The following is a 461,373-nucleotide window of genomic DNA, read 5'->3' as shown; positions in this document are numbered from 1 at the left end:
CAAAATGCTGACTCATAAAATCGTGACTGCCGGTACACAAATAACACTTCTGTGACACCACCGCGTTTGCACCAATCGTGATATCGCCAAGGGTATATAACACGGCGTCATCCCCTACCCAGGCGTAATCGCCAAGCGTTAATTTCCAGGGGTAAGTAATTTTTACCGATGGACGAATGACTACGTTTTTTCCGATTTTTGCGCCAAACAAACGCAATAAAAAGGCACGCCAGCGATACAGTATTTGCGGTGACCAGGCAAATAAGGTGGCCTGAACGGCCCACCATAACTGCACTTTAATACCGTTCCCGCCCCGAAAACCTTTCGGCACGGTGAACCCGTTAAGATCCTGCATTACATTTCCTTATATTCAGGCTTTGTTATATAAGGTTTTCGTTTTACCCGTGGTGCGCAGGCGGAATAAATAAGACAATTCCGCCCAGAATGCGGGCACGCGTAATATCTTACGCTGTACGTTTTTTGCATCCTGGCACAATTCCAGATTATTCGAGGTGGATACCCCGCCCATTGAAAATTCAGACACCAGCCCTTTAATTCGACGGAACGGGTAGCCTGATTTATACAGACTGGCGGCCAGGGCATAATCTGATGACACTTTATACTGCAGATCGTAAGGCTGTTTTTTCAGACCTTTTACCGGGAAGAAAATGGCCTGATGGCTGGCCGGTAAACTGTGATAGATATACCAGCCGGGTTTCGCGCTGCGGCAAATTTTATGCCCGTCGCCAAAATCGAGCAGCGCATCGCCAATATACATCGCGTCATCTTTCTGGCGCGCCAGCTGACGGGCAAACTGCGCCACATCGTCATGGAACACATCCCCCGAGTTAAGGAAGATGGCATAACGGCCTTGCGCCATGTTAATGCCTTTGTTCATCGCATCGTAGATGCCTTTATCTTTCTCGCTAATGAAGCGTAAGTTGAACTCACCGTTGAGTTTTTCCAGAAACTCCGCCGTGCCATCGTTCGAGCCGCCATCGACCACGATCCACTCAAAACTGAGGCTCGGATCGCGCGCCAGGTTGCGCAGCGAGCGCCAGGTTTTTACCACCCCTTCGTAATTACGAAAAGCGACAGTAATGACGCTAAGAAACATAAGACCACCTCGTCATGAATTCGTAATATTAAGCGCTTTACGCAAAATAAACGGACAAACAATTAAGAACGCATATTCCGGGCTAAATATTGACCCCGTAAAAAACAGCGACACGGGCGTAAACAGATAAAGCTGCACGCGAAAGTTCTGGTTATCCCCAAACGCGTGAATCATCATTTTGAAAACTTTAAACAGATACCAGAGCGTCAACAGTACGGCGAACCACGAAAAATAAATAATTAACAGATACAGGCCATTGTCTATGGTTTTACCGACATCCGCACCGTTAAAGATTCCGAATGATGCAACATATTCGTAAAGTGAGCCGAATCTTACTACACCGTCGATATGGGTTAAGGAATAACCCACCATCACCAGCGGCCCGATAATGCGATAATAGGACGATGAACCTTCCGTTCCCAAATCCCCCAGACGCTCTGAGATATACGGGAATGCAAATATCACGCCTACTAAAAATACCGTCAGGGAGATGATCGCCAGCGGCAGTTTTTTCTTAATCGCATCTTTGTTCAGGTACTGGAATGCCCACTCCAGGAGGTAAAACAGGATAAATGTCATGACCCCTGAGAACGAACCAGACAGAACGATTCCTGCAAGAATCATAGCATCGGTCTTAGGGGTTTTGATACCAAACTGTTTGATGCTGAGCCAAATTGAGATTAACGCCAGAGCGAAAAACGCCGGTTCAAAATAGAGGGCTGTCGTACGCTTACCGCCAAACTTAATGAAGTTCAGTACATAGCTGTTACTGTAAATGAGATATTTCGAAATCATCTCCATCAGGCTGCTACCACCGGTGAGAATAATTTGCGCCATTTCCAGTGCAGCAAGCATAACAATTAACGCAACGGCAATATAAAAGAGCCTGAGGATTTTCCGATAATTGTGCGGAGAAATAGTTTTAAAACGAATACTCCAGACCATGCCAATAATAATGACAATATAAACAAACAGCATGGTAGAGGTGACGTACTTGCTGGGATCCAGCGACTGGCCAAAGATGTAGTTAAACAGCGTCAGGCCAAAACCCATCCCTAAGGCAATCATCAGCTTCTTGAGGTTGATTTTATCGACGTACAACAGAAGCAGAGCGGGCAAGAAGGTCACAATGGTTATCGGGAAGCTTTCGCCGAGCTGGGCAATCTTGACGTTGACCAGCAGATAGATCAGCGGCAGCAGCAGATAACTACAGACTCTGATAGAACGAGACATACTCCTCCAGCATCTGTTGTCCACTGTAGGCCTTGCGGCTGCGGTTGCGGAACGATTCCAGGTCAGTGCCAAAAACGGCCTGCGCAATCTGCGGCTTCGGCAGTTGCACCAGCGGCAGCACCTCCTGTTCCGCGAACGTTTTCCCGCCCGATTTTTCCAGCACTTCACGCGCCGCGTCGCTGTGGGTGGCGATCACCGGCACGCCAATCGAGAGCGCTTCACAGAGGATCAGCGGGTAGTTATCCACGCGCGAGCTGAACACCAGCGCATCCATCCCGTTGAGGGCGCTCATCAGTTTGCGCTTGTCCGTTTCAAACCCGTGATTCACCACGTTAGCGCCGTCGAACGGCGAGAATTTGCCGAAGGTATGCAGTTCGATTTTGTCACCCAGCGCCATCATGTCGCGCACCAGCTGCTGGTTGGTTTTGCCGTCGTAACGCAGGTCATGCGCGACGATTGCGATTTTCGGTTTACCCGCGGTTTCCGCAACCGGTGTCAACTCGGCCAGAATCGCTTCCGTCGCCACGTCGATCCCGTTGTTGATAATCTGACACCGCCCTGCCCCATACAGACTGTTGAAGGCATCGGCCACATGCTGGCTTGGGGAGATAAACGTGCAGCCGAGCGACAGCATATCGCGGAACAGCTGACGTTTTCCGTCCACCAGCTGGTGAGCGCGATCCACTTTCACCGGCGGGTAATTGGTTAATGTCGGACACTTCTGGCAGGCGTTTTTCCAGCCTTCGCAGCCGTCGGTGAACGCACAGCGTCCGGTCACGCTCCAGTGGTCGTGCAACGTCCAGATGAAACGGGTATCCGGCTTGTGAGCCTGTACCTTCTGGCAAAACGTCACCACCTCTTGCAGATTCAGCCAGTAGCTGTGCAGCACGTGAAAATGGAGCACAACCGGGCCGGTGGTGCGCGTGACCGTGCGATAGAGGTTGTTCAGGTTGCCAAACAGATCGCGGTTAAACAGACGAAACAGCGCAATATTGGCGACAGAGGTCAGACGTGGCGTCTGCTTGTGCACCTGCGGATAGATATCGTGGCTGACGCTTTTCTTACCGCCTTTGCCGTAGCCGTAGATAAAACGAGACTGAAGTCCTTTTTGCAGCGCACGCTGGTGCAGATCCAGCGCCACACCGGCTGCTCCGCCTTCGGCGAGACGGACATTAAATTGCAGAATGTTCATTTGATCACCTTCACGCGGGCTTTTTCGCCCACTACCAGCGCGTTATCCGGGATGCTGTCCAGCACCACGCTGCCTGCACCAATCGTGACGTTGTTACCAATGGTAATGTCGCCAATGATCACCACGTTCGCCCCCAGCTCGACGTTGTTGCCGATGACCGGGCAGGCCAGGCTCTCCGGCCCCCGGTTGCCGATGGTGACCGCATGACGAATAGTGAAATCATCCCCGGCGACCACAAACTTATTGATGACCACCGCATAGCCATGGTGAATGGTAAAGCGGCGGCCGATGGTGGCCGCAGCCTGAATTTCATAGCCAAAAATGCATTCGGTGATAATCCGGTACAGCACCAGAACCGGTGCCGCCCAGAGGTTGTTCAGAACATTTTTCTTACGCCACACCGAGCAGAAATGCGCGATGCGGTACGCCAGAACCATGCAGCACGGGCGCAGGCTCCAGCTGTTAGCGCGGCAATCTTCCAGAAACATTATTTCCCCCGCAGTCCATCAGCCAGTCGCTTGCCGTTGCGCACGGAAAACAGCGTCAGCAAGGTACGCCAGGTCATCCGCTTATTGCGGATCTGATAGAGGGTAAAGAGCTGGTACTTCCGGCTGCCACGGTCAAACTTATCCTTGTGCTTGCGGTAAAAATGGAAGTAACCCGAGAATTTTTTTGGCGAGGAGGTGATTTGCATCTCCCCGTGGTTGATGTGCAGGATCTGCGTGGCCTCTTCCACTTTCCACGGCTCGCCATACTCCACCACCATCCGCAGGAAGATGTCGTAATCCTGCGCGGCCTTCAGTTCGGTATCGAACAGGCACTCTTTAAAGCGCCACGCCCAGGTGAACACCTGATTGCCAATGATGTTGCGCTTGTAGAACAGGCGGCGAGAGTATGGTGATTTCGGGTACAGCGGCAGGCTGGCAGGCTGCGAGTAAACCTCGCCCTGACAGACATAGTCGTTGGCATACAGGAAAGCGTGCGTGACCAGTTGTTCCTTGTGCGACAGGAAAATCGACAAGCGGTTTGGCGTCCACTCGTCATCGTCGTCGATGCCGGTCAGATACTGCCCTTTGGCCTGCATAATCGCCTGATTACGCACCGCACACGCCCCGGAGTTGATCGCGTTATGGGTGTAGCTGACGCGCGGGTCATTAAGGTCGGTGACAAACTTTTGCAGCTGCTCATACGAAGAGGAACAGTCATCAACAATGATCAGCTCCCAGTTATCGTAATCCTGGCGCAGCACAGATTTGATTGCACGGATCGCCAGCTGCTGACGATTCCATGTCGGCATATAAATAGAAACTAAAGGGCGTTGTGTGGTCATGGTCTTCCCCTGATCCCTCACCCCGCCCCTCTCCCAAAGGGAGAGGGAGAATAGCTGCACCGGGCAGTTCCCTCTCCCCTCGGGAGAGGGTTAGGGTGAGGGGGATTGTTATTTGCTGTCAGACTTATATTCGTACTCGTAATACCCGTAATCCTGATAACCGGTTGCGCGACGGAAGATGGAGTTCAGGATCACCCCTTTCACCTCAATACCGTTCTGCTCGAAGCGGCTCAGGCTGGTTTCCACTTCCTTCAGGGTGTTCACCGCATAGCGCGCCACCATCAGCGTGGTTCCCGCCAGGCGGCCGACCACGGCCGCATCGGTCACGGCCAGAATTGGTGGTGTATCGATCAGCACCAGGTCATAGTTTTTGCTCGCCCACTCCACCAGCTCGGCAAAGCGGTCGCTCATCAACAGTTCGGATGGGTTTGGCGGCACCTGACCACGTGGGATGAGGTCAAATTTCGGGATGCTGGTTGGTTTTGCGCTCTGGCTAATCTCACCCTTGCCGAGCAGGATTTCCGACAGACCGTTGACGTTATTGGTCCCCAGCAGTTCGTGGGTGTAGCCCTTACGCATATCGCAGTCGATCAGCAGCACCCGTTTATTGGTCTGACTGACCACCGCCGCCAGGTTGGCGCAGACAAAGGTCTTACCTATCGACGGGCTGACACCGGTTAACATCAGAACGTTGTTTTTGGCCTGCATCATGGCGAAGTGGAGACTGGTACGCAGACTGCGCACCGCTTCAATTGCCAGGTCAGTCGGGTTACCCACTGCCAGCAGCTGGCTCTGTTTGTAACGCTTGACGCCTTTGACGCTTTTGACGCGGTCATGCGATTTCTGCCATTCGGACAGCGGGATACTGGCGTAGACGTTGATACCGTTCTCTTCCAGCACCTGCGGGCTTTCGATACCGCGGTTGAACAGCGAACGCAGCAGCACACCAACAATGGAGAGCATCAGGCCAAGGATAATGCTGCCGAGGATAATCAGCGCTTTCTTCGGCTTCAGAACGCCAGGCTGGGTAATGGCCGGGTCAACAATACGCACGTCGCCGACGGTGCTGGCTTCGGTGATTTTCAGCTCCTGCTGTTTGTTCAGCAGCTGCATATAGACCTGCTGGCCGGATTCCACGTCGCGGGTCAGACGGACAATTTCCTGCTGCGTTTTTGGCATCGCGGTGACGCGGTCATTGAGCTTCGCCTTCTCCTCTTCGAGGGTACGGCGTTTTTCCAGCAGCGTGCGATAGGCCGGATGACGTTTGGTGTAGAGCTTAGAAATTTCCGCCTCTTTGAAGGTCAACTCGTTGAGCTGCGCATCGATGTTGACCATCGAGTCCAGCACCGATTTCGCTTCCAGTGGCAGATCGACGGAGTCTTTGTCCTGACGAAACGCGTTCAGTTTGTTCTCAGCATCATCCAGACGGGCGCGCACTTCCGGGAGCTGTTTCGCGAGGAAGGCCAGGCTCTTCGCCGCTTCAGCCGACTTACGCTCGACGTTCTGCTCAAGGTAGTTGCGGGTGATGCTGTTGAGGATATCGCGGATTTGATCCTTATCTTCACCGGTAAAGGTCATGCTCAGGACACCGGTGTCCTTGCCATTTTCGGTGACCGTCAGGTTGTTTTGCAGATTGTTGATCATCCCCAGGGTAGAGAATTTGGTGACGGTAAACTCGCCGCCTTCCTGCGCATGAATAGCGCTAACCATCATGCTGACGCCATCTTTCGTCAACATCTGCCCCACTTCACCGCGCGCACTGAAGCCGGCGTCACTGGTCAACTGGTACTGCTTCGGCCCCAGAACGGTCAGGGTAAAGGTTTGATCCGCACTGCCTTTCGGCAGCACAAAGTCAGTGACTTTTACCGTGTCGTTACTGCGCCCTGTCAGGCGATCCCAGCCGGCACCAAATATCGGGAAAGTATTTTTGGTGACGGAGATATCAAGCCCCAGATCGTGAACCGTTTTGCCCAGCACCAGACGCGACTGGATCAGCTGAATTTCAGCCTCGGAGGCAGGCGGTTTGTTCGCCAGGGCAGAACCAATATCCTGCACCAGCGAGTTGCCGGTGTTCTGCTCAATCTGTACCAGCGCATCGGCACTGTAGATAGGTGTCGCAAACAGCGTATAGACGATCGCCGCGGCGGCAAACACGGCGGTGATCCCAAGTACCCACCACTTCGCCTCTATTACGGTGCCGACCAGGCGACCAATATCGATTTCATCACTGCCCGAAATCGGGGCGGCAGAAGGTTTTGTTTTTTCTGTCATTGTTATCCCTGCTGAGCTTTCAGTGCCTGCGCCCACTGACGGGCAGACTGGTCAAGTAAGGTATACACCGCCTCAAAGGCCTCACGGCTTTTGCGATACGGATCGGGGATTTCGCGTTCATTATCCCAGTGACCAAACAGCATCACTTTGCCGCGCATCTCCGGTGCGATGTCGCATAGCGAGTGAATATGGCGTTTTTCCATCGTCAGGATCAGGTCATACTCCCGGCACATGCGGCCGGTGACCTGACGGGCGCAGTGCCCGTCGAGAGAAAGGTTATGATCGCGGGCCACGCTCGCGGCGCTTTCATCGGCACCTTTACCGACCAGCGCACCCAGCCCTGCAGAATCGACGGTGAGTTCGGGCTGGTAGTGTTTCAGCAACCGCTCAGCCGTTGGGGAACGGCAAATGTTCCCCACGCATACCACCAGAATTTTATTAAACATCGCGGATTACCAGGTATGAATGTCGCGCGCCGTATCCGTCATGTAGCGAACGCCACTGATGGTTGGCAGCAACTGGTTGATCAGACGGTTCCAGCGGGCAACCGGCGCGGTGGTGACATACACCACATCATATGGCTGGAGGCGGAACTCCGTTGCCATCACCAGAGAGGTCGCATCGGACATATCCAGCTGGTAGATATTGGCAATCTTGCCTTTCGCACTGCCCTCGCCTTTCAGCGGACGGATCACGAAGATACCGGTGGCGTTAGAGGTAGTGAGATCGATGCCCTCTGCATTCCCCAGTGCTTCGGTCAGTGTCATGCCGCTGAAGTCCATTTTGAGGGTGCTCTGTTTCTTCACTTCACCCATCACGAAGACTTTCAGATCGTCATTACGTGGCACGTACAGAATGTCGCCCGGATAGAGCAGACGGTTCTGGGTCAGGTCACCGTTTTGCATCAGCGCCTGCAGAGAAATGCGTTGTTCTTTACCGTTGTGGGTCAGAACGACGTTGCGCCAGTCGGCACCGTCGGTTAAACCGCCCGCGGCGTTAATGGCATCCAGCACGGTCAGCGGCACGTTGGTGATAGCCTGCTGGCCAGATTTGTTCACCTGACCGGAGATATAGGCTTTTTGCGAGCGGAATGCGGCGATATTAACGTCCACCTGCGGATCGGCAATGTACTGCGCTAAGCGGCCGGTAATATCACTACGGATTTCGGCAAGGGTTTTCCCCGCGACATGAACTTTGCCAATATAGGGATAGAACATGGTGCCATCAGACTGGACCCAGTTACCGGTGTCGCTTGAGCTGCGATACTGGCCCGCAGGAGTGGTCAGTTCCGGGTGATCCCAGACGGTGACGTTGATGACATCACCAGGCCCCACGCGATACTGGTAGGAGGCAATTTCCTGGTCCAGCGACATATTCGGCTGCGCAACATTGGGACGTGGACGTAATTGTTCGACCAGACGTGGTGTCAGTGGATAAACATTCACCATCTTGTCGAGATCAAAATCAGCATCCTGTTGTTTGATCACATCCTTACCCATTGTTGACATATTGCTGCCGGGAAAGACTGTACAACCACTCATCAAGGTCACAGACACCAATAATGGCATCAATTTCATTTTGGATTTCATCATTGATTATTTATCACTTTGGCAGAGTAATTATCCTGTGCAATTAAATAAGCCGGGTCGATTTGGCTTTCAGCATGCAGTTGTTCAAATAGAAATATAACTGGCATCAGTCCTAAAAAAAGCTTATTCATCCATTGGCTATTGACAGAATAATCGAGGCTGATTCACACGCTTTCAGGCACGCTACCGCCCTTGGCTTTCAGTTACCAATCCACTGACTAAACAATGCGTTATGGATAGACACCCTCTTGAATAAGGTCTTCTGGAAATATATCAGCCGCTTGCGACACACGGCGGATAATGAATAACCATCACTGAAGACCAGAACAATAATAGCAACAAGGAGTTTTAACATTTGATGCTGGGAGAATTGTTGCAGCTAACCTAATAGCAGGCAAGGAGACAACTGTCCTAATAACGGTTTTTAAGATTAATATTAAGAGCAAAGTTTTGACGTTTTAGGATTTTCTTTATATTGACAAAATTAAAATAAAAACCATTTATTGCGATATATCCTAAAATGGTTTCTTTGTAATTAAATCTACGTATTTAGCTTATTTACAGTTTCAGCAAAGCTCGTCCTTTTAAGCGGATCGTATTAAGAGAAATCTCAGCCCGGCATTGCAATTTTCCCCAGCTTTATCCATGATCGAAGTGTGACATTGCTCAAATAACAGAAGGTATTGCGATTACTATGGAATGGATTGCCGATCCATCAATCTGGGCCGGGCTGGTTACGCTGGTCGTCATCGAATTAGTGCTCGGTATTGATAATCTGGTCTTTATCGCCATCCTCGCCGAAAAACTCCCCCCGGCGCAGCGCGACCGTGCGCGCGTAACGGGCCTGCTGCTGGCGATGGTGATGCGACTGCTGCTGCTGGCCTCAATCTCCTGGCTGGTGACCCTGACAAAGCCCCTGTTCTCCGTTCACGGCCTGAGCTTTAGCGCGCGTGACCTGATCATGCTCTTCGGCGGGTTGTTCCTGCTGTTCAAAGCCACGGTAGAACTGAATGAGAGGCTCGAAGGTAAAGACAGTGAAAACCCCACCCAGCGGCGCGGGGCTAAATTCTGGCCGGTGGTCGCGCAAATTGTGGTGCTGGATGCAGTCTTCTCTCTGGACTCGGTGATCACCGCCGTCGGGATGGTCGACCATCTGGCGGTGATGATGGCTGCGGTGATCATTGCCATCACGCTGATGGTGATGGCGAGTAAAGCGCTGACCCGGTTTGTGAACAGCCACCCGACCATCGTGATCCTCTGCCTGAGTTTCCTGTTAATGATTGGCTTTAGCCTGGTGGCGGACGGCTTTGGATTCCACATTCCGAAAGGTTACCTCTACGCCGCCATTGGCTTCTCCGTCATGATTGAGGCGCTTAACCAGCTGGCGATTTTCAACCGCCGTCGCTTCCTCTCGGCAAATCAGACATTACGTCAACGCACCGCCGACACGGTGATGCGCCTGCTCAGCGGGAAGAAAGAAGATGCGGAGCTGGATGCAGAATCCTCCGCGATGCTGGCCGATCACAGTGACGGGCAGATCTTTAATCCGCAGGAGCGGCTGATGATTGAGCGGGTGCTCAATCTTAATCAGCGCACGGTCAGCAGCATCATGACGTCGCGCCATGACATTGAGCATATCGACCTCACCGCGCCGGAAGAGCAGATCCGCGCCCTGCTGGATAAAAACCAGCATACCCGCGTGGTGGTGACAGGAGGTGAAGAGGAAGAGGAGCTGCTGGGCGTAGTGCATGTCATCGACCTGCTGCAACAGCAGTTGCACGGTGAGGCACTCAATCTGCGCGCCCTGGTGCGCCAGCCGCTGGTGTTCCCGGAGGGGTTGCAACTGCTTTCTGCCCTTGAACAATTCCGTAACGCGCGCACGCACTTTGCCTTTGTGGTGGATGAATTTGGTTCGGTTGAAGGGCTGGTGACGCTCAGCGACGTGATGGAAACTATCGCCGGTAATTTGCCCAACGAAGTGGATGAAATCGATGCGCGCCATGATATTCAGAAAAACGCGGACGGTTCATGGACGGCCAACGGCCATATGCCGCTTGAAGACCTGGTTCAGTATGTTCCCCTGCCGCTGGATGAAAAACGTGAGTACCACACCATCGCGGGTCTGCTGATGGAGTATCTGCAGCGTATTCCTCAACCGGGAGAAGAAGTTCAGGTTGGCAACTATCTGCTGAAAACACTGCAGATTGAGAACCATCGCGTGCAGAAGGTGCAGCTGATTCCGCTGCGCGATGAAGAAGAGATGGATTTTGAGGTGTAGGTAAAAAAAACGGCAACCCGATTGCTCCCTCTCCCGTGGGAGAGGGATGGGGTGAGGGCATCAGGCCGCACTGGCAGCCGCCACCCGGCACAACAAACATCAAAGCTTATCCAGCAGCTTCTTCACATCCTTCCCGGTCTGGGAATCTTTATTCCGATCCGCCCAGTCGTTCAGGCGACGTTTGGCTTCATCCTGCAGATGTTTGCGCAGGAGTTGATCCACCTGAAGGCTGTAGTTCAGCGACTGCCATTTGCCATATACGCTCAGCGGCACCGGCGTCTCTTTCAGGAAGTCGATCAGCTTGCTTTCGCCCTGCCAGCCGGACAGAACCCGTACATTGAAGCGGGTATCCGCCGTCTCTTTCACCAGATCCAGCTTGCCTTCCCCGGTTAATGACAACATGGAAGAAGCCCCCTGCATGCCGTCAAGAGAGAGCTGTCCGTCGTCGAGGGTCAGGTCACTGCTAAAGCTGTCGAGACGCGTGGCGCTGTCGTAGTTTTCCTGTGCTTTCACATCGCTGCTGCGCTCTACCGCCTGCTGCACCAGCTGCTGGAAGTTGAGCCCCTCCATGCGGGCATCTTTCAGTTCAAGATGAGCCTGCCCCTGCCAGTCGCGGCGGAAAGCATCAGCATCGATCTTCGTGCCCGAGAAATCTCCCGCCAGCGTCAGTTGACCGGTCATGGAGATCGGGTAGTCAAAGGCTTTCAGAATAGTGCCAATCTCAACGTTGTCGAGACGGGGCTGAAACGCTGCGGTCGAGTTCTCATTACGCACGTCCAGCGTGCCCGGCAGGGAAAGGTGCCCGGCGCCCATTTTGCCGCTCAATTCCGAAATCACCAGCAAACCGTTCTGGTTGAACATCTGACTGCTCACGTCGGTGAAATCGATCCCGCGCCAGCGCAGGCTGTTGGCCTTCAGCAGAATGTCCGCCGTGAAGCCCCGCAAACCGTTATAGTCAGGCTGATCGAGATTAGACGAAATCACCGGACGCGCCTGTTTCCCCTGGCTTTGCCCGGTCTGCGCGGCATCACTGTCCGTGGCGCTCGCCGGCGGCGGTGGCAGCAGGTTTTCCAGGTTGAGCTTGTCAAACTGCAGATCGAGAACCCATTTCGGTTTCGCCGCAAGGATAACGCTCGCCTGCCCTTTCAGGCTGCTGTCATTGGCCTGCAGGTTGAGATTATTCATCTCCAGCTGTTTTTGCTCTTCACGCCAGACGGCCTGCATCGTGCCCTGGCCGGTGATCCCCTGGGCAGGGAGATCGGCCCCCGTCAGTTGCCAGTTCAGCTGCTGGATGTCTGCCGTGAGCTGATGCGGATAATCAGACGCGTTAACGCTGGCATTCAGCGACAGGGTCAAATCGCGCTGATCGCGGTTCACCCGGCCACTAAACTCCAGCGAAGCAAGATGGTGCTCATCCTGCTCCATATTGAGGTTGATATTGCGTACGGTGACCTGCTCATCATCCTCATGCTGGAAAACCAGCACGCTATCGGCCACTTTCAGTTTGCCGATATCGAATGACCAGCCCGTATCCGACGGTTCATCAGGTAAGGTATTTTCCCGCGGCGCAACCGGCGCATCTGCGTTACGCACGGCTTCGGTTTGCCGGGTAAGCTGAATCACCGCGCCTTTTAACATCACCTGGTTGACCTGCAACTGGTGCGAAAAGAGCGGAATCAGCGCCACATCAAGGCGCATATTATCGGCAGACACCAGCGGCTGGGCAGCCCCCGGTGCAGTTAACGACATGCGGCCAGAGAGAATGCTGAGCTGGGGCCAGACGTGCCAGCGCAGCGGCCCATCCAGCTTCAGTTGGTATCCACTGCGGGCCTCGACCTGCCGCACCATATAGGCGCGGAAATCATTCGGGTTAACCAGCAGAACCAACGCTGAAAGGCCAGCCACCAGCACCACCAGCAAAATCATCAGCGTTGTCAGAACTCTTCTCATGGCATCCTCAGTGGACTAACTGATCAGTCTTTATCAATACGGCTGGCAACCGCACCCTGCTGGTCGCGATATTTTGCGTCCTGACGGCGGTTATAAGGACGATCGGCCGGGCCGGTCAGCGGTTCGAAGCTCAGCGCACCAATCATCATGCCCGGACGCAGCGCCAGCGGCAGTTTACCGGCGTTGAAAAATTCCAGGACGATACGGCCGGACCAGCCTGGATCAATACGGTGCGCGGTCACGTGTACCATCAGCCCCAGACGCGCCAGAGAAGAGCGGCCATCAAGCCAGCCCACCAGGTCCGCAGGCAGCGTCACCGATTCAAAGGTCACTGCCAGCGCCAGTTCGCCCGGATGCAGATAAAAGGCCTCGCCTTCGTCAATAACGATCTCGTCACTCATTACGCGGTCAAGCGCGGCACTGACTTCATCCTTCGGCCCGCTAAGGTCGATGAACGGTGCGGTATGGCCGCTGAAGGTACGGAATTTATTCCCCAGCCGCACATCAACGGTAACACCATTGATACGCTCCACGGGTGGACGTGGGGTAATAGACAGGCGGCCTTCATCCAGCCAGGCTTCTATATCGCGATCACAAAGACGCATGGCACTCTCTCCTTTCGTGCATCGTGCCCTGAGGATAACGACTCAGGGCGAAGCAGGTTATCTCTGAACGGTACACAATTCGCGCGGCTTATTCAAAAAACTGGCTGATTTTCGCTTTTAAGATATCAATGGCAATGCGGTTTTTACCCCCGCGCGGCACAATAATATCGGCGTATTGTTTGGATGGTTCAATAAATTGCAGGAACATCGGGCGAACGGTTTTCTGGTACTGCGCCATGACGGAGTCCATTGAACGGCCACGTTCGTTCACGTCGCGCTTGATGCGGCGCATCAGGCAAATATCCAGCGGGGTATCAACAAAAATGGAGAAGTTCATTGACTCGCGCAGACGCGCATCGGTCAGAAGCAGGATGCCTTCGAGGATAATGACCTTCTTCGGCTCAATACGAATCGTTTCCTGCGTGCGGGTATGTTCTACGTAACTATAAACAGGCAGTTCAATCGCCTGGCCGCTCTTCAGCGCTTCTAAATGCTGGAACAGCAAGCTGTGATCCATGGCATTGGGATGGTCATAGTTCGTTTTTACGCGCTCTTCCATCGACAGATGGGATTGATCTTTGTAGTAGCTGTCTTCGGGAATGACGCCGATGTGCTCATCACCAACTTGTTCACGCAGTTCGCGGTAAAGCGTACTGGCAATAAGACTTTTACCTGAAGCCGATGCGCCGGCGATGCCTATAATGACGCACTGATGAGACTTATCAGTCATAAATTTAGCGACCTGATTAACCTGGATGTTAAGGAAGGACGACGCCGGAGCGTCAAACGCGGCAATTATAGGGATTTCACGGACGTGATACCAGTCGAAAGCGCAGGTTATGCGAGACAGGCTGAAAAGTGGCTTAACGTTCCCTGAGTGAAATTTTTACGCGTGTTTTTTCAGCGTTTAACATGATTTTTTTACACACTAACTATTTAATAATTCTATGATGTCAAATTATGAGCAGTCGCCATATGAATTGTAAATTGTTTGTACTAGCATAAACCAAATTAGCACATTCACTCGTCCGGACTTCACTCCTGGCGGCATGGCGTCTCTGGATAAAGCGGTAATGAATAAACAACACCAGCGGGTTTTGGTTACCACCCCACATCCTCTCATGCGACTTGTCTGTCTGGGCCTGGTCACCTTTATCTTTACCCTTTTTTCACTGGAGCTGACCCGCTTCGGCACGCTGTTAGCACCGCTCTGGTTTCCTACCGCCATAATGATGGTGGCGTTTTATCGCCACGCCGGAAAAATGTGGCCCGGCATTGCCCTTGCCTGCTCGTTCGGCAATATTCTGGCCTCGTGGATGCTTTTTTCCTGGTCGTCGATCAATCCGACCTATACCGCCATCAACGTGGTGGAAGCGGTTGTTGGTGCGCTATTACTGCGCAAACTGCTCCCCTGGTATAACCCATTGCAGAACCTGAACGACTGGATCCGCCTGGCGATTGGCAGCGCGCTGATCCCCCCGCTGGTCGGCGGCGTTCTGGTGCATTTTCTGGTACCTACTTCTGAGCCACTGCGTAATTTCCTCGTCTGGGTATTGTCTGAAGCCATCGGCGCGCTGGCACTGGTGCCATTAGGATTACTGTTTAAACCGCACTATCTCCTGCGCCATCGTGACCCGAAGCTGCTGCTGGAAACGCTGGTCACCATGGCCGTGACGCTGATGCTCAGTTGGGCGTCGATCACCTGGCTGCCGTGGCCCTTTACCTGCGTTATTGTTCTGCTGATGTGGAGCGCCGTGCGCTTGCCGCGTATGGAAGCCTTTATGGTGTTTCTGGTCACCGTAATGGTGGTTTCCCTGATGATTGCCCGCAACCCTACGGCACTTACCACCCAGCACACCAACGCCATGCTGAATGCGCCGTGGCTGCCGTTTTTGATGCTGCTTCTCCCGGCCAACGTCATGACCATGGTGATGTACGCCTTCCGGGCGGAGCGGAAACATATCACTGAAAGTGAAGAGCGCTTTCGTAACGCGATGGAGTATTCCGCCATCGGGATGGCGCTGGTCAGCATTGAAGGCCAGTGGCTGCAGGCCAACAAAGCGCTGTGTAACTTTCTCGGTTACAGCCAGACAGAGCTACAGTCGCTCACTTTCCAGCAGTTAACCTGGCCGGAAGATCTGCACACCGACCTCGAACAGCTTGAACAACTGATCAACGGGGATATCAACACCTATACCCTGGAGAAGCGTTACTACACCCGCAGCGGAGAAGTGGTCTGGGCGCTGCTTGCTGTCTCGGTGGTGCGCCATGCCGACGGCTCGCCGCTCTATTTCATTGCCCAGATTGAAGATATTAACGATCTGAAACAGACCGAATGGGTCAACAAACGGCTGATGGAACGCATCACCCTCGCCAATGAAGCGGGGGGGATCGGCATCTGGGAGTGGGATCTGGAGCCGGACATCATCAGCTGGGATAAGCGGATGTTTGAGCTGTATGAAATCCCGCCGCACATCAAGCCGACATGGCAGCTCTGGCACGAGAAGATGCTGCCTGAAGATCGCGCCCATGCGGAAAAAGTGCTCCGGGATTCCCTGATCGCGCGCTTGCCGTTTAAGCTGGAGTTCCGGATTCGCGTTAAAGAAGGTGTGCGTCATATTCGCTCTCTGGCGAACCGGGTACTCAATAAACAGGGCGAAGTCGAACGTTTGCTCGGCATCAATATGGACATGACCGAGGTTAAACAGCTCAACGAAGCCCTGTTCCAGGAAAAAGAGCGTTTGCACATTACTCTCGACTCCATCGGCGAAGCGGTGTTGTGTACCGATGTCGACATGAATGTCACCTTTATGAACCCGGTCGCCGAGAAGATGAGCGGCTGGCTGCAAACCGAGGCCATTGGCCAGCCGGTGCTGAAGGTCCTGCATATCACCTTCGGTGAAAAAGGGCCGCTGATGGAGAATATTCACAGCGGCGATATGTCCCGCGCCGATATCGAACAGGATGTGGTGCTTAACTGCCGTACCGGTGGCTTCTTTGATATCCATTACAGCATCACTCCGCTCAGTACGCTGGACGGGCAGAATATCGGCTCGGTGCTGGTTATTCAGGACGTCACCGAGTCGCGCAAAATGCTGCGTCAGCTCAGCTACAGTGCCTCTCACGATGCCCTCACCCACCTGGCGAACCGGGTCAGCTTCGAAAATCATCTCAAACGGCTGCTGCAGACCGTCCAGGAGACGCGCCAGCGTCATGCGCTGGTGTTTATCGATCTCGATCGCTTTAAAGCCGTTAACGATACAGCGGGCCATGCGGCGGGCGATGCCCTGCTGCGGGAGCTGTCGTCATTGATGCTGACCATGCTGCGTTCCAGCGACGTGCTTGCGCGTCTGGGCGGAGACGAATTCGGGTTGCTGCTGCCGGATTGCAATATTGAGAGCGCACGCTATATTGCGGGTCGGCTGATCCACACGATCAACGACTATCACTTTATGTGGGAAGGCCGTCTGCACCGGATCGGCGCCAGCGCGGGGATCACGCTGATTGATGAAAATAATCATCAGGCGTCGGAAGTGATGTCCCAGGCCGACATTGCCTGCTATGCCTCGAAAAACAACGGTCGCGGCGTGGTAACGGTGTACGAACCGCAGCAGGAGCGAACCCACAGCGCGCGCAGCATGATGTCGCTCGATGAACAGTGGCACATGATTAAAGACAATCATCTGATGATGATTGCCCGCAGCGTTGCCTCCCCACGTATTCCCGAGAGCTGCAACTTCTGGCTGATTTCGTTACGCCTGTGGACCAGCCAGGGTGAAGTTCAGGAAGAGCACGCCTTTCGTTCCGGTCTGGCGGAGCCTGAGCTTTTGCATGCGCTTGACCGCCGTATTTTTAGCGAGTTCTTCCGCGCGTATGCCGCTCCTGTTGCCAGAAAAGGCCTGGGGGTCGCGCTTCCCCTCTCTGCCGCCGGTTTAGCCAGCGCCACGCTGGTTGATGAATTGCTCGACCTTCTGGATAAAGGGCCATTACCGGGTCGTCTGCTGCATCTGGTTATCGCGATCGACGTGGTGGCCAACCCGGATCAGAACATTCAGACGGGGCTGCATAAGCTCCGCCACGCCGGCTGCCGCGTGGTGTTGAGCCAGGCGGGGCGCGACATGGCACTCTTCAGCCACCTGAGCGCCAACATGGCGGATTATCTGATGCTGGACGCGGAAGTGGTGACCAACGTTCATGGCAATCTGATGGATGAGATGATGGTGACCATCATTCAGGGTCATGCGAAGCGTCTGGGGATGCGTACCATCGCCGGCCCGTGTAACCAGCCCATCATGATGGATACGCTCTCCGGCATCGGCATTGATTTTATTTTTGGTGACACCATCGGCGAGCCGCAGCCGCTGGATCTACTGCTCAATACCAGCTATTTCGCCATCAACTGATGGCGTCCAGCCGTCGGTATACCAGATGTGCAGCAGCGCGTAAGAGCGCCACGGCTGCCAGCGCAGGGCATAGCGACGAATTTGCGCGGGTGTCATGCCGGCAAAGCGCTGCTTGATCAGATAATCATCCGGCAGGAACACGTCTTTCGCCTGCCAGCCGCGCAGGGCAAGGTAATTAGCCGTCCAGCGCCCTATCCCCGGCCGCTGCTGTAACCCCTTCATCCCGGCTTCGATATCCTCAGGCGGAGACAGTGGAAACGTGCCATCGACCACGGACCGGGCCAGGTGAATCAATGACTCCGCCCGTTTAACCGGCATGCCGAGGGCTTTCAGCGCCAGCGGATCCACCGCAGCCAGCACGTCAGGTGCAGGAAAGCACAGATAACCTGGCGCATCCTTTACCGGTTCACCGCACAGGGCCACCACCCGTGAGGCCAGCTTCGCCGCCATCGCTACGCTGACCAGTTGCCCCAGGATCGCCCGCACGCCCTGCTCGTAGGCATCCATGGCTCCCGGTAAACGCAGCCCCGGACGCGCGGCCCCCAGTTCGCCCAGCACATTCTGAATTTGCCGGGGATCGCAGGCGAGATCAAACAGACGCCCGATGCGCTCAAGGCAGATCTGCGCAACCGGGACTAATCCCGGGCTGAGCGTCACGTTGAGCGTGTGGGTGTTCAGATCCGGGGTGACGCGAAAGATCCCCTGGTGCTGCTGGCAGGTGTAACTGCGCTCGTAGTAGCTGTCGGTAACCGTCTCAATGCCCTCTACCGCACGCGCGCCAAGGAAGCCAAACATCCATTGCCAGTCGTAAGGGGGTTGCCAGGTCAGGGTATACATCGTCGCTCCTTTTTTGTTCCTCTCAGCATAAACCGAAAGACCTTGTTTCGCCTTGCTTTCATATTCCTGTTGTCGCCAGACGGGCATTCCGCTAAAGTCTCGCCCCTTCTCACTGGCATGGGGATTAAACGTGTTTATTGGATTCGACTACGGTACGGCAAACTGTTCGGTTGCGATTATGCAAAACGGACAACCACAGCTCCTGAAAATGGAAAACGAGAGCACGCTGCTGCCGTCAATGCTCTGCGCACCCACGCGTGAAGCGGTCAGCGAATGGCTGTTCCGCCATCATCAGGTTCCGGCCACGGCGGCGGAATCACAGGCTTTGCTGCGCCGGGCAGTCAGTTTTAACCGCGAGGAAGATATCGACGTCACCCCGTCGAGCGTCCAGTTCGGCCTCTCTTCACTCGGGCATTACATTGAAGATCCGGAAGAGGTTTACTTCGTTAAATCGCCAAAGTCGTTTCTCGGTGCCAGCGGCCTGAAGCCGCAGCAGGTGGCGATGTTTGAAGATCTGGTTTGCGCCATGATGCTGCACATTCGCAATCAGGCGCAAACCCAGGTACCGGAGGCGATCGATCAGGCGGTCATTGGCCGTCCGATCAACTTCCAGGGGCTGGGTGGCGACGAGGCCAACCAGCAGGCGCAGGGGATCCTTGAACGAGCCGCACACCGCGCGGGCTTTCGCGACGTAGTATTCCAGTATGAGCCGGTGGCGGCGGGGCTGGATTTTGAAGCCACGCTGACAGCAGAGAAGCGCGTGCTGGTAGTGGATATCGGTGGGGGGACGACCGACTGCTCGCTCTTGCTAATGGGGCCGCAGTGGCATAACCGTCGTGACCGCGAAAACAGCCTGCTGGGGCACAGCGGCTGCCGCGTGGGTGGTAACGATCTGGATATCGCCCTTGCATTCAAGAGCCTGATGCCACTACTGGGCATGGGTGGGCAAACGGAAAAAGGGATCGCCCTGCCGATCCTGCCCTGGTGGAATGCTATCGCCATCAACGACGTCCCCGCGCAGAGTGATTTTTACAGCACCGCGAATGGCCGCTTCCTGAACGATATGGTGCGCGATGCCCGGGAGGCTGACAAGGTCGCCCTGCTCTACAAAGTCTGGCGTCAGCGTCTGAGTTATCGCGTGGTGCGTACTGCCGAAGAGAGCAAAATCGCCCTCTCCGATCGCCCGGAGCACGCGGTTTCCTTGCCGTTTATCAGTGAAGATCTGGCAACCGCCATTTCTCAGGAAGGACTGGAAACCGCGCTCACCCAGCCGCTGCAGCGCATTCTGGAGCAGGTCCAGCTGGCGCTGGAGAACGGCAAAGAGAAGCCGGACGTGATTTACCTGACCGGCGGTAGCGCCCGTTCGCCGCTGATCAAGAAAGCGCTGGCAGAACAGCTGCCGGGCATTCCGATTGCCGGCGGCGATGACTTCGGCTCCGTCACGGCGGGGCTGGCGCGCTGGGCGCAGGTGATGTTTAGCTAGCGTTGGTGCGGTCTGGTGCCCTCACCCCGGCCCTCTCCCACGGGGAGAGGGTCAAAACCGCGGCGCTACTCTCAGACCATTCCTGACAGTCTTCCATATTTCCTCCATTTTTCCGCTGTGTTAGCTGACTAAACTAGTATCATTCCCCGAAGTGTTTCAGGATGAGAACGTATAACGATGAAAGGCAGTCATAAATCCCGCTGGGCAATCGCCGCAGGTATCAGTGTGGTGGTCTTTGCCGCCGCCTGGTACTGGCACAATCAATCTGCAACGTCTTCTGCTCCGGCAGGCGCCAGCAGTCAGCCGCAACGCCCTGCGGGCGGGGGGCGCCACGGTATGCGCGGCGGCGCGCTGGCACCGGTTCAGGCAGCTACCGCGGTGAATAAAGCCGTTCCGCGCTATCTCACCGGTCTCGGGACCATTACCGCCGCTAACACCGTCACGGTACGCAGCCGCGTCGACGGTCAGCTCATGGCGATCCACTTCCAGGAAGGTCAGCAGGTGAAAGCTGGCGATTTACTGGCCGAGATCGACCCAAGCCAGTTCAAAGTCGCCCTCGCCCAGGCTCAGGGACAGCTGGCGAAAGACAAAGCCACGCTCGCTAACGCCCGGCGCGATCTGGCGCGCTACCAGCAGCTGGTGAAAACCAACCTGGTCTCTCGTCAGGAGCTGGACACGCAGCAGTCGCTGGTCAGCGAAACGCAGGGCACCATCAAAGCTGACGAAGCCGCGGTGGCCAGTGCGCAGCTGCAGCTGGACTGGAGCCGCATCACCGCGCCGATTGACGGGCGCGTTGGCCTCAAGCAGGTCGATATCGGCAACCAGATCTCAAGCGGTGACACTACGGGCATCGTGGTGATCACCCAGACCCACCCGATTGATTTAGTCTTTACTCTGCCGGAAAGCGAAATTGCGACGGTGGTGCAGGCGCAGAAAGCCGGAAAGGGGCTGGTGGTGGAAGCCTGGGACCGTACCAACAAGCAGAAGTTGAGCGAAGGTTCTTTGCTTAGCCTGGATAACCAGATCGACACCACCACCGGCACCATCAAGCTGAAGGCGCGCTTTAACAACCAGGATGACGCCCTCTTCCCGAACCAGTTTGTGAATGCGCGCATGCTGGTGGCGACCGAAGAGAACGCGGTGGTGATCCCCACCGCTGCGCTGCAGATGGGTAACGAAGGCAACTTCGTCTGGGTGCTCAACAGCGACAATAAAGTCAGCAAGCACCTGGTGAAAACCGGGATTCAGGACAGCCAGACGGTGGTGATCAGCGCAGGCCTTTCCGCAGGCGACCGCGTGGTCACCGACGGCATTGACCGTCTGACCGAAGGGGCCAAAGTCGAAGTGGTTGAACCTGCGAAACAGGGAGCGAATTCCTGATGCAGGTGATGCCCCCAGGCTCTACAGGTGGGCCATCACGCCTGTTTATTCTGCGCCCTGTTGCCACCACGCTGCTGATGGTGGCGATCCTGCTCGCCGGGATTATTGGCTATCGCTTCCTGCCCGTCTCGGCGCTGCCGGAAGTGGATTATCCCACCATTCAGGTCGTTACCCTCTATCCTGGCGCCAGCCCGGATGTGGTGACCTCCGCCATCACCGCCCCGCTGGAGCGCCAGTTTGGTCAGATGTCGGGCCTGAAACAGATGTCCTCGCAAAGTTCCGGCGGTGCATCGGTGGTAACGCTGCAGTTCCAGCTCTCGCTGTCGCTGGACGTGGCCGAGCAGGAGGTGCAGGCTGCGATCAACGCCGCCACCAACCTGCTGCCGTCAGACCTGCCTAACCCGCCGGTTTACAGCAAAGTGAACCCGGCGGATCCGCCGATCATGACTCTTGCCGTGACCTCTTCCGCCATGCCGATGACCCAGGTGGAAGACATGGTCGAAACCCGCGTGGCGCAGAAAATTTCCCAGGTCTCCGGCGTCGGGCTGGTGACGCTGGCGGGCGGGCAACGCCCGGCGGTGCGCGTGAAGCTTAATGCGCAGGCTATCGCTGCGCTGGGGTTGACCAGCGAAACCATCCGCACCGCCATCAGCAATGCCAACGTCAATTCGGCAAAAGGCTCGCTGGATGGTCCAACCCGTGCCGTGACGCTCTCTGCCAACGACCAGATGCAGTCCGCCGATGAGTACCGTCAGCTGATTATCGCCTACCAGAACGGCGCGCCGGTGCGTCTGGGTGACGTCGCCACCGTTGAACAAGGCGCGGAAAACAGCTGGCTGGGTGCGTGGGCCAACAAACAGCAGGCGATTGTGATGAACGTGCAGCGCCAGCCGGGCGCCAACATCATTGAAACCGCCGACAGCATTCGCACCATGCTCCCGCAGCTTATCGACAGCCTGCCCAAATCGGTCACTGTGAAGGTGCTTTCCGACCGAACCACCAACATTCGCGCATCGGTCACCGACACCCAGTTTGAGCTGATGCTGGCGATTGCGCTGGTGGTGATGATCATTTATCTGTTCCTGCGCAACGTCCCGGCAACCATTATTCCCGCCGTTGCCGTGCCGCTCTCGCTGGTGGGGACATTTGCCGTGATGGTGTTCCTCGATTTTTCGATCAACAACCTGACGCTGATGGCGCTCACCATCGCCACCGGCTTCGTGGTGGATGATGCCATCGTCGTGATCGAGAACATCTCGCGTTATATCGAGAAAGGTGAAAAACCGCTGGCCGCTGCGCTGAAAGGAGCGGGCGAGATCGGATTTACCATTATCTCGCTGACCTTCTCGCTGATTGCGGTGCTGATCCCGCTGCTGTTTATGGGCGATATCGTCGGACGACTGTTCCGTGAATTCGCCGTCACGCTGGCGGTCGCCATTCTGATCTCTGCCGTGGTGTCGCTAACCCTGACGCCGATGATGTGCGCCCGCATGCTGAGCCATGAATCCCTGCGCAAGCAAAACCGCTTCTCCCGCGCCTCTGAGCGGATGTTCGAGCGGATTATTGCCGCCTACGGTCGCATGCTGGCGAAAGTCCTCAACCACCCGTGGGCGACGCTCGGCGTGGCGCTCGGCACGCTGGCGCTTAGCGTCATGCTGTGGATCGTTATCCCGAAAGGCTTCTTCCCGATCCAGGACAACGGCATTATTCAGGGCACGCTTCAGGCGCCCCAGTCGGTCTCCTTCGCCAGCATGGCGCAGCGTCAGCAGCAGGTGTCTGAGATCATCATGAAAGATCCGGCGGTAGAAAGCCTGACCGCGTACGTAGGGGTCGATGGCACCAACCCGTCACTCAACAGTGCGCGTCTGCAGATCAACCTTAAGCCGCTGGGTGACCGCGACGATCGGGTCAACGCCGTCATTGAGCGACTGCAAACTGCCGTGGCGCGCGTGCCGGGCATTGAACTTTACCTGCAGCCGATTCAGGATTTGACCATCGATACCCAGGTCAGCCGCACGCAATACCAGTTCACGCTCCAGGCCACCAGCCTTGACGCGCTGAGCACGTGGGTGCCGCAACTGGTTAACAAACTCAAGGCGCTGCCGCAGCTTTCTGACGTCAGCAGCGACTGGCAGGACAAAGGGCTGGCGGCGTATGTTAACGTCAATCGCGATACCGCCAGCCGTCTGGGTATCACCATGTCCGACGTGGATAACGCGCTCTATAACGCCTTCGGCCAGCGCCTTATCTCCACCATTTATACCCAGGCGAATCAGTATCGCGTGGTGCTGGAACACAACACCGACAACACGCCCGGCCTGGCCGCGCTGGACTCGGTGCGCCTGACCAGCAAAGACGGCGGCATTGTGCCGTTAAGCGCCATTGCCAGCGTGGAGGAGCGCTATACGCCGCTGTCGATTAACCATCTCGATCAGTTCCCGTCCACCACCATCTCGTTCAACGTACCGGACAACTATTCGCTGGGCGAAGCAGTCGAGGCCATTCTGGGCGCGGAGAAAGAACTTAACTTCCCGTCCGATATTCAGACCCAGTTCCAGGGCAGCACCCTGGCGTTCCAGGCTGCGTTGGGCAATACCATCTGGCTGATCGTGGCTGCCGTGGTGGCGATGTACATCGTCCTCGGGGTGCTGTACGAAAGCTTTATTCACCCGATCACCATCCTCTCTACCCTGCCGACCGCCGGGGTGGGTGCGCTACTGGCCCTGATGCTGGCGGGCAGCGAACTGGACGTCATCGCGATTATCGGCATCATCCTGCTTATCGGGATTGTGAAGAAAAACGCCATCATGATGATCGATTTCGCCCTTGCCGCCGAGCGTGAACAGGGCATGTCGCCGCGTGACGCCATTTTCCAGGCGTGCCTGCTGCGTTTTCGTCCAATCCTGATGACCACGCTCGCCGCCCTGTTAGGTGCGTTGCCGCTGATGCTCAGCACTGGTGTCGGTGCGGAGCTGCGTCGTCCGCTGGGTATCGGCATGGTCGGCGGTCTGCTGGTGAGCCAGGTACTGACGCTGTTCACCACGCCGGTCATTTATCTGCTGTTTGACCAGTTGGCTCTGTGGACCAAAAGCCGCTTCCCGAAACGTGAAGAGGAGGCGTAAGTGAAGTTTTTCGCCCTCTTCATTTACCGCCCGGTGGCGACGATTTTAATCTCGCTCGCCATTACGCTGTGCGGCGTGCTGGGCTTTCGCCTGCTGCCGGTGGCCCCCCTGCCGCAGGTGGATTTTCCGGTGATCATGGTCAGCGCATCGCTGCCGGGCGCGTCGCCGGAAACGATGGCCTCGTCGGTTGCCACGCCACTGGAACGCTCGCTCGGGCGGATTGCGGGAGTCAACGAGATGACCTCCAGCAGTTCGCTGGGCAGCACGCGCATCATTCTGGAATTTAGCTTTGACCGGGATATTAACGGTGCGGCGCGTGACGTGCAGGCGGCGATCAACGCCGCGCAAAGCCTGCTGCCGAGCGGGATGCCGAGCCGCCCGACCTACCGTAAAGCCAACCCGTCCGACGCGCCGATCATGATCCTGACGCTGACCTCAGACACCTACTCGCAGGGGCAGCTCTACGACTTTGCTTCAACCCAGCTGGCACAAACCATTGCCCAGATTGACGGCGTGGGGGATGTGAGCGTCGGCGGCAGCTCCCTGCCCGCCGTGCGCGTCGGCCTGAATCCGGAGGCGCTGTTTAACCAGGGCGTGTCGCTGGACGATGTGCGCTCCGCCATCAGCAGCGCCAACGTGCGCAGGCCGCAGGGGGCGATAGAGAACACCAGCCACCGCTGGCAGATCCAGACCAACGACGAACTCAAAACCGCAGCGGAATATCAGCCGCTCATCATCCACTATAATAACGGCGCGGCGGTGCGCTTAAGCGACGTGGCCAGCGTCACCGACTCGGTGCAGGACGTGCGCAACGCCGGGATGACCAACGCCAAACCGGCCATTTTGCTGATGATCCGCAAGCTGCCGGAAGCCAATATTATCGAAACGGTAAACAGCATTCGCGCGCGTCTGCCGGAGTTGCAGGAGACCATCCCGGCCGCCATTGATTTGCAGATTGCTCAGGATCGTTCGCCGACCATTCGAGCCTCGCTTGAAGAGGTGGAACAAACGCTGGTGATCTCCGTGGCACTGGTGATCCTGGTGGTATTCCTGTTCCTGCGCTCCGGACGGGCAACGCTGATCCCGGCGGTGGCCGTGCCGGTATCGCTGATCGGTACTTTTGCCGCCATGTACCTGTGCGGCTTTAGCCTCAACAACCTGTCGCTGATGGCGCTGACCATCGCCACCGGTTTTGTGGTGGATGACGCCATCGTGGTGCTGGAGAATATTTCCCGCCACCTGGAAGCGGGCGTGAAGCCGCTGCAGGCGGCGCTGCAAGGGACGCGCGAGGTCGGTTTTACCGTGCTCTCCATGAGCCTGTCGCTGGTGGCGGTATTCCTGCCGCTGCTGCTGATGGGCGGGCTGCCGGGCAGATTACTGCGCGAGTTTGCCGTCACGCTCTCCGTGGCGATAGGTATCTCGCTGGTTATCTCGCTCACGCTCACGCCGATGATGTGCGGCTGGATGCTCAAGCGCAGCAAACCACATTCGCAGCCGCGTCGCAAAGGGTTTGGCCGTTTCCTGATGGCAATGCAGGAAGGGTACGGTAAGTCCCTGAAGTGGGTGCTCAACCATACGCGGATTGTCGGTCTGGTGCTTATCAGCACCATTGTGCTCAACGTCTGGCTGTATATCTCCATCCCGAAAACCTTCTTCCCGGAACAGGACACCGGGGTACTGATGGGCGGCATCCAGGCTGACCAGAGTATTTCCTTCCAGGCGATGCGCGGCAAGCTGCAGGATTTTATGAAGATCATCCGCGAAGACAAGGCAGTGGATAACGTCACCGGCTTTACCGGCGGGTCACGCGTGAACAGCGGGATGATGTTTATCACCCTTAAGCCGCGCGGCGAGCGCAATGAAACGGCGCAGCAGGTGATAGACCGGCTGCGAATGAAGCTCGCCAAAGAGCCAGGCGCCAACCTGTTTTTGATGGCCGTTCAGGATATCCGCGTGGGCGGGCGTCAGGCGAACGCCAGCTACCAGTACACCCTGCTCTCTGACGATCTGGCCGCGCTGCGCGAGTGGGAGCCGAAGATCCGTAAAGCGCTGGCCGCCCTGCCGCAGCTCGCGGACGTGAACTCAGACCAACAGGACAACGGGGCAGAAATGGCGTTGACCTACGATCGTGAAACCATGTCACGGCTGGGCATTAACGTAGAAGCCGCCAACAGCCTGCTGAATAACGCCTTTGGTCAGCGCGAGATTTCCACCATCTATCAGCCAATGAATCAGTACAAGGTGGTGATGGAAGTGGACCCGCGCTATACCCAGGACATCAGCGCGCTGGATAAAATGTTTGTGATCAACAACGACGGTAAGGCGATCCCGCTCTCTTACTTCGCCAGCTGGCGGCCTGCCAATGCACCGCTCTCGGTTAACCATCAGGGGCTGTCGGCAGCGTCCACGATCTCCTTTAACCTGCCCACCGGCTCGTCGCTTTCCGAGGCCAGCGAGGCCATTAACCGTGCCATGACCCAGCTCGGCGTGCCCTCGACCGTGCGCGGCAGTTTTGCCGGGACCGCGCAGGTCTTCCAGGAGACGATGAACTCGCAGGTGATTTTGATTCTGGCGGCCATTGCCACGGTCTACATCGTGCTTGGCGTACTGTATGAGAGCTACGTCCATCCGCTGACCATTCTCTCGACGCTACCGTCAGCAGGCGTGGGGGCGCTGCTGGCGCTGGAGCTGTTTGGCGCGCCGTTTAGCCTCATCGCCTTAATCGGGATCATGCTGTTAATCGGTATTGTGAAGAAAAACGCCATCATGATGGTGGACTTTGCGCTGGAGGCTCAGCGTAACGGAAACCTGACGCCAGAAGAGGCAATCTTCCAGGCCTGCCTGCTGCGTTTTCGCCCGATTATGATGACCACGCTGGCGGCGCTGTTTGGCGCGCTGCCGCTGGTGATCTCCGGTGGCGATGGTTCAGAGCTGCGCCAGCCGCTGGGGATCACTATCGTCGGTGGGCTGGTGATGAGCCAGCTGCTGACGCTCTACACCACGCCGGTGGTCTATCTGTTCTTTGACCGCCTGCGGCTGCGTTTTTCACGTAAAAACAAAACCACGGTGACCGGGTAAATGACTGATCTTCCCAGTAACGTTCGCTGGCAATTATGGATAGTAGCCTTCGGCTTCTTTATGCAGTCGCTGGATACGACCATCGTCAACACCGCCCTCCCCTCAATGGCAAAAAGCCTGGGGGAGAGCCCGCTGCACATGCACATGGTGATTGTCTCCTACGTACTGACGGTTGCCGTGATGCTCCCTGCCAGCGGATGGCTGGCGGACAAAGTGGGAGTGCGGAATATCTTCTTCAGCGCCATCGTGCTGTTTACCGTGGGGTCGCTGTTTTGCGCAATGGCGAATACGCTGGATCAGCTGGTGATGGCGCGCGTTCTGCAGGGCGTCGGTGGGGCCATGATGGTGCCTGTCGGACGGCTGACGGTGATGAAGATAGTGCCACGCGAGCAGTATATGGCGGCAATGACCTTTGTGACCTTACCAGGCCAGGTGGGCCCTCTGCTGGGCCCGGCGCTGGGCGGGATCCTCGTGGAGTATGCCTCGTGGCACTGGATTTTTCTCATTAACCTGCCGGTGGGCATTATTGGCGCTATCGCCACCCTGGCGCTGATGCCCAACTACACCCTGCAGACGCGGCGCTTTGATGTCCTCGGTTTTCTGTTGCTCGCCACCGGTATGGCGACGTTGACCCTCGCCCTCGACGGGCAAAAAGGGCTGGGGATTTCGTCCCTGACGCTGGCCGTTATGGCCGTCATCGGGGTGAGCGCTATTCTGTGGTATCTGTGGCACGCCAGAGGAAATGAGCGCGCGCTGTTCAGCCTGACACTGTTTGAAAATTCCTCCTACCGTCTTGGGCTGCTCGGCAGCTTTGCGGGACGCGTCGGCAGTGGCATGCTGCCGTTTATGACGCCCGTCTTCCTGCAAATTGGTATGGGCTTTTCACCGTTTCACGCGGGGCTGATGATGATCCCGATGGTGCTGGGCAGCATGGGAATGAAGCGCATTGTGGTGCAGGTAGTCAACCGCTTTGGCTATCGCCACGTGCTGGTGGCCGCGACGCTGGGGCTGGCACTGGTCAGCCTGCTGTTTATGACTGTAGCGCTGATGGGCTGGTACTACGCCCTGCCGCTGGTGCTGTTCTGCCAGGGCATTATTAACTCCATGCGCTTCTCCTCAATGAATACCCTGACGCTGAAAGACCTGCCGGATGAACTGGCAAGCAGCGGCAACAGTCTGCTGTCGATGATCATGCAGCTCTCCATGAGCGTGGGGGTCACCCTTGCCGGTTTACTGCTCGGCATGTACGGTCAGCACCATCTCAGCATCGACACGCCGGTGGCGCATCAGGTCTTTTTATACACGTATCTCAGCATGGCGGTTATCATCGCCCTGCCCGCTTTCATCTTCGCCTGCGTGCCGGATGATACCAGCAAGAACGTCGTGATTAGGCGCGGCAAAAGGAGAGGCTCATGAAATTCTGGCGTCCGGGTATTACCGGCAAGCTTTTTGTGGCGATATTTGCCACCTGTATCGTTCTGCTGGTTACCATGCACTGGGCGGTGCGGATCAGCTTTGAGCGCGGCTTTATTGATTACATCAAACACGGCAACGAGCAGCGCCTGCAGGGGCTGAGCGATGCGCTAAGCGAACAGTATGCCCTGCACGGGAACTGGCGTTTTTTACGCAACAACGATCGTTTTATTTTCCAGATCCTGCGTTCGCTGGAGCACGATAGCGGCGAAGATCGTCCCGGCCCGGGCATGCCACCGCACGGCTGGCGCACTCAGTTCTGGGTGATTGACCAGGATATGCGCACGCTGGTTGGCCCGCGTTCACCCATCCCGCCGGACGGCACCCGGCGGGCGATCAAAGTCAATAACGCCACCGTTGGCTGGGTTATCGCCTCCCCGGTGGAGCGGCTGACGCGCAACACCGATATCAACTTTGACCGCCAGCAGCGCCGGACAAGCTGGCTGATTGTCGCCCTCTCCACCCTGCTGGCCGCGCTTGCCACCTTCCCGCTGGCGCGGGGTCTGCTCGCCCCGGTGAAACGGCTGGTGGAGGGCACGCATAAACTGGCCGCCGGGGATTTTTCCACCCGCGTGGACACCCGCAGCCAGGATGAACTGGGCAAGCTGGCACAGGATTTTAACCAGCTCGCCAGTACGCTGGAGAAAAACCAGCAGATGCGCCGCGATTTTATGGCCGATATTTCGCACGAGCTGCGCACCCCGCTGGCGGTGCTGCGCGGCGAACTGGAGGCCATTCAGGACGGCGTGCGCCAGTTTACGCCCGAATCGGTAGCCTCCCTGCAGGCGGAAGTGGGTACGCTGACCAAACTGGTGGACGATCTGCACCAGCTCTCCATGTCAGACGAAGGGGCGCTGGCCTACCAGAAAGCACCGGTGGATGTGATCAACATTCTGGAGGTGATCAGCGGGGCTTTCCGCGAACGTTTTGCCAGCCGCAACCTGACCATTGATCTCTCCCTGCCGGACAGTGCGGTGGTGTTTGGCGATAAAGATCGTCTGATGCAGCTCTTCAACAATCTGCTGGAAAACAGCCTGCGCTACACCGACAGCGGCGGCGGACTGCACATCTCCGGCAAACAGGAAAACGGCCGCTTCGCCCTCACCTTTGCCGACTCCGCTCCTGGCGTGCAGGATGCGCAGCTGGAAAAACTGTTTGAACGTTTTTATCGCACCGAAGGCTCACGCAACCGCGCCAGCGGCGGCTCCGGGCTGGGGCTGGCGATTTGCGTTAATATCGTCGAGGCGCATAATGGCACCCTCCGTGCCGCCCATTCGCCTTTTGGCGGGGTTAGCATTACAGTAGAGTTACCGCTGGAACGGGATTTATCGAGAGAAGCATGACCGAATTACCGATTGACGAAAACACGCCACGCATTCTGATTGTGGAAGACGAGCCTAAGCTTGGGCAGTTACTGATCGACTATTTACGAGCAGCCAGTTACGCCCCGTCGCTTATCAGCCATGGCGATCAGGTGTTGCCGTACGTGCGCCAGACGCCGCCGGATCTGATCCTGCTGGATTTGATGCTCCCCGGCACCGACGGCCTGACCCTGTGCCGGGAAATTCGTCGCTTCTCCGACGTGCCGATTGTCATGGTGACGGCAAAAATCGAAGAAATCGACCGCCTGCTGGGCCTCGAAATTGGCGCGGACGATTACATCTGCAAACCCTACAGCCCGCGTGAAGTCGTCGCCCGCGTGAAAACCATTCTTCGCCGCTGTAAACCGCAGCGCGAACTGCAGATGCTGGACGCCGAAAGCCCGCTGATTGTCGACGAGAGCCGCTTCCAGGCAAGCTGGCGCAGCAAGCTTCTGGATCTCACGCCTGCTGAGTTCCGCCTGCTGAAGACCCTTTCCCACGAACCGGGGAAAGTCTTCTCTCGCGAGCAGTTGTTGAACCACCTGTATGACGATTACCGCGTGGTGACTGACCGCACCATCGACAGCCACATCAAAAACCTGCGCCGCAAGCTGGAAGCGCTCGACGCCGAACAGTCATTTATTCGCGCGGTGTATGGTGTGGGGTATCGATGGGAAGCGGATGCGTGCAGGATTGCGTGACGCCCCACCTCTGAAACCCGCCACCAGGCGGGTTTTTCTTTTCTGGAATCAATTCAGGAATCAACCATACTCTTTTTACCGGTTCGTTTACTTATAACTGGTACGGATAAGTTAACTGTCGATCAAGGAGTGCCTATGTCTGGTTGGTTCGAATTAAACAAGAGCAGTGATGGTCAATTCAGGTTTGTGCTGAAAGCGGGAAACGGAGAGATTATTCTCACCAGTGAGCTTTACACCAGTAAAAGCGCCGCTGAGAACGGTATTGCTTCCGTACGCACGAACAGCCCGCAGGATGAGCGTTACGAAAAGAAAACCGCCTCTAACGGTAAGTTCCATTTCAATCTTAAGGCGGGCAACCATCAGGTGATTGGCAGCAGCCAGCTGTATGCGACCGAACAATCGCGTGATAAGGGCATCGCCTCAGTCAAAACCAACGGTTCTACCCAGACGGTAAAAGACAATACCTGACAACCCGAAGCACGCCGGGTGAGCGGTGACGCGACCCGGCGCTTTACCTCCCCGTCACGCAGCGCTACAATGCCCGCCCTTAAAGTGGGGGATCTCCCCTTACCGCTGCACCTGGTGCACGCGGATCTGACCTGTCATCAGAACGAGAACAAACATGTTTAAACCGGAACTCCTTTCCCCGGCGGGAACGCTGCAAAATATGCGTTACGCTTTCGCTTATGGTGCCGACGCCGTCTATGCGGGCCAGCCTCGCTACTCGCTGCGCGTGCGCAACAACGAATTCAACCATGAGAACCTGCAGCTCGGCATCAACGAAGCGCATGCCCTGGGCAAAAAATTCTACGTGGTGGTGAACATCGCGCCGCATAACGCCAAGCTGAAAACATTCATCCGTGACCTGAAGCCGGTGGTGGATATGGGGCCGGATGCGCTGATCATGTCGGACCCGGGTTTAATCATGCTGGTTCGGGAGAACTTCCCGGAGATGGATATTCACCTCTCCGTGCAGGCTAACGCCGTGAACTGGGCGACGGTGAAGTTCTGGAAACAGATGGGGCTGACCCGCGTCATTCTGTCGCGTGAACTGTCCCTCGACGAGATTGAAGAGATCCGCACCCAGGTGCCGGATATGGAAATCGAAATTTTTGTTCACGGTGCGCTGTGCATGGCCTACTCCGGGCGTTGCCTGCTCTCCGGTTACATCAACAAGCGCGACCCGAACCAGGGCACCTGCACCAACGCCTGCCGCTGGGAATATAACGTCCAGGAAGGCAAAGAGGACGACATCGGGAATATCGTCCACAAGCATGAGCCGATCCCGGTCACTCACGTAGAGCCTACGCTGGGCATCGGCGCGCCAACCGACAGCGTGTTTATGATTGAAGAGGCCAAACGTCCGGGCGAGTACATGACCGCCTTTGAAGACGAGCATGGCACGTACATCATGAACTCAAAAGATCTGCGCGCCGTCGCCCACGTTGAACGTCTGACCCAGATGGGCGTGCACTCCCTGAAAATTGAAGGCCGCACCAAATCCTATTACTACTGCGCGCGTACCGCACAGGTGTACCGCAAAGCGATTGACGACGCGGCAGCCGGTAAACCGTTCGACACCAGCCTGCTGGAAACCCTGGAAGGCCTGGCACACCGCGGCTACACAGAAGGTTTCCTGCGACGTCATACCCATGACGACTACCAGAACTACGAGCACGGCTACTCCGTGTCCGAACGTCAGCAGTTTGTCGGCGATTTTACCGGCGAGCGCAAAGGTGCGCTGGCCGCCGTGGCGGTGAAAAACAAGTTCACCAAAGGCGACAGCCTGGAGCTGATGACCCCGCAGGGCAACATGAACTTCACGCTGGAACACCTGGAGAACGGCAAAGGCGAAGCGATTGAGGTTGCGCCGGGCAATGGCCATACCGTCTGGCTGCCGGTACCGGAAGAGGTGGAGCTGGAATTCGCCCTGCTGATGCGCAATTTCAACGGTGAAAGCACCCGAAATCCGCATAGTAAATAGTCAACCAGGGAAATTTTTTCATGCCGGGAAAATTCTTAGAATCGGATCACATACCGCTTCGTTCAATACGGGTATTATCCCCAGCGCTGAAAAACATAACCCATAAATGCTAGCTGTACCAGGAACCACCTCCTTAGCCCGCGTAATCTCCCTTACGTGGGCTTATTTTTTCGCTTTAATAAAATGAAATAAAAGGATTTGTTTCTGGTCACGCTCACCCAATACCCACATCGATATAAGACCGCATGAGCACTGAGAGAGCCCCGAACCGCACCAGCGACGGAGCAGGCTGGCAAACATGGGAATTAAGACGAATGCAAACTCATGCAACCGATGCATGCGCGACTTAAAACGGGAAAATTGCGAAAAATGGCATAAAAAAACCGGCACTTTGAATGCCGGTCTTATGGCTTCATTCAGGCGTCAGTTCTGCCATGAAATGATGTCGTCCAGACCTGAGAGCAGGTCTGGCAAATAGCTTTCATCAATATCGAAGGAATCCTCAAGCGTAATACTGTCAGCATGGTTTTCAGGCTTCAGTACCATGCTGACGCCAACAGCTCCGGCAAAATGTGCCTGATGAAACTTAAGCACAACCTGCTCAAATGCCGAGGTTAAATTAATATCCTTAAATTTCGCCCCTGTTTTTAAGGCCTGATGGAAGCCATGGATATCATGCCTGAACTGCTCTAACTGACCGACAAAAAACTCTGCAGCAAACGCCGTTTTTAAGGCAGGGATTGAGAATTCAACCCATACCATAATACGGCTATAAGCTGGCTCCTCGGGCTCAGTCAGCCTTTCATAAGGCGTTAATTTAAGGTGTCTGTCACCGCTTGTGATATCTATCATGATCCCTCCTTACGGCATGTACTGAAAATGCATGATAGTCCAGTCAGTTTCTCTGACCAAAACCTCAAGACGATAAGACTTATAAATATAAGTGCCTTTATTTTGCCTGTCTTCCACAAGCTTATACATACGCGCTTCGTACCGGAAAAGCCCAGGCTTTTTAGTGGGTCTGGTGTTCTGGTACCATAACGAATGGCCTTTTCCTGAATCTGTAAAGGCACATAACGACCTGGGGTCAGCATAATGGACGTTTTTACTTCAATCTACCTTTCTTAACTCTGGTTTTATCGACTTAGAAGCTAACGCCTCGCGGGGCCCATTGTTCAACACCATCAGCGATGAAAGAGAGTTTTCAGCACCGGGGCGTTTGCTATCGTCGACGTGGCGGAGGAATCATTGCAGTTGCTCTTAGCATGAGTTGTTAAACACCATTTCAAACTCCTCAGCCTTTGTTGGAAGCGCTATCTCAGGTAATATCAGGAATCCGCAGAATGTTGCACAAACGGGTAAATATGTTTTCGGTTTAATTCAGTCTTTTTCATTTACAGGAAGTTATTAACCCAGCCATGATGAAATACATTAAGAATAGCCTTGCATTAAGTGCTGTGGTTAAAAGTAAAATGGCGACCGATGATCTCCATCAGCTTGAGTCATTAAAAGAAGAGTTAAAAGCGCAGTTTGGCGTTCCTGTGGGTGTACATATGACAGGAATTCCTTTGGCATTGAGTACCTTACTTGCTATTTTTTGCTACGCCATGCTGCAGGTTTCCCTCTGGTTGATGCTGTTTCGCTGGCTTGAATTGCCAGAGTTTAAAGTCATGATGGGAGTATTCAGTGCAGCAAGTGTGTATTGTCTGGCAGTGATGAGCACGATGTTTATGACGACACGGGGTTCTTTGTCTGGATATAAACTGCATATTTTTGTCATTACGCTGACAGGCTTGATGAGCATCGTTTATTTCCTCTCGACATGGATTTTGCTTTTATTCGGCCCCGTTGACAATTACACGCCGCAAATAACCTCTTTATTGGGTCTGGGATTTTTCTGTCTGAATATCAGGTGGATGAATACATCGATTTTTTACCGTTCCATTGCGCTAACGCTACATAACCGTGTCTGGCGTAAGCAGTTGAAAATTGAGGCAAAGCAAATGTCAGGCTCAAACGGTAACCGCAAGTGACAGGAGCATGCTATGTAAGCGCTACAGGCTTCGTTTGGCGGTATAACGGCCCCGCTTACGCGGTCTTATTTTTCCCTTTCATCCAGTTCTTACCCGCTTTTTTCCTCACTGCTATACACTCTTACTAACGCTAAAAAAGGGAGCAGCGAGGATGGCAACCTATCCAGACAGTTTATTGATTCTCAATGGTAAAAGTGCAGGCAACGATCTGCTGCGTCAGGCAATCACTGATTTGCGGGAAGACGGGGCGCGGATCCATGTACGGGTCACGTGGGAAAAAGGCGACGCGGCACGGTATATCCATGAAGGCCTGACGTTGGGCGTCGAAACCATTATCTCCGGCGGCGGCGACGGCACCATCAATGAGATCGCCTCTGCGCTTGTCGACCTGCCCACCGAAGACCGTCCGGTGATGGGCATTTTACCGCTCGGTACCGCCAATGATTTTGCCACCAGCGCCGGCATTCCGGAGGAGTTGAGTAAAGCCCTGCAACTGGCGATCCTCGGCAAAGCTACCGCCGTGGACATTGCGCAGGTGAATGACAAAACCTGCTTTATCAACATGGCGACGGGCGGGTTCGGCACGCGGATCACCAGCGAAACGCCGGAAAAACTCAAAGCGGCGCTGGGCGGTGTCTCTTATCTGATCCACGGTCTGATGCGCATGGACACCCTCAAGCCTGACCGCTGCGAAATTCGCGGCGAGGATTTCCAGTGGCAGGGCGACGCGCTGGTGATTGGCATTGGCAACGGTCGTCAGGCAGGCGGCGGGCAGCAGCTGTGCCCGGAGGCGCTAATTAATGACGGTCAGCTTCAGTTGCGCATTTTCACCGGCGACGGACTGCTGCCTGCACTATTCACCACGCTGACGCAACCGGAAGAGAGTCCAAATATCATCGCCGGGAAATCGGCATGGTTTGAGGTGAATGCCCCACACGGTATGACGTTTAACCTTGATGGTGAACCGCTGAGCGGGACGCAGTTCCGCATTGAGGTGTTGCCCGGTGCGCTGCAGTGCCGATTACCGCCGGATTGCGTGCTTCTGCGCTAATCCCCTCACCCCAGCCCTCTCCCAAAGGGAGAGGGGGCCGTCTGTGCAGGCATTATGCCCACCGGGAGAGGGAGTACTCAGGCGATCGTCACTTTGCTGTCCAGATAGACATCCTGAACCGCATTGATCAGCTTCACGCCGTCAGCCATTGATTTCTTAAACGCCTTACGGCCGAGGATCAGCCCCATACCGCCTGCGCGTTTGTTGATAACCGCCGTGCGTACCGCGTCAGACAGGTCAGTATCTCCACCCGCCGCACCGCCGGAGTTAATCAGCCCGGCGCGTCCCATGTAGCAGTTCGCCAGCTGGTAGCGCACCAGGTCGATCGGGTTATCGCTGGTCAGTTTGCTGTAGACACGGTCATCGGTATAACCGAAGTTCACCGCCTTATAGCCGCCGTTATTCTCGGCCATTTTCTGCTTCACGATGTCAGCACCAATGGTTGCGGCCAGGTGGTTCGCCTGACCGGTCAGGTCAGCTGAGACGTGGTAATCCACCCCGTCTTTTTTGAACGCGGAGTTACGCAGATACGCCCACAGCACGGTCACCATCCCGAGCTCATGGGCGCGTTCAAAGGCGGCGGAAATCTCTTCAATCTGACGACGGGATTGCTCAGAGCCGAAGTAGATCGTCGCCCCAACCGCTACTGCGCCCATATTGAACGCCTGCTCCACGCTGGCGTAGAGGGTCTGGTCATATTCGGTTGGGTAGCTGAGAGTCTCGTTGTGGTTCAGTTTGACGAGGAAAGGGATGCGGTGGGCATAACGCCGTGAAACAGACGCCAGCACGCCATAGGTAGAGGCCACACAGTTACAGCCCGCTTCAATCGCCAGCTCAACAATGTTCTTCGGATCAAAGTAGAGCGGATTGGCTGCAAAGGAGGCGCCTGCCGAGTGCTCAACGCCCTGGTCAACCGGCAGAATCGAGAGATACCCGGTACCGCCCAGCCGCCCGGTGTTATAGAGCGTCTGCATATTTCGCAGCACGGCCGGTGGACGGTTGTTATCCACCATCACGCGATCAACGTAGTCGTGGCCGGGCAGATAAAGCTGGTCGGCTGGAATGGTCATACAACGATGCTGTAAAAGGCTGTCGGCGTCTTTGCCAAGCAACTGCGCAATATCAGTCATAGCGATGCTCCCGTAATTCCGACGTCATGTCGGTGAGTGTTTATCCAGACCCACATTTTTATGGGCAGACTAAGCCTGGTACCGACTTAACAGATTTTCCAGCATTTGCATTTTTTTTCAGCACAATCTGCTGGCTCGATTCGTGTACAACAAAACTGTTACATTGATCAAACAATCACCACAAAGGTATTTTAAAGGTATTATTGAATGGTATGTTAAAGGCGTACTCTCACTGACATGCAGGATTAAACAATGAAAACGAAAGTCCAACTGTCATTCATGATGTTTGTTGAATGGTTTATCTGGGGAGCGTGGTTTGTGCCGCTGTGGCTATGGCTGAGCAAAAGCGGCTTTACCGCCGGGGAGATTGGCTGGTCCTACGCCTGTACGGCCATTGCGGCGATCCTGTCGCCTATTCTCGTCGGCTCGCTAACCGACCGCTTCTTTGCCGCCCAGAAAGTGCTGGCGGTGCTGATGTTTGCCGGTGCCATTCTGATGTACTTCGCCGCACAGCAAACCCAGTTCAGCACCTTCTTCCCGCTGTTGCTGGCCTACTCCCTCACCTATATGCCCACCATTGCGCTGACCAACAGTATTGCCTTCGCCAACGTCGATGACGTGGAAGCCGATTTCCCGCGTATTCGCGTGATGGGCACTATCGGTTGGATCGCCTCCGGTCTGGCATGTGGGTTCCTGCCGCAGATGCTGGGCTATAGCGATATCTCTGATACCAATATTCCGCTGCTGATGACCGCAGCCAGTTCCGCCCTGCTGGGCGTGTTTGCTCTGTTCCTGCCGAATACGCCGCCGAAAAGTACCGGCAAACTGGATTTCAAAGTGATGCTCGGTCTGGACGCGCTGATCCTGCTGCGCGACAAAAACTTCCTGGTGTTCTTCTTCTGCTCTTTCCTGTTCGCGATGCCGCTGGCCTTCTACTACATCTTCGCCAACGGTTATCTCACCGAGGTGGGGATGAAAAACGCCACCGGCTGGATGACGCTCGGCCAGTTCTCGGAAATTTTCTTTATGCTGGCGCTGCCGTTCTTCACTAAACGCTTTGGTATTAAGAAGGTCTTACTGCTGGGCCTGCTCACGGCCGCCATCCGCTACGGCTTCTTTGTTTACGGCGGAGCGGAACAGTACTTCACCTATGCGTTGCTGTTCCTCGGCATTCTGCTGCACGGGGTGAGCTACGACTTCTACTATGTAACCGCGTATATCTACGTGGATAAAAAAGCGCCGGTGCATATGCGCACCGCCGCACAAGGCCTGATTACGCTGTGCTGTCAGGGTTTTGGTAGCCTGCTGGGTTACCGCCTGGGCGGCGTGATGATGGAAAAAATGTTCGCTTACAAAGAGCCGGTGAATGGACTGACCTTCAACTGGGCCGGAATGTGGACATTCGGGGCGATCATGATTGCCGTGATTGCCGTGCTGTTTATGCTGTTTTTCCGCGAATCGGACAAAGAGATCACCGCAATTGAGGTGGTTGATGGCGATGCTGCGCTGACACAAGGGGAAGTTAAATGAAACAAGAACGTATTCTCGGTGCTCTTTACGGGCAGGCGTTAGGTGATGCGATGGGGATGCCCTCCGAGCTGTGGCCGAGAAAGCGCGTCAAAGCGCACTTCGGCTGGATCGACCGCTTCTTACCCGGCCCGGCAGAGAATAACGCGGCCTGCTATTTCAAGCGCGCGGAGTTCACCGATGATACCTCGATGGCGCTGTGCCTGGCCGATGCGATTATCGAATGCGACGGGGAGATTGACGCGGATGTCATCGGCAAACATATCCTGAACTGGGCGCTGGATTTCGATGCCTTTAATAAAAACGTGCTGGGGCCCACCTCAAAAATCGCGCTGAACGCCATCCGCGACGGCAAACCCGTCAGCGAACTGGACAACAACGGCGTGACCAACGGGGCGGCGATGCGGGCTTCCCCGCTGGGCTGCCTGCTACCGGCGACGCGGCTGGAACATTTTGTCGGGCAGGTCGCGCTGGCCTCCAGCCCGACGCATAAATCGGACCTCGCCATCGCCGGGGCCGTGGTGATTGCCTGGGCAGTTTCGCGCGCCATCGACGGTGAGCGCTGGCAGAACATCGTCGATGCCCTGCCCGGCATTGCCCGCTATGCACAGGAGGCGAAAACCACCACCTTTAGCGCCTCGCTGGCGGCACGTATCGAGCTGGCGCTTAAGACCGTGCGGGAAGCCCATGGCGTCGACTCCGCCAGCGAGCAGATTTATCAGCTCATTGGTGCGGGCACCAGCACCATCGAATCCGTTCCGGCGGCGATTGCGATGGTGGAGCTGGCCGGTACGGATCCGAACCGCTGCGCAATTTTGTGCGCCAACCTCGGCGGTGATACGGACACCATCGGAGCGATGGCAACGGCCATCTGCGGGGCACTGCACGGCGTGCAGGCGATTGACCCGGCGCTGAAGGATGAACTCGACACCGTAAACCGGCTCAATTTTGACCACTACTGCGAAAAACTGCTGCACTACCGGGAGCAAAGGGAGGGCGTATGAGTACGTTAGCCCAACGTCTTGAAACATTACAGGCCACACGCCCGGTTACGGTGCTGGGCGCGGCGGTGATCGACGTGATCGCCGACGCGTACGCCCTGCCCTGGCGCGGGTGCGACATCGAGCTGAAACAACAGGGGGTGAATATCGGCGGCTGTGCGCTGAATATTGCCATCGCCCTGAAGCGGCTCGGCATTGCGGCGCAAAACGCCCTGCCCGTCGGCCACGGCGTATGGGCGGAGATCATCCGTAACGCCATGGCGAGGCAGGATCTGCACAGCGCCGTGGAGGCCGAAGCAGGCGATAACGGCTGGTGTCTGGCGCTGGTAGAGCCTGACGGCGAACGCACCTTTATGTCGTTCAGCGGCGTGGAGAACCAGTGGCAGCCGCACTGGCTGGATGGGCTGAATGTCCCGCCGGGTAGCCTGGTATATCTGTCCGGCTATCAGCTGGCATCGCCATCGGGTGAACTGCTCACACGCTGGCTGGAATCGCTGGAAAATGTCACCGCGTTTATCGATTTTGGCCCCCGCATTGCCGATATTCCCGACGCGCTGATGGCGCGGATCATGGCCCTGAAACCCATCGTGTCACTCAATCGTCAGGAGGCGCAGATTGCCGCTGAGCGCGCTGGCATGGACGTTGATACCTTAGGCGTGCAGTGGCAGCACCGTTATGACGCCGCGCTGATTATTCGCCACGACAAAGATGGCGCAGCCTGGTATGAAGGCGACGCATCAGGTTATGTTCCCGCGTTTCCCGCCACCGTCGTCGATACCATTGGCGCAGGCGACAGCCATGCGGGCGGTACGCTTGCCGGTCTGGCGGCAGGATGGCGTCTGGCGGATGCCGTAACGCTGGGGAATGCCGTGGCGGCCTGGGTGGTCAGCCACCGCGGCGGGGATTGCGCGCCGACGCGCGAGGCATTACTCCTCGCACACAAAGACGTATAGGTCGCTGCGACAGTAGCTGATGCTGTACTCAATCGGCCGGTGCTGCTGGTCAAGCGCAACCTGCTTGATCACCAGTACCGGTATTTTGTCATCCATACTAATATGCGCCTGAAACTCGCTGTCCGGCATCCGGGCGCTGACCCGGGAGCGGGTGCGTTGCGGAAAGATATTCTGACTACGGAAGTAGTCGTAGAGCGAGATACCAATGGCATCCGGGTCGTGAATTAACTCAACCGGAACCCAGGACTCCTCAATCGACACCGCGTCATCGTCAACGTAACGAATGCGCTTAAGCAAGAATACCTCGCTGTCCGGGGGGACCGACAGCTGGCTGGCCACCTCTTCCGGACACTTCACCACCCGTTTATTCACCCATAGCGTGTTAGGTTTTTTACCGCGCAGCACCACCTGCTGGGAAAACCCGCGCGCTTCCTTGAGCGAATATTCAAAGATGTTGTTGATCTGTGTCCCGTAACCCCGGGCACGCGTTACCACGCCCTCTTCTTCCAGCGCCTGCATCGCTTTGCGCACGGTAATGCGCGACACCCCGGTTAACTGGCTCAGATCGCGCTCGCCGGGCAGAATATTGCCGTGCTCCAGCATCCCGCTGCGTACCGCGTTTTTTACCGTTTCGGCAAATTTCAGATACAGCGGCATGTTGTCGGGCGCGGCGATCCGTTCATTCAGTTGAGCGATTAACCGGGTATGCGCTTGTTCCATCTCTGTTTTCTCAGGCGTGGTGTTTCCTGCCAGTATACTGGCTTACCACCATGCATGAAAATGATGAACCGGCCCAATACCGTGACCCACTTCCAGAGTATCGGCTTTTGCCAGCGCGGCGGAGAGCCACGTTTTGGCCTCGCGTACCGTATCGCCCCAGCTGTTGTGCCGTGGACGCAGCGCCGCCAGCGCGGCAGAGAGCGTGCACCCCGTACCGTGGGTATTTTTGGTGTGCACACGCGGGGCCGTGAAACGCAGTTCACCGTCACGGGTAAAGAGCCAGTCCGGGCTTTCATCGTCATCAAGATGGCCGCCTTTCATCAGCACCGCGCCGCACCCCATCGCCAGCAGGGCATTCCCCTGCTCTTTCATTTCACGTTCATTCTGCGCGTGCGGCGCGTCTAACAGTGCGGCCGCTTCAGGCAGATTTGGCGTAATCAGCGCCACCTGCGGCAGCAGTTTCTTGCGCAATGTCTCAACAGCAGATACAGAGAGCAGCGGGTCGCCGCTTTTAGCCAGCATCACCGTATCAAGCACCACATTTTGCACCTGATAACGTTGCAGCCGCTCAGCCACCGCCTCGACGATATCCGTTTCCGCCAGCATCCCGATTTTGGTGGTATCGATGCGCACATCGCTGAACACCGAGTCCAGCTGTGCACCGACAAAATCAGGCTCGATACAGTAGACCGATTGCACGCCGCGCGTGTTTTGCGCCACCAGCGCGGTGATCACCGAGCAGCCATAGGCGCCCAGGGCGGAGAACGTTTTCAGGTCGGCCTGGATACCAGCACCGCCGCTTGGATCGGTACCGGCAATCGTCAGAGCATTAATTCGTTTCATGCCTCCCCCTCCAGGTTGTGCAGCGCATCAAGGAACGCGCTGGCAAAGCTGCCCGGCCCGTAAGACTGCGCAACGGCGATCGTTCCGGCGCGCTTCATCCATCCGCAGGCAGCGGCAACATTATCCAGCCGATCCCCCGGCAGGGAACAACTCGCCGCCACCACCGCCGAGAGCGCACACCCGGTGCCCACCAGGCGGGTCATTAACGGATCGCCGCCCGCAACCGTTCGGGTGCGCTGGCCGTCGGTGACGTAATCCACCTCCCCCGTCACCGCCACAATGGCATTGGTCTGGCGAGCCAGCGCCTGCGCGGCGGGTAGCGCGGCGGCGGCGGTGTCGGTGGTATCCACACCGCGTCCCCCTGCGCTCATCCCCGCAAGGGCGAGAATTTCCGAAGCATTGCCGCGAATGGCGGCTGGTTTCAGGGCAAGGATTTGATGACAAAAGCGGGTACGGAACGCCAGAGCGCCCACCGCAACCGGGTCAAGCGTCCAGGGCTTGCCTGCCGCCACCGCGCTCTCGATGGCCCGCCGCATCGACTGGGCGCGGGGCGTGGTGAGGGTACCGACGTTAATCAGCAGCGCATCGGCCATCCCGGCAAACTGCTCGGCCTCTTCGGCTTCAATTACCATTGCCGGAGAAGCGCCAAGCGCCAGCAGAACGTTGGCCGTAAAGGTTTGCACGACATCGTTGGTCATACAGTGCGTGAGCGGGGAACGGGTTCGGAAGTGATGTAAAACGTGTAAATCGAGCAGGTCAGGCTGCATAGGTTCGCTCCTGCCTTGCGTGAAGAAGCGATGACCAGGGGAGGCATCTGACTTCCCTACGCTGGCATTATCCAGATCAGGTAATACGGGTATTTCTCAGCCTTCACAAAGAAGGGCACCCCGAGTCAAAATACTTATAATACAATAAATTAAATGATACTCATTGCTACCATTTAGTGTAACCGCGGCGGCAGGCCAGGTGCAAGGGCTTTCGAGTTATCACGGTACCGGGCAGAGTGATATCACACAGCGATAGCGTAATGAATTTTCTGATACAGACTCACCTGCTTATTTTTTCCTTTTTATAACATTACACTCACGCATTTATTGCAATTTGGCCTGAACACTTTCTCGCTTTAATTTTCAACATAAATATTTTTTCAGGAAAAAACCCACAATATAAACACCCTCACTGTAACTTTCATTCAAAACATAAGTCAGATTCGAAAATAAAGAAGTAAAGGCAACGTATAAATAGGTATTAACTATTTTGAACATTTTGCACCATTTTTGCTTAAAACACATAAGGATTACTTAAGTGTTAATATTTCGGAACTCTTCTTTCACTCATTCACCAAAAATAACTAACTCATTGTATTTTATGAGTTTAAAACCAAAAGCACTATAGATCACCCGTTTAGCTATTCATGCTATTTATGATTTAGATCAATAATTATTATTGTACATTGATAGATAGTTGCCACGCGTTACGAAATAAGTTATCAAACCAAAATTTCGTAATTTATCCCAGATATAACAAGAGGTTGTATCTTCCCGCCAGGATAGCAATCTGATCTTTATTGATTTAATGATGAGAACTTTCTAATGAAATTTATCAAAACAGCTATAGCGTCTATTACTCTTTCGGCTATTTCTGGTTCTGTATTTGCTACCACTTACTTTTCATTGCAAGAAAAGTCAGACGCGATTCAGCAAGTAAGGACTGAAGCAAATGCTGCTGCTCGGCTGAATAGATTTATAATTCTGAAATATAACAATGATCGCGCCAACTTTAACCAGCAAGATTGGGATTTTTATCATAAGACCGAGGAAACATTAGAAAATGCAAATGCTCGAATTGCAGAGATTATGCGTGCTCCCGTTGTTGCGATGCCTTCCAGACCAAATCCACCAACACCGACAGTCACTCCGTTGATGCAACCTCACATGGTACCTAATAAGGTACCCACTCCTGTTGCTAATAACGTGTTGTCTAATGTTGTTATTCCTGCCGCGACGTTAACCGCAGCACAAAAAACGCCGACACCATTAACACCTGCCATCCCCCCCAGCGTGTTTGGTACAGCGTATATTGATGCTAAAAATAACCAGAGTGTTTTCACGCCTCCGCCAAGGACCGTCATTCCTGCCGCGACGTTAACCGCAGCGCAAAAAACGCCGACACCATTAACACCTGCCATCCCTCCCAGCGTGTTTGGTGCAGCGTATATTGATGCTAAAAATAACCAGAGTGTTTTCACGCCTCCACCACGGACCGTCATTCCTGCCGCAACGTTAACCGTAGCGCAAAAAACACCAACACCGGTTGCTCAACAGGTACCGTCCAAAATTGTGATTCCTGCGACGTCCTTGACCGCAGCACAAAAAACGCCGACACCGTTAACACCAGCCATCCCCCCCAGCGTGTTTGGTGCAGCGTATATTGATGCTAAAAATAACCAGAGTGTTTTCACGCCTCCACCACGGACCGTCATTCCTGCCGCAACGTTAACCGTAGCGCAAAAAACACCAACACCGGTTGCTCAGCCAGGTGTTGCGATGGCCAACCTGACTCCACAGAAATTGAACGGCTCGCAGCATCCTACAAATGAGCATCACATTTCTGATGCTCCAGTCAAACAGCCATACAATATACCCGTACAGACAGCTACCCATTTTGTTAGCCTTACACCGTCTGTCAAACCGCAGGGCGTTCCCACGCCGAAATATAACAATATCGCTTTGGTGGGTTCTCATCTTGATAGCAATGTAACTGACGCACAACGTCTTAGATCTATTTTAGAAAATGCGCCAAAAGCTGTTAACGGTGTGGATGGTAAAAAAGGCGCGAAAGGCGATACCGGCGCGACAGGTGCTCAAGGTGTAACGGGAATTAAAGGGCGTGACGGCATTAATGGTCATAATGGTAAAGACGGCGTGACAACCACAGTGACACGCATGCAGGTAGACACGGTAACACAAACAAAAGTCGCTAATAATAGCCAGGCTATTACCACAACCGCTCAGGATCTGCAGGCAACCAAACAAACATTACAGGCAATGAATAATAACACCAGTCAGCAATTTAAATCATTGCGCGATGAAGTGGATAATAATAAGAAGCAGGCCAATGCCGGTATTTCAGGCGCAATGGCGATGGCGGGGTTACCGCAAGTACAAACAGATCAACGCGTCATGTTCTCTGCCGGTGGTGCGACTTATAATGGTGAAAGTGCCCTCGCAGTAGGAGCATCGGTGAACTTCAATTCACATGTCATCGGGAAAGTGAGTTTCTCTGATGATACCGCCAATAATATGGGTGCTTCTGTTGGTATCGGAATGGGCTTTTAAATAAATACAAAAACCACCACAATAAAAAACACAATTACGTTTATAACCCGCTCGTCTCTGATGAGAATAGCGATGATAGTCAAAAACATGTCCAGATATATATTTATCTCAGCGGCCCTGTATCTGATGCTATTGGGTGTCGGAATTTGGATCGGCGTGATGTATGTGTCCTATTATCTGTGTAGTTTATAAGGTAATAAAATGAAAAAAGTATTAATCACCGTGGCTGGCGCACTCGTGCTGGCGGGGTGTGTATCGCCCGCCCAGCGTATCGCGAATTGCACAGCGAGTGGGGTCAGCTATGACACGTGCTATTTATCCGAACAACAAAGGCAACAAAGCATAAATGATGCGTCCCTGTCTGCGGCTTATGCAAATGCGGCCAGAGCGACAGAGACGAATAAACACACTCACCACAACTAAGGTTTAACAATGAAAACGCGATTAACTTTAATTGCTCTGTTGTTCACTGTCGCGGCGACGCCGGCTCATGCGATAAACGCACACTATCGTGCTCAATTAGCGCGTTCGGGATGTACTGAAATAAACGCCAACGATGGCACTTGCGATATCCACAAAAACAAAGCCCAAAACGCGGCACAGCCGTCATCCGCAGCGATCCACGATCCGATGCGTGAAGCGTCATTCTCATCGGATGCGCTTAATGCCACGATTTCAAACGGTTTTTTTAGCGCCACCGTTAATGGTAAGAAAGCAACCGTTAAGCGTGTGAACGCAAACTTCTATGAAATCCATGGCGGCGGGTTCGTTATCTCTTTAAGCCTTGATGAGAACGGTATTACCGGTGCATCCTGGAATAAAACGAAGGGTCGCGACCACGGCATTTTGCAGGTTACGCAGAAATAACGATCGCAAGGAGGCCATGTGCCTCCTTTTTCTTCGACGAAAGGCACGATTTGTCACACTCTTTTCTCTGTTTTTACAGTTCTGACAATGCCCTCGTAACTGGCTGTTTTTATTGCACATAGAACGTAATTTTCTTTCTTAAAACGGGGAGTTCCCCTCCCCTGTGCCCTCTGTCACAAAACAGTAAACAAATTAACCATTGAGCCCCGTGGCAAAAGGCTCTATATTGGCGGCGTTTTTTTCAGGCCCCCATCTGTTTTTTAACTTTTTATTCAATCGTGGCTCATAACGAAGCGGCGGTTGTAGGAGTGATATGATGACGGATAAAGTCCGTATTGACACCGTAGATGCCCACAAAAGCAACGAAACCTATCTGGCCCGTCAGGCCGAGTTTGAATCTAACGTCAGGAGTTATCCGCGCAAACTGCCTTTAGCTATTACTAAAGCAGAAGGCGTGTGGATCACCGATGCAGATAATAAAGAATACCTTGACTGTTTAGCAGGCGCAGGCACCCTCGCGCTTGGCCATAACCACCCTGATGTGCTGAAAAGCATCCAAAATGTCATTACCAGCGGCTTGCCGTTACATACTCTGGATCTGACTACGCCTCTGAAAGACGCGTTTTCCGAATACCTGCTCTCTCTGCTGCCTGGTCAGGGCAAAGAGTACTGCCTGCAGTTCACCGGTCCATCCGGTGCTGACGCCGTGGAAGCGGCGCTGAAGCTGGCGAAAAAAGTCACCGGCCGTAGCGGTATTATCAGCTTCTCGGGTGGTTACCACGGTATGACTCACGGCGCACTCTCCGTGACCGGTAACCTGTCTCCGAAAGAAGCGGTAGACGGTATGATGCCAGAAGTGCAGTTCATGCCTTATCCACACCAGTACCGTTGCCCACTGGGTATCGGCGGTGAGGCTGGCGTGAAAGCGCTGACCTACTATTTCGAAAACCTGATCAACGACGTAGAAAGCGGCGTGCGCAAACCTGCTGCGGTCATTCTGGAAGCCGTTCAGGGTGAAGGCGGCGTGAACCCGGCTCCGGTTGAGTGGCTGCAGCGCATCCGTAAAGTGACTCAGGAACACGGCATTCTGCTGATCCTCGACGAAGTTCAGGCTGGCTTTGCCCGTACCGGTAAATTCTTCGCCTTCGAACACGCTGGCATTGAGCCAGACATCATCGTGATGTCTAAAGCGGTTGGCGGCGGTCTGCCACTGGCTGTGCTGGGTATCAAAAAGCAGTTCGATGCCTGGGCACCAGGTCACCACACCGGCACCTTCCGCGGCAACCAGCTGGCGATGGCAACCGGTCTGACGACGCTGAAAATCCTGAAAGATCAGAACATCGCGGGCAAAGTGGCGGCACAGGGCGAATGGCTGAAAGGCCAGCTGAACGAGATGGCGAAACGCTATCCGGTTATCGGCCACGTTCGCGGTCTGGGCATGATGATCGGTATTGAGATCGTTAAGCCACACGAAGCGGCAGACCACATGGGTTGCTTCCCGGGTGATGGCGAGCTGTCTGCTCTGATTCAGAAGAAGTGCTTCGAAGCCGGTCTGATTCTGGAGCGTGGTGGTCGTAACGGTATCGTTCTGCGTCTGCTGCCTTCTCTGCTGATCAGCGATGATGAGCTGAAAGTCTTCCTGGATAAATTCGAGCAGGCACTGCTTGCTGCGGGCGTTCGCCCGGCGTAACCGGAGTTGTTGATTACGATGTCTGATTCAAACCCAATTTTGTTCTCCTCTGCGCAGAGCATTGAAGCTTACCAGCAGGCGATTGAACAAAGCACTCAGGCTGTGATGCAGTGGCTGAAGCAGCCTGAGATGTATCAGGGCAAAACGGTCGCGGAACTGCGCGACCGCATTAAGCTGGATTTCAACCCGAAAGGGCTGGGTAACGAAGCGGCGATTGAACGCGCCGTAGAGTTCTTCCTGAAAGACAGTTTGTCCGTTCATCACCCGCAGTGTGTGGCGCACCTGCACTGCCCGAGCCTGGTCGTTAGCCAGGCGGCGGAAGTGCTGATTAACGCCACTAACCAGAGCATGGACTCCTGGGATCAAAGCCCGTCCGCAACCATTATCGAGATCAAACTGATCGAATGGCTGCGTACCCGCGTGGGTTATCAGGCTGGCGACGCGGGTGTCTTCACCAGCGGTGGCACCCAAAGCAACCTGATGGGTCTGATGCTGGCACGTGATGCGTTCTTCGCGCGTCAGGGCCACTCCGTTCAGCAGGATGGTCTGACGGGCGATCTGCGTAAGATCCGCGTGCTGTGCTCGGAAAATGCGCACTTCTCCGTGCAGAAAAACATGGCGCTGATGGGTCTGGGTTACCAGTCCGTCGTGCAGGTAAAAACTGACGAATTCTCCCGCATGGATCTGACCGATCTGGCGGCGAAAATCGAGCAGTGCAATGTCAACGGCGAGCAGATCCTGGCGATCGTGGCGACAGCAGGTACCACCGACGCTGGTGCTATCGATCCGCTGCGCGCCATTGCTGAACTGGCGGCGAAGCAGAATATCTGGGTACACGTTGATGCGGCCTGGGGCGGCGCGCTGCTGATGTCTGAGCAGTATCGTCACTACCTGGACGGCATTGAACTGGTGGATTCCGTTACCCTGGACTTCCACAAGCAGTTCTTCCAGACCATCAGCTGCGGCGCATTCCTGCTGAAAGAAGCGCGCCACTATGAACTGATGCGCTATCAGGCGGCTTACCTGAACTCTGAGTTCGACGAAGAAGCCGGCGTGCCGAACCTGGTGTCCAAATCGCTGCAGACCACGCGCCGTTTCGACGCGCTGAAGCTGTGGATGAGCCTGGAAGCGCTGGGTCAGGAGCAATACGCGGCGATCATCGATCACGGCGTGACGCTGGCACAGCAGGTTGCGGCTTATGTGAAAGAGCAGCCTGCTCTGGAACTGGTTATGCAGCCACAGCTGGCAAGCGTGCTGTTCCGCTTCCGTGGCGAGGTGCAGGCAGATGATGCAGGTATCGCCCTGCTGAACCAGAAAATTGGTGATGCGCTGCTGGAGTCCGGCCGTGCAAACGTCGGCGTGACCGAACATAACGGCGTGACCTGTCTGAAACTGACACTGCTGAACCCAACCGTGACGCTGGAGGATATTAAAATCCTGCTGTCTCTGGTTGAGCGCACTGCGCAGGAAGTTCTGGCGAAGTAATGCAAAGCCCCTCTCCCATCGGGAGAGGGGCTATTTTTATAACCCTGCCCACCACATCCTGACTTTCAATCCCCAGTAGCTTGTCCAGCCCGTTGTTGTACTGACGACATTGCCTTTGGATACCAGCACCAGCGTCGGCGTAACGCTTACCTGCCATTGCCGCGACAGCGCACCGTTTTCATCATTGACCACCGGCATTTTCAGCTGTTTCTTTTCAACCCAGCGCGCAAGCTTTGCGTCATCCCCGGAACGCATGGCAACACTCACCACATTGCCACCCTCTTCTGCCAGTTTATTGACCGCAGGCGTGGTATAACGGCAGATGCTGCACCATGTCGCCCATACGTAGATCAACAGCGGCCGGTCCTGACTGAGCGCCGCAATGTCGTGCAGCGTGCCATTAATGTCCTGCATCGGAGTGGCACTAAACGTGGCGGGTAATGACGGCTTGCGGTACTGATCCACGCCCCACATCACGGCCAGCGCCAGCAGAGCGAGTATGATCCCTTCCCGCGCCCAGCGGCGCAGTTTGCTAAATTTGCGGTTTTCCATTGTGACCTCGTGATTTAACGAAGGTCATCTTAGCGAGCTACGCACCGTTTCGCTGTAAAGAAGTGTCGCCCTACCTGGTGCGTAAGGTATCCACCATCAGGGTAAAGCAGGATTCAATGAGCGCAGGCAGCGCCTGCGGGGCTCGCATCAGCGCCACCGTACGCGCCAGGGCCGGTTGCTGAAGGTGGACCACCTTAAGCTGCGGGTCCTGCAGGTGCGTGGTGTACAGTTGCGGCAATATCCCCACGGCAAGCTTCGAGCGCACCAGCCCGTATAGCGTCTCGATATAGTCCACCTGATAACGGGTCTGCAGAGACAGACGGTGGCTTTCGGCAAGCGCATTGACCAGCCGCTGAATATTTCCTTTTGAGAACACGGCAATATCCCGGCCCACCAGCTGTTTCCAGGGAACATGTGCCGACGCGGCAAGCGGATCGTCGCAATGCAACACTGCCACAAACGGATCTTCCTGCAGCGGGAACACGTCCAGCTGTTCGGGTACCGAACTGTCCAGCGCCCCGATGCCAAAATCAATCTGCCCTTTCAGCAGTTGCGCCACCAGCGCATCATTGGTCTGGTCGTGAAACTCCACTCTCAGGCGCGGAAAAGCCTGCGCCAGCGTCTGCGGCAGCAGCGGGAAAAGCAACGAACTGACTGAGGGTACCAGGCCGATACGCACCGTGCCGTCACCGCCGGCCTGCACAATCTGCTGCATATCATCAAACGCCAGCTGCGCCACGCTGAGCACCCGCTGGGCGTGTGGCAGAATGGCGTGACCCAGCTCGGTCAGCGTGACCGCCGACGCGGTACGATTGACCAGTTTGCCGCCGAGTACCGTTTCGATTTGCCGCAAGGCGCTACTGAGTGCCGGCTGGCTGATAGCCAGCTTACTGGCGGTATCCGTAAAATGACGCAGCTGCGCCAGAGTGACAAAATACTGTAGCTGTCGAAGGGAGAGCGCAGGCAAGCGCTGCCAGGGTTCCGTCATCATTATCCATTATACCCGTCACAGAATAACCCGGGGTTATCGGGCGATAAATTTTATCAACTGGGCAAACGTTTGCCGGGTGCATAGAGTAACGTCAATATTTCAATGCTGGAACTGTTAATTGCATGACTGCCGATACCCGACGCCGCGCCGTTATGGCTGCACGAGGCGACACGCCGTTTGATCTGTTGCTCACACATACCCGAATTGTTGATATGGCAACCGGTGAGATCCGCGACGCGGATGTGGGTATCGTCGGTTCGCTTATCGCCAGCGTCCATCCGCGCGGCAGCCGCAACGATGCGCATGAGACGCATGACCTGAACAATCAGTTCCTCTCTCCGGGGCTGATGGACACGCATGTTCACCTTGAAAGCTCGCACCTGCTGCCCGCACGCTACGCGGAGATTGTACTGGCGCAGGGCACCACCGCCGTTTTCTGGGATCCGCACGAGCTGGCGAACGTGCTGGGGATTGAGGGCGTCCGCTTTGCCATAGAGGCGAGCCGCAACCTGCCGCTGCAGGTGATGGTCGCGGCACCATCGAGCGTCCCTTCCACGCCGGGGCTGGAGATGTCAGGCGCAGACTTTGCGGGCGAAGAGATGAATACCCTGCTCGGCTGGCCGGAAGTGCGCGGCGTAGCGGAAGTGATGGACATGCACGGGGTGCTGAATGGCAGTCAGCGTATGCTGGAGATCCTGCAGGCCGGGCTGGAAAGTGGAAAGCTGATTGAAGGCCATGCGCGAGGACTCAGTGGCGCGGACTTACAGGCGTATCTGGCTGCGGGCATCACCTCTGACCATGAACTCACCTCCGCCGAGGACGCGCTGGAAAAATTGCGCGCCGGGCTGACGCTGGAGATCCGCGGCTCGCATCCTTATCTGCTGCCGGATATTGTCAGCGCGCTGAAAACGCTGCCGCATCTTTCGTCGCAAATCACGGTCTGCACCGACGATGTGCCGCCAGACATGCTGATGGAAAAAGGTGGCATCATCGCCCTGCTCAACCTGCTGATTGAACATGGTCTTCCGGCAACGGATGCGCTGCGGTTTGCCACCCTGAACGCCTCCCTTCGCCTGCAGCGTAACGATCTCGGGCTGATTGCCGCGGGCCGTCGTGCGGACCTGGTGGTGTTCGATTCACTGGATAAACTGACGGCTCGCCAGGTGTACGTCGCCGGAAAATGCATTGCCCGTGACGGAGCGATGATCGAGCCGCTTGTCGATACGCCTCTGACGCTGCCCCGTGATACCGTGCGCCTGACGGCGCGGGTCGCTGCCGATTTTTGTATGCACATCGACAACGCGAAGCACGGTGTGGCGCGGCTGCACCATATCAGCGGCGCACGCTTTACCCGCTGGGGTGAAATTGACGTTCAGGTGCGTAACGGACGCGTTGACATACCGGCTGGTTTTAGCCTGATCTGGGTTCAGCATCGCCACGCACGCCACGCGGCAAAACCGCAAATCGCCCTGCTTGAAGGCTGGGGAGAGCTGCGGGGAGCTATTGCCACCAGCTACTCCCACGATTCACACAATCTGGTGGTACTGGGGCGCGATCCAAATGACATGGCGCTGGCCGCCAACACGCTGATCAGCAGCGGCGGCGGGATGGCGCTGGTCCAGAACGGGGACGTGATCGCCCATGTGGCGATGCCCATTGCGGGGATGTTGTCAGAACTCGCCCCTGCGGAACTGGCGCGCCAGTTCCGTGAGCTGCGCGAACGCAGTAGCCAGATTGCCGACTGGGAACCGCCGTATCGTGTCTTTAAAGCGATTGAAGGAACGTGCCTTGCCTGCAACGCCGGGCCGCATTTGACCGATCTTGGACTGACCGATGGCAGCACGCGCCAGATTGTCGATCCGTTGATTTCTTACCGGGAAACCCCGGACACTACACAATAATACCGAAGGAGAGCCGGATAATGGCCGACAACACCGTTAATTCGCCAGCACCAGGGAGCTGGCTTGAACGTCGTTTTGCACTGCATACGCGCGGCAGTACCGTGCGCACAGAGTGTCTGGCCGGTCTCACCGGTTTTCTCGCCGCCGCCTATTTGCTGGTGGTCATCCCGGGGCTTCTCGCCGTGGGCGGGATGGACAAAGGCGCGGCGACCACCGGCACTATTCTGGTGTTTGTGGCCGGTACGCTGCTGATGGCGTTTTACGCCAACCTGCCGTTTATTGTCGGGCCCGGCATTGGTGGCTCGGTGCTGGTCGGGGTAACGCTGGCAGGCAGTGAAGGCATCGGCTGGCAAATTGGTCTGGGCATTGCCTGCTGGTCAGGAATTTTGTTCTTCCTGCTCACCCGTTTTGGCCTGCGTGAAGTGGTGACCCGCTCCGTACCGCAGTCCATCAAGCTGGGGCTGACGGCCTCTATCGGTCTTTTTGTCGCGGTACTGGGTTTTCGCAATGCAGGGCTGGTGCTGGCCAACGCGAAAACAAACGCGCTGATGCTGGGTGATTTTCTCTCACCCGGTGCGCTGGTGGCCCTCACTGGCCTGTTCCTCGCCATTGCCCTGCAGGCGCGTCGCATACCGGGCGCCATTTTGTGGGCCATTTTATTTGCCACCCTTGTGGGTATCCCGATGGGGGTGACCCGGCTTCCCGCCAGCTTTATCGATATGCCTCACTCACTGACACCGGTGCTGGGCCATATCGACATGGTGGGTGCGCTGAATATTGCCTTCCTGCCGTTCCTGTTTGTCTTTTTCGCGTCGGAATTTTTCTCCACCATGGGCACCACGCTGGCGGTGGGGGGCGAAGCCGGACTGCTGGATGAAGAGGGCAATATGGCCAATATCAATCGTCCGTTTATGGTGGACTCGATTGCCGCCGCCATTGGACCGTGGGTAGGTATTCCTGCCGCCACGGCGCTGATTGAATCCTCGGCGGCCGCAGAAGCGGGCGGTAAAACCGGCATGACGGCACTGGCAGCAGCGGTTATGTTCCTGCTGATGCTGCTGTTTACCCCCGTTGCGCTGATGATCCCAAAAGAAGCCACAGCCCCTGCCCTGATCCTGATCGGTCTTAATATGTTCAGCGGCCTGCGCAAGGTGGATCTGGCGAACTTCACTGACGGACTGCCGGTGCTGATGATGGTGATGATTACGCTCATCGCCAACAGCTTCGGGACAGGGATTGCGGGAGGGTTGCTGTTTTACATCGTGATCAAAGCGATTGCAGGAAAATGGCGAGACATCCCTGTTGGACTTTGGATCCTCGCCATCCCGCTGGTGTATTACTTCGCCACCCTGGTAAAACATTAATCCTTGCGCGGTTGCCGTGTCGGGCTTTGGCCATACTCGTAATGGCCATAGCCTGCGCGGTAATAGAGCGCTGCGGACTTCACCACGTCGTTCAGCACGGTGCCGTTGATATAGGCCCCCGTTTGCTGCAGACGCTTGATGCTGTTTTCCATCTCTTTCAGGCTGGTTTTCGCAAAGCGGGCCACCAGCAGTGAGGTGGCGGCCACCGGGGCAGCCACGGAGGCATCGGTAACGGCCAGTACCGGCGGAGTATCCAGGATCACAAGATCGTACTGCTCATTTGCCCAGGTCATTACCGCCCTGAAGCGTTCGCTCATCAGCAGTTCAGAGGGGCGTAACGGAACCGGACCGCAGGTCAGCACATCAATGTTGCCTTTTTCATAGCGTTGTATCGCCTCCTGACATTCACATTTTCCGTCAAGCACGCCGGACAGTCCGGTATGGTTAGTTAAACCGAATACGTTATGGACATAGCCCTCGCGCATATCCGCATCAATGAATAGCACACTCAGCCCGGCCTGCGCCTCAATCGCCGCCAGCGACGTGCTGACAAGCGTTTTTCCGCAGTCCTGCGTCGGGCCAGAAATCATGACGATCCGGTTAGCGGCATCCTGCAACGTGAAATGGAGACTGGTACGCAGTCCGCGCACGGCCTCGACAAAAATATCCGCTGGCCGATCAACCGGCAGAAAAGGCACGTCGGTGATCCGGTGTTTCCAGCGCGTACCAAACGCGCGTTTTCTGCGCAGGTTAGTTTTTTTCCACAGCCACGCAGAACGCGGCAAGGTGGCCATCACCTGGACGCCCAGCCCTTCCAGTTGATCGGCGGTGTTGATGCCGCGTCTGAGCGCCATGCGGACCAGCACCAGGCCTACTGATAATATCAACCCCAGCAGGATGCCAAACACGATGACCAGCGCCTTTCGCGGTTTAATGGGATCGGGCTGGGTTACCGCGCTGTCGATAATTCGCACGTTACCGATGGCGCTGGAACGGGAAATGTTCAGCTCTTGCTGACGGGTAAGCAGTTGCAGATAGATAGTACGGCCTGACTCCACGTCCCGGCTGAGACGCAAAATGTCCTGTTGCGTCGACGGCATAGCTGCGACACGCTGATTCAGACGGATCCTCTCCTGCTCCAGCGTCTGGCGTTTTTCACGCAGGGCGCGGTAGTTCGGGTGATCTTTCTTGAAAAGCTGAGAAATCTCTGCCTCACGAAACGTCAGCTCGTTGAGCTGGTTTTCAATATTCACAATCTGCTCGAGAACCGATTTCGCTTCCAGAGAGAGATCGACCGAGTCACGCTGTTTGCGGTACTGATTCAGCCGCTCTTCGGCCAGATCCAGCTCGCTTCTGATTTTGGGCAACTGCTGCTGCAAAAACGCAAGACTGCGGGCATCCTGCGCTTCCTGGCGGGCGATATTTTGCTGCAGATAATTGTTGGCAATCCGGTTGAGCACCAGGGCAATACGGTCAGGATCGGTGCCGGTCAACGTGAGCGTTAGCACCCCGCTCTGCTTTGCCGATTCAACGACGCTAAATTGGGTACTCAGCAGATTAATTGCCTCCAGGCGGGGACGGGTTTGTAGCGTGAATTGCGTACCCGTTGGGGCATTCAGTTTCGACACCAGCAGGGAAACGCCCTCCTTTTCAAAAGGTTTTCCCTCCATGCCCTCAGCATAAAAATTGTCGCCTTCCAGCCGGTATGCGCCTTTTTCCAGCACAGTGAGCACAAGCGTGCGTGGTTTGTCTTTGACAGGTGGCAGTTGCAGCCAGCCAAAGTCGATCGTCTCCGGTTTGCGGCCCTGCAACCGTGCCCAAAGCCCCCCCACAACCGGGAAAGTACGCTGCGTCACATGCTGCGCTAATCCTAATTCATCAACGGTAGCGCCCAGGATCATGCGCGATTTAAGCAGGAGAATTTCGGGTTGCACATCGGGAGACATCTCACTGCCAAACTGTTTTAAATTTTTGAGCAGGCTATTATCCTGCTTTCCCTCCACCTGAATTAAAGCATCTGCGCGATAAACGGGCGTGGCCAGAAAGGCATACAGCCCCGCCAGCAGAGTGAAAATGAACGTAATTGATAATATGACTGCACGGTGATCGATCATCTCGCCAAGGAGACGAATGAGATCAATTTCATGATTTTCCGGTGCGGCCGCACCGTAACTTTCTGATGTGTAAGACGACATTAACGCTTCATTCCTTGTTGACTCAAACGATGAGCCCATTCCTGGCTGGCTTTGCCCAGCAGCCCGAAAACATAGTCGAACGCTTCACGACTTTTACGATAGGGATCGGGGATGTCCTGCGGCTCCAGCCATTGCCCAAAGAGCAGCGATTTGCCGCGAATTTCCGGGGCCATGGCAGAGATAAAGCGAAGATGGGCAGGTTCCATCACCAGAATAAGTTCCGATTCCCGCATGAGTTGCGGAGTCAGTTTGCGCGCGCGATGTCCATCAAGTGAGATCCCATGTCGACTGGCCACATCCTGAGCGATGATATCCGCCGGGCTTCCCTCCAGCCCAAATATGCCTGCCGAGGTTATCCGTTTCCCCGGAAGCAACTGGCGCAACAGCCGCTCGCCAATCGGCGAGCGACAGATATTGCCGGTGCAGACCACTAAAATGGAATCGAACATTACTGCGGCCACGATCTGATGTAACGGACCGTTTCGGTCAGGTCATGAACACCGGTGATGGTGGGCACGAGCTGGGTAATGACGCGGTTCCAGCGCGACAGCGGCGCCGTGGTGACATACACAATGTCGTAGGGCTCAAGCTGGAATTCGGTGCCCAGCACCATCGCGGAGGCATCTTGCGCGTTAAGCTGATAAACGTTGGCGATTTTTCCCGCATTGTTGCCCTTGGCAATGGAGCGAATGACAAAAATGCCCGTCGCATCGGCCATGTCCTGATTCAGCCCGCCCGCATTGCTCAGCGCTTCGGCAAGGGTCATCCCGCTCCTGTCCATCTTCAGCGTGCTCTGCTTGATCACTTCCCCCATCACAAAGACTTTCAGGGCGTCATTGCGAGGTACAAAAAGAATATCGCCCGGGTAGAGCAGTTTATTTTGCGTCAGGTCGCCGTGCTGCATCAGCGCGTAGAGAGAGAGGCGCGAATCTTTGCCCTCGTGAGTGAGAACCACATTGCGCCAGTCCGCGTCGGCAGAAAGCCCACCCGCCGCGTTGACGGCATCCATAACCGTCAGGGGAATATTGGTGATCGCCTGCTGGCCAGATTTGGCGACTTCGCCAGTGACATAGGCTTTTTGCGAGCGGAAAGCGGCCACGCTGACATCCACCTGCGGGCTTTCGATCACGCTATCCAGCCGTTTGGCGATCTCCTCCCTGACTTCAGAGACCGTTTTTCCCGCCACGGGGAGTTTTCCGACATAGGGATAAAAGAGCGTCCCGTCGGCATTCACCCAGTTGCCGGTGTCGCTGGCACTACGATACTGCCCGGCCGGTGTTGTCAGTTCAGGGTGATCCCAGACGGTAACGGTCAAAATATCACCTGCGCCAATACGGTACTCCCAGTGTCTGACCTGCTCATCCAGATTAGGATTTGGCTGAGATTTCGCGGCGGCAGGACGCAATTTCTCAATCAGGGAAGGGGTAAGAGGATAAAGATCCACGCGCTTATCTATATTATTATTTTCATCACCCGTCGTGATGATGTTTTTCCCCGATGAGCGTAATGTTTGCCCAGGAGAAAATACGCAGCCAGTCAACAGACTTATCGCTAAGAATATTACAGAGAGTGTGGTTGTGTTTTTCATTAAAATTAATTTATCAATCATGAGCGCAAAAAACGCATAACAGGCCATTCCGGAAGAATCGCCTGGTTTTACAATATGCTGTTTTTCAAGCAATTAAGTAAAAATCCCACATCATTGAACGATGTGCAGAATTAACTGAAGGACCGGAACCACATAGAATTGAGAATTAAACCGCTCCACTTTTTTAAGTTTAAAACGTCTTTAAATAAAATGCATGCATTTCAGGTCACAAATGTAGAGCAAATTTATATTTTCAGAATTAATTAAAAAAAACATTTCTGCACTGAATTAGTCTTAGAAAATATCATTCATAAACAAAATAGTATTAAACGTTTGATCTACACAAAACCGTCCACTTTTGTTACATTTTTTTTCGAACAGACTCTGCTGGGATACTTAAAATAGGCTGTCTGCCACACCGTCATCACAACAGCAGACTGAGAGTATCAGTAACGGTATAACTGGAGAAAAAATGGCTAAGCGTACATGGCTGCTTCTGGGTGTAGTAATGTCTCTTGCGAGCGCGGCTTATGCGGCCCCGCAAACGGCGTCAGCATCTGGCGGCATCAAAGCTTATGAAGAACAAGAGTTCATCGCTGATTTCACGAAGTTCAAAATTGGTGACACGGCTCCGGCGCAATATCAAACCCCTGAATACACCATCAAACAGTATCAACTGCGTAACCTTCCGGCACCGGATGCGGGCACACACTGGACCTATATGGGTGAGAATTACGTCCTGATCGGTGATGCTGATGGCAAAATCTACAAAGCGTATAACGGAGATATCTTCTATCATCGCTAATACCGTTCAAATCCGACCGTGGCAGGAGAGCGATCGCCCTTTCCTGCGCACGCTTTACCTGCATGCCCGCCGCGAGGCGTGGCCGTGGCTAAACGGTGCCGAATGGCAGCTCGAAGACTTTGACGAGGCCACCCGCGACGAAGTGATTTGGGTCGCCGTGCAGAACGGTCATCGTGTGGGCTTTGCGTCAGTCTGGACGAATGATAATTTTCTGCACAATCTGTTCGTTGACCCGCAGTATCAGAGCCTGGGCGTAGGCCATTTGCTGCTGGAACAGGTGCAAAAAACGTTTACCAGTACCGGGGCGCTAAAGTGCCTGGTGAGAAACGAACGGGCTATCGCGTTTTATCAGCGTCATGGCTGGCACATTGAGGCAACGGGAGATTCTCCGGACGGAGAGTACTATCTGATGCATTATCGGCTTGGGTAAAGTCAGGTGGCGCTTCGCTTACCTGACCTACAAAACCGTATTTCGTAGGCCGGGTAAGGCGAAGCCGCCACCCGGCAATCCGGCGCTGGAAATTTACACCGCGCGGAAGGCGATTTCGCCAGGAATAACTTCACCCTGCCAGTAGAGCTGCGCCGCAACGCGTCCCGCCAGCTGACGATACATCTCAGCAAACTCGCTGTCCGGACGGTTGACCACCGTCGGTTTCCCGCTATCCAGATCTTCACGCAGCGTGATATGCAGCGGCATCTGTCCCAGCAGTTGGGTGTGATACTGCGCCGCCAGTTTTTCTGCGCCACCGGTGCCGAAGATAGGCTCGTGATGACCACAGTTGCTGCAAATGTGCATACTCATGTTCTCGACGATACCGAGTACGGGCACCTCGACTTTCTCGAACATCACGATGCCTTTTTTGGCGTCGATCAGCGCGATATCCTGCGGGGTGGTTACCACAACGGCCCCCGTCACGGGAATGTTCTGCGCCAGCGTCAGCTGGATATCACCGGTACCCGGCGGCATATCCAGCACCAGGTAATCCAGATCCGGCCACAGGGTTTCCTGCAGCATCTGCATCAGCGCTTTGCTGGCCATCGGGCCACGCCAGACCATCGCATTGTCATCAGTCACCAGATAACCGATGGAGTTGGTCGCCAGACCGTGCGCCATGATAGGTGCCATGTGGGTTCCATCCGGCGAGGTTGGACGCTGGTTTTCTGCACCCAGCATATTTGGAATTGACGGCCCGTAAATATCCGCATCCAGAATACCCACCTTCGCCCCTTCGGCCGCCAGCGCGAGCGCCAGGTTGACAGCAGTAGAGGATTTCCCCACCCCGCCCTTACCAGAGCTGACGGCGATGATGTTTTTCACACCATTCACGCCTGGCTGGTTCTTCACCCGCTTGAGGGTGGCGATGCTGTGGGTCAGTTTCCAGTCAATCGCTTTCGCACCGGTAATGCGCAACAGCTCAGAGCTGGTTTGCTCTTTCAGCGCATCAAAGGCGCTGGTCCAGACGAAGGGCATCTGCAGCTCAATGTGCAGTGTCTCGTCCAGCCATGCGACATGGTGCAACGCTTTCAGCGTAGTGAGATTGTGCTTCAGGGTTGGATGCTGAAAGTTAGCCAGCGTCCCGGCGACCATTGCTCGTAAGGCTTCCGGTGATTTGGCCTGGGATTGAGAACTCATCCCGACTCCTTTGTTCTTGTGAATAAGACCTTAGATGAACAAGTTTACCTGAAAGGCCGCGGTTTGTGCTTACTTAATAATGCCCCTTTTGGTAATATCAAAAACCCTTTTCACAGTTAAAAGAAGTAATGCCTACTATGACTCAAGTCGCGAAGAAAATTCTGGTAACGTGCGCACTGCCGTACGCCAACGGCTCAATCCACCTCGGCCACATGCTGGAGCATATCCAGGCTGATGTCTGGGTCCGTTACCAGCGAATGCGCGGCCACGAGGTTAACTTCATCTGCGCGGACGATGCCCACGGCACGCCGATCATGCTGAAAGCCCAGCAGCTGGGTGTTTCCCCTGAGCAGATGATTGCCGAAATGAGTCAGGAGCATCAGACCGATTTTGCTGGCTTTGACATCAGCTATGACAACTACCACTCCACGCACAGCGAAGAGAACCGCGAGCTGTCTGAGCTCATCTACACCCGTCTGAAAGAGAATGGTTTTATTAAAAACCGCACTATCTCTCAGCTGTACGATCCGGAAAAAGGCATGTTCCTGCCGGACCGTTTCGTCAAAGGCACCTGCCCGAAATGTAAATCACCGGATCAGTACGGCGATAACTGCGAAGTGTGCGGCGCAACCTACAGCCCGACTGAGCTGATCGACCCGAAATCCGTGGTCTCCGGCGCCACGCCTGTGATGCGTGATTCCGAGCACTTCTTCTTCGATCTGCCCTCCTTTAGCGAGATGCTGCAGGCGTGGACCCGCAGCGGCGCGCTGCAGGAGCAGGTGGCGAACAAAATGCAGGAGTGGTTCGAATCCGGCCTGCAGCAGTGGGACATCTCCCGTGATGCGCCCTACTTCGGTTTCGAAATCCCGAATGCACCGGGCAAATATTTCTACGTCTGGCTGGACGCGCCAATCGGCTACATGGGCTCCTTCAAGAACCTGTGTGACAAGCGTGGCGACACCGTCAGCTTCGACGAGTACTGGAAAAAAGATTCCACCGCCGAGCTGTATCACTTCATCGGTAAAGACATCGTCTATTTCCACAGCCTGTTCTGGCCAGCAATGCTGGAAGGCAGCAACTTCCGCAAGCCGACCAACCTGTTTGTTCACGGCTACGTGACGGTGAACGGCGCGAAGATGTCCAAATCTCGCGGTACGTTCATTAAAGCCAGCACCTGGCTGAACCACTTCGACGCGGACAGCCTGCGTTACTACTACACGGCGAAGCTCTCTTCCCGCATCGACGACATCGACCTGAACCTGGAAGATTTCGTGCAGCGCGTGAACGCGGACATTGTTAACAAGGTGGTTAACCTGGCCTCCCGTAACGCGGGCTTTATCGCCAAGCGTTTTGACGGCGTGATGGCGGCCGAACTGGCTGACCCTGCGCTGTACAAAACCTTCACCGATGCGGCGGCTACCATTGGCGACGCGTGGGAAACCCGCGAGTTCGGTAAAGCGGTGCGTGAAATCATGGCGCTGGCAGACCTGGCTAACCGTTATGTGGACGAGCAGGCGCCGTGGGTGGTCGCGAAGCAGGAAGGCCGCGATGCCGATCTGCAGGCGATCTGCTCCATGGGCATTAACCTGTTCCGCGTGCTGATGACGTATCTGAAACCAGTTCTGCCGCAACTGGCAGCCCGTGCAGAAGCGTTCCTCAATACCGAACTGAGCTGGGATGCCATTCAGCAGCCACTGCTCGGCCACAAGGTCAACACCTTTAAGGCACTCTACAACCGCATTGAGATGAAACAGGTTGAAGCCCTGGTGGAAGCCTCGAAAGAAGAGGTGAAAGCGGCCGCAGCACCGGTGACCGGCCCGCTGGCTGACGATCCGATTCAGGAGACCATCACCTTTGATGATTTTGCCAAAATCGACTTGCGTGTGGCGCTGATTGAGAACGCAGAATTCGTGGAAGGCTCTGACAAGCTGCTGCGCCTGACGCTGGATCTGGGCGGTGAGAAGCGTAACGTCTTCTCCGGCATCCGTTCTGCCTATCCTGATCCGCAGGTACTGATTGGCCGTCAGACCGTCATGGTCGCGAACCTGGCACCGCGTAAAATGCGCTTCGGCATCTCTGAGGGGATGGTGATGGCCGCAGGCCCTGGCGGGAAAGATATCTTCCTGTTAAGCCCTGACGAAGGCGCGAAGCCGGGTCAGCAGGTGAAATAACAAAAAAGCCGGAGATTATCTCCGGCTTTTTTGTTCTCCCTCTCCCACAGGGAGAGGGCCGGGATGAGGGCATCAGGCCGCCCCCATTCCGCAATCACGCCTTCGTGTTATGCACCCGGTGGGTCAACCCGCGCAGGAAATTACGCATAAACTGGTCGCCGCATTCGCGGTAATTTTTATGGCCCGGCGCACGCATCATGGCGGTCACTTCCGGCACGGATACGCGGTATTTTTGCTCGGTCATGATCGCCACAATATCGTCCGTTTTCAGCGAGAACGCGATACGCAACTTTTTCAGCACCGTGTTGTTGTCCACCCGACGCTCCAGCGCCAGTTCAGGTGCAGAATCATCTTTGCCACGCTTATCGTAGATCAGGCCGTTCAGGAAGCCAGACAGGATAATGTCCGGGCAGCGAACAAACCCCTCTTCGTCTTCTTTGGTCATCCAGGTGTCGAAACCGGCAGAGGTGGATTCCATGGCAGACAGCGCAAGAATGCGCACCATGTCGTTGTTGTTTGCTTTCAGGGTGTAGCGCAGGCTACGAAGAATATCATTACTAAGCATGAGTGCCTTTAACTGTCGATGATGCAATGGCGCGCAGTGTACCAGTTTTACAGGCCAATCGCCTCTTTCAAACTTTTCAGGTAACGGCGACTGACGGGCACCGTTTGACCGGCCCGCAGCACCAGCTCGGCCTGGCCGTTATCTTCCAGACGGATTTCTTTCAGATGCGCCATGTTAACCAGATACTGCCGATGGCAGCGGACAAGCGGCGTGCGGCTCTCCAGGGTGCGCAGCGTCAGCTCGGTAAAACCTTCATTGCCCTCGGCGCTGGTGACAAACACCCCGCTCAGGCGACTGCTGACGAAAGCCACATCATCCATCTGCAGCAGGTAAATCCGGCTATGCCCGGTACACGGGATAAACTTCAGCGGCTGCTGGTTTTCCGGCAGCAGCGTGACGTCCTGTACCGTACGCTCCTGGCGTAAACGCGTCAGGGTCTTTTCGAGCCGCTTCTCTTCAATCGGCTTCAGCAGGTAATCGAACGCGTGTTCTTCAAAGGCTTTCACGGCATATTCGTCAAACGCCGTCAGAAACACGATATACGGGCGATGCTCCGGATCAAGCATGCCGACCATCTCCAGCCCGCTGATACGGGGCATCTGGATGTCGAGGAACAGCACGTCCGGGCGCAGTTTATGCACCGCGCCAATGGCCTCAATGGCGTTGGCGCACTCTCCCACAATCTCAATGTCACTCTGCTCCTGCAACAGCACGCGCAGGTTTTCCCGTGCCAACGGTTCATCATCAACTATCAGCACTCTTAACATGCGGTCTCCTCCAGCGGCAATCGTAACGTAATACGGGTAAATCGGTCCGGCTCACAGGCCACGGTAATGCCACATCCATCACCAAAGTGAGCGCGCAGGCGTTTATCCACCAGGCTCATCCCCAGCCCGCCTGACGCGGACGCGACGTAAAGCCCGGCATTGTCTTCAATATTCAGCACCAGATGATGATTAAACCGGCTGGCAGAAATGGTGATCTCCCCATTCCCCAGAAGCTGCGATGTCCCGTGCTTAATGGCATTTTCCACAATCGGCTGCAGGGTAAAGGCCGGAAGATGCTGATACGCCAGTTCATCCGGCACGGATAGCGACACCTGCAGACGTGACTGGAAGCGCGCCTGCTCAATCTGCAAATAGGCGTTTACATGTTCAATCTCATCAGCCAGGGTGACAATTTCAGACGGCCGTTTCAGGTTCTTGCGGAAAAACGTCGACAGGAACTGCACCAGCTGCGCGGCCTGATCGCTGTCGCGGCGGATCACCGCTTTCAGGGTGTTGAGGGCATTAAACAGGAAATGCGGGTTCACCTGAGCGTGCAGGAGCTTAATTTCCGACTGCGTTAACAGGGCTTTTTGCCGTTCATATTGCCCCGCCAGGATTTGCGCGGAGAGCAGCTGCGCAATCCCCTCCCCCAGCGTCCGGTTGATTGAACTGAACAAGCGGTTCCTGGCTTCATAGAGCTTAATGGTCCCCATCACTCGCTGGTTTTCACCCCGCAGCGGGATGACCAGCGTAGAGCCAAGCTTACACTGCGGGTGCAGCGAACAGCGGTAGGGCACCTCGTTTCCGTCGGCATAGACTACCTCACCGGTCTCTATTGCACGAAGCGTATACGCGGACGAAATCGGTCTGCCGGGAAGGTGGTGATCGTCGCCGGTACCGGTAAAGGCCAGCAGCTTTTCACGATCGGTAATCGCAACGGCACCGATGTCCAGCTCCTGATAGAGCACCTGCGCCACCTTCATGCTGTTTTCTTCGTTAAAGCCCTGGCGCAGGATCCCTTCAGTTGAGGCGGCGACCTTCAGTGCTGTCGCAGAGAACGCCGAGGTGTATTTCTCAAACATGGCGCGTTTGTCGAGCAGAATGCGCATAAACAGCGCCGCGCCCACGGTGTTGGTGACCATCATCGGGGCAGCAATACTGTTCACCAGATGCAGTGCGTCCTCAAACGGTCGGGCGATAAGGAGGATGATCGCCATCTGCGCCATTTCGGCCACAAAGGTGATCGCGCCCGCAGTAAGCGGGCTGAAGACTTTATCCGGGCGGCCACGTTTAATCATGTAGCTGTGCACCAGGCCACCGAGCAACCCCTCCACGATGGTGGAGATCATGCAACTGAGCGCCGTCATGCCGCCCATGGAATAACGGTGCAGGCCACCGGTCAGCCCGACGAGTCCGCCGACCACGGGGCCACCGAGCAGCCCCCCCATCACCGCGCCAATCGCGCGGGTGTTGGCGATCGAGTCTTCAATATGGAGGCCAAAGTAGGTCCCCATAATGCAGAAAATGGAGAAGGTTACATAGCAGAGGAGTTTGTGCGGCAGACGGACGGTCACTTGCATCAGCGGGATGAACAGACGCGTTTTACTCATCAACCAGGCGATGACAAGAAACACGCACATCTGCTGAAGCAACAGCAGCACCAGATTAAACTCGTACATACTCAGGAACCGCACCTTCTGAAAACGCGTAACATACACTGAAGGCGCCGAAGTTTCTTTGAAGCAGTCCAAAAAAGCGGTAAATCGTGTCCGCCATCACATCTTTTGCCGAACATAACGCATGCTTCGCATTATTTGTACAAAAAAAGAGCAATTCTTCCTGGTTCGACAAACTGGGTCTACAGTTAAGCTGGGGACGCGTTAGCCAGGGGGCGATTATGGCGCTTTACACGATCGGTGAAGTGGCACTCCTTTGTGACATCAATCCCGTCACGCTACGGGCATGGCAGAGACGGTATGGTTTACTCAAACCGCAGCGAACGGACGGTGGTCACCGTCTTTTCAACGATGCCGATATCGACCGGATCCGCGAGATCAAAAGCTGGATCGACAACGGTGTACAGGTGGGCAAGGTTAAGTCGCTGCTCAGCCATGACGATCCCGACACACAACACCTCTGGCGCGAACAACAGGAAACCCTGCTGCGGCTCCTGCAGGCGGGTAACCTCCAGCGCCTGCGCGCGTGGATAAAAGAGCAAGGCCGCGATTATCCGGCGCAAACGCTAATCAGCCATCTTTTCATCCCGCTTCGTCGACGGCTGCAATGTCAGCACTCCACCCTGCAGGCGCTGCTGAGTATGCTCGACGGCGTTCTTATCAACTACATCGCCGTTTGTCTTGCCTCGGCGAGAAACAAAGGCGGAAAAGACGCGCTGGTTGTCGGCTGGAACGTGCACGACACCACGCGGCTGTGGCTGGAAGCCTGGATCGCCACCCAACAGGGCTGGCGTGTGGATGTTCTGGCGCATTCGCTTGCCCAGCTGCGGCCCGAATTTTTCGACGGCCAGACCCTGCTGGTCTGGTGCGGCGAAGTGCCCTCCGCCTCGCAGCAACAGTTGCTGACGGAATGGCGGGAACACGGTTATCCGGTTTACGCCCTCAGTCCCGACGAGCCGTAACGGCATTTAATGGTTCATTAACAGCTGCGCTTCACCGTATAATTGTTCCGTTAACAACAGGAGCAGATGATGAAGGCAACCAAACTGGCCGTAATTACCCTTTTTGTACTGATGGCCGTCAGCGGTATCGGCGGCGTGATGCTGGCCGGGTACTCATTTATTGTTCGTGGCGGTGTCGGCTGAGGAATTGAGCCAGCCGCTCAAACAGGCGATCGACGACGATGGCCGCCAGCGCGACCAGTACCGCCCCCTGGATTATATAGGCCGTATTAAACCCGCTTAAGCCGATGATGATCGGCGTTCCCAGCGTATTGGCCCCCACCGTAGACGCGATGGTCGCCGTGCCGATGTTAATAATCACCGACGTACGGATCCCCGCGATAATCACCGGTGCCGCAAGCGGCAGTTCAACCTTGCACAGTCGCTGACCGCTGCTCATGCCCATCCCTTCGGCCACGCTCAGTACCGATGCCGGTACCGACGCAATGCCCGCCAGCGTCCCCTGAAGAACAGGCAGCACGCCGTAAAGAATCAGCGCAATGATGGCCGGTTGCTGACCAAACCCGATCACCGGCACCGCAATCGCCAGGACCGCCACCGGCGGAAATGTCTGCCCGATAGCCGCAATTGTCTCCACCAGCGGGCGAAACTCTCTCCCCCAGGGCCGTGTTACCGCAATCCCGGCGCCCACGCCCAGCACCACGGCAATCGCGCTGGAGAGCGCCACCAGCCACAGGTGCGCAAGGGCAAGATTGACAAAACTCTCCTGCTGATAGACCGGTCGCGGCAGGCCGGGAAAGAGTGAGCTGAACAGCGCCGCGCTGTGCGGCATCAGAAACAGCAAGGCAACAAAAAGCCCTGTCAGCCAGAGGAGCGGATCACGCATGACCTTCACGCGTCACCTCCCCGGCCAGCAGATCGCGAAAATGCAGGGTGCCGCACGGTGCGCCTGCGGCATCCGTAACCGGCAAGACCTCGCACTGGCGCGCCACAAAGGCGGATAGCGCGTCCCGCAGGCTCATTTGTTCCTGTAACGGTTCACCGCTTATCGCCACATCCTGTCGACGCATATAATCGCTGACGGTTCGCAGGGAGAGCAGTCTGACGCCCAGTTCGCTGCGGCCAAAAAACTCGCGCACAAAATCGTTCTTCGGATGGGTCAACAGGTCAAGCGGCGTGCCCTGCTGGATCACTTCGCCGTGATCCATCAATACCAGATGGTCGGCCAGCCTCAGCGCCTCATCAATATCGTGCGTCACGAGGACGATCGTCCGGCCAAGGATCCGGTGAATGCGGGTCATCTCGGTCTGCAGCGCCCCGCGTGTGACCGGATCCAGCGCGCCAAAAGGCTCATCCATCAGCAGCACCTGCGGATTGGCCGCCAGCGCGCGCGCCACCCCCACACGCTGCTGTTGCCCGCCCGAAAGCTGATGCGGGTAGCGGTCACGCAGCCCGGGCTCTAACCCCAGCAGCGACATAAGCTCGTCCACTCGTGCGTCAGTCTTTGCCCGCGACCATTTTTCCAGCTGCAGCACGGTGGCAATGTTCTGCGCGACCGACCAGTGGGGAAACAGGCCGATGGACTGGATGGCGTAGCCCATGCGACGACGCAACTCCAGCACCGGCAGGCTGCGGATCTCTTCCCCGGCAAAACGTATTACACCGCTGTCGTGCTCCACCAGGCGGTTGATCATCTTCAGGGTGGTGGATTTCCCCGAACCCGAGGTGCCAATCAGTACCGAAAACGCCCCCTCGGCAAAATTCAGGTTCAGGTGGCTTGCCGCCGGACGACCGGCAAACATTTTACTGACATCGTGAAATTCAATCATTGGCTCTTCTCCCGAGCAACGCGAGCCATAAGGCAAACAGCGCATCGATGACGACCGCCAGTGCAATCGTGGGCACCACGCCCAGTAACACCAGATCCAGCGCGCTACTCAGCAGCCCCTGGAACACCAGCGCACCAAAGCCACCAGCGCCAATCAGCGCGGCGATCACCGCCATCCCGACGGTCTGGACCGCCACCACCCGCAGGCTACGCAGCAGCAGGGGCAAGGCCAGCGGGAGCTGGATCTGCCAGAAGCACTGGCGCCGGCTCATCCCCATTGCATGGGCGCTCTCCAGCACATCCGGCGCGACCTGGCTTAAGCCCGCCACCACGCCGCGGACCAGCGGCAGCAGCGCGTACAGCACCAGGGCAATCAGCGCGGGGGTTAATCCGGTTCCGGCGATACCGAGTGCGGCTAAGGCCGGAAATGACTTCACCAGTCCCGCAAGCGGCGCAATCAGCAGGCCAAACAGAGCCACGGAAGGAATGGTCTGGATCACGTTGAGCACGGCAAAAACCCCGCCCTGGCGGGAAGGATGACGATAACACCACATGCCCAGCGGTACCCCCAGCAGTAACGCCGGGAACAGCGTGCCGAAGAGGATCGTCAGGTGTTGCGCCAGTGCATCATCAAACACCTCCTGACGGTTGGCGTACTCTTTTAACAGCGAGAGATTATTCAGCTCACCGCTGAACAGCAGCAGCAACGGAACACACCAGATCTGGGCATTGAGCACCCAGCGCCAGGCAGACGACGGGATCAGGCGGCGGATCGCATCGCTGCAGGCCAGCAGACACAGCGCCAGCCACAGCCACAGTCCACTGCCCACGGTGGTTCGCGCCAGTGGACTTTCCGCCGAGGTCATGTGCGTGGCGGCAAGCCCGGCACTCCAGAACAAGGTGATGAAGAGGCCTTCACTGAGGAGTAGCGTCAGCCATTGTGCAACCCGCCCACGGCTGAGCGAGAGCACAACCAGTGCACCCAGCGCTACAACCAGCAGCAGCGGCGTAAACGGCCAGACCTGCCAGAGTGCGCGCCCTTCCCCCGACATCAGGCGGTTAGGCGCCACATTGACAAACGGTAGCGCGACCGCCGCCATGGCCACACAGGCCAACAGCAGCAGTACGCGGTTATGACATTTTATTGGCACAGCCCTGTCCTGTTACTTCACAAGCCCTTGTTGTTTCAGGAAGTCGGCGGCCACTTTTTTGGCATCCAGTCCCTCTACGGCAATGCTGGCGTTGAGCTGTTGCAGCGTTTTCTCATCCAGTTTTTCAAAGACCGGTTTGAGCCATTCAGCGATATCCGGGTAGGCTTTCAGCACCGCCTCACGCACCACGGGCGTTGGGGCATAAATAGGCTGAACGCCTTTCGGATCGGTTAAGGTTTGCAGGCCAAGCGCCGCGACCGGGCCGTCCGTACCGTAGGCCATCGCCGCATTGACGCCAGATGTCTGCTGCGCCGCCGCCTTGATGGTCACTGCGGTGTCACCGCCCGCGAGCGAGAGCAACTGTGCCTGGTCGAGCTTGAAGTCGTAGGCTTTTTCGAAAGCAGGCAGCGCGTCCGGACGCTCGATAAACTCCGCGGAGGCCGCAAGCTTAAAGTCGCCCTTCTCTTTCAGGTAGCGGCTGAGATCCGCCAGCGAGGTCAGTTTGCCTTTCTCCGCCACGTCTTTACGCACCGCGATGGTCCAGGTGTTGTTGGCCGGAGCCGGGGTCAGCCAGACCAGCTTGTTCTGTTCTGCATCGAGTTTTTTGACTTTTTCATACCCGGCTTTGGCGTTTTTCCATGCCGGATCGTTTTCATCTTTGAAGAAAAATGCCCCGTTGCCGGTGTATTCCGGGTAAATATCCAGCTCGCCGGAGGTGATGGCCCCGCGTACCACGGGCGTGGTACCCAGCTGAACTTTATTGACGGTTTTCACGCCGTGGCTTTCCAGTACCTGCAAAATGATATTCCCGAGCAGCGCACCCTCGGTATCGATCTTCGAGCCCACTTTTACCGGTTCTGCCGCCTGTAGCGGCAGGCTTAGCGCCGCGAGCAACGCCGCAGAAACCATCATCCCCGTTTTAATCGTCATTCCACTATCCTCATTTTTTTGTCGCCTTTTTCAGAGGCTTGAGAGAAAAGCGTAGCTTAAAACGGCGGATTTACCCGGCAAAATGCCTTTTTAGCATAAGGTAAGACGCATCCCCCGATGAACGGGGGATGCAAAGGAAGGAAAGGTTACAGCAGCTCGAACTCGCCTTTATTGACGCGAGCGGAATCCACACCAATAAACACATTGAACTTGCCCGGTTCCGCATCGTATTTCATCTGCTGGTTCCAGAACTTCAGGGCATCCACGTCGATCGGGAAGCTGATGGTTTTGGTTTCACCAGGTTTCAGGTTGACCTTCTCAAAGCCGCGCAGCTGTTTCACCGGACGGCTCATGGAGGCGGTCACATCCTGAACGTACATCTGAAGCACCGTCGCACCTTCACGTTTGCCGGTGTTCGTCACCTCAACGCTGGCAGTCACTTTACCGTCACGCTTCAGGCTCGGGGCTGACATTTTCACGTCAGAGACCTTAAAGGTGGTATAGCTCAGACCGTAACCAAACGGATACAGCGGACCGTTCGCTTCATCGAAGTAACGGGAGGTGTACTTGTTTGGCTTATCAGCGTTATATGGACGACCTGTATTCAGGTGGCTGTAGTACACCGGGATCTGCCCGACGGAGCGCGGGAAGGACATCGGCAGTTTGCCCGACGGGTTGTAATCACCAAACAACACATCGGCGATGGCGTTCCCCCCTTCCGTACCGGCGAACCAGGTTTCCAGAATGGCGTCAGCCTGCTGATCTTCTTTCACCAGCGCCAGCGGACGGCCGTTCATCAGTACCAGCACCAGCGGCTTGCCAGTGGCTTTCAGGGCGGCGATCAGATCGCGCTGGCTTTGCGGGATCGTGATATCGGTACGGCTGGAGGCTTCGTGTGCCATCCCCTGCGCTTCACCCACCACCGCAACCACCACATCAGACTGTTTCGCGGCGTTTACCGCTTCGTCAATCATCTCTTTTGGCGTGCGCGGATCGACCTTCACCGCCTCTTCATACTGATTGAGGAAAGTCACGATATCTTTATCATCAGTGACGTTCGCCCCTTTGGCATAGATCACCTTCGCGTTTTCACCGACCGCACTCTTAATACCGGTCAGCACCGTCACGGACTGATCGGCCACGCCCGCAGCGGACCAGCTTCCCATCACGTCGCGCTTGCTGTCTGCCAGCGGGCCAACCACCGCAATGGTGCCGGATTTTTTCAGCGGCAGCGTGTCGAGTCGGTTTTTCAGCAGCACCAGGCTTTCACGCGCCACTTCACGGGCCTCTTTACGGTGCAGACGGCTTTCGGCGTTGGTGTCTGCCGGGTCAGACTCTTTCGGGCCCAGGTGGCTGTAAGGATCGTTAAACAGCCCCATGTCATATTTCACGTTCAGCACGTGACGCGTGGCATCGTCCAGCTCCGCCATCGTCACCTTGCCGCTCTTCACCAGCCCCGGCAGGTACTTGCTGTAATACTCGTCGCTCATGCTCATGTTGATACCGGATTTGAGCGCCACGCGCACCGCATCTTCCGGGTCCGACGCCGTGCCGTGTTTGATGAGCTCTTTAATGGCGCCGTGGTCAGAGACGGTGATGCCCTTGAAGCCCCACTGGTCACGCAGCACGTCTTTCAGCAGCCAGGAATCCGACGTGGCTGGCGTGCCGTTGAGCGAGTTCAGGGCGACCATCACCGCGCCGCTACCGGCGTCCAGGCCTGCTTTGTACGGCGGCATATAGTCGTTAAACAGGCGCTGCGGGCTCATGTCGACGGTGTTGTACTCTTTACCACCTTCCACGGCACCATAGGCCGCGAAGTGCTTGACGCTGGTCATGACCGAATAGCGATCCGCAGGGCTTTTACCCTGCATCGCTTCCACCATGGTTTTCCCCATCGTGGCGGTCAAATAAGTATCTTCACCAAAGCCCTCTGACGCGCGGCCCCAGCGCGGATCGCGGGAGACATCAACCATCGGAGCCCAGGTCATGTTCAGGCCGTCGTCGGCGGCTTCATATGCCGAGACGCGCCCGACGGTTTTCACCGCGTCGAGGTTAAAGGAGGAGGCCAGACCGAGGCTGATAGGGAATACGGTACGCTGTCCGTGTACCACGTCATAGGCGAAAAACAGCGGAATTTTCAGGCGGCTAAGTTCCATCACCTGATCCTGCATTTTGCGGATATCCTGACGGGTTACGGTGTTAAAAATCGCCCCCACCTGGCTCTCTTTAATCATCTCGCGGATCGCCTCTTTCGGGTTATCCGGGCCGACGCTGATAAGACGCAGCTGGCCGATCTTCTCATCGACCGTCATTTTCTTGAGCAATTCCGTGACAAACGCGTCCCGTGCTTCAGGCGTAAGCGGGTGATTGCCAAACAGTTCATCTGCCAGCGCAGGTTGCAGTGCCAGGCTGACGGCGACACCTACAGAACATAGCCATTTCATGTCGTTTTACTCTCTCATCAATTTCCGCCGGAAGATCTCGGCCAGGGCGTGCGAAAAGCGCAGTGTGCCACAAACCCTCAGAACGTTGCAGGGTTATTCTCTGATTTTTCTCGCAAATACGCGCCCTCTAAACGGCTAATCGCGCTATGCTTTACAGCGAGAAATTTGCCCCACCACAAGGAGTGGAAGATGTCTTCTGTTCGAACTGCCGATAACACGACTTTTATTCACGAACTGTCGCGCCTGGTTGGTCACTCTCACCTGCTTACCGACCCGGCCAAAACTGCCCGCTACCGTAAGGGCTTTCGTTCCGGACAGGGCGATGCGCTGGCGGTGGTTTTTCCCGGCACGCTGCTGGAGCTGTGGCGCGTCCTGAGCGCCTGCGTCGCCGCCGACAAGATTATTTTAATGCAGGCGGCTAACACCGGCCTGACCGAAGGCTCGACGCCGAACGGCAACGATTACGACCGTGATATCGTCATCATCAGCACCCTGCGTCTCGACAAACTCCACCTGCTGGATAAAGGCGAGCAGGTGCTGGCCTTCCCCGGCACCACGCTCTACTCGCTGGAAAAAGCGCTTAAGCCTCTGGGGCGCGAACCGCATTCGGTGATTGGTTCATCCTGTATTGGCGCCTCCGTCATTGGTGGGATTTGTAATAATTCCGGCGGTTCGCTGGTGCAGCGCGGCCCGGCTTATACCGAAATGTCGCTGTATGCCCGTATTGATGAAAACGGCAAGCTGACGCTGGTGAACCATCTGGGAATCGATCTGGGCGTCACGCCGGAGCAGATCCTGAGTAAGCTCGACGACGATCGCGTGAAAGATGAAGATGTACAGCACGATGGCCGTCATGCCCACGATCACGATTACATCACCCGCGTACGTGATATCAACGCGGATACACCAGCGCGTTACAACGCCGACCCGGATCGCCTGTTCGAATCCTCCGGCTGCGCGGGCAAACTGGCCGTTTTCGCGGTCCGTCTCGACACCTTCCCGGCCGAGAAAAAACAGCAGGTGTTTTACATCGGCACCAATCAGCCTGACGTGCTGACCGAAATCCGTCGTCATATTCTGGGCGAATTCACGCATCTGCCGGTGGCGGGCGAGTATATGCACCGGGATATCTACGACATCGCCGAACGCTACGGCAAAGATACGTTCCTGATGATCGACAAGCTCGGCACCGACAAGATGCCGTTCTTCTTCACCATGAAGGGCCGCACCGATGCGATGCTGGAGAAAGTGCCGCTGTTTAAACCCCACTTCACCGACCGCTTTATGCAGAAGCTGGGTAACGTTTTCCCGGCCCACCTGCCGGAGCGAATGAAAACCTGGCGCGACAAGTATGAACACCACCTGCTGCTGAAAATGGCCGGGGACGGGATCGCCGAAGCGCAGACCTGGCTGAGCGAATTCTTTAAAACCGCCGAGGGGGATTTCTTCGCCTGTACGCCTGAGGAGGGAAGCAAAGCCTTCCTGCACCGTTTTGCCGCTGCGGGTGCCGCCATCCGTTATCAGGCCGTACACTCAGAAGAGGTAGAGGATATTCTGGCGCTGGATATTGCGCTGCGACGCAACGATACCGAGTGGTTTGAACATCTACCGCCGGAAATCGACAGCAAGCTGGTGCATAAGCTCTATTACGGCCACTTTATGTGCTACGTCTTCCATCAGGATTACATCGTTAAAAAAGGGGTCGACGCGCACGCGTTGAAAGAGGAGATGCTCGCCCTTCTTCGCGAACGTGGCGCACAATATCCTGCGGAACACAACGTCGGGCATCTTTACAAAGCCCCCGATACACTTAAGCAGTTTTATCGCGAGAATGACCCTACAAACAGTATGAATCCCGGCATTGGTAAAACAACGCGGAATAAATACTGGAAGGAGAGCGTTAACGCGGAGCAGTCCATAACGCAAGCGTCTGATTAATTCATACAGCCATATTTAAGAGATTGTTAAGCACAGCTCAATCGTACTAGAGTACCTGCACTCGCCGGAGAAACGTTTCTCCGGCAATCTTTGACGAGGAGCAGGCACATCATGTCGGCTGTTGATATCTTATCCGTAACCGAAGTGGAAGTGCGCGATGCCCTTCCCGACGATGTGCATGCCATTTCGGCTATTTACGCATGGCATGTACTTCACGGACGCGCGTCGTTTGAGGAAATTCCCCCCACCGTTGATGAAATGCGTAAGCGTTTGAAAAACGTCACCGATAACGGTTTGCCCTGGCTGGTGGCGCTGTATCGCGGCATTGTGGTGGGCTATTGCTATGCCACCCCCTACCGTCCACGACACGCATATCGCTACACGCTGGAAGAATCTATTTACGTGGATGCCAGCACCACCGGACGCGGTTTTGGCAGCGCATTAATGGGCGCGCTGATTGAACGCTGCGAACAAGGCCCCTGGCGGCAGATGATTGCCGTTGTGGGTGATGGCAATAATAATGCCGGCTCATTGCGACTGCATAAAAAGCACGGTTTTGAAGTCGTGGGTCAGTTGCGTAGCGTGGGTTACAAAAAAGGCGACTGGCGGGATACGGTGATTATGCAGCGCCCGCTCAACGACGGAGACTGGACGCTGCCGGAATAGGCCCAGTGCGGTCTGGTGCCGTCACCCCGGCCCTCTCCCACAGGGAGAGGGAGAAAACAGAAAAAAACGGTAACATAGTTACCGTTTTGCTTTTACCTAATCGTTCTGCGCTGTCGCCATCTGCTCGGCTTTCTGCTTTTTATACGTCAGCGCCGCAGCCGGAACCGGCTGCACTTTCCCTGTTTCAATCCAGGTGCGCAGTCGGCTGGCATCGGCGAAGTGAGTATATTTGCCGAAGGCATCCATCACCACCAGCGCCACCGGTTTACCGTTGAACACGGTACGCATCACCAGACAGTGACCCGCCGCGTTAGTAAAGCCGGTTTTGGTTAACTGAATATTCCAGTTCTCGCGGTACACCAGGTGGTTGGTGTTGCGAAACGGCAGCGTATAGGCCGGATTCGCAAAGGTGGCCATCTCTTCACGCGTGGTACTGAGTTGCCCAATCAGCGGGTACTGTTTACTGGCAATCAGCAGTTTCGTCAGATCGCGCGCCGTGGAGACGTTGTGAATCGACAGACCTGTCGGCTCAACATAATGGGTGTTATTCATACCCAGCGCTTTGGCTTTGGCATTCATCGCGCGAACAAAAGCGTCATAGCCACCCGGATAGTGGTGGGCCAGGCTCGCTGCCGCGCGGTTTTCAGACGACATCAGCGCCAGCAGCAGCATGTTTTTACGGCTGATTTCACTGTTCAGACGCACGCGGGAGTAAACCCCTTTCATCTCCGGCGTGTGGCTGATGTCCACTTTCAGTTTTTCATCCAGCGGCAGATGTGCATCCAGCACCACCATCGCGGTCATTAATTTGGTTATCGAGGCAATCGGGCGCACCAGATCCGGATGGCTGGCGTAGATCACCTTATTGGTGTTGAGATCAACAATCATCGCGCTGCCGGAAGCGATTTGCGGTTGGGCAGCAGCGGTGGTCACGGCGGGCGTTTTGGCGAGAGCTGGCACGCCAGCAGACGCCCCCAGCAACAGTGCCAGGCTAAGTAAAGAAACTCGGAATTTCAGCATGGTGAGACTTCTGATAATTATTCACGCACGTTATGACGTACACCGCCTGTGTCGACGGAGAAACACAGGCTGGCTCCGGCATCATAGCGGTCACCGTGCATTGTCGCCAGCGGATAATCGTGAACAGATGCTGCATTGCTGGCATTTACGCCAGCAATGCAGTGAACTCAGAAGAGACGGTATCCATAACCCCAAAGAATCACCGTCAGCGCCAGTAACGCCTCCAGCACCAGCACGCCGATGGCGAGCGTTGAACTGGAGAAGCTCAGGCCCTCTTCTTTATTGATATTCAGGAAGGTGGGTACGCCCAGATACAGCAGATAACCCGTGTAAAAGAGCGCAATAGTACCGATCAGCGCGCACAACCAGACCAGTGGATAGAGCGCAACAATACCGCTTAAGAACAGCGGGGTCGCGACATATCCGGCAAAAACCATACAGTGTGCCAGCGAAGGACGTTGCGGATAGTTACGCGCCATCCAGTGAATGACACGTCCCATGATGGCGACACCCGCCAGCATCAGACCATAAAAGAGAATGGCCAGATAAAGCCCGGTAAACCAGGAAAGCTGAACCACGGTACCATCACCAAAGTTCCAGCCGATTTGTGTTGTACCGATAAACGCGCATATCACCGGCACCGCTGCCATCAGCAGCACGTGGTGCGTGTAATGATGCGAGACCGTTTCGTTCTCACTTTTGATGACATGCATTTCACGATCGGGATGGGAAAAAAGTCCCCAGACATGGTTCATAGCGCCCCCTTGTTGTCGGCCCGTCATCGATATCTTAAGTATAATGCAGGCTTTAGATTATTTTATGTACAGTGGGAAATTTCCGTTGATTGCCCCGCGGTTGAGACAAGGGGTATATGATTAAGCGAGGCATGCTGAGGGAGATGATGTTTACGTAATGGATATCAACGGACTTATTGAACAATACGGATACGCAGCGCTGGTTGTCGGGAGCGTGGCGGAAGGTGAAACCATCACGCTGTTAGGCGGCGTCGCCGCGCATCAGGGATTACTCAAATTCCCGCTGGTCGTCGCCGCGGTTGCCCTGGGCGGGATGATTGGCGATCAGCTGCTCTACTTTCTGGGGATGCGCTTTGGGCCGACGCTGCTTAAGCGTTTCGCTAAACACAAAAAGAAGATTAACCGGGCGCAACGGCTCATTCAGCGTCATCCTTACCTGTTTGTTATTGGCACCCGTTTTATGTATGGCTTTCGGATCATCGGGCCGATATTGATTGGCGCCAGCCGCCTGCCGCCGAAAATTTTCCTGCCGCTGAACGTGATTGGTGCATTCGCCTGGGCGCTGATTTTTACCACGCTCGGTTACGTGGGTGGAGAAGTGATAGGTCCGTGGCTGCATAACCTTGACCAGCATCTGAAGCACTGGGCGTGGCTGATACTGGTGGTTGTGGCAGTGATTGGGGTCAGGCTGTGGATGCGGCACAGAGAGAAGAAGCAGGATGAGGAGTGAGTGCGGCCTGCTGCCCTCACCCTCTCCCACAGGGAGAGGGAACTTAAAACACCCTCTCCCACGGGGTGAGGGGGAAGCTAACCCGCCGGTTTAAACTGCGGATTCGCCAGCATAAACCCACCATCGACGATAAACGACTGGCCGGTGGTGTAGCTGGCGTCGCTGTCGCATAACCACGCCACCAGACTGGCGATCTCTTTGGTGTACCCCGGTCTGGCGAGCGGGATCGCTGGCATCGAGCCTTCCTTCACTTCACTCTCGTCCATATCATTCATCGGGGTGGCAATCGCCCCCGGCGCGACAGCATTCACCAGAATGTTGTGTTGCACCAGCTCAAGCGCCATGGATTTGGTTAATCCCCCCAGGGCGTGTTTTGCGGCGGTATAGGCGCTGGCCTCCGGCAGCGGCGTGTGTTCATGCACCGAGGTGATATTCACAATTCGCCCCCCTTCCCCTTGCTTCACCATGGTACGCGCGGCTATTTGCGAACAGAGAAACGCGCCGTCCACATCGACAGTAAAGATGTTCCGCCACTCATCAAACGGCATATCCAGGAAGGGCGCTTTGGTCATCGCGCCGGCGTTGTTAACCAGCACGTCCAGGCGACCAAAACGGGCGATTAACGTTTCAATCGCCTGCGCCCCCTGCGGCAGGGTGCTTAAATCAAGCTGGATAGCTTCAGCCCGCCGTCCCTGCGCCTCTACTTCGCGGCAGGTCTCCCGCGCCCCTTGTTCATCAGAATGCCAGGTGACACCAATATCAAACCCACGTTCAGCCAGCATCAGGGCCGTGGTTTTACCAATCCCGGAGTCCGATGCGGTAACAATCGCTACTTTGGTCATACTCACCTCCTGAAAAACTGCAAAGAGGTAAGTATAGATAATCTCCTTTTTTAGCCATGATGATAACCACCGCCGAGCGCGGACGTCAGTTGCAGCGTGGCGTCAATGTACTCGCCCTGCAGCAGCAGACCGGCGAGATGTTCTTTCAGCGCGGGGATTTTGGCTTCACTGACGCGGGATCCGGCAATAATCCCGGCGCTAAAACGCGCCTGCGCCAGCGCCACCACACGCGCGGCATCTTTTTCCACCTGCTGCTGATGCTGATTTTTCGCCGTCAGCATTTCCACTTCGCTGGCCGTACGTGCCACCTGGTTCACGGCATCCACCACCGCCTTGTTGTAATTCGCCACCGAGAGATTGTTCTGCGCCTGGGCGATATCCAGTTGTGCATTCAGCCTGCCGCTGTCAAAAATGGGCAAGGTCAGCCCGGCGGTCACGCCCATTTGCTGGGCTGAAGAACGGAACAGATCGCTCAGGTGCAGGGCATCCTGCTGTAAAAACGCCATCAGATTCACATCAGGATAAAACGCTGCTCTGGCGGCATCGACCTCGCTCATGGACGCTTCGATATACCAGTGGGCCTCCTGCAGATCCGGCCGTCGGGCCAGCAGTTCATACCCCAGCGTCGACGGTAACGAAGCCTCAACCGTCGGTAAGGCATGCCGTGTGAGCGCCAGCGCGGAGGTATTAGTCAACGCGTTCAGACGCGCCTCAACGGCTTTCATTTTGCCGTGAACCTCGGCGATTTGCTCTTCGGTTTTGCTGGCGTTGATATCGGTTTCGACACCTTCCACAGAGGAGGTGATGCCGTGCTGATACAGCTCGCGATCGGCACCAATGATATTGTCCTGTTCGGATTTTATCTGCATGAGGATATCCCCTGCGGCGGCCTGTGTTTGCCAGTCCCAGTAGAGCCGCGCCACGCTGCTGGCAAGCAGTTGACGGGTCTGCTCAAGCTCCGCTTTTTGCGCATTCACTTTGCCTATCCGGGCCTCCACCCGGGCGCGATTTTTGCCCCACAAATCAAGATCCCAGCCCGCAGTCAGGCCGAATGTACCGTTGGTATACCAGGGGCCGGTGGTTCCCGCCGCCGGATCGGTAAGAGCAAAAGGCCCCATCAGCCCTTCGGCGGACATTTTCTGACGTTCGGCGTCAGCCGAAAAATCCATTTGCGGGCCGTCGGCTGCCAGGGTGGCTTTAGCCTGGGCTTCAGCAAGGGTAATACGCTGACGGGCAATCTGCATATCCGGTGCATCGTCCAGTGCTTTGGCAATCAGTCTGTTTAGCTGGGGATCGTTATACGCCTTCCACCATTCATTTTTCGGCCAGTCCTGATGACGCAGAACCGTATTAACCGACGCCGTGATCGGCCGGGTAGTGAGGGGGGATACCGTGGCATGTTGCGGCGCACAGCCGGCCAGACAAAATGCAAAAGAAGCACTCAGAGATAAAATAAGAAAAGGTTTCATTACGCCATTCACGCAAAAAAATAAAGGCGCAAATTACGCTTGATGCTGTTTGTTTTTTTAGTAATGCGTGGCAATGTGCAAATTGTCATACACTTTTATATTCAGAAAATTATACATCACAGGAATGAATTAAATCAGTGAATTCATCTTAATGATAAATTGCCTGCTACACTTACTGTTGACATACAGACGCAGGAGACGCGAATGAAAATATTACTGTGGGTAATTTTAATTATATTTCTGATAGGACTGTTGGTCGTCACCGGTGTATTCAAGATGATTTTCTGATTCCTTTGCCCGGCATACCGCCGGGCAAATTCCCTTTATTCCGCTTTTAACGATGCGCCTTTTGTTGCAATTACCTCTTTATACCAATAGAAGCTTTTCTTACGACTGCGGGCCAGCGTGCCATTTCCGCTGTCATCGCGATCGACGTAAATAAAGCCATAGCGCTTGGAGAGTTCAGCTTTAGACGCACTCACCAGGTCGATTGGCCCCCAGCTGGTATATCCCATTACCTCAACCCCATCCTCAATGGCTTCGCGCACCTGTACCAGATGGTCGTTAAGGTAGCGGATGCGATAATCATCCTGCACCACACCGTCAGCGTCCGGTTTATCCTTTGCTCCCAGACCATTTTCCACAATAAACAACGGCTTCTGATAACGGTCCCAGAGCACATTCAACAGGGTGCGCAGACCGACAGGGTCAATTTGCCAGCCCCATTCGGAACTTGCCAGATGCGGGTTTGGCACCATGCTCAGGATGTTGCCACGCGCCTGCTGGTTGAGGGCTTCATCCGCGGTGACGCAGCCCGTCATGTAATAGCTGAAGGAGATAAAATCGACGGTGGATTTCAGCGCCTCGCGGTCGGCATCCGTGACCTCAAGCTGAATCCCGTTGTCGCGGAAGAAGCGCTGCATATACCCCGGGTAGGCGCCACGGCACTGTACGTCGCCAAAGAACTGCCAGGTGCGGTTTTCCTGCAGCGTTTCCAGTACATCTTCCGGCTTACAGGTCAGCGGATACATCAGTCCGCCCAGCAGCATGTTGCCAATTCTGGCGTCAGGCACGATCTCGTGACAGGCTTTTACCGCCAGCGCGCTGGCCACCAGCTGATGGTGGATCGCCTGATACACCTCCCCTTTGCTGCTGGTTTCCGGCAGACCGACGCCCGTCATCGGGGCGTGCAGAGACATATTGATCTCATTGAAGGTCAGCCACAGCTTCACCTTCTCTTTGTAGCGCGCAAAGACGGTACGGGCATAGCGCTCAAAGAATCCAATAGTCTGGCGGCTGCCCCACCCGCCGTACTGCTTCACCAGCCCCCACGGCATTTCGTAGTGTGAGAGCGTCACCAGCGGCGTAATGTTGTGCGCAGCCAGCTCGTCAAACAATCTGTCGTAAAACGCCAGTCCCGCTTCGTTAGGCTGAAGTTCGTCGCCGTTGGGAAAAATACGCGTCCAGGCAATGGAGACGCGCAGGCAGCTAAAGCCCATCTCCGCGAACAAGCTGATGTCTTCCGGATAGCGATGATAGAAGTCGATGGCGATATCCTTGATGCCGCTGTCACCCGCCACGCGCTCAACTACCGGGCCGAAGACCCCCTGCGGCTGAACGTCTGAGGTGGACAGCCCTTTTCCATCCTCCAGATACGCGCCTTCTACCTGATTCGCGGCAACCGCGCCGCCCCATAAAAAATCGTCCGGGAAAGTTTTCATCACGTTCTCCTGTTATTGTTTGCTGACGCTGAGTAACGGCGCACCCGCATTGACGGACGTCGCCGCCACGGTCACCACGTCACGATACTCATCGCTGTTACTGATAATAATCGGGGTCGCCAGGTCATATCCGGCATCAATAATCGCCTGACGATCAAACTCCAGCAGCAGGTCGCCAGGCTGAACCCTGTCGCCCACCTTCACATGGGCAGTAAACGGCCTGCCGTCGAGCTTCACGGTGTCGATACCCACATGGATCAACACTTCAATCCCGCTGTCGCTGAGCAAGCCGATGGCGTGTTTGGTCTGGAACAAAGAGGCCACCACACCGGCAAACGGGGCAACCACTTTGTTATCAGATGGAATAATGGCGGCACCGCTGCCCAGCAGGCCGCTGGCAAACGTGGTATCCGGCACCTGGTCAAGCGCCAGAACGGTACCGGTCATGGGGGATAAGACATCGTTTTCCCCGGCAGAAAGCGCAACCTCCGGCGTGGCACGCCCGGGCATTCCGGCCACCAGGGTCAGGCCGCAGCTCAGCACCAGCGCCACTACGGTACCGATGACACCGCCCCACAGCGTGGCGTTTACGCCCCCAGGCGGGATCATCTGTGCAATGGTAAAGATATTGGCGAAGCCAAAGGAGTAAACGTGGGTATCGCTGAAGCCGACAATCGCGCCGCCGATAGCCCCCGCCACGCAGCCAAAGATAAACGGACGGCGCAGAGGCAGGTTCACGCCATAAACCGCCGGTTCGGTGATACCAAAAATGCCTGCCGTCACCGATGAACCTGCCAGCATTTTCTGGCGGGCATCGCGGGTTCGCAGGAAGATCCCCAGCGCCGCCCCGACTTGCCCGAACACGGCGGGCAGCAGCATCGGCAGCATGGAGTCATGTCCCAGCACAGCCAGGTTGTTAATCATCAGCGGTACCAGCCCCCAGTGCAGACCAAAAATAACGCAGACCTGCCACAGCGCGCCCATCGCCGCCCCCGCCAGCCACGGCGCCAGAACGTAAATGCTTTGATAGCCGTTCGCCAGCATCTGGCTCAGCCAGGTCGCCAGCGGTCCAATGATGAGGAAAGTCAGCGGTACGGTCACGCCCAGACAGATCAGCGGCGCGAAGAAGTTTTTCATCGAGGAAGGCAGCAGCCTGGTGCTCTGTTTTTCCAGCCAGCAGCTGACCCACGAGGCGAGGATGATCGGGATCACCGACGCGCTGTAGTTGAACCAGGTGACAGGGATGCCGAGAAAGGCTTCCGCTACCGCACCAGGCTGCTGGCTGGCGTTAAACGCCGCAATCATCACCGGATGAGTGAGCGCCCCGCCAATCACCATGGTAATAAACGGATTGCCGCCGAATTTTTTCCCGGCGGTATAGCCCAGCACCAGCGGGAAGAAGAAGAACAGCGCGTCGCTTGCGGCAAACCAGATTTTATAGGTACCGCTCTCAGTGCTAAGCCAGCCGCACACCACCGCCAGCGCCAGCAGCCCTTTCAGAATACCGGACGCGGCAAGAATGCCGATAAACGGGGTAAAGATCCCGGAGACGATGTCGATCAGACGACCCAGCAGATTCCCCTTTTCCCCCTTGTCTTCCACAACAGGCGCGTCATCAGTCAGTCCTGCTTCGCTCCGCACCGCCTGCCAGACATCATGAACGTGGTTACCAATCACCACCTGAAACTGGCCGCCGCTTTCCACCACCATGATCACGCCCGGGTTTTTCTTGAGCCCTTCCGCATCTGCCCGTTGATTCTCTTTGAGCCTGAAGCGAAGCCGGGTGGCACAGTGGACAAGACTGATTATGTTCTCTTTTCCGCCAACGTGGCCGAGAATATCCTTCGCCAGAGCCTGGTATTCCATCTCGATTTCCTTACATCCGATGCCCGCAGGCATCTGTTGACTGAGTTCAAAAAATAAAAAAACCCGAGAACGGCCTCCTTACGAAGTCCGCGCTCAGGTTTTGCCTGCGTTATGCAGTAACAATCCCGTGTTGAGGCTTAACGCCCCTCTTTTCTCACTCGCTCGATATGAATAGCGAGGAACATAATTTCTTCGGTTGTCAGATCGCGCTGGTAGCTTTTATTCAGATGCTGCGCGATTTTCTCGGCGCATTTCCAGGCTTTCGCATAGTTGTCCTTTACCGCCGAATGCAGCGTGACATCATCATCTTCCACCACCGTGCGGGTAAGCATCCGCTGGGCAAAAAACTTCAGGTGGGTGACAAAACGCTGATAGCTGAGCGACTCTTCGTCATACTCAAGCTGCAGCTGATACTTCACCAGTTGCAGGATCTCCTGCATCACCCGCGTCACGTGCATCACGTCCGGCATTTCGCTGTTCAACTGCGCGGTCACCAGATGCAGTGCGATAAACCCCGCCTCATCCTCCTCCAGTTCGACGTTCAGGCGTCTGGCGATAATGGCCCGCGCCTCCTGCCCTAATTCGAACTCCTTCGGATATAACCGCTTGATATCCCACAGCAGCACGTTTTTGATGGCCAGCCCTTTTTTCTGGCGTTCAATCGCAAAGTAGCAGTGGTCCGTGAGTGTGATATACAAGCTGTCCTGCAGTTTTCCCAGCCGCTGTGCCGCCAGCCCAATAATCCGGTCACAGGTGGTCATCACTTCCAGCGGGATCTGGCTCAGCAACTCTCCAAGCCGACGCACCAACTCATCACTTTGCAGCGCAAACACCTTTTCAATCAACGCGGTATCCAGGTCATCACCGACGCGCTTCTGGAAAGCCAGCCCGCGCCCCATCACCACCTGTTCACCTCCGCGTTCATCCTGAACAACCACCACATTGTTATTAAGTATTTTGGCGATTTTCATCGGAACCCCAGAAACAAAAAAACCTGACCTCCGGCAGATGCCAGAAAATCAGGTTTTGCCTGCCTAAGCAGTAACAATCCAGTTCTGGCACTGTAACAGTTTCATTCGTAGCCTCAATGGGTCACGCGTCAGAAACGTGATGCGGATCGAACTTGCACCGGTGATATCAGAAGGTCACCACCGTTTTCAGCTCCGTGACCCAGGCATCCTGGGTGCGGCTGACCCCGCCGGGATGGTGCCAGTACTGAATGCCCGGCTGTAGCTCAAGCCATGGCACTGGACGAAAACGGTAGTAAAACTCGCCGTTCAGGGAATGGCCCGGCACCGGGTGCCAGGCCGGATCGTTATAGCCGGAAACGCCGCTCAGGCTGTTCAGGTAACGCTGGTTGCGCGCGTACTGGCTGCTCATATCAATCCAGGTTACGCCAAAGCCAATCCAGTCTTCCGGGCGTGCATCAAACAACCCGCGATAGCGCAGCGAGGCGGCGTAAACCTGATGCATGTAATTCGTACGCTGATCGGCAAGGCTCATGCTGAAAGAGGTGCTTAAGCCGCGATTCGGATCGTCCTGATGCTGCGTAAGCTGCTGGTTGAGGCCGGCGTACATAAACCAGGTCCGGTTGTGTTGCGCAAATCCCGCCGGGTCCGTCGCGCCTGCCCCTCCGGATTTACCGCGATAGAGATCGGTTTGCGGCGCGTTGGTAAACACCACCCCCAGGTTATACGCACCCGGCAGACCATTAATCAGCGGACGCGCTTCGATTTCAACCGGCAGCAAGACGCCTTTGCTGCCCTTTGTCGACCAGCTCCAGGCGTGGCTACGGCTGGAGGCCTGCGGATTTTGCTCCATCACGCCGCCTTTCAGGGTAAGTGTCGGCGTGAATTTATACTCAAGCGTCGTGCCCCAGGTGTGTACGTTCCAGTTGTTCCAGGTTAATGAGTTGGCTGACTTGCCGCCGCACTGCGACAGCAGCTGGAAGTCACAGGGGATGATTTGATCGAAGGTCTGCACCTTGTTCATCATCCCAATGCGCCACGTCAGACGTCGGTCGTCAAAGCTGCGGGCAAAGGTCAGCCAGCCCAGACGGGTAATCGACTGCCCGCCCCAGCTTTCCTGCGTCAGATCGTTAAAATTAATGCGCGGATCCTGAACGCGTCTGGTGGTGAGATCGTCATTGTGGTTGCGGTTGACGATATTCCCTTCAATACGCGCATCGGGAATGCCGGTCCAGCGCGCCAGATCCTGATTAAAGGTCAGCGCAAACTGATCGATATACGCCACGTGGGAGTCATGGTTATAGCCACCACCACCGTTCCAGCCGATTTCGTTTAAATAACCAAGATTGTACGTAAAGCCGTTATCGTTGAGGATCTTCCGCACGCCGAGCATCTCACCGAGAACAGGAGCCGGTGGCGCCTCAAAACCTAATACCGTTCCGTTCCAGTCTTGCGCCATGGACAGCGGGGATAACGTCAATAAGGCGAATGCGTAGAATTTATTTTTATTTACCATAATAGCAGCCCGTGATTGAGTATTTAGTGCGTAACCAGCCGCAGGAAAATTTTCTATTTCCTGTCGATATTTAATTTTTTAAAATCAGTGAAAAGCGCTAAGCCAAATGTCTCTCCTGCGTAAACGACAGGCAAAAAAAAACCTAAGCACTCCACAGCGATAACTGCTGTGAAACGCTTAGGTTTTGCCTGTTAACCAGTAACAATCCTGCGTTGAAAACAGTGGCACCTTAACACCGTCGCGCCACGTTGAAAACCTGTATTGTTTTTTGTTTTAAAAAAGTGTGAGCAATTTAACGCTTATTATTTTGACTGGATCACCCGCGCAATATCCGCAGAAGTCTGTAATGTCCGAATCTCCTGAAATAATCCCAGCGCTTCATCGTACTCTTTGCGTAAATAGCTGAGCCACTGTTTAATGCGCGCCACATGATATAAACCGGTGTCGCCCTGCTTTTCCAGACGGCTATATTTTTGCAGCAGCGTAACAACATCAGCCCACGGCATACGCGGCTCGTTATATTTAATCACCCGGCTAAGGTTAGGCACATTCAGCGCACCGCGGCCGATCATCACCGCCTCGCAGCCAGTGGCCTTCAGACAGGCCTGCGCGCTCTCGTAATCCCAGATTTCACCGTTGGCGATAACCGGAATAGTGAGCCTTTGGCGGATCTCACCTATCGCCTGCCAGTTAATGCGCTCGGCTTTGTAGCCGTCTTCTTTGGTGCGGCCATGCACCACCAGCTCGGTAGCGCCGGCCTGCTGCACCGCATCGGCAATTTCAAACTGCCGCGCGTCGCTGTCCCAGCCCAGGCGCACTTTGACCGTCACCGGCAGGTGCGAGGGCACGGCCTCACGCATCGCTTTCGCGCCACGGTAAATCAGCTCCGGATCTTTCAGCAGCGTCGCCCCACCGCCGCTGCCGTTCACCAGCTTAGACGGGCAGCCACAGTTGAGATCGACCCCATAAGAGCCGAGTTCGACGGCACGGGCGGCGTTCTCCGCCAGCCATTCAGGATACTGGCCCAGCAGTTGAATACGCACCAGCGTGCCGGAGGTGGTCCGGCTCTGGCGGTGCAGCTCCGGACAGAGTCTGTAGAACGATTTTACCGGCAACAACATATCGACCACGCGCAAAAACTCCGTCACGCAGAGATCGTAATCGTTCACCTCGGTCAGAAGTTCGCGCACCAGGGAGTCGAGCACGCCTTCCATTGGGGCCAGTAAAACACGCATAGCAGTACCTGTGAAAAAAGACGCGCTATAGTATCCGCTCTCTATATCGCTGGGAAGCGGTTCTGTTCAGGGAGAAAGTCAGCCGGCGTTGCCCCGACAATGGCGCGAAACGCCGCCGCAAATGCCGCTGGGCCAGAAAACCCAAGCATCCAGGCCACCTGCTTAACCGGGTAGCCGTTTGCAAGCAGGTCCAGCGAGGCACAAATCCGTGCACGCTGTCGCCAGGCGCGGAAGCTAAAGCCAGTGTCTTTAATAAACGCGCGTGAAAATGTGCGTTCGGACATCGCGGCCCGTTCCGCCAGCATTACCATTGAAACATCCCAGAGATTATTGGCAATGATGTCACAGGCAACACGGTGTAACCGCTCATCAACGGGCATCGGTAATTCGGCTGAAATCTGCTGCGTCTCACTGAGGATCTCGAGCAGCAAAACGGCCATGCTACGCTGACTTGCCGGCCGGTATTCCGCACTGAACAGCCCGGCAATCAGCTCCTTGAACAACGCTGTCGCCATAATTACGTGAACCTCTTCTTTTCGCTCAAAGGGTTCGCATTGCGAAATCAGTGCGGGGCTAAACCAGACTGCGCGAAGCTCCGTTGCGGATAACACACTGTAGGTGTGTTCCTGAAAAGGAGGGATCCACAGCGCGCGTTGCGGTGGTATTACCCAGCGTTTGCTGCCGGTTTCAACGAGCATAACCCCTTTGATGGCAAATAAAAGTTGTCCCTGTGAATGCTGGTGAGGCGGATCCACTTCCCCGCGGGTATAGCTTATTGCCCCTCTGGACCATCCGATGGCATCGTCGTGTATTGGCGTTTTATCGATAACGGTTGGCATTTCACATTCCTCCCTCTCTCTTATGATGCTGCTTGTACACGTAACCGGAGAGAGACGCAATGCACATCCATTTTATCATTCATGAACATTTCGAAGCGCCAGGCGCCTATGAAATCTGGGGGAAAAAGCGCGGCTGTACGCTGAGCTACTCCAGGGTTTATCAGGACGATCCTTTACCCCAGGATCCGGGAAGCATAGATTTGCTCATCATCATGGGGGGGCCGCAGTCACCCGCCACCACGCTTATGGAATGTCCCTGGTTTGATGCGCAGGCGGAAATTGCACTCATTCGCCGGGCGATAGAAGCGGGTAAAACGGTAATTGGCGTTTGTCTGGGATCACAGCTTATCGGTGAAGCACTGGGTGCCACGTTTTGCCACAGTCCGGAAAAAGAGATCGGCAAATTTCCCATCAAACTCACAGATGCCGGCAAGGTGAACCCGCTGTTTGAGGACTTTGGCCGCGAGCTGAACGTCGGCCACTGGCATAACGACATGCCAGGGTTGACGTCGCAGGCAAAGATTCTCGCTTACAGCGAGGGTTGTCCCCGGCAGATCGTGCAGTACAGCGAACGGGTTTATGGTTTTCAGTGCCATATGGAGCTGACGCCGGAGGTCGTTGAACTGCTGATTGAGCATTCGCAGCACGATCTCCGGCGTGCAGGGGCATTCCGTTTTGTCGAAACGGCTGAACAACTCCGCTCGCATGATTATCGTGAAATGAACCAGGCACTGTTTTCTTTTCTCGATAAACTTACCGCCCAACACAATGTTGGACTCTAAGGTTTTTCTCTGGCTCATCACTTCGCCACTGCACTCCCTTTCCTCTAGACTGTAGCCTGTCCCTTTAGGGTGATACCAGACGTTCCATTCCGGAATGTCTGGTATGCTCAAAATTCATGATGTGATCCGTGGCACACTTTCGGGTTTAATTGTATGATGAATGCGTTTCAGCAAGGATTTTAACCATGAGAAAATCATTAAACATTATCTGGCAATATCTGCGCGCATTCGTGCTGATTTACGCCTGCCTGTACGCCGGGATTTTCATCGCTTCCCTGCTTCCTATCACCATTCCAGGCAGCATCATCGGCATGCTGATCCTCTTTGTTCTGCTGGCCCTGCAAATTCTGCCGGCGAAATGGGTCAACCCTGGCTGCTTCGTCCTCATTCGCTATATGGCGCTGCTGTTCGTGCCGATTGGTGTCGGTGTAATGCAGTATTTTGATTTGCTCAAGGCGCAGTTCGGCCCGATCGTCGTCTCCTGCGCGGTCAGTACGCTGGTGGTTTTCCTGGTGGTGAGCTGGAGTTCGCATCTGGTGCATGGCGAACGCAAAGTGGTTGGACAGAAAGGAACAAAACAATGATGGCTAATATCTGGTGGTCGCTGCCATTAACCCTGGCGGTGTTCTTCGCGGCACGCAAACTTGCCGCCCGGTTCAAGATGCCGCTGCTTAACCCGTTGCTGGTGGCGATGGTGGTGATTATCCCGTTCCTGCTGCTTACCGGTATTCCTTATGAACGCTACTTTGCCGGCAGCAAAATTTTAAACGACCTGCTGCAACCCGCCGTGGTCGCGCTCGCCTTTCCTTTATATGAACAGCTACACCAGATCCGCGCCCGCTGGAAATCCATTATTACCATCTGTTTTGTGGGGAGCCTGGTGGCGATGATCACCGGTACTTCAGTCGCACTGCTGATGGGGGCCTCTGCGCAAATTGCCGCCTCTATTCTGCCGAAATCGGTGACCACGCCTATCGCCATGGCCGTGGGCGGCAGCCTCGGTGGTATTCCGGCCATCAGCGCCATGTGCGTGATCTTCGTCGGTATTCTTGGGGCCGTGTTCGGCCATACCCTGCTCAATGTCATGCGCATTCACACCAAAGCCGCACGCGGTCTGGCGATGGGTACCGCGTCGCACGCGCTGGGCACCGCCCGCTGTGCGGAGCTGGATTACCAGGAAGGGGCATTCAGCTCGCTGGCACTGGTGATCTGCGGAATCATGACCTCGCTGATGGCGCCGTTCATTTTCCCCATTATTCTGGCGGTGATGGGCTAAAATTTGCGATGCGTCGCGCAAATTTCATTTTGTTTTCATAAGTTGCATACATAATGAGAAGTGGATCACAAATAAAGCCCTGACGGCTCCGTACACTACCGATCCATTAACCTTTATGAGGCAAACGCCATGCATCCACGTTTTCAAGCGGCTTTCGCCCGGCTTGCAGAGAATTTGCAATCAGCTCTGGCCCCGATTCTGGCGGATGAGCATTTCCCCGCCCTGCTCACCGCTGAGCAGATCACCACGCTGAAACAGGCAACGGATCTAGACGAAGACGCGCTGGCTTTCGCACTGCTCCCCCTGGCTGCCGCCTGTGCGCGTGCCGATCTGTCCCACTTTAACGTGGGTGCCATCGCGCGTGGCGTCAGCGGCACCTGGTACTTCGGCGGAAACATGGAGTTCCTGGGCGCAACCATGCAGCAGACTGTTCATGCGGAACAGAGCGCCATCAGCCACGCCTGGCTGCGTGGCGAAAAAGCCCTGAGCGCCATTACCGTAAACTACACCCCGTGCGGCCACTGTCGTCAGTTTATGAATGAACTGAACAGCGGGCTGCAACTGCGCATCAATCTGCCGGGTCGCGCGCCGCACACGCTGGGCGATTACCTGCCTGACGCCTTCGGCCCGAAAGATCTTGAGATCAAAACCCTGCTAATGGACGAGCAGGACCACGGTTATGCGCTGTCCGGTGATGACCTGAACCAGGCAGCCATTCGCGCTGCCAACAAGAGCCACACGCCATACAGCAACTCCCCGAGCGGCGTGGCACTGCAGTGCCGCGATGGGCGTATCTTTAGCGGCAGCTATGCGGAAAACGCCGCGTTTAACCCAACGCTGCCACCGCTGCAGGGCGCACTGAACCTGCTGAGCCTCAACGGCTACGACTACCCGGATATCCAGCGCGCCATTCTGGCAGAAATTGCCGATGCGCCGCTGATTCAGTGGGATGCTACCGCCGCCACCCTGAAAGCGCTGGGCTGCTCGTCAATCGAGCGTGTATTACTGGCGTGATCCATCCGGCGGGCAGAAATGCCCGCCAGTTTGCTGAAAAAGCCCTCAGTTGATGCGCTGTTTCTTGCGCTAACCAGACGGGTACAGTAGCCTGAGTTAAATTTCACCTTCGGTACGAGCCATCTGCATGTTAAAGCGCGTTTTTTACAGCCTGTCTGTCCTGGTCGGCATACTGCTGTTGATCGTGCTGGGTCTCGACCGCTGGATGAGCTGGAAAACGGCCCCCTACATTTTTGACGATCTGCAGGATCTCCCCTACCGCCAGGTTGGCGTGGTGCTCGGCACCGCAAAGTATTACCGCACCGGTGTTATCAATCAGTATTACCGCTACCGTATTCAGGGCGCGCTCAATGCCTACAACAGCGGTAAGGTCAATTACCTGTTGTTAAGCGGCGATAACGCGCTGCAAAGCTACAACGAACCAGTCACCATGCGTAAAGACCTGATTGCCGCCGGCGTTGATCCGGCAGATATCGTGCTCGACTACGCCGGGTTCCGCACACTCGACTCCATCGTGCGCACGCGCAAAGTGTTCGATACCAACGACTTCATCATCATCACCCAGCGCTTCCATTGCGAACGTGCGCTGTTTATCGCGCTGCACATGGGCATTCAGGCGCAGTGTTACGCCGTGCCATCGCCAAAAGATATGCTGAGCGTACGCGTGCGCGAGTTTGGCGCCCGCTTTGGGGCGCTGGCTGACCTCTATATCTTCAAACGTGAACCGCGCTTTTTAGGTCCACTGGTGCCGATTCCGGCCATGCATGAAGTGCCTGAAGATGCACAGGGCTACCCGGCCGTCACCCCGGAACAGCTGCCTGAGATCCAGAAGAAAGAGAAAAAGTAGCCCGCTTTTATCGTTTCTTTACGCCAGGCGCCACGCTTTTTATCCGACCTTTACGCCTGCCCTTTTATGCTGAGTTCACTGCCGCTACGGCTTCATTGAAGAATGACTATGAACTCGATAATGAATGCGTTTTTCCTGAAAAGTATCCGTCCATATTTTAACTTCCCGGGTTTATCCCTCCCGACCGCGCTGAATTCTGGGCTGTGGCTTGATGAAAAGCTGGATGCCTTGCAGCATAACGTGTCGGTGGAAGTGGCGGATTATCTGGCGCGTTACCCGCAGACAAAACATATTGACGTTTACCTCAACGATATCAATGGCATCATGCGCGGCAAGCGACTCTCGGTGGAGAACATGCTGAGCCTTGAAAAGGGCTGTTATTTTCCCCTCTCTGTCTATTCGATGGACCAGAAAGGAAAGATAGCTGCCGCGCTTGATGATGAGCCAGACCGTTTTTGTGTTCCGGTAGCGGGCTCCCTGCGCCCCTCTTCACACGATCCGCAGCACAACGCACAGATCCTGCTAACGATGAAAGAGAGCGATGGAGCCCCCTGTTCACTTGAGCCACGCGTGATACTGCAGAACGTCCTGGCCCGCTTTCACCAGCATGGTCTCTACCCGGTGATTGCCCCGGAGATTGAGTTCTATCTCACCGGCAGAGGCCCACAGGATCCGCAGAATCAGGGCTGCTTTCATCTGGATACCTCAACGGCACACACCGCGCTATTTGACGAACTGGAACAACTGGCACACCTGCAGCGTATTCCCCTTACCGGGATCGTGGCCGAGGCCGAATCCGGTCAGTTCGAATTAAACCTCAAGCACAGCCATCACGTGGTTGAGATGTGCGATAACGTGCTGGCCCTGCGACGCTTAACCCGCTTTGTGGCAGAGAAGCACGGCCTGCAGGCCAACTTTATGGCGAAACCCTTTAGCCAGCAATCCGGCAGCGGTCTGCATTTCCATTTCAGCCTGAATAACATTCACGGCGAAAATATGTTTGCCTCGCCGGTGGATGAACTGAACAGCATGATGCGCTTATGCATTGCGGGCCAGCTGGCGCTGATGCCCGCCTCCGTCGCCATTCTGGCACCCGGCGTAAACGCGTTTCGCCGCCTGCGTAAAAACCTCACTGAGCCGTTATTCAATTCCTGGGGCTATAACACCCGCTCCGCCGCGCTACGCATCCCCTGCTCGGACGAGAGCAACCGCCGCATTGAGTATCGGCTGGCGGGGGCTGATGCCAACCCGTATCTGGTGGCGGCGACCATCCTGACCGGCATGTTGTACGGGCTGGAAAATTTCGACGAAAAGGATTTACCCGCACCGCAGCATGATGAACCGGTACTGCCGCTGTTCCAGCAACAGGCCATTGAAGAATTTGCCCGCTGCCAGTATCTCATCGACAGCCTGGGCGAGGCGTTTTCACACCAGTGGGTCGCGTGCAAACTCGCGGAGCTCGACTGGTTTGAAAGTATTGTCACCGGGCAGGAATCGGCGCTGGCGTGAGACATAAAAAAAGCCCGCTCGGTGAGCGGGCCAGATAATGCGAGAAGCGATTATTTCTTGCGGGCGTATTTCAGTGAATCCAGCGCAACCGCGAAGATGATAATGGCGCCTTTAATAATGTACTGCCAGTATGGGTTCACGCCGATATAGGTCAGACCGTAGTTGATGACCGTAAAGATGATCACACCGGTGACCACGCCGAGCACAGTGCCCACGCCGCCGCTGAAGGAGACCCCACCCACCACGCAGGCGGCAATCGCATCCAGTTCGTACATAAAGCCGAGGTTGTTGGTGGCAGAGCCGATACGGCCCGCTTCCAGCATCCCGCCGAAGGCGTAGAACACACCGGACAGCGCATAGATCATCAGCAGGTTCAGGGCCACGTTCACGCCGGACACTTTCGCTGCTTCCGGGTTACCCCCGATGGCGAAGATGTTCTTACCGAAGCGGGTTTTGTTCCACAGGATCCAGACGAAAGCCACCGCAATCAGCGCGTAGAAGGTGATGTACGACAGGCGGAAGCTGCCCAGCGCAATAAAGCCTTGCGTAAAGGTCGAGAAGCCGCTGTCGAAGCCCGAGATAGGGGACGCGCCGACGAAGTCGTAGTACAGGGAGTTGATGCCGTAAACGATGATCATCGTGCCCAGAGTGGTGATAAAGGGCGTCACGTTCAGGTAAGCGATGATAATACCGTTAATCAGACCAATCACCGCACCGATGGCACAGACAATCAGGATCACCACGAAAATGGGCATGGTCGCCATTTCCGGGAACACCTTGTTGGCGTTTTCCATCGACTGCAACAGGGTTGCCGCGATCACCGCCGCCAGACCGACCTGACGCCCCGCGGAAAGGTCAGTCCCCTGGGTGACGATAAGCCCCGCCACGCCCAGCGCGATGATAATACGCACGGAAGACTGAGTCAGAATGTTACTCAGGTTCAGCAGACTTAAGAACGTAGGGTCCTGGAAAATGATAATGGCCAGCAATACTAAAAGAACAACGTAAATACCGCCTTCTTTCAGATAAGTGAGAAAACTTTTTTTATTTAACGCACTCATGAGGAGCCCCTGATCTTAAAGGTGCAAAGACGCTAAACGCAAAATTTCGTTTTGCGTTGTCGTTTTCGTGTCAACAATACCGGCAACGAGACCATTGCTCATAACCAGAATACGGTCCGTGATCCCTAACAATTCCGGCATTTCGGAAGAGATGATAATGATCCCTTTATCCTTCTTCGCCAGCTCGGCAATCAGCTGATAAATTTCAAACTTCGCGCCGACGTCAATACCACGGGTCGGTTCATCCAGCATCAGAATTTCTGGCTGCGTTAATAACCAACGACCGATAATGACTTTCTGCTGGTTACCACCCGACAACGAACCAATTTGCGTACGATGACCTGGCGTTTTTACGCGCATGGAGTCAATAACCCACTGGGTATCGCTCTTCATGCGGGAATTATCCAGCAGTCCAACTTTGTTTTTATAGTTGCGAATATTAGAAATTAACGAGTTAAAGTTAATATCCAGATAGGCATAAATACCGGTTGAACGACGCTCTTCCGTTACCAGCGCAAAACCATTATTAATGGCTTCGTTGGCGTTGTGGTTGTTAATTTTCTTACCGTGCAGCGTGATGGTGCCTTCGGCTTTCTCGCGAATACCAAACAGGGTTTCGACGATATCGGTACGTTTTGCCCCAACCAGGCCTGCAATGCCCAGAATTTCGCCCTTGTGCAGGTCGAAGGAGACATCGCGAATGGAGGGCTGGCGCAACGAGGTCAGGTTACGGACCTCAAGGATCACCTCGCCTGGCTTGTTCTCTTTATCCGGGAAACGCTGGTTCAGGGAACGACCTACCATCATGGCGATGATCTTGTCCATGTCCAGCCCTTCCAGAGGCTGGGTGGCTATCCACTGGCCGTCGCGCAGGATGGTTATCTCATCACACAGCTGGAAGATCTCTTCCATTTTATGGGAGATATAAACAATGCCGCAGCCGCGCTCTTTCAGCTTACGAATAATGGTAAAAAGGTGGTTAACCTCTTTTTCCGTTAATGACGATGTCGGTTCATCCATGATGACAATTTTCGCATCATAGGAGAACGCTTTGGCAATTTCGATCATCTGCATTTGTGAGACGGATAATGTTCCCACGCGGGCGCGCGGATCGATATCAATATCCAGCTCATCGAAAATGGCTTTGGTGTCACGGTACATTTTGTCCTGATCGACAAAAACACCTTTGGTGGGATAACGACCCAACCACATATTATCCATTACCGAACGTTGCAGTACCAGGTTCAATTCCTGGTGAACCATTGAGATACCGTTTTCCAGTGCTTCTTTTGCTGAATGGAAATCGATCTCTTTCCCCTGAAAAAGAATACTGCCAGAATCTTTTTGATAGATCCCAAAAAGACATTTTAATAATGTTGATTTACCTGCCCCGTTTTCCCCCATTAACGCATGAATAGAGTGGGGACGAACTTTTAAATTAACATTATCGAGTGCCTTAACACCGGGAAACGACTTGTTGATGCCGTTCATTTCCAACAAGTATTCACCGGACGACTGAGTAGTTGTGCTGACCATAATTATACCTTGTTGGCCTCGCATATCGCGTTATAAAAGGGCGCAACATGTTGCGCCCTGTGGAGACATGACTAACTATCTTATTTACCGATAAACTCAGCCAGGTTGGACTGGTCTACGCCCACGTAAGGTACGCGAACGATTTTATTGTCGATTTTCCAGTTGGTGCCATCCGCTGCACCTTTACCGTCGGCCAGGTTTTTCGCCAGATCGAAGGTCGCTTTCGCCTGGTTATTGGCATCGTTCAGCACGGTACCGGCCATCGCACCCGATTTCACCAGTGCCAGGGCTTCTGGCAGCGCATCCACGCCGAACACAGGGATAGAGGATTTGTTGTGTGCTTTCAGGGCTTCTACCGCACCCATAGCCATCGCGTCGTTGTTAGCGATAACCACTTCAATTTTGTTCGCGTTAGGACCAGACAGCCACGCGTCCATTTTGTCTTTCGCCTGAGCGGTATCCCACATTGCGGTATCTAAGGCCAGCTGCTGGGTTTTCAGGCCCTTGTCGTTCAGCTCTTTGACAACGTAAGTGGTACGCGCTTCAGCATCCGGGTGGCCCGGTTCACCTTTCAGCAGCACAAACTGGATCTGGCCGTCTTTGTTCAGATCCCAGTTCGGGTTGGCCGCCCAGTGTTTCGCGATCAGATCGCCCTGGATAATACCGGACTCTTTGGAGTCAGTACCGACGTAATACGCTTTGTCATAGCTGTCCAGCGCTTTACGGGAAGGTTCTTTGTTGAAGAAGACGATTGGCACATTCTGGCCGCGCGCTTTCTCAATAACTGTGCCTGCAGCAGCCGGGTCAACCAGGTTGATTGCCAGTGCTTTCACGCCTTTTGCCAGCAGAACATCGATCTGGTCGTTCTGTTTGGACTGGTCGTTCTGGGAGTCATTCATCAGCAGCTGAACATCTGGCGCTGCTTTAGCATCTTTCTCGATCGCTTTACGCACAACAGACATGAAGTTGTCGTCGTATTTATAGATAGTCACACCAATACGGGTATCCGCAGCGTGCGCTGCAGCACCAAAAAGCATGCTTGCCATTACAGCAGACAGAGTCAACACCTTCTTATTCATGGTATCTCCGGTTTTTTTTATGCAGGGTAGTTCTTGTGAAAAACGATCGGCGGGCAGATGTTAATAAAACGTTACTGACAGCCGAAGTTCACTTATAAAATTTCTATCTTCCGTGTTCGGTAACGCTCCAGAAATGCGTTTTATTCGTTGTTTGCGGCACGTTGGCTATAGTGAAAGTGAATAATCACTGTTACATAGCGTTTCAGCCCCTAAAACGCTGACATCATAGTCAGCGCCTTGTTAAGATACTGTGAATTTACTCACAGATTGAAAACGGTTACATCAGCTCGCTTTATCAGTTAGTGATCGGAACCACAATTTGCCGGGCAGAGACCGAATGACGACGCACTAACGTCGGCATGAAACAGTGAGTTGCCCCCGGATCCAGCTGCCCTGCCGCGCCCTGTAACGCCAGCTCTGTCGCCAGTTTGGCCATTGAGGCAATGGGATAGCGTACCGTTGTCAGCTGCGGGTCGGTGTAACGGGCAATGGGAATATCATCAAAACCGATCAACGATAAATGCTGTGGCACCGCAATGCCGTTATCTTTTAACGCGGTCAGTGCCCCGGCGGCCATGCTGTCGTTGTACGCAAACACCGCAGAGAGCTGCAGGTTGCGGCCCAGCAGTTCGACCATCGCCGCCTCCCCTCCCTGCATGTCCGGTGTGCCGGTACCTACCCAGCTTTCAGAAGGCGCAATGCCGTGCTCTTTCAGGGCGTTTTGCCAGCCTTCGCGACGCAGTTCATCGTCCTCAATCGCGTGGCTGGACGCCAGATATCCGATCCGCTGATGCCCGTTATTAATCAGCATACGCGTGGCCATCATCGCGCCACTCACGTTATCCAGCCCTACGCAGCGGTGGGCATAGCCGGGCACAATACGGTTGATCAGTACCATGCCAGGGATCTGCTCCATAAATCCGGCAAGTTCTTCATCACTCAGGGCTTTTGAATGGACAATCAGCGCGTTACAACGCTGGCGGATCAGCACTTCGATGGCATAGCGCTCTTTTTCTGCTTCATGATAGCTGTTGCCGATCAGCACATACTTCTGGTGCTGCTGGGCGACAACATCCACCGCTTTAACCAGCGCCCCAAAAAACGCATCCGACACGTCCATCACCACCACGCCCACGGTGTCACTGACCTGGGTAGCCAGCGCCTGCGCGTTAGCATTGGGCCGGTAACCCAGTTGGGTCACGGCTTTCATCACGGTTTCACGGGTTTCAGGGCTGACCAGCGCACTATTGTTTAGCACGCGAGAGACGGTAGCCACAGAAACGCCCGCCTGACGGGCGACGTCACGAATGGTGATCATATTCACCATCCTTAAAAGGATTGCAGCAACTCACAGACACCCCCTGTGTTTAGCAAGGTGGCTATTTTGGCAGCGAGAGAAAAGGGACTACGTGAAGAAGCTCACACGGATGAAAACGGTTACATCCGTTTTGTTAATGATTGTGATCCAGATCGTTATCTGGATGTATTACTCAATGAAACGCCTGACGCTTTTGCGGTTAACTGACGCCACCCCCACTCCAGCGGCCCCTGGCGGAAATAGCGTAGCCAGATAACCGAAAACGTCAGGTTTACCATCCAGACCGGAATAACAAACGCCAGCAGCGTAAGGCGGTCGAATTTCATAAACAGGCCAAATCGGTAGAACAGCGTGGTGCAGATGAGAGTCTGCAGCAGATAATTGCTTAACGCCATGCGGCCGACGCAGGCAACAGCACTGACAATCCAGAGACGGGAGAGCTGCGGCCAGAAGCCATAGATGAGCGCGGCGTAGCCGATGGTCTGGAACGGGGCACTGAGCTCGCGCGGAACCTGCAGCAGGAAAGCGCACCAGCGGTAATCCCAGTGAAGATGCCACTGCGCGATCACCGCCGGGAGATTGATCGCCACCCCCAGTAGCACCAGCAAAGCCCCTGTGCGACGGTAGTGGCGCAGGCTAAATTCCCCTTTCAGCCAGCCGGTACGCATCAGGGATGCGCCCATCAGCATCATCCCCGCCAGTTGCCAGCCGTATTGCGCACCCAGCGCCAGCAGGTTATCGCCCAGCATATCCGCACGGTTGCTTATCGCTTCCGCACCGCCTTTTAGCTTCCAGAACTGCTCATACTGCAGGTTGGCGGCGTCCGGTATCCACGAGCGATTGGTCGCCTCGCCGGAAATCATACCCAGCAACAGCAGTACGCCAAGCCCCATGACATAGAGCATGACGCCGGTATTAAACAGGCTTTTTACGCTGTGCGCGTCGCGGATCAGCCGCCAGCAAATCAGCCCGACCAATCCATAGGCGAGAAGAATATCACCATCCCAGAAGAACAGGCCGTGAATAAAGCCAAGGAGAACCAGCAGCGTCAGACGTGATTGTATCCAGCGGGTGCCGCGTTTGAGCAGCAGGTGCAGGCCAGCACCAAACAGCAGCGCAAACAGGGTGAGGAATTTCACCTGTGCAAAGAGATCGAGGATCGCCCAGGTCCAGGCATCGCTGCGGCTGATGTCGCCATACCAGGCCGGGTTGAGATAGGCGGCCTTCGGCAAGCCGAAGGCGCTGATATTAAGCAGCAGGATACCGAGAATGGCGACGCCGCGAACAAAATCGAGCGTGACGTTTCGCTCCATGGTCCCTGCCCTGTCTGATTAGTTGTGGTGACGCACAGCGCGCAGGAACTCCTGGCGGGTGTTCTGGCTGGATTTAAACAGACCGCCCAGCGACGTCGTGGTGGTCGCACTGGTGGCATCACGCACACCGCGCGCTTTCACGCAGTAGTGAACCGCGTCAATGGAGACCGCGACATTATTGGTGCCCAGCAGCGTTTGCAGCGCGGTCAGGATCTGCTGCGTCAGACGCTCCTGCACCTGTGGGCGTTGGGCAAAGAATTGCACGATACGGTTGATTTTGGACAGACCAATCACCGTATCTTTTGGAATGTAAGCCACGGTCGCTTTACCGTCGATGGTCACAAAGTGGTGTTCACAGGTGCTGGTCAGCGTGATATCACGCACCGTGACCATCTCATCCACCTTCATTTTGTTTTCAATGACGGTGATTTTCGGGAAGTTGGCGTAATCCAGGCCGGAGAAAATTTCGTCGACATACATTTTTGCGATGCGATGCGGCGTTTCCATCAAACTGTCGTCGCTCAGATCGAGATTCAGCAGTTGCATGATCTCGGTCATGTGCCCGGCAATCAGACGTTTACGGGTTTCATTATCCACTTCCTGAACGGGTGGACGCAGTGGCGTTTCAAGACCGCGCGCAACCAGGGCTTCGTGGACAAGGGCCGCTTCTTTACTGAGTGATGACATTCTTTTCTCCTGCAGGTGTGGCGTCTTCTGCCCTCGTTGTGGCAAAAGTGTGCGCTCATTGTGCGTGAGGCGGCGCACATAATCCAGTATTCACGACGATAATTATTGCAATTGCTGTTGCCTTTCAGCCTGACGGTTCCACACCAGCGCGCCGCCAATGAACAGCGCCACGCCTGCCAGCCCCAGTGCAGGCTCAAGCTTGTGGGTAAGCCAGGTGGATAACGCTGAGGTCATCGGCCCCACTAACTGGCCAATGGCGTAACCGGTGGTCAGCAGCCCCGCCATGTAGCGGGTATGTTCGGGTGCCAGCTCGCGCCCGTAGAGTAAAGAGAGCTGAACGGCACACAGGAATCCGCCCCCCACCAGCAGACCGCCCGTCAGCAAACCGCCAATCCCCGGCAGTAGCCAGGCCGCCAGCACGCCCGCCCCCTGTAACCACAGCACGATAGCCAGCCTGCGGTTCGAGGTAGAGGTGTGACGCAAAACGATGCTGAGCACGATGCCCACCACAGCGGCGATGCCAAAGATCGGCCAGACAAACTGTGCAAACAGGCTACCGGGGAAACGCACGGCCGCCATTTGCGATAAGAACGTCGCAGGCAGGATGTAGCCAAACCCGGCCAGGCTGTAGCTCCAGACCAGGCGCTTTAAATCTTGCGTCAGAATCAATGGTTCAGGCGCACTGCCCGGCCGGTGAAGTTGCCCGGCACGCGGTAAATAGCGGGCAATCAATGCGATAAGCACCAGCGCCAGCACGCCGTAGATCTGCCATGCAGCCCCGGCCGATAACGCTTTCGCCTGGATATAAACCGCAAGCAATCCGCTCAGGGCGATACCAGCACCCGGCCCGGCAAACACGGCCGCGCTCAGGCCCGGTTTACCCAGTTGCCCCAGCCGCTCGTTGGTCCAGGCGGCAATCAACACCATCGACCAGCCGCTCATGCAGCCAATCACAAAGCGCAGCAGACCATGTACCAGCGCGTTATCTGCCGCGGCGGAAAGCAGCGTCAGCGCCACCGCGCCAGTAATGCCCAGCCAGAGGCGGGTTTCAACAAAGCGATGGGCGCGCATCGCATCCCATGCGCCCACCAGATAGCCCAGATAGTTCATCGCCGCCACCAGACCTGCGCTGGTGAGCGTGAGTTGCCCGGCGGCAATCATCAGCGGCACCTGTGGAGTAAACGCGAAGCGCCCAATCCCCATCGCCACCACCAGAACCACAAATCCACTGAGCGCAATTCGCAGCGCCATGACCGCTCCAGTTGTTAACAAAAAGTAAATTTATGATGCAGTATCTCGCTGTCTTGCGAAAGTGAAAGTTGCTCACAGGTAAATGAAAACTCTGTATTATGGACTGAATGAATAGCAATTCGCATTAAGGAGCCCTGCATGGAACTGCTCGAAGAGCATCGTTGTTTTGAAGGTCGACAGCAGCGCTGGCGCCACGACTCCGCCGTACTGAACTGTGCCATGACGTTCAGCATTTTCCTGCCGCCCACTGATGAGGGTGCTAAGCCCCCGGTTCTGTTCTGGCTCTCGGGGTTAACCTGTAACGATGAGAACTTCACCACTAAAGCAGGCGCGCAGCGTGTGGCAGCCGAGTTGGGTATCGCCCTGGTGATGCCAGACACCAGCCCGCGTGGCGATGAGGTGGCGGACGATGCCGGATATGATCTGGGCAAAGGGGCCGGGTTCTATCTGAACGCCACCGAGCAGCCGTGGGCAAGCCATTACCGCATGTACGACTACATTGCCGACGAGCTGCCAGCGCTGATCCAGCGTGAGTTTGCGGTAAGCAACCGGTGTGCCATCAGCGGGCATTCTATGGGTGGGCACGGCGCGTTGATCATGGCGCTAAAAAACCCGGGCAGATACACCAGCGTGTCCGCGTTTGCGCCGATTGTGAACCCCACCCAGGTACCGTGGGGGCAGAAAGCCTTTACAAATTATCTGGGCGATGACGCGCAACGCTGGCAGGAATGGGACAGTTGCGCCCTGATGCTGGCGAGCCAGCCAGGAAGTGCGATCCCGACGCTTGTCGATCAAGGTGATGCGGATCAGTTCCTGGCAGGGCAATTACAACCTGCCGTGCTGGCTGAAGCCGCACGTCAGAAGGACTGGCCGCTGACGCTGCGCATTCAGCCAGGCTATGACCACAGCTATTACTTCATCGCCTCCTTTATTGAGGATCATCTCCGTTTCCATGCGGAGCATTTGTTCGGGTAAATCCCCTTCTCGCCCGGTGACGCTCTGCGTGCCGGGCATACCCTGCCATCGGAGTGAATCACCTCAGTAGTCTGCCCTTCACATCAAACACAAATGATTTCGATTATCATTTGTGTTTACAAATCTACATTCTTTTGTACAATTCGAGCCTCTTCTCCATCACAAAGCGTTCTTACAAGACAAAGACATAGCGTTATCAGGATTATCCCGATGGAGTTTTTTTCATTTATACGGAATGTACAAAATGACTATACCTCGCGTTAAGGCACTGGCTATCGCCGTTGGCATCGCCACACTTCCCCACGTCGTTCACGCAGCCGAACAGGACACCGTTGTCGTCACTGCCACCGGGTTTGAACAAAAGATCCAGAATGCCCCCGCCTCGATATCCGTAATTTCGAAACAGCAAATTGAAGACAAAGCGTACCGCGACGTCACCGATGCGCTGAAAGATGTACCGGGCGTGGTCGTCACCGGTGGGGGCAGCAGCAGCGATGTCAGCATTCGCGGCATGGCTTCCCAGTACACGCTGTTCCTGGTCAACGGCAAACGTATCAGTACCCGCAGCACGCGCCCAAACAGCGATAACGCGGGTATTGAACAAGGCTGGCTGCCGCCGCTGGAGTCCATCGAACGCATCGAAGTGATCCGCGGCCCGATGTCATCGCTGTATGGCTCGGACGCCATGGGCGGTGTGATCAACGTGATCACCAAAAAAGTGTCGAATACCAAAGCCTGGACCGGCTCTTTACATGGCGATGCCACGTTCCAGGAAAACAATGATTCCGGCGATATTTTCCAGACCAACGCCTATGCTTCGGGCCCACTGATTGACGGCCTGCTGGGGGCAAAAGTGACGGGACTGCTGTCACGCCGCGCGGAAGATAAAATCGTCAACGGGTATAACGAGCAGAAGATGCGTAACGGCGGCATTACACTGAACTTTACCCCGGACGAGCAGAATGATTTCGATCTCGATTTTGCCCGTGAACTTCAGGACAGAAACAGCACGCCAGGCATGTCCAAAGCGACAGAAACCTGCCGCGGCAACACCTGCAAGCCGAACACAAAGAGTGAGACGCGCTACGAGCATACGACGTACGCATTAACCCATAACGGCTATTACAGCGACTTCAATACCACCAGCTACATTCAGCAGGAAGAGACCAACAACCCGGATCGCAACATGCGATCCTGGAACACGACGTTCAACAACCAGAACCAGATCTTCCTGGGTGACCATACGTTGACCCTCGGCGGGCAGTATCGTTATGAGAAACTGCGCGATAACGGCAACCAGCTGCAAGCCGCTGATGGGCTCAACAAACTGACGCGCTGGAGCTGGGCGCTATTTGCCGAAGATGAATGGGCGATGACCGACAGCTTTACGCTGACCGGTGGTCTGCGGATGGATAAAGACCAAAACTACGGCACCAACTGGACGCCACGCGGCTATGGCGTGTGGCATCTGGCCGATCAGTGGACGCTAAAAGGTGGCGTCTCCGCTGGCTACCGTGCGCCGGACCTGCGTCAGTCTTCAGCCAGCTGGGGCCAGGCAACGGGCGGTGGACGTCTTGATGGCATCATTGTCGGCAATCCGGATCTGAAACCGGAGAAGAGCCTGAGCGAAGAGATCGCCCTGCTCTGGGATAACAGCGACAATCTGAATGCCGGCGTGACGCTTTTCAATACCGACTTCAAGGATAAGATCACCGAAGTGCGCCGCTGTAACAGCAGCGCCGATCCTGCCTGCACCATTGGTAATCACACCTATGATTTCGTCAGCGACCGCGTCAATGTGGACAAAGCGAACATGCGCGGTGTGGAATCCACCTTCGGCTGGAAAATTACCCGTGATGTGAACTGGACCGCCAACTACACCTACACGGAATCGGAGCAGAAAAGTGGCCAATTCTCTGGCAAGCCGCTGAACAAAATGCCGAAGCACATGTTCAATACCACCCTCGACTGGCAGGCCACGCCGGATGTCGGGTTCTGGAGCCGTCTGAACCTGCGCGGTAAAACGTCTGAATACCTGAGCCGTACCTCAATGTCTCAGGGCACACCGTCCTATACCCAGGTTGATGTCGGTCTGCGCTATAACGCGAATAAAAACCTGCTGGTCACCGCCGGCGTTTACAACGTGCTTGATAAGCAGATTGATTACGATACCTACGACACCGTACTCGACGGCCGCCGCTATACCGTCGGCATGACGTACAGCTTCTAATCCCCCATAAAAAAGCCCGCTCAAATGAGCGGGCTAAAAGAGAGGAAGTGCGGTTTATTTATTAAATCGTTCCGGGAATTCCATTTCACTGTAGCGAACGAAGTGCGTTCCTTTCATCAGCTTGTAACCAAACCAGATCACCAGGAACAGCGGAATACCAATGTAGGTGGCCGTGACGGCGCCCCAGTCAATGGTGTCCGCCAGGAACGCTTCATAGTTCTGGCCCAGGGTGATAATCAGACACAGAATGAAGGCGAAAATCGGCCCCAGCGGGAAGAACCCGGAGCGGTATGGCAGGTTGTTCAGATCGTGTCCCTGCATCACATAGCCGCGACGGAAGCGGTAGTGGCTGATAGCAATCCCCAGCCAGGCGATAAAGCCCGTCATACCAGAGGTGTTAAGCAGCCACAGGTACACCGTCTGGTTACCGAACATGGAGGTCAGGAAGCACAGACCAGCAATGACCGTTGTGGCATACAGCGCGTTACGCGGCACACCGCCACGAGACAATTTTGCGAAAATACGCGGCGCTTTACCGTCACAGGCCAGGGTATAGAGCATACGGGTTGAGGCATACATCCCTGAGTTACCCGCAGACAGTACCGCGGTCAGGATCACGGCGTTCATCACCGCCGCCGCAGAGAGCAGACCGGCATGCTGGAAGACCAGCGTGAACGGACTGACGCTGATGTCTTTGACATCGTTACGCAGCAGGCTTGGGTCGGTGTACGGAATGATCAGGCTGATGATCAGGATCGCGAACACATAGAACAACAGAATACGCCAGAACACCTGACGCACCGCGCGCGGAATGTTCTTCTCCGGATTTTCAGATTCACCGGCGGCAATACCAATCAGCTCGGTTCCCTGGAAGGAGAAGCCAACAATCATCGCCACGCCAATCATCGCCGAGAAACCACCGGCAAACGGCGCATCACCAATTGTCCAGTTGCTCCAGCCTGCAGGTTCTGCACCTTTGAAAATACCAACGATCATCGCCACACCGACGACGATAAAGATGATGACGGTTGCCACTTTGATCAAAGAGAACCAGTATTCCGCTTCGCCAAAGCCGCGAACGGAAATGTAGTTCAGCAGGAAGATGACCGCGAGGAACAGCGCACTCCAGATCCAGCCTGGCGTGTCCGGGAACCACCAGGTCATCACCAGCTGTGCGGCGACAAGGTCAACGGCGATGGTAACCGCCCAGTTGTACCAGTAGTTCCAGCCCAGCGCGAAGCCGAACCCTTCTTCAACGTATTTCTGACCATAGGTCGAAAACGAACCTGATACCGGCATGTACGCGGCTAGTTCGCCCAGACTGGTCATCAGGAAGTAGACCATCAGGCCAATCAGGATATAAGAGAAAAGCGCCCCACCCGGGCCTGCTGCCGAAATGGTTGCCCCGGAGGCAACAAAAAGACCTGTACCGATTGAGCCGCCGATGGCGATCATCGTCAGGTGACGCGCCTTGAGTTCGCGACGTAGCGCGGGCGCTTCTGTGGTTTTAATTTCTGAAACCATGTGAAAATGCTGTCCATCTAATAAATGAGGCGCGATTGTAGCAGACGATCCGCATTCCTTCCGGCAGAAATACTGAGTTATAAGAGACCTTCATGACTCGGCCAGGATTATAAGTAAAGCATAATTTTTCCCTCTCCCCATTGGGGAGAGGGCCAGGGTGAGGGGCGCTTTTAAATGGCGCAATAGCGCAGAAAACGCTGTAACGAACTGGAGAGGTGTTTCTGACGATGGTGAATGCACCACAACGTGCGCACCAGTTTTGGCAGCGGAAGCGGAATTTCAACCAGCGTTCCGGCCTCCAGCTGTTCAGCAATGACCCGCCGCGAGAGACAGCTAATCCCCAGACCATGACGGACCGCATGCTTAATCGCTTCTGAGTTGCCAAGCTCCATACCCAGCTGGAAATGGGGCAGATGGGAGAGCAGCAGATAATCGACAATTTCCCGCGTACCGGAGCCCTGCTCACGCAGGATCCACTGCGCCTGCGCCAGTCGCTCCAGCGTCACCTCCCCCTGCAATAGCGACGAGGCCGGCGAGGCGAAGACCACCAGCTCATCTTCCAGCCAGGGTTCAGCAATGATATCGACGTTATGGCACGGCCCTTCGATAAGACCGATATCCACGCGGAAATCGATCACCGCGTTGATTACATCCTGGCTGTTACCGACGCTCATCTCCAGCGGCAGGGTCGGGAAATCCCGGCGATAGCGGGCAATCACTTCCGGCAGAATGTAGTTTCCGATGGTACTGCTGGCATATACGCGGATGGCGCCGTTTTCTTCCCGGAACAGTTGTTCAATTTCCGTCGCCTGTTCCAGCAGCGCCAGCGCACGGGGATACAGAAGGCGACCATGCTCGTTGACCACCAGCCGCTTCCCTACCCTGTCGAAGAGCTGTACGCCCAACTGACCCTCAAGATCGGTCAGGGCCGCGCTGACCGCAGACTGGGAAAGTGCCAGCATCTGTGAGGCTTGTGTCGTCGACCCGCTTTTCAGCACTTCGGCAAAGACTTCCAGCTGACGCAATGTAATGTGCATGGTTGCTTACCACTTATATAGATTAATTATAAGTATATAATCAATTTTATTTTTAAGCCAGCGCGCCGTAACCTTTAGCCAGACAAAGGAGAAGGTTATGTCAGAAATTACCTTACAGCATCATCGTACATTGTGGCACTTCGTGCCGGGTCTTGCCCTCAGCGCGGTCGTCACCGGCGTGGCACTCTGGGGCGGCAGCATTCCCGCCGTCGCCGGTGCTGGTTTTAGCGCCTTAACGCTGGCGATCTTGCTCGGCATGGTCGTGGGTAATACCGTTTACCCGCATATCTGGAAGTCCTGTGATGGCGGCGTTATTTTTGCCAAGCAGCATCTGCTGCGCCTCGGGATCATTCTTTACGGCTTTCGCCTCACTTTTTCGCAGATTGCCGATGTCGGCATCAGCGGTATCGCCATTGACGTCCTGACCCTTACCAGTACCTTTTTACTGGCCTGCTTTATCGGGCAGAAAATCTTTGGTCTGGATAAACAGACCAGTTGGCTGATCGGTGCCGGGAGCAGTATTTGCGGTGCGGCGGCGGTGCTGGCAACCGAACCTGTCGTCAAGGCGGAATCCAGCAAAGTCACGGTGGCCGTCGCGACCGTAGTGATCTTCGGTACGCTGGCTATTTTCCTCTACCCGGCCATGTACCCGCTGGTCGCCCACTGGTTTAGCCCGGAGACCTATGGCATCTATATTGGTTCAACCATGCATGAAGTGGCGCAGGTTGTGGCGGCGGGTCACGCCATTAACCCGGAAGCCGAAAACGCCGCGGTGATTGCCAAAATGCTGCGCGTCATGATGCTGGCACCGTTCCTGATTATCCTGGCCGCCCGCGTGAAACAGCTTGCGCCAGCGGGCAGTAACCAGAAGAGTAAAATCACCATTCCGTGGTTTGCGATACTGTTTATCGTGGTGGCGATTTTCAACTCTTTCCACCTGCTGCCAAAAGCGGTGGTCGATATGCTGGTGACGCTGGATACCGTGCTGCTGGCGATGGCGATGGCGGCACTGGGGGTGACCACGCACGTCAGCGCACTGAAAAAAGCCGGTGCAAAACCGCTGCTGATGGCGCTGGTGCTCTTCATCTGGCTGATTGTGGGTGGCGGCGCGATTAACCTCGTGGTCCACAGCCTGATGGCATAAACCACTACATCCTTCTCCTGTTAACCCGCTATGATACGCATTTCGGGTTAACAGGAGTCCTTTATGAAATACGTTGGAGCGCACGTCAGCGCTGCTGGTGGCCTTGCGAATGCCGCCATTCGCGCCGCCGAAATTGAGGCGACCGCTTTCGCCCTGTTCACCAAAAACCAGCGTCAGTGGCGCGCCGCACCACTTACCGCTGAAGTGATTGATGATTTTAAAGCCGCCTGTGAGAAATACCACTACGGGCCGGGTCAAATCCTTCCCCACGACAGTTACCTGATCAACCTCGGTCATCCGGTCGAAGAAGCCCTTGAGAAGTCCCGCGAGGCGTTTCTTGATGAAGTCCAGCGCTGCGAGCAGCTTGGGCTGACGCTGCTGAACTTCCATCCCGGTAGCCACCTGATGCAGATAGACGAAGATGCCTGCCTGGCGCGCATTGCGGAGTCCATCAACATCACGCTGGATAAAACCCGGGGTGTGACTGCGGTGATTGAGAATACCGCCGGTCAGGGCAGCAACCTCGGTTTTAGGTTCGAACATCTGGCCGCCATTATCGACGGCGTGGAAGACAAATCCCGCGTGGGCGTATGTATCGATACCTGTCACGCGTTTGCGGCCGGTTATGACCTGCGCACAACCGAGGCCACAAAAAACACCTTCGATGAGTTCGAACGCGTGGTGGGCTTTAAGTATCTGCGCGGGATGCACTTAAACGATGCGAAAAGCGCCTTTGGCAGCCGCGTAGACCGCCACCACAGCCTGGGCGAAGGCAATATCGGCCATGATGCGTTCCGCTTTATCATGCAGGACGCCCGTTTCGATGGTATCCCCATGGTGCTGGAAACCATCAATCCGGATATCTGGGCGGAAGAGATCGCCTGGCTGAAGGCGCAGCAGACCGCTGAACAGGCGGCATAAAAAAAGCCGGACGCTTAACGCGATCCGGCTTTTTTGTGGTTTTATCGCTTAGGCTGCTTTCGCCACCACTTCCGCTTCAGGGCGTTTCAGCACCGCGTAAGAGAGCCCCGCCACCAGCGTACCGGCAACAATCGCCAGCAGGTAACCCAGTACCGGGGTGATGGCGCCCGGGATCAGCAGAACGAACAGACCACCGTGCGGTGCCATCAGCTTCGCGCCAATCGCCATTGAGATAGCCCCGGTCACCGCGCCGCCAGCGATACAGCAAGGCAGAACACGCATTGGGTCACGGGCCGCGAATGGAATCGCCCCTTCGGTGATAAAGCACAGGCCCAGCACCAGCGCCGCTTTACCGCCTTCCTGCTGCGCTTTGTCGAATTTACGACGCGCAATAATCGTTGCCAGCCCCAGAGCCAGCGGTGGTACCATACCGGCCGCCATAATGGCTGCCATCGGCGCGTAGGTCTGAGTACTCAGCAGGCCAACACCGAAAGCGTAGGCCGCTTTGTTTACCGGACCACCCATGTCGGTACACATCATGCCACCGAGGATGGCACCCAACAGCACCGCGTTCGCCGTGCCCATGGTTTGCAGCCAGTGGGTCAGACCCGCCAGGATACCCGCCACCGGCTTACCAATCAGGTAAATCATCGCCAGACCGACCACCAGACTGGAAATCAGCGGAATGATCAGAATCGGTTTCAGGGCTTCCATACTTTGCGGCAGCTTCAGTTTCGAGCTGATAAGCTTCGCGACGTAACCCGCCAGGAAACCGGCAATGATACCGCCAATAAAGCCGGAGCCGGTGCTCACGGCCAGCATACCGCCGATAAGACCTGGCGTCAGACCCGGACGGTCAGCGATGGAGAAGGCGATAAAGCCCGCCAGCACCGGCACCATCAGCGCGAACGCGGAACCGCCACCAATCTGCATTAACGCCGCGGCCAGCGTCCCTTCTTCTTTAAATGCGGTGATACCAAACGCGAATGACAGCGCGATACACAGACCACCCGCGACCACCATCGGCAGCATATAAGACACACCGGTCAGCAGGTGACGATAGGCACCCGCGGATTCTTTTTTCCCTTCGGTGGCCGGTTTAGCCGCACCGGTAGCCTGATAAGGCGTGGCTTCTGCCAGCGCTTTATCAAACTCCTGCGCAGTTTTCTTCAGCGCCAGGCCGGTAGAGGTGCGGTACATCGGTTTCCCGGCAAATTTTGCCAGATCCACTTCGATATCCGCCGCAACGATCACCAGATCGGCTTCCGCCACTTCTTCCGGGGTGATGGCATTGCCCGCGCCCACCGAGCCACGCGTTTCAACTTTTACCCACCAGCCGCGTTTTTTCGCTTCGGTTTCAATTGCTTCAGCCGCCATAAAGGTATGTGCGACGCCCGTCGGGCAGGCCGTCACCGCCACAATACGTTTCGGGCCCGCGGCAGCAACCGGCGCCGCTGCAACCGGTGCGCTGTAGACAGACGCGTGACCTTTCGCTTCGCTCAGGAACAGTTCCGGATGTGCCACCGCGCGATTAATATCGCCCAGCCACACTTTTTTGCCGTTCAGCGCGCTGTCAGCCGGGACCTTATCACCCAGCACAATCGCCAGTTCAGCGTCGCCCGGGTTATCGGTCATTTCCAGATGTGCTTTGTTCGCCGCCGCTCCCAGCAGGGTCTTCGCCATATAGGCGCGAGCCTGTCCGAGACCGGAGTCAATAATCAGCAGCGTTTTCATTATTCCTCTCCTGCTGTTAGTTAAAAGGTTTTAAGTCAACGCGCGCCATCATCGCGGCTAACTGGGTACGATCGGTAATGCCGACATTGCTCTGACTCACGGCCAGGGCAGCAACGGCGGTGGCAAGACGTAAAGTATGTTCACTGGATTCGCGCATCAGCAGGCCGTAGATCAGACCGCCAACCATCGAATCCCCGGCGCCAACGGTGCTGACAACGTCAACCGACGGCGGTTTGGCGATCCATTCGCCAGACGCGTTAACCCACAACGCCCCTTCTGCACCAAGCGAAATCACCACGTGAGCGATACCCTGCTCGCGCAGCGCATGGGCAGCGTCAATCACATCTTTTAATTCTGGCAGCTTCCGGCCAGCCCAGATCTCCAGTTCACGACGATTAGGCTTAACCAGCCACGGCGACGCTTTCAGACCGGCAACCAGCGCATCACGGCTGCTGTCAAAAATGATGCACGGGCACTGGCTGCGCAGACGCGTCATCCAGTCGGTGAAGGCTTCCGAGCTTACGCCGGAGGGCAGACTGCCGCTGACGCACACCATGTCAAACTGGCCCAGCCAGGTCAGGGAATCGTTAACAAAACGCTCCCAGTCAGACGGCGTCACTTCAAAGCCAGAGAAGTTCAGATCGGTCACTTCCCCGTCTTTCTCCGTCAGTTTGACGTTGATACGGGTACGGCCCTGAACAACCTGGAAACGGTTAGCAATACCCAGCTCGCTGAACAGCTGCTGGAAACCATCCTGGTTATCTTTACCGAGGAATCCCCCCACGGTGACATCGATACCGAGATCCTTGAGCACTTTCGCGACGTTAATCCCTTTGCCCGCAGCATGCAGGCCAGTGGTACGCACAAGGTTTACTTCGCCGCGCTCAATCTCCGGGCAAAACCCTACCAGGTCATAAGCCGGGTTCAGCGTAATAGTCGCAACACGTCTGCTCATTATGCACCCTCCCCCAGACCCGCCGCGATGGCATCGCCAATCGCTTTCAGCGCTTGTTCAGCATCCGCACCCTGCGCGGTGAAACGCAGACGGTGACCTTTCTTCACGCCCAGCGCGACAACTTTCATCAGACTACGACCATTGGCCGCTTTGCCCGTGCCATCAAGGTTAGCCACGGTGATCTCACTTTCGAATTGTTTAATGGTATTCACCAGCATGGTACCCGGACGGGCATGCAGGCCGTGCTCGTTACGCACAACGAACTCTGCGCTCAGCACATCATCCGTCAGCGCATCATCACTGGTCAGCAGTGCCAGCACGGTGGCGGCATCAGCGTTCAGCAGTTTTTCAGCTTTGTTGTTCAGCAGCAGATCGCCCAGACGCTTCAGCACGGAAACCGGCTGGTCATCGGTCATGGCGACGGTCACCAGCAGCGCAGCGCTTTCACCGTCGACGTCAAAGGCGTTTGCGGCACGGCTCACCGCAATGGCGCTCCGCAGGTTGCCTTCAGCACTGTCGTTCAGCCAGATTCCCTGGCCCAGATTAAGAGGCTTATCGTTAATGACGCGGGTGACAAAGGTAGCGTCTGCCGCCCCGGCTTCTTTCAGGCGTCCTGCGTTCAGGGCCTGCAGCGTCACCAGGTCCGTCGCGGCAACATCCAGCGTCAGCGTGTCGTTATCCAGTTTCAGCGCTTCGCTCTGTTTCTCGCCCATCAGCAGAGCGCGCAGCTCTTCAGCGGTGGTGGCAGATTTAAGCTGTTCGGCCACAGAGTCATCGCTCAGCACGTGCGTCAGCTGACGCAGCAAACCTAAGTGCTCGTCGCTGCTGGCCGCGATGCCGATAGCCACGTATGCCACCTGCCCGTCACCCCACACTACGCCCTGCGGGAACTGATAAACCTTAACGCCGGTTTTCAGCACCTGGTCGCGGGTGTCAGTGGTGCCGTGCGGAATGGCGATGCCATTGCCAAGGAAGGTCGAGGTCTGCTGCTCACGCGCCAGCATGCCATTAACGTAGCCTTCAGCCACGTTTCCGGCCTGCACAAGGGCAGCGGCGACCTGGCGAATAGCCTCTTCTTTGTTCCCGGCCTGAGCGCCCGGGTGGATATCCTGTACAGATAACTGGAACATGGTTCTCCTCTCCTGCTGAAATTGAATCGTTTCAGCTTAAATGAGAAAAAATGCGCTAGCCTGCTCCGTTTGTTAAAACAAGATAGCGCTGAAACGTTTCAAAAAGTCTTGCGCTTTCTGCAAGACGTTGCAAGGAAAGTTACATTTCTGATTGCAGAATTTAGAGATGCAGCACATTTCTTCCTCGTTGAGCTGAATTTTGCTGACGGTCAGCAAATCAGTTTCAGCTAAGGTCAGCGGCATGCAAATCTGAAATGCCATTTTGATTATTCGTGGCGAAATTGACCGCACCCTCTGTTTATTTTCTGACTCGCGACGTACACTCCGCGTCTCCTTAAAACTCACCGATTGTGAAACATGCATAACACGCCCGCCGCCGTCTCGCCGAAGCCCTTTGATTTCACCTCAACGGCATTTTTGATTGTTGCCTTCCTGACCGGCATCGCCGGTGCGCTGCAGACCCCTACGCTGAGCCTGTTCCTGACCAATGAAGTCCATGCGCGCCCGGCGATGGTGGGCTTCTTCTTTACCGGAAGCGCCATTATCGGCATCCTGGTGAGCCAGTTTCTGGCGGGGCGCTCGGATAAAAAAGGCGATCGTAAAAGTCTGATCGTTTTTTGCTGTCTGCTGGGGGTGTTCGCCTGCGTCCTGTTTGCCTGGAACCGCAACTATTTTGTTCTGCTGTTTATCGGGGTGTTTCTGAGCAGTTTCGGTTCAACGGCGAATCCGCAGATGTTCGCCCTTGCCCGTGAGCATGCCGACCATACCGGGCGCGAAGCGGTGATGTTCAGCTCCATTCTGCGTGCGCAAGTGTCGCTGGCGTGGGTGATAGGCCCGCCGCTGGCTTACGCCCTGGCGATGGGGTTTGGTTTTACGGTGATGTACCTGAGTGCGGCTGTCGCCTTTGTGGTGTGTGGCACCATGGTGTGGTTCTTTCTGCCGTCGATGCGTAAAGAGCCAAAAGTGGCGACGGGTGTGCTGGAGGCACCGCGGCGTAACCGTCGTGACGCCGTGCTCCTCTTTATTATCTGTACGCTGATGTGGGGCACCAACAGCCTGTATATCATTAATATGCCGCTGTTTATTATTGACGAACTGCATCTGCCCGAGAAGCTCGCTGGCATCATGATGGGTACCGCGGCCGGGCTTGAAATTCCCACCATGCTGATTGCTGGCTATTACGCGAAGCGTTTCGGGAAACGTTTTCTGATGCGTATCGCCGCCGTCGCCGGGCTCCTGTTTTATATCGGCATGCTGACGGTACATACGCCGGGGCTGTTGCTGGCTTTACAGCTGCTGAACGCCATCTATATCGGCATACTCGCCGGGATTGGCATGCTCTACTTCCAGGATCTGATGCCGGGCCAGGCAGGCTCCGCCACCACCCTTTATACTAATACCACCCGCGTGGGCTGGATTATCGCAGGCTCAATGGCCGGTGTGGTGGCCGAGATCTGGAACTATCACACGGTGTTCTGGATTGCGCTGGTGATGTGCACCCTGACGATAGGCTGCCTGACAAGAATTAAAGACGTTTAAGGTGCGGTGAGCGCTTCCAGATCAAGCAGGTACGTCATCGCCTGCGCGCGCGTGCTGCCGCACATCTCAGCGGAGGGCTGCAGCCCGGAGCACACCTTCGGGCGCAGAGGCGAACCAAAGATCTTGCACAGGTTGGTTTCAGAGAGCTGAACGCAGCGGGTATTGGCAGGCTTGCCCTCCGGCATTCCTGGAATGGGGCTTGAAATGGACGGTGCGGTACAGCACGCGCCGCAATCGGGACGACAATCCATAAATGCTCTCTATCGGTGACGAATACCCGCGCAGTCGGGTATCGCGTGCACAGTAACACCTTTTGCGTATTGATAGCAAAAGCCACGAATTCCGCTTGCCTGAAAGGCCGCGCACGAGTAATTTGGCGCGATATTTTTTACCTCCCGTAGACAGGATTACTGCAATGCCAAGAGCGAACGAAATTAAGAAAGGTATGGTACTGAATTACAACGGCAAACTGCTGATTGTGAAAGATATCGATATTCAGGCCCCGAGCGCCCGTGGTGCAGCAACGCTGTACAAAATGCGTTTCGCCGATGTGCGTACCGGCCTTAAAGTGGAAGAACGTTTCAAAGGTGATGATATCGTTGATACCGTCACTCTGACCCGTCGCTATGTCGATTTCTCCTATATCGACGGCAACGAGTATGTATTCATGGATAAAGAAGATTACACCCCGTACATCTTCACCAAAGATCAGATTGAAGAAGAGCTGCTCTTCATTCCTGAAGGCGGTATGCCGGACATGCAGGTTCTGACCTGGGACGGCGTGCTGCTGGCGCTGGAACTGCCGCAGACGGTTGATCTGGAAATCGTTGAAACGGCACCGGGCATTAAAGGCGCGTCAGCCAGTGCACGTAACAAACCAGCGACTCTGACCACCGGTCTGGTGGTACAGGTGCCTGAGTACCTGTCCGCCGGCGAGAAAATCCGCATTCATATCGAAGAAAAACGCTATATGGGTCGTGCTGACTAAGTGGTGTATCTGCCGGGTGGCGGCTTCGCCTTATCCGGCCTACGAAAAAACCGGCCTGAGAGCCGGTTTTTTTGATTTTGTAGGCGCGGTAAGCGTAGCGCCACCGGGCAACAGAACTTACAGAAGCTCAGGATACTTCGTCATCTTCAGCGCCAGCTCTACGCCGCGCACTTCTGCCATCCCTTTCAGACGGCCAATTGCCGAATAGCCCGGGTTGGTTTTCTTGCGCAGATCGTCCAGCATCTGATGCCCATGATCCGGACGGAACGGGATAGGACGTAAATCACCCGCCTGCTTACGCCGTGACTCTTCTGCCAGAATGGCATCCACCACCGCCACCATATTCACATCACCGCCCAGGTGTGCCGCTTCGTGGAAGGTTTTCGGGTTCTCTTCGCGGCAGGTTGCACGCAGATGCGTGAAGTGAATGCGATCGCCGAAGGTTTCGATCATCTGTACCAGGTCGTTATCCGCACGCACGCCGTACGAGCCCGTGCACATGGTAAAGCCGTTATAAATGCTATCGACCGTCTCTTTCAGCCACTGCATATCTTCGAGGGTAGAAACGATACGCGGCAGACCGAGGATCGGGCGCGGAGGATCGTCCGGGTGCACGGCCAGACGAACGCCCGCCTCTTCCGCCACCGGTACAATCGCGCGCAGGAAGTAGGCCATGTTTTCGCGCAGCTGATTTTTATCGATATCACCGTACTCTGCCAGACGAGCGCGGAACTGATCCAGCGTGTAGCCCTCTTCAGCGCCCGGCAGGCCGGCGATGATATTGCGGGTCAGCTTTTCAATGTCAGCTTCACTTGCTGCGCTAAACCATGCGCGCGCCTGCTGCTGCTCTTCCGGCGTGTAATCGGCTTCCGCGCCAGGGCGCTTCAGAATGTGCAACTCAAATGCCGCAAAGGCGATCTGATCAAAACGCAGCGCTTTTGAACCGTCAGGCATCTGATACTCAAGGTCAGTGCGCGTCCAGTCCAGAATCGGCATGAAGTTGTAGCAAACGGTATCAATACCACAGGCCGCCAGGTTGCGGATGCTCTGCTGATAGTTGGCAATCCAGGTCTGATACTCGCCGGAATGAGTTTTGATATCTTCGTGAACGGGAATACTTTCTACAACAGACCAGGTTAATCCCTTTTCCGCCAGCAGTGCCTGACGCTTTTGAATTTCCTCTATCGGCCACACCTGACCATTAGGAATATGATGCAGCGCCGTGACGACACCCGTTGCGCCAGCCTGACGCACATCATCAAGAGAAACCGGATCGTTCGGCCCGTACCAACGCCAGGTTTGTTCCATTGCCCCACCCTCTCAAGTTGTTATACCAATATATGTTACTGCGATGACGACTACCATACATGTTTAACGAGAAGGGTCAATACAGCGCCACACATTGATTGATCAAACTCACATAACCGCGATAATTACGGCTTACCAATTCTTTTTGTTGTCATATAACTTTACACTGGCATTGTTAATTAATGGTTAATCAGGTGTGTATTTCATGAAGACAATTGCCTCCACCTCACTTCCTGCCCATGTTCAGCAACCGCGCTACGATCGCACGCATCTGCGCTCGCGCATCGTCCATTTCGGCTTTGGTGCCTTTCACCGCGCGCATCAGGCGTTGTTGACCGATCGCGTGCTGAATGCCAAAGGAGGCGACTGGGGCATCTGTGAGATCAGCCTCTTCAGCGGCGATGTGTTGATGCGCCAGCTCCGGGTCCAGGATCATCTCTTCACCGTGCTGGAGAAAGGCGCGGAGGGCAACCAACCCATTATCATTGGGGCCGTGCATGAATGCCTGAACGCAAAACTGGATTCGCTGGCCGCCATCATTGAGAAATTTTGCGAGCCGCAGGTGGCTATCGTTTCGCTCACCATCACTGAGAAAGGCTACTGCATCGACCCCGCCACCGGGAAACTGGATTTGCAAAACGCCCGCATCGTTCACGACCTGGAAAATCCCACCGAGCCGCATTCCGCCCCGGGGATCATTGTCGAAGCGCTCCATCGCCGCCGTGAACGCGGCTTACCCGCCTTTACGGTGCTTTCCTGCGATAACATCCCTGATAACGGCCATGTGGTGAAAAATGCCGTTCTCGGAATGGCTCAGAAACGCGCTCCTGAACTGGCCGGGTGGATTGATGACCATGTTAGTTTTCCGGGAACGATGGTCGACAGGATTGTGCCCGCCGCCACCGACGCCTCACTGGCGGAAATCGCGCAGGAACTGGGTGTTGACGATCCGTGCGCCATCAGCTGCGAGCCCTTTATTCAGTGGGTCGTGGAAGATAACTTTGTCGCCGGACGCCCGGAGTGGGAAGTGGCAGGCGTGCAGATGGTGCAGGACGTTCTTCCGTGGGAACAGATGAAGCTACGCATGCTCAACGGCAGCCACTCTTTCCTGGCGTATCTGGGCTATCTCGCCGGGTATGCGCATATTAATGAATGTATGGAGGATGAGGCGTTTCGTCAGGCCGCGCGACGCTTAATGCTGGATGAACAGGCCCCCACGCTGCGTATCACCGGCGTTGACCTGACAGCTTACGCCGACAGCCTGCTCGATCGTTTTGCTAACCCGGCACTGCAGCATCGCACCTGGCAAATCGCGATGGACGGGAGCCAGAAGCTGCCTCAGCGCATGCTGGATGGGATCCGTATTCATCTGGAGCGCAAAAGTGCATGGCCATTGCTGGCGCTGGGCGTGGCGGGCTGGATCCGCTACGTCAGCAGTACAGATGAACAAGGCAATACGATTGATGTCCGCGATCCGCTCAGCGACAAAATTCGTGCGAAGGTTGAAGCCAGCAATGACGCAAACCGCGTTACCGCTCTGCTGACGCTGAGTGAAGTTTTTGGTCATGACCTCGCGCAAAACCCCGTTTTTGTCGAGGCGGTGCGCCAGGCATACCAACGTATTGCCCGCTTCGGGGCGCGCCAGGCTGTTATCGAAACGTTAAATCTTTAACGTTTATTGCGCTTAAGGCGAACGGACATGCGCTCCGTTTGCCCTTCCTCTTCTCATTGCGCCCTTTTTTCGTCAGGATGAGAGATAATTGTTACATCATCACAATTATCTACCGGAGCGCACGTGACCAGGACCAACCTTATTACCGGTTTTCTCGGTAGCGGGAAAACCACCTCGATTCTCCACCTGCTGGCCAATAAAGATCCGGCAGAAAAATGGGCCGTGCTGGTCAATGAATTCGGTGAAGTCGGTATTGACGGCGCGTTACTGTCTGACAGCGGCGCCATGATCAAAGAGATCCCGGGCGGATGCATGTGCTGTGTGAATGGCCTGCCCATGCAGGTGGGGCTGAACACGCTGCTGCGTCAGGGTAAACCCGACCGCCTGCTGATTGAACCGACGGGGCTTGGCCACCCGAAGCAAATTCTTGATTTACTCACCGCACCGGTTTACGAGCCGTGGATAGACTTACGCGCCACGCTTTGCCTGCTCGACCCGCGACAGCTGCTGGATGAAAAAGCGGTGGCCAACGACAACTTCCGCGATCAGCTCGCCTGCGCAGATATTATCGTCGCAAATAAAGAAGATCGGGCTACGGCTGAAAGCCAGGCGGCATTCGATGCCTGGTGGCAACATTTCGGGGGCAACCGTCAGCGGGTGCAAACCACTCAGGGGAAGATGGATGTCGCCCTGCTCGACCTTCCTCGTCTGAACCTCACCGAGCTGCCAGCCAGTGCGGAGCATGCGCATAGTCATCCCGCAAAGCAGGGTCTGGCAGCGTTGAGTCTGCCTGAACACCAGCGCTGGCGGCGTAATCTGAACAGCGGTCAGGGCTATCAGGCCTGTGGGTGGATCTTCGATGCGGATACCGTTTTCGACACCATAGGCGTACTGGAGTGGGCAAGACTGGCGCCGGTCGATCGCGTTAAGGGGATTATGCGCACCCCCGACGGCCTGGTGCGTATCAACCGTCAGGGTGAAGATTTCTTTATTGAAACGCAGAATGTTGCGCCCCCGGATAGCCGAATAGAGTTAATTAGTGCGGTTAACGCCGACTGGAATGCCCTGCAGTCCAGCCTGTTGAAGCTTCGTTTAAGTTCGGGCGGCTAACGTTGCCCCTGATTTCCCTGTATGCTGAATGTTATGACAACTCGAATTCCCCTGATTTTGCTGCTCAATGTCGCCGGACTGGCGCTCTTTTTCTCCTGGTATATCCCGGTGGATCACGGTTTCTGGTTTCCGCTGGATTCTGCCATCTTCCATTTCTTTAACCAGGCGCTGGTGAAGAGTGATGCCTTCCTGTGGCTGGTGGCGATTACCAATAACCGCGCGTTTGACGGCTGTTCGCTGGTGGCGATGGGCTGTCTGATGCTCTCTTTCTGGCTGAAAGAGGACAAAACCGGGCGTCGCCGCATTATGATTATTGGTCTGATGATGCTGCTGCTTGCCGTAGCCATTAACCAGTTGGCTACGGCCATTATTCCGGTCAAGCGCTCAAGCCCAACGCTCTTCTTTACCGATATTTATCGCGTCAGCGAATTGCTGCATATTCCGACGAAAGATGCCTCAAAGGCCAGTTTCCCTGGCGATCACGGCATGATGTTGCTTATTTTTTGCGCAGTCATGTTGCGCTATTTCGGCAGAAAAGCGTACGCAATAGCCCTGATTATTTTTGTGGTTTTCGCCTTCCCTCGCGTAATGATTGGCGCACACTGGTTCACCGATATTGCCGTGGGTTCGCTCTCCGTTGCGCTGATTGCGTTGCCCTGGTGTCTGATGACGCCACTGAGCGACCGAATAATAGCGTTGTTTGATCGCTATCTCCCCGGTAAAACGCAACAAGTATTAAACAAATAACTAACCTAAATTAACGCTCGCTATCAGGGATCATCGCGATCCCTGATAGATCTCCCGCCCACGATCGTTTCACCCTGTCATATTCCTGTCATCAGCTTCATGATAAAAATGAAGCAATTGCGTGATTAAGCGTCGGATCTGACTGCATTTTAAGCAATGACGGATTTTTACTTTCTGTATCACAATTTCTTATAAAAAAAAGGCTTTTTTTACTCGCAATAGCCCTGGCAATCGGTTAATCTCGAACTCGTTTTGCCCCATAGAGATAATTATTTCCTTGGTGAATAAATTTGTGCGCTGCGCCACAAATGTGACCAGAAAGAATTGTCTCATTGTGAACAGATAATTAGTCTCGTCACGTTTGGCATTTTTATAACGATATTTGTCGTTAAGGACTTCAAGGGAAAATAAACAAAATGGTCAAATCTCAACCGATTTTGAGATACATCTTACGGGGGATCCCGGCGATAGCAGTCGCGGTACTGCTGTCTGCATGTAGTACATCGAACACCGCAAAGAATATGCATCCTGAGACGCGTGTTGTGGGAATGGAAGATTCCTCGTCACTGCAAGCCTCTCAGGATGAATTTGAAAATATGGTGCGTAATCTGGACGTGAAGTCCCGTATTATGGACCAGTATGCTGACTGGAAAGGCGTGCGTTATCGTCTGGGCGGCAGCACCAAAAAAGGTATCGATTGTTCCGGTTTTGTACAGCGTACTTTCCGTGAGCAGTTTGGGTTAGATCTTCCGCGTTCAACCTATGAACAGCAGGAGATGGGCAAGTCGATTTCACGTACAAAACTGCGCACCGGTGACTTAGTCCTGTTCCGTGCCGGTTCTACGGGTCGACATGTCGGCATCTATATTGGTAATGACCAGTTTGTGCATGCCTCCACCAGCAGCGGTGTGACCATTTCCAGCATGAACGAGCCATACTGGAAGAAGCGCTACAACGAAGCGCGTCGCGTACTGACCCGCAGTTAATATGATGATTGTATCGTGGGTTATCCCTTGGCTGGCGATATGATGAAAAAAAGACACTGCTTCGGCGGTGTTTTTTTTTGCCCGTTACACTGAATACATCCAGCGGCAATTCAGGAATCACGACGTCTATGTTCACCCGCTACTTTTCCAGTAATCGCAAAATACTTCTCCTCAGCGTTATTACGGGTCTGGTCATTGCCCTGCTTCTCGGATCCCTGCAATTTTTCTGGAGTTACCACAAGCGGGAAGTGCGGTTCGACACCCTGATTACCGATGTGAGTCTCTATATGGAGAGCTATTTCGATGAGTTGAAAACCTCTATCGATGTCCTACAGCCCCTCACGCTAAACAGCTGCCATGACGTGAATGCCGAGCTGACGTCGCGCGCGGCCTTCAGTCTCAATGTGCGTGCGTTCTTACTGGTCAGGGACAAAATAGCCTTCTGCTCGTCGGCCACCGGGCCGATGAATAGCCCGATGGAAGAACTTATACCCGAGCTGCACATCAACAAGCAGATTGATATGGCGTTACTGCCGGGCACCCCTATGTTGCCGAATAAACCCGCCATTGCCATCTGGTACCGAAACCCTCTGGTTAAAGACGGCGGGGTATTTACGTCAGTTAATCTCAATCTGACCCCCTATCTGCTTTATACCGCGCGTCAGGATGACTTCGCAGGGATTGCCATCATCATCGGCGACATGGCGCTGTCTACAATGTCCAGCACCCTGGTCAGGGCGAAAGATTTACATGAAGTGCCCGAGCGTACCGCCACGCTTAAAGCAGTGCCGTTGACCGTCAATCTGTACGCCGAAAAGTGGACGAGCGACGAAATCCTCTTCGCCCTGTTCTTCGGGCTGGTGTGCGGTATTGCGGCAGGATCGCTTAATTTCTATATCCTCACCATCCGCGTTAATCCCGGCAAAGAGATCCTCAGCGCCATTAAGCGCGGCCAGTTTTATGTGGTCTATCAGCCCGTGGTGGATGCAAAAGATCTTAAAATGCGGGGGGTTGAGGTCCTGATGCGCTGGAAGCACCCTACCATGGGTGAGATCCCACCTGATGCCTTTATCAATTTTGCTGAAGCCCAGCAGCTGATTGTTCCGCTCACGCTGCATCTGTTTGACCTTATCATTCACGATGCGCCGGTATTACAGACACAGTTACCGCCTGGTGCGAAACTCGGTATTAACATCGCGCCGGGGCATCTGCATGCAGACAGTTTTAAAGATGATATGCGCACGTTTAAAGATTTACTCCCGCCGGATCACTTCCAACTGGTGCTGGAAATTACCGAGCGCGACATGCTCAATCATCGTGAAGCCAACAACCTGTTCGAATGGCTGCACAACGAAGGGTTTGAGATAGCGATTGATGATTTCGGTACCGGCCACAGCGCGCTGATCTATCTTGAGCACTTCACCATGGACTACATCAAAATTGACCGGGGTTTCGTTAACGCCATTGGGACAGAAACCGTCACCTCCCCGGTGCTTGATGCCGTGCTGATGCTGGCCAGACGGCTCAATATGTCCACCGTCGCGGAAGGCGTGGAGACACCGGAACAGGCAGCCTGGTTGCGCGAACATGGCGTTAACTTCCTGCAGGGATACTGGATTAGCCGTCCGATGCCGCTGGCGCAGTTCCGTGAGTGGCGGCCTGACCTGTCGCCCGCTGGCGAATAATTTCACATTGCCCGTGACGTCACTTATTATTCAGCTTAACTGAGCCGGTCTGTTAAAGAGGGAGCCGCCGCGAGATGTTTATGCGCTTCATACTGTTGCTGTTGGCACTGACGCCCCTGTCCAGCCAGGCGCAAACCATCAAAGAAGACGTTGCGTTTGCCGTGATTGGTGAACCGAAATACGCGGTGAATTTCACCCATTACGATTACGTTAACCCTGCCGCGCCGAAAGGCGGGAATGTGACGCTCTCCGCCACGGGCACGTTCGATAACTTTAACCGCTTTGCCCTGCGCGGTGTGGCCGCGGCGCGCACCGAATCTCTCTACGATACCCTGTTTGTCACCTCTGATGATGAGCCCGGCAGTTACTACCCGCTGATCGCCGAAAACGTGCGGTATGCGGATAATTTCGCCTGGGCAGAAATTTCACTTAACCCGCGGGCACGTTTTCATGACGGCACGCCGGTCAGGGCAAGCGATGTCGCCTTTACGTTTCATAAATTCATGACCGAAGGCGTTCCCCAGTTCCGCATTGTCTACAAAGGCGCGTCGGTCCGGGCCATCGCACCGCTCACGGTGCGCATTGAACTCAGCGAGCCAAATAAAGAGAATATGCTGAGCCTGTTCTCCCTGCCCGTGATGCCTGAATCGTTCTGGAAATCCCATAAATTGAGCGACCCGCTCTCCACTCCGCCGCTGGCAGGAGGCCCGTACCGCATCACCGACTGGCGCATGGGGCAGTATGTGGTCTACTCCCGTGTAAAAGACTACTGGGCCGCCAGCCTGCCGGTAAACCGGGGGCGCTGGAACTTCGACACCCTTCGCTATGATTACTACCTGGACGATAACGTGGCTTTTGAGGCCTTTAAGGCCGGAGCTTTCGATTTACGCCTGGAGAGCAGCGCCAAAAACTGGGCCACGCGCTATATTGGCAAAAACTTCGCCAACGGCTACATCGTCAAGGACGAGCACAAAAATAGCTCTGCCCAGGACACGCGCTGGCTGGCGTTCAATATTCAGCGTCCGGTGTTTAACGACCGCCGGGTACGTCAGGCCATTACCCTGGCCTTTGACTTTGAGTGGATGAACAAGGCGCTGTTCTATGGTGCCTACAGCCGCGCTAACAGCTATTTTCAGAATACCGAATACGCGGCGCGCGCTTACCCCAATGCCGACGAGTTGACGCTGCTGGCCCCCTTCAAAGCACAATTGCCGCCGGAAGTTTTTACCTCCGTGTTTGATCCCCCCACCTCCGATGGCAACGGCTTTGATCGTGACAATTTGCTGAAAGCAAGCAAATTGCTGGATGAGGCCGGTTGGGTCCTGAAAAATCAAAAACGGGTCAATGCTCAAACGGGAAAACCGTTGAGCTTCGAGCTCCTGATCGCGTCCGGGGCAAACGATCAGTGGGTTTTGCCGTTTAAGCACAACCTGGCCCGGCTGGGGATCATAATGAACATACGCCAGGTGGATATTGCCCAGCTCACCAACCGCAAACGCAGCCGGGATTACGATATGATGCAGAGCCTGTGGCCCGCGCAGCCCTGGCCCAGCTCCGACCTGCAGATCTCCTGGGCGTCCAGTTACATCGACTCCTCGTACAATGCGCCGGGGGTAAAAAGCCCGGTCGTTGACGCGCTAATTGCAAAGATCGTGGCGGCACAGGGCGATAAACAGAAGCTCCTGCCATCAGGACGCGCCCTCGACAGAGTGCTCACCTGGAACTACTACATGCTGCCCATGTGGTATATGGGTGAAGATCGTCTTGCCCGCTGGGACAAGTTTTCGCTGCCTGCCGTGCGCCCGATCTATTCGCTGGGCTTTGATACCTGGTGGTATGACGTTAACAAAGCCGCCAGACTCCCTGCTGAGCGGCGATAAGGAATCATCATGGGTGCGTATCTAATCCGCCGTCTCCTGCTGATCATCCCAACCCTGTGGGCCATCATCACCATTAACTTCTTTATTGTGCAAATCGCGCCCGGCGGCCCGGTCGATCAGGCGATTGCGGCCATTGAATTTGGCACCAGCGGCGGGATGCCCGGCGGTGGCGGAGAAGGAATGGGCGCAAGCCACGCCAGAACGGGCGTGGGGAATATCAGCGAAAGCCATTATCGCGGCGGCCGTGGGCTGGATCCGGAGGTGATTGCCGAGATCACCCATCGCTATGGCTTTGATAAACCGATTCACGAGCGCTATTTCAAAATGCTGTGGGATTATGTCCGGTTTGATTTTGGCGATAGTCTGTTCCGCAGTGCCTCGGTCTTAACCCTGATCAAACAAAGCCTGCCGGTGTCGATCACCCTGGGACTGTGGGGAACGCTGATTATCTACCTGGTCTCTATACCGCTTGGGATCCGTAAAGCGGTCTACAACGGCAGCCGCTTTGATATCTGGAGCAGTACGTTCATTATCATCGGCTATGCCATTCCGGCGTTTCTGTTCGCTGTGCTGCTGATTGTCTTTTTTGCCGGCGGCAGCTATTTCGATCTCTTCCCGCTGCGGGGGCTAGTATCCGCCGATTTCAGCACCCTGCCGTGGTATCAGAAAATCACCGACTATCTCTGGCATATCACGCTGCCGGTGCTGGCAACGGTGATTGGCGGATTTGCCGCCCTGACCATGCTGACCAAAAACGCTTTTCTTGATGAGATCCGCAAGCAGTATGTCGTCACCGCCCGCGCGAAGGGCGTGGGTGAAAAACAGATCATGTGGAAGCATGTGTTCCGCAACGCCATGCTGCTGGTGATTGCCGGATTTCCGGCCACGTTCATCAGTATGTTTTTTACCGGCTCGCTGCTCATTGAGGTGATGTTCTCGCTTAACGGTCTGGGGCTGTTGGGCTATGAAGCCACCGTGTCGCGTGATTACCCGGTGATGTTTGGCACACTCTACATTTTCACTCTGATTGGCCTGCTGCTGAATATCGTCAGTGATATCAGCTATACGCTGGTCGATCCCCGAATCGATTTTGAGGGCCGATGATGCCGCGTTTAAGCCCCGTCAATCAGGCCCGCTGGGCCCGTTTTCGCCACAACCGTCGTGGCTACTGGTCGCTGTGGATCTTTGCCGTCCTGTTTGTGTTAAGCCTGTGCTCAGAGCTGATTGCCAACGATAAACCCCTGTTGGTGCATTTTAACGACCGCTGGTATGTTCCGGTGCTTAACAACTACAGTGAGAGTGACTTTGGCGGCCCGTTTGCGACACCGGCGGAGTATCAGGATCCGTGGCTGCGCCAGCAGATTGATCAACACGGCTGGGCACTGTGGGCCCCGATTCGTTTTGGCGCCAACAGTATCAATTTCGCCACCACGACCCCCTTCCCTTCTCCCCCGTCCACGCAAAACTGGCTGGGAACGGATGCCAACGGTGGCGACGTGCTGGCGCGTATCCTCTACGGTACCCGAATCTCGATCCTCTTTGGGCTGATGCTGACGCTCTTCTCCAGCGTGATGGGCGTGGTGGCAGGAGCCGTACAGGGCTACTATGGCGGTAAAATTGACCTCTGGGGTCAGCGCGTGATTGAGGTGTGGTCAGGTATGCCAACGCTGTTTCTGATCATCCTGCTTTCAAGCGTGGTGCAGCCAAACTTCTGGTGGCTGCTGGGGATCACCGTGTTGTTTGGCTGGATGGCGCTGGTAGGCGTCGTGCGCGCAGAATTTCTGCGCACCCGTAATTTTGATTATATTCGTGCCGCGCAGGCACTGGGCGTGAGCGACCGTGGGATCATCTTCCGCCATATGCTGCCGAACGCCGTGGTAGCGACACTGACCTTCCTGCCGTTTATTTTGTGCAGCTCCATCACCACCCTCACCTCGCTCGATTTTCTGGGCTTCGGACTACCGCTCGGCTCCCCGTCGCTCGGCGAGCTGTTGCTGCAGGGCAAAAACAACCTGCAGGCGCCATGGCTGGGCATTACAGCCTTTCTTTCCGTGGCGGTACTGCTTTCGCTGCTGATTTTTATTGGCGAAGCCGTGCGCGACGCCTTCGATCCCAACAAGGCGGTGTAACATGACGCAGCCCCTTCTCAGTATCGATAATCTGTCGATTGCCTTTTCGAAACAGGGTGAGACGCGCACCGTGGTCAGCGATCTGTCGCTGCAGATCCAGCGTGGCGAAACGCTGGCGCTGGTGGGGGAATCCGGCTCCGGCAAGAGCGTCTCGGCACTCTCCATTCTGCGCCTGCTCCCCTCTCCGCCGGTGAGCTACCCGCAAGGGGATATTCTGTTTCACGGCAGCTCGCTGCTGCACGCCGACGAACAGACCCTACGGGGCGTCCGCGGCAATAAAATTGCGATGATTTTTCAGGAGCCGATGGTCTCACTCAACCCGCTGCATACCCTGGAAAAACAGCTTTACGAAGTGCTGTCCCTTCACCGTGGCATGCGCAAAGAGGCCGCACGCGGGGAAATCCTCGACTGCCTCGACAGAACCGGCATCCGCAACGCGGCAAAACGGCTGAGCGATTTTCCGCATCAGCTTTCCGGCGGTGAGCGCCAACGGGTGATGATTGCCATGGCGCTGCTGACGCGCCCGGAACTGTTGATTGCCGATGAGCCCACCACCGCGCTGGACGTCACGGTGCAGGCACAGATTCTGCAGCTGCTGCGGGAGCTACGTAGCGAGCTGAACATGAGTCTGCTGTTTATCACCCATAACCTGAGCATTGTGAAAAAGCTGGCCGACAGCGTCGCCGTGATGCAAAACGGACGCTGTGTTGAGCAGAACACCGCCGCCTCACTGCTGAATGCGCCTCAGCACCCGTATACCCGGCGGCTGCTCGACAGCGAACCCTCTGGCGATCCGGTGCCTCTTCAGGGGAACAGCGTGCCATTGCTCAACGTCGAGGGGCTGTCTGTCTCCTTTCCCATCCGCAAAGGTATTCTGCGCCGCGTGGTCGACCAGAACGCCGTGCTGAAAAATATCCGTTTTTCACTGCGTCCGGGCGAGTCGCTGGGCCTGGTGGGTGAGTCGGGCTCGGGCAAAAGCACCACCGGCCTGGCACTGCTGCGTTTGATCGCCTCGCAGGGCGAAATCCTGTTTGACGGCATGCCGCTGCACCGCTGGAACCGTCGGCAGATGCTGCCGGTGCGTCCCCGCATGCAGGTGGTGTTTCAGGATCCCAATTCTTCGCTCAATCCAAGGCTGAGTATTTTGCAGATCATTGAGGAAGGGTTACGCGTCCATCAGCCTGCCCTGACGGCTCTGCAACGTGAAAACGAGGTCACGCGAGTGATGGCGGAGGTGGGGTTAGATCCCGAAACCCGGCATCGCTACCCGGCTGAATTTTCTGGCGGACAGCGCCAGCGCATCGCCATTGCCCGCGCACTGATCCTTAAACCGGAGCTGATTATCCTGGATGAACCGACCTCCTCGCTGGACAGAACCGTGCAGGCACAGATCCTGACCCTGTTAAAAGGGTTACAGGAAAAGCACCGGCTGGCCTATATCTTTATCAGCCACGATCTACAGGTGGTGCGGGCGCTATGTCATCAGGTGATCGTGTTGCGGCAGGGAGAGGTGGTCGAGCAAGGTGAGTGCCAGCGCGTATTTACTGCACCGACGCAGAGCTACACGCGCCAGCTGTTATCGGCAGACTAGCGCTCAGAAGGGATACTGGCCCGAGAAAGGCTCAGCTATGGCAACGCCAAAGTTTTTCAGGCGGCAGGTCGCGGCAAATTCATCCTGACTTTTTACAAACAGACACGGCTCGCCTTCACACTCCAGCACGGAGCTGTCCACTTCGATATCCGTCAGCGCCTGGCTTAAGCGCTCCATGACCGGCCATGCGTTTTCATCGCTCGGGCTAAGCAGTTTGAGCGCGACCAGACAATTCTCGCAACCTGCAACGTTTTGCGGAATCGGTTCAACTTTCGAACCTGCAAAACCCGCCGACCAGCGATAGCTCTGGGGCAAGCGATGGACTATGGAGAGTTGTAATGTATTCACGTTCGATCCCCGGAAGCAAATTTACTTCACAATTTATTTACATTTATAGTAACACATCATCGCCAACCTGCACTATTCAGCGCTTTTTTATAGGTATTCAGGCTCGCGTCGGCGCTATATGTACCCGTTTCTGCGATCTAACTCAACCTTTTTAAATACAATGATGTGACTTTTTACATAAATAGATTTTACATAAAAGAAACAAACAAGGGGTAAACGAACGCAGGTTTGGTTGATATGGGTCAACAAAAAGGCCCGTATCGGGCCTGATGTGCAGATTAATGCGGGGCTTTGCGTGGCCGGCTGGCGTAAAGACAGAAGAGAATAGAGCTGGTGGCGCAGAACGCCATCGCCCACAGCATTGGCCAGGCCGTGTTAAAGGTCGCCATTGAAAGTAGCGCCCCCACTACCGCACCTATCCCGAAGCGGAATGTCCCCGCCAGCGATGACGCGGTGCCTGCCATATGTGGGAACTCGTCGAGGATGACCGCCATCGCGTTGGAGGAGATCATCGAGACACAGCCAACAAAGACAGCAACCCCCACCACCAGCGCCCAGAAGCCCACGCCGAGAAACGCGCTGACCACCAGCCAGATAGCTATCACAAACTGGATCCACAGCCCGGCACGGAACATGTTCAATGCCCCAATCCGGCGAACAAAGCGGCTGTTAATGATGGTCATGATGAACAGGAACACAATGTTCAGCGCAAAGTAATACCCAAAGTGCTGCGGTGAAACGTGGTTCAGCTCAATATAGACAAACGGCCCGGCACTCAGGAAGGAGAACATCCCGGCAAAGCTGAAGCCGCTTGCCAGCATGTAGCTCAGCACCCGTTTGTGGCGAAACAGCGAGGCAAAATTCCCCATCGTGGTACGGATGTGGAATTTCTGGCGGCGCTCGACGGCCAGCGTTTCATCAATAAAGAAGAAAATCATCGCCGAGGCCAGCAGTGCGGCAAGCGCCAGGATCCAGAAAATGGCATGCCAGCTGAACCATACCAGCACCGCACCACCGGCCATCGGTGCCACCAGCGGCGCAATGGTGGTGACCAGCATGACGAATGACATCATGCGGGAGAACTCTTCTTTCGGGTAGATGTCACGCATCAGGGCGTTAATCACCACGCTTGCCGCGGCCGCCGCAAGACCGTGGAAGAAACGCATCACGATCAGCTGATCGATACTCTGTGCCAGCGCGCAGGCCACGGCTGCGGCTGCAAAGATCAGCGTTCCGCCCAGAATAACCGGCTTACGCCCGAGGCTGTCAGCCATCGGGCCATAAAACAGCTGGCCGAGGGCAAAACCGAGAATATAGGTGCTGAGCGTCATCTGCGCGCTGCCTGCCGGTACGCCAAACTGCGCCGAAATCACCGGCAGCGCAGGCAAATACATATCAATCGACAGCGGCATCAACATGGCCAGCAGGCCAAGAATGAACACGATTTTGAAAGACGAGTGTGGCCTGGTGGTCACAGGGTTCTCCTGAAATTAATGCGCGGGCAGCCCCACGCTGGCGATCTCTTCTTCCGTCAGCGGGCGATATTCGCCGGGCGCCAGGTCGGGATCGAGTTCAATTGCCCCAATGCGTTCGCGATGCAGACCCACAACGTGGTTACCCACCGCGGCGAACATACGTTTCACCTGATGGTAACGCCCTTCGCTGATGGTCAGACGGACTTCGGTCGGGGTAATGACTTCCAGCACCGCCGGTTTGGTGAGGTCTTTTTCATTATGCAGCTGAACGCCTTTGGCAAATTGTTCTGCCGTGTCATCTGCCACCGGCGATTCCAGCGTCACCAGATAGGTTTTTTCACAGTGATGACGCGGAGAGGTAATGCGGTGGGACCACTGACCGTCATCGGTCATCAGCACCAGTCCCGTGGTGTCGATATCGAGGCGGCCAGCCGCATGCAGCTTGTGGGCAACCGGTTCGTCGAGGAAATATAGCACCGTCGGGTGATCCGGATCGTCCGTAGAACAGACGTAGCCTTCCGGCTTATTGAGCATGAAATAGCGCGGACCGTGCTGCTGGGTCAGCGGATTGCCGTCATACTCCACCTGGTGGTCAGGTTGCAGTTTGAACGCGCTGTCTCTCACAATGTCGCCATCCACGGTAACGCGGCTGGCGCGGATCTCGCGCCCGGCAATAGCGCGGCTTACGCCGAGTTGCTGAGCGATAAACTTATCAAGTCGCATGAAATCTTTTTAGCCTTAATGGTGCTGGAAGTCGGACAATGCGTCCGAAAAAGAAGCAGTCAGGAACGGTTCAGTATAATGGTCTGGTTGCGCCACTCAAGGGAAAAAGTTTCGTGGCATACTATATGCGGCATAACGATACAGAGACCCCATGACTTTTACACTTCGTCCTTATCAGCAGGAAGCCGTTGACGCCACCCTGGCCTGGTTCCGCAAACACCGTGAGCCAGCAGCCATTGTGCTCCCGACTGGCGCAGGCAAAAGCCTGGTGATCGCCGAACTTGCCCGCCTGGCGCGCGGCCGCGTGCTGGTGCTGGCGCACGTCAAAGAACTGGTTGCGCAAAACCATGCCAAGTATTGCGCGCTCGGTCTGGAGGCCGATATCTTCGCCGCCGGGCTGAAGCGCAAAGAGAGCCACGGCAAAGTGGTGTTTGGCAGCGTGCAGTCTGTGGCCCGCAACCTTGACCTGTTTCGCAGCGAATTTTCGCTGCTGATTGTTGACGAGTGCCATCGCATCAGCGATGACGACGATAGCCAGTATCAGCAAATCCTCACTCACCTGAAAGAGGTGAACCCTCACTTACGCCTGCTGGGCCTGACGGCGACCCCGTTTCGCCTGGGTAAAGGCTGGATCTATCGCTTTCATTATCACGGCATGGTGCGAGGGGATGAGAAGGCGCTGTTCAGCGACTGTATCTATGAACTTCCGCTGCGCTATATGATTAAACATGGCTACCTGACACCGCCTGAACGGCTCGATATGCCGGTCGTCCAATACGATTTCAGCCGCTTACAGGCGCAGAGCAACGGCTTATTTAGTGAAGCGGATCTGAATCAGGAGCTGAAAAAGCAGAAACGCATCACGCCGCATATTATCAGCCAGATTGAAGAGTTCGCTGAAACGCGCAAAGGGGTGATGATCTTTGCCGCCACCGTAGAGCATGCGCGCGAAATCACCGGCTTACTGCCCGCTGACGACGCGGCGCTGATCACCGGCGAGACCCCTGGCCCGGAGCGTGACAGACTGATTGAGGCGTTTAAAGCGCAGCAGTTTCGCTATCTGGTAAACGTCTCGGTGCTCACCACCGGGTTTGATGCCCCCCACGTCGATCTGATTGCCATTCTGCGTCCGACCGAATCGGTCAGCCTGTATCAGCAAATCGTCGGCCGTGGTCTGCGTCTGGCCCCCGGTAAAACCGACTGTCTGATCCTCGATTACGCCGGTAACCCGCACGATCTCTACTCGCCTGAAGTGGGTACGCCGAAAGACAAAAGTGACAACGTGCCGGTGCAGGTCTTTTGCCCTGCCTGTGGTTTTGCCAACACCTTTTGGGGCAAAACAACGGCTGACGGCACGCTGATCGAACACTTTGGCCGCCGCTGTCAGGGCTGGTTTGAAGATGATGAAGGGCATCGCGAGCAGTGCGATTTCCGGTTCCGCTTTAAAAACTGCCCCCAGTGCAACGCCGAAAATGATATTGCCGCCCGCCGCTGTCGCGAATGTGACACGGTTCTTGTCGACCCTGATGACATGCTGAAGGCCGCGCTGAAGTTAAAAGATGCGCTGGTGCTGCGCTGCTCTGGCATGGCGCTGCAAGCGGGTGCGGATGAAAAAGGCGAATGGCTGAAAATCACCTATTACGATGAGGACGGCGCCGACGTCAGCGAGCGCTTCAGGGTGCACACTCCGGCACAGCGCACGGCCTTCGAACAACTCTTTATCCGCCCGCATACCCGCACGCCGGGCGTACCGCTGCGCTGGATAACCGTCGCAGACATCGTTCACCAGCAGGTGCTGCTGCGCCATCCTGATTTTGTGGTCGCCCGTAAGAAAGGCCAGTACTGGCAGGTCCGTGAAAAGGTGTTTGACTATGAAGGTCGTTTTCGACGGGCCAACGAACTGCGGTAATGACAGGCAGGCCTTGAATAGGAAACGATTGTTTCCTATTATGCATTATCGCATTACAACAGGACTTCCTCATGTCACGTCTTCCCGGTCGCCCGCGTGAATTTGATACCGACGCCGCCATCGACAGCGCCCTGCTCGTTTTCCGCGAGCGTGGCTATCATGCTACCTCAATCAAAGAGCTGAGTGACGCGACAGGCCTTACGGCGGGAAGCCTGTATAAAGCCTTTGGCAGCAAAAATGGCCTGTTTCTCGCGGCGTTCGACCGTTACACCCGGACGCGCAGCGCCGCCCTGCGCCAGCGTACAGAGGCGGCACGCTGCGGACGAGATAAAATCGCGGCGGTGTTACGCTTCTACGCCGAGAGCAGCCACGGTCCTGAGGGCATACGCGGCTGTCTGGTGGTCGCCAGCGCGATTGAGCTGGCGGTTTTTGATGAGGCGACTGCCCGGTACATCAAAGCCGCCATGCAGCGTACCGAGCAGCTGTTGTTCGAACTGGTTCAGGAAGGCCAGCGGGACGGTAGCCTTTCCCGCGCGCTGCCAGCTGAACAAACGGCGCGTAATCTTTTCGCCCTGCTACAGGGTTACCGCGTGATCGGCAAACAAGGCCTGTCTGAGGACGAGATAAACAGCGCTGTTAGCGCGGCACTCAGCCTGCTCGGCTGAGTTTTTTTCATCAATTAGGAAACGATCATTTCCTATTATTCCGGAGATTGCTATGACCACGCCCATCGCCCCGCAGCACCATTTCATGCTCATCAATGGCATCCGCACGCATTACGTCACCGCCGGGGAACAGCACGCGCAGACGGTTGTCCTGCTGGCAGGTTTCCCCGAGAGCTGGTACGCCTGGCGCCATGTTATCCCGTTGCTGGCCGAGCGTTACCATGTCATCGCCCCGGACTTACCCGGACAGGGTGATACCGATTGTCCGTCAGAGGGGTATGACACCCAAACCCTCGCCAGCCATGTTCATGAACTGCTGACCCAGCTTGGCGTGCATCGCTACTATCTGGCCGGTCACGACGTGGGAGCCTGGGTTGCCTGGCCTTATGCGGCGATGTACAGCGATGAGGTGATAAAGCTGGCGTTACTGGATGCCGGCATACCGGGTATCACCTTACCCGACGCCCTGCCTGTCACCGCGGATCGCGCCTGGCGCACCTGGCATTTTGCCTTTCACGTGGTTGCCGATCTGCCTGAATTCCTTATTAGCGGCAAAGAGCGTGGCTATCTGGAATGGTTTCTGCGTCGCAAAGCGGCAAATCCCCTCACCTTCAGTGAGGCGGATCTTGACGAGTATCTGCGCATTTTTACGCGCGAAGGTGGCTTACGCGCAGGGCTGGCTTACTATCGCGCTGCCGCCCTCTCCGCTGCGCAAAACCGGGCGCTTAGCGAACGGGGTAAACTCTCCGTGCCCGTTCTGGCACTCAGTGCCGATCAGGGTTCGATTCCTGATATGGCCTCGCCGCTGAGGGCGTTTGCCGCGCACGTTGACGGGTGCGTTATTCCCCGTTGCGGCCATTTTCAGCCAGAAGAGCAACCTCAGGCGGTCGCCGACGCGCTAAGCGGTTTTTTTAGTGGGGATTAATTCATTGCCCTGAGGTGGATTGGGGGCTATAATGCCGCCCGCTTTTGCATCCGCAAAGCAGAACACTCACCTGCTGCTGGGTCGCCTGTAGTAGGGTTTTAAATACAGAGAGAAATCAATGTTCACTATCGAAGCAGAAGTACGTAACGTGCAGGGTAAGGGTGCGAGCCGCCGCCTGCGTACCGCTAACAAGTTCCCGGCTATCGTTTACGGTGGCGAAGCTGCTCCAGTTTCTATCGAACTGGATCACGACAAAGTGTGGAACCTGCAGACCAAAGCTGAATTCTACAGCGAAGTTCTGACCATCGTTGTTGGCGGTAAAGAAGAAAAAGTGAAAGTTCAGGCTGTTCAGCGTCACGCGTTCAAGCCAAAACTGACTCACATCGACTTCGTTCGCGCGTAATCGCAAACACGTCGAAAAAAAAGCCCCGCTTCGGCGGGGTTTTTTTATGGCGGTTATTTACCGCCAGTGGTGCGACGCTGCAGCTGATCGCGCAGGTTGGGTGGCGTACCTTTGATGGTCAGCGTATCGGTGGCCGGATCCCAGAAGATACGTTCCCCCAGCAGCATGGCATCAAAGTTGATGGTTAACCCGCCGCCGCTTCCGGCAAATTTGGTTAACTGGCGCAGCGTACTGCGATCCGCCGGGAAGCTCTCTTCCAGCTCATACCCTTTCTCAGCAGTAAATTCCTGGAAACTGACTTCACTGACGCCGGCCAGCTCTTTTGACAGCGACTCCAGCTCAATCTCTTCCCCCGCCTGCAGCTGTTCGTTGCAGTAGCTGTAAACCTGCTGACGCACGTTCTGGCGCTCAGATTTATCGAGCTGGGCTTCCGCCGTGAAGTCATCCACCGCCTGCAGCAGCCCTTTGTTCTGCGCTTTGGCGTTGAGACCTTCGCTGGCGCCGAGGAAGTCCATAAAGAAATCGGCCACTTTACGACCCACACGCCCTTTCAGGAAAGTCAGGTAGCGGGTCGACTCCGGATTGGTTTCCCACTCGGTCAAATCAATACGCGCAACGATATCCGCATGGTTGATATCCAGATAATGGGTGGAGCTGATATCCAGCTGCTCGTTCACGCGCATACTGCTTAAATTGTTCAGCACGGTGACCAGCAGATACTCGACCGCCAGGTAGCGATAGTGGCAGAACAGAACGATCCCGCCGTCGGCAAACGGGTATTTCGCCAGCTCGTCGCGCAGACGCCCGGTTGCGGCGCGGCTAAACGCCAGGAAATCTTCTTCGCCCTGACGCTGAAGGCGCAGGCTATCCGCCAGTTCACTCTCGTCGCTGAACAGACCATAGGCTTTATTTTTTGCACTGTAGACGCGGTGCAACTCCGCCATCATTTCCACAACGGTCGCCGTGGGTTCCAGTAACGAATCGCGCAGCACCACTTCAAGGGTTTGCTCATCACGCTTGATAAGCTGGTGCAAGGCAATCTGGTTGATTTCCAGACTCATGATAAACTCTCCTTTTAGACCGGGCGGTATTCAACCACCACCAGTCCATGTGTGCAACAACTGATAAAAAAGGGGAAAAAAAGCTGTTGCTACGGTAATATGTTGCCCTTTCATCAACAAACTGATTTTGATTTATGCCACAACATTCCCGCTACAGTGATGAACACGTTGAACAATTGCTCAGTGAGCTGGTCAACGTACTGGAAAAACATAAAACACCGACCGATCTCTCCCTGATGGTTTTGGGAAATATGGTCACCAACCTTATCAATACCAGCGTTGCTCCGGCTCAGCGTCAGGCGATCGCAAAATCTTTCGCCCAGGCGTTACAGTCTTCCGTTAGCGACGACCAGGCCCATTAAGGGAAACGAACAACAGTTTATGGTGACGAATCGTCAGCGCTACCGTGAAAAAGTCTCCCAGATGGTCAGCTGGGGGCACTGGTTTGCCCTGTTCAACATTCTGCTGGCGACGGTCATCGGCTGTCGTTATCTGTTTGTCGCAGACTGGCCGACAACGCTAACCGGGCGTATTTACTCCTGGATAAGCGTTGTAGGGCACTTTAGCTTTTTGGTTTTCGCCACCTATCTGCTGATCCTCTTCCCGCTGACGTTTATCGTCATGTCGCAGCGTCTGATGCGATTTTTATCCGCCATCCTTGCAACGGCAGGGATGACGCTGCTGCTTATCGACAGTGAAGTGTTCACCCGCTTCCACCTGCATCTCAATCCCATCGTCTGGGAGCTGGTGATTAACCCCGATCAGAACGAAACGGCCCGTGACTGGCAGCTGATGTTCATCAGCGTCCCGGTGATCCTTCTGATAGAGATGCTGTTTGCCACCTGGAGCTGGCAAAAACTGCGCAGCCTGACCCGGCGACGCCATTACGCGAAGCCTGTGGCCGCGATCTTTTTCGTCTCCTTTATCAGTTCGCACATTATGTATATCTGGGCGGATGCGAACTTCTATCGCCCAATCACCATGCAGCGCGCAAACCTGCCGCTCTCTTACCCGATGACGGCACGTCGGTTCCTTGAAAAACACGGTCTGCTGGACGCGCAGGAGTACCAGCGTCGTCTGATTGAACAAGGTAATCCGGAAGCGGTCAGCGTGCAGTATCCGCTGAGCGAGCTGCGCTATCGCGATATGGGACGCGGGCAAAACGTTCTGCTGATCACCGTCGATGGTCTGAACTATTCCCGTTACGAGAAGCAAATGCCTGCGCTGGCCGATTTCGCCAGCAAGAACGTGACGTTCACCCAGCATATGAGTTCCGGCAACACCGCCGATACGGGCATTTTTGGCCTGTTCTATGGGATTTCAGCCGCCTACATGGACGGCGTACTTTCTGCGCGCATTCCTGCAGCGCTCATCACCGGGCTCAATCAGCAGGGTTATCAGTTAGGGCTGTTCTCCTCAGACGGCTTTAACAGCCCGCTTTATCGGCAGGCGCTGTTGTCTGATTTCTCATTGCCCGCCGCAGAAAGTCAGTCGGACGAGCAGACCGCCAGTCAGTGGATAAACTGGCTGCAGCGTTATGCCCAGGAAGATAACCGCTGGTTCTCCTGGGTTGCCTTTAATGGCACCACGCTCGATGACAGCAATCAGAAAGGCTTTGCGCGCCGCTACAGCCGTGCAGCAGGCAATGTTGATGACCAGATTAGCCGCGTGCTTGATGCCTTACGCGAATCCGGTAAGCTCGATAATACCGTGGTGATCGTGACGGCAGCCCATGGCGTACCGCTGGGTGACGAAGCGAAGAGTATGAGCTGGTCGCGACCGAATCTGCATGTTCCGCTGGTGATCCACTGGCCGGGCACCCCCGCCCAGCGCATTAACATGCTCACCGAACATAAAGATGTGATGACCACCCTGATGCAACGGCTGCTACACGTTAGTACGCCGGCAAATGAGTATTCGCAAGGGCAGGATCTCTTCAGCGCGACACGCCGCCACAACTGGGTGACGGCAGCGGGTAATGATACGCTTGCAGTGACCACGCCAATGCTGACGCTGGTATTGAACAGCAACGGAAATTATCAGACGTATAACCTGCAGGGTGAGCGGTTGAAAGACCAGAAACCGCAGTTGAGCCTGCTGCTTCAGGTTCTGACGGATGAGAAACGGTTTATCGCTAACTGATTAATTATAAACCAGTTAGCGACAGATTCCCTTGCATTCAAAACGGAATCGAGTAGTATTCTTGCATGCGTCGGCACGTAGCGCAGCCTGGTAGCGCACCGTCATGGGGTGTCGGGGGTCGGAGGTTCAAATCCTCTCGTGCCGACCAAAACTATTCAGAAACCAGCCATATGGCTGGTTTTTTTATTGCAGTTCATCCGGCGTTTTACGCAGATAAACCAGCGCCAGCAGGCAAATCACGCCCCCCGCATAAAACGTATATTCCGCGCCAAACGTGTCCCAGATAGCGCCCGCCCCCACGCTGGCAATCAACAGCCCAACACCACTGACCAGACTAAAAATACCGTAGGCGGTACCACGCAAATCAGCCGGTGCGGTTTTAGCTATCATGGCCGCCAGTAACCCCTGCGTCATCCCCATATGCAGGCCCCAAAGCGCGACACCGAATATAATGCCAGCCCAGTGAGTGCTCAGTGCAAGCACAACATCAGCCCCTATCAGCACCATCAGCCCCCACTGCAGTAGTCTGGTATGGCTCATGACGTCAGAGAGCTTGCCAAACGGATAAGCAGAGAGGAAATAAAGCAGGTTCATGGCCACCATCACCAGCGGTATCAGCGCCAGCGGCACCCCGGACTGCTGCGCACGAAGAACAAGAAATGCCTCACTGAAGCGCGCAAGCGTAAAGACGGCCCCCAGTCCAATCACCCACCAGCAGCCTTTCCCCAGACGCCTGAGATTCTCTTTTTTGACGGGATTTGTACGTTTTTGCCCGACTGGCGTTGTCGGTTCATGCAGACCGAAAAACAGCAATGCCACGGCAAGCACGCCGGGGATCACCGCGATCCAGAAAATGGTGCGGAAATCATTATTCCACAGCAGCATCAGGCCAACGGCCAGCAACGGACCGAGAAATGCGCCGATAGTATCCATTGACTGCCGCAGACCAAACGCCGCGCCGCGAAGCTCGTGCGGCGTAACGTCAGCAACCAGCGCATCACGCGGCGCACCGCGGATCCCCTTCCCGACCCGATCGATGAGCCGTGCGCCCAGAATCATGCCGGAAGACGTGGCGATAGCGAACAGGGGTTTACTCAGCGCCCCCAGCCCATAGCCCAACACCGCAAGCCCTTTACGCTTGCCAAGATAGTCACTGATTGCCCCGGAAAACACCTTAATAAACAACGCTGTCGCTTCAGCCAGCCCCTCGATCAGGCCGATAAAAATCACGCTGGCCCCCAGCGTGGTCACCATAAACAACGGCAGCAAGCTGTGAATGATCTCCGAAGAGATGTCCATCAACATACTGACTCCACCGACCACCCAGACGCCTTTCGGGATCCGGCTTAGCGTGGCAAACCGGGATTGCATTAAGCCTCTCCTGCTTTCTGTAAACAAAGGTGTTCTCAACAGAATATCCTGGAAATGCGAATACACAGCGTCAGGCAAAAAAAAAGCCAACCCGCAGGCTGGCTTCGTTATCGCACGTGAACGCTTAGTGCTTGTCACGCCCGCCGAGGAAGAAAATACCCAGCGGAATAGCAAGCAGGACGGTGAACACCAGGCTGTAAACGAAGATCATCGCCGACTGTAGGACATACATGCTGGTCGTCCACGCGGAGAGCGGAATATTGTACTGTTCGATGACGCCGACAATGGTTGCCCGCCCCACGCACGCGGCCGCAATCATAAACACAACCAGCAACGCCAGGAGGAACTTACGGCCTTCAGGTGTTTTGAGCTTTGCACGAATCATCTCTCTTCCCTTTACAGATGAATAACATTATTTAGGCCTTAAAATAACACGATCTGCCGCCAGACTCCACCGCAGTACGAACAACCAAAAAATGGCGACAAATGCAGTTCATTACACTGATCATATTGAAAATGTAAGTAAATCACTCTAAAAATTCACAACCGTTATGCTAATCTTTTGAGGATCGTTTTGACATAAAGGAATGACAGTGAAAAACGCACCTAAATTTGCCCTTGCCTTGATCGCTGCCGCGTGCATGAGCACCAGCGCCTTCGCTACCGACAACCAGAAACCACAGCCTCTGGAAAAAGTCGCCCCTTATCCGCAAGCGGAAAAAGGAATGAAGCGTCAGGTGATCCAGCTTCCCGCTCAGCAGGACGAAGCGAATTTCAAAGTGGAACTGTTGATCGGCCAGACGCTGGAAGTGGATTGCAACCAGCACCGTCTGGGCGGCCAGCTGGAAAGTAAAACGCTGGAAGGCTGGGGTTACGACTACTTTATCTTTGATAAAGTGACGTCGCCGGTCTCCACCATGATGGCCTGCCCGGATGGCAAGAAAGAGAAGAAATTCGTGACCGCGTATCTGGGTGATAACAGCCTGTTACGCTACAACAGCAAGCTGCCAATCGTGGTGTATACGCCGGAAAACGTGGAAGTGAAATATCGCGTGTGGAAGGCAGATGAGAATGTCGGACAAGCGGTAGTACGTTAAGAATACGTCGGGTGGCGGCTTCGCCTTACCCGACCCGGAAAGGGTGCGTTCTGGTGCCCTCACCCCAACCCTCTCCCACCGGGAGAGGGAGAAAACACTAAAAACGGTAACAGATGTTACCGTTTTGCTTTTACCTTACAGCGCGATATCCGCAACCGGTTTGTTTTCTGCCTGCGGCTTGAGCTCTGCTTTTGGTGCAGCATCAGCGGCCTGCGGTTTAACGTATTGCAGTTGCAGTACGCGGCTGGTGTATTCCAGCTCCTGCTCCGTCGCGTCCACGTTACCGTTCAGCTTAGTACCGTAGGATGGAATGATGGTTTTCAGTTTGGCCTGCCATTCCGGCGTGGCAACTTTATCTTTGAACACTTTTTCCATCAGGTGCAGCATGATTGGCGCAGCGGTAGAGGCCCCTGGTGACGCCCCCAGCAGCGCGGCAATGGTGCCGTCTTTATCGCTTACCACTTCGGTACCCAGACGCAGCACACCGCCCTCTTTCGGATCACGCTTGATGATCTGTACGCGCTGACCCGCCTGCCACAAACGCCAGTCTTCTTTTTTGGCCTGCGGATAGTACTCTTTCAGTGCCTCGAAGCGTTCTTCATCAGAGAGCATCACCTGGCTAATCAAGTATTTCACCAGATCGAAGTTATCCAGACCGACATCCATCATTGGCTTAACGTTAGAGGTCGTGGTTGCGCTGAGCAGATCCCACAACGAGCCGTTTTTCAGGAATTTGGTGGAGAAGGTTGCAAACGGCCCGAACAGCACCACACGTTTACCATCAAGCATACGGGTATCGATGTGTGGAACGGACATCGGTGGCGCGCCGACGGAGGCCTGGCCGTATACTTTTGCCAGATGACGGTTCACCACTTCCGGGTTTTCCGATACCAGGAACTGACCACCTACCGGGAAGCCCGCGTAGTCGTCAGCTTCAGGGATACCGGACTCCTGCAGCAGTTTCAGCGCCGCGCCGCCCGCACCAATAAAGACAAACTTCGCCTTGATGACGTGCTCGGCTTCGTTGTTTTTCAGATCGGCAACGGTCACGCTCCAGCTGTTGTCAGCGTTGCGCTTAAAGCCACGCACTTCGGTGCTGAGCTGAAGGTTAAAGTTCTCTTTTTTCTTCAGAGAGGCCACCAGCTGACGGGTGATTTCGCCATAGTTGACGTCGGTACCAATCTCGGTGCGGGTCGCTGCCACTTTCTGGTTCGGGTCACGCCCTTCCATGACCAGCGGTGCCCACTCTTTGATCTGCGCGTGGTCTTCAGAATACTTCATGCCGCGGAACAGCGTGCTCTGCTGCAGCGCCGCGTAGCGCGCGCGCAGGAAGTTCACATTCTGCTCCCCCCACACAAAGCTCATGTGCGGCACGGTGTTGATGAACGAGTGCGGATCGTGCATCACGCCGCTGTTCACCTGGTGAGACCAGAACTGGCGAGAAATCTGGAATGCTTCGTTGATCTCTACCGCCTTCTCGATACTAATGGAACCGTCCTTTTTCTGCGGCGTATAGTTCAGTTCCATGAGTGCCGAATGTCCGGTACCGGCGTTGTTCCAGCCGTTTGAACTCTCCTGCGCGACGCCATCCAGGCGCTCGACCATGGTCATCGACCAGTCCGGCTGGAGCTCTTGCAGATAGGTTCCCAGCGTGGCGCTCATGATACCGCCACCAATTAAAAGGACGTCCGTTTCCTGCTCTTTTGGTGTGTCAGCGTTCGCCGCCATAGAGACGGTGTTCAGCCCCACGGCCAGAGAAAAGAGCATGGCAGTCATTTTTTTCATAATTTTGCCTTAGTTGAGTAGTGCTTGAAGCGTGGAAATTGCAGGTGAAAAAAGCTGCGGGGGGAACGGTAACAACTTTTAAATATTGTTTAAAGGTTACGAAATTATTGTAATTGTGAAATTTAATAATGGATTGTTTGTAGGGAATTGCCGGATGCAACTGGCAAGACGCAGTTTTTCTGGCTACTATGCTGCACTTTGTGATCGCGCGCACGGAAGCCCGCCCCAACCTGCGAATTGTTATGTCATTACCTCCTGCTTTTTCCTCCCGTGAAGACCATGTCTCCACGGTCGTGCGCTCACCCCACCTGTTGCTACGTGAAACCCTGGCGGGCGTCATTACCGCCCTGGCCCTCATTCCTGAGGTGATCTCTTTTTCCGTGGTCGCGGGCGTTGACCCGAAGGTAAGCCTGATGGCCTCCGTCGTGCTGTGTCTGACCCTTTCAGTGCTCGGCGGTCGTCGCGCGATGGTGACAGCGGCAGCGGGTTCCGTCGCGCTGGTCATTGGCCCGATGGTGCATCAGCACGGCGTGCAGTACATCCTGCCGGCCGTCTTGATGGCCGGGATAATTCAGATCCTGTTCGGCGTGCTCGGAATGGCGCGCCTGATGCGCTTTATTCCCCAGTCGGTGATGACCGGCTTCGTAAATGCGCTGGGATTGTTAATTTTCTTCGCGCAGGTTCCCCATTTCTGGAGCCGCAGCCCGCTGATTGTGGGCCTGTTCGTGCTGACGCTGCTGATTGTGCTGTGGGTGCCGCGCTATATCAAAAGCGTCCCGTCACCGCTTATTGCGATTGTACTGCTCACCCTGTTCACCGTGACCACCGGACAGGTTCTCCCGACGGTGGGGGATGAAGGCTCTATGAGCAGTGGTTTGCCAGGGCTGACACAGCTGCTCGTTCCGCTGAACATGGAAACGCTCAGCATCATCTGGCCATGCGCGCTCAGCATCGCCTTTGTCGGCCTGCTGGAATCTCTGCTGACGGCAAAACTGGTGGATGAACTGACCGCGACATCCTCCAGCAAACGCCGTGAAAGCATCGGTCTCGGCGCAGGGAATATTCTGGCCGGGTTGTACGGCGGTATCGCGGGCTGTGCCATGATCGGGCAGACCATCGTCAACGTGGAGATGGGCAAAGGTCGCAGTCGCGTCTCAACTTTTGCAGCGGGCATGGTGCTGCTGGTGCTGGTCACCGCCCTCAGTGAGATAATGGCAAAAATCCCTATGGCCGTACTGGCCGGGATCATGGCGATTGTTGCCATCAAAACGTTTAACTGGCATAGCCTTCAGCCTGCCACGTTAAAAAGCGCGCCCATTGCCGAAACGGTCGTGATGCTGATTACCGTTGCAGCAACGGTTTCAACCGGTAACCTGGCCATTGGCGTGATGGGCGGGATTATTGTGATGGCACTGCTTCCCGCCCGGCTCAAGCGTCGGCTTAAAGAAGAAAAATCGTTGCAAGCCCAAGAAAAATAAAGAAACCGCCGGTATCGGTGATGGCGGTGATCATCACGCTCGACCCCACCGCGGGGTCGCGCCCCAGTTTGGTCATCGTCAGCGGGATAATGACCCCCATCATGGAGGCCACCAGCAGATTCAGCACCATCGCCAGCATCATCACCCCGCCTAACGCCATATCATCGTACAGCCACCAGGTAATGCCGCCCATAATGCCGCCCCACACCAGGCCGTTAATCAGCGCTACACCCATCTCCCTGAAGATCAGGAAGGCGAAGTTTCCCGGCTGAATATTCTCCAGCGCCAGCGCGCGGACGATCATGGTAATGGTCTGGTTGCCGGTGTTGCCGCCAATGCCGGCCACAATCGGCATCAGCGAGGCCAGCGCCACCAGTTGTGAAATGGTGTGTTCAAAGCCGTCGATCACCCGGGAGGCGATAAATGCAGTGCAGAGGTTAATGGCGAGCCATGCCCAGCGGGTTTTCACCGCCTTGCCGACGGAGGCGTGGACGTCATCTTCGGCGCTGATCCCGCCGAGCGCACGTAAATCGTTATCGGTCTCTTCGTAGACCACGTCAACAATCTCATCGATGGTCAGACGCCCCATCAGTTTACCGACAGAATCGACGACCGCCGCGCTCACAAGGTCGTCACGTTCGAAGGTACGGGCCGCTTTTTCCGCGTCGTCTTCCGGGGAGAAGACCATCGGCTCGGTCTCCATCACCTCACTCACCCGTCGCTGAGTGCTGTTCAGCAGGATCGTTTTAAGCTCCAGCTCGCCAAGCAGGGTTTTATCCCGCGAGGTGACAAACAGTTTATCGGTGTTGTCCGGCATGCTGCCCAGGCGACGCAGATAGCGCTGAACCGTACCGAGGGTGACATCCGGACGCACCATGATGACGCCAAACTCCATAATGGCGCCCACGCTGTGTTTGTCGTAGTGCATCACCTGACGCACGCGCGCCCGCTCTTCCGCAGGCAGCGAAGCCAGTAATCGCCCGGTCAGGTTTCGCGGCAGGTGCTGAACGAGATAAATCTGTTCGTCAATATCCAGCGTCTGCAGGGCATCAAGGATATCCCGGTCGCTCATCTCATCAATGAGATCGTCCCAGACGTTTTCAGAGGCTTCGAGCAACACCTGCCCGCGCTCATGATCCTGCACCAGACGCCACAGAGCATGACGCTCTTCCGAGGGGAGCGCTTCCAGGGTATCCGCCAGATCCGGCGGGGGTAAATGAGCAACCAGCGCACCTACCTCAGCAATATCGTCGGCCAGTGTGCCGACATCATATTGCTCAGCCAGGGTCAGTTTGCCCAGTAACGCAGAGGTGACCGCTTTATCCGTCGTAAGGAGCCAGATGAGACGCGCACGTTCCTGGTCGCGCTGCCTGGCACTGTTTTTCTTTAAAACCGACATTAATCATAAATCCATGAAATAAGTTGGCTTTAAGCATAGCGCGGAGATATGTAAATAAGAATAAACAACGGGGCGGGATGGAGAAAAAATCGGCATAACATGCACGATTTATCCCCTCTCCCTGTGGGAGAGGGTTAGGGGGAGGGCTTCAGGCCGTGCGCGCCACCGCATCGCGAGACGCCGCATCGCGCTCTTCACCGGTCAGTTCGCTCAGCTTGCCGTCACGCATCTCCAGCAGACGGTCGGCATGAATGAAATAGTGATCGTCATGGCTGATGGCAAAGATGGTTTTGCCCATCGCCTGCATCAGCGGCAGCAGCACCTGGTAGAACTCGCGGCGGAAATGCGGGTCCTGATCCGCCGCCCACTCGTCCAGCAGAATGATGTCGCGCTCTTCCGCCAGGGCCAGCAGCAGCGCCACGCGCTTTTTCTGACCTTTCGAGAGCTTCAGGTTAAGGATCTTGCCGTCCTGCAGCTCAAGCTTGTGCGACATCTGCAGATGCGCCAGCCACTTCTCCACCAGCGCCGGGTTAGCCTGCTGCCCCTCCGGTCCCAGCAGTTGATCGAAGAGCCAGACGTCGGTGAATACCGCCGAGAAGAGCTTGCGATAATCCTCGGGCTTCTCTGCGCTGAGCGCGCGGCCATCCAGCAGAATGTCACCCGATTGCGGCTGATATAACCCCGTCAGCAACATCGCCAGCGTCGACTTCCCGCTGCCGTTACCGCCAATGAGAAACAGCAGTTCGCCGCGATGAATCGTCAGATTGACCGGCCCCACGGAAAAAGCGTTGTCCTGATAGCGGAACGTGACGTTACGCAGTTCCAGCGTTTGCCAGTTCGGGAAGGCCTGAGGGCGCGGGAATTCGGCTTTGAACGGGGCAAGGTCGAACTTTTTGAGCTTATTAAACGCCACCTGCGCACTCAGCAGGGTGGGCAATGCGCCGACGGCCGAGAGCAGCGGTGTACGCAAAAACAGCAACGTCAGGGAGTAGGTCGCCGCAACGTTAGTATCGGCCCAGCCCAGGCTGTTGGCCATCCAGAAGACCAGGCCAATCGCGCCCAGCATCATTATGTTCGACCAGTTAACCGCGCTCAGGTGGAAGGTATCGGCGCGAATAATATGATGCCGGTATTCACGCGCGTCCGGAATATAGAGGTTATTGAAGATATGCTCCGCACGCTCGCGGTTCAGGGTCAGCTCTTTGCGCCCTTCCAGTACCGTCTGGTAATCGTTATAGAGTTTGTCCTCGGTTTCACGCAGTACTGCCATGTGTCTGTAGACGCGGGATACCAGCAAAAAACCGCCCCAGATGGTGATAGCAATCCACAGTGCCGTAACGGCCAGCATTTTGCTGGAGAGCCAGGCGAGATAGGCCGCCGAACCAACGGTCAAAATAATACCCTGCACCAGCTCCGGCAGGCGGACAAACGCAATGGTGATGGCGCGCACGTCGCTGGTCAGCCCTGCCAGCAAAGAGGCACTGCCGAGCTGCTCGACGCGCTCCACCTGGGTATCCAGGATCCGCTTGATAAACTCGCTGCGCAGGCGGAAGACGAAATGATGCCCCAGAGCCGTCAGCGCCAGCTGGGAACCCAGCGTGACCGCCATCAGCAGTAATAACAGCCCCAGAAATTCCGGCAGAACGGACAGCGAGGTGTCGACCATTTCAATCAAACGCACGTTGATGAAGGCGATCAGACCAATCCCTAATGCGGCGCTGGCAAGGCTTAACAGCATTACCGCAATAAAGGGCCAGCGATACTGACGCCAGACAAGAAGAAGTAGTTGCATGCAGGCAATCCGGACAATAAAAATCAGCCAGCAGTGTAAACTGACCTGCGTTTACATCAAGAATAATTCTTATTTTTATTTGCCTGGCGCGGTCTGGCGGAAAGTCAGGTTAAAGCGGAACTCGCCCGTCTGCGGATGGACGCCAGGCTTCAGTGGCTGAATGCCGTGGTAATAGAGCCGCGACTCCCTGCCCCACACCACCACATCCCCATGCTCCAGCATCAGACGCTGGAGAGGATCGTTGCGGCGTAACCCGCCGAATTGAAACACGGCGGGCAGCCCCAGGGATACCGAGACGATCGGCGCACGCAGATCGGGTTCATCTTTATCCTGATGCAGCGAGAGTTTCGCCCCAACGCCATAGCGGTTGATAAGACAGGCATCCGGTTGAAAATCGGGATAAGTGGCCTCGACGGCGGCACCATGGCAGAGCGCCTGAAAAACCGCAGGCATGGGCGGCCAGGGCTGGCCGGTGACCGGATCGTCCGCGGCATAGAGATAACCCCGTTCGTTGGTTGCCCAGCCTGCTGTGCCGCAGTTGGTCATCGCCACCGACATGGTGTAGCCGCCCGGGGTGACCATATGCCGAAAGGGCGACACCGCCGCGACGTCATGGATCCCGGCAAGCAATTCCGGTGCCCGGGAGAGCGCAAACCGGCGCAGGATCACCGCACCAGGCGCAAGCGGCTCCTGCCAGGGTTCTGCATCTGCAAAAAGATCGAGCATTATCTCTCCTGATTCTTCGCCTCACGTTTCAATAATAACGCCTTTCGTTCCGTCCCCCATCGGTATCCTGACAGCGCGCCATCATGACGGACAACACGGTGACAGGGGATGACGATCGCCAGTTTATTTGCGGCACACGCTGCGGCCACCGCACGTACCGCGCCAGGTTTGCCAATCGCCTGCGCCACCTGCTGGTAGCTTGCTGTTTCACCGCAGGGAATATTGCGCAGGGCCTGCCAGACCTGCTGCTGGAAAGCGGTTCCGCGAATATCCAGCGGGAGTGCCAGCGGCACGGCGCGGTTATCGATAGCGTTAATCACCTGATGAACGCGTCGGGCGAATTCGCCTTCCAGCGGTGCGTGCTCCGCGTGCGGAAACAGAGACAAAATCTCCTGGGTAACTTTTGCATCATCATCGCCCAGCAATATTGCACAGATCCCCCGCTCGCTTTCACCCACCAGACAGCGTCCCAGGGCACACTCGCTGATGGCATAACGCACTGCGACATCCCCTTTACGGTACTGCTTTGCCGTCATGCCCAGCGCGTCGTTGGCTTTACGATAATAGCTGCTGCTGTCAGGAAACCCTGCCGCCAGCACGGCATCGGTAATTTTGTCCCCGTGGGCGAGCGCGCTGCGCAGGCGTTGTCCTCGCGCCGCCTGCTGCCAGGCTTTTGGCGTCATCCCGGTCACGGACTTAAACAGGCGGTGGAAATGGAACGGACTCATGGCAACCTGCTGCGCCAGCATTTCCAGCGTTAGCGCGGGATCCTGCTCCAGTAGACGGCAGGCAAGCTCCACTTTTGCCAGCTTCTCTTCCTGCGGGTCGCGTTTGTCCGGCCGGCAGCGCTTGCACGGACGAAAGCCGGCCTGAACAGCATGATGTACATCGGGATAAAAGTGGACATTTTTACGCAGGGCGTGACGGGCGCGACAGGACGGACGACACACGATCCCCGTCGTCTGCACGGCAAAGACAAACTGTTCGTCAGCACGCGGATCGCGGGCCAGCACGGCCTGCCAGCGATCCTCATCGGTAGTAAAGGTCGGGTTTTTCATCATCGGCTCCTCTTACAAGCATACCTACAGCTTGCCTGAGCGCCAGCATTCAAAAACCCGCAACCTTGCTTTTTAATTTTTTTCGCTCACCAGGAAGCTGTCGAACTGTGGTGAACTCCAGGTCTTAAACCCGTCGGCCTCTTTGGTGATCATGTACACAGCCAGCCCCTGCTGGCGAACCACCTCTTTGGCTTTCTCTGTACCGAGTACCATCAACCCGGTGTCCCAGGCATCGGCTTCCAGCGCCGTCGGAGCGATCACCGTGACCGAGACCAGATTATGCGTAATGGGTCGCCCGGTCTGGGGGTCAATCACATGCGAGATACGCTTCCCGTCGAGCTCGTAATAGTTACGGTAGCTGCCGGAGGTGCTGATGCCATGGCCGTTAATATCGACAATCGCCTGCACTGCGTTTTGCTGGTCGGTCGGCTTTTGAATCGCCACACGCCACGGTTTGCCGCTGGCGTTCATCCCCCGGCTGACCAATGCGCCACCGACGGAGACCAGATAACGCGGGATGCCTTCCTGTGCCATCAGCGCGGCCAGATGATCCGCCGCATAACCTTCCCCGACGGTCGACAGATCCACAAACAGGTCGGGAATGTCTTTTTGCAGATACTGTTGCCCGTACTGGTTGATCACCGTCAGATGCTGAAGTCCTGTCCGGGCGCGGGCGTCGTCGATGGCCGCCTGATCGGGCGTGGTTACCGGCTGTTTGTTCGGACCAAATCCCCACAGATTAACTAACGGTCCCACGGTCACATCCATCGCACCGTGAGTTTTATAACCCACGCGCATGGATTCAGTCACGATATCCGCCATCTCTTCGCTCACCGGCCACAGAGACGTGCTGGTAGAGAGGTTAAAGCGCATCAGCGCCGAGTCGTTTTTGTAGGTGGATAGCAGCTGATCGTCGGCATCCAGCTGAGACTGAATTTTGCCGCGAAGTTCTTCTGCGCGTGCTTTATCAAGGTTCATTACGCTGACGCGCCAGAATGTCCCCATCGTCTTGCCTTCCAGCACCGTCGCCGCTGGCGCGTCGGTGTGTGCCACAGGCGTGGACGAGTCACATGCGGTCAGGAAAAAAAGGGTTGCCAGGACGCTGGCGCGTAAAAAAGTCATGTCCATTCATTATTATCCTCATGCCAGGGCGGCAAGAGTACACCAAAACGCGGGAATTGAAAGGCCTTAAAAAAGGCAAGAAAAAGGGGCCAGCCGGCCCCTTTGTTACACTGAAAAGCGATTAGAACTGGTAAACCAGACCCAGTGCTACGATATCGTCAGTGCTGATACCTGCGTTACGGGTGAACTCTTTGTCATCCAGCAGGTTGATTTTGTAGTCCACGTAGGTAGACATGTTTTTGTTGAAGTAGTAAGTCGCACCCACATCAACATATTTCAGCAGATCCTGATCGCCGTAACCTTCAATGTCCTTACCTTTGGACTGCAGGTATGCCACGGAAGGACGCAGACCGAAGTCGAACTGGTACTGAGCAACCACTTCGAAGTTTTGCGCTTTGTTAGCAAAGCCGTAAATATCGCTGCTGCTCTGAGAGTTGCCGAAACGGGTTGCGTTGTAGGTCTGGGAGTATTGCGCCGCCAGGTAGATGTTGTTGGCGTCGTATTTCAGACCACCAGAATAGACTTCAGCGCGATCGCCTTCGCCTTTCAGCGCAGGGTTAGCGGTGTTGTTCTGGTCAGCAGTACGTTTGGAAGAAGACATTGCACCACCGATGCTGAAGCCTTCACCCAGGTTATAGGTCAGGGACGCACCGTAACCGTCACCGTTCTGTTTCAGGGTGCTGCGGCCGGTGTCGTTTTCACCGCTTACGCTGCCGTTTTTACCCTGATACTGCAGAGCAAAGTTCAGGCCATCAACCAGACCGAAGAAGTCCTGGTTACGGTAAGTTGCTACACCGTTAGCACGGGATTGCAGGAAGTTATCTGAACCATAAGTGTCGCCGCCGAATTCTGGCAAAACGTCAGTCCAGGAGGTTACGTCGTAGATCACGCCGTAGTTACGACCATAATCGAATGAACCCGCGTCAGCGAATTTCAGACCCGCGAACGCCACACGCGTCCAGGCCTGGTTGTCGCTTTCAGTCGTGTTACCCTGAATCTGGTATTCCCACTGGCCGTAACCGGTCAGCTGATCGTTAACCTGAGTTTCGCCTTTGAAGCCAAGACGCATGTAGGTCTGGTCGCCATCCTGACCGTCGTCATCAGAGAAATAGTGCAGACCATCGACTTTGCCGTACAGATCTAATTTGTTGCCGTCTTTGTTATAAATTTCAGCCGCATTTGCTGCGCCTGCTACCAGCAGTGCTGGTACCAGGAGGGACAGTACTTTAACTTTCATTTTATTAACCCTCTGTTATATGCCTTATTATTACCACTGCTTACCGGTTAACCCTCTTAACCAGTCGGCAATTTCATTCTCCTCAAAATTACAGAATAATCCAACAGGAATATGATACGAAAACTTTGAAAATGTTTCATTTTACTATCAAGATGTTTCAATTTGTAAACATCAAGGAACTTTTACAAAGCACAAAGCGCTTAGAAAATTAGCACTAATAATCAAAAGAAAATATACACTCATATAAATCATATAGTTACGACATAAAAAATTACAGCACTGAATGACAAAACAAGATCGTGCGTAATCACTAAAATAACAATCGCTATCATCATTAACTTTATTTATTACCGTCATTCAGCTTTGAATGTCTGTTTATCCCTAATTCAACCGGATGCTCCGCATTCGGTTTTTTTTTACCTTTCTTTACGCAATTATAATTTTTTTGTGCTACCGCACAGAAATCATAACGACTATTAACTAAATTCACCTGAAACCCCTCCCGCATAAAACGCAGCGCAATAAAACATAATTTCTTGTTTATTCGTGCTATTCTCTGTCTGATATCGTGCGTAATCTGTACATTCTCCCTGGGTATGTACACATTTAATACAGACTATTCAGTCAGTACTCACAGAGGAAAAAGTCGCGTGTTCAAAGGCTATGAGGCTGGAAATTCAGTTATTACCCTTTATACTGCCCTATCGCCATAAAGCACGGCCATCACGGGTTAAACAAATCAATGAGTCAGACTGAAACTACCGCCCCGAGCAAATTCTCCCTACTCCCCGGGAGCATCACCCGTTTCTTTCTTCTTTTGATCGTTGTGCTGCTGGTCACGATGGGGGTGATGGTTCAAAGCGCGGTGAACGCCTGGCTGAAGGATAAAAGCTATCAGGTCGTCGATATCACGCATGCCGTGCACAAGCGCATTGATACCTGGCGCTACGCCACCTGGCAGATTTACGACAATATCGCAGCCGCTCCAGCGACATCGTCAGGCGAAGGGCTGCAGGAGACGCGCCTTAAGCAGGACGTTTACTACCTCGAAAAGCCGCAGCGCAAAACGGAAGCGCTTATTTTCGGCTCGCACGACAGCGCGACGCTTGAGATGACGCAGCGCATTTCAACCTATCTGGATACCCTCTGGGGTGCTGAGACAGTGCCATGGTCGATGTACTATCTGAACGGTCAGGATAACAGCATGATCCTGATTTCGACCCTGCCGCTGAAAGATCTCTCCTCGGGTTTTAAAGAGACGACCGTAGGCAGCATTGTCGATTCGCGCCGGGCAGAAATGCTGCAGCAAGCGAACGCCCTTGATGAGCGCGAGAGCTTCTCTTCCTTACGCCGTCTGGCCTGGCAAAATGGTCATTACTTTACCCTGCGTACCACCTTTAACCAGCCAGGACATCTGGCGACGGTTGTGGCGTTCGATCTGCCGATTAATGATTTGATCCCGCCGGATATGCCGCTCGACAGCTTCCGTCTGGAGCCAGACAACAGCACCCAGAACATGCGTGCCGCCGCGGATAAAGAGGCCGTAGAAAGCGTCTCTATCTCCTTTAACGGTTCAAAAATTGAAATTGCCTCTTCGCTGAACTCAACCGGTATGCGTCTGGTGTGGCAGGTGCCGTTTGGCACGCTGCTGCTTGATACCCTGCAAAATATCCTCCTGCCGCTGCTGCTGAATATTGGCCTGCTGGCGTTGGCGCTGTTTGGCTACAGTACGTTCCGTTTCCAGCCTGGGCGTCAGAGCGATGCCTCAACGGTACCGGCCGGGACCAGTAATGAGTTGCGCGTGTTGCGTGCTCTGAATGAAGAAATTATCTCCGTGCTGCCGCTTGGCGTATTGGTTCACGATCAGGAAGCCAACCGCACGGTGATGAGCAACAAAATTGCCGACCACCTGCTGCCACATCTGAATCTGCAGAACATTACCACCATGGCGGATCAGCATCAGGGGATCATCCAGGCCACCATCAACAATGAGCTGTACGAGATCCGTCAGTTCCGCAGCCAGGTCGCCTCCCGCACGCAGATCTTTATTATCCGCGATCAGGATCGCGAAGTGCTGGTGAATAAAAAACTGAAGCAGGCGCAAAGATTGTATGAGAAAAACCAGCAAGGTCGCGCCGCGTTTATGCAGAACATTGGTGACGCCTTCAAGCAACCGTTAAGAGCACTGGCTACGCAGGCGGCGGCGCTGAGCACGCCTGATAGCCAGCAGCTGGCGAGCCAGGCGGATTCACTGGTGCGGATGGTGGATGAGATCCAGCTGGCGAACATGCTGGAGAACGACTTCTGGAAAGGCACGCCGACCCTCTTCTCCATTCAGGATCTGATTGATGAAGTCGTGCCGGATGTTCTGCCGGTGATTAAGCGTAAAGGGCTGCAGCTGTTGATCAACAACCATTTGCCGGCCAATGACGAGCGTCACGGCGATCGCGAGGCACTGCGTCGAATTCTGCTGATGATTATTCAGTACGCTGTCACCACCACGCAGATCGGTAAAATTACCCTTGAGGTCAATACCGACGAGTCCGCTGAGGATCGCCTCACCTTCCGCATTCTCGATACCGGCGAAGGCGTCACGACCAGTGAAATTGATAATCTGCACTTCCCGTTCCTGAATGATACTCAGAGCGATCACTACGGTAAGGCCAATGCCCTGACCTTCTGGCTTTGCGATCAGCTGGCCCGTAAGCTTGGCGGTCATCTCAATATTAAAGCCCGCGAGTCGCTCGGTACCCGTTATTCGCTGCACGTGAAAATGGCCGCTAATCCGCAGGAGGAAGATGAAGAGCGCCTGCTGGATGATGTAATTGTGATGGTGGATGTGACCTCGAACGAGATCCGCAACATTGTGGTTCGCCAGCTGGAAAACTGGGGTGCGGCCTGCATCACGCCGGATGAAAGACTCTCAAGTCAAGAATTTGATCTGTTTTTAACTGATAATCCGTCTAATCTTACTGCCTCCGGCTTGCTTTTAAGCGATGATGAGCCAGGCGTGCGAAAAATCGGCCCAGGCCAGCTGCGCGTCAACTTTAATATTAGCAATGCGATGCAGGAAGCTGTACTACAACTAATAGAAGAGCAACTGGCACAGGAAGAGATAGCGGAATCCCCGTTAGGCGGCAATGAAAATGCCGAGCTTCACGCCAGCGGATACTATTCACTCTTTGTTGATACAGTACCAGATGATGTTAAGCGGTTGTATACTGAGTCCGCTGCGAATGATTTTGCAGCGCTGGCGCAGACAGCACACCGGCTTAAAGGGGTGTTTGCCATGCTTAATCTGGTTCCCGGCAAGCAGTTATGTGAAACGCTGGAACATCTAATTCGTGAGAAAGATGCCTCTGGCATTGAAAAATACATCAGCGACATTGACGCCTACGTCAAAAGCTTGCTGTAGCAAGGTAGCCTAATACATGAACAATATGAACGTAATTATTGCCGATGACCATCCGATTGTACTGTTCGGTATTCGCAAATCACTTGAACAGATCGAGTGGGTGAATGTAGTCGGTGAATTTGAAGACTCTACAGCACTGATCAATAACCTCCCAAAACTTGATGCGCACGTGCTCATTACCGACCTCTCCATGCCCGGGGACAAATACGGTGATGGGATCACGCTCATCAAATATATTAAACGTCACTTCCCGGACATCTCGATCATTGTTCTGACCATGAACAACAACCCGGCGATTCTGAGCGCCGTGCTGGATCTGGATATCGAAGGGATTGTACTGAAGCAGGGCGCACCAACTGACCTGCCTAAAGCGCTGGCCGCGCTGCAGAAAGGTAAGAAGTTCACCCCTGAGAGCGTCTCTCGTCTGCTGGAAAAAATCAGTGCCGGTGGCTACGGCGATAAACGCCTGTCACCAAAAGAGAGCGAAGTTCTGCGTCTGTTCGCTGAAGGCTTCCTCGTGACCGAGATTGCCAAGAAGCTGAACCGCAGTATCAAAACCATCAGTAGCCAGAAGAAATCAGCCATGATGAAATTGGGCGTGGATAATGATATCGCGCTGCTGAACTATCTCTCCTCCGTGACGCTGAGCGCGACGGATAAGGATTGATCCAGGACGGGAGTGCGTCCTGATGCCCTCTCCCACGGGGAGAAGGTGAAAAGTAAAAGGCCCTTACGGGCCTTTTTTATGTCCGCGTTTTTCTGACGCGTTCCGCATACACGGACAACGTCTGCTTCAGAACGTCCAGCGTGACCGGTTTCGACAGACAGCTGTCCATGCCTGACTCCAGACAGCGCTGTTTCTCTTCCGCCAGCGCATTCGCCGTAACCCCCACCACCGGCAACGTCAGACCAAGCTGACGAATACGCTGCGTCAGGCGATAGCCGTCCATATTGGGCATATTCACGTCGCTGAGAACGATATCAATATGGTTTTTACTCAGCACATTCAGCGCATCCACGCCGTCATTGGCGGTTTTACACTGATAGCCCAACGAGCCCAGCTGGTCAGCCAGCAGACGACGGTTAATCGGATGGTCGTCCACGACCAGAATCATCATATCGTCGTTCACCGACGCCAGCGATTCCGGTGACGGCAGGCTAGCCGCGCCATCGTTCTCTTCAAGCTGCACGCTGTAGATGCGGGCCAGTAGCCCCAACAGTTCATGCGGCGTCGCCACACTGTGAACCCACTCGCCCGGCGCACGCTCAACCGGGATGCCGATGTGACGACGACAGAACATCACCACGCCCCTTCCCTGCCACGGTTGTGCCAGCGTGTCATCGGTGATCAGTACATCATCCACGTCCGGCGTCTGGCCTTCATAACGGGAAACCCGCACGCCGCTGTGGTTCAGCAGTGCCGTCAGATAATCATTCAGCGAGGCGTTGTGCACCGCCAGCCAGCAGCGCTTATCGCTCAGGCCATCAACCGTCGTTTTCGTCGGATACTGCGCGGAATAGAGCGGAATACGGATGGTGAACTGGCTGCCCATACCGGGTTCGGTATCCACCGAGATATCGCCGTCCATCATGCTGACGAGCTTCTCACAAATCGCCAGCCCCAGCCCGGTCCCCTGGAAGTTACGCTGCACGCCGGTACCCACCTGGAAGAACGGGTCAAACAGACGAACCACTTCCTTCGCCGGGATCCCAACGCCAGTATCCCGCACGCGAATGCTCAGGTAGTCCCCTGCCCGGCACACATGCAACACAATGCAGCCGATGTCGGTAAATTTGATGGCGTTACTGAGCAGGTTCGAAATAACCTGCTGCAGACGCATAGGATCGCCATGCAGCGTCAGCGGTACATCCGGTTCAATAAAGCAATAGAGGCCCAGCTGTTTACGCACCACCAACGGCAGATAGTTGGCGCTGATGTGGTTCATCACCTCACGTGGCGAGAACTCACGCGGTTCAATTTTTAGCTGCTCGGACTCAATTTTAGAGAAATCAAGAATGTCGCTGATGATTTTCAGCAGCAGGCTTGAGGAGTTGTTCATCGCCGTCACCAGGCGGTCAACCCCTTTCGGCAGCTCTTTGGTCTGCAGCAGATCGAGGTTGCCGATAATCCCGTACAGCGGCGTACGTAACTCGTGACTGACGGTGGCAAGGAACATGGATTTCGACTGGCTCGCCTGCTCCGCCGCCTGGGCCATCTCCTGCAACGACTCTTCCATCTTCACGCGCGCCGAGACATCCACCAGCACGCAAATTGCCACGTTCTCATTGCGGTAGCGCGAATGCACGAAGCTTATCTGCAGGTTGGTATGGGTACTGGTCAGCACGTCGACAAAATTCACCTGCTGACCACAGATAATTTGCGTCAGCCTTTGCCTGTCCTCATGCGTCAGCATGTTCAGGTAGTTATGCGCCAGTTCGTTACTGAGGATATTGGTGCCGTCCTGGGTGCGCAGGATACAGATCCCAACCGGCGCGGAGGCGACAATCTTACGGTTAAACTGCTCGTGCTCCTCCAGACGCTGGGCATCATTTTCAGCAGGAATGAAAATCTTCCGCTCATACATCCGCGCCAGGGTAAACAGCGCCCCGCCTACCAGCACGTTCAGCAGGATGGCGTTCATGATAAGAATACGGATCCGCTCAAGCACCATATCCACCGGCAGTGAATAGACAATGCTCAACGACGATGGCGGTAAGCTTTTCTTCAGCACCAGCTCGCGGAAACCTGAGGTATAGCCAAACCACGAACGTTCCTGCATCCAGTGCGGATCGATATTCAGGCGATTATCCGGCCCGGTGAGTGAAATCAGGGGATGGCCATTTTCATCCAGAATGGTCACTCCCATCGGCAGGCTGCCCGGCGTGAAGAAGTTTTCCATGCGGATGGTCTGTTCAATGCCCAGCAGCGCCTGCAGACGATTGCCCAGATACACCGGCGTCAACGCGTAGAAATAGCCCACGCCCATGCGCGGCCCCTGGCTTATCCAGAAGATGTTATTCCCGCGCTCATCCTGTGGCGCATTGCGGTATTTCACAATCCGCTCATGCAGACTTTTCAGCGCATCATCACGTTCGACGGGCACGTCGCGCAGACCAAAGTCGGCCATACAGAGGTTTTCGCTGCCAATCAGGAACACGCGGTTCAGGTCATAGGCGGCGGAGAAGTTGTCGCGCCAGTAGCGCATAAACCAGGAGAGCGACTCCAGCGATCCGCGCCAGGTATTGCTCATGGCGGAACAGTCGGAATCCGGGAACAACGGCTCGAAATCGGGCACTTCGGTTTTGTCATTACGCCCGCGGATAGCAAGAATACCGTTTTCCGCCGTCAGACGATTTTCGGCAATGTACTTCAGCTCCTTCATCACGTCGGATGTTCGCTGAATATAACGCTGGGCCTGATCGGAGCTTAAGTTAAATTCCTGGCGGATCTCCGCTTCTTTCTGGTGCAGCGCGTTAACGATGTAAAACACCGAGAACAGGGCCACCAGTAACCAAAGCAAGAGCGCCAGCGCCCGAAACAGATAGCGAGAGACTTTCAGCGTGGTTCGAAAGGAGACGAGGTATTTCAAAGGGGCGAGGCTCCGCCGTCGGGGTCAAAAAGAATGTGGTTAAGGTAGCGGTAAACGCGGCTTGTCGCAACGTTGACTTATCTGCATCTGCAAAAGAAAAGGGCCGGAATCCGGCCCTTTATGCGTCAGGAGACATTACTCGTCAGCGTCATCCGCTGCATCATCGTCGGTGTCCACTTCCGGTGCGATGTCATCATCACCTTCCGCGACGCTACCGTCGATGGAATCGAGCTCTTCGTCATCCACCGGCTCAGCAACACGCTGCAGGCCCACCACGTTTTCGTCTTCCGCCGTACGGATGAGGATAACGCCCTGGGTATTACGACCCACCACGCTGATCTCCGACACGCGGGTACGCACCAGCGTACCGGCATCGGTGATCATCATAATCTGGTCGGCATCGTCTACCTGCACCGCGCCCACAACGGAACCGTTGCGTTCGGTCACCTTGATAGAGATAACGCCCTGCGTGCCACGCGACTTGGTCGGGTATTCCCCTTCCGCCGTACGTTTACCGTAACCATTTTGCGTCACGGTCAGGATAGCCCCTTCCCCGCGCGGAATGATCAGAGAAACGACGCTGTCTTCGCCCGCCAGTTTGATACCGCGAACGCCCGTTGCGGTACGACCCATTGCGCGGACGGCGTCTTCTTTGAAGCGCACCACTTTACCGGCTGCGGAGAAGAGCATGACTTCATCTTTGCCTGAAGTCAGATCGACGCCAATCAGCTCATCGCCTTCGTTCAGGTTCACCGCAATGATACCGGCAGAACGTGGACGGCTGAACTCGGTCAGCGCGGTTTTCTTCACGGTACCGCTGGCGGTCGCCATAAAGACGTTCACGCCCTCTTCGTACTCGCGTACCGGCAGAATGGCGGTGATACGTTCGTTCGCTTCCAGCGGCAGCAGGTTAACGATTGGACGACCACGCGCACCACGGCTCGCTTCCGGCAACTGGTAGACCTTCATCCAGTACAGACGACCCCGGCTGGAGAAGCAGAGGATGGTGTCATGGGTGTTCGCCACCAGCAGACGGTCAATAAAGTCTTCTTCTTTAATACGTGCCGCAGATTTGCCTTTACCACCGCGACGCTGTGCTTCGTAGTCGGTTAACGGCTGATACTTCACGTAGCCCTGGTGAGACAGGGTCACAACAACGTCTTCCTGGTTGATCAGGTCTTCGATGTTGATATCCGCAGTGTTAGCGGTGATTTCAGTGCGACGCTCATCGCCGAACTGATCGCGGATCAGCTCCAGCTCTTCGCGGATCACTTCCATCAGGCGCTCTGCGCTGCCCAGAATGTGCAGCAACTCCGCGATCTGCTCCAGCAGCTCTTTATATTCGTCGAGCAGTTTTTCATGCTCAAGGCCGGTCAGTTTCTGCAGACGCAGATCCAGAATCGCCTGAGCCTGCTGTTCCGTCAGATAATACTGACCATCACGCACACCGAATTCAGGTTCCAGCCACTCAGGACGTGCGGCGTCATCGCCCGCACGCTCCAGCATTGCCGCAACGTTGCCCAGATCCCACGGACGGGAAATCAGCGCGGTTTTCGCTTCCGCCGGGGTTGGCGCGCGACGGATCAGCTCGATGATCGGGTCGATGTTGGCCAGCGCCACGGCCAGTGCTTCAAGAATGTGGGCACGGTCACGCGCTTTGCGCAGTTCGAAAATGGTACGACGGGTCACCACTTCGCGGCGGTGACGGACAAACGCGCTCAGGATCTCTTTCAGGTTCATGATCTTCGGCTGACCATGGTGCAGTGCAACCATGTTGATACCGAAGGAGACCTGAAGCTGAGTCTGGGAGTACAGGTTGTTCAGCACAACCTCGCCCACCGCGTCGCGTTTGATTTCAATCACGATGCGCATACCGTCTTTATCAGACTCGTCACGCAGCGCGCTGATGCCTTCAACACGTTTTTCTTTTACCAGCTCGGCGATTTTTTCAATCAGACGCGCTTTGTTCACCTGATACGGGATCTCGTGAACAATGATGGTTTCACGGCCGGTTTTGGCATCTGCTTCCACTTCGGCGCGGGCACGGATGTAAATCTTGCCGCGACCGGTGCGGTACGCTTCTTCGATACCACGACGACCGTTGATGATCGCTGCCGTCGGGAAGTCCGGGCCCGGGATGTGTTCCATCAGCCCTTCAATGCTGATGTCTTCATCGTCGATATAGGCCAGGCAGCCGTTGATCACCTCGGTGATGTTGTGCGGCGGAATGTTGGTCGCCATCCCTACGGCGATACCGGACGAACCGTTCACCAGCAGGTTAGGGATTTTCGTTGGCATGACGTCAGGAATTTTTTCCGTGCCGTCGTAGTTATCAACGAAATCAACCGTCTCTTTTTCCAGGTCGGCCATCAGCTCATGGGCAATCTTCGCCAGACGGATTTCCGTATAACGCATTGCCGCGGCGGAGTCGCCGTCGATAGAACCAAAGTTACCCTGACCATCTACCAGCATGTAACGCAGCGAGAATGGCTGCGCCATACGAACGATGGTGTCGTACACCGCGGAATCACCATGGGGATGGTATTTACCGATTACGTCACCAACGACACGGGCAGATTTTTTGTAGGCTTTATTCCAGTCATTGCCCAATACGTTCATGGCGTATAGTACGCGACGGTGTACCGGCTTCAGGCCATCGCGGACGTCCGGCAGCGCACGGCCAACAATGACCGACATCGCATAGTCCAGATAGGAGCTCTTCAGCTCTTCCTCGATGTTAACCGGTGTAATTTCTCTCGCAAGGTCGCTCATCTAACCGCTATCCCTCTACTGTATCCCGGATTCAAAGGTCGCAAATTATAACACAGCCGCGGTGATACAGGTAAACCTATACGCTTTATTCACAGGGATTGCCTGATATACTCATTCGTCTTGCTAAATAAGGAGTAAAAGCGCCCATGAATGCCGAAAAATCCCCGGTGGCTCACAACGTTGACCACGAAGAGATTGCCAAATTTGAAGCGGTGGCGTCCCGCTGGTGGGATCTCGAAGGTGAGTTCAAACCGCTGCATCGCATCAACCCGCTGCGTCTGGGCTATATCGCGGAGCGTTCCGGCGGTCTGTTCGGTAAAAAAGTGCTCGACGTCGGCTGCGGCGGCGGCATCCTGGCAGAGAGCATGGCGCGCGAAGGGGCCACCGTTACCGGCCTGGATATGGGTTTTGAACCGTTGCAGGTTGCCCGTCTGCATGCGCTGGAGTCCGGGATTCAGGTAGAGTACGTGCAGGAAACGGTCGAGGAACACGCGGCAAAACATGCGCACCAGTACGACGTGGTGACCTGCATGGAGATGCTGGAGCATGTGCCCGACCCGCAGTCCGTCGTCAATGCCTGCGCAAAACTGGTGAAACCGGGCGGCCAGGTCTTCTTCTCCACCATCAACCGTAACGGCAAAGCCTGGCTGATGGCCGTCGTCGGCGCTGAGTATGTGCTGCGCATGGTGCCGAAAGGCACGCACGACGTGAAGAAATTCATCAAGCCTGCTGAGTTACTGAGCTGGGTTGACCAGACGTGGCTCAAGGAGCAGCACATTACCGGTCTGCACTACAATCCATTCACGGATAAATTCAAACTCGCACCGGGCGTAGATGTTAACTATATGTTGCACACGACCGCCAAAAACGACTAACGTCATCCATTATTCTTATAAAGATTGCGCGACATCATGTTGCGCAATTCTGACCTCCCGTTGAAGAAATCAGCACTCGATCAAATTTTGAATTTTTTTTCTTAATTATTGACATCTCTTCCAGGCCTTACAGCATGAGGACTTAGCCTTTTTTACCCTTTCACAACCTCAATTTAACGTCAAAATCAACCCTTGTACTGAAAAGAATCCTTACTAGAATACTCACCATATAGCGTTTTTCTTATCGCAAACCCCCTATATGTAGTATTTATCCACAGAGTTAGTCACAAGGCGGATCTGTGGATAAACGGGGGATATTTTTTTATTTCACGGACAGGTAAAACCCACATGAATCAGAGTCTGCTGGTGACAAAGCGCGACGGTACTACCGAGCGTATCAATCTGGACAAAATCCATCGAGTTCTCGACTGGGCAGCAGAAGGCCTGAACAACGTATCTATCTCCCAGGTTGAACTGCGTTCCCATATTCAGTTCTACGACGGCATCAAAACGTCTGATATCCACGAAACCATCATCAAAGCGGCGGCGGATCTGATCTCCCGCGAAGCGCCGGATTATCAGTACCTCGCTGCACGTCTGGCGATTTTCCACCTGCGTAAAAAAGCCTACGGCCAGTTCGAGCCGCCTGCGCTTTACGATCACGTGGTGAAAATGGTTGAGCTGGGCAAATACGATACGCATCTGCTGGAAGACTATACGGAAGAAGAGTTCGAGCAGATGAACGGGTTTATCGATCACTGGCGTGATATGAACTTCTCCTACGCAGCGGTGAAACAGCTCGAAGGCAAATACCTGGTTCAGAACCGTGTCACGGGTGAAATCTACGAGAGCGCCCAGTTCCTCTATATTCTGGTGGCCGCCTGCCTGTTCTCTAACTACCCGCGTGACACCCGTCTGGAATACGTGAAGCGTTTCTATGATGCGGTCTCAACGTTCAAGATTTCTCTGCCGACGCCTATCATGTCTGGCGTGCGTACCCCAACCCGTCAGTTCAGCTCCTGCGTGCTGATCGAGTGCGGTGACAGCCTTGACTCCATCAACGCCACCTCCAGCGCGATTGTCAAATACGTCTCCCAGCGTGCCGGTATCGGCATCAACGCCGGCCGCATTCGTGCCCTGGGCAGCCCAATTCGCGGCGGTGAAGCGTTCCATACCGGTTGTATCCCGTTCTACAAACACTTCCAGACCGCCGTAAAATCCTGCTCTCAGGGCGGCGTGCGCGGTGGTGCGGCAACCCTGTTCTACCCAATGTGGCACCTGGAAGTCGAAAGCCTGCTGGTACTGAAAAACAACCGTGGTGTTGAAGGTAACCGCGTGCGTCACATGGACTACGGCGTCCAGATCAACAAACTGATGTACACCCGTCTGCTGAAAGGTGAAGACATTACCCTGTTCAGCCCGTCCGATGTCCCGGGCCTGTATGACGCGTTCTTCGCCGATCAGGACGAGTTTGAACGTCTGTACACCAAATACGAAAAAGACGACAGCATCCGTAAACAGCGCGTGAAGGCGGTCGATCTGTTCTCCCTGATGATGCAGGAACGTGCCTCTACCGGCCGTATCTACATCCAGAACGTTGACCACTGCAACACCCACAGCCCGTTTGATCCGGTCGTTGCACCAGTGCGCCAGTCTAACCTGTGCCTGGAGATCGCCCTGCCGACCAAACCGCTGGAAGACGTGAACGACGAAAACGGCGAAATCGCGCTGTGTACGCTGTCTGCGTTCAACCTGGGCGCGATTAAGAGCCTGGATGAACTGGAAGAGCTGGCGGTACTGGCCGTACGTGCGCTCGACGCCCTGCTGGACTACCAGGACTATCCAATTCCGGCGGCGAAACGCGGCGCAATGGGCCGTCGTACGCTGGGTATCGGCGTCATCAACTTCGCCTACTGGCTGGCGAAACACGGTAAGCGTTACTCCGACGGCAGCGCGAACAACCTGACCCACGAAACGTTCGAAGCGATCCAGTATTACCTGCTGAAAGCCTCTAACGAGCTGGCGAAAGAGCAAGGCGCATGCCCGTGGTTCAACGAAACCACCTATGCGAAAGGCATTCTGCCAATCGACACCTACAAGAAAGACCTGGATGCGATTGCAAACGCGCCGCTGAAGCTGGACTGGGAAGCACTGCGTGAATCCATTAAGACTCACGGCCTGCGCAACTCCACACTCTCTGCCCTGATGCCGTCTGAGACCTCTTCGCAGATCTCTAACGCCACCAACGGCATCGAGCCGCCGCGCGGCCATGTCAGCATTAAAGCGTCGAAAGACGGTATCCTGCGCCAGGTCGTGCCGGATTACGAGTTGCTGAAAGACAATTACGAGCTGCTGTGGGAAATGCCAAACAATGACGGCTACCTGCAGCTGGTGGGTATCATGCAGAAATTCATCGATCAGTCGATCTCTGCCAATACCAACTACGACCCGACGCGTTTCCCGTCAGGTAAAGTGCCGATGCAGCAACTGCTGAAAGACCTGCTCACCGCCTACAAATTTGGCGTGAAAACCCTGTATTATCACAACACCCGTGATGGTGCAGAAGACGCGCAGGACGATCTGGCACCATCAATTCAGGATGATGGCTGCGAAAGCGGCGCATGTAAGATCTAATAAATCCCCTCACCCTAACCCTCTCCCACCGGGAGAGGGAACTCTTTCCCCCTCTCCCTGTGGGAGAGGGCCGGAGTGAGGGGGAAATAACACCACAGGACACATTCATGGCATATACCACCTTTTCACAGACGAAAAACGACCAGCTCAAAGAGCCGATGTTCTTCGGCCAGCCGGTCAACGTGGCACGCTACGATCAGCAAAAATATGACATCTTCGAAAAGCTGATTGAAAAGCAACTCTCCTTCTTCTGGCGTCCGGAAGAAGTTGACGTTTCCCGCGACCGTATCGATTTCCAGGCGTTGCCGGAGCACGAAAAACACATTTTCATCAGCAACCTGAAGTACCAGACGCTGCTGGACTCCATTCAGGGCCGTAGCCCGAACGTCGCCCTGCTGCCGCTGATCTCCATTCCGGAACTGGAAACCTGGGTTGAAACCTGGGCGTTCTCTGAGACGATCCACTCCCGCTCTTACACCCATATTATCCGCAACATCGTTAACGATCCGGCGGTGGTGTTTGACGATATCGTCACCAACGAGCAGATTCAGAAACGCGCGGAAGGGATCGCCCACTACTACGACGAGCTGATCGAGATGACCAGCTACTGGCATCTGCTGGGCGAAGGCACCCACAACGTGAACGGTAAAACCGTCACCGTGAACCTGCGCGCGCTGAAAAAGCAGCTGTACCTGTGCCTGATGAGCGTTAACGCGCTGGAAGCCATCCGCTTCTACGTGAGCTTTGCCTGTTCCTTCGCCTTTGCCGAGCGCAAGCTGATGGAAGGGAACGCCAAAATCATCCGTCTGATCGCCCGTGACGAAGCCCTGCACCTGACCGGCACCCAGCACATGCTGAACCTGCTGCGCAGCGGTGCAGACGACCCGGAGATGGCGGAAATCGCTGAAGAGTGCAAACAGGAGTGCTACGACCTGTTCGTGCTGGCCGCACAGCAGGAGAAAGAGTGGGCAGACTACCTGTTCCGCGACGGCTCCATGATTGGCCTGAATAAAGACATCCTGTGCCAGTACGTTGAGTACATCACCAACATCCGTATGCAGGCTGTCGGTCTCGATCTGCCATTCCAGACGCGTTCCAACCCGATCCCGTGGATCAACACCTGGCTGGTGTCCGATAACGTGCAGGTGGCGCCACAGGAAGTGGAAGTGAGTTCTTACCTGGTCGGTCAGATTGATTCCGAAGTCAACACCGACGACCTGAGCGACTTCCAGCTCTGATGACACGCGTAACGCTGAGTCTTTCGGGTACAGAAGTGCTGTGCCAGGAAGAGCACCCTTCCCTGCTGGCGGCCCTTGAGGCGAATCAGGTGACGGTAGAGTACCAGTGTCGTGAAGGCTATTGCGGCTCCTGCCGCTGTCGTCTGGTCACCGGCCAGGTGGACTGGCTGACCGAACCGCTGGCCTTTATCAACGAAGGGGAAATTTTGCCCTGCTGCTGCCGGGCAAAAGGTGATATAGAAATCGAGATGTGATTGCCCTGGTTCCCTCTCCCGGTAGGAGAGGGTTAGGGTGAGGGCATCAGGCCGCAGAGCCTGATTGTCGGGTGGCGGCTTCGCCTTACCCGACCTACAAAACCGACTTCCGGTGAATGAATTCGACTGCTTTATCCGGAAAATCCGTAAACAAACCGTCCACGCCCGCCTGGTTATACAACACCTCGTAAAGCTGATTCACGTCCGTAGCGTACGGCGGCAACTGGTCAGCACGCACCGTATACGGATGCACCTGCATCTTGCTGGCATGCGCCTCTTTCACCATCGCCGTCAGCTTCACGTGGCCCGGCGTGGAGCCTTCCGCCACCAGCATGTGGTAATCCGGCCCAATGCCATCGGCGTACTGCGCAATCTGCTTCATCGCGCCCGGCTTAAACATCCAGTCGTAGCTGTAGTTAACCCACTTCCCGTCCGGCTGCTTCTCCTGGGTTTCATTCCAGTCAGTATAGGCAATCAGCTGTACCAGATTGAGATCCATCCCCATCTTCGGCTCCAGCTCGGTTTTGATGCGCTTTAGCTCGGCGGCGTCAAAACACTGCAGGTAAACTTTGTCCTTCTTGCTGGTGTAGCCGTACTGCTTCAGCACCTCCAGCGTCTTCGCGGCAATGTCTTTCCCTTCCTGATGGTGGAACCAGGGCGCTTTGATCTCCGGGTAGATACCGATGTTTTTACCGGTGGAGTGGTTCAGCCCCTGAACAAACTCAATCTCTTCCTGGAAGGTATGAATGCGGAAGTCGGACTTGCCCATCGGGAAACGTCCCGGATAAACCTGCACCTTCTTGCCGTTTTCAATCTCGAAGCCTTCGGTAAACTTCAGAGAGCGGATTTCATCCAGAGTAAAATCGATGGCGTAAAAACGGCCATCTTTACGGGCGCGGTCCGGGAAACGCTCCGCCACATCGGTCACGCGATCCAGATAGTGGTCATGCAGGACGACCAGTTGGTCGTCCTTTGTCATCACCAGATCCTGCTCAAGATAATCGGCCCCCTGCGCGTAGGCCATCGCTTTCGCCGGCAGCGTATGCTCCGGCAGATAGCCGCTTGCGCCGCGATGGGCAATAACGATTTTATCCGCCGCCAGTGCGGAGCCGGTCATCAGGCCCGCCAGCAGCAGACCGGTCGCTAATTGCGTTAATTTCATGGCAATGCTCCTTATTGACGACGCGCCAGCACGTCCGCGTGGTGACGTTTTTCACCGATCATCACCACAATCAGCAGCAGTACCGCCAGCACGCTGCCGCCGATCATCACCATAAAGCCGCCGTCCCAGCCGAAGAAGTCAACGGTATAGCCCACAATAGCGCTCGCCGCGACCGAACCGCCCAGGTAGCCGAACAGACCGGTAAAGCCTGCCGCCGTACCGGCTGCTTTTTTCGGTGCCAGTTCCAGCGCATGCAGACCGATCAACATAACAGGACCATAAATCAGGAAGCCGATGACGATCATACAGGTCATATCCACGCCCGGGTTACCCGGCGGGTTGAGCCAGTAGACGACGGTGGCAATGGTCACGAGCGTCATAAAGAAGACGCCCGTTGCGCCACGGTTGCCCTTAAATACTTTGTCCGACATCCAGCCGCAAATCAGCGTCCCCGGGATCCCCGCGTATTCGTACAGGAAGTAGGCCCAGGAGGATTTATCCAGCGCGAAATGCTTCACCTCTTTCAGGTAGGTCGGTGACCAGTCGAGGATGCCGTAGCGCAGCAGGTAAACAAACACGTTCGCAACCGCGATGTACCACAGCAGTTTGTTCGGCAGCACGTACTTCATGAAGATCTGCTTTGCCGTCAGCTCTTCTTCGTGCTTCTCGCTGTAATCATCCGGATAGTCGTTTTTGTACTCCTCAATCGGCGGCAGGCCGCAGGACTGCGGTGTATCGCGCATCAGCGCAAAGGCGATAATCGCCACCAGAATGGCGCCAAAGGCAGGCATATAGAGCGCAGCGTGCCAGTCGTTGAACCAGGCCATCCCCAGCAGGAACAGCAGAGGCGGAATGCCGCCACCCACGTTATGCGCACAGTTCCACACCGACACGATACCGCCACGCTCCTTTTGCGACCACCAGTGCACCATGGTACGCCCGCATGGCGGCCATCCCATCCCCTGGAACCAGCCACACAGGAACAACAGCACAAACATAATGGCGATGCTGGACGTTGCCCATGGCACAAAACCCATAAACAGCATCACCGCCGCCGCCAGGATCAGACCGGCTGGCAGGAACACGCGCGGATTCGAGCGATCCGACACCGATCCCATGATAAATTTCGAAAAGCCGTAGGCGATGGAGATCCCCGACAGCGCGAACCCGAGATCGCCACGTGAAAAGCCCTGCTCAACCAGATAAGGCATGGCGAGGGCAAAGTTTTTACGCACAAGGTAATACGCCGCATACCCGAAGAAGATCCCCAGGAAGATTTGCCAGCGCAGGCGGCGGTAAAGCGGATCTATTTCTGCCTCTGGCAGACGCGCCCGGTGCGGCGCAGGTTTAAAGATACTGAGCATGACAGCCTCCGTGGCCATGTATTGAATTTACAGGGGTTTAACTGCCCCAAACTCCAGTAAGGCGGGGATGTTAAGAAATCACGGTGATTGTTACTGTGAATCAACGCACAAATTGTTACAGAAATATGACAACATGCGCAAAAAAGCGCATTGAATCACGTTTCACTTTCGAATTTCGCTCGTTTGTGTTCGAAATCAAACAAACCACAGTTTTCATGTGGCTAAATGATAAAAAACGAACACAGAGGGATGACAATGACAATTCACGATCCACGCTACAGCGATGTGATTATCATTGGCGGGGGGGCGACCGGCGCTGGCATCGCACGCGACTGTGCGCTCAGAGGGCTGAGCGTCACGCTCCTGGAGCGCCATGATATTGCGACCGGCGCTACCGGACGCAATCATGGCCTGCTGCACAGCGGCGCCCGCTACGCCGTCACCGACGGAGAATCGGCACGCGAATGTATCGCCGAAAATCAGATCCTGCGACGTATCGCCCGCCACTGCATTGAACCGACCGACGGCCTGTTTATTACGCTTCCCGAAGACGATCTCGCCTTTCAGTCAACCTTCATTACCGCCTGTCAGGCGGCGGGAATTCAGGCGCAAGCCATTGACCCGGCCCTTGCGCGTCGCATCGAACCTTCGGTTAATCCGGCATTGACCGGGGCAGTAAAAGTCCCGGACGGCACCGTGGATCCGTTTCGTCTGACGGCGGCCAATATGCTGGACGCCCGCGAGCACAGCGCGCGGATCCTGACCGGCCATCAGGTTACCGGACTTATCCGTGAGGGTCATCGCATCGTGGGCGTGCGGGTCCTGGATACGCAGTACAACGAACACAGCGAGCTGTATGCCGCCGTGGTGGTCAACGCAGCGGGGATCTGGGGGCAACGCATCGCGGAATACGCCGATTTATCTGTGCGCATGTTCCCGGCCAAAGGCTCGCTGCTGATCCTCGACCACCGCATTAATAACCATGTCATCAACCGCTGCCGTAAACCGTCTGACGCAGACATCCTTGTACCCGGCGATACTATTTCGTTAATCGGCACCACCTCCACCCACGTGGACTACAGCGAGATTGACTACAATCGGGTCACCGCAGAAGAGGTCGACATCCTGCTGCGTGAAGGGGAAAAACTGGCGCCGGTAATGGCCCAGACCCGCATCCTGCGCGCCTACGCGGGTGTGCGCCCGCTTGTCGCCAGCGATAACGACCCAAGCGGACGCAACGTCAGCCGCGGCATTGTGCTGCTTGACCATGCCGCACGCGACGGGCTGGACGGCTTCATCACCATCACCGGCGGTAAATTGATGACCTACCGCCTGATGGCCGAATGGGCGACGGATGCCGTCTGCCGCAAACTGGGCAATAGCGAACCGTGCGTGACCGCAGAACAGCCCCTGCCCGGCTCGCGCCAGTCCACCGAAAAAACGCTGCAAAAAATTATCTCCCTGCCTGCCCCCCTGCGTGGTTCGGCTGTCTATCGCCATGGCGACAGAACACCGGTCTGGCTGGGTGAAGGGCGGCTGAGCCGCAGTCTGGTATGCGAGTGCGAGGCCGTTACCGCCGGGGAAGTGCAATACGCGGTGGAGAATCTGACGGTGAATAGCCTGCTCGATCTCCGCCGCCGCACCCGCGTCGGGATGGGCACCTGTCAGGGGGAGCTGTGTGCCTGCCGTGCCGCCGGGCTGCTGCAGCGTTTTCATACCACCACCGCCACCCAGTCGCTCGATCAGCTCAGCGATTTTCTGAACGAGCGCTGGAAAGGCATTCAGCCTGTCGCCTGGGGCGATGCCCTGCGTGAAAGCGAATTTACCCGCTGGGTGTACCAGGGGCTTTGCGGTCTTGAGAAGGAGCAACGCGATGAAATTTGATACGGTGATCGTCGGCGGCGGGCTGGCGGGTCTGCTCTGTGGCATCAAACTCACGAAGCAGGGACTGCGCTGCGCCATTATCACCCGGGGCCAGAGCGCCCTGCACTTCTCGTCGGGATCTCTGGATCTGGTGGATGAAACGTACCGCGAAAAACTGCCGGCCGAGCATCCTTATCACCTGACGGGCGCGCAGCACATTGACCGCTTTGCCCTGGAAACCGAAGCGCTGCTGGCGGATTGCGGCGCACGTATGCAGGGGAGCGCCAGGCAAAATCACCTGCGCGTCACCCCGCTCGGCACCCTGCGCTCGGCCTGGCTCAGCCCGGAGGAGGTGCCCGTTGCCCCGTTCAGGGCCACGCGCGTGCGGGTGGTGGGCATTAGCGGTTTTCTGGATTTTCAGCCCCATCTGGCGGCGGCCTCGCTCAGTCGCCAGGGGATCAGCGCTGAAACGGCAGAGATAGACCTTCCTGAGCTTGATGTTCTGCGCGACAACCCCAGCGAGTTTCGCGCGGTGAATATTGCCCGTTTTCTGGATAACGAAGAGAAATGGCCGCTGCTGTATGAGGCGCTCAAACCGCTTGCAGAGGGATGCGACGCGCTGTTTATGCCTGCCTGCTTTGGCTTGCAGGACAACCGGCTGTGGCGCTGGCTGTCCGACCGCCTGCCCTGCTCGCTCGGCCTGCTGCCAACGCTTCCCCCTTCCGTGCCCGGCATTCGCCTGCATACCCAGCTTCAGCGCCAGTTTGTGGCTCAGGGCGGTGTGTGGATGGCGGGTGATGAAGTGAAAAAAATCAGCCTGACTGACGGCGCGGTGAGCGAAATCTGGACGCGCAACCACGACGACATTCCGCTTCGCACGCGTTATGCGGTACTGGCAAGCGGCAGTTTCTTCAGCAACGGTCTGCTGAGCAGCCGGGACGGCATACGGGAAGCCATCATGGGGCTGGATGTCCGTCAGAGTACCTCTCGCGCGGACTGGTATCAGAGCGATTTCTTTGCCCCACAGCCCTGGCAACAGTTCGGGGTGATAGTGGATAAACAGCTGCATCCGCAACTTTCCGGAAAGCCAGTCACGAATCTCTACGCCATCGGCTCGCTGTTGGGCGGATACGATCCTATCGCCCAGGGCTGCGGCGGCGGTGTCTGCGCCATAACGGCGCTCTATGTGGCAGAGCAGATTTGCCAGCGCACGGAGGCTGAACAATGAACGATACCCGCTTTGAAAGCTGCATCAAATGCACGGTCTGCACCACCGTCTGCCCGGTCAGCGGCGTTAACCCGCGCTACCCCGGACCGAAACAGGCCGGGCCGGACGGCGAACGCCTGCGTCTGAAGGACGGCGCGCTGTACGATGACGCGCTGAAATACTGCATCAACTGCAAACGGTGTGAAGTCGCCTGCCCGTCGGATGTGAAAATCGGTGACATCATTCAGCGCGCCCGGGCACGCTATAGCACGCAAAAACCGTCCCTGCGCGATGCCATTCTCAGCCATACCGATCTGATGGGCAGCGTCTCCACGCCGTTTGCCCCGCTGGTGAACGCCGCGACTTCGCTGAAACCGGTGCGCCAGCTGCTGGATGCCACGCTTAAGATCGACCATCACCGCAGCCTGCCCAAATATTCCCACGGCACCTTCCGCCGCTGGTACAAATCGGTGGCGGAAGACCAGACGCGGTATGCCGATCAGGTGGCGTTCTTTCACGGCTGTTATGTGAACTACAACCACCCGCAGCTGGGAAAAGATCTGCTGAAAGTGCTGAACGCCATGGGGACAGGCGTGCAGTTACTGAACAAGGAGAAATGCTGCGGTGTGCCGCTGATCGCCAACGGGTTTACCGATAAAGCGCGCAAACAGGCCAGAAGCAACGTCTCGTCGCTGCGTGAGGCCATCGTCGATAAAGGCATTCCGGTGCTGGCCACCTCCTCGACCTGCACCTTCACGCTGCGCGATGAGTATCCGCACCTGCTGGACGTGGACAACACCGGCCTGCGCGAACACATTGAGCTGGCAACGCGTTTCTTGTGGCGCAAACTGGACAGCGGGCAGACGTTACCACTGAAAAATCTCCCCCTGAAAGTGGTCTATCACACGCCATGTCATATGGAGAAAATGGGCTGGTCGCTCTACACGCTGGAACTGTTGCGGTTAATTCCAGGGCTGGAGCTGACGGTGCTGGATTCACGTTGCTGCGGCATTGCGGGGACGTACGGCTTTAAGCGTGAAAACTACGAAACCTCACAGGCGATTGGTGCGCCGCTGTTCCGCCAGATTGAAGAGAGCGGCGCCGATATCGTGGTGACCGACTGCGAAACCTGCAAGTGGCAGATAGAGATGTCCACCAGCAAGCGCTGCGAACATCCGATCACGATGCTGGCGAAAGCGCTGGGTTAGGTATCGCCGGGGCCACCGCCCCGGCAAACCGGTCACTCAACGAACAGCGATTCCACCACGTTGATCCAGCCATGCTCGCTGGCCACTTCTTTCCCTGCCAGCCAGCGACGCAGCATGTTCAGCGCCATCATGGCGCAGACTTCCTGACGCACCGCCAGGCTGTGGCGGGTGATACTCATTTTGACTCTTAAAGCATGTGTCCCTTCCGGCGTCGCCAGCGCAAAGTTGAGGTATTCCTCATCCATTCCGCCGACAAACAGCGCCAGACCGGCAAAATGGTTAACCCTGCGTTCTGAGGCCCAGCGCGCCGTCTGCGCCAGCGTCTCCTGCTGGAACGGCACCACCTCGCTGGCCAGCAGCGGAGCATTCACGCGCGACAGCTGCAGTGCCAGCAGGCCACCGGTGAACTGTTCGCTTAAGGTGACGCTCAGCTGGCGCGACTGCAGATGCGTTGCAATCTGCGCCGGTAGCCCTTCTGTGCCCTCGAAAATCAGACTTTCCCCTGCCACACGCTGCACTTCCGGCCAGAGCGCCAGCATCGCCGCTTTCTGGGTGGCCGGCCCGGTGAGCTTGAGTTCAATGATCGGCATGGACGAGCGATAGCCCATGGATACCCCCGGCGGCAGCGGCAGGTGATCGAGGCTCTGTGCCAGATCGCTTTCCGAGCGGCCAAAGGTGGTCAGGCGCAGGCAGACTGGCGGTTCAGGCAGGGTAAAACGCTGGCGAAGGCGCGGCAGGATCTGCTGTTCGACCATCACTTTAAATTCAGACGGGACACCCGGCGTGAAGAACATCAGGCAGCGGTTCAGTTGGACGGCGAATCCGCAGGCGGTCCCCACCGGGTTATCGACCAGTTCGGCACTGGCCGGGATTTCAGCCTGTTTGCGATTGCTGGGCGACATCACGCGGCCACGTTCGGAGAAGAAACGCTCCATGTGGGTCAGCCACTCTTCGTGCAACACCAGCCCTTCGCCTTTGGCGGTCGCAGCCGCCAGCGCGCTGAGATCGTCGCTGGTGGGGCCGAGCCCACCGTTCACAATCAGCACGTCGCAGTGTTCGCTACGCTCGCGCAGAACAGTGACCAGCGACTCAAGATTGTCGCCTACGGTATTGCGGCGCGTTAACGGTAATCCTTGCTCAAAGAAAAGATCGGCAAGCCAGGCCGCATTGGTATCAATAATCTGTCCATGCAGCACTTCGTCGCCGGTGGATAACATCTCCACGTTAATCATTGTGTTCTCCCGCTTATAAGGTGAAAACACTATAGCGCAATCAGCGGCATGGAGAGGAGAGAAACTGGCGCGACGGACGCCGCGCCGGGGTGATTAGAAGCCTGCGCTGACGCCCACGTACGGGCCGTCAGCCAACGCGTTGTCGCGGTTGCCGTCTTTGCCCGCCAGGTTCAGATAACGATAACCCGCTTCGATGGTAATCGGACGCATGATGGTCCAGCGCGCGCCGGCGTTAGCTTCTTCATAGCTGTCGATACCGCTGGAGAGGGAGTCCGGAGAATAGTAGTACTCACCAAACAGACCGAAGCTGTCGCCAATTTTCCACTGCAGACCGCCGCCCACAGCCGCCGCGTAGCCTTCGTCGCCGTCGTTCGGGTTGGTATAAATACCTTTACCGCCCACAGTCGCCAGGAACGGGCCGAGAGGAATGTTCAGACCCAGGCCGAGGCTTGCCGCATCGCCGTCGTCATCGTTATGCGTCCAGCCGCCGGTCATTGCCAGACCGGCAGTCTCGGTGCCCAGGCCAAAGCCCAGGTGGGTGTAATCCTGACCCGCCGAGCCGTTAAAGCTGATGGCGTTAGCCGCCGCCGAAACGAATATCAGGCCTAAGCCCATCAATGCCACTTTTTTCATTGTCGTGATCCCGCACAATTTTATAGAGAAGTCCCAAAAACCGCGAGATTTTAACCTGAGACACCAGGGGATCAAGCACTCTGCGTGCGGCCAGCAAGTAGATTGTAACGATTTGAAACGTGCGGCTTTTTTACGTCAGCAACAGAAAGCGCATTTTTACGCTCAGCCCGCCCAGCGTTTCGCTGCGGGAAAGCTGCAGATGGCTGCGGTGCAGCCGGGCAATGTCGCCCGCCAGCGCCAGCCCGATCCCTGACCCGGCGGCATCCCCCACGTTGTCCAGCCGGTGGAAAGGCAGCATGGCCTGATGTATCTGGTCATCGTCAATACCGGGGCCACTATCCTCTACGCTGAGCTCAACGGCGCCCTGGTCGGTGCACAAGAATACGGTAACGATGCCCCCTGCCGGGGTATATTTGATCGCGTTCTCAAGCAGGTTGGCACACAGCTCGCCCAGCAGTACCTCATCACCTTCCATCATGACGGGTTGCTGAATGCCGTCGTAACCCAAATCGATCGCCTTGCTGCGCGCCTGCGCCAGCCGGGAGAAGCAGCAGTTCTGCACCACCTGCACCAGATCCACGGGGGCAAACTGGCGCTCCCCCTGCTCTTTGCGCTTCACCGTCGAGAGTTGCAACAGCCGTTCGGTGAGCACAAGGGTGTTATCGAGCGTCACATTCATCGCCCTCAGGCTCTCCTGCCACAGGGCCGGATCCTCGCGCGTCAGGGCGACAGAGACCTGGGTTTTCAGCACGGCCAGCGGCGTTTTAAGCTGATGCGAGGCATCGGCGTTAAAGCGTTCCTGCCGTGAGAGCACGCCGCGAAGCCTGTCAATATAGCGGTTAAAGGCCACGATCAGCAGCCGGGTTTCGGACCAGGGCAACAGCTCCGGCAACGGTGCGAGCAGGCCAGGATCGCGTCGCACCATCAAAGATGAGAGCTGGCGCATCGGGCGCAGCACGCGGCGCAGCAGCCACGCGGTCAGCACCAGCGTCAGCAGCACCAGCAGCCCCTGGGAGACCCACGACGAAAAGAGTAACTGGCTGGCGAGATAGCGGCGGGACTGGAGTGTCTCCGCCACATATATCTCGGCCATGCCAACAATATTATCTTCATTGACGGGTTGCAGCAGGCGCGCCACCCGAATCGCCTGTCCGCGATACTCGGTATGATAAAACCAGGCCAGCGCCGGATAGAGGGTAGTGCGCGAGGTTGCCGGCGGCATCTTCGGCAGATCGTCATAGCCGGAGATCACCCGCCCGTCGGGATCGACCACCTTGTAATAGAGCCGGTCGTTCATATTCAGTTCAAAACTGTCGAGTACCACCCAGGGCACATTTACCCCAAGCTTACCGTCATGAACCACCAGCTGCTCCGATATGGTGCGCGCAGAGGATAACAGCGTGCGGTCGTATGCCTGCGTTGCCGCCTGCAGCGCGCTGACGTAGCTGTTAAAGGCCGATAACCCCCACAGCAACAGCAGTGGCAGGCCGAGAAAAAGCAGCAGCTGCAGATAAAGCGACTGAGGCTTAACCCACTTCATCGCCGCACTCCAGCACATAGCCCAGCCCGCGCAGGGTGGTGATCCGCACGCCGCTGCCGCTCAGCTTTTTGCGCAGACGATGGATGTAGAGATCGAGACTCTCCGGGCTGACGTCGTCATTCAGGCTAAACACCTGGTCGAACAGCTGCTGCCGGGAGACAGGCCGGGTGCGGCGATGCATCAGCACCTTCAGCAGCGACAGTTCGCGTGGGGTGAGCGCGAGCGGCTCATCGCGCAGCAGGAAAAAACCGTCGTCGTCATACTCCAGCTCCCCCAGGCGCTGACGCTCCTGGGTCCGCCCCTCGCTTCTGCGCAGCAGGGCACGCAGGCGGGCGTCAAGCTCCTCCAGTTCGAACGGTTTTGGCAGATAATCATCCGCTCCGGCGTTCAGCCCTTTCACCCGATCCGCCACGTTGCTGCGTGCGGTGAGAAACAGCACCGGCAAGGTCTGGCCGCGTTTTCGCAAACGGTGTACCACCTCCAGGCCGTCAAAACCGGGCATGCCGATGTCGAGGATCGCCACCGCGTAGTTTTCCCCCTGCAGAAGATGATCGGCCGCGCGACCGTCAGAAACGCAATCCACGGCAAAGCCCTCCTGCACCAGCGCTTTCTCCAGCCAGTGAGCCAGCTCACGATTATCTTCCGCCAGTAAGAGACGCATATCACATCCTGTAAAGTTGGTGTCGCGTTGAAAGGGAAATGAAAGGTTAATGTTTTAACAATCACGCAACGGAACCGCTACAAGGTGGTTCACATAATCAGAAAAAAACCCGTACCCGTACTCCCGGATCGCCGGCGTGAGGATAAACGATGAAAAAACAATTACTTTCAACGCTTGCTGCAAGCGTATTGATGATGAGTGCCTCTGTTGTCCAGGCGCAGGACGCCCCGTCCCGCACCGAATGTATCGCCCCGGCCAAACCGGGTGGTGGTTTCGATCTCACCTGTAAACTGATTCAGGTCAGCATGCTGGAGACGAAGGCCATCGAGAAACCCATGCGTGTGACCTACATGCCTGGCGGCGTGGGTGCGGTAGCTTATAACGCGATTGTCGCGCAACGTCCGGCGGAAGCCGGCACAGTTGTGGCCTTCTCCGGCGGCTCGCTGCTCAACCTTTCTCAGGGCAAGTTTGGCCGCTACGGCGTGGATGACGTGCGCTGGCTGGCCACCGTCGGCACCGACTACGGCATGATTGCGGTGCGCGCGGATTCCCCGTGGAAATCCCTGAAAGATTTGCTCACCGCGATGGAAAAAGACCCCAACAGCGTGGTGATTGGTGCCGGTGCCTCTATCGGCAGCCAGGACTGGATGAAAGCGGCCCTGCTGGCGCAGCAGGCGAAAGTGGATCCGCACAAAATGCGCTACGTGGCGTTTGAGGGCGGCGGTGAACCGGTGACGGCGCTGATGGGCAATCACGTACAGGCGGTTTCCGGCGATCTCAGCGAAATGGTGCCCTACCTCAGCGGCGATAAAATCCGCGTGCTGGCGGTCTTCTCCGAAAACCGCCTGCCGGGCCAGCTGGCAAACGTCCCTACCGCCAAAGAGCAGGGTTATAACCTGGTCTGGCCGATTATCCGCGGCTTCTTCGTCGGGCCAAAAGTCACCGATGCGGAATACCAGTGGTGGGTCGACACCTTTAACAAACTCCAGCAGACCGAGGAGTTTAAAAAGCAGCGCGATCTGCGCGGGCTGTTCGAGTTCAACCTGAGCGGCAAGCAGCTGGACGACTACGTTAAAAAACAGGTGAATGACTACCGCGAACAGGCGAAAGCCTTTGGCCTGGCCAAATAACCGGAGGTGCTATGAGCGATCGCATTTTTGCCGGGATCTGGTTGTTGCTCTGCATTGGCGGGATGTTCGTCGCCTGGCAGATCCACAGCGAATACAGCTATGAACCGGTGGGGCCACGCCCCTTTCCCATGGGCATTGTCGGCCTGATGCTGCTCTGTTCGGTGGCCTTGCTGTTACGCCATCCGGATACCGTAGAGTGGCCGCCTAAGCGCATTCTGCAGCGGCTGCTGGTGATGGTCATTGTCCTGCTGATGTACGCCTGGGGCTTTGAGTGGCTCGGCTTCCCGGTAGCGACCGCCATCCTGACGATGGTGATCGGCGTACTGTTTAACGCCAGCCTCCCGGCGGCGGGGATCTCGGGCGTGGTGATGGGCATTTTCCTCTGGTACGCCTTTGACCGCCTGCTGGATGTGACGCTGCCGCCTGGCGCCTGGCTTAATTAACGGAGCACGCTATGGATACCTGGATTTACCTCTCACAGGGGTTCGCTGTGGCGATGACCCCGGAAAACCTGGTGATCGCTCTGATCGGCTGCTTTGTCGGCACGATCGTCGGTCTGCTGCCCGGCCTTGGGCCCATCAACGGGGTCGCTATTTTGCTCCCGCTGGCGTTTGCCCTGCATCTGCCTGCGGAATCGGCCCTGATCCTGCTGGCGACGGTCTACATCGGCTGTGAATATGGCGGCCGTATCTCGTCAATACTGCTCAACGTACCCGGGGATGCGGCGGCCATTATGACCGCGCTGGATGGCTACCCGATGGCGCGGCAGGGGCGCGGCGGCGTGGCACTGTCAATCTCCGCCGTGAGTTCGTTCTTTGGCTCGCTGATTGCCATTGGCGGCATCATTCTGTTTGCCCCTGCGCTGGCCCAGTGGTCGCTGGCGTTTGGTCCGGCAGAGTATTTTGCCCTGATGGTCTTCGCCATCGCCTGTCTCGGCAGCATGATGGCGCAAAACCCACTGAAATCGTTTTTGTCTGCGCTGATTGGCTTAGGGTTAGCCACCGTCGGCGTGGATGCCAACACCGGGGTCTATCGCTTTACCTTCGACAGCGTTCACCTGTCCGACGGCGTGCAGTTTATCGTGGTCGTGATTGGTCTGTTCTCTGTCTCTGAGATCTTACTGATGCTGGAACATACCAGCAGCGGGCAGACGCTGGTGCGTAAAACCGGCCGGATGCTCTTTAGCGCCAAAGAGGGCGCGCAGTGTATTGGCACCACGCTGCGCTCTTCAGTGATTGGCTTCTTTGTTGGTATTTTGCCGGGTGCCGGCGCGACAATCGCCAGCGCCATTACCTACATGACCGAGAAAAAGCTCAGCGGTAACAGCGACAGCTTTGGTAAAGGGGATATTCGCGGGGTTGCCGCACCTGAGGCGGCCAATAATGCCTCGGCCTGCGGCTCGTTTATACCGATGCTCACCCTGGGCGTGCCCGGCTCCGGCACCACGGCGGTGATGATGGGCGCGCTGACGCTTTATAACATCACGCCGGGACCGGCAATGTTTACCGAGCAGCCGGACATCGTCTGGGGGCTGATTGCGGCGCTGCTGATCGCCAACGTGATGCTGCTGGTGATGAACATCCCGCTGATTGGTCTGTTCACCCGCATGCTGACCATTCCACTGTGGTTCCTGGTACCCGCAATCGCAGCCGTCTCGGCGGTGGGGGTGTATGCGGTACACAGCACCACCTTCGACCTGATCCTGATGGTGGCGCTTGGGGTGTTCGGCTACATCTTGCGTAAAATGCACTTCCCGATGTCGCCACTGATTCTGGGCTTTGTGTTGGGTGAGATGCTGGAGCAGAACCTGCGCCGCGCCCTGTCCATCAGCAATGGCAATGTCTCCATTCTGTGGGACAGCAATGTGGCGAAAGTTCTGCTGGCGATGGCAATCGTGGTGGTGGTCGTGCCGCCGGTGCTGCGCCTGCTACGCCGCCGTCAGCGTAAACCGCAGCCCGATATCGGCTGATTACCCTGACAGTTGGGCATTCACCCACTGTGTTAACGCCTGGCGGGAGATCTTAATCCCGCCATTTTTCAGCTCTGCTGGCAGCACCAGCCAGTGCACGGGCTGCTCAAATCGCGCCAGTTTGCCCTGAATCCATTCCGGGAATTGGGCGATATCCGTTCCCGGTTCACACTCCACTACCGCCACCGGACGCTGACCAAATTCGGCGTCATTCAGCGGGACAATGAAGACCTGGCTGATGTGCGGATGGGTCGCGATAACCCGCTCCAGGCTCTCCGGCTGGATCCCTTCGCCTCCGCTGAAAAAAAGGTTATCCATCCGACCGAGGATCGTCAGGCGGCCATCATGCAGCTCGCCGCGATCGCGGGTGGCGAACCAGCCCTCTGAATTCGTGAGCGACAGCAACGCGCCGTCGCGCCAGTAGCCTGAGGCCATGCTTTGCGCCCTGATCCACACTTCACCGTTAACGACCTGCACCTCCCTGCCCGGCAGCGCACTGCCCACGTCCGGCTCACCGTCAGCCTCTTTCGCACAGACGGTAGAGGCAAACTCCGTCAGACCGTAGCCGCAGAATGTGCAGATCCCCTGCTCACGCGCCTGTTGCGTCAGTTCAACGGGGATAGCGGCCCCGCCCAGCAGTACCGCTTTCAGCGCGATCCGCTGGTGGGTATTGAGCAGACGCCAGAGCTGGGTTGGCACCAGCGAGGCATGCGTACACCCCTGTAAAGCCTGCTCCAGCGGCTGCTTCTCGCGTACGGTTAAGCGCGCGCCAGCCTGCAGCCAGCGCCATAAGATCCCCTGCCCGGAGACATGAAACAGCGGCAGCGACAGCAGCCAGTCGTCATCGTCGCCGTAGGGCATCAGTGCGAGGACGCCCTCAGCGCTGGCAAGATGCGCCCTGCAGGTATGAACGGCCGCTTTCGCCAGCCCGGTAGAGCCGGAGGTGAGCGTCATTGAGGCCAGTCGCTCAGGTTGCCACGCCGCATGGTATTCACCAGACAGCGCATGCAGGCTCAGGGCAGCAAGCCCATCGTAGTGACCATCCAGCACGAGCGCAAAACGCAACGTCATCTGCGGAAGTAATACCTCCAGCAGCGGACGCGGCAGTTGCGGGTTAACGGGAAGGATACGCGCGCCGCACTGGAGCAGCGCCAGCCATGCCATCAGGGTCTGCGGGTGATTATGGGCGAGCAGCAGCACGCCGTCACCCGCCTCCACGCCCTGCTGCTGGAACCCCGCCGCAAGGCTGTCGATGCGCGTACACAGCTGTTGCCAGCTGAGCACCTCGTCATTCAGGCGCAGAGCCGGTTTATCAGCACGCTGCACGCGCCAGTGCCGCCACGGCCAGTCGGTAAAACTCATTGCAACGGCTCCAGCGCCTCAACGCCCGCGCACGGCAGCGCGCTCCCCGGCCACGGGCGAATGAGCTGGGTTTGCATCAGGTTTAGCGTGTCCAGCCCGGGGATGGTGTCGGGCGTTAACCAGGCGGCAATGCGTGCCAGCTGCGTCAGCCCAAGGCTGGATTCGATGGAGGAGCTGATCACCGCCGTCAGCCCTGCGGCATGCGCTGCCGCCACCTGTTCACGCACCTTTGCCAGACTGCCCGTCAGGGTCGGCTTTATGACCACGGCGCTGACGCCCGGCTCGGCGCTAAAGACAAAATCCGCCTCGCGCAGACTTTCATCCCAGGCGATGGCAATGCCGGTTTCTCGGGCAAAGGCGCGTGAATCCTCACGGGTTTTGCATGGCTCTTCCAGAAAGGCGATGCGGCTGCGGTACGCCGGGTTGACGTACTTTGCAAACTGCTGCGCCTTAAGCGGCGTCCAGGCGCGGTTGGCATCCAGACGCAGGCGCAGATCGGGGATCGCTTCCAGCAACAGGTTAGCGACCATCCCGTCGCGTACCGCTTCGTAAAGACCGACTTTGATTTTCGCCACTTTCTCGCCGGGCATTGCGCTGAGCAGTGCAAACAGCTCGTCCGGATCGCCCGTGCAGAGCGGCGCGGCACGGTAATCGGCCTCATCAGGCAGGCTACCGTCGAGCTCCGCAAGCGCGCAGCTGATGCCAAACGCGACGGAAGGCACATCCGGCAGCGGCGGATTCACGCCTGAACGCCATTCCTCTACCCATGCCACCAGCGCAGCCTGCGCCTCCTCCAGCGACTCCAGGCTAAAGCCCGGCAGAGGCGAAATCTCGCCCCAGCCCTGCCCTTCGCCCTGCTGCAGTTGCACGAAAAAGCCATCACGAGTTTTTAACCGCCGTTCACGCAGCACCACGCCCGCGTCCATCGGTATCTGCCAGCGGTAAACCTGCGCGCGACGCATTACGGGTTCCGTTTGTATTTGCTGAAGTCTGGCTGGCGTTTTTCGTTAAACGCGTTGCGTCCTTCCTGGCCCTCTTCGGTCATGTAGAACAGCATGGTGGCGTTACCCGCCAGCTCCTGCAGACCCGCCTGACCGTCACAATCTGCGTTCAGGGCCGCTTTCAGGCAACGCAGCGCCATTGGGCTGTTCTGCAGCATTTCGCGACACCAGCGAACGGTCTCTTTTTCGAGATCGGCAATTGGCACCACGGTGTTAACCAGGCCCATGTCCAGCGCTTCCTGGGCATTGTACTGGCGGCACAGGAACCAGATTTCACGGGCTTTTTTCTGACCAACAATGCGCGCCATGTAGGAAGCCCCCCATCCGCCGTCGAAGGAGCCGACTTTCGGGCCGGTCTGGCCGAAGATGGCGTTCTCTGCGGCAATCGTCAGATCGCACATCATGTGCAGCACGTGACCGCCGCCGATAGAATAGCCCGCCACCATGGCCACCACCGGTTTTGGACAGGTGCGGATCTGACGCTGGAAATCGAGGACGTTCAGGTGATGGGTACCCGCATCGTCCTGATATCCGCCGTAGTCACCGCGCACTTTCTGATCGCCACCGGAGCAGAACGCTTTTTCGCCTTCCCCGGTCAGGACGATGACGCCGATGTTGTCGTCATAGCGCGCATCCGCCAGGGCCTGAATCATCTCTTTTACGGTCAGCGGACGGAACGCGTTGCGCACCTGCGGACGGTTAATGGTGATTTTGGCGATGCCGTCAGCCGATTTGTGATAGCGAATGTCGGTGTAGCCTTCGGAGCAGTCTTGCCATTCAACCGGTGCATAGAGCATGTTTTCATCAGGATAGATCATAGTGTGTCCTTTATTCGACGACGCAGTATCTGAGCCAGACTCGCGCTAACCGCCCCGGGATTTTCCCGGTGGGCGTTGTGTCCGGCGTTTGGAATGACATGGCGAACCGCGTTCAGCTCAGCGGCCAGGGCCGCGAACTTCCCGTCACGTTCGCCATAGAGATAATCAAAAGGGAAATTTCGCGCACTGAGTGCGGCACGCAGGTCAGGCTGCACGGCAAGCGAGGTTGCCTCGAGCATCATCGCCAGGTTTGTGCCCGCGTTGCGACAGCGCAGGGTAATGAGTTGCCTGCGCTGGCTGTCCGTGAGGGAGGCAAAGACAGGTTGTTGATACCAGTCGGCAAAAACATTTGAGAGGGGCTGCGTGCGAAAACGCTGCGCCCACAGATGGTCGGATGCAGACCTTGCCTCTCGCGCTGCGACCCCCTGCAGACCCGGATGCCCGCCCTCCACGATGATGCCACAAAGCCCCGCAGGATCCTGGCAGGCATGAAACATCGCAATGCGGCCGCCAAGGGAGTACCCCACCAGCCAGTAGTTAAGTATGTTGTAACTAACAAGGGTTCGGGTGAGCACGTCACACATCTCTTCGAACCCCGTGACACCCATACTGGCGGACCGGCCGTGACCCGGCAGGTCGAGATAAAGCCGGGGGTAATCGCCGAGCGCCTCCCCGACCGTCTGCCACTCGTGGCAATCCCCGGAAAATCCATGCAAAAAGACCAGCCAGGGGTAGCCTGGCTTACCGGCCTGTTGCACGCCTGCGAGGATCACAGGTGGCTCACCTGCGCCAGCAGGCTTTGCAGCTTCTGCGCACCGTCAGCCTCGTTGACGACCAGTTCAATCAGCGTTGCACCGGGCTGTCGCCAGGCACTGCTCAGGGCGGCATCCAGCGCTTCCCAGTTTTCCGGGCGATGGTATTTCAGATTAAACATCGCTGCGGCATGTTCAAACTGCACGTTCTGCGGCATCAGATAGAAGCGCTCGCGTTCACTCTGCGGTGTCGGCAGCAGGGAGAAAATCTGCCCGCCGTTATTGTTGACCACAATCAGCACAAACGGCGCCGACACCTGACGCAGCAGCGCCAGCGCATTGAGATCGTACAGCGCCGAAAGATCGCCCACGATCGCCAGCGTGGATTTCGCGCTGGCTCGCTGCACACCCGCCGCCGTGGAGATCAACCCGTCAATGCCGCTGGCGCCACGGTTACTGTAGACCGGATAGCCCGCAGGCAGTTTTGAGAACGCATCAATCAGACGCACCACCAGGCTGTTGCCGACAAACAGCTGCCCCTGCTCCGGCAGATACCGGTGAATACGGTGCGCCAGCTCTGCTTCACCAAAACTTTCGCATTGTGCGCGGGTCAACTCCCACGCCTGACGCGACAGCGCCGGGATCGCAACGGCCCACGGGGTGCGCTTTTCCGCCGGGTGCAGCGCCAGCCAGGCATCGATCTCGCTTACCAGACGACGACCGCGATGGTGCGCCGGGTCGAGCCGCCCTTCCAGCGGATCCACCAGCCAGTACTCTTCCGGAGTGCAGGTTGCCTGCCACTGCAGTAACCGTTTGCCAGTCAGGCTTGAACCCAGCTGAACCACAATCTGCGCCTGCGCCAGCTCAGTGACCGCTTTCGCATTCCCGAGCCAGAGATCGGCACACGGCAGCGGCTGTCCGGTCTGGGACAGCACGTCGCCAATCAGCGGCCAGCCAAGGGTGTGTGCCCATTCGGCCACCTGCCTGCCTTCGGCGGCGCTCATGCGCCCGGCAATAACCACGCCACGCTTTTGCCGCCAGAAGAACCAGTCACGTTGCTTTACGCTCTCAAGGTGTGTCTGCTCACGCAGCCACGGCTTTTCGCTCTCCCACCAGTCGCCAAGCTGCTGCTGCCAGGCAAGACCGGTGTCGTCCATTTCGCCATACAGCGGCTCGGCAAACGGACAGTTAATATGTAACGCCCCGCTGCGCAACGTCTCCATGGCGTGATCGACGGTCGAGGCCAGCCAGCTTGCGGGAATGTCCTGCGTGGGTCGGGGTAACGAAACCGTCTGCGAAGGATGCGAGGCAAAGAGGCCCGGCTGACGAATAGCCTGGTTCGCCCCGCAGTCAATAAGCTCCGGCGGGCGATCGGCCGTCAGCAGAACCAGTTTCTCACCGGTCAGCCCGGCTTCAATAAGGGCCGGATAGAGGTTTGCCACAGCGGTACCAGAGGTGACGATCACCGCCACCGGTTCCTTGCTGACCTTTGCCAGCCCCAGCGCCAGGTGGCCCAGGCCGCGCTCGTCAAAATGGGTGTGGTGAATAAATGCCCGGTTCTCTGCTGCCGCCAGCGTCAGCGGTGTGGAGCGTGAGCCCGGCGCAATACACACATGCCTGACGCCATGGCGAGTCAGGGCTTCAAGGATCACCGTCGCCCAGCGTCGGTTAAAAGAACTTACTGACATGAGATTGTCCGGTATCAAGAATGCGACACAGTATAAATAATAGAAAAAAATAGAATTTTGATATGAATCGGGATTGCGCGAATCAGTACTAATCCTTCAGGAGCAGAGAGCGCAAGCCTGCGGCTTTATTTTCGATCTCCTGCCACTCCTGTTCCGGATCGGAACCGCTGACGATCCCCGCCCCGGCGTAAAGACGGACGATAGCGTCATGGACGCGCGCCGAGCGCAGGGCCACGCAGAACTCGCTTTGTTCTGGCGACAGATATCCGGCGGATCCGGCATACCATTCCCGGTCGAAAGGTTCAACGCGGTGTATGAATTCGCGTGCTGGCTGGCGCGGTAACCCGGCAACCGCAGCCGTCGGCTGCAGCACATGCAGACATTGCTCATCATCCGCATGCTTGAGCTCGGTCCAGATGCAGCGACGAAGATGCTGCACTTTACGCAACCGTACGACCTGCGCAGGCAGGACCTCCAGCGTCCGGGTGTGGTGCTGGAGCCGCTGGCAGATATCCTCCACCACCAGCATGTTTTCGCGCTGGTTTTTGTCGTCACTCATCAGCCAGTCGCCGAGAAGGCGGGCCTGCTTGTCGTCAGGATGGCTGGCGACGGTACCGGCCAGCGCTTCGGTACGTAGCAGGTTGCCGCGCCGCCGCCACAGGCGTTCAGGCGTGGAGCCAAGAAACGCGTTGCGGGCATCGAAAACCATGCAGAAATGATAGCAGTTCAGATTCAGGGCACGGCTGGCCGCCATCAGCGCCACGGCATTCACAGGCTGACTGAACTGCAGATCGGTTGCCCGGGCGAGCACCACCTTTTCAACATCACCGCGCGCGATGGTCTCTGTCGCCTGGCGGATAAGGCGGAGCCATTCTGGTTTTTGCGGCTGATGGGTCTCCTGCACCACCTGGGCTGATAGCGGGCGTATCGGCCGGGCATCGTGAAGCTGCTGTAAGAAATCCAGCGCCGCGCCCGCATCTTCCTGAAGGGAGCGATCACTCCACAGCTGCAGACGCAACGTGGCGGTCCCGGCAGAACGTCGCCACAGCAGACGGGGTAAAAAGAGACTGCCCTGCTCCGGGGTAAAGGCATTCAGGCCGCAGATCCGCGTGTCGTTCTCTACGGGGTTATTCTGTAAAAACTGCGAAGCCTGTGCCAGAGAGGAAAAATGGATAACGGCGCCCAGCGCGGCCAGCTCTTCATCACCGTTACGCTGCTGCCAGTAGAACTGAGGAAAACAGCGTTGAGCGCCAAGCCAGGCGAGAGGATCGAAAGCGTCGTTTAACGGGAAAGAGACGTCGAAATGATGTAAACCGGGTGTAGCGGGTAACGCTTGCGCAAGCTGAGTACGCAGACGTTCCAGCGCGGTAGAAATCGAATGCACGCGAACCTCTCCCTGTGAAAACACTTAGTATACGGGGTACCATCAGAAAGATCAGTACCCACGTATAGGGAGGGGTTAAGCGTCAGATTCCGGGCTTACCGACGGGCCAGAAGCAGCCCCAGCACCAGACCAACCGCCGCACCGACACCAATGCCTTGCCACGGTTTTTCGTGGACGTAATCATCGGCGCGATACACCGCTTTTTTCGCGCGGTAGTAGTAATTGTCGGACGCATGGCTGACGCGGGTTTTGACGTCATGTAGCGCCTGTTCGGCACGTGCTTTCAGTTCGATATATTTCTGATCGGCAGGGTCGCCCGACGAACGTAACACCTCTTCCAGCGTTTCGCTCAGCAAAGCCAGGTCGTCATCGATACGGGTATCCCAGGATTGAAATGACATATTTTTCTCCATGTTAGTACACCAGTCCGCTAACTATAGCCAACGACCTGCCATTACGCCTGTTTCACTTCCCGCGCCATACCGATATGAGGAATGCCGTCTTCGTCGTACACGTCCGTAACCGGCATAAAGCCAAAGTGGCCGTAGAAGGACTGAAGGTGCGCCTGTGCCCCCAGGTATAACGCCTTGTCTGGCCACTGTTTTTGGCATGCCTCCAGTGTTTTTTCCATCAACTGATAGCCCAGTTTTTCACCGCGCGCCTTGCCGCTGATAATGACGCGACCAATAACGACGGGCTCAAAATCGTCCTCGCTTTTCAGAATCCTCGCATACGCCACCAGCTCGTTATCCCTCCAGCCGAGAATATGACGGTTCTCGCCCACCAGATCATCGCCATCGATGTCCTGATACGGGCAGGTTTGTTCTACAACAAACACTTCGCAGCGCAGTTTGAGCAGGGCGTACAGTGTCTGAACGGTGAGTTCACTATGGTGTAAATCTTGCCACTGGATCATGTCAGTCTCCTTCCTGGGTTCATCACGTTATACTAAACCCTTCCCCATTCGGCAAAGGGCTGATTGTGTTATGGAACTGATTTTTCTGGGTACGTCCGCTGGCGTGCCAACACGCACACGAAACGTGACCGCGATCCTGCTGGATCTGCAGCACCCAACCCGTGGCGGACTGTGGCTGTTCGACTGTGGCGAAGGGACGCAGCATCAGCTGTTACACACCACTTATCATCCCGGTAAGCTGGATAAGATCTTTATCACGCATCTGCATGGCGATCATCTGTTTGGCCTGCCGGGCCTGCTGTGCAGCCGGTCGATGGCGGGTAATGCCAACCCGCTGACGATTTACGGGCCTGCGGGTATTTGTGAGTTTGTTGACACCACGCTGCGCCTGAGCGGGTCGTGGACGGATTATCCGTTGGAAGTGGTGGAGATAACCGAGGGGCTGGTCTTTGATGACGGTGACTATACCGTCACCGCCCGGCCGCTGAATCATCCGGTTGAGTGCTATGGCTACCGCATTGAAGCGCATGATAAGCCCGGCGCGCTCGACGCCGCCGCGCTGATTGCCGACGGTGTCAAACCCGGGCCGCTGTTCCAGCGTCTGAAGCAGGGCGAAACCGTCACCCTGGAAGACGGTCGGGTTATCAACGGAGAGGAGTATCTCGCCCCACCGCAGCCAGGCAAAAAACTGGCGATTTTCGGTGATACCGCTCCCTGTCCGGCGGCCCTGCATCTGGCGCGTGGCGTGGACGTAATGGTACACGAAGCCACGCTCGAAACGGCGATGGAAGAGAAAGCCAACAGCCGTGGCCACAGTTCCACACGTCAGGCGGCGGCGCTTGCCCGTGAAGCGAACGTCGGAAGATTGATTGTCACCCATGTCAGCTCGCGCTATGACGCCCGCGGCTGTGAAAAACTGCTGGCAGAGTGCCGTGACGTGTTCCCGGCATGTGAGCTGGCCAACGATTTCACTCAGGTCAGCGTTTAGTCCTTCATTTTTCTCTCAGGATGCCGATAACGATTAAAAGGGCAGCATTTCACTTGAGGGTAGAATGGATAATTTCCAGAAAGATATTGATGACAGGGCAAATCTCACCCTGTCGAATCGTTTTGAGCTGTTGCTGTTCCGTCTGGGCACGTCTCTGAATGAAAATAAATCCGAACTGTTTGGCATTAACGTTTTTAAGCTGCGTGAAATTGTGCCGATGCCGGAGTTCACCAAACCCGCAGGGATGAAGTCCCCGCTGATGGGGATGGTGAATATCCGCGATCAGGTGATCCCGGTGATCGACCTGGCCGCCGTGGCGGGCTGTAAGCCGACGACGGGGCTCAACATCCTGCTGATCACCGAATATGCCCGCAGCGTGCAGGCGTTTGCGGTGGAATCGGTTGAGAACATCATGCGCCTTGACTGGAAGCAGGTCCACGCGGCGGAAACCGCCGTCAGCGGACGTTACATCACCAGTATCGCCTGTCTGGACGAAAAGACCGATACCAACGAGCTGGCGATGGTGCTGGACGTTGAGCAGATCCTGTATGACATCACGCCGGCCAACCACGATCTGCACGCCACGAATCTGCAGACCACTAAGTTCCACATCAAGCCTGGCGCTGTGGCGATTGTGGCGGAAGATTCCAAAGTCGCGCGCTCCATGCTGGAGAAGGGATTACAGGCTATGGAGATCCCGGCGCAGCTGCATATCACCGGTAAAGACGCATGGGAGAAAATTGGCGTGCTGGCCGCGCAGGCGCAGGCTGAAGGCGTGCCGATCACCGATAAAATTGCCCTGGTGCTGACCGACCTCGAAATGCCAGAGATGGACGGTTTCACGCTGACGCGCAAAATCAAAACCGACCCGCTGCTGAAAGATATTCCTGTTGTGATCCACTCTTCGCTTTCCGGCAACGCCAACGAAGATCATATTCGTAAAGTGAAGGCCGACGGCTACGTGGCGAAGTTTGAGCTGAACGAGCTGTCGTCCGTGATTGAAGAGGTGCTGGACCGTTCGATGAAAAAGATTGATGGGCCGTTGATTAGTCGCAAGCAGTTGGCTTAAGTACAAAGCAAGGATGCCTGTCTCAGGCATCCATAAGGAAATAACGATAACTAAAGTCGTTCAGAAGATCTTCTTCTGGATTTCGCTGCCGATACCGCTTTAATTCCTTTTTACGGCAATGTGCCCTGAGTGATGTATTAAGTCCGTAGAAATCAATAGTACATTGCGCACGTTGCTGATTATTTTCACTTGCAAGTGGATTTGGTTGGATCTCACCATTGGTATAATCTGCAATGAAAAAATCTTCAAAGCGGTAATCAACATCATCTGCAACAAGTAGGTTTATATCAAAAATTTTCTAATTTTTGAGTCTGACATTGATCGCAACATGGATAAAGGTTTTGCCACTGAAAAGCAAACCTCCTGAATTCTGGATGACTTTTCGGTCTGAAGTGTTCAATGGTCTCTCGGCTGACAGAGCCTAAATCACCACCATCGCAAAAAGCACAATGACCTTGCGTCATTTCATTGAGCAGCCGCCTGGTTTCATCATAACGAAATGCAGCATACCAACGGAATTTATAGCCAGGATTTCGATTCTTTGCCTCAACATAGCGCATCCCCAGCACTTCCCAACATTCGTTAAGATAATCAGGACATGGAGTCCTTTGAAAAGCGTACATCAAATTATCCTTGTTTTTTGCTCATCAATCGCTGCATCTGGCGAAGCTCAAGGCTGACAATCTCAGAAAGCTCCTCACCTTTATCACTCAGCCTTTTGGCAAGCCCATTAATAGCCTCACCATATTGCTCGGTAAGCAAATGCTGACGTATGAGAGCTTTAAACTTAGTGAGCTGTTCTTCAGTTTCCACATCAAACTCTTCGTCAATTCCAAATACATCAGACAGTATTAATTGGTAACTTTTCCCCGCTTTCGAATCAATAGCTTCAATGTTCTCAGCAATGGATGCATCTCGACACTCATTGCGATGCGGTTCAGGTAGACGATACACATAAGCATCCTCAACCGAACCAACAACGAATGGAGAATGAGTAGAAACAAAAATTTGAGCGTTCGGGAGAAGTTTTTGTATCGCGGGTAATATTCTTCGTTGCCATTTAGGGTGCAAGTGAATATCCACTTCATCGAGAAAAAGGATGATCGGTTGTGCGAAAATTTCGCGGCTGTTTTTCCACGGGATTGATTCCAGCCGTAACGCCAGATCAACAACCCAGGTGATCATTGACTTTAACCCTTCAGGCAGAGTGTCAAAAGCAATATCCTGACCTTCGACGCTAATAGCTACAGCCAGTGGTTTTCTTTTCAGCCTAAATGTTGTTTCAATATCACAAACGTTTTTTATGAATGCTGAAATCTGAGTTAGCGCTCGATCATATTCTTGCGCTTCGGCTTCACTACCTTCATTACGAGCCAATACAGCCTGTGTAATACTATTTGCTATCCACTGCGCCAGAAGCTTTGGTCTTACAGTATTTGAAAAAGATAGGGAATTATCAAATGGTGAAGCCTTAATTTCCTGAATAGCCCCAACATCGAAACTGGTCACTTGATCACGGGTACCTGAATAGGCAAAACCTGCGAAATCAAACGACGAACTGCTCATTTGCTCATGAATATTTAAATATGGTCGGTTGCGGAAAAGCTTACTGGAAGTTCCATTTTCAATAGAGCTATAATATGAATCATTACTATAAATAGGAGTGTAACGCTCTGGCTGCAAAGGCGCTTTGATACCAATAAGTCCTTCTTCACCTGAGAAAGAAAAACGAATAAAACTATCGGTTCCGTGATAGCGTTTCTTTACCAGTGCATCGCCTCCAGGTTGCGGATTGAGAATGCCAGCGAGAGCATACAGAATAGTACTTTTTCCACAACCATTTGGCCCCGTAAAGATATGAATTTCAGCCTTTTTTGCGTTCCGGGCTTCGTCGGTAATCTTCGGAAAATCAATATGAGTGTGTTCAAATACTCCCACTCCTATCAAGGTAAGACTCTCTATCCGGTAAAGCTGTTGCATTTTCATACCCTTATTTCAGCTCAATCAAACACATAATACATCGCAATCACCGGGAATTGTCATTTCCCTTTTTGTTATGCGTATATCCACGCAATTTTTCTGTTGATGAAAAAAAACCGCCGGGATAATCCAGCGGTTTCATTATAGATGATGCTGTTACATCAGCGGCATTGCTCGCTGCACGATATCAATCAGCGGCTGCGGATAGATACCGAAGATCAGCACCAGCAGCGCGGAGATCAGCACCACAATCCCCCCGGCGCTGTACTGCCAGTTGCCTGGTGCATCGCGGTTGAGCTGCTGAGGCGCGCTCAGGTACAGGCTCACGGCCACACGCAGATAGTAGTACAGACCGATTGCCGAGCCGATAACTACGCCTGCGGTCAGCCACCACAGGTGCGCCTGCACACCGACAGCCAGTACGTAGAACTTACCGATGAAGCCCAGCGTCATTGGGATACCCGCCAGAGAGAGCATCATCACGGTCATCACGGCAGACAGGATCGGACGGTGCCAGAACAGACCACGGTAGGAGAACAGTGAATCTGCATCCGGGCCACGGTACGGGCTGGACATCAGACTCACCACACCGAACGCGCCGAGGCTGCTGAACAGGTAACCGGCCAGGTAAACGCCTACGGTTTCCATCGACATCTCACCGCTCTGCAGCGCAATCAGCGCCACCAGCAGGTAACCCAGATGAGAGATAGAAGAGTAACCCAGCAGACGTTTGATGTTGGTCTGGCTCAGCGCCATCAGGTTACCGAAGATGATGGAGACGAACGCGATAATCCCCAGCACCGTGCGAACTGCTTCGCTGTCACCTACCGGTGCGTACAGGAACAGACGCATCACCACGCCGAAGATAGCGATTTTGCTCGCCGTCGCCAGGAAGGTAGACACCGGAGCCGGTGCACCCTGGTAGACGTCTGGTGTCCACAGGTGGAACGGAACCAGTGAGAGCTTAAAGCCGAGGCCAACAATCATCATGCCCAGACCCGCCAGCAGCAGCGGCTCGTGCAGCATGCCGTCGCCGAGGCTCTTGCCCAGCGCCATGAACGAGAGGTTACCGGTCTGTGCGTACAGCAGCGCAATACCAAACAGCAGGAAGGACGAGGCAGCAGCAGACAGGATCGTATACTTGATGCTCGCTTCCAGGGAGCGCTTCTGACGGAAGGCATAACCAATCAGACCGAACAGCGGCAGAGAAATAAGCTCAATGCCGAGGAACAGCGCAGCCAGATGGTTCGCATTCGCCAGCAGAATGCCGCCCAGCGCGGCAATCAGAACCAGCAGGTAAAACTCTTCTTTGTTGTCGTTGTAGCCTTCGAGCCACGGATAGGCAAAGGTACAGGTCGCCAGGCTCGCCAGCAGAACCAGCCCTGTGTACAGCATGGCATAGCCGTCAACGCGCATCAGCGGGGTGACGTCCATCGCCCCGCCCTGGCCAACAAACCAGAGAGAGACTAACGCAGCGTTCAGTCCGATGACCGACAGCGTGGCATTCAGGAAGTGATTGCGTCGCCACGCAATGGAGAGCATCACAACCACCACCGTCAATCCGACGATCAGCAGCGGTAGCAGCGCGATCAGTTGTTGTGGAGTTATTGTCATGGCGAATTACGGCCTTGTAGTAGAAGCAGAATTAACAAACCACTGCTGGATATTACCCATCGCGGAGTGCGAGGTATCCAGAATCGGCTGCGGGAAGAAGCCCAGCAGCACCAGCAGTACGACCAGCAGCAGGATGATGAACAGCTCACGCAGCGACATCCCCGGCAGTTCTTGTGCAGCAATTTCGCTCTTCGCTTTACCGAAGTAAGCACGGTGCAGCATCGCCAGCGAGTAGACGGACGCGAACACCAGACCAAAGGTGGAGATGACAGTAATCATCGGTACCACTTTGAAGCTGCCGAACAGAATCATAAATTCGCCGACGAAGTTACCGGTACCTGGCATACCCAGGGTCGCCACCGCGAAGAACATGGACAGCGCCGGCAGCCACTTAATTTTGCTCCACAAACCGCCCATCATACGCATGTCACGGGTGTGCAGACGTTCGTACAGCTGACCACAGAGGATGAAGAGACCGGCTGCGGACAGACCGTGCGCAATCATCTGGATCACCGCACCCTGGTACGCCAGCTGGCTGCCGGTGTAGATAGCAATCAGCACGAAGCCCATGTGGGAGACGGAGGTGTACGCAATCAGACGTTTGATGTCGTACTGCGTGAACGCCATCCAGGCACCGTAGAAGATACCGATCACACCCAGCCACATGGCAATCGGTGCGAACTCAGCGGACGCGTTCGGGAACAGCGGCAGCGCGAAACGCAGCAGACCGTAGGCTGCCGTTTTCAGCAAGATGCCCGCCAGGTCCACAGAACCTGCCGTTGGTGCCTGAGAGTGTGCGTCTGGTAGCCAGCCGTGCAGCGGTACTACCGGCATTTTCACCGCAAAGGCGATGAAGAAGCCGAGCATCAGCAGGTATTCCACACCGTGAGACATCGGGGTCTTCAGCAGGTCTTCGTAGTTGAAGGTCCAGACACCGGTCGCATTGTGGTGCACAAACACCAGCGCCAGAATGGCAATCAGCATCACCAGACCACTCGCCTGGGTATAGATGAAGAACTTGGTGGCCGCCGTGATACGCGTTTTACCGTCGGACGCCTTATGGCCCCACAGCGCGATCAGGAAGTACATCGGCACCAGCATCATCTCCCAGAAGAAGAAGAACAGGAACATGTCGATGGCAAGGAACACGCCGATTACGCCGCCCAGGATCCACATCAGGTTCAGGTGGAAGAAGCCCTGGTATTTTTCGATTTCTCGCCAGGAGCAAAGTACCGCCAGAACGCCGAGCAGACCGGTCAGCACTACCATCAGCAGCGACAGACCGTCAATCGCCAGGTGGATCGTAATGCCGAAACGCGGGATCCACGGCAGGATAAACTCAGACTGCCACTGCGGAATGCCCGCAGACTGGGTCAGGGAGTAGCCACCCTGCAACCAGAGTTGCAGACCAAGCGCGAGCGTCAATCCCATGGTGATCAGCGCGATCCAGCGCGGCATCTTCACGCCAAAGCGTTCAGTCTGCCAGCACAGGAAGCCGCCGATGAAGGGAATTAATATTAGCCAGGGTAGTAACATGGCGATTTACATTCCTTTTTAAGGCCCCCAGCAGGGGCCTGATTTTCAACGAATTCGAATAAAATTCACGTTACGATCAACGCAACACCATCAGCAGCGCCAGCACGACAACCGCACCGATGCTCATGGACGCCACATACCAGCGCAGGTAACCGTTCTCGCTGTACAGCAGGCCTTTGCCTGCAAAGCGGGAAAGGATCGCCGGGATATTCATCAGGCTGTTCAGTGGGTCGCGCTTCAGCAGCCACGCAATGCCCAGGAACGGCTTAACGAAGATCATGTCGTACAGCCAGTCGAAGCCCCACGCGTTGTACCACCAGGTGCCCAGCAGACGGCCTGTCGCACTGCTGGCAACAGCAGTCACCAGCGTGCGTTTGCCCAGCCACAGCCATGCAGCAATCAGAATGCCTGCGATAGCAACCACACCAGAGGTGATTTCAAGCGTCAGAACGCGACCGTGCTCAAGCTCGGTGGTGTCTGGCAGTACGCCCTGCAGCGGTGGCACAATCATCGCGCCAACGAAGGTGGAGAGTACCAGCAGCACAATCAGCGGCAGGTGGTGAGTAATCCCCTTCCCTGCGTGAGCGTGAATTTGTTCTTTACCGTGGAATACGATGAAAATCATACGGAAGGTATACAGGGAGGTCATGAACGCACCGACCAGACCCGCAACCATCAGATTGATATGACCATTCGCCATGGCACCGGCAAGGATTTCGTCCTTACTGAAGAAGCCCGCGGTAATCAGCGGCAGTGCCGCCAGCGCCGCGCCGCCCACCAGGAAGCAGACATACACCAGCGGGATGGACTTACGCAGTCCGCCCATCTTGAAGATGTTCTGCTCGTGATGGCAGGCCAGGATCACGGAGCCGGATGAGAGGAACAGCAGCGCTTTAAAGAACGCGTGCGTCATCAGGTGGAAAATCGCCGCGTCCCACGCCTGAACGCCCAGCGCCAGGAACATGTAGCCAATCTGGCTCATGGTGGAATAAGCAAGAACGCGTTTGATGTCGGTCTGCACCAGCGCGGCAAAGCCTGCCAGTACCAGTGTGACCGCACCGACGATACCCACCAGATGCAGAATTTCCGGGGTCATCAGGAACAGGCCATGGGTACGCGCAATCAGGTACACACCGGCAGTGACCATGGTCGCGGCGTGGATCAGCGCAGAGACAGGAGTTGGACCCGCCATCGCGTCGGCCAGCCATGTCTGCAACGGCAGCTGTGCAGATTTACCCACAGCACCACCCAGCAGCATCAGCGTTGCCCACCACAGCATGTTGTTGCCTGCGGCGAAGTGTGCTGGCGCCAGTTCCACCATTTCGCGGAAGTTCAGTGTGCCCAGTTCGTTGTAGAGAATGAACAGCGCGAACGCGAGGAAGACGTCACCCACACGGGTCACGACGAACGCTTTCATAGCCGCTGCGCCATTCTTCGGATCGGTGTAGTAGAACCCGATCAGCAGGTACGAACAGAGACCCACGCCTTCCCAGCCCAGATACATTAGCAGCAGGTTATCGGCCAGCACCAGAACCACCATGCTGGCGATAAACAGGTTGGTGTAAGCGAAGAAGCGGGAGTACCCCTCTTCACCGCGCATGTACCAGGAGGCGAACATGTGGATCAGGAAGCCCACGCCGGTGACCACGGAGAGCATGGTCAGCGAGAGACCATCCAGCACCAGGTTAAAACCGATGTTGAAATCACCGACCGACATCCAGGTCCACAGCGGCACGCTGAAGGCCTGACGTCCGTTGTTGAAGAAATCGATACCCGCATACGCTGTTACCAGCGCAGCCAGACCGACAGAGCCCATGCCGACGGTCGCAGACAGATTCTCAGACCAGCGGCCGCGAGAAAACGCCAGCAGCACGAAGCCAATCAGCGGAAAAATAATGGTTAAGGCAAGCATGTTCATCCACGCAACTCACTTACTGAATCGATGTTCAGGTTCTGGCGGCGACGATGGAGCTGCAGTAACAGCGCCAGGCCAATACTCGCTTCGGCAGCCGCGAGGCTGATGGCGAGAATGTACATCACCTGACCATCGGTCTGGCCCCAGTAGCTTCCGGCGACCACGAAGGCCAGCGCGGAGGCGTTAATCATGATTTCCAGACCGATCAGCATAAACAGCAGATTGCGGCGGATAACCAGACCGGTTAAGCCCAGAACGAATAAAATCGCAGCGAGGATCAGTCCATGTGTTAAGGGGATCATGCGCGTTCCTCCGTTTTTCTTTTCGCGCGGTCGTCAGTGCGGTTGCTCAGCACCTCACCAGCACGCTCTTCGCGGCCAACGTGGAAGGCAACAACCAGACCCGCCAGCAGCAGCATAGAGGCCAGTTCTACCGCCAGAACGTACGGTCCAAACAGCGTGATACCCACTTCTTTCGCGCCGATTGGCGTACCGTCGATGCCCTGGTCGTTCACGCCGAGAATGGCATAAACAATCACCACCAGCATGATGGCCGACAGAATTGCCGGGCCAATCCACACCTGCGGTTTTAACCACTGACGTTCCTGCTCAATTTCAGAGCCGCCCAGGTTCAGCATCATCACAACGAAGACGAACAGCACCATGATGGCCCCGGCGTAAACGATGATTTCCAGCGCACCGGCAAAGTGCGCGCCGAGCGCAAAGAACACCGCGGAAATAGCCAGCAGCGAAATGATTAAGTACAGCAGCGCATGCACCGGATTGGTGTGCGTAATCACTCGCAGCGTAGCCAGGATGGCGATAAGGCCACAGATATAAAAAGCGAATTCCATTGCCCTCTCCTTACGGTAACAGGCTCTTGACGTCGATAGGCTTGGCTTCGTTCTCCGCTTCGCCCTTATCTTTGCCGTCGATTGCCATACCCGCCATCCGGTAGAAGTTATATTCCGGGTATTTGCCCGGACCGGAAATCAGCAGATCCTCTTTCTCGTACACCAGATCCTGACGCTTGTACTCACCCAGTTCGAAGTCCGGGGTGAGCTGAATCGCCGTGGTTGGGCACGCTTCTTCACACAGACCACAGAAGATGCAGCGTGAGAAGTTGATGCGGAAGAACTCAGGGTACCAGCGGCCGTCTACCGTCTCTGCTTTCTGCAGAGAGATACAGCCTACCGGACACGCTACCGCACACAGGTTACAGGCAACGCAGCGCTCGGAACCGTCCGGGTCGCGCGTCAGCACGATACGGCCACGGTAGCGCGGCGGCAGATATACCGGCTCTTCCGGGTACATCCGGGTTTCGCGTTTGGCAAACGCGTGCAGGCCGATCATCCAGATACTGCGTACCTGGGTACCGAAGCCTACCAGTAATTCTTTTAAGGTCATGGTCTATAGCCCCTTATGGCTGCTGCCAGAGAATGACAGCCGCCGTTACCAACAAGTTGACGAGCGTCAGCGGCAGGCACACTTTCCAGCCGAAGGACATTACCTGGTCATAACGCGGACGCGGTAACGCTGCGCGAATCAAAATGAACATCATCATGAAGAACGCGGTTTTCAGCGCGAACCAGATGAACGGCGGTAAGAACGGGCCATGCCAGCCACCAAAGAACAGCGTTACCATCAACGCGGAAATGGTGACGATACCGATGTACTCGCCCACGAAGAACAGACCGAATTTCATACCGGAATATTCAATGTGGTAACCGTCGGCCAGTTCCTGTTCGGCTTCTGGCTGGTCAAACGGGTGACGGTGACACACCGCCACGCCCGCGATAGCAAAGGTAATAAACCCAAAGAACTGCGGGATAACGTTCCAGATGTCGGCCTGGTTGTTGACGATGTCGGTCATGTTGAATGAACCGGCCTGCGCCACGACGCCCATCAGGGAGAGACCCAGGAACACTTCGTAGCTCAGCGTCTGCGCAGACGCACGCATCGCACCCAGCAGCGAGTATTTGTTGTTACTGGACCAGCCTGCGAACAGCACCGCGTACACCGCGAGGCCTGCCATCATCAGGAAGAACAGAATGCCGATGTTCAGGTCAGCGACCACCCAGGTCGGGCTGACAGGAACGATAGCAAACGCCAGCAGCAGCGAGGTGAAGGCGATCATTGGAGCCAGAGTAAAGATCACGCGATCCGAGAAGCGCGGGATCCAGTCCTCTTTAAAGAACATCTTGATCATGTCCGCAACCAGCTGGAGTGAACCACCCCAGCCCACGCGGTTTGGTCCATAACGGTTCTGGAACAGACCAAGCAGACGACGTTCACCAAAGCTCATGAACGCACCACAGGTGACCACCACCAGCAGAATGACAATCGCTTTCAGAATGCTCAGCAGGATGTCGATAAGATCCGGCGTTAACCAACTCATGCTTTTGCCTCCTGCAGGTTATCAAGACGCGCACCCGCCAGTACCGGCGCGATGCCAGGCATACCCATCGGCAGACCAACCTGCCCTGCTGTCAGACCTTCAGAGATAATCAGCGGCAGGCTGATGGTCTGGCCGTCATAGCTAAAGGCGATGTTCGCACCCGCGTTGACGCCAAGCTTCGCGGCGTCTGCCGGGTTAAGCTTGATGTACGGCTGCGGCATACGCTGCTGGAATACCGGTGAACGCTGGGACAGCTCGTCGCTACCAAACAGATGGTAGTACGGCGCAATACGCCAGCTACCGTCCTGCGCCTGGAAGCTCGTCGGAACGGTCGTGAAGAAGTCCAGACCGGTTTCGGAGGCTTCAATCAGACGCACGCCCGGATCGCCGTGACGCAATGAACCGCCCACTTCCGCCTGGAACTTGTTCCAGGCCTGCGGGGAGTTCCAGCCCGGCGCCCATGCGAATGGGATTTGTGAACGCGGCGCAGACGGCTGGTTGTTCCCTTCCATAGAGAAGGCGAACATGGTGTCTTTATCCTGCGGCTGACGCGGTTCGTGCACGCTGATATTGGCACGCATCGCGGTACGGCCACTGTAACGGTGCGGTTCACGCGCCAGTTTCTGGCCGCGAATACGGAAGCTCGCTTCAGGCGCGGCATCTTTAATGCCCGCCAGCTGAGGCAGTTTTTCGACTACCGCATCGATAACGTGGTCGAGCTGCGTCCAGTCCACTTCACGGCTCTGCACGGTGCTGTGCAGGGAGTGCAGCCAGCGCCAGCTTTCCAGCATCACGGTGTTGCTGTCGTAGTACGCCGGGTCATAAACCTGGAAGAAACGCTGTGCGCGGCCTTCGTTGTTGATAACCGTACCGTCGCTTTCTGCGAAGCTTGCCGCAGAGAGCACCAGGTGCGCTTTATCCATAATCGCGGTGCGCTGATGGTCGATTACCATCACCAGCGGTGCTTTGGAAAGCGCAGCGTCAACGCGCGCGGCAGAGGCATGGCGATGCAGGTCATTTTCCAGCACCACAACGGCGTCAGCGGCACCGGATTCCAGTTCGCTTAACGCTTCTTCCAGCGAGCCGCCGCCAATCATACCCAGACCGATGCTGTTCACCGCACGGGCAATCATGGTGACGCCAACGTCCGCACCACGGCCTTTCAGGGCTTTGGCAACGTTCGCGGCAGCCTGAATGATCTCGGCGCTACCGGCATTAGTCCCGGAGATAATGAGTGGTTTCTTCGCCCCCGCCAGCGCCTGAACAATCACGTCGACCTTGCTCTGCAGGTCACGATCCAGTTCAACGGCCGGAGAGTTGCTGTCCAGCGCATGGGCAATGGCAAAGCCAAGACGCGCCTGATCTTCAACCGGCGCACAGTAGGTCCACGCGGCGATATCGTCCAGACGGGTGTTGTCAACGTTCGTCACAAACAGAGGATGCTTCGCGCGCTGGCCGATGTTGAGGATTGCCGCAATCTGCCAGTCAGCCACTTTCTGTGCCGCTGCCATTTCACGTGCTTTACCCTTCACCGCCTGACGCACCGCCAGAGCCGCGCGAGCGCCGGTCTGCGTCAGATCTTCGCCCAGCACCAGAACCGCATCATACGATTCGATTTCGCGCAGCGCAGGGGTATGAATACCGCCTTCGCGCAGCACTTTCAGTACCAGCTGCAGACGTTCCTGCTCGCCCTGAGCGATACCGGTGTAGAAGTTTTCCGCCCCCACCAGCTCACGCAGCGCGAAGTTGCTTTCGATGCTGGCACGCGGGGAGCCGATACCGATCACTTTCTTCGACTGGCGCAGAATATCTGCCGCACCCTGCATCGCCTGTTCAGCGTTCAGGGTGATGAAGTCGTCGCCACGGCGCTGAACCGGCTGACGCGGACGGTCTTTCAGGTTCACATAGCCATAGCCGAAACGACCGCGGTCGCACAGGAAGTAATGGTTTACGGTACCGTTGTAACGGTTTTCGATACGACGCAGTTCGCCGTAGCGCTCACCCGGGCTGGTGTTACAGCCCAGCGAACACTGCTGGCAGATGCTTGGTGCAAACTGCATGTCCCACTTACGGTTGTAACGCTCGGAGTGGGTTTTATCGGTGAATACACCGGTCGGACAGATTTCCACCAGGTTACCGGAGAATTCGCTCTCAAGCGTACCGTCTTCCGGACGACCGAAGTAGACGTTGTCATGTGCGCCATACACGCCCAGATCCTGACCGTCTGCGTAATCTTTGTAGTAACGCACGCAGCGGTAGCAGGCGATGCAGCGGTTCATTTCGTGAGAGATGAACGGCCCCAGGTCCTGGTTACGATGAGTACGCTTGGTAAAGCGATAGCGACGGAAGCTGTGACCGGTCATCACGGTCATATCCTGAAGGTGGCAGTTACCGCCCTCTTCACAGACCGGGCAGTCGTGCGGGTGGTTGGTCATCAACCATTCCACAACGCTTTCACGGAACTGTTTGGCTTCTTCGTCATCAATCGAAATAAAGGTGCCTTCGGTGGCTGGCGTCATACAGGACATCACCAGGCGACCACGCGTGTCTTCCGCGTTTTGATATTGCTTCACCGCACACTGGCGGCAAGCACCGACGCTGCCCAGCGCCGGATGCCAGCAAAAGTACGGAATATCGAGGCCAAGAGACAGACAAGCTTCCAGCAGGTTGTCCGCCCCGTTGACTTCGTATTCTTTGCCGTCTACATGAATCGTAGCCATTAGCATGCTTCCAGTTGGCTCGGCCGAAACCGAGCGTTAATCAAAATTCTGTTTTTACCAGCGTGCTTTCAGCAGGTTCGGCTGAATACCATTGATGGAATGGGTATTGCTGAACGGCTGCTTGATGCCTGCTTCGAATTCGTCGCGGAAATATTTAATCGCGCTCTGCAGCGGCTCGACGGCACCCGGTGCGTGGGCACAGAAGGTTTTACCCGGCCCTAAGAATCGACACAGTTGCTCAAGTGTCTCGATATCACCAGGCTGGCCTTCGCCGCGTTCGATAGCACGCAGGATCTTCACGCTCCACGGCAGACCGTCACGGCACGGTGTACACCAGCCGCAGGACTCACGGGCGAAGAACTCTTCCAGGTTACGCACCAGCGATACCATGCCGATCTCATGGTCGACGGCCATCGCCAGCGCCGTACCCAGACGACTGCCTGCTTTACCAATGCTTTCGAACTCCATCGGCAGGTCAAGGTGCGCTTCGGTCAGGAAGTCTGTCCCTGCCCCACCCGGCTGCCAGGCTTTGAATTTCAGGCCATCGCGCATGCCACCGGCGTAGTCTTCAAGAATTTCGCGGGCGGTAGTACCGAACGGCAGTTCCCAGACGCCTGGGTTTTTCACACGGCCGGAGAAGCCCATCAGCTTGGTACCGGCATCTTTACTTGAGGAGATGCCCTGATACCACTCCACGCCGTTGGCGAGGATCGCCGGAACGTTACACAGGGTTTCGACGTTGTTAACACAAGTCGGTTTACCCCACACGCCGGAGCTTGCCGGGAACGGTGGCTTGGAACGCGGGTTCGCACGGCGGCCTTCCAGGGAGTTAATCAGCGCAGTCTCTTCACCGCAGATATAACGCCCAGCACCGGTGTGCACGAACAGCTCGAAGTCGAAGCCGGTACCGAGAATATTTTTACCCAGCAGGCCCGCTTCGGTCGCTTCGGCAATCGCGCGACGCAGGTTTTCAGCTGCTTCGATGTACTCACCGCGCAGGAAGATGTAACCACGGTACGCTTTCAGCGCGAATGCGGAGATCAGCATGCCTTCTACCAGCAGGTGCGGCAGCTGTTCCATCAGCAGACGGTCTTTATAGGTACCCGGCTCCATTTCATCCGCGTTACACAGCAGGTAACGGATGTTCATGGATTCATCTTTTGGCATCAGGCTCCACTTCAGACCGGTGGAGAAGCCCGCGCCGCCGCGGCCTTTCAGACCCGACTCTTTCACCGCGTTAACGATGTCGTCCGGTGCCATGCCGCCCAGGGCCTTACGCGCCCCGGCATAGCCGTTTTTGCTCTGGTATTCGTCGAGCCATACCGGCTGTCTGTCATCGCGCAGACGCCAGGTCAACGGATGCGTTTCAGCAGTACGAATTACAGTTTTCATTTGTACTGCTCCAGCAGGTCAGGAATGGCTTCCGGCGTCAGATGGCTGTGAGTATCCTCATCAATCATCATGGTCGGCCCCTTGTCGCAGTTACCCAGGCAGCAGGTTGGCAGCAGAGTAAAGCGACCATCGAACGTGGTCTGGCCCGGCTTGATATTGAGTTTCTTCTCAATCGCAGCCTGAATGCCCTGATAACCGGTAATGTGGCAGACAACGCTGTCACAGTAGCGGATCACATGGCGGCCTACCGGCTGACGGAAGATCTGGCTGTAGAACGTGGCTACGCCTTCTACGTCACTGGCCGGGATACCCAGCACTTCTGCGATCGCATAGATCGCCCCATCCGGCACCCAACCACGCTGTTTCTGTACGATTTTCAGCGCTTCAATGGACGCCGCACGCGGGTCTTCGTAGTGGTGCATCTCGTGCTCAATGGCGGCACGCTCTGCTTCACTCAGCTCAAAAGCCTCGGTTTGTGGTTGTTGATTCTCGTGCATAATTAGCGGTCCACATCTGACATAACAAAATCGATACTACCCAGATACACAATCAGGTCGGAGACCAGACTGCCGCGGATGGCGGACGGGATCTGCTGCAGGTGCGCAAAGCTCGGCGTACGCACGCGGGTACGGTAGCTCATGGTGCTGCCGTCACTGGTCAGGTAGTAACTGTTAATACCCTTGGTCGCTTCGATCATCTGGAAGGATTCTTGTGCCGGCATGACCGGGCCCCAGGAAACCTGCAGGAAGTGGGTGATCAGGGTTTCGATATGTTGCAGCGTGCGCTCTTTCGGTGGCGGCGTCGTCAGCGGGTGATCCGCTTTGAACGGGCCTTCCGGCATGTTGTTGAGGCACTGCTCAAGGATGCGCAGACTCTGGCGCAGCTCTTCGACTTTCAGCATCACACGGGTATAGCAGTCGGAAACTCCGCCGCCAACCGGGACTTCAAAGTCGAAGTTCTCATAGCCAGAGTAAGGACGCGCTTTACGCACGTCGAAATCAATACCGGTCGCGCGCAGACCTGCACCTGTGGTCCCCCACTCCAGCGCTTCTTTCGCGCCGTAGGCGGCAACGCCCTGGGAACGGCCTTTCAGGATGGTGTTACGCAGCGCGGCTTTCTCGTAAGAGGCCAGACGTTTCGGCATCCAGTCGAGGAATTCACGCAGCAGGCGGTCCCAGCCACGCGGCAGATCGTGTGCCACGCCGCCGATACGGAACCAGGCCGGGTGCATACGGAAACCGGTAATCGCTTCCACCAGATCGTAAATTTTCTGACGATCGGTAAAGGCGAAGAAGACCGGGGTCATCGCACCGACGTCCTGAATGAACGTGGAGATGTACAGCAGGTGGCTGTTAATACGGAACAGTTCTGACAGCATGACGCGAATCACGTTAACGCGATCCGGTACGGTGATGCCTGCCAGTTTCTCAACGGCCAGCACATAAGGCATTTCGTTTACGCAGCCGCCGAGATACTCGATACGGTCGGTATACGGAATGTAGCTGTGCCAGGACTGACGCTCGCCCATCTTCTCAGCACCACGGTGGTGGTAACCGATATCCGGAACACAGTCGACAATCTCTTCGCCATCAAGCTGAAGAATGATACGGAATGCACCGTGCGCAGACGGGTGGTTTGGACCGAGGTTGAGGAACATGAAATCCTCGTTTTCGGTCCCGCGCTTCATGCCCCAGTCTTCCGGCTTGAAGGTCAGCGCTTCCATCTCCAGATCCTGCTTGGCTTTGGTCAGCTCAAACGGATCGAATTCAGTCGCACGTGCCGGGTAGTCTTTACGCAGCGGGTGGCCGGTCCAGGTCTGCGGCATCATGATGCGCGTCAGATGCGGGTGGCCGTCGAAGGTCATGCCAAACATTTCCCAGGTTTCACGCTCATACCAGTTAGCGTTCGGGAAAAGTTTGGTGAGCGTCGGCAGATGCATGTCGTTTTCAGACAATGCCACCTTGAGCATGATATCCGTATTGCGGTCTATTGAGATCAGGTGGTAGAAAACGGAAAAATCCGCAGCAGGGAGACCCTGGCGGTGCGTACGCAGACGTTCATCCATGCCGTGTAAGTCAAACAGCATGACGTAAGGTTTTGGCAATTTCTTGAGGAAATCGACAACTTCCAGCAATTGTTCACGCTTCACCCAAACAACGGGTACCCCGGTGCGGGTCGCCTGAACAGTAAAGGCATCCGGCCCAAAACGGTTGCGCAGTTCGCCAATGACGGGGTCATCCAGATGATCCCGGGTCTGCCAGGCGGCTTCTTGCGCGGTTAAGTCGGTCATATTGTTCACCATTGCAAATGGTCCGTGGTGACTGTTAAGCCTGGCTTCGCGCTATTTGAGTAGTGATATGCGAAGGTGTTCTCCAGGCCCACAGGCGCAAATTAAATTTCGTCAGGCGTACGCAGGTTGGTGACGGCAATACGTTCACCACGTTTACGCTCGCGCTCAGACTGCATGTTCGCGCGATAGACACCCTGATCGCCAACAACCCACGACAGCGGGCGGCGTTCCTTACCGATAGATTCCTGCAGCAGCATCAGCGCCTGCATGTAAGCTTCCGGACGTGGCGGGCAACCTGGGATGTATACATCCACTGGAATAAACTTATCTACGCCCTGCACGACGGAATAAATGTCGTACATACCGCCAGAGTTTGCACATGCGCCCATGGAGATAACCCATTTTGGCTCCAGCATCTGGTCATAAAGACGCTGAATAACCGGTGCCATCTTGGTAAAGCACGTACCGGCCACCACCATCAGGTCAGCCTGACGCGGGGATGCACGCAATACCTCTGCCCCAAAACGCGCAACGTCATGCACCGCAGTGAATGACGTCACCATTTCAACGTAGCAGCAGGAAAGGCCAAAGTTGTAAGGCCAGATGGAGTTCTTACGACCCCAGTTGACCATATCGTGCATGGCATGTTCGAGTTTGCCCATGTACACGCTTTTATTGACTTCTTGCTCCAGGGGGTCGGTTACGATCTCCTGTTTTTGCAGGGGGTAACGGTCATTCTCACCGTTAGGATCTATGCGGGTGAGCGTATAATCCATCTTATTGCCTCGCTGTTACTGCTGACGATTAGAGATACTGTTTTCCGGGTTGATGTGTTCACGACGTGAACGCGCAGGCGTCCAGTCAAGCGCGCCAATACGCACCAGATAAACCAGACCGGCCAGTAGCACTAAAATGAAAATTGCGGCCTCGACAAAGCCTACCCAACCACTTTCGCGGATGGAGGTCGACCATGCGAAAAGGTAGAGCGCTTCCACGTCAAAGATGACGAAGAACATGGCTACCAGATAGAACTTGGCAGACAGGCGTAAGCGAGCGGAACCTACTGAATCAATACCTGATTCGAAAGGGGTGTTTTTGTGCCTTGCGCGGGCGCGACCGCCCAGGAACCAGCCGCCGACTAACATCAGGCAGCACAGGCCAATGGCTACAATAAGAAAGATTGCGAATGCCCAGTGATGAGCGATGACTTCTGTGGATGTTGACATACTCATTGCTTACTCATCAAAAGTGATACCGACGACACTGCTCTTGCTGGCAGATGGGCATCACATCGATTCATGGGGAGGAACAAATAACCTTACACTAACTGTCAGAAATGAGACATAGACAGCAAAATGATGGGGTTTTTTACTCCTTTCTATAACCTTTTGTCAACTTTAACAAAGGTTTCTTCACATTAAATTACATCGAGCGATTCTCATTAACATTTGGTGCCCTTTAACCCTGGTGGCTAGCTGACTTTCCGTCAAATGCATGTTGTTGAATCGTGTCCGTTTTGGAAGTAAAAAAAATAACCCTCCTATTTTGACAGGATTTGCCAACGATTCCTCCCCCCAAATAGGAGTATTTTCTTGATCTGAGACACGCTTTTGTTAATTCAACCAAGAAAACGGCAACATCTTTCCTGTTTTATTAACATGCCGGGGGCGGGAAGGAAGTGGGAAAAGAATTTGTTCAGACTTTAACCAACCCTTGTTTATTGATTGATAAATAAGGATTCTCATCCAATCCCCCTCTTTCCCGGAGGGAATTTGTGCAAAAAAAAAGCCACTCCAGGCGAAATTCGCGCGAGTGGCATTTTTTTACACTTACATTTTGTTACCAGAATTTTGAGTTCTCGATCACTCAAAATCACCTTCAACAATCAGGGAATCATCCCCCCCTTCGTGGGTAACATGCTCAAACTGCCATGGATTATGGTAGTTTTCCATTGCCTCGAACACCACTTTCGCCAGCTCGTTATTGCTGGACGTATTGTGGCACAGCAGATACTCCGTATCCGGCAGGACGGGAAGCCCATCGGATTTACCCAGCACACGCAGATCCGGGCTCATCATCTCCACCGGACGAGCGGTTACGCCCAGCCCGGCTTTCACGGCTGCGCGAACGGCAGGCAACGTGGAGGCCACATACGCCAGACGCCATGGAATGTTGGCTTCGTTGAGTGCCGACAACACCATATCGCGGAAAGGGCTCGGATCATCCAGTAATACCAGTGGAATAGGCTCACCTTGCTGGAGCACATATTCTGCCGCGCAATACCAGTGCGTAGGAGAAGTACGCAGCGTCAGGCAGTTAAATTGGCCGGGACGATGCGTGGTGACCACAAGGTCAACCTCATTCTCTTTTAACATCTCAATCATAAAAGCATTACGCTTCACGCTAACGTCCAGCGCAAGCTTCGGATAAACCGAACTAATTCGATTGAGAAGGAACGGCAATATAGTATCCGCTGACTCATCAGATGCACCTAACGTTAGCACCCCCTGAAGGTTGCTAAACATTAATGACATACATGCTTCGTCATTAAAGCGAAGAATTTTCCTGGCATAACCCAGAAGCTGAATACCGTGTTCCGTTAAGAGCTTATTACGCCCATGACGGGCAAAAAGCTCTTTACCAACCAGTTGTTCCAGACGCTGCATTTGCTGGCTGACGGCGGACTGGGTTCGGCAAACTGCGGCAGCAGCTGCTGCAAAAGTGTTGAGGTCGGCGACCGCAACAAACGTTCTCAGCAGATCGAGGTCGAGATTCATTATCGGACGATTTGCATTTATCATATCTATTCACTTTCAGGTTGCTCGTGCGGAGCTGCCCGGGTTGAAGCTGTGTGTAACAGTTAAGCAATTCCCTCTGAAGGTTTTCCCTCGCATCCCGGCCCGGCAGACTGCCTGACAGATAGTTATTGTGCTGCCTTAATACACGTCATCATTCAAGCTGTCGAGGCAAAGGCTACGTCTGCTTCCCCCATCACTAACGTGAGTAAGCGTCAGCGGATGCTCAGACTTGCCGCCATGATCCAGCGTGAATGATTTTGTGTATTTATCAACAGTCAGAAAGCACGTTTCATGACGTTATTTTTATTCTCTTAAACGTTCAGGATATTTAGATGTTCGCAGGTTAATGTAAATTACATTAAAGGTAAGACACCTTTTCTGCCATCTATATCGCAGCGCTGTCAACGTTGCAGGTTGTGCTTCGCACACTCCAGCCAGAGATAACTCCAACAATAACAATCAATTAATTCAGAAAACCAGGCTCAGATATACAAAACACAGGTATCTTTCCTCTGCTTTCCTTAAAGACATCTTAACCCAAATCCACTTTATTTATAAGTCTTATTGCAATATTGAGGATTAAAGGGTGTTGTTAAGCTTCTAAACTAATTTTATTAAAATTAACTAAAGTTGCATTTTGTTGGTTAATAATAAATAAATTTTAATTTAGATTAAGGCCATTCATTAATAACACTTAACATTATTTTCACATGAGTAACTTTTAACCAAAGCAGACTATTCCCGTGTTTTGTCCCGAAGCATTCAGGTTTTACGAAAAGTCACTCAGGTAAACTTTTGACTGAGCGCTGGCCCTCATTTTATTTTTTAAAGCACAATATGCAATAAATATCAAAATTCACAGCATGATAAGCCTAATTACTCAAATCATGCATTACTTTATACCATAAAATTTCGATGCAGGCAGCGTAATAGATTCTTCAGAAATGCATCCATTGCACAAAATCTTCTTCTGTTTACCCTTCAAAACGAAGCGAGGGGGGAGTACATTGTTCCGTGCTGACTTCCACGGCAGGGAGTGGCAATAATAGCGAAAAGGTTAAAGGTTCATGTCCCCTATCGAAAAATCCAGCAAGCTAGATAACGTCTGTTACGACATCCGTGGCCCGGTTCTCAAAGAGGCAAAACGCCTGGAAGAAGAAGGCAATAAGGTTCTGAAACTCAACATTGGTAACCCTGCGCCATTTGGTTTTGAAGCGCCGGATGAAATCCTGGTTGATGTGATCCGCAACCTGCCTACTGCGCAAGGCTACTGCGATTCAAAAGGACTTTACTCCGCACGCAAAGCCATTATGCAGCACTACCAGGCACGCGGAATGCGTGATGTTACCGTTGAGGATATTTATATCGGCAACGGCGTCTCTGAACTGATCGTGCAGGCCATGCAGGCCTTGCTGAACAGCGGTGACGAAATGCTGGTACCCGCTCCGGACTATCCGCTGTGGACGGCGGCCGTGTCACTTTCCAGCGGTAAAGCGGTGCACTATCTCTGCGATGAGTCTTCTGACTGGTTCCCGGATCTCGACGATATTCGTGCCAAAATCACCCCACGCACGCGCGGTATCGTGATCATCAACCCGAACAACCCAACGGGTGCAGTCTATTCAAAAGAGCTGCTGATGGAGATCGTGGAGATCGCCCGTCAGCACAACCTGATCATCTTTGCTGACGAAATTTACGACAAGATCCTGTATGACGCGGCGCAACACCACTCCATTGCAGCGCTGGCACCGGATCTGCTGACCGTCACCTTTAACGGCCTGTCTAAAACTTACCGTGTGGCCGGTTTCCGTCAGGGCTGGATGGTTCTGAACGGCCCGAAAAAACATGCCAGGGGTTATATTGAAGGGCTGGAGATGCTGGCCTCCATGCGTTTATGCGCCAACGTTCCGGCACAACATGCGATCCAGACGGCGCTGGGCGGCTACCAGAGCATCAGCGAGTTCATCGTGCCTGGCGGGCGCCTGTATGAACAGCGTAACCGCGCCTGGGAGTTGATCAACGATATCCCTGGCGTCTCCTGCGTGAAGCCAAATGGCGCGCTGTACATGTTCCCGAAAATCGACGCGAAGCGCTTCAATATCCACGATGACCAGAAAATGGTGCTTGATTTCCTGCTGCAGGAAAAAGTGCTGCTGGTTCAGGGCACCGCGTTCAACTGGCCATGGCCGGATCACGTCCGTATCGTGACGTTACCGCGCGAAGATGACCTCGAAATGGCCATCAGCCGCTTCGGACGATTCCTCTCCGGATACCACCAATAACATCATCTTTCTGCCGGGTAGCGCTGCGCTTACCCGGCCTCTAACTTCCGCAAATTTGCATCTTCCCTCCCCTCCCCGCACAATGAAGTTTGTCGCAGTGAAGACAAAAGGTAACCTATGAGTCAGAGTCATTTTTTTGCCCACCTTTCCCGCCTAAAACTCATCAACCGCTGGCCTTTGATGCGCAACGTGCGCACCGAAAATGTCTCAGAACATAGTCTGCAGGTTGCGATGGTCGCGCATGCGCTTGCCGCCATTAAGAACCGCAAATTCAACGGTCAGGTCAATGCGGAACGCATTGCCCTGCTCGCGATGTATCACGATGCCTCCGAGGTGCTGACCGGCGATCTCCCCACCCCGGTTAAATACTTCAACTCGCAGATTGCGCAGGAATATAAAGCCATCGAGAAGATCGCCCAGCAGAAGCTAATCGACATGGTGCCGGATGAACTGCGCGATGTCTTTGAGCCACTGATTGACGAACATCAGTACACCGAAGAGGAAAAGTCACTGGTGAAGCAGGCGGACGCGCTCTGCGCCTACCTGAAATGTCTGGAAGAGTTGTCTGCCGGGAATAACGAGTTTTTACTGGCCAAAACGCGTCTGGAGAAGACGCTGGAATCCCGCCGCAGCGAGGAGATGGATTATTTTATGCAGGTGTTTGTGCCGAGCTTCCATTTATCGCTGGATGAGATCAGCCAGGATTCTCCGTTGTAATTTTTCGCCGAGTAGCGGCTTCGCCTTACCCGGCCTACGTTTCTGCGCTCACGCTAAAACGGGAATAACACCGGGATCAGCACCACGCATACCAGCATCACCAGTATGGTGAACGGTACGCCAATCTTCACGAAATCGCTAAAGCGGTAATTCCCCGGCCCCAGTACCAGCGTGTTAACCGGCGAAGAGACCGGCGTCATAAACGCCGCAGAGGCCGCCATCGCCACCATCATCGCAAAGGGATACGGCGACACGCCCATGGATTTCGCCATCGCCAGCGCAATCGGGGCCATCAGTACTGCCGTGGCAGTATTGGAAATGAACAGCCCGATCGTGGCGCACATGACGAACAGGCACACCATCATCATGTACGGACCGTATCCCCCACCAACGTCCATAAGCCCTTTAACCACTAAATCCACCCCGCCGGTTTTTTGCAGGGCAAGGGCGAACGGCATCATCCCGACAATCAAAATGATGCTTGGCCAGTGAATCGCTTTATAGGCACTCTCGGCATCAATACAGCGAAATTTGCCCATCAACAGGCAGGCAATAATGGCCGCCACCGGATTTGGGATCTCGTCGGTAAGCATGAGCGCCACCATCAGCACCAGACAAAAAATGGCGTGAGGCGCCTGACTGTGGGCCGGAGAGGCATCGCTCTCCTCAACGGGCATGTTGAGAACGACGAAATCGCGGCCATTCTGACCGAGCTGGCTGATCAGCTTCCAGTTACCAACGACGAGAAAAATATCGCCTAACAGGATGGGCTCATCCACCACCGCCCCTTCCATTGCCACGCCATCACGCTTCAGGCCGACGACGTTCAGGCCATAGCGGGTACGGAACCCCATTTCACGCACGGTTTTACCCAACAATTCCGATTCCGGGATCAGCGACACTTCCGCCATACCCACATCGAGCGCCTGATCGGAGAAATATTCCCCGCGCAGCACCATCGGCTCCAGCATTTGCTCACTGCAAAACTCACGCAGATCCACCTCCGCGGTGGACATATCGATCAGCAGAACGTCACGCGCCCGGAATTCGGAGACCCCGTTCACGTTGACGATGACACGCCGAAAGCGACGCCAGCGCTCCACGCCGATCACGTTCGCACCATAACGTTCCCGCAACTTGAGATCATCCAGCCGCTGGCCGACCATCGGCGAGCCGGGACGAATGGCCAGACGGCGGGCGCGGCCGGCGAGACGGTACTCTTTGATCAAATCGCGAAACGTACGTCGTTTCCAGCCGTCTTTCGATTTATCCTGCTTCTCGCCTTTCAGAGCGAAGCGAGTCAGCAGCATATACACAACCCCCATCAACAAAATAACCAGCCCAAGCGGGGTGACGCTGAAGAAGCTAAAGCCCTCCAGCCCTTCACGTATCAGTTCGCTGTTGACCACCAGGTTCGGCGGCGTGGCCACCAGGGTCATCATGCCGCTGATAAGCCCGGCAAAGCTCAGGGGCATCATCAGGCGCGACGGTGACGTCTGCATTCGCATGGAGACACTCAACACCACCGGAATAAAGATGGCAACGACGCCCGTCGAACTCATAAACGCCCCCAGCCCGGCGACTGTCAGCATCAGATAGACCAGCATCTTGGTTTCGCTGTTGCCTGCTACCTTCACCAGCCATGACCCCACCAGCGTCGCCACGCCGGTTCGCACCAGGCCGTCGCCGATAATAAACAGCGCGGCAATCAAAATGACGTTGGGATCGCTAAACCCCGAAAAGGCTTCCGGCAGCGTGAGCGTACCGCTCAGCACAAACGCAACGATAACAAACAGAGCGACGGCATCCATGCGCACTTTGCCTGTAGCAAACAGAATGATGGCAATTAAAAGCAGGCTGAGAACCCAAATCAGTTCACCGTTCACAACATGTCCTTGTCAGAAAGAGAGGAAAAATTGTGCCATAAAAAAGCCCCAGCATCGTGGGGCTATGTCATGGGATTACATTTTTAGCGAGACGGTTACAATACCGTCTGGTGCCTTAGCGATATCAAGCGCGGTCAGCGTGTCGAGCACAAAGTCCGCCTCGTCCAGCCGGGGAGAATCGGCCGGAACGTTGACGGCAATAACGTGGCTGCCAGCGTTCAACCCGGCCAGCACGCCTGCTGCGGCATCTTCCACCACCACGCACTCCGCAGGGGGAAGGCCCAGCAGTTCTGCACCCAGTAAAAACGCATCAGGTTCCGGCTTTCCACGTTTGACGCGCTCAGCGGTAATGAACACCTCCGGCGTGGGTAAACCCGCCGCCTTATGACGGGCGTGGGCCACGGGAATGGAGCCGGAGGTAACAATGGCCCACGGTATTTGCGCTTCGTTCAGATGCTCAAGCAGTTCACGTGCACCGGGTAACGCGGTGATACCGTCCGTGTCCGTGGCTTCAATGTGTTCCAGATATTTGAATTCCGCCTGAATTTCGTCCTCAGAGCGTCCCGCCAGAAAATGCCGGAGCGAGGTTATGGCCTGTTTGCCGTGGATAAAATTCAGCACGTCCTGATGGTCGATGCCATGTCTGTCCGCCCAATGGCACCATGAACGCTCTACAACCGGTAGCGAATCCACCAGCGTACCGTCCAGATCAAACAGAAAACCTCTACACTGCACACGCACCTCCGTCAGGCATTAATGATTTGTTGAATTTCGTTGCTGCTTAAGTGGTACTGGCGCGGGCAGGCGTGCCATGCGCTCAGCATGCGCTGATACTTTTCCCACATGGGGGTCTGCGCGTTAAAGCCGTGGGTGCCCGCATCAAAGTGCGTATAGCGCCCTTCTGTATTCACCATAAAACGGACATAGCTCAGATAACGTGCTTCCGTCGCGGCATCAAAGCCTAAGAAAGTGACCCGGCGCTCGTCAATGGACTGCTGATCTTTGAGATTAGTCCATGACACATGCAGGGCGTGGTACATCTCCATAATGTCGATCACGATGCGGCAGGTTTCTTCTTTCAGCTCGCCAAAATCACGATCCAGTTCGCGCATCTGCAAACCAAAACCGCGTTCGACGATGGTCTGCAGGCGGCTGTAGCGCTCAGCGTTATCGGGATCAAGCATAGTCATCATCTTGTACTGGTTAGACAAAATCAGACGTTGAGCATGGGTCATTTCCATCTTTCGACTCCTGTAGCGCATGGCACTTAAAAAAAAGACACGGTAACGGTGTGTTACTGTGCCTTCTTTTATTCGTCGTTTCGATGATCAATCACAAATCATCGAGGAATGTTTTATCAAGTTGCTTAAAAGCTCGCTTAAGCGTGTCAGCCAGCGCCTGATAATCTGGCTTGCCTTCAACCGGAGCGAGCGCCTGACCGGCTTCTTCCAGTTTCCCGCGAACATCATAAAACCAGTGTAAAATAGAAGGCGGGAGTGGCGTAACAGAACGCTTACCTAACCACCACAGCCCCTGCATCGGCAGGCTTAACGCAAAAAGCGCCGTCGCGACGGCAGGGCCGAGCTGTCCGCCCAGCGCAATTTGCCAGCACAGGGTAAAGATGGCGACAGGTGGCATAAAACGAATCGCATAGCGCGTGGCGCGAATTGTGCGATTCTCAATGAACATGGGCGCAAGGCGTTTTTCCATCGGCCACGTCTTCGCGTAATGCTGTCCCCGACGAAACAGACTAAAAAAACTTACGGACGGGATCTCAGGTGTCGACATGGCATACCTCAACTTCACATATAAAAATTAAAATTTTCGTGCAAAACCACAACAAGCTATGACAACGTTCAAAATATTTTGTCATCACTACCCCGTATCGGGTATCCTGTGCCAGCCTGATAGGGCCATAGACGAGAATCGTTAACTCGTCAAATTATCGCATATTATGCCATTGTCTGAAAAATGTTCAAAATGGCATAAAATCATAGATATTTCTTCCATCCTGCCAGAATGTTCGTTTGGCATGATGTTAATCATAAATGTCTGGGTCAGCATGCGTTACGCTTTTAGACTCTTTGACGTTTTTTTAGCCACGTATCAATAATAGGTACTTCCATGTCGAGTAAGTTAGTACTGGTTCTGAACTGCGGTAGCTCCTCACTGAAATTCGCCATCATCGATGCGCTCAATGGTGACGAGTACCTCTCTGGTTTGGCCGAATGTTTCCATCTGCCTGAAGCACGTATCAAGTGGAAGATGGACGGCAGCAAACAAGAAGCGGCTTTAGGTGCAGGCGCCGCTCACAGTGAAGCGCTGAACTTTATCGTTAACACTATTCTGGCACAAAAACCAGAACTGTCTGCTCAGCTGACTGCGATTGGTCACCGTATCGTCCATGGTGGCGAGAAATACACCAGCTCCGTCGTGATCGACGACTCTGTTATCCAGGGCATCAAAGACTCAGCCTCTTTTGCTCCGCTGCACAACCCGGCGCACCTGATCGGTATCGCTGAAGCACTGAAATCCTTCCCGAATCTGAAAGATAAAAACGTGGCCGTGTTCGACACCGCGTTCCATCAGACCATGCCGGAAGAGTCTTACCTCTATGCCCTGCCGTACAGCCTTTACAAAGAGCACGGTGTTCGTCGCTACGGCGCACACGGCACCAGCCACTTCTATGTGACTCAGGAAGCGGCAAAAGTGCTGAACAAACCGGTTGAAGAAGTGAACATCATCACCTGCCACCTGGGCAACGGTGGTTCTGTTTCTGCTATCCGCAACGGTAAATGTGTTGATACCTCCATGGGTCTGACCCCGCTGGAAGGTCTGGTGATGGGTACCCGTTCCGGTGACATCGACCCGGCGATCATCTTCCACCTGCACGACACCCTGGGCATGAGCGTTGACCAGATCAACAAAATGCTGACCAAAGAGTCTGGCCTGCTGGGTCTGACCGAAGTCACCAGCGACTGCCGTTACGTTGAAGACAACTACGCAGAGAAAGAAGACGCAAAACGTGCAATGGACGTTTACTGCCACCGTCTGGCGAAATACATCGGCTCTTACACTGCGCTGATGGATGGCCGTCTGGACGCGGTTGTCTTCACCGGTGGTATCGGTGAGAACGCGGCAATGGTTCGCGAACTGTCCCTGGGCAAACTGGGCGTTCTGGGCTTCGAAGTTGATCACGAGCGTAACCTGGCTGCCCGCTTCGGCAAGTCTGGCTTCATCAACAAAGAAGGCACCCGCCCTGCTCTCGTTATCCCAACAAACGAAGAGCTGGTCATCGCGCAAGACGCGCACCGTCTGACTGCCTGATTCCACACCGCCAGCTATGCTGGCGGTGCTGTTTTGTCACCCGCCACAATCAGGCGGTAACGAAAGAGGATAAACCGTGTCCCGTACTATTATGCTGATCCCTACCGGAACCAGCGTCGGCCTGACCAGCGTCAGCCTTGGCGTGATCCGTGCTATGGAACGCAAAGGCGTTCGTCTGAGCGTCTTTAAGCCAATCGCCCAGCCACGTGCCGGTGGCGATGCGCCAGACCAGACCACCACCATCGTTCGTAAGAACTCCAATCTGCCAGCGGCTGAACCGCTGAAGATGAACCACGTTGAATCTCTGCTCTCCAGCAACCAGAAAGACGTGCTGATGGAAGAGATCATCGCCAACTACCACGCCAATACAAAAGACGCGGAAGTGGTGCTGGTTGAAGGCCTGGTTCCGACCCGCAAACACCAGTTTGCCCAGTCGCTGAACTTCGAAATTGCAAAAACCCTGAACGCCGAGATCGTCTTTGTGATGTCTCAGGGCACAGATACCCCAGAGCAGCTGAAAGAGCGTATCGAACTGACCCGCAGCAGCTTCGGTGGTACCAAAAACACCAACATCACGGGCGTAATCGTCAACAAACTGAATGCGCCTGTGGATGAGCAGGGCCGTACGCGTCCTGACCTGTCCGAGATCTTCGACGACTCTTCCAAAGCGAAAGTCATTAAAGTTGACCCGGCTAAACTGCAGGAATCCAGCCCGCTGCCGGTTCTGGGCGCGGTGCCGTGGAGCTTCGATCTGATTGCCACCCGTGCCATCGATATGGCGCGTCACCTGAACGCCACCGTGATCAACGAAGGCGACATCAATACCCGCCGCGTGAAATCCGTGACCTTCTGCGCACGTAGCATTCCACACATGCTGGAACACTTCCGTGCGGGTTCCCTGCTGGTGACCTCCGCAGACCGTCCAGACGTGCTGGTTGCTGCCTGCCTGGCCGCGATGAATGGCGTTGAAATCGGCGCTATCCTGCTGACCGGTGCTTACGAGATGGATCCACGCGTCAGCAAGCTGTGCGAACGCGCGTTCGCGACTGGCCTGCCGGTATTCATGGTCAACACCAACACCTGGCAGACCTCCCTGAGCCTGCAGAGCTTCAACCTGGAAGTGCCGGTTGATGACCACGAGCGTATCGAGAAGGTTCAGGAATACGTTGCAAGCTACATCAACGCTGACTGGATCGAATCCCTGACCGCAACCTCCGAGCGCAGCCGTCGTCTGTCTCCTCCGGCCTTCCGTTACCAGCTGACCGAGCTGGCGCGTAAAGCGGGCAAACGTGTTGTTCTGCCAGAAGGCGATGAACCACGTACCGTGAAAGCGGCTGCCATCTGTGCAGAGCGCGGCATCGCAACCTGTGTGCTGCTGGGTAACCCGGATGAGATCAACCGCGTTGCGGCGTCTCAGGGCGTTGAGCTGGGCGCTGGCATCGAAATCGTTGATCCAGACGTGGTTCGCGAAAGTTATGTTGCTCGTCTGGTTGAACTGCGTAAGAGCAAGGGCATGACCGAAGCCGTTGCGCGTGAGCAGCTGGAAGACAACGTGGTACTGGGTACGCTGATGCTGGAACAGGACGAAGTTGACGGCCTGGTGTCCGGTGCGGTTCACACTACCGCGAATACCATTCGTCCACCGCTGCAGCTGATCAAAACGGCTCCAGGCAGCTCTCTGGTTTCCTCCGTGTTCTTCATGCTGCTGCCTGAACAGGTTTACGTTTACGGCGACTGTGCGATCAACCCGGATCCAACTGCAGAGCAGCTGGCTGAGATCGCGATTCAGTCTGCGGACTCCGCGATTGCCTTCGGTATCGAACCGCGCGTCGCGATGCTCTCCTACTCCACCGGCACCTCTGGTGCAGGTAGCGATGTAGAGAAAGTGCGTGAAGCGACCCGTATTGCACAGGAAAAACGTCCTGATCTGATGATCGACGGCCCGCTGCAGTACGATGCCGCCGTAATGGCTGATGTTGCGAAATCCAAAGCGCCTAACTCTCCGGTTGCGGGTCGCGCTACCGTGTTCATCTTCCCGGATCTGAACACCGGTAACACCACCTACAAAGCGGTACAGCGTTCTGCCGACCTGATCTCCATCGGGCCAATGCTGCAGGGTATGCGCAAACCTGTGAACGACCTGTCCCGTGGCGCGCTGGTAGACGATATCGTCTACACCATCGCATTGACCGCGATCCAGTCTTCACAGCAGCAGTAAATAAGGTCTTGCCGGATGGCGCTTCGCTTATCCGGCCTACAGGACCGTAGGCCCGGCAAGCGCTAGCGCCACCGGGCAACAAAAAGGCGACCACTCACGGGTCGCCTTTTTTATTTACAGCAGCTCCCGCGCCGCCGATACAATGTCGTGTGCCGTCAGGCCATACTCCTTCTGCAGGAACTCCTGCGTCCCTACCTGGCCGTAACGCTCTTTCACGCCCACGCGACGCATCGGTACCGGGCAGGTCTCCACCAGCACTTCCGCCACCGCCGAGCCCAGCCCGTTGTGAATGCTGTGGTTTTCGCAGGTCACGATCCGCCCGGTTTTCTCGGCGTAGTTTTTCACCAGCATCCGGTCGATGGGCTTGAGGGTGAACATGTCTATCACTGCTGCGCTAACGCCCTCCTGCTCAAGCTGACGGGCCGCTTCCAGCGCTTCGGCCACCATAATGCCGTTGGCAATCAGGGTAATGTCGCTTCCTTCGCGCAGCACATTGCCTTTGCCGATGGTAAACGTTGAACCCGGGGCATACACGCTCGGCGCCTGTTTACGGATAGTACGTACCCAGTAGAACCCGTCGAGGTCGATAAGCTGACACAGTATGTCTTCAAACATCACCGCGTCGGTCACCTCCAGCACCACCGAATGCGCCAGGCCACGCACAATACCCATATCCTCAAACGACATGTGCGTGCCGCCGTTATGGCAGGCCGTCACGCCCGCATCCGAAGCAATGACCTTCACGTTATTGCGCTGGTAGTCCAGGGACATAAACAGCTGGTCGAAGCAGCGACGGCTGGCAAACGCGGTAAAGGTGTGGACAAACGGCTTACGGCCGGTGAGCGACAGCCCTGCCGCGGTACCGATCACGTTGGCCTCCATAATGCCGCAGTTGATCACGTGCTGCGGATAATCACGTGCCACGCCATCCATCGCCATGGAGCTCATCAGATCCGCCTCCAGGGCGATAATCTCGCTCCCGGCCTCAATCTGTTTCGCCACAAAACCGGCGTAAACCTTACGCATTTCTATGGCATCTTTCTGTCCTGCAGGTGCAACCTTAATCATGAGTTACCTCCAGCTGGCGGATCGCCTCGTTGAGGGCCGCTTTGCTCTCTGCTGTCAATCGCAGGTGGTGCGAGTTACCCAGCTGTTCCAGATACGCCACCCCCTGTCCTTTGATGCTGTCGAGGATCACCACCCGCGGACGCGCATCCGCTGGCGGAACCGGTGCAGTGACCTTCAGCAGTGCCGGTATGTCATCTCCTTTCACCGTTACCACGTCAAAACCAAAGGCGCGGAATTTCCCTTCCAGGTCAAACGCGCAGATGATCTCATCCAGCTCGCCATCGAGCTGCTGCTTATTCCAGTCTACAAATACCGTCAGGTTGTTCAGACGATGGTGGGCTATAAACTGGAACGCTTCCCAGCACTGCCCTTCGTTCAGCTCGCCGTCACCGACGATGCAAAAGACCCGATTTGACCGCCCGGCCAGCTTGTGCGACAGCGCCATGCCACCCGCGATGGAGATCCCCTGGCCAAGCGAACCGGTCGTGGCATCCACACCGCGTGTTTTTAGCCGGTCCGGATGGCTTGGCAGGCGCGTTCCGTTCTGGTTAAGCGTGCTCAGCTCTTCCATCGGGAAATAGCCTTTAATCGCCAGCGTACTGTACAGGGCCGGTCCCGCATGGCCCTTCGACAGGACAAAGTCGTCTCGTTCAGGCCAGTCCGGGTCTGCCGGGTCAATTTTCATTACCGCGCCGTACAGTACAGCCAGGGTTTCGACGACCGACATACTGCCGCCGTAGTGACCAAATCCCAGTTGCGTCAGCGATTTCAGGGTCTCGAGTCGAATTTGACGCGCCAGTTCGGTTATCTCATTCTCATTCATGATTTGGCTCCGGTGTTTTCCTGCGCATTACCACCCGCAGATTTGTTTTTCGCGAACACGTTGTACGCCACCAGCAGCGCGAACAACGCAACGACAAGCCCGGTGATGGCCAGCGGTGACAGGAAGCGCGCCAGGTTGCCAAGCACAATCCCGACGGCGCCGAAGTCAGCGTCCGAGAACGTGGTGTTGGCAAAGCCAATGGCTCCCAGCACAGGCAGCAACAGCACCGGCAGGAAGGTGATTAAAAGCCCGTTGGCAAAAGCGCCAATCATTGCCCCGCGACGTCCACCGGTGGCGTTACCAAACACGCCCGCGGTTGCGCCGGTGAAGAAGTGCGGCACCACGCCTGGCAGGATCAGCACCCAGTTAAACTGGCCGCAGATAATTAACCCCACAATCCCCCCGAGGAAACTGAACAGGAAGCCAATCAGCACCGCGTTGGGCGCATACGGATAGACCACCGGGCAGTCCAGGGCCGGACGCGCATTGGGCACCAGTTTTTCGGAGAAACCGGTAAAGGCCGGGACGATTTCTGCCAGAATTAAACGTACGCCCTGCAGGATGATGAACACCCCTGCGGCGAAGGTGATTGCCATGATAATGGCGTAGACCAGGTAGTTCTGACCGCCGCTGAAGGTAGCCTCGACGTACTCACGCCCGGCGCTCACCGCCATGATCAGGTAGATAATCGTCATGGTCAGAGAGATGGAGATCGAACTGTCGCGCAGGAAGCTCAGGTTCTTCGGCAGGTTCATCTCTTCGGTTGAACGTGAACCTTTGCCGACCTTGCTGCCAATCCAGCCGGACAGCACATAGCCCAGGGTGCCGAAGTGGCCGAAAGCAATATCATCGTTGCCGGTAATGCGCTTCATATAACGCTGCGCAATCGCCGGGAAGAAGGCCATGACCAGCCCGAGGATCAGCGACCCTGTAAAGACCAGCCCTACCCCTTCAAAGCCCGCAACCGTGAGGATCACCCCAATCATGCACGCCATGTAGAAGGTGTGATGCCCGGTCAGGAAGATGTACTTCAGTCGGGTAAAGCGGGCGACGATGATATTTGCCACCATGCCGAACGCCATAATCAGCGCGGTCGAAGCACCGTATTTTTCCAGGGCAATGGAAACAATCGCTTCATTATTGGGAATAATGCCCTGGATATTAAAGGCGTGTTCAAACATACCGCCTAACGGATTTAATGACCCCACCAGCACCGTGGCGCCGCCGCCCAGAACAATAAAGCCAAGAATCGTTTTAATTGTGCCTTTTACGACATCAGAAAATGCTTTTTTCTGCGCAACCAGACCAATTAAGGCAATTAACCCCACCAGTACTGACGGGACTTTTAAAATATCAACAACGAAATTCAGCGTTTCAAGGATAAACATATCCACCTCGCCTTATCAGGGTTATTGTCTTTCGAACCAGGCGCGCAGCTGCGCTTCGAGTTCGTTGATATCGATGATGTTGTTGATCACCACCAGCTGGCTTTCCGGCACGCTGGCGCTGGCGGCAATATCTTTCGCCATCACGAACAGATCGGCCGCACCGGGCGTGGCTGATGAGAGATCGGAGTGCTCAACCTCGGCGTCAATATCCAGCTTCTTGAGCACTTTTTTAATATTCATTTCGACCATAAAACTACTGCCCAGGCCAGAACCGCAAATAGCCATGATTTTCATTGTTGTCCCCTTTTTTTGCGTAGAGTATGTCCCATCACGCTTGCGCGTAATGTTGTGACAAGTCGGATTAAATAATTAAATCAGAAGCGGTCGATTACCGTTTTTATTTCCTCCAGGGTATTCGCCTGATGTAATTCAGCCATGTCCTCATCGCTTGAGAATAATTCGGCCAGCGCGGAGATCATTTCGATATGGCTATGTTTATCCGGTGCCGCCAGCATGACGATCACATCAACAGGATCGAATTCGCCCGCACCGAATGAAACGCCCTTCCTGAGTTTTAATAATGAGAGGCCCAGTCCTTTCGCCCCCTCTTCCGGCCGCGCATGCGGCATGGCCAGCCCTGGTGCCAGCACATAATAGGGTCCTAAAGTGTGGTGCTGCTCAATGATGGCCGTCACGTACTCCGGCGCAATGACCTGCAGCTCCAGCAACGGTTTCGCGCACATCTCCAGCGCCTGCGGCCAACTCTCAACGCTATCCTGCAGCGTGATGGTTGTATCATATATCCACTTTTTCAGCATTTTCCCTCCCGACACTGCGCTAAAGATGAGCAAACTTTATTCAACGCATAACGAATTGACTGCGATCGGGATCACAAAGATAGCGCTACCAAGATCTAACATTCAGAAATGTGATAGCGCTATCAAATTGACATCCTGGCGCGAAATCACAGCAAAAAAAGGGATTTAAGGCGTATACTGCCTGTCACGTGAAGCGAAGGATGAAATGAGTGGCGTCCTGTCAGCAGGAAGGTGTATGTCTCTAACCCGAAAACGACGCAGTACCGGTAAAGTGACACTTGCCGATGTCGCACAGCTTGCCGGTGTGGGCACAATGACCGTGTCCCGTGCTCTCCGCACGCCTGAACAGGTTTCCGATAAACTGCGAGAAAAAATAGAAGCCGCGGTACAAGAGTTAGGCTATATGCCCAACCTTGCTGCCAGCGCGCTGGCTTCGGCCTCGTCATGGACCATCGCGATGGTCGTTCCCAATCTTTCCGAAGCCGGTTGTTCAGAGATGTTCGCCGGGCTCCAGCAGGTGCTGCAGCCTGCCGGATATCAGATCATGCTGGCCGAATCCCAGCATCGTCTTGAACAGGAAGAGAAATTACTGGAAACGCTGCTGGCGTCGAATATCGCCGCCGCGATTTTGCTCAGCGTTGAACATACTGACACCGTGCGCCATTGGCTGAAGAACGCCTCGATTCCGGTCATGGAAATGGGGGCCATGCGCGCCGATCCCATTGATATGAACATCGGGATTGATAACGTCGCGGCCATGTATGAACTCACGGAAATGGTTATTAAACGCGGCTACCAGAACATCGGCCTGCTGTGTGCCAACCAGGAGCAGTGGATATTCCAGCAGCATTTGCAGGGCTGGTACAAAGCGATGCTGCGCCACCATATGTCGCCTAACCGGGTGATAAATGCCGCCATGCCGCCGAGTTTTTCTACGGGGGCCGCACAACTTCCTGAATTTCTGCTGGCGTGGCCGGAGCTGGATGCACTGGTTTGCGTCTCAGATGAACTGGCCTGTGGCGCGCTGTACGAATGCCAGCGCAGGCGTATCAAGGTGCCGGACGATCTGGCCGTGGTCGGGTTTGGCGACAGCGACGTCAGCCGTGTCTGTCAGCCGCCGCTGACGACGATGGCAGTGCCCCATCGTAAGATTGGTATTGAAGCGGGACGTGCATTACTGGAACGTCTGAATGACGGAGACTGGCGCGATCAGAAACCCATCGCATCCAGTCTGTGTCTGAGGGAGAGCTGCTAAGGCTTATTCAGCCTCTTCTTCTTTCTCGGATTTGGTCGATTCATTTTTGGCGTTGCGGGTCATCCACAGCGCCAGTGCTTTTAACGAATCCGGCGTGAACTCGTCACAACGCGCGGTGATCTCTTCCGGCGTCATCCAGCTCACTTCGCTCACTTCTTCTTCCTGCAGGGCGAACGGCCCGTGGGAAACGCAGCTAAACAGCCCGCCCCAGACGCGGCAATGTTCGTCTTCGAAATAGAACTGACCATGTTCGGCAAACGGTACGCCCGCAATGCCTAACTCTTCTTCCGCTTCACGGCGTGCGGAATCCAGCAGGACCTCATCCGCCTGAACGACACCGCCCGCAGTGGCATCCAGCATACCAGGGAGAAAATCTTTGGTGTCCGTGCGGCGTTGAACCAAAATTTTGCCCATGCCGTCATGAACAACAATGTACGTCGCACGATGACGCAGGCGTTCAGCGCGCATTTGTTCGCGGCTGGCCTGCGCGATCACTTCATTCTCTTCGTTGACAATGTCAACCCACTCTGTACTTGCCAAATGACTCTGCTCCACCATCGGGAAACCTTCTCGTCTAAGCGCTCTTACGGCGCGTTTACAGTTGAGGTGTAACTTACGGATTAATCGCTACCTGTGCAATAACTTGCTGATCATTAAGTGCGATAACGCTTAACGTATTCTCATCAAGCATGCCATAGCTCGCCGGGTATCCGCCTTTCGGGATGCTGACCGAACCGGGATTGAAGTGATAAATCTCCCCGCGTTTTTCTGCTACCGGAATATGAGTATGACCGTAAACCAGGACATCGCCAGCGGCCAGCGCCGGGAGATTATCCGGGCTAAAAAGATGACCATGGGTGAGGAACAGACGGCATTTTTCCAGCAGCACCTGTTGCCACGGAGCGGTCATGGGGAAGTGCAGCAGCATCTGGTCCACTTCGCTGTCGCAGTTACCGCGCACGGCGATAATGCGCGAGGCATACGGGTTGAGTTTTTCCGCCACCTGCGCAGGGGCATAGCCTTCCGGCAATGCGTTACGTGGGCCATGGTTCAACACGTCACCCAGAATAACCAGCCACTGCGCCCCACTTTGTGCAAACAGGGAAAGAACCCGCTCGGTCGCGGGCAGCGATCCATGGATATCCGACGCAAACATCAGTTTCATCAGTCACTCCTCAGAAAACAGACTGCCCTTATCATACCTTATGCGCCAGGGCTTATCAGCCGACGCGCTTAGCGGAGAGTGCCACATAGCGCTGCACCGATGCACGTTGCCACTGGAAAGTGGCATAATCCACCAGCAGCTGGGGCACCGCATCGCCGTTAAGGATCAAGCGGTTCAGCATCAGCGCAAGGTCGGTATCGGCAATACACCACTCGCCAAACAGGTTTGGGTTACCGTGAGCCAGCAGCGAGGTGGCGGTGTCAATCAGCTTTTGCGCGCTCAGCGCCCCCTCAGTACTCAGGGTGGGCTTTTTCACACCCGCAAATACCACATCCGTGGAGCGTTCAACGCGAATCGGCACCAAATCGCTGCGTAGCCACGCCTGGATTTGCCGTGCCCGGGCCCGCTTTTGCAGATCGTGAGGATAAATACGCTCCCACTCTGGTGGCGCGAACCGATCTTCCAGGTATTCATCGATCGCCGACGATTCGCTCAGGGCGAAACCATCAATGTCCAGTACCGGCACGCGCCGCGTCAGATCGTAGCCCTGCCACTGCGGTTTCAGGTGTTCACCGCCGTCCAGATCAACGGTTTTCAGGCTAAATGACAGCCCTTTTTCCGCCAGCGCCACGTACACGCTCATGACATAGGGTGAAAAGAATTGGGCATCGGACCACAACGTGATTACAGGCTGGTTCATAACATCCTCATCGGCTGATCGGTATTCACTCAACATATATTCTCTTTGCGTCGCTGTCACTTGATGAAAACTCACGATTTACAACAACCACCTATACTCATTGGTCATGGCATTACACTTCACACTGACAGGAGTTGAGAATGATCGACCTTTACTATGCCCCTACTCCAAACGGCCATAAGATCACCCTTTTTCTTGAAGAAGCCGAGCTGGATTACAGGATCATTCGCGTGGATATCAGCAAAGGCGATCAGTTCAGGCCTCTCTTTCTGGCCATCTCACCAAACAATAAAATCCCGGCCATCATCGATAACCTGCCAGCCGATGGCGGCAAACCGTTGAGCCTGTTTGAATCCGGGGAGATTTTGCTCTATCTGGCGGAGAAAACCGGCAAACTGCTGAGCGGTGAACTGCGCGAACGTCACCACACGCTGCAGTGGCTGTTCTGGCAGGCAAGCGGCCTGGGGCCGATGCTGGGGCAGAACCACCACTTTACCGCTTACGCCCCTCAGCCTATCCCTTATGCCATAGAGCGCTATCAGGTGGAGACGCAGCGCCTGTACGGTGTGTTGAACCACCGGCTGGAGAAAACGCCGTGGCTCGGCGGCGATCACTACAGTATCGCCGATATCGCCTCCTGGCCGTGGGTGAATACCCATGAACGCCACCGCATTGATTTAGCGTCTTATCCGGCAGTCAACAACTGGTTTGAGCGCATCCGTACCCGCCCGGCGACCGAGCGTGCAATGAAAAAAATCCACGAGATTTAGGCCTGCGCCCGATTGGGCGCCTGTCAGGCTCTCATGTATTATGGGGAGGAAATACTGACACGGAGAAGACCTGCAATGTCGCAGCATGACGCTATTATTCGTATAAAAAATTTACGCTTACGCACGTTTATCGGTATCAAAGACGAGGAGATCGCCAACCGTCAGGATATCGTCATTAATGTTGTTATCCACTATCCGGCAGACAAGGCGCGTGGCAGTGAAGACATCAATGACGCGCTGAACTATCGCACGATTACCAAAAGCATCATCCAGTACGTGGAAAATAACCGCTTCTCTCTGCTGGAAAAATTAACTCAGGATGTGCTCGACATCGCACGCGAACATCACTGGGTCACTTATGCTGAAGTAGAGATCGATAAACTTCACGCCCTGCGTTACGCCGATTCCGTCTCCATGACGTTAAGCTGGCAGCGCCAGGCGTAAACCTGGAGGTTGTATGAAGATTCTGCTGACCGGCGGTACAGGCCTGATTGGCCGTCATCTCATTGCGCGCCTGCAGGCGTTACATCACGACATTACCGTGGTGACGCGCAGCCCTGAGAAAGCGCGTCAGGTGCTGGGTGCCGGTATCGACATCTGGAAAAATCTGGCTGACCGGCAGAATCTGGACGGCTTTGACGCCGTCATCAACCTGGCCGGTGAAGCCATCGCCGACAAACGCTGGACGGAAGAGCAAAAACAGCTGTTGTGCAGCAGCCGCTGGAACATCACCGAAAAGCTGGTCGAGCTCATCCGTAACAGTCATACCCCGCCATCGGTACTGATTTCTGGCTCTGCGGTAGGCTATTACGGGGACCTCGGTGAGGTGGTCGTGACCGAAGAAGAGCCGCCGCACAACGAGTTTACCCATAAGCTCTGCGCCCAGTGGGAACGCATTGCCTGTGCGGCGCAGAGCGATACTACCCGCGTGTGCCTGCTGCGCACCGGCGTGGTGCTCGCACCGAAAGGCGGCATTCTGGCGAAGATGCTTCCTCCGTTCCGGCTCGGACTGGGTGGCCCCATCGGCAATGGGCGTCAGTATCTGGCGTGGATCCACATCGATGATATGGTCAACGGTATTCTCTGGCTGCTGGATAACGATCTACGTGGGCCGTTCAATATGGTTGCGCCGTACCCGGTGCGAAATGAGCAGTTTGCTCACGCTCTGGGCCATGCTCTGCATCGCCCGGCGATTTTACGCGTGCCTGCGACGGTGATTCGCCTGATGATGGGTGAAGCGTCGGTGCTGGTGCTGGGCGGACAGCGCGCGCTGCCTAAACGGCTGGAAGCGGCCGGGTTTGCGTTTCGCTGGTATGACTTAGAAGAGGCTCTGGGGGATGTAGTGGGATGAATATGTTACATTTGTACGCCATATCCCGATGAAATGGCGTAACAATGGCAACCATAACCACACCCCGTCTGCACCTCACCCCGTTCGAACCCACTGACTGGGCCTTCTTCCGCTCGCTGCGGGAAGATCGCAATATCATGCGTTACATGGCCGCCATCGCGCCGGAAAAAGAGACCCGGCGCGTATTTGCTGCGCGCTTAACGGCGGCGCACGTTTTTGTGATTCGTTTTCGTGATGATGACACGCCGCTGGGCGATATCGGTCTGCAGATCAGCCCAGAGAATCGTGAAGAGGCTGATATTGGCTATACGGTTGTGCCTGCTGCACAGGGGAAAGGTATCGCCAGTGAGGCGCTGCGCGCGGTATGTGAATATGCGTTTAACCAGACCGGCGTGAAAGCGATTAACGCCTACGTGCTGGCGGACAACGGCGGGTCGGTGCGGGTACTGGAGAAAGCGGGGTTTGCGCGCATGCAGGTGCTTGAAAAGGCGTATGAGATTGACGGCGTGCGGTACGACGACTGGGTGTATCGGCTGGAGTGCGGTGCGGTCTGATGCCCTCACCCCAGCCCTCTCCCACAGGGAGAGGGAAGAAAGGCAAAACCTACTTCAACGACCCCTTCAGGAACTGCTGCAAACGCGGGCTTTGCGGATTCGCCAGTACCTCATCAGGGTGCCCCTGCTCTTCGATTTTCCCCTGATGCAGGAAGATCACGTGGTTCGAGACGTTACGGGCAAAGCCCATCTCGTGCGTCACCACCACCATCGTTTTGCCCTCTTCGGCCAGCTTCTGCATGATGCGCAGCACTTCGCCAACGAGTTCCGGGTCCAGCGCGGAGGTCGGTTCGTCGAACAGCAGCACCTCAGGCTCCATTGCCAGTGCACGGGCGATAGAGACACGTTGCTGCTGACCACCGGAGAGATGCACCGGGTACTTCATCTGCTGGCGTTCATCAATCCCCACTTTCGCCAGATATTTCACCGCGCGTTCGCGGGCTTCATGCTTGCTTAACCCCAGCACCTGAACCGGCGCTTCCATTACGTTCTCCAGCACCGTCATATGGCTCCAGAGGTTGAAGTGCTGGAACACCATCGTCAGGCGCGTGCGGAGCAGACGCAGCTGATTCTTATCTGCCACCTTCAACTGGCCGTCTTTATCCCGCACCAGATTGATGTTCTGCCCACTGACCACAATCGAGCCTTCACTCGGCTTTTCAAGGAAGTTGATGCAGCGCAGGAACGTGCTTTTACCCGAGCCGGATGAGCCGATAATACTGATCACGTCGCCTGCATTTGCCTGCAGCGACACCCCTTTCAGCACTTCATGTTCGCCGTAGCGTTTGTGCAAATCAATTACGTTTAATTTGTTCTCAGCCATCATCATTCTCAGTGCGTCGAAGAGGGTTTTATATGCTGTAACCAGCGTTTTTCCGCCTTACGGAACAGGCTAATCAGGACGTATGAAATAATCAAATAGAGCACTGCCGCAATGCCAAACGCGGTAAACGGCTGATAGGTCGCGGAGTTAATGTCGCGGGCGATTTTAAGCAGGTCCGGCACCGTGGCGGTAAAGGCCAGCGCGGTGGAGTGGAGCATTAAAATCACTTCGTTACTGTAGGCTGGCAGCGCGATACGCAGCGCCGACGGCAGAATAATACAGCGGTACAGTTTCACCGACGAGAAGCCATACGCGCGCGCCGCTTCAATTTCCCCGTAAGGCACAGAGCGAATGGCCCCGGCGAAAATCTCGGTGGTATAGGCGCAGGTGTTAAGCGTCAACGCCAGTACTGTACAGTTCAGGCCGCTGCGGAAGAAGGCATTCAGCATCTCGGTGCCTTTCACAATCTCCAGCGTGTACATGCCCGAATAGAACACCAGCAGCTGTACGTACAGCGGTGTACCGCGAAACACATAGGTAAACAGCCAGATCGGGAACTGGATGAATTTATTGTTCGACACGCGGCCAATGGCAAGGAACACCGCCAGAATGCCACCCATTACCACCGAGGAGATCAGCAGCCACAGCGTAATGGCCACGCCGGTGAAGCGATAGCCGTCCGTCCACAGCAGCGATTTCCAGTATTCCTGAATAATCTCAATCACAGGTCAGCCCTCTTCACACCCACGGAGTAGCGACGTTCGAGCAGAAGCAGCACACCATTGGAGACGGTCGTAAAGACCAGATAGATCACGCCACACACCACCGCAAAGTAGAACGGCTCCCAGGTACTTTTACCGGCAAGCTGCGTGGCCTTCACCACATCTTCCAGCCCCAGCAGAGAGACCAGCGCCGTGGCCTTCAGGATAACCTGCCAGTTGTTGCCAATGCCCGGAAGCGCGTAGCGCATCATGGCCGGGAACATGATCCGACGAAACGTCTGAGAGGAGGTAAAACCAAATGCGGTGGCCGCTTCTATGTGCCCTTTCGGGACCGCCATATAAGCGCCGCGGAAGGTTTCGGTGAAGTACGCGCCGTAGATAAAACCGAGGGTAATAATACCGGCCACCATCGGGTCGATATCGATTTGTCCCATCCCCATGGCGTCCGTCACGCTGTTCAGCGCGATCTGCAGCCCGTAAAAGATGAGCAGCATCAGTACCAGGTCAGGAACACCGCGAATCAGCGTGGTATAGCCTTCAAAAATCAGCGCCAGCGGTTTATTAGCCGAAAGCTTCGCCCCTGCGCCTGCCAGACCTATCAGCACCGCCAGCACCACGGAGCTGATAGCCAGCTCAAGGGTGACAAGCGCGCCCTGTAAAATAACGCCAGAAAATCCGTACAGCATACCGCGAGCCCTGTCGTATCGTGAGTGGTGGACCGTGTCTTTTCCCCTCCCTGAGTGGGAGGGGCCGCACGTTATTTGACGGGGCGATTAGCCGCCGTAAACATTAAAATCGAAGTACTTTTTCGCCAGTTTGTCGTACGTGCCGTCAGCGCGCATTTCAGCAAATGCTTTGTTCAGTGCTTCGCGCAGCTCGTTGTCTTCTTTACGCAGACCCATACCGGTACCGACACCAAACAACTTCACATCCTTAATGGATGGACCGCCAAACTTGTAATCTTTACCTACCGGCGTCTTCAGGAAGCCTTCGCTCGCGGCGACTTCATCCTGGAAAGCGGCGTCGATACGGCCTGCCGTCAGGTCAGCGTAGATATTTTCCTGCCCCTGATAGGAGACGATTTCAATCCCCTTCGGTGCCCAGTGCTCATTACCGTAGGTTTCCTGAGTAGTGCCCTGCAGCACGCCCACGCGTTTACCCTTCAGTGATTCGAGGGTTGGCTGAATGTCAGACGATTTAGCCACCACCAGACGAGAATCTGCCGCGTAGAGTTTGTCAGTGAAGGCAATCTCCTGCTGACGTTTTTCAGTGATGGAAAGAGAGGACATGATAATGTCGATTTTTTTGGCTTTCAGCGAAGGGATCAGCGCATCCAGCGGGTTCTCAACGTAGGTACACTGTGCTTTGATGCGTTTGCACAGTTCATTAGCCAGATCGATGTCAAAACCGACCAGTTCACCCTTCGAATTCTTTGATTCGAACGGAGCATAGGTAGGGTCGGTACCAATACGAATTTTCTGCGGAATGGCTGCGAACGCCGCGGTAGCGCTGGAAAAGGCCAGCACCAGAGATAACGACAACACGAGTTTTTTCATATCTGTCCTCAACAAACTGTCTTCTTACGTGATTTTTACGACGACGGGGTGGTGCTAATGTGCCATCAATCCACGCCATCAGGCAAAGATTAATGCCTTTCAGACGGGAATTTTTGCATTATAAATGCGTAAGTATGCACATAGCGATCCAATACAGTGCACAAAACGCACCATATTGGATCAATCACACCCGCAACGCACCAGTCAGGTGCATCGCCATCGAACATCAATCACCATAGACGTTGAAGTCGAAGTATTTCTTCGCCAGTTTGTCGTAGGTACCGTCTTTGCGCAGCTCTGCAAACGCTTTGTCGAAAGCGGCTTTCAGCTCGGTATCATCTTTACGCAAGCCAATACCGGTGCCGTCACCAAAGTACTTTTTGTCTTTCACGGACGGGCCAGCAAAGGCGTAGTCTTTGCCTGCCGGCTGCTTCAGGAAGCCTTCACTCGCGGCAACCTCATCCTGGAATGCCGCATCCAGACGACCGGCTGCCAGGTCAGAGTAAATCAGATCCTGGTTCTGGTAAGCCACCACGTCCACGCCCTTCTCACGCCAGTTTGCATTGGCATAGCCTTCCTGAGTCGACCCCTGCAGCACGCCGACATGCTTACCTTTCAGGGACTCAATGGTTGGCTGAATGGGGGAGCCTTTTGCCGCAATCAGACGGGAATCCGCGGCGTAGAGCTTGTCAGAGAAGGCAATCTCCTGCTGACGTTTTTCGGTGATGGAGAGAGAAGAGATAATGGCGTCGATTTTCTTGGCTTTCAGCGACGGGATTAACGCATCAAAGTCGCTGCCCACCCATGTGCATTTCACCGCAATGCGTTTGCACATCTCATTACCCAGGTCGATATCAAACCCAACAAAGTCGCCTTTCGCATCTTTAGATGAGAATGGCGCGTAAGTTGCGTCTGTACCGATACGCACTGTCTGTGGAAGCGCTGCGTAGCTACCTGCTGCTGCACTTAACCCCACCAGCAAAGACAGAGCCAGAACCGTCTTCTTCATACATTTACCCTCAAATACCGTGATTTTATTATGTATTGTGTTGTGTGTTGTGTTGCAGGCTTCTCTTGCAGGTCTTATGCCACATTGCCGTCTGGTCAAAAATTCGACGTTAAATATGTTAATAAAACGTTGCGATATTGCCTTAATGGTGAAAGATAGCAGGTCTGCCGAACGAACCGGAGAGAGAAAAAGGGAAAAAACGAATTAAATGTCGAGGATATGATCGCCGTTGCAGTTTTGCCCTGAAACAGGGCAACATCTCTTTTCATGCACACTGTTTGTGCACAGAATCATGCACCCTGCCAGCGGGTGAAGAGGTCTTCGGGCAGGTCAATATCAAACTGATCCAGCACGCGGTTAACCGTCTGATTAATCACATCATCCAGCGAGGTCGGGCGATGATAAAACGCTGGCACAGGCGGCATGATCACCGCGCCCAGTTCAGCGGCCTGCGTCATTAAACGCAGATGCCCCAGATGCAGCGGCGTTTCCCGCACGCAAAGCACCAGAGGGCGACGCTCTTTCAGCACCACGTCCGCCGCACGCGTCACCAGCGTGTCGGTATAGCTGTTAACGATGCCGGAGAGGGTTTTAATTGAACAGGGCAATATAACCATGCCAGCCGTTTTAAACGAGCCGGAGGAGATGCTGGCGGCGATATCGCGGGCATCGTGTACAACATTTGCCAGCGCCTGCACATCGCGCAGAGAGAGATCGGTTTCAAGGGAGAGAGTCTGACGCGCCGCCTGGCTCATCACCAGATGGGTTTCTACTTCTGGTACGTCACGCAGTACCTGTAACAAACGCACGCCGTAGATTGCGCCACTGGCACCGCTGAGCCCAACAATGAGTCGTTTCATGATTTTCGCCCTTACTGATTTCAGGGCAGACTGTGCAGGATTTTGCGGGGAGTTGCAAGTGAGGGCGAAGGCCCTCACTTGCCTGCACAATCAACCTTCGTTGTGCATCTCTAAGCTTTCGAGATCGTTTTGCAGCTGGACGGCTTTGGCATCGTCGTTGCGCAGCGAATCAAGATAGTCGAGGTACTGCTGGTCCACGTCTTTAGTGACGTATACCCCGTTGAACACGGAACATTCAAACTGCTGAATATCCGGATTCTCGGCACGCACCGCGTCGATAAGATCGTTCAGATCCTGGAAAATCAGGCCATCGGCACCGATGATTTGGCGAATCTCGTCCACTTCACGGCCGTGTGCAATCAGCTCGTTCGCGGTAGGCATATCAATGCCATACACGTTCGGGAAGCGAATCTCCGGCGCCGCAGAGGCCAGATACACTTTCTTCGCACCGGCTTCACGCGCCATCTCGATAATCTGCTCCGAGGTGGTGCCACGCACAATAGAGTCATCCACCAGCAGCACGTTCTTGTCGCGGAACTCAGCGCGGTTAGCGTTCAGTTTACGACGCACGGATTTACGGCGCAGCTGCTGACCCGGCATGATAAAGGTACGGCCAACGTAGCGGTTCTTCACGAACCCCTGACGGTATGGCTTATCCAGTATGCGGGCGATTTCCAGGGCGATATCGCAGGAGGTTTCCGGGATAGGAATGACCACGTCGATGTCCAGATCGTCCCACTCGCGGGCAATCTTCTCACCCAGCTTGGTTCCCATGTTCACGCGGGCGCTGTAGACGGAGATCTTATCGATAAACGAGTCCGGACGGGCGAAATAGACGTATTCAAACAGGCACGGGTTGCTAACCGGGTTATCTGCACACTGACGGGTAAACAGCTGGCCCTTCTCAGTGATGTAGACCGCTTCGCCAGGGGCTACGTCACGCAGGAATTCGAAGCCCAGGGTGTCCAGCGCCACGCTTTCAGAGGCAACCATATATTCGGTACGGCCATCACCCAGGTCACGCTTACCGAGCACCAGCGGACGGATACCGTTTGGATCGCGGAAGGCGACCATGCCGTGACCGATAATCATCGCCACGCAGGCGTAGGCACCGCGGATCTGGCGGTTTGTCGCAGCAACGGCGGCAAAGATATTGTCCGCTTCCAGCGGATAATGGCGGAAGTTATCCAGCTCGCTGGCAAACACATTGAGCAGGATTTCTGAATCAGAAGTGGTGTTAATGTGGCGACGTTTCTCTTCAAACAGCTTTTTACGCAGCTCATGGGCGTTTGTCAGGTTGCCGTTGTGAGCAAGCGTGATGCCATACGGTGAGTTAACGTAAAAAGGCTGTGCCTCAGAGGCGCTGGAACTGCCAGCAGTAGGATAACGAACGTGACCGATCCCCATATTACCTTGCAGACGCTGCATATGGCGGGCTTCAAACACATCGTTTACCAGGCCATTCGCCTTGCGTAAACGGAAGCAGTTGTTTGCATCAATGGTGATGATACCCGCAGCATCCTGCCCACGGTGCTGAAGCACCGTTAACGCGTCATAAATCGACTGGTTTACCGGCATGAAACCGGCGATACCGACAATACCGCACATTCGTCTTTTCCTCGTTAAGCCACATCTCAGAGCGGGTTACGCTCTGGGCAAGAAACTCGACGAGCTTTGCAGATAGTCAAAGAACCACCTGATGATGAAGCTGAACTCCGGAATGAGCTGCGATTTCTGCCAGTCTTCACTTTTGGAGAACCCGGTAAAGGTATCCAGGAAGAACAGTATCGCGGCCACAATCAGCACGCCTCGTAATGCCCCGAAACAGATCCCGAGCACCCTGTCCGTTCCTGACAGACCGGTTTTCTCGACCAGCTGACCTATCACGTAATTCACGATAGCGCCAACAATCAGCGTCGCGATAAACAGCACCGCGATGGCGATTCCATTTCGGACCAGTTCATCTTCAAAGCCCGTGAACCAGACAGACAGGTAAGTGTAGTAATGACTGGCAACAAAGAAAGCACAACCCCATGTCACCAGCGATAACGCTTCACGAACAAAGCCACGGATCAGGCTAACCAGACAGGAAAAACCAATCACCGCAATGATGGCGTAATCAATCCAGACCATATGTGTCCCACGATTTAACGCCCTGTCATCCAGTTCGGGGCGAATTCTAACAGAAAAAGAAAACGTTTGCGTAGGGATTTCCTTCCCGCGCGTAAATAAAAAAGGCGCTGAAAAAATGTTCAACGCCCCCTCCGTTTGACGTCTCTGTGGACGCCTGCCATTCCCCCTCACCCCAGTCCTCTCCCTCAAGGGAGAGAGAGCAAACCGTCCCTTCGCCCCTCTGGGGAGAGGGTGAATGTGAGGTGAAGCCTTATCAGTTGGCGCTGTAGTTCATCACCACACCGCTCAGGCCAGAGATCTGCTTCAGCTCACCGAGCGAGCCTTTGAGCTTATCCTTAGACGCTTCTGGCCCCACAAGGATACGGGTGATTTTACCCTGCACTGGCGTGGAAGGTGAAGTGTACACGCGATAACCCGCACTGCGCAGTTTACCCACGACCTCATTGACCTTATCGGCATTTTTCAGCGCACCCAGTTGCACGACGTAGGCTTTCCCCGTCGGCGCGGCCTCTTGCTGAGCCGGTTTTGCCGCAGGCGGCGTCTCTGAAGCTGCGGCCAGCTGTTCTGCTGTTTTATCCCGCTGTGGTTTCGGCTGTGTTTTTTCCACCGGCTTCGGTTTTTCAACCGGTTTCGGCTGCTCTACCGGCACCGGATCGATTTCGATGTTGTTATTCGCCGCCAGACGAGACGGATCGAGGGACGGTGCGGCCGCATCTCCTGCACGCACCTCTTCAGCCGCCCCTTCCGGCGGCTGAGCAGGCAGCGCCTGGGTCGCCGCAGGCAGCATATCCGGTTCGTCGCGATCGCCCGGCTTCGGCACCAGCGGAATGGCTGCAAATTCATCCTGGTAATGCTTTTTCTGCCCGTCGAGCAGACCCGGGAGGATAATCACCCCGAGCGCGACCAGCACAATGGTTCCTGTTAAACGGTTCTGAAACTTACTCGCCACCGGTTCTCCCCGCGTCCATCACTTCCATGACATGTGCCACCGTGTGGAACGAACCACACACCAGCACGGTATCTTCTGGTTTAGCATCCGCCATCGCGGCTTGCCAGGCCTCAGCCACGCTATTGTAGATTGCGCCTTTGCCGAGATGTTCCAGCAACTGCTCAGCCGTCGCGCCGCGCGGCCCCTCCAGAGGAGCACAATACCAGCTATCGACAACACTCTCCATGCAGGCCAGCGTACCGCCGATATCTTTATCATGAAGCATACCGATAACCGCCAGCACGCGCCCGGTTTTTGGTAACGATTTGAGACGCGCGGCGAGATACGCCGCAGCATGCGGGTTATGTGCGACATCCAGAATCAGCCGCGGAGCGTCGCTGACAATCTGAAAACGCCCGGGCAGAATCGCATTCTGGATACCGTCGCGGATTGCCTGTTCGCTCACCGCCAGTCCGCTTGCGCGCAGTGCCGCCAGGGCGGTTGCCGCGTTAGGCTGTGGTACCTGCGGCAGCGGCAGGTTGTCCAGCGCACCCTGTGCATCGCTGAAACGCCAGCCGTTGTCCCGGACCTCATACTGCCAGTCAACATCACGTCGCAGCAGGTGAGCGCCCTTCTCTTTTGCCACATCGGCAATGGTGTGCGGCATATCCGGCTCGCCGACCACAGCAGGCTTATTCGTGCGGAAAATACCGGCCTTCTCACGGCCGATACTTTCGCGATCGGGGCCAAGCCAGTCGGTATGATCCAGCGCGATGCTGGTGACCACCGCAACATCGGCATCCACCATATTGGTGGCATCAAGACGCCCGCCGAGACCCACTTCCAGAATCACCACATCCAGCTGCGCCTGCTTAAACAGCCACAGCGCCGACAGGGTTCCGTATTCGAAATAGGTTAATGAAATTTCACCGCGCGCTGCTTCAATTTCCGCGAACGACGCCGTATGCGCAGACTCTGGCAGTTCGCGGTTTTGCACGCGAACCCGCTCGGTATAGCGCACCAGATGCGGAGAGCTGTAAACGCCAACCTTGTAACCGGCTGCCATCAGGATAGCTTCCAGCGTTCGGCAGGTGGTGCCTTTACCGTTGGTTCCGGCGACGGTAAAAACAAACGGCGCCGGTTTCAGCACATCGAGACGCGCAGCGACCTGGCTTACGCGTTCAAGCCCCATATCGATGGTTTTACTGTGCAGGTTTTCCAGATAAGAAAGCCACGTGGCCAGGGGCGACGTGGCTTGGGGAATGCTTTTATTTTCCATGATGCCCGGTTGTCATTAACAGTTTACAAAGCAAAAGGGCAGCGCCAACCGGCCCTGCCCTTTTCAGTTATCAGGCCTCGGGTTCCTGATCCGGTACCACCACGCCTTCGCGCGGCTCATCCGGGTTCGGCGCTGGCAGATTCATCAGCTTCGCCAGGATGCTCGCCAGTTTCAGGCGCATTTCCGGGCGGCGGACAATCATGTCAATCGCGCCTTTCTCAATGAGGAACTCACTGCGCTGGAAGCCCGGCGGCAGTTTTTCACGTACGGTTTGCTCGATAACGCGAGGGCCGGCAAAGCCGATCAGCGCTTTTGGCTCAGCAATGTTCAGATCGCCCAGCATCGCAAAGCTTGCGGAGACGCCACCCATGGTTGGGTCGGTCAGTACAGAGATGTACGGCAGACCGCGTTCCTGCATTTTCGCCAGCGCAGCAGAGGTTTTCGCCATCTGCATCAATGACATCAACGCTTCCTGCATACGCGCACCGCCAGAGGCAGAGAAGCAGATCAGCGGACAGTTGTCTTCCAGCGCTTGCTCAACAGCACGCACAAAGCGCGCCCCCACCACGGAGCCCATTGAGCCACCCATGAAGGAGAACTCAAACGCTGCGGCCACCACTGGCATCTCGTGCAGGGTGCCTTTCATCACGACCAGTGCGTCTTTCTCGCCGGTCTCTTTCTGTGCAGAGGCCAGACGGTCTTTGTATTTTTTGGAATCACGGAACTTGAGCACATCTTTTGGCTCAAGTTCGCTACCCAGTTCTACCAGAGAACCTTCGTCCAGCAGGCTGTGCAGGCGATTACGCGCCGTCATGCGCATGTGGTGGTCACACTTCGGACACACCTCAAGATTGCGCTCCAGTTCTGCGCGATACAGAACCTGACCACAGCTATCACACTTCGTCCATACCCCTTCAGGAATGCTCGCTTTACGCGTTGGGGTAATGTTGCTTTTAATTCGTTCAATCCAGCTCATTGATAACCTTTCTGCCTGAACCTGGTCGTATGCCAGTTTTGCTGTAAGAGGCGAATAATGCCATTTTTGCCTCCAACAGACCATGAATGTTGCACATTAAAACATAACAGCCCGAAACTTTGGATAAAAAAGTGGTCGAACCGCCTGCGTGCATTTACTTCGCTTGCTTTGCCGCCGCGCGCTTGTGGCGAATAATCTCGATAACACCCGGTAAAACGGAAAGCACAATAATCGCTACAATCAGTAACTTAAGGTTTTCCTGAACCACAGGGAGATCGCCAAACAGGTAGCCTGCATAGGTAAAGAGCAGCACCCACAGCAGCGCGCCAACTACGTTGTATGCCGCAAAATGACGATAGGACATGTGCCCCATTCCCGCCACAAACGGTGCAAATGTACGCACAATAGGCACAAAACGCGCAAGGATAATGGTTTTCCCACCGTGGCGCTCATAAAACGCATGGGTTTTATCTAAATAGCTACGACGGAAAATTTTTGAGTCCGGATTGCTGAATAAGCGCTCACCGAAGACCCGTCCAATGGTGTAGTTGACCGCATCACCGACAATTGCGGCGATCACCATCAGCACCACCATTATGTGCACATTCAAATCGTTGGTGGGCAGCGCGGATAACGCCCCCGCGACGAATAGCAGCGAATCCCCCGGCAGGAACGGCGTGACTACCAGACCGGTTTCACAGAACAGAATGAGGAACAGAATGGCATACACCCAGACGCCATACTGCGCGACCAGCTCCGCCAGGTGAACATCAATATGCAGAATGAAATCAATCAGAAAACGTATTACGTCCATATTGTCTAAGCCTTAATTGCACCTTTGTTTAGTCCGCCAGGAACAGCGGGCCCATTGGCGGTTTTGGCAGGTCAAACCGGTCCGGATAGTCCACCGAGACCAGATACAGCCCTTCCGCTTTCGCCGTTGCTGCCGCAAGCGTTCTGTCCTTCGCTGCCAGCAGTTCTGCAATCCAGCTCTCCGGCTGGTGTCCGGCGCCCACTTCCATCAGGCTGCCCACAATATTCCGCACCATATGATGTACAAAGGCATTGGCTTTGATATCCACCACCACATACGCGCCAAAACGGCTGACGTTTATGTGCATGACATTACGCCACGGCGTGCGGGACTGACACTGCACCGCACGAAACGAGGTAAAGTCATTTTCACCAATCAGACACTGCGCCGCACGGTGCATACGTTCTGCATCCAGCGGCTCGTAAAAATGCGTCACGCCCTGGCTTAATACCGCCGGACGAAGACGCTGATTGTAGATGACATAGCGGTAACGGCGCGCAGTGGCGCTGAATCGCGCATGAAAATCATCCGGCACAGCTTTCACCCAGCGCACCGCAATGTCACCAGGTAAATTCGCATTTACACCCAACGTCCAGGCAGCGTCCTTGCGCACGGCGGTGGTTTCAAAGTGAACCACCTGCCCCGTTCCGTGGACACCGGCGTCAGTGCGCCCTGCACACAGGACGTTAATCGGTTCGTTCGCCACCTGAGAGAGCGCTTTCTCCAGTTTTTCCTGGACACTGCGCACCTCATTTTGACGCTGCCAGCCATAATATTTACTGCCGTCGTACTCGATACCGAGGGCGACTTTATGAACCGGCTTTTGTTCCAGGTCTGACATCAGTACAGATACTCCTGCACCAGTTTTTCAGCGATCTTGACCGCCATCAGCGCGCCGCCGAAGCGCACGTTATCGGCAACGGACCAGAACTGAACCTGCTCCGGCATACCGTAGTCATTCCGCACGCAGCCCACCGAGAGGTGTGCGCTGCCGGTGGCATCGCCAACCTGCGTCGGGAATTCACTCTCTTCGGAGAGCACAATGTCTTCACCACGGCCGAATGCATCACGCGCTTCTTCTGCGGCCAGCGGACGCAGGGCTTCGAAACCTACCATCTGCGCATGACCGTAAAAGACCGGCGACTGCACGACGTTTGCGGAGATCATCAGCCCCTCGTCCTGCAGAATTTTGCGCGCTTCGTCAACGATACGGCGCTCTTCGCGCACGGAGCCTTCACGATCCGGCAGCAGCGGCAGCATATTGAATGCCAGCTGACGGCCGAAGAAATCGTCTTCATCAATCGGGATGCCGTTCAGGAGCTTCGCACTCTGTCCTGCCAGCGCGTCGACGGCCTTTTTGCCGTGCGCAGAAGCGGAAAGCAGGCTGGTCACGGTGATACGCGACAGACCGCCATCGTCGATTAAAGGTTTAAGAGCGGTCAGCAACTGGCTGGTCAGGCTATTGGGAACCGCAATGATATTGCGGTTACGGTAGTCAGCCAGCACAAACGGGTTCACGTCCGGCACCACCAGCGGGACATCCGGCTCCATCGAGAACAGGCCGCTCAGGTCGATCACCAGACAGCCAGAATTCGTCGCCTCTTCAATGTACGACGCGGTGGCTTCAGCACCTGCCGCAAAAAACGCCAGCTGCGCCTGCGTCCAGTCGAATTCGGTGGCATCCTGAACCATGACGGATTTGCCGCCAAAACGCAGATGCTCACCGGCGCTGTCGGTGCGGGCCAGTGCATAGATATCACCCACCGGGAACTGACGCTCAGCAAGGGTTTCGAGCAGGGCTTCACCCACGGCACCCGTGGCACCTAAAATGGCAATGTTCCAGCCTTCAGACATGGTGGTTTACTCCAGAAATAAAAAAGCGTCCCTGTCGGAGTATCCAACAGGGAGCGTTAAGAAGACATTAATGCGCCGGGTGATGAACGGCGTTAAAACCCAGTTTGTGTAACAGTGTTGCCGCCGCCGCGTCATCGCATATCACATACAGAGAAGACCATTCACGACGCTCAACGTAATTCTTGCGCAGCTTGTCAAACTCACCCGGGATCCCCGCCACTTTACGCAGCAGCGCATCATCGCGGCGCACATCATACACCAAATGTACCAGCCTTTTCAGCGTTGCCTGATCGAGCGGGCCATGGAGGGTAATACGGCCAAATTCAGGCGCGGGGAGTAAGGTGTCCAGCGCCACCTGCTGCGGATGACCAATAAAGGCGCTATAGGCCTCAAAGACCTGGGTGGTGCCGCGGGCCTTTCCTTCAAGCGTATAACCCGCGATATGCGCGGTCGCAACATCGACCTTGTTCAGCAGCGCAACGTTGAGATCGGGCTCCGGCTCCCAGACGTCCAGCACCACGCTGAGCTCCTGCCCCTCTTCCAGACATTTCAGCAGCGCGGCGTTATCGACGACCGGGCCACGGCAGGCATTTATCAGAATAGTGCCAGCCTTCAGACGGCGGATCAGCGCCTCATCAGCAAGATGAAGCGTCTTATAAGCCCCCTCTTTGAAGAGGGGCGTATGGAAGGTGATCACGTCGCACGCTTCAACCAGCTCATCCAGGGTGCGGAAGTCACCTTCATCACCGTTGTCTTTACGCGGCGGGTCACACAGCAGGGTGCGAATGCCTAACGCCTCAAGGCGTTTTTGCAGGCGTCCCCCCACGTTGCCCACCCCGACAATGCCTACGGTGCGGTCTTTCAGCGCAAACCCGTCGCGCTCTGCCAGCATCAGCAGGGAAGAGAAAACGTATTCCACTACCGCAATGGCATTACAGCCAGGCGCGGCGGAAAAACCGATCCCCGCCTGCTTAAGCCATTTGTCATCCACATGATCCGTCCCGGCCGTTGCGGTTCCAACGAATTTAATCGCTTTGCCGGAGAGCAACGCCTCATTTACTTTGGTCACCGAGCGCACCATCAGGGCATCTGCATCATCCAGCTCGTTTACCGGAATGGGGCGACCAGGGACAGCCTTAACATTACCAAGGCGGCTAAACAGCTCGCGGGCGTAAGGCATATTTTCATCAACGAGGATTTTCACGTCTGAGTACCTGTTTGAGAGGAAGAAAACCTGCCAAGTGTGCCATAATCTGGCCGCCAGGCATATACGCATGCCGGGTTTACGCTGAGTTTAGACTTTAAGGATTTTTGACGATGCAGCCTATTTCAGGTACGCCACCACGCCCTCCGGGTGAAGGCCCTGTCACGCCAAACGTTGCAGGTGAACAACCGCTATCCACGCAACAGCGCACCGTGCTGGAGCGCCTGATCACGCGCCTGATCGCGCTGACTTCCCAGCAAAATGCGGAAGTCTGGGCCGGGGTAAAGCATGATTTAGGTGTCAAAAACGATGCACCGTTGCAGTCGCGCCACTTCCCTGCGGCCGAGCAAAATCTGAATCAGCGTATTACCGCCGCGCAGCAAAATCACACCACCCGGCAGATTGTTTCACAGCTCACCGAGCTGTTAGGCCAGGGCAATAACCGTCAGGCGGTCAGTGATTTCATTCGCCAGCAGTTTGGCCAGACCGCCCTGAGCCAGCTGACGCCAGAACAGTTGAAAACCGTGCTGACGCTATTGCAAACCAATCAACTGGCCATCCCGCAACCGCAACAGCGTCCGTCAACCGAGCGTCCACTTTTGCCTGCTGAACACAATACGCTGAACCAGATGGTGACCAAACTGGCCGCCGCCACTGGCGAGTCAACGAAGCTTATCTGGCAATCGATGCTGGAGCTTTCCGGCGTGAAAGCGGGTGAGCTGATCCCGGCCAAACAGTTTACGCATCTGGTCACCTGGCTACAGGCCCGCCAGACGCTGAGTACCCAGAGTACCCCGACCCTGCATACGCTACAGGCGGCACTAAAACAGCCGCTGGAGCCGCATGAATTTGAGGTGATTCGGGATTACGCCCAGCAGACCTGGCAGGCCACGCCACAAACGGTACTGACCACCGCGCAGGTGCAGGATTTGCTGAATCAGATCTTTATCCGCCGCGCCGAGCGCGAAGGCGGCGTGCCGGAAGTCAGGGATATTCAGCCGATCTACAGCCCGCTGTTTGCGCCGGTGGTAGAGACCTTCAGAACCCTCTCTGCGCGTCCGGGATTACTGTTTATTGCGTTACTGATTGCACTCGCGATTTTCTGGCTGGTTGCCTGATGTTTTGCCCGGTGGCGCTGCGCTTACCGGGCCTACAACGACTCAAACCGTAAGCCGGGGAAGGCGCAGCGGCCCCCCGGCAACAACGGCTCAAGACCGGCGAAACGCCACCAGCGTCACCACAATCCCCACCACCGCGGAAACGGCTCCCGCCAGGAAGACAGAGGGATAGCCAAACGACGTGGCCAGGAGCCCCGCCAGCGGCCCGGTGACACCGTATGAGATGTCCTGAAACGCCGCATAACCGCCCAGCGCCGTACCGCGCACCTGTGGCGCGACGCGTTTTACCACCTCAACCCCCAGCGCCGGGAAGATCAGTGAACAGCCGCAGCCGGTCAGCGCCGCGCCAAGAAGCGCAACAGAGGCCACGGGCGCATTCCACAATAGCAGCAGGCCGATGGTTTCAATGACCAGTGACACCACCGCCACCTTCACGCCACCAAAGCGATCCGGCATCCAGCCGAACAGCACGCGCATCAGAACAAACGCGCCACCAAAGGCGGTTAGCGTAAAGCCCGCCATTGCCCAGCCGCGGCTCATAAAGTACAGCGAAACGAATGTCCCAATCACCGCGAACCCCACGCCCTGTAGCGCGAGTCCCAGACCCGGCTGCCAGATTTGACCTATCACGCTCCACAGGGAAGGACGTTCACCTTTATGGGCCGGGACTTTGCGCACCGAGCCGTTAAATGCCCATGCCAGCAGCGGTAACAGCATGGTGGTGGCCGCCAGCGCGGCAAAACCGAACTGGCTGTGGATCAACAGCCCCAGCGGCGCACCTGCCGCGAGTGCGCCGTAGATGGCCATGCCGTTCCAGGACATCACTTTGCCCGAGCGCACGGGGCCTACCAGCCCCATTCCCCAGGTCAGGGTGCCGGTCAGCAGTTGGCTTTCACCAAAGCCGAGAATCAAACGTCCCAGCACCAGCAGGGCAAATTTATACGCCGCGTCTACCGGCAGAAGCGCAGCCAGCAGCCATGCGCCGCCCGCCAGCCCGCAGGCAAACATGCCCTGCAGCGCCGAACGTTTGGCACCGTGCTGGTCCGCCAGACGTCCGGCGTAGCCGCGGGTTAAAACCGTCGCTAAAAACTGGATACCCACGGCGATGCCGACCATGGTGTTGCCATAGCCCAGCTCCTGGTGTACGAACAGCGGGATCACCGGCAGCGGCAGGCCAACGGTCATATAGGTCAGGAACACCGCAAAGGCGATACGAAACAGCGAGACGTTCGCTGACGGGATGGTTTCTGTTTGAGTGACTGCAGTCATGCTTTACTCCGAAATGAAGAGTAAGGCGGGGAAAATGCCACGCCCCCTCCACCTGAATATCAGGATTAAGGTGCGTTGGTTGACGTTAAACGCTTACGCATTATCGTGAGGATAATGTTGAGGTGTGAAGTTTGCCTGTGCGATCAGCCGCTTGTCAATGCATAAAAAAAGGGAGCCTGATGGCTCCCCTTTCTAATCAGACATAAAACTTATGCTTTCAGCTTGCGCATCACCAGCGTGGCGTTAGTCCCACCGAAACCGAAGCTGTTGGACATGACGGTCGTCAGTGTCGCTTCCGTTGGTTTGGTCACGATGTTCAGACCCGCCGCCTGCTCGTCCATCTCTTCGATGTTGATGCTTGGCGCGATAAAGCCGTTTTCCAGCATCAGCAGAGAGTAGATCGCTTCCTGCACGCCAGCCGCACCCAGAGAGTGACCAGTCATGGCTTTGGTTGCAGAGATTGCCGGGCTGTTATCACCGAAGACTTCACGGATCGCACCCAATTCTTTCACATCGCCTACCGGCGTAGAAGTACCGTGGGAGTTCAGGTAGTCGATTGGGGTATCAACGCCGTGCATCGCCATCTTCATGCAGCGCACCGCGCCTTCACCGGATGGAGCAACCATGTCAGCGCCGTCAGACGTTGCACCGTAGCCTACGATCTCAGCGTAGATGTGCGCGCCACGTGCCAGAGCGTGTTCCAGCTCTTCAACCACAACCATACCGCCGCCGCCTGCGATAACGAAACCGTCACGGTGCGCATCATAGGTACGGGATGCTTTATCCGGGGTTTCATTGTATTTGGTAGACAGGGCACCCATCGCGTCGAATTCACAGGCCATTTCCCAGCCCAGCTCTTCGCCGCCGCCAGCAAATACGATGTCCTGTTTACCCAGTTGGATCTGCTCAACAGCATTACCGATGCAGTGTGCGGAAGTGGCACATGCAGAGCTGATGGAGTAGTTCACACCGTGAATTTTAAATGGGGTAGCCAGGCACGCGGAAACCGCAGAACCCATGGCTTTGGTCACCACGTACGGACCTACTGCTTTCAGACCACGCGGGCTGCGCATGGCGTCAGCACCGAATACCTGCGCTTTGGACGAACCACCGGAACCGGCAATCAGACCCACACGCGGGTTGTTCTGGTAAACCTCTTCGCTCAGGCCGGAATCTTTGATCGCTTCCTGCATGGAGAGATAAGCATAAATAGAGGCATCGTTCATGAAACGAACCACTTTGCGGTCAATCAAACCGGTGGTGTCCAGTTTGACGTTACCCCATACGTGGCTACGCATACCTGAATCTTTAAACTCTTCAGAGAAAGTGATCCCGGAGCGTCCTTCACGCAGAGATGCCAGGACTTCCTGCTGGTTATTACCGATGCTGGAAACAATGCCCAGGCCAGTAATCACTGCACGTTTCATTCAATACCTCTGTAAGTCGCACTATAGTAAGTTTCGAGTCGCACAATAGCGTACACTTGTACGCCGAACAAGTCCGATCAGACATTTTCTGCGGAAATTTGCACCGATGGACTCACATCGTTAAGATCGTGCCACTGCCTGTCAGACGAGTAACTTACGTGAAACAAAACGCTATACAACCCGCCAACCTCGAATTCAACGCTGAGGGTACACCTGTTTCCCGAGATTTTGATGACGTCTATTTTTCTAATGATAACGGACTGGAAGAAACCCGCTATGTTTTCCTCGACGGAAATCAGCTCAGCGCACGCTTCCCCGTTCATCCGCGCAGTCTGTTTGTGGTCGCAGAGAGCGGGTTCGGTACCGGGCTGAATTTTCTGACCCTCTGGCAGGCTTTCGACCAGTTTCACGCTGCCCATCCTGAGGCTACGCTACAAAGATTACATTTCATCAGTTTCGAAAAATTTCCGCTCACCGCGCACGACCTGCGGCTGGCACATCAGCACTGGCCGGAGCTTGCCTCGTGGGCAGAACAGCTTCAGGCACAGTGGCCGCCCGCCATCGGCGGTTGCCATCGTCTGCTGCTGGACGGTGGACGCGTCACGCTGGACTTATGGCTCGGCGATATCAATGAACTGACCGATAAGCTTGATGATTCAATGAACCAGAAGGTGGACGCGTGGTTCCTTGACGGCTTTGCGCCTGCCAAAAACCCGGAGATGTGGAGTCAGCATCTGTTTAGCGCGATGGCTCGCCTGGCGCGACCGGGCGCAACGCTCGCGACTTTTACCTCCGCCGGTTTTGTTCGCCGTGGGTTGCAGGAAGCGGGCTTTACGATGCGAAAGACCAAAGGGTTTGGCCGCAAGCGCGACATGCTGGTCGGGACGATGGAACAGACGCTGGCGATCCCCGCCCGTGCGCCCTGGTTTGCACGCCGCGCCAGCGCATCCCGCGAGGTGGCGATCGTTGGCGGAGGGATCGCCAGCGCTCTGCTCTCTCTCGCGCTGCTGCACCGGGGCTGGCAGGTGACCCTCTACTGTGCTGACGCTGCGCCAGCCAGCGGGGCTTCCGGCAACCGTCAGGGAGCGCTCTATCCGCTTTTAAGCGCACACGACCCGGCACTGTTCCAGTTTTTCCCGGCCGCCTTTACCTTCGCCCGTCGCGTATACGACGCCCTTCCGGTGGCGTTCGACCATGACTGGTGCGGCGTGACGCAGCTCGGCTGGGATGAGAAGAGTCAGCAAAAAATCACGCAGATGCTGTCTCTGGGCCTGCCGGAAGAGATTGCCCGCGCGGTAAGTGCGCAAGCGGTGACAGACACCACCGACGTTGAGACGGGCTGCGGCGGTATTCAGTATCCCCTCGGCGGCTGGCTGTGCCCCGCCGAACTGACCACTGCGGCAATGAGCCTGGCGCAGTCACGCGGTCTGACGGTGCATTATGCTCATAAGGTTGCATCGCTTAGCCGGACAGCCCACTGGACCCTGCGCTTTGCCGATGACAAAGAGGCCACGCATGCCAGCGTTGTGCTGGCAAACGGACATCACATCAACCAGTTTATCCAGACAGAAACCTTGCCCGTTTATCCGGTCGGCGGCCAGGTAAGCCATATCCCGACCGCGCCCGCACTGAGCAAACTGCGCCAGGTGCTGTGCTATGACGGCTACCTGACGCCGCAAAATCCGTCTAATGCTCATCACTGCATCGGAGCCAGCTACCATCGCGGTGAAACGGACATGCATTACCGCGAGGAGGATCAGCAGCAAAATCGCCAGCGCCTGATTGACTGCTTCCCGGATGCGGCGTGGGCGAGAGAGGTTGACGTCAGCGAGGGAGAAGCGCGCTGCGGCGTGCGCTGTGCGACTCGCGATCATCTGCCGATGGCGGGAAATGTACCGGACTATGAGGCAACGCTTGAAGCGTATCAGGATCTGGCTGAGCACAAGGAAACGGCGGTGGCCGCACCGGTGCATCCGGAGCTGTTTATGCTGGGCGGGCTGGGCTCGCGCGGGTTGTGTTCTGCGCCGCTGCTGGCGGAAGTGTTAGCCGCGCACATGAGCGATGAGCCCATTCCGCTGGACAGAACTACGCTCGCAGGGCTGAACCCGAATCGATTGTGGGTGCGGAAATTGCTGAAGGGGAAGCAGGTTAAGTAGGGTGCCCTACCCCTCTCCCACCGGGAGAGGGAGGTGAAACGCTTACTTCGCTTTCGCCTGCTGGAACAGGTTGTCCCACATGCCCAGCACCAGAGACTGGTCGCGGGGAGAAAGTTCGCCGGCCTGAATGGCTTTTTCCAGGCTACGGGTCACTTCATCATGAATGGCCTCGGCAGAGTGATCGTCCCCGGCTTCCAGCTCGGCAACGGCCAGCGTCAGGTGACCACGCAGATAACCGCTGGCGAACAGCTCATCATCACTGGCGTGTTCCACCATGTCATCAATTAACGCCAGAATGCGTGATTCAAATTCTGCGATCATCTTCTTTCCTCTGTTAAAGATCTTCCGGCCACGGGAAGCATTCCGCCGTGATCTCCGGCGTATGGTAATAATTCTGTAAAGCCTTGATCAGGCGTGCCGGGCGTTCCGGGATGCCTTTCTCAAGATACTCCATCACCTGCGCATGCACGCGGCGCTGGAAGACAATGCGGTCTGGCTCAAAATCCCCTTCGAGGTTGTCACAGCTGACGTTGAACGGGAATCCTGCCGCCACGCAGAACAGCCACTCCAGCGCCTGCGGTTTGACTTCCACATCTTCAAACTGACCCTGCGTCGCCGCGTCACGTCCGTCCGGACAGTACCAGTAACCAAAGTCCACCAGCTCGCGACGCGCTTTTCCCGCAATACACCAGTGTGAAATCTCATGCAGACCACTGGCGTAGAAACCGTGCGCAAACACGATTCGGTTATACGGAACCTCTGCATCAGCAGGAAGATAGATCGGTTCGTCGTCGCCTTTAATCAGACGGGTATTAAAATCGTCAGCAAAACAGCCGTCAAAGATCTCAATCAGCTGTTCATAGTTATGCGTCCTGTTCATGCGTTCATCCCCAACCAGGTGAGGATCTCCTGTCCATGGCTGTCATAAAGAAGCTTGGCGCTCATCACCGCCGAAACGATGACGATCATCGGGCGAATCAGCTTCTGTCCTTTGCTTAATACCAGACGCGAACCCGCGCGTGCGCCTAAAAACTGCCCCGCCATCATCACAAACCCGGTTGCCCAGATAACCTTGCCGCCAATGATAAACAGCAGCAGGCCGCCGACGTTCGAGGTGGCATTCAGCACTTTAGCGTGGGCGGTCGATTTGGCGAGGTTAAATCCGGCCAGCGTGACAAACGCCAGGGCATAGAACGACCCGGCACCAGGGCCAAAGAAGCCATCGTAAAACCCGACGCAGCCGCCTGCGATAAGCGCGAACGGCAGACCATGCAGCCGACGCTGCCTGTCCTCTTCACCGAGCTTTGGCATCAGCAGAAAGTAGAGACCAATACAGATGACCAGCACCGGCAGGATCTGACGCAGGATGTCAGACTGCACGTGCTGAACCAACAGCGCACCGGAGGTCGAACCGATGAAGGTCATCAGAATATTGAGCTTCTGATCGGCAAGATTGACCACCTTACGGCGGATAAAATAGAGCGATGCGGAAAGCGACCCGCCACAGGCCTGAAGTTTATTAGTGGCAAGCGCCTGGGCCGGGCTCATGCCCGCCGCCAGCAGCGCCGGGACGGTTAACAACCCGCCACCGCCCGCGAGGGCATCGATAAAACCGGCCAGCATCGCAACAAAGAACAGCACCACCAGCAGCAGCGGTGACACCATAAACAGATCGACGAAATTATCCATTAAAGTACATGCTCATCCAGTAGCGCCTGGCAGGAAGGCGGCAACGGAGGCGGTGTCTTCTTCTCAGGCTTAGAGGTTCCAGGTTTTGCCGGTTCAAACCAGCTTTGCAGTTCCGCACCACAGCCATCGCCTGGCGGCGGTAACGGCTGATCCTCGCATTCCAGACTGTTCGCCGGGCAACGCAGACGCACGTGCATATGGGCACGATGCTGGAACCACGGGCGCACTTTGCGCAGCCAGTCACGATCGGTCCCTTCATCCAGGCAGAGCTGCTGTTTGATGGCCGGGTTAACGAAGATCCGCGTGACGTCGTTATCTTTGGCTGCCAGCTTAATCAGGCTGAAGACATCCGGCGTCCACAGCGACGGCACAACGCTTTTGCCGTCGCGCGCCACCAGATCCAGCGCCTGCGGCTTCAGCAATTGTGCAGAACTCCAGCGCGCTTTGGGCAACTGCAGGAAGATATCCACATCCAGCCCGGTCTGGTGGCTGGCATGCCCACCGTTGAAACGCCCGCCAGCAGGCATTCCCATATCGCCAATCAGCATCGTACCCAGCCCCAGGTTATGCACCTGGTTGCCCAGACGCTGGATAAACAGCACCAGATCAGGGTGGCCGAAGTAGCGACGCTGGTCGGTACGCATCACCTGATAGGTATCCGACTGCAGAGGCAGTTCCTGCGCGCCAACGATACAGCCGTTGGAAAACGCACCAATCGACTGCGCGCTTCCCGCCACCGGGTGGGTGATTTTTTGCCACGGCGTGGCGGCCAGACTGGCTCCACTGGCAAGCAGCGCCAGCAGAGCAATTGCGGTTTTTTTCATAGTTACCAGCGTGGAATGGTGGTCGTCACATCCGCATTCTGCGCACGCTGACGCAGGAAGTGATCCATCAGCACGATTGCCAGCATCGCTTCTGCGATCGGCACCGCGCGGATCCCCACGCACGGATCGTGACGTCCTTTGGTGATCATCTCAACTTCTTCACCAGAGCGGTTAATCGTGTGGCCCGGCACGGTAATGCTGGAGGTTGGCTTCAGCGCGATATTGGCGATAATCTGCTGCCCGCTGCTGATGCCGCCGAGAATGCCACCCGCATGGTTGCTCTGGAAGCCCTCTTTTGTAATTTCGTCGCGGTTCTGGCTGCCGCGCAGGGATACCACGTCAAAACCGTCGCCAATTTCGACCCCCTTCACCGCGTTGATGCTCATCAGCGCGTGGGCAATGTCGGCGTCCAGGCGGTCAAACACGGGCTCACCCCAGCCTGGCGGTACGCCGTCAGCCACCACGGTCACTTTAGCCCCGATAGAGTCGCCCTCTTTTTTCAGGCCACGCATCAGTTCGTCCAGCGCCTCCAGCTTATCGACATCGGCACAGAAGAACGGGTTCTGTTCAACCTGATCCCAGTCTTTAATGGCCAGCGGAATGTCGCCCATCTGGGTCAGGCAACCGCGGATCACGATGCCAAATTTCTGCTGCAGGTACTTTTTGGCAATGGCGCCGGCCGCCACGCGCATTGCGGTTTCACGCGCCGAAGAACGTCCGCCGCCGCGATAGTCGCGGAAACCGTACTTTTGCTCGTAGGTGTAGTCGGCGTGGCCCGGGCGGAACACATCTTTGATGGCGCCGTAGTCCTGAGAACGCTGATCGGTGTTTTCAATCAGCAGACCGATGCTGGTGCCGGTGGTGCGGCCTTCGAAAACGCCAGAGAGAATTTTGACCTGGTCCGGCTCGCGACGCTGCGTGGTGTAGCGAGAGGTGCCCGGACGACGACGGTCGAGATCGTGCTGTAAATCTGCTTCGGTAAGCTCGATGCCGGGCGGTACGCCGTCAACGATACAGCCCAGTGCCAGCCCGTGCGACTCACCAAAGGTGGTCACGCGGAATACTTGTCCAATACTGTTTCCTGCCATCACGGCTCCGATGTTGTTTTTTGTGTTTGAGCGTTGTGAAACGGGCCGAAGCCCGCTGGATTAATCTTTGTAGATGCTGAAATGTTCACGCGCGTCGAGCAGTTGCGCTTTGGTCAGCATAAAGACGCCGTCACCGCCGTTGTCGAACTCAAGCCAGGTGAACGGCACATCCGGGTACTGCTCTATCAGATGTACCATGCTGTTGCCCACTTCACAAATCAGAACACCGTCGTCAGTCAGATAATCCGGCGCGCAGGCCAGAATGCGGCGGGTCAGCTTCAGGCCGTCAGAGCCCGATGCCAGGCCCAATTCTGGCTCGTGACGGTATTCGTTTGGCAGATCGGACATATCTTCCGCATCCACGTACGGCGGGTTGGTCACGATCAGATCGTACTGCAACGTTGGCAGGTCACGGAACAGATCGGAGCGGATCGGCGTAACATGGTGGATCAGCCCGTGTTCTTCAATGTTGTGCTCGGTTACCGCCAGCGCGTCGGTGGAGATGTCCACCGCGTCCACTTCCGCTTCCGGGAAGGCATAAGCGCAGGCAATGGCAATGCAGCCGCTGCCGGTACACATATCCAGAATGTGTTGCGGTTGACGGTTAATCAGGCCTTCGAAGTGGTTGTTGATAAGCTCACCAATTGGCGAGCGCGGCACCAGCACGCGTTCATCAACATAGAATTCGTGACCGCAGAACCAGGCTTTGTTGGTCAGATAGGCAACCGGAATACGCTCGTTCACGCGGCGGATCACGCGCTCAACGATGCGGTGCTTTTCGCTGGAGGTCAGGCGCGCGGTGCGCATGTCTTCCGGAATATCGAGCGGCAGGTAGAGAGAAGGCAGCACCAGTTGAACAGCTTCATCCCACGGGTTATCGGTGCCGTGTCCGTACCAGATATTGGCGGCGCTGAAGCGGCTAACCGACCAGCGCAACATGTCCTGTATGGTATGCAGCTCGTTTACTGCTTCATCGACAAAAATTTTATCCACTCTTTCCTCCAGGGCATGCTCGCATAATTTTCGGCGGCTAGTTTGCCATGAAGACGGCGATAAATCAGCAATGACGCATACCGCTTGAGGTTAAAAAATGCGTTTAGTCGGGTACACTATCGGAAATACGAGATGAGAACGACGAATGAAAAAGAAAACATCGCTCAGCGAGGAGGATCAGGCGCTCTTCCGTCAGCTCATGACCGGGACGCGTCAAATCAAGCAGGACACGATTGTCCACCGGCCGATGCGCAAAAAAGTCAGCGAAGTGCCGGTCAAAAGGCTGTTGCAGGAGCAGGCGGATAATAGCCACTATTTTTCAGATGAATTTCAGCCGCTGCTTAACACGCAGGGTGCGGTGAAATATGTACGCGACGATGTCAGCCATTTTGAGCTGAAAAAATTACGCCGGGGAGATTATTCACCCGAGCTGTTTCTCGATCTGCACGGTTTAACGCAGATGCAGGCAAAGCAGGAGCTGGGGGCGTTGATTGCCGCCTGCCGCCGCGAACATGTGTTTTGTGCCTGCGTGATGCACGGCCACGGTAAACATGTTCTTAAGCAACAAACGCCGCTGTGGCTGGCTCAGCATCCACACGTGATGGCGTTTCATCAGGCACCTAAGGAGTACGGCGGAGATGCCGCCTTGCTGGTGTTGATTGAAGTTGAAGAGTGGCAACCGCCAGAACTGCCCTGAGAACACGGCGGGAGGCATAGTTGCTCCCGCCTTATCGCACGTCACCTCAGATTGCTTTCGCCATCCGGAGATTGCATGGACTCATTTGCCAGTTGAAGACCCCTTTGCCGGTTTCGTCGAGGGTAACGTTGGCAATGGCGGAGGTCGTAAACATCGGTGGCGTCTCGCCCGGGCACAGCTCAGATACCAGATAGCCAACCAGTGGCAGGTGGGAAATGACCAGTGCAGAAGCGACACCTTCATTGCACAGCGCCTGCAGGTAGGCACTGACAAGGCCGACATCACCACACGGCGTGAGTTCAGGGAGAACATCCACACTGGTCGGCAGGTTCATACACTCCCCTACCACATCCAGCGTCTGTTCAGCACGCAGGAACGGACTCACCAGAACGCGTTCAATGTCCACTTTTTGACCTTTAAGCCAGTTAGCCATCTGACGAGATTCGTCGCAGCCACAGACGGTTAAAGGACGTACTGAGTCACTGGCGGCATCGAGTGCCGCGTCGCCGTGACGCATGATAAAAACTTGCATATTGCACCGCTTTTGTTAACCAGAATCACCGGCGTTAACTACCCGCGATTAATGCTTGAGGTAGAAAACCCGATGGCCGGGCATTGTGCCTGATCCATTCGGTGAATGAAACGCTGTTTTTTACCTCAATGGCGTAAGTATAGTCAATCTCTGTTTACAAAATCGCCAAATCAGATTCATTCACCGACGGATTTACCCTTCTTTGACCTCAACTTACGAGGACAGTTTCCCTTGCTGGCCAAAATGTCTGGCCCCGTTCCGCCATCTGCAATAATTCGTCACAGGGTGTAAACCGGGGACCATACTGCGCGGCAAGACGTTGCAGAATCGCAACCACTTCACCCGCTCCGAGGGTGTCCATGTAACGGAACGGGCCGCCAAGGAACGGCGGGAAACCAATACCAAATACGGCGCCAATATCGCCATCGCGTGCGCTTTTAATCACCTGCTCGCCAAAACAGCGTGCGGCTTCATTAAGCATCATCATCACACAGCGTTCAGCACACTGAACGGCAGACAGTTTCGCCTGTCCGGTTGTCGGGATAAGCCCATAGACCGAAGGGTCGACCTGTTTCTTGCTTTTACGCCCTTTTGCACCGTAAAGATAGAAACCGCGTTCATTTTTTCTGCCTTTGCGATCGTCCTTCAAAATTGCAGAAACAATGTTTGCAGGCGGGCTAAAACGCTCGCCATATGCGGCCTCCAGCACAGGTATAATTTTAGTGCCGGTGTCTATTCCTACCTCATCCAAAAGTTGGATTGGGCCAACGGGGAAACCAAACTTGACCAGCGCCTCGTCGACGTGTTCGATCTTCTCCCCTTCCACCAGCAGGCGCATCGCTTCGTTGATATATGGCGCCAGAATCCGGTTGACGTAGAATCCCGCTTTATCCGCCACGACGATCGGGGTTTTCCCCTGCTTTTTCGCCAGTTTCACTACCGTAGAGACAGTCTGCGGGCTGGTTGACGCGTGTGGAATAACCTCCACCAGCGGCATTTTTTCGACCGGACTAAAAAAGTGCAGGCCAATCACCTGCTCAGGACGCGCGGCTTTCGCTGCGATATCACCGATCGGTAATGAAGAGGTGTTCGAGGCGAAAATCGTGTGCGGCGCACAATGTTGCTCAACGTCGGCGACCATCTGCTGTTTAAGCGCCAGATCTTCGAACACCGCTTCAATCACCAGATCGCGATGGGCAAAACCACGGTAGTCGGTAGTGCCGCTGATCATGGCCACGGTTTTATCCCGCTCGCTTGCCTTGATATGGCGGCGTTTAACCTTTTGATCAAGGTTCTGCCAGCTGTACTGCAGCGCGTGATTGATCCCTTTCGGGTTGATGTCTTTGATACGTACAGGCAATTTGGCTTTGCTGGCAGTGACAAACGCAATGCCGCCACCCATCAGTCCGCCCCCCAGGACGCCAACGGCGTTGAGCGGTGCTGGTTCAGCATCGCTACCCGGATCTTTTTTAACGTCAGTGCTGGCAAAGAAGATGCTGCGCAGCGCCTGCGATTGCGGTGTCATCGCCAGCTCACCGAAGGCTTTTGCCTCTGCGGCATAGCCGCTGCTGCTGCCCTGCGACAGCCCGGTTTCAATCACCTCAAGAATGCGCTTCGCCGCCGGATAGTTACCTTTGGTCTTTTGTTCGGTTTTCTTGCCCACCATGCTGAACAGCAACGTTCGTCCCAATGGCCCGGCCAGGATGCGCTCACGCACCGGCAGAACACGTTTTGCCTGACGTCCCTTCAGCGCCAGCTCCACGGCGGCTTCCAGCAAAATGGAGTGCGGGACGACGTCATCAACCAGTCCCGCTTTCAGCGCCTGACGGGCGCGCAGCTGTTTACCGGTTAAGATCATCTCCAGCGCCGTGCTGACGCCCACCAGCCGCGGCAGACGCTGCGTCCCACCGGACCCGGGAAGTAACCCTAACTGTACTTCCGGCAACCCGAGAACGGTTTTCGCGTCGTCAGTACAAATACGGCTATGGCAGGCCAACGCCAGTTCCAGCCCGCCGCCCAGGCATGCACCGTGGATCGCGGCGATCACCGGGATCGGCAGAGCGTGGATCTCCGCCATCACCTGCTGCCCCTGGCGCGCCAGATCTTCAGCTTCCTGCGCACTTTGCGCCCGGGCGATCATATTGATATCGGCCCCGGCTATAAAGTTGTCTGGCTTCGCCGAGATAAATACCAGTCCGCGAATCGCTTTGTTTTCGCGGATCTGCTTTAACATCTCGCGCACCTGAACGCCAAATTCTGCCTTCAGGGTATTCATCTTTTCATCGGGCACGTCAATGGTAATCACAGCCACGTTATCGAGGCGAACCGTCAAATTAAATGCAGATGCCATTGCCATTATTCAGCCTCCAGAACCATTGCTGCCCCCAGACCACCTGCGGCACAGGCGGTGACGAGGCCAAAGCCGCCGCCACGGCGACGTAACTCATGTAATGTTTGGGTGATCATCCTTGCGCCCGTTGCCGCAAACGGATGACCGTAGGCGATAGAGCCGCCCAGCACGTTAAATTTACTCTGATCCACTTCTCCGGTGGCATGGGCGCGGCCAAGCACATCACGCGCGAAACGTTCACTGGCCAGCAGTTGAACGTTAGCCAGAGTCTGCGCAGCAAAGGCCTCGTGCATATCAATCAGCGTTAAATCAGCGAGAGTCAACCCCGCACGCTCCAGCGCCAGCGGCGTGGACCAGGCCGGGCCTAACAGCATGTCCTGCCAGACATCAATCGCCGTGAACGCGTAGCTGCGCAGATAACCGAGCGGGGTAAGACCCAGCTCTCTGGCACGCGATTCCGTCATCAGGATCACCGCGGCAGCACCATCCGTCAGCGGAGTACTGTTGGCGGCCGTAACGGTACCGTGTTTACGGTCAAATGCCGGACGCAGTCTGGCGTAATCCGCCAGCGTCGAGGTGCCACGAATGTTGTTATCTTCCGCCAGCGGTTCGCGATAAGGCGGGATATACGCGGTCATCACCTCATCGGCCAGTTTGCCTTCCGACCAGGCTTTCGCCGCCAGCTGATGGGAACGGTGTGCCAGCGCATCCTGCTGCTCCCGAGTAATGCCGTAGGTTTTGGCCATCTGCTCGGCGGTATCGCCCATGCGCAGGCCGGTGGAATATTCAGCCACGGCGGGTGGAACAGGCATCAGGTCACGAAGGCGTAAACGCGAGAAGAGTTTGAGTTTTTGCCCGGCGGTGCGTGCTTTATTTGCATCCACCAGAATGCGGGCCAGCTTTTTACTGACCCCTATCGGCAGTACGGAGGAGGAGTCTGCCCCGCCGGCGATCCCGGCGCGGATGGTGCCCGCCATCAGGCTTTCGGCCACGTTTGCCACCGCCTGAAAGCTGGTTGCACACGCACGGCTAACGCTGTAGGCATCCGTATGCACGTTCATCCCGGTGCCGAGGACAATTTCTCGTGCAATGTTGGGGGCTTCAGGCATCTGAACAACCTGGCCAAAAACCAGCTGCTCAATGACGTCAGGCGGTATTTCGCTGCGAGCCAGCATCTCCCCCACCACCATTTTCCCCAGATCGACAGCCGGTATGCCGTGAAACGCTGTCGCCTGACGCGCAAACGGCGTACGCAATCCACTGACAATGGCAATGCGGTCACCTTGTCGGGTGATAAGCGGTAATGCCTGACTCATAACATTCCCCTGTAAAAATTTTTGCAAACATAAAGTGGTCTGACCTGATAAGTAGTCTTAACCATTTTTTTACATTCAGCCAATTGGGGAAACGAAAAAATGCGAACTAAAACACAGAGAAGAAAAAGAAAATGCCCCGAGGTAAAAACAAAACGGTAACCCAGAGGTTACCGTTTTGAGTGTTTATACCCTCACCCGTGGATAAGGCTGGGGTGAGGGCTCCAGACCGCAGGAATTAACGCAGGCCTAACTGGAAAATCAGCGTTTCAGCTTCGCAGGCGAAAACAAAGTCGATATCCAGCTTCACGCCGCCGTCCACTTCCGTGAAGGTGGACTTGATTTCACACGGATCGGATTCTACGTCGCGCGCACGCTTGCTCAGCGCCGCCAGGGTTTCTTCCGCTTCGGCACGGTTGGTGAACACGCGGCTGTAAGAGGCGGTGCAATCGGAGTTGTCCATAATGGTACCAACATCCATACAGCAGCAAACCGGGGTTTCATCAGCACTGCATTTACTCATATCTCAATTTCCTCTGTATTCGCGCAGGACGCGAGACAAACACGATGCTGATATTTTACGCCCCGATGCAGACGCTCTCCAGCCGTTAATGGCGCAAAACGGGATAAGTGACCAATATCACACTAAAAAATGATCTAAAACAAAATTCACCCGTTTGGGTGAGTCGGGGTGGTCACATTTTTGCCAACCAGATCTCGTTTCAAGAAACATGTTTGAAAATATTAATAAACAAACTTGCAACATTCTAGCTGGTCAGACCTATACTCTGGCCACTGGTCTGATTTGTATGTCATACCTCAGACCCTACACTTCGCGCTCCTGTTACGGTATGTAACAATTATTGAATAAAAATAACTCAATGAGGTTATGGTCATGAGCCAGAAAACCCTGTTCAACAAGACTGCGCTGGCAGTCGCAGTGGCAATCGTCTCTACGTCCGCCTGGTCAGCGGGCTTCCAGTTAAACGAATTTTCTTCCTCTGGCCTTGGCCGTGCGTATTCCGGGGAAGGTGCAATTGCTGATGATGCAGGTAACGCCAGTCGTAACCCTGCGCTGATCATGATGTTTGATCGCCCAACGTTCTCAGCGGGCGCTATCTTTGTTGATCCGGGTGTGGATATTACGGGCCGTTCCCCGAGCGGAGCCAGCCTGAATTCCGATAACATCGCGCCAACGGCATGGGTGCCCAACCTGCACTTCGTCGCGCCAATCAACGACCAGTTTGGCTGGGGTGCATCAGTAACCTCTAACTATGGTTTAGCGACCGAGTTTAATAACGACTACGCAGCAGGCGCCTACGGCGGTAAGACCGACCTTGAGACCCTGAACCTGAACCTGAGCGGTGCTTACCGTCTGAACAGTAACTGGAGCTTCGGCGTTGGCTTTGATGCCGTTTACGCTAAAGCGAAAATCGAACGTTACGCGGGCGATCTCGGCAAAATCGTTGCGGGCTCCGGCGCACTGCCGCCGCCTCTGGCACAACAGGTTGCAGGGATCCCGGCAGACACCCAGATCGCGTATCTGAAGGGTGACGAGTGGGGCTTTGGCTGGAACGCCGGTATCCTTTATGAACTCGATAAAAACAACCGTTACGGTTTCACCTACCGTTCCGAAGTGAAAATCGACTTTGACGGCGACTACAAGAGCAGCCTGCCTTCTGCTTATAACCAGATCCTCGGCACCTTCGGCCTGCCAATGGGCACCGATGGCCGTACCACTGGCGGTTCTCTGAGCCTGCACTTACCGGAAATGTGGGAATTGTCCGGTTATAACCGCGTGGCACCACAGTGGGCGATTCACTATAGCCTGACCTACACCAGCTGGAGCCAGTTCCAGGAGCTGAAAGCGACCAACAGCAAAGGCGACACGCTGTTCTATAAAGATGAAAGCTTCCGTGATGCCTACCGCATCGCACTGGGTACCACTTACTACATGGATGACAACTGGACGTTCCGTACCGGTATTGCCTTCGATGATAGCCCGGTTCCGGCAGACAAACGTTCTATCTCTATTCCGGATCAGGACCGCTTCTGGCTGAGCGCCGGTGCGACCTATGCATTCAACAAAGATGCCTCCGTCGATGCGGGTGTTTCGTACATGCACGGTCAAAAAGTCAGCTTCAAGGAAGGTCCGTATGAGTTCTCTTCCGAAGGTAAAGCCTGGCTGTATGGCCTGAACTTCAACTACGCGTTCTAATTCGCGCAGGGATCAAAAAAGGTGAGCATCGCTCACCTTTTTTATTTATTCCGAATCGATATCTTTTAATTCGTTCTCGATTGCCTTCGCGTTTGGATTCTCTTCCGGCTTCAGCTTGCCACCATTGGCAATAAAGTCATGATTCTGGAAGTAGGCTTCACGCACCATGATGTATGGATCGGAAGACTGACGCAGCAGACCGTCTGAATCGAGCAGTTGCGCACGTGTTTCAATCCCTTCTACCGTCCATTTACCAATCGACAGCGGCCAGGTCAGCCACGAAAGAACCGGATACAGCGTATCCACCATATCACCGCCATCATCACGCACGGTAAAGCTGCCATAGAACGGCAGATGAACGTAAGGGCCGTAACCGACGCCATAATGACCCAGCGTACTCCCGAAGCGGTGCGGCTGTTCACGCTGCAGTTTCGGGTTCGCCATGCCGGCGACATCGATAAAGCCCCCCATCCCCAGCAGGGAGTTCAGGAAGAAGCGAGTAAAGTGCACCATCCCCTGATACGGATCGCCTTGCAGGAAGTAGTTGACCATCACCGCTGGCTCTTCAAGGTTACTGGTGAAATTGCTCAACCCGTTACGCGCAGGCTGGGGAACATAATCACGCCATGCAACCGCCACCGGGCGAACCACATACGGATCCAGCACGTTATAGTTGAAGCTATACATTGAGCGGTTAAATCCTTCGAGAGGATCGGAGCGTCCCGTTTGCTCCCCGGAGCTGGCGCAGCCCACAAGCATCGTCGCGCCCAGCGCAAGCGCCGACAGCCGAAGTTTCATAAAATTCTCCCTGTTCAGTATGGCTATCGTTGATTGCCATCCGTAACGGAGCATTTGATGCTCCGTCTGTAAACGTGCAAGTGATTGTATCAGCACGTTTACCGATGTCTATGAGCACAATTACGGGCAGTAACCACCGTCACTCTGATCTCAGCATAGCCTGGCTTTTAGAATTCGTTTCGCTGGCAATTTTATAATGGCTTTGAATGAGATGTCTCACCTTTGTTGCCATTACCCTCACTTTAAGAGCATCCCCACGGGCATTTCATTAAAAGCCGCTACGCTTAAAAGAAAGAACACCCAACTGGAGCGGTTATGAAAGACGTGGGCGAAGAGAAAATTGGCGAGAGCAATGAAGAACTTGAAATTGAGAGCGAGGAAAAAGAGCGCGGTGAAAAGATAGAGATTGATGAAGATCGCCTTCCCTCCCGCGCAATGGCGATCCATGAACATATCCGTCAGGATGGGGAAAAGGAGATGGAGCGCGATGCCATGGCCCTGCTATGGTCCGCTATCGCGGCAGGCCTCTCCATGGGGGCATCGCTACTTGCAAAGGGCATTTTCCATGTGCAGCTTGAAGGTGTACCCGGTGGCTTTTTGCTGGAGAATCTGGGCTACACCTTCGGCTTTATCATCGTCATTATGGCCCGCCAGCAGCTTTTTACCGAAAACACGGTCACCGCCGTTCTGCCGGTCATGCAAAACCCGACCCTGGGTAACTTTGGCTTACTGATGCGCCTGTGGAGCGTTGTCCTGCTGGGCAACCTTATCGGCACGGGTATCGCCGCCTGGGCCTTTGAATATATGCCGATTTTTGATGAACCCACCCGGGATGCGTTTGTGAAAATCGGTATGGATGTGATGAAAAACACGCCAGTAGAAATGTTCTCTAATGCGATTATCTCTGGTTGGATTATCGCGACAATGGTCTGGATGTTCCCTTCCGCAGGCAGCGCCAAAATTGTGGTGATCATATTAATGACGTGGCTGATTGCGCTGGCCGACACCACCCATATCGTGGTGGGTACGGTAGAAATCCTCTATCTGGTATTTAATGGCACCCTTCACTGGAGCGATTTCTTCTGGCCATTCGCACTGCCCACGCTTGCAGGCAACATCTGCGGCGGAACCTTTATTTTTGCACTGTTGAGTCATGCCCAGATCCGTAACGACATGTCTAACAAGCGTAAAGCCGAACTGAAAGCGCGGGAAAATGATGATAAAGCGGCAAAAAAATCGGCCTGAATGGTGACTCTTTGAGCAGTCGGGCGGCAATGCGCTTAACGCAAAGTGTAAATAACGCTATACTCGTGCCGCCTCGTCCCCTTAGTTAAATGGATATAACGAGCCCCTCCTAAGGGCTAGTTGCAGGTTCGATTCCTGCAGGGGACACTTTAGAAACATCACTGCGCTTTCCATAACTCCACGCAGTTTCGCCCCCGTCGTTTTGCCCCATACAACGCCTCATCCGCAGCCTGAATCAGACGTTCGTAGTCAGGATGACCATTAAACATGGCCGCACCAATCGAAAGCGACAACGGTATTGGCTCGCCTGTCGGGGAATGAACCTTAATTTTTTCCACACGTCGGCGGATCCGCTCGGCAATGCGCAGGGTATCGGCTTCGGTGATTTCCGTTAGCACAATCAAGAACTCATCTCCGCCGTAGCGGAAGACATAGTCACAGGTGCGAACATTGTCATAAAACGCCCCGGCAACCTTTCTTAATATTTCATCTCCCGTGTTGTGCCCCCAGGTATCGTTGATTTGCTTGAACTTATCGACATCAATCAGCAACACCGACAGCGGCGAACCAGAACGACTTGCCTGGGTAATTTCACGTTTAAAAATGGTTGGCAGAAAGCGACGGTTGAGCAGACGCGTGAGCACATCCACACCTACCTCATGGCGGGCAACCTCATCAAATAGCTCATGCAGCAGGGTCACGATTTGCGAGAAGGTCGTTCGCGTCAGCCGCAAAAATTGCACCTGGCGCAGTCTGTCGTGAAGGGCATCGTCTGTCTGACGAACGTCATGAAAAGCCGCGTCGAACTCCTGTATAAGACGAGAGATATGCCCTGCTTCGGCAATACCACTGAAATAGTGACGTCCCTTATGACTGAACCACAGCCCAAAGTCGGACTGCCCGAGAGGCCGGCTGTTGTCGATGCTGGAATCCAGCATCACTTTATAGAGCAGCGACAGTTCCCACGTCAGTAATGCGGCGGTCTGCCGCTCCTTCTCGACTTCCGCATTTTCCATAAGGGAGAAGATTCGATAGTTCTCATCTTCTTTTGCCGCATTGTTCTCGCTAAAGACATAGGCGCGCGACATCACCTCCATGGCCAGATCAATGCTGTTAATGGCGTAGTGATAGATGCTTAACTTGGTCTCAGAAGGGTGTGGTGTGGCATTAATAAGGGGTAATAATAGCTTTTTCAGGATCCGGAAACCCATCTCAACCAGGTCGACCGAGATACCTATTCGGGCGTGAACGTCGGCGGCGCGCTGCTGAGCCCGTATCTGTTCATCAACCTGTTCAACCCGACAGGAGAGAACATCAACAAGCCAACGGCGCAACGCCTCCTGCAGTTGCCTTTCAACCTGTTCAGTGGTCAGAAACTCCGCTACGTGGGGATCGGCCAGTACAACACGATAAAACTCCGTAATCAGACCAGAAGCATGATCGCTGGCCAGTTGCGCAGTAAGTTGATGAACGAGGGGATCCGTTTCATTAATCAACTGAATCCACTCATCCCTTACGGTTTGTAAATAGGTTTCCATTTACACCCTCCAGGAGAAGATCGTTATCTTGCCCGGCATAAATTGAGCGCTCAGATTCACCGTCTGGCATGCGTGACAATCAACAACAGCAACAAAATCAACACCCTTTCCAGCTGTCGCTTTTTTAATCAAAAACGAGTAATAGCACATATCGTATAACGGTGCTACATTACGCCGCCCACCCAACGTCAGCAGTGGTCAGGCAACGCCGTAAAGATCGGTAAAGCCTGCAACCATGACCTTGTCCAACGGTCTAATTGGCACGTGGTATCGCTTTATGCGTTACTTTCACCGGCTTTACATAGGTTCACTATTTTGTCTCAATCCCAATTCAAACGTGAGTTTTTACACCCGCGTTACTGGTTTACATGGTTTGGTCTTGGCGTTCTCTGGCTGCTGGTTCAACTCCCATACCCTGTCATTCGTGTACTGGGTTCTAAGCTCGGCAGCGCATCCCGCCACTTCCTCAAACGTCGTGAATCTATTGCCCGTAAAAATCTCGAACTGTGCTTTCCCCAGTATAATGCGCAGCAGCGCGAAACATTGATTGCCGAGAACTTTAAATCTATCGGCATGGCATTGCTTGAAACCGGCATGGCCTGGTTCTGGCCTGATGAGCGCGTCCGCAAATGGTTTGACGTTGAAGGTCTCGAAAACCTGAAACGCGCGCAAATGCAAAACCGCGGCGTGATGGTTGTCGGTGTCCATTTTATGTCGCTGGAACTGGGCGGCCGCGTGATGGGGCTTTGTCAGCCGATGATGGCTACCTACCGCCCGCACAACAGCGCGCTGATGGAATGGGTTCAAACGCGTGGCCGCATGCGTTCCAACAAGGCGATGATCAGCCGTAACAATCTGCGCGGTATGGTCGGCGCCCTGAAGAAAGGCGAAGCCGTCTGGTTTGCCCCCGATCAGGACTACGGACGTAAAGGCAGCAGTTTTGCGCCCTTCTTTGCGGTTAAAAATGTCGCCACCACCAACGGCACTTTTGTGATTTCACGTCTGTCAGGTGCCGCGATGTTGACCGTGACAATGGTGAGAAAGGTTGATAAGTCTGGCTATCGTCTGCACATCTCACCGGAGATGGCTAACTATCCGGAAAACGAATGTGAAGCCGCGGCGTTCATCAATAAAGTGATCGAGACCGAAATTATGCGCGCGCCGGAACAGTATCTGTGGATGCATCGCCGTTTCAAAACGCGGCCGCTTGGCGAAGCGTCTCTCTATATCTAATGTGTAGAAAGGTTAGTTTCGCTAAGAAACTAACCTTTTCAATCACCTGTAATCACCCTGAGTAATTGTCTTTTCTTGCCGTCGCTCAACGCGGATTTATTGCGCTCTGAAATCAAACTGTCGCCGTTCCACGACACTCGTAAGTTACGGAAAGTATTTAAAAAATGCCTCTTGTCACCCCTCTTTTTTAGGCGTACATTAGCGCCGTCTGGCAACAGGAAAGCACAGAATTCTGAGCTGGAGTTTGCATCGTAACGGGATAATTCTCATTTCCGTCTCAGGCAAATGTCAGTTCTCTATAATCAGGTGGACTCTGTTTTTAAGTGCGTACCAGAAGATACGCGGAGCGATGAAACGTGAAATATTTCTTTATGGGCATTTCGGTGATTGTTTTAGTGTGGGCCGGAACCTTCGCCCTGATGATCTAGCGAAGAACATGCAGTCAAAAAAACAGGAGCCGTTGGCTCCTGTTTTTTTATGTTATGAAGATTCGTGCTGTTCAGCGGCACTCTTTGATGCGAGAAGCCCGTCGGCGCGGAACATACTCTTAATGCCCCTCACCGCCTGACGAATACGGTCGCTGTTTTCAATCAGCGCGAACCGTACATGGGTATCGCCATAATCACCGAAGCCAATGCCCGGCGAGACGCAGACTTTCGCGTCCTGCAACAGCTTTTTGGCAAACTCCAGTGACCCCATCGCCGCGTAAGGCTCAGGGATTTTTGCCCAGACATACATTGACGCTTTCGGCATTTCCACCATCCAGCCAGCCTCATGCAGCCCTTTAACCAGCACATCGCGACGGCGTTTATACTGGGCGGCAATATCATGAACACACTGCTGATCGCCTTCCAGCGCGGCGATAGCGGCCACCTGCAATGGGGTAAAGGTGCCGTAATCGTGGTAACTCTTAATACGCGCCAGTGCACTCACCAGCGTTTTGTTACCCACCATAAAGCCAATACGCCACCCCGCCATGTTGTAGCTTTTCGACAGGGTAAAGAACTCCACCGCCACATCACGTGCGCCCGGAACCTGCATGATGGAAGGCGCTTTCCAGCCGTCGTACACAATATCGGCGTAGGCTAAGTCATGTACGACCAGCACGTCATAACGCTTCGCCAGCGCGACCACTTTCTCGAAGAAATCGAGCTCCACGCACTGCGCCGTTGGGTTCGACGGGAAACCGAGGATCATCATCTTCGGTTTCGGATAACTTTCACGAATCGCACGTTCCAGCTCGTTAAAGAAATCGACCCCTTCCACCAGCGGCACAGAGCGAACCTGCGCGCCGGCAATCACCGCGCCGTAAATATGGATGGGGTAACTAGGATTGGGCACCAGCACCGTATCACCGTGATCCAGCGTAGCCAGCATCAGGTGCGCCAGCCCCTCTTTCGAGCCAATGGTGACAATGGCTTCACTTTCCGGATCGATATCAACCTGATAGCGATCCTGATACCAGCGGGAGATCGCACGACGTAATCGAGGAATGCCGCGAGACGTGGAGTAACCGTGCGTATCCGGGCGCTGGGCGACCGTGCAGAGTTTCTCAACGATATGCGCAGGCGTTGGGCCGTCAGGGTTACCCATGCTGAAATCAATAATGTCTTCGCCGCGACGACGCGCAGCCATCTTCAGTTCAGCAGTGATATTGAAAACATAAGGGGGGAGACGATCGATACGCGTAAAACGGCGTTCAGGACTGAATTCAGCCATAGATTCCTCAGAATAACGTTAGCGCCCGGACCGTCCGAGCGACGCTGCCACCGATGTGGCGTGTTTAGAAAATAACCTGAAAAAAAACATGCTGTCGAGGGGGAACGCAAAAAAAAGATGTTGCGTTAAAAACGGGAACCCTCTGATACCGAAAGCGGAAGCGTTCCTGCTCATTACGCAATTTTAACACCCAGTATTTAACATGATGATATCAAAGCCGTTACCTTGACGTTCTCCATGAGTAAAAAATCTGGAATCTTCAGGAACTCGCCTGCAATCCCCTTTGAAGATTATGGTTTTTCCTCATTTGATAAACCCGACGGATAGCTGGTCAACAGGCGTCAGGTTTTTTATCATTAGGCTTTCCTCTTTTCGCTGGTCGACTCGTGCACGAAATATTCGATATGCTGCTGGCGGTTTTTGACCGTGCGGCATTAATGCTGATTTGCCTGTTTTTCCTCATTCGCATTCGCCTGTTTCGCGAACTGTTGCACAAGTCCGCCCACTCGGCAAAAGAGCTGCTGGCCGTTACCGCCATCTTTTCACTGTTCGCCCTGTTCAGTACCTGGTCCGGAGTGCCGGTAGAAGGGTCGCTGGTTAACGTGCGGGTTATTGCCGTGATGTCCGGCGGGATCTTGTTTGGCCCCTGGGTGGGCATTATTACCGGCCTGATTGCCGGGACACATCGTTACCTGATAGATATTGGCGGCGTGACGGCGGTGCCCTGTTTTATCACCAGCATCATTGCCGGTGTCCTTTCTGGCTGGATTAACCGCAAAATACCGAAAAAACAGCACTGGCGCGCCGGGATCATCGCGGGCATGCTGTGCGAAACGCTGACCATGGTTCTGGTGGTCGTCTGGGCCCCTACTATCGCGCTGGGGCTGGATATTGTCTCTAAGATCGGTATTCCGATGATCCTCGGCAGCGTCTGCATCGGTTTTATCGTGCTGCTGGTACAAAGCGTCGAAGGGGAGAAAGAGGCCAGCGCCGCACGTCAGGCCAAGCTGGCGCTCGACATCGCCAACAAAACGCTGCCGCTCTTCCGCCATGTTAATGCTGAATCCTTACGGCAGGTCTGCGACATTATCCGTCGCGATATTCATGCCGATGCCGTCGCCATTACCAATATCGATCATGTCCTGGCCTATGTTGGCGTGGGTGAGCATAACTATCAGGACAGCGATGACACCATCAGCCCGACCACCCGACAGGCGATCAATTACGGTAAAATCATCATTAAAAACAATGATGAAGCCCACAGAACCCCGGAAATCCACTCCATGCTGGTGATCCCGCTGTGGGAGAAAGGCGTGGTAACGGGAACCCTGAAAATTTACTACTGCCACGCGCACCAGATCACCTCCTCCCTGCAGGAGATGGCCATCGGGCTGTCGCAGATTATCTCTACCCAGCTGGAGGTCTCCCGTGCGGAACAGCTGCGCGAGATGGCAAATAAGGCAGAGCTGCGCGCGCTGCAGAGTAAAATTAATCCTCATTTTCTGTTCAATGCGTTGAATGCTATCTCCTCTTCCATTCGTTTGAACCCGGATACCGCGCGTCAGCTCATTTTCAATCTGTCGCGCTACCTGCGCTACAACATCGAGCTGAAAGACGACGAGCAGATCGACATTAAAAAAGAGCTTTATCAGATCAAGGATTACATTGCGATTGAGCAGGCGCGCTTTGGCGACAAACTGACGGTCATTTACGATATTGATGAAGAGGTCAACTGTGTGATCCCAAGCCTGCTGATCCAGCCGCTGGTTGAAAACGCCATCGTCCACGGGATCCAGCCGTGTAAAGGGAAAGGGGTGGTGACCATCAGCGTGACCGAAAGCGGCAACCGCGTGCGGATTGCCGTGCGCGATACCGGCCACGGAATTGATCCTAAAGTCATTGAGCGCGTTGAGGCCAACGAGATGCCGGGGAATAAGATTGGGCTGCTGAATGTCCACCACCGGGTCAAGCTCCTGTACGGCGACGGGCTGCATATTAAGCGCCTTGAACCGGGCACCGAGATCGCCTTTTATATCCCGAACGAACGCTCTCCCGTTCATGCATCAACGTCCCTGTTACCTTAAGCCGGAGTAACCGATGAAAGTGATCATTGTAGAAGATGAGTTTCTGGCTCAACAGGAGCTGAGCTGGCTTATCAAAACGCACAGTCAGATGGAGATTGTGGGCACGTTTGACGATGGCCTGGACGTGCTGAAGTTTTTACAGCATAACCGCGTTGATGCCATTTTTCTTGATATCAACATTCCGTCGCTGGATGGCGTATTACTGGCGCAAAACATCAATCAGTTTGCCCATAAACCGTTCATTGTTTTCGTCACCGCCTGGAAAGAGCACGCCGTTGAAGCCTTCGAACTGGAGGCGTTTGACTATATCCTCAAGCCTTACCAGGAGTCGCGCATCATCACCATGCTGCAAAAGCTGGAGGCCGCGTGGCAACAGCAAACCGCGCCTGTCACCGCAAGCCCGACAGTACGTGAGAATGACACCATCAATCTGGTGAAGGATGAACGTATCATCGTGACGCCGGTTAACGATATCTATTATGCCGAAGCCCATGAAAAGATGACGTTTGTCTATACGCGGCGGGAATCGTACGTGATGGCGATGAACATTACCGAGTTTTGCAGCAAGCTGCCGACAGCGCATTTCTTTCGCTGTCACCGATCGTTTTGCGTGAATTTAAACAAGATCCGCGAGATCGAGCCGTGGTTTAACAACACCTACATTTTGCGCCTGAAGGATCTTGATTTTCAGGTACCAGTGAGCCGCAGCAAGGTCAAAGAGTTCCGACAGTTAATGCATCTGTAAATCCCCTCTCCCGCAAGAGAGGGGCTGGGTTTTAGAGGATCTGGCCGAGCACCTGACGCAGGTGGGCGCCCGAGCCAAGTAAACCCGGGTTGTCGTGCACAATCAGGTAAACAGGAATGTCCTGCACGTAGCTTTTAAAACGTCCTTTGTCTTCAAACCCACCGCGGAAGCCTGACGCTTTGAAGAACTCCAGGAAGCGCGGCACAATGCCACCGGCAATGTAAACGCCACCGAAGGTGCCGAGCGTAAGCGCCAGGTTGCCACCAAAACGCCCCATGATCACGCAGAACAGCGACAGTGCGCGACGGCAGTCGATGCAACTGTCTGCCAGTGCGCGCTCGGTCACGTCTTTCGGCTGCAGATTTTCCGGCAGACGGCCGTCAGATTTCACAATCGCCCGATACAAATTCACCAGCCCAGGACCGGAAAGCACGCGCTCAGCCGACACGTGGCCGATCTCAGCGCGTAGCTCTTCCAGAATAATGCCCTCTTCTTCGCTGTTCGGTGCAAAGTCCACGTGGCCACCTTCACCCGGCAGACTCACCCAGCGCTTATCGACATGCACCAGATGCGAAACGCCCAGACCCGTACCGGCACCGTAAACGGCAATCGGCTTGCCTTCTACCGGTGCGGTACCGCCAAACTGAGTCAGGTGCTCTGGCTTCAGCATGGGGATAGCCATCGACACCGCCGTAAAGTCGTTGATGATTTCCAGATGTGCAAAGCCGAGGTTTTTTTTCATCTCGGCGATGGAAAATGCCCAGGTATGGTTGGTCATCGCGACCCAGTCGCCGGTAATCGGGCAGGCAATAGCAATACAGCCATCGTCAACGCTGACCTTGTGCTCTTCCAGATAGACGCGGACAACGGCCTCAAGGCTGGGGTAATCCAGGCCTGAATAGGTTTTCGCCCGGGAAATTTCACCGCTACTTACATCGCATAATGCCAGGCGCGCGTTCGTGCCGCCCACATCTCCTACCAAAGCATACTTTGTCATTCTTCTACTGCTCCGCTAAAGTCAGAATAAATCTTTGGAACACTGTAAATTCAAGGCGTGATAACAACAACGACCGGAAGGTGAATGCCCCGGGATTATCGATCTTCGTCACAGAATAACTTTACCGTTTCAGCACCTTTTGCACTATTGCCACAATGCTGATTGTGCAAAGTAACGTAATACCTTTTTGTACAAGGAAATTATCATGCTCCACCCGCGAGCCAGAACCATGCTGTTGCTGGCAATCCCGGCCTTAATTATTGGTATTGTCTCAAGCCTGGTACTTATCGTCGTGATGAAAGTCGCCTCGGTGGTGCAAACGATGTTATGGACAGCGCTTCCGGCTCAAATGGGTATCAACGTTGATTCGCCGGCGTGGATCATTATGATGCTGACCCTCACGGGCGTTGCGGTGGGTCTGGTGATCCGCTTTAGCCCAGGGCATGCCGGGCCGGATCCGGCGCTAGAACCGCTGATTGGTGCCCCGGTCGCACCTGCAGCGCTGCCTGGGCTCATTATCGCGTTAATTATTGGTCTGGCGGGCGGCGTTAGCCTGGGGCCAGAGCATCCCATCATGGCGGTCAATATTGGCCTGGCGGTATTTCTCGGTTCACGCATTTTGCCCCGGGTCGGAGCCCTGGACTGGACGATTCTGGCGTCTGCAGGCACCATCGGCGCACTCTTCGGCACGCCGGTCGCGGCCGCGCTGATCTTCTCGCAAACGCTCTCCAGCAATAACGACGTCCCGCTCTGGGATAAACTCTTTGCGCCACTGATGGCCGCCGCGGCCGGCGCACTCACCACCAGCCTGTTTTTCAATCCGCACTTCTCGCTCTCCCTTCCCCACTACGGCCAGATGCAGATAGCCGATATCTTTAGCGGTGCGGTTGTGGTCGCTATTGCCATTGCGCTGGGGATGATCGCGGTCTGGTGTCTGCCGCGTCTGCACCGCCAGGTGCATAAGCTCAAACATCCGGTATTGATCCTCGGCGTCGGGGGGTTGATGCTCGGCATTCTGGGGGCCATCGGCGGTAAGGTCACGCTGTTTAAAGGTCTGGATGAGATGCAGCAGCTGGCCTTCAGTCAGGTGTTTAACGTGTCCGATTATCTGCTGTTTGCGCTGATAAAGCTGGCGGCACTGGTGGTGGCGGCAGCGTGCGGTTTTCGTGGCGGACGGATTTTCCCGGCGGTCTTTGTCGGCGTCGCGCTGGGGTTGATGCTGCATGAACATGTGGATGCAGTGCCGGCGGCGATTACTGTCTCCTGCTCTATTCTGGGGCTGGTATTGGTGGTGACGCGCGATGCCTGGCTGAGCCTGTTTATGGCCGCAGTGGTGGTTCCGGATACCACCCTCATCCCGTTACTTTGCATCGTGATGTTGCCCGCCTGGCTCCTGCTGGCGGGCAAACCGATGTTGATGGCCTGGCGTAACGACAAGTGATCAGGCGCTGTTACGCGCCTCCAGCGCTTTGGTAATCGCCCCCAGCAGCGGCGGGATATCCGCCTTTGGTAGCATCACCTCAATCAGCGAAAGCCGTTCGTGGTGCGCCACTTTTTCGAGCACGTCCGCCAGCTGTTCCGTTTCACTGACCCGCCAGCATTGCGCCTGAGGATCCAGGCTCAGTGCCTGCGGGATTTGGGTCCAGTTCCATAAAGCAATGTCGTTATAGCGCTGTTCCGGTCCGTGGATGGCTCTCTCTACCGTGTACCCTTCGTTGTTAAGCACCAGGATGATGGGGTGCTGTTTATCACGCAGCATCGATCCCATTTCCTGAATGGTCAGTTGGGCGGCACCGTCACCGGTGAGTACAATCACGCGCCGGTTCGGGCAGGCGGTTTGCGCACCAAACGCCGCGGCCAGGGTATAACCAATGGAGCCCCACAGCGGCTGGACGATGAAATTCACGTCTGCAGGCAGACGCAGATCAATCGCCCCGAAGGCCGAAGTGCCCTGGTCGGCAAGAATGATGTCACCCGGGCGAATAAAGGTTTGCAGCGTGCTCCAGAAATTCTCCTGGGTGAGTGAGCCCTCCGTCTGCGGGTAGGCCATCGCGCTCTGAGACAACGGTACAGGCGTATCGTGCACGTGTTGTTTGCACAGATCCATCAGCGTCTCAATCGCCTGAAGCATCGGGATCCCGGTAAACCAGACATCACCGACGCGGGCGGCATGCGGCTGAACTTCTATCGTTTGCGCCGGGGTTAACTGATGCGTGAAGCCGGCGGTCAGCGTATCGGTAAATCGTGTCCCGATGCACAACACCGTATCTGCGCCTTCAATCGCCTCTTTTACCGCGCCAGCACTCGCCGAGCCACTGTACGTACCGTAAAAACCGGCCTGCCGTTCATCGAATATTCCTTTGCCCATCAGCATGGTGGCGTGTGCCATCGGCACCTCTTTCACCCATTTTTGCAGCGCATGTTTATGACCGTGGCGCAGGACAAGGAAATCGGCCAACAGCGCAGTACGTTTGCTCGTTTTCAGCCTGCTCTCGGCGGCATCACGGAACGCTTTCAGGCAGGCATTATCGCCATGAACCGGTTTGAGAGTGAGAGCGCTTACAGGCGGCGTAGCCGATTTTTTAGCCACATCGGCAGGCAACATCAGGTAGCCGGGACGGCGCTCCCGCAGCATGGTGGTGAGCACTCTGTCGATTTCGTAGCAGGCATTTTGTTCGGTCAGGATCGCCTGTGCGACCGTGATCGGTTCACTCATATGGTAGAAGTGGCGGAACTCACCATCACCCAGCGTGTGGTGCAGCAACTCCCCTTTTTGCTGTGAGGCCGTACCCGGTGCCCCCACAATATGTAACACCGGAACATGTTCGGCAAAGCTGCCGGCCATGCCGTTCATGGCACTTAACTCCCCTACGCCAAATGTTGTCAGCAGCGCAGCAAAGCCCTTACATCGGGCATATCCGTCAGCGGCATAAGATGCGTTTAGCTCATTAGCACAGCCCACCCAACAGATATCCGGGCTGTCGATGACATGGTCGAGAAACTGCAGGTTATAGTCGCCCGGCACGCCAAACAGATGATCGGCACCACAATCTGTAAGACGGTCCAGCAGGTAATCGGCGACGCAGTATGGGGTTCGCATAACAGGTGTCCTTCTGACGTTGACCTCACTTTGAGTATTAAATAAGCGTGATGGCTGTCCAGAAATGACAGAAAGAAGGTCATGGAAAGAATGCTTTACAAAAACGGCTGCGCTATGCTCTTTTTTTTCGCATGAGTGTAAACGTATACACGGTTATTTCTTTTTAGCGCCAGAGGTCATGAGCATGAGTTATCAGCCAGATAAAAACCGTTATCAGACAATGCTGTATCGTCGCTGTGGGCAAAGTGGCGTTAAATTACCCGCCATCTCTCTTGGGCTCTGGCACAACTTCGGTGACGCCACGCTTATCGAAAACAGCCGTCAACTTTTACAGCGTGCGTTTGATCTTGGTATCACACACTTCGACCTTGCCAATAACTATGGTCCGCCTCCCGGTTCCGCCGAGCGCAATTTCGGCCGCATTTTGCAGGAAGATTTTCTGCCGTGGCGCGATGAACTGATCATCTCGACGAAAGCGGGCTACACCATGTGGGACGGCCCTTACGGTGACTGGGGATCGCGCAAATATCTCATCGCAAGCCTGAATCAAAGTCTGAAACGTATGGGGCTGGAGTATGTCGATATCTTCTACCACCACCGTCCTGACCCGGAAACGCCGCTGCAGGAGACAATGAAAGCGCTTGACCATCTGGTGCGTCAGGGGAAAGCCCTGTATGTCGGCCTATCCAATTACCCTGCGGCGCTGGCGCGTCAGGCTATCGACATCCTCAATGACCTTGGCACACCATGTCTGATCCATCAGCCGAAATACTCTATGTTTGAACGTGCGCCGGAAGCGGGTTTGCTGGACGTTTTGCAGGAAAAAGGGGTCGGCTGCATTCCGTTCTCGCCGCTGGCGGGCGGGCAACTGACCGATCGTTATCTGAACGGCATTCCGGCAGACTCCCGTGCCGCGAGCGGGAGCAAGTTCCTGAATCCGGATCAGATAACCCAGGAGAAACTGGAAAAAGTCAGAAGACTGAACGCGCTGGCAGAAAGCCGGGGACAGAAGCTGTCTCAGATGGCGCTGGCCTGGATTTTACGCCACGAGGCGGTAACTTCCGTACTGATTGGCGCCAGTAAAACCGGGCAAATAGACGATGCAGTGGGCATGCTGGAGAACCGCCATTTCACGGCGGAAGAGCTGACCACCATTGACGGGATCCTGAATAGCGCAAAATAAATCCTATTTTAGCAAAAAGTGCTATCACGTCTGAATTCGGAGTTGAGGCGATGAAACGAGCCTTTACCAACTCGTAAAATTGCGTTAACAGGCCCAACAAGGCCCCGATCGTGAAGGAGAAGAGTATGTTCAGGTCACTGATTCTTGCAGCGGTATTACTGGCTTCGGCCCCGCTGGTCGCCACTGCTGGCGAAATCACCCTGTTGCCATCAGTAAAATTACAAATTGGCGATCGTGACGACTACGGCAGATACTGGGACGGTGGCTACTGGCGCGACCGTGACTACTGGCACCGTCACTATGAGTGGCGCGGCGACCGCTGGTGGAAACATGATAATGGTTTGCACCGCGGCTGGTATAAAAACAACGCCTACGAGCGTGGTTATCGCGAAGGCTGGAACGACCGTGATGACCGCCGTGGCGGCTGGGATCGCGGCGGTAAAGGTCGCGGTGGACATGGCCACGGCCACGGCCACGGCCGACACTAATCATAAAAAAGGAGCCTCCCGGCTCCTTTTTCTTTTATAACCCCAATGCCGTGCCTATCAGTAACCACAGGTTCAGCATCACTACCACGACCACGATAGCCCATCCGATCCGTTTCACCATCGTAGTGTTAACCAGTTCGCCCATCAGGTCTTTGTTGCTGGTAAAAATCAGCAGCGGCACCAGCGCAAGTGCGATCCCAAAGCTCAGCAGCACCTGGCTCATGACCAGAATGCGTGTTGGGTCCAGCCCCATCAGGATCACCACAAATGACGGCAACATCGTGACGGCACGACGCACCCACAGCGGGATATGGAAACGAACGAACCCTTGCATGACCACCTGCCCGGCCAGTGTTCCCACCACCGTGGAGGAGAGACCTGCCGCCACCAGGCTTAGACCAAATATGGTCGCAGCTGCATGGCTCAATAACGGCTCCAGCGTCAGATAGGCCTGGTCGAGATCGGCAATACCGGTGTGGCCATTAAAGTGGAAAGCGGCGGCGGCAGTAGCCATCATCGCCAGATTCACAAAACCGGCAATCGTCATGGCGATAGCCACATCCCATTTGGTTGCCGAATAGCGCTCTTTACGCGTCCCACCGTGCAGGTGCTGGGTTAACGAGGAGTGAAGGTAAATCACATGCGGCATGATGGTCGCCCCCAGTACCCCGGCGGCGAGGAACACGGCTTCAGAGGTCGGCAGACTCGGGATCACCATCCCTTTACCGAGCTGCGCCAGGTTAGGCTGTGAGAAAATCAGTTCAACAATATAGGCCGCAGCGACAAACAGCAGCAGGCCGCCAATGACTTTTTCCAGCGGTTTTTGCCCCCGACGCTGCAGCATCAGAATCAGGAAGGTGGCGATACCGGTCAGCACGGCCCCTTGCAACAGCGATACCCCGAGGATCAGTTTGAAACCAATTGCCGCACCGATGAATTCGGCGAGGTCAGTTGCCATCGCGATGATTTCAGCCTGGATCCAGTACAGCCATACGGCAGGACGCGGATAGTGATCGCGGATCTGCTCGGCCAGGTTTTTACCGGTAGCTATCCCCAGTTTGGCCGAGAGCATTTGAATCAGCATGGCCATCAGATTAGCCCAGACAACGACCCACAGCAGTTTATAGCCGAAGCTGGCCCCGGCCTGAATGTTGGTCGCAAAGTTACCTGGATCGATATAACCAATGGCAGCAATGAACGCAGGTCCCATTAATGCGAACCGCAACTTGCGTGCTGCTCTGCCACTGCTACCCTCAACGCGACTGTTTGTCATTTCTGCCTCTGAAATATAGCCTTTGCTATGTTTAATGCTATCAAAATGAGAATGATTATCAAGATTATTTGTAAAGCTTACGGTGATTTCTCTGATAGCTTTGAACGATAGACGGGCGGGTAAGCGGAGGACGATCTAACAGAAACCGAAATCGCGCGCTCTTTTGTGAAGACTAGCACACAAACTTAACTTTTCACTCATTTACCTAACATAACGAAAATGTATTGTGGATCACTATTTTTGAGACTCGTCACAGGATGTAACTATAGTGTGTCCTTGATCTCGTTTTCTTTTCGCTTGTTACATAGAATGTGCACGAAAATTAAACCTGCCTCATATTTGGAGCAAATATGGACCGCGTCCTTCACTTTGTCCTGGCACTCGTTGTCGTTACTGCGCTTGCGTTACTGGTCAGCCATGACCGTAAAAAAATCCGCATTCGCTTTGTTGTTCAGCTTCTCGTTATTGAAGTTTTACTCGCGTGGTTCTTCCTGAACTCCAACGTGGGGCTTGGCTTCGTAAAAGGCTTCTCCGAAATGTTCGAAAAACTGCTCGGATTCGCCAATGAAGGGACTAACTTTGTCTTCGGTAAAATGAACGACGAAGGTCTGGCGTTCTTCTTCCTGAAAGTACTTTGCCCAATCGTCTTCATCTCTGCGCTAATCGGTATTCTGCAACACATTCGTGTTCTGCCGATTGTGATCCGTGCCATTGGTACCGTACTCTCCAAAGTTAACGGAATGGGTAAACTGGAATCGTTCAACGCCGTCAGCTCCCTGATTCTGGGCCAGTCTGAGAACTTTATCGCGTATAAAGATATTCTCGGTAAGATGTCCCGTAACCGTATGTACACCATGGCCGCAACAGCAATGTCTACCGTCTCCATGTCAATCGTGGGTGCGTATATGACCATGCTGGAGCCAAAATACGTGGTTGCTGCTCTGGTACTGAACATGTTCAGCACCTTTATCGTGCTGTCACTGATCAACCCGTACCGTGTTGAGGAAGGCGAAGAGAACCTGCAGATGGCGAATCTGCACGAAGGTCAGAGCTTCTTCGAAATGCTGGGTGAATATATTCTGGCGGGCTTCAAAGTGGCGATTATCGTTGCCGCCATGCTGATCGGCTTCATCGCTCTGATTTCTGCCCTGAACGCCCTGTTCGCCGCGGTGCTGGGGATCTCCTTCCAGGGCATCCTGGGCTACATCTTCTACCCTGTTGCCTGGGTGATGGGTGTACCTGCTCACGAAGCGCTGCAGGTGGGCAGTATCATGGCAACCAAACTGGTTTCTAACGAATTCGTTGCGATGATGGATCTGCAGAAAATTGCCAGCACGCTCTCTCCACGTGCTGAAGGCATCCTGTCCGTGTTCCTGGTTTCCTTCGCGAACTTCTCGTCCATCGGTATTATCGCCGGTGCGATTAAAGGTCTGAACGAAGAACAGGGTAACGTCGTTTCTCGCTTCGGTCTGAAACTGGTTTACGGCTCAACGCTGGTGAGCGTACTGTCTGCCTCTATCGCAGCACTGGTACTGTAACGCGTCGCGTTAAATAAGAACCGGGAGCCTGGCTCCCGGTTTTTTTATGCCTGAAGTGCGTCAAGCGGCGTCGGTTTACCTATCAGGTATCCCTGCAGGTAATCCACTCCGAAGCGCAGCAGCATGTCCCGTTGCTCCGGCGTCTCCACATACTCAGCCACCACACTCAGTGATTTTGTTTTCGCCAGATTACAAATCGACTGCACAATCATCGCGTCCATGTCATCGGTACAGATATCTTTAACAAAACAGCCATCAATTTTAATGATATCCGCCTGAAGGCGTCTGAGTCGTTCGTAGTTGGCATAACCGGTGCCAAAGTCATCAATCGCGATACGGAAGCCGTGATCCCGCAGTTGCTGGAGATTTTTGATGCTGCTTCCTGAGTTCGAGAATGCCTGCTCTTCGGTGATCTCCAGAACAACAGCCTGAGGTGCGATGCCATAGCGTTCAAACAACGCGCTTATCTCCGTCGCCACCTCTTTTTGCATCAGCGTCAGCGGCATCAGATTGACAGAAAAACGGGCGCCAGCCTGGGTGGCAGGATTGTCACGTAACCACACCAGTAATTTTTCCAGTACGCACATATCAAAGCGATGGCTCAGGTTAAACTGGGCAATCAACGGGATAAAACGGTCAGGCGTGATAATCTCGCCCTCACTTTCCATCCGCGCCAGTATTTCGTAGTAGCCGCTACCGTCCGCTTTCTGGATAGGCTGGGCGTATAAATGAAACTGACCGGCATCGAGGGCATGTTTGATACGCGCTAGCATCAGTACCCGATCGGTGGTTTGTCCCGACGCGGCTTCCAGGCTATTGGTAAGCGCAAGTACGTTGTGTGCGCCGCACGACTGCTCGGCCAGCCAGCTGAGTTGGCCCAGCGTATGGTGCAGTCTCTCGCCGTTTTCGACCATTCCCCATGACGCGCCGAATTCAATATCCAGACCCGTGTTGTTCCAGTAAATTTTACGACTGTTTAGCTGATCAACCATATGTTGCAGCCGTTCAGCGGTTTCTGGCCCCAGCAATACCACGACCAGTTCGCTTCCAGGCAGCTGGAAGAGCTTCTCATCTTTGTGTAACAGAGGTTGCAGCGACATGGTCACGCTGCGTTTGCAATGCACGCGCATGAGAATGCCGTAGTGGCGGCTTAAAAACTCGAGGTTGTCCATCCGCAGACAACAGACCTTCGCATCCGGATGGAGAGGAAGAAACTCCTCCAGTGCGCGAATGTTGGGTAAACCGGTCAGCGGATCGGTAAGCGCCCTGTCCTGCCAGCCCTGCTTCAGCCAGTTACTTCGCTGGTAGATCCGCGACATGTAAAGCAGACAGATAGCGAAAGAGATAAGCACGGACAGGATGAAAGAGAGTGAATGTCCTGATTCCACGCCTGTGAGGAAGTTGTAGTTATAGCTCAACAGCAGAAGCGCGGACGCCGCCCAGAACAAAGAGATGAGCGCATAGCTGAGGCGACTGATACCTAACGTAAAGAGAATAAAAATCACTGGCATCAAATAGCCTGCAATAACAGGAGACTCAAAAGGCGCACATAAAATTGCAAGGATGAAAATTAAAAGCGACAGCCAGATGAATATATACAATGATTTTTTGTGAAAAAACACCGGCTTCACACTCCGCAGCCAGAAGATCATGGCATAGCGGGGATTAATTATCATTCTTAATGGATAATAGAACATCATGGTAAAAATCAACGCCGCGCATATCAGGCTTTGAATATCAACGATGTTGTAAATTGCGGTGCCTTCGCCGAAGAACGTGGAGATAGTAACGGGAAAATCAAATAAATAACCAGCCAGATACATCGACACTTTAATGCCTATCGGCACCATAAAGCCCAGCCAGAATATACGCAGCCCGATGTGTTTGTTCGGCACGCAGTAGCGCCAGCGCTTGCCCAGCACAAGGCGGAGGACGCCACAGGCGGCAAAGACTGAAAACGTCTGACAGAACAATAATACTGAATATTGTAGTGGTGCTAAATTAATATTGAATATATTAGCAATAGTAAAACTTACCAGAATGGGAATGATCGCCCGACGCCCAAATAACAGGATCACGGCCAGCATAACGCTTAACGGCAACCATGCCAGATAAACATCATGACCATTTACGATAGCCCGTGGCGAAATATAACGGGAAAATGGCACTGTAATCAGACACAGTGCCAGAGCAATCATAAATATCTTTACATTATTGTAAGTTTTTCTATTCATTAAAGGTGGGTAATCTATTTTACCATTCAAATCATTGACCGGATGGATAATAGGTTTATTAATTGCGCGAATCAAGTTGAAGTCTATTTATAGACTCGTTTATTGTGATGGATTGAGGTGAGGTATAGAAATACCTCTAATTTGGCAACAAAAGTCATGGAAAGTGATTACAAACGCATAAAAAAACCCCCGTCTTTCGACGAGGGTTTAAATTTTGGTGGAGCTAAGCGGGATCGAACCGCTGACCTCTTGCATGCCATGCAAGCGCTCTCCCAGCTGAGCTATAGCCCCACATGTTACTTTACTTACCCTACTCTGTTGGGTTCAGAGTTTGGTGGAGCTAAGCGGGATCGAACCGCTGACCTCTTGCATGCCATGCAAGCGCTCTCCCAGCTGAGCTATAGCCCCATCGTAAAGCTGTCATGTTGACGGGCGGCATAATATGAATTCCGCTGCGGAGTGTCAACGGCAAAATCAATAGCCGCTGTTCAATCGCCGAAAAATCATGCAAATGAATCACTTTGCGAGCCGCCTCGCAGTCAGAAGTTAATCCTGTCACGTTTTCACCTAAAACGGTGCTATAAAATGAACCGTTAATTAACCCCACAAATATTCAGGAAATTGCATGATCAAGGAACGTATGACGCCAGAGGAGTTGGCCCTTCTCACTGGCTATAGCCGACAGACCATCAATAAATGGGTACGCAAAGAGGGTTGGATTACATCGCCGAAACCAGGAGTACAGGGCGGGAAAGCGCGCCTGGTACATGTGAACGAGAAAGTGCGTGATTTTATCCGCAGCGCGCGCCGGGCAACGGAAACATCTGATATGCCAGAAAGCGCTTTGCTGAACGGTTCACTTCACACTTTACTCCTGACGCTGGCGAATGAAATGACGCCGGAAGAGCAAAAGCAGATGACATCATTGTTACTGCGGGAAGGGATTACCGGATTGTTGCAACGTTTAGGGATTCGCGACCATAACTGATATGAAAAGATTACGCAGTAAGATGACCACGGAAGAGCTGGCGAACAGTCTGGGCGTGGCCAGACAAACCGTTAACCGCTGGATCCGTCAGCAGGGCTGGAAAACGGAAGGGATCAACGGCGTAAAAGGCGGTCGGGCGCGGCTGATTCATATTGATGCTCGCGTGAAGGAGCACATTATGAGCCTCCCGGCCATTCGTAACCGTCAGGCGGTTTACCATCTGGCGGAAGTCACGTCCCTGTATGGCGAGTCAGCATCGTCGAATCTGCTTCCCCAGATCGTCAACACGCTGGAAAATATGACCCGGCTTGAACAGGAGCGTCTTGACGCGTTATTAAAACGCGAAGGTATAAGCGGTTTTCTGACGCGCCTTGGTATTGCAGAATTGCACGCATAAAAAAACGGCAGGTCACCCTGCCGTTTTCGCATTTCAGCTTGAATTACTGCTGGTTTTCGCGTTCAGCGATAAAGCCCAGCGCCTTGTTAATGCGCGCCACGCTGCGTGATTTACCAATCGCGTGAACGGTAACATCCAGCGCCGGAGACTGGCCCGCACCGGTCACCGCTACGCGCAATGGCATCCCGACTTTACCCATGCCCACTTCCAGTTCATCAGCGGTTGCCTGAATCGCGTGATGGACATTTTCAGCGGTCCATTCTGTAATCGCGGCCAGTTTGTCACGCACCACTTCCAGCGGTTGACGCGCAACAGGACGCAGGTGTTTTTTGGCCGCGTCAGCGTCGAACTCATCAAACTCTTCATAGAAGTAGCGGCAGCTTTCAGCGATCTCTTTCAGCGTTTTGCAACGCTCGCCGAGCAGTTTCACCAGATCCGCCAGCTCCGGACCGGTGCGGGTATCAATATTTGCCTGCTCAATATGCCACTGCAGGTATGTCGCCACATATTCTGGCGGCATGGTATTGATGTAATGGTGGTTCAGCCACAGCAGTTTGTCGGTGTTGAACGCGCTCGCCGACTTGCTCACAGAGCTCAGAGAGAACAGATTGATCATCTCTTCACGGCTGAAGATCTCCTGGTCGCCGTGAGCCCAGCCCAGACGCACCAGATAGTTCAGCAGCGCTTCCGGCAGGTAGCCGTCGTCGCGGTACTGCATCACGCTTACCGCACCGTGGCGTTTAGACAATTTTTTACCGTCGTCACCGTTGATCATAGAGACGTGCGCGTAGACAGGCACAGGGGCGTTCAGCGCTTTCAGAATGTTGATCTGGCGCGGGGTGTTGTTGATATGGTCTTCACCACGGACAACGTGGGTAATTTCCATATCCCAGTCGTCAACCACCACACAGAAGTTATAGGTTGGAGAACCGTCGGTACGGCGGATGATCAGATCGTCCAGCTCCTGGTTGCTGAATTCAATCGGGCCACGGATCTGATCGTCAAAAATAACAGAGCCATCCTGCGGGTTAGCAAAACGCACCACGCAAGGCTCATCAGCGGCATGCTCACTGTGGTCGTGGCGGCAACGGCCGTCATAACGCGGCTTTTCACCGTTCGCCATCTGCTCTTCACGCAGCGCATCCAGACGCTCTTTGGAGCAATAGCACTTGTACGCCGTACCCGCGACCAGCATCTCGTCAATCACTGCGTTATAACGGTCAAAACGTTTGGTCTGGAAGTAAGGGCCTTCATCCCACTCCAGATTCAGCCAGTTCATCCCATCCATAATGGCTTCAATTGCTTCCGGCGTGGAGCGCTCGAGATCGGTGTCTTCGATACGCAGCACAAACTCACCTTTGTTGTGGCGTGCAAAAAGCCAGGAATAGAGAGCAGTACGTGCACCACCCACGTGCAGATAGCCTGTCGGGCTGGGCGCGAAGCGAGTTTTGATTTTCATGAAATGGCCTTACGTTATAAAGATGCCGGCAATCGGCAAATCCCGGGGAAAAAACAATGGGCAATATTCTATCACTGTGGGGCGATTCCTCAATGTTGTTCCCTTTATCGTGACCAGGTTTGCGATTTTTGTTTAGAAATCATGCGCCACAGCCCGTTTCGCGATCGTTTTGTTTAATTTTACGACGAACGAATAAAAACTTTAGAAAATGCGTTGACTCATTTTCAACTCTCCCTATAATGCGACTCCACACAGCGGGGGTGATTAGCTCAGTTGGTAGAGCATCTCCTTTACACGGAGGGGGTCGGCGGTTCGAGCCCGTCATCACCCACCATCTACTTCACGTAGACTCGCAGTGTAGATAAGTATTGAGATTGGGCGATTAGCTCAGTTGGTAGAGCATCTCCTTTACACGGAGGGGGTCGGCGGTTCGAGCCCGTCATCGCCCACCATTCTCACCTTATCGCAGCAGTTCCGAAATGGGCGATTAGCTCAGTTGGTAGAGCATCTCCTTTACACGGAGGGGGTCGGCGGTTCGAGCCCGTCATCGCCCACCATTTCGGGTCGTTAGCTCAGTTGGTAGAGCAGTTGACTTTTAATCAATTGGTCGCAGGTTCGAATCCTGCACGACCCACCAATGTAAAAAAGCGCCCTAAAGGCGCTTTTTTGCTATCTGCGATATGGATGATTCGAACCTGCTGCAGGTTCGAGCCGAACAAAGTGAGGCAACGGAGCCGTTTACGGCGACGGCCCGAAGGGCGAACGAAGCGAGTCATCCTGCACGACCCACCAATGTAAAAAAGCGCCCTAAAGGCGCTTTTTTGCTATCTGCGATAAAAACGCCCCGTCACATATCATATTCCTGGGATACGTCATCTTATCCGGGGAAGTAAGCAAACCGTATCTTATTAAAAAGAATGCGGTTTTTTTCACCTGAATGTTCCCTCTCCATACCAGGCAGCCACATATGGCTTATGCCTCTGTCGGCACAATGTCTCGTCTGGCGGGCGTCTTAATCGAATGAAGGATAAGATATAATATTTCGGTCTGGAACAAACATAAAAAACACAATATAAAATAAAGCTTTAGGTGAAAATCATGACACTCAGTGAACGAGCCAGACGCTTTGCTACCCAAGCGCATCGTGAAGCCGGTCAAAAACGAAAGTTCACAGGCGAACCCTACATTGTCCACCCGGCATCCGTTGTCAAATTACTTCAAAGCATAAACCCAACCGAAGAAATGGTCGCAGCGGCATGGCTCCATGATGTCGTTGAAGATACTGGTGTTACCCTTGAAACCATCAATGCGTTGTTCGGCGCGGAGGTCGGACAATATGTTGAAATGCTGACAGATGTCAGGACCCGGCGAACGGGAGGCTCGCGTATTGAGCGCAAGAACGCCAATCTCATTCATAGCGCGCAGGCAAATGCCGCAGCGCAGACCATAAAGCTATGTGACCTTATTGATAATGCGAGAGATATTGTGGCACGGGATCCGATTTTTGCCCGTGAGTATATTTTAGAGATGAAGCGGTTGTTAAGCGTCCTGACAGCCGGAGATAAAAACTTGTATGCACAGGCCCATGAGTTATGTCATGAAGGGCTTGCCCTGCTGTGTAAGCAGCAGGGAAGCGATGCGTGGTTTGTAGAAAGTTGGGCGCAGTATGAACAGCACACACCCCTTAGCTCGGTGACAATGTGGTCAGAAACAGAATTGCCGGAATTGTTACCGCCGCTAATACCGTCTGGACAGAAATAATGCCTGCTGACAGGCGGTAATCTCCACCAAGCAGTTTGGACATGATGTAGGCAGAGGGTGTGCAGGGAAGCGCGTTAAAGAGTACGACAGTTGCCAGAACAGGGCCGCTTATCCCTGACCCTATGCCAATAAGCAATGTCACCAGCGGAACAAACAGCAGCTTAACGAATGTTGACTGCAACACGGCGCTGTGAGAGGCACGGGCCGCTTTAAGGTCCAGACCTGCGCCAACAGCCAGTAGCCCCAGAGGCAGAGAAGCACTCCCCAGAATATGCAAAATGTCAGATACAGTCTGTGGTAACTGTAAACGCGCAATATTAAAGAGCAGCCCGGCAAGCACCGAAATAATGACAGGATTACGTACCAATGCCCTGATTATCTGGGCTTGTGCGGGCTTCGTACCCTGGCCGTAATACATCAGCACAACAATGGATGCCACATTCAAAAGAGGAATCGCGACAGCGATACTAATAGAGGTGACTGTCAACCCGGTGGTACCATAGGTTGCCGCCGCTGCCGCGACCCCAATATAAGTATTCGGGCGCAACGCCCCCTGTATAACAGAAGAAAATACAGGACCTGACTGTTTGCTTAATCCCCGCCAGACCCAGAGAGACAATGCTGCCAGCAGTACTGCCCCAAGGATAGACCAGGCGATAGGCTTGACGGGAAACACCCCCAGGTCAGCCGTAGCAACCTGGGAGAACATTAACGCAGGGAACAGCCAGAAGTAATTGAGCTTTTCGCAAGGCAACCAAAACTGCGCATCAATAAAGTTGCGCGAGCGGAGCATATAGCCCAGGGCAATCAGAAACATGACAGGAATAAGGGCGAACAGAGTCGTAATCATGATCGTCAGATATATCCCTTAGTAAGCACCAGGATGCCATATACCGCAATAAAGGCTGTCAACAGACCTTCGTATACGGATGCGCTGGCGCGACGGAAAAGCACATTCCCGACAACCCAGTAGACAAACAACGCAAGTGGTGCAGCCATAAATCCAGAAAGACTCAAGGAATGTGGTTTCAGGATAACAAGCGTAAGCAGTTGGATAATGCCAAACATCAGATAATAGCGTGAAACCTCTGCCCGTATGGCTGTCTTCTCACGTTGTTTGGTGGATGCATAAAGGGCCAGCAATGCACCTCCCATATTGGTTACCCCATGTAAAGCGCCCATTATCAGAACATACTGACGTTGATATTTAATGAGTCTGACACGGATAAACTGTCTGAAATTTGCGCTTAACCTCACCGCTGCAGAAAATATCAGCACCAGACCGACTAAGATATCAAGATTAACCTTAACTCCCGAGATAATAATGACACTCAGCAATAAAATCACGGCCGCCGCACAGATGACCATATTGACTATTTCGTTCCTTTCTACATTCCCTCCCCGGCATGTATACAGTTGAGTAAATGAAATCAGGACTGACGAGGGTAAAAGCAACCCGAGAACCGACGAAAAATCATATCCCAGCAGGAGAAGAGCCGGAGTACCGAAGACCAGAATACCCATACCGAAAATAGACTGAATCACAGAAAAAAGCATAATAACGGGCAGGAAGAGATATTCATAATCCATTTAAGCCACCTCTACCTCATTAAACTTTTTCGAATTATGCTGAAGCCAGGCATTTACATTCAGAGTATGAATTATATTTCCATTAAGACTCTTACTGTCCTGTTGTGCGGAGATAATCACCACATAATCATCATGTCCCAGATATCCACCATGGGTTAATTTTTTCAAAAGATGGTCCTCTCCCGACCCGGAAATTTCATCTTCATTATTAATATAAACGCTGGTGACATTCGGAAGAAGATTCCAGCTACGAGTAAGTTCTGGATGTGTTCCTACGGCTAATACAGGCAATCCGGCATCAGACATAGCAGCAATACGCACGGCGTAACCCGTTCGGGAAAGGACAACCAACCGGGTCAGCGGTAAAGCCTTTGCAAGCGCACGAATGGTATGTCGGAGATCATTGTCCGTTGGTTCTCTGCCTGAATGATAAGGCGAATGACGTCCGGTTGCCGCGAGCGTGGCAATACGGCTGATTCGATCCACCGCCTCAACCGGATAACGCCCCACTGCGGTTTCACCAGAAAGCATGACTGCTGAAGCTCCATCCAAAATGGCATTGGTGATATCGCTGACTTCTGCTTTGGTGGGTAAAGGATTTTCAATCATGCTGTGGAGCATTTCGGTCGCCACGATGGTGGGCTTACCTGCACGGGCTGCTTCACTCAGGATTTTTTTCTGATAAAGAGCGACATGATCAATCGATGTTTCTACGGCGAGGTCACCGCGGTCAATCATAATGACATCAGCCGAATCTACGATTTCAGCAAGATGAGTGATCCCTCCACTGTTTTCAACTTTTGCAACAATACGCGGAACTGGTGCAGCAATCAGTTCACGAATGGCTTCAATATGCGCGCGACTTTCGACAAAACTGATTCCGATATAATCCACACCGATTGATTTAGCAAATTCAATCATTGCTCGATCTTTATCTGTAACCAGTGACTGTCCAAGATCAATGCCGGGTACATTTATTCCCTTGCGACTCCTTAATTTTCCATCCATGTTAGCCCGCAGATAAATATCTCGTCCCTCGATTTTTTCTACAACAAATGAGAGTGTGCCGTCGTCTGCGAAAACCCCGTCACCAACGGATAATTTCTCATGAAGGCGATCAAAACCGACAGGGACTTTTTCTGTACCATCATGGCTGCTATCTGTAGTAAGGATTAAGGTATCGCCACTGTTGAAAGAAGGTTCATGAGTCAGTTGCAGCGTCCTGATTTTTCTTCCTGGAATATCCAGAAGCACAGGGACATCAGGAACAGTATTGCGCAGAAGTTTAACCGTTTCTGCATGCCATTCAGGTGTATTATGAGAACCATTTAATCGTGCTACGGACATACCTGCCTTGCGTAATTTGAGTAGGGTATCCGTATTATTTGACGCTGGGCCGATAGTCGCAATAACGCGTGAACCTGTCATAAGTCACTCCTTTTATATAGAAAACTTTTTATGACAGTTTTGTGACACCTTGCTAAATCATATAAACATATTAAATATGCCGAATAATTATTACCGGGTTTTCATGGCGCGTCAGGCCTGTACTTTCAACATTTCCATAACCCGGGATTTCTTATATCTATTTTTAATAAGATGGGAAAAGACCTCGGACCGGGAATGAGCGTATGAATGTTCTGGCCACGACAGGACTATCTGATAAGGCCCCTGCCAGATATAGCAGTTTTCCTCAAGCTCCCACCATCGGTGCCGATATCTCTGTTTTATGGTAAGAGGAAAGACTATGACGACCATTCAGACATCAACCCACCCTATTCAAACCAGTAACAGTGGAGGGAGTGCTTCCAGCGGCAACGATATTGCAGCCCAAATCAGCCGCATTACGGAGCAAATCACCAAACTGACTCAACAGCTAAAAGAGCTGCCAGAGAGTGCCGGCAGCCCGGAAGAGAAGAAAAAACAACAGGAGCTCATCCAGGCACAGCTTAAAGTGCTGCAGACACAGCTTGCGCAGTTATTACGCCAGCAGGCAGAAGAGGCTCAGAAGAAACAGGATCAGAAGCAGGGCAAGGTGGAAGGGGTAAACAACCCATCAGATCAAAATCAGATCGATATCTACATCTAATCCTCTGCAGCATTAAACAGTGGGTCGCGTATACGGGCTTCGGTTAATCTTTGCGCCTGAATACGCACCACTTCCCAGATAGCCTGCGCCGCCCCCGAAAGAGAACGATTTTTTCGCCGAACCAGCATCAGCTTGCGCTCGATAGCCGGTATGAGACGCTTCACGGTCAGTCGGCTCCCCTGTGGCAACGGAAGCGCCAGGGCGGGTAATACGCTGATCCCAATGCCTGCCTCCACCATAGGAAACAGCGTGGCCGGGTGACCGATTTCCTGCACGATGGTTGCCTTTACCCCCTGAGTCACCAGCGCTGAGTCAATCAACGGACGGCTGCCCGATGCATAATCCTGCAAGACCAGATTCGCTCCCTGCAGCGACTGCCAGCTAACATGGGGTAACATTGCCAACGGATCGTCGTCCCGACAGAGCAGCAAAAACGGCTCGGAAAGAACGATCTCACACTCCAGATCACTGACCTGACCAGGATCGATGACGATACCAAAATCCACATCGCCCTGGCGGATGCTCTCCAGCACCCACTGTTGCGGCCTGTCGTGCAGCACAAAATCGATATCCGGATAGCGTTGATTACCCTCAGCAATACACTGCGGAATAAGATGCGCCGAAATCGTCTGGCTCGCCGCCACCCGCACGGTGCCCGAAAGCTGCTGTCCCAGTCGCCCGACGTCCCTGAGCGTACTGTTCAGTTCATCCAGTAACCGCTCCAGGCGCAGGGCCAGCTGCTGTCCGGCTTCGGTTAATACCACTTCACGCGTGGTCCGGTCGAGTAACCGGACGCCTGTCTGGATCTCAAGCTCTTTCACACTGTGGCTGACGGCCGACTGGCTCAGGCCAATGATCTCCCCTGCCCGGCTGAAGCTGCGGGCATGGGCCACGGTGACAAAAACGCGAAGCTGGCGGAGTGAATAATTCATCTGTTTAATTCATGAATGGATGCAATAAATCAATTTTATTTCTCAAAGGGAACAAAGCACAATAGCGACATCTGTTTTCAGGAGTCATTATGAAACTATTTCGTATTCTTGATCCGTTTACACTTACCCTGGTCGTCACCGTGTTACTGGCCTCCTTCTTCCCTGCGCGCGGCGGCTTTGTACCGTTTTTTGAAGGGCTAACCACGGCGGCCATCGCACTGCTGTTCTTTATGCACGGCGCCAAACTCTCCCGCGAAGCCATTATCGCAGGCGGAAGCCACTGGCGACTGCACCTGTGGGTCATGTGCAGCACCTTTATTCTGTTCCCGATACTCGGCGTGCTGTTTGCGTGGTGGGCACCGGTCAATGTTGACCCGGCGCTCTATACCGGTTTCCTGTATCTCTGTATTTTGCCAGCCACCGTCCAGTCCGCCATTGCCTTTACTTCGCTGGCAGGCGGCAACGTCGCGGCTGCTGTCTGCTCGGCATCGGCATCCAGCCTGTTAGGGATTTTCGTCTCACCGTTGCTGGTTGGCCTGCTGATGAATATGCACGGTGCAGAAGGTAACCTGGAGCAAGTCGGGAAAATCTGTCTGCAGCTGCTGCTGCCATTTGTCCTTGGCCATCTTTCTCGTCCGTGGACAGGGGCGTTTGTGGCGAAGCACAAGAAATGGATCTCAAAAACCGACCAGACGTCGATCCTGCTGGTGGTTTACTCCGCCTTCAGCGAAGCCGTGGTGAATGGTATCTGGCATAAGGTGGGCGCCGGCTCGCTGCTGTTTATCGTGGTGGTCAGTATCGTCCTGCTGGCGATTGTCATTGCGGTAAATGTCTTTGTGGCACGCAAGTGCGGCTTCAGCAAAGCAGATGAAATCACTATTGTGTTCTGCGGCTCGAAGAAAAGTCTGGCAAACGGCATCCCGATGGCCAACATTCTGTTCCCGACCTCGGTGATTGGGATGATGGTGCTGCCGCTGATGATTTTCCATCAGATCCAGCTGATGGTCTGTGCGGTACTGGCGCGTCGTTACAAACGTCAGACGGAAAAGCTGGCGCAGGAAGAGACCCGCGCCGCGAAGGCTTAAGGACGTTTCAGGGGCTGAACCAGCTGGGTCAGCCCCTCGGTTTTAATCAGTAGCGTGATAGCCATCAGCTCGCCCAGGCGTCCGGCAGGGAATTCATCCTTCCGGGCAAACCACAGCAGATACTCTTCCGGCAAATCAATCAGCCTGCGGCCCTTATATTTACCGAACGGCATTTCCGTATTGGCGATCTCGACGAGCTGCTCTTTCTCCACGTTACTCTCCTAACAGGCGCAGCATTTCTGCTTCATCGATAACCTCAATGCCGAGCTCCTGCGCTTTGGCCAGCTTGGAACCAGCGGCTTCACCGGCAATCACCAGGTCGGTTTTCTTCGACACGCTGCCCGCCACTTTTGCCCCCAGCGCCACCAGACGCGCTTTCGCATCATCACGTGACAGCTGGCTGAGACTACCGGTTAGCACCACCGTTTTACCCGCGAACGGGCTGTCGATCTCTTCGGCGTTGACAACAACCGGCGCAGGCCATTTGATGCCCTGTTCCAGCAGTTTGCCGATGACGTCGCGGTTGCTCTCTTCGGCAAAGAAGTTAAAGACGTGCGTGGCCACCACAATGCCAACATCCGGCACTTTTTGCAGTTCCTCAATGCTCGCTTTCTCCAGCGCGTCCAGCGTACCGAAGTACGCCGCCAGACCTGCAGCGGTGGCTTCACCGACCTCACGAATACCAAGCGCATAGAGGAAACGGGCAAACGTGGTCTCTTTGGCGGCTTCCAGCGCATTCACCACGTTCTGCGCCGACTTCGGTCCCATGCGGTCAAGGCCGGTCAGCTTACCTGCCGTCAGTTTAAAGAGATCCGCAGGCGTGTGGACGTACTCTTTCTCAACCAGCTGATCGATAATTTTGTCGCCCATGCCGTCAACGTCCATCGCCCGTCGGGAGACGAAGTGCTTGAGTGACTCTTTACGCTGCGCGCCACAGATTAATCCCCCAGTGCAACGGGCCACCGCTTCACCTTCCACACGCTCCACGTCTGAGCCACACACCGGGCAATGCGTCGGGAACTCAATGGCGCGCGTATCGTCAGGGCGTTCAGACTGAACCACGTTGACAACCTGCGGGATCACATCCCCCGCCCGGCGAATCACCACTTTGTCACCAATACGCAGGCCAAGACGCTCAATTTCATCCGCGTTGTGCAGGGTTGCATTGCTCACCAGCACACCGGCCACATGCACCGGCTCCAGACGCGCAACTGGCGTGATGGCTCCCGTACGGCCCACCTGGAACTCCACATCGCGGACAAAGGTCATCTGCTCCTGCGCCGGGAACTTAAACGCCACAGCCCAGCGCGGTGCTCGTGCCACAAAGCCTAGCTGTTCCTGCAGCGCAAGCGAATTCACCTTGATAACCACACCATCGATATCAAAACCGAGGGTCGGACGGTCTTCTTCAACCTTGTGATAGAACGCAAGCACCGCCTCCGGTGAGTCGCAAAGCTGCACGCGGTTGCTGACCGGCAAGCCCCACGCTTTAAACTGCAGTAAACGTCCGAGGTGGGTATCCGGCAGCGCCCCTCCCTCCAGAATACCGACGCCATAGCAGAAGAAAGTAAGTGGTCGCTTCGCGGTAATACGCGGGTCCAGCTGGCGCAAAGAGCCTGCCGCCGCATTGCGCGGGTTAGCAAACACCTTCCCACCGGTGCGACGTGCCTCTTCGTTAATTTTTTCGAAGCCCGCCTGCGGGAGGAACACTTCACCGCGGACTTCCAGACGAGCTGGAATATTGTCGCCATGCAGCTTCAGCGGGATCGCACGGATAGTACGCACGTTGGTGGTGATGTCTTCGCCGGTAGTGCCATCACCACGCGTTGCGGCACGGACCAGCACGCCGTTCTCGTAGAGGATACTGACGGCCAGGCCATCCAGCTTCAGCTCACAGCACCATGTCAGGGCGTCGCTGCTTTTGAGTCGATCCTGCACACGCTTGTTAAAGGCGAGGAAGCTCTCTTCATCGAAGACGTTATCCAGAGAGAGCATCGGCACTTCATGACGTACCTGACTGAACGCACCTAGCGGTTCAGCGCCGACACGCTGGGTTGGCGAGTCTGGAGTGATCAACTCCGGGTGTTGCGTCTCTAAATCGCGCAGTTCACGCATCAGGCGATCGTACTCCGCATCCGGCACTTCCGGTGCGTCCATAACATGATAAAGATATTCATGATGGCGAAGCGTGGTTCGCAGTTCAGTGATTTGTTGTTCGATTGAGTCCATATCGCACCATCAATGAGAAAAAACCCCCGACAGGCGGGGGTTGAGGAGGAGTTGAAGATAACGCGTCGGTTACGCGTTGGCTTCCTTAACTTCGCGGATGCGGTCCTGATACTCGCGCAGTTTCTGCGGCGTCATCATGCGACGCTGATCGTCGAGCACCACACCACCCACTTCGTCAGCGATGTGCTGAGCGGACTGCAGCATCAGCTTAAAGTTTTGCAGTTCATCACCGTAAGACGGAACCTGCATAAAGATTGTTACCCCCGGCGTCACGAAATCCCCCGTCATTTCAGGGTCGAAGGTGCCAGGGTTGACCATATTGGCCAGGCTAAACAGCGCCGGGCCGCTACCGTCCGGGCTCAGGTGACGATGGAAGATATTCATATCGCCAAACTTGAAGCCGGCCTGTTGAATACTGTTAAGCAGCACGTCACCGTTCAGATGGCTGCCGTGATGGGCGGCCACGTTCATGATGATCACCGCTTCTTTGCGCTGCGGTTTTTCAACAACCGGTTCTGGCTCTGCAACCGGTTCTGGCTCCACGCGCGGTGCCGGAGCTGGCTGTGGCGCAGGCTGCACATGAACAGGCTGTTGTGGCGCTTGCTGTACCGGCTGAGCAGGCTGTTGTTGCACAGGTTGCTGTGGAACAGGCTGCTGCACGGGTTGTTGTGGAACCGGCTGCGGCGCTGCTGGCTGCTGTTGAACAGGCTGCTGCGGCGGCTGCCGCACCGGCTCTTCCACAGGCTGCGGCGCCTGCTGGCGAGGCTGTGCAGAAGCATACGGCGGTTGATACTGGTGCTGCGCAGTGCGGGGGGCTTCATGCTCCCCATGAGCCGCGCCGGGCGCAGTATTGACCCGATGAACACGAACTTCACCCACGCCGTCGTCGTCGCTTCCATCGATGTCATATTCACTGTCATCGTCGTCACGACTGGACTTCATGCGCTTCAGTGGGCGATCGCGAAACATAGAAGAACGCTCTTTACGGCTGGTCCAGAAACCATGTACCAGTAAAGCGATTATGGCGATCGCGCCAACAATGATTAATATCAGACGCAAATCCTGCATCATTATATTCTCTGTTGTTCTAACACCTTGCCACCACGGCAAACATTTACTCACTAAGAGTATTTGCCGTTTACGTCAAGTGCAAGTGTGTGCAGAGCATTCACAGCATAAAGATGAACTAAATCGTGCTTTTTGCTGTTTTTTCGAACATTTCCGAACTGGTCATTGGTCCGTAACTGGATAATATAGGCGGGCAATTCCACTGGTTGTGAAAAAAGGAGTACAGCCTGGTTATGGTTTCAACATCTTCTCCCCCACGCAGCGGCGTCTGGTATTTTTCTCAGGGCTGGAAACTGGTCTCCCTGCCGGGTATTCGACGTTTCGTCATTCTGCCCTTGCTGATCAACATTGTTCTCATGGGCGGCGCCTTCTGGTGGCTTTTCACGAAGCTTGAAAGCTGGGTCCCGGCCATGATGAGCTATGTACCTGACTGGCTGCAGTGGCTGAGCTATCTGCTGTGGCCACTCGCGGTAATTTCTGTGCTGTTGGTGTTCGGCTATTTCTTCTCAACGATTGCCAACTGGATTGCGGCGCCGTTTAACGGACTGCTGGCGGAACAGCTGGAAGCGCGTCTGACCGGTGTCACACCGCCGGACACAGGCGTAATGGGGATCATGAAAGATATTCCGCGCATCATGAAGCGCGAATGGCAGAAATTCGCCTGGTACCTTCCCCGTGCGATTGTACTGCTTCTCCTTTATCTGGTGCCCGGTATCGGCCAGACGGTTGCGCCCGTGCTGTGGTTCCTGTTCAGCGCCTGGATGCTGGCGATTCAGTACTGCGACTACCCGTTTGATAATCACAAGGTACCTTTTAAAGAGATGCGCACCGCGCTGCGCACGCAGAAAGTGGCCAATATGCAGTTTGGCGCGCTCACCAGCCTGTTCACCTTGATCCCCTTCCTCAATCTTTTCATCATGCCCGTTGCGGTTTGCGGCGCAACGGCAATGTGGGTGGACTGCTACCGTGCTAAGCACGCGTTATGGAAGTAATGCAAAAATGTGTAAAAGAGGGGTGGCTTATGTCGCCCCTTATTCCATACTGATCCCCATTATTTCCTTGCAGTATATAGATATGCGAATTCCTTACTTCCCCCTACCTGCTTAGCAGGTATGCTGGGTCGGTATCCCAATTTCATACAGTTAAGGACAGGCCATGAGTAAGATTTATGAAGACAACTCGCTGACTATCGGTCATACGCCCCTGGTTCGACTGAACCGTATCGGTAATGGACGCATTCTGGCGAAGGTCGAATCACGCAACCCGAGCTTCAGCGTAAAATGCCGTATCGGTGCAAATATGATTTGGGATGCCGAAAAACGTGGCGTGCTCAAGCCTGGCGTTGAGCTGGTAGAGCCTACCAGCGGCAACACTGGCATCGCACTGGCCTATGTCGCTGCGGCGCGTGGCTATAAACTGACGCTGACCATGCCTGAAACCATGAGCATCGAGCGTCGCAAGCTGCTGAAAGCGCTGGGCGCAAACCTGGTGCTGACCGAAGGCGCGAAAGGCATGAAAGGTGCCATTCAGAAAGCCGAAGAGATTGTTGCCAGCGATCCGGCGAAATACCTGCTGCTTCAGCAGTTCAGCAACCCGGCAAACCCGGAAATCCACGAAAAAACCACCGGCCCGGAAATCTGGGAAGATACCGATGGTCAGGTTGATGTATTTATCTCTGGCGTGGGTACCGGCGGCACGCTGACCGGTGTGTCGCGCTATATAAAAGGCACGAAAGGTAAAAAAGACCTGATCACCGTGGCCGTTGAACCGACCGACTCGCCGGTTATCTCTCAGGCGCTGGCGGGCGAAGAACTCAAACCAGGCCCGCACAAGATTCAGGGTATTGGCGCAGGCTTCATTCCGGGCAACCTGGATCTGAAGCTGATTGATAAAGTCGTGACGATCACGAACGAAGAAGCCATCTCGACCGCACGTCGCCTGATGGACGAAGAAGGTATCCTGGCGGGTATCTCTTCCGGTGCTGCCGTTGCGGCGGCGCTCAAACTTCAGGAAGATGAGGCCTTTACCAATAAGAATATTGTGGTTATCCTGCCTTCTTCGGGTGAGCGTTACTTAAGCACTGCACTGTTTGCCGATCTGTTTACTGAAAAAGAACTGCAACAGTAATGCCAGCATGTTAATAACGCGTAAAAAAGCACCTTTTTAGGTGCTTTTTTGTGGCCTGCTTCAAAGTTTTACCCCTCCTGGCATTGATTCACCCCGTTGGGTCTGGTATTTAAACCAGCAATTATTTTGATGCGTGAAATTAATCAGCGAACGAAATAGCCTTGCTGAATCGATTTTATGATTTGGTTCAAGTCTTGCTTTCGCTGCATAATGTTTAATGACGATCGAAACGTCAGCGCTAACAATACAGGCTAAAGTTCAGTCGCCAGGCTAGACTTTAGTTCCACAACACTAAACCTATAAGTTGGGGAAATACAATGTTCCAGCAAGAAGTTACCATTACCGCTCCGAACGGTCTGCACACCCGCCCTGCTGCTCAGTTTGTTAAAGAAGCGAAAGGCTTCACTTCTGAAATCACTGTGACTTCCAACGGCAAAAGCGCTAGCGCAAAAAGCCTGTTCAAACTGCAGACTCTGGGCCTGACTCAGGGCACCGTAGTCACCATCTCTGCTGAAGGTGAAGACGAGCAGAAAGCAGTTGAGCATCTGGTAAAACTGATGGCTGAGCTCGAGTAAGTTTCCGGGTTCTTTTAAATATCAGTCACAAGTAAGGTAGGGTTATGATTTCAGGCATTTTAGCATCCCCGGGTATCGCTTTCGGCAAAGCATTGCTGCTGAAAGAAGACGAGATCGTCATCGACCGGAAAAAAATTTCTGCCGACAAGGTTGATCAGGAAGTTGAACGTTTTCTGAGCGGTCGTGCCAAGGCATCTGCGCAACTGGAAGCGATCAAAACTAAAGCTGGCGAAACTTTCGGTGAAGAAAAAGAAGCTATCTTCGAAGGGCACATCATGCTGCTCGAAGATGAGGAGCTGGAGCAGGAAATCATAGCCCTGATTAAAGATAAAGGCATGACGGCCGACGCGGCTGCCCATGAAGTTATCGAAGGTCAGGCAACTGCCCTGGAAGAACTGGATGATGAATACCTGAAAGAACGTGCGGCCGACGTACGTGATATCGGTAAGCGCCTGCTGCGCAACATCCTGGGTCTGGCCATTATCGATCTGAGCGCGATTCAGGACGAAGTGATCCTGGTTGCCGCTGACCTGACCCCGTCTGAAACCGCACAGCTGAACCTGAACAAGGTGCTGGGTTTCATCACCGACGCCGGTGGCCGTACTTCCCACACCTCTATCATGGCACGTTCTCTGGAACTGCCTGCCATCGTGGGTACCGGTAGCGTCACCTCTCAGGTGAAAAACGACGACTATCTGATTCTGGATGCCGTAAACAACATGGTTTACGTCAACCCAACCAACGAAGAGATCGAGAAACTGCGCGCCGTTCAGGAGCAGGTTGCGACCGAGAAAGCGGAGCTCGCTAAACTGAAAGACCTGCCAGCTATTACGCTGGACGGCCATCAGGTAGAAGTGTGCGCTAACATCGGTACCGTACGCGACGTCGATGGCGCTGAGCGCAACGGCGCGGAAGGTGTGGGTCTGTATCGTACTGAATTCCTGTTCATGGACCGTGATGCCCTGCCAACTGAAGAAGAGCAGTTTGCAGCGTACAAAGCGGTGGCTGAAGCCTGCGGCTCCCAGGCCGTTATCGTCCGTACCATGGACATCGGTGGCGACAAAGAGCTGCCGTATATGAACTTCCCGAAAGAAGAGAACCCGTTCCTGGGCTGGCGTGCAGTGCGTATCGCCATGGATCGTAAAGAGATCCTACGTGACCAGGTGCGTGCGATTCTGCGTGCCTCTGCTTTCGGCAAGCTGCGCATTATGTTCCCGATGATCATCTCTGTTGAAGAAGTGCGTGCACTGAAGAAAGAGATCGAGATCTACAAACAGGAACTGCGTGACGAAGGTAAAGCATTTGACGAGTCAATTGAGATCGGCGTGATGGTGGAAACACCGGCAGCCGCGACCATTGCGCGTCATTTAGCCAAAGAAGTTGATTTCTTTAGTATCGGCACCAATGATTTAACGCAGTACACCCTGGCAGTTGACCGTGGTAATGATATGATTTCACATCTCTACCAGCCAATGTCACCGTCCGTACTGAACTTGATCAAGCAAGTTATTGATGCTTCTCATGCAGAAGGTAAATGGACTGGCATGTGTGGTGAGCTTGCAGGCGACGAACGTGCTACACTTCTGTTGCTGGGTATGGGTCTGGACGAATTCTCTATGAGCGCCATTTCCATCCCGCGCATTAAGAAGATTATCCGTAACACGAACTTCGAAGATGCGAAGGTGTTAGCAGAGCAGGCTCTTGCTCAACCGACAACGGACGAGTTAATGACGCTGGTTAACAAGTTCATTGAAGAAAAAACAATCTGCTAATCCACGAGATGCGGCCCAAATTACTGCTTAGGAGAAGATCATGGGTTTGTTCGATAAACTGAAATCTCTGGTTTCTGATGATAAGAAAGACTCCGGAACTATTGAGATTGTTGCTCCGCTCTCCGGCGAGATCGTCAACATCGAAGACGTGCCGGATGTAGTGTTTGCTGAGAAAATCGTTGGTGATGGCATTGCTATCAAACCAACTGGCAACAAAATGGTTGCTCCAGTTGACGGCACCATCGGTAAAATTTTTGAAACCAACCATGCGTTCTCTATCGAATCTGATAGCGGTATCGAACTGTTCGTTCACTTCGGTATCGACACCGTTGAACTGAAAGGCGAAGGCTTCAAACGTATCGCAGAAGAAGGCCAGCGTGTTAAAGTTGGCGACCCGGTGATTGAATTCGATCTGCCACTGCTGGAAGAAAAAGCGAAGTCAACCCTGACTCCGGTTGTTATCTCCAACATGGACGAAATCAAAGAACTGATCAAACTGTCTGGCAGCGTCACCGTGGGTGAAACCCCGGTTATCCGCATCAAGAAGTAATTCTTGCCGCACAGAAAAATGGCGCCTTCGGGCGCCATTTTTGTTTATGCGGGGAGGATAAGCTCGTCGTAACCTTTCGACTGCGTATAAATCATGACGTCAGTCACCCGATCGCCTGCCATGCGTATGGCGTCAGCAACGGTTTTTCCCCCCACAATACCGCTGACCAGTTCTGAACAGAACAGATCGCCCGTGCCTTTCAGATCCGTCTCGACGCGCGGGTGCGCGCTTACGGTAACGCCCTCTTTACTCACCAGCACGACGTGAATATTCTGCGGGTCATCGGCCACTGGCGCACTGGTTATCGCCACCCATTTCAGCGTATCGGAAAGCAGCCCCTGCGCGGCGGCGATGGCGCTCTCTGGCGTGCGGCACGGTTTACCGCTTAACACTTCCAGTTCGAATACATTGGGCGTAATGCCCTGCGCCAGCGGCAGCAGATGCTCACGATACGCCTCTGGAATATCAGGTTTAACGTACATCCCGCTGTCGATATCCCCGATCACCGGGTCGACCAGCACCAGCAGGTCCGGATGCTGCACCTTGATCGCCTTCAGCCACTGTGCCAGCAGAACGATCTGGCTGGCGCTGCCCATATAGCCGGTGGTAACCGCCTTAAGCTCGCGCAGGATCTCGCGCTCTTCCAGCGCCTTCAGGTAGCCGCTGAACCACTCATCCGGGATCACCCCGCCGTAAAAGGTGTCATAGTGCGGCGTGTTGCTGAACAGCACCGTCGGTACGGCGGTGACGTTCAGCCGGTGGGTGCGAATATTCGGTACCGCAATGCTGTTCCCCACGCTGCCGTACACCACCTGCGACTGTACGGCGACAATATCGGTTTGCTGCGCCCGGGTGTTATCCCGGAATAGAATCATCTCCATGACGCTTAAATCCCCGCCCCCTGCGAATAACTCTCTTCACCAAAGACGCCGGTAGACAGATAGCGATCGCCGCGGTCGCAGATAATCGCCACCACCACTGCACCAGGGTTCTCCTGCGCCACCCGCATCGCGCCAGCTACCGCGCCACCTGAACTGACCCCGCAGAAGATGCCTTCACGTACCGCCAGCTCACGCATGGTATTCTCCGCCTCGCGCTGATGAATATCCAGCACCTGATCCACCAGCTGAGCATTAAAGATGCCCGGCATATACTCTGCCGGCCAGCGGCGAATACCGGGAATGCTGCTCCCCTCTTCCGGCTGCAGACCGACAATGGTGACCGGTTTTTCCTGCTCACGCAGAAAACGCGACACGCCGGTAATGGTGCCGGTGGTGCCCATGCTGGAGACAAAATGGGTGATACGTCCGTCTGTTTGTTGCCAGATTTCCGGGCCTGTGGTCGTGTAGTGGGCGTAGGGGTTATCCGGATTGTTGAACTGATCCAGCAGCTTGCCTTCACCACGCTCAGCCATCGCCAGCGCTAAGTCGCGCGCCCCTTCCATTCCTTGCTCTTTGGTCACCAGTATCAGCTCGGCACCGTACGCCCGCATCGCGGCGCGGCGCTCCTGGCTCATGTTGTCCGGCATCAGCAGCTTCATGCGGTAGCCTTTCAGCGCGGCAATCATCGCCAGCGCAATGCCGGTATTCCCGCTGGTGGCCTCAATGAGCACGTCGCCAGGCTTAATTTCACCGCGCTTTTCGGCCTGAACAATCATCGACAATGCCGCGCGGTCTTTGACCGACCCCGCCGGGTTATTGCCTTCGAGTTTGACCCAGATTTCGCTGCCGTTGTCCGGCCCCATGCGCTGGAGCTTGACCAGAGGAGTGTTGCCGATGGTGTGTTCGAGTGTATTCACGATTTTTACTCAATAAAAAAGCCGGGTGGCGCTTCGCTTACCCGGCCTACAAGACGCAGTTTTAGCTGTAGGCCCGGTCAGCGAAGCGCCACCGGGCGATAAACATCCTAATAACCTATCAGGCTGACTCCGCCAGAGCAACATCCTCACGCGTCTCGATGCGCTGGTTACCGTGATAAATACGGGCATGCTGCAGCCCCACAAACAGGCGTTCCCCCCGGTGTGGCGCCTCTTCATCGCGCATTACCACCGTCAGCGGCTCGGTATACCAGCCCAGCGGTTGTACCACCATTTGCGTGTAGTGCCCTTTAGGGCTAGCTTCCAGCACCTGCACCGGCAGCGGTGAATCCAGGCTGGTTCGACGGCTGACATCCACTTCCCACGGGCGCAGGAACAGATCCACCGGCCCCTGATGGGCTGGCGTGTATCCCAGCGGCCAACGGTGTGCCCCGACGTGGAATTGTCCACCCCGTACGGTGCCCTGCAGACGGTTAACTTCGCCCATAAACTCCAGCACAAAACGGGTCGCAGGTTCACGCCAGAGCTGCTCTGGCTCATCAACCTGCTCAATATTCCCCTGGCTCATTACCACCACGCGATCCGCGACTTCCATCGCCTCTTCCTGGTCGTGGGTGACGAACACGCTGGTGAATTTCAGCTCTTCATGCAGCTGACGCAGCCAGCGACGAAGCTCTTTACGCACCTGCGCATCCAGCGCCCCGAACGGCTCATCCAGCAGCAGAATTTGCGGTTCAACCGCCAGCGCGCGGGCCAGCGCGACGCGCTGTTTCTGCCCGCCGGAAAGCTGCGCCGGGAAACGGTCAGCCAGGTGGGCCAGCTGCACCATCTCCAGCAGTTTGGTCACCTTCGCTTTGATGGTTGCCGCGTCCGGACGCTCACGCTTAGGGAGAACGGTCAGGCCAAAGGCGATATTGTCGAACACCGTCATATGGCGGAACAGCGCGTAATGCTGGAACACAAAGCCGACTTTACGATCGCGGGCATGCAGCCGGCTCACGTCGGTGCCGTGAAAACGGATATGCCCGCTGGTCTGATGCTCAAGACCGGCGATAATACGCAGCAGCGTGGTTTTGCCCGAACCAGATGGCCCCAGCAGCGCCACCATTTGTCCGGAAGGGATATCCAGCGAGATATCATTCAGCACCTGGGTGCGACCAAAAGACTTCTTAATATTGGCAATCTCAATGCTCATGATTTCCCTCCTGATGCTGACGTTTTTCCTGATTCTCTAAACGCCACTGCACCACACTCTTCAAAAACAGGGTCAAAATAGCCATCAGCGTCAGCAACGCTGCGGCGGTAAAGGAGCCGATGGTGTTGTAATCCTGCTGCAGCAGTTCAATCTGTAACGGCAGCGACAGGGTTTCACCTCGAATGGAACCGGATACCACCGACACCGCCCCGAACTCACCAATTGCGCGCGCGTTGGTCAGCACCACACCATAGAGCAGTGCCCAACGAATATTCGGCAGCGTGACGCGGCGGAACATCTGCCAGCCAGACGCGCCCAGCAGCACAGCCGCTTCGTCTTCGTTGCTCCCCTGGCTTAACATCACCGGCACCAGTTCACGCACCACAAACGGACAGGTCACAAAGATGGTCACCAGCACCATACCCGGCCAGGCAAACATCACCTGCAGGTTATGCTCATCCAGCCAGCCACCCAGCGGCCCGTTGGAACCGTAAAACAGCAGGTAAACGAGACCCGCAACCACCGGGGAGACGGCAAACGGGATATCCAGCAGGGTCAGCAGCATCTGACGCCCCGGGAAGTTAAAGCGCGTCACCAGCCAGGCCAGCAGCGTACCAAACACCAGGTTGACCGGCACCGTGATCAGCGCAATCAGCACGGTCAGCCAGATGGCGTGCAGCATATCCGGGTCCGCCAGGTTTTCCAGCGCGGGCATTATCCCTTTACTGAACGCCTGAACGAAAATATAGATTGTCGGTACCACGAGGATAAGAGCGGAAACCAGCACGCCCGTACCAATCAGAAACCATTTCCCCCAGTTGATGCGGGGCGCGTCGTATCGCTTCAATTGAGTAACTTCCGCCATCAGTGACCTACCACACGTCGACCAAAGCGACTTTGCAGAGTGTTGATTGAGTAGAGCAGCAGCAACGATGCGGCAAGAATGACCGAGGCAATGGCGCTCGCCGCCGGGTAATCAAACTCCTGCAAACGGATAAAAATCATCAGCGATGTCACTTCTGTTTTCCACGCAATGTTACCGGCGATAAAAATGACCGCACCGAACTCGCCGAGGCTACGGGTGAACGACAGCGCCACCCCCGCCATCAGCGCCGGGGACAGCTCAGGCAGGACAACTTTACGGAAGCTCTGCCAGCGTGTAGCCCCCAGCGTTTCTGCCGCCTCTTCATATTCCGGGCCTAACTCTTCGAGCACCGGCTGTACGGTACGCACCACAAACGGAATGCTGGTAAAGGCCATCGCCACCGCGATACCAAGCCAGGTATAGGTCACTTTGATGTCAAACTTCGCCAGCCACTCACCGTACAACCCGTTGACGGAGAAAAGTGACGCCAGCGTTAAACCGGCAACGGCGGTCGGCAGAGCAAAGGGTAAATCCATCAATGCATCGAGCAGCGTGCGGCCCGGGAAGCGATAGCGGGTTAAAATCCACGCCATCAGCAGGCCAAACACGCCGTTGAAAATCGAGGCCACAAACGCCGACAGCAGCGTGACTTTATAGGCTGCAACGACCTGCGGGTTGGTGACCACTTCCCAGTACTGGGACCAGCTCATCTGCGCAAGCTGCATCACCAGCGCGCTGAGCGGCAACAACAAAATCAGGCAGACGAACAGCAGGCTGGTCCCGAGGCTTAAGGTAAAACCCGGCAGCACGCGTTTAGTCGATACGGCAAACATTACTTACGCCCCGCCGCCAGCAATTTGTCTAATTCACCGCCGCTGGCAAAATGCGTTTTCATCACCTCAGGCCAGGAGCCGAAATGATCCTCCACGCGGAACAGCGCAGTCTGCGGGAATTTATCTTTCAGTTTTTTCATCACGTCAGGGTTGTTCACGCGATAGTAGTAATCGGTAATGATGGTCTGCGCCTGTGGGCTGTACAGGTAGTTGAGATAGGCTTTTGCCGCTTTCTCGGTGCCGTTTGCCTGCACGTTTTTATCCACCCACGCCACCGGGAACTCGGCCAGGATGTTGGTTTTCGGGATAACGACCTCAAAGCCCTGCGCTTCATACTGTTTGCGGATGTTGTTCACTTCCGATTCAAAGCTAATCAGCACATCGCCCAGACCGCGTTCTGCGAAGGTTGTCGTTGCTCCGCGGCCGCCGGTATCAAACACTTCGACGTTTTTCAGGAACTGGGTCATGAACTGCTCGGTTTTGGCCTTATCGTTACCGTCAGCCTTGTCCGCCGCGCCCCACGCCGCTAAATAGGTATAACGCGCGTTGCCGGAGGTTTTTGGGTTCGGGAAAATCAGCTTTACGTCAGAACGAACCAGATCGCTCCAGTCGTGGATATTCTTTGGGTTGCCCTTGCGCACCAGGAAGCCCATGGTGGAGTAGAACGGCGAGCTGTTGTTTGGTAAACGGCTCTGCCAGTCGGCCGGGATGAGCTTGCCTTTGTCATGCAGGATCTGCACATCGGTCACCTGGTTGTAGGTCACCACATCCGCTTTCAGTCCCTGAAGGATCGCCAGCGCCTGTTTGGACGAACCGGCGTGAGACTGTTTGATGGTCAGCTTGTCACCGTTATTGTCTTTCGCCCACTGCTGCTCAAACGGCGGGTTAAGGGCGGCAAACAGCTCGCGGGAGACGTCATATGAGCTGTTCAGCAGCTCAGTCGCCTGCGCCTGTGCCACCAGCAGTAAACCTGCCAGTGCCAGGGATCCTTTTTTCAGTACAGTAACGGCCATTGCGCACCCTTATAAATGTGATGACTATCTTATAGTCATAATATTTATAACGAGGACGAAAGGAGTAACGGTTTTATATACCGTTTGGTGATTTACAAGCAGAAAAGGGAATAAGGGTGCGGCCTGTTGCCCTCACCCCAACCCTCTCCCGGAGGGAGAGGGAGAAAGGGAATTACAGCGCCAGCAGACGCTCAATGGATGGTGCGAAGTAGTAGCCGCCGGTGACCGGTTTGGTGAAGCGCAGCATGGCGTCACGCTTACCGTCGGTATCGCCGAACATGCTCAGCAACTGTTGCTCAATATTGTACAGACGCGCGCAGTAGGCACAGAAGTAGAGGCCATGCGTTCCGCTTGCGGTGCCATACGGCAGGCTCTGGCGAACAATCTTCAGCCCTTTACCGTCTTCCTTGAGGTCAACGCGGCTCAGGTGCGAGGTCACCGGGCGTTCGTCGCCGTCGATCTCTTCGTTGGCCTCTTTGGTACGGCCAATCATCATCTCCTGGTCCTGCACACTCATGCGGTTAAGCTGCTTAAGGTTATGCTCCCAGCGCTGAACAAATACGTAGCTGCCGCCTGCGTCCACACCGTCCTTGATGACCGCCACTTCACGGCGCGTCTCTTCACCTGCCGGGTTTTCTGTCCCGTCGACAAAGCCGCTCAGGTCACGCTCTTCCACCCAGCGGAAACCGTGGACTTCTTCCTGAACGTCAATGCTGTCACCAAACGCCGCTACCGCCGCCTTGGCAACGGAGAAGTTTACGTCGTGGCGCAGAGAGAGAATATGGATCAACACGTCGTACTGGGTTGCCGGTGCCAGGCCTTTACCGTAAGGGATAAAGTCTTTTAACTCTTCCGCCCCTTCGCCACCGCTCAGCTGACGCCAGACGTTATTGCCAAAGGCCACCACAGCACCCAGATGGGCATCCGGGAATTTGGCCTGGAAGGTGGCCAGTTTATCCACAAACGCTTTACTGGCCGCACGCAGGGCATCCACATCCCCTTTCACATTGGCTTCAATCCAAATCGCCGCGCGGCAATGTTCTGGCAAAATGCCACTCTGAACCTGAGACATCGCTCCTCCTGAAATAAAGATGCCACGACAACGTGGCATTGATGGCGGGTATTATACCCGGATTTCAGCGAGACGGATTGTTCAGGCGCAAATTACTGCTGCCAGAGTATTTTGCTCACTTTCCAGTTTTTCAGCGTGTCGTCAGACGGCATTAACCCTTCCGGGCCGCTCCAGGTTCCGGTAAAGAGGTAGCTGATGTGCTGGCTGTCCGGCGCTTTACATTGCACCGTCACACCATCGTCTGAAGGCGCGCTGGCACAGTTGCCGAAAGCCTGTTTATACAGATCGCTAAACGGCGTGCCAACCTTCACGCCGCTCGCTGTCGGGATGGCATCATCCAGCACGGCAATACGGTTTACCGTGCCTTTATCGCCGTTAATCACCAGCGCCAGTTTGTCCCCCTTCAGCGCTTCGAAGTAACGCACGATAGTGCCGTTTTCAGTTTTCATGCCGCTGCGCAGACGATAGTCGCTGCTCAGGGCCGCCTGAAGCGCGTCCTGATCCAGCGCCGTCGCGGCGGTAATGTTGCCCACGCCCTGCTCGGTCAGTTCCAGTGAAGAGCCAAACCAGTTCCACGGATAAGCGGCCGACCAGTTAATGGAGGAGAGCGTTGAACAGCCGGTTAACGCCAGCGGGAGAGCGCATAAAAGTAAACGCAGCGATTTCATTGAAACGTCCTTACGTGTTAAATCAACGCTTGTTGGAGTGCAGCATCGGCAAAAAGTGCCGCGTTAATCTGACTCATGCGTAAAACAGGCGCGTAAGCGGGGGTTAGTCAGCAGCCACAGCAGCGCCACGATATCGGCCACCACCAGCGCAATGCCGATGCCCGTAAGCGGTTCACCATACCACCAGAGCACAGGCTGCCAGCAGAGCAGCGCAATCTGGGCCAGGATCAGCAGCCAGCGAAGCGCACGCCAAAGCCGTGGGATCGCCTGTCGTCGGCCGCTGCACAAAAACGTCACCACCGCCGGTACGCCCGGTAACAGGCCGAGCCAAAAGGCGTCGTGATCGGGATAAAAGAGCGTCAGTAATGTATCGCCCTGCCCGCGGGACGCGGCGGCCATGACAAACAGCACCCAGGTGCGGGCCTGCAGCAACAGTACGCACCAGAATAAGAAAGGCAGCCTGACACGCCCCTGCGCGTCGTAATCTGCCGGGTGGATCTCAATACTCTTCATCTTCGATCAGACGCTTACCTAAGCTCAGCACGTCAGCGTGTTCATAGCCCAGACGTTCATACATGCCCAGCACCACGTCGTTATCTTCGCGCACCATGATCTGAATTTTAGGGCAACCGCGAGCGATCAGTTTTTTCTCAAGACGATTGAGCAGCGCGTTGGCAATGCCGCGCCCCCGGTATTCCGGGTGAACGCCCAGATAATAAGCAGAGCCGCGATGGCCGTCATAACCGCCCATCACCGTGCCCACCACTTCGCCGTTCACTTCCGCCACCAGAAACAGACTGACGTCGTGATTTAGCTTACGCTCAATGTCCATCTCTGGATCGTTCCACGGACGCAGCAAATCGCAGCGCTCCCAAAGGGTAATGACCTCTTCGAAATCTTCCTGGCGAAAAACGCGTATCTCCATGGTATTAACCGCCTTTTCGGGTTTAAAAACAGTGATTATGGCGCGAAGCGTGCATTTAGCCAATAACCGGGGAAAATCTCACCAAAATTTGGCATAATGTCACTTTGTCACGTATTGAAATGAAAAGTAAAACAATTCTCAATAAGGACTGTCGTAACGCTAAACGCGATACGATATAACACCAGGACCGCAATTTTTACTATTCAGGCCGCATGAGCACATTCAAACCATTAAAAGCACTCACATCGCGTCGTCAGGTTCTCAAAGCGGGGCTGGCGGCCTTAACGTTAACGGGCATCGCACAGCAGGCTCAGGCAAAAGAAGAGAGCACGCTTAAAACCAGTAACGGACACAGCAAACCCAAAGCCAAAAAACCGGGCGCGAAGCGTCTGGTGATGCTCGACCCGGGCCACGGCGGTATTGATACCGGAGCCATTGGCAAAAACGGTTCGAAAGAAAAACATGTTGTACTGGCGATTGCAAAAAATGTGCGATCGATTTTACGCAGCAACGGCATTGACGCCCGTCTGACGCGCACGGGCGATACCTTTATTCCGCTGTATGACCGCGTGGAGATTGCCCACCAGCACGGGGCCGATCTGTTTATGTCCATTCACGCGGACGGCTTTACCAACCCGTCGGCGGCGGGTGCGTCAGTGTTCGCCCTCTCCAACCGTGGGGCCAGTAGCGCCATGGCAAAATACCTCTCGGACCGTGAAAACCGCGCGGATGAGGTAGCCGGAAAAAAAGCGACCGACAAAGATCATCTGTTACAGCAGGTGCTGTTTGACCTTGTGCAGACGGACACCATTAAAAACAGCCTGACGCTCGGCTCGCACATCCTGAAGAAGATTAAGCCGGTGCATCGCCTGCACAGCAGGAGTACCGAGCAGGCAGCGTTTGTGGTGCTGAAGTCACCGTCAATTCCCTCCGTACTGGTCGAAACCTCTTTTATTACCAACCCGGAGGAAGAACGTCTGCTCGGCACCACGGCGTTTCGCCAGAAGATCGCCAGTGCCATCGCCTCCGGCATTATCAGTTACTTTAACTGGTTCGATAATCAAAAAGCGCACTCCAGGAAACGTTGATGAAACCGAATGCAAAGCGGGTCAAATCCTTCCTGCTGCAGTTGCAGGATGAGATTTGCCAGAAACTGGCCGCCGTAGACGGCGGTGACTTTCAGGAAGATAACTGGCAGCGCGAAGCCGGTGGCGGTGGGCGTAGCCGCGTATTGCGAAACGGCGGTATCTTCGAACAGGCTGGCGTCAATTTCTCTCATGTTCACGGTGATGCGATGCCTGCCTCTGCGACGGCGCATCGTCCTGAACTGGCGGGCCGGAGCTTCGAAGCAATGGGCGTTTCGCTGGTGGTACACCCGCACAACCCGTTTGTCCCGACCAGCCACGCCAACGTGCGTTTTTTCATCGCGGAAAAACCGGGGGCCGATCCGGTCTGGTGGTTCGGGGGCGGTTTCGACATGACCCCCTACTACGGCTTTGAAGAGGATGCCGTGCACTGGCACACCACCGCGCGCGACCTCTGCCTGCCGTTTGGCGAAGACGTTTACCCGAAATACAAAAAGTGGTGCGACGACTACTTTTACTTAAAACACCGCGACGAACAGCGCGGTATTGGCGGGCTGTTCTTTGACGATCTGAACACGCCTGATTTTGATACCGCGTTCAGCTTTATGCGCGCGGTGGGCGAAGGCTATACCGACGCCTATCTGCCCATTGTTGAACGGCGTAAAAACACCGACTACGGTGTGCGTGAACGCGAGTTCCAGCTTTACCGTCGCGGGCGCTACGTGGAGTTCAACCTGGTGTGGGATCGCGGAACGCTGTTTGGCCTGCAGACCGGCGGGCGCACAGAGTCGATTCTGATGTCGATGCCGCCGCTGGTGCGCTGGGAGTACTGCTACGCGCCAAAAGAAGGCAGCCCGGAGGCTGCCCTGAGTGAGTTTATTCAGGTTCGGGACTGGGTTTAACCCCCCTCACCCCGGCCCTCTCCCTTAGGGAGAGGGCAATAAATCACAGCGGCTGCGTCTGCGCCTCCACTACCGCCAGCGCCACCATGTTCACGATACGGCGTACAGAGGCAATCGGCGTTAACACATGCACCGGTTTCGCCACCCCCATCAGCACCGGCCCTACGGTCACCCCTTCAGAGCTGGAGACGCGCAGCAGGTTGTAGCTGATACGCGCCGCTTCCACGTTTGGCATAATCAGGATATTCGCTGAGCCTTTCAGCGGGCTGTCCGGCATACGTTCATTGCGGATACTCTCCACCAGTGCAGCGTCGCCGTGCATCTCACCGTCAATCATCAGCTCCGGCGCGCGCTCGCGAACCAGCTCCAGCGTCTGACGCATTTTGCACGCCGCCGCAGATTTAGAGGAGCCGAAGTTAGAGTGCGACAGCAGCGCCACCTTCGGTTCGATACCAAAGCGACGCACGGTTTCGGCCGCCATCACGGTGATTTCCGCCAGCTCGTCCGGGGTTGGATCGTCGTTGACGTAGGTATCGGCGATAAAGGTGTTACCGCTTGGCAGCAGCAGCGCGTTCATCGCCCCGGCCGTGTGCACACCGTCGCGATAGCCGAAGATCTCCTGCACCACGCTGAAATGCTCGTGGTAATCACCGATGGTGCCGCAGATCAGCGCATCCGCCTCGCCGCGATGAACCATGATTGCGCCAATCACCGTGGTGTTGCTGATTACCGCACGCTGCGCCTGCTCCTGAGTGATCCCGCGACGCTTCATGATCGCGTAGTATTCGCTCCAGTACTCTTTAAAGCGCGGGTCGGATTCGTTATTCACGATCTCAAAATCAACACCCGGTTTGATCTGCAGGCCCAGTTTCTGGATACGCATTTCAATAACGCTCGGGCGGCCAATCAGGATCGGCTTCGCCAGCCCTAAGGTGATCAGCTCCTGCGTGGCGTGCAGCACGCGCGCCTCTTCCCCTTCCGCCAGCACCACCCGCTTCGCATCGGTACGCGCCTGAGAGAAGATCGGCTTCATAAACAGGTTGGTTTTGTAGACAAACTCGGTGAGCTTATCCACGTAAGCATCGAAATCAGTAATAGGTCGCGTTGCCACGCCGGAGTCCATTGCCGCTTTCGCGACCGCTGGCGCGATTTTGACAATCAGACGCGGGTCGAACGGTTTTGGAATGATGTAGTCCGGGCCAAAGCTCAGATCCTGATCGCCATAGGCTGAAGCGACCACTTCGCTCTGCTCGGCATGGGCCAGCTCCGCAATGGCGTGCACCGCCGCCAGCTTCATCTCTTCGTTGATGGCCGTCGCGCCTACGTCCAGCGCCCCACGGAAGATGAACGGGAAGCAGAGCACGTTGTTCACCTGGTTCGGATAGTCGGAGCGACCGGTACAGATGATGGCATCTTCACGCACCGCTTTCGCCAGCGGCGGCAGGATTTCCGGCTCGGGGTTCGCCAGCGCCAGAATCATTGGCGCACGCGCCATCTTCTTCACCATCTCCTGGGTCAGCACTTTCGGGCCTGAACAGCCCAGGAAGATATCCGCGCCGTCAATGACCTCCTCAAGCGTACGCTTGCCGTCGTCGTCCACCGCGTAGGCTGCTTTGGTTTCCGCCATGTTCGGTTCGCGGTCTTTGTAGATCACCCCTTTGGAGTCGCAGACCACGATGTTGTGTTTCTGCATCCCGAGCGCCACCAGCAGGTTCATACAGGCAATGGCCGCCGCACCCGCGCCGGAGACTACCATGCGCACGTCAGAGAGATTTTTCTCCACCACGCGCAGGCCGTTAAGAATGGCGGCAGTGCTGATGATCGCCGTCCCGTGCTGGTCATCATGGAACACGGGAATGTTCATACGTTCACGCAGTTTCTGCTCAATGTAGAAACATTCCGGCGCTTTGATGTCTTCGAGGTTAATCCCGCCAAAGGTCGGCTCCAGCGCCGCCACGACGTTGATGAATTTATCGGGATCGTGTTCGTCCACTTCGATATCAAACACGTCGATACCGGCGAATTTCTTGAACAGAACGCCCTTCCCTTCCATCACAGGCTTACCGGCCAGCGCACCAATGTTGCCCAGGCCCAGCACCGCCGTACCGTTAGAGATCACGGCGACCAGGTTGCCGCGCGCGGTATATTTGTAGGCGGCCAGCGGATCTTTTTCAATTTCGAGACACGGTGCCGCCACGCCCGGCGAGTAGGCCAGCGCCAGGTCGCGCTGGGTTGCCAGCGGTTTTGTCGGGGAAACCTGGATTTTACCCGGGACAGGAAACTCATGAAAATCAAGGGCACTCTGTTTTAACTGATCGTCCATCTTGTTATTCCTTTTACGTATCGGTCAGATAGTATCGCCGCAGGCTGCCGCATAAACTTTGAAGGCTGCCAAACTCTCACCATCACACATTAAAAATTGTTATCAATTTATAACAGCCATGTTACCCGTCTCAAAAGCAATGCCTCCCCCGTCTGCTATGCTTTTTTGTTAAGTCCATCATGATTTTTCCAGAAGTGTGAACTAACGCACTCGTCTAACGCTTTTATTTTCAAGGAGTCATGACTTATGAACCAACTTGACGGCATCAAACAATTCACTACCGTGGTTGCAGACAGCGGCGATATCGAGTCGATTCGGCACTACCAGCCTGAAGACGCAACCACCAACCCGTCGCTGCTGCTCAAAGCGGCAGGACTTGCCCATTTCAGTCACCTGATTGATGACGCCATTGCCTATGGCAAACAGCGCGGTAAAACCCAGGAACAACAGGTTGCCGAAGCCAGTGACAAGCTGGCGGTTAATTTCGGTGCGGAAATTCTGAAAAGCATCCCGGGGCGCGTCTCCACCGAAGTCGACGCCCGCCTCTCCTTCGATAAAGAGAAGAGCATCAATAAAGCCCGCCGCCTCGTCGAACTCTACCAGGAGCAGGGGATCGACAAATCACGCATTTTGATTAAGCTCGCCTCCACCTGGGAAGGCATCCGCGCGGCAGAAGTACTGGAGAAAGAGGGGATCCACTGCAACCTGACGCTGCTGTTCTCATTTGCGCAGGCACGCGCCTGTGCCGAAGCGGGCGTATTCCTGATCTCACCGTTCGTCGGGCGCATCTACGACTGGTATCAGGCAAAACAGCCGATGGATCCGTACGTGGTGGAGGAAGACCCGGGCGTGAAGTCAGTACGTAATATTTACGACTACTACAAACAGCACCGCTACGAGACTATCGTCATGGGGGCCAGCTTCCGCCGTACCGAGCAGATCCTGGCGTTGGCAGGGTGTGACCGCCTGACCATCTCCCCTGACCTGCTGAAAAAGCTGCAGGAGAGCGACGAAACGGTGATCCGTAAGCTGGTGCCCACATCCACCGTATTACCCAAACCGAAAGCCATGACCGAAGCGGAATTCCGCTGGGAGCACAATCAGGACCCCATGGCCGTGGAAAAACTGGCGGACGGCATCCGCCAGTTCGCTGTCGACCAGCGCAAACTTGAAGATCTTCTCGCCGCCAAACTTTAACCTTGCTACGGAGTGAACTATGTCCCGTAAAGAGTTAGCCAATGCCATTCGCGCCCTCAGCATGGATGCCGTGCAAAAAGCCAATTCCGGCCACCCTGGCGCACCAATGGGCATGGCAGATATTGCCGAAGTGTTGTGGAATGATTTCCTGAAGCACACCCCTAACGACCCCACCTGGTACGATCGCGACCGTTTTATTCTCTCTAACGGCCACGCGTCGATGCTGCTCTACAGTCTGCTGCATTTGTCGGGCTACGATCTGCCGCTCGAAGAGCTGAAAAACTTCCGCCAGCTGCACTCGAAAACCCCCGGCCACCCGGAGATTGGCTATACGCCAGGGGTGGAAACCACTACCGGGCCGCTGGGACAGGGCTTAGCCAACGCCGTTGGGCTGGCCATTGCGGAACGCACGCTCGGCGCGCAGTTTAACCAGCCGGGCCATGACATCGTCGATCACTACACGTACGTCTTTATGGGAGACGGCTGTCTGATGGAGGGGATCTCCCATGAAGTCTGTTCGCTGGCGGGCACGCTGGGACTGGGCAAGCTGATTGGCTTCTATGACCACAACGGCATCTCCATAGACGGGGAAACCGAGGGCTGGTTTACCGACGACACGGCAAAACGGTTTGAGGCCTACCACTGGCATGTGGTGCATGAAATTGACGGCCACGATCCCGAGGCGGTGAAAAAAGCGATTCAGGAAGCGCAGAGCGTGAAGGACAAACCGTCGCTGATTATCTGCCGCACGGTTATCGGCTTTGGCTCGCCAAACAAGGCAGGTAAAGAAGAGGCACACGGGGCGGCGCTGGGTGATGAAGAAGTTGCGCTGACCCGGCAGAAACTGGGCTGGAAATATCCGCCGTTCGAAATTCCGAAAGAGATTTACCGCGCCTGGGATGCCCGTGAAGAGGGTGAAAAGGCCCAGCACGCCTGGAACGAGAAATTTGCCGCCTACAAACAGGCCTACCCGGAGCTGGCGGCCGAGTTCACCCGCCGCATGAGCGGAGGTCTACCGGAGGACTGGGAAGAGAAAACGCAGGCGCTGATTGAAAACCTGCAATCCAACCCGGCCAAAATCGCCACCCGTAAGGCGTCGCAAAACACCCTGAATGCGATTGGCCCAATCCTCCCTGAACTGCTGGGCGGCTCGGCGGATCTGGCCCCGAGCAACCTGACCATCTGGTCTGGCTCGACATCGCTGAAAGAGAATATCGCCGGAAACTATATTCACTATGGCGTACGCGAGTTCGGGATGACCGCCATTGCCAACGGCATCGCCCATCACGGAGGATTTGTCCCCTACACCGCCACCTTCCTGATGTTTGTGGAATACGCCCGTAACGCCGCGCGCATGGCGGCCCTGATGAAAGCGCGACAGATTATGGTGTATACCCATGACTCCATCGGGCTTGGGGAAGACGGCCCCACTCACCAGGCGGTTGAACAACTGGCGAGCCTGCGCCTGACACCAAACTTCAGCACCTGGCGTCCGTGCGATCAGGTCGAGGCCGCGGTGGGCTGGAAGCTGGCGGTAGAGCGCCATAATGGACCGACGGCGCTGATCCTGTCGCGTCAGAACCTGGCGCAGATTGAGCGCACGCCGGAGCAGGTAAAAAACATTGCCCGCGGCGGCTACATTCTGAAGGACAGCGGCGGCAAGCCAGATGTGATCCTGATTGCCACCGGTTCCGAGGTGGAGATCACCGTCAAAGCGGCAGAGAAACTGACTGCCGAAGGTCACGCGGTGCGCGTGGTTTCCCTGCCCTCAACCGACATCTTTGACGCACAGGATGAGGCGTATCGGGAATCGGTCCTGCCATCCAGCGTGACGGCCCGCGTGGCGGTTGAGGCAGGTATTGCCGACTACTGGTACAAGTATGTCGGGCTGAAAGGAGCCATTGTTGGCATGCGGGGATACGGTGAATCGGCGCCGGCCGACAAACTGTTCCCGTATTTCGGCTTTACCGTTGAGAACGTCGTTGAGAAGGCGTTAAGCGTACTTTAGTGCGGCCTGCGTGCCCGGTAAGCGTAACCGCCACCCGGCAAAACTAGCGTGTGATCCACAACGTGGGCCAGGCATCTGGCCCATTCCAGTTATCGCAGCTGGGCTCCTCGGCATAACGCACCAGACGGAAGCGCTGGCCGTCAAAACGCCAGCGCGTCTGGATCCCGCAGTCGGCAATCCCCCGTCCTAACGCCAGGGTGGTCAACTCACGCGTTTTCTCATCGAATCGGGCGTTCATTAACTCCATTTCACTGCTGCCGCTGGATGGCGTAAACGGCAGGCGCAGCCTGACGCTACGGGAAGAGAACGGTTTTTTACGTGACACCAGCCAGGCCAGATCGACGGTGTTATAGGCCCCCGCTTCGCAACTGACGATCAGCAGCGCTTTGTCATCAGTGAGCGCGGTAACACGCACTTCCCGCCGGTTGGGATCGAGCGAGCACTGGCTGTTATTCATCCGCCAGGTACCGTAGTCCAGCAGGTCGTTGAGTTCGGCATGGGAGAGCGGTGTCGGGGTAGGATTCACGACCGCCACCTTTTTCAGGGCCGGTGCGGGCGGTACGCTTAACGGCGGATCGTCACCTTTTTTAATCCAGGCGGTTTCGCTGCCGACACGCTTTTGCTGAGCATCGATAAACAACAGCGCCGCCTTCAGGCCGCTCAGGGAGATCGCCTGCTTGCCATCACGCAGGGTTAGCGCTTTCCCTTCCTGGATATGCTTGAGAAATGCGGTGATGGTCGCGGCATCGTCCGTTTTCAGATGCCATGGCGTTAACTGCCAGTGCTGACGGTCCAGCGTGACTGGCACGCCATCCAGCAGCAGGCGCGGCGCAATAGCAGGCTCTTTGACGGAAGGGGCTGAAAGGCCGCCGAGATCGAGACGCAGCGAGGCATCGGTTTTCGCCCCGGCGCTACGGCTAAGCGTCATCACCAGATCGCGGTGTTCACCCGTGTTGCGTGCCAGGCAAAAATTCTGGTTATTACAGGTCACCTGCCAGTCTGAGAATGATTGCTGGGCAGGTGCAGCCCACACCAACGGTGCGGGGAGCACGCAAATCAGGAAAAGAATAAAAACGCAGTAGCGCATGAATGGCACAGTCCCGGAACGAAAACGCTTAACTGGGCAGTATCTTCGTGTTCCCGCCGGGGTTGCTCAATCGGATTTATCGGATAGATTTATCCGAAAAACAAACTACACACGTTCGAAAGAGGGAGCCATCAGCCCGGTTGTTTGTAAATACTGCAGTAATATTACAGCCTTACCATCTTTAATTTCCCCGGAACGGATCATCTCCAGCGCCCGGACAAACGGTAACTCCAGCACCTCGATATCTTCATCTTCCACGCCACCGCCCTGATGGATACGATGCGCATCGCTGTATTCGGCGATAAAGAAATGGACGATTTCCGTCACGCCGCCGGGTGACATAAACAGTTCGAAAACTTTTTTAACCTCACCCACTTCAAAGCCCGTCTCCTCGATGGCTTCTTTGCGGATACAGACTTCCGGCTCATCGTCATCCAGCAGACCAGCGCAGGTTTCAATCAGCCGTCCGTCCGGATTGCCATTGACCCATGTCGCTACCCTGAACTGGCGGATCAGCACCACGCTCTGCTTTTCACGATTATAAAGCAGAATGGTTGCCCCATTGCCGCGGTCGTAAACCTCACGTTTGTGGCGGATCACGTCCCCGTTATTACGCGTTAAATCATAGGTGATGTTACGCAGGACAAAGTAATTATCAGAAAGGATTTTGTCTTTGATAACGTCAATTTTCAGGGTCATACGGGCTCCACGACACAATGAGTCTGCCTATATTACGCCGTGAACCCCGCTTTGTCGCCCACCCGATTTAATGCGTTTTTGACGCGCTGACGCCCAGCCAGTCGAGGATACCCTGCGCGGCATGTCGCCCTTCCGCCATGGCGGTGACCACTAAATCCGCGCCGCGTACGGCGTCACCGCCTGCGAAAATTTGCGGGTTAGAGGTCTGATAGCGATAGCGGCTCTCCACCGAGGCAATAATTCGCCCCCAGTTATCCGTCTCAACGCCCTGCGCCTGCAGCCACGGCATCTCGTGCGGATTGAAACCAAATGCCATGATCACCGCATCCGCAGGCATCACAAACTCGCTGCCCGCTATCGGTACCGGCCGACGACGCCCCTGCGCATCCGCTTCGCCGAGTTCGGTACGCAGCATGCGAATGCCGTTGACCTGCCCGTCTGGTGCCAGGGTTAACTCCACGGGCTGAACGTTAAATTCAAACGCGGCGCCCTCTTCCTTCGCATTCTTCACCTCTTTTTTCGAGCCCGGCATATTGGCTTCATCCCGGCGGTAGGCACAGGTTACCTTCGCCGCACCGTGACGTAACGCGGTGCGGACACAGTCCATGGCGGTATCGCCCCCGCCGAGCACTACCACGTTCAGCCCCCGGGTGTCGATAAACGGCGCTTTGGTTGTCGCCTCAAGCCCCATCACGTGGCGGGTGTTTGCCACCAGGAAAGGTAACGCGTCATAGACGCCGGGCGCATCTTCATGCGCAATACCCGCTTTCATGGAACGATAGGTTCCCACGCCAATAAACAGGGCGTCGTATTCGCGTTGCAGCTGCGACATCGGCACATCCTGTCCGACGTCGCAGTTCAGCACGAACTGGATCCCCATGGCTGTGAATATCTCCCTGCGCCGCGCAAGCAGCGATTTATCGAGCTTAAAGGCCGGGATACCAAACGTCAGCAAGCCGCCGATTTCCGGGTTCCGGTCATAGACCGTGACGCTCACGCCGCTGCGCGCCAGCACATCGGCACAGGCGAGCCCCGCAGGCCCCGCACCGATCACCGCCACACGTTTATCAACCGGCGTCACGCCGCTCAGATCCGGCTTCCAGCCCATCGCCAGCGCCTGGTCAGAGATATAGCGCTCGATGTTGCCAATGGTGACCGCGCCCGAGACATCACGCACGGTGCAGGCGCCTTCACATAATCGGTCCTGCGGACAGACGCGGCCGGTAATTTCAGGTAAACAGTTGGTCTGGTGTGAAAGCTCAACCGCCCCGGCGATATCCCCCGCTTTAACGCGTTCAATCCACTGGGGGATATGGTTATGCAACGGACAGGTCCATTCACAAATGCTGCGTTCGCCGCACTTCAGGCAGCGCGACGCCTCACGCGCGGCCTGCTCTGCCCGAAACGGCAGGTAGATCTCCTGAAAATGGCTGACACGTGCATTCGCGGCGAGTTTATCCGGCTCCCCGCGTGGCGGTGTGTTTCTCATCTGCTCAAGCCGGGTACGCGGCAGGTCAGGCCTGACCGCCTCGTCGTGCCAGGGCTGCGCGTCCTGACGGGCGGTGCGCTGGCGGCGGGTTTTCGCCAGGTGATTCAGCACGGCGGGCGTCGCCAGGGTAAGCACCTGTGCCGGACAATTTTCGATGCAGGCCGGGCCCTGTGGGCGCGTGCGGCAAAGATCGCATTTATGTGCCGAGGCTTTCACCTTGCCCTTGTCGAGAGGCGTAACAACGATCTCCATCGTGCCGAACGGACAGGCGACCACGCAGGCTTTACAGCCAATGCATTTTTGTTGATTCACCTGTACGCTGTCATCGGATTTGCTGATGGCCCCGTTCGGGCAGCTCTGCGCGCAGGGCGCGTTTTCGCAATGGTGACAGGTTACAGGCGTGCTCTTCGCGCCAGATTTCAGGACAGAAATGCGGGGATGAAAATGGCGCTCGCTCAGCACATGTTGTTCATCGTTGTGCGCCATCACGCAGGCCACTTCGCAGGCACGACACCCTATACACTGCTGGCTGTTGGCCATAATAAAACGATTCATAACGACACCTGTTTTTGGTTCAATAACCTTATTCTTTATAGGAATAGTGTATTTACCCACGGCGGCGCTATCAGGCAATGTACAAATGCCCAGGAAGCCGAACTATCTCCAGTGAACCTGTGGCAGATCAATTTTTTTCAGGAAGCTGTTCTGTGACCGTTAAACGACCCGTTTCCGGAAGCCTGGCCCGGGCTTTCATTTCCATTATTGTGCTGTCCGTTCTGACCAGCACCGTTGCGCTGTTGACGCTCGCCAGCAGCCAGCGCGACGCAGAAGCCATTAACATTGCTGGTTCACTGCGTATGCAGAGCTATCGTCTGGGTTATGAGATGCAGCGCAACAGCGACGCTCTTGCGGCGCACCGCGAAAACTGGCAGCAGACGCTGGGCGCCCCTGCGCTACAAAAGCTGAACCGCTGGTACGTGCCGGACGATGTTAAAGCGCGCTATCAGCAGCTGCATCTGGCGTGGCAGGAGATGGATAACCGCATCGCTCGCGGCGATATCGGGTGGTATCAGGCCCACATTGAAGACTTTGTCGGCCGGATTGACGCCTTTGTGCTCGCCCTTCAGCACTACACCGAACATAAAATCCGCGCGGTGATCCTCATCTCCCTGGCGGGCGGGACAGGCATCCTGTTACTGACGATCTTCACCCTGCGACGCATCCGCCGCCAGGTGGTGTTACCGCTGAATAATCTGGTGGCGGCCAGCGAGCGCATTGAACGGGGGCAATTCGATACGCCTGCACCGGATACCGCGCTGCCGAACGAGCTGGGTCAGTTATCCCGGGCGTTCAATCATATGTCGGGGGAATTGCACACGCTTTATCGCTCGCTTGAACACTCCGTGGCGGAAAAGACGCGGCATTTGAATGAGGCGCACCAGCAGCTGGAGATGCTGTTTAAATGTTCTCAGGCACTGAATACCGGCCAGATAGACAGCCACTGTTTCCGGCATATTTTGCAGATAGTGCATGAGTACACGCAGATGAACTACCTGGAGTTGCGCACCAGCGACGACTGGCGGCTCAGCGAAGGTACAGAGTCGAATGAAATCCCCCTGCAAACGCTACCCGTGCTGATGCAGGATACCCTGTACGGTGAATTGCGCTGGCAAAGCGAGACGGGCAACGTTCCCCTGCCGCTGATGAAAAGCGTGGCGACGATGCTCGGGCGCGGGCTTTACTTCAACCAGGCGCAAAAGCACTACCAGCAGCTGCTGCTGATGGAAGAGCGCGCGACGATCGCCCGCGAGCTGCATGATTCGCTGGCGCAGGTGCTGTCCTATTTACGGATCCAGCTGGCGCTGCTTAAACGCGCCATCCCGCAGGAAAATGCCCCGGCGCAGACCATCATCACCGACTTTTCCCGCGAGCTTAACAACGCCTGGCATCAGCTGCGCGAGCTGCTTACCACCTTCCGCCTGACGCTTAACCACGCCAACCTGCCAGCGGCCTTACAGGAATCACTGGACGGACTGCAAAGCCAGACGCAGGCGAAGCTGCACCTCGACTGCCGTCTCTCCTCGCTGGCGCTGGACGCCCAGAAACAGGTGCATTTACTGCAAATCGTGCGTGAAGCGGTGTTGAATGCAATTAAACACGCTCAGGCCAGCGAAATCACCGTCAGTTGCGTGACGTCTGCTGACGGCACTCACAGCGTCAGCATCCGCGATAACGGTATCGGGATTGGCGAGGCCAGCGAGCCGCCGGGACATTACGGGCTCAATATTATGCGCGAACGCGCGGCGCGACTCGGTGGAACGCTGCACTTTTCCCGGCCGCAAAACGGCGGGACGCTGGTGAGCGTGACCTTCCCGACAGGCGGTACCGACAGGTAAATTACGGTAAAAGGGGAGGCGCAGAGAAAAGCGCATGATAATTTACACTATCTCCTTTATTTCTCCACGTTTGGTCTTCGTCTTGCCGCTAAAGTGATGCGGGCAATAAACAATAATGACGTGCAGCAAAACGAGGTCTCTTTTTCATGGCGAATTTTTTTATCGATCGCCCCATTTTTGCCTGGGTACTTGCCATTCTGTTGTGTCTGACAGGTGTCCTGGCCATTACTTCACTTCCTGTTGAGCAATATCCCGACCTGGCACCGCCAAACGTGCGCGTTACGGCAAACTACCCCGGTGCTTCAGCACAAACGCTGGAAAATACCGTCACGCAGGTTATCGAGCAGAACATGACGGGTCTGGATAACCTGATGTACATGTCCTCGCAGAGTAGCGCCACCGGCCAGGCGACCGTCACCCTGAGCTTTACCGCCGGTACGGACCCGGACGAAGCCGTGCAGCAGGTGCAAAACCAGCTGCAGTCGGCGATGCGTAAACTGCCTCAGGCGGTGCAGAATCAGGGGGTTACCGTGCGTAAAACCGGTGACACCAACATCCTGACTATTGCGTTTGTCTCCACCGACGGCTCCATGGATAAGCAGGACATTGCCGACTACGTCGCCAGTAATATTCAGGATCCCCTCAGCCGTATTAACGGCGTCGGTGATATCGACGCTTACGGCTCTCAGTATTCCATGCGTATCTGGCTTGATCCGAACAAGCTGAACAGCTTCCAGATGACGGCCACCGACGTGACGGATGCCATTAAATCCCAGAATGCCCAGATTGCCGTGGGGCAACTGGGGGGAACGCCTTCCGTCGATAAGCAAGCGTTGAATGCCACCATTAACTCACAGTCGCTGCTTCAGACCCCGGAGCAGTTTCGCAACATTACCCTGAGGGTCAATCAGGATGGCTCGGAGGTCCGCCTGGGCGACGTTGCCACGGTGGAAATGGGGGCTGAGAAATATGATTATCTCAGCCGCTTTAACGGTAATCCGGCCTCCGGTCTGGGGGTTAAACTGGCCTCGGGTGCCAATGAAATGGCCACCGCGCAGCTGGTGCTGGATCGTCTGGATGAGCTGTCGCACTATTTTCCCCACGGGCTGGAATACAAAGTCGCCTACGAAACCACCTCCTTCGTTAAAGCCTCTATTGAAGATGTGGTGAAAACGCTGCTGGAAGCGATCGCGCTGGTCTTCCTGGTCATGTACCTGTTCCTGCAAAACTTCCGCGCAACGCTGATCCCGACCATTGCCGTTCCCGTGGTGCTGCTGGGTACCTTCGCGGTGCTTTACGCGTTTGGTTACAGCATCAACACCCTGACGATGTTTGCGATGGTGCTGGCGATTGGCCTGCTGGTGGACGATGCCATCGTGGTGGTCGAAAACGTCGAGCGCATCATGAGCGAGGAAGGGCTTTCCCCGCGTCAGGCCACGCGTAAATCGATGGGACAAATTCAGGGGGCGCTGGTCGGCATCGCGATGGTGCTCTCGGCGGTCTTTATCCCGATGGCGTTTTTCGGCGGCACAACCGGTGCTATTTACCGTCAGTTCTCAATCACCATCGTCTCCGCAATGGTGTTGTCGGTGCTGGTGGCCCTGATCCTCACGCCAGCCCTCTGCGCCACCCTCCTCAAACCGCTGCACAAAGGGGAACAGCACGGTCAGAAAGGCTTCTTTGGCTGGTTTAACCGCATGTTCAACCGCAATGCCGCGCGTTATGAATCCGCCGTCGGCAAGGTGCTGCACCGCAGCCTGCGCTGGATGATGATTTACGTTGTGCTGCTTGGCGGTATGGTGTGGCTGTTCCTGCATCTGCCTACCTCTTTCCTGCCGCAGGAAGACCGGGGGATGTTCATCACTTCAGTGCAGCTCCCGAGCGGGTCAACGCAGCAGCAAACGCTGAAGGTAGTTCAGAAGGTGGAGCAGTACTTCTTCACCAAAGAGAAAGATAACGTGGTGTCGGTCTTCTCCACCGTCGGCTCCGGCCCGGGCGGGAACGGGCAGAACGTTGCGCGTATGTTTGTGCGCCTGAAAGACTGGGACGCGCGCGATACGAAAACGGGTACCTCGTTTGCCATTATCGAACGCGCGACCAAAGCCTTCTCCCGTATCAAAGAGGCTCGCGTTTTTGCCAGCAGCCCACCGGCCATCAGCGGTCTCGGCAGTTCTGCCGGGTTTGACATGGAGTTGCAGGACCATGCCGGTGCGGGCCACGCTGCGCTGATGGCGGCACGCGACAAGCTGTTAGAGCTGGCCGGTAAAGATCCGGGGCTGACCCGCGTTCGTCACAATGGTCTGGATGACAGCCCGCAACTGCAGGTGGATATTGATCAGCGTAAGGCGCAGGCGCTGGGCGTTTCCATCGACGACATCAACGACACCCTGCAAACGGCGTGGGGTTCAAGCTATGTGAATGACTTTATGGATCGCGGTCGCGTTAAAAAAGTGTATGTGCAATCCGCCGCGCCATACCGCATGCTGCCAGACGATATTAACCGCTGGTATGTCCGCAACAATGCGGGCGGCATGGTGCCGTTCTCCGCCTTCGCCTCCTCGCACTGGGAGAGCGGTTCTCCGCGTCTGGAGCGCTATAACGGCTATTCCGCCGTTGAGATCGTCGGTGAAGCCGCGCCGGGCGTCAGTACCGGTACGGCGATGGACACCATGGAAAAGCTGGTGCAACAGCTGCCCGCTGGCTTTGGTCTGCAGTGGACGGCCATGTCTTATCAGGAGCGGCTCTCCGGGGCGCAGGCTCCCGCGCTTTACGCGCTGTCGCTACTGGTGGTCTTCCTCTGTCTTGCGGCGCTGTATGAAAGCTGGTCAGTCCCGTTCTCGGTCATGCTGGTGGTGCCGCTTGGCGTGATCGGCGCGCTGCTCGCCACCTGGATGCGCGGTCTGGAGAACGACGTTTACTTCCAGGTGGGGCTGCTCACCGTGATTGGGTTGTCGGCGAAAAACGCCATCCTGATTGTTGAGTTTGCCAATGAGATGAATGCCAAAGGCCATGAGCTGATGGCTTCCACGCTGCATGCCTGCCGTCAGCGCTTGCGTCCGATCCTGATGACCTCGCTGGCGTTTGTCTTCGGGGTGTTACCGATGGCAACCAGCTCAGGTGCAGGCTCCAGCAGCCAGCATGCGGTAGGTACAGGCGTCATGGGAGGAATGATTTCAGCCACGATCCTGGCCATTTATTTTGTGCCGCTGTTCTTCGTGCTGGTGCGTCGCCGCTTCCCGCTCAAGGAACGGCCTGAATAAGATAGTGAAAATAAAAAAGGCGGCTCAGTAGGCCGCCTTTTTACTGTGCGATTAATTCACACTATGGTTATTTTACTTATTTAAGTGCTCTTGCAATTCTTACTGAATGTCATTTACGAAGCATGCCTTCGATAAAATCTTTCCAGTTCCCCAGTTCACGTTCAATCATAACAACCTCTCTTATTATTATGCGCATTCTACGAAAACGTATCATCATTGTGAAGACACTTTAACCGATTGCTGTGATTGTACCCCGCCTGCGCGCTGGATTTATGATAAATATGAACGGAGAGCCTTACATTTTGTGTGACGGCCAGCAATATTTTGAAATAACCCTACCCACGGGTGAGTTTTATTTTACCCGCTGAGTTTACAGGCAATTTATACCTGATGGACATCTATGCTTAAATGATGAAAGAATATTCAGCGTACAGGTGTGAGTTGAATTAAAAAGAGGTGTTAATCCAGAGCGTTTCTGAATGTGTTATATTCCGTTTAAGGATATATCTTCGAATTTACTGAACATTTAATGGTCATAAGAACAAAAGGATTCAACATGGTTGTCATGTACGGCATTAAAAATTGTGACACGATCAAAAAAGCCCGCCGCTGGCTCGAAGCTAACAACATCGAGTACCGCTTCCACGATTACCGTGCCGATGGGCTTGATGCAGAATTTCTGCATACCGCCATTAACGAACTGGGGTGGGAAGCGCTGCTGAACACCCGCGGCACCACCTGGCGCAAACTGGACGAATCACTGCGTGCCAGCATCAAGGATGCCAACAGCGCAGCAAATCTGATGCTTGAAATGCCAGCAATCATCAAACGCCCATTGCTCTGCGCGCCCGGGCAGCCTATGCTGCTGGGTTTCAGTGAAACCCTTTATTCCGACTTTTTTCGTTGAGGTGTAGTTTATGTCATGCCCGGTCATTGAGCTGACTCAGCAGCTTATTCGCCGTCCTTCCCTTAGCCCGGACGACGCAGGTTGTCAGGCATTAATGATTGAGCGCCTGCGTGCCATCGGTTTTACCGTGGAGCGTATGGATTTTGGCGACACCCAGAATTTCTGGGCGTGGCGTGGCCAGGGCGAAACGCTGGCCTTTGCCGGGCATACCGACGTGGTTCCCGCAGGTGATGCGGACCGCTGGATCAACCCTCCGTTTGAACCCACCATCCGCGATGGCATGCTTTTTGGCCGCGGCGCCGCAGACATGAAAGGCTCCCTGGCGGCAATGGTTGTGGCGGCAGAGCGCTTTGTCGCTCAGCACCCAAACCATAAAAACCGTCTCGCGTTTCTCATTACCTCTGATGAAGAAGCCAGCGCCCATAACGGCACCGTCAAGGTGGTTGAGGCCCTGATGGCCCGCAACGAGCGTCTGGACTACTGTCTGGTCGGCGAGCCGTCCAGTACCGAGGTGGTGGGCGATGTGGTGAAAAATGGCCGCCGCGGCTCGTTAACCTGTAACCTGACCCTTCACGGCGTACAGGGACATGTGGCGTACCCGCATCTGGCCGATAACCCTGTTCACCGCGCAGCGCCAATGCTGAGTGAACTGGTGAGCATTGAGTGGGACAAAGGCAATGAGTTCTTCCCGCCAACCAGCATGCAGATTGCGAACGTGAAGGCCGGAACCGGCAGCAACAACGTGATCCCGGGGGATTTCTTCGTTCAGTTTAACTTCCGTTTCAGCACGGAACTGACCGATGAGATGATCAAAGCGCGCGTTATCGCCCTGCTGGAAAAATATCAGCTGCGTTACACCGTGGACTGGTGGCTTTCCGGCCAGCCGTTCCTGACGCAGCGCGGTAAACTGGTGGATGCGGTGGTGAACGCCATCGAGCACTATAATGAAATTAAGCCACAACTGCTGACGACGGGTGGCACCTCAGACGGACGCTTTATCGCCCGCATGGGAGCTCAGGTTGTCGAACTGGGACCAGTGAACGCGACCATTCATAAAATCAATGAGTGCGTCAATGCCGCAGATTTGCAACTGCTGGCCCGTATGTATCAACGTATTATGGAGCAAATCGTCGCCTGACGAGCGCTCTGAGAGGAATAGCGAATGGATTGGCTTGCAAAGTACTGGTGGATTCTGGTGTTAGTGTTTCTGGTAGGCGTATTGCTTAACGTGATTAAAGATCTTAAGCGCGTTGACCATAAAAAATTCCTCGCCAACAAGCCGGATCTTCCGCCTCATCGTGATTTTAACGACAAGTGGGATGACGACGACGACTGGCCGAAGAAAGACCAGAAGAAGTAATTCGCACTCCCTCTCCCCGTTGGGGAGAGGGAATGTTTCACTCATAAAAACTCAACAATATCATCATCGTCCGGCTTACCGCCGCTGAGCGCTTCATCAAAGTAGTGCTTCGGTACGGTATAACGCAGATGGTCAAGCGCAAACTGCATGCTGCGATCGTCAATCGCGTGGCCAAGATCGTCAACGATATCCAGCGTCACATCCCCGCCTTCCCGGATCAGGGCTTCCTGTGCCGCTACGGCGTGCGAAAGCTCAATCACCCGGTCTTCGCCACCGTGGATCAAGTGGATCGTCGTCTGCGTGGTTGCGCTCGTCGGCAGCGTCGCGAAACGGCCGTTAAAGGCAATCACGCGCGAAGCCAGACCCGGCTCTGCTTTCACGCTCTCCAGCGACATAATTGACCCCTGTGAAAAGCCAATCAGCGCGGTCGCGTCGGCACCGACGCCGCTCTGCTGCTGCCAGTAACGCACGGTTTCGATAAAGACCGGCATAATGGCATCAATGCGCGCCTGACGGTTCTCTTCCGTCACGCCCTGAACGGAGAACCACTGCCGTCCGTCAGGGCCACACGGCTCCACGCCGCCGATACTGACAATCAGCGCCTCAGGAAAAACAGGTGCAAACCAGCGACCTATCTCTCCCATATTGACGGCGTTATCGCCAACGCCATGAAACAGCAGCAGTAACTGTTTAGCCGGTTTGTCGGGGCTTTGAACAACAAAATGATCGTGTTTCATGGCGGTCTCCTTAATTGATGACCTGGATTCTACGCCTTGCGGGGGGAATGACCATGCCACTTTACTGAAGAAGTCATTGAAAAAATTGCCATTGCAATATGTCGCTTTTGAGCTGCTGGCTGCGTGCATTATCAAGACATTCAAGGGCCTGCGCCGTTTCAGCGCGTAATCTTGCCAGCACCGCTTTTCGCCCGGTGAGCGACAGTTCAGCACTGAGCGCGGCGTCCTCTCTTCGTGCCTCAATTTTACCGCGCAGGGCCGGAAGCGGCAGATCCACGGCGAGCAGCAAACGCGTCAACGCGGCAACGGACGTAGCAAAGGGCCGATGTGCAAAGGCAAAGCCTGCCAGCTCCAGCCAGTCGTCACTATTAAGGGTAGCTTCCCACTCATCTGCCACCGGGATCTTTTCGCCATTCCACAATGATAAGACACGCGCATCGCGATGCAGGCGCAGCCGGGCCTGTTCACACAGACGATGCCCCGCCTCACTTTGCGGCAATAACGCCATTGCGGTATAGCAGCCGCTGCTGGCTTCGCGGTGGCTGCCCATCCGTACCAGCACAAAGCCGCACCGCTGCCAGAAATGCCACAGCGCGTCGGTAAAGCCAAAACTTACCGAGAGATAATCCTCCCCGCAGGCCTCGCGGATAAGCGCCCGGCCGATCCCTTCCCGTTGCCGGTGAGGGTGAACAGCGATGCGCGTGACCCGTCGACCTTTCAGCGTTGCTGCCAGAGGCGTGCCGCCATGCGCGGCCAGAGACTGCGCGACAAGGTTACCGCGCGGACGGCGAAAACCCGCCCATACTGCGCGACTTAGCGCCGGGCTTAACCCGCCTTCGTCTACCAGCCACAACGCGCCCGCGATGACCGGATCCGTTTGCGCGACGGCAACGTGCTGACCGGGGGCGTCCATCATACGGCGCAGATCCAGCGGCGAGGTACGGTAATGGGCCGCACAAAGCAGCTCGTAGACACTCGCGGCGAGTGCAGGCGTGTGCTCCCATGCATCGGGGGCCAGAGAGGTCAGTTGTACCTCTCCTTTCGGCTGCTGGTCGATGAGCGTGTCGTCAAACAGCAGCGCGCTGGCGACTACCCGCTCAAGCGGACATCCCGCCGCCCAGCGAACGGGGGTGGATAAGCTATAACGCTGCAGGGCGCTGAACTGCGCGCAGAATTTAAGCAAAAACCCTCTTCCGGTTCCTTCATACCCTTGTACCGTCGTGGTTAACAGTACCCGTGGAAAGCGCGCAACCAGCTTCTCCAGCACAGGGCCGGGTATGGCCGCCGCCTCATCGACAATCAGCCAGTCGGCATGGTGTGATGAGGCAAGTAGCGCATCCGGTGCCATAAAGTGAAAATGTTCACCCGCAAACCGTGCGATGACCTCCGTTGCCCCCTTTGCCGGTGCGGTGACAACTGCTCTGCCCTCAATGCTTTTCAGCAGCATGCCGGCAAGCGCCGACTTTCCCCGCCCGCGCGGGGCGGTAACAGCCGCAACGCCTTTCGGCATTGCACGAAGCGCCTGCAGGATCTCCGCCTGCTCGCGCTGGGGCGCACCGTTAGCGGGTTGCCAGTCAGGGGCATCAGGAAACGGAGGAAGGGTTAACGGCTGGTTTTGCTGCCAGACGATTGCATCGGCGTCGCGGGTAATCGTCTGGCAAAAGTGGCGAATGAAATTCGGCGTGGGAATGGGTTCTGCGCTGTCGCTCCAGCGCAGGGAATCGCGGTCGGGCGTGTCTGCCCACACCGCAAGCGGGGGAGCCAACAGCACCAGCAGGCTCCCGGCACGCAGCGTTCCGCTCAGGGCGGCAAAGGCTGAGACATCAAACCCGGCGCGGGCATCAAAAACAGCGTGCCGGAACTCGCGCCCCAGCAGCCCGCCTGTCTCCCGGGAAGGGTTTTCATCCAGCCACACCCAATCCCCGGAAAGCGTATCACGCAGCGCCCCGGCCTGCGCCTGGGACCACTGCGCATCACCGCTGAGCACCACCAGCCGACGCTGGCCGGTGCGCTCAAGCTGGCTAATCAGTTGGTCAAACGCCACCATTACATGGCTTTACCGAAGGTGTTGCACTGCGCCGGGTCACCGCTGTCAAAACCGCGTTTAAACCAGGTGTAACGTTGTTCTGACGTCCCGTGAGTGAAGCTGTCCGGCACCACACGGCCCTGGCTCTGCTGCTGGAGACGGTCGTCACCGATGGCCTCAGCGGCATTTAACGCCTCTTCCAGGTCGCCTGACTCCAGCACGCCCTGCTTCTGCATGCTGTTACCCCAGACGCCCGCGAAGCAGTCCGCCTGCAGCTCCATGCGCACGGAAAGGCGATTGACCTCCGCCTGCGAGGCATTTTGCTGAAGCTGGCGAACCTTAGGCTCAATGCCCAGCAATTTTTGCACGTGATGCCCCACTTCATGCGCAATCACGTAGCCCTGAGCAAAATCACCGTCGGCACCGAGTTTGCGTTTCATGTCATCATAAAAAGAGAGATCGATATAGACGGTGCTGTCTGCCGGACAGTAGAACGGCCCCATCACCGACTGCCCGGTGCCGCAGCCGGTGCGGGTCGCACCACGGTACATCACCAGCTTCGGCTGCTGGTAGCTGCGCCCCATTTTCTCAAACTGCTGGCTCCACGTGTCTTCAGTGGTCGCGAGAATAACGGAGGTAAATTTGGCCGCTTCATCTTCATTTGGGTTGATGGAGCGCTGAGATTGCTGCTGTTGCTGCAGCGGCTGACCGGTCATTAACCCGGTAAGATCGACTCCGTAGTAGCCCGCGACCAGCACCACAATCAGCAGAATGATTCCGCCTTTTCCGCTGGGTAAACGGAAGCCGGGGCCACCCATGGAAGGGCCGCCACCGCTATCACCACGTCTGTCTTCTACATTGTCACTTTCACGACGCCCTTGCCAGCGCATAACTACCTCGAACTATTCCATTAATAATAGCTATGATCGTAGGCGGTTAACGGCAAGATTACCATAGGAAACAAAGGTAAGACGCCAAAGGATATGAACATCCTTTGGCGATGAGGGAGTTAGTCGAGCTTAACGCCTAAACGGTGAGCAACGGCTTCGTACGCTTCAATCAGGCCACCCAGGCTCTGACGGAAACGGTCTTTATCCATTTTATCCAGCGTTTCTTTGTCCCACAGACGGCTGCCGTCCGGTGAGAACTCGTCGCCCAGTACCACTTCGCCTTTGAACAGACCAAACTCCAGCTTGAAGTCGACGAGGATCAGGCCAGCATCATCAAACAGTTTTTTCAGCACATCGTTGGCTTTGTAGGTCAGCTCTTTCATGCGCGCCAGGTTCTCTTTATTCACCCAGCCGAAGGTTTCGCAGTAGGAGTCATTGACCATCGGATCGTGCATGGCGTCGTTTTTCAGGAACAGATCGAACAGCGGTGGATTCAGCTCGATACCTTCCTCAATGCCCAGACGCTTCACCAGGGAGCCCGCGGCACGGTTACGAATGACGCACTCAACCGGAACCATATCCAGTTTTTTCACCAGACATTCCGTATCGGACAGCAACGCTTCCATCTGAGTCGGGATACCCGCTTCGGCCAGTTTGGTCATAATGAAGTGGTTGAACTTGTTGTTCACCATGCCTTTACGATCGAACTGCTCAATGCGTGCGCCATCCCCTGCTGACGTATCATTGCGGAACTCGAGCACCAACAGATCCGGGTTTTCCGTGCTGTATACGGTCTTCGCTTTGCCACGATACAACTCAGCTTGCTTCTGCATCTTGATTACTCCTGGTGTGATGATTTGTGTTCAAAACTGGGGATATTATGCCACGCACACGTTTGCGTAGCACGAAAATAAAAAGGGCTGGATTTACCAGCCCTCGTATTTATTTGCTGAATGCAGCCTGGAAGACCGCGACCAGCGCATCGTTCTGCGACTGGGTCAGCGTGTGACCTTTCGGATCGATAAACTGCAGGCTACTGCGGTTATCGAGGTCGCCTACCTGAATCTTGTAGTCGCCGGAAGCAAGCTGTGGATCGCGTGCGCCCAGCTCCTGCCATGCGCTGTCGGACAGCGGCTTATAGGTTGCCGTCATGCTACCGGTTGAACGCGTGCTGTCGGTCACTTTCATGCCCACTTTTTCCAGCGTCGCTGGCAGACGCTGCCAGGTCTGGTTAAACGGTGCACGAACAACCAGCATCGGCAGGCCGGTATCATCCGCGCCGCTCTGGACATCAAACGTCACACCGTTACGGCTCTGTGAGGCGTTAGCGGCGTCGGTGGCGTTTTTATCCAGGCCCGCAGCAATCACGTTCAGCATTTCAGTGCTGTAACGCTGCATGGCGGCGGCATCCGCAACCGGTTTACCCGCCTGCTCCAGGTTCAACAGCTTAACGGTAACCGCCTGCTGATAGCCCTGCGGTTTAACGGAGACTTGATAACGACCACGGTACTGCTGGTCTTCATCCAGACGATTCCACTCGATCCAGTCGGTGGTTAACGTCTGGCTGGCGTCATCGCGTTTATCAATCGTGTAGTTCTTCGACTGAATAACGCTCACCACCTGTGGCCACAGCGTGCTGCCACGTGCGCTTTCCACCATCAGAGACGCGGTATCACCGGTAAACTGGGTACGCGCCCCGCTCACCAGCGCCAGAGGCTGTGCTGGCGGACGAATATCAAGCGCTTTGCCCACCGGGCCGCTGCCGTTGGTCACGGGGATATTATAATCGCCGTTCTGAATCGGCAGGATCATGCCAGCCGGTGCATGAAGTTCAGCAAGCGGGGTCGCATCCAGATAGGATTCATCACCGCTCACCTGGCGCTTGTAGCGCGAGTCTGAACTACAGGCAGCGAGCAGCATAACAAGCGAAACACTCGCAACCTTCGCCAGGCGCGACTTCTGTACTGAATAAGCCATCAAATCTCCCTAAACTTTACAGCAAACCGGCATGCTTCAGCGCTGCAGTGACGATTTCACGACCGTGGTCGGTAATCGGTGTCATTGGCAGACGCAGCGTATCGGTTGCTACAAGTCCCAACTCCTTACATGCCCATTTCACCGGGATCGGATTGGGTTCGACAAATAATTTATTGTGCAACGGCATCAGACGTTTATTAATGAGACGGGCTTCATCAAAGTGACCTGCCGCCGCCAGCTTGCACATTTCCGCCATATCGCGGGCCGCAACGTTCGACGTTACGGAGATCACGCCATGACCACCGAGCTGCATAAAGTCCAGCGCGGTCGCATCGTCACCGCTCAACAGGATAAAGTCGTCTGAAACCAGCTCTTTGATCTGATGAACGCGGCTTAAGTTCCCTGTCGCCTCTTTAATCCCGATAATATTTTTTACTTTCGAGAGACGACCAACGGTTTCCGGCAGCATATCGCAGCCAGTACGGGACGGCACATTATACAGAATTTGTGGCAAGTCAGTATGTTCAGCGATGGCTTTGAAATGCTGGAACAAACCTTCCTGAGTAGGACGGTTATAATAAGGGGTGACCGTCAGACAGCCAACAACGCCGCTGTCGTTAAAACGTTGGGTCAGGCTGATCGCTTCCGCGGTTGCATTCGCGCCTGTTCCCGCGATGACCGGAATACGTCCGTCAGCCAGTTCGAGGGTCAACATCACCACATCGCCGTGCTCTTCGTGGCTCAGCGTTGCAGATTCACCGGTAGTCCCTACCGAAACGATCGCCGAGGTTCCATTGGCGACATGGTAATCAATCAGCTTCTTCATGCTTGACCGGCAGACATTACCTTTTTCATCCATCGGTGTTACAAGCGCGACAATACTTCCCGTGAACATGAGCCATCCTCTGTGCGAACAAGAGCCTCAATGGTACGTTTGGAACTGTAATAAAAGCAAGCGACCTGAGGCCCTCAGGCGGTTGTATGCATGTTTTTTTTATGCTTTCCTTAGGAAGACTTAACCAAGCAAAGGAAGAACAGGTTTGACAACCTCATCACAACATTACCTGGTTATCACTGCGCTGGGTGCTGACAGGCCGGGTATCGTGAACACCATTACCCGCCACGTGAGCAGCTGCGGCTGTAATATCGAGGACAGCCGTCTGGCGATGCTGGGCGAAGAGTTCACGTTTATTATGCTGCTGTCCGGGACATGGAACGCCATCACGCTTATCGAATCCACCCTGCCGCTGAAAGGCGCGGAGCTGGATTTACTGATCGTGATGAAACGCACCAACGCGCGTCCGCGTCCGGCCATGCCTGCCACCGTCTGGGTACAGGTTGAAGTTCCTGATTCCCCTCATCTGATCGAGCGTTTTACCGCGCTGTTTGACAGCCATCAGATGAACATTGCCGAGCTGGTTTCCCGCACACAACCGGCTGATGAGAGTGCCGTTCCTACCCTCTTTATTCAAATCACCGCCCACAGTCCTGCATCACAGGATGCGTCAAATATCGAGCAAGCGTTCAAAGCCCTCTGTACAGAATTACACGCGCAAGGCAGTATAAGCGTCGTAAATTATTCGCAGCATGAACAGGATGGAGTTGAGTAATGAACCCACTGAAAGCCGGTGACATCGCACCGAAATTTAGCTTACCGGATCAGGATGGTGAGCAAGTAAATTTGACCGACTTCCAGGGACAGCGTGTTCTGGTCTATTTCTACCCGAAAGCCATGACCCCGGGCTGCACCGTACAGGCCTGCGGCTTACGCGACAACATGGACGAGTTGAAAAAAGCCGGCGTAGAAGTGCTGGGTATCAGCACCGATAAGCCAGAAAAGCTGTCACGATTTGCTGAAAAAGAGCTGCTGAACTTCACGCTGCTTTCCGACGAAGATCATCAGGTCTGTGAGCAGTTCGGCGTCTGGGGCGAGAAGACGTTTATGGGCAAAACCTATGACGGCATTCACCGCATCAGTTTCCTGATTGACGCTGACGGTAAAGTGGAACATGTCTTTGACGACTTCAAAACCAGCAACCACCACGACGTGGTGTTGAACTGGCTGAAACAAAGTGCCTGAAAGTGAGTGTCGGGTGGCGGCTTCGCCTTACCCGACCTACAAGATAAATGCAAAACGGCAACCTGGTTGCCGTTTTTAGTGTTTCCCCCTCTCCCCGTGGGAGAGGGCCGGGGTGAGCGCATCAGGCCGCACAAAAACTACTTCTCTTCCACCGCCGGCACATCCGGCCACGCGTGGACGACAGCTTTAATCAGCGTCGCCAGCGGAATGGCAAAGAACACGCCCCAGAATCCCCACAGCCCGCCGAAAATCACCACCGACAGAATAATGACCAGCGGATGCAGATTTACCGCTTCTGAGAACAGCACCGGCACCAGCAGGTTGCCATCCAGCGCCTGAATAATCAGGTACACGGCGAAGCAGCTCCAGAACTCGGTGCCCAGGCCAAACTGGAACAGCGCGACGCCCACCACCGGGATGGTGACCACAAACGCGCCAATATACGGAATAAGGACCGATAACCCCACCAGCACCGCCAGCAGCAGTGAATAATTCAGCCCGAAGATCAGGAAGCCAATCCACGTCGCGACCCCAACCACAATCATCTCCAGCACCTTGCCGCGAATGTAGTTGGTGATCTGCTGGTTCATCTCTTCCCACACCTGCCCGGCCAGCCCGCGATTACGCGGCAGAATACGCCGCACGGCGTTGAGCATCTGATCTTTGTCCTTCACCAGGAAGAACACCATCAATGGCACCAGCACCAGGTAGACGGCGAGCGTGAGCAGCCCAACCAGTGACGCCAGCGAGTATTTGACCACCGAGTCGCCCATGGTCATGATGCGGGCGCGCATATTTTCAGCCATCGCATCGATGATCCCGGCATCCATTAACGCAGGATAACGACGCGGCAGCGTGGCAGCGAAATCAGAAAGCTTGTTCAGCATACCGGGCATATCGCGGATCAGGTAGATCCCCTGTTGCCAGGCGACGGGCATGACCACAAAAGCCATCAACAGCAGAATGCCGACAAACAGCACCAGCACAATGCTGGTCGCCCAGCGTCGGGAGCAGCCGATATTTTCCAGTCGCGCGGTTGGCCATTCCAGCAAATAGGCCAGCACAATCGCTACCAGCAGTGGCGCCAGAAGGCCACTGAAGAAGAACAGAATACCGAATCCGGCAACCAGAATAACCAGCAAAGCAATGGCCTCCGGGTCGCTAAACCGACGCCGGTACCACTGCATTAACATTTCGAGCATACAACCCTTCCCTGAATCGAATGACGGGAGTCAGAATGTGAATTGTATCGAACTGTCACAAAAAAGACTTTCGCTTTTTGTATCCCTGTCACAATCCGCAAAAGCCTGATGAATGGGATTTTCTTCATGCCGTAACACGGCTACACTCGCAGGGCAGTGGAGATGAACGATATGCGGGTTCATCGGTCAAATTAGCACATCCAAAATACAGGACAGTGGTTATGTTCAGGCAGTTGAAAAAAACAGTGGTCGCGACACTGATTGCCGCCGTAACGGTCGGTCAGGTGTTGCCAGCTTTCGCTGACTCGTCCGATTCATTGCCGGACATGGGCACCACAGCAGGAAGCACGCTCTCCATTGGTCAGGAGATGCAGATGGGTGATTACTACGTTCGCCAGCTGCGCGGCAGTGCTCCGCTGATCAATGACCCATTGCTGGTGCAGTACATTAATGGTCTGGGGATGCGCCTGGTCTCGCACGCCAACTCGGTAAAAACCCCCTTCCACTTCTATTTAATCAATAACGACGAAATCAACGCCTTCGCCTTCTTTGGCGGTAACGTGGTGCTGCATTCGGCGTTATTCCGTTACTCCGATAACGAAAGCCAGCTGGCGTCAGTGATGGCGCACGAAATTTCCCACGTGACCCAGCGCCATCTGGCCCGTGCGATGGAAGACCAGAAACGCAACGCGCCCCTGACCTGGGTGGGGGCGCTGGGCTCTATTCTGCTGGCGATGGCCAGCCCGCAGGCCGGGATGGCTGCATTAACCGGCACGCTGGCAGGCACGCGCCAGGGGATGATCAGTTTTACCCAGCAAAACGAACAGGAAGCGGACCGCATTGGCATCCAGGTACTGCAGCGCTCGGGCTTTGACCCGCAGGCCATGCCAAGCTTCCTGGAAAAACTGCTCGATCAGGCACGCTACTCGTCACGTCCACCCGAAATCCTGCTCACCCACCCGTTACCGGAAAGCCGCCTGTCGGATGCGCGTAACCGTGCCAATCAGATGCGTCCGGTGGTGGTGCAATCCTCACAGGATTTCTACATGGCGAAAGTGAGAACGCTGGGCATGTACAATTCCGGGCGTAACCAGCTCACCAGCGACCTGCTGGATGCCCTGGCAAAAGGCAACGTGCGCGAGAAGAACGCGGCGCAATACGGCCGAGCCCTGCAGGCGATGGAGGCCAGTAAATACGACGAGGCGCGCAAAGCCCTGCAACCGCTGCTGGCCGCCGACCCGAATAACCCGTGGTATCTCGATCTGTCGACCGATATCGATCTGGGGCAGAAGAGACCTGCCGATGCGATTAACCGCCTGAAAGGTGCCAAAGAGGTGCGGACCAACCCGGTGCTGCAGCTTAACCTGGCAAACGCTTATCTGCAGGGCGGCCAGCCGGGTGAAGCGGCCACCATTCTGAACCGCTACACCTTCGACAATAAAGACGATCAAAACGGCTGGGATCTGCTCGCTCAGGCAGAAGCCCAGCTGGGTAACCGCGATCAGGAGCTGGCGGCACGCGCCGAAGGTTTTGCCCTGGTAGGGCGTCTGGATCAGGCCATTTCGATGCTCAGCAGCGCCAGTTCGCAGGTCAAACTAGGCAGCCTGCAACAGGCCCGTTACGATGCGCGTATCGATCAGCTGCGCGCACTACAGCAGCGCTTCAAGCCGTACGAAAAGATGTAAAAAAGGAAGAAAATATGACTGACGCGGTAAAAATCTACCATAACCCTCGCTGCTCCAAGAGCCGCGACACCCTCAGCCTGCTGAAATCCAACGGCGTTGAGCCGGAAGTGGTGCTGTATCTGGAGACACCGCCAGACGCGCAGACGATCCACCAGCTCCTGCATATGCTGGGCATGGGCAGTGCACGTCAGTTGATGCGCCAGAAAGAGGATCTGTATAAGTCACTTAACCTGGACGACACGCGTCTCACTGAAGCTGAGCTCGTGCAGGCGATGGTTGATAATCCGAAGCTGATTGAACGCCCGATTGTGGTGGCAAACGGCAAGGCGCGCATTGGACGCCCACCGGAAGAGGTGCTCGACATTCTTTAAACCTCGCGCCGCAGCCCTTCCAGAAAGGCCTGCGGCGTACTTTCCCCCAGCTTTTTCTGCGCTTTACCCCGGTTGTAAAACTCGCACAAGGTCATCAATAATACACCCGGCGGTTCAACATTCACTCGCGGAATAATATCGCGTAAGGGCACCATCACCTGAAGTGCACTGCAGGTACGTTGATGTGCCTTCACCGTAATGTCGTTAACAGCCAGCGTCGCCTCAAAACCAAAAGTCTCAATAGATTGTATAGCAGCCGGACATGCCGCCAGCACCTCCTGCGTCCAGGTATTCAGTCGTTGAGTCGACAGCCCGGCGTAAAGCCGGGCATAGCACCAGCCGCTCACCGGCTCTCGCGCCCACAGCAGATGCTGCTCCCCGCCGTCGTCCATATGCAGCGACAACGGCAAATGGTGCAGTTCCAGCGTATGGGGCGTAATACCCGCTTTAAGCGCCTTTTTCCCCTGCAAGGGTGCCCCTTTTTGCTTAGCTGCGGCCGGTTTGAGATAGCGGTTCAGGGTAGCGCGGGAAACGGCGATTCCGAGTACGTCGTTAACCATCGACAGCAGTTCATCCAGCGGTGCCCTCAGGATGTCACGCAGGGCATTCACCAGCGCAATCTGCTCTTGTCTCATCGCTTTGTGTATCACTTTCGGCGTCGTATGATTATCCGACACCTGGTCGCGATTGCGCCAGCGTCTGACGGTAGTGACTGAAATACCCAGCTCGACGGCCAGCTCTCTGTCGCTCTTATCCGACTGCTGAAGATAGCGGCGGATGCGCGGCGTCGTGGTCGCATTGGCGTGCAGTTTGATTTCCATCGCAACGATTCCTGAAACTAATCTTATGAGATTTATCATGCATCAGCGATTGCTTTGTGACCGATTTCACCTTTCGCTCGCCACGCTTCACTGATAATCCCCACAGATAACACAAACAACACCTCTCAATCTTGTACGGAGTTCACAATGAACAATGTTCTGGGATTTCTTGAAGCAAAACTGATGCCGCTGGCGGCCAAAACGGCCCAGCAGCGTCATCTTGGTGCCATTCGCGGTGCCTACGTTTCATTCATGCCGTTTATCATCGTTGGCTCCATCCTGCTGGTGATCTCCTCCTTCCCCAATCAAACCTATCAGCAGTTTATGTCTCAGGCGTTTGGGGAAAGCTGGAGCGCGATTATCGAAATCCCGTTCAACGCGGTGTTCTCGACCATGTCGTTGTTTATCAGCTTCCTGGTCGCCTACCGCCTGGCTGAACACTATGGCGAAGACCGTATCTCCTGCGGCATTCTGGCACTGGTCGCCTTTCTGATCCTGACCCCTTTTATCAAAGTGGCGGAACAGGGTGGCATCACTGTCATGCCGGTAGAGTGGATTGGCAGTAAAGGATTATTCGTGGCGATGATTGGTTCTCTGCTGTGGACGGAGCTGTTCTGCTGGCTGAAGCGCAAAAAGCTGGTTATCAGAATGCCGGATGGCGTACCGCCTGCGGTGCAGGAGTCGTTCGCGGCGCTGATCCCTGCCCTGCTGGTGATGATCCTGGTGCTGGTTATCCGCATCGGCTTTGAAAACACCCATTACAACACCATCCACCAGTTTATTTACGAGGTGGTGGCAACCCCGGTTCGCCACTACGGTACCTCCTATTTTGGCGCGCTGATGACCGTATTCAGCATCACCATTCTGTGGTCTGTGGGCATTAACTCCGGTTCGATGATCAACGGCATTATCCGCCCGCTGTGGATGGAGAACCAGACCGATAACATCGCCGCCATTCAGGCCGGCGCCACCCCACCGCACATTATTACCGAACAGTTTTTTGACATGATCTGGATGGGTGGCGCAGGGGCCACGCTGTCGCTGGTGATTGCGATGCTGATTTTCGCCCGCAGTAAAAACATGCGCGAAGTGGCACGCCTGGGCGCGGGAGCCTCGGTGTTTAACATCAACGAGCCTATTCTGTTCGGCCTGCCGGTGATCATGAACCCGATCATGCTCATTCCGTTCAATCTGGTGCCGCTGGTGCTGGTCACCGTGCAGTACGTGGCAATGCAAATTGGTGCGGTCGCCGTCACCACCGGGGTGTTTATCCCCTGGACGCTGCCGCCTGTTATCAGCGGTTTTATCGTCACAGGGCATCTCAGCGGCAGCATCATGCAGCTTATCAACCTGCTGATTGGCGCCATGCTGTATCTGCCATTCATGCGTATCGTGGATAAACAGTATCGCGCCGCGGAGATTGCCACCGTGACGCAAACCGACACCACCCTTGCAAAACAGGAGTAAAGCATGTGGGGAATTATCGCCACCTGGCGAATGGCGCTTGAGGGCGTCACCGAGTCGGCCTCTGCGCTGGCAGCAGGGAAACCGGTGGCTGCCGCGGTCGTGGATGCCGTTGCCGCCGTCGAGGACTTTCCGTTCTATAAATCGGTCGGCTACGGCGGGCTACCAACCGAAAATGGCGAGGTGGAACTGGACGCCGCCTACATGGATGGCGACACGCTGGCCTTTGGCGCCGTGGGAAATCTGGTGGATATCGCCAACCCGGTTCGCGTGGCGCAGGCGTTAAGCCGCCAGCGCTATAACAGCCTGCTGGTCGGCCAGGGCGCGCGGGAGTGGGCATTGAGCCAGGGTTTTGCCGACAAAACGATGCTCACCGACCGGGCCATGCAGCACTACCGCAAGCGCTGCCGGGAGACGCTGGATAAAGGCTTAAGCCCCTACGATGGTCATGACACCGTCGGGATTATCGGTCTCGATAAACAGGGATCCATGAGCGTGGCAACCTCCACCAGCGGCCTGTTTATGAAAAAGCGCGGCCGCCTTGGCGATTCACCGATCATCGGCTCCGGCTTATACTGCGACAGTGAAACCGGCGCCGCCACCGCCACGGGCGTGGGCGAAGATCTGATGAAAGGCTGCACCAGCTACGAAATTGTTCGCCGCATGGCGCAGGGGATGTCTCCGCAGCAGGCGGCAGATTCCGTGGTGTTCGAGCTGGAAGACAAGCTGATGTCGCGTTTTGGCCGCGCGGGCGATCTCTCCGTGGTATGCATGAATAACAAAGGTGAATTTGGCGCCGCCACCAACATCAAAACATTCTCGTTTGTGGTGGCGACCGCGCGCCAGCCGCTGACCGTGTTTCGCGCCGAACGCCTGCGGGAAAAAACGCACTATCAGGCGGTGGATGATGAATGGATGCAGGCCTATGCCGCACGGATCCGCGCCCCGATTGAGGAGTAATAATGATGACGTATCAGCTAATAACGGACCTTTCAGAGGCAACTCCACACAGCCATCTCATCGCCCGCAGCGCGTGCCCGCTGCTGCCGGACACTCCGCTGATTGCGGAAATGCGCGAACAGGACGCCGTTGCCGACACCCGATTTGGCTGTGCGCCCTTTGCACGCATCACCCTGGTGCCGGATGCACTCTGGCATGACGGGCTGACTGAAGGATTACTGACCGCCCTCCGCCCGCTGCTGGCGACGCCCGTCAGCAACGACGTAGTGCTGGATGTCACCCACATTGACGACGTTGTGCTGCAACAGCTCCTGCGTTTTCTTTTTAATCAGTCGCACAGGCTTAGCGATCTGCAGCTGAAGAAAGCGGACGATGTCACTTTGCGCGTTGAGCACGTTACCGCCCTCTGCCTGCCAGAACAGCAGGCGCGGCTGGACGTTATCTTCCGCCAGCAGCTCGCCATTAGCCGTGGAATGGTCGCCGCACGCCGTCTGGCCGATATCCCCTCCGACCGCTGCACGCCGCAGTTTATGGTGCAGGAGGCGCAGACGTTGTGCGCGGCTTTCCCTGCCCTGCGCTGTGACGTGCTGGATGACAAGCAGATCGTTGAACAGGGTCTGGGGCTGCTTCACGCCGTTGGCAAAGGCGCCTCCTGCCCGCCACGACTGCTGGCTATTCACTATGACGGTGTTTCTGACGGCCCGGTGCGCTGCTATGTAGGTAAAGGCATTACCTTCGATACCGGCGGCCTGTGGCTCAAGGATGGCGCGGGCATGTACACCATGAAATATGACATGTGCGGCGCGGCAAATGTGCTCGGGCTGATGCTGACCGTTGCAGAGCTGGCGCTGCCCGTGCGCCTCATGGGCGTGCTGGCGCTGGCAGAAAACGCCATCGGCCCGGATGCCATGCAGCCAGGCACGGTGGCGACAGCCTGCAACGGCACCACGGTTGAGATTAATAATACCGATGCCGAAGGCCGACTGGTGCTGGCAGACGCTATCGCCTGGGCCAGCCAGCGCCATCCGCAGGCACGCTACATTATCGATATGGCAACGCTGACGGGTGCGGTGGTCAAAGCGCTGGGATATGAGCTGAGCGGGTTGATGACCCAGGATGAACCGCTGCGCCAGGCGCTGACACAGGCAGGAAAACAGAGCGGAGATGAAGTGTGGTCCCTGCCGCTGGATGCGCGGATGAAAAAGCAGACCGACAGCGCCATCGCCGATTTGTGCAATACGCCGCCCAACAATGCGGCGATCAGTGCCTCGGCGGCGTGGCTGCTGCATCACTTCTGCCCGCCGACAATTCCGTGGGCGCATCTGGATATTAGCGGTACGGCGCTGTGGCGTGAGGGTGGCAGAAGCGTGGCCTCAGGGAGGCCGATTCCGCTGCTGGTGGAGCACCTGATGGGGGATCTCTAGCCGGGTGGCGGCTGCGCCACCGGGCAAACAACCTCAAAGCTTCAGAATATCTTTCACAAACGGAATGGTGAGCTTACGCTGGGCAGTAATGGAGGCGCGATCGAGCTGATCGAGCGTGTCAAACAGCGTGCGCATCTCCCGATCCAGACGCTTGAGCAGGAAACGCCCCACGTCTTCCGGCAGTTCAAATCCGCGCAGTCTGGCGCGCAACTGCAACGCCTGGAGTTTGTCTTCATCTGACAGCGGCTGCAGCTTGTAGATTTGCCCCCAGTCGAGACGGGAAGCGAGATCCGGCAGCCCCAGGTTAAGCTGGCGCGGCGGACGATCGCCGGTGATCAGCAGCCGGGTTTTGCCCGACTCCAGGATACGGTTATAGAGGTTAAAGATCGCCATTTCCCATGGCTCATCCCCCGCCACGCATTCGATATTATCGATGCAGACCAGTGAGAGATGTTCCATTCCCTCCAGCACGTCAGGCACAAACCAGGTACGTTTATCCAGCGGTACATAGCCTACCGCATCCCCCCGCGCAGAAAGCTCCGCACAGGCGGCATGCAACAGGTGACTGCGCCCCGCGCCTTCGCGTGACCAGATATAGATGTATCCGCTGTGATCCTGGCGCAGCACGTTCTGGAGTGCAGCCAGTAAAGAGGGGTTATCACCCGGCCAGAAACTCGCGAAAGTTTCGTCGTCAGGGAGATAGAGTGGCAGAGAGAGCTGTGCCGGTCCGTTCAGAAGTACCTCAACCAGATCTTACATAAAATCGGAACGGAGTTTAGCACGGAACCTGCCAGGAGAGAACCGGGCGATCCCTCACCCGGCTTTACGATCAGTGTGACGCTTTTTCGCTTTCGTCGGCGTCCAGTACCACCTCTTCCGGACGGATCACGGAAATCAGCTTGAAAATCAGGCTCAGGCCCACACCAACGATGGTCGCCAGCGCCATGCCTTTCAGCTCGGCCGCGCCGATGTGAACCTTCGCGCCGCTCACGCCGATGATCAGGATAACGGAAGTCAGGATCAGGTTCTGCGCTTTGCTGTAGTCCACTTTGGACTCAATCAGCACGCGAATACCGGATGCGCCAATTACGCCGTACAGCAGCAGAGACACGCCGCCCATCACCGGAACCGGGATGATCTGGATCGCTGCTGCCAGTTTACCCACGCAGGAGAGCAGGATTGCGATGATGGCCGCGCCGCCGATAACCCAGGTACTGTAAACGCGGGTGATCGCCATGACGCCAATATTCTCACCGTAAGTGGTGTTTGGCGTGGAGCCAAAGAAACCGGAGATGATCGTCGAGAAGCCGTTTGCAAACATCGAACGGTGCAGACCCGGGTCGCGGATCAGGTCACGTTTGACGATGTTCGCCGTCACCACAAGGTGGCCAACGTGTTCAGCGATAACCACCAGCGCGGCAGGCAGAATAGTGAAGATTGCAAACCATTCAAAGCGTGGCGTATAGAAGGTTGGCAGGGCAAACCAGTGCGCCTGAGCGATTGGGGTGGTATCGACAACGCCCATCACGAAGGAGAGTGCATAACCCGCCAGCACGCCGATCAGGATCGGGATAATCGCCATAAAACCGCGGAACAGCACGGAGCCAAATACCGTCACGCCCAGCGTCACCAATGAGATGATGATGGTTTTGGAGTCCGGCGACTGCCCATCAGCAGGCAGCAGACCAGCCATATTCGCCGCCACGCCTGCCAGCTCCAGACCGATGACGGCAACGATGGCCCCCATCGCCGCAGGTGGGAACATCACGTCCAGCCAGCCGGTACCGGCCTTCTTCACAATGAAAGAGACCAGGCAGAACAGCACGCCGCACATGATAAAGCCGCCCAGCGCCACTTCATACCCCAGGGGTAGCAGCAGCAACACCGGCGAGATAAAAGCAAAGCTCGACCCCAGATACGCCGGGATTTTGCCTTTACAGATAAAGAGGTACAGCAGCGTCCCGATACCATTGAACAGCAGCACGGTAGCCGGGTTAATGTGAAACAGGATTGGCACCAGCACGGTTGCGCCAAACATAGCGAACAGGTGCTGCAAACTAAGCGGGATAGTCTGTAAAAGCGGCGGTCTTTCACTCACCCCGATAGCACGGCGCGTCATAGTGTTTTCCTCTGAGATGGTTAGTTATGTGTGTTTTATTCAAAAAAAAGCCGACTCTCAAAGTCGGCTTATTTATCGTTATTCGATTATTTCGTACCAAAGATCTTATCGCCGGCATCGCCCAGCCCCGGGATAATGTACCCGTGCTCGTTGAGCCCCTGGTCGACAGACGCGGTGTACAGCTCCACATCCGGGTGTGCTTTTTCCAGCGCCGCGATCCCTTCCGGTGCCGCTACCAGCACCAGCACTTTGATGCTGCTGCAGCCTGCTTTTTTCAGCAGGTCGATGGTGGCAATCATTGAGCCGCCGGTCGCCAGCATCGGGTCAACCACCAGCGCCATACGCTCGTCGATGTTAGACACCAGCTTCTGGAAGTACGGAACCGGCTCCAGGGTCTCTTCATTACGGTAGATCCCCACCACGCTGATGCGCGCGCTCGGTACGTGCTCCAGCACGCCTTCCATCATGCCAAGACCAGCACGCAGGATTGGCACCACGGTAATTTTCTTACCTTTGATCTGCTCAACCTGCACCGGGCCGTTCCAGCCTTCGATGGTCACTTTTTCCGTTTCGAGGTCAGAGGTCGCTTCGTAGGTCAGCAGGCTGCCGACTTCAGATGCCAGTTCGCGAAAACGCTTCGTGCTGATGTCATGCTCACGCATCAGGCCCAACTTGTGTTTAACGAGTGGGTGTTTCACTTCCACAATCTTCATTCTCTTTCTCCTCTGAGGTGGCGTCCGCAAAAAAATCGCGGGATTATACCGCTTTTTTCGGATTAGGCCATACCCATCTTGCTTGACGTATATCAAGCAAAGTGATTTAGAGACAAAAAACCGGAGGCGAGACTCCGGTTTGGGTGCGGGGTTCTGCCGGGTGGCACTAACGCTTGCCCGGCCTACAAATCCCGTAGGCCCGGTAAGCGCAGCGCCACCGGGCAATTATAGCTGCTCGCCGTTGCTCGCAATCACCTGCTTATACCAGTCGAACGACTTTTTCTTGCTGCGGTTCAGCGTGCCGTTCCCTTCATTATCTTTATCAACAAAGATAAACCCGTAGCGTTTCTTCATCTCGCCGGTGCCGGCAGAAACGAGATCGATACAGCCCCACGGGGTGTAGCCCATCAGATCCACGCCATCTTCCACCACCGCTTTCTTCATCTCGCGGATGTGCGCAGAAAGATAATCAATGCGGTACTGGTCGTTCACCGTGCCGTCGCTCTCCTGCACGTCAATCGCGCCGAAGCCGTTCTCAACGATGAACAGCGGCAGCTGGTAGTGATCCCAGAACCAGTTCAGGGAGTAGCGCAGGCCAACCGGGTCAATCTGCCACCCCCAGTCAGATTTCTGCACGTACGGGTTGGAGACCAGACTCTTGCTTTCATCGTAATCCAGTTCCGGGTTGTCCGCCGTCGCTTTGGTGGCGAAGGACATATAATAGCTAAAGCCGATGTAATCCACGCAGCCCTGCGTCAGCGCCGCTTTGTCTTCTTCGGTAATGTCCAGCGTGAAACCACGACGCGCAAAGTAGTTAAGCAGATGCTGCGGATACTTGCCGCGCACGTGAACGTCGGTGAACCAGTAGCGACGATGCATCGCGTTCATCGCCATCATGATGTCGTCAGGCGCACAGGTCAGCGGATAAATGGGGCACATGGCAATCATGCAGCCGATCTGCAGGGAAGGATTAATCTCGCGCCCGGCTTTCACCGCCAGCGCGCTGGCCACCAGCTCGTAGTGCGCGGCCTGGAACATCACCGGCTCACGGTCTTCACCCGGCGCATATTTCAGCCCGGAGTTAGTAAACGGCGCAAAATCTTCGTGGAAGTTAGCCTGGTTGTTGATCTCATTAAAGGTCATCCAGTACTTCACTTTATGCTGATAGCGCTGGAAGACCGCTTTGGCAAAGCGGACAAAGAAGTCGATCAGCTTACGGTTGCGCCAGCCGCCGTACTCGGTGACCAGATGATACGGCATCTCAAAATGCGACAGGGTGATAACCGGTTCGATGCCGTATTTGAGGCACTCATCGAACAGGTCATCGTAGAATTGAAGGCCCGCTTCGTTCGGCTCCAGCTCGTCCCCTTTCGGGAAAATACGCGTCCAGGCAATGGAGGTACGGAAGCATTTGAACCCCATCTCCGCAAAGAGTTTGATGTCTTCCTTATAGCGATGGTAAAAATCGATGGCTTCGTGGTTAGGGTAGTTTTTCCCAGGCAGCACGCCGTTGGTGATCTCACGCGGTACACCGTGGGCGCCAGCGGTCATGACATCGGCGACGCTCACCCCTTTACCGCCCTCTTTCCAGCCACCTTCCAGCTGGTGCGCGGCCACCGCGCCGCCCCACAGAAAACCTGCTTTAAATCCTGACATACTCTTTCCCTCATTCGATGTTGCTGATTGCTGACGGATACTGCTGTCTGAAGTGGTAAACCGCACCGACAAGACCGGCCCGGTTGCCGTGGCTGACGACATCGGCGATATCCGCGATGCCAAACCACGCAAGATGAGTGCGAAGCAGATCCATAAATCCGGGCCGCTCCGCGATACCGCCGCCAATGAAAATGGTCTGCGGATCGAACACATTCGCCAGGTTGTAGAGCCCTGTTGCAATGCCGTTAAGAAAATCATCAACCAGGCGGCGACACACCGCGTCGCCTGCGTCATAGCCATCAAAAATGGCTTCACCTGTAACGTCCTCAAGCGTCAGACCGTGAAAGTCGGCATAGCGCTTGCGAAGCGTGCGTAATGTGCAGTTTTCATTCATGGAGTGGCGGGCCACGCGCCGTGAGTCAGCCCTTTCCGTGAGCATGTAGCCGAACTCTCCGGCGCGAAAACGCGCCCCGTGAACCAGCCTGCCGTTGCAGAAAATCGCCCCGCCGATCCCGGTGCCGATGGTTAGCACCAGAAAGTTGTCCATCTCTTTTGCCTTGCCCTGCCAGCGTTCCGCCAGCAGCACGCAGTTGGCGTCATTCTCCACGGTGACCGGTAAACCCGTCTGCGTCTCAAGCCAGCCTTTCATCGCGAACTGGTCGAAGCGGCGAATGGCCCCGCCCATCGCAATAAACCCGGTATGCGGATTGACATACCCCGGCGCGCTGATGGCGATCCCCTCAAACCCGGGATGCGCCGCCACCCAGTTCAGCATCTGCGACAGTATAGCGTCGCCATCGCTGTTCTTAATGGCGGCCTTATCCGTCTGCAGCAGCTCGCCCTGCGCTGTCACAATACCCATTTTTAACGCGGTGCCACCGATATCAAATGCGGCGATGTTCATGACGTTCATCCCTCCTGAATGAAACTGAAACCGGTTTCAGTTTCATGATGTTCATTCGCTAAACCGCTTGCAAGCAGATCGCCGAAACCGGTTTCATTTTCGTGAACGGAGTCAAGTTTGCGCGCCACCTGAGGTGTCACAGAAAAAAAGATCCTCGCGCCGAGAATAGGCTCGCAAACGTTTGCCTGGACTGTTAGAATTGCGCCGATTTTTCTTACTAGCTATGCAATCGCGTGGGGACTTGAGCCGTGACCAACAAAACTTCTCTCAGCTACAAAGATGCCGGTGTTGATATTGACGCAGGTAATGCGCTGGTTGACCGAATCAAAGGTGTGGTGAAAAAAACCCGCCGCCCGGAAGTGATGGGTGGTCTGGGTGGCTTCGGCGCACTGTGCGCGCTGCCGCAAAAATATCGTGAACCTGTTCTGGTCTCGGGTACTGACGGTGTAGGCACAAAACTGCGCCTGGCGATGGATTTAAAACGTCACGACACGATCGGTATCGATCTGGTCGCGATGTGTGTAAACGACCTGGTGGTACAAGGCGCTGAGCCGCTGTTCTTCCTCGACTACTACGCGACAGGCAAACTGGATGTGGATACCGCAGCCAGCGTGATCAACGGTATCGCCGAAGGCTGTCTGCAGTCTGGCTGCGCGCTGGTTGGCGGTGAAACCGCGGAAATGCCTGGCATGTATCACGGTGAAGATTATGACGTCGCAGGCTTCTGCGTGGGTGTGGTAGAAAAATCAGAAATTATCGACGGCAGTAAAGTGGCTGATGGTGATGTGCTGATTGCGCTGGCCTCCAGCGGCCCGCACTCTAACGGCTACTCGCTGGTGCGTAAAATCCTCGAAGTAAGCGGTTGCGACCCACAAACCACTGAGCTTGAAGGTAAACCTCTGGCTGACCATCTGCTGGCACCGACCCGCATCTACGTGAAAAACGTGCTGGAGCTGATTGAGAGCGTTGACGTTCACGCCATTGCCCACCTGACCGGTGGCGGCTTCTGGGAAAACATTCCGCGCGTACTGCCGGACAACACCCAGGCGGTAATCGACGAATCGTCCTGGCAGTGGCCAGCGGTCTTTAACTGGCTGCAAACCGCGGGCAACGTGAGTTCTCACGAAATGTACCGCACCTTTAACTGTGGCGTAGGTATGGTGATCGCCCTGCCCGCGAGCGAAGCGGATAAAGCCGTTAAGCTGCTGACGGACAAAGGTGAAAACGCGTGGAAAATCGGTATTATCAAAGCTTCCGATTCCGAACAGCGTGTGGTCATTGAATGAAAAACATCGTGGTGCTCATTTCCGGTAACGGAAGCAATTTGCAGGCCATCATTGACGCCTGCAAACAGAAGAAAATCAATGGCACCATTCGGGCAGTATTCAGCAACAAGGCCGACGCGTTCGGCCTCGAGCGCGCCCGGGAAGCAAACATTCCCGCGCACGCGCTGGAAGCCAGCCAGTTCGCCGGCCGTGAAGCCTTTGACCGCGAACTGGTTCAGGAGATTGACGCCTACGCGCCGGACGTTGTGGTGCTGGCGGGCTATATGCGCATCCTGAGCCCGGCGTTTGTCGGGCACTACGCCGGGCGTCTGCTGAATATCCACCCTTCGCTTCTGCCGAAATATCCCGGCCTGCACACCCATCGTCAGGTGCTGGAAAACGGCGATGAAGAGCACGGGACTTCGGTGCATTTCGTGACCGATGAGCTGGACGGCGGACCGGTGATCCTGCAGGCGAAAGTCCCGGTCTTTGACGGCGACACCGAAGACGATGTCACCGAACGCGTGCAGAGCCAGGAACATGCCATTTATCCGCTGGTGGTCAGCTGGTTTGTCGACGGGCGTCTGGCGATGCGCGACGGTGCCGCCTGGCTGGACGGCGTGCAGCTTCCACCGCAGGGTTATGCGGCCGAAGAGTAGTGTGTGATGTCGGGTGGCGCTGCGCTTACCCGACTTCCTCACCGCAGTCTCAGACACGCCTCTCCTCCAACCCTCTAAAATCCTCAACAAAAAAAATAACTGTCATACTTTTCTGGCACTGTTGGACATATCGTGGAAATGCTCGCCATAATAAGGACGAGACGGATTTACCACGTCCTGTGATTGAACTGGAGTGTGAGCTGTAATGGGTCAGGAAAAGTTATATATCGAGAAAGAGCTAAGCTGGTTAGCATTCAACGAACGCGTACTCCAGGAAGCGGCAGACAAAAGCAACCCGCTTATCGAGCGCATGCGCTTTTTGGGCATTTATTCCAACAACCTTGATGAGTTCTACAAGGTTCGCTTTGCCGAACTGAAACGGCGGATCATCATCAGCGAAGAGCAGGGCTTAAACTCTCACTCGCGCCATCTGTTAGGCAAAATTCAGTCCCGCGTGTTGAAAGCCGATCAGGAATTTGACGGCCTGTATAACGAGTTGCTGCTGGAGATGGCACGCAATCAAATCTTCCTGATTAACGAACGTCAGCTCTCCGTTAACCAACAAAACTGGCTGCGTCACTACTTTAAACAGTATCTGCGTCAGCACATCACCCCTATTCTGATCAACCGCGAAACCGATCTGGTGCAGTTCCTGAAAGATGACTACACCTACCTGGCGGTGGAAATTATTCGCGGTGAATCCATCCGTTACGCGCTGCTGGAGATCCCGTCCGACAAGGTGCCACGCTTTGTGAACCTGCCGCCGGAAACCCCGCGCAGACGCAAGCCGATGATCCTGCTGGATAACATCCTGCGTTACTGCCTGGACGATATCTTCAAAGGCTTCTTCGATTACGATGCGTTGAACGCCTATTCGATGAAGATGACCCGTGACGCCGAATATGACCTGGTGCATGAGATGGAAGCCAGCCTGATGGAGCTGATGTCCTCCAGCCTCAAGCAGCGTCTGACGGCCGAACCGGTGCGCTTTGTCTATCAGCGTGATATGCCAGACGCGATGGTGGAAATGCTGCGCGACAAGCTGACTATCTCGCGCTATGACTCCATCGTGCCGGGCGGTCGTTACCATAACTTTAAAGACTTTATTGGCTTCCCGAACGTCGGCAAAGCCAATCTGGTGAACAAACCGCTGCCGCGCCTGCGCCACCTGTGGTTCGATAAGTTCCGTAACGGTTTCGACGCCATCCGCGAACGCGACGTCCTGCTCTACTACCCGTACCACACGTTTGAACACGTGCTGGAGCTGCTGCGTCAGGCCTCCTTTGACCCGAGCGTGCTGGCAATCAAAATCAATATCTACCGCGTGGCCAAAGACTCCCGCATCATCGACGCGATGATCCACGCCGCGCACAACGGCAAAAAAGTGACCGTGGTGGTTGAGCTGCAGGCACGTTTTGACGAAGAGGCCAATATCCACTGGGCGCGCCGTCTGACGGAGGCGGGTGTACACGTTATCTTCTCTGCGCCTGGCCTGAAAATTCACGCCAAGCTGTTCCTGATCTCCCGTAAAGAGGGTGACGACGTGGTGCGCTATGCCCACATCGGTACCGGGAACTTTAACGAGAAAACCGCACGAATTTATACCGACTACTCGCTGCTGACCGCCGACGCGCGCATCACCAACGAGGTGCGTCGGGTGTTCAACTTTATTGAGAACCCGTACCGCCCGGTGAGCTTCGATTATCTGCTGGTGTCACCGCAGAACTCGCGCCGCCTGCTGTACGATATGATCGACAAAGAGATCGCCAACGCCCAAAAAGGGTTGTCCTCCGGCATCACGCTGAAGCTCAACAACCTGGTCGACAAAGGACTGGTGGACAGACTGTATGCCGCGTCCAGCTCTGGCGTTTCGGTCAATCTGCTGATCCGCGGCATGTGTTCCCTGATCCCTGAACTGGAAGGCATCAGCGACAATATTCGCGTCATCAGCATTGTTGACCGCTACCTTGAGCACGATCGCGTCTATATTTTCGATAATGCGGGAGATAAACAGGTCTATCTCTCTTCTGCGGACTGGATGACACGCAATATTGACTACCGAATTGAAGTCGCGGCGCCGCTGCTGGATCCGCGTCTGAAACAGCAGATCCTCGACATTATCGAGATTCTGTTCAGCGACACGGTGAAAGCACGCTATATCGACAAAGAACTCAGTAACCGCTATGTACCGCGCGGCAACCGCCGCAAAGTGCGGTCACAACTGGCGATTTACGACTATATCAAATCACTCGAGCAACCCGATTAACCTATGCCGATAAATGATAAGACCCCACGACCTCAGGAATTCGCCGCGGTCGATCTTGGTTCTAACAGTTTCCACATGGTCATCGCCCGTGAGGTGGATGGCGCGCTGCAGATCATCGGTCGTCTGAAGCAGCGCGTACACCTGGCAGATGGTCTTGATGAACGCAGCATGCTCAGCGAAGAGGCGATGGAGCGCGGCTTAAACTGCCTGTCGCTGTTTGCCGAACGCCTGCAGGGCTTCTCGCCTTCCAGCGTCTGCATTGTGGGCACGCATACCCTGCGCCAGGCGCTGAATGCCCCTGAATTCCTCAAGCGTGCGGAAAAAGTGATCCCCTACCCCATTGAGATCATCTCCGGTAACGAAGAGGCGCGTCTGATTTTTATGGGCGTTGAGCACACGCAGCCGGAAAAAGGCCGCAAGCTGGTGATTGATATCGGCGGCGGCTCCACAGAGCTGGTCATTGGCGAAGACTTTGAACCGCGTCTGGTGGAGAGCCGCCGTATGGGCTGCGTCAGCTTTGCGCAGATGTATTTCCCGGGCGGTGCGATCTCCCGGGAAAACTTCCAGCGGGCGCGCATGGCCGCCGTTCAGAAGCTGGAAAATCTGGCCTGGCAGTACCGGATCCAGGGCTGGAACGTCGCGCTGGGGGCCTCGGGGACCATCAAAGCGGCCCATGAAGTGCTGCTGGCGATGGGTGAAAAAGACGGTTTTATCACCCCCGAACGCCTGACGTTGCTGACCGAAGAGGTGCTGAAACATAAAAGTTTCGACGCCTTAAGCCTGCCGGGTCTTTCCGACGAGCGTAAAGCGGTGTTTGTACCGGGGCTGGCTATCCTGTGCGGTGTATTCGATGCGCTGGCCATTAAGGAGCTGCGTCTCTCTGACGGTGCGCTGCGTGAAGGCGTGCTGTATGAGATGGAAGGCCGCTTTCGCCATCAGGATATTCGCAGCCGCACCGCGCAAAGCCTGGCAAACCAGTACAACATCGATCGCGAGCAGGCGAAGCGGGTGCTGGAAACGACCGTTCAGATGTACGATCAGTGGCAGGAGCAAAATCCGAAGCTTGCTCATCCGCAGCTTGCCGCCCTGCTGAAATGGGCCGCGATGCTGCACGAAGTGGGGCTGAACATCAACCACAGCGGCATGCACCGCCATTCTGCCTATATTCTGCAAAACAGCGATTTGCCGGGCTTCAACCAGGAGCAGCAAACCATGATGGCCACACTGGTGCGCTATCACCGCAAAGCCATTAAGCTTGACGATCTGCCGCGCTTCACGCTGTTCAAGAAAAAGCAGTTCCTGCCGCTGATCCAGCTGCTGCGTCTGGGCGTGCTGCTGAATAACCAGCGTCAGGCCACCACCACGCCGCCCACGCTGAAACTCAAAACGGATGACCATCACTGGACGCTGAGCTTCCCGCACGACTGGTTTAGCCAGAATGCGCTGGTTCTGCTGGATCTGGAAAAAGAGCAGCAGTACTGGGAAGCGGTCACCGGCTGGCTGCTCAAAATCGAAGAAGAGAGCGCTGACGTCGCGGCGTAACGGCTCAGGCGTCCGCTACGGACGCCTCTGCCTCCAGCAGTGACTCAAGTGCCACCGGCCGACCTATCAGATAGCCCTGCACATAATCGATGCCAAGCGCGTGCACCGCGCTACGTATCTCTTCAGTTTCCACATATTCCGCAACCACCAGCATCTTTTTCATTCGCGCTAAATGGCAAATAGAGGCCACAATCTGGTAATCCAGGCTGTTGCTGACGATATTGCGAATAAAGCTGCCGTCAATCTTGAGGATGTCCGCATCCACGCTTTTCAGCCGCGCATAGCTCGCATAGCCGGTACCAAAATCATCTATCGCAATGCGTACGCCCATTTTTTGTAGCTGCCGGAGGGTATGCATCGCCTGCTCCGCGCTGCCGAAGGTGCTGCACTCGGTCACCTCAAAGATCAACTGCCACGGCTCCACGGCGTAGGTGGTCAGGAGTCGACTCACCTCCAGCGGGAACTGCACGCGACAGACGGTTGAGGGGGCAAGATTAATGGCAAAGCGCTGGCCGGGCAGCCTGTCACGGTGTTCGGCCAGGAAGCGTAGCGTGCGCTCCAGCACCCACAAATCGACCCGCGACGACAGGCCAAACTCCTGAGCGACGGGCAGGAACCGATCGGGAGTAAGTAACGCGCCGTCCGCATCCGGCATCCGCAGCAGCACTTCATGATAGCGATCGCCACGCAGGCCGCGAACGGGCTGCGCCAGCAGGGTGAATTCGTTGTTGTCGAGCGTCTTTTGCAGGCGGCTCATCATCGCGACTTTATCCTTCAGGCTGCGCTGCAGATGGACTGCACCACGCTGCTGAAGATTTTCCGGATGGTTAGTGGAGAGCGACAGATCGGCAATCTCCCCCAGCTCTCCTAACACCAGATAGAGATGATTCACCGGTGAACGCACGTAGCAGTAACTCACCCCCACCTGCGGCTGCAGCGGCATACCATCCCAGACAAAGCGGAACTGTTTAATGTGCTCGTCAAGCGTATCAATGCGCTGCTGGTGTGATTCCGCGTTAAGCCGTACGGCCAGGTCACAGCCGGTCAGGTGATAGACGCGCTCGTTGGGCTGGAGCGTACCGTTAATCCATTGCGCCAGCTGCTGCTTGTATAAAATACGCAGTAACACACCGTAGTTTCGCCCCAGCACCTCCAGTTCAGGAATGCGCAGTAAACAGAGCGCCGACCACGGTTTTTTAGCCAGTTCCCGTGACAACGCCCGCAGGTTGGGCATATGTACGACCGGGTCAAGAAGCGCCAGTCTGCTGGCGCGCTTATTCACGGCGCGCTGGCGAGTCGCCAGCATCGACATATAAATCACCACAAACGAGAAGACCAGATAGCTGGAAGAGGTGATCGCCAGTTGAATGTCATATCCCTGGTTCACAGGAATATAGCGGTAATAATAATGAATAGAGACCAGCAGGACCGGCGTCCAGATAAGCGACGTCAGCCTGTAACCAAAGCGCATTGCCCCCCAGAGCATCACCGGCATCAGGAGCGACAGGGTGTAGTTGGTGGTGAAAATAGAGCTATTTTCATTCATCGGCATCAGCAGCAGTAACAGCAGCCCGCCAAGGACGAGAAACCAGAGCAGAAACTCGGTGACCGTCACCTTTTTGTCTATCTGGGCGCGGATCTGAGAAATCAGTGCCCGGAAATAACGCGGATGGCGAATCAGTCGGATCAGCAGGTAGCTCAGCGGTACGCCCGTCAGCCCACTCACCAGCAGCGCCTGATAGTTAACCAGGGTGCGAATATTAAGGGGATTGAGTCCCGCCAGGCTCTGGCGACTCTCGTACACGCCAAGATATACCGCAAACTGAAACAGCACCAGAAACAGCGTGGCAGGGCAAAAGACTTGCCAGAAAATGCGCTGCGCCATCAGTCGCACATCCCCGTAAGCCGTCATATTACGTCTGGGAGCAAAGACGCGATAACCGCCCCAGCTCAGCACTAAAGGAATGATAAAATGGAAAACCGCGGCGATGGTTTCAAACAGCCCAACTGACGCGTAGTAGCGAAGAAACAGCGATAACACCATTCCGGGAATGGCGGCGGCGCCGAAAAACAGCATTAACGTGAGCAGGAAAAACAGCGGCAGATAATAAAGAGCCACAATACCGTCGCCCAGTTGCGTCAGGGTATTGGCCGCGCTCAGCACGGGGAGCAACACCACCGGTAAAATAAGCGGCAGCGCCCACCAGCGGTCTTTATTCTGTTTCAGGAAAGCGATAGTGTTCATAGATGCCCGGTTAAACCCCTTTCTCCAGAGGGAAAATGAAGACAGGCATCCGACCTGACGTACGTGCTGCCCGGTAACATCCGGGGCAAACAGTGTGGAGGAGGGATTTTAAATACCACTGCGCGGAATCCGTTGACTTAAATCAAACTAATTAATTCAAAGTTTCCTTTATTCCGTTTTTTTCCGGTTAATTTTCTTCGTGTTATCAATATCGTAAATGCAATTATTATTTTTAATAACATCGGTTAATGTATATGTTGACGGTTATTTACACATTGCAGAATTGACCCACCCTTCCCGCTGTGCCTTAATATCCGCGTCGCCCAAAAGGGTATGTCCAGGAAAAACACAGTGAGTCAGGCCACACGTATGCGAAAACGACATCGATTTAACACTCGAATGACCCGCATCATATTGCTCATCAGCTTCCTGTTTTTCTTTGGCCGCTTCGTTTATTCCTCCATTGGTGCCTGGTATCACCATCAGGACAAACTCCAGTCGCAGCAAACCAGCCTGAACGTCGATACTGCCGATCGCTAATCCGCCGGTGGGTTTTGTATTATCCGAATAATGGCCGCGATCCCTTTGCTGAGGATCTTATCCTGACGCATCACAACAGCCAGCTGCCGCTGCAATACGGGTTCAAGCGACATGACGCTTAGTCCTTCGCGGTCAGCGGCATGTTCAACCGCCATTCGCGGTACAATGCTATAACCCAACCCCGCGCGAACCATCCGTTTGATGGCCTCAATGCTGCCAAACTGCATCACCGGCGCAATCGCTAACCCACATGCCGCAAACCAGCCATCTATCAGCGCGCGGGTGCCACTGCCGGATTCAAATGCAATCAGTGGCTGAAGGTGCAACGCCTCAGGGGTTAAACGCGAAAATCGCTCCTGCTGCATAAGCGAGGCAATAAAAACAAACTCTTCGTCCATCACCGTCATGACGTCCAGACTTTTACCACTGACCGGCAGGGTCACCAGCCCCAAATCGAGACGGTTTTCTTCTATCGCCCTGACAATGTCGAGGGTGTTGCCCGTGGTTACCCCCACTTTCAGGAGCGGGTAGTCGCTGCGTAACTGCTGCAACAACGGCGGTAAAAGATGGATACAGGCCGTTGCGCCAGTGCCAAGCGTCACGGTGCCGCTCACGTCGTGGCTGAACTCACTCACGGAACGAACCGCTTCATCTACCGCCTGCTGAATACGCTCTTCGTGGAGCAGCAGAGCCTGTCCGGCAGGTGTAGCCTTGATGCCGCGCCCGGTTCGTTCTACCAGCCGCGCTTGCAGAAACTGTTCCAGCTGACGTATTTGCAGACTAACGGCGGGCTGGGAAATACCGAGCAGATCCGCTGCAGCCGAAAAACTGCCGCGCTGGATCACCAGACGGAAGGTCGCAAGATGTCCCAGATTGAGCGTCGTCATGCAAAGTTTCTCTTATACGGGTCATAAAGATACGGCACTGCCAGCACAATACCGCGCCCGTTATGCTCAGGACAACTGAATAACGGAATGAAAACTCATGGAAACACCTGCACTTCCCCGCCGCCTCGCCCTCACCGCCGGATGTAATCAACTTATCAACTGGGGGATCTCTTTTTATATGCCCGGCACTTTTGCCCTCGCCATTATCGCCGACAGGGGATGGACATCGCCCCAGCTCTATCTCGGCCTGACGCTGGCGATGCTGGTGATGGCCGCCGTCTCCCCTTTTGTCGCCCGTCTGCTGGCACGCTTTGGCGGGCAAAACGTGGTGATGAGTGGAACGCTGCTGATCGCCGTAAGCTGCGCGGGGATGGCATACACCCAAACCCTTTTCGGCTGGTACAGCGCCTGGCTGGTGACCGGTATCGGGATGCGCCTGTCGCTCTACGATGCGCTATTCGCCGCGCTGGTAAACCTGTATGGACAGCAGGCGCGAAAAACGATCTCACGCATTACGCTGGCAGGTGGGCTGGCGTCTGCTGTTTTTTGGCCGCTGGGAGACACGCTGTTGAAGGTGATGAGCTGGCAGCATGCGCTGCAAATTTACGCTCTTTTTGGACTGCTGAGCGCGGTATGCATTCGAACCCTCCCCCAACAGCGTCTGGCGATTACCCGCAGCGTAAGTGCCCCCATCCCGGCCGGTGAACGGCGTAACGGCTGGCTTTACGCAACGTTTATCGCACTCATTACGTTCGTCTCTAACGGCACATCCACCCACCTGCCGGAGTTTATCGCCAGCGTCGGCCTGCCGATCGCCCTCGGCATGCTGTGGGGACTCGGCCAGACGGGGGCGCGCGCGATCGAGGTCATGGCGGGAGCCCGCTCAACCCCACTCTCCCTTACGCGCTTTACCGCCCTCGCGATGCCGCTCTGCTTTCTTCTTGGGCTAAGCAGTACCCTGTATGCCTGGTGTGCTGCCGGATTTGTGCTGGGCTATGGCGCCATCAACGGGCTGGTGACAATCGTCAAAGCCACGCTACCGCTGGCGCTGTTCAGCGCTGAAAGCTATGCCCGGCGCACTGGTTTGCTTCTGATCCCCGCACAACTGATGGCAGCAGCGTCGCCGTTTGCATACGCATGGCTTAACAAAACGCTGGGGATCGCGGGTGCTATGTGGGTTTCTACCGGGTTAACGCTTGTAATTGCCGGGCTGGCGATCGCCATTGTGCGCCGTTCGGGCACGCAGAATGTATCACACTGTATCGAGAACGCCCCGCAGACAAGCCGGTACAAAAAGCCGCCCGCAGCAAACATCTCTGATACATAAAAATGGTCTTCTGTGTTCGTTATCACTATGAACCGATAAGGAGACACAGATGATTCGCCGATATTTATTGCTCCCGGCCCTGGCCGTGGCATCGGTCAGCTCCTGGGGGGCACCACTGGATAATCTCAGCGCCGCCGACGTCAACGGTCCGGCTGCCGTTGCCCCGCTTGAGCAGCCCCAGCCGCCCGCCAGGCTGATTGTCGATCCGCCGCTGGCAGGCCCGCTGAGTAAGGGTGCCGTCTTTATTCAGTACCGTGTTGAAAACCTGCGCATTGAACCTGTCTTTGGGCCCGACGCGCTGAAAGTCACTCCGCGCATCGGCCATATTCACGTTGTGGTGGATGACGCCCCCTGGCACTGGGCGGACACCAGCGGTGAGCCGGTGATTCTGGTGGGACTGCCCGCCGGTAAACATAAGGTGACCATTATCCTGGCCGACCCGACGCATAAGCCTCTCGACCATAAAACCCTTGAGTTCACCGTGCCGCCGCATGCGCCGGTCCACCATTTCTGAGGAGTCTGAAGATGAAAACAGTATCGATACTGACGGCGGGTCTGCTGGCGATGTCGGCCAGCGCCTTTGCGCAGAGTGAAACCAGCGTGGTGCTGGTGCATGGCGCCTTTGCCGACGGCAGCAGCTGGAACAAGGTGATTTCCCGTTTACAGAAACGCCACACCGAGGTTATCGCCGTTCAGCTGCCGCTCACGTCGCTGAAAGATGACGTAGCAGCCACCCGGCGCGCCATCGCTCGCGCACACGGGGACGTAGTACTGGTAGGTCACTCCTGGGGCGGCACCGTGATTAGCGAGGCCGGCAACGATGCGCGGGTGAAAGCGCTGGTGTATGTGGCGGCGTTCGCGCCGGACGCCGGTCAGTCAACGGCAGAGCTGGCGAATAGCTACCCGGCGCCACCGGGGAGCGCGGGTATCGCGAAAACCGCGGACGGCTTTTTATACCTGCCGCCTGCGTCGGTCAGTAAGGACTTCGCACCGGATGTGAAACCGGGTGAACAACAGATCATCGCCGCCACGCAGGGGCCAATAAAGGGCGATGCGTTTGGTGAAAAGATCACTCGCGCGGCGTGGCACGCTAAGCCGAGCTGGTATGTGGTAAGCAAGAACGACCGGATGATCAATCCTGAGCTTGAACGCGCGATGGCGAAGGCCATCCATGCGAACACCACCGAGGTCGCGGCAAGCCACGTGTCGATGGTGAGCCAGCCGGAAGCCATTGCGCGCACGATTGAGCAGGCGAGGCAGATGCACTGAAGACAATTCGGCCAGCGGCGCTGTGCTTGCGCGAGCCTACGGTTTCGCAGGTCGGGTCAGCGCAGCGCCACCCGACAAGAAAGGCCGCTTCAGCCCCCACTCTCTGCGGGATAATCCCGGTTAATCCACGCGTGGTCCTCTTCCCACGTGAACATCCATTTGCGTACCGGCCCGGCCATTACGTTGAGGTAGTAGCTGTCATACCCCGCCATGGTTGCCACCGGGTGGTAGCCCTTCGGCACCATCACCACGTCACGGTTGTAGACCGCCATGCATTCATCCAGCGTTCTGTCGTCAGTGTAGACCCGCTGCATGCAGAAACCCTGCTCCGGGTTGAGGCGATGGTAATAGGTCTCCTCCAGATACGTCTCCTGGGGCGGATTATCCGTGTCGTGCTTATGGCTCGGGTATGAGCTGGTGCAGCCTTCGTTGGTCCAGACCTCCACCACCAGCAGGCTGTCAGCCGGTTTGTCTTCCGGCAGAATGTTGTGCACATAGCGCTGGTTATGGCCTTTGCCGCGCGCTTCAGCGTCGATATCCTGCGGTGCAATCAGCCGCGTCGGCCAGCTACCTTTACCCGGAGCGGCGCAAACCGCCAGTTCCAGCTTCGTGAGCGCCTTCACCTGCACCGTCTCCTGCGGGGTAACGTACACCGCCCACGGCTTGATGCGCTCGAACGGGCTCATCCGCTCGCCTATATCGTTAAACTGCGCGGAAGGCGTGCTGATGGAGGCGCGCCCGGCCACCAGTACCAGACAGCGCTCTTCGCTGACCGCGGGCAGCGTCAGCTGCTGCCCCTCCTGCAGCTCATAGGCCTCAAAGCCAACATATCCCCACCCGGCGCGTTCCGGCGTGACGGACTGGGTCCGCCCCTCAGCGTTCGGCTGTTGCCAGCGTGATAACAGACGTGACATGTCACCTCCTCAGATAAGCCCGGCGTCGCGCGCCAGGCGGCTCAGGTTGTTATACCCCAGACGGGCATAGGTCAGCGGATGGGCAATCGCCGGATCCTGCTCCGCCTCCACCACCAGCCAGCCGTGATAATCCTGCGCTTTAAGCAGCTGCATGATCGGCGGATAATCCACGCAACCGTCGCCCGGCACGGTAAATACGCCGCTCAGCACCGCATCAAGGAAGCTGGTTTTGCGGTTTTTGACATCCGCCAACACGTCGGCACGCACGTCTTTGCAGTGAACGTGGTTGATGCGCGACGCCCAGCGCTGCGCCACCGCCAGCGGATCGGCCCCGGCAAAAGTCAGGTGACCGGTGTCCAGCAGCAACCCGACCTCTTCGCCGGTATGGGTCATCAGGTTGTCCACGTCGTCGGCGGACTCAATTACCGTCCCCATATGGTGGTGATAGGCAATCTGCACCCCCTGCTGCTGGGTCTCGCGGGCAAATTCCGTGAGCTTCTCGCCATACTCCTTCCAGCGTGCCTGCGGGAAGCGCGGGCGCAGATGCACCGGCGTCTGCTGCTCGCCATGAATGCAGCCGCTCACCTCCGCAAATACCAGCACCTTTGCCCCCAACTCACGCAGCAGCGTCAGGTGGGACTGCACGGCGGCAATCTCCTCTTCCACGCTGCGCTCCAGCAGGCGACCGGAGTACCAGCCAGAGACCAGCTGCAGATCGTGGCGCTGCAAAATGGGGCCAAGCAGGCGCGCTTCACGCGGGAATTTGTTGCCCAGTTCGAAACCGGCAAAACCGGCCTCTTTCCCCTCGCTCAGACAGGTCTCCAGCGGCGTTTCGGCACCAAGGGAAGGCAGATCGTCGTTAGTCCATGTCAGCGGGTTAATGCCTAATTGCACACTCATTGTCGTCTCCATTATGCGTGTCCGCGCTCGCGCCACCAGGCGATAAGCTGCAGGTAATTGTCCCGGATGCGCGCCACCAGCTGCGCATCGTCGATATCGTGTTTCAGCCATGCGCGGGAAGCTTCGCCAAACAGCGTGCGCCCCACGGCAAATCCTTTCACCAGTTCGTGCCCTGCCGCGGCGTTAAACCCGGCACGCAGCTGCTCGGCAGGCGCATCCAGCCCGAGGATCACCACCCCACGGCAGTGCGGATCCCGACGCTGGATAATCTCGCTCAGTGCCGTCCAGCCATCGGATGTCAGCGGCGGCAGTTTCCACCAGTCCGGGTAAATACCCAGGTTGTAAAAGCGGGAGATGGCGCGCAGATAAAGTTCATCGCTGCGCGGCATGCTGGCGGGCAATATCACCTCCAGCAGCAGCTCATGCCCGGACTGGCAGCAGGCGTGGTAGACCTCGGCAATTTTCTGCTCCTGCTCCAGGCGCAGGCCGTGGGCGTCTTCCGGGTGGAAAAAGACCAGGCACTTCACCACGTGCTCCTGCGGCCAGCTGATAAGCTGGGTGCCGATGTTGCCGTGCTCCATCTCCAGCGGACGGGAGCCCGGCAGCTCAATGGGCCGCCCGATCCACCACCCTTCGCCGGTAATGGCGTTGAGCGCGTCCTGACCAAACGTACCGTCGCACAACAGGCCCGCTTTGCCTGCCAGCCCGGCACGGCTCGCCGCCTCGCGGCTGGCCTGCAGGATCAGCTGCTTGAGCGCCGGAATACGTTTAAGCGACGCCCCGCACTGCAGCACCATATCTTCAAGCTGGCTGCGGTGATCGAACGCCATTACGCACAGCTCCGGCCATTCGCGGCGACGGGTGGTGACCCGGTGCAGATGGTTCAGACGCGGGTCGAGATCCGGACGTGGGACGAGTGCGGCGCGCGAGAGATAGTCATCCAGCTCAATTTTGCTCGGCATCGCCGGGGCGCAGCCGTGGCGCGAAACCACCAGCGCGCCGCAGGCGTTGGCATAGCGACATGCCTGTTCCCAGCCTTCATCGTTCAGGTAGCCGCGCAGCAGGCCGGACATAAACGCGTCCCCCGCGCCGAGGACGTTCAGCACCTCCACGCGCACGCCGGTCACCGTCAGGCCGTCATCCAGACGGGCCGGAATGGCACCGGTATAGACCGAACAGCCAAGCGCGCCGCGTTTGCAGACCAGCGTGGCCTGGCTCACGGCACGCACCTGCGCCAGCGCCTGCAGGGTGTCGGTGCTGCCGCCCGCAATGTGGAACTCCTCCTCGGTGCCGACAATGACGTCGAAGAGGTGCAGCACCTCCTGCAGCTCGCGGGTGACCTGATCGGCCGCGATAAAGCGTGTTTCGCCGTCGCCTAAGGAGGTCAGCCCCCACAGCACCGGGCGGTAATCAATGTCCAGCACCGTGCGTACGCCGTGACGGCGGGCGTAACCCAGCGCCGTCAGCACCGCCTCGCGGGTCTGGGGATGAGAAAGGTGAGTCCCGGTGATGGCAAGACACCGTGCGGAGGCAATGTAGCTTTCATCCACATCGTTGGCCGTAATGGCCATATCCGCGCAGTTATCGCGATAAAAAATCAGAGGAAAGGTGTCCCGGTCTTTAATGCCGAGTAGCACCAGCGCCGTGAGGCGTGTTTTATCGGTGATCAGATGGCTGGTATCACAGCCCACCTGATTTAGCTCTTCGCGCAGGAACCGGCCCATATGCTCGTCGCCCACGCGCGCCAGCATCGACGAACGCAACCCCTGGCGCGCCGTGCCGTACGCCACGTTGCCGGACGAGCCGCCGAGATATTTGGCAAAGCTCGACACATCCTCCAGCCGCGCACCAATCTGCTGACTGTAGAGGTCTACCGCCACGCGGCCCATGCATATCACATCAAACTGCTTTTCCACGTTGATACCTCTTCAGACAATGTCATTCACGTTCAGCCAGCGGCCTTGCTGGTGTGAGAGTGCGATCGCGTCCAGGACGCGCGAGATCTTCCAGCCCTCTTCAAAGTCCGGCCACATCGGTGCGTCGGCGGCAATCCCGTCCACCAGGTCACGCACTTCCACCGTTTTTTGATCGTTAAAGCCAATACCGTGGCCAGCCCCCATACAGAACGCGCCGTAGTCCGGGTGTGCCGGGCCGACCAGCAGCGTGCGGAACCCCTGACGGTTGACCGGATCGTCATGCAGATAGAGCTTCAGCTCGGCCATGCGTTCCTGGGTGAAGCTGAGGGCGCCTTTCGTCCCGGTGATCACATACGACAGCCCCATCTTGCGGCCGCAGGCGACGCGGGAGGTTTCAATCACACCCTGCGCTCCGCCCGCAAAACGCACCATCGCGTGGGCCTGATCCTCGTTTTCGACGGCAATCATCTCCGACGACCCGGCCTTTGCCGGACGTGCCGGGACCACAATCTTCAGGTCGCCGCAAACCTGCTCAATCTCCCCCACCAGGTACTGCGCCATATTGACGATATGCGCCGCCAGATCGCCCAGCGCCCCCAGCCCGGCAGTCTCTTTGAAGCAGTGCCAGTGAATGGGCGAAAGCGGGTCAGCCATATAGTCTTCGTTGTGGGTGCCGTAGAAGTGGATCACCTCGCCTATTTCGCCGCGGGCGATAATCTCTTTCGCCAGCTGCGCCGTCGGGTTTTTCATGTAGTTGAACCCCACCAGGGTTTTCACCCCTGCCCGCTTCGCGGCCTCGACCATCTCACGCGCATCGGGGGCGTTCAGCGCCAGCGGTTTTTCCGAGTAAACGTGCTTGCCGTGACGGATCGCCTCCAGCGCCATCTCTTTATGCAGATGGTTGGGCGAGCAAATATCCACCACATCAATGGCCGGGTCGGCCACCAGCGCCCGCCAGTCTCCGGTTGACCGGTTAAAGCCAAACGCCTGCGCGCGCTCTGCCGCCAGCGTCGGGTTCACCTCGGCCACCATCTCACGCACCAGCTTGCCGCGCAGGTTGAACACCGTTGGGGCCTGGGCATAGGCGATGGCATGCGCCTTGCCGATATACCCGGTGCCAATTAATCCAATACGAACCTCTTTCATCGTGATCCTCACAGTGCGCCGCGACGGCTCTTGGCGTAGGTGTCAAACGCCACCGCCAGAACGATAATTAACCCGGTGATAATCTGCTGGTAGTAAGCCGAGACGTTCATCAGCACCAGGCCGTTAATCAGAATGCCCATAATGATGGAGCCGATAATGGTGCCGCCGATGCGTCCGTAGCCGCCCATCAGCGAGGTGCCGCCAATCACCACCGAGGCAATGACGCGCAGCTCAAAGGAGATCCCGGCCACCGCCTCGGCGCTCCCCAGACGCGCGCTGAGAATAAAGCCCGCCAGCCCCGCCAGACAGCCAATCAGCACATAGACGCTGACCAGTACGCGCTTGACGTTCACCCCCGCCAGTCGCGCCGCCTCCGGGTTGCCACCGATGGCGTAAACGAAGCGCCCCCAGCGGGTTTTGTGCAGCGCCAGATAACCGCCAATGGCAACGATGGCGAAGATCCAGATCGGAATGGAGATACCGAGCAACTCCCCGCGCCCCCACCAGCGGTAGCCCTGATCGAAACCGGCGATCGGCGCGCCGTCGTTAATCACCAGGGTCAGGCCGCGCCAGATGGTCATTCCCCCGAGGGTGACGATGAACGGCGGCAGGCGCAGGCGGGTGACGCCCAGGCCGTGCAGGAAGCCAATCGCCGTGCCCATCGCCAGACAAATCCCCAGCCCTATCAGCCAGCTCATGCCGCCCCAGGCGTTCGGGTCGACGGTGGTAAAGTTGTCGCCTTTAATCACGTACGCCGCGGTCATGGCGCACACCGCCAGAATGGATCCGACGGAGAGGTCGATCCCGGCGGTCAGGATGACGAAGGTCATCCCCACGGCCATGATCCCGTAGATGGAGACTTCGGTCAGGATGTTGAAAATGTTGCGTTCAGAGAAAAAATTGCTGTTCTGCGACTGGAAGAAGATCAGCAGCAGGATCATGAAAATCAGCACCCCAAAGCGCTCGAAGAAGGCGATGGGATCGATGCGTCCGGCGCGTTTGACCGGGGCCTGCGTTTTAGAAATCATCTGCGTCATGAGAAACTCCGTTATGCCGCGTTCAGGGCGTTGTGGTTGATGGCCATCATCGTCATCAGCCGCTCTTCGTTGGCATCATCGCCGTGGATCTCGCCGGTGACCCGGCCTTCGCTCAGGGTGATGATCCGGTCGGACACCGCCATCACTTCAGGCAGATCGGAGGAGATCACAATCACCGCCACGCCCTTTTTCGCCATGTCAAACAGCACCTGGTGCACTTCTGATTTGGTCCCCACGTCGATGCCACGCGTTGGCTCATCGACGATCAGCACCCGCGGGTTGAGCGCCATGCAGCGCGCGAGGATCACTTTTTGCTGGTTACCGCCAGAGAGCTTGCGCACCTCCTGCGCGCTGTTGACCATTTTGATCTGCAGCGCCTGGCGGTAGGACTCAATCAGATCGCCCTCTTTGCGGGTATTGACGAACCAGCGCCAGTGCAGCAGTGACGAAAGGCAGGAGAGCGACAGGTTGTCGCGAATCGACAGCCCCAGCACCGCCCCCTCTTTTTTGCGATCTTCCGGCACCAGCGCCACGCCCTGATCGAGGGCATACAGCGGGTCGCGCGGCTGGTACGGCACGCCGTCCAGCTCAAAGCTGCCAGAGGTAAACGCGTCTGCGCCAAACAGGCAGCGGGCCACTTCGGTGCGTCCTGCACCCACCAGTCCGGCGATGCCCAGCACCTCACCCGCGTGGACATGGAAGCTGATGTCATGCAGGGCAATACCGTGCGGATCCAGCGGCGGCTTTTCGCGGCTCAGCCCCTTCACGGCCAGACGGATGGGTTTATCCTCATGATGGGTTTCGCTGGCGGGACGGCGGTTAAACGCCACGTCGCGCCCGACCATCAGGCGGATCAGCTGCTCTACGTTCGTTTCTGCCACCGCGCCGGTGCCGGTGAAACGGCCATCCTGGAAAACGGTGAAACGGTCGCAGAGCTGGAAAACTTCATGCAGGCGGTGCGTCACATAGATAATGCTCACCCCGCGGTTTTTAAGCTCCCGCACCACACGGTGCAGGCTTTCTACTTCGCTGTCGCTCAGCGCGGCGGAAGGTTCGTCCATAATGATTAAGCGGGCGTTGAGGGTCAGCGCCCGGGCGATCTCCACCATCTGCTGCTGGGCCACGCTCAGGCGGGCAACGGGTGTGGTCGGCGCAACGTTCAGCTGCAGGTAATCGAGAATGACCTGCGCCTCCTGGTTTACCGCTTTTTCATCGACGATCAGGTTCCGCTTGCGCGGCTCGCGCCCCAGGAACATGTTTTCCGCGACGGTCATGTTGGGCAGCAGGTTAAATTCCTGATAGATGGTGATAATGCCCTTGTTCTGTCGTTCCACCGGGGAGTCATCTATCGGCAGCGTTTCGCCGTTGAACCAGATCTCCCCGCGCGTTTGCGGCTGCGCGCCCGCAAGCGCCTTCAGCAGCGTGGATTTTCCCGCCCCGTTTTCCCCCAGCAGGGCGTGGATTTCTCCCGGCCCGACGGTCAACTGGGCATTGCTCAGCGCCCAGACGCCGGAAAAGCTTTTCGCCAGCTCGGTCACTTTCAGTAAGGGTTGCGACATCAGTCTGCTCCTCCTCATGATGAGCCGCCAAAGGCGGCTCGGGACATGTTAGTTACCGGCCTCACCGATACGCTCAGCCTGCTGCAGGTTCTCTTTGGTGATAAGCGTTGGCGGGTAGTCCGCGCCGGTGATGGCTTTCTTCTCACGCACGTTGGCCACCAGCTGGCTCATTGCCGTTTGCACCGCAAAGCCCGGGCGCTGATCCGCAGTCACCGCCAGCCAGCCGTCACGCACGCGGGCCAATGCTTCCGGCACCGCATCGAAGCCGGTCACGAGGATCTCGCCCGGCTTCACGCCCTGGCTCTGCAGGGCTTCAATCGCGCCCAGCGCCATATCATCGTTGGCGGAGAGGATCACCTGCGGGCGTTTCGGCAGTGACGGCAGAACGCTTTCTACAATGCGCATCCCTTCAGAACGCATCCAGTTGCCGGTCTGATCGGCGACGATCTTGTATTTATCGCCACCCGCTTTCAGGCTGTCGCGGATCCCTTTGGTGCGTTCGATGTTGGAAGAGGAGCCCGGCTGACCGGTGAGCAGAATGATCTCTGCCCCGTCGGGGAATTTGCTTTTCACGAAGTCGCCAATCGCCTGGCCGCCTTTATAGTTGTTGGCACCAAAGTGCGGCACTTTCTTCTGGCTGTCGACGGAGCGGTCGAGCGTGACCACCGGCAGCTTCGCATCCTGAATTTCATCCACCGCGCTGGAGACCGCGTTCACGTCGTTCGGGGAGACGATGAACCCCTGCGCTCCACGGGTGATGGCGTTTTCCAGGTCAGCCACCTGTTTTGGTGAACTGCCCTGCCCGTCCAGCACCTGCAACTTGACGCCCATCTCTTTTGCGGCTTTCACCGCCGTGCGCTGCATGTGCACTTCAAACGGCATCGCCAGGTTTGGCGTACTGAAAACAATTTGCTCGTTTTCGGCGAGGGCGGCCACGGACGTCATGGCGATGAGGGCGGCTAAGATCAGCTTTTTCATTATTATGTCTCTCTGTGTAGGGTGGTTGTGTTTAGAGGACGATCTCGCGCTGGCTACGCAGCGACTCCAGCGCTTTATCCGCGAGGTACAGCGCACGTTCACCATCATCGCCGCTGCAGTCAGGCACCGCTTCGCCGCGCAATACCGCAACAAAGTGTTCCCATTCCGCGGCGTAAGCGGATTTGTAGCGCTGCAGGAAGAAGTGTTCCGGCAGCGCGCTGGTGCAACCCTGTTTGCCGTAGTGCTGCACCTGATTTTCAAGAATATTGCCCGCGCAGAGCAGCCCTTCAGAGCCGTGCAGCTCCAGGCGCTGGTCGTAGCCGTAAGAGGAGCGGCGGCTGTTGACGATGGTCGCCATTGCGCCGGAGGCATATTTCAGAACGATAAATGCGGTGTCGATGTCCCCCGCCTCGCCAATCGCCGGATCCACCAGGTTACTGCCCTGGGCATACACTGACACCGGCTCTTCACCCATGATGAAGCGCGCCATATCAAAGTCGTGAATGGTCATATCGCGGAACATGCCGCCAGAGACGCGGACATACTCCGCCGGCGGTGGAGACGGATCGCGGGAGATGATCAGCAGCGATTCCGGTTTGCCGATACGCCCGGCCTGCGCGTCGGTTTTCACACGGCGGAACTGCGGGTCAAAGCGACGGTTAAAGCCGATGAACAGCGGCACGTCGTACTCTTTAACCACTTTCAGGCAGTCACGCACGCGGGCGAGGTCGAGGTGTACCGGTTTTTCACAGAAGATGGCTTTGCCATGACGGGCGGCCATTTCTATCAGGTCCGCATGGGTATCGGTCGCCGAGGCGATCAGCACGGCATGAACGTCAGGGTCGGTCATCGCCTCAATCAGGCTCTGCTGGCGGGCCTGATACTGCGTGGCGAGACGGGTGGCAAATTCCTGATTCGGGTCAACCACGGACCAGAGTGTGGTCGCGCTGTGGCTGGCGATGTTAGCTGCATGTACCTGGCCAATTCGGCCAGCGCCCAGTAAAGCAATGTTAAACATAACGGCTCCCGGTGTTGGTGAATGCTGTGAACTAACGACCCTTTAAATAAAACATTTATTTCATTTTTATAAATAGTGAAAATTATGTTTTTGAGTGTGGGTTAACACTTTTGAGATGAATGAGATAAATTTTGTTATCAATCTCACAACATGAAAGAGAGGACCACTTCCCCTCACCCCAGCCCTCTCCACATGGGAGAGGGAGTAAAAATCGTACCGATCCGTCCCCTCTCCCGGTGGGAGAGGGTTAGGGTGAGGGGAAACAGGAAAATGAAATGAAAATTTCGTTACGGCGGGAATGCTTAATACTGACGTGCTTTTTTCACCTGCGCCTGCGTCTGCGCTGCGGCTTCGCGCACGGCAGGAGACGCCGCTACCTGCGCATCGCCGGTTCGCCACCATGAGGCGTAATCGTGGGTCATGGTTTTCGGCAGCACTTTGATGTCCAACAGCGTCGGGCCTGGATGGGCGCGGGACGCCTCCAGCGCCGCCAGCAGGGTTTGCTCATCATGTACCCGCCACGCGCGACAGCCGTAGCTTTCCGCGTTTTGTGCGAAATCGACCTTCACCAGCGGCCCGTCAAGCTGCCCGGTCTGCGGGTTACGGTGGCGATTTTCCGTGCCAAAGCTTCCCATTCCATGCCCCATCTGCAGGTTATTAATGCAGCCAAAGCTGGCGTTATCAAACAGCAGAACGGTGATCTTAATGCCCTCCTGCACCGCGGTTTGCAGCTCGGAGTGCAGCATCATGTAGGAGCCATCCCCCACCATGGCGTAAACCGGTTGCCCGGGTCGGGCAAGCTTCGCGCCAAGCGCCGCCGCAATCTCGTAACCCATGCAGGAGTAACCGTACTCCAGATGATAGGTATCAGGCGTTTTGACCTGCCAGAGGCGCTGTAAATCTCCCGGCAGCGAACCGGCTGCGCCCACCACGATGGCGTTATCTTCAACATGCTGATTAATCAGCCCCAGCACCCGCGTCTGGGTCAGGCGGGTGTTGAGCGTCTCGCCATATTCCGTCAGCTGGGCATCAAGATGGCCCGCCACTTCCGGTGCCTCATCCGGGCGCCACTGGCGATCCCAGAGACGGCGGCACTCGTCGTGCCAGGCGGCTTTCGCCTGCGCAATCTCCTCTCCCCAGCCGCTGCGATACTCCCTGAGCGAGTGGGTTAAGGCCTGCAGTCCGGTCCGGGCATCGGCAATCAGCGCGGTGGCGTCGAGCTTCAGGGCGTCAAACTCGGCCACGTTGAGCAGCAGAAACTCGACGTCCGGGTGGGAGAAGAGCGCCTTGGAGCCGGTGGTAAAATCGGTAAGACGTGTCCCTACGCCAATCACTAAATCGGCCAGCGGCGCAAGCTGGTTGGCGGCCATTCCGCCCGTCACGCCCACGCCACCCATATTAAGTGGGTGGTCACTTACCAGCGCCCCTTTTCCGGCCTGGGTTTCGGCAAACGGCAGCTGCAGCGTCTCGACAAATTCGCGCAACGCCTCATGCGCGCCGGAGTAGCGTACGCCGCCGCCGCACACCACCAGCGGACGGCGTTTGCGCGCAATTAACGCCTGCGCCTGCCCCAGACGCTGGGGATCGGGCGGTCGACGCTCGATGTGATGCACGCGACGCGCGAAGAAGCTCAGCGGGTAATCCCAGGCTTCGCCCTGCACGTCCTGCGGCAGGCAAAGGGTTACTGCACCGGTATCTGCGGGGTCAGTGAGCGTTCGCATCGCATTTAACATGGCGCTCATTAACTGCTCCGGGCGATTGATGCGGTCCCAGTAGCGGGAGACCGGGCGGAAGCAGTCGTTGGTGCTGATACTGAGATCGTGGTACTGCTCGATCTGCTGCAGCACCGGGTCCGGCTGGCGGCTGGCGTAGATATCCCCCGGCAGCAGCAGCAACGGAATACGGTTCGCCGTGGCGGTCGCCGCCGCGGTGATCATATTGGCGGCGCCCGGCCCGACGGAGGAGGTCACGGCGAAAATGCGCTGACGGCGATGCTGTTTGGCGAATCCCGTCGCCATGTGGGCGATGCCCTGCTCATTACAGCCCTGCATTACCTGCAGATGGCCCGGATCTTGTTCCAGCGCCTGGCCGATGCCCAGCACGTTGCCATGACCAAAAATGGTCGCCACACCCTCCACGAAGGGCGTTTCAATGCCATCAATGCTGACGTACTGTTGATTAAGGAACCGGACCAGCGCCTGGGCCATGGTCATACGTTCGGTTTGCATAAAACCTCCTGTCAGCCCAGCGTCGGCATGGAGAACGCAGCGCCTGTCTCCTGCTGCATTTCCGGCCAGCGTGCGGTGACGGTTTTCATTCGGGTGTAGAACCGCACGCCGTCGTTACCGTGAACGTTGAGCGCGCCAAAAATCGAGCGCTTCCAGCCGCCGAAACTGTGGAACGCCATCGGCACCGGGATCGGCACATTAACCCCCACCATGCCCGCCTGCACCTCTTCGCAGAAGCGGCGCGCGCAGCCGCCGTCGCGGGTGAAAATGGCTGAACCATTACCATATTCATGGCGGTTAATCAGATCCACCGCGCTGGCGTAATCTGCTACGCGCACCACAGAAAGCACCGGGCCGAAAATTTCTTCCTTATAGATGGTCATCTCCGGGGTGACATTATCGAACAGCGTCGGCCCGACAAAATAGCCCTTCTCGTGACCCTGCACGCTAAAGCCGCGGCCGTCCACGCGCAGTTTCGCTCCCTGCGCTTCCCCGCTGTCGATATAGCCCAGCACCTTGCTGCGGTGCGCGGAGGAGATAAGCGGCCCCATTTCGTTTTCTGGCGTCTGGTCCAGCCCTGGCCCAACACGCAGCGCGGCAATCTGTTTTTCCAGACGGGCGCAGAGGTCATCGGCGGTGTTATCGCCCACCGCCAGTACCACTGAAAGCGCCATACAGCGTTCCCCCGCCGCGCCGTAGGCCGCGCCCATGATGGCGTTGGTCGCCATCTCCATGTCGGCATCCGGCATCAGAATGCAGTGGTTTTTCGCCCCACCCAGCGCCTGACAGCGTTTGCCGTGGGCGGACGCGGTCTGGTAGATGTATTCCGCAATCGGCGTGGAGCCAACAAAGCTCACGGCCTGCACGCGCGGGTCGGTCAGGAGCACATCAACGGATTCTTTATCCCCCTGCACCACGTTAAACACGCCGTCCGGCAGGCCGGCCTCTTTCAGCAGTTTTGCCAGCGCGAGCGCCAGAGAGGGATCTTTTTCTGACGGTTTCAGCACGAAGGTATTGCCGGTTGCCAGCGCAATCGGGAACATCCACATCGGCACCATTGCCGGGAAGTTAAACGGCGTGATCCCGGCGCAGACGCCGAGCGGCTGCATCAGAGAGTGGCTGTCCACACCGGTGCCCACGTTGGCAGAGTGTTCACCCTTTTGCAGATGCGGAATGCCACAGGCGAACTCCACCACTTCCAGGCCACGGGTCAGCTCGCCTACCGCGTCGGAGAAGACTTTGCCGTGCTCTTCACTGATAAGACGGGCCAGCCGTTCCATATTCTCTTCCAGCAGCGCTTTGAAGCGGAACATCACGCGCGCGCGCTTAAGCGGAGCATGACGTGCCCACGCCGGGAACGCCTGCTGCGCGGCGGCAATCGCCTGCTCCGTTTCCTGGGCCGTACTCATCACCACCTGGCGGATCTGCTCGCCAGTGGCCGGGTTGAAGATCGCCTGAACGCGCTGGCCTGAACCGGTGACACATTCGCCGTGAATAAAATTCGCTACCGTCTCCATCCTTAACCTCTCGCTGTTGATACGTGACTGTTACCTGAACACTGTGTACTGAACACTATATATGAAACAAATATTCCATTTTAAGTTGAAATAAAATAAATGATGATTATTGTGATCAAGGATGGATTTTTATGTTAACAGCCAACAACACTGACGCACCGTGCGCTATTAAGGATTTTCAGGCGATGAAATGAGTGAAGTTTCTGTTTCATTTTTGCTGCCAGATGGATGGCCAACATTTAAAACACGCGGTTTTGCGTTTAGAATCATAAGACTGTATTTGGGGGATAACATGACGACAGCAACCAGCCTGAACGAACTGCAGCAGCAAATCCGCGATCGCTACGATAGCCTGAGCAAGAGGCTGCAGCAGGTCTCCCGCTATGTACTGGATAATACGAACAGTGTGGCGTTTGATACGGTTGCGGTCATTGCCGAGCGTGCCGATGTGCCGCCCTCGACGCTGATCCGTTTTGCCAATGCCTTTGACTTCACCGGCTTCAACGAGATGAAACAGCTGTTTCGTATGAACCTGGTGGAGGAGACCGCCAGCTACAGCGATCGCGCGCTGCTGTTCCGCGAAATGGAGAGCGAAGCCGTGCCGGAAACGCCGCTCGATATCCTGCAGGAGTTCGCCCGCTCGAACGCACAGGCGCTGCAGCAGCTGGCCGCCCGCGCCGAACCGGAGATGCTGGAGCGCGCGGTACAGCTGCTGGCCGACGCGGACACTATCTACATCGCCGGACTGCGCCGCTCCTTTAGCGTCGCTGCTTATCTCACCTATGCTTTAAGCCACCTGGAGTGCCGCCCGATTCTGCTCGACGGCATGGGCGGCATGCTGCGTGAGCAGATCAGCCGCATTAAGGCGCGCGACATCGTGGTGTCGATCAGCTTCTCGCCGTACGCGGAAGAGACGGTGATGGTCAGCGAAACTGCCGCCAGCGTCGGCGCGCGGCAGATTGTGATTACCGACAGCCAGATAAGCCCGCTGGCGACGTTTAGCGATCTCTGCTTTGTGGTGAAAGAGGCGCAGGTGGATGCGTTTCGATCTCAGTCGGCAACGCTGTGTCTGGTGCAGTCGCTCGTGGTGGCGCTGGCGTATAGGTTGGGTGAAGGTAAGTAAGGAAATAAAAAACCCCCTGCACAGGCAGAGGGTTTTGATGTTAACTCAGAGCGGGATTATTCCCACTCAATCGTAGCCGGTGGCTTACCGCTGATGTCATACACCACGCGGGAAATACCGTTCACTTCATTGATGATGCGGTTAGACACACGGCCTAAGAAGTCATACGGCAGGTGCGCCCAGTGCGCGGTCATGAAGTCGATGGTTTCCACCGCACGCAGGGAAACAACCCAGTCGTACTTACGGCCATCGCCCATTACGCCGACGGAGCGAACTGGCAGGAACACGGTGAACGCCTGGCTCACTTTGTTATACAGGTCAGCTTTATGCAGCTCTTCGATGAAGATAGCATCCGCGCGACGCAGCAGGTCGCAGTACTCTTTCTTCACTTCGCCCAGCACGCGCACGCCCAGACCCGGACCCGGGAACGGGTGACGGTAGAGCATGTCGTACGGCAGACCCAGTTCCAGACCGATCTTACGCACTTCGTCTTTGAACAGCTCACGCAGCGGTTCAACCAGACCCATCTTCATCTCTTTCGGCAGGCCGCCCACGTTGTGGTGAGATTTGATGACGTGTGCTTTACCGGTTGCGGATGCCGCAGACTCGATCACGTCAGGGTAGATGGTGCCCTGCGCCAGCCACTTCACGTCTTCCAGCTTCAGCGCTTCTTCGTCGAACACTTCCACGAAGACGCGGCCAATGATCTTACGTTTGGCTTCCGGATCGTTCTCGCCTTTCAGCGCGTCCAGGAAGCGCTGTTCGCCTTCCACGTGAACGATGTTCAGACCGAAGTGGTCACCAAACATGTCCATGACCTGCTGGGCTTCATTCAGACGCAGCAGACCGTTGTCCACGAATACGCAGGTCAGGTTTTTACCGATAGCGCGGTGCAGCAGCATCGCGGTTACGGAGGAGTCCACGCCACCGGACAGGCCGAGGATCACTTTGTCATCGCCAACCTGCTGACGGATACGCTCAACGGCGTCGTCGATGATTTTAGCCGGGGTCCACAGGGCTTCACACTGGCAGATATCGCGCACGAAGCGCTCCAGCATGCGCATCCCCTGACGGGTGTGAGTCACTTCCGGGTGGAACTGCACGCCGTAGAAGCGTTTCTCTTCGTTCGCCATAATCGCGAACGGGCAGCTTTCGGTGCTGGCAACGGTCACGAAGTCGGACGGGATAGCGGTCACTTTATCGCCGTGGCTCATCCACACGTCCAGCAGCGGTTTGCCGTCTGCAGTCAGGGAGTCTTCGATACCGCGCACCAGCGCGCTGTCGTTCACCACTTCGACCTGTGCGTAGCCAAACTCACGCTCGTTAGAGCCTTCAACGTGGCCGCCCAGCTGCATTGCCATGGTCTGCATACCGTAGCAAACGCCGAACACCGGTACACCCGCTTCGAACACGTACTGCGGTGCACGTGGGCTGTTATCTTCGGTGGTGCTTTCCGGGCCGCCGGAGAGGATGATGCCGCTTGGATTGAATTCGCGAATCTGTGCTTCCGTGACATCCCACGCCCACAGTTCACAGTAAACGCCCAGTTCACGCACGCGACGCGCCACCAGCTGAGTGTACTGAGAACCAAAGTCCAGGATGAGAATGCGATGTTTATGAATGTTTTCCGTCATTGACGCTAATTCCGAGGCAAGTGAAACAAAAACAGAGCGCCCGGCATGAGCCGGGCGCGGAAACTTATCAGGAGCCCAGACGGTAGTTCGGGGACTCTTTGGTGATCGTCACGTCGTGAACGTGGCTCTCCTGGATACCCGCACCGCTGATGCGTACGAATTCCGCTTTAGTACGCAGCAGGTCAATGGTACCACAGCCGGTCAGACCCATACAGGAGCGCAGGCCGCCCATCTGCTGGTGAATGATCTCTTTCAGACGGCCTTTGTAGGCAACACGGCCTTCGATACCTTCCGGCACCAGTTTGTCAGCAGCGTTATCGGTCTGGAAGTAACGGTCAGAAGAACCTTTGGACATCGCGCCCAGAGAGCCCATACCGCGGTAAGATTTGTAAGAACGGCCCTGGTAGAGTTCGATTTCACCCGGGGATTCTTCAGTCCCTGCCAGCATGGAGCCAACCATCACCGCGGAAGCACCTGCGGCGATCGCCTTAGCGATGTCGCCAGAGAAGCGGATACCGCCGTCAGCGATGACCGGAATGCCGGTGCCTTCCAGCGCTTCAACCGCGTCAGAAACCGCAGTGATCTGCGGAACACCTACACCGGTCACGATACGGGTAGTACAGATGGAGCCAGGGCCAATACCCACTTTCACCGCGCTGCAACCTGCGTCCGCCAGCGCGCGAGCACCTGCGCCCGTCGCCACGTTACCGCCGATGATCTGCAGATCAGGATATTTCGCACGGGTGTCGCGAATACGTTGCAGAACGCCTTCGGAGTGGCCGTGGGAGGAGTCAATCAGCAGTACGTCAACGCCTGCGGCAACCAGCGCATCAACACGCTCTTCGTTACCGGCACCTGCGCCAACCGCAGCGCCTACGCGCAGACGGCCATGCTCGTCTTTACAGGCGTTAGGTTTACGTTCTGCTTTCTGGAAATCTTTAACGGTGATCATACCGCGCAGATGGAAGTTCGCATCCACAACCAGCGCTTTCTCAACGCGTTTTTCGTGCATTTTTGCGAACACGACATCACGCGCTTCACCTTCACGCACGGTCACCAGACGCTCTTTTGGCGTCATATATACGCTAACCGGCTGGTTCAGGTCGGTCACGAAACGCACGTCACGGCCAGTGATGATACCCACCAGCTCGTTTTCTTCAGTCACCACCGGGTAACCGGCGAAGCCGTTACGTTCGGTCAGGGCTTTCACTTCGTGCAGGGTGGTGGTAGGCAGAACGGTCTGTGGATCGGATACGATGCCGGATTCATGCTTCTTCACGCGGCGAACTTCTTCCGCCTGACGCTCGATAGACATGTTTTTGTGAATAAAGCCAATGCCACCTTCCTGTGCCAGGGCAATTGCCAGGCGCGCTTCAGTCACGGTGTCCATTGCCGCAGAGAGCATAGGAATGTTCAGGCGAATGGTTTTCGTCAACTGCGTGCTGAGATCGGCAGTATTCGGCAGAACGGTGGAGTGAGCGGGAACGAGGAGGACGTCGTCAAACGTCAGTGCTTCTTTAGCGATACGTAGCATGGGCAATATCTCTGACCTGGGTGGTTAAATATTGCCGTGGCATTATACAGAGCGTAACCGATTGCATCCACACTTTTTTATAAAAAAACCTTGCACTCCCCTCTCAGCAGGTTACTATCGACTGAATAACTTGCTGATTTAGAATTTGATCCCGCTCACATGTTATCCTCTCAATCCCCCTCAATTTATACTGTCAGCCGCCTGAATCAGACGGTGCGTTTGCTGCTTGAGCAGGAAATGGGGCAGGTCTGGATCAGCGGTGAGATCTCTAACTTCACGCAGCCAGCCTCCGGCCACTGGTACTTTACGTTAAAAGACGACACCGCCCAGGTGCGCTGCGCCATGTTCCGTAACAGCAACCGTCGCGTGACGTTTCGTCCTCAGCATGGTCAGCAGGTGCTGGTGCGCGCCAATATCACGCTCTATGAACCGCGCGGCGACTACCAGATTATCGTCGAGAGCATGCAACCTGCGGGCGAAGGCTTACTTCAGCAGAAGTATGAACAGCTAAAAGCCGCGCTCTCGCAAGAGGGGTTGTTCGATCAGCAGTATAAAAAGCCCCTGCCCTCACCCGCTCACTGCGTTGGGGTAATCACCTCGAAAACCGGTGCCGCGCTGCACGATATTTTGCATGTCCTCAAGCGTCGCGATCCTTCCCTGCCCGTTATCATCTACCCGACCGCTGTTCAGGGTGACGATGCGCCAGGCCAGATTGTGCGTGCCATTGAGCTGGCGAACGCGCGGCAGGAGTGCGACGTATTAATCGTTGGGCGTGGCGGCGGCTCGCTGGAAGATTTGTGGAGCTTTAACGACGAGCGCGTGGCGCGGGCGATTTTCGCCAGCGTTATTCCCGTGGTGAGCGCCGTCGGGCATGAAACGGATGTGACGATTGCCGATTTCGTTGCGGATTTACGCGCGCCTACGCCGTCCGCAGCGGCGGAAGTGGTGAGCCGCAATCAGCTGGAGCTGCTGCGTCAGTTGCAGAACGGCCAGCAGCGTCTGGAGATGGCGATGGACTACTTCCTCGCGAATCGTACCCGCCGCTTTACCCAGCTTCATCACCGCCTGCAGCAGCAGCATCCACAGCTTCGCCTTGCGCGTCAGCAGACCGTGCTGGAGCGTCTGCGCCAGCGGATGAACGTCGCGCTGGATAATCAGCTCAAGCGCGTGATGACGCGTCAGCAGCGCGTGACGCAGCGCCTGAACCAGCAAAACCCGCAGCCGAAAATTTACCGTGCGCAAACGCGCATTCAGCAGCTGGAGTATCGTCTGGCAGAAACTGTACGGGCACGACTTAGCACCACCCGCGAACGCTTTGGCAATGCGGTGACCCATCTTGAAGCGGTCAGCCCACTTTCCACCCTGGCGCGCGGGTATAGCGTAACCACCGCCACTGACGGCAAAGTACTGAAGCAAACCAAACAGGTGAATGCCGGTGACATGCTGACGACGCGTCTGTCAGACGGCTGGGTGGAAAGCGAAGTGAAATCAATTAAACCGGTGAAAAAGCCCCGTCAGCGCAAAAGCGGATAATTCTTCGCCGGTTACTTACTATACTGCTGCTATTCCCTTTTTTAATAAGGAGAGCTGCATGCCACATCTTCAGAGCGTTATTCCCCCTTATATTCTTCGTCGTATTATCGAAAGCGGTTCAGAGCCGCAGCAGCGCTGTGCCCGCCAGACCTTAACCCATGTCCAGACGCTGATGGCCCATATGCCCGGCAAACCCGCCGCGCCACACGTCAATAAAGCCGGACAGCTGGAGCGTGATATTTACGATGCGAAACAGACCCAGGAGCTGCCGGGCACCCAGGTGCGCTATGAAGGCCAGCCGTCCAACGGGGATGTTGCGGTGGATGAGGCCTACGAGTACTTGGGTATTACCCATGATTTCTTCTGGAAAGAATATCAACGCGATTCTCTCGATAATAAAGGGCTTATTTTGACCGGCACCGTGCATTATGGCCGGGAATATCAGAACGCCTTCTGGAACGGCCAGCAGATGGTCTTTGGCGATGGCGACGGGGAAATATTTAACCGTTTTACCATTGCCATCGACGTTGTGGCGCATGAACTCAGCCACGGCGTCACCGAGACCGAAGCCGGGCTTATCTATTTTGAGCAGTCAGGGGCGCTGAACGAGTCGCTGTCAGATGTGTTTGGCTCGCTGGTTAAACAGTACCGTCTGAAGCAAACCGCCGATAAAGCAGACTGGCTGATTGGTGAAGGGCTGCTGGCTAAAGGGATTAACGGTAAAGGGTTGCGCTCCATGTCGGAACCGGGCACCGCCTATAACGATCCCCTGCTCGGTAAAGATCCGCAGCCGGCGCACATGAAGGATTTCATCAAAACGCGTGAAGATAACGGCGGCGTTCACCTGAATTCTGGTATTCCCAACCGGGCGTTTTATCTTGCCGCGACGGCCATTGGTGGCTACGCCTGGGAAAAAGTGGGTTATGCCTGGTACGACACAGTTTGCGATCGCAATCTGGCGCAGGATGCGGATTTTGAAGCCTTCGCCAGACTGACGATAGCCCACGGCGAGAAACGCTCCGGTGGCGACGTTGGGACGGCGATAAAACAAGCCTGGGAACAGGTGGGAGTGCTGTAAATGCAGGTACCGGAACTGACGGATGACGCCGTGGTTGAGCTGGCCCGCGAAGGCGGCGTCGCTTTTATTCCCAAGCTGAGCGGGCAGCGCACTATCACGCTCTCATCCCTCAACGAGGCGCAGCGTCAGCGCGTGGTAAGCATACTGGAGCAGGCCATTCCACGTGGACAACCGCCTGGTCAGGCCTCGTCGCCGGGGAGCGGCGATCAGCGTTATTTCCGTATTCAGATCTTCTGGACCCGGCACAACGAGGCGCAGTACACCGATATTATTGTGCTGGTTCCGGAGCAGGAAGCGCCCGAGTCGCTGATCGATCTCTGGCAGAAAGGCGAAGGCTGCGTGGGTGATTAAGCCCCGAGAGGGACAAACTCCACGCGTTTTTTAGAGATCAGGCCGTGGCCGTTCTGGCAGAAGTAATCCACCGCGCCGCAGGCTTTTAACACCTGGAGTGGCTGATGGCACTCCGGGCAGTGGGCTTCGAGCGCGATATCTTTATGACAATTGTCGCAGTGGGCCACGCCGTTTTGCGGCTCCAGCTCGGCATGGCAGGTTGGACAGGCAATCGACATGTTAACTCCTTAAGTTTGTTGCCGGGGCGTCGTGGTCGCCCCGGCAGATCGATTATACCGCCTCAGTGGCAGGTTTCGTCCGGGCATTTTCCAGCATGCGACGAACCGGCACAATGAGAACGATCAGGACTGCAGCACAAATCAGCAGTGCAATGGAGCAACGCGCGAAGAGATCCGGCAGCATATCCAGCTGGTCGGCCTTCACGTGGCCGCCAATCAGACCGGCGGCCAGGTTACCCAGCGCACTCGCGCAGAACCACAGTCCCATCATCTGACCACGCATTCTTTCTGGCGCCAGCAGCGTCATGGTCGCCAGGCCAATCGGGCTCAGGCAAAGCTCACCCAGCGTCAGCATCAGGATACTGCCCACCAGCCAGAACGGAGAAACCCCGGCCCCGCCGTTGTTAAGCACATTCTGCGCTGCCAGCATCATCAGGCCAAAGCCCGCCGCCGCACAGAGAATGCCGATAACAAACTTGGTGATACTGCTCGGACGAATATTCATGGTGGCAAGCTTCGGCCACGCCCAGCTGAATACCGGTGCCAGCAGAATGATGAACAGGGCGTTGATCGACTGGAACCATACGGCCGGAATTTCGAAATCACCGATCATGCGATTGGTGTAGTCGTTGGCAAACAGGTTAAAGGAGGTGGGTTTCTGTTCAAACGCCGACCAGAAGAACGCAGCGGAAACCAGCAGGATAAAGCAGACCAGCAGCCTGGCGCGCTCTTTACGCGTCAGCCCCGCGAAGATGAACAGGTAAATAAAGTAGAGCGCAACGGACGCCGCGATGACATAGACCAGCACGCTGGCTACCGCGACCGGGTTAATCACAATAACACCCTGGGCGATCAGCGTGACGAGAACCGCCACCCCTACCGCCAGCGCCAGCAACCAGGCGCCCACGCCCTTGCGTTTTACCACCGGGCTGTTCCAGGTGGAATCGAGGCCGACTTCGCTGTCGTAGCGTTTCATCGACGGCACGGCAAACACGCGGAAGATAATCAGCGCCACCAGCATCCCGATGCCGCCAATACCAAAGCCCCAGTGCCAGCCGTGGGTTTTAATCAACCAGCCGGAAATTAGCGGTGCAATGAATGAGCCCATGTTGATGCCCATATAGAACAGCGAGAAACCGCCGTCACGACGCGCATCGCCTTTTTTATACAAGGTGCCCACCATCACGGAGATACAGGTCTTGAACAGGCCCGATCCCAGCACGATAAACATCAGGCCGATAAAGAACAGGTTGTCGCCCATGATGGCCGAAAGCGCAATCGACAGGTGGCCGAGCGCAATCAGAATCGAACCGTACCAGACGGCTCTCTGCTGGCCGAGCCAGTTATCGGCCAGCCAGCCACCCGGCAGCGCGGCCAGATACATGGTACCGGCGAAGATACCGACAATCGCAGAGGCGTTTTCACGCGCCAGTCCCATGCCGCCGTCATAGACGGTGGCGGCCATAAAGAGGATCAGTAACGGACGAATGCCGTAAAATGAGAAACGCTCCCACATCTCGGTGAAAAACAGTGAACCGAGCGGATAAGGATGGCCGAAGAACGTTCGGCTTTCTTTTTGATTAACAGAGGATTGCATAATTCTCCCAAAAGGTATGTCGTTGTGCTGAAAGCACCGCGCGTACGCCGGCCAGTTACGTATCTGACCGATTTTTTACATGCGGCGAAAAGTTAGTTAACCATTTGATAACCAGGCGCTAGTTTTGTCTAGTACCAGACCCTGGACTTTAAGATGAAAATTCGACGATTGTCTACTTTCTTAGATTTAAACATGGTTAAAAACGAATAGTGATTGACATCACACAGGGAAGGCAGGCGTTTTGTATGGGTGAAAAAAACCCGCGACAGGCGCGGGTTTTTGTGAGATCGGCAACGCTTATTTGCTTTTCTTAATGTGCTTAATCAAACGCTTACGCTTACGCATCTGGTTTGGCGTCAGGGTGTTGCGCTTGTTGGCAAACGGGTTATCCCCTTCCTTGAACTGAATACGGATAGGGGTGCCCATCACGTCCAGCGATTTACGGAAGTAGTTCATCAGATAACGCTTGTAGGAGTCCGGCAGGTCTTTCACCTGGTTGCCGTGAATCACCACGATTGGCGGGTTATAACCACCGGCGTGGGCATATTTCAGCTTCACGCGACGGCCACGTACCAGCGGCGGCTGATGGTCTTCTGCTGCCATGTTCATAATGCGGGTCAGCATGGCGGTGCTCTGACGACGGGTGGAGCTGTCATACGCTTCACGCACGGAGTCGAAGAGGTTACCCACACCGCTGCCGTGCAGCGCAGAGATGAAGTGCACGCGGGCGAAATCGATGAAGCCCAGACGGAAGTCCAGCGTCTCTTTCACCTGCTCACGAACTTCATTGCTCAGGCCATCCCACTTGTTCACGACGATAACCAGTGAGCGCCCACTATTGAGGATAAAGCCAAGCAGCGACAGGTCCTGATCGGAGATACCTTCACGCGCGTCGATAACCAGCAGCACAACGTTGGCATCTTCAATCGCCTGCAGAGTTTTGATGACGGAGAATTTCTCCACCACATCGGTGATTTTTCCGCGCTTACGAACACCTGCGGTGTCGATGAGCACATACTCACGCTCATCACGCTGCATCGGGATGTAGATGCTGTCGCGGGTGGTGCCCGGCATGTCGTATACCACCACGCGCTCTTCACCCAGAATACGGTTAGTAAGCGTAGACTTACCTACGTTTGGACGCCCCACAATGGCCAGTTTAATCGGCAGATCCTGCGGGTTGAATGCCTCTTCAGGCTCTTCTTCTTCGCCTTCTTCACCGTCTTCGAACTGCGCCCAGTATTCAGCGTCTTCGTCCACCTCTTCCGGCGGGTTCACTTCGTCAACCCACGGCAGCAGAACGGTTTCCAGCAGGCTGGTCACACCGCGGCCATGCGATGCGGCGATTGGGTAGATGTCACCCAGACCTAAAGACCAGAAATCGGCGATCGCCTGATCGGCATCGATACCGTCAGTTTTATTCGCCACCAGGAAGGTCGGTTTTTCGCGCGAACGCAGATGTTTAGCGATGGCGGAATCCGCAGGCATCAGGCCTGCACGGGCATCCACCATGAACAGCACCACGTCTGCCTCTTCGATGGCCAGCAGAGACTGTTCCGCCATGCGGGTTTCAACGCCGTCTTCTGTCCCGTCAATACCACCGGTATCGATACAGATGAACTCGCGTCCTTCCACCTCTGCACGACCGTACTTACGGTCACGCGTCAGCCCCGGGAAATCCGCAACCAGCGCATCACGGGTGCGTGTTAAACGGTTAAAAAGAGTGGATTTTCCAACGTTAGGGCGCCCGACAAGCGCGACCACAGGTACCATGTTTGAAGCCTCATAAAATTCAAAATAACGTCGCTTTCGCGGCGTTTTTAAAAATGTCAAAACGGCTCCTGAGTGAACAGGAGCCGTTTAGTATACTACAACCGCCGGGTAATTAACGCGTGATCGCGTACAGCGTGCCGTCTTTTGCCTGAATCAGCAGTTTGCCGTCAGCCACAACCGGGTCGGTGAGGAAGCCAGAGCCGTCGACTTTTTGCTGCGCAGTAAAGCGACCCGTCTCCGGATCGATCCAGTGCATATAGCCTTCGCTATCTCCCACCACCAGGCTACCGTTGTACAGTGCCGGAGCGGTCAACAGACGGTGCAGCAGATCGCTTTGCGTCCACAGCGTCACGCCGCCATCGGTGCTCAGCGCCAGCAGACGGTCGTTCTGGTCAACCATATAGATACGGTTACCTTCAACAATGAAATCATTCACTGAGCCCAGTTCACGTTTCCACATGATCTGGCCACTGCGCAGATCCAGCGCGGTCAGGTTGCCGTTATACGCCAGCGCGTAAACCACACCATTCACGATGACTGGCGTCGTGTCGACGTCGTTAAGACGGTCAATTTCAGTTGAACCCGTCGCCTGAGAGATACGCTGCTGCCAGATCATCTGACCTTGCTGCATCAGTACCGCGCTCACGCGACCGTTATCCCCCCCCACAATGGCTGCACCAAAGGCTGTCGCCGGGGCAGATTCACCGCGCAGGGAAAGTGATGGCATATCCAGGTTTACGGTCCATTTCACCAGACCATCGGCTTCGTTCAACGCCTGCAGCTGGCCATTGCTGGTGTGGATCAGCACCAGGCCGTCGCTCACCACCGGACGAGACAGAGACTCACCGGCAACCGTCGTTTGCCAGGCAACAGAACCATCGCTGGTGTTCAGGGCATAGACCTGTGCTTTTTCGCTACCCACATACACGTGGCCACCGGCAACGGTCAGGCCGCCAGAAAGCAGTGCAGGTTTACGGGAGAACCAGCCGTCTTTCTCCGCCAGGTTAATGGACCACACTTCCTTCCCGTCATCGGCATTAAGCGCTTTTACGGTACCTTTGCGGTCAGCCGCATAGATAACGCTGTCAGCAAAAGCCGGATGCAGGTTGGAGTAGAAATCACCAATTCCATCACCGACGGAGGTGCTCCACGCGGTTGACGGGGTAAACTGGTTTTCAACAGTCGGCAGCGGGGACATTTTCACAACGTCTTCTTCGCCACTGAACAGTGAACAGCCACTCAATAACGTAACAGAAAGCAGTCCTGGCAGAAGTAATTTACGCAATTGCATCGGGTCCCTCTCAGACGGACAAATTATTTATTTTCATCTGCATCATTTCGCTCAGCGCAGGTGACGCTTTGCTATCCACACCAGCTTGCCACGCTTTACGCGCGCCCGCTTTATCACCTTTGCTCAGCAGTGCTTCACCGCGCAGATCGGCAACAATGGCAGCAAAACCTTCGCCTTTGATGGTATCGAGCGTTTTCAGCGCTTCATCAGCTTTTTTCTGCTGAACCTGGATACGGGCCAGGCGCAGATTGATAACCGCTTTCAGGTTGTCATCGCTGGCGGCCGCAAGCCCCTGCGACAGCTGGGCAGCCGCTTTATCCAGTTCGTTCTTATCAATGTACTGCTGAGCCACTTCCAGCGCGGCCAGCGCACCGTAGGTGTTTTTATTGTCAGCGGCAAATTTTTCTGCAGCCGTCAGCGTTTGTGGCTGATCGGCACGAATTGCGCTTACGGTATTTTCATAAGACAGAGACGCGCCGCGCGCGGAATCCGCCTGATGATTGTTCCAGTAGCGCCAGCCAATCAACGCACCCACACCTAAAATAACCCCAACAACCAGCGCTTTGCCGTTTTCAGCAAAGAAGCGTTTGATCGCGTCGACCTGGTCGTGTTCGTTCTCGTAAATTTCCACGCCGTCCTTCTCCTTAGCCCAATAGAGTGCGCAAGTGCGCCGCAACGCCGTCCTGCGTTACCGTTGTCTGCTCACCAGAGCGCAGGTCTTTCACCACCACTTCGCCGTTAGCCACTTCGGACTCACCCAGCACCAGTGCGATACTTGCGCCCCACTTATCGGCACGAGCAAACTGTTTTTTGAAGTTGCCGCCGCCATGGTTGGTCATCAGTTTCACGTCCGGCAGTGCATCACGCACGCGTTCGGCAAGCTGCATTGCCGCAGACTGCGTTTCCGCGCCTGAAGCCACCAGGTATATATCGACAACGGAATCTGCTTTAAATTCCGGATTAACTGCCTGAACCAGCAAAACAAGTCGCTCAAGGCCCATCGCGAAGCCAACCGCAGGCGCGGCACGACCGCCAAGTTGCTCAACCAGACCGTCATAACGGCCGCCAGCACATACGGTGCCCTGCGAACCGAGGCTGGTGGTAACCCACTCAAACACGGTACGGTTATAGTAGTCCAGACCGCGTACCAGGCGCTGATTAACGGTATAGGCAATGCCTGCCGCTTCGAGCAGTTTGCACAGACCGGCAAAGTGTTCGCGAGAATCGTCGTCCAGATAGTCGCCCAATGCAGGGGCGTCATTCAGCAGCGCCTGCACATCCGGGTTTTTGGAATCAAGCACGCGCAGCGGGTTGCTGTACATGCGACGTTTGCAGTCTTCGTCCAGCTTCTCTTTGTGCTGCTCCAGGAACGCCACCAGCGCGTCGCGGTAATTCGCACGTGCTTCCAGAGAACCGATAGAGTTCAGCTCCAGTGAAACATGCTCAGAGATACCCAGCGCGCGCCACCAGCGGGCGGTCAGCATAATCAGCTCAGCGTCAATGTCGGGTCCTTGCAGACCAAACACCTCTACACCCAGCTGGTTGAACTGGCGATAACGACCTTTCTGTGGACGTTCGTGGCGGAACATCGGGCCGATATACCACAGGCGCTGCTCCTGATTGTACAGGAGACCATGTTCGATGCCGGCGCGTACACAGCCCGCCGTACCTTCCGGACGCAGCGTCAGGCTGTCGCCGTTGCGGTCCTCAAAGGTATACATCTCTTTTTCAACCACGTCGGTCACTTCACCGATCGCGCGTTTGAATAACGGGGTCTGCTCTACAATCGGCAAACGGATTTCGCTGTAACCGTAGCTGCCGAGCACCTGCTTCAGTGTGCCTTCAATGCGCTGCCAGATGGCGGTTTCGCCAGGCAGATAATCGTTCATGCCGCGGATGGCTTGAATGTTTTTTGCCACGTTTATTCTCTTTCTATATACAAAAAAGAACCCAAAGAATGGGTTCAATCATACATGGGAAGCACTTCGCTTCCCATCACGTTATTTTTCAACCTGCTGAACGCTGATGCGCTGCGCTTCGTCCATCATCGACGCTTTGGCACGAATGCGCGCTTCAAGCTGGTCGATCATATCACTATTATCCAGACGATCTTTACGAACGCCATCTTCATAGAGACCACTTTTCTTGTTACCGCCGGTGACGCCCAGCGTTGACACCAGCGCTTCACCCGGGCCATTCACCACACAACCGATGATGGAGACGTCCATTGGGGTGATGATGTCTTCAAGACGCTGCTCCAGGGCATTCACGGTTCCGATGACGTCAAACTCCTGACGTGAACAGGTTGGGCAGGCGATGAAGTTGATCCCACGCGCGCGGATACGCAGCGATTTCAGAATGTCGAAGCCGACTTTGATCTCTTCGACCGGATCGGCCGCCAGCGAAACACGCAGGGTATCGCCGATCCCTTCCGAGAGCAGCAGACCCAGGCCGATAGCTGACTTGACGGAGCCACTGCGCAGGCCACCCGCTTCGGTGATCCCGAGGTGCAAAGGCTGATCGATCTGTTTTGCCAGCAGACGATAAGACTCTACCGCCAGGAAGACGTCGGAGGCTTTTACGCTGACTTTGAACTGATCGAAGTTAAGACGATCCAGGTGATCAGCGTGACGCATTGCGGATTCAAGCAGCGCCTGCGGCGTGGGTTCGCCGTACTTTTCCTGCAGATCTTTTTCCAGTGAACCGGCGTTCACGCCGATACGGATGGGGATGTTCTTATCGCGGGCGCAGTCCACCACCATGCGGATACGCTCTTCGTTACCGATGTTGCCTGGGTTAATACGCAGGCAGTCGACGCCGTATTCGGCGACTTTCAGCGCAATGCGGTAGTCGAAGTGGATATCTGCTACCAGCGGAACACTGACCTGCTGTTTGATCAGTTTGAACGCCTCAGCGGCGTCCATTGTCGGCACGGAGACGCGAACGATGTCCGCGCCTACGCGTTCTAATGCTTTGATTTGGTTGACCGTCGCTTCCACGTCCGTGGTGCGCGTATTGGTCATCGACTGGACGGCGATAGGGGCACCATCGCCGATTGGCACATTCCCAACGTAAATCCGTTTCGATTTTCTACGTTGAATCGGAGCCTGGTTATGCATGAAAAATCTCCCGCGTAGCCCGTCTGTTACTGTGCTGCTGATTGTTCGGCATTAACGGTAAGACGTGCAACCTGGTTAGTTCTGATAAAGCGGCTCAGATCGACAGGTTTTCCTTGATACTGGATCTGTACCGCTGCCGGAGCGCCGATTTTAAGTTTATACGGAGCCTGGCCGGTTAGGTTTAACGTGCCATCTTTACGCTGCAGACCGCTGAACAGTTTTTTACCTGTTGCGTCAGTGACTTCTAACCAGCAGTCAGCAGTGAAATTCATCACCAGCGCGTTTGGATCCGCCGCTGGCGTTGCCACGCCCGCCTGGTCAGTCGGCAGTGGTGCCGTGCTGTTGGCCGCCGGTGCGTTCGTTGCGGTATCCACAGGAGCCTGAGACGGTGCAACCACCGCGTTTTGATCCTGAGTCGGAGCCTGAGTCTGAGGCGCTGGCGTGTTGGCCGTTGCTGCTGGAGCCTGCGTCGCGTCCGTTGCTGGCGTATCGGTCGTCGCGGTTTGTGGTTCGCTGGTCGTTGCCGCGCCGTCGGTGCTCAGTGGAACGCTCTGCGCGTTGCCGTTTCCAGCCTGGTTAAGTTCCGCGGAGGATTGATCGGCCATTGTGGTGATCTCTTCCTGCTGCGCCTTGTGGTTTTGCCACCACCACGCGCCGGTCAGGCCGACAACCACAAACAGCACCAGCCAGGTGAAGCTCATCAGCCAGCCATCACGTTTTTTACGACGTTTCCCCAGGGAGAAAGTTTGCATCGGCGCAACTTTTGCTGCACGCACCGGTGCCTGCTTCTCCATCATCGGCAGTAATTCGTCTTCGGGGATATGCACCAGTTTTGCGTAAGAGCGGATATACCCGCGCAAGAACGTTGAAGCCAGATCGGCAGGCGCCTTATCTTCTTCAATATCGCGAACCGTGGAAACCTTCAGGCACAAGCGTTCTGCAACGGCTTGCTGGCTGAGTCCGAGTTGTTCACGGGCGTTGCGAAGACGAACGCCAGTGGAGAGTGCTTCATGTTGGTCGTGAGTGGCTTCAGTATTCATTCGCTACAACTACTGGTACGTGAAAAATAAGGGTTCAGGTGCCGGTGAGTCACAATGCCACCCGCACCGCGAAACTTCTGGTCAGTTAACCTTGAACAGTCAGTATAAGACTGTCAGCCCGGAGATGACAGTGCAGCCCTGCCCGTGAAGCTAAACTGTTGTTACGTCGTTACATACTGCCCGAAAGTCGTATGAAACGCACCGTAATTATTACTCAGTCATCACGAATCTGACTGATTATTCAGTAAGATTATGCTTCACGGCGCAATAATGCGCCGTGATTGCATAATAATCAAACAGCTTTGACCGCAATCGTCTCGCCCTGCATGCGTTTACGCAAGGTACGTTTGGTTCGGTCAATCACATCACCCGCCAGCTGTCCGCATGCGGCATCGATATCATCACCACGGGTTTTACGCACGATGGTGGTGAATCCGTACTCCATCAACACTTTCGAGAAGCGGTCGATACGGCTGTTCGAACTGCGGCCATACGGCGCGCCCGGGAACGGGTTCCATGGGATCAGGTTGATTTTGCACGGCGTGTCTTTCAGCAGTTCAGCCAGCTGATGCGCGTGCTCGGTACCGTCGTTCACGTGATCGAGCATCACGTACTCGATGGTTACGCGGCCCTGGTTAGCGTTGGATTTTTCCAGGTAGCGACGCACCGCCGCAAGGAAGGTTTCGATATTGTACTTTTTGTTGATCGGCACAATTTCGTCACGAATTTCGTCGTTTGGCGCATGGAGGGAGATCGCCAGCGCCACGTCAATCATGTCGCCAAGCTTATCCAGTGCCGGAACCACGCCGGAGGTAGAGAGCGTCACGCGGCGCTTGGAGAGGCCGAAACCGAAATCGTCCAGCATGATTTCCATCGCCGGAACCACGTTGGTCAGGTTCAGCAGCGGTTCACCCATCCCCATCATCACCACGTTGGTGATGGGCCTGGTACCGGTCACTTTCGCCGCGCCGACGATTTTCGCGGCACGCCAGACCTGGCCAATGATTTCCGATACACGCAGGTTACGGTTAAAACCTTGCTGCGCGGTTGAGCAGAATTTGCACTCCAGCGCACAGCCAACCTGAGAAGAGACGCACAGCGTGGCGCGATCGTCTTCCGGGATATAGACAGTTTCAACACGCTGATCGCCAACGGCAATCGCCCATTTGATGGTGCCATCTGACGAGCGTTGTTCTTCCACCACTTCCGGTGCACGGATTTCAGCCACTTCTTTGAGCTTGTTGCGCAGCACTTTGTTGATGTCAGTCATGTCATCAAAGTTGTCGCTGCAATAGTGGTACATCCATTTCATGACCTGATCGGCACGAAACGGCTTCTCGCCCAACTCTTTAAAGAACTCGCGCATCTGCTGACGGTTCAGATCCAGCAGGTTGATTTTTCCATTTTTATTTGGAACCGCAGGCGTGGCGACTTCGGAGGTATTCACTAATTCAGACATAATATTTTCCGGCCTCGTTGTTACACGTTATGGCCCATGGAGGGTTGAAAAGAAACGCCCCGGAAAGCGTTCTGCTCGTCCGGGGCGTTGCATTGTACAAAGTCTGGCGCAGGGATGCCACGTTTGCACGTGGCATTTACGAAAATAATGTGTAAACGAAACCGTTAAATTAACGGGTACGTGGACACACTTCGCCTTCTGCGAAGAAGAACGCGATTTCGCGCGCAGCAGATTCAACAGAGTCAGAACCGTGGGTGCCGTTCTCAGTGAAGCTGTCAGCGTAATCAGCGCGCAGCGTACCAGCCAGCGCGTTATCCGGGTTGGTTGCACCCAGCAGGTCACGGTGACGCTGTACCGCATTTTCGCCTTCCAGTACGGATACGACGATCGGACCGGAAGTCATGAATTCAACCAGACCGTCAAAGAATGGGCGACCTTCGTGCTCAGCGTAGAAACCACGCGCCTGCTCAACGGTCAGGTGCAGCATTTTGGTGCCAACAATTTTGAACCCTGCAGATTCGAAACGCGCGAAGATGCTGCCAATAACGTTTTTTGCCACCGCGTTTGGTTTGATGATGGAAAAAGTACGTTCAATAGCCATGATAACCTCTGTAAAATGTTCTGTTGTTTTGCATACCTGAGTATGGTGTGGCGCGGATTATAATGAGCAATGGCGCCATTGCCTATGGATTCGGGTAACATTTTTTTAAAATAAGACGAGTTTTAGCAACAGCTCACATCTGAGGCCGCTTTTACCGTTACTGCAGCGTAAAATTCACCGTCGCCACCTGACCCGTTTCATCCATGACCAGCAACTGATAATCGCCCGCTTTATCAAGCTGTAATGTATAGATTCTTCCTTTCACACTCAGCGGCTCTCCGTTTAAAAACCACCAGCGCTCACCGCTGTTACCGGTCGCCTGAAGCGGCAACGAAACGCGAGACTCACCGGGCAGCCGTTTGATAACAGCTCCCTCACGCACGCCAGTCAACATGAGCGGTGCAGGTGCATCCTGCGACAACGGCGGACACGTTGCTGAAGAGGGAGGCACCCTGACCGCACGACGCTCCGAGGCAGGCAGCCATGGCTCAAGCGGTAACGGCCAGACATCCAGCACCTTCTCTGTGGCATCCGGGCAATCTGCCGCAACGCGTTTGCCGGTTTTATCCAGCCAGACCGGGAAACGGATCCCGCGGATCCCCTCCTGCTCGGGCAGCAACAGCGTCGGCGGCTCACTTCCTTCCAGCAGCCAGGTCGACAGGCGCCGTCGACAGTTTTCACTGCCCTCCGGCAACGACTGTCCGCCAGGCCAGCAGATCACGCCCCGTCCGACGCTTTCCGGACGCGGGTCACGTGGCAGGCGCGCTTCGTCTATTGTTGAGCGCGACTGAAGCAGGTTATTCACCTGATTTAACAGCGGCACGGCACTGGCAAAACCAAACTGCCCGGCCACGGGCGTGCCGTCCGGCCTTCCGGTCCAGATGCCAATCACGTAACGCGCATTCAGGCCAATGGCCCAGGCATCGCGATAGCCGTAGCTGGTGCCCGTTTTCCACGCCAGCGGCGCAACCTGCGGCAGTGCGTTATCCGGTAACGGTTGGGCCTCATTCGCCAGAATACGGCGGATAATCCAGGCCGAGCCAGGTGACAACAGCGGACGCTCAACCAGCGCATCACCTGGCTGTAACCGCAGCCTTCCCGCTTTACCGTGCCGGGCAAAGGCGCTGTAGGCAGCCGTAATGTCTGCCAGCCGCGCCCCTGCCCCGCCCAGGATCAGCGACAGATTTGGCTGCGCGCCCGCAGGCAAAATAAGCGGCAACCCTGCATTGCTCAGCATGCCTGCAAAACGCTTTGGCCCGTAGGCCTCCAGCACCTGCACGGCAGGCAGGTTGAGAGAGCGCACCAGCGCTTCGCTCATACTCACCGGTCCATGAAATCCGCTGTCAAAATTACCGGGACGATAATCACCGGTTTTCCTGGGGACATCCTGAAGCAGTGAGGCGGGATGGATCAGACCATCGTCGAGCGCCATACCGTAGATAAAAGGTTTCAGTACCGATCCCGGGGATCGGATCGCATTCACCATATCCACATGGCTAAAGCGGGTGTCATCATTAATATCCACCGAACCGACCCAACCGCGCACCTTCATAGTAGTATGATCCACAACGATCATCGCCAGTGAACTGCGCGCCGGCATGCGGGATTTCCAGTTCATTGCCAGCTCTTCCAGCTGCCGTTGTAAGGCGGCATCCAGAGTGGTGACAATTTTGGTATCACGGCTTTTCCCCAGCATCATGCGTGCGAAGAGCGGCGCCAGCTGAGGCATCTGCCGGGGAGCCAGCCATACCGGCTCCTCACGGGATTCGTTAACCTGTCGGCCTGACCAGACGCCCTGTGTCACCATCCGATCGAGCACTTTGTTGCGCGCTGCTTCCGCGCGCGCCGGCCAGCGGTCGGGACGTAAACGGCTGGGGGCCTGGGGTAACACCGCCAGCAGGGCCGCTTCGGAATAGCTGAGCTGTGACGGCGGTTTCCCCAGGTAGGTCCAGCTTGCGGCACCTATCCCCTGGAGCGTGCCACCAAACGGGGCCCGGTTAAGATAGAGCGTGAGGATCTCGCGCTTGGAGAGGTGCCATTCAAGCTGCATCGCCCGCCAGAGCTGACGAATTTTTCCGCCAAAGGTGCGCGGATGCGGATCCAGCAGACGCGCGACCTGCATGGTCAGCGTGCTGCCGCCGGAGACCACCTTACCGGACGTCAGATCCTGCCAGGCGGCGCGCAGCACAGAGAAAGGATTCACGCCTGGATGATCCCAGAACCAGCGATCTTCATACTGGATCAGGGCCTCAAGATAGCGGGGAGAGACCTCTTCAATCGTGACCGGATAGCGCCAGATCCCGTCGTTGTCGGCAAAACGCCAGAGCGGTGTGCCCTTCTCATCCACCACCACCCGGGCGGGGTTAACCTCTTTCAGCGGCAACGGCCAGAGGCGGTCGGCGGCGACAATCAGCCCCCCTAAAATGAGAAGCGCCCCCGCCAGCCACAGCCAGCGGGAGCGTATCAGACGTGCAACTGACATATTACGGTACAACAATCAGCGGGCCACTGGCCGCACCCGTTGCCCGCCACTGCGGAACATACATGGACTCCACCAGCGGCACCGGTACCTGATACGTTCCCGGCGTCACGGCGCGCGCCAGATAAACCAGCGTCACCGGTTGCCCTTCGTTAACCGGCACGGCGGCCACAAAGCGGTCGTCACGGAACTCCATATGCTGAATATCCGCCTGCTGCATCTGGCTAAGCAGGTTCTGCACTTCGCTGCCGCTGTCCTGCAGGCTGGCGCTGCTGCTCGCCAGGTTCTGGTTCTCCAGCTCCAGACCCGCCGGGAGGAGATCCACCACCAGCGCATCTGGCACGTTCTGGCTGGCTTTCACTTCCAGCCATACCAGCACCAGCTCACCGCTCTTCAGCGAAGAGAGCGATTTCGAACTGCCGTCGGTTGCCAGAATATGGCGTTCAATCTGCAGCACATTCGAGGATGGCTGAGGGGCTGAGTCCGGGTAACCGGTGCTATCCAGACGCACCCACAGCGGGGCCGTGCCGGTGTTGGTGACCTGCAGCGCACCAAGCTGATCGCCATTCATATTCTGCACCAGCGCCTTGTCACCGCTCAATGCGGTACCCGAAAGTGAGGTTTCCGCCTGCCATGCTCCGGACAAAGTCTGCAGCGAACGTCCGGCCAGGAACAGCGCGTTACTCTCCTGTGTTGACAGCCAGCGCTGGCTGAAGGCCTGTTCAGACAGGGCATTCAGCAGCGTATTTTGCGCATCCGGCAGCAGCTTGTACTCCTCCAGAAGGGAGAGCATCAGCGCGTTATCGCGAAGCTGGCTGCCATAATCCGCCATCCAGTTTCTGCTGTCGTTGCGCGGCGTTTTAAGGGCCAGATCCAGCGCCTGCTGGCTGCGCGGGGCATCCCCCATCAGTTTGAGTGCCATACCGAGCTGCATCAGCGGCAGACCCGAAGCCGCCTGTCCGTGACGCTCCCAGATTTCACGCAACGCCCCCAGCGGGGCTTTTTGCTGGCGCGCCAGTACCAGTGCAGCATAGGCCTGCACGGCAAATTTGCTGGCCTGGGTATCGTCGCTGTAGCGGATGGACATCATGCCCGGATCCTGCAGGTAGCGGAGCAGTCGGCTATTGGCATTATTGACCGCATCCGTCGGCACGCTGTAGCCTTGCTCACCGGCACGTACCAGGAAGTCAGTGACATAGGCAGTCAGCCAGTACTCTTCCGGACCGTTTTTATCCCAGAGCGCAAAACCACCGTCGTCACGCTGCATCTGCAGCAGGCGGGAGATGCCAATATCAATGGCAGCACGACGCTTGTCGTCCGTGTCGCCTTTAATGCCAAGCGCCTTCAGCTGTGCCGCGTTGGTATAGAGCGACGGGAACAGGCCACTGGTGGTTTGTTCAAGACAGCCATAAGGATATGCCTGCAGCTCACGGATATAGCGCGCCAGATTAAGCGGCGGTTTGCCGCTAAGCAGCAGTTGTCCCTGCAATGTAGCGGGAGAGAAGCCGTTGATATGCTGCCCTGGCGCAGTCCAGGACTCACCCGGGTTCAGCATGGCCCCGGTATTCACCGTCTGCGCCGGGAACGCAGGACGGACGCCGATTTTCCAGCTCTTCTGCTGCGGAGCGAAAGTCTCGCCAGGCAGTTGAAGCCCTGTTACCTGCGCCGTCACTTCGCCATCACCGTAACCGTCCAGTGCACGCACCGGAATAAACAGCGTGCTACGCGCACCCGGTGGCAGTTTGACAGGCTGCGGCTGCGCCCCTTCCAGCGACAGCTTGCCGGTCGCAGTTAAGGACACATTGAGCGTTTGCGGCCGATCGGTCAGGTTGGTGAGATCCAGCGTCAACCGTGAGGTATCGCCGCTTGCCAGGAAGCGTGGCGTATTCAGTTCGGTAATGACCGGCGCGGCCACAATCACTTTGCTTTCGCTGCTGCCGAAATCCTCTTCCGTCCAGGCCTGCGCCATCAGACGCAGCTCGCCGTTAAAGTCTCCAATTGGCAGGGTGATGGACCCTTCACCATTCGCATCAAGCGTCACTGGCTGTGCCTGCTGGGCGATAATGGTGACATGGTTCACCGGTGGCTTACCGCCGCGTTTAAGCTCATCGCCGTCACCACCAAAACGCAGCGCGGCCATACGTCCCTGGCCTTCAATCACCTGGCCGTAGATATCGTAGATATCCGCGCCATAGCGCTTCTGACCAAAGAAGGCCTGCCAGGGATCCGGCGTGACGTAATCGGTAATGTTCAGCACGCCGCTGTCCACCGCGGAGACCAGCACGTTCACTTTTTGTGGTACCGGGCCCTCTTTCACGCTAGCTTTTACCTTCACAGAAAGCGTCTGGTTCGGGCGCATTTTTTGCGGGTTATCCAGCGCGATATTCAGACGGCGATTTTCATCCCCCATCGGCAGATGCAGCAGGCCAACCGCCCGCTTTGGCGTGGCGGATTTGGATTTATCGCCAGGACGAACCACCAGCGTGCTGAGATAGAGGTCGTGGCGTTTCCATGCTTTGTCTACCGGAATAGAGAGATCCAGCCCGTTGGCCGGCACGTCGATCTCTTTCCACCACAGCGGTCCTTCGCTGGATTCGATCATCGCATAGCCTTTACCCGCCGCCGGTGCGGCGATATGCAGCTGGATAGTGTCACCCGGCTGGTAAGACGGCTTATCCAGTTTCAGGGTCACGCGATCGGGCCGCGCGGCTCCCGTGCCGTCACTGTTATCCTGCCAGCTGTACCCGGCCCAGAAACGCACGCTGCTGACCATGTCATCAGGCGCTTTCACTTCCAGACGATAGGAGCCCCACTCTACCGGGAAAGTCACTTTACCCGTTTCATCGGCCTTGAGGGTCAGTTCCTGCTCGCCTTCAATGAGATCTTTTTGATCAAACTGAGACTGCCAGCCATCGCTTTCTGACCAGTTCCAGTAGTAGTCGCGGCGTTCGCGGATCAGGCGCACCTGTAACCCGGACACAGCCTTTTTCGCCCCGCTGGCATCGGCATAGACAATGTCGAAACTGGCGTTGCCGTTTTCATCGACGATAGGCTGGTTAACAGTGGTATCGGTGCGGTAATCATACACCGCCTTGCTGGCGAACTGAGGACGAATACCCGGTAATTCGGCTGCTGGCCAGATAGCCTGTTCAGCACGACGCGTCACCGGACGACCGCCTGATTCCAGCAGGCTGGCCTGCAGGATCAGCTGAAGCGGAGAGTGCACCTCTTTCCACTGGCTTTCTGTTGAGACCTGCCCACGCCCCTGTTCATCAAGCGTAAGCTGCACTTCATCCAGGCTGCGACTCAGGTTGTCTTCGGCGATATCACCAAACTGGAAGCCAGGCAATGCCGGAACCGCTTCACGCAGTGGACGCAGGAAAAGTTGCCCCTGCAGGGCATTACCGTTGGCCGGTGCGCCGTACAGGTAATATCCCACCACGTTAAAGTCGACGTTATCCTGCGGTGAAACCGGCGTTTTTTGTCCGCTGAGATTCAGCGCCATACGCTCTGGCATGAAATCTTCGACGTGGAAGTCCCACAGACGCTGCTGGTTATCGCCCGTATTGGCGCGGATATGCCACATGCCGGTTTGCGCCCCGCTGTCCAGCGGATAGTTAAAGCGATAGAGACCGTTCTCCGGCTGGACGACGACGGTACGCGCCACCTGCCCGTCCGGACGCAGGACATCCAGCTTCACCGGCTGCGCGGGCAGCGGTTTACCGTCGCTGTCACGCAGTAAGCCGTTCAGGATCACCGTTTCGCCTGGGCGATAGAGGTCACGCGGGCCAAACATAAAGAATTGTTTGCTGTAGCCAGGGCTACCGGCAATGTCGAACTCCGCCAGATCGAGCGCCGGCAGCTTGAGGTCAAGCAGCGTGGTCTGGCCGTCTTTACTGGCTAGCAGCAGCGCGGCTTCTTTGTCAGTTTCGAGCTTTGCATGGCCGTCGGCATCGCTGTTCGCCTCAGCCAGGGTCTGCCCTTTATCGTTTAACAGCGTGACGGTTACGCCGGATTGCGCCGCACCGTTTTCCAGGCTCTGGGTGAAGATATCGAGACGGTTATGATAACGGTGAGCGGACAGCCCAATATCGCTTAAGGTGAAGAGCGTGGCGGCATTGCTGTAGTTATAGTGCCCTGCCTGATTCATCACCGCGATATAAACGCCAGACTGCTGGAGCGGCTTGATATCTTTCAGCGGCAGCAGCAGTTTTTCACGCGTGTTGCGCGCCGGGTTAAGATCGAAACGGCCGGTATAAACCAACTCGGCCATCTTCAATAAATTGTCAGACTCCCAGTTGGTCAGCGAGTTACGGTATTCCCACTGGCTAACGAACGAAGCCAGCGATTCAGGCTTCACGCGGTAGAAATTCACGTCCACGTTGTTAACGTTAAGCGCCATCACCGGCAGACCTTCCACCACCTTACCCGGCAGCAGTGACCCGCGGCTGGCGAAGCCGACCGTCGGCTCGATATCCCGGGTGGTCAGGGCTTTTTCGTAGTCGATGCCAAAAGTCGCTTTGTTCAGCGCCTGCAGATCGCGTTCCACGGTGACGACCAGATTGCGGTTGGGCTCCAGATGGCGCAGACGAAGCTCTTTCAGGTTCGGCGCCAGTTCCCACGCCCCGTCAACCTTGCCGCTTTTCTTATCCACGACATGCACGGTTTTCGAGAAATCCTGATCCGGATTCAGTGGAACAGAGAATGTCAGCACCAGCGTGGCGGCGCCGTCCAGCTGCACTTCAGAGGCATCAAGCAGAGTGAGCGCTTTGCCCTGACTTTGTGCCGCCAGTTTTGCCAGCTTGTCAGCGTCTGGCTTTTCCGCCGCTTTTGGTGTGGTTGCTGTAGATGCCGCGGGAGCCGCAGCCTGAGGTTTATCGTCGCTGTTATCACAGCCGACAAGCGTAAACGTGGTGAGCAGCGCAAGAGAGAGCGCGGCTAAGCGAAACGGTTTCATCCTTTGTCCCTGGCCCATGGAGCCTGTTGGTCGTCTTCCGGATAAGTATTATCCGCAAGTTTCGTTAATACAAAAAGTCCATTTTTAGGATCTGGAAGGCGGCTCGCATCGTCAACGTGGTGATGTTACGCCGATCACAACGTCAAACGTCACATGTTACCTTTCACGTCATTTGTTTTTAAAACAAGAAGATAGCTGGATAAGCTCGCCGGGAGCCTGCTAGTTTTAAGCTCAAGACGCACCCCGAGTGCGCGGTTCAATAAGAGAGAAAGCCATGAAACGAGCCGTGAACGCCCTACAAAATTTCGGAAAATCATTGTACGGACCGGTACTTATTTTACCGATCGTCGGTCTGTTTATCGCCTTTGGCAATGTGCTGGGCAATGGCAACCTGGCCGAGTATCTGCCGTTTCTCGGCCATCCGCTGATCCAGAATATCGGCCAGCTGATCGCCAAATCTGCCGTGTCGGTGCTGGTTAACCTGGCCCTGGTGTTTGCCGTCGGCATCCCGATTGGTCTGGCAACACGGGACAAAGGCTATGCGGCGCTGATTGGGCTGGTAACGTTTGTGGTGTTTATCAACGCCATGAACGTCACGCTACAGCTTCAGGGCGAACTGGCACCCGCAGCACAGATGAAAGCCGCCGGGCAGACCATGGTGCTGGGCGTTCAGGTGCTGGAGATGGGCGTGTTCGCCGGGATCCTGACCGGCGCGCTTTCCGGATACCTGTACAACAAATACTCCGGCGTACAGTTTAACGGTGCGATGGCGATTTACTCTGGCCACTGTTTTGTCGCCATTGTGATGCTGCCCGTTTCCATGCTGCTCGGCGTAGTGATGAGCGAGCTGTGGCCGTTTGCTCAACACGGCATTAGCGCAATGGCGCTTGCTATCAAAGGTTCCGGTCCGTTCGGCGTGGCGATCTACGGCTTCCTTGAGCGCATTCTGGTGCCCACCGGTCTGCATCATCTGGTCTATACCCCATTCCTGTATACCGAACTGGGCGGCACGCAAGAGGTGTGCGGTACGCTTTATCAGGGCGCGCGCAACATTTACTTCGCGGAGATGGCCTGCCCGGAGGTGAAACAGCTCAGCAGCACGGTGGTATGGGATGCGCGCGGCATCAGCAAGATGTTTGGCCTGCCGGCGGCGGCGCTGGCGATGTACATGACCGCAAAGCCGGAGCGTAAAGCGGCAGCAAAAGCGATTCTGATCCCGGCGGCGCTCACTTCGCTGCTGGTCGGCGTCACCGAGCCCATTGAGTTCTCCTTCCTGTTTGTCGCCCCGCTGCTGTTCGTGGTGCACGCGGTGCTGACAGGTATCGGGATGATGCTGTTCTCCCTGCTGGGTGTTCACGCCATCGGCGCTAACGGGATTATCGATTTTATTCTCTACAACCTGCCGCTCGGCACGGAGAAGTCCAACTGGCCGATGTACATCGTGGTCGGGCTGATCATGTTCGCCCTCTACTTCGTGGTGTTCCGCTTCCTGATCCTGCGTTTCAACATGAAAACGCCAGGGCGTGAAGATGAGGACCAGGAGACGCGCCTTTACAGCAAACAGGAGTACCAGGCGAAGGGCAATAACGACGGGCTGGGTGAATCCATCGTCGTCGGTCTGGGCGGCCGGGAAAATATTGAAGTGGTGGATAACTGCTACACCCGCTTACGTGTGACGGTGAAGGATGTCGCCATCATTGATGAGCCGCGGCTGAAAGCGACCGGCGCGAAAGGGATTATCAAACAAGGTAACAACGTTCAGGTGGTCTACGGGCTGCATGTCAAAAAAATGCGAGAAGCCGTTGAGACGTTTCTCTGAAAGGAGCTAAAGATGTTTACACCCCCATTCATTCTGTCGATTGCTGGCGGCGGTAGCACCTACACGCCAGGTATTGTGAAAAGCCTGATGGTGCGTCTGCAGGACTTCCCGCTGGCCGAAATCCGCCTCTACGACATCGACGAGGCGCGTCAGAACACGATTGCCCCGGTGGTGGAAAAAGTGATCCGCGACCACAGCCAGAGCATCAAATTTACCGTCACCAATGACCCGGAAGTGGCCTTCAGCGGCGCACACTTCGTCTTCGCCCAGATGCGCGTCGGCCAGTACAAGATGCGCGAGCAGGATGAGAAGATCCCGCTGCGCCACGGCGTGGTTGGTCAGGAGACCTGCGGCCCCGGCGGGCTGGCGTACGGGCTGCGTACGATCCTGCCAATGGTCGAGCTTATCGATCTGGTGGATCGCTATGCGCATGAGAAAGCGTGGATCGTAAACTACTCCAACCCGGCGGCGATCGTCGCGGAAGGGGTACGCCGCCTGCGCCCGAACGCCCGCGTGTTGAATATTTGCGATATGCCGGTTGCCGCTATGCGTAACATGGGGGCGATTCTGGGGGTTGATCGCCACAAGCTGGAGGTGGACTACTTTGGGCTGAATCACTTCGGCTGGTTTACCCGTGTGTGGGTGGACGGCGAGGACAAGCTGCCGGAGCTGCGTAAACATATCGCGAAGTTTGGTCTGCTGACGGAAGATGCCGCCAAAACCGACCCACAGCACTCCGATCCGTCGTGGGTGAAAACCTGGCGCAACATCAAGCCGATCATGGATAACTTCCCGGAGTATCTGCCGAACCCGTATCTGCAGTACTACCTGATGCCGAACCAGATTGTTGAGCATCAGAACCCGGACTACACCCGCGCTAATGAAGTGATGAACGGGCGTGAGAAAAAGCTGTTTGCCGCCGCCGAAGAATATAAGCGTACCGGGATCCTGCCGGATGCCTTCCACGTTGGCGTTCACGGCGAGTTTATCGTCGATGTCGCCTGCTCGCTGGCCTTCAACCTGCGGAGCCGTCATCTGGTGATGGTGGAAAACCGCGGGGCAATTACCAATCTGCCGTACGATGCGGTCGTCGAGGTACCCGCTTATATCACCTCCGAGGGGCCAGAGCCTGTCCGCGTGGGCCAGGTGCCGCTGTTCCATCAGACGCTGCTGCAACAGCAACTCGCCTCTGAACAGCTGCTGGTGGAAGCAACTATTGAAGGGAGCTATGAGAAAGCACTGCAGGCATTTACCCTGAACCGCACCGTGCCGACCATGGAGCACGCGAAAGCGATTCTGGATGAGATGATCGAGGCTAACCGCGCGTACTGGCCTGCCCTGCAAAAAGCCTGGCTGAACGGCGAAGCGGTGAAAAAATAGGGGCTTGCTCGCGAGTTGAACGTGGTTTGCTTGTCGGTGTCAGAAAAAACACCGACAATCCTTTTTTACGGAAAAGAATGGAGGCAACCCATGTCCACCTCATATTTTGTCGCCGCCGACTGGCTGATTGAGCACGGCGACGATCCTGAAGTGCAGATTATTGACGCGCGTATGGCTCCTCCGGGCCAGGAGCATCGTGACGTTCCCGGTGAATACCGCGCAGGGCACCTGCCGGGCGCGGTATTTTTTGATATCGAAGCCCTCTCCGATCACACCTCCCCTCTGCCGCACATGCTACCGCGCCCGGAAGCCTTCTCCGTGGCGATGCGCGAGCTGGGCATCAGCAAAGACAAACACCTCGTTGTTTATGATGAAGGTAACCTCTTCTCTGCACCGCGCGCGTGGTGGATGCTGAAAAACTTCGGCGTCGAGAAGGTCTCGATTCTGGCGGGGGGTCTGGCTGGCTGGAAGCGCGACGAACTGCCGCTGCAGCAGGGGGACGTGACGCTGCCGGAGGGGGATTTTGACGCGACGTTTGACGCAAATGTGGTGAAACGCCTGACCGACGTGCTGGTCGTCAGCCATGAAAACACTGCCCAAATCGTCGATGCCCGCCCAGCCCCGCGTTTTAACGCTGAAGCGGATGAACCACGTCCAGGACTGAAGCGTGGTCATATTCCGGGGGCGTTGAACGTGCCGTGGGGCGATCTGGTGTTTGAGGGCGAGCTGAAAACCACCGATGAGCTACGCGCGATTTTTGATCGTCAGGGCGTGGATTTACACCGTCCGATTATTGCCAGCTGCGGTTCCGGCGTAACGGCCTGCGTGGTGATCCTGGCGCTCGCCACGCTCGGCGTAAACGATGTCACGCTGTACGACGGCGCCTGGAGTGAGTGGGGTGCGCGGGACGATCTGCCGGTTGAACCCGCGAAATAATGGATAACCGCCTGGCCACGCTGTTAACGCGCGGGGAATCGCTGACCCGCGCAGAGTATCGCGTACTCGCCCACCTCACGGAGCATCCGCTGCTGGTGGGTAACATCACGGTGCGGGAACTGGCGCAGGCGACATTTGTCTCTACCGCGACGATTATGCGGCTGTGTCAGAAGCTGGGGTTCAGCGGGTTTAGCGAGTTTATCTGGCACTGCAAACAGCTCCTCACCGACACGCCGCATATTACGAAGCAAGGAAACGCCCTTCCGCAGTTGCCTGCGCTGTTCAGCCAGTTTATTGCCAACTATCAGCAGACATTCCAGTGGGTGACCGATGAGAAGCGTCTGCAGTTTGCCGACCTGCTGCGTCACAAAGAGAGCTTCTTTCTCTACGGTGCCGGGTTTTCCTATCTGTTTGCCGAATACCTGACCAAAAAACTGCAGGTGCTGGGGAAAACGGCGTTTATCTCCGGGCCGGGTGACAGCCGGAACATCTTCCTCAGCAACGCCGCCCGTTATCAGGTATTTATTGCCGTCTCGCGCAGCGGCGAAACAGAGCAGGTGCTGGATAAAGCGCGGATCGCCAAAAACGTCGGGATGACGATTGTCGCGTTTACCCGCGCCTCGGCCAATACGCTGGCGGGTATGGCAGACGTGCACTTCGCTCTCTATGACGAGGCGGTGCATTACGCCGCGGAAGCCGCAGGGGTGACGTCGTTTGAATCGAATCTGGTACTGCTGATGGATTTACTGCTGCTGGAAGCAACGGGGTGACAGTCACCCCGCTGTAATCAGATGATGCGGTTGGTTTTGAGATCGCGCAGGAAGCCGCCCCAGCGACGCTCATAGAACGGTGTGATGTGCTCGGTAATAAAGTGGCTGATGCCCTTCTCACCATTCTTCACCTGGCAGATATCAATTGGCTCATCGCCCGGCAACGTATCGGTGGCCACGCTGCCCGCCGCCTGGATGATCTCGTCGATATCGCTGTCAGCTTCAATACCAATCAACAGTACCGGCTGTTCATCCGCTTGCTCTTTAATCGAACAGAGGAACGCGCGTCTTACCGGCTTCAGGGTTTTGAACAACGTGGTCAGGGAATCGATCATCTGCGCTGGCGGTTCGGCCACTTCAGAGAGCAGCAGCGTTTCGCCCCCTTCCAGCACTTCCTGGGTGCTGAGCGGGTTACCCTCTTCACCAATCAGATGGCTGATTTCACGCGGCGTGAACTCTTTCCCGGTCGGCAGTTTCGCGTTAAGGAACAGGGTCTGGCCCAGCGTCATTTCAAACAGCGTGCGCACCGGCATCACCACGAACGCCTGTTCGTCTTCAACGGCTTTCTGCAGTGCTTCCAGCGAGGTAAAGAACGGGATGACTGAGGTACCGTCGTCTTTCTCCCAGTGCAGCAGATCCAGCGCGCTATCTTCAACAACCTGCTCACCTTCCGCCGCGGTGCCCGGCACCCAGACGGTGGATTCCAGCAGCGTGCGGAAAAATGCCGGACGGTGGGCGGGCTCGGTCGCCGCCTGTTCCAGCAGGGTTTCTAATTCGTTTTTGGTTTCTGACATAACAATTCCAGATCTCGAATTTCCCCCTCACCCCGGCCCTCTCCCTCAAGGGAGAGGGAGCAAACCAACCCTCTCCCCGTGGGAGAGGGTTAGGGTTAGGGTGAGGGCAAAAAGCATTACTCAGCCGTCAGCAGGTTCGCCACGGTACGCACGCCCAGGCCGGTCGCGCCCGCAGACCACTGCTCAACCGCCGCTTTACGGTAGGTTGCGGAGCAGTCGATATGCAGCCAGCCTTCGTGATAGTTCTCAACGAAGTGGGACAGGAAGCCTGCTGCAGTGCTGGCACCCGCCGGGTACGCCGCGCTTGCGGTGTTATTCAGTTCGGCAAAGTTAGACGGCAGCTGGCTGCGGTGGAACTCTGCCAGCGGCAGACGCCAGAACGGTTCGTTTTCTGCCGCAGCGCTTGCCAGCAGGCGGGCCGCCAGCTTGTCGTCAAAGCTGAACAGCGCATGGTAGTCGTTACCCAGCGCCGTTTTTGCCGCGCCGGTCAGGGTGGCCATATCGATAATCAACTCTGGCTTCTGGGCAGAAGCATCGATCAGACCATCGGCCAGCACCAGACGGCCTTCGGCATCGGTATTCATCACTTCAACATTTTTGCCGTTGCGATAGCGAATGATGTCGCCCAGCTTGAAGGCATTACCACTAACCATGTTGTCAGCGCAGCACAGGTACAGCTTCACGCGTTTTTTCAGGCCACGGGTAATTGCAAACGCCAGCGCACCGGTGATGGTTGCCGCCCCGCCCATGTCGGATTTCATGGAGTCCATGAACGCGCTCTGCTTCAGGCTGTAGCCACCGGTGTCGAAGGTGATACCTTTCCCGACCAGGCAGGCAAACACTGGCGCGTCTTTATCGCCGGTTGGGTTGTAGTCCAGCGCCAGCAGCACCGGAGGACGCTCAGAGCCACGACCCACGGTGTGAATGCCCATGTAGTTCTGCTCGCGCAGGTCTTCACCTTTGGTGATGCGGTAAGACATGTTGTCGCCAGCCACGCCGCACAACAGGTCAACGGCGCGCTGTGCCAGCTGTTCCGGCCCCAGCTCTTCCGCCGGCGCGTTGATGGTGTCACGCACCCAGTCGATAATGGTCAGGCGGCTTTCCAGCTCTTTTTGACCGGCTTCATCAAGGTTGGCCCACTCAATTTTGCGGGTGCCTTTCGGCCCTTTATAACCAGCCCAGTACGCCCAGCTGCGGTCGGTGTCCCAGCCCTCGCCTGCCAGAGAGACATGCTTAATGCCGAGCCCATCAATTTTGCGCGCGGCGCGCTGGATCAGACCCAGATCGTCGTTGCCCGTCAGGTGCAGGGTAATACCGTCGTTGTTGATACTGTAAGTGGCTTTCTCGCCCCAACGCGCATCGGCGGGTTGCGTAGTGAGCGTAATCTTCATCGCTTCGGTCATTTTATTTATCCTTATTAGCAAACGGGCCGCCTGAAGGCAGCCCGTTACGTGATTTACTCTGCTTCATCTAACCAGACTAACAGAATCGCCTCCAGAATTTTTTCATTGGATGCGTTGGGATCGTCGTCGAAATCCTCTAAATCGCAGATCCACTGATGCATATCGGTGAAGCGTACGGTTTTTGGATCGAGATCCGGGTTAGCGTCGTAGAGCGCTTCGCCGATTTCACGGCTGTCTGTCCACTTCAGTCCCATATCAATGCTCGCGTGCGTGGTTGATGGTGTAACGTGGGAATTCCACGACCAGATCTTCGTCGGTCACCGCCGCCTGACAGCTTAAGCGGCTGTCGGGCTCCAGACCCCATGCTTTATCCAGCATGTCGTCTTCGTCTTCAGTGCTTTCGGCAAGCGAGTCGAAACCTTCACGCACGATGCAGTGGCACGTTGTGCAGGCACAGGATTTTTCACAGGCGTGTTCCACTTCGATACCTGCACGCAGGGCAACATCGAGAATGGTTTCACCGGTCTTCGCTTCCAGAACAGCGCCATCCGGACAGAGGTCCGCATGAGGCAAAATAACAATCTTTGGCATATTAAACCTCGTCCACGGACTGGCCTTTCAGCGCGACGCGGACAGATTTGTCCATGCGGCGAGCAGCAAAGTCCTGGGTTTGTTTATCAACGTTTTTGATGGCTTCTTCTATTGCGTCAGCATCATTGCCCTGGGCGACCACGCTTAAGTGCAAAGCAGCCTCGTCAATCACCTGACGCTCAGCGGCGCTTAACAGCGCGGCATCGGCAGCGAGCGCGCCGTTCAGGCTTTCCAGCACGCGTGCGGCTTCCACTTTTTGTTCGGCCAGCATACGCGCCTTCACATCCTGCTCGGCGTAGCTCATTGAGTCCTGAATCATGGAGGCGATTTCGCCATCGGTCAGGCCGTAGGACGGCTTCACCTGAATGGACGATTCGACACCGGTCGATTTTTCCATCGCCGTGACGCTCAGCAGGCCGTCCGCATCCACCTGGAAGGTGACGCGAATATGCGCCCCCCCCGCAGGCAGCGCCGGAATGCCCCGCAGCGCAAAGCGCGCCAGAGAACGGCAGTCCTGCACCAGTTCGCGTTCGCCCTGCATCACGTGGATGGACATCGCGGTCTGGCCGTCTTTGAAGGTGGTAAACTCCTGCGCACGTGCCACCGGAATGGTGGTGTTGCGCGGAATGACTTTCTCCACCAGGCCGCCCATGGTCTCTAAACCCAGCGAAAGCGGGATAACGTCCAGCAGCAGCATTTCACTGTCCGGCTTGTTGCCGACCAGAATATCGGCCTGGATTGCGGCCCCCACGGCAACCACTTTGTCCGGGTCAATGGAGGTCAGCGGCGTGCGGCCAAAGAATTCGCCCACGCGCTCGCGCACCAGCGGCACGCGGGTCGAACCGCCCACCATGACCACTTCCAGCACCTCGTTCGCCTCAACACCGGCATCTTTCAGCGCACGACGGCAGGCTAACAGCGTACGTTTCACCAGGGGGGCGATCAGATCGTTAAACTGTTTACGGGCGATTTCACCCTGCCAGCCCGCCACGTTCACACTGACTGACTCAGCATCGCTTAGCGCAATTTTGGCCTCGATAGCCGCATCCAGTAGTTCACGCTGTATGCGCGCATCGCTGCGATCGCTGATGCCCGCCTGCTCGCGGATGTAATCCGCCAGCAGATGGTCGAAGTCATCGCCGCCCAGCGCGGAATCCCCGCCGGTCGCCAGCACTTCAAACACCCCGCGGCTTAAGCGCAGGATCGAGATATCAAAGGTACCGCCGCCAAGATCGTAAACTGCAATGACCCCTTCCTGACCGGAGTCGAGGCCGTAGGCAATCGCTGCCGCCGTCGGTTCGTTCAGCAGTCGCAGCACGTGCAGGCCCGCCAGACGCGCGGCGTCTTTGGTGCCCTGACGCTGTGCGTCGTCAAAATAGGCCGGAACGGTAATGACTACGCCGTCCAGATCGCCACCGAGCGTGGCGGTCGCACGCGCCGCCAGCGCTTTGAGGATGTCGGAGGAAACACGAATCGGGTTCAGCAGACCGGCCGCAGTCGCAATCATCGGCAGGCCGTTTTCACTGGCCTGCAGCTGATACGGCAGATGCGGGTAGCGGGTCTGAATATCGGCCAGCGAGCGGCCCATCATCCGCTTAACGGAGCTGATGGTATTCGCCGGATCGCGCGCGGCGTTAGCGCGGGCATCAAAGCCCACCGCGTGGCCCTGCTGCTGGTAGTGGACCACGGAAGGCAGCAGATGGCGGCCCTGCTCGTCAGCCAGCGTCTCCGCCTGGCCGCTACGCACGGTCGCCACGAGGGAATTGGTGGTGCCCAGGTCAATACCCACCGCCAGACGGCGCTGGTGCGGTGCGGCACTTAAGCCAGGCTCACTAATTTGTAATAAGGCCATAATTGCTTCCGAAATTAAAAATCGAGCAGCTTTTCTTCGAGTTGTTCAGCACTGCTTCGCAGTTTATCGAGAAAACGGAGTTTGCGCACAGTGTCTGCCGCCACGTCCCAGGTCTCGTTGTTCAGTTGCTCCACCATCTGCTGATGGCGGGTATCGAACATGCCCTTCACGCGCGTGATGAAACTTTCCAGACGCGCTTCGTCTTTGGCCTGTTCAATCTCATCCAGCTCTTCGCGAAGCGTAAGCTGTTCCATCAGAAACGCCGTGTCGCGTACGGTGTGCTGTTCGCTCGCCAGATCAAAGCCGTGGAGCGAAAGCAGATATTCTGCACGCGCCAGCGGATGGCGCAGCGTCTGCCAGGCCTGGTTAATGGTCGCGGATTGCGACACCGCAGCCAGTTGTTCTGCCTGAGTACCGCTGGCGAATTTGTCCGGATGATACTGACGCTGCAGGTCCTGAAAACGGATCGTCAGCGCCTGGAGATCAATCGGGTATTGAGCGGGTAAACCGAAGAGAGTGAAGTAATCCATAACAATCTCAGGGGTAGCCTGTTAGAAGAAACCCCACGCGCAGCAGATAAAGCCACGGTGGGGTTTCGGATGACGCGCGATTAAACGTGGAAGCTTTCGCCGCAACCACACTCGTCTTTGACGTTCGGGTTCGTGAATTTGAACCCTTCGTTCAGGCCTTCTTTTACAAAGTCCAGCTGAGTGCCGTTGAGGAATTGCAGGCTTTTGCCATCGACCACCACCTTCACGCCCTTGTCTTCAAACACAGTGTCATCAGACGCTGGTTCGTCAACAAACTCCAGTACGTAAGCCATACCAGAACAGCCGGAGGTACGTACGCCCAGTCGCAGGCCAAAGCCTTTACCACGGTTCGCCAGAAAAGAGCTTACTCGCGCGGCAGCGCTGTCGCTAAGGGTAATCGACATACTCAAACCTCAATTATTTTGCTTCACGTTTGCTTTTGTAATCCGCAATGGCGGCTTTGATCGCGTCTTCTGCCAGAATAGAACAGTGAATTTTCACCGGTGGCAGTTCGAGTTCTTCAGCAATATCCGTGTTCTTGATTGCCTGTGCTTCGTCCAGAGACTTGCCCTTCACCCACTCGGTGACCAGGGAGCTGGACGCAATAGCAGAACCGCAGCCGTAGGTCTTGAAGCGCGCGTCTTCAATGATACCTTCATTGTTGACTTTAATCTGCAACTTCATCACGTCGCCACAGGCTGGCGCGCCAACCATACCGCTACCTACGCTCTCGTCGCTGTTGTCAAAAGAGCCAACGTTGCGCGGGTTCTCGTAATGATCGATAACTTTTTCGCTGTATGCCATGATTGAATTCTCCTTATGTACCGATTAGTGATGTGACCATTCAATGCTGTTCAGATCCACGCCCTGCTTGAACATTTCCCACAGTGGAGAAAGGTCACGCAGACGGCCGATGGAGTTGCGAACCAGCTTGATGGTGTAGTCAATCTCTTCTTCGGTAGTGAAACGACCTAAAGAGAAACGGATAGAGCTGTGTGCCAGCTCGTCAGTCATACCCAGCGCGCGCAGCACGTAGGATGGCTCCAGGCTTGCAGAGGTACAGGCAGAACCGGAAGAGACCGCCAGGTCTTTCAGCGCCATGATCAGCGATTCGCCTTCAACATAGTTGAAGCTCACGTTGAGGATGTTGGGTGCGCCCTGCTCGAGATCGCCGTTCAGATACACTTCTTCCATATCTTTCACGCCGTCCCACAGACGGTTACGGAGCGTGCGCAGGCGCGCCATCTCGGTTTCCATCTCTTCTTTCGCAATGCGGTAAGCTTCGCCCATGCCCACGATCTGGTGAACAGGCAGCGTACCGGAACGCATGCCGCGCTCGTGTCCGCCACCGTGCATCTGCGCTTCAATGCGGATACGTGGTTTACGACGAACGTACAGCGCGCCGATGCCTTTCGGGCCATAGATTTTGTGGCCGGAGAAGGACATCAGGTCGACTTTCAGCTGGCTCAGGTCGATAGGCAGTTTGCCCACGCTCTGGGTCGCATCCACGTGATAGATGATGCCGCGCGCACGGCACATTTCGCCAATGGTCGCGATATCCTGCACCACGCCGATTTCGTTGTTAACGTGCATGATGGAAACCAGAATGGTGTCATCACGCATGGCCGCTTCGAGCTCTTTCAGGTCGATGATCCCGTTGCTCTGTGGCGCCAGGTAAGTGACTTCAAAGCCTTCACGCTCGAGCTGACGGCAGGTGTCCAGCACGGCTTTATGTTCGGTTTTGCTGGTGATGATGTGCTTGCCTTTTTTCTGATAAAAGTTGGCTGCACCTTTGATCGCCAGGTTGTCGGATTCGGTCGCACCGGAGGTGAACACAATCTCACGCGGGTCGGCACCCACCAGGTCAGCAATCTGATTACGGGCGATATCCACCGCCTCTTCAGCATGCCAGCCAAAACGGTGTGAACGGGAAGCTGGGTTACCAAAGTTTCCGTCCAGGGTCAGACACTGCATCATTTTCTCGGCAACACGCGGGTCCACCGGCGTGGTTGCGGAGTAGTCGAGATAAATCGGTAATTTCATTGCTCTATAAACTCCGTACATCGCTTCAATGCAAGGAATCAGGCAACCGGCTGGATGTACGACCGAGTACACGGGGCAGCTTCGCCCCGGCCTGATTCTGAAATACTTATCTTTTTATTACGCGCGTAATTTAACGTCGATAGCGTCCTGCGCGCGGGTGCTGCGTTGAGATTCCTGGCTGTGCTGACGGCCCGATACATCCAGAACTTCCTGGTTATTCACCAGTTCACCGAGGGTGATGTTGTTCAGGAAGCCGGTCAGGCGGTCGCTCAGATCGCGCCACAGCGCGTGGGTCAGGCACTTATCGCCGCCCTGGCAGCCACCTTTACCCTGGCAACGGGTCGCGTCAACGGATTCGTCAACCGCACTAATGACTTCGCCAACCGCAATACTGCCCGCGTCTTTACCCAGCAGATAACCGCCGCCTGGGCCACGAACGCTGGAAACCAGTCCATTTTTACGCAGTCTGGAGAACAGCTGTTCAAGATAAGAGAGGGAGATCCCTTGTCGTTCAGAAATATCAGCCAACGGAACCGGGCCCGCTTCGGAGTTGAGCGCAACGTCCAGCATCGCGGTTACGGCATAACGCCCTTTAGATGTCAGTCTCATGTCTTACTTAACCTCAAACTCGCCCCTGCCCGGGGTTTTTTATAGTAAAATGGGGTATTGCATAGCAGGGCCAAGTCTGACATTCCTGACTAAATTGGTCAACTATTTACTTGACTGTTTTAGTCAGGTATTTAACGTTCCGTGCCTTCATAATATAGGTGCGGCCTGATGCCCTCACCCCAGCCCTCTCCCACGGGGAGAGGGGGAAATCAACACTACTCTTTATTCTTCTGCTCAATCGACGCCAGAATCCCACGCAGGATGTTCAGCTCCTGGCTTTCCGGGCGCGCACGGGTGAACAGACGACGCAGCTTATTCATTACCTGGCCCGGATGCCCTTCACGGATAAAGCCGGTAGAGAGCAGGGTCTGCTCCAGGTGACCATAGAAGCGCTCCAGATCGTCAACCAGGGGATAGGCGGTCTCTTCTTTCGGTTCTACCTGCTGCTCCTGCGTCGCCAGCCAGGCCATCCGCACTTCGTAGGCAATGACCTGTACCGCCATCGCCAGGTTCAGGGAGCTGTATTCCGGATTCGCCGCTATCGCGACGTGGTAATGGCATTTCTGCAGCTCGTCGTTAGTCAGCCCGACGCGCTCACGCCCAAAGACCAGCGCCACCGGCGCCTGCTCCGCTTCCGACACGCTTTTCAGACCGCATTCGCGCGGATCCAGCATTGGCCACGGCAGCGTACGCGAACGCGCGCTGGTACCGACGACCAGGCTGCAACCCGCCAGCGCTTCGTCCAGGGTATCAACAATTTGCGCGTTGCCAATTACGTCACTGGCACCGGCGGCCAGTGCGATGGCCTGAGAGTCCGGTTTCACCAGCGGGTTAACCAGCCACAGATTCGTTAAGCCCATGGTTTTCATAGCGCGGGCAACGGAGCCCATATTGCCGGTATGCGATGTTTCGACCAGCACGATTCGAATGTTTTGCAGCATAGTTTTGGATGTCTGAATTCAGTGTCTAAAGAATATTCGGGCATATTATCATAAACGAGAGACATATTCCGATCCCGCTGCTATACTCTGCGCCGATTTTCCTGTTCTTTAACATCCAGTGAGAGAGACCGATGCATCCGATGCTGACCATCGCCGTGCGCGCAGCGCGCAAGGCGGGTAATGTAATTGCCAAACACTACGAAACGCCAGACTCCGTAGAAACCAGCCAGAAAGGCAGCAATGATTTCGTGACTAACGTCGATAAAGCCGCAGAAGCGATTATTATCGAAACGATCCGCAAATCTTACCCACAGCACACCATCATCACCGAAGAAAGCGGTGAACATGAAGGTACCGATCAGGATGTTCAATGGGTTATCGATCCACTGGATGGCACCACCAACTTCGTCAAACGCCTGCCACACTTCTCTGTGTCTATCGCAGTACGCATTAAAGGCCGTACTGAAGTCGCCGTTGTTTATGATCCAATGCGTAACGAACTGTTCACCGCTACCCGCGGTCAGGGCGCGCAGCTGAACGGCTACCGTCTGCGCTGCAGCAACGCTCGCGATCTGGACGGCACCATTCTGGCGACCGGCTTCCCGTTCAAGGCGAAACAGCACGCGACCACGTATATGAATATCCTCGGCAAACTGTTCACCGAATGCGCGGACTTCCGCCGCACCGGTTCTGCCGCGCTGGATCTGGCCTACGTGGCGACCGGTCGCGTTGACGGTTACTTCGAACTGGCGCTGAAGCCGTGGGACTTTGCTGCGGGCGAGCTGATCGCGCGTGAAGCAGGCGCACTGGTATGCGATTTCACCGGCGGTCACAACTATATGTCTACCGGCAACATCGTTGCAGGTAACCCACGCGTTGTTAAAGCCATGCTGGCAAACATGCGTGATGAACTGAGCGATGCGCTGAAGCGTTAATCCCGGTAATTCCCTCTCCCTGTGGGAGAGGGTCAGGGTGAGGGCATCAGACCACACCCTACTAAAACGGCCGCAATCCCCTTCCCACCGGCACCGCGCTCATCCACATCGTCACCGCCGCCACCAGCAGAATCACCCCGCCCGCCAGCGCGAGCGTAGTCCACCCTACCTGACGCCACAGCACCGGCGTTTTATTGCCGCTGAGTTTAACCGCCAGCTGACGGAAGCTGTGTACCAGCAGCGCTAAAGACGAAATGGTGAGAGACGTTCCTGCCGCCATCGCCAGCGCGGACAGCATTCCCCAGCCAAACACGCCGATTACCTTACTGAACAGCAGCACCATGATCGCCCCCGAGCACGGGCGCATACCCATCGAGAGAACAATCATCAGCCGCGCGCGCCAGTCGTCGCCGTTCTGTAATTGTTCCTGCGTGGGCAGATGCTGATGCCCGCATCCGCAGTTTTCATCATGAACGTGGTGCGGCGTAAAGGTCTTGAATTTCGGCTTTTGCAGCAGCACGCGCAGCTTTTTGAGCGCCCGCCAGCAGAGGATCAGCCCCAGCACGCCCACCAGCGCATAGCTCCCTTTTTCAAGCCAGAAGCTGCTCATGTGTAGCTGACGGGCAGGCAGCTGTAAGAGTGAAAGGACTATCACGACGAGCGCAATCGCCACGCCGCCCTGCAGCAGCGAGGAGGCCAGCGTCAGGCCAATGCTCGATCTCAACTTCGACGGATGGGTAGCAAGCCAGGTGGTGATGACGATTTTGCCGTGCCCCGGCCCCAGCGCGTGCAGAACACCATAGATAAAGCTAAACGCCAGCAGGGAACCGCCCGCTTTTGTCGGGTTCTCCGCCACCGCCTTCAGCAGCCCGCTCATCTGTTGATTGACTTCACGCTGCCAGATGATGCTTTTCATCATCACCTGCGGCCAGGCCTGCCATAACCACAGCGCGCCGCACACGGCCAGCAATAAAAAGAGCGCCAGCGGCCAGAGATGAAGCCAGCGACGTGGTTTGCGGGCGGGAGACGCGATCACTGACATTGTAATGTCACCTGCTGTGCAAACTGTTTACCCAGTTCCATATCTTCGGGTGGTGCATCCTCTTTATCCAGAGAGACGGCAAAGTTGAGCGTCTCTTCGCTGGGTTTTGGCGTATGAACAGCGAGTTTGCAGGTTTTTTGCAGGGTGGTCGGTAGCGTCACGTCACTCTCCTTCGCATAACTCATATCGACATAATAGGTGGGGTCGAAAGTGGAAAAGGTGTAGGTCTGCCCTGCCAGCGGCTGAGGATGCGCCAGCGGAAGAACAAACGTCAGCACCGCCTGATGGCCCTCACGCGACATGCCATACTCCGTCGGGCGATTCATAAACTTCACCTTTTGCCCGTTATGCCAGAACTCGGTGAAGTAGTGCTGTCCCAGCACGTTGGCCATGACCTCCGCCGCCAGCTTTTTCCAGATCTCATCGCCTGGCTTTGCATTTCCCGCGTCATACAGGAGATCGGCCGAGGTGATTTCATCCATCGTCCAGCGCATTTTCAGGCCGCTCAACTGGGTTCCGTCAGTCACCAGCTCGGTTTTGAGACTGATAAAACTGTGAGGATGCGCGCCAGCGGTGAAAGTGATAACCGCCAAAAATAACGCCATCGCGCTGTGTTTAACTGTTTGCATCAATTCCTCACGTCAAAAATTCTGTGATGTTCGCCAGCAATCCTGAGTGAAAGGCCTGCCGGTACGCTTTTCAGCGTCGATCCTTTAGCTATTCTTACCAGACATTCACACTGGATACCCAACAGATGATGACAACGCTTGAAATTCCATCTGTGCTTTCCAGTTCGCAGCGCCGCTGCCAGGTGCTTTTGATGCTTTACCTGCCCGATGCTGCCGTCACCGCACAGAGCATAATCGCTGCCAACGGCGTGGACGACGCCATGGCACGGCAAGATATAGCCGAGACGCGCGATGAAATCCAGCGCTATCACCGGCTGGACATCGTCACGCACCATGACGGCAGCTACCGGATTGAAGGTTCGGTCCTGAATCAGCGTTTATGTTTGCTGCACTGGTTGCGCAGGGCGCTCCGCCTGTGCCCGCAGTTTGTTTCGCATCAGTTTACCCCGGCGCTTAAAACCGCGCTTAAACAGCAGGGCATTGCGCGTCCGCTTTATGACGATACCAATCTGCGGGCGTTGATCAGCTTCTGTTCGCGGAAGCTACAGCGCCCCTTTGACTGCCGCGACGTGCAGTTTTTACAGCTCTTCTTGCAGTATTGTCTGATCCAGCATCATCTGGGCAATACGCCGCAGTTTTCCCCTGTTCAACGCAACTGGACGCAGTCGCGAGGGGAATACTTCACGGCGCAGGAAATCGTGCGTCACTGGAAACGCCGCGTGCCGCAGGGGACCCACAGCGACGAACAACTGTTCCTCGCGCTGCTGTTTATGATGCTGCGTACGCCCGATCCGGTGCTCGATAGACATCAGCAGGATCAACGTCTGCGCCGGGCCATTGTGCGCATGATTGCCCGTTTTCGGGCACAGACGGGGATGAACTTCAGTGATGAACAAGGGCTGACCGATCAGCTGTATATTCATCTGGCGCAGGCGCTGGATCGTTCGCTGTTTGAAATCGGCATCGACAATAGTCTGCCTGAAGAGATTCACCGCCTTTATCCCCGCCTGTTACGTACCACCAAAGAGGCGCTGTTTGAGCTGGAAGCGGAGTTTGGTCTGCGTTTTTCCGATGAAGAGATGAGTCTGGTGGCGGTGATTTTTGGTGCCTGGCTGATGCAGGAGTCCGATCTGCATGAAAAACAGGTGGTGTTGCTAACCGGAGAGGATAAATCCTGTGAGGAGGTGATTGAACAGCAGCTGCGCGAGTTAACACTGCTGCCACTCAATGTTCGCTATCTGACGCTGCAGGCTTTTCAGAAAGAGGGAGCCCCGCGCGAAGCGGCGCTGGTCATTACCCCTTATCCTACCGCCCTGCCCCTGTTCTCGCCACCGCTGATCCACGCCGTTGAATCGCTGAATGCGCAGCAGCAAGAACATATTCGCGCCATGCTGGAATCATAGTCAGGCGCGCGCGGTCACTTTCGGGCGAATGAACATCGCCGGCAGCGCGACCAGTGCCATTACCCAGAAGACGCCGTGCCCCAGATGCTGGTACAGGAAGCCCGCAAAGACCGTCATTACGGCAATGCTGCCGCCCATCGCCACCGCGGAATAGACCGCCTGCAAGCGGATCACATCCCCGCCTTCACGCGCAGCGATATAGCGCATGGCCGCCAGATGGCACACGGTAAAGGTGCCGCAGTGCAGAATTTGCGCCACAATCAGCCAGGGCAGTTCGGTCGTCCAGCCCATAATGCCCCACCGCGCCACGCCACACACGGCGGAGAGCAGCAGCAGATCCCGCGCGCCGAAGCGGCGGAACAGTTTCTTGCTGAGCGCAAAGATAATCACCTCTGCTACCACGCCAAGTGACCACAAATAGCCGACGGCGGAAGCTGAATATCCCGCGCCCTGCCAGTAGATGGCACTAAAGCCATAATAGGCCGCGTGCGCCCCCTGGAGCAGGCAGACACAGGCGAGAAAACGCCAGCTTTGCGCCACCAGGCTTCGCCAGGCGGGCCAGCCTGCGCTTTCCTGATGACGGCTTTCGCCTTGCGGCATCACCGATGGTCGCAGCAGCATGCCCAGCAGCATGGAGGCGATCCCGATACTCAGCAGAGCCAGGATTGCGCGGTAATCGTAAAGGCTGACCAGTTTACCCACCAGCGCAGAGCCAATCACAAACGCAATGGAGCCCCACAGGCGCACGCGGCCGTAGTCCATGGTGATCTGTTTTTGCCAGGTGTTTGCCAGGGCGTCCGTCAGGGGAACCAGCGGAGAGAAGAACAGGTTAAAGCCAACCATCACCACCATCAGCCAGGCAAACTGATGGCTGACCCAGAAGCAGGCCACAAAGACCAGCGTTAACAGGGCCAGTATACGCACCGCCTTGATCAGTAAGGAGGGATCGCTGACGCGCGGTGCAATCAGCAGGCTGCCAAGGAAACGCGCCACCAGCCCCGCTCCCAGCAGGACACCGATGGTCTCCGGAGTAAGGCCAATCCCCTTGAGCCAGACGCTCCAGAAAGGCAGAAAAATACCGTAGCTAAAGAAATAGGTGAAATAGCTGAGCGCCAGCCAGCGCGTGGAATGCAAGACCATGAATCCCTCCCGAAATGGAGGCCATAGTCTGGCGAGAATATAAAAATTAAGCAAGTAGATAGCCTGCTATAAATTAACGAAAAATTAACATTACATGCAGTCGTCTGGCTTATGGCAGGGAATGAAAATGTGTATTACGTTTAAATTACTCCACTTGCAGAGGTTTTCTGCCATGAACTCACTTCGCTATTTCGATTTCGGTCAGTCACGCCACCTGTTGTTGTTGATTGCCCGCATCGCACTTGTCGTGCTCTTTATTATCTTTGGCTATCCAAAACTGACGGGATTTAGCGGCACCGTGCAATATATGACATCCCTTGGCACACCAATGCCCATGCTGGCGGCCATTATTGCGGTGGTGATGGAAGTCCCTGCCGCGATCCTGATCGTGCTGGGCTTTTTCACCCGCCCTCTCGCCATACTGTTTGTTTTCTACACGCTGGGCACGGCGATTATTGGTCACCATTACTGGGATATGACCGGTGACGCGGTTGTGCCAAATATGATTAATTTCTACAAGAACGTCAGTATTGCTGGTGCATTTATTCTGCTGGCGATTGTGGGACCGGGAGCAATATCCCTCGACCGACGTTAAGCCATAAAAAAAGGCCGCAAGCGCGGCCTTTTTTATTTCTGCAAAGCAGAAGAATTATGCGTATACCGGGAAGCGTGCGCAGATATCCAGAACTTTACCTTTAACGCGCTCGATAACCGCTTCGTCATTGATGTTGTCCAGAACGTCACACATCCAGCCAGCCAGCTCTTTCACTTCCGCTTCTTTAAAACCGCGGCGAGTGACAGCCGGAGAACCGATACGGATGCCGGAGGTCACGAACGGGCTCTTCGGATCGTTTGGTACGCTGTTTTTGTTCACGGTGATGTTGGCACGGCCCAGGGCAGCGTCAGCTTCTTTACCGGTCAGGTTTTTATCAACCAGATCCAGCAGGAACAGGTGGTTTTCAGTGCCGCCAGACACCACTTTGTAACCACGATTCAGGAACACTTCCACCATTGCTTTGGCGTTTTTGGCAACCTGCTGCTGGTACACCTTGAACTCTGGCTCCATCGCTTCTTTCAGCGCGACGGCTTTTGCCGCGATAACGTGCATCAGTGGGCCGCCCTGTGCGCTTGGGAACACAGCGGAGTTCAGTTTTTTGTACAGCTCTTCATCACCGCCTTTCGCCAGGATCAGGCCACCGCGTGGACCCGCCAGGGTTTTATGGGTGGTGGTGGTCACAACGTGCGCATGCGGAACCGGGTTCGGGTAAACGCCCGCAGCGATAAGACCGGCAACGTGCGCCATATCCACGAACAGGTAAGCACCGATGCTGTCTGCGATTTCACGCATTTTTGCCCAGTCAACAATACCGGAGTAAGCAGAGAAACCACCGATGATCATCTTCGGCTTGTGCTCTTTAGCCTGCTTAGCCATGTCTTCGTAGTCAATTTTGCCTGACTCATCAATACCGTAAGGAATGATGTTGTACAGTTTGCCAGAGAAGTTTACCGGGGAGCCGTGAGTCAGGTGACCGCCCTGCGCCAGGTTCATACCCAGAACGGTATCGCCCGGCTGCAGCAGCGCGGTGTAGACCGCGAAGTTTGCCTGAGAGCCGGAGTGCGGCTGGACGTTAGCGTAGTCAGCACCAAAGAGTTCTTTCGCACGGTCAATCGCCAGTTGCTCAACGATATCCACGTACTCACAGCCGCCGTAGTAGCGCTTGCCCGGATACCCTTCAGCATATTTGTTGGTCAGCTGAGAACCCTGCGCCTGCATGACGCGCGGGCTGGTGTAGTTCTCGGAGGCGATCAGTTCGATGTGCTCTTCCTGACGTACTTTTTCCTGCTCCATAGCCTGCCACAGTTCGGCATCATAATCGGCAATGTTCATTTCACGCTTTAACATCCGCATCTCCTGACTCAGCTAACAAGTAAATTTTGGCCTGAAAAGGCAGTCCTGTTGGACGACGGGCAACAGTATAACTGAATAGTTCTGTGATAACAGGTCTTGACAAACGATTTTACGCAAACGTTTTCCTTCACGCCACGCAAGGGTTTGAGGAATAAAGCCCTCGTCATTTTCAACGGATTTCTTTTCAGGTTTGTGATGCATATATTTCATCTTGCAAAGAACCATTTACATCGCAGGGGTATTTTTATAAGATGCATTTAAAATACATCATTAAGTTCACATCAGAAGGACGCGCTCATGCTCGACGCTCAAACCATCGCTACCGTTAAAGCCACCATTCCCCTGCTGGTGGAGACCGGCCCTAAGCTCACCGCGCATTTCTACGACCGCATGTTCGCGCACAACCCGGAGTTGAAAGAGATTTTCAACATGAGTAACCAGCGTAACGGCGATCAGCGGGAAGCGCTTTTCAATGCCATCGCGGCCTACGCCAGCAACATTGAAAATCTGCCAGCCCTGCTGCCTGCGGTGGAGAAAATCGCGCAGAAGCATACCAGCTTCCAGATCAAACCCGAGCAGTACAAGATTGTGGGCGGTCACCTGCTGGCGACGCTGGACGAGATGTTCAGCCCGGGCCAGGAGGTGCTGGACGCATGGGGCAAAGCTTACGGCGTGCTGGCAAACGTCTTTATCAACCGTGAAGCGCAGATCTACAGCGAAAACGCCAGCAAGAACGGTGGCTGGGAAGGGACCCGCGCCTTCCGCATTGTTGAGAAAACGCCGCGTAGCGCGCTGATTACCAGCTTTGAGTTCGAGCCGGTGGATGGTCAACCCGTTGCCGATTATCAGCCGGGGCAGTATCTCGGCGTCTGGCTGAAGCCTGAAGGTTTCCCGCATCAGGAGATCCGCCAGTACTCCCTCACCCGCAAGCCAAACGGTAAGGGCTATCGTATTGCGGTGAAACGCGAGGACGGCGGTCAGGTTTCCAGCTGGCTGCATAACGAAGCCAGCGTGGGCGACGTGGTTCATCTGGCCGCGCCGGCGGGCGATTTCTTTATGGCTGTTGAGGCCAATACGCCGGTCACGCTGATCTCCGCCGGTGTGGGTCAAACGCCAATGCTGGCGATGCTGGACACGCTGGCGAAATCCAGCCACAGCGCGCAGGTTAACTGGTTCCACGCCGCGGAAAACGGGGATGTGCATGCCTTTGCTGACGAAGTGAAAACCCTGGGTGCTACCCTGCCGCGTTTTACCGCACACACCTGGTATCGTCTGCCAACGGATGCCGATCGTGCCGCGGCCCGCTTTGACAGCGAAGGGTTGATGGATTTACGCCAGCATGAAGGTGCGTTCAGCGCGCCGGAGATGCAGTTCTACGTCTGCGGTCCGGTGGCGTTTATGCAGTATGCCGCGAAGCAGCTGGTTGAACTGGGCGTCAATAAAGACAACATCCATTACGAATGTTTTGGACCGCATAAAGTGCTGTAATACAAAAAGCCCCTCGTTCGAGGGGCTTTTTTTGCCGGATGGCGGCTGCGCCTGACCCGGCCTGCAAAACCGCTGGCAATGTTAAATCGCGGCGTCGTCTTCTTCGCCGGTACGGATACGGATGACGCGCGCCACGTCAAAGACGAAGATTTTACCGTCACCGATTTTACCCGTTTGCGCCGTACGGATAATGGTATCCACACAGGTATCGACAATATCGTCGCTCACCACGATTTCAATTTTCACTTTCGGCAGAAAGTCCACCATGTACTCTGCACCACGGTAAAGCTCGGTGTGGCCCTTCTGACGACCAAAACCTTTCACTTCAGTCACGGTCATCCCGGTGATGCCCACTTCCGCCAGCGCTTCACGTACATCATCCAGTTTGAAAGGTTTAATAATCGCATCAATCTTTTTCATGGTGGGTCCTTAAACTCTTGCCTGTAAGCTGCTTCGTAATCGATTGCTCACAGTATCATATTCATTCGAAATTTGCGGTACTACTCTTTAAAATCGTTGGCTTCCAGTTCATGGCGTGACAGCAGCTTATAGAACTCGGTGCGGTTGCGTCCGGCCATGCGTGCTGCGTGGGTCACGTTGCCTTTGGTGATCTGCAGCAGCTTACGCAGATAGTTTAGCTCGAACTGGTTACGCGCTTCGGCAAACGTCGGCAGTGCCGTGTTCTCCCCTTCCAGCGCCTGCTCCACCAGCGCGTCACTGATGACAGGTGACGACGTCAGTGCCACACACTGCTCGATCACGTTGACCAGCTGACGCACGTTTCCCGGCCAGCTTGCGGCCATCAGCCGCTTCATCGCATCGGTGGAAAACGCCCGCACAAACGGTTTGTGGCGATCCGCAGACTGGCGCAACAGGTGATTCGCCAGCAAAGGAATATCTTCCGCACGCTCGGCCAGCGCCGGGATTTTCAGGTTCACGACGTTCAGACGATAGTAGAGATCTTCACGAAACTCATTGCGCGCCATCACCTTCGGTAAATCACGGTGCGTGGCGGAAATGATACGCACGTTAATGTCGATATCGCGGTTGCTGCCCAACGGGCGCACTTTTCGCTCCTGCAGCACGCGCAGCAATTTGACCTGCAGCGGCGCAGGCATGTCGCCAATCTCGTCCAGGAAAAGCGTGCCGCCTTCCGCCGCCTGGAATAACCCTTCCCGGCTGCTGACTGCGCCGGTGAACGCACCGCGGGCGTGGCCAAACAGTTCAGATTCGAGCAGCTGTTCCGGCAGTGCGCCGCAGTTAATGGCGATAAAGGCGTTCTTGCTGCGAGGACTGGCATTATGGATGGCCTGCGCCAGGATCTCTTTCCCGGTGCCGCTCTGCCCGTTAATCAGCACGCTGACGTCCGACTGCGCCACCATCCGGGCCTGTTCCAGCAGACGCAGCATGATAGGGCTACGCGTGACAATCGGCTCCCGCCACGCCTCATCGCTCGACGGGGCAGCATGTTCCAGCGCACTGTCGATAGCTTTATACAGCGCGTCTTTATCCACCGGTTTGGTCAGGAAGCTAAATACCCCCTGCTGTGTCGCCGCCACGGCATCCGGGATCGAGCCGTGCGCCGTGAGGATAATCACCGGCATGCCCGGCTGCTGCTTCTGGATCTCCGCGAACAGCTGCAGGCCATCCATTTCATCCATCCGCAGGTCGCTTATCACCAGGTCAATTTTCTCCCGGGCGAGAATTTTGAGCCCCTCCAGCCCGCTTTCAGCCGTCACGACGCTGTAGCCTTCACTGACCAGACGCATTCCCAACAGCTTCAGCAATCCGGGATCGTCATCCACCAGTAAGAGATGGGCAGGTTTACGGCTCGTCATGCTTCACATCCTCTTGTTTCGGCGTATCGCTGTCCGGTACTGCGGATGAACTCCCTGGCTGATATTTACGCGACGAAAGCTGTCTTTCGATATCGGTCAGGTTCTCCAGCTTACGCGTCGTGGTATCCAGTTGCGTACGCAAATGTTCTTGCTGTTGACGCAGGGTATCAAGCTCGCTGTCGGTTGACTGTTGCAGCTTGCTGTAACGGGTACGCTCTTCAGACAGCTGAAGTTGCAATGTCTGCCCATTACGCCAGAGCTGATATACCGGGCGGACCTGAGCGGGAAGATATGCCACGAAGGTGTCGAGCCGCGTGACGTTTGTGCGTCGTTCGACAGGGGTAATTTTGGCATCCCCAAGCAATATCCCGCGCTTGAAGGCGTCCTGCCAGGTATCGTCGTCCAGCATCGCCGCTTTTGAGCGGGCTTCAACCGGGGCCAGGCGCTGCGCGCAGTCTATTCCGCGTAGCCAGAACAGAGGATTGGTTTCGACGTCATGCCCCGACAGGTTCCAGATATCATCGCAGCGGGTTGAGAGAAAATCTGCCAGCTGACTCTCAGGCCATTTATCTGCCTGCTTATCGCTAATGGCGCTTTTCGGCACATGGGAAACACACCCCGCCAGCAATAAACAGGGCAGGCTCAGGCGCAACGTTTTACGGGAAAACACCGCGCATATGGCGCGGAAAAAGACGTGTGACATACTCACCAGACATAGCTTCATTTTATTGGTTTTTCCGGCTCTGGGGCAGTTCGATACGGAAGCAAACATCGGAACGTTCGTCCGTGACAATGTTTAGCTCCCCCTGCATGCGTCGTATGCAGTCCCGGGCGATACTCAAGCCCAGACCGCTTCCTTTAACCGCACCTTTTCGCTGATGACTTCCCTGGAAGAAGGGTTCAAATATCATCTCTCTTTCGTCATCGGGGATCGGGGTGCCGGTGTTGGCGACATCAATAAACACCCGTGAACCATTCGTATAGCTTCGGATATAAATGTTACCGGATTCAGTACCATAGTGCACCGCATTGGAATAAAGATTATCCAGAACGCTCATCAATAACATCGGTTCAGCCAGGCAGGTTGGCTCACTCAGCGCCACCCCGGTATGCATCATTTTAGCTCTTGCTGGCAAGCTATGGGCAGAGATCACCATATCCACCAGCGGCTCAATCTCCACATTCTCCAGAACGACCGCCCCATCCGCCAGTTTGCGGTTGTAATCGAGCAGCTGCTCAATTAATTTCTGCAGATTGCGGCTGCTGGCGTCGAGGATCTCGACAATCTCTTTCTGCTCCACCGTCAGCGGCCCCGCCACTTCGTCCGCCAGCAATTCCGTACCTTCGCGCATACTGGCCAGCGGCGTTTTAAGCTCATGGGAAATATGACGTAAAAACTGATGACGCTGGGATTCCAGCCACGACAGGCGTTCCGAAAGCCAGATAATTCGCTGCCCCACGGAACGTAACTCGCGCGGGCCCTTAAAGGCGACCGTATCACCCAGTGATTTCCCCTCCCCCAGACGATTGATCATTCGCTGGATACCCTTCACCGGGCCGATGATCATCCGGGTAAAGAGCAGCACCAGCGCGAGGCTCACCAGAAACAGCACCAGCGCCTGCCAGCCAAAGAACTGACCGCGTTCGGCAATCTCCTGCTGCAACTGCTGACCGCGAGAGAAAATTACCGCGCGGGTAGATTGCACCATCTCGGTGTTGGCATTCGCGAAGGCTTCAAGACGAGCGGCCGCGGCCGCATCCGGGCCACTGTTCTTACACTGTAGCTGGGCCAGGTCGTTCAAATCCTGACGTAATGCCTGGTAGAGTTTATCGTCCGGCAACACGCCGGCATGCGCATCCAGCATCTCGCTATAGCGTTTACGCTGATTCTGGTAGACCTTTTCCAGCGTGCGATCGTCCAGCACGCAATACTGACGATAGCTACGCTCCATCTCCAGCGCGGCGTTGGTCATCGCTTCACTGCGTCTGGCGTCGATGAGCGTCGTGCGGTTAGTCAGTGCTGCCTGGGCACTGAGCGCGTTCAGGCTTTGCCACGCCTGCCAGGCCAGGATCAGTAAAGGCAGCAGGATCAGCAAAAAGGCCATCATCACGAGTTGACGCAGGGAGCGGGGGAAAACGGGCCAGCGTTTCAACGCATTACTCTCTTTGAATGGGTTTGAGGAGAGCGTAACTGAGTCTGCCCTTCAGATACAACAAAGCCGGGTAAAAACCCGGCTTTGTCATGGAATGAGGCGGTGCCTAACTCGACGTTTCGCCCTGTCCTGATAAAGCAACGCTATGATCAGTAGTTGGACGGCAGGCACCTTTTTGTGCGTCATTCGAAGTTTATGTAGCACGTCCCGAAGGGGCTGACATAAGAAGGTGAATGAGCCACTGGTTAATATTATGCAATAGCTGTGCCAAAATGCAAACCAATATATTATCATATTGATATTTATATAATTTATAGGTTTGTACCGTTAATTGCTCGCTGAATGATTTCCAGGCTAAGTGTCGCTAATCAGCAACACCTTAACGGGAACCGCACCTGCCATATATAAATCAAAGAGTTAAATGTCTCCATTTGGAGACAGCGGCATTGCGGGTCTGTCGCGAAATTGCGACACACATAAAAAAGCCCGGTAGCGCTTTCGCGTACCGGGCTTTAAAGGGCAATACCGATTAACCCAACTGTTTACGCGCGTTGCGGAAGATACGCATCCACGGGCTGTCCTCGCCCCAGTTTTCCGGGTGCCAGGAGTTGCTCACGGTACGGAACACGCGCTCCGGGTGTGGCATCATGATGGTCGCACGGCCGCTTTCGCTGGTCACCGCCGTAATACCGTTGGCAGAACCGTTCGGGTTAGCCGGGTAGGTTTCCGTCACCTTGCCGAAGTTATCGACAAAGCGCAGCGCCACCAGGCCCTTGCTCTCAAGCTGAGCCAGATGGGCAGCATCACGCACTTCTACCTGACCTTCACCGTGAGAAACGGCGATTGGCATCTGCGACCCTACCATCCCCTGCAGCAACAGAGACGGGCTCTGGGTCACTTCCACCAGGCTGAAACGCGCTTCAAAGCGGTCGGACTGGTTACGCACAAAGCGAGGCCAGGCTTCGCTACCCGGGATCAGCTCGCGCAGGTTGGACATCATCTGGCAGCCGTTACACACGCCGAGCGCCAGGGTTTGCGGACGATGGAAGAAGCTTTCGAACTCATCGCGCACGCGGCTGTTGAAGAGAATGGACTTCGCCCAGCCTTCACCCGCACCCAGTACGTCACCGTAGGAGAAACCGCCGCATGCCACCAGCGCCTGGAAATCTTCCAGACCGGTGCGACCTGCCAGCAGGTCACTCATGTGAACGTCGATGGCATCAAAGCCTGCACGGTGGAAGGCTGCAGCCATCTCAACGTGGGAGTTAACGCCCTGCTCACGCAGCACGGCGACTTTCGGACGCGCGCCGGTCGCAATGTACGGCGCAGCGATGTCTTCGTTGATGTCGAAGGAGAGCTTCACGTTCAGGCCAGGATCGTTGTCGTTGGCCTTGGCATTGTGTTCCTGATCGGCACATTCCGGGTTATCACGCAGGCGTTGCATCTGCCAGGTGGTTTCCGCCCACCACATACGCAGCGTGGTGCGGCTTTCGCTGAACACCGCATGGCCGTCTGCTTCAATCACGAAACGGTCACCCTGAACGGCTTTACCCAGGTAGTGTACGCAGTCTGCCAGGCCATGCTGAGCCAGCAGGGCTTCAACCGCGTCACGATCGGCCGCACGCACCTGAATCACCGCGCCCAGCTCTTCGTTAAACAGTGCCGCCAGACGATCTTCGCCAAGCGTCGCGATATTCGCTTCAACACCGCAGTGTCCGGTGAAGGCCATCTCTGCCAGGGTCACCAGCAGGCCGCCGTCGGAACGGTCGTGGTAGGCCAGCAGTTTACGCTGCGCCACCAGCGCCTGAATGGCGTCGTAGAAGCCTTTTAACTGTGCCACATCACGCACGTCAGCCGGTTTATCACCCAGCTGACGGTAAACCTGTGCCAGCGCGGTGGCACCCAGCGCGTTGTGACCTTTACCCAGGTCAATCAGCAGCAGGGCGTTGTCTTCGGTCGACAGCTGTGGGGTCACGGTATGGCGCACATCTTCCACACGGGCAAACGCGGAGATGATCAGCGACAGCGGCGAAGTCATTTCGCGCTGCTCGTTGCCTTCCTGCCAGCGGGTTTTCATCGACATGGAGTCTTTACCCACCGGAATGGTCAGGCCGAGTGCAGGACAGAGCTCTTCACCCACCGCTTTAACGGCTTCATACAGGCCTGCGTCTTCGCCCGGGTGACCGGCAGCGGCCATCCAGTTCGCGGACAGTTTGATACGTTTGATATCGCCAATCTGCGTCGCGGCGATGTTGGTCAGCGCTTCACCGACGGCCAGACGAGCAGAGGCCGCGAAGTCCAGCAGCGCTACCGGGGTACGTTCGCCCAGCGCCATCGCCTCACCGTAGTAGCTGTCGAGGCTCGCGGTGGTCACGGCGCAGTTCGCCACCGGGATCTGCCACGGACCTACCATCTGATCGCGCGAGACCATGCCGGTCACGGTACGGTCGCCGATGGTGACCAGGAAGGTTTTCTCTGCCACCGCAGGCAGGTGCAGCACGCGATTCACCGCCTCTGCTACGGTAATGCCCTGACGATCCAGCGCGTTGCCCGCCGCTTTGCGGGTCTGTACGTCGCGGGTCATCTTCGGCGTTTTGCCGAGCAGCACGTCCAGCGGCAGGTCGATTGGCTGGTTGTCGAAATGGGTATCGCTCAGGGTCAGGTGTTTCTCTTCAGTCGCTTCACCGATGACGGCATACGGAGCGCGCTCGCGACGGCACAGCTCGTCAAACAGCGGCAGCTGATCGGCTGCGACGGCCAGCACATAACGTTCCTGGGATTCGTTACACCAGATCTCCAGCGGGCTCATGCCCGGCTCATCGCTCAGAATGTCGCGCAGGTTGAAACGCCCGCCGCGCCCCCCGTCGCTCACCAGCTCCGGCATGGCGTTGGACAGGCCACCCGCACCAACGTCGTGAATAAAGAGGATCGGGTTAGCATCACCCAGCTGCCAGCAGCGGTCGATCACTTCCTGGCAACGACGCTCCATTTCAGGGTTGTCGCGCTGAACGGAGGCAAAGTCGAGATCCGCGTCAGACTGACCGGACGTCATTGAAGAGGCCGCACCGCCGCCCAGACCGATGTTCATCGCCGGCCCACCGAGGACGATCAGCTTCGCACCGACGACGATCTCACCTTTCTGCACGTGATCGGCACGAATGTTACCGATCCCGCCCGCCAGCATGATCGGCTTGTGGTAGCCGCGCAGCTCTTCGCCGTTGTGGCTGTCCACTTTCTCTTCATAAGTACGGAAGTAACCGTTCAGTGCCGGACGACCAAATTCGTTGTTGAATGCCGCGCCGCCCAGTGGGCCTTCGGTCATGATATCCAGCGCGGTCACAATACGCTCTGGCTTGCCGAAATCTTCTTCCCACGGCTGTTCAAAGCCCGGGATACGCAGGTTGGAGACGGAGAAACCGACCAGACCCGCTTTTGGTTTCGCACCACGGCCCGTCGCCCCTTCGTCACGGATTTCGCCGCCGGAACCGGTCGCCGCACCCGGCCACGGAGAGATCGCCGTCGGGTGGTTGTGAGTTTCCACCTTCATCAGGATATGCGCCGGCTCCTGATGGAAATCATAGCGCCCTGCTTCGCGATCGGCGAAGAAGCGGCCCACCTCGGAACCTTCCATCACCGCAGCGTTGTCTTTATAAGCAGACAGCACGTGGTCAGGGGTTTTCTCCATGGTGTTTTTGATCATTTTGAACAGCGACTTCGGCTGCTGTTCGCCGTCAATAATCCAGTCGGCGTTGAAAATCTTGTGGCGGCAGTGCTCGGAGTTAGCCTGCGCGAACATATACAGTTCGATATCGTTCGGATTACGGTTCAGCTTAACGAACGCATCTTGCAGGTAGTCAATCTCGTCTTCTGCCAGTGCCAGGCCGAGACGCAGGTTGGCGTCAATCAGCGCCTGACGGCCTTGCCCCAGCAAATCCACGCTCTGTACTGGCGCAGGCTGATGGTGGGAGAAAAGTTTCTGCGCATCATCCAGAGAAGCAAACACGCTCTCCATCATGCGGTCATGCAGCTCTGCGGCCACCGCCTGCCACTGCGCATCGCTCAGGGTGGAGGCTTCAACATAGTACGCCACGCCGCGTTCCAGACGGTTAATCTGGTTCAGACCACAGTTGTGTGCGATGTCAGTCGCTTTGGAAGACCAGGGGGAGATGGTGCCTGGACGAGGCGTCGCAAGGATCAGTTTACCGGTTGGGGTATGGCTGCTCAGGCTTGGGCCATACTTGAGCAGGCGTTCCAGCTGTACGCGCTCCTCTGCATTCAGGGGGGCATTCAGGTCAGCAAAATGGACATACTCAGCGTAAATATTGCTTACCGGAAGGTCGGCTGCCTGAAAACGTGCCAGCAGTTTGTTAATACGGAAGGCAGACAGTGCAGGCGAACCACGCAGAATTTCCATCATAAGTCTCTCGTCTTCGAAGCGCCGGGGCGCTTACAGTGTGCGCAAGGGGGAAAACGGGCGTCATTATAGAGAATCCTGAGCGTCGACGAAACCGTTTGCGTCGAAATAAAATCGGCAAAGACATTTAACAATAGATGTGACCTGTCTCTCTAATTGGTTGCCAAGTGGCGTAACTTTACGCAAAATGCCGCTCAATCAATGGCAAACCTTATTTTTAACATGGCTACAGCAGACTAAGGCAACCGGCGTCGCAGAGAATTAACTAATTGAAAAAATTAAAGATTAATTATCTGCTCATCGGCATTGTAACGTTGCTGTTGGCAGTGGCCCTCTGGCCTTCCATCCCCTGGTTCGGCAAAGCCGAAAACCGCATCGCCGCTATTCAGGAGCGGGGGGAGCTGCGCGTCAGTACCCTCAGCTCTCCGCTGATTTACAGCGACATCAACGGCAAAACTATCGGTCTGGATTATGAACTGGCCCAGCAGTTTGCTGATTATCTCGGCGTGAAGCTCAAAATCACCGTGCGCCAGAACATCAGCCAGCTGTTTGATGACCTGGATAACGACGATGCCGATATCCTCGCCGCCGGGCTGGTGTACAACAGCGAGCGCAGCAAGAATTACCAGCCGGGCCCGACCTATTACTCCGTTTCACAGCAGCTGGTCTATCGCGTCGGAAGCCAGCGTCCGCGCACGCTCGCCTCGATCAACGCTCAACAGCTGACGATTGCCCCTGGCCATGTGGTGATTGACGATCTGCGTGAGCTGAAGGAGAAGAAATACCCCGATCTGAGCTGGACCGTTGACCCTAAACTCGGCACGACGGAGCTGCTGGACCAGGTCAAAGATCAGAAACTGCCTTACACCATCGCCGACTCCGTGGCGATCAGCCTGTTCCAGCGGGTGCATCCTGAAATCGCCGTGGCGCTGGACGTGACGGACGAACAGCCCGTAACCTGGTTTACCCATCTGGATGACGATCAGACCCTCTCTGCGGCCATGCTCGATTTTTATAACACCATCAATGAAGACGGTACGCTGGCACGCCTTGAGGAGAAGTACCTCGGCCATGGTGACGACTTTGACTACGTCGACACCCGTAGCTTCCTGCGCGCCGTAGATAGCGTACTGCCGGACCTGCAGCCGTTATTCGAAAAATATGCCCAGGAGATCGACTGGCGGTTGCTGGCGGCGATTTCTTATCAGGAATCACACTGGGATACCCAGGCCACCTCGCCGACCGGCGTGCGCGGCCTGATGATGCTGACCAAAAATACCGCGCAGAGCCTCGGGCTGACCGACCGTACCGATGCGGAACAGAGCATCAGCGGCGGCGCGCGCTACCTGCAGGATATGATGGACAAAGTGCCTGAGACGGTGCCGGAAGAGGAGCGCATCTGGTTCGCGCTGGCCGCCTACAACATGGGCTATGCCCACATGCTGGACGCCCGTGCCCTGACGGCAAAAACAAAAGGCAACCCCGACAGCTGGTCTGACGTAAAACAGCGTCTGCCGCTTCTGAGCCAGAAGCCGTGGTACAACAAGCTGACCTACGGTTATGCGCGTGGGCATGAGGCTTATGCTTACGTGGAAAATATTCGTAAGTATCAGATTAGCCTGGTGGGTTATCTGCTGGAGAAGGAAAAAGAGGCGACGGAGGCCAGGCAGCTGGCGCAGAGCTATCCCGTTGTGGCACCGGACGAAATTAATCGCCCGAGGACTTCAATTCTGCCTTTTGTTGCTTTTTCTGCTGACGGCGCATTCGAAAGAAATCACTTAATAGCCCCGAACACTCTGGTGCAAGTACCCCACCGATAGTCTTCACCTGATGGTTCATTCCCGGGTGTCCGAGCACATCCATCAGCGAGCCCGCAGCGCCGGTTTTTTCATCCCGCGCACCAAAGACCAGCGTACCGATACGGCTGTGCACCATCGCGCCGGAACACATGACGCACGGTTCAAGCGTGACGTACAGCGTGGTGTCGAGCAGACGGTAGTTTTGCAGTACCAGCCCCCCCTGACGAAGTGCCATGATTTCTGCGTGAGCGGTAGGATCGTGGCGGCCAATCGGGCGGTTCCACCCTTCGCCAATCACCTGATTGTTATGGACAAGCACGGCCCCCACGGGCACTTCCCCCTCGTCCCAGGCGCGCCGGGCAAGCGTTAGCGCATGGCGCATCCAGTATTCATGTGTGAATTCAGGGTTGGACAACGGTTGATACTCCAGTCGAAAAGCGGGCGGCATTATACACACCCACTATGGATAAAACTATTCGAGTTGCTGAAGTTCACCCGCAGGTGTCACGCGCCAGCGGTGCTGGCAAAAATAGAGCAGCGGGTTGTCCTGCTTACTGTCGCTGTAACCGCTGTACAGACGCAGCGGCGTGCCAATGCGCATCTCCAGCTGGGCCACCTTTTCGTGCCCCAGACAGCGCATGCTCAATACCCACCCGCCGTAACCACGGGAGGTCTGCGTGGCGATCAGATTCACCCTCGGCAACCACGGCGTATCAAAATAGACCTGCTCCACCAGCGACTGTGGCGAGCCGGTAATCAACCAGATATCGGCGTCGTTCGCATCGAGGTAGCTGGTCAGCCGTGCCTGCACAACCGGAAACGCCGTCACATGACCGCGAAACCAGTGCGCAAAGTCCTGCTCAAGCTGTTTGAGCCGGGCTTCACTGTGGCCAAAGGTGCAGCCCCAGAGCAGCAGACTCATTGGCCAGCGCGCAGCCCGGCCTTTCACCAGCAGCGCAAGGCCAATCACGGGTAACAAAGGTAAGACGAGCAGTGCGTTCAGGGGCTGACGCCGCAGCAGGTAGCGCATAAACGTACCAAACATATCCTGCTGATGCAGCGTTCCATCCAGATCGAAAAAGACAACACGACGCTCGTGATTAGCCAAACCTTACTCCTCTGGGTCGTTGAATCCCGCCAGCCAGGTAAACAGGAACCCGGCGATCACCGCTACCAGATAGCCTAACAGATAGAGCATGACTTTTCCGGTCACGATGGTAAGCGCCAGCGGTAAACCGGAGAGACCAAAGGTAATAACGGTGGCGACTTTCCAGTAGCTGATAAGCGCCCCGCCTACCGCGCCGCCCAGACAGGCCGCAAGGAAAGGCTTACCGAGCGGCAGCGTGACACCAAAAATCAGCGGCTCGCCAATGCCCAGCAATCCAACCGGTAGCGCCCCTTTAATCACTTTTTTCAACCGCGCGTTGCGGGTTTTCATCAGCACGGCAATCGCCGCACCGACCTGACCTACCCCCGCCATCGACAGGATGGGCAGCAGCGCGTTATAACCATGCGCCTGCACCAGCTCGACGTGGATCGGTACCAGCCCCTGATGCAGGCCGGTCAGCACCAGCGGCAGGAAGGTCCCTGACAGCACAGCCCCCACGAACAGCCCGCCGCGATCGATAGCCAGAGAAGCGCCGTGGGCAATCACCTCTGAGATCCAGCCGCCCAGCGGCTGCAGGGCAACAATCGCCACACAGCCGGTGATAAGCGTGGTCAGCAGCGGATTAAGGATCAGCTCAATTGAACCGGGGAGAACGGCGCGCAGCTTTTTCTCAATCCAGCACATCAGAATGACCACCAGCAGCACCGCAATCACCCCGCCGCGACCGGGCTGGAGGGCCTCGCCGAACAGGGTTATCTGCGCCAGCTGCGGGCTGGAGAGAATACCGGCCATCACCCCGCCCATGGCCATGGAGCCGCCAAACACTTTGGCGGTATTGACCCCAACCAGAATGTTCATGATGGCGAAGACGGCGCTACCAAAGATCCCCAGAATCCCGAGCAGGTTCGGATAGTGAGTGGCAAAATCGCCGACTATATCCGGGCGCTTGAGGATATTGATGATCCCGGTGATCAAGCCGGAGGCAATAAATGCCGGAATAAGAGGGATAAAGACATTTGCCAGCTGTCGCAGCGCATCGCTCATGGGGGCTTTGTATTTGGCCTTCGCCTGCGCTTTGGTGCGCCCGGCATCGTCAACCGGCACGGCCGCCCCTCCGCCCATCAATGCGCGCATGGCATCCACAACCTGCGCCGCTTTTCCCGGCCCGACAATCAGCTGATGCTGTTGCCCCTGCTTAACGTATCCGCTGACGCCAGGAAGTTGCTTAAGATGCGCGATATCAAGCTGGTCGTCGTCATGCACCTCGACGCGCACGCGCGTCATGCAGTTTTCCAGACGCTGAATGTTCTTCTCTCCGCCGATCCCCTGCAAAATATGGCTGGCGAGCGCTGCTGTTTTTTCCATACACGCCTCTTTTTAGTTTTCTAATGCCGCCCGTAAGAACCCATCATGCGCAGCGAGTTTAGCTCGTGCGGCGGCGGCATCCAGCCCGCTCAGGATCATCAGAATGGCCGGTTTCACATCGTGATCGGTTTGCGTGAGTACGGCTTCCGCCTCTTCGCGGCCTGCGCCTGTCGCTTCCATCACCATGCGACAGGCCCTGTCCACCAGCTTGACGTTGGTGGCCTGCATATCCACCATCAGGTTCTGATACACCTTGCCGAACTTCACCATCGCGCCGGTGGAGATCATATTGAGTACCAGTTTTTGCGCAGTCCCGGATTTGAGGCGCGTGGAGCCGGTAAGCGCTTCGGGCCCGACGACCGGAGAAATCGCGATGTGGGCCACCTGCGCAATGGGTGAGCCAGGATTACAGGAGATAGCCACGGTAGTACAACCCGTCTGGTTGGCATACTCCAGACCGCCAATGACGTAAGGTGTGCGCCCGGAAGCGGCCAGTCCGACGACCAGATCCTTTGCGTTGAGGTTAATCCCTTTCAGGTCATCTTCGCCGAGCTGTTTGTTGTCTTCCGCCCCTTCCACCGCCTTCAGCAGCGCACCAGGCCCACCGGCAATGAGGCCGACTACCAGCCCGTGCGGAACGCCGAACGTGGGTGGACATTCAGACGCATCCAGTACGCCGAGACGTCCGCTGGTTCCGGCGCCCATATAGATAATGCGGCCACCCGCCTTGAGCGCCTGCGCCGCGGCATCGACTGCCTTCGCCACCTCTGGTAATGTCTCTTTCACTGCCAGGGCGACCAGCGTATCCTGTTGATTAAAACGGTTAACCAGCTCCAGGGTGGAGAGTGCATCCAGATCCATGGTTTGCGGGTTACGCGTTTCTGATACAAGTGAGCCAAGATTCATCTTTTTTACCTCTGGAATTTTTAATTCATAATAATCGCACTATAATGGAATATAAAATTCATTCAGGCGAGCAAAATTCGTATTTGCGCAGACAATCACATTTTCGCCAGGAGAACGTATGAACTGTTTAATTCGCATTCGCCAGCGTTATGCCGGCTTTGCTCAAAGCGACAAAAAGCTGGCGGATTTTTTGCTTTCTCAGCCCGACCACGCCCGCCATCTGAGTTCGCAGCAGCTGGCAAGCGAAGCGGGTGTGAGTCAGTCCAGCGTGGTGAAATTTGCCCAGAAGATTGGCTTTAAGGGCTTCCCGGCACTGAAGCTGGCGATTAGCGAAGCCCTGGTGAGTAACCCCAATCCGCAATCCATGCCGGTGCATAATCAGATCCGTGGCGATGATCCCATGCGTCTCGTGGGTGAGAAGTTGATCAAAGAGAATGTCGCGGCCATGCACGCCACCCTCGATGTGAACACCGAAGAAAAATTACTGGAAAGCGTGGCAATGCTGCGTGCGGCACGTCGGATCATTTTGACCGGCATCGGCGCGTCCGGACTGGTGGCGCGCAATTTTGGCTGGAAGCTGACAAAGATCGGGTATAACGCCATCGTCGAGCAGGATATGCATGCCCTGCTGGCCACAGTGCAGGCTATGGATCCTGACGATCTGCTGCTGGCGATCTCCTATACTGGCGAACGTCGCGAAATCAACATGGCCACCGATGAGGCGCTGCGTGTAGGCGGGAAAATACTGGCCATCACCGGTTTTACCCCCAATGCACTGCAGCAGCGGGCAACGCGCTGTTTATATACGATCGCCGAGGAACAGGCCACGCGCAGTGCCGCTATCTCATCAACGAGTGCGCAGATGATGCTGACGGATCTGCTGTTTATGGCGCTGGTACAACAGGATCTGGAGCATGCGCCTGAGCGCATTCGTCACAGCGAAGAGCTGGTAAAAAAACTGGTTTGAGCAACGAATGAGCGTATAATGCCCGCCCTGTTTGTGTTGTTTCTGAGAATTTCCTGATGGCGCTGTTAATCACCAAAAAATGCATCAATTGCGATATGTGCGAACCGGAATGCCCAAACCAGGCGATTTCGATGGGCGACAGCATTTATGAGATTAACAGCGACCGCTGCACCGAGTGCATCGGCCACTATGAGACGCCGACCTGCCAGAAGGTGTGCCCGATCCCCAATACCATCCTGAAGGATCCGGCACACGTCGAAAGCGAAGAGCAGCTGTGGGATAAGTTTGTCCTGATGCATCACGCGGACAAACTTTAACTTTCGATAATCACCGTTGCGCTGGCATAGTGCCGTTCATCCGCGATTGTCACGTGCATGTGCGCCACGCCGAGTTTCTCTGCCAGCTTCAACGCCTCGCCCCATAAACGCAGGCGCGGCTTACCCAGCTCATCGTTAAACACTTCAAACTGGTTAAACGCCAGACCGTTACGAATACCGGTGCCAAAGGCTTTGGCCGCTGCCTCTTTAACGGCAAAGCGCTTGGCCAGGAAACGTACCGGCTGCTGATGCGCTTCCCAGATGCCCCATTCGTTATCGCTCAGCACGCGCCTTGCCAGGCGATCGCCACTACGGGCGATCACCGCTTCAATGCGGGCTATCTCGACGATGTCGGTACCTAAGCCCAGAATAGCCATTACTGACGCGCTTCCAGCATCAGGCGTTTCATTTCTGAAACCGCCTCTTTCAGGCCACTCATCACCGCACGGCCAATAATGGCGTGGCCGATATTCAGCTCATGCATTTCCGGCAGGGCGGCGATGGCTTTAACGTTGTGGTAGGTCAGTCCATGCCCTGCGTTTACCTTCAGACCCAGGCTCGCGGCATAAGTGGCCGCTTTCGCGATACGCTCCAGCTCTTTAGCCTGCTCGGCGTCGTTTTTGGCATCGGCATAGCAGCCGGTGTGAATTTCAATATACGGTGCGCCCACTTCAGCCGCCGCTTTGATCTGCTCCGCATCAGCGTCGATGAACAGAGAAACCAGGATACCCGCGTCCGCCAGACGTTTGCAGGCATCGCGCATTTTGTCACGCTGCCCCGCCACGTCCAGACCGCCTTCGGTGGTCACTTCCTGACGTTTTTCCGGTACCAGGCAGCAGAAATGCGGTTTGGTGTCACAGGCAATCGTCAGCATCTCTTCGGTGACCGCCATCTCCAGGTTCATCCGGGTATCCAGCGTCTGACGCAGAATACGCACGTCACGGTCGGTGATGTGGCGGCGGTCTTCGCGCAGATGAACGGTAATGCCATCGGCGCCAGCCTGCTCAGCGATAAACGCCGCCTGAACCGGATCGGGATAAGCCGTACCGCGTGCATTACGCAGCGTGGCGATGTGATCGATGTTGACGCCTAACAGTAATTCAGCCATGACAATCCTCGGTATTTTGATTCATTTCCCTTCCCCCTCTCCCTCCGGGAGAGAGTTGGGGTGAGGGGTAAAACGTTAACGTTTCGGCATAAACTGCCTGAATAATTCGCGGCTCTTTAAGGGCTTGCCGCCAAGATACGGCTTGAGGGCAATCCGGGTAAAGCGTTTTGCAGCACGAAGGGTATCCTGGTCCGGAAATTCTCGCTCATACAGCGCCCGGAGCTGGCGTCCGGTGAAGGTGTTGTTATCGATCACGACGCTGGCGATAAAGCCTTTTTCTTCACGGTAACGGTAGGTCATCGTCTCATCCACCTCTTCCCCACTGCCCGCACAATGCAGGAAATCAACGCCATATCCCAAATGACCCAGCAGCGCCAGCTCGAAACGGCGCAGAGCGGGTTCGGGCGAACCGGCGGCGCCCGCAAGAGCCTGGATACAGTGCAGATAGTCGAAGAAAAGTTCAGAGAAGCGAGTCTCATGTTCCAGAACACGTGAGATGAGTTCATTGACGTACAGACCGCTGTAAAGCGTGATGCCAGAAAGGGGAAGCGCCAGAGAGACGGCTTCAGCGCTGCGCAGGGTTTTGACTTCCCCTCGCCCGCCAAAACGGACCAGCAGCGGCGTAAAGGGCTGTAAGGCACCTTTGAGGTTAGAACGTTTGGAACGTGCGCCTTTTGCAACAAGGCGCACGCGACCCGACTCTTCCGTGAAGACGTCCAGCATCAGGCTGGTTTCGCTCCAGGGACGACTATGCAGAACAAATGCGCGCTGCCAGCCTTCCATTTGCGCGTCGTCTTGGTTTACTGATCTTCGCCGTAACCGAGGCTGCGCAGAGCACGCTCATCATCGGCCCAGCCAGATTTCACTTTCACCCACAGCTCCAGGTGAACCGGTGCTTCAAACATCTCCTGCATGTCTTTACGGGCTTCGATACCGATGGTTTTGATCTTGGCACCTTTGTTGCCAATCACCATCTTCTTCTGCCCTTCACGCTCAACAAGGATCAGGCCGTTGATGTCGTAACCGCCACGCTCGTTACTCTGGAAACGCTCAATCTCTACCGTCACGGAATACGGCAGTTCTGCGCCAAGGAAACGCATCAGCTTTTCGCGGATGATTTCAGAGGCCATAAAGCGCTGAGAACGATCGGTGATGTACTCTTCCGGGAAGTGATGAATCGCTTCCGGAAGATGCTTACGCACGATGCCAGCGATGGTATCCACGTTCAGGCCGGTCTCTGCAGACAGCGGAACGATGTCGAGGAAGTTCATCTGGCTACCCAGCCACTGCAGATGCGGCAGCAGATCGGCTTTTTCCTGCACGTTGTCCACTTTGTTGACTGCGAGGATCACCGGCGTTTTACCGTCACGCAGCTTGTTCAGGACCATTTCGTCGTCCGGCGTCCAGCGGGTGCCTTCAACAACGAAAATAACCAGTTCCACATCACCAATCGAGCTGCTCGCCGCTTTGTTCATCAGGCGGTTGATGGCACGCTTCTCTTCCATGTGCAGGCCTGGGGTATCGACGTAGATCGCCTGATACGCGCCTTCAGTATGGATCCCGACAATGCGGTGACGCGTGGTCTGCGCCTTACGCGAGGTGATCGAAATCTTCTGCCCAAGCAGATTATTCAGCAGGGTGGATTTCCCCACGTTCGGACGTCCGACGATGGCAATAAATCCGCAATAGGTTTTTTCTTCGCTCATTCCAGCTCCAGCATTTTCAACGCCTGTTCGGCGGCAGCCTGTTCAGCCTTGCGACGGCTTGAACCTGTGCCCACCACCGGTTCACTCAGGCCACTGACCTGGCAATGGATGGTAAATTCCTGATCGTGCGCTTCACCACGCACCTGCACCACCAGATAGGATGGCAGCGGGAGATGGCGGCCCTGCAAATATTCCTGCAAGCGCGTTTTTGGATCTTTTTGTTTATCGCCCGGACTGATTTCGTCCAGACGGGTCTGATACCAGTTCAGGATCAGCTTTTCTACGGTCTGGATATCGCTGTCCAGGAACACGCCACCGATTAATGCTTCAACCGTATCGGCAAGAATAGATTCACGACGGAAGCCGCCGCTTTTCAGTTCACCCGGTCCAAGACGCAGACATTCGCCCAGTTCAAATTCGCGTGCGATTTCCGCAAGGGTGTTACCCCGTACCAGCGTGGCGCGCATGCGGCTCATATCACCTTCATCCACTCGCGGGAAACGATGATAAAGCGCATTGGCAATCACGAAACTCAAAATAGAGTCACCTAAAAATTCGAGGCGCTCATTATGTTTGCTGCTGGCACTGCGATGGGTTAATGCCTGTTGCAACAGCTCCTGATGATGAAAAGTGTAGCCCAGCTTCCGTTGAAGCCGATTAATTACGATGGGGTTCATGCGATACCAATAAATGAATGCGTCAAAAATGCAGCACACGAAACCGACCTGAGAAACCAACGCGGTTTCGTGTGCCGTGGCACCCTTGCAGGGCCAACCTTAAACTTCGGGGGAATATTCTATACACAACGACAGGGGATGTCGTTAGTTCGAAGAGATTTATCGCTGAAATAATTCACGTAGCCGCTAATTAAAGCGACTACGTGTTCAATTATTGAGAATTAATGGATCCCGCCAATACGATTCAGGCGAACCCCGGTCGGCCATTCGCCTTCCTGCTTCTCAAAACTCATCCAGATTGCGGTTGCTTTACCTACCAGATTCGCTTCCGGCACAAAGCCCCAGTAACGGCTGTCCGCGGAATTATCGCGGTTATCACCCATCATGAAGTAGTGTCCCGGCGGGACGATCCAGCTGGCCAGTTGCTGACCCGGCTGTTTGTAATACATCCCCACCTGATCCTGGGCAATGGGTACGGTCAGGATCCGGTGCGTCACATCACCCAGCGTCTCCTTACGTTCGACCAGACGAATACCGTTCTCTTTGGTTTCATCTTTCGGCACCTGGAAGAAACCGTTGGTTGCTTCACCGCCGTTACGACGGGCAAAGGTCTGCACAAAATCACTCGGCTCAACGTTTGAGTAGGTGATTGGCAGCGCGTTTTCACACGCGGTACCAGAGCTGCAGCCAGGCTGAACGGTCACTTCTTTGGCAACCGGATCGTAGGTGACTTTATCACCCGGCAGACCCACCGCGCGCTTGATGTAGTCAAGGCGTGGATCGTCCGGGTATTTAAACACCACAATGTCGCCACGTTTCGGATGGCCCGTTTCGATCAGCGTTTTCTGGTAGATCGGATCTTTGATGCCATAGGCAAACTTCTCGACCAGAATAAAATCACCAATCAGCAGCGTTGGCATCATGGAGCCTGACGGGATCTGGAACGGCTCGTAAATAAACGAACGCACCACCAGCACAATCGCCAGCACCGGGAATACCGATGCCCCGGTCTCCAGCCAGCCCGGTTTCGGGCCAACTTTCTTCAGGGTTTTCGCATCAAGCCCATCACCTGTGGCTGCCTGCGCGGCAGCCTGACGTTCACGGCGTTTTGGGGCGAAAATAAACTTATCCAGACACCACAACAGACCTGTCACCAGGGTAGCGATGACCAGGATCAGGGCAAACATGTTCGCCATGCCAACTCCTTAGGGTTATTTGCCGTCTTTACCAACATGAAGGATGGCAAGGAATGCTTCCTGCGGCAGCTCGACGTTACCGACCTGCTTCATACGCTTCTTACCTTCTTTCTGCTTCTGCAGCAGCTTTTTCTTACGGCTGACGTCACCGCCATAGCATTTCGCCAGAACGTTTTTACGCAGCTGTTTCACGGTAGAGCGGGCGATAATGTGGTTACCGATGGCCGCCTGAATCGCGATATCAAACTGCTGACGTGGGATCAGATCTTTCATCTTCTCAACCAGTTCACGGCCACGGTATGGCGCATTGTCGTTGTGGGTGATCAGCGCCAGCGCATCAACACGTTCGCCGTTGATCAGCACGTCCACACGCACCATGTTTGAAGCCTGGAAGCGTTTGAAGTTGTAATCCAGTGACGCATAGCCACGAGAGGTAGACTTCAGACGGTCGAAGAAGTCGAGAACCACTTCCGCCATCGGGATTTCGTAGGTCAACGCGACCTGGTTACCGTGGTAAACCATGTTGGTCTGAACACCACGCTTCTCAACGCACAGCGTGATGACGTTACCCAGATATTCCTGCGGCAGCAGCATATGACACTCTGCGATAGGCTCACGCAACTCATCGATGTTGTTCAGCGGCGGCAGCTTGGACGGGCTGTCGACATAGACGATCTCTTTGTTGGTGGTCTGCACTTCGTAGACTACGGTCGGCGCGGTGGTGATCAGATCCAGATCGTATTCACGCTCCAGACGTTCCTGAATGATCTCCATGTGCAGCAGACCAAGGAAGCCGCAACGGAAGCCGAAGCCGAGCGCCGTTGAGCTTTCTGGCTCATAGAACAGGGAGGCATCGTTCAGGCTCAGCTTGCCGAGCGCATCGCGGAAGTTCTCGTAATCGTCAGAGCTGACCGGGAACAGACCCGCATACACCTGGGGTTTTACCTTTTTGAAGCCAGGCAGCGCTTTATCTGCCGGGTTACGCGCACCGGTCAGGGTATCGCCCACTGGCGCACCGAGAATGTCTTTAATGGCACAAACCAGCCAGCCCACCTCGCCGCATTTCAGCTCGGTACGGTCAACCTGTTTTGGTGTGAAGATCCCGAGACGGTCTGCGTTGTAGACCTGGCCGGTACTCATCACTTTAATTTTGTCGCCTTTACGCATGGTGCCGTTTTTAATACGCACCAGCGAGACCACGCCCAGGTAGTTATCGAACCATGAGTCGATAATCAGCGCCTGCAGTGGGGCATCCGGATCACCTTCTGGTGGCGGAATATCACGCACCAGACGTTCCAGCACATCGATAACGCCCACACCAGTTTTGGCCGAGCAACGCACGGCATCGGTCGCGTCAATCCCGACGATATCTTCAATCTCTTCCGCCACGCGCTCAGGGTCAGCGGCAGGCAGGTCGATTTTGTTCAGAACCGGCACTACCTCGAGATCCATTTCCATCGCGGTGTAGCAGTTTGCCAGGGTCTGGGCTTCTACGCCCTGCCCCGCATCCACCACCAGCAACGCGCCTTCACAGGCTGCCAGCGAGCGTGAAACTTCATAGGAGAAGTCAACGTGGCCTGGGGTGTCGATAAAGTTCAGTTGATAGGTTTCACCATCAGCCGCCTTATAATCGAGCGTGACGCTCTGCGCTTTAATGGTGATACCACGTTCGCGTTCCAGGTCCATGGAGTCCAGAACCTGGGCTTCCATTTCACGATCAGACAGGCCACCGCAAATCTGGATAATACGGTCAGACAGCGTCGACTTACCGTGGTCAATGTGAGCAATGATCGAAAAGTTACGTATGTTCTTCATATAGTTAAATAATTATGCCTTACGAATTCCTGGAGGCCGCTGTTCTTAGCCTGACGTTTTTCAGTGCGAAAACGCAGCATTCTACACTACATCCCCGTTACCTGGAAATGCACTTAGCGCCAGGTATAGCGTGAAGAAATGGCGTTTTCTTTTTTAAGATGTAAATAATGATAAAGCCCGATGGATCACCGGGCCTCAGAGGAGAGCGTCTCAACACGAAGTTGGTCTGGTGCCAGCCCTACGCTGAGAATAACAGGCTGCCACGCTTCGCGGGCTGCAAGCCTGGGGGAGAAACCTTTGGCAAGCCAAAAACCTCCCACACCACCCAATGCGGCTCCGCACATGGCGGCCACATCGGTACCAAACAGTGTCTGAAATACGCCGCCCATCACAAAGAGCCCCACCAGCGGGGAGAGGTAAACCAGCATTGCGGAACCCAGCAGGCTGCCTTCGGCAATGCCCAGTTCCACTTTCTGTCCAGCCACCAGCGGTTGTTCACTCGGCACGGTAAGGGTGTGCGACGTTTGCGGCCCAAGCTTATTCAGCACACGACTGCCGCAACCGGCTCTGGATGCACAACTATTACATGAGGCTTTCACATCACAGCTTACCAGCGCAATCCCCTCCTGCCATGATACAACCGTAGCCCACTCTTTAATCATTGCGCAGCCCTGAATTTAATGCTGTCGGAAATTCGCTTCGCCGTTTGCGGCGGTAATTCACCGACAATGGTGATCTCTGCGTTGTCACGTACCGTGGTGCTGACAGTCCGACGTCCGGTACGCAGCATTTGTTCTGAACTGTTTGCCGTCGCGCGATTGATGTTAACCGAGAAGCTGAACAACCCATCTGAGTAGAGGCGAGATTCAACCGGTGTTTCAATGGTAGGCAGTTGACGGCGGCTACTTGAGACTTCAGTAAAGCCTTGCGGGATCCAGGAAGGGACCCAGTTGAAATTCACGGAATCTCCGGACGGAACGGAAAGCAATGGCGGCAGGCTGGCTTTCGCCAGATTCTGCATGCTATTACCCACCTGATTGTTGACGCTAAAGGAGATCACGCGGAACTGTTCCAGCGTCTCACCGTCGCGGTCAAGCAGGTCTACGCGCATAGGGAGCTTGGTTTCAGCATCAACCCAGACAATGTAGCTGTAACGCGTCCCGTCGCGGGCGACAACGCGGATCACTTCACACAGTCTGTCGGCGATGCGCGTCCGCCCTACCGAAATAAAATCGTAGTAAGGGGCCAGACGCTTGAAGTCGGTGTAGATCAGCGATGGCAGGGAATCAACAATATAGTCGCCATTGAGCGTGAAAGGTTCCAGGCCTGGCTCGAAATAGCTAATTTCGTTACCACGCTGGACGACTTCCCGACGCGGGCCATCCATCTGTAAAAGTTGCGCGAGCGGCTGATTATCAAGACGGGCATGGCGATAGCGTAACGACTCGACACCCTGCTTATTGATGCTGATAAATGCCAACTCGTAGTTGAGTGACTGGCTGGCCAGATTCATTTGCTGCAACAACGCCCCGGATGAAACATCAGCCGAGGCGTTGGCAGAGAAGAACAGGCTACCCGCCATCAAAGACATGGCGAACCAAAGTTGCTTCATTACTGCGATTGCGTTCCTAAAGTTTGGTTTCCTGGCACCTGCACAGCAGCCTGCTGGGTTTGTGCCTGCTCAAACTGAAGCTGTTCAGAGTGCAGACGACGCTGCAACTCATAATCCTGCAACATCGCATTAATGCGACGGCGCTGCTCCTGAACCTGCTGTTGCTGACCGCCGCTGGCGGAGGCATCAGCCGGTACACCCAAACTTACCGGGCTGGCTTTGCCCATCATCGGCAGTGTGTTGAACACTGGCGCTTCTGGCTGCTGATTAGTTTCAGACTGAGTATTATAGTGCTGGACGCCAACGATAACTGCAAGCGATACGCATGCGGCCACACCCATTTGGGTAAGTTGACTGGCCCACGGGCGCACCTTCTGCCAGAACGGCATTTTCTGCCACTGGTGAGGCGCGGGTTGAGCTTCAGGAATCAGCGGAGTGGTCTGATGAACAGGCTCATTCTCGATGGCCGCCATCACGCGGGCTGAGATATCGAAATGGAGAACCTCGCCGGTGTCACCGCGAAGGGTGTCACGGATGAGATGGTAGCTCTCCCAGGTCTCTTGCATTTCGGGAGAATGAGACAGCTCGTTGAGCAGCTCACTATCCAGCGTTTCACCATCCATTAAAGCGGAAAGTTTTTCTTTCTGCATGCCTAATACCTTTTCCAGTATCCCGCTATCGTCAACGCCTGATAAGCGGTTGAACTTTATTATCAATAGCTTCTCGCGCACGGAAAATTCGAGAACGTACCGTGCCGACCGGACAATCCATGATAGCGGCTATCTCTTCATAGCTCAGACCATCAAGCTCCCGTAACGTAATTGCCATGCGTAAATCTTCCGGGAGCGACTCGATCGTGCGAAAAACAATTTGTCTCAGTTCTTCTGACAACATTAAGTTCTCAGGGTTCGAAATTTCTTTCAGCGCGCCGCCACTTTCGAAGTTTTCAGCGTCGATTGCGTCCACATCACTTGAAGGCGGACGACGGCCCTGAGCGACCAGATAATTCTTTGCCGTATTGACCGCAATACGGTACAGCCAGGTATAAAAAGCACTATCTCCCCGGAACGAGTCCAGCGCGCGATAGGCCTTAATAAAAGACTCTTGTACTACATCAGGCACATCACCTGACGGTACATAGCGGGAAACCAGACTCGCCACCTTATGCTGGTAGCGCACCACCAGTAGGTTAAAGGCTTTCTGATCTCCCTTCTGGACCCGTTCAACCAGGACCTGGTCCGTTAACTGCTCGCTCATCCGAGGTAATGTCTCCCCAAACCTAAATTCCACGCGCTATCGAAACGCCACTCTACAAATCCCGCACTTTTGAGCAAGCACCGAGTTTGAGTGTCTATTCTTCAATAAGTTCCGTAACGCCTTTGTTTTTGTTCATCGCGTCACAGACTGTTTATTTTCTCTCATTATAAGTCTGTTCACGATACACACCCACTTTCTGACTTCAAACATCTCATTTCCGGTCAGAAGAGTATCTCAACCCAGGCTTTATTTCACCACAAAATCTGAAGCTAACGATCTGCTTCGCAAAATATTTTCCTTCTTTTACACGCCAGAAATCTGAACCGCTGCGTTTAGTCATTGCAACGAGGATTAAAAAAAACGTGCGATATCTCGCATTCAGGTGCTATTCTGCCCAGACACTGTTTAGTAAATTAAACAAGAGTTATGAATACAACACCTGAACTTCATTGTGATGTACTGATCATCGGCAGCGGCGCTGCGGGTCTCTCGCTGGCGTTGCGTCTGGCTGAGCACCAGAACGTAATTGTTCTGAGTAAAGGGCCGATGAGCGAAGGTTCCACATTTTATGCCCAGGGCGGGATCGCCGCCGTGTTTGATGAAACGGACAGCATTGCGTCACATGTTGAAGACACGTTGGTTGCCGGGGCGGGGATTGTGGATGAACATGCTGCGGAATTCGTCGCCAGCAATGCACGTCACTGCGTTCAGTGGCTTATTGACCAAGGCGTACTGTTTGATACTCAGGTTCAGCCAAACGGTGAAGAGAGCTATCACCTGACCCGGGAAGGCGGACATAGTCATCGCCGGATCCTGCACGCTGCGGATGCCACCGGGAAAGCGGTGGAAACGACGCTGGTCAGTAAAGCGCTCAGCCATCCTAATATTCGGGTGCTTGAACGCAGTAATGCCGTTGACCTGATTATTTCCGACAAGATTGGCCTGCCTGGCACACGCCGCGTGGTGGGGGCCTGGGTCTGGAATCGTAATAAAGAGAAGGTGGAAACCTGCCAGGCAAAAGCCGTGGTGCTGGCCACAGGTGGCGCCTCCAAAGTGTATCAGTACACCACCAACCCGGACATCGCCTCCGGTGATGGTATCGCCATGGCCTGGCGCGCCGGCTGTCGTGTCGCCAACCTTGAGTTCAACCAGTTTCACCCGACCGCCCTTTTCCATCCTCAGGCGCGCAACTTCCTGCTGACAGAAGCCCTGCGCGGTGAAGGCGCGTATCTGAAGCGCCCGGACGGCTCACGTTTTATGCCGGACTTTGACCCGAGAGGCGAGCTCGCGCCACGTGATATTGTCGCCCGCGCTATCGACCACGAGATGAAACGCCTTGGCGTAGATTGCATGTATCTGGATATCAGCCACAAACCGGCTGAGTTTATTCGTCAGCATTTCCCGATGATTTATGAAAAGCTGCTCAGCCTGGGGATTGATTTGACGCGTGAGCCGGTACCGATTGTGCCAGCCGCTCACTATACCTGCGGTGGCGTCATGGTTGACGATCATGGCCGTACGGATGTGGATGGTTTGTATGCCATTGGCGAGGTGAGCTATACCGGTCTGCATGGCGCGAACCGCATGGCGTCCAACTCATTGCTGGAGTGTCTGGTTTATGGCTGGTCTGCAGCGGTGGATATCACTAAACGCATGCCGTATGCCCGCCAGGCTGAGCACTTACCGGCCTGGGACGAGAGCCGCGTGGAAAACCCGGATGAGCTGGTTGTTATCCAGCATAACTGGCATGAGCTTCGGCTATTTATGTGGGACTACGTTGGCATTGTACGCACAACGAAACGTCTTGAGCGTGCTCTACGCCGTATCACAATGCTGCAGCAGGAAATTGATGAGTATTATGCCAACTTCCGCGTCTCCAACAATCTGCTGGAGCTGCGGAATCTGGTGCAGGTTGCCGAGTTGATCGTTCGCTGCGCGATGATGCGTAAAGAGAGCCGGGGCTTACACTATACTCTGGACTATCCTGATCCGTTGCCGGAATCCGGCCCGTCGATACTCTCCCCGCAGCGTCACATAAACAGATAAAACGCCTGGGTCAGGGCAGTGTAATCGTCGGAGTAACGCTGGTCTGGCCCACGGATAACCATCCTGTCGTTAAAGCATTCCCCCTCTTTTGGCGAGAGCGCCAGCAGTACCCTGTGCGGCAAACGCCCTTCCGTATCCGAGATATCGGTACGCAGTCGTAAGTTCCAGCCTATCTCGCGGGCAATATCAATAAAGGTATTGCCGGTACTTTCGGGAAGCACCACGCAGAAGAAGCCTTCCTCTGAGATCAACTCCGCCGCGCTGGTCAGCAGTGCTTTATGATCGAGCGAACCGGTATAGCGAGCCTGTTCTCGCTCAGGCGTACCACACTCCACACCGGGTGCGTAGTAGGGAGGATTACTGACGATCAAGTCGTAACGCGCCGTTTGCTCTGGTGCCCAGGCCAGCACGTCTGCGCATTCAACCTTTATCCGGCTTGCCCATGGGGATTCGCGGGCATTTTCACTCGCCTGCCCTGCGGCCTGCGCATCCAGTTCAACCGCATCAATCGTGACAGGCTCTTCCGTGCGCTGCGCCAGCATCAGTGCCAGCAGCCCACTGCCGGTACCAATATCCAGAATACGCTTTACCCCTGCGACAGGCGCCCACGCTCCCAGTAGAATACCGTCTGTACCGACTTTCATTGCACAGCGGTCGTGAGCGACAAAAAACTGTTTAAACGTAAAACCATCGCGGCGCAACTGCGCTTTGAGTTGAGACATGTCAGGGCAACCTTCTAAGTGAAACTGGAGTAGCATAGGGGAAAGCGAAGTGGCCGAAAAGCGATATCCATACAAACAGATGAAGATTACAGCCGTAACGTCTATAATCAGCGCCCCACACAGAGGTAGAACATGACTGTAACGACTTTTTCCGAACTTGAACTCGATGAAAGCCTGCTCAATGCACTTGAGAGCAAAGGCTTTACACGCCCGACCGCCATTCAGGCAGCGGCCATTCCGCCTGCGCTTGAGGGCCGCGATGTGCTCGGTTCTGCGCCAACCGGCACGGGGAAGACAGCAGCCTACTTGCTGCCTGTGTTGCAGCATCTGCTCGATTTTCCACGTAAAAAATCAGGCCCGCCGCGTATTTTGATCCTGACGCCTACCCGTGAACTGGCAATGCAGGTTGCCGATCACGCACGCGAGCTGGCAGCGAATACCCATCTGGATATCGCTACGATCACAGGCGGCGTTGCGTATATGAACCACGCCGAAGTGTTCAGCGAAAACCAGGACATCGTCGTTGCAACGACGGGCCGTTTGCTGCAGTACATTAAAGAAGAGAACTTTGACTGCCGCGCGGTAGAAACCCTGATTCTGGACGAAGCCGACCGTATGCTGGACATGGGCTTCGCGCAGGATATCGAACATATCGCCGGTGAAACGCGCTGGCGTAACCAGACAATGCTGTTCTCAGCCACCCTCGAAGGTGATGCGATCAAAGACTTCGCAGAGCGTCTGCTAGAAGATCCGGTAGAAGTGTCAGCAACGCCATCTACCCGTGAGCGCAAGAAGATCCACCAGTGGTATTACCGCGCAGATAATCTTGAGCACAAGGTTGAGTTGCTGAAACACCTGCTTAAGCAGGAAGACGCCACCCGCACCATCGTGTTTGTGCGTAAGCGTGAGCGTGTGCATGAGCTGGCTGAAATGCTGCGTAATGCCGGGATCAACAATTGCTATCTTGAAGGTGAGATGGCGCAGGTGAAACGTACCGAAGGCATTAAGCGTCTGACCGATGGCCGCGTTAACGTGCTGGTCGCAACAGACGTTGCCGCGCGCGGGATCGACATCCCGGACGTGAGCCATGTGATCAACTTCGATATGCCTCGCAGCGGAGATACCTATCTGCACCGCATTGGCCGTACCGGTCGTGCAGGCCGCAAGGGTATTGCCATTTCTCTGGTCGAAGCACATGACTACCTGCTGTTGCAGAAAATTGGCCGCTATGTCGACGAGCCGCTGAAAGCGCGCGTCATTGATGGACTACGTCCGACCACGCGAGCACCGAGTGAAAAAATGACGGGCAAACCGTCCAAGAAAGCGCTCGCGAAACGGGCGGAGAGAAAAGAGAAAGAAAAAGAGAAGCCGCGCGTGAAGCAGCGTCACCGCGATACCAAAAACATTGGTAAACGTCGCAAGCCAAGCGCTGGAGCGTCAGAAACGAAAACTGAAGAGTAAAAAAAAGCCGGGAAATGTCCCGGCTTTTTGTTCCACCCCCGTGGCTAAAAACCTTACAGGCTTTCAGTAAAGGTACGCGCGATAACGTCGCGCTGCTGTTCCGGGGTCAGAGAGTTGAAACGCACCGCATAGCCAGACACGCGGATAGTCAGCTGTGGGTATTTTTCTGGGTGCTTAACCGCATCTTCCAGCGTTTCACGACGCAGTACGTTTACGTTCAGGTGCTGACCACCTTCCACACGCACTTCTGGTTTCACTTCCATCGGGATTTCACGGTATTCAATTTCGCCCAGTTTGTTAACCGGTACAATTTCATCTTCCGCAAAACCTGCTTTTGCTACCACACAGCGAGCTTCGTTTTTCTCGCTGTCCAGCAGCCAGAAAGAGTTGAGCAGATCGTCATTTGCAGCTTTAGTAATCTGGATACCTGTAATCATGTGTTGCCTCCCTTAGGCTACATTAACGGGTGTCGGCCTCTTGCGGCCAATTGGTAAAACCATTGTTTCTTGTGTGTATATATATCATTCACACTAAGGCGATTTATTGATTTAAATCAACAAAAACCCTAACCATACAAAGAGTGTGGTCTGAATTTATTGTTTCAGATCAATTTCACAGCCTTACCAATTCAACTCAGCCTGCATATATTCAACCTAAATTGAGTGACTTACGTGTATTTTCAACCTGTAATTTTGCACCCGGGAATTTAACGGTTAAGCTAGTCCCAGATTGAGATTCGCAGGAGAGCGAGATGACGACACCTTTAACCTGGCATGACGTGCTGGCAGAAGAAAAGCAACAGCCTTATTTTATCAATACCCTCAGCACCGTTGCGGCTGAACGTCAGTCCGGACAGACGATTTACCCGCCCCAGAAAGATGTGTTCAACGCATTCCGCTACACCGAACTGAGTGATGTGAAAGTGGTCATTCTCGGTCAGGATCCCTATCACGGCCCAGGGCAGGCACATGGACTGGCATTTTCCGTCCGTCCTGGCGTAGCTATCCCCCCTTCTCTGCTCAATATGTATAAAGAGCTTGAGGGAACCGTGCCAGGGTTTACCCGACCAAACCACGGCTATCTGGAAAGCTGGGCGCATCAAGGCGTGCTGTTACTGAATACCGTCCTGACCGTCCGCGCAGGGCAAGCCCACTCTCATGCCAGCCTTGGATGGGAGACCTTCACCGATAAAGTGATCAGTCTGATCAATGAACATCGCGAAGGAGTGGTGTTTTTACTGTGGGGATCGCATGCGCAAAAGAAAGGGGCGATCATCGATCGTCAGCGTCATCACGTGCTGAAAGCGCCGCACCCGTCACCGCTGTCTGCACACCGCGGTTTCTTTGGCTGTAATCACTTTGTTCTGGCGAATGAGTGGCTGGAAAAACGTGGCGAAACGCCGATTGACTGGATGCCCGTGTTACCGGCAGAAAGCGAGTAGGATATGAATGTGCCGGGCTGGCCCGGCACATAAAAAGCTTATGCTTTGTTCTGACGCCACCATTCCGCCAGCAGCACGCCGGTCGCGACGGAAACGTTCAGACTTTCCACATTGCCTGTCCCGTCAATAGAGACGCTCAGATCCGCACTCGAGAGTGCCGCGTCTGACAGACCATCGCGTTCCTGACCTAACACCAGCACCATCTTACGCGGCAGCGTCGCTTTAAACAGCGGCGTACCGGCATGGCTGGAGGTCGTCACAATGGAATAGCCCGCTTTACGGAACTGTTCAATGGCATCAAGGACGCTGTCGCCGGTGATCGGCTGAACGTGTTCGGCACCGCCTTCCGCAGTACGGATCGCGGCACCGGATTCCAGCAGCGCAGCATCCTGCAGCAGTACCCCTTTAACGCCGAAGTGCGCGCAGCTGCGCATCATGGCACCCAGGTTATGCGGGTTGCCCACATCTTCCAGCGCCAGCACACAGTCATCGGCTTCCACCTGGCTGACCCACTGCTGAACGGTAGTACCGTTACGTTTTTTGATCAGGAAGCAGACACCGCCGTGGTGTTCAGTCCCGGACGCTTTCGTCAGCTCAGCATCATCAACCACATGGTAGGCTTTGCGGTTCGCGGCCATCCAGCGCAGCGCTTCTTTAAAGCGCGGGGTGACGCTTTGGATAAACCAGGCACGAACGATACACTCAGGACGGCTCTGGAACAGGGCCTGGCAGGCGTTCTCGCCATACACGCGTGTCTCTTCCGCACGCTGACGGCGCAGCACTTCCGGATCGATAAAGCTTTTACCGCTGATGCCGCCGTGATCGGCTTTTTCCGGCGTCTCATCGCCAGACGCGCGGGACACGGTACGCCATGGTGACGAACCTTCGCGCACAAAATCATCGCGTTTGCGATCGTCACGCTTGCGGTCATCACGTTTGCGGTCATCACCGCGGTTATTTCTGTCATCGCGGGCGGGGCGACGGCCACCGTCTGCACGAGAGGACGCCGGACGCCCGCCACCTTTTCCGGTACGCGGATTTTGGGTGCGTTTATCAGAGTCATCATCACTGCGGACATACATCACTTTGACCTTGCCGCTTTTATTTTTCATTTCGTCGTTCATGCTTTTCTCCACCAGCGCTGCGCGAAGCGCGCAGATTACCCGATGTGCAAGCGCATAGCCATAATTTCGTACAAAAGCCTGTGACTATTGTTCTCATTGAATAAAACGCATTGTCGTTTCAAACAGGCTCATTGATAATATGTAACATATTAGAAACATTATCGGCATACTGCCGCTGTCCCATGGTTCTATCAGAGGTTAGTTATGAATACCGTATGTGCCAACTGTCAGGCTCTTAACCGCATTCCGGACGATCGGATCGAGGATGGTGCGAAATGCGGGCGTTGTGGCCATGAGTTGTTTGATGGCGATGTGATTAACGCTACAGGTGCTACGCTGGACAAACTCCTCAAGGACGATCTCCCGGTGGTTGTCGATTTCTGGGCACCATGGTGTGGCCCGTGCCGTAACTTCGCGCCAATCTTCGAAGATGTCGCCGAAGAGCGCAGCGGGAAAATGCGTTTTGTGAAGGTGAATACGGAGGCCGAACGCGAGCTGAGCGCCCGTTTTCGTATTCGTAGCATTCCGACCATCATGATTTTCAAAAATGGTGAAGTCATCGACATGCTCAACGGCGCGGTACCCAAAGCGCCGTTCGAGAACTGGTTGAACGAGTCGCTGTAACATTCACGGGGCACATCTTGTGCCCCGTTCCCGCCTCTGCGAAAATGGGGTTTTTCCTGCCCTTTCGCCCATGACTGATAACGCTGTACTTCAATTACGCGCCGAACGCCTTGCCCGCGCGACTCGCCCTTTTCTCGCTCGTGGCAACCGCATCCGTCGCTGCCAGCGCTGCCTGCTGCCGTTAAAAGTGTGCCTGTGCGACACGCTGGTACCGGCCACGGCGGAGAGCCGTTTTTGCCTGGTCATGTTTGATACCGAACCGATGAAACCCAGCAATACGGGCCGTCTGATCGCCGATATTCTGCCTGATACGGCCGCGTTTCAGTGGTCGCGCACGGAGCCTCCTCAGGCCCTGCTCGACTTAGTGGCAAGCCCGGACTATCAGCCAATGGTCGTTTTCCCCGCCTCCTATGCAGGCGTCGACCGTCAGGTACTTTCAGCTCCGCCATCCGGAAAACCGCCGCTGTTTATTATGCTGGACGGCACCTGGACGGAAGCGCGGAAAATGTTCCGCAAAAGCCCTTACCTTGATGCGCTGCCGGTCATTTCTGTCGACCTCTCTCGCGTATCGGCCTACCGCTTACGTGAAGCCCATGCCGACGGACAATACTGCACCGCCGAAGTGGCGATTGCCCTGCTGGATCTGGCGGGTGATACCGAGGCGGCTGGGGCGTTGGGCAGCCATTTCTCCCGTTTTCGCGAACGCTATCTGGCGGGAAAAACCGTTCATAAGGGCAGTGTCACAGCAACCGGGACAGAAAACGTTTAAAATCATCAGGTCGCTTGCATTCACAGGAGGCCTGCATGAGCCAGCGAGGGTTAGAAGCGCTACTACGTCCTAAATCCATAGCCGTTATCGGCGCATCAATGAAACCGGATCGCGCAGGCTACCTGATGATGCGCAACCTGCTGGCCGGGGGATTTAACGGCCCCGTCATGCCCGTTACACCGACTTATAAGGCCGTTCAGGGGGTGCTTGCGTGGCCTGATGTGCAGAGCCTGCCTTTCGTACCCGATCTGGCCGTACTTTGTACGAATGCGAAACGTAACCCGGAATTGCTGGAATCGCTCGGCAAAAAAGGGTGTAAGACCTGCATTATCCTCTCCTCTCCTCCTGAACAGCAACCCGAGCTTCTGGCGTGCGCCAGCCGCTATCAGATGCGTATTCTTGGGCCGAACAGTCTGGGGCTGCTCGCTCCCTGGCAAGGACTGAATGCCAGCTTTTCTCCAGTGCCGATCCGTAAAGGCAAACTTGCGTTTATTTCGCAGTCGGCTGCGGTATCCAACACGATCCTCGACTGGGCGCAGCAGCGTGAGATGGGGTTCTCCTACTTTATCGCCCTGGGTGACAGCCTGGATATCGACGTGGATGAACTGCTGGATTTTCTGGCGCGCGACAGTAAAACCAGCGCGATCCTGCTGTATCTTGAACACCTCAGTGACGCCCGTCGTTTTGTATCGGCCTCGCGCAGCGCGTCACGTAATAAACCCATCCTGGTCATTAAGAGCGGACGAAGCCCTGCAGCACAGCGCCTGCTGCATTCCCACTCCGGGATGGATCCCGCCTGGGATGCCGCGATCCAGCGTGCAGGTCTGCTGCGGGTACAGGATACGCACGAGCTTTTTTCCGCCGTCGAGACGTTGAGTCATATGCGTCCGTTACGCGGGGAGAAGTTGATGATTGTCAGTAATGGCGCAGCCCCAGCGGCCCTGGCGCTGGACGAACTGTGGTTACGTAATGGCAAGCTGGCCACGCTCGGTGAAGCGACGCTTCAGCGCCTGAGAGAGACCCTGCCCGCAAGCGTAGCTCCCGGCAATCCCCTCGATTTACGCGATGATGCCAGTAGCGATCGCTATATCAAAGCCATCTCCATTTTGCTGGATAGTCAGGATTTTGACGCGCTGATGATTATCCACTCCCCCAGCGCGGTCGCTCCCGGCAGTGAAAGCGCGAGAGCGCTCATTGAGGCGGTGCGTAACCATCCACGTGGTAAATACGTCACTCTGCTCACCAACTGGTGCGGTGAGTTCTCTTCGCAGGAGGCCCGACGCCTGTTCAGCGAAGCCGGGCTGCCAACATACCGTACACCGGAAGGTACCATTACCGCCTTTATGCATATGGTGGAGTACCGCCGTAACCAGAAGCAGTTGCGGGAAACGCCAGCATTACCCGGTAATCTGACGGCGAATTCCGTCGACGTTCACCGGTTGTTGCAACAGGCTATCGATGAAGGTGCAACATCGCTTGATACTCATGAAGTGCAACCCATTCTTGGTAGTTATGGGATGCAGACCCTGCCGACCTGGATCGCCAGCGACAGCGCTGAAGCGGTGCATATTGCCGAACAGATTGGCTATCCGGTCGCGCTTAAGCTTCGCTCACCGGATATTCCACACAAATCCGATGTGCAGGGGGTGATGCTGTACCTTCGAACCGCAGCAGAAGTTCAGCAAGCGGCAGATGCTATTTTCGACCGCGTAAAAATGGCCTGGCCACAGGCAAGGATCCACGGACTGCTGGTGCAAAGCATGGCTAACCGCGCGGGCGCACATGAACTGCGGGTGGTTGTGGAACACGATCCTGTATTTGGCCCGCTCATCATGCTGGGCGAAGGTGGCGTTGAATGGCGCCCTGAAGAACAAGCCGTGGTGGCCTTACCTCCGTTGAACATGAACCTTGCTCGCTATCTGATTATTCAGGCCATCAAAAGCAAAAAAATCCGTGGCCGGAGCGCCCTGCGTCCGCTCGATATTGCGGGGTTAAGCCAGTTCCTGGTGCAGGTCTCTAACCTGATAGTCGATTGCGCGGAGATCCAGCGGCTGGACATTCATCCTCTGCTCGCCTCCGGCAATGAATTTACGGCGCTGGACGTCACGCTGGTTATCGCACCATTCGACGGCGACAGAGAGAGCCGTCTGGCGATCCGTCCTTATCCTCTGCAGCTGGAAGAGTGGGTGGAGATGAAGAACGGTGAGCGTTCGCTGTTTCGCCCCATTTTGCCGGAAGACGAACCGCAACTGCGGACGTTTATCTCTCAGGTCACGAAAGAGGATCTTTACTATCGCTACTTCAGCAAAATCAACGAATTTACCCATGATGATTTAGCCAATATGACCCAGATCGACTACGATCGAGAAATGGCCTTTGTCGCCGTTCGTCGTTCCGACAACGGTGATGAGATCCTTGGCGTGACGCGTGCTATTTCAGATCCGGATAACGTCGATGCGGAATTTGCTGTGCTGGTGCGCTCCGATCTTAAAGGCCTGGGCCTTGGGCGGCGGCTACTGGAAAAACTCATCAGTTATACGCGCGATCACGGATTGTTACGCCTGAATGGCATTACTATGCCAAACAATCGCGGTATGGTGACCCTGGCGCGAAAACTCGGTTTTGACGTTGATATTCAGCTGGACGAGGGTATTGTTGCCCTCTCCCTCAGTCTGAAATCGCCGGATAAACCCGAGTAAGCTACTGGAAATGTTACCCACTTTGGACGGGACTGGTGGTATCATTGTCCGCTTATGTTGTTTGCATGGTACAGACAACCCTTCAATGAACAGAGAAGAAACGCACTGTGATGTTGTCAAAATTTAAGCGTAGTAAACATCAACAACACCTTGCTCAACTACCGAAGATTTCTCAGTCAGTTGATGATGTAGAGTTCTTTTACGCTCCCGCTCATTTTCGGGAGACGCTTCTGGAAAAGATTGCCAGCGCCACGCGACGCATTTGCATTGTGGCACTCTATCTTGAACAAGATGAAGGTGGGCGCGCGATCCTGAATGCGCTCTACGAAGCCAAACGTCAGCGTCCTGAACTGGATGTTCGCGTGCTGGTTGACTGGCACCGCGCTCAGCGTGGCCGTATTGGCGCTGCCGCCTCAAATACAAACGCAGACTGGTATTGCCGCACAGCGCAGGAAAACCCTGGCGTTGATGTCCCCGTTTACGGGGTGCCGGTGAATACCCGTGAAGCGCTTGGCGTACTGCATTTCAAAGGATTCATCATTGATGACAGCGTCCTTTACAGTGGCGCGAGTCTGAATGATGTTTACCTCCATCAGCTCGATAAGTATCGCTACGACCGCTACCATCTGATCCGTAATTCGCAGATGGCCGATATCATGTTTAACTGGGTGGATAAGCATCTGGTACATGGCCGCGGTGTGAATCGCCTTGACGATCCCCATCGTCCGAAAAGCCCGGAAATCAAAAACGACGTTCGCGCGTTCCGCCAGGAGCTGCGCGATGCGGTGTATCATTTCCAGGGGGATGCAAACAACGAAGAGCTGTCCGTTACGCCTCTGGTGGGGTTAGGCAAATCCAGCCTGTTGAACAAAACGATTTTCCACCTGATGCCATGTGCGGAGCAGAAACTCACTATCTGTACGCCGTACTTTAACCTTCCCGCCGTGCTGGTGCGCAATATCATTCAGCTGCTGCGCGACGGTAAAAAAGTGGAAATTATTGTCGGTGATAAAACGGCTAATGACTTTTTCATTCCTGAAGATCAACCCTTCAAAATCATCGGCGCCCTGCCCTACCTTTATGAGATTAACCTGCGTCGTTTCCTCAGTCGTTTGCAGTACTACGTGAATACCGACCAACTGGTGGTGCGTCTCTGGAAAGATGAAGATAACAGCTATCATCTCAAAGGGATGTGGGTTGATGATGAATGGATGCTGCTGACCGGCAACAACCTGAACCCTCGTGCCTGGCGTCTTGATCTGGAAAACGCGATTCTGATCCACGATCCACAGCATGAACTGGCCGCGCAGCGTGAACGTGAGCTGGAACTTATTCGTACACATACGACGGTGGTTCGTCATTACCGCGAGCTACAGAGCATTGCCGATTATCCGGTGAAGGTCCGTAAGCTTATTCGCCGTTTACGTCGCATCCGTATCGACCGTCTTATCAGCCGTATTCTGTAATATCCAGGCCCTGCCACTCGCAGGGCTTTTTTTATGGAGCTGTTGATGCGCCTTCCTTTGTTACTCATGACCCTCTGTTTAACCGGCTGTAGCCATATGGCGAACGATAGTTGGTCCGGCCAGGATAAAGCGCAACACTTTCTCGCATCCGCGATGTTGTCCGCTGCCGGTAATGAGTATGCCCAGCACCAGGGATATAGCCGGGATCGTAGTGCAGCAATCGGCCTGATGTTCTCAGTCAGCCTTGGGGCATCTAAAGAGTTGTGGGATAGCCGCCCCTCAGGGAGCGGCTGGAGCTGGAAAGATTTTGCCTGGGATGTCGCCGGTGCTACGACCGGCTATGCCGTGTGGCAGATGGCGCATTATTAAAGACGAATACCTTTCCCTTTACGATGCAACATCAGGGATACGATAAAGGCCAGCGCCCCCATGATCGTCACATACCAGAAGAATGTCGTTTCGCTTCCCCATGATTTAAGAGACAGCGCAACGTACTCTGCTGATCCACCAAACAGGGCATTGGCGACCGCATAAGAAAGCCCTACCCCCAAAGCACGCACCTGTGCCGGGAACATCTCGGCCTTGAGTATCCCGCTGATCGAGGTATAAAAACTCACAATCACCATCGCCAGCATCACCAGGGCAAATGCGGCATACGGTGATGAGACGTGCTGAAGCGCGGTTAAAATGGGGACGGTACATAAGGCGGACATGCCACCAAAAATCAACATCGATGTGCGACGGCCGATCTTATCGGAGAGCGCACCAATTATCGGCTGGATCAGCATAAAGACGAACAGCGCGACGGTCATGATGACGCTGGCGACGTTGGCGTGCATTCCCGTGGTATTCACCAGATACTTTTGCATGTAGGTGGTAAAAGTATAAAAACTGAGTGAACCACCGGCAGTGAAACCCAGAACCATGAGGAAAGCTTTGCGGTTTCGCCACAGTCCTTTAAACGATCCCGCTTCCTTCAGCGCCCTGACCTCTTTTTGCGAGGTTTCGTCTAACTGACGGCGCAGCCAAAGCGCCACGATCGCCAGTGCAGCCCCCATCGCGAAAGGAATCCGCCATCCCCATTCATGAAGCTGGCTGTCTGTAAGGATCTGCTGCAGGATCACGACAACCAGAATGGCCAGCAGCTGACCACCAATGAGCGTGACGTACTGAAAAGAGGCATAAAAACCCTTCCGACCTTCAAGTGCAATTTCACTCATGTACGTGGCGCTGGTGCCGTACTCTCCCCCAACGGAGAGTCCCTGGAATAAACGAGCCAGCAATAAAAGGGCGGGAGCCCAGGTTCCGATAGCGTCATACCCCGGCAGACAGGCGATGATAAGGGAACCAAAACACATCATGCAGACCGAGATCAGCATGGAGGTTTTACGCCCGCGACGGTCTGCGATACGGCCAAATAACCAGCCACCAATCGGCCGCATTAAGAATCCTGCTGCAAATACACCTGCCGTTTGCAGTAGCTGCGTTGTGGTGTTTCCTGACGGGAAGAAAATATGTGCGAAGTAAAGTGAACAGAATGAGTAGACGTAAAAGTCGAACCATTCAACCAGGTTCCCGGATGAGGCACTAACGATTGCCCATACCCTTCTTCGGGTATCACTGGCAACCAGCGTCCCGTTCGATGTAATGCTTTCGGTCATTATGATTATACTCCTGCCATAAACAACGGCATGTTGAGTTCTGAAGGAACTCAATACCTTGTAAATTAAATGTTATTATTTTGTTATAAACAACATTGCGAGGGAGATCACAAATTTCGTTAGCAAGGTAAGTTCCAGGAGAAAGCCCAGGAGGGGAATAGTGCGGTCTGATGCCCTCACCCCGCCCCTCTTCCGCAGAAAGAGGGAGAAACAAAAGCAAAAAACCCCGCACCTTACGGTACGGGGTTCTTCTTAATTGATGCCTGGCAGTTCTCTACTCTCACATGGGGAGACCCCACACTACCATCGGCGCTACGGCGTTTCACTTCTGAGTTCGGCATGGGGTCAGGTGGGACCACCGCGCTAAAGCCGCCAGGCAAATTCTGTTTAATCTGTATCAGGCTGAAAATCGCGTCTCTTCGCCAAAACATCTTCGGCGTTGTAAGGTTAAGCCTCACGGTTCATTAGTATCGGTTAGCTCAACGCATCGCTGCGCTTACACACCCGACCTATCAACGTCGTCGTCTTCAACGTTCCTTCAGGACCCTTAAAGGGTCAGGGAGAACTCATCTCGGGGCAAGTTTCGTGCTTAGATGCTTTCAGCACTTATCTCTTCCGCATTTAGCTACCGGGCAGTGCCATTGGCATGACAACCCGAACACCAGTGATGCGTC

401 protein-coding genes, 8 tRNA genes, 2 rRNA genes, 1 other RNA gene, 1 pseudogene and 1 riboswitch (1 of these 414 only partly in view) are annotated in these 461,373 nt (G+C 55.6%); of the genes and pseudogenes, 160 read left to right on the top strand and 253 right to left on the bottom strand.

The genetic code is table 11. The features are described from left to right. The 9 genes from wcaF to ACTJJI_RS08710 all read right to left on the bottom strand — a co-directional run. On the bottom strand, positions 1-355 hold the 5' portion of the coding sequence (gene wcaF, locus ACTJJI_RS08750) for a colanic acid biosynthesis acetyltransferase WcaF (RefSeq protein WP_013097875.1). 194 nt of this gene lie to the left of the window's left edge; only the first 355 of its 549 coding nucleotides appear in the window; it begins with the start codon at positions 353-355; its stop codon lies beyond the left edge, outside the window. A 15-nt stretch (positions 356-370) separates the two neighbouring features. Continuing rightward, complete coding sequence (gene wcaE, locus ACTJJI_RS08745; RefSeq protein ID WP_440653638.1) at positions 371-1,117, bottom strand: colanic acid biosynthesis glycosyltransferase WcaE; 747 nt, start codon at positions 1,115-1,117, stop codon at positions 371-373. A 12-nt stretch (positions 1,118-1,129) separates the two neighbouring features. Next, positions 1,130-2,350: a colanic acid polymerase WcaD gene (gene wcaD / locus ACTJJI_RS08740; RefSeq protein ID WP_046888352.1), complete on the bottom strand. Its 1,221-nt coding sequence runs from the start codon at positions 2,348-2,350 to the stop codon at positions 1,130-1,132. Further along, positions 2,325-3,542, bottom strand: a complete 1,218-nt coding sequence (gene wcaC / locus ACTJJI_RS08735) for a colanic acid biosynthesis glycosyltransferase WcaC (RefSeq protein ID WP_014832622.1) — start codon at positions 3,540-3,542, stop codon at positions 2,325-2,327. The genes wcaD and wcaC overlap by 26 nt, the downstream gene beginning before the upstream one ends. Beyond that, entirely contained in the window at positions 3,539-4,030 is a 492-nt protein-coding gene (wcaB, locus tag ACTJJI_RS08730; RefSeq protein WP_013097879.1) for a colanic acid biosynthesis acetyltransferase WcaB, read from the bottom strand. The genes wcaC and wcaB overlap by 4 nt, the downstream gene beginning before the upstream one ends. Further along, positions 4,030-4,872, bottom strand: a complete 843-nt coding sequence (wcaA, locus tag ACTJJI_RS08725) for a colanic acid biosynthesis glycosyltransferase WcaA (protein ID WP_014832623.1) — start codon at positions 4,870-4,872, stop codon at positions 4,030-4,032. Before wcaA ends, wcaB begins: the two co-directional genes overlap by 1 nt. 108 nt (positions 4,873-4,980) lie before the next feature. Beyond that, positions 4,981-7,143: a tyrosine-protein kinase Wzc gene (gene wzc / locus ACTJJI_RS08720; protein ID WP_014832624.1), complete on the bottom strand. Its 2,163-nt coding sequence runs from the start codon at positions 7,141-7,143 to the stop codon at positions 4,981-4,983. A 2-nt stretch (positions 7,144-7,145) separates the two neighbouring features. After that, the gene (wzb, locus tag ACTJJI_RS08715; RefSeq protein ID WP_014832625.1) at positions 7,146-7,589 is read right to left on the bottom strand and encodes a low molecular weight protein-tyrosine-phosphatase Wzb; all 444 of its coding nucleotides are present in this window, start codon (positions 7,587-7,589) and stop codon (positions 7,146-7,148) included. A gap of 6 nt (positions 7,590-7,595) precedes the next feature. Beyond that, on the bottom strand, positions 7,596-8,735 hold the full coding sequence (locus ACTJJI_RS08710) for a polysaccharide export protein (RefSeq protein WP_014170829.1): 1,140 nt from the start codon (positions 8,733-8,735) through the stop codon (positions 7,596-7,598). A 691-nt stretch (positions 8,736-9,426) separates the two neighbouring features. Between ACTJJI_RS08710 and ACTJJI_RS08705 the strand changes: the two genes are divergently transcribed. Next, positions 9,427-11,010, top strand: coding sequence for a TerC family protein (locus ACTJJI_RS08705; RefSeq protein WP_014832626.1), 1,584 nt, complete (start codon positions 9,427-9,429; stop codon positions 11,008-11,010). Between the two features lie 99 nt (positions 11,011-11,109). Here the strand turns inward: ACTJJI_RS08705 and asmA are convergent, their stop codons facing one another. The 3 genes from asmA to udk all read right to left on the bottom strand — a co-directional run bounded on the left by asmA (position 11,110) and on the right by udk (position 14,295). After that, positions 11,110-12,960 carry an outer membrane assembly protein AsmA gene (asmA, locus tag ACTJJI_RS08700; protein ID WP_153907651.1) on the bottom strand — a complete coding sequence of 617 codons (1,851 nt, stop codon included), beginning with the start codon at positions 12,958-12,960 and terminating at the stop codon, positions 11,110-11,112. 23 nt (positions 12,961-12,983) lie between these two features. Then, positions 12,984-13,565, bottom strand: a complete 582-nt coding sequence (gene dcd, locus ACTJJI_RS08695; RefSeq protein ID WP_013097886.1) for a dCTP deaminase — start codon at positions 13,563-13,565, stop codon at positions 12,984-12,986. Between the two features lie 88 nt (positions 13,566-13,653). Further along, positions 13,654-14,295, bottom strand: a complete 642-nt coding sequence (gene udk / locus ACTJJI_RS08690; protein ID WP_008500855.1) for a uridine kinase — start codon at positions 14,293-14,295, stop codon at positions 13,654-13,656. Between the two features lie 343 nt (positions 14,296-14,638). Between udk and ACTJJI_RS08685 the strand changes: the two genes are divergently transcribed. After that, the gene (locus tag ACTJJI_RS08685) at positions 14,639-17,968 is read left to right on the top strand and encodes a diguanylate cyclase (protein WP_440653632.1); all 3,330 of its coding nucleotides are present in this window, start codon (positions 14,639-14,641) and stop codon (positions 17,966-17,968) included. On the opposite strand, the gene alkA is transcribed toward ACTJJI_RS08685, so the two are convergent. Then, positions 17,933-18,805: a DNA-3-methyladenine glycosylase 2 gene (gene alkA, locus ACTJJI_RS08680; RefSeq protein ID WP_440653630.1), complete on the bottom strand. Its 873-nt coding sequence runs from the start codon at positions 18,803-18,805 to the stop codon at positions 17,933-17,935. The two genes, ACTJJI_RS08685 and alkA, sit on opposite strands and share 36 nt — an antisense overlap. Before the next feature lie 130 nt (positions 18,806-18,935). Between alkA and yegD the strand changes: the two genes are divergently transcribed. The 9 genes from yegD to trhP all read left to right on the top strand — a co-directional run bounded on the left by yegD (position 18,936) and on the right by trhP (position 33,387). Next, a complete protein-coding gene (gene yegD, locus ACTJJI_RS08675) occupies positions 18,936-20,288 on the top strand; it encodes a molecular chaperone (RefSeq protein ID WP_440653628.1) in 1,353 nt (450 codons plus the stop codon). Positions 20,289-20,465: 177 nt separating this feature from the next. Next, positions 20,466-21,668 carry an MdtA/MuxA family multidrug efflux RND transporter periplasmic adaptor subunit gene (locus ACTJJI_RS08670; RefSeq protein WP_440653626.1) on the top strand — a complete coding sequence of 401 codons (1,203 nt, stop codon included), beginning with the start codon at positions 20,466-20,468 and terminating at the stop codon, positions 21,666-21,668. Then, positions 21,668-24,790, top strand: a complete 3,123-nt coding sequence (locus ACTJJI_RS08665) for an MdtB/MuxB family multidrug efflux RND transporter permease subunit (RefSeq protein WP_440653624.1) — start codon at positions 21,668-21,670, stop codon at positions 24,788-24,790. Before ACTJJI_RS08670 ends, ACTJJI_RS08665 begins: the two co-directional genes overlap by 1 nt. Then, positions 24,791-27,868, top strand: coding sequence for a multidrug efflux RND transporter permease subunit MdtC (mdtC, locus tag ACTJJI_RS08660; protein WP_440653622.1), 3,078 nt, complete (start codon positions 24,791-24,793; stop codon positions 27,866-27,868). Beyond that, positions 27,869-29,284, top strand: a complete 1,416-nt coding sequence (locus tag ACTJJI_RS08655; protein WP_440653620.1) for an MFS transporter — start codon at positions 27,869-27,871, stop codon at positions 29,282-29,284. Next, a complete protein-coding gene (gene baeS, locus ACTJJI_RS08650) occupies positions 29,281-30,684 on the top strand; it encodes a two-component system sensor histidine kinase BaeS (protein ID WP_050860275.1) in 1,404 nt (467 codons plus the stop codon). Before ACTJJI_RS08655 ends, baeS begins: the two co-directional genes overlap by 4 nt. Continuing rightward, positions 30,681-31,403, top strand: a complete 723-nt coding sequence (gene baeR, locus ACTJJI_RS08645; protein WP_014832636.1) for a two-component system response regulator BaeR — start codon at positions 30,681-30,683, stop codon at positions 31,401-31,403. The genes baeS and baeR overlap by 4 nt, the downstream gene beginning before the upstream one ends. Positions 31,404-31,538: 135 nt before the next feature. Further along, a complete protein-coding gene (locus ACTJJI_RS08640; protein ID WP_014832637.1) occupies positions 31,539-31,871 on the top strand; it encodes a YegP family protein in 333 nt (110 codons plus the stop codon). A gap of 154 nt (positions 31,872-32,025) precedes the next feature. Then, complete coding sequence (gene trhP, locus ACTJJI_RS08635; protein ID WP_046888342.1) at positions 32,026-33,387, top strand: prephenate-dependent tRNA uridine(34) hydroxylase TrhP; 1,362 nt, start codon at positions 32,026-32,028, stop codon at positions 33,385-33,387. Positions 33,388-33,810: 423 nt separating this feature from the next. On the opposite strand, the gene ACTJJI_RS08630 is transcribed toward trhP, so the two are convergent. Continuing rightward, the gene (locus ACTJJI_RS08630; protein WP_229764288.1) at positions 33,811-34,239 is read right to left on the bottom strand and encodes a WapI family immunity protein; all 429 of its coding nucleotides are present in this window, start codon (positions 34,237-34,239) and stop codon (positions 33,811-33,813) included. 566 nt (positions 34,240-34,805) lie between these two features. Here ACTJJI_RS08630 and ACTJJI_RS08625 point away from each other — a divergent pair. Then, the gene (locus ACTJJI_RS08625; protein WP_083020994.1) at positions 34,806-35,420 is read left to right on the top strand and encodes a hypothetical protein; all 615 of its coding nucleotides are present in this window, start codon (positions 34,806-34,808) and stop codon (positions 35,418-35,420) included. Between the two features lie 151 nt (positions 35,421-35,571). Then, positions 35,572-36,471 (top strand): lipid kinase YegS, encoded by a 900-nt coding sequence (yegS, locus tag ACTJJI_RS08620; protein WP_050860278.1) that lies wholly within the window; start codon positions 35,572-35,574, stop codon positions 36,469-36,471. Positions 36,472-36,548: 77 nt separating this feature from the next. Here the strand turns inward: yegS and fbaB are convergent, their stop codons facing one another. Beyond that, complete coding sequence (gene fbaB / locus ACTJJI_RS08615) at positions 36,549-37,601, bottom strand: class I fructose-bisphosphate aldolase (RefSeq protein WP_008500869.1); 1,053 nt, start codon at positions 37,599-37,601, stop codon at positions 36,549-36,551. Between the two features lie 252 nt (positions 37,602-37,853). Here fbaB and ACTJJI_RS08610 point away from each other — a divergent pair, with 252 nt between their 5' ends. Genes ACTJJI_RS08610 through ACTJJI_RS08600 form a run of 3 tightly spaced genes read left to right on the top strand, consistent with a single transcriptional unit; the run spans position 37,854 to position 41,082 of the window. Further along, complete coding sequence (locus ACTJJI_RS08610) at positions 37,854-39,131, top strand: nucleoside permease (protein WP_014832643.1); 1,278 nt, start codon at positions 37,854-37,856, stop codon at positions 39,129-39,131. Further along, positions 39,128-40,132, top strand: a complete 1,005-nt coding sequence (locus ACTJJI_RS08605; protein ID WP_083020992.1) for an ADP-ribosylglycohydrolase family protein — start codon at positions 39,128-39,130, stop codon at positions 40,130-40,132. Before ACTJJI_RS08610 ends, ACTJJI_RS08605 begins: the two co-directional genes overlap by 4 nt. Further along, the gene (locus tag ACTJJI_RS08600) at positions 40,129-41,082 is read left to right on the top strand and encodes a PfkB family carbohydrate kinase (RefSeq protein ID WP_014832645.1); all 954 of its coding nucleotides are present in this window, start codon (positions 40,129-40,131) and stop codon (positions 41,080-41,082) included. Before ACTJJI_RS08605 ends, ACTJJI_RS08600 begins: the two co-directional genes overlap by 4 nt. On the opposite strand, the gene ACTJJI_RS08595 is transcribed toward ACTJJI_RS08600, so the two are convergent. The 3 genes from ACTJJI_RS08595 to thiM are packed head-to-tail and all read right to left on the bottom strand — an operon-like array spanning position 41,056 to position 43,412. Then, positions 41,056-41,802: a GntR family transcriptional regulator gene (locus ACTJJI_RS08595; protein WP_014832646.1), complete on the bottom strand. Its 747-nt coding sequence runs from the start codon at positions 41,800-41,802 to the stop codon at positions 41,056-41,058. The two genes, ACTJJI_RS08600 and ACTJJI_RS08595, sit on opposite strands and share 27 nt — an antisense overlap. A gap of 42 nt (positions 41,803-41,844) precedes the next feature. Next, positions 41,845-42,645, bottom strand: coding sequence for a bifunctional hydroxymethylpyrimidine kinase/phosphomethylpyrimidine kinase (thiD, locus tag ACTJJI_RS08590; RefSeq protein WP_440653614.1), 801 nt, complete (start codon positions 42,643-42,645; stop codon positions 41,845-41,847). Then, positions 42,642-43,412: a hydroxyethylthiazole kinase gene (gene thiM, locus ACTJJI_RS08585; protein ID WP_248041506.1), complete on the bottom strand. Its 771-nt coding sequence runs from the start codon at positions 43,410-43,412 to the stop codon at positions 42,642-42,644. The genes thiD and thiM overlap by 4 nt, the downstream gene beginning before the upstream one ends. Positions 43,413-43,448: 36 nt before the next feature. Beyond that, positions 43,449-43,545: riboswitch (TPP riboswitch) on the bottom strand. A gap of 692 nt (positions 43,546-44,237) precedes the next feature. Here thiM and ACTJJI_RS08580 point away from each other — a divergent pair. The 4 genes from ACTJJI_RS08580 (at position 44,238) to ACTJJI_RS08565 (ending at position 50,025) form a co-directional block, all read left to right on the top strand. Further along, complete coding sequence (locus ACTJJI_RS08580; protein WP_440653611.1) at positions 44,238-45,983, top strand: YadA-like family protein; 1,746 nt, start codon at positions 44,238-44,240, stop codon at positions 45,981-45,983. A 432-nt stretch (positions 45,984-46,415) separates the two neighbouring features. Beyond that, positions 46,416-46,850, top strand: coding sequence for a hypothetical protein (locus tag ACTJJI_RS08575; RefSeq protein ID WP_063426651.1), 435 nt, complete (start codon positions 46,416-46,418; stop codon positions 46,848-46,850). Positions 46,851-47,163: 313 nt separating this feature from the next. After that, positions 47,164-48,540, top strand: a complete 1,377-nt coding sequence (locus ACTJJI_RS08570; protein WP_013097916.1) for a diaminobutyrate--2-oxoglutarate transaminase — start codon at positions 47,164-47,166, stop codon at positions 48,538-48,540. Positions 48,541-48,558: 18 nt separating this feature from the next. Then, positions 48,559-50,025, top strand: a complete 1,467-nt coding sequence (locus ACTJJI_RS08565; protein WP_440653609.1) for a pyridoxal phosphate-dependent decarboxylase family protein — start codon at positions 48,559-48,561, stop codon at positions 50,023-50,025. Positions 50,026-50,061: 36 nt separating this feature from the next. Here the strand turns inward: ACTJJI_RS08565 and ACTJJI_RS08560 are convergent, their stop codons facing one another. Then, positions 50,062-50,577: a protein disulfide oxidoreductase gene (locus tag ACTJJI_RS08560; protein WP_063426653.1), complete on the bottom strand. Its 516-nt coding sequence runs from the start codon at positions 50,575-50,577 to the stop codon at positions 50,062-50,064. A 70-nt stretch (positions 50,578-50,647) separates the two neighbouring features. Further along, positions 50,648-51,568 carry a LysR family transcriptional regulator gene (locus ACTJJI_RS08555; protein WP_170289883.1) on the bottom strand — a complete coding sequence of 307 codons (921 nt, stop codon included), beginning with the start codon at positions 51,566-51,568 and terminating at the stop codon, positions 50,648-50,650. Positions 51,569-51,690: 122 nt separating this feature from the next. Here ACTJJI_RS08555 and ACTJJI_RS08550 point away from each other — a divergent pair, with 122 nt between their 5' ends. Then, a complete protein-coding gene (locus tag ACTJJI_RS08550; protein WP_440653606.1) occupies positions 51,691-53,469 on the top strand; it encodes an adenine deaminase in 1,779 nt (592 codons plus the stop codon). 20 nt (positions 53,470-53,489) lie between these two features. Next, a complete protein-coding gene (locus ACTJJI_RS08545; RefSeq protein WP_014832656.1) occupies positions 53,490-54,833 on the top strand; it encodes an NCS2 family permease in 1,344 nt (447 codons plus the stop codon). On the opposite strand, the gene etk is transcribed toward ACTJJI_RS08545, so the two are convergent. From etk to ACTJJI_RS08530, 3 genes are read right to left on the bottom strand one after another with little or no spacing between them, the layout of a single operon-like run. Continuing rightward, complete coding sequence (etk, locus tag ACTJJI_RS08540) at positions 54,830-57,028, bottom strand: tyrosine-protein kinase (protein WP_440653605.1); 2,199 nt, start codon at positions 57,026-57,028, stop codon at positions 54,830-54,832. The two genes, ACTJJI_RS08545 and etk, sit on opposite strands and share 4 nt — an antisense overlap. Beyond that, a complete protein-coding gene (locus tag ACTJJI_RS08535; protein ID WP_014832658.1) occupies positions 57,028-57,477 on the bottom strand; it encodes an arsenate reductase/protein-tyrosine-phosphatase family protein in 450 nt (149 codons plus the stop codon). The genes etk and ACTJJI_RS08535 overlap by 1 nt, the downstream gene beginning before the upstream one ends. Next, positions 57,477-58,616 (bottom strand): polysaccharide export protein, encoded by a 1,140-nt coding sequence (locus tag ACTJJI_RS08530; RefSeq protein WP_014832659.1) that lies wholly within the window; start codon positions 58,614-58,616, stop codon positions 57,477-57,479. The genes ACTJJI_RS08535 and ACTJJI_RS08530 overlap by 1 nt, the downstream gene beginning before the upstream one ends. A gap of 472 nt (positions 58,617-59,088) precedes the next feature. Here ACTJJI_RS08530 and ACTJJI_RS08525 point away from each other — a divergent pair, with 472 nt between their 5' ends. Both ACTJJI_RS08525 and ACTJJI_RS08520 read left to right on the top strand, forming a co-directional pair. Beyond that, positions 59,089-59,421 (top strand): RcnB family protein, encoded by a 333-nt coding sequence (locus ACTJJI_RS08525; RefSeq protein WP_014832660.1) that lies wholly within the window; start codon positions 59,089-59,091, stop codon positions 59,419-59,421. Further along, complete coding sequence (locus ACTJJI_RS08520; protein ID WP_046888441.1) at positions 59,372-59,851, top strand: GNAT family N-acetyltransferase; 480 nt, start codon at positions 59,372-59,374, stop codon at positions 59,849-59,851. Before ACTJJI_RS08525 ends, ACTJJI_RS08520 begins: the two co-directional genes overlap by 50 nt. A 93-nt stretch (positions 59,852-59,944) precedes the next feature. On the opposite strand, the gene apbC is transcribed toward ACTJJI_RS08520, so the two are convergent. Continuing rightward, the gene (apbC, locus tag ACTJJI_RS08515; RefSeq protein WP_014832662.1) at positions 59,945-61,054 is read right to left on the bottom strand and encodes an iron-sulfur cluster carrier protein ApbC; all 1,110 of its coding nucleotides are present in this window, start codon (positions 61,052-61,054) and stop codon (positions 59,945-59,947) included. 137 nt (positions 61,055-61,191) lie between these two features. On the opposite strand from apbC, the gene metG reads away from it, so the two are divergent. Further along, complete coding sequence (metG, locus tag ACTJJI_RS08510; RefSeq protein WP_014832663.1) at positions 61,192-63,225, top strand: methionine--tRNA ligase; 2,034 nt, start codon at positions 61,192-61,194, stop codon at positions 63,223-63,225. A 94-nt stretch (positions 63,226-63,319) separates the two neighbouring features. Here the strand turns inward: metG and ACTJJI_RS08505 are convergent, their stop codons facing one another. From ACTJJI_RS08505 to ACTJJI_RS08495, 3 genes are read right to left on the bottom strand one after another with little or no spacing between them, the layout of a single operon-like run. Then, positions 63,320-63,790, bottom strand: coding sequence for a DUF1456 family protein (locus ACTJJI_RS08505; protein WP_014832664.1), 471 nt, complete (start codon positions 63,788-63,790; stop codon positions 63,320-63,322). A 47-nt stretch (positions 63,791-63,837) separates the two neighbouring features. Continuing rightward, positions 63,838-64,557, bottom strand: a complete 720-nt coding sequence (gene btsR, locus ACTJJI_RS08500; RefSeq protein ID WP_014832665.1) for a two-component system response regulator BtsR — start codon at positions 64,555-64,557, stop codon at positions 63,838-63,840. Beyond that, positions 64,551-66,236, bottom strand: coding sequence for a sensor histidine kinase (locus tag ACTJJI_RS08495; RefSeq protein WP_182381273.1), 1,686 nt, complete (start codon positions 66,234-66,236; stop codon positions 64,551-64,553). Before ACTJJI_RS08495 ends, btsR begins: the two co-directional genes overlap by 7 nt. A gap of 218 nt (positions 66,237-66,454) precedes the next feature. On the opposite strand from ACTJJI_RS08495, the gene mlrA reads away from it, so the two are divergent. Together mlrA and ACTJJI_RS08485 are read left to right on the top strand one after the other, a co-directional pair. Continuing rightward, complete coding sequence (gene mlrA / locus ACTJJI_RS08490; RefSeq protein WP_050861298.1) at positions 66,455-67,195, top strand: HTH-type transcriptional regulator MlrA; 741 nt, start codon at positions 66,455-66,457, stop codon at positions 67,193-67,195. A 69-nt stretch (positions 67,196-67,264) separates the two neighbouring features. Continuing rightward, a complete protein-coding gene (locus ACTJJI_RS08485) occupies positions 67,265-67,378 on the top strand; it encodes a protein YohO (protein ID WP_010433613.1) in 114 nt (37 codons plus the stop codon). On the opposite strand, the gene ACTJJI_RS08480 is transcribed toward ACTJJI_RS08485, so the two are convergent. The 5 genes from ACTJJI_RS08480 to bglX all read right to left on the bottom strand — a co-directional run bounded on the left by ACTJJI_RS08480 (position 67,353) and on the right by bglX (position 73,548). After that, the gene (locus ACTJJI_RS08480) at positions 67,353-68,090 is read right to left on the bottom strand and encodes an ABC transporter permease (RefSeq protein WP_014832668.1); all 738 of its coding nucleotides are present in this window, start codon (positions 68,088-68,090) and stop codon (positions 67,353-67,355) included. The two genes, ACTJJI_RS08485 and ACTJJI_RS08480, sit on opposite strands and share 26 nt — an antisense overlap. After that, positions 68,074-69,024 (bottom strand): ABC transporter ATP-binding protein, encoded by a 951-nt coding sequence (locus ACTJJI_RS08475; protein WP_153907694.1) that lies wholly within the window; start codon positions 69,022-69,024, stop codon positions 68,074-68,076. The genes ACTJJI_RS08480 and ACTJJI_RS08475 overlap by 17 nt, the downstream gene beginning before the upstream one ends. Next, on the bottom strand, positions 69,017-70,174 hold the full coding sequence (locus ACTJJI_RS08470; RefSeq protein WP_063426666.1) for an ABC transporter permease: 1,158 nt from the start codon (positions 70,172-70,174) through the stop codon (positions 69,017-69,019). Before ACTJJI_RS08470 ends, ACTJJI_RS08475 begins: the two co-directional genes overlap by 8 nt. A 12-nt stretch (positions 70,175-70,186) precedes the next feature. Then, positions 70,187-71,104, bottom strand: coding sequence for a glycine betaine ABC transporter substrate-binding protein OsmF (osmF, locus tag ACTJJI_RS08465; RefSeq protein ID WP_014832671.1), 918 nt, complete (start codon positions 71,102-71,104; stop codon positions 70,187-70,189). Between the two features lie 146 nt (positions 71,105-71,250). Then, positions 71,251-73,548 (bottom strand): beta-glucosidase BglX, encoded by a 2,298-nt coding sequence (gene bglX, locus ACTJJI_RS08460; RefSeq protein ID WP_014832672.1) that lies wholly within the window; start codon positions 73,546-73,548, stop codon positions 71,251-71,253. A 189-nt stretch (positions 73,549-73,737) separates the two neighbouring features. Here bglX and dld point away from each other — a divergent pair, with 189 nt between their 5' ends. Beyond that, positions 73,738-75,486 carry a D-lactate dehydrogenase gene (gene dld, locus ACTJJI_RS08455; RefSeq protein WP_440653604.1) on the top strand — a complete coding sequence of 583 codons (1,749 nt, stop codon included), beginning with the start codon at positions 73,738-73,740 and terminating at the stop codon, positions 75,484-75,486. Positions 75,487-75,597: 111 nt separating this feature from the next. Next, a complete protein-coding gene (locus tag ACTJJI_RS08450) occupies positions 75,598-76,152 on the top strand; it encodes a GNAT family N-acetyltransferase (RefSeq protein ID WP_014832674.1) in 555 nt (184 codons plus the stop codon). A 96-nt stretch (positions 76,153-76,248) separates the two neighbouring features. On the opposite strand, the gene pbpG is transcribed toward ACTJJI_RS08450, so the two are convergent. Both pbpG and ACTJJI_RS08440 read right to left on the bottom strand, forming a co-directional pair. After that, complete coding sequence (pbpG, locus tag ACTJJI_RS08445) at positions 76,249-77,172, bottom strand: D-alanyl-D-alanine endopeptidase (protein WP_014832675.1); 924 nt, start codon at positions 77,170-77,172, stop codon at positions 76,249-76,251. 167 nt (positions 77,173-77,339) lie between these two features. Then, positions 77,340-77,927, bottom strand: a complete 588-nt coding sequence (locus ACTJJI_RS08440) for a Yip1 family protein (RefSeq protein ID WP_014832676.1) — start codon at positions 77,925-77,927, stop codon at positions 77,340-77,342. Positions 77,928-78,084: 157 nt separating this feature from the next. Here ACTJJI_RS08440 and ACTJJI_RS08435 point away from each other — a divergent pair, with 157 nt between their 5' ends. After that, the gene (locus ACTJJI_RS08435) at positions 78,085-78,657 is read left to right on the top strand and encodes a DedA family protein (protein WP_014832677.1); all 573 of its coding nucleotides are present in this window, start codon (positions 78,085-78,087) and stop codon (positions 78,655-78,657) included. A 77-nt stretch (positions 78,658-78,734) separates the two neighbouring features. Here the strand turns inward: ACTJJI_RS08435 and ACTJJI_RS08430 are convergent, their stop codons facing one another. The 8 genes from ACTJJI_RS08430 to ACTJJI_RS08395 all read right to left on the bottom strand — a co-directional run bounded on the left by ACTJJI_RS08430 (position 78,735) and on the right by ACTJJI_RS08395 (position 89,113). Beyond that, a complete protein-coding gene (locus ACTJJI_RS08430; RefSeq protein ID WP_014832678.1) occupies positions 78,735-79,499 on the bottom strand; it encodes an SDR family oxidoreductase in 765 nt (254 codons plus the stop codon). 50 nt (positions 79,500-79,549) lie between these two features. Further along, complete coding sequence (mdtQ, locus tag ACTJJI_RS08425; RefSeq protein WP_219279450.1) at positions 79,550-80,968, bottom strand: multidrug resistance outer membrane protein MdtQ; 1,419 nt, start codon at positions 80,966-80,968, stop codon at positions 79,550-79,552. 323 nt (positions 80,969-81,291) lie between these two features. Next, positions 81,292-82,689 carry a glycoside hydrolase family 1 protein gene (locus tag ACTJJI_RS08420; RefSeq protein WP_153907699.1) on the bottom strand — a complete coding sequence of 466 codons (1,398 nt, stop codon included), beginning with the start codon at positions 82,687-82,689 and terminating at the stop codon, positions 81,292-81,294. 12 nt (positions 82,690-82,701) lie between these two features. After that, complete coding sequence (gene bglF, locus ACTJJI_RS08415; protein ID WP_014832681.1) at positions 82,702-84,555, bottom strand: PTS beta-glucoside transporter subunit IIABC; 1,854 nt, start codon at positions 84,553-84,555, stop codon at positions 82,702-82,704. A 137-nt stretch (positions 84,556-84,692) separates the two neighbouring features. Then, positions 84,693-85,526 (bottom strand): BglG family transcription antiterminator LicT, encoded by an 834-nt coding sequence (gene licT / locus ACTJJI_RS08410; RefSeq protein ID WP_014832682.1) that lies wholly within the window; start codon positions 85,524-85,526, stop codon positions 84,693-84,695. 166 nt (positions 85,527-85,692) lie between these two features. Further along, positions 85,693-87,039 (bottom strand): carbohydrate porin, encoded by a 1,347-nt coding sequence (locus ACTJJI_RS08405; RefSeq protein WP_440653603.1) that lies wholly within the window; start codon positions 87,037-87,039, stop codon positions 85,693-85,695. Positions 87,040-87,341: 302 nt separating this feature from the next. After that, positions 87,342-88,274 carry a tRNA dihydrouridine(16) synthase DusC gene (dusC, locus tag ACTJJI_RS08400; RefSeq protein WP_046888321.1) on the bottom strand — a complete coding sequence of 311 codons (933 nt, stop codon included), beginning with the start codon at positions 88,272-88,274 and terminating at the stop codon, positions 87,342-87,344. A gap of 41 nt (positions 88,275-88,315) precedes the next feature. Beyond that, entirely contained in the window at positions 88,316-89,113 is a 798-nt protein-coding gene (locus ACTJJI_RS08395) for an AraC family transcriptional regulator (protein ID WP_046888320.1), read from the bottom strand. Positions 89,114-89,172: 59 nt separating this feature from the next. Here ACTJJI_RS08395 and ACTJJI_RS08390 point away from each other — a divergent pair, with 59 nt between their 5' ends. From ACTJJI_RS08390 to ACTJJI_RS08365, 6 genes are all read left to right on the top strand, one after another. After that, the gene (locus tag ACTJJI_RS08390; protein WP_046888319.1) at positions 89,173-89,895 is read left to right on the top strand and encodes a type 1 glutamine amidotransferase; all 723 of its coding nucleotides are present in this window, start codon (positions 89,173-89,175) and stop codon (positions 89,893-89,895) included. A gap of 185 nt (positions 89,896-90,080) precedes the next feature. Further along, positions 90,081-90,479 (top strand): CidA/LrgA family protein, encoded by a 399-nt coding sequence (locus ACTJJI_RS08385; RefSeq protein ID WP_023619766.1) that lies wholly within the window; start codon positions 90,081-90,083, stop codon positions 90,477-90,479. Next, on the top strand, positions 90,476-91,171 hold the full coding sequence (locus tag ACTJJI_RS08380; protein ID WP_014832686.1) for a CidB/LrgB family autolysis modulator: 696 nt from the start codon (positions 90,476-90,478) through the stop codon (positions 91,169-91,171). The genes ACTJJI_RS08385 and ACTJJI_RS08380 overlap by 4 nt, the downstream gene beginning before the upstream one ends. Positions 91,172-91,300: 129 nt before the next feature. Next, entirely contained in the window at positions 91,301-92,185 is an 885-nt protein-coding gene (gene cdd, locus ACTJJI_RS08375; RefSeq protein WP_047361062.1) for a cytidine deaminase, read from the top strand. A gap of 127 nt (positions 92,186-92,312) precedes the next feature. Next, entirely contained in the window at positions 92,313-93,032 is a 720-nt protein-coding gene (sanA, locus tag ACTJJI_RS08370) for an outer membrane permeability protein SanA (protein WP_014832688.1), read from the top strand. A 120-nt stretch (positions 93,033-93,152) separates the two neighbouring features. Beyond that, on the top strand, positions 93,153-94,541 hold the full coding sequence (locus ACTJJI_RS08365) for a glutamine synthetase family protein (protein ID WP_440653870.1): 1,389 nt from the start codon (positions 93,153-93,155) through the stop codon (positions 94,539-94,541). Positions 94,542-94,591: 50 nt separating this feature from the next. Here the strand turns inward: ACTJJI_RS08365 and mglC are convergent, their stop codons facing one another. From mglC to ACTJJI_RS08330, 7 genes are all read right to left on the bottom strand, one after another. After that, positions 94,592-95,602, bottom strand: a complete 1,011-nt coding sequence (mglC, locus tag ACTJJI_RS08360) for a galactose/methyl galactoside ABC transporter permease MglC (RefSeq protein ID WP_013097952.1) — start codon at positions 95,600-95,602, stop codon at positions 94,592-94,594. Between the two features lie 15 nt (positions 95,603-95,617). Beyond that, on the bottom strand, positions 95,618-97,138 hold the full coding sequence (gene mglA, locus ACTJJI_RS08355; protein WP_014832690.1) for a galactose/methyl galactoside ABC transporter ATP-binding protein MglA: 1,521 nt from the start codon (positions 97,136-97,138) through the stop codon (positions 95,618-95,620). A gap of 80 nt (positions 97,139-97,218) precedes the next feature. Beyond that, on the bottom strand, positions 97,219-98,217 hold the full coding sequence (mglB, locus tag ACTJJI_RS08350) for a galactose/glucose ABC transporter substrate-binding protein MglB (RefSeq protein WP_014832691.1): 999 nt from the start codon (positions 98,215-98,217) through the stop codon (positions 97,219-97,221). 295 nt (positions 98,218-98,512) lie between these two features. Continuing rightward, positions 98,513-99,535, bottom strand: a complete 1,023-nt coding sequence (galS, locus tag ACTJJI_RS08345) for an HTH-type transcriptional regulator GalS (protein WP_014832692.1) — start codon at positions 99,533-99,535, stop codon at positions 98,513-98,515. 155 nt (positions 99,536-99,690) lie between these two features. Next, the gene (yeiB, locus tag ACTJJI_RS08340; protein WP_014832693.1) at positions 99,691-100,848 is read right to left on the bottom strand and encodes a DUF418 domain-containing protein YeiB; all 1,158 of its coding nucleotides are present in this window, start codon (positions 100,846-100,848) and stop codon (positions 99,691-99,693) included. An 18-nt stretch (positions 100,849-100,866) separates the two neighbouring features. Further along, the gene (gene folE / locus ACTJJI_RS08335; RefSeq protein WP_013097957.1) at positions 100,867-101,535 is read right to left on the bottom strand and encodes a GTP cyclohydrolase I FolE; all 669 of its coding nucleotides are present in this window, start codon (positions 101,533-101,535) and stop codon (positions 100,867-100,869) included. Between the two features lie 102 nt (positions 101,536-101,637). Then, positions 101,638-102,786, bottom strand: a complete 1,149-nt coding sequence (locus tag ACTJJI_RS08330) for a YbfB/YjiJ family MFS transporter (protein WP_046888315.1) — start codon at positions 102,784-102,786, stop codon at positions 101,638-101,640. Between the two features lie 138 nt (positions 102,787-102,924). On the opposite strand from ACTJJI_RS08330, the gene fghA reads away from it, so the two are divergent. Then, positions 102,925-103,761: an S-formylglutathione hydrolase gene (gene fghA / locus ACTJJI_RS08325; RefSeq protein WP_063412497.1), complete on the top strand. Its 837-nt coding sequence runs from the start codon at positions 102,925-102,927 to the stop codon at positions 103,759-103,761. 244 nt (positions 103,762-104,005) lie between these two features. Then, on the top strand, positions 104,006-105,991 hold the full coding sequence (locus ACTJJI_RS08320) for a ligand-gated channel protein (RefSeq protein ID WP_440653602.1): 1,986 nt from the start codon (positions 104,006-104,008) through the stop codon (positions 105,989-105,991). Positions 105,992-106,045: 54 nt separating this feature from the next. Here the strand turns inward: ACTJJI_RS08320 and ACTJJI_RS08315 are convergent, their stop codons facing one another. Beyond that, the gene (locus ACTJJI_RS08315) at positions 106,046-107,515 is read right to left on the bottom strand and encodes an amino acid permease (protein WP_014832697.1); all 1,470 of its coding nucleotides are present in this window, start codon (positions 107,513-107,515) and stop codon (positions 106,046-106,048) included. Positions 107,516-107,685: 170 nt separating this feature from the next. Beyond that, the gene (gene yieE, locus ACTJJI_RS08310) at positions 107,686-108,552 is read right to left on the bottom strand and encodes a DNA-binding transcriptional regulator YeiE (protein WP_014832698.1); all 867 of its coding nucleotides are present in this window, start codon (positions 108,550-108,552) and stop codon (positions 107,686-107,688) included. A gap of 97 nt (positions 108,553-108,649) precedes the next feature. On the opposite strand from yieE, the gene ACTJJI_RS08305 reads away from it, so the two are divergent. Both ACTJJI_RS08305 and nfo read left to right on the top strand, forming a co-directional pair. Continuing rightward, entirely contained in the window at positions 108,650-109,696 is a 1,047-nt protein-coding gene (locus ACTJJI_RS08305; protein WP_014832699.1) for a YeiH family protein, read from the top strand. A 63-nt stretch (positions 109,697-109,759) separates the two neighbouring features. Beyond that, positions 109,760-110,617 (top strand): deoxyribonuclease IV, encoded by an 858-nt coding sequence (nfo, locus tag ACTJJI_RS08300; protein WP_440653601.1) that lies wholly within the window; start codon positions 109,760-109,762, stop codon positions 110,615-110,617. A 48-nt stretch (positions 110,618-110,665) separates the two neighbouring features. Here the strand turns inward: nfo and fruA are convergent, their stop codons facing one another. Genes fruA through fruB form a run of 3 tightly spaced genes read right to left on the bottom strand, consistent with a single transcriptional unit; the run spans position 110,666 to position 114,436 of the window. Continuing rightward, a complete protein-coding gene (fruA, locus tag ACTJJI_RS08295; RefSeq protein ID WP_014832701.1) occupies positions 110,666-112,351 on the bottom strand; it encodes a PTS fructose transporter subunit IIBC in 1,686 nt (561 codons plus the stop codon). A gap of 16 nt (positions 112,352-112,367) precedes the next feature. Next, on the bottom strand, positions 112,368-113,306 hold the full coding sequence (gene fruK / locus ACTJJI_RS08290) for a 1-phosphofructokinase (protein ID WP_440653600.1): 939 nt from the start codon (positions 113,304-113,306) through the stop codon (positions 112,368-112,370). Then, the gene (gene fruB, locus ACTJJI_RS08285; RefSeq protein WP_063412499.1) at positions 113,306-114,436 is read right to left on the bottom strand and encodes a fused PTS fructose transporter subunit IIA/HPr protein; all 1,131 of its coding nucleotides are present in this window, start codon (positions 114,434-114,436) and stop codon (positions 113,306-113,308) included. Before fruB ends, fruK begins: the two co-directional genes overlap by 1 nt. A gap of 357 nt (positions 114,437-114,793) precedes the next feature. On the opposite strand from fruB, the gene setB reads away from it, so the two are divergent. Beyond that, complete coding sequence (setB, locus tag ACTJJI_RS08280; RefSeq protein ID WP_440653599.1) at positions 114,794-115,975, top strand: sugar efflux transporter SetB; 1,182 nt, start codon at positions 114,794-114,796, stop codon at positions 115,973-115,975. Here setB and ACTJJI_RS08275 read toward each other — a convergent pair. Continuing rightward, positions 115,972-116,226 (bottom strand): YkgJ family cysteine cluster protein, encoded by a 255-nt coding sequence (locus ACTJJI_RS08275; RefSeq protein WP_014832705.1) that lies wholly within the window; start codon positions 116,224-116,226, stop codon positions 115,972-115,974. The genes setB and ACTJJI_RS08275 overlap by 4 nt on opposite strands. A 164-nt stretch (positions 116,227-116,390) precedes the next feature. Here ACTJJI_RS08275 and yeiP point away from each other — a divergent pair, with 164 nt between their 5' ends. After that, entirely contained in the window at positions 116,391-116,963 is a 573-nt protein-coding gene (yeiP, locus tag ACTJJI_RS08270; RefSeq protein ID WP_008500940.1) for an elongation factor P-like protein YeiP, read from the top strand. A 117-nt stretch (positions 116,964-117,080) separates the two neighbouring features. On the opposite strand, the gene uxuA is transcribed toward yeiP, so the two are convergent. Further along, positions 117,081-118,271 carry a mannonate dehydratase gene (gene uxuA, locus ACTJJI_RS08265; RefSeq protein ID WP_014832706.1) on the bottom strand — a complete coding sequence of 397 codons (1,191 nt, stop codon included), beginning with the start codon at positions 118,269-118,271 and terminating at the stop codon, positions 117,081-117,083. 205 nt (positions 118,272-118,476) lie between these two features. On the opposite strand from uxuA, the gene ACTJJI_RS08260 reads away from it, so the two are divergent. From ACTJJI_RS08260 to yejF, 9 genes are all read left to right on the top strand, one after another. After that, positions 118,477-119,943, top strand: coding sequence for a mannitol dehydrogenase family protein (locus tag ACTJJI_RS08260; RefSeq protein ID WP_440653598.1), 1,467 nt, complete (start codon positions 118,477-118,479; stop codon positions 119,941-119,943). A 123-nt stretch (positions 119,944-120,066) separates the two neighbouring features. After that, complete coding sequence (locus ACTJJI_RS08255) at positions 120,067-121,053, top strand: CobW family GTP-binding protein (RefSeq protein WP_014832708.1); 987 nt, start codon at positions 120,067-120,069, stop codon at positions 121,051-121,053. 33 nt (positions 121,054-121,086) lie between these two features. Beyond that, positions 121,087-121,800, top strand: coding sequence for a phosphatase PAP2 family protein (locus ACTJJI_RS08250; RefSeq protein ID WP_440653597.1), 714 nt, complete (start codon positions 121,087-121,089; stop codon positions 121,798-121,800). A gap of 416 nt (positions 121,801-122,216) precedes the next feature. After that, entirely contained in the window at positions 122,217-122,786 is a 570-nt protein-coding gene (mepS, locus tag ACTJJI_RS08245; protein WP_014170930.1) for a bifunctional murein DD-endopeptidase/murein LD-carboxypeptidase, read from the top strand. A 128-nt stretch (positions 122,787-122,914) separates the two neighbouring features. Next, complete coding sequence (locus tag ACTJJI_RS08240; protein ID WP_046888306.1) at positions 122,915-124,471, top strand: cyclic di-GMP phosphodiesterase; 1,557 nt, start codon at positions 122,915-122,917, stop codon at positions 124,469-124,471. Positions 124,472-124,545: 74 nt separating this feature from the next. After that, positions 124,546-126,351 carry an extracellular solute-binding protein gene (locus ACTJJI_RS08235; protein ID WP_125364590.1) on the top strand — a complete coding sequence of 602 codons (1,806 nt, stop codon included), beginning with the start codon at positions 124,546-124,548 and terminating at the stop codon, positions 126,349-126,351. Positions 126,352-126,360: 9 nt separating this feature from the next. After that, the gene (locus ACTJJI_RS08230) at positions 126,361-127,455 is read left to right on the top strand and encodes a microcin C ABC transporter permease YejB (RefSeq protein WP_014832712.1); all 1,095 of its coding nucleotides are present in this window, start codon (positions 126,361-126,363) and stop codon (positions 127,453-127,455) included. Continuing rightward, positions 127,455-128,480, top strand: coding sequence for an ABC transporter permease (locus ACTJJI_RS08225; protein WP_014832713.1), 1,026 nt, complete (start codon positions 127,455-127,457; stop codon positions 128,478-128,480). Before ACTJJI_RS08230 ends, ACTJJI_RS08225 begins: the two co-directional genes overlap by 1 nt. A gap of 1 nt (position 128,481) precedes the next feature. Further along, entirely contained in the window at positions 128,482-130,071 is a 1,590-nt protein-coding gene (gene yejF, locus ACTJJI_RS08220) for a microcin C ABC transporter ATP-binding protein YejF (RefSeq protein WP_440653596.1), read from the top strand. 3 nt (positions 130,072-130,074) lie between these two features. Here the strand turns inward: yejF and ACTJJI_RS08215 are convergent, their stop codons facing one another. From ACTJJI_RS08215 to rsuA, 3 genes are all read right to left on the bottom strand, one after another. Beyond that, on the bottom strand, positions 130,075-130,419 hold the full coding sequence (locus ACTJJI_RS08215; RefSeq protein WP_014832715.1) for a YejG family protein: 345 nt from the start codon (positions 130,417-130,419) through the stop codon (positions 130,075-130,077). Between the two features lie 278 nt (positions 130,420-130,697). Next, positions 130,698-131,894, bottom strand: coding sequence for a Bcr/CflA family multidrug efflux MFS transporter (locus ACTJJI_RS08210; RefSeq protein WP_046888303.1), 1,197 nt, complete (start codon positions 131,892-131,894; stop codon positions 130,698-130,700). A gap of 15 nt (positions 131,895-131,909) precedes the next feature. Continuing rightward, positions 131,910-132,617, bottom strand: coding sequence for a 16S rRNA pseudouridine(516) synthase RsuA (rsuA, locus tag ACTJJI_RS08205; RefSeq protein WP_014832717.1), 708 nt, complete (start codon positions 132,615-132,617; stop codon positions 131,910-131,912). A gap of 151 nt (positions 132,618-132,768) precedes the next feature. Here rsuA and ACTJJI_RS08200 point away from each other — a divergent pair, with 151 nt between their 5' ends. The 4 genes from ACTJJI_RS08200 (at position 132,769) to rplY (ending at position 136,519) form a co-directional block, all read left to right on the top strand. Next, positions 132,769-134,526: a DEAD/DEAH box helicase gene (locus ACTJJI_RS08200; protein ID WP_440653595.1), complete on the top strand. Its 1,758-nt coding sequence runs from the start codon at positions 132,769-132,771 to the stop codon at positions 134,524-134,526. 71 nt (positions 134,527-134,597) lie between these two features. After that, the gene (locus ACTJJI_RS08195; protein WP_440653594.1) at positions 134,598-135,191 is read left to right on the top strand and encodes a TetR/AcrR family transcriptional regulator; all 594 of its coding nucleotides are present in this window, start codon (positions 134,598-134,600) and stop codon (positions 135,189-135,191) included. 52 nt (positions 135,192-135,243) lie between these two features. Then, positions 135,244-136,116 carry an alpha/beta fold hydrolase gene (locus tag ACTJJI_RS08190; protein WP_440653593.1) on the top strand — a complete coding sequence of 291 codons (873 nt, stop codon included), beginning with the start codon at positions 135,244-135,246 and terminating at the stop codon, positions 136,114-136,116. A 118-nt stretch (positions 136,117-136,234) separates the two neighbouring features. Next, entirely contained in the window at positions 136,235-136,519 is a 285-nt protein-coding gene (gene rplY, locus ACTJJI_RS08185) for a 50S ribosomal protein L25 (RefSeq protein ID WP_014832721.1), read from the top strand. A gap of 53 nt (positions 136,520-136,572) precedes the next feature. On the opposite strand, the gene yejK is transcribed toward rplY, so the two are convergent. Then, complete coding sequence (gene yejK / locus ACTJJI_RS08180) at positions 136,573-137,580, bottom strand: nucleoid-associated protein YejK (RefSeq protein ID WP_014832722.1); 1,008 nt, start codon at positions 137,578-137,580, stop codon at positions 136,573-136,575. A gap of 134 nt (positions 137,581-137,714) precedes the next feature. Between yejK and ACTJJI_RS08175 the strand changes: the two genes are divergently transcribed. The 3 genes from ACTJJI_RS08175 to ACTJJI_RS08165 all read left to right on the top strand — a co-directional run bounded on the left by ACTJJI_RS08175 (position 137,715) and on the right by ACTJJI_RS08165 (position 139,870). Beyond that, positions 137,715-137,942 carry a YejL family protein gene (locus ACTJJI_RS08175; protein WP_001135586.1) on the top strand — a complete coding sequence of 76 codons (228 nt, stop codon included), beginning with the start codon at positions 137,715-137,717 and terminating at the stop codon, positions 137,940-137,942. 19 nt (positions 137,943-137,961) lie between these two features. After that, positions 137,962-139,722, top strand: a complete 1,761-nt coding sequence (gene yejM / locus ACTJJI_RS08170) for an LPS biosynthesis-modulating metalloenzyme YejM (protein ID WP_014832723.1) — start codon at positions 137,962-137,964, stop codon at positions 139,720-139,722. A 71-nt stretch (positions 139,723-139,793) separates the two neighbouring features. Continuing rightward, a tRNA-Pro gene (locus tag ACTJJI_RS08165) sits at positions 139,794-139,870 on the top strand. A 35-nt stretch (positions 139,871-139,905) separates the two neighbouring features. Here ACTJJI_RS08165 and ACTJJI_RS08160 read toward each other — a convergent pair. Continuing rightward, positions 139,906-141,093, bottom strand: a complete 1,188-nt coding sequence (locus ACTJJI_RS08160; protein ID WP_014832724.1) for an MFS transporter — start codon at positions 141,091-141,093, stop codon at positions 139,906-139,908. Positions 141,094-141,217: 124 nt separating this feature from the next. Next, the gene (locus ACTJJI_RS08155; protein WP_013097997.1) at positions 141,218-141,478 is read right to left on the bottom strand and encodes a DUF2534 family protein; all 261 of its coding nucleotides are present in this window, start codon (positions 141,476-141,478) and stop codon (positions 141,218-141,220) included. 202 nt (positions 141,479-141,680) lie between these two features. Here ACTJJI_RS08155 and eco point away from each other — a divergent pair, with 202 nt between their 5' ends. Then, positions 141,681-142,190 (top strand): serine protease inhibitor ecotin, encoded by a 510-nt coding sequence (gene eco / locus ACTJJI_RS08150; protein ID WP_440653592.1) that lies wholly within the window; start codon positions 141,681-141,683, stop codon positions 142,188-142,190. Between the two features lie 135 nt (positions 142,191-142,325). Here the strand turns inward: eco and mqo are convergent, their stop codons facing one another. Continuing rightward, positions 142,326-143,975: a malate dehydrogenase (quinone) gene (gene mqo / locus ACTJJI_RS08145; protein WP_014832726.1), complete on the bottom strand. Its 1,650-nt coding sequence runs from the start codon at positions 143,973-143,975 to the stop codon at positions 142,326-142,328. Positions 143,976-144,163: 188 nt separating this feature from the next. Here mqo and ACTJJI_RS08140 point away from each other — a divergent pair, with 188 nt between their 5' ends. After that, complete coding sequence (locus tag ACTJJI_RS08140) at positions 144,164-145,453, top strand: SulP family inorganic anion transporter (RefSeq protein ID WP_014832727.1); 1,290 nt, start codon at positions 144,164-144,166, stop codon at positions 145,451-145,453. Here the strand turns inward: ACTJJI_RS08140 and mgtE are convergent. From mgtE to ACTJJI_RS08110, 6 genes are all read right to left on the bottom strand, one after another. Then, positions 145,416-146,852, bottom strand: a complete 1,437-nt coding sequence (mgtE, locus tag ACTJJI_RS08135; protein ID WP_013098001.1) for a magnesium transporter — start codon at positions 146,850-146,852, stop codon at positions 145,416-145,418. The genes ACTJJI_RS08140 and mgtE overlap by 38 nt on opposite strands. A gap of 148 nt (positions 146,853-147,000) precedes the next feature. Continuing rightward, the gene (locus ACTJJI_RS08130; protein WP_046888298.1) at positions 147,001-148,644 is read right to left on the bottom strand and encodes a multidrug ABC transporter permease/ATP-binding protein; all 1,644 of its coding nucleotides are present in this window, start codon (positions 148,642-148,644) and stop codon (positions 147,001-147,003) included. 75 nt (positions 148,645-148,719) lie between these two features. Next, positions 148,720-149,370, bottom strand: a complete 651-nt coding sequence (gene alkB, locus ACTJJI_RS08125; RefSeq protein WP_153907716.1) for a DNA oxidative demethylase AlkB — start codon at positions 149,368-149,370, stop codon at positions 148,720-148,722. Next, on the bottom strand, positions 149,370-150,428 hold the full coding sequence (gene ada / locus ACTJJI_RS08120; RefSeq protein WP_014832730.1) for a bifunctional DNA-binding transcriptional regulator/O6-methylguanine-DNA methyltransferase Ada: 1,059 nt from the start codon (positions 150,426-150,428) through the stop codon (positions 149,370-149,372). The genes alkB and ada overlap by 1 nt, the downstream gene beginning before the upstream one ends. Positions 150,429-150,500: 72 nt before the next feature. Then, positions 150,501-151,556 (bottom strand): FAD:protein FMN transferase ApbE, encoded by a 1,056-nt coding sequence (apbE, locus tag ACTJJI_RS08115; RefSeq protein ID WP_046888295.1) that lies wholly within the window; start codon positions 151,554-151,556, stop codon positions 150,501-150,503. A 115-nt stretch (positions 151,557-151,671) separates the two neighbouring features. Beyond that, a complete protein-coding gene (locus ACTJJI_RS08110) occupies positions 151,672-152,787 on the bottom strand; it encodes a porin OmpC (RefSeq protein WP_023619744.1) in 1,116 nt (371 codons plus the stop codon). Positions 152,788-153,529: 742 nt separating this feature from the next. Here ACTJJI_RS08110 and rcsD point away from each other — a divergent pair. Both rcsD and rcsB read left to right on the top strand, forming a co-directional pair. Then, positions 153,530-156,202: a phosphotransferase RcsD gene (gene rcsD, locus ACTJJI_RS08105; protein ID WP_014832731.1), complete on the top strand. Its 2,673-nt coding sequence runs from the start codon at positions 153,530-153,532 to the stop codon at positions 156,200-156,202. Between the two features lie 16 nt (positions 156,203-156,218). Beyond that, the gene (gene rcsB, locus ACTJJI_RS08100) at positions 156,219-156,869 is read left to right on the top strand and encodes a response regulator transcription factor RcsB (RefSeq protein WP_003859405.1); all 651 of its coding nucleotides are present in this window, start codon (positions 156,219-156,221) and stop codon (positions 156,867-156,869) included. A gap of 76 nt (positions 156,870-156,945) precedes the next feature. On the opposite strand, the gene rcsC is transcribed toward rcsB, so the two are convergent. Together rcsC and gyrA are read right to left on the bottom strand one after the other, a co-directional pair. Then, the gene (rcsC, locus tag ACTJJI_RS08095) at positions 156,946-159,792 is read right to left on the bottom strand and encodes a two-component system sensor histidine kinase RcsC (protein WP_014832732.1); all 2,847 of its coding nucleotides are present in this window, start codon (positions 159,790-159,792) and stop codon (positions 156,946-156,948) included. A 135-nt stretch (positions 159,793-159,927) separates the two neighbouring features. After that, on the bottom strand, positions 159,928-162,564 hold the full coding sequence (gene gyrA / locus ACTJJI_RS08090; RefSeq protein ID WP_047361088.1) for a DNA topoisomerase (ATP-hydrolyzing) subunit A: 2,637 nt from the start codon (positions 162,562-162,564) through the stop codon (positions 159,928-159,930). 146 nt (positions 162,565-162,710) lie between these two features. On the opposite strand from gyrA, the gene ubiG reads away from it, so the two are divergent. The 4 genes from ubiG (at position 162,711) to yfaE (ending at position 167,565) form a co-directional block, all read left to right on the top strand. Next, positions 162,711-163,439: a bifunctional 2-polyprenyl-6-hydroxyphenol methylase/3-demethylubiquinol 3-O-methyltransferase UbiG gene (gene ubiG / locus ACTJJI_RS08085; RefSeq protein ID WP_014832734.1), complete on the top strand. Its 729-nt coding sequence runs from the start codon at positions 162,711-162,713 to the stop codon at positions 163,437-163,439. Between the two features lie 348 nt (positions 163,440-163,787). Then, entirely contained in the window at positions 163,788-166,073 is a 2,286-nt protein-coding gene (gene nrdA / locus ACTJJI_RS08080; RefSeq protein ID WP_014832735.1) for a class 1a ribonucleoside-diphosphate reductase subunit alpha, read from the top strand. Positions 166,074-166,180: 107 nt separating this feature from the next. Further along, positions 166,181-167,311 carry a class Ia ribonucleoside-diphosphate reductase subunit beta gene (nrdB, locus tag ACTJJI_RS08075; RefSeq protein WP_014832736.1) on the top strand — a complete coding sequence of 377 codons (1,131 nt, stop codon included), beginning with the start codon at positions 166,181-166,183 and terminating at the stop codon, positions 167,309-167,311. Then, positions 167,311-167,565 (top strand): class I ribonucleotide reductase maintenance protein YfaE, encoded by a 255-nt coding sequence (yfaE, locus tag ACTJJI_RS08070; protein ID WP_014832737.1) that lies wholly within the window; start codon positions 167,311-167,313, stop codon positions 167,563-167,565. The genes nrdB and yfaE overlap by 1 nt, the downstream gene beginning before the upstream one ends. Positions 167,566-167,659: 94 nt before the next feature. Here the strand turns inward: yfaE and glpQ are convergent, their stop codons facing one another. Beyond that, positions 167,660-168,727 carry a glycerophosphodiester phosphodiesterase gene (gene glpQ / locus ACTJJI_RS08065; RefSeq protein WP_047361089.1) on the bottom strand — a complete coding sequence of 356 codons (1,068 nt, stop codon included), beginning with the start codon at positions 168,725-168,727 and terminating at the stop codon, positions 167,660-167,662. 11 nt (positions 168,728-168,738) lie between these two features. Then, positions 168,739-170,091, bottom strand: a complete 1,353-nt coding sequence (gene glpT, locus ACTJJI_RS08060; protein ID WP_013098018.1) for a glycerol-3-phosphate transporter — start codon at positions 170,089-170,091, stop codon at positions 168,739-168,741. 255 nt (positions 170,092-170,346) lie between these two features. Between glpT and glpA the strand changes: the two genes are divergently transcribed. Genes glpA through glpC form a run of 3 tightly spaced genes read left to right on the top strand, consistent with a single transcriptional unit; the run spans position 170,347 to position 174,369 of the window. Continuing rightward, positions 170,347-171,975 (top strand): anaerobic glycerol-3-phosphate dehydrogenase subunit A, encoded by a 1,629-nt coding sequence (glpA, locus tag ACTJJI_RS08055; RefSeq protein WP_013098019.1) that lies wholly within the window; start codon positions 170,347-170,349, stop codon positions 171,973-171,975. Then, the gene (glpB, locus tag ACTJJI_RS08050) at positions 171,965-173,182 is read left to right on the top strand and encodes a glycerol-3-phosphate dehydrogenase subunit GlpB (protein WP_333088154.1); all 1,218 of its coding nucleotides are present in this window, start codon (positions 171,965-171,967) and stop codon (positions 173,180-173,182) included. Before glpA ends, glpB begins: the two co-directional genes overlap by 11 nt. Further along, positions 173,179-174,369: an anaerobic glycerol-3-phosphate dehydrogenase subunit GlpC gene (glpC, locus tag ACTJJI_RS08045; protein WP_440653591.1), complete on the top strand. Its 1,191-nt coding sequence runs from the start codon at positions 173,179-173,181 to the stop codon at positions 174,367-174,369. The genes glpB and glpC overlap by 4 nt, the downstream gene beginning before the upstream one ends. A 32-nt stretch (positions 174,370-174,401) precedes the next feature. On the opposite strand, the gene ACTJJI_RS08040 is transcribed toward glpC, so the two are convergent. The 4 genes from ACTJJI_RS08040 to tctD all read right to left on the bottom strand — a co-directional run bounded on the left by ACTJJI_RS08040 (position 174,402) and on the right by tctD (position 178,435). Then, complete coding sequence (locus tag ACTJJI_RS08040) at positions 174,402-175,601, bottom strand: nicotinamide mononucleotide deamidase-related protein YfaY (protein WP_046888290.1); 1,200 nt, start codon at positions 175,599-175,601, stop codon at positions 174,402-174,404. Positions 175,602-175,694: 93 nt separating this feature from the next. Continuing rightward, positions 175,695-176,234 carry a YfaZ family outer membrane protein gene (locus tag ACTJJI_RS08035; protein WP_013098023.1) on the bottom strand — a complete coding sequence of 180 codons (540 nt, stop codon included), beginning with the start codon at positions 176,232-176,234 and terminating at the stop codon, positions 175,695-175,697. Between the two features lie 130 nt (positions 176,235-176,364). Then, positions 176,365-177,774 (bottom strand): sensor histidine kinase, encoded by a 1,410-nt coding sequence (locus tag ACTJJI_RS08030; protein ID WP_046888289.1) that lies wholly within the window; start codon positions 177,772-177,774, stop codon positions 176,365-176,367. Continuing rightward, positions 177,761-178,435, bottom strand: coding sequence for a transcriptional regulator TctD (gene tctD, locus ACTJJI_RS08025; RefSeq protein ID WP_014832743.1), 675 nt, complete (start codon positions 178,433-178,435; stop codon positions 177,761-177,763). The genes ACTJJI_RS08030 and tctD overlap by 14 nt, the downstream gene beginning before the upstream one ends. A 149-nt stretch (positions 178,436-178,584) precedes the next feature. Between tctD and ACTJJI_RS08020 the strand changes: the two genes are divergently transcribed. The 3 genes from ACTJJI_RS08020 to ACTJJI_RS08010 are packed head-to-tail and all read left to right on the top strand — an operon-like array spanning position 178,585 to position 181,534. Next, the gene (locus ACTJJI_RS08020; protein WP_014832744.1) at positions 178,585-179,565 is read left to right on the top strand and encodes a Bug family tripartite tricarboxylate transporter substrate binding protein; all 981 of its coding nucleotides are present in this window, start codon (positions 178,585-178,587) and stop codon (positions 179,563-179,565) included. A gap of 11 nt (positions 179,566-179,576) precedes the next feature. After that, complete coding sequence (locus ACTJJI_RS08015) at positions 179,577-180,008, top strand: tripartite tricarboxylate transporter TctB family protein (protein ID WP_440653590.1); 432 nt, start codon at positions 179,577-179,579, stop codon at positions 180,006-180,008. A gap of 11 nt (positions 180,009-180,019) precedes the next feature. Next, on the top strand, positions 180,020-181,534 hold the full coding sequence (locus tag ACTJJI_RS08010) for a tripartite tricarboxylate transporter permease (protein WP_014832746.1): 1,515 nt from the start codon (positions 180,020-180,022) through the stop codon (positions 181,532-181,534). Here ACTJJI_RS08010 and menE read toward each other — a convergent pair whose 3' ends face one another. The 8 genes from menE to ACTJJI_RS07970 all read right to left on the bottom strand — a co-directional run bounded on the left by menE (position 181,535) and on the right by ACTJJI_RS07970 (position 189,455). Continuing rightward, positions 181,535-182,896 carry an o-succinylbenzoate--CoA ligase gene (menE, locus tag ACTJJI_RS08005; RefSeq protein ID WP_440653589.1) on the bottom strand — a complete coding sequence of 454 codons (1,362 nt, stop codon included), beginning with the start codon at positions 182,894-182,896 and terminating at the stop codon, positions 181,535-181,537. After that, on the bottom strand, positions 182,893-183,858 hold the full coding sequence (menC, locus tag ACTJJI_RS08000; RefSeq protein WP_063411702.1) for an o-succinylbenzoate synthase: 966 nt from the start codon (positions 183,856-183,858) through the stop codon (positions 182,893-182,895). The genes menE and menC overlap by 4 nt, the downstream gene beginning before the upstream one ends. Then, complete coding sequence (gene menB, locus ACTJJI_RS07995; protein WP_013098093.1) at positions 183,858-184,715, bottom strand: 1,4-dihydroxy-2-naphthoyl-CoA synthase; 858 nt, start codon at positions 184,713-184,715, stop codon at positions 183,858-183,860. The genes menC and menB overlap by 1 nt, the downstream gene beginning before the upstream one ends. Beyond that, the gene (gene menH, locus ACTJJI_RS07990) at positions 184,712-185,488 is read right to left on the bottom strand and encodes a 2-succinyl-6-hydroxy-2,4-cyclohexadiene-1-carboxylate synthase (protein ID WP_440653588.1); all 777 of its coding nucleotides are present in this window, start codon (positions 185,486-185,488) and stop codon (positions 184,712-184,714) included. Before menH ends, menB begins: the two co-directional genes overlap by 4 nt. Continuing rightward, positions 185,485-187,155, bottom strand: a complete 1,671-nt coding sequence (menD, locus tag ACTJJI_RS07985; protein ID WP_440653587.1) for a 2-succinyl-5-enolpyruvyl-6-hydroxy-3-cyclohexene-1-carboxylic-acid synthase — start codon at positions 187,153-187,155, stop codon at positions 185,485-185,487. Before menD ends, menH begins: the two co-directional genes overlap by 4 nt. Before the next feature lie 88 nt (positions 187,156-187,243). Next, complete coding sequence (gene menF / locus ACTJJI_RS07980; protein WP_440653586.1) at positions 187,244-188,539, bottom strand: isochorismate synthase MenF; 1,296 nt, start codon at positions 188,537-188,539, stop codon at positions 187,244-187,246. A 95-nt stretch (positions 188,540-188,634) separates the two neighbouring features. Further along, a complete protein-coding gene (elaB, locus tag ACTJJI_RS07975; protein WP_014832753.1) occupies positions 188,635-188,940 on the bottom strand; it encodes a stress response protein ElaB in 306 nt (101 codons plus the stop codon). A 53-nt stretch (positions 188,941-188,993) separates the two neighbouring features. Further along, complete coding sequence (locus ACTJJI_RS07970; RefSeq protein WP_038983959.1) at positions 188,994-189,455, bottom strand: GNAT family N-acetyltransferase; 462 nt, start codon at positions 189,453-189,455, stop codon at positions 188,994-188,996. A gap of 70 nt (positions 189,456-189,525) precedes the next feature. Between ACTJJI_RS07970 and rbn the strand changes: the two genes are divergently transcribed. Both rbn and ACTJJI_RS07960 read left to right on the top strand, forming a co-directional pair. Then, positions 189,526-190,443: a ribonuclease BN gene (gene rbn / locus ACTJJI_RS07965; RefSeq protein ID WP_014832755.1), complete on the top strand. Its 918-nt coding sequence runs from the start codon at positions 189,526-189,528 to the stop codon at positions 190,441-190,443. 64 nt (positions 190,444-190,507) lie between these two features. Then, positions 190,508-191,512 (top strand): chemotaxis protein, encoded by a 1,005-nt coding sequence (locus tag ACTJJI_RS07960; RefSeq protein WP_013098100.1) that lies wholly within the window; start codon positions 190,508-190,510, stop codon positions 191,510-191,512. A gap of 287 nt (positions 191,513-191,799) precedes the next feature. Here the strand turns inward: ACTJJI_RS07960 and ACTJJI_RS07955 are convergent, their stop codons facing one another. The 16 genes from ACTJJI_RS07955 to lrhA form a co-directional block, all read right to left on the bottom strand. Then, a complete protein-coding gene (locus ACTJJI_RS07955; RefSeq protein WP_440653585.1) occupies positions 191,800-192,135 on the bottom strand; it encodes a hypothetical protein in 336 nt (111 codons plus the stop codon). A gap of 4 nt (positions 192,136-192,139) precedes the next feature. Continuing rightward, positions 192,140-193,492: an AAA family ATPase gene (locus ACTJJI_RS07950; protein WP_262762326.1), complete on the bottom strand. Its 1,353-nt coding sequence runs from the start codon at positions 193,490-193,492 to the stop codon at positions 192,140-192,142. A gap of 156 nt (positions 193,493-193,648) precedes the next feature. Continuing rightward, the gene (gene nuoN, locus ACTJJI_RS07945) at positions 193,649-195,106 is read right to left on the bottom strand and encodes an NADH-quinone oxidoreductase subunit NuoN (protein ID WP_014832756.1); all 1,458 of its coding nucleotides are present in this window, start codon (positions 195,104-195,106) and stop codon (positions 193,649-193,651) included. Between the two features lie 6 nt (positions 195,107-195,112). Next, positions 195,113-196,642 carry an NADH-quinone oxidoreductase subunit M gene (gene nuoM, locus ACTJJI_RS07940; RefSeq protein ID WP_013098102.1) on the bottom strand — a complete coding sequence of 510 codons (1,530 nt, stop codon included), beginning with the start codon at positions 196,640-196,642 and terminating at the stop codon, positions 195,113-195,115. A gap of 76 nt (positions 196,643-196,718) precedes the next feature. After that, positions 196,719-198,560, bottom strand: coding sequence for an NADH-quinone oxidoreductase subunit L (nuoL, locus tag ACTJJI_RS07935; protein WP_440653584.1), 1,842 nt, complete (start codon positions 198,558-198,560; stop codon positions 196,719-196,721). Further along, the gene (gene nuoK / locus ACTJJI_RS07930; RefSeq protein WP_003861496.1) at positions 198,557-198,859 is read right to left on the bottom strand and encodes an NADH-quinone oxidoreductase subunit NuoK; all 303 of its coding nucleotides are present in this window, start codon (positions 198,857-198,859) and stop codon (positions 198,557-198,559) included. The genes nuoL and nuoK overlap by 4 nt, the downstream gene beginning before the upstream one ends. After that, the gene (gene nuoJ / locus ACTJJI_RS07925) at positions 198,856-199,410 is read right to left on the bottom strand and encodes an NADH-quinone oxidoreductase subunit J (RefSeq protein ID WP_440653583.1); all 555 of its coding nucleotides are present in this window, start codon (positions 199,408-199,410) and stop codon (positions 198,856-198,858) included. Before nuoJ ends, nuoK begins: the two co-directional genes overlap by 4 nt. Positions 199,411-199,420: 10 nt before the next feature. Further along, positions 199,421-199,963 (bottom strand): NADH-quinone oxidoreductase subunit NuoI, encoded by a 543-nt coding sequence (gene nuoI, locus ACTJJI_RS07920; protein WP_003861491.1) that lies wholly within the window; start codon positions 199,961-199,963, stop codon positions 199,421-199,423. Between the two features lie 13 nt (positions 199,964-199,976). Beyond that, a complete protein-coding gene (gene nuoH / locus ACTJJI_RS07915) occupies positions 199,977-200,954 on the bottom strand; it encodes an NADH-quinone oxidoreductase subunit NuoH (protein ID WP_008500211.1) in 978 nt (325 codons plus the stop codon). Further along, positions 200,951-203,674: an NADH-quinone oxidoreductase subunit NuoG gene (gene nuoG / locus ACTJJI_RS07910; RefSeq protein WP_014832759.1), complete on the bottom strand. Its 2,724-nt coding sequence runs from the start codon at positions 203,672-203,674 to the stop codon at positions 200,951-200,953. The genes nuoH and nuoG overlap by 4 nt, the downstream gene beginning before the upstream one ends. A gap of 54 nt (positions 203,675-203,728) precedes the next feature. Then, positions 203,729-205,066: an NADH-quinone oxidoreductase subunit NuoF gene (nuoF, locus tag ACTJJI_RS07905; RefSeq protein WP_440653582.1), complete on the bottom strand. Its 1,338-nt coding sequence runs from the start codon at positions 205,064-205,066 to the stop codon at positions 203,729-203,731. Then, positions 205,063-205,563, bottom strand: coding sequence for an NADH-quinone oxidoreductase subunit NuoE (gene nuoE / locus ACTJJI_RS07900; protein WP_003861486.1), 501 nt, complete (start codon positions 205,561-205,563; stop codon positions 205,063-205,065). The genes nuoF and nuoE overlap by 4 nt, the downstream gene beginning before the upstream one ends. Before the next feature lie 2 nt (positions 205,564-205,565). Further along, positions 205,566-207,368: an NADH-quinone oxidoreductase subunit C/D gene (gene nuoC, locus ACTJJI_RS07895; protein ID WP_072095117.1), complete on the bottom strand. Its 1,803-nt coding sequence runs from the start codon at positions 207,366-207,368 to the stop codon at positions 205,566-205,568. A gap of 89 nt (positions 207,369-207,457) precedes the next feature. Continuing rightward, positions 207,458-208,132 carry an NADH-quinone oxidoreductase subunit NuoB gene (gene nuoB, locus ACTJJI_RS07890; protein WP_003861482.1) on the bottom strand — a complete coding sequence of 225 codons (675 nt, stop codon included), beginning with the start codon at positions 208,130-208,132 and terminating at the stop codon, positions 207,458-207,460. A gap of 15 nt (positions 208,133-208,147) precedes the next feature. Next, the gene (gene nuoA, locus ACTJJI_RS07885; RefSeq protein ID WP_014171000.1) at positions 208,148-208,588 is read right to left on the bottom strand and encodes an NADH-quinone oxidoreductase subunit NuoA; all 441 of its coding nucleotides are present in this window, start codon (positions 208,586-208,588) and stop codon (positions 208,148-208,150) included. A gap of 630 nt (positions 208,589-209,218) precedes the next feature. Continuing rightward, the gene (gene lrhA, locus ACTJJI_RS07880; protein WP_014832761.1) at positions 209,219-210,157 is read right to left on the bottom strand and encodes a transcriptional regulator LrhA; all 939 of its coding nucleotides are present in this window, start codon (positions 210,155-210,157) and stop codon (positions 209,219-209,221) included. Positions 210,158-211,221: 1,064 nt separating this feature from the next. On the opposite strand from lrhA, the gene alaA reads away from it, so the two are divergent. Continuing rightward, positions 211,222-212,436, top strand: a complete 1,215-nt coding sequence (gene alaA, locus ACTJJI_RS07875) for an alanine transaminase AlaA (RefSeq protein ID WP_014832762.1) — start codon at positions 211,222-211,224, stop codon at positions 212,434-212,436. A 117-nt stretch (positions 212,437-212,553) separates the two neighbouring features. Then, the gene (gene yfbR, locus ACTJJI_RS07870; protein WP_014832763.1) at positions 212,554-213,153 is read left to right on the top strand and encodes a 5'-deoxynucleotidase; all 600 of its coding nucleotides are present in this window, start codon (positions 212,554-212,556) and stop codon (positions 213,151-213,153) included. A 53-nt stretch (positions 213,154-213,206) separates the two neighbouring features. Here yfbR and ACTJJI_RS07865 read toward each other — a convergent pair whose 3' ends face one another. The 4 genes from ACTJJI_RS07865 to yfbV form a co-directional block, all read right to left on the bottom strand. Then, positions 213,207-215,039: an SLC13 family permease gene (locus tag ACTJJI_RS07865; RefSeq protein ID WP_196372647.1), complete on the bottom strand. Its 1,833-nt coding sequence runs from the start codon at positions 215,037-215,039 to the stop codon at positions 213,207-213,209. Between the two features lie 75 nt (positions 215,040-215,114). Continuing rightward, complete coding sequence (locus ACTJJI_RS07860) at positions 215,115-215,774, bottom strand: sugar phosphatase (RefSeq protein WP_046888278.1); 660 nt, start codon at positions 215,772-215,774, stop codon at positions 215,115-215,117. A gap of 11 nt (positions 215,775-215,785) precedes the next feature. Then, entirely contained in the window at positions 215,786-216,280 is a 495-nt protein-coding gene (locus ACTJJI_RS07855; RefSeq protein ID WP_014832766.1) for a YfbU family protein, read from the bottom strand. Positions 216,281-216,371: 91 nt separating this feature from the next. Next, on the bottom strand, positions 216,372-216,827 hold the full coding sequence (gene yfbV / locus ACTJJI_RS07850) for a terminus macrodomain insulation protein YfbV (protein ID WP_014832767.1): 456 nt from the start codon (positions 216,825-216,827) through the stop codon (positions 216,372-216,374). 336 nt (positions 216,828-217,163) lie between these two features. Between yfbV and ackA the strand changes: the two genes are divergently transcribed. Next, positions 217,164-218,366, top strand: a complete 1,203-nt coding sequence (ackA, locus tag ACTJJI_RS07845; protein WP_013098115.1) for an acetate kinase — start codon at positions 217,164-217,166, stop codon at positions 218,364-218,366. A gap of 76 nt (positions 218,367-218,442) precedes the next feature. After that, complete coding sequence (gene pta, locus ACTJJI_RS07840; RefSeq protein ID WP_014832768.1) at positions 218,443-220,584, top strand: phosphate acetyltransferase; 2,142 nt, start codon at positions 218,443-218,445, stop codon at positions 220,582-220,584. 114 nt (positions 220,585-220,698) lie between these two features. Here pta and ACTJJI_RS07835 read toward each other — a convergent pair whose 3' ends face one another. The 5 genes from ACTJJI_RS07835 to ACTJJI_RS07815 all read right to left on the bottom strand — a co-directional run bounded on the left by ACTJJI_RS07835 (position 220,699) and on the right by ACTJJI_RS07815 (position 224,681). Beyond that, positions 220,699-221,652: a transketolase family protein gene (locus ACTJJI_RS07835; protein ID WP_050861144.1), complete on the bottom strand. Its 954-nt coding sequence runs from the start codon at positions 221,650-221,652 to the stop codon at positions 220,699-220,701. Further along, a complete protein-coding gene (locus tag ACTJJI_RS07830) occupies positions 221,645-222,475 on the bottom strand; it encodes a transketolase (RefSeq protein WP_063424826.1) in 831 nt (276 codons plus the stop codon). The genes ACTJJI_RS07835 and ACTJJI_RS07830 overlap by 8 nt, the downstream gene beginning before the upstream one ends. Further along, positions 222,472-223,863, bottom strand: coding sequence for a PTS ascorbate transporter subunit IIC (locus ACTJJI_RS07825; RefSeq protein WP_440653581.1), 1,392 nt, complete (start codon positions 223,861-223,863; stop codon positions 222,472-222,474). The genes ACTJJI_RS07830 and ACTJJI_RS07825 overlap by 4 nt, the downstream gene beginning before the upstream one ends. A 21-nt stretch (positions 223,864-223,884) precedes the next feature. Continuing rightward, positions 223,885-224,157 (bottom strand): PTS sugar transporter subunit IIB, encoded by a 273-nt coding sequence (locus ACTJJI_RS07820; RefSeq protein ID WP_014832772.1) that lies wholly within the window; start codon positions 224,155-224,157, stop codon positions 223,885-223,887. An 80-nt stretch (positions 224,158-224,237) separates the two neighbouring features. Beyond that, positions 224,238-224,681 (bottom strand): PTS sugar transporter subunit IIA, encoded by a 444-nt coding sequence (locus ACTJJI_RS07815; protein WP_014832773.1) that lies wholly within the window; start codon positions 224,679-224,681, stop codon positions 224,238-224,240. Between the two features lie 235 nt (positions 224,682-224,916). Here ACTJJI_RS07815 and ACTJJI_RS07810 point away from each other — a divergent pair, with 235 nt between their 5' ends. Continuing rightward, positions 224,917-225,936, top strand: a complete 1,020-nt coding sequence (locus tag ACTJJI_RS07810; RefSeq protein WP_013098122.1) for a LacI family DNA-binding transcriptional regulator — start codon at positions 224,917-224,919, stop codon at positions 225,934-225,936. A gap of 3 nt (positions 225,937-225,939) precedes the next feature. Here the strand turns inward: ACTJJI_RS07810 and yfcD are convergent, their stop codons facing one another. The 3 genes from yfcD to yfcF are packed head-to-tail and all read right to left on the bottom strand — an operon-like array spanning position 225,940 to position 227,801. Further along, positions 225,940-226,494 (bottom strand): NUDIX hydrolase YfcD, encoded by a 555-nt coding sequence (gene yfcD, locus ACTJJI_RS07805; protein WP_013098123.1) that lies wholly within the window; start codon positions 226,492-226,494, stop codon positions 225,940-225,942. A gap of 55 nt (positions 226,495-226,549) precedes the next feature. After that, a complete protein-coding gene (yfcE, locus tag ACTJJI_RS07800; RefSeq protein ID WP_014832775.1) occupies positions 226,550-227,101 on the bottom strand; it encodes a phosphodiesterase in 552 nt (183 codons plus the stop codon). A 55-nt stretch (positions 227,102-227,156) separates the two neighbouring features. Further along, a complete protein-coding gene (yfcF, locus tag ACTJJI_RS07795; protein ID WP_014832776.1) occupies positions 227,157-227,801 on the bottom strand; it encodes a glutathione transferase in 645 nt (214 codons plus the stop codon). Positions 227,802-227,941: 140 nt separating this feature from the next. Here yfcF and yfcG point away from each other — a divergent pair, with 140 nt between their 5' ends. The 4 genes from yfcG to ACTJJI_RS07775 all read left to right on the top strand — a co-directional run bounded on the left by yfcG (position 227,942) and on the right by ACTJJI_RS07775 (position 230,476). Continuing rightward, on the top strand, positions 227,942-228,571 hold the full coding sequence (gene yfcG / locus ACTJJI_RS07790; protein ID WP_440653580.1) for a GSH-dependent disulfide bond oxidoreductase: 630 nt from the start codon (positions 227,942-227,944) through the stop codon (positions 228,569-228,571). Positions 228,572-228,646: 75 nt separating this feature from the next. Beyond that, the gene (folX, locus tag ACTJJI_RS07785; protein WP_014832778.1) at positions 228,647-229,015 is read left to right on the top strand and encodes a dihydroneopterin triphosphate 2'-epimerase; all 369 of its coding nucleotides are present in this window, start codon (positions 228,647-228,649) and stop codon (positions 229,013-229,015) included. Positions 229,016-229,028: 13 nt separating this feature from the next. Continuing rightward, positions 229,029-229,922 (top strand): TIGR01777 family oxidoreductase, encoded by an 894-nt coding sequence (locus ACTJJI_RS07780; protein ID WP_153907732.1) that lies wholly within the window; start codon positions 229,029-229,031, stop codon positions 229,920-229,922. A 44-nt stretch (positions 229,923-229,966) separates the two neighbouring features. Beyond that, positions 229,967-230,476, top strand: coding sequence for a GNAT family N-acetyltransferase (locus ACTJJI_RS07775; protein WP_047361110.1), 510 nt, complete (start codon positions 229,967-229,969; stop codon positions 230,474-230,476). A 49-nt stretch (positions 230,477-230,525) separates the two neighbouring features. Here the strand turns inward: ACTJJI_RS07775 and hisP are convergent, their stop codons facing one another. The 15 genes from hisP to pdxB all read right to left on the bottom strand — a co-directional run bounded on the left by hisP (position 230,526) and on the right by pdxB (position 244,634). Beyond that, complete coding sequence (gene hisP, locus ACTJJI_RS07770) at positions 230,526-231,299, bottom strand: histidine ABC transporter ATP-binding protein HisP (protein ID WP_014832781.1); 774 nt, start codon at positions 231,297-231,299, stop codon at positions 230,526-230,528. A gap of 8 nt (positions 231,300-231,307) precedes the next feature. Further along, entirely contained in the window at positions 231,308-232,024 is a 717-nt protein-coding gene (locus ACTJJI_RS07765; RefSeq protein WP_008502590.1) for an ABC transporter permease, read from the bottom strand. Next, positions 232,021-232,707, bottom strand: coding sequence for a histidine ABC transporter permease HisQ (locus ACTJJI_RS07760; protein WP_014832782.1), 687 nt, complete (start codon positions 232,705-232,707; stop codon positions 232,021-232,023). Before ACTJJI_RS07760 ends, ACTJJI_RS07765 begins: the two co-directional genes overlap by 4 nt. Positions 232,708-232,794: 87 nt before the next feature. After that, positions 232,795-233,577: a histidine ABC transporter substrate-binding protein HisJ gene (gene hisJ / locus ACTJJI_RS07755; RefSeq protein WP_014832783.1), complete on the bottom strand. Its 783-nt coding sequence runs from the start codon at positions 233,575-233,577 to the stop codon at positions 232,795-232,797. Between the two features lie 226 nt (positions 233,578-233,803). Beyond that, entirely contained in the window at positions 233,804-234,586 is a 783-nt protein-coding gene (gene argT, locus ACTJJI_RS07750) for a lysine/arginine/ornithine ABC transporter substrate-binding protein ArgT (protein ID WP_014832784.1), read from the bottom strand. Between the two features lie 290 nt (positions 234,587-234,876). Beyond that, the gene (locus ACTJJI_RS07745; protein ID WP_014832785.1) at positions 234,877-235,446 is read right to left on the bottom strand and encodes a UbiX family flavin prenyltransferase; all 570 of its coding nucleotides are present in this window, start codon (positions 235,444-235,446) and stop codon (positions 234,877-234,879) included. A gap of 90 nt (positions 235,447-235,536) precedes the next feature. After that, positions 235,537-237,054, bottom strand: a complete 1,518-nt coding sequence (gene purF / locus ACTJJI_RS07740) for an amidophosphoribosyltransferase (protein WP_014832786.1) — start codon at positions 237,052-237,054, stop codon at positions 235,537-235,539. A 36-nt stretch (positions 237,055-237,090) separates the two neighbouring features. After that, positions 237,091-237,579 carry a colicin V production protein gene (cvpA, locus tag ACTJJI_RS07735; protein WP_000262116.1) on the bottom strand — a complete coding sequence of 163 codons (489 nt, stop codon included), beginning with the start codon at positions 237,577-237,579 and terminating at the stop codon, positions 237,091-237,093. Between the two features lie 253 nt (positions 237,580-237,832). Beyond that, positions 237,833-238,528 carry a cell division protein DedD gene (dedD, locus tag ACTJJI_RS07730; RefSeq protein ID WP_046888271.1) on the bottom strand — a complete coding sequence of 232 codons (696 nt, stop codon included), beginning with the start codon at positions 238,526-238,528 and terminating at the stop codon, positions 237,833-237,835. Next, complete coding sequence (gene folC / locus ACTJJI_RS07725; RefSeq protein ID WP_014832788.1) at positions 238,518-239,786, bottom strand: bifunctional tetrahydrofolate synthase/dihydrofolate synthase; 1,269 nt, start codon at positions 239,784-239,786, stop codon at positions 238,518-238,520. The genes dedD and folC overlap by 11 nt, the downstream gene beginning before the upstream one ends. Positions 239,787-239,856: 70 nt before the next feature. Continuing rightward, entirely contained in the window at positions 239,857-240,762 is a 906-nt protein-coding gene (gene accD / locus ACTJJI_RS07720) for an acetyl-CoA carboxylase, carboxyltransferase subunit beta (RefSeq protein ID WP_013098138.1), read from the bottom strand. A 154-nt stretch (positions 240,763-240,916) separates the two neighbouring features. Next, positions 240,917-241,576: a DedA family protein gene (locus ACTJJI_RS07715; RefSeq protein WP_014832789.1), complete on the bottom strand. Its 660-nt coding sequence runs from the start codon at positions 241,574-241,576 to the stop codon at positions 240,917-240,919. Between the two features lie 28 nt (positions 241,577-241,604). After that, the gene (gene truA / locus ACTJJI_RS07710) at positions 241,605-242,417 is read right to left on the bottom strand and encodes a tRNA pseudouridine(38-40) synthase TruA (protein WP_014832790.1); all 813 of its coding nucleotides are present in this window, start codon (positions 242,415-242,417) and stop codon (positions 241,605-241,607) included. Further along, entirely contained in the window at positions 242,417-243,430 is a 1,014-nt protein-coding gene (locus tag ACTJJI_RS07705; RefSeq protein WP_014832791.1) for an aspartate-semialdehyde dehydrogenase, read from the bottom strand. Before ACTJJI_RS07705 ends, truA begins: the two co-directional genes overlap by 1 nt. A gap of 67 nt (positions 243,431-243,497) precedes the next feature. Next, the gene (gene pdxB / locus ACTJJI_RS07700; protein ID WP_014832792.1) at positions 243,498-244,634 is read right to left on the bottom strand and encodes a 4-phosphoerythronate dehydrogenase PdxB; all 1,137 of its coding nucleotides are present in this window, start codon (positions 244,632-244,634) and stop codon (positions 243,498-243,500) included. A 113-nt stretch (positions 244,635-244,747) separates the two neighbouring features. On the opposite strand from pdxB, the gene flk reads away from it, so the two are divergent. After that, positions 244,748-245,752, top strand: coding sequence for a flagella biosynthesis regulator Flk (gene flk, locus ACTJJI_RS07695; RefSeq protein ID WP_440653579.1), 1,005 nt, complete (start codon positions 244,748-244,750; stop codon positions 245,750-245,752). A 90-nt stretch (positions 245,753-245,842) separates the two neighbouring features. Here flk and ACTJJI_RS07690 read toward each other — a convergent pair whose 3' ends face one another. After that, positions 245,843-247,021, bottom strand: coding sequence for an MFS transporter (locus ACTJJI_RS07690; RefSeq protein ID WP_440653578.1), 1,179 nt, complete (start codon positions 247,019-247,021; stop codon positions 245,843-245,845). 209 nt (positions 247,022-247,230) lie between these two features. After that, complete coding sequence (gene fabB, locus ACTJJI_RS07685) at positions 247,231-248,448, bottom strand: beta-ketoacyl-ACP synthase I (RefSeq protein WP_014832795.1); 1,218 nt, start codon at positions 248,446-248,448, stop codon at positions 247,231-247,233. Between the two features lie 158 nt (positions 248,449-248,606). On the opposite strand from fabB, the gene mnmC reads away from it, so the two are divergent. After that, a complete protein-coding gene (gene mnmC, locus ACTJJI_RS07680; RefSeq protein WP_440653577.1) occupies positions 248,607-250,604 on the top strand; it encodes a bifunctional tRNA (5-methylaminomethyl-2-thiouridine)(34)-methyltransferase MnmD/FAD-dependent 5-carboxymethylaminomethyl-2-thiouridine(34) oxidoreductase MnmC in 1,998 nt (665 codons plus the stop codon). A 42-nt stretch (positions 250,605-250,646) separates the two neighbouring features. On the opposite strand, the gene ACTJJI_RS07675 is transcribed toward mnmC, so the two are convergent. The 6 genes from ACTJJI_RS07675 to prmB are packed head-to-tail and all read right to left on the bottom strand — an operon-like array spanning position 250,647 to position 255,198. Further along, a complete protein-coding gene (locus ACTJJI_RS07675; RefSeq protein ID WP_014832797.1) occupies positions 250,647-250,925 on the bottom strand; it encodes a YfcL family protein in 279 nt (92 codons plus the stop codon). 13 nt (positions 250,926-250,938) lie between these two features. After that, positions 250,939-251,484, bottom strand: a complete 546-nt coding sequence (locus ACTJJI_RS07670; protein WP_083020942.1) for an elongation factor P hydroxylase — start codon at positions 251,482-251,484, stop codon at positions 250,939-250,941. Then, positions 251,481-252,293, bottom strand: a complete 813-nt coding sequence (locus ACTJJI_RS07665; protein ID WP_013098149.1) for a sulfite exporter TauE/SafE family protein — start codon at positions 252,291-252,293, stop codon at positions 251,481-251,483. The genes ACTJJI_RS07670 and ACTJJI_RS07665 overlap by 4 nt, the downstream gene beginning before the upstream one ends. Beyond that, on the bottom strand, positions 252,293-253,117 hold the full coding sequence (gene mepA, locus ACTJJI_RS07660) for a penicillin-insensitive murein endopeptidase (RefSeq protein ID WP_046888263.1): 825 nt from the start codon (positions 253,115-253,117) through the stop codon (positions 252,293-252,295). The genes ACTJJI_RS07665 and mepA overlap by 1 nt, the downstream gene beginning before the upstream one ends. Positions 253,118-253,119: 2 nt before the next feature. Further along, the gene (gene aroC / locus ACTJJI_RS07655) at positions 253,120-254,205 is read right to left on the bottom strand and encodes a chorismate synthase (protein WP_014832800.1); all 1,086 of its coding nucleotides are present in this window, start codon (positions 254,203-254,205) and stop codon (positions 253,120-253,122) included. A gap of 60 nt (positions 254,206-254,265) precedes the next feature. After that, on the bottom strand, positions 254,266-255,198 hold the full coding sequence (gene prmB, locus ACTJJI_RS07650; protein ID WP_013098152.1) for a 50S ribosomal protein L3 N(5)-glutamine methyltransferase: 933 nt from the start codon (positions 255,196-255,198) through the stop codon (positions 254,266-254,268). Between the two features lie 145 nt (positions 255,199-255,343). On the opposite strand from prmB, the gene smrB reads away from it, so the two are divergent. Next, entirely contained in the window at positions 255,344-255,895 is a 552-nt protein-coding gene (smrB, locus tag ACTJJI_RS07645) for an endonuclease SmrB (RefSeq protein WP_014832801.1), read from the top strand. A 46-nt stretch (positions 255,896-255,941) separates the two neighbouring features. Here smrB and sixA read toward each other — a convergent pair whose 3' ends face one another. The 4 genes from sixA to ACTJJI_RS07625 all read right to left on the bottom strand — a co-directional run bounded on the left by sixA (position 255,942) and on the right by ACTJJI_RS07625 (position 260,613). Continuing rightward, positions 255,942-256,427, bottom strand: a complete 486-nt coding sequence (sixA, locus tag ACTJJI_RS07640; RefSeq protein WP_014832802.1) for a phosphohistidine phosphatase SixA — start codon at positions 256,425-256,427, stop codon at positions 255,942-255,944. 208 nt (positions 256,428-256,635) lie between these two features. Next, positions 256,636-258,783 (bottom strand): fatty acid oxidation complex subunit alpha FadJ, encoded by a 2,148-nt coding sequence (gene fadJ / locus ACTJJI_RS07635; RefSeq protein WP_014832803.1) that lies wholly within the window; start codon positions 258,781-258,783, stop codon positions 256,636-256,638. Next, positions 258,783-260,093: an acetyl-CoA C-acyltransferase FadI gene (fadI, locus tag ACTJJI_RS07630; protein WP_014832804.1), complete on the bottom strand. Its 1,311-nt coding sequence runs from the start codon at positions 260,091-260,093 to the stop codon at positions 258,783-258,785. The genes fadJ and fadI overlap by 1 nt, the downstream gene beginning before the upstream one ends. 235 nt (positions 260,094-260,328) lie before the next feature. Continuing rightward, on the bottom strand, positions 260,329-260,613 hold the full coding sequence (locus ACTJJI_RS07625) for a YfcZ/YiiS family protein (protein WP_014832805.1): 285 nt from the start codon (positions 260,611-260,613) through the stop codon (positions 260,329-260,331). A 372-nt stretch (positions 260,614-260,985) separates the two neighbouring features. On the opposite strand from ACTJJI_RS07625, the gene fadL reads away from it, so the two are divergent. Next, entirely contained in the window at positions 260,986-262,308 is a 1,323-nt protein-coding gene (gene fadL, locus ACTJJI_RS07620) for a long-chain fatty acid transporter FadL (RefSeq protein ID WP_014832806.1), read from the top strand. Positions 262,309-262,353: 45 nt separating this feature from the next. On the opposite strand, the gene mlaA is transcribed toward fadL, so the two are convergent. After that, complete coding sequence (gene mlaA / locus ACTJJI_RS07615; RefSeq protein WP_013098159.1) at positions 262,354-263,106, bottom strand: phospholipid-binding lipoprotein MlaA; 753 nt, start codon at positions 263,104-263,106, stop codon at positions 262,354-262,356. Positions 263,107-263,421: 315 nt separating this feature from the next. Here mlaA and ACTJJI_RS07610 point away from each other — a divergent pair, with 315 nt between their 5' ends. Both ACTJJI_RS07610 and ACTJJI_RS07605 read left to right on the top strand, forming a co-directional pair. Beyond that, positions 263,422-264,351: a formate/nitrite transporter family protein gene (locus ACTJJI_RS07610; protein WP_014832807.1), complete on the top strand. Its 930-nt coding sequence runs from the start codon at positions 263,422-263,424 to the stop codon at positions 264,349-264,351. Between the two features lie 75 nt (positions 264,352-264,426). Beyond that, positions 264,427-264,498: transfer RNA gene (locus tag ACTJJI_RS07605), tRNA-Arg, on the top strand. A gap of 11 nt (positions 264,499-264,509) precedes the next feature. Here the strand turns inward: ACTJJI_RS07605 and ACTJJI_RS07600 are convergent. Continuing rightward, on the bottom strand, positions 264,510-265,889 hold the full coding sequence (locus tag ACTJJI_RS07600) for a diguanylate cyclase (RefSeq protein WP_047361133.1): 1,380 nt from the start codon (positions 265,887-265,889) through the stop codon (positions 264,510-264,512). A gap of 315 nt (positions 265,890-266,204) precedes the next feature. Between ACTJJI_RS07600 and lpxP the strand changes: the two genes are divergently transcribed. Together lpxP and ypdK are read left to right on the top strand one after the other, a co-directional pair. Continuing rightward, complete coding sequence (gene lpxP, locus ACTJJI_RS07595; protein ID WP_014832809.1) at positions 266,205-267,122, top strand: kdo(2)-lipid IV(A) palmitoleoyltransferase; 918 nt, start codon at positions 266,205-266,207, stop codon at positions 267,120-267,122. Positions 267,123-267,478: 356 nt separating this feature from the next. Beyond that, positions 267,479-267,550 (top strand): membrane protein YpdK, encoded by a 72-nt coding sequence (gene ypdK, locus ACTJJI_RS07590; protein WP_099458937.1) that lies wholly within the window; start codon positions 267,479-267,481, stop codon positions 267,548-267,550. 52 nt (positions 267,551-267,602) lie between these two features. Here ypdK and alaC read toward each other — a convergent pair whose 3' ends face one another. Continuing rightward, the gene (alaC, locus tag ACTJJI_RS07585) at positions 267,603-268,841 is read right to left on the bottom strand and encodes an alanine transaminase (protein WP_014832810.1); all 1,239 of its coding nucleotides are present in this window, start codon (positions 268,839-268,841) and stop codon (positions 267,603-267,605) included. A gap of 386 nt (positions 268,842-269,227) precedes the next feature. Here alaC and ACTJJI_RS07580 point away from each other — a divergent pair, with 386 nt between their 5' ends. Together ACTJJI_RS07580 and ACTJJI_RS07575 are read left to right on the top strand one after the other, a co-directional pair. Then, on the top strand, positions 269,228-270,925 hold the full coding sequence (locus ACTJJI_RS07580; RefSeq protein ID WP_050861136.1) for a sensor histidine kinase: 1,698 nt from the start codon (positions 269,228-269,230) through the stop codon (positions 270,923-270,925). A gap of 13 nt (positions 270,926-270,938) precedes the next feature. Beyond that, a complete protein-coding gene (locus tag ACTJJI_RS07575) occupies positions 270,939-271,670 on the top strand; it encodes a LytR/AlgR family response regulator transcription factor (RefSeq protein ID WP_014832811.1) in 732 nt (243 codons plus the stop codon). A gap of 31 nt (positions 271,671-271,701) precedes the next feature. Here the strand turns inward: ACTJJI_RS07575 and glk are convergent, their stop codons facing one another. After that, the gene (glk, locus tag ACTJJI_RS07570; protein WP_014832812.1) at positions 271,702-272,667 is read right to left on the bottom strand and encodes a glucokinase; all 966 of its coding nucleotides are present in this window, start codon (positions 272,665-272,667) and stop codon (positions 271,702-271,704) included. A gap of 205 nt (positions 272,668-272,872) precedes the next feature. On the opposite strand from glk, the gene ACTJJI_RS07565 reads away from it, so the two are divergent. Next, complete coding sequence (locus tag ACTJJI_RS07565) at positions 272,873-274,108, top strand: ion channel protein (protein ID WP_334751879.1); 1,236 nt, start codon at positions 272,873-272,875, stop codon at positions 274,106-274,108. Here ACTJJI_RS07565 and ipdC read toward each other — a convergent pair whose 3' ends face one another. Next, the gene (gene ipdC, locus ACTJJI_RS07560) at positions 274,109-275,767 is read right to left on the bottom strand and encodes an indolepyruvate decarboxylase (RefSeq protein ID WP_046888253.1); all 1,659 of its coding nucleotides are present in this window, start codon (positions 275,765-275,767) and stop codon (positions 274,109-274,111) included. Between the two features lie 184 nt (positions 275,768-275,951). Between ipdC and ACTJJI_RS07555 the strand changes: the two genes are divergently transcribed. Beyond that, positions 275,952-276,950 carry an aldo/keto reductase gene (locus ACTJJI_RS07555; RefSeq protein ID WP_063411684.1) on the top strand — a complete coding sequence of 333 codons (999 nt, stop codon included), beginning with the start codon at positions 275,952-275,954 and terminating at the stop codon, positions 276,948-276,950. A 125-nt stretch (positions 276,951-277,075) separates the two neighbouring features. Beyond that, positions 277,076-277,438, top strand: a complete 363-nt coding sequence (locus ACTJJI_RS07550) for a DUF2502 domain-containing protein (RefSeq protein ID WP_050861133.1) — start codon at positions 277,076-277,078, stop codon at positions 277,436-277,438. Between the two features lie 34 nt (positions 277,439-277,472). On the opposite strand, the gene ACTJJI_RS07545 is transcribed toward ACTJJI_RS07550, so the two are convergent. Next, positions 277,473-278,711 (bottom strand): Nramp family divalent metal transporter, encoded by a 1,239-nt coding sequence (locus tag ACTJJI_RS07545; protein WP_194515733.1) that lies wholly within the window; start codon positions 278,709-278,711, stop codon positions 277,473-277,475. Between the two features lie 350 nt (positions 278,712-279,061). On the opposite strand from ACTJJI_RS07545, the gene ACTJJI_RS07540 reads away from it, so the two are divergent. Further along, positions 279,062-280,249, top strand: a complete 1,188-nt coding sequence (locus ACTJJI_RS07540) for a NupC/NupG family nucleoside CNT transporter (protein WP_013098187.1) — start codon at positions 279,062-279,064, stop codon at positions 280,247-280,249. Positions 280,250-280,293: 44 nt separating this feature from the next. Here ACTJJI_RS07540 and ACTJJI_RS07535 read toward each other — a convergent pair whose 3' ends face one another. The 3 genes from ACTJJI_RS07535 to ACTJJI_RS07525 form a co-directional block, all read right to left on the bottom strand. Next, positions 280,294-282,483, bottom strand: coding sequence for an EAL domain-containing protein (locus ACTJJI_RS07535; RefSeq protein WP_440653576.1), 2,190 nt, complete (start codon positions 282,481-282,483; stop codon positions 280,294-280,296). Between the two features lie 215 nt (positions 282,484-282,698). Continuing rightward, a tRNA-Ala gene (locus ACTJJI_RS07530) sits at positions 282,699-282,774 on the bottom strand. 41 nt (positions 282,775-282,815) lie between these two features. Further along, positions 282,816-282,891 (bottom strand) — tRNA-Ala (locus ACTJJI_RS07525). A 217-nt stretch (positions 282,892-283,108) separates the two neighbouring features. Between ACTJJI_RS07525 and ACTJJI_RS07520 the strand changes: the two genes are divergently transcribed. After that, complete coding sequence (locus ACTJJI_RS07520; protein WP_014832818.1) at positions 283,109-283,471, top strand: YfeC-like transcriptional regulator; 363 nt, start codon at positions 283,109-283,111, stop codon at positions 283,469-283,471. A gap of 1 nt (position 283,472) precedes the next feature. Further along, the gene (locus ACTJJI_RS07515) at positions 283,473-283,868 is read left to right on the top strand and encodes a YfeC-like transcriptional regulator (RefSeq protein WP_050861131.1); all 396 of its coding nucleotides are present in this window, start codon (positions 283,473-283,475) and stop codon (positions 283,866-283,868) included. Between the two features lie 43 nt (positions 283,869-283,911). Here ACTJJI_RS07515 and gltX read toward each other — a convergent pair whose 3' ends face one another. Further along, positions 283,912-285,327, bottom strand: coding sequence for a glutamate--tRNA ligase (gltX, locus tag ACTJJI_RS07510; protein WP_014832820.1), 1,416 nt, complete (start codon positions 285,325-285,327; stop codon positions 283,912-283,914). 258 nt (positions 285,328-285,585) lie between these two features. On the opposite strand from gltX, the gene ACTJJI_RS07505 reads away from it, so the two are divergent. From ACTJJI_RS07505 to ACTJJI_RS07480, 6 genes are all read left to right on the top strand, one after another. After that, a tRNA-Val gene (locus tag ACTJJI_RS07505) sits at positions 285,586-285,661 on the top strand. A gap of 42 nt (positions 285,662-285,703) precedes the next feature. Continuing rightward, positions 285,704-285,779, top strand: a tRNA-Val gene (locus ACTJJI_RS07500). Between the two features lie 29 nt (positions 285,780-285,808). Continuing rightward, positions 285,809-285,884 (top strand) — tRNA-Val (locus ACTJJI_RS07495). 4 nt (positions 285,885-285,888) lie between these two features. Beyond that, positions 285,889-285,964: transfer RNA gene (locus ACTJJI_RS07490), tRNA-Lys, on the top strand. Between the two features lie 29 nt (positions 285,965-285,993). Next, positions 285,994-286,119, top strand: a non-coding RNA gene (locus tag ACTJJI_RS07485) — RtT sRNA. A 306-nt stretch (positions 286,120-286,425) separates the two neighbouring features. Then, on the top strand, positions 286,426-287,088 hold the full coding sequence (locus ACTJJI_RS07480; protein ID WP_440653575.1) for an HD domain-containing protein: 663 nt from the start codon (positions 286,426-286,428) through the stop codon (positions 287,086-287,088). Here ACTJJI_RS07480 and ACTJJI_RS07475 read toward each other — a convergent pair. Genes ACTJJI_RS07475 through pyk form a run of 3 tightly spaced genes read right to left on the bottom strand, consistent with a single transcriptional unit; the run spans position 287,012 to position 290,106 of the window. Continuing rightward, entirely contained in the window at positions 287,012-287,938 is a 927-nt protein-coding gene (locus ACTJJI_RS07475; protein ID WP_192544425.1) for an AEC family transporter, read from the bottom strand. The genes ACTJJI_RS07480 and ACTJJI_RS07475 overlap by 77 nt on opposite strands. Positions 287,939-287,943: 5 nt before the next feature. Continuing rightward, a complete protein-coding gene (locus ACTJJI_RS07470; RefSeq protein WP_014832823.1) occupies positions 287,944-288,678 on the bottom strand; it encodes a TSUP family transporter in 735 nt (244 codons plus the stop codon). After that, on the bottom strand, positions 288,679-290,106 hold the full coding sequence (gene pyk, locus ACTJJI_RS07465; protein ID WP_047361143.1) for a pyruvate kinase: 1,428 nt from the start codon (positions 290,104-290,106) through the stop codon (positions 288,679-288,681). A gap of 319 nt (positions 290,107-290,425) precedes the next feature. On the opposite strand from pyk, the gene ACTJJI_RS07460 reads away from it, so the two are divergent. Further along, the gene (locus tag ACTJJI_RS07460; protein ID WP_047361144.1) at positions 290,426-290,767 is read left to right on the top strand and encodes a FlxA-like family protein; all 342 of its coding nucleotides are present in this window, start codon (positions 290,426-290,428) and stop codon (positions 290,765-290,767) included. Here ACTJJI_RS07460 and ACTJJI_RS07455 read toward each other — a convergent pair. Next, positions 290,764-291,699, bottom strand: coding sequence for a LysR family transcriptional regulator (locus ACTJJI_RS07455; protein ID WP_440653574.1), 936 nt, complete (start codon positions 291,697-291,699; stop codon positions 290,764-290,766). The two genes, ACTJJI_RS07460 and ACTJJI_RS07455, sit on opposite strands and share 4 nt — an antisense overlap. 89 nt (positions 291,700-291,788) lie before the next feature. Here ACTJJI_RS07455 and ACTJJI_RS07450 point away from each other — a divergent pair, with 89 nt between their 5' ends. Next, positions 291,789-292,784 carry a bile acid:sodium symporter family protein gene (locus ACTJJI_RS07450; protein WP_047361146.1) on the top strand — a complete coding sequence of 332 codons (996 nt, stop codon included), beginning with the start codon at positions 291,789-291,791 and terminating at the stop codon, positions 292,782-292,784. On the opposite strand, the gene ACTJJI_RS07445 is transcribed toward ACTJJI_RS07450, so the two are convergent. The 3 genes from ACTJJI_RS07445 to zipA all read right to left on the bottom strand — a co-directional run bounded on the left by ACTJJI_RS07445 (position 292,781) and on the right by zipA (position 296,084). Next, complete coding sequence (locus ACTJJI_RS07445) at positions 292,781-292,996, bottom strand: DUF3820 family protein (protein ID WP_003861328.1); 216 nt, start codon at positions 292,994-292,996, stop codon at positions 292,781-292,783. The genes ACTJJI_RS07450 and ACTJJI_RS07445 overlap by 4 nt on opposite strands. 1 nt (position 292,997) lies before the next feature. Further along, positions 292,998-295,013 (bottom strand): NAD-dependent DNA ligase LigA, encoded by a 2,016-nt coding sequence (gene ligA, locus ACTJJI_RS07440; protein ID WP_014832828.1) that lies wholly within the window; start codon positions 295,011-295,013, stop codon positions 292,998-293,000. A gap of 69 nt (positions 295,014-295,082) precedes the next feature. After that, on the bottom strand, positions 295,083-296,084 hold the full coding sequence (gene zipA, locus ACTJJI_RS07435; RefSeq protein WP_047361148.1) for a cell division protein ZipA: 1,002 nt from the start codon (positions 296,082-296,084) through the stop codon (positions 295,083-295,085). 230 nt (positions 296,085-296,314) lie between these two features. Here zipA and cysZ point away from each other — a divergent pair, with 230 nt between their 5' ends. From cysZ to crr, 5 genes are all read left to right on the top strand, one after another. After that, complete coding sequence (cysZ, locus tag ACTJJI_RS07430) at positions 296,315-297,073, top strand: sulfate transporter CysZ (protein WP_440653573.1); 759 nt, start codon at positions 296,315-296,317, stop codon at positions 297,071-297,073. A 163-nt stretch (positions 297,074-297,236) separates the two neighbouring features. Continuing rightward, positions 297,237-298,208: a cysteine synthase A gene (gene cysK / locus ACTJJI_RS07425; protein WP_014832831.1), complete on the top strand. Its 972-nt coding sequence runs from the start codon at positions 297,237-297,239 to the stop codon at positions 298,206-298,208. A gap of 317 nt (positions 298,209-298,525) precedes the next feature. Then, the gene (gene ptsH / locus ACTJJI_RS07420) at positions 298,526-298,783 is read left to right on the top strand and encodes a phosphocarrier protein Hpr (protein ID WP_000487600.1); all 258 of its coding nucleotides are present in this window, start codon (positions 298,526-298,528) and stop codon (positions 298,781-298,783) included. Between the two features lie 44 nt (positions 298,784-298,827). Then, positions 298,828-300,555 (top strand): phosphoenolpyruvate-protein phosphotransferase PtsI, encoded by a 1,728-nt coding sequence (gene ptsI / locus ACTJJI_RS07415; protein WP_014832832.1) that lies wholly within the window; start codon positions 298,828-298,830, stop codon positions 300,553-300,555. 40 nt (positions 300,556-300,595) lie between these two features. Beyond that, positions 300,596-301,105, top strand: a complete 510-nt coding sequence (crr, locus tag ACTJJI_RS07410) for a PTS glucose transporter subunit IIA (protein WP_003861316.1) — start codon at positions 300,596-300,598, stop codon at positions 301,103-301,105. Between the two features lie 44 nt (positions 301,106-301,149). Here crr and pdxK read toward each other — a convergent pair whose 3' ends face one another. The 10 genes from pdxK to ACTJJI_RS07360 all read right to left on the bottom strand — a co-directional run bounded on the left by pdxK (position 301,150) and on the right by ACTJJI_RS07360 (position 309,492). Then, positions 301,150-301,986 (bottom strand): pyridoxine/pyridoxal/pyridoxamine kinase, encoded by an 837-nt coding sequence (gene pdxK / locus ACTJJI_RS07405; protein WP_014832833.1) that lies wholly within the window; start codon positions 301,984-301,986, stop codon positions 301,150-301,152. Positions 301,987-301,991: 5 nt separating this feature from the next. Beyond that, positions 301,992-302,903 carry a cysteine synthase CysM gene (gene cysM, locus ACTJJI_RS07400; protein ID WP_029881761.1) on the bottom strand — a complete coding sequence of 304 codons (912 nt, stop codon included), beginning with the start codon at positions 302,901-302,903 and terminating at the stop codon, positions 301,992-301,994. 118 nt (positions 302,904-303,021) lie between these two features. After that, entirely contained in the window at positions 303,022-304,116 is a 1,095-nt protein-coding gene (gene cysA, locus ACTJJI_RS07395; RefSeq protein ID WP_014832835.1) for a sulfate/thiosulfate ABC transporter ATP-binding protein CysA, read from the bottom strand. Further along, positions 304,106-304,981 carry a sulfate/thiosulfate ABC transporter permease CysW gene (gene cysW / locus ACTJJI_RS07390; protein ID WP_014832836.1) on the bottom strand — a complete coding sequence of 292 codons (876 nt, stop codon included), beginning with the start codon at positions 304,979-304,981 and terminating at the stop codon, positions 304,106-304,108. Before cysW ends, cysA begins: the two co-directional genes overlap by 11 nt. Further along, on the bottom strand, positions 304,981-305,814 hold the full coding sequence (gene cysT, locus ACTJJI_RS07385; RefSeq protein WP_014832837.1) for a sulfate/thiosulfate ABC transporter permease CysT: 834 nt from the start codon (positions 305,812-305,814) through the stop codon (positions 304,981-304,983). Before cysT ends, cysW begins: the two co-directional genes overlap by 1 nt. After that, a complete protein-coding gene (gene cysP, locus ACTJJI_RS07380) occupies positions 305,814-306,827 on the bottom strand; it encodes a thiosulfate/sulfate ABC transporter substrate-binding protein CysP (RefSeq protein WP_046888241.1) in 1,014 nt (337 codons plus the stop codon). Before cysP ends, cysT begins: the two co-directional genes overlap by 1 nt. A gap of 172 nt (positions 306,828-306,999) precedes the next feature. Further along, positions 307,000-307,899, bottom strand: coding sequence for a Dyp-type peroxidase (locus ACTJJI_RS07375; RefSeq protein ID WP_440653572.1), 900 nt, complete (start codon positions 307,897-307,899; stop codon positions 307,000-307,002). Between the two features lie 92 nt (positions 307,900-307,991). Beyond that, the gene (locus ACTJJI_RS07370) at positions 307,992-308,567 is read right to left on the bottom strand and encodes an RpoE-regulated lipoprotein (RefSeq protein WP_440653571.1); all 576 of its coding nucleotides are present in this window, start codon (positions 308,565-308,567) and stop codon (positions 307,992-307,994) included. Positions 308,568-308,630: 63 nt separating this feature from the next. After that, positions 308,631-309,080, bottom strand: coding sequence for a DUF2919 domain-containing protein (locus ACTJJI_RS07365; protein ID WP_014832841.1), 450 nt, complete (start codon positions 309,078-309,080; stop codon positions 308,631-308,633). After that, positions 309,067-309,492: a GNAT family acetyltransferase gene (locus ACTJJI_RS07360; RefSeq protein ID WP_014832842.1), complete on the bottom strand. Its 426-nt coding sequence runs from the start codon at positions 309,490-309,492 to the stop codon at positions 309,067-309,069. Before ACTJJI_RS07360 ends, ACTJJI_RS07365 begins: the two co-directional genes overlap by 14 nt. Positions 309,493-309,704: 212 nt before the next feature. Here ACTJJI_RS07360 and amiA point away from each other — a divergent pair, with 212 nt between their 5' ends. Next, positions 309,705-310,580 (top strand): N-acetylmuramoyl-L-alanine amidase AmiA, encoded by an 876-nt coding sequence (amiA, locus tag ACTJJI_RS07355; RefSeq protein ID WP_014832843.1) that lies wholly within the window; start codon positions 309,705-309,707, stop codon positions 310,578-310,580. Continuing rightward, positions 310,580-311,479 (top strand): oxygen-dependent coproporphyrinogen oxidase, encoded by a 900-nt coding sequence (gene hemF / locus ACTJJI_RS07350; protein WP_047361155.1) that lies wholly within the window; start codon positions 310,580-310,582, stop codon positions 311,477-311,479. The genes amiA and hemF overlap by 1 nt, the downstream gene beginning before the upstream one ends. A 43-nt stretch (positions 311,480-311,522) precedes the next feature. Here the strand turns inward: hemF and maeB are convergent, their stop codons facing one another. After that, a complete protein-coding gene (maeB, locus tag ACTJJI_RS07345) occupies positions 311,523-313,802 on the bottom strand; it encodes an NADP-dependent oxaloacetate-decarboxylating malate dehydrogenase (RefSeq protein WP_014832845.1) in 2,280 nt (759 codons plus the stop codon). A gap of 246 nt (positions 313,803-314,048) precedes the next feature. On the opposite strand from maeB, the gene tal reads away from it, so the two are divergent. Together tal and tkt are read left to right on the top strand one after the other, a co-directional pair. Further along, positions 314,049-314,999, top strand: a complete 951-nt coding sequence (gene tal, locus ACTJJI_RS07340) for a transaldolase (protein WP_014832846.1) — start codon at positions 314,049-314,051, stop codon at positions 314,997-314,999. 19 nt (positions 315,000-315,018) lie between these two features. After that, entirely contained in the window at positions 315,019-317,007 is a 1,989-nt protein-coding gene (gene tkt / locus ACTJJI_RS07335; RefSeq protein ID WP_440653570.1) for a transketolase, read from the top strand. Between the two features lie 43 nt (positions 317,008-317,050). Here tkt and ACTJJI_RS07330 read toward each other — a convergent pair whose 3' ends face one another. The 3 genes from ACTJJI_RS07330 to aegA all read right to left on the bottom strand — a co-directional run bounded on the left by ACTJJI_RS07330 (position 317,051) and on the right by aegA (position 320,837). Further along, positions 317,051-318,094, bottom strand: coding sequence for a DUF1176 domain-containing protein (locus ACTJJI_RS07330; protein ID WP_014832848.1), 1,044 nt, complete (start codon positions 318,092-318,094; stop codon positions 317,051-317,053). Between the two features lie 105 nt (positions 318,095-318,199). After that, on the bottom strand, positions 318,200-318,793 hold the full coding sequence (nudK, locus tag ACTJJI_RS07325) for a GDP-mannose pyrophosphatase NudK (protein WP_014832849.1): 594 nt from the start codon (positions 318,791-318,793) through the stop codon (positions 318,200-318,202). A gap of 67 nt (positions 318,794-318,860) precedes the next feature. After that, positions 318,861-320,837, bottom strand: coding sequence for a formate-dependent uric acid utilization protein AegA (aegA, locus tag ACTJJI_RS07320; RefSeq protein WP_440653569.1), 1,977 nt, complete (start codon positions 320,835-320,837; stop codon positions 318,861-318,863). Positions 320,838-320,989: 152 nt separating this feature from the next. On the opposite strand from aegA, the gene narQ reads away from it, so the two are divergent. Beyond that, complete coding sequence (narQ, locus tag ACTJJI_RS07315) at positions 320,990-322,678, top strand: nitrate/nitrite two-component system sensor histidine kinase NarQ (RefSeq protein WP_323282278.1); 1,689 nt, start codon at positions 320,990-320,992, stop codon at positions 322,676-322,678. Between the two features lie 146 nt (positions 322,679-322,824). Continuing rightward, positions 322,825-325,938 carry a multidrug efflux RND transporter permease AcrD gene (gene acrD, locus ACTJJI_RS07310; protein WP_063424878.1) on the top strand — a complete coding sequence of 1,038 codons (3,114 nt, stop codon included), beginning with the start codon at positions 322,825-322,827 and terminating at the stop codon, positions 325,936-325,938. A gap of 109 nt (positions 325,939-326,047) precedes the next feature. Here the strand turns inward: acrD and ypfM are convergent, their stop codons facing one another. After that, positions 326,048-326,107, bottom strand: a complete 60-nt coding sequence (gene ypfM, locus ACTJJI_RS07305; RefSeq protein WP_015572204.1) for a protein YpfM — start codon at positions 326,105-326,107, stop codon at positions 326,048-326,050. Positions 326,108-326,494: 387 nt separating this feature from the next. Here ypfM and ACTJJI_RS07300 point away from each other — a divergent pair, with 387 nt between their 5' ends. From ACTJJI_RS07300 to ACTJJI_RS07290, 3 genes are read left to right on the top strand one after another with little or no spacing between them, the layout of a single operon-like run. Continuing rightward, on the top strand, positions 326,495-326,845 hold the full coding sequence (locus ACTJJI_RS07300) for an ArsC family reductase (RefSeq protein WP_047361164.1): 351 nt from the start codon (positions 326,495-326,497) through the stop codon (positions 326,843-326,845). Between the two features lie 10 nt (positions 326,846-326,855). Then, positions 326,856-327,983 (top strand): succinyl-diaminopimelate desuccinylase, encoded by a 1,128-nt coding sequence (gene dapE / locus ACTJJI_RS07295; RefSeq protein ID WP_046888235.1) that lies wholly within the window; start codon positions 326,856-326,858, stop codon positions 327,981-327,983. 24 nt (positions 327,984-328,007) lie between these two features. Then, positions 328,008-328,205: a YpfN family protein gene (locus ACTJJI_RS07290; protein ID WP_013098222.1), complete on the top strand. Its 198-nt coding sequence runs from the start codon at positions 328,008-328,010 to the stop codon at positions 328,203-328,205. Between the two features lie 41 nt (positions 328,206-328,246). Here the strand turns inward: ACTJJI_RS07290 and ypfH are convergent, their stop codons facing one another. From ypfH to dapA, 6 genes are all read right to left on the bottom strand, one after another. After that, positions 328,247-328,942 (bottom strand): esterase, encoded by a 696-nt coding sequence (ypfH, locus tag ACTJJI_RS07285; protein WP_014832854.1) that lies wholly within the window; start codon positions 328,940-328,942, stop codon positions 328,247-328,249. A gap of 73 nt (positions 328,943-329,015) precedes the next feature. Further along, positions 329,016-330,989: a tRNA(Met) cytidine acetyltransferase TmcA gene (locus ACTJJI_RS07280; RefSeq protein ID WP_440653568.1), complete on the bottom strand. Its 1,974-nt coding sequence runs from the start codon at positions 330,987-330,989 to the stop codon at positions 329,016-329,018. Further along, on the bottom strand, positions 330,989-331,858 hold the full coding sequence (gene ypfJ / locus ACTJJI_RS07275; RefSeq protein ID WP_029882266.1) for a KPN_02809 family neutral zinc metallopeptidase: 870 nt from the start codon (positions 331,856-331,858) through the stop codon (positions 330,989-330,991). The genes ACTJJI_RS07280 and ypfJ overlap by 1 nt, the downstream gene beginning before the upstream one ends. 119 nt (positions 331,859-331,977) lie before the next feature. Then, positions 331,978-332,691 carry a phosphoribosylaminoimidazolesuccinocarboxamide synthase gene (gene purC, locus ACTJJI_RS07270; protein WP_008501631.1) on the bottom strand — a complete coding sequence of 238 codons (714 nt, stop codon included), beginning with the start codon at positions 332,689-332,691 and terminating at the stop codon, positions 331,978-331,980. Positions 332,692-332,800: 109 nt separating this feature from the next. After that, entirely contained in the window at positions 332,801-333,835 is a 1,035-nt protein-coding gene (gene bamC / locus ACTJJI_RS07265) for an outer membrane protein assembly factor BamC (protein WP_014832857.1), read from the bottom strand. A gap of 16 nt (positions 333,836-333,851) precedes the next feature. Then, complete coding sequence (dapA, locus tag ACTJJI_RS07260) at positions 333,852-334,730, bottom strand: 4-hydroxy-tetrahydrodipicolinate synthase (protein WP_013098227.1); 879 nt, start codon at positions 334,728-334,730, stop codon at positions 333,852-333,854. A gap of 145 nt (positions 334,731-334,875) precedes the next feature. On the opposite strand from dapA, the gene ACTJJI_RS07255 reads away from it, so the two are divergent. Both ACTJJI_RS07255 and bcp read left to right on the top strand, forming a co-directional pair. Continuing rightward, positions 334,876-335,445, top strand: a complete 570-nt coding sequence (locus tag ACTJJI_RS07255; RefSeq protein ID WP_013098228.1) for a glycine cleavage system transcriptional repressor — start codon at positions 334,876-334,878, stop codon at positions 335,443-335,445. Beyond that, positions 335,445-335,915: a thioredoxin-dependent thiol peroxidase gene (bcp, locus tag ACTJJI_RS07250; RefSeq protein WP_013098229.1), complete on the top strand. Its 471-nt coding sequence runs from the start codon at positions 335,445-335,447 to the stop codon at positions 335,913-335,915. Before ACTJJI_RS07255 ends, bcp begins: the two co-directional genes overlap by 1 nt. Positions 335,916-336,052: 137 nt before the next feature. Here the strand turns inward: bcp and ACTJJI_RS07245 are convergent, their stop codons facing one another. Next, entirely contained in the window at positions 336,053-337,117 is a 1,065-nt protein-coding gene (locus ACTJJI_RS07245) for an AI-2E family transporter (RefSeq protein WP_046888233.1), read from the bottom strand. 221 nt (positions 337,118-337,338) lie between these two features. Between ACTJJI_RS07245 and bepA the strand changes: the two genes are divergently transcribed. Both bepA and arsC read left to right on the top strand, forming a co-directional pair. Beyond that, entirely contained in the window at positions 337,339-338,802 is a 1,464-nt protein-coding gene (bepA, locus tag ACTJJI_RS07240; RefSeq protein WP_014832859.1) for a beta-barrel assembly-enhancing protease, read from the top strand. Positions 338,803-338,816: 14 nt separating this feature from the next. Next, positions 338,817-339,173, top strand: a complete 357-nt coding sequence (arsC, locus tag ACTJJI_RS07235; RefSeq protein ID WP_192544413.1) for an arsenate reductase (glutaredoxin) — start codon at positions 338,817-338,819, stop codon at positions 339,171-339,173. Here the strand turns inward: arsC and ACTJJI_RS07230 are convergent. Then, a complete protein-coding gene (locus ACTJJI_RS07230; RefSeq protein WP_248062634.1) occupies positions 339,170-339,994 on the bottom strand; it encodes an XRE family transcriptional regulator in 825 nt (274 codons plus the stop codon). The genes arsC and ACTJJI_RS07230 overlap by 4 nt on opposite strands. 147 nt (positions 339,995-340,141) lie before the next feature. Between ACTJJI_RS07230 and celB the strand changes: the two genes are divergently transcribed. The 3 genes from celB to ACTJJI_RS07215 are packed head-to-tail and all read left to right on the top strand — an operon-like array spanning position 340,142 to position 343,842. Then, a complete protein-coding gene (celB, locus tag ACTJJI_RS07225) occupies positions 340,142-341,461 on the top strand; it encodes a PTS cellobiose transporter subunit IIC (protein ID WP_050860414.1) in 1,320 nt (439 codons plus the stop codon). 3 nt (positions 341,462-341,464) lie between these two features. Continuing rightward, on the top strand, positions 341,465-342,418 hold the full coding sequence (locus tag ACTJJI_RS07220) for a N(4)-(beta-N-acetylglucosaminyl)-L-asparaginase (protein WP_440653567.1): 954 nt from the start codon (positions 341,465-341,467) through the stop codon (positions 342,416-342,418). Positions 342,419-342,420: 2 nt separating this feature from the next. Then, the gene (locus ACTJJI_RS07215; protein WP_440653566.1) at positions 342,421-343,842 is read left to right on the top strand and encodes a leucyl aminopeptidase family protein; all 1,422 of its coding nucleotides are present in this window, start codon (positions 342,421-342,423) and stop codon (positions 343,840-343,842) included. 33 nt (positions 343,843-343,875) lie between these two features. Here ACTJJI_RS07215 and ACTJJI_RS07210 read toward each other — a convergent pair whose 3' ends face one another. The 5 genes from ACTJJI_RS07210 to bglK all read right to left on the bottom strand — a co-directional run bounded on the left by ACTJJI_RS07210 (position 343,876) and on the right by bglK (position 349,234). Next, on the bottom strand, positions 343,876-344,577 hold the full coding sequence (locus ACTJJI_RS07210) for a DnaA inactivator Hda (RefSeq protein WP_211944493.1): 702 nt from the start codon (positions 344,575-344,577) through the stop codon (positions 343,876-343,878). 94 nt (positions 344,578-344,671) lie between these two features. After that, positions 344,672-345,961: a uracil permease gene (gene uraA, locus ACTJJI_RS07205; protein WP_013098238.1), complete on the bottom strand. Its 1,290-nt coding sequence runs from the start codon at positions 345,959-345,961 to the stop codon at positions 344,672-344,674. Positions 345,962-346,047: 86 nt separating this feature from the next. Then, the gene (upp, locus tag ACTJJI_RS07200; protein WP_003860560.1) at positions 346,048-346,674 is read right to left on the bottom strand and encodes a uracil phosphoribosyltransferase; all 627 of its coding nucleotides are present in this window, start codon (positions 346,672-346,674) and stop codon (positions 346,048-346,050) included. A 225-nt stretch (positions 346,675-346,899) separates the two neighbouring features. Further along, positions 346,900-348,330 (bottom strand): 6-phospho-beta-glucosidase, encoded by a 1,431-nt coding sequence (locus tag ACTJJI_RS07195; RefSeq protein ID WP_440653565.1) that lies wholly within the window; start codon positions 348,328-348,330, stop codon positions 346,900-346,902. A 10-nt stretch (positions 348,331-348,340) separates the two neighbouring features. Next, the gene (gene bglK / locus ACTJJI_RS07190; RefSeq protein ID WP_440653564.1) at positions 348,341-349,234 is read right to left on the bottom strand and encodes a beta-glucoside kinase BglK; all 894 of its coding nucleotides are present in this window, start codon (positions 349,232-349,234) and stop codon (positions 348,341-348,343) included. Positions 349,235-349,482: 248 nt separating this feature from the next. Here bglK and purM point away from each other — a divergent pair, with 248 nt between their 5' ends. The 4 genes from purM (at position 349,483) to ppx (ending at position 354,966) form a co-directional block, all read left to right on the top strand. After that, positions 349,483-350,520 (top strand): phosphoribosylformylglycinamidine cyclo-ligase, encoded by a 1,038-nt coding sequence (gene purM / locus ACTJJI_RS07185; RefSeq protein WP_014832866.1) that lies wholly within the window; start codon positions 349,483-349,485, stop codon positions 350,518-350,520. Next, positions 350,517-351,158, top strand: a complete 642-nt coding sequence (gene purN, locus ACTJJI_RS07180) for a phosphoribosylglycinamide formyltransferase (RefSeq protein ID WP_014832867.1) — start codon at positions 350,517-350,519, stop codon at positions 351,156-351,158. Before purM ends, purN begins: the two co-directional genes overlap by 4 nt. Before the next feature lie 205 nt (positions 351,159-351,363). After that, positions 351,364-353,424 (top strand): polyphosphate kinase 1, encoded by a 2,061-nt coding sequence (gene ppk1, locus ACTJJI_RS07175; protein WP_440653563.1) that lies wholly within the window; start codon positions 351,364-351,366, stop codon positions 353,422-353,424. A 3-nt stretch (positions 353,425-353,427) separates the two neighbouring features. After that, positions 353,428-354,966 carry an exopolyphosphatase gene (ppx, locus tag ACTJJI_RS07170; RefSeq protein ID WP_014832869.1) on the top strand — a complete coding sequence of 513 codons (1,539 nt, stop codon included), beginning with the start codon at positions 353,428-353,430 and terminating at the stop codon, positions 354,964-354,966. 4 nt (positions 354,967-354,970) lie between these two features. Here the strand turns inward: ppx and ACTJJI_RS07165 are convergent, their stop codons facing one another. Further along, positions 354,971-357,211 carry an EAL domain-containing protein gene (locus ACTJJI_RS07165; protein ID WP_315620885.1) on the bottom strand — a complete coding sequence of 747 codons (2,241 nt, stop codon included), beginning with the start codon at positions 357,209-357,211 and terminating at the stop codon, positions 354,971-354,973. Positions 357,212-357,580: 369 nt separating this feature from the next. On the opposite strand from ACTJJI_RS07165, the gene ACTJJI_RS07160 reads away from it, so the two are divergent. Continuing rightward, on the top strand, positions 357,581-357,751 hold the full coding sequence (locus ACTJJI_RS07160; RefSeq protein WP_028027964.1) for a YfgG family protein: 171 nt from the start codon (positions 357,581-357,583) through the stop codon (positions 357,749-357,751). On the opposite strand, the gene ACTJJI_RS07155 is transcribed toward ACTJJI_RS07160, so the two are convergent. Continuing rightward, positions 357,748-358,638 (bottom strand): LysR family transcriptional regulator, encoded by an 891-nt coding sequence (locus ACTJJI_RS07155; RefSeq protein ID WP_047360342.1) that lies wholly within the window; start codon positions 358,636-358,638, stop codon positions 357,748-357,750. The two genes, ACTJJI_RS07160 and ACTJJI_RS07155, sit on opposite strands and share 4 nt — an antisense overlap. A gap of 97 nt (positions 358,639-358,735) precedes the next feature. Here ACTJJI_RS07155 and ACTJJI_RS07150 point away from each other — a divergent pair, with 97 nt between their 5' ends. Genes ACTJJI_RS07150 through ACTJJI_RS07140 form a run of 3 tightly spaced genes read left to right on the top strand, consistent with a single transcriptional unit; the run spans position 358,736 to position 361,234 of the window. Beyond that, entirely contained in the window at positions 358,736-359,965 is a 1,230-nt protein-coding gene (locus ACTJJI_RS07150; protein WP_063411874.1) for an MFS transporter, read from the top strand. A 49-nt stretch (positions 359,966-360,014) separates the two neighbouring features. Further along, positions 360,015-360,479, top strand: a complete 465-nt coding sequence (locus ACTJJI_RS07145) for a DUF6130 family protein (protein WP_014832874.1) — start codon at positions 360,015-360,017, stop codon at positions 360,477-360,479. Between the two features lie 11 nt (positions 360,480-360,490). Continuing rightward, complete coding sequence (locus tag ACTJJI_RS07140) at positions 360,491-361,234, top strand: alpha/beta fold hydrolase (RefSeq protein ID WP_368278362.1); 744 nt, start codon at positions 360,491-360,493, stop codon at positions 361,232-361,234. 89 nt (positions 361,235-361,323) lie between these two features. Here the strand turns inward: ACTJJI_RS07140 and iolB are convergent, their stop codons facing one another. The 10 genes from iolB to ACTJJI_RS07090 form a co-directional block, all read right to left on the bottom strand. Beyond that, positions 361,324-362,148, bottom strand: coding sequence for a 5-deoxy-glucuronate isomerase (gene iolB / locus ACTJJI_RS07135; protein ID WP_014832876.1), 825 nt, complete (start codon positions 362,146-362,148; stop codon positions 361,324-361,326). A 9-nt stretch (positions 362,149-362,157) separates the two neighbouring features. Then, positions 362,158-363,048, bottom strand: coding sequence for a myo-inosose-2 dehydratase (gene iolE / locus ACTJJI_RS07130; protein WP_440653562.1), 891 nt, complete (start codon positions 363,046-363,048; stop codon positions 362,158-362,160). An 11-nt stretch (positions 363,049-363,059) separates the two neighbouring features. Then, positions 363,060-364,964: a bifunctional 5-dehydro-2-deoxygluconokinase/5-dehydro-2-deoxyphosphogluconate aldolase gene (locus ACTJJI_RS07125; protein WP_440653561.1), complete on the bottom strand. Its 1,905-nt coding sequence runs from the start codon at positions 364,962-364,964 to the stop codon at positions 363,060-363,062. Positions 364,965-364,976: 12 nt separating this feature from the next. After that, positions 364,977-366,110 carry a Gfo/Idh/MocA family protein gene (locus ACTJJI_RS07120; RefSeq protein ID WP_050860408.1) on the bottom strand — a complete coding sequence of 378 codons (1,134 nt, stop codon included), beginning with the start codon at positions 366,108-366,110 and terminating at the stop codon, positions 364,977-364,979. An 8-nt stretch (positions 366,111-366,118) separates the two neighbouring features. Further along, complete coding sequence (locus ACTJJI_RS07115; protein WP_049005552.1) at positions 366,119-367,147, bottom strand: ABC transporter permease; 1,029 nt, start codon at positions 367,145-367,147, stop codon at positions 366,119-366,121. Positions 367,148-367,158: 11 nt separating this feature from the next. Further along, positions 367,159-368,706 carry a sugar ABC transporter ATP-binding protein gene (locus tag ACTJJI_RS07110; protein ID WP_050860407.1) on the bottom strand — a complete coding sequence of 516 codons (1,548 nt, stop codon included), beginning with the start codon at positions 368,704-368,706 and terminating at the stop codon, positions 367,159-367,161. A gap of 48 nt (positions 368,707-368,754) precedes the next feature. After that, the gene (locus ACTJJI_RS07105) at positions 368,755-369,684 is read right to left on the bottom strand and encodes a sugar ABC transporter substrate-binding protein (RefSeq protein WP_047360349.1); all 930 of its coding nucleotides are present in this window, start codon (positions 369,682-369,684) and stop codon (positions 368,755-368,757) included. Positions 369,685-369,715: 31 nt separating this feature from the next. Continuing rightward, positions 369,716-370,702 carry an inositol 2-dehydrogenase gene (gene iolG / locus ACTJJI_RS07100; protein ID WP_013098257.1) on the bottom strand — a complete coding sequence of 329 codons (987 nt, stop codon included), beginning with the start codon at positions 370,700-370,702 and terminating at the stop codon, positions 369,716-369,718. Between the two features lie 302 nt (positions 370,703-371,004). After that, a complete protein-coding gene (gene iolD, locus ACTJJI_RS07095) occupies positions 371,005-372,930 on the bottom strand; it encodes a 3D-(3,5/4)-trihydroxycyclohexane-1,2-dione acylhydrolase (decyclizing) (RefSeq protein ID WP_440653560.1) in 1,926 nt (641 codons plus the stop codon). Between the two features lie 11 nt (positions 372,931-372,941). Continuing rightward, entirely contained in the window at positions 372,942-374,447 is a 1,506-nt protein-coding gene (locus ACTJJI_RS07090; RefSeq protein ID WP_440653559.1) for a CoA-acylating methylmalonate-semialdehyde dehydrogenase, read from the bottom strand. Positions 374,448-374,739: 292 nt separating this feature from the next. On the opposite strand from ACTJJI_RS07090, the gene ACTJJI_RS07085 reads away from it, so the two are divergent. Continuing rightward, positions 374,740-375,570, top strand: a complete 831-nt coding sequence (locus ACTJJI_RS07085) for a MurR/RpiR family transcriptional regulator (protein ID WP_440653558.1) — start codon at positions 374,740-374,742, stop codon at positions 375,568-375,570. A gap of 56 nt (positions 375,571-375,626) precedes the next feature. On the opposite strand, the gene guaA is transcribed toward ACTJJI_RS07085, so the two are convergent. Together guaA and guaB are read right to left on the bottom strand one after the other, a co-directional pair. Continuing rightward, a complete protein-coding gene (gene guaA, locus ACTJJI_RS07080; RefSeq protein ID WP_152081827.1) occupies positions 375,627-377,204 on the bottom strand; it encodes a glutamine-hydrolyzing GMP synthase in 1,578 nt (525 codons plus the stop codon). 67 nt (positions 377,205-377,271) lie between these two features. Continuing rightward, positions 377,272-378,738: an IMP dehydrogenase gene (gene guaB / locus ACTJJI_RS07075; protein ID WP_013098265.1), complete on the bottom strand. Its 1,467-nt coding sequence runs from the start codon at positions 378,736-378,738 to the stop codon at positions 377,272-377,274. Between the two features lie 159 nt (positions 378,739-378,897). Between guaB and xseA the strand changes: the two genes are divergently transcribed. From xseA to ACTJJI_RS07060, 3 genes are read left to right on the top strand one after another with little or no spacing between them, the layout of a single operon-like run. After that, positions 378,898-380,271, top strand: coding sequence for an exodeoxyribonuclease VII large subunit (gene xseA / locus ACTJJI_RS07070; protein ID WP_194515760.1), 1,374 nt, complete (start codon positions 378,898-378,900; stop codon positions 380,269-380,271). A 58-nt stretch (positions 380,272-380,329) separates the two neighbouring features. Continuing rightward, complete coding sequence (locus ACTJJI_RS07065) at positions 380,330-381,349, top strand: M4 family metallopeptidase (RefSeq protein ID WP_440653557.1); 1,020 nt, start codon at positions 380,330-380,332, stop codon at positions 381,347-381,349. Beyond that, positions 381,350-381,700 carry a protealysin inhibitor emfourin gene (locus ACTJJI_RS07060; protein WP_014832889.1) on the top strand — a complete coding sequence of 117 codons (351 nt, stop codon included), beginning with the start codon at positions 381,350-381,352 and terminating at the stop codon, positions 381,698-381,700. Here the strand turns inward: ACTJJI_RS07060 and ACTJJI_RS07055 are convergent. The 12 genes from ACTJJI_RS07055 to ACTJJI_RS07000 form a co-directional block, all read right to left on the bottom strand. Next, positions 381,697-381,918, bottom strand: coding sequence for a zinc ribbon domain-containing protein (locus tag ACTJJI_RS07055; protein WP_428184400.1), 222 nt, complete (start codon positions 381,916-381,918; stop codon positions 381,697-381,699). The two genes, ACTJJI_RS07060 and ACTJJI_RS07055, sit on opposite strands and share 4 nt — an antisense overlap. 52 nt (positions 381,919-381,970) lie before the next feature. Then, complete coding sequence (locus ACTJJI_RS07050; RefSeq protein WP_014832891.1) at positions 381,971-383,515, bottom strand: peptide MFS transporter; 1,545 nt, start codon at positions 383,513-383,515, stop codon at positions 381,971-381,973. A gap of 297 nt (positions 383,516-383,812) precedes the next feature. Beyond that, positions 383,813-385,288, bottom strand: coding sequence for a ribosome biogenesis GTPase Der (gene der / locus ACTJJI_RS07045; RefSeq protein WP_014832892.1), 1,476 nt, complete (start codon positions 385,286-385,288; stop codon positions 383,813-383,815). Positions 385,289-385,400: 112 nt separating this feature from the next. Beyond that, positions 385,401-386,579 (bottom strand): outer membrane protein assembly factor BamB, encoded by a 1,179-nt coding sequence (gene bamB, locus ACTJJI_RS07040; RefSeq protein WP_118283836.1) that lies wholly within the window; start codon positions 386,577-386,579, stop codon positions 385,401-385,403. Between the two features lie 10 nt (positions 386,580-386,589). Then, the gene (locus tag ACTJJI_RS07035; RefSeq protein WP_014832893.1) at positions 386,590-387,210 is read right to left on the bottom strand and encodes a YfgM family protein; all 621 of its coding nucleotides are present in this window, start codon (positions 387,208-387,210) and stop codon (positions 386,590-386,592) included. A gap of 13 nt (positions 387,211-387,223) precedes the next feature. Then, positions 387,224-388,498 carry a histidine--tRNA ligase gene (gene hisS, locus ACTJJI_RS07030; RefSeq protein WP_046888207.1) on the bottom strand — a complete coding sequence of 425 codons (1,275 nt, stop codon included), beginning with the start codon at positions 388,496-388,498 and terminating at the stop codon, positions 387,224-387,226. Positions 388,499-388,579: 81 nt separating this feature from the next. Next, a complete protein-coding gene (ispG, locus tag ACTJJI_RS07025; RefSeq protein ID WP_440653556.1) occupies positions 388,580-389,698 on the bottom strand; it encodes a flavodoxin-dependent (E)-4-hydroxy-3-methylbut-2-enyl-diphosphate synthase in 1,119 nt (372 codons plus the stop codon). Positions 389,699-389,724: 26 nt separating this feature from the next. Then, a complete protein-coding gene (gene rodZ / locus ACTJJI_RS07020; protein ID WP_163281517.1) occupies positions 389,725-390,738 on the bottom strand; it encodes a cytoskeleton protein RodZ in 1,014 nt (337 codons plus the stop codon). 292 nt (positions 390,739-391,030) lie between these two features. Further along, entirely contained in the window at positions 391,031-392,197 is a 1,167-nt protein-coding gene (locus tag ACTJJI_RS07015; RefSeq protein ID WP_335277827.1) for a bifunctional tRNA (adenosine(37)-C2)-methyltransferase TrmG/ribosomal RNA large subunit methyltransferase RlmN, read from the bottom strand. Positions 392,198-392,366: 169 nt separating this feature from the next. Beyond that, a complete protein-coding gene (ndk, locus tag ACTJJI_RS07010) occupies positions 392,367-392,798 on the bottom strand; it encodes a nucleoside-diphosphate kinase (protein ID WP_003860625.1) in 432 nt (143 codons plus the stop codon). 157 nt (positions 392,799-392,955) lie between these two features. Further along, positions 392,956-395,280 carry a peptidoglycan glycosyltransferase PbpC gene (gene pbpC / locus ACTJJI_RS07005; RefSeq protein WP_440653555.1) on the bottom strand — a complete coding sequence of 775 codons (2,325 nt, stop codon included), beginning with the start codon at positions 395,278-395,280 and terminating at the stop codon, positions 392,956-392,958. A gap of 1 nt (position 395,281) precedes the next feature. Next, on the bottom strand, positions 395,282-400,234 hold the full coding sequence (locus ACTJJI_RS07000) for an alpha-2-macroglobulin family protein (protein ID WP_440653554.1): 4,953 nt from the start codon (positions 400,232-400,234) through the stop codon (positions 395,282-395,284). A 274-nt stretch (positions 400,235-400,508) separates the two neighbouring features. Here ACTJJI_RS07000 and ACTJJI_RS06995 point away from each other — a divergent pair, with 274 nt between their 5' ends. From ACTJJI_RS06995 to ACTJJI_RS06980, 4 genes are all read left to right on the top strand, one after another. Further along, the gene (locus ACTJJI_RS06995) at positions 400,509-402,053 is read left to right on the top strand and encodes a PTS transporter subunit EIIC (RefSeq protein WP_014832899.1); all 1,545 of its coding nucleotides are present in this window, start codon (positions 400,509-400,511) and stop codon (positions 402,051-402,053) included. Positions 402,054-402,065: 12 nt separating this feature from the next. Next, complete coding sequence (locus ACTJJI_RS06990) at positions 402,066-403,433, top strand: 6-phospho-alpha-glucosidase (RefSeq protein ID WP_257256666.1); 1,368 nt, start codon at positions 402,066-402,068, stop codon at positions 403,431-403,433. 90 nt (positions 403,434-403,523) lie between these two features. Further along, positions 403,524-404,369 (top strand): 3-mercaptopyruvate sulfurtransferase, encoded by an 846-nt coding sequence (gene sseA / locus ACTJJI_RS06985; protein WP_014832901.1) that lies wholly within the window; start codon positions 403,524-403,526, stop codon positions 404,367-404,369. After that, entirely contained in the window at positions 404,369-405,139 is a 771-nt protein-coding gene (locus ACTJJI_RS06980; protein WP_257256665.1) for a MurR/RpiR family transcriptional regulator, read from the top strand. Before sseA ends, ACTJJI_RS06980 begins: the two co-directional genes overlap by 1 nt. Before the next feature lie 17 nt (positions 405,140-405,156). On the opposite strand, the gene sseB is transcribed toward ACTJJI_RS06980, so the two are convergent. The 11 genes from sseB to trmJ form a co-directional block, all read right to left on the bottom strand. Beyond that, the gene (gene sseB, locus ACTJJI_RS06975; RefSeq protein ID WP_047360363.1) at positions 405,157-405,933 is read right to left on the bottom strand and encodes an enhanced serine sensitivity protein SseB; all 777 of its coding nucleotides are present in this window, start codon (positions 405,931-405,933) and stop codon (positions 405,157-405,159) included. Positions 405,934-406,049: 116 nt separating this feature from the next. After that, complete coding sequence (gene pepB / locus ACTJJI_RS06970; RefSeq protein ID WP_063412064.1) at positions 406,050-407,336, bottom strand: aminopeptidase PepB; 1,287 nt, start codon at positions 407,334-407,336, stop codon at positions 406,050-406,052. A 53-nt stretch (positions 407,337-407,389) separates the two neighbouring features. Further along, positions 407,390-407,590 carry a Fe-S cluster assembly protein IscX gene (gene iscX / locus ACTJJI_RS06965; RefSeq protein WP_003860650.1) on the bottom strand — a complete coding sequence of 67 codons (201 nt, stop codon included), beginning with the start codon at positions 407,588-407,590 and terminating at the stop codon, positions 407,390-407,392. Position 407,591: 1 nt separating this feature from the next. Further along, entirely contained in the window at positions 407,592-407,927 is a 336-nt protein-coding gene (gene fdx / locus ACTJJI_RS06960) for an ISC system 2Fe-2S type ferredoxin (RefSeq protein ID WP_003860652.1), read from the bottom strand. A gap of 1 nt (position 407,928) precedes the next feature. After that, positions 407,929-409,779, bottom strand: coding sequence for a Fe-S protein assembly chaperone HscA (gene hscA / locus ACTJJI_RS06955; RefSeq protein ID WP_440653553.1), 1,851 nt, complete (start codon positions 409,777-409,779; stop codon positions 407,929-407,931). Positions 409,780-409,793: 14 nt separating this feature from the next. Next, a complete protein-coding gene (gene hscB / locus ACTJJI_RS06950) occupies positions 409,794-410,309 on the bottom strand; it encodes a co-chaperone HscB (RefSeq protein WP_163281511.1) in 516 nt (171 codons plus the stop codon). Positions 410,310-410,389: 80 nt separating this feature from the next. Further along, a complete protein-coding gene (gene iscA, locus ACTJJI_RS06945; protein WP_003860659.1) occupies positions 410,390-410,713 on the bottom strand; it encodes an iron-sulfur cluster assembly protein IscA in 324 nt (107 codons plus the stop codon). A gap of 13 nt (positions 410,714-410,726) precedes the next feature. Then, entirely contained in the window at positions 410,727-411,113 is a 387-nt protein-coding gene (iscU, locus tag ACTJJI_RS06940; RefSeq protein ID WP_003860661.1) for a Fe-S cluster assembly scaffold IscU, read from the bottom strand. A 24-nt stretch (positions 411,114-411,137) separates the two neighbouring features. Continuing rightward, positions 411,138-412,352, bottom strand: a complete 1,215-nt coding sequence (gene iscS, locus ACTJJI_RS06935) for a cysteine desulfurase (RefSeq protein ID WP_003860663.1) — start codon at positions 412,350-412,352, stop codon at positions 411,138-411,140. A 117-nt stretch (positions 412,353-412,469) separates the two neighbouring features. Further along, positions 412,470-412,961, bottom strand: coding sequence for a Fe-S cluster assembly transcriptional regulator IscR (iscR, locus tag ACTJJI_RS06930; RefSeq protein ID WP_013098294.1), 492 nt, complete (start codon positions 412,959-412,961; stop codon positions 412,470-412,472). A gap of 215 nt (positions 412,962-413,176) precedes the next feature. Further along, positions 413,177-413,902, bottom strand: coding sequence for a tRNA (cytosine(32)/uridine(32)-2'-O)-methyltransferase TrmJ (gene trmJ, locus ACTJJI_RS06925; RefSeq protein ID WP_014832906.1), 726 nt, complete (start codon positions 413,900-413,902; stop codon positions 413,177-413,179). A gap of 131 nt (positions 413,903-414,033) precedes the next feature. Here trmJ and suhB point away from each other — a divergent pair, with 131 nt between their 5' ends. After that, positions 414,034-414,837: an inositol-1-monophosphatase gene (gene suhB / locus ACTJJI_RS06920; protein ID WP_013098296.1), complete on the top strand. Its 804-nt coding sequence runs from the start codon at positions 414,034-414,036 to the stop codon at positions 414,835-414,837. A 61-nt stretch (positions 414,838-414,898) separates the two neighbouring features. Here suhB and ACTJJI_RS06915 read toward each other — a convergent pair whose 3' ends face one another. Both ACTJJI_RS06915 and ACTJJI_RS06910 read right to left on the bottom strand, forming a co-directional pair. Further along, positions 414,899-415,879 (bottom strand): nickel/cobalt transporter, encoded by a 981-nt coding sequence (locus ACTJJI_RS06915; protein ID WP_050860388.1) that lies wholly within the window; start codon positions 415,877-415,879, stop codon positions 414,899-414,901. Beyond that, on the bottom strand, positions 415,870-416,508 hold the full coding sequence (locus ACTJJI_RS06910; protein ID WP_014832908.1) for a DUF1007 family protein: 639 nt from the start codon (positions 416,506-416,508) through the stop codon (positions 415,870-415,872). The genes ACTJJI_RS06915 and ACTJJI_RS06910 overlap by 10 nt, the downstream gene beginning before the upstream one ends. A 125-nt stretch (positions 416,509-416,633) precedes the next feature. Between ACTJJI_RS06910 and csiE the strand changes: the two genes are divergently transcribed. Beyond that, positions 416,634-417,911, top strand: a complete 1,278-nt coding sequence (csiE, locus tag ACTJJI_RS06905) for a stationary phase inducible protein CsiE (protein ID WP_014832909.1) — start codon at positions 416,634-416,636, stop codon at positions 417,909-417,911. Here csiE and ACTJJI_RS06900 read toward each other — a convergent pair whose 3' ends face one another. Continuing rightward, positions 417,912-419,051 carry a 3-phenylpropionate MFS transporter gene (locus tag ACTJJI_RS06900; RefSeq protein ID WP_046888198.1) on the bottom strand — a complete coding sequence of 380 codons (1,140 nt, stop codon included), beginning with the start codon at positions 419,049-419,051 and terminating at the stop codon, positions 417,912-417,914. It lies immediately after the preceding gene. A 172-nt stretch (positions 419,052-419,223) separates the two neighbouring features. Between ACTJJI_RS06900 and ACTJJI_RS06895 the strand changes: the two genes are divergently transcribed. Then, on the top strand, positions 419,224-419,646 hold the full coding sequence (locus tag ACTJJI_RS06895; protein ID WP_014832911.1) for a DoxX family protein: 423 nt from the start codon (positions 419,224-419,226) through the stop codon (positions 419,644-419,646). A 54-nt stretch (positions 419,647-419,700) separates the two neighbouring features. Here the strand turns inward: ACTJJI_RS06895 and glyA are convergent, their stop codons facing one another. Beyond that, a complete protein-coding gene (gene glyA / locus ACTJJI_RS06890) occupies positions 419,701-420,954 on the bottom strand; it encodes a serine hydroxymethyltransferase (protein ID WP_008502165.1) in 1,254 nt (417 codons plus the stop codon). A 303-nt stretch (positions 420,955-421,257) separates the two neighbouring features. Here glyA and hmpA point away from each other — a divergent pair, with 303 nt between their 5' ends. Further along, entirely contained in the window at positions 421,258-422,448 is a 1,191-nt protein-coding gene (gene hmpA / locus ACTJJI_RS06885; RefSeq protein WP_050860386.1) for an NO-inducible flavohemoprotein, read from the top strand. A gap of 81 nt (positions 422,449-422,529) precedes the next feature. Here the strand turns inward: hmpA and glnB are convergent, their stop codons facing one another. From glnB to purL, 5 genes are all read right to left on the bottom strand, one after another. Next, positions 422,530-422,868 (bottom strand): nitrogen regulatory protein P-II, encoded by a 339-nt coding sequence (glnB, locus tag ACTJJI_RS06880; protein WP_003860685.1) that lies wholly within the window; start codon positions 422,866-422,868, stop codon positions 422,530-422,532. 80 nt (positions 422,869-422,948) lie between these two features. After that, a complete protein-coding gene (gene glrR / locus ACTJJI_RS06875; RefSeq protein WP_013098304.1) occupies positions 422,949-424,286 on the bottom strand; it encodes a two-component system response regulator GlrR in 1,338 nt (445 codons plus the stop codon). Further along, the gene (gene qseG / locus ACTJJI_RS06870; protein WP_063412061.1) at positions 424,273-425,010 is read right to left on the bottom strand and encodes a two-component system QseEF-associated lipoprotein QseG; all 738 of its coding nucleotides are present in this window, start codon (positions 425,008-425,010) and stop codon (positions 424,273-424,275) included. The genes glrR and qseG overlap by 14 nt, the downstream gene beginning before the upstream one ends. A gap of 1 nt (position 425,011) precedes the next feature. After that, complete coding sequence (gene qseE / locus ACTJJI_RS06865; protein ID WP_014832914.1) at positions 425,012-426,439, bottom strand: two component system sensor histidine kinase QseE/GlrK; 1,428 nt, start codon at positions 426,437-426,439, stop codon at positions 425,012-425,014. Between the two features lie 529 nt (positions 426,440-426,968). After that, on the bottom strand, positions 426,969-430,856 hold the full coding sequence (gene purL, locus ACTJJI_RS06860; RefSeq protein WP_063412060.1) for a phosphoribosylformylglycinamidine synthase: 3,888 nt from the start codon (positions 430,854-430,856) through the stop codon (positions 426,969-426,971). A gap of 35 nt (positions 430,857-430,891) precedes the next feature. On the opposite strand from purL, the pseudogene ACTJJI_RS06855 reads away from it, so the two are divergent. Continuing rightward, positions 430,892-430,969 (top strand): annotated as a pseudogene (locus ACTJJI_RS06855) (hypothetical protein); the annotation flags it as partial. Positions 430,970-431,122: 153 nt separating this feature from the next. Next, positions 431,123-432,673 (top strand): membrane-bound lytic murein transglycosylase MltF, encoded by a 1,551-nt coding sequence (gene mltF, locus ACTJJI_RS06850; RefSeq protein ID WP_440653552.1) that lies wholly within the window; start codon positions 431,123-431,125, stop codon positions 432,671-432,673. On the opposite strand, the gene tadA is transcribed toward mltF, so the two are convergent. Genes tadA through murQ form a run of 4 tightly spaced genes read right to left on the bottom strand, consistent with a single transcriptional unit; the run spans position 432,561 to position 436,031 of the window. Then, on the bottom strand, positions 432,561-433,100 hold the full coding sequence (gene tadA / locus ACTJJI_RS06845) for a tRNA adenosine(34) deaminase TadA (protein WP_014832917.1): 540 nt from the start codon (positions 433,098-433,100) through the stop codon (positions 432,561-432,563). The genes mltF and tadA overlap by 113 nt on opposite strands. A gap of 24 nt (positions 433,101-433,124) precedes the next feature. Then, positions 433,125-433,760, bottom strand: coding sequence for a phosphatidylglycerophosphatase C (gene yfhb / locus ACTJJI_RS06840; protein ID WP_096928453.1), 636 nt, complete (start codon positions 433,758-433,760; stop codon positions 433,125-433,127). A 3-nt stretch (positions 433,761-433,763) separates the two neighbouring features. Continuing rightward, positions 433,764-435,125: a PTS transporter subunit EIIC gene (locus ACTJJI_RS06835; RefSeq protein ID WP_046888192.1), complete on the bottom strand. Its 1,362-nt coding sequence runs from the start codon at positions 435,123-435,125 to the stop codon at positions 433,764-433,766. A gap of 12 nt (positions 435,126-435,137) precedes the next feature. Further along, positions 435,138-436,031 (bottom strand): N-acetylmuramic acid 6-phosphate etherase, encoded by an 894-nt coding sequence (gene murQ / locus ACTJJI_RS06830; protein WP_014832920.1) that lies wholly within the window; start codon positions 436,029-436,031, stop codon positions 435,138-435,140. A 118-nt stretch (positions 436,032-436,149) separates the two neighbouring features. Between murQ and ACTJJI_RS06825 the strand changes: the two genes are divergently transcribed. Both ACTJJI_RS06825 and ACTJJI_RS06820 read left to right on the top strand, forming a co-directional pair. After that, on the top strand, positions 436,150-436,998 hold the full coding sequence (locus tag ACTJJI_RS06825) for a MurR/RpiR family transcriptional regulator (RefSeq protein WP_013098313.1): 849 nt from the start codon (positions 436,150-436,152) through the stop codon (positions 436,996-436,998). A gap of 56 nt (positions 436,999-437,054) precedes the next feature. Continuing rightward, positions 437,055-437,315, top strand: a complete 261-nt coding sequence (locus ACTJJI_RS06820) for a YfhL family 4Fe-4S dicluster ferredoxin (protein WP_008502177.1) — start codon at positions 437,055-437,057, stop codon at positions 437,313-437,315. On the opposite strand, the gene acpS is transcribed toward ACTJJI_RS06820, so the two are convergent. The 12 genes from acpS to rseD all read right to left on the bottom strand — a co-directional run bounded on the left by acpS (position 437,312) and on the right by rseD (position 446,763). Then, entirely contained in the window at positions 437,312-437,692 is a 381-nt protein-coding gene (acpS, locus tag ACTJJI_RS06815; RefSeq protein ID WP_440653551.1) for a holo-ACP synthase, read from the bottom strand. The genes ACTJJI_RS06820 and acpS overlap by 4 nt on opposite strands. After that, positions 437,692-438,423 carry a pyridoxine 5'-phosphate synthase gene (gene pdxJ / locus ACTJJI_RS06810; RefSeq protein ID WP_014832921.1) on the bottom strand — a complete coding sequence of 244 codons (732 nt, stop codon included), beginning with the start codon at positions 438,421-438,423 and terminating at the stop codon, positions 437,692-437,694. The genes acpS and pdxJ overlap by 1 nt, the downstream gene beginning before the upstream one ends. Positions 438,424-438,498: 75 nt before the next feature. Further along, the gene (gene recO / locus ACTJJI_RS06805; protein ID WP_014832922.1) at positions 438,499-439,206 is read right to left on the bottom strand and encodes a DNA repair protein RecO; all 708 of its coding nucleotides are present in this window, start codon (positions 439,204-439,206) and stop codon (positions 438,499-438,501) included. Between the two features lie 17 nt (positions 439,207-439,223). Then, positions 439,224-440,129, bottom strand: coding sequence for a GTPase Era (gene era, locus ACTJJI_RS06800; protein WP_008502181.1), 906 nt, complete (start codon positions 440,127-440,129; stop codon positions 439,224-439,226). After that, a complete protein-coding gene (gene rnc / locus ACTJJI_RS06795) occupies positions 440,126-440,806 on the bottom strand; it encodes a ribonuclease III (RefSeq protein ID WP_003860711.1) in 681 nt (226 codons plus the stop codon). Before rnc ends, era begins: the two co-directional genes overlap by 4 nt. A gap of 221 nt (positions 440,807-441,027) precedes the next feature. Further along, positions 441,028-442,002 (bottom strand): signal peptidase I, encoded by a 975-nt coding sequence (gene lepB / locus ACTJJI_RS06790; RefSeq protein WP_014832923.1) that lies wholly within the window; start codon positions 442,000-442,002, stop codon positions 441,028-441,030. 15 nt (positions 442,003-442,017) lie between these two features. Beyond that, complete coding sequence (lepA, locus tag ACTJJI_RS06785) at positions 442,018-443,817, bottom strand: translation elongation factor 4 (protein WP_440653550.1); 1,800 nt, start codon at positions 443,815-443,817, stop codon at positions 442,018-442,020. A 185-nt stretch (positions 443,818-444,002) separates the two neighbouring features. Further along, positions 444,003-444,479 carry a SoxR-reducing system protein RseC gene (gene rseC / locus ACTJJI_RS06780; RefSeq protein ID WP_014832924.1) on the bottom strand — a complete coding sequence of 159 codons (477 nt, stop codon included), beginning with the start codon at positions 444,477-444,479 and terminating at the stop codon, positions 444,003-444,005. Continuing rightward, complete coding sequence (rseB, locus tag ACTJJI_RS06775; protein WP_046888189.1) at positions 444,476-445,429, bottom strand: sigma-E factor regulatory protein RseB; 954 nt, start codon at positions 445,427-445,429, stop codon at positions 444,476-444,478. The genes rseC and rseB overlap by 4 nt, the downstream gene beginning before the upstream one ends. Next, entirely contained in the window at positions 445,429-446,079 is a 651-nt protein-coding gene (rseA, locus tag ACTJJI_RS06770) for an anti-sigma-E factor RseA (protein ID WP_014832926.1), read from the bottom strand. The genes rseB and rseA overlap by 1 nt, the downstream gene beginning before the upstream one ends. Before the next feature lie 31 nt (positions 446,080-446,110). Then, positions 446,111-446,686, bottom strand: a complete 576-nt coding sequence (gene rpoE, locus ACTJJI_RS06765; protein WP_006176728.1) for an RNA polymerase sigma factor RpoE — start codon at positions 446,684-446,686, stop codon at positions 446,111-446,113. Continuing rightward, the gene (rseD, locus tag ACTJJI_RS06760; protein WP_225738807.1) at positions 446,683-446,763 is read right to left on the bottom strand and encodes a rpoE leader peptide RseD; all 81 of its coding nucleotides are present in this window, start codon (positions 446,761-446,763) and stop codon (positions 446,683-446,685) included. The genes rpoE and rseD overlap by 4 nt, the downstream gene beginning before the upstream one ends. A gap of 349 nt (positions 446,764-447,112) precedes the next feature. Between rseD and nadB the strand changes: the two genes are divergently transcribed. Continuing rightward, a complete protein-coding gene (gene nadB, locus ACTJJI_RS06755) occupies positions 447,113-448,732 on the top strand; it encodes an L-aspartate oxidase (RefSeq protein ID WP_014832927.1) in 1,620 nt (539 codons plus the stop codon). On the opposite strand, the gene trmN is transcribed toward nadB, so the two are convergent. Further along, positions 448,717-449,454: a tRNA(1)(Val) (adenine(37)-N(6))-methyltransferase TrmN gene (gene trmN, locus ACTJJI_RS06750; RefSeq protein WP_047360372.1), complete on the bottom strand. Its 738-nt coding sequence runs from the start codon at positions 449,452-449,454 to the stop codon at positions 448,717-448,719. The genes nadB and trmN overlap by 16 nt on opposite strands. A gap of 132 nt (positions 449,455-449,586) precedes the next feature. Between trmN and srmB the strand changes: the two genes are divergently transcribed. Next, on the top strand, positions 449,587-450,915 hold the full coding sequence (gene srmB, locus ACTJJI_RS06745) for an ATP-dependent RNA helicase SrmB (RefSeq protein ID WP_368278344.1): 1,329 nt from the start codon (positions 449,587-449,589) through the stop codon (positions 450,913-450,915). Positions 450,916-450,968: 53 nt separating this feature from the next. On the opposite strand, the gene grcA is transcribed toward srmB, so the two are convergent. Then, positions 450,969-451,352 (bottom strand): autonomous glycyl radical cofactor GrcA, encoded by a 384-nt coding sequence (gene grcA / locus ACTJJI_RS06740; protein WP_013098327.1) that lies wholly within the window; start codon positions 451,350-451,352, stop codon positions 450,969-450,971. A gap of 314 nt (positions 451,353-451,666) precedes the next feature. Between grcA and ung the strand changes: the two genes are divergently transcribed. Continuing rightward, a complete protein-coding gene (ung, locus tag ACTJJI_RS06735) occupies positions 451,667-452,356 on the top strand; it encodes a uracil-DNA glycosylase (protein WP_046888187.1) in 690 nt (229 codons plus the stop codon). A gap of 38 nt (positions 452,357-452,394) precedes the next feature. On the opposite strand, the gene ACTJJI_RS06730 is transcribed toward ung, so the two are convergent. Then, positions 452,395-453,480, bottom strand: coding sequence for a tRNA/rRNA methyltransferase (locus tag ACTJJI_RS06730; RefSeq protein WP_440653549.1), 1,086 nt, complete (start codon positions 453,478-453,480; stop codon positions 452,395-452,397). A gap of 204 nt (positions 453,481-453,684) precedes the next feature. Between ACTJJI_RS06730 and trxC the strand changes: the two genes are divergently transcribed. The 5 genes from trxC (at position 453,685) to ACTJJI_RS06705 (ending at position 459,407) form a co-directional block, all read left to right on the top strand. Then, a complete protein-coding gene (gene trxC, locus ACTJJI_RS06725; RefSeq protein ID WP_050860377.1) occupies positions 453,685-454,104 on the top strand; it encodes a thioredoxin TrxC in 420 nt (139 codons plus the stop codon). A 70-nt stretch (positions 454,105-454,174) separates the two neighbouring features. Next, positions 454,175-454,873 (top strand): tRNA-uridine aminocarboxypropyltransferase, encoded by a 699-nt coding sequence (gene tapT / locus ACTJJI_RS06720; protein WP_014832932.1) that lies wholly within the window; start codon positions 454,175-454,177, stop codon positions 454,871-454,873. Between the two features lie 35 nt (positions 454,874-454,908). Continuing rightward, a complete protein-coding gene (locus tag ACTJJI_RS06715) occupies positions 454,909-457,572 on the top strand; it encodes a bifunctional acetate--CoA ligase family protein/GNAT family N-acetyltransferase (protein WP_440653548.1) in 2,664 nt (887 codons plus the stop codon). A gap of 110 nt (positions 457,573-457,682) precedes the next feature. Continuing rightward, complete coding sequence (pssA, locus tag ACTJJI_RS06710) at positions 457,683-459,038, top strand: CDP-diacylglycerol--serine O-phosphatidyltransferase (protein WP_440653547.1); 1,356 nt, start codon at positions 457,683-457,685, stop codon at positions 459,036-459,038. 45 nt (positions 459,039-459,083) lie between these two features. Then, entirely contained in the window at positions 459,084-459,407 is a 324-nt protein-coding gene (locus ACTJJI_RS06705) for a YfiM family lipoprotein (protein WP_014832935.1), read from the top strand. Here ACTJJI_RS06705 and ACTJJI_RS06700 read toward each other — a convergent pair. From ACTJJI_RS06700 to ACTJJI_RS06690, 3 genes are all read right to left on the bottom strand, one after another. After that, positions 459,404-460,699 carry an MFS transporter gene (locus tag ACTJJI_RS06700; protein ID WP_046888184.1) on the bottom strand — a complete coding sequence of 432 codons (1,296 nt, stop codon included), beginning with the start codon at positions 460,697-460,699 and terminating at the stop codon, positions 459,404-459,406. The genes ACTJJI_RS06705 and ACTJJI_RS06700 overlap by 4 nt on opposite strands. A 261-nt stretch (positions 460,700-460,960) precedes the next feature. Further along, a 5S ribosomal RNA gene (gene rrf / locus ACTJJI_RS06695) occupies positions 460,961-461,076 on the bottom strand. A gap of 66 nt (positions 461,077-461,142) precedes the next feature. Continuing rightward, a 23S ribosomal RNA gene (locus ACTJJI_RS06690) occupies positions 461,143-461,373 on the bottom strand; the annotation flags it as partial.

It is taken from the genome of Enterobacter sp. 22466 (assembly GCF_052044775.1).
In the GTDB taxonomy this organism is placed as follows: domain Bacteria; phylum Pseudomonadota; class Gammaproteobacteria; order Enterobacterales; family Enterobacteriaceae; genus Enterobacter; species Enterobacter dissolvens.
The sequence above is the reverse complement of the archived record's forward strand: the minus strand, read 5'-3'. Positions and strand labels throughout refer to the sequence as shown.

What these genes read in the sequence shown, in the direction of transcription:
- sixA (WP_014832802.1), bottom strand. Translation starts at nt 256,427, where the DNA reads ATGCAAGTTTTTATCATGCGTCACGGCGACGCGGCACTCGATGCCGCC.
- ACTJJI_RS07370 (WP_440653571.1), bottom strand. Translation starts at nt 308,567, where the DNA reads ATGAAATCGCTGCGTTTACTTTTATGCGCTCTCCCGCTGGCGTTAACC.
- cvpA (WP_000262116.1), bottom strand. Translation starts at nt 237,579, where the DNA reads ATGGTCTGGATTGATTACGCCATCATTGCGGTGATTGGTTTTTCCTGT.
- flk (WP_440653579.1), top strand. Translation starts at nt 244,748, where the DNA reads ATGCAGCCTATTTCAGGTACGCCACCACGCCCTCCGGGTGAAGGCCCT.
- ACTJJI_RS08575 (WP_063426651.1), top strand. Translation starts at nt 46,416, where the DNA reads ATGAAAACGCGATTAACTTTAATTGCTCTGTTGTTCACTGTCGCGGCG.
- ACTJJI_RS07705 (WP_014832791.1), bottom strand. Translation starts at nt 243,430, where the DNA reads ATGTCTGAAGGCTGGAACATTGCCATTTTAGGTGCCACGGGTGCCGTG.
- folX (WP_014832778.1), top strand. Translation starts at nt 228,647, where the DNA reads ATGTCGCAGCATGACGCTATTATTCGTATAAAAAATTTACGCTTACGC.
- alaC (WP_014832810.1), bottom strand. Translation starts at nt 268,841, where the DNA reads ATGGCTGAATTCAGTCCTGAACGCCGTTTTACGCGTATCGATCGTCTC.
- ACTJJI_RS08475 (WP_153907694.1), bottom strand. Translation starts at nt 69,024, where the DNA reads ATGATTGAATTTCACGATGTCAGTAAAATGTTTGCCGGTCGTCCGGCG.
- menB (WP_013098093.1), bottom strand. Translation starts at nt 184,715, where the DNA reads ATGATCTATCCTGATGAAAACATGCTCTATGCACCGGTTGAATGGCAA.
- iscS (WP_003860663.1), bottom strand. Translation starts at nt 412,352, where the DNA reads ATGAAATTACCGATTTATCTCGACTACTCCGCAACCACGCCGGTGGAC.
- ACTJJI_RS07475 (WP_192544425.1), bottom strand. Translation starts at nt 287,938, where the DNA reads ATGATTACGACTCTGTTCGCCCTTATTCCTGTCATGTTTCTGATTGCC.
- ACTJJI_RS06715 (WP_440653548.1), top strand. Translation starts at nt 454,909, where the DNA reads ATGAGCCAGCGAGGGTTAGAAGCGCTACTACGTCCTAAATCCATAGCC.
- trxC (WP_050860377.1), top strand. Translation starts at nt 453,685, where the DNA reads ATGAATACCGTATGTGCCAACTGTCAGGCTCTTAACCGCATTCCGGAC.
- upp (WP_003860560.1), bottom strand. Translation starts at nt 346,674, where the DNA reads ATGAAGATTGTGGAAGTGAAACACCCACTCGTTAAACACAAGTTGGGC.
- ACTJJI_RS06705 (WP_014832935.1), top strand. Translation starts at nt 459,084, where the DNA reads ATGCGCCTTCCTTTGTTACTCATGACCCTCTGTTTAACCGGCTGTAGC.
- mglB (WP_014832691.1), bottom strand. Translation starts at nt 98,217, where the DNA reads ATGAATAAGAAGGTGTTGACTCTGTCTGCTGTAATGGCAAGCATGCTT.
- pbpG (WP_014832675.1), bottom strand. Translation starts at nt 77,172, where the DNA reads ATGCTGAAATTCCGAGTTTCTTTACTTAGCCTGGCACTGTTGCTGGGG.
- ACTJJI_RS08535 (WP_014832658.1), bottom strand. Translation starts at nt 57,477, where the DNA reads ATGTTCGATTCCATTTTAGTGGTCTGCACCGGCAATATCTGTCGCTCG.
- tkt (WP_440653570.1), top strand. Translation starts at nt 315,019, where the DNA reads ATGTCCCGTAAAGAGTTAGCCAATGCCATTCGCGCCCTCAGCATGGAT.
- purF (WP_014832786.1), bottom strand. Translation starts at nt 237,054, where the DNA reads ATGTGCGGTATTGTCGGTATCGCCGGTTTCATGCCGGTAAACCAGTCG.
- acrD (WP_063424878.1), top strand. Translation starts at nt 322,825, where the DNA reads ATGGCGAATTTTTTTATCGATCGCCCCATTTTTGCCTGGGTACTTGCC.
- ACTJJI_RS08155 (WP_013097997.1), bottom strand. Translation starts at nt 141,478, where the DNA reads ATGATTCGTGCAAAGCTCAAAACACCTGAAGGCCGTAAGTTCCTCCTG.
- ptsI (WP_014832832.1), top strand. Translation starts at nt 298,828, where the DNA reads ATGATTTCAGGCATTTTAGCATCCCCGGGTATCGCTTTCGGCAAAGCA.
- ACTJJI_RS08250 (WP_440653597.1), top strand. Translation starts at nt 121,087, where the DNA reads ATGACAACTCGAATTCCCCTGATTTTGCTGCTCAATGTCGCCGGACTG.
- nuoJ (WP_440653583.1), bottom strand. Translation starts at nt 199,410, where the DNA reads ATGGAATTCGCTTTTTATATCTGTGGCCTTATCGCCATCCTGGCTACG.
- nuoF (WP_440653582.1), bottom strand. Translation starts at nt 205,066, where the DNA reads ATGAAAACTGTAATTCGTACTGCTGAAACGCATCCGTTGACCTGGCGT.
- ACTJJI_RS08225 (WP_014832713.1), top strand. Translation starts at nt 127,455, where the DNA reads ATGCCGCGTTTAAGCCCCGTCAATCAGGCCCGCTGGGCCCGTTTTCGC.
- menE (WP_440653589.1), bottom strand. Translation starts at nt 182,896, where the DNA reads ATGAGTTTTACCGACTGGCCGTGGCGGCACTGGCGCGTGCAGCGTGCT.
- ACTJJI_RS07780 (WP_153907732.1), top strand. Translation starts at nt 229,029, where the DNA reads ATGAAGATTCTGCTGACCGGCGGTACAGGCCTGATTGGCCGTCATCTC.
- purC (WP_008501631.1), bottom strand. Translation starts at nt 332,691, where the DNA reads ATGCAGAAGCAAGCTGAGTTGTATCGTGGCAAAGCGAAGACCGTATAC.
- dcd (WP_013097886.1), bottom strand. Translation starts at nt 13,565, where the DNA reads ATGCGTCTTTGTGATCGCGATATAGAAGCCTGGCTGGATGAAGGCCGC.
- nrdB (WP_014832736.1), top strand. Translation starts at nt 166,181, where the DNA reads ATGGCATATACCACCTTTTCACAGACGAAAAACGACCAGCTCAAAGAG.
- ACTJJI_RS08320 (WP_440653602.1), top strand. Translation starts at nt 104,006, where the DNA reads ATGACTATACCTCGCGTTAAGGCACTGGCTATCGCCGTTGGCATCGCC.
- wzc (WP_014832624.1), bottom strand. Translation starts at nt 7,143, where the DNA reads ATGACAGAAAAAACAAAACCTTCTGCCGCCCCGATTTCGGGCAGTGAT.
- ACTJJI_RS08405 (WP_440653603.1), bottom strand. Translation starts at nt 87,039, where the DNA reads ATGGTAAATAAAAATAAATTCTACGCATTCGCCTTATTGACGTTATCC.
- ACTJJI_RS07450 (WP_047361146.1), top strand. Translation starts at nt 291,789, where the DNA reads ATGAAACTATTTCGTATTCTTGATCCGTTTACACTTACCCTGGTCGTC.
- rseC (WP_014832924.1), bottom strand. Translation starts at nt 444,479, where the DNA reads ATGATTAAAGAGTGGGCTACGGTTGTATCATGGCAGGAGGGGATTGCG.
- licT (WP_014832682.1), bottom strand. Translation starts at nt 85,526, where the DNA reads ATGAAAATCGCCAAAATACTTAATAACAATGTGGTGGTTGTTCAGGAT.
- ACTJJI_RS08600 (WP_014832645.1), top strand. Translation starts at nt 40,129, where the DNA reads ATGAGTACGTTAGCCCAACGTCTTGAAACATTACAGGCCACACGCCCG.
- etk (WP_440653605.1), bottom strand. Translation starts at nt 57,028, where the DNA reads ATGTCGTCTTACACATCAGAAAGTTACGGTGCGGCCGCACCGGAAAAT.
- accD (WP_013098138.1), bottom strand. Translation starts at nt 240,762, where the DNA reads ATGAGCTGGATTGAACGAATTAAAAGCAACATTACCCCAACGCGTAAA.
- ACTJJI_RS07280 (WP_440653568.1), bottom strand. Translation starts at nt 330,989, where the DNA reads ATGGTGGCGTTTGACCAACTGATTAGCCAGCTTGAGCGCACCGGCCAG.
- rsuA (WP_014832717.1), bottom strand. Translation starts at nt 132,617, where the DNA reads ATGCGACTTGATAAGTTTATCGCTCAGCAACTCGGCGTAAGCCGCGCT.
- ACTJJI_RS08705 (WP_014832626.1), top strand. Translation starts at nt 9,427, where the DNA reads ATGGAATGGATTGCCGATCCATCAATCTGGGCCGGGCTGGTTACGCTG.
- ACTJJI_RS07360 (WP_014832842.1), bottom strand. Translation starts at nt 309,492, where the DNA reads ATGGAGATACGCGTTTTTCGCCAGGAAGATTTCGAAGAGGTCATTACC.
- bglK (WP_440653564.1), bottom strand. Translation starts at nt 349,234, where the DNA reads ATGAACATCGCCGCATTTGATATCGGTGGCACCGCGTTAAAAATGGGT.
- ACTJJI_RS08235 (WP_125364590.1), top strand. Translation starts at nt 124,546, where the DNA reads ATGTTTATGCGCTTCATACTGTTGCTGTTGGCACTGACGCCCCTGTCC.
- rplY (WP_014832721.1), top strand. Translation starts at nt 136,235, where the DNA reads ATGTTCACTATCGAAGCAGAAGTACGTAACGTGCAGGGTAAGGGTGCG.
- mgtE (WP_013098001.1), bottom strand. Translation starts at nt 146,852, where the DNA reads ATGTCGGTTTTAAAGAAAAACAGTGCCAGGCAGCGCGACCAGGAACGT.
- ACTJJI_RS08685 (WP_440653632.1), top strand. Translation starts at nt 14,639, where the DNA reads ATGAATAAACAACACCAGCGGGTTTTGGTTACCACCCCACATCCTCTC.
- ACTJJI_RS07110 (WP_050860407.1), bottom strand. Translation starts at nt 368,706, where the DNA reads ATGTCGCAACCCTTACTGAAAGTGACCGAGCTGGCGAAAAGCTTTTCC.
- ACTJJI_RS08230 (WP_014832712.1), top strand. Translation starts at nt 126,361, where the DNA reads ATGGGTGCGTATCTAATCCGCCGTCTCCTGCTGATCATCCCAACCCTG.
- guaA (WP_152081827.1), bottom strand. Translation starts at nt 377,204, where the DNA reads ATGACGGAAAACATTCATAAACATCGCATTCTCATCCTGGACTTTGGT.
- ACTJJI_RS08530 (WP_014832659.1), bottom strand. Translation starts at nt 58,616, where the DNA reads ATGAAAAACACAACCACACTCTCTGTAATATTCTTAGCGATAAGTCTG.
- lrhA (WP_014832761.1), bottom strand. Translation starts at nt 210,157, where the DNA reads ATGATAAATGCAAATCGTCCGATAATGAATCTCGACCTCGATCTGCTG.
- ACTJJI_RS08630 (WP_229764288.1), bottom strand. Translation starts at nt 34,239, where the DNA reads ATGATAGATATCACAAGCGGTGACAGACACCTTAAATTAACGCCTTAT.
- wcaC (WP_014832622.1), bottom strand. Translation starts at nt 3,542, where the DNA reads ATGAACATTCTGCAATTTAATGTCCGTCTCGCCGAAGGCGGAGCAGCC.
- mepS (WP_014170930.1), top strand. Translation starts at nt 122,217, where the DNA reads ATGGTCAAATCTCAACCGATTTTGAGATACATCTTACGGGGGATCCCG.
- yfcF (WP_014832776.1), bottom strand. Translation starts at nt 227,801, where the DNA reads ATGAACCAGCCTGTAATCACGTTGTGGTCCGATGCCCAATTCTTTTCA.
- yieE (WP_014832698.1), bottom strand. Translation starts at nt 108,552, where the DNA reads ATGCACATTACATTGCGTCAGCTGGAAGTCTTTGCCGAAGTGCTGAAA.
- fruK (WP_440653600.1), bottom strand. Translation starts at nt 113,306, where the DNA reads ATGAGCAGACGTGTTGCGACTATTACGCTGAACCCGGCTTATGACCTG.
- gyrA (WP_047361088.1), bottom strand. Translation starts at nt 162,564, where the DNA reads ATGAGCGACCTTGCGAGAGAAATTACACCGGTTAACATCGAGGAAGAG.
- ACTJJI_RS07835 (WP_050861144.1), bottom strand. Translation starts at nt 221,652, where the DNA reads ATGATTAAGGTTGCACCTGCAGGACAGAAAGATGCCATAGAAATGCGT.
- iolB (WP_014832876.1), bottom strand. Translation starts at nt 362,148, where the DNA reads ATGTCACGTCTGTTATCACGCTGGCAACAGCCGAACGCTGAGGGGCGG.
- ACTJJI_RS06895 (WP_014832911.1), top strand. Translation starts at nt 419,224, where the DNA reads ATGAACTCACTTCGCTATTTCGATTTCGGTCAGTCACGCCACCTGTTG.
- rbn (WP_014832755.1), top strand. Translation starts at nt 189,526, where the DNA reads ATGGAACTGATTTTTCTGGGTACGTCCGCTGGCGTGCCAACACGCACA.
- mlaA (WP_013098159.1), bottom strand. Translation starts at nt 263,106, where the DNA reads ATGAAACTTCGGCTGTCGGCGCTTGCGCTGGGCGCGACGATGCTTGTG.
- ACTJJI_RS07365 (WP_014832841.1), bottom strand. Translation starts at nt 309,080, where the DNA reads ATGAAGAGTATTGAGATCCACCCGGCAGATTACGACGCGCAGGGGCGT.
- yfcE (WP_014832775.1), bottom strand. Translation starts at nt 227,101, where the DNA reads ATGAAACTGATGTTTGCGTCGGATATCCATGGATCGCTGCCCGCGACC.
- ACTJJI_RS08040 (WP_046888290.1), bottom strand. Translation starts at nt 175,601, where the DNA reads ATGATTAACGTGGAGATGTTATCCACCGGCGACGAAGTGCTGCATGGA.
- yfcG (WP_440653580.1), top strand. Translation starts at nt 227,942, where the DNA reads ATGATCGACCTTTACTATGCCCCTACTCCAAACGGCCATAAGATCACC.
- tapT (WP_014832932.1), top strand. Translation starts at nt 454,175, where the DNA reads ATGACTGATAACGCTGTACTTCAATTACGCGCCGAACGCCTTGCCCGC.
- ACTJJI_RS06730 (WP_440653549.1), bottom strand. Translation starts at nt 453,480, where the DNA reads ATGAACGACGAAATGAAAAATAAAAGCGGCAAGGTCAAAGTGATGTAT.
- acpS (WP_440653551.1), bottom strand. Translation starts at nt 437,692, where the DNA reads ATGGCTATTCTGGGCTTAGGTACCGACATCGTCGAGATAGCCCGCATT.
- ACTJJI_RS08555 (WP_170289883.1), bottom strand. Translation starts at nt 51,568, where the DNA reads ATGATGACGGAACCCTGGCAGCGCTTGCCTGCGCTCTCCCTTCGACAG.
- trmJ (WP_014832906.1), bottom strand. Translation starts at nt 413,902, where the DNA reads ATGCTGCAAAACATTCGAATCGTGCTGGTCGAAACATCGCATACCGGC.
- ACTJJI_RS08275 (WP_014832705.1), bottom strand. Translation starts at nt 116,226, where the DNA reads ATGGATTGTCGTCCCGATTGCGGCGCGTGCTGTACCGCACCGTCCATT.
- ACTJJI_RS07815 (WP_014832773.1), bottom strand. Translation starts at nt 224,681, where the DNA reads ATGCTGAAAAAGTGGATATATGATACAACCATCACGCTGCAGGATAGC.
- ACTJJI_RS07600 (WP_047361133.1), bottom strand. Translation starts at nt 265,889, where the DNA reads ATGGAAACCTATTTACAAACCGTAAGGGATGAGTGGATTCAGTTGATT.
- ACTJJI_RS07775 (WP_047361110.1), top strand. Translation starts at nt 229,967, where the DNA reads ATGGCAACCATAACCACACCCCGTCTGCACCTCACCCCGTTCGAACCC.
- yfcD (WP_013098123.1), bottom strand. Translation starts at nt 226,494, where the DNA reads ATGGTGGAGCAGAGTCATTTGGCAAGTACAGAGTGGGTTGACATTGTC.
- cysA (WP_014832835.1), bottom strand. Translation starts at nt 304,116, where the DNA reads ATGAGCATTGAGATTGCCAATATTAAGAAGTCTTTTGGTCGCACCCAG.
- lepB (WP_014832923.1), bottom strand. Translation starts at nt 442,002, where the DNA reads ATGGCGAACATGTTTGCCCTGATCCTGGTCATCGCTACCCTGGTGACA.
- ACTJJI_RS08035 (WP_013098023.1), bottom strand. Translation starts at nt 176,234, where the DNA reads ATGAAAAAAGTGGCATTGATGGGCTTAGGCCTGATATTCGTTTCGGCG.
- ACTJJI_RS08190 (WP_440653593.1), top strand. Translation starts at nt 135,244, where the DNA reads ATGACCACGCCCATCGCCCCGCAGCACCATTTCATGCTCATCAATGGC.
- ung (WP_046888187.1), top strand. Translation starts at nt 451,667, where the DNA reads ATGACGACACCTTTAACCTGGCATGACGTGCTGGCAGAAGAAAAGCAA.
- folE (WP_013097957.1), bottom strand. Translation starts at nt 101,535, where the DNA reads ATGTCATCACTCAGTAAAGAAGCGGCCCTTGTCCACGAAGCCCTGGTT.
- ACTJJI_RS07150 (WP_063411874.1), top strand. Translation starts at nt 358,736, where the DNA reads ATGGAAACACCTGCACTTCCCCGCCGCCTCGCCCTCACCGCCGGATGT.
- ACTJJI_RS06910 (WP_014832908.1), bottom strand. Translation starts at nt 416,508, where the DNA reads ATGCAAACAGTTAAACACAGCGCGATGGCGTTATTTTTGGCGGTTATC.
- ACTJJI_RS07155 (WP_047360342.1), bottom strand. Translation starts at nt 358,638, where the DNA reads ATGACGACGCTCAATCTGGGACATCTTGCGACCTTCCGTCTGGTGATC.
- thiD (WP_440653614.1), bottom strand. Translation starts at nt 42,645, where the DNA reads ATGAAACGAATTAATGCTCTGACGATTGCCGGTACCGATCCAAGCGGC.
- baeS (WP_050860275.1), top strand. Translation starts at nt 29,281, where the DNA reads ATGAAATTCTGGCGTCCGGGTATTACCGGCAAGCTTTTTGTGGCGATA.
- yeiB (WP_014832693.1), bottom strand. Translation starts at nt 100,848, where the DNA reads ATGGAGCGAAACGTCACGCTCGATTTTGTTCGCGGCGTCGCCATTCTC.
- ACTJJI_RS07330 (WP_014832848.1), bottom strand. Translation starts at nt 318,094, where the DNA reads ATGCGCTACTGCGTTTTTATTCTTTTCCTGATTTGCGTGCTCCCCGCA.
- cysW (WP_014832836.1), bottom strand. Translation starts at nt 304,981, where the DNA reads ATGGCGGAAGTTACTCAATTGAAGCGATACGACGCGCCCCGCATCAAC.
- nfo (WP_440653601.1), top strand. Translation starts at nt 109,760, where the DNA reads ATGAAATACGTTGGAGCGCACGTCAGCGCTGCTGGTGGCCTTGCGAAT.
- suhB (WP_013098296.1), top strand. Translation starts at nt 414,034, where the DNA reads ATGCATCCGATGCTGACCATCGCCGTGCGCGCAGCGCGCAAGGCGGGT.
- ppk1 (WP_440653563.1), top strand. Translation starts at nt 351,364, where the DNA reads ATGGGTCAGGAAAAGTTATATATCGAGAAAGAGCTAAGCTGGTTAGCA.
- fadI (WP_014832804.1), bottom strand. Translation starts at nt 260,093, where the DNA reads ATGAGTCAGGCATTACCGCTTATCACCCGACAAGGTGACCGCATTGCC.
- ACTJJI_RS07115 (WP_049005552.1), bottom strand. Translation starts at nt 367,147, where the DNA reads ATGACGCAGATGATTTCTAAAACGCAGGCCCCGGTCAAACGCGCCGGA.
- alkB (WP_153907716.1), bottom strand. Translation starts at nt 149,370, where the DNA reads ATGCTCGATCTTTTTGCAGATGCAGAACCCTGGCAGGAGCCGCTTGCG.
- ACTJJI_RS07120 (WP_050860408.1), bottom strand. Translation starts at nt 366,110, where the DNA reads ATGAAAGAGGTTCGTATTGGATTAATTGGCACCGGGTATATCGGCAAG.
- folC (WP_014832788.1), bottom strand. Translation starts at nt 239,786, where the DNA reads ATGGAAAATAAAAGCATTCCCCAAGCCACGTCGCCCCTGGCCACGTGG.
- ACTJJI_RS08330 (WP_046888315.1), bottom strand. Translation starts at nt 102,786, where the DNA reads ATGGCGCTGCGAATTGCGCTCAGTGGATTTGTGGTTCTGGTGGTGGCG.
- mlrA (WP_050861298.1), top strand. Translation starts at nt 66,455, where the DNA reads ATGGCGCTTTACACGATCGGTGAAGTGGCACTCCTTTGTGACATCAAT.
- ACTJJI_RS07960 (WP_013098100.1), top strand. Translation starts at nt 190,508, where the DNA reads ATGGATAATTTCCAGAAAGATATTGATGACAGGGCAAATCTCACCCTG.
- apbC (WP_014832662.1), bottom strand. Translation starts at nt 61,054, where the DNA reads ATGAGTTCTCAATCCCAGGCCAAATCACCGGAAGCCTTACGAGCAATG.
- ACTJJI_RS08015 (WP_440653590.1), top strand. Translation starts at nt 179,577, where the DNA reads ATGAGCGATCGCATTTTTGCCGGGATCTGGTTGTTGCTCTGCATTGGC.
- qseG (WP_063412061.1), bottom strand. Translation starts at nt 425,010, where the DNA reads ATGAAGCTATGTCTGGTGAGTATGTCACACGTCTTTTTCCGCGCCATA.
- ACTJJI_RS06900 (WP_046888198.1), bottom strand. Translation starts at nt 419,051, where the DNA reads ATGGTCTTGCATTCCACGCGCTGGCTGGCGCTCAGCTATTTCACCTAT.
- dusC (WP_046888321.1), bottom strand. Translation starts at nt 88,274, where the DNA reads ATGCGTGTTTTACTGGCCCCAATGGAAGGCGTGCTCGACTCCCTGGTG.
- nudK (WP_014832849.1), bottom strand. Translation starts at nt 318,793, where the DNA reads ATGACCCTGAAAATTGACGTTATCAAAGACAAAATCCTTTCTGATAAT.
- ACTJJI_RS07460 (WP_047361144.1), top strand. Translation starts at nt 290,426, where the DNA reads ATGACGACCATTCAGACATCAACCCACCCTATTCAAACCAGTAACAGT.
- iolD (WP_440653560.1), bottom strand. Translation starts at nt 372,930, where the DNA reads ATGCAAACCGAACGTATGACCATGGCCCAGGCGCTGGTCCGGTTCCTT.
- gltX (WP_014832820.1), bottom strand. Translation starts at nt 285,327, where the DNA reads ATGAAAATCAAAACTCGCTTCGCGCCCAGCCCGACAGGCTATCTGCAC.
- ispG (WP_440653556.1), bottom strand. Translation starts at nt 389,698, where the DNA reads ATGCATAACCAGGCTCCGATTCAACGTAGAAAATCGAAACGGATTTAC.
- uraA (WP_013098238.1), bottom strand. Translation starts at nt 345,961, where the DNA reads ATGACGCGCCGTGCTATCGGGGTGAGTGAAAGACCGCCGCTTTTACAG.
- iscU (WP_003860661.1), bottom strand. Translation starts at nt 411,113, where the DNA reads ATGGCATACAGCGAAAAAGTTATCGATCATTACGAGAACCCGCGCAAC.
- cysZ (WP_440653573.1), top strand. Translation starts at nt 296,315, where the DNA reads ATGGTTTCAACATCTTCTCCCCCACGCAGCGGCGTCTGGTATTTTTCT.
- wcaB (WP_013097879.1), bottom strand. Translation starts at nt 4,030, where the DNA reads ATGTTTCTGGAAGATTGCCGCGCTAACAGCTGGAGCCTGCGCCCGTGC.
- ubiG (WP_014832734.1), top strand. Translation starts at nt 162,711, where the DNA reads ATGAATGCCGAAAAATCCCCGGTGGCTCACAACGTTGACCACGAAGAG.
- wcaD (WP_046888352.1), bottom strand. Translation starts at nt 2,350, where the DNA reads ATGTCTCGTTCTATCAGAGTCTGTAGTTATCTGCTGCTGCCGCTGATC.
- ACTJJI_RS08430 (WP_014832678.1), bottom strand. Translation starts at nt 79,499, where the DNA reads ATGACCAAAGTAGCGATTGTTACCGCATCGGACTCCGGGATTGGTAAA.
- recO (WP_014832922.1), bottom strand. Translation starts at nt 439,206, where the DNA reads ATGGAAGGCTGGCAGCGCGCATTTGTTCTGCATAGTCGTCCCTGGAGC.
- ACTJJI_RS08595 (WP_014832646.1), bottom strand. Translation starts at nt 41,802, where the DNA reads ATGGAACAAGCGCATACCCGGTTAATCGCTCAACTGAATGAACGGATC.
- dapE (WP_046888235.1), top strand. Translation starts at nt 326,856, where the DNA reads ATGTCATGCCCGGTCATTGAGCTGACTCAGCAGCTTATTCGCCGTCCT.
- mglC (WP_013097952.1), bottom strand. Translation starts at nt 95,602, where the DNA reads ATGAGTGCGTTAAATAAAAAAAGTTTTCTCACTTATCTGAAAGAAGGC.
- rodZ (WP_163281517.1), bottom strand. Translation starts at nt 390,738, where the DNA reads ATGAATACTGAAGCCACTCACGACCAACATGAAGCACTCTCCACTGGC.
- ada (WP_014832730.1), bottom strand. Translation starts at nt 150,428, where the DNA reads ATGAAAAACCCGACCTTTACTACCGATGAGGATCGCTGGCAGGCCGTG.
- guaB (WP_013098265.1), bottom strand. Translation starts at nt 378,738, where the DNA reads ATGCTACGTATCGCTAAAGAAGCACTGACGTTTGACGACGTCCTCCTC.
- ACTJJI_RS08140 (WP_014832727.1), top strand. Translation starts at nt 144,164, where the DNA reads ATGCTGCACTTTGTGATCGCGCGCACGGAAGCCCGCCCCAACCTGCGA.
- ACTJJI_RS07970 (WP_038983959.1), bottom strand. Translation starts at nt 189,455, where the DNA reads ATGATCCAGTGGCAAGATTTACACCATAGTGAACTCACCGTTCAGACA.
- ACTJJI_RS07160 (WP_028027964.1), top strand. Translation starts at nt 357,581, where the DNA reads ATGCGAAAACGACATCGATTTAACACTCGAATGACCCGCATCATATTG.
- ACTJJI_RS07300 (WP_047361164.1), top strand. Translation starts at nt 326,495, where the DNA reads ATGGTTGTCATGTACGGCATTAAAAATTGTGACACGATCAAAAAAGCC.
- yfaE (WP_014832737.1), top strand. Translation starts at nt 167,311, where the DNA reads ATGACACGCGTAACGCTGAGTCTTTCGGGTACAGAAGTGCTGTGCCAG.
- wcaA (WP_014832623.1), bottom strand. Translation starts at nt 4,872, where the DNA reads ATGACCACACAACGCCCTTTAGTTTCTATTTATATGCCGACATGGAAT.
- glpQ (WP_047361089.1), bottom strand. Translation starts at nt 168,727, where the DNA reads ATGAAATTAACGCAATTAGCGACCGGTCTGCTGCTGGCGGGCCTGATG.
- yegS (WP_050860278.1), top strand. Translation starts at nt 35,572, where the DNA reads ATGGCAACCTATCCAGACAGTTTATTGATTCTCAATGGTAAAAGTGCA.
- rseB (WP_046888189.1), bottom strand. Translation starts at nt 445,429, where the DNA reads ATGAAGCAACTTTGGTTCGCCATGTCTTTGATGGCGGGTAGCCTGTTC.
- ACTJJI_RS08130 (WP_046888298.1), bottom strand. Translation starts at nt 148,644, where the DNA reads ATGCAACTACTTCTTCTTGTCTGGCGTCAGTATCGCTGGCCCTTTATT.
- ACTJJI_RS07090 (WP_440653559.1), bottom strand. Translation starts at nt 374,447, where the DNA reads ATGGAGACGGTAGCGAATTTTATTCACGGCGAATGTGTCACCGGTTCA.
- bamB (WP_118283836.1), bottom strand. Translation starts at nt 386,579, where the DNA reads ATGCAATTGCGTAAATTACTTCTGCCAGGACTGCTTTCTGTTACGTTA.
- ACTJJI_RS06915 (WP_050860388.1), bottom strand. Translation starts at nt 415,879, where the DNA reads ATGTCAGTGATCGCGTCTCCCGCCCGCAAACCACGTCGCTGGCTTCAT.
- ACTJJI_RS06825 (WP_013098313.1), top strand. Translation starts at nt 436,150, where the DNA reads ATGAACTGTTTAATTCGCATTCGCCAGCGTTATGCCGGCTTTGCTCAA.
- mdtQ (WP_219279450.1), bottom strand. Translation starts at nt 80,968, where the DNA reads ATGAAACCTTTTCTTATTTTATCTCTGAGTGCTTCTTTTGCATTTTGT.
- nuoE (WP_003861486.1), bottom strand. Translation starts at nt 205,563, where the DNA reads ATGCACGAGAATCAACAACCACAAACCGAGGCTTTTGAGCTGAGTGAA.
- ACTJJI_RS08610 (WP_014832643.1), top strand. Translation starts at nt 37,854, where the DNA reads ATGAAAACGAAAGTCCAACTGTCATTCATGATGTTTGTTGAATGGTTT.
- ACTJJI_RS07480 (WP_440653575.1), top strand. Translation starts at nt 286,426, where the DNA reads ATGACACTCAGTGAACGAGCCAGACGCTTTGCTACCCAAGCGCATCGT.
- ACTJJI_RS07245 (WP_046888233.1), bottom strand. Translation starts at nt 337,117, where the DNA reads ATGCTCGAAATGTTAATGCAGTGGTACCGGCGTCGGTTTAGCGACCCG.
- ACTJJI_RS07050 (WP_014832891.1), bottom strand. Translation starts at nt 383,515, where the DNA reads ATGCAATCCTCTGTTAATCAAAAAGAAAGCCGAACGTTCTTCGGCCAT.
- aegA (WP_440653569.1), bottom strand. Translation starts at nt 320,837, where the DNA reads ATGAATCGTTTTATTATGGCCAACAGCCAGCAGTGTATAGGGTGTCGT.
- nuoB (WP_003861482.1), bottom strand. Translation starts at nt 208,132, where the DNA reads ATGGATTATACGCTCACCCGCATAGATCCTAACGGTGAGAATGACCGT.
- asmA (WP_153907651.1), bottom strand. Translation starts at nt 12,960, where the DNA reads ATGAGAAGAGTTCTGACAACGCTGATGATTTTGCTGGTGGTGCTGGTG.
- ACTJJI_RS07550 (WP_050861133.1), top strand. Translation starts at nt 277,076, where the DNA reads ATGTTCAGGTCACTGATTCTTGCAGCGGTATTACTGGCTTCGGCCCCG.
- nuoK (WP_003861496.1), bottom strand. Translation starts at nt 198,859, where the DNA reads ATGATCCCCTTAACACATGGACTGATCCTCGCTGCGATTTTATTCGTT.
- glrR (WP_013098304.1), bottom strand. Translation starts at nt 424,286, where the DNA reads ATGACGAGCCGTAAACCTGCCCATCTCTTACTGGTGGATGACGATCCC.
- fruB (WP_063412499.1), bottom strand. Translation starts at nt 114,436, where the DNA reads ATGTTCCAGTTATCTGTACAGGATATCCACCCGGGCGCTCAGGCCGGG.
- ACTJJI_RS08485 (WP_010433613.1), top strand. Translation starts at nt 67,265, where the DNA reads ATGAAGGCAACCAAACTGGCCGTAATTACCCTTTTTGTACTGATGGCC.
- ypfH (WP_014832854.1), bottom strand. Translation starts at nt 328,942, where the DNA reads ATGAAACACGATCATTTTGTTGTTCAAAGCCCCGACAAACCGGCTAAA.
- csiE (WP_014832909.1), top strand. Translation starts at nt 416,634, where the DNA reads ATGATGACAACGCTTGAAATTCCATCTGTGCTTTCCAGTTCGCAGCGC.
- tctD (WP_014832743.1), bottom strand. Translation starts at nt 178,435, where the DNA reads ATGCGTCTCTTACTGGCGGAAGATAATCGTGAGCTGGCTCACTGGCTG.
- ACTJJI_RS08030 (WP_046888289.1), bottom strand. Translation starts at nt 177,774, where the DNA reads ATGAAGTGGGTTAAGCCTCAGTCGCTTTATCTGCAGCTGCTGCTTTTT.
- fadL (WP_014832806.1), top strand. Translation starts at nt 260,986, where the DNA reads ATGAGCCAGAAAACCCTGTTCAACAAGACTGCGCTGGCAGTCGCAGTG.
- ptsH (WP_000487600.1), top strand. Translation starts at nt 298,526, where the DNA reads ATGTTCCAGCAAGAAGTTACCATTACCGCTCCGAACGGTCTGCACACC.
- yejK (WP_014832722.1), bottom strand. Translation starts at nt 137,580, where the DNA reads ATGAGTCTGGAAATCAACCAGATTGCCTTGCACCAGCTTATCAAGCGT.
- ACTJJI_RS07830 (WP_063424826.1), bottom strand. Translation starts at nt 222,475, where the DNA reads ATGAATGAGAATGAGATAACCGAACTGGCGCGTCAAATTCGACTCGAG.
- setB (WP_440653599.1), top strand. Translation starts at nt 114,794, where the DNA reads ATGCATAACACGCCCGCCGCCGTCTCGCCGAAGCCCTTTGATTTCACC.
- ACTJJI_RS08020 (WP_014832744.1), top strand. Translation starts at nt 178,585, where the DNA reads ATGAAAAAACAATTACTTTCAACGCTTGCTGCAAGCGTATTGATGATG.
- hisJ (WP_014832783.1), bottom strand. Translation starts at nt 233,577, where the DNA reads ATGAAAAAACTCGTGTTGTCGTTATCTCTGGTGCTGGCCTTTTCCAGC.
- ACTJJI_RS07220 (WP_440653567.1), top strand. Translation starts at nt 341,465, where the DNA reads ATGTGGGGAATTATCGCCACCTGGCGAATGGCGCTTGAGGGCGTCACC.
- amiA (WP_014832843.1), top strand. Translation starts at nt 309,705, where the DNA reads ATGAGCACATTCAAACCATTAAAAGCACTCACATCGCGTCGTCAGGTT.
- pdxJ (WP_014832921.1), bottom strand. Translation starts at nt 438,423, where the DNA reads ATGGCTGAATTACTGTTAGGCGTCAACATCGATCACATCGCCACGCTG.
- nuoA (WP_014171000.1), bottom strand. Translation starts at nt 208,588, where the DNA reads ATGAGTATGTCAACATCCACAGAAGTCATCGCTCATCACTGGGCATTC.
- yfbR (WP_014832763.1), top strand. Translation starts at nt 212,554, where the DNA reads ATGAGTCAGAGTCATTTTTTTGCCCACCTTTCCCGCCTAAAACTCATC.
- dld (WP_440653604.1), top strand. Translation starts at nt 73,738, where the DNA reads ATGTCTTCTGTTCGAACTGCCGATAACACGACTTTTATTCACGAACTG.
- thiM (WP_248041506.1), bottom strand. Translation starts at nt 43,412, where the DNA reads ATGCAGCCTGACCTGCTCGATTTACACGTTTTACATCACTTCCGAACC.
- nuoH (WP_008500211.1), bottom strand. Translation starts at nt 200,954, where the DNA reads ATGAGTTGGTTAACGCCGGATCTTATCGACATCCTGCTGAGCATTCTG.
- ACTJJI_RS07060 (WP_014832889.1), top strand. Translation starts at nt 381,350, where the DNA reads ATGCAGGTACCGGAACTGACGGATGACGCCGTGGTTGAGCTGGCCCGC.
- ACTJJI_RS08495 (WP_182381273.1), bottom strand. Translation starts at nt 66,236, where the DNA reads ATGTACGAGTTTAATCTGGTGCTGCTGTTGCTTCAGCAGATGTGCGTG.
- ACTJJI_RS07745 (WP_014832785.1), bottom strand. Translation starts at nt 235,446, where the DNA reads ATGAAACGACTCATTGTTGGGCTCAGCGGTGCCAGTGGCGCAATCTAC.
- ACTJJI_RS08420 (WP_153907699.1), bottom strand. Translation starts at nt 82,689, where the DNA reads ATGAAAACTTTCCCGGACGATTTTTTATGGGGCGGCGCGGTTGCCGCG.
- ligA (WP_014832828.1), bottom strand. Translation starts at nt 295,013, where the DNA reads ATGGACTCAATCGAACAACAAATCACTGAACTGCGAACCACGCTTCGC.
- ACTJJI_RS08545 (WP_014832656.1), top strand. Translation starts at nt 53,490, where the DNA reads ATGGCCGACAACACCGTTAATTCGCCAGCACCAGGGAGCTGGCTTGAA.
- ACTJJI_RS07760 (WP_014832782.1), bottom strand. Translation starts at nt 232,707, where the DNA reads ATGCTGTACGGATTTTCTGGCGTTATTTTACAGGGCGCGCTTGTCACC.
- smrB (WP_014832801.1), top strand. Translation starts at nt 255,344, where the DNA reads ATGAAAAAGAAAACATCGCTCAGCGAGGAGGATCAGGCGCTCTTCCGT.
- ACTJJI_RS08505 (WP_014832664.1), bottom strand. Translation starts at nt 63,790, where the DNA reads ATGCTTAGTAATGATATTCTTCGTAGCCTGCGCTACACCCTGAAAGCA.
- murQ (WP_014832920.1), bottom strand. Translation starts at nt 436,031, where the DNA reads ATGAATCTTGGCTCACTTGTATCAGAAACGCGTAACCCGCAAACCATG.
- ACTJJI_RS07690 (WP_440653578.1), bottom strand. Translation starts at nt 247,021, where the DNA reads ATGACTGCAGTCACTCAAACAGAAACCATCCCGTCAGCGAACGTCTCG.
- galS (WP_014832692.1), bottom strand. Translation starts at nt 99,535, where the DNA reads ATGATCACCATTCGTGACGTCGCCCGTCAGGCGGGCGTTTCTGTGGCT.
- ACTJJI_RS07375 (WP_440653572.1), bottom strand. Translation starts at nt 307,899, where the DNA reads ATGTCTCAGGTTCAGAGTGGCATTTTGCCAGAACATTGCCGCGCGGCG.
- ACTJJI_RS07665 (WP_013098149.1), bottom strand. Translation starts at nt 252,293, where the DNA reads ATGGATAATTTCGTCGATCTGTTTATGGTGTCACCGCTGCTGCTGGTG.
- nuoL (WP_440653584.1), bottom strand. Translation starts at nt 198,560, where the DNA reads ATGAACATGCTTGCCTTAACCATTATTTTTCCGCTGATTGGCTTCGTG.
- ACTJJI_RS08200 (WP_440653595.1), top strand. Translation starts at nt 132,769, where the DNA reads ATGACTTTTACACTTCGTCCTTATCAGCAGGAAGCCGTTGACGCCACC.
- bcp (WP_013098229.1), top strand. Translation starts at nt 335,445, where the DNA reads ATGAACCCACTGAAAGCCGGTGACATCGCACCGAAATTTAGCTTACCG.
- hscA (WP_440653553.1), bottom strand. Translation starts at nt 409,779, where the DNA reads ATGGCCTTATTACAAATTAGTGAGCCTGGCTTAAGTGCCGCACCGCAC.
- ACTJJI_RS08710 (WP_014170829.1), bottom strand. Translation starts at nt 8,735, where the DNA reads ATGATGAAATCCAAAATGAAATTGATGCCATTATTGGTGTCTGTGACC.
- ACTJJI_RS07055 (WP_428184400.1), bottom strand. Translation starts at nt 381,918, where the DNA reads ATGTCGATTGCCTGTCCAACCTGCCATGCCGAGCTGGAGCCGCAAAAC.
- ACTJJI_RS08520 (WP_046888441.1), top strand. Translation starts at nt 59,372, where the DNA reads ATGGCAAAATCTACAAAGCGTATAACGGAGATATCTTCTATCATCGCT.
- nuoM (WP_013098102.1), bottom strand. Translation starts at nt 196,642, where the DNA reads ATGTTACTACCCTGGCTAATATTAATTCCCTTCATCGGCGGCTTCCTG.
- ACTJJI_RS08560 (WP_063426653.1), bottom strand. Translation starts at nt 50,577, where the DNA reads ATGGAAAACCGCAAATTTAGCAAACTGCGCCGCTGGGCGCGGGAAGGG.
- era (WP_008502181.1), bottom strand. Translation starts at nt 440,129, where the DNA reads ATGAGCGAAGAAAAAACCTATTGCGGATTTATTGCCATCGTCGGACGT.
- ACTJJI_RS08450 (WP_014832674.1), top strand. Translation starts at nt 75,598, where the DNA reads ATGTCGGCTGTTGATATCTTATCCGTAACCGAAGTGGAAGTGCGCGAT.
- ACTJJI_RS07715 (WP_014832789.1), bottom strand. Translation starts at nt 241,576, where the DNA reads ATGGACGTAATACGTTTTCTGATTGATTTCATTCTGCATATTGATGTT.
- ACTJJI_RS07670 (WP_083020942.1), bottom strand. Translation starts at nt 251,484, where the DNA reads ATGAACAGGACGCATAACTATGAACAGCTGATTGAGATCTTTGACGGC.
- osmF (WP_014832671.1), bottom strand. Translation starts at nt 71,104, where the DNA reads ATGACGATTAAAACGGGGATGATGGTTTCTGCGGCGTTGCTCGCGGCG.
- fdx (WP_003860652.1), bottom strand. Translation starts at nt 407,927, where the DNA reads ATGCCAAAGATTGTTATTTTGCCTCATGCGGACCTCTGTCCGGATGGC.
- ACTJJI_RS08195 (WP_440653594.1), top strand. Translation starts at nt 134,598, where the DNA reads ATGTCACGTCTTCCCGGTCGCCCGCGTGAATTTGATACCGACGCCGCC.
- bamC (WP_014832857.1), bottom strand. Translation starts at nt 333,835, where the DNA reads ATGGCTTATTCAGTACAGAAGTCGCGCCTGGCGAAGGTTGCGAGTGTT.
- uxuA (WP_014832706.1), bottom strand. Translation starts at nt 118,271, where the DNA reads ATGGAACAAACCTGGCGTTGGTACGGGCCGAACGATCCGGTTTCTCTT.
- yfbV (WP_014832767.1), bottom strand. Translation starts at nt 216,827, where the DNA reads ATGTCGACACCTGAGATCCCGTCCGTAAGTTTTTTTAGTCTGTTTCGT.
- ACTJJI_RS08175 (WP_001135586.1), top strand. Translation starts at nt 137,715, where the DNA reads ATGCCACAACATTCCCGCTACAGTGATGAACACGTTGAACAATTGCTC.
- apbE (WP_046888295.1), bottom strand. Translation starts at nt 151,556, where the DNA reads ATGGACATGACTTTTTTACGCGCCAGCGTCCTGGCAACCCTTTTTTTC.
- ACTJJI_RS07565 (WP_334751879.1), top strand. Translation starts at nt 272,873, where the DNA reads ATGCTCCACCCGCGAGCCAGAACCATGCTGTTGCTGGCAATCCCGGCC.
- purN (WP_014832867.1), top strand. Translation starts at nt 350,517, where the DNA reads ATGAAAAACATCGTGGTGCTCATTTCCGGTAACGGAAGCAATTTGCAG.
- trmN (WP_047360372.1), bottom strand. Translation starts at nt 449,454, where the DNA reads ATGTCTCAACTCAAAGCGCAGTTGCGCCGCGATGGTTTTACGTTTAAA.
- ACTJJI_RS07145 (WP_014832874.1), top strand. Translation starts at nt 360,015, where the DNA reads ATGATTCGCCGATATTTATTGCTCCCGGCCCTGGCCGTGGCATCGGTC.
- nrdA (WP_014832735.1), top strand. Translation starts at nt 163,788, where the DNA reads ATGAATCAGAGTCTGCTGGTGACAAAGCGCGACGGTACTACCGAGCGT.
- mglA (WP_014832690.1), bottom strand. Translation starts at nt 97,138, where the DNA reads ATGGTCAGCACAACTACTCAGTCGTCCGGTGAATACTTGTTGGAAATG.
- rseA (WP_014832926.1), bottom strand. Translation starts at nt 446,079, where the DNA reads ATGCAGAAAGAAAAACTTTCCGCTTTAATGGATGGTGAAACGCTGGAT.
- glyA (WP_008502165.1), bottom strand. Translation starts at nt 420,954, where the DNA reads ATGTTAAAGCGTGAAATGAACATTGCCGATTATGATGCCGAACTGTGG.
- ACTJJI_RS06980 (WP_257256665.1), top strand. Translation starts at nt 404,369, where the DNA reads ATGGATAACCGCCTGGCCACGCTGTTAACGCGCGGGGAATCGCTGACC.
- glpB (WP_333088154.1), top strand. Translation starts at nt 171,965, where the DNA reads ATGAAATTTGATACGGTGATCGTCGGCGGCGGGCTGGCGGGTCTGCTC.
- cysK (WP_014832831.1), top strand. Translation starts at nt 297,237, where the DNA reads ATGAGTAAGATTTATGAAGACAACTCGCTGACTATCGGTCATACGCCC.
- hscB (WP_163281511.1), bottom strand. Translation starts at nt 410,309, where the DNA reads ATGGATTACTTCACTCTCTTCGGTTTACCCGCTCAATACCCGATTGAT.
- ACTJJI_RS07195 (WP_440653565.1), bottom strand. Translation starts at nt 348,330, where the DNA reads ATGTCAGGATTTAAAGCAGGTTTTCTGTGGGGCGGCGCGGTGGCCGCG.
- tadA (WP_014832917.1), bottom strand. Translation starts at nt 433,100, where the DNA reads ATGCCGCCCGCTTTTCGACTGGAGTATCAACCGTTGTCCAACCCTGAA.
- ACTJJI_RS08390 (WP_046888319.1), top strand. Translation starts at nt 89,173, where the DNA reads ATGCACATCCATTTTATCATTCATGAACATTTCGAAGCGCCAGGCGCC.
- zipA (WP_047361148.1), bottom strand. Translation starts at nt 296,084, where the DNA reads ATGATGCAGGATTTGCGTCTGATATTAATCATTGTTGGCGCGATCGCC.
- wzb (WP_014832625.1), bottom strand. Translation starts at nt 7,589, where the DNA reads ATGTTTAATAAAATTCTGGTGGTATGCGTGGGGAACATTTGCCGTTCC.
- ACTJJI_RS06835 (WP_046888192.1), bottom strand. Translation starts at nt 435,125, where the DNA reads ATGGAAAAAACAGCAGCGCTCGCCAGCCATATTTTGCAGGGGATCGGC.
- ACTJJI_RS08380 (WP_014832686.1), top strand. Translation starts at nt 90,476, where the DNA reads ATGATGGCTAATATCTGGTGGTCGCTGCCATTAACCCTGGCGGTGTTC.
- fadJ (WP_014832803.1), bottom strand. Translation starts at nt 258,783, where the DNA reads ATGGCAATGGCATCTGCATTTAATTTGACGGTTCGCCTCGATAACGTG.
- ACTJJI_RS07015 (WP_335277827.1), bottom strand. Translation starts at nt 392,197, where the DNA reads ATGTCTGAATTAGTGAATACCTCCGAAGTCGCCACGCCTGCGGTTCCA.
- ACTJJI_RS08240 (WP_046888306.1), top strand. Translation starts at nt 122,915, where the DNA reads ATGTTCACCCGCTACTTTTCCAGTAATCGCAAAATACTTCTCCTCAGC.
- alaA (WP_014832762.1), top strand. Translation starts at nt 211,222, where the DNA reads ATGTCCCCTATCGAAAAATCCAGCAAGCTAGATAACGTCTGTTACGAC.
- glpA (WP_013098019.1), top strand. Translation starts at nt 170,347, where the DNA reads ATGACAATTCACGATCCACGCTACAGCGATGTGATTATCATTGGCGGG.
- iscR (WP_013098294.1), bottom strand. Translation starts at nt 412,961, where the DNA reads ATGAGACTGACATCTAAAGGGCGTTATGCCGTAACCGCGATGCTGGAC.
- hmpA (WP_050860386.1), top strand. Translation starts at nt 421,258, where the DNA reads ATGCTCGACGCTCAAACCATCGCTACCGTTAAAGCCACCATTCCCCTG.
- sseB (WP_047360363.1), bottom strand. Translation starts at nt 405,933, where the DNA reads ATGTCAGAAACCAAAAACGAATTAGAAACCCTGCTGGAACAGGCGGCG.
- ACTJJI_RS08580 (WP_440653611.1), top strand. Translation starts at nt 44,238, where the DNA reads ATGAAATTTATCAAAACAGCTATAGCGTCTATTACTCTTTCGGCTATT.
- nuoG (WP_014832759.1), bottom strand. Translation starts at nt 203,674, where the DNA reads ATGGCTACGATTCATGTAGACGGCAAAGAATACGAAGTCAACGGGGCG.
- hemF (WP_047361155.1), top strand. Translation starts at nt 310,580, where the DNA reads ATGAAACCGAATGCAAAGCGGGTCAAATCCTTCCTGCTGCAGTTGCAG.
- yejM (WP_014832723.1), top strand. Translation starts at nt 137,962, where the DNA reads ATGGTGACGAATCGTCAGCGCTACCGTGAAAAAGTCTCCCAGATGGTC.
- ACTJJI_RS07165 (WP_315620885.1), bottom strand. Translation starts at nt 357,211, where the DNA reads ATGAACACTATCGCTTTCCTGAAACAGAATAAAGACCGCTGGTGGGCG.
- pssA (WP_440653547.1), top strand. Translation starts at nt 457,683, where the DNA reads ATGTTGTCAAAATTTAAGCGTAGTAAACATCAACAACACCTTGCTCAA.
- dapA (WP_013098227.1), bottom strand. Translation starts at nt 334,730, where the DNA reads ATGTTCACGGGAAGTATTGTCGCGCTTGTAACACCGATGGATGAAAAA.
- rcsD (WP_014832731.1), top strand. Translation starts at nt 153,530, where the DNA reads ATGAGTCAGACTGAAACTACCGCCCCGAGCAAATTCTCCCTACTCCCC.
- ACTJJI_RS08670 (WP_440653626.1), top strand. Translation starts at nt 20,466, where the DNA reads ATGAAAGGCAGTCATAAATCCCGCTGGGCAATCGCCGCAGGTATCAGT.
- pdxK (WP_014832833.1), bottom strand. Translation starts at nt 301,986, where the DNA reads ATGGAGATGATTCTATTCCGGGATAACACCCGGGCGCAGCAAACCGAT.
- aroC (WP_014832800.1), bottom strand. Translation starts at nt 254,205, where the DNA reads ATGGCAGGAAACAGTATTGGACAAGTATTCCGCGTGACCACCTTTGGT.
- ACTJJI_RS08570 (WP_013097916.1), top strand. Translation starts at nt 47,164, where the DNA reads ATGATGACGGATAAAGTCCGTATTGACACCGTAGATGCCCACAAAAGC.
- iscX (WP_003860650.1), bottom strand. Translation starts at nt 407,590, where the DNA reads ATGGGACTGAAGTGGACAGACAGCCGTGAAATCGGCGAAGCGCTCTAC.
- ACTJJI_RS08385 (WP_023619766.1), top strand. Translation starts at nt 90,081, where the DNA reads ATGAGAAAATCATTAAACATTATCTGGCAATATCTGCGCGCATTCGTG.
- arsC (WP_192544413.1), top strand. Translation starts at nt 338,817, where the DNA reads ATGACTGACGCGGTAAAAATCTACCATAACCCTCGCTGCTCCAAGAGC.
- iscA (WP_003860659.1), bottom strand. Translation starts at nt 410,713, where the DNA reads ATGTCGATTACCCTTAGCGACAGCGCTGCCGCGCGAGTAAGCTCTTTT.
- sanA (WP_014832688.1), top strand. Translation starts at nt 92,313, where the DNA reads ATGTTAAAGCGCGTTTTTTACAGCCTGTCTGTCCTGGTCGGCATACTG.
- truA (WP_014832790.1), bottom strand. Translation starts at nt 242,417, where the DNA reads ATGTCAGACCTGGAACAAAAGCCGGTTCATAAAGTCGCCCTCGGTATC.
- ACTJJI_RS08160 (WP_014832724.1), bottom strand. Translation starts at nt 141,093, where the DNA reads ATGCAATCCCGGTTTGCCACGCTAAGCCGGATCCCGAAAGGCGTCTGG.
- ACTJJI_RS07545 (WP_194515733.1), bottom strand. Translation starts at nt 278,711, where the DNA reads ATGACAAACAGTCGCGTTGAGGGTAGCAGTGGCAGAGCAGCACGCAAG.
- fruA (WP_014832701.1), bottom strand. Translation starts at nt 112,351, where the DNA reads ATGAAAACGCTGCTGATTATTGACTCCGGTCTCGGACAGGCTCGCGCC.
- celB (WP_050860414.1), top strand. Translation starts at nt 340,142, where the DNA reads ATGAACAATGTTCTGGGATTTCTTGAAGCAAAACTGATGCCGCTGGCG.
- glnB (WP_003860685.1), bottom strand. Translation starts at nt 422,868, where the DNA reads ATGAAAAAGATTGATGCGATTATTAAACCTTTCAAACTGGATGATGTA.
- ACTJJI_RS07810 (WP_013098122.1), top strand. Translation starts at nt 224,917, where the DNA reads ATGTCTCTAACCCGAAAACGACGCAGTACCGGTAAAGTGACACTTGCC.
- pepB (WP_063412064.1), bottom strand. Translation starts at nt 407,336, where the DNA reads ATGACCGAAGCGATGAAGATTACGCTCACTACGCAACCCGCCGATGCG.
- bepA (WP_014832859.1), top strand. Translation starts at nt 337,339, where the DNA reads ATGTTCAGGCAGTTGAAAAAAACAGTGGTCGCGACACTGATTGCCGCC.
- ACTJJI_RS08605 (WP_083020992.1), top strand. Translation starts at nt 39,128, where the DNA reads ATGAAACAAGAACGTATTCTCGGTGCTCTTTACGGGCAGGCGTTAGGT.
- ACTJJI_RS07540 (WP_013098187.1), top strand. Translation starts at nt 279,062, where the DNA reads ATGGACCGCGTCCTTCACTTTGTCCTGGCACTCGTTGTCGTTACTGCG.
- ACTJJI_RS08395 (WP_046888320.1), bottom strand. Translation starts at nt 89,113, where the DNA reads ATGCCAACCGTTATCGATAAAACGCCAATACACGACGATGCCATCGGA.
- ACTJJI_RS08640 (WP_014832637.1), top strand. Translation starts at nt 31,539, where the DNA reads ATGTCTGGTTGGTTCGAATTAAACAAGAGCAGTGATGGTCAATTCAGG.
- purL (WP_063412060.1), bottom strand. Translation starts at nt 430,856, where the DNA reads ATGATGGAAATTCTGCGTGGTTCGCCTGCACTGTCTGCCTTCCGTATT.
- nadB (WP_014832927.1), top strand. Translation starts at nt 447,113, where the DNA reads ATGAATACAACACCTGAACTTCATTGTGATGTACTGATCATCGGCAGC.
- wcaE (WP_440653638.1), bottom strand. Translation starts at nt 1,117, where the DNA reads ATGTTTCTTAGCGTCATTACTGTCGCTTTTCGTAATTACGAAGGGGTG.
- ACTJJI_RS07610 (WP_014832807.1), top strand. Translation starts at nt 263,422, where the DNA reads ATGAAAGACGTGGGCGAAGAGAAAATTGGCGAGAGCAATGAAGAACTT.
- ACTJJI_RS07065 (WP_440653557.1), top strand. Translation starts at nt 380,330, where the DNA reads ATGCCACATCTTCAGAGCGTTATTCCCCCTTATATTCTTCGTCGTATT.
- mqo (WP_014832726.1), bottom strand. Translation starts at nt 143,975, where the DNA reads ATGAAAAAAATGACTGCCATGCTCTTTTCTCTGGCCGTGGGGCTGAAC.
- ACTJJI_RS08010 (WP_014832746.1), top strand. Translation starts at nt 180,020, where the DNA reads ATGGATACCTGGATTTACCTCTCACAGGGGTTCGCTGTGGCGATGACC.
- ACTJJI_RS07575 (WP_014832811.1), top strand. Translation starts at nt 270,939, where the DNA reads ATGAAAGTGATCATTGTAGAAGATGAGTTTCTGGCTCAACAGGAGCTG.
- nuoI (WP_003861491.1), bottom strand. Translation starts at nt 199,963, where the DNA reads ATGACCTTAAAAGAATTACTGGTAGGCTTCGGTACCCAGGTACGCAGT.
- ACTJJI_RS08435 (WP_014832677.1), top strand. Translation starts at nt 78,085, where the DNA reads ATGGATATCAACGGACTTATTGAACAATACGGATACGCAGCGCTGGTT.
- iolG (WP_013098257.1), bottom strand. Translation starts at nt 370,702, where the DNA reads ATGTTTAACATTGCTTTACTGGGCGCTGGCCGAATTGGCCAGGTACAT.
- pyk (WP_047361143.1), bottom strand. Translation starts at nt 290,106, where the DNA reads ATGACAGGTTCACGCGTTATTGCGACTATCGGCCCAGCGTCAAATAAT.
- sseA (WP_014832901.1), top strand. Translation starts at nt 403,524, where the DNA reads ATGTCCACCTCATATTTTGTCGCCGCCGACTGGCTGATTGAGCACGGC.
- ACTJJI_RS08565 (WP_440653609.1), top strand. Translation starts at nt 48,559, where the DNA reads ATGTCTGATTCAAACCCAATTTTGTTCTCCTCTGCGCAGAGCATTGAA.
- tal (WP_014832846.1), top strand. Translation starts at nt 314,049, where the DNA reads ATGAACCAACTTGACGGCATCAAACAATTCACTACCGTGGTTGCAGAC.
- ACTJJI_RS07855 (WP_014832766.1), bottom strand. Translation starts at nt 216,280, where the DNA reads ATGGAAATGACCCATGCTCAACGTCTGATTTTGTCTAACCAGTACAAG.
- fbaB (WP_008500869.1), bottom strand. Translation starts at nt 37,601, where the DNA reads ATGACTGATATTGCGCAGTTGCTTGGCAAAGACGCCGACAGCCTTTTA.
- maeB (WP_014832845.1), bottom strand. Translation starts at nt 313,802, where the DNA reads ATGGACGATCAGTTAAAACAGAGTGCCCTTGATTTTCATGAGTTTCCT.
- srmB (WP_368278344.1), top strand. Translation starts at nt 449,587, where the DNA reads ATGACTGTAACGACTTTTTCCGAACTTGAACTCGATGAAAGCCTGCTC.
- ACTJJI_RS08315 (WP_014832697.1), bottom strand. Translation starts at nt 107,515, where the DNA reads ATGGTTTCAGAAATTAAAACCACAGAAGCGCCCGCGCTACGTCGCGAA.
- ACTJJI_RS07955 (WP_440653585.1), bottom strand. Translation starts at nt 192,135, where the DNA reads ATGTACGCTTTTCAAAGGACTCCATGTCCTGATTATCTTAACGAATGT.
- mepA (WP_046888263.1), bottom strand. Translation starts at nt 253,117, where the DNA reads ATGAAAAAAACCGCAATTGCTCTGCTGGCGCTGCTTGCCAGTGGAGCC.
- ACTJJI_RS06995 (WP_014832899.1), top strand. Translation starts at nt 400,509, where the DNA reads ATGAAACGAGCCGTGAACGCCCTACAAAATTTCGGAAAATCATTGTAC.
- ACTJJI_RS07085 (WP_440653558.1), top strand. Translation starts at nt 374,740, where the DNA reads ATGACGACAGCAACCAGCCTGAACGAACTGCAGCAGCAAATCCGCGAT.
- ACTJJI_RS08525 (WP_014832660.1), top strand. Translation starts at nt 59,089, where the DNA reads ATGGCTAAGCGTACATGGCTGCTTCTGGGTGTAGTAATGTCTCTTGCG.
- xseA (WP_194515760.1), top strand. Translation starts at nt 378,898, where the DNA reads ATGTTATCCTCTCAATCCCCCTCAATTTATACTGTCAGCCGCCTGAAT.
- btsR (WP_014832665.1), bottom strand. Translation starts at nt 64,557, where the DNA reads ATGTTAAGAGTGCTGATAGTTGATGATGAACCGTTGGCACGGGAAAAC.
- argT (WP_014832784.1), bottom strand. Translation starts at nt 234,586, where the DNA reads ATGAAGAAGACGGTTCTGGCTCTGTCTTTGCTGGTGGGGTTAAGTGCA.
- yejF (WP_440653596.1), top strand. Translation starts at nt 128,482, where the DNA reads ATGACGCAGCCCCTTCTCAGTATCGATAATCTGTCGATTGCCTTTTCG.
- ACTJJI_RS08260 (WP_440653598.1), top strand. Translation starts at nt 118,477, where the DNA reads ATGAAGACAATTGCCTCCACCTCACTTCCTGCCCATGTTCAGCAACCG.
- ACTJJI_RS08665 (WP_440653624.1), top strand. Translation starts at nt 21,668, where the DNA reads ATGCAGGTGATGCCCCCAGGCTCTACAGGTGGGCCATCACGCCTGTTT.
- ACTJJI_RS07555 (WP_063411684.1), top strand. Translation starts at nt 275,952, where the DNA reads ATGAGTTATCAGCCAGATAAAAACCGTTATCAGACAATGCTGTATCGT.
- ACTJJI_RS06990 (WP_257256666.1), top strand. Translation starts at nt 402,066, where the DNA reads ATGTTTACACCCCCATTCATTCTGTCGATTGCTGGCGGCGGTAGCACC.
- ACTJJI_RS08550 (WP_440653606.1), top strand. Translation starts at nt 51,691, where the DNA reads ATGACTGCCGATACCCGACGCCGCGCCGTTATGGCTGCACGAGGCGAC.
- ACTJJI_RS07000 (WP_440653554.1), bottom strand. Translation starts at nt 400,234, where the DNA reads ATGAAACCGTTTCGCTTAGCCGCGCTCTCTCTTGCGCTGCTCACCACG.
- ACTJJI_RS06820 (WP_008502177.1), top strand. Translation starts at nt 437,055, where the DNA reads ATGGCGCTGTTAATCACCAAAAAATGCATCAATTGCGATATGTGCGAA.
- ACTJJI_RS07470 (WP_014832823.1), bottom strand. Translation starts at nt 288,678, where the DNA reads ATGGATTATGAATATCTCTTCCTGCCCGTTATTATGCTTTTTTCTGTG.
- ACTJJI_RS07950 (WP_262762326.1), bottom strand. Translation starts at nt 193,492, where the DNA reads ATGCAACAGCTTTACCGGATAGAGAGTCTTACCTTGATAGGAGTGGGA.
- crr (WP_003861316.1), top strand. Translation starts at nt 300,596, where the DNA reads ATGGGTTTGTTCGATAAACTGAAATCTCTGGTTTCTGATGATAAGAAA.
- pbpC (WP_440653555.1), bottom strand. Translation starts at nt 395,280, where the DNA reads ATGTCAGTTGCACGTCTGATACGCTCCCGCTGGCTGTGGCTGGCGGGG.
- nuoC (WP_072095117.1), bottom strand. Translation starts at nt 207,368, where the DNA reads ATGGTGAACAATATGACCGACTTAACCGCGCAAGAAGCCGCCTGGCAG.
- ACTJJI_RS08365 (WP_440653870.1), top strand. Translation starts at nt 93,153, where the DNA reads ATGAATGCGTTTTTCCTGAAAAGTATCCGTCCATATTTTAACTTCCCG.
- menC (WP_063411702.1), bottom strand. Translation starts at nt 183,858, where the DNA reads ATGCGTCGCGCGCAGGTTTACCGCTGGCAGATACCGATGGACGCGGGC.
- ACTJJI_RS08110 (WP_023619744.1), bottom strand. Translation starts at nt 152,787, where the DNA reads ATGAAAGTTAAAGTACTGTCCCTCCTGGTACCAGCACTGCTGGTAGCA.
- metG (WP_014832663.1), top strand. Translation starts at nt 61,192, where the DNA reads ATGACTCAAGTCGCGAAGAAAATTCTGGTAACGTGCGCACTGCCGTAC.
- hisP (WP_014832781.1), bottom strand. Translation starts at nt 231,299, where the DNA reads ATGGCTGAGAACAAATTAAACGTAATTGATTTGCACAAACGCTACGGC.
- iolE (WP_440653562.1), bottom strand. Translation starts at nt 363,048, where the DNA reads ATGAGTGTGCAATTAGGCATTAACCCGCTGACATGGACTAACGACGAT.
- rpoE (WP_006176728.1), bottom strand. Translation starts at nt 446,686, where the DNA reads ATGAGCGAGCAGTTAACGGACCAGGTCCTGGTTGAACGGGTCCAGAAG.
- ACTJJI_RS08440 (WP_014832676.1), bottom strand. Translation starts at nt 77,927, where the DNA reads ATGAACCATGTCTGGGGACTTTTTTCCCATCCCGATCGTGAAATGCAT.
- cdd (WP_047361062.1), top strand. Translation starts at nt 91,301, where the DNA reads ATGCATCCACGTTTTCAAGCGGCTTTCGCCCGGCTTGCAGAGAATTTG.
- ACTJJI_RS07230 (WP_248062634.1), bottom strand. Translation starts at nt 339,994, where the DNA reads ATGGAAATCAAACTGCACGCCAATGCGACCACGACGCCGCGCATCCGC.
- elaB (WP_014832753.1), bottom strand. Translation starts at nt 188,940, where the DNA reads ATGTCATTTCAATCCTGGGATACCCGTATCGATGACGACCTGGCTTTG.
- ppx (WP_014832869.1), top strand. Translation starts at nt 353,428, where the DNA reads ATGCCGATAAATGATAAGACCCCACGACCTCAGGAATTCGCCGCGGTC.
- ACTJJI_RS07625 (WP_014832805.1), bottom strand. Translation starts at nt 260,613, where the DNA reads ATGAGTAAATGCAGTGCTGATGAAACCCCGGTTTGCTGCTGTATGGAT.
- ACTJJI_RS08305 (WP_014832699.1), top strand. Translation starts at nt 108,650, where the DNA reads ATGTCAGAAATTACCTTACAGCATCATCGTACATTGTGGCACTTCGTG.
- ACTJJI_RS07455 (WP_440653574.1), bottom strand. Translation starts at nt 291,699, where the DNA reads ATGAATTATTCACTCCGCCAGCTTCGCGTTTTTGTCACCGTGGCCCAT.
- ackA (WP_013098115.1), top strand. Translation starts at nt 217,164, where the DNA reads ATGTCGAGTAAGTTAGTACTGGTTCTGAACTGCGGTAGCTCCTCACTG.
- ACTJJI_RS07515 (WP_050861131.1), top strand. Translation starts at nt 283,473, where the DNA reads ATGAAAAGATTACGCAGTAAGATGACCACGGAAGAGCTGGCGAACAGT.
- cysP (WP_046888241.1), bottom strand. Translation starts at nt 306,827, where the DNA reads ATGGCCGTTACTGTACTGAAAAAAGGATCCCTGGCACTGGCAGGTTTA.
- fghA (WP_063412497.1), top strand. Translation starts at nt 102,925, where the DNA reads ATGGAACTGCTCGAAGAGCATCGTTGTTTTGAAGGTCGACAGCAGCGC.
- grcA (WP_013098327.1), bottom strand. Translation starts at nt 451,352, where the DNA reads ATGATTACAGGTATCCAGATTACTAAAGCTGCAAATGACGATCTGCTC.
- ACTJJI_RS06700 (WP_046888184.1), bottom strand. Translation starts at nt 460,699, where the DNA reads ATGACCGAAAGCATTACATCGAACGGGACGCTGGTTGCCAGTGATACC.
- ACTJJI_RS07520 (WP_014832818.1), top strand. Translation starts at nt 283,109, where the DNA reads ATGATCAAGGAACGTATGACGCCAGAGGAGTTGGCCCTTCTCACTGGC.
- der (WP_014832892.1), bottom strand. Translation starts at nt 385,288, where the DNA reads ATGGTACCTGTGGTCGCGCTTGTCGGGCGCCCTAACGTTGGAAAATCC.
- ACTJJI_RS07825 (WP_440653581.1), bottom strand. Translation starts at nt 223,863, where the DNA reads ATGTTTATCCTTGAAACGCTGAATTTCGTTGTTGATATTTTAAAAGTC.
- glpT (WP_013098018.1), bottom strand. Translation starts at nt 170,091, where the DNA reads ATGCTCAGTATCTTTAAACCTGCGCCGCACCGGGCGCGTCTGCCAGAG.
- glk (WP_014832812.1), bottom strand. Translation starts at nt 272,667, where the DNA reads ATGACAAAGTATGCTTTGGTAGGAGATGTGGGCGGCACGAACGCGCGC.
- baeR (WP_014832636.1), top strand. Translation starts at nt 30,681, where the DNA reads ATGACCGAATTACCGATTGACGAAAACACGCCACGCATTCTGATTGTG.
- ACTJJI_RS08625 (WP_083020994.1), top strand. Translation starts at nt 34,806, where the DNA reads ATGATGAAATACATTAAGAATAGCCTTGCATTAAGTGCTGTGGTTAAA.
- trhP (WP_046888342.1), top strand. Translation starts at nt 32,026, where the DNA reads ATGTTTAAACCGGAACTCCTTTCCCCGGCGGGAACGCTGCAAAATATG.
- ndk (WP_003860625.1), bottom strand. Translation starts at nt 392,798, where the DNA reads ATGGCTATTGAACGTACTTTTTCCATCATCAAACCAAACGCGGTGGCA.
- bglF (WP_014832681.1), bottom strand. Translation starts at nt 84,555, where the DNA reads ATGGAATACCAGGCTCTGGCGAAGGATATTCTCGGCCACGTTGGCGGA.
- rcsB (WP_003859405.1), top strand. Translation starts at nt 156,219, where the DNA reads ATGAACAATATGAACGTAATTATTGCCGATGACCATCCGATTGTACTG.
- fabB (WP_014832795.1), bottom strand. Translation starts at nt 248,448, where the DNA reads ATGAAACGTGCAGTGATTACTGGCCTGGGCATTGTTTCCAGCATCGGT.
- ACTJJI_RS07535 (WP_440653576.1), bottom strand. Translation starts at nt 282,483, where the DNA reads ATGAATAGAAAAACTTACAATAATGTAAAGATATTTATGATTGCTCTG.
- udk (WP_008500855.1), bottom strand. Translation starts at nt 14,295, where the DNA reads ATGACTGATAAGTCTCATCAGTGCGTCATTATAGGCATCGCCGGCGCA.
- menD (WP_440653587.1), bottom strand. Translation starts at nt 187,155, where the DNA reads ATGTCAGTAAGTTCTTTTAACCGACGCTGGGCGACGGTGATCCTTGAA.
- ACTJJI_RS07675 (WP_014832797.1), bottom strand. Translation starts at nt 250,925, where the DNA reads ATGATCGCAGAATTTGAATCACGCATTCTGGCGTTAATTGATGACATG.
- ACTJJI_RS08655 (WP_440653620.1), top strand. Translation starts at nt 27,869, where the DNA reads ATGACTGATCTTCCCAGTAACGTTCGCTGGCAATTATGGATAGTAGCC.
- ACTJJI_RS07820 (WP_014832772.1), bottom strand. Translation starts at nt 224,157, where the DNA reads ATGAAAATCATGGCTATTTGCGGTTCTGGCCTGGGCAGTAGTTTTATG.
- cysT (WP_014832837.1), bottom strand. Translation starts at nt 305,814, where the DNA reads ATGTTTGCCGTATCGACTAAACGCGTGCTGCCGGGTTTTACCTTAAGC.
- eco (WP_440653592.1), top strand. Translation starts at nt 141,681, where the DNA reads ATGACAGTGAAAAACGCACCTAAATTTGCCCTTGCCTTGATCGCTGCC.
- bglX (WP_014832672.1), bottom strand. Translation starts at nt 73,548, where the DNA reads ATGAAATGGCTATGTTCTGTAGGTGTCGCCGTCAGCCTGGCACTGCAA.
- nuoN (WP_014832756.1), bottom strand. Translation starts at nt 195,106, where the DNA reads ATGACAATAACTCCACAACAACTGATCGCGCTGCTACCGCTGCTGATC.
- alkA (WP_440653630.1), bottom strand. Translation starts at nt 18,805, where the DNA reads ATGTATACCCTGACCTGGCAACCCCCTTACGACTGGCAATGGATGTTT.
- ipdC (WP_046888253.1), bottom strand. Translation starts at nt 275,767, where the DNA reads ATGCGAACCCCATACTGCGTCGCCGATTACCTGCTGGACCGTCTTACA.
- yeiP (WP_008500940.1), top strand. Translation starts at nt 116,391, where the DNA reads ATGCCAAGAGCGAACGAAATTAAGAAAGGTATGGTACTGAATTACAAC.
- lepA (WP_440653550.1), bottom strand. Translation starts at nt 443,817, where the DNA reads ATGAAGAACATACGTAACTTTTCGATCATTGCTCACATTGACCACGGT.
- ACTJJI_RS07290 (WP_013098222.1), top strand. Translation starts at nt 328,008, where the DNA reads ATGGATTGGCTTGCAAAGTACTGGTGGATTCTGGTGTTAGTGTTTCTG.
- ACTJJI_RS07215 (WP_440653566.1), top strand. Translation starts at nt 342,421, where the DNA reads ATGATGACGTATCAGCTAATAACGGACCTTTCAGAGGCAACTCCACAC.
- ACTJJI_RS07140 (WP_368278362.1), top strand. Translation starts at nt 360,491, where the DNA reads ATGAAAACAGTATCGATACTGACGGCGGGTCTGCTGGCGATGTCGGCC.
- rnc (WP_003860711.1), bottom strand. Translation starts at nt 440,806, where the DNA reads ATGAACCCCATCGTAATTAATCGGCTTCAACGGAAGCTGGGCTACACT.
- glpC (WP_440653591.1), top strand. Translation starts at nt 173,179, where the DNA reads ATGAACGATACCCGCTTTGAAAGCTGCATCAAATGCACGGTCTGCACC.
- ACTJJI_RS07105 (WP_047360349.1), bottom strand. Translation starts at nt 369,684, where the DNA reads ATGAAAAAGCTGATCTTAGCCGCCCTCATCGCCATGACGTCCGTGGCC.
- ypfJ (WP_029882266.1), bottom strand. Translation starts at nt 331,858, where the DNA reads ATGCGCTGGCAAGGGCGTCGTGAAAGTGACAATGTAGAAGACAGACGT.